Annotated in this window: 446 protein-coding genes, 12 tRNA genes, 1 other RNA gene, 5 pseudogenes and 1 riboswitch (1 of these 465 running past the window's edge); of the genes and pseudogenes, 208 read left to right on the forward strand and 256 right to left on the reverse strand. The window is 59.5% G+C overall.

Going from position 1 to position 443,099, the window contains the following annotated elements:
* The first annotated feature begins 173 nt into the window (after positions 1–173).
* The 4 genes from dnaN (at position 174) to purF (ending at position 5,954) form a co-directional block, all read left to right on the forward strand.
* Positions 174–1,331 (forward strand): DNA polymerase III subunit beta, encoded by a 1,158-nt coding sequence (gene dnaN, locus SynA1562_RS00005; protein ID WP_186494178.1) that lies wholly within the window; start codon positions 174–176, stop codon positions 1,329–1,331.
* Position 1,332: 1 nt separating this feature from the next.
* The gene (locus SynA1562_RS00010) at positions 1,333–2,088 is read left to right on the forward strand and encodes an RNA methyltransferase (RefSeq protein WP_186494179.1); all 756 of its coding nucleotides are present in this window, start codon (positions 1,333–1,335) and stop codon (positions 2,086–2,088) included.
* A gap of 40 nt (positions 2,089–2,128) precedes the next feature.
* Positions 2,129–4,435 (forward strand): phosphoribosylformylglycinamidine synthase subunit PurL, encoded by a 2,307-nt coding sequence (gene purL / locus SynA1562_RS00015; RefSeq protein WP_186494180.1) that lies wholly within the window; start codon positions 2,129–2,131, stop codon positions 4,433–4,435.
* Between the two features lie 61 nt (positions 4,436–4,496).
* Positions 4,497–5,954 (forward strand): amidophosphoribosyltransferase, encoded by a 1,458-nt coding sequence (gene purF / locus SynA1562_RS00020; RefSeq protein WP_186494181.1) that lies wholly within the window; start codon positions 4,497–4,499, stop codon positions 5,952–5,954.
* Positions 5,955–5,961: 7 nt separating this feature from the next.
* On the opposite strand, the gene SynA1562_RS00025 is transcribed toward purF, so the two are convergent.
* Genes SynA1562_RS00025 through queG form a run of 3 tightly spaced genes read right to left on the reverse strand, consistent with a single transcriptional unit; the run spans position 5,962 to position 10,342 of the window.
* Positions 5,962–8,430 carry a DNA topoisomerase (ATP-hydrolyzing) subunit A gene (locus SynA1562_RS00025; RefSeq protein WP_186494182.1) on the reverse strand — a complete coding sequence of 823 codons (2,469 nt, stop codon included), beginning with the start codon at positions 8,428–8,430 and terminating at the stop codon, positions 5,962–5,964.
* Positions 8,431–8,475: 45 nt separating this feature from the next.
* Positions 8,476–9,357, reverse strand: a complete 882-nt coding sequence (locus SynA1562_RS00030; protein ID WP_186494183.1) for a tetratricopeptide repeat protein — start codon at positions 9,355–9,357, stop codon at positions 8,476–8,478.
* 19 nt (positions 9,358–9,376) lie between these two features.
* Positions 9,377–10,342, reverse strand: a complete 966-nt coding sequence (queG, locus tag SynA1562_RS00035) for a tRNA epoxyqueuosine(34) reductase QueG (RefSeq protein WP_186494184.1) — start codon at positions 10,340–10,342, stop codon at positions 9,377–9,379.
* A 36-nt stretch (positions 10,343–10,378) separates the two neighbouring features.
* Between queG and SynA1562_RS00040 the strand changes: the two genes are divergently transcribed.
* The 7 genes from SynA1562_RS00040 to SynA1562_RS00070 all read left to right on the forward strand — a co-directional run bounded on the left by SynA1562_RS00040 (position 10,379) and on the right by SynA1562_RS00070 (position 17,513).
* Complete coding sequence (locus SynA1562_RS00040; protein WP_186494185.1) at positions 10,379–11,026, forward strand: HpsJ family protein; 648 nt, start codon at positions 10,379–10,381, stop codon at positions 11,024–11,026.
* Between the two features lie 50 nt (positions 11,027–11,076).
* Positions 11,077–11,811 carry a DUF502 domain-containing protein gene (locus SynA1562_RS00045; RefSeq protein ID WP_006849770.1) on the forward strand — a complete coding sequence of 245 codons (735 nt, stop codon included), beginning with the start codon at positions 11,077–11,079 and terminating at the stop codon, positions 11,809–11,811.
* Positions 11,812–11,814: 3 nt separating this feature from the next.
* Positions 11,815–12,450: a transcription antitermination factor NusB gene (gene nusB, locus SynA1562_RS00050; protein ID WP_186494186.1), complete on the forward strand. Its 636-nt coding sequence runs from the start codon at positions 11,815–11,817 to the stop codon at positions 12,448–12,450.
* Positions 12,450–13,952 (forward strand): signal recognition particle-docking protein FtsY, encoded by a 1,503-nt coding sequence (gene ftsY, locus SynA1562_RS00055; protein WP_186494187.1) that lies wholly within the window; start codon positions 12,450–12,452, stop codon positions 13,950–13,952. The genes nusB and ftsY overlap by 1 nt, the downstream gene beginning before the upstream one ends.
* Positions 13,953–13,987: 35 nt before the next feature.
* Positions 13,988–15,400 (forward strand): PP2C family protein-serine/threonine phosphatase, encoded by a 1,413-nt coding sequence (locus tag SynA1562_RS00060; RefSeq protein ID WP_186494188.1) that lies wholly within the window; start codon positions 13,988–13,990, stop codon positions 15,398–15,400.
* Positions 15,401–15,428: 28 nt separating this feature from the next.
* Entirely contained in the window at positions 15,429–16,847 is a 1,419-nt protein-coding gene (gene argH, locus SynA1562_RS00065) for an argininosuccinate lyase (RefSeq protein WP_186494189.1), read from the forward strand.
* A 126-nt stretch (positions 16,848–16,973) separates the two neighbouring features.
* A complete protein-coding gene (locus tag SynA1562_RS00070; RefSeq protein ID WP_186494190.1) occupies positions 16,974–17,513 on the forward strand; it encodes an RNA-binding protein in 540 nt (179 codons plus the stop codon).
* A 13-nt stretch (positions 17,514–17,526) separates the two neighbouring features.
* Here the strand turns inward: SynA1562_RS00070 and dusA are convergent, their stop codons facing one another.
* A complete protein-coding gene (dusA, locus tag SynA1562_RS00075; protein ID WP_186494191.1) occupies positions 17,527–18,522 on the reverse strand; it encodes a tRNA dihydrouridine(20/20a) synthase DusA in 996 nt (331 codons plus the stop codon).
* Between the two features lie 40 nt (positions 18,523–18,562).
* On the opposite strand from dusA, the gene msrB reads away from it, so the two are divergent.
* Positions 18,563–19,066, forward strand: coding sequence for a peptide-methionine (R)-S-oxide reductase MsrB (gene msrB, locus SynA1562_RS00080; protein WP_186494192.1), 504 nt, complete (start codon positions 18,563–18,565; stop codon positions 19,064–19,066).
* On the forward strand, positions 19,038–20,306 hold the full coding sequence (locus SynA1562_RS00085; protein WP_186494193.1) for an NAD(P)/FAD-dependent oxidoreductase: 1,269 nt from the start codon (positions 19,038–19,040) through the stop codon (positions 20,304–20,306). Before msrB ends, SynA1562_RS00085 begins: the two co-directional genes overlap by 29 nt.
* Here SynA1562_RS00085 and SynA1562_RS00090 read toward each other — a convergent pair.
* From SynA1562_RS00090 to SynA1562_RS00100, 3 genes and pseudogenes are all read right to left on the reverse strand, one after another.
* On the reverse strand, positions 20,281–21,462 hold the full coding sequence (locus SynA1562_RS00090; RefSeq protein WP_370593218.1) for a type II secretion system F family protein: 1,182 nt from the start codon (positions 21,460–21,462) through the stop codon (positions 20,281–20,283). The genes SynA1562_RS00085 and SynA1562_RS00090 overlap by 26 nt on opposite strands.
* Positions 21,374–22,441, reverse strand: a complete 1,068-nt coding sequence (locus tag SynA1562_RS00095) for a type IV pilus twitching motility protein PilT (RefSeq protein WP_370593219.1) — start codon at positions 22,439–22,441, stop codon at positions 21,374–21,376. Before SynA1562_RS00095 ends, SynA1562_RS00090 begins: the two co-directional genes overlap by 89 nt.
* Before the next feature lie 10 nt (positions 22,442–22,451).
* A pseudogene (locus SynA1562_RS00100) lies at positions 22,452–24,301 on the reverse strand (GspE/PulE family protein).
* A 90-nt stretch (positions 24,302–24,391) separates the two neighbouring features.
* On the opposite strand from SynA1562_RS00100, the gene grpE reads away from it, so the two are divergent.
* The 4 genes from grpE to rsgA are packed head-to-tail and all read left to right on the forward strand — an operon-like array spanning position 24,392 to position 27,336.
* Positions 24,392–25,069 carry a nucleotide exchange factor GrpE gene (grpE, locus tag SynA1562_RS00105; RefSeq protein ID WP_186494194.1) on the forward strand — a complete coding sequence of 226 codons (678 nt, stop codon included), beginning with the start codon at positions 24,392–24,394 and terminating at the stop codon, positions 25,067–25,069.
* The gene (gene dnaJ / locus SynA1562_RS00110) at positions 25,069–26,205 is read left to right on the forward strand and encodes a molecular chaperone DnaJ (RefSeq protein ID WP_186494195.1); all 1,137 of its coding nucleotides are present in this window, start codon (positions 25,069–25,071) and stop codon (positions 26,203–26,205) included. Before grpE ends, dnaJ begins: the two co-directional genes overlap by 1 nt.
* Positions 26,202–26,429 (forward strand): sulfurtransferase TusA family protein, encoded by a 228-nt coding sequence (locus tag SynA1562_RS00115; RefSeq protein WP_114988831.1) that lies wholly within the window; start codon positions 26,202–26,204, stop codon positions 26,427–26,429. Before dnaJ ends, SynA1562_RS00115 begins: the two co-directional genes overlap by 4 nt.
* A gap of 25 nt (positions 26,430–26,454) precedes the next feature.
* The gene (gene rsgA, locus SynA1562_RS00120) at positions 26,455–27,336 is read left to right on the forward strand and encodes a ribosome small subunit-dependent GTPase A (RefSeq protein WP_186495234.1); all 882 of its coding nucleotides are present in this window, start codon (positions 26,455–26,457) and stop codon (positions 27,334–27,336) included.
* Here the strand turns inward: rsgA and SynA1562_RS00125 are convergent.
* From SynA1562_RS00125 to murC, 3 genes are read right to left on the reverse strand one after another with little or no spacing between them, the layout of a single operon-like run.
* A complete protein-coding gene (locus SynA1562_RS00125) occupies positions 27,311–27,652 on the reverse strand; it encodes a YbaB/EbfC family nucleoid-associated protein (protein WP_011363068.1) in 342 nt (113 codons plus the stop codon). The two genes, rsgA and SynA1562_RS00125, sit on opposite strands and share 26 nt — an antisense overlap.
* A gap of 24 nt (positions 27,653–27,676) precedes the next feature.
* The gene (murB, locus tag SynA1562_RS00130) at positions 27,677–28,579 is read right to left on the reverse strand and encodes a UDP-N-acetylmuramate dehydrogenase (protein WP_186494196.1); all 903 of its coding nucleotides are present in this window, start codon (positions 28,577–28,579) and stop codon (positions 27,677–27,679) included.
* Complete coding sequence (murC, locus tag SynA1562_RS00135; protein WP_186494197.1) at positions 28,576–29,985, reverse strand: UDP-N-acetylmuramate--L-alanine ligase; 1,410 nt, start codon at positions 29,983–29,985, stop codon at positions 28,576–28,578. The genes murB and murC overlap by 4 nt, the downstream gene beginning before the upstream one ends.
* Here murC and SynA1562_RS00140 point away from each other — a divergent pair.
* Complete coding sequence (locus SynA1562_RS00140; RefSeq protein ID WP_186495456.1) at positions 29,887–30,147, forward strand: hypothetical protein; 261 nt, start codon at positions 29,887–29,889, stop codon at positions 30,145–30,147. The two genes, murC and SynA1562_RS00140, sit on opposite strands and share 99 nt — an antisense overlap.
* A complete protein-coding gene (gene gap, locus SynA1562_RS00145) occupies positions 30,144–31,169 on the forward strand; it encodes a type I glyceraldehyde-3-phosphate dehydrogenase (protein WP_038556735.1) in 1,026 nt (341 codons plus the stop codon). The genes SynA1562_RS00140 and gap overlap by 4 nt, the downstream gene beginning before the upstream one ends.
* A 78-nt stretch (positions 31,170–31,247) precedes the next feature.
* On the opposite strand, the gene thiL is transcribed toward gap, so the two are convergent.
* Together thiL and SynA1562_RS00155 are read right to left on the reverse strand one after the other, a co-directional pair.
* The gene (thiL, locus tag SynA1562_RS00150; protein ID WP_186494198.1) at positions 31,248–32,234 is read right to left on the reverse strand and encodes a thiamine-phosphate kinase; all 987 of its coding nucleotides are present in this window, start codon (positions 32,232–32,234) and stop codon (positions 31,248–31,250) included.
* Entirely contained in the window at positions 32,231–33,307 is a 1,077-nt protein-coding gene (locus tag SynA1562_RS00155; RefSeq protein WP_186494199.1) for a peptidylprolyl isomerase, read from the reverse strand. The genes thiL and SynA1562_RS00155 overlap by 4 nt, the downstream gene beginning before the upstream one ends.
* A gap of 65 nt (positions 33,308–33,372) precedes the next feature.
* Here SynA1562_RS00155 and efp point away from each other — a divergent pair, with 65 nt between their 5' ends.
* Positions 33,373–33,936 (forward strand): elongation factor P, encoded by a 564-nt coding sequence (gene efp / locus SynA1562_RS00160; protein WP_011363074.1) that lies wholly within the window; start codon positions 33,373–33,375, stop codon positions 33,934–33,936.
* A complete protein-coding gene (accB, locus tag SynA1562_RS00165) occupies positions 33,933–34,412 on the forward strand; it encodes an acetyl-CoA carboxylase biotin carboxyl carrier protein (RefSeq protein WP_186494200.1) in 480 nt (159 codons plus the stop codon). The genes efp and accB overlap by 4 nt, the downstream gene beginning before the upstream one ends.
* A 1-nt stretch (position 34,413) precedes the next feature.
* Here accB and pdxA read toward each other — a convergent pair whose 3' ends face one another.
* On the reverse strand, positions 34,414–35,430 hold the full coding sequence (pdxA, locus tag SynA1562_RS00170) for a 4-hydroxythreonine-4-phosphate dehydrogenase PdxA (RefSeq protein ID WP_186494201.1): 1,017 nt from the start codon (positions 35,428–35,430) through the stop codon (positions 34,414–34,416).
* 4 nt (positions 35,431–35,434) lie between these two features.
* Between pdxA and SynA1562_RS00175 the strand changes: the two genes are divergently transcribed.
* Positions 35,435–35,620 carry a hypothetical protein gene (locus SynA1562_RS00175; protein ID WP_041434302.1) on the forward strand — a complete coding sequence of 62 codons (186 nt, stop codon included), beginning with the start codon at positions 35,435–35,437 and terminating at the stop codon, positions 35,618–35,620.
* Here the strand turns inward: SynA1562_RS00175 and SynA1562_RS00180 are convergent.
* On the reverse strand, positions 35,574–36,527 hold the full coding sequence (locus tag SynA1562_RS00180) for an SDR family oxidoreductase (RefSeq protein WP_186494202.1): 954 nt from the start codon (positions 36,525–36,527) through the stop codon (positions 35,574–35,576). The two genes, SynA1562_RS00175 and SynA1562_RS00180, sit on opposite strands and share 47 nt — an antisense overlap.
* 32 nt (positions 36,528–36,559) lie before the next feature.
* Here SynA1562_RS00180 and SynA1562_RS00185 point away from each other — a divergent pair, with 32 nt between their 5' ends.
* On the forward strand, positions 36,560–36,727 hold the full coding sequence (locus SynA1562_RS00185) for a serine protease inhibitor (protein WP_255445678.1): 168 nt from the start codon (positions 36,560–36,562) through the stop codon (positions 36,725–36,727).
* 3 nt (positions 36,728–36,730) lie between these two features.
* On the opposite strand, the gene SynA1562_RS00190 is transcribed toward SynA1562_RS00185, so the two are convergent.
* A complete protein-coding gene (locus tag SynA1562_RS00190) occupies positions 36,731–37,126 on the reverse strand; it encodes an HNH endonuclease (RefSeq protein ID WP_186494203.1) in 396 nt (131 codons plus the stop codon).
* 215 nt (positions 37,127–37,341) lie between these two features.
* Between SynA1562_RS00190 and SynA1562_RS00195 the strand changes: the two genes are divergently transcribed.
* Positions 37,342–38,892 carry a DEAD/DEAH box helicase gene (locus tag SynA1562_RS00195; RefSeq protein ID WP_255445801.1) on the forward strand — a complete coding sequence of 517 codons (1,551 nt, stop codon included), beginning with the start codon at positions 37,342–37,344 and terminating at the stop codon, positions 38,890–38,892.
* Here the strand turns inward: SynA1562_RS00195 and SynA1562_RS00200 are convergent.
* Genes SynA1562_RS00200 through SynA1562_RS00210 form a run of 3 tightly spaced genes read right to left on the reverse strand, consistent with a single transcriptional unit; the run spans position 38,847 to position 40,185 of the window.
* A complete protein-coding gene (locus SynA1562_RS00200) occupies positions 38,847–39,185 on the reverse strand; it encodes a hypothetical protein (protein WP_186494205.1) in 339 nt (112 codons plus the stop codon). The genes SynA1562_RS00195 and SynA1562_RS00200 overlap by 46 nt on opposite strands.
* A 43-nt stretch (positions 39,186–39,228) precedes the next feature.
* Positions 39,229–39,639 carry a DUF6554 family protein gene (locus SynA1562_RS00205; RefSeq protein ID WP_186494206.1) on the reverse strand — a complete coding sequence of 137 codons (411 nt, stop codon included), beginning with the start codon at positions 39,637–39,639 and terminating at the stop codon, positions 39,229–39,231.
* A gap of 33 nt (positions 39,640–39,672) precedes the next feature.
* Positions 39,673–40,185 (reverse strand): AbrB family transcriptional regulator, encoded by a 513-nt coding sequence (locus SynA1562_RS00210; protein ID WP_186494207.1) that lies wholly within the window; start codon positions 40,183–40,185, stop codon positions 39,673–39,675.
* Between the two features lie 84 nt (positions 40,186–40,269).
* Here SynA1562_RS00210 and SynA1562_RS00215 point away from each other — a divergent pair, with 84 nt between their 5' ends.
* The 3 genes from SynA1562_RS00215 to SynA1562_RS12945 all read left to right on the forward strand — a co-directional run bounded on the left by SynA1562_RS00215 (position 40,270) and on the right by SynA1562_RS12945 (position 41,182).
* Positions 40,270–40,593 (forward strand): chemotaxis protein, encoded by a 324-nt coding sequence (locus tag SynA1562_RS00215; RefSeq protein WP_186494208.1) that lies wholly within the window; start codon positions 40,270–40,272, stop codon positions 40,591–40,593.
* Positions 40,594–40,631: 38 nt separating this feature from the next.
* A complete protein-coding gene (locus tag SynA1562_RS00220; protein ID WP_011363083.1) occupies positions 40,632–40,850 on the forward strand; it encodes a hypothetical protein in 219 nt (72 codons plus the stop codon).
* 116 nt (positions 40,851–40,966) lie between these two features.
* On the forward strand, positions 40,967–41,182 hold the full coding sequence (locus tag SynA1562_RS12945; protein WP_255445802.1) for a hypothetical protein: 216 nt from the start codon (positions 40,967–40,969) through the stop codon (positions 41,180–41,182).
* Between the two features lie 21 nt (positions 41,183–41,203).
* On the opposite strand, the gene SynA1562_RS00225 is transcribed toward SynA1562_RS12945, so the two are convergent.
* Both SynA1562_RS00225 and SynA1562_RS00230 read right to left on the reverse strand, forming a co-directional pair.
* A tRNA-Gly gene (locus tag SynA1562_RS00225) sits at positions 41,204–41,275 on the reverse strand.
* A gap of 32 nt (positions 41,276–41,307) precedes the next feature.
* Entirely contained in the window at positions 41,308–42,456 is a 1,149-nt protein-coding gene (locus tag SynA1562_RS00230) for an alanine--glyoxylate aminotransferase family protein (RefSeq protein WP_186494209.1), read from the reverse strand.
* Between the two features lie 38 nt (positions 42,457–42,494).
* Here SynA1562_RS00230 and cbiD point away from each other — a divergent pair, with 38 nt between their 5' ends.
* From cbiD to mrdA, 6 genes are all read left to right on the forward strand, one after another.
* Positions 42,495–43,601, forward strand: coding sequence for a cobalt-precorrin-5B (C(1))-methyltransferase CbiD (gene cbiD / locus SynA1562_RS00235; protein WP_186494210.1), 1,107 nt, complete (start codon positions 42,495–42,497; stop codon positions 43,599–43,601).
* A gap of 32 nt (positions 43,602–43,633) precedes the next feature.
* On the forward strand, positions 43,634–45,220 hold the full coding sequence (gene guaA / locus SynA1562_RS00240) for a glutamine-hydrolyzing GMP synthase (protein ID WP_186494211.1): 1,587 nt from the start codon (positions 43,634–43,636) through the stop codon (positions 45,218–45,220).
* Between the two features lie 72 nt (positions 45,221–45,292).
* Positions 45,293–46,165: a class I SAM-dependent methyltransferase gene (locus SynA1562_RS00245; RefSeq protein ID WP_186494212.1), complete on the forward strand. Its 873-nt coding sequence runs from the start codon at positions 45,293–45,295 to the stop codon at positions 46,163–46,165.
* A gap of 348 nt (positions 46,166–46,513) precedes the next feature.
* Complete coding sequence (locus SynA1562_RS00250) at positions 46,514–47,125, forward strand: hypothetical protein (protein WP_186494213.1); 612 nt, start codon at positions 46,514–46,516, stop codon at positions 47,123–47,125.
* Between the two features lie 9 nt (positions 47,126–47,134).
* Positions 47,135–47,518: a hypothetical protein gene (locus SynA1562_RS00255; RefSeq protein WP_186494214.1), complete on the forward strand. Its 384-nt coding sequence runs from the start codon at positions 47,135–47,137 to the stop codon at positions 47,516–47,518.
* Positions 47,515–49,302, forward strand: a complete 1,788-nt coding sequence (gene mrdA / locus SynA1562_RS00260) for a penicillin-binding protein 2 (RefSeq protein WP_186494215.1) — start codon at positions 47,515–47,517, stop codon at positions 49,300–49,302. Before SynA1562_RS00255 ends, mrdA begins: the two co-directional genes overlap by 4 nt.
* On the opposite strand, the gene SynA1562_RS00265 is transcribed toward mrdA, so the two are convergent.
* From SynA1562_RS00265 to SynA1562_RS00280, 4 genes are all read right to left on the reverse strand, one after another.
* On the reverse strand, positions 49,299–50,444 hold the full coding sequence (locus tag SynA1562_RS00265) for a glycosyltransferase family 1 protein (protein WP_186494216.1): 1,146 nt from the start codon (positions 50,442–50,444) through the stop codon (positions 49,299–49,301). The genes mrdA and SynA1562_RS00265 overlap by 4 nt on opposite strands.
* Positions 50,445–50,457: 13 nt before the next feature.
* A complete protein-coding gene (locus SynA1562_RS00270; protein ID WP_186494217.1) occupies positions 50,458–51,654 on the reverse strand; it encodes an NAD-dependent epimerase/dehydratase family protein in 1,197 nt (398 codons plus the stop codon).
* Positions 51,655–51,728: 74 nt separating this feature from the next.
* A complete protein-coding gene (gene psb34, locus SynA1562_RS00275; protein ID WP_186494218.1) occupies positions 51,729–51,902 on the reverse strand; it encodes a photosystem II assembly protein Psb34 in 174 nt (57 codons plus the stop codon).
* Between the two features lie 92 nt (positions 51,903–51,994).
* Entirely contained in the window at positions 51,995–52,813 is an 819-nt protein-coding gene (locus SynA1562_RS00280) for a thiazole synthase (protein WP_186494219.1), read from the reverse strand.
* A gap of 50 nt (positions 52,814–52,863) precedes the next feature.
* On the opposite strand from SynA1562_RS00280, the gene SynA1562_RS00285 reads away from it, so the two are divergent.
* Positions 52,864–53,409 carry a hypothetical protein gene (locus SynA1562_RS00285; protein WP_186494220.1) on the forward strand — a complete coding sequence of 182 codons (546 nt, stop codon included), beginning with the start codon at positions 52,864–52,866 and terminating at the stop codon, positions 53,407–53,409.
* A 38-nt stretch (positions 53,410–53,447) separates the two neighbouring features.
* On the opposite strand, the gene SynA1562_RS00290 is transcribed toward SynA1562_RS00285, so the two are convergent.
* The 3 genes from SynA1562_RS00290 to rpmI are packed head-to-tail and all read right to left on the reverse strand — an operon-like array spanning position 53,448 to position 54,579.
* Complete coding sequence (locus tag SynA1562_RS00290) at positions 53,448–53,966, reverse strand: hypothetical protein (RefSeq protein ID WP_186494221.1); 519 nt, start codon at positions 53,964–53,966, stop codon at positions 53,448–53,450.
* 11 nt (positions 53,967–53,977) lie between these two features.
* Positions 53,978–54,325, reverse strand: coding sequence for a 50S ribosomal protein L20 (gene rplT, locus SynA1562_RS00295; RefSeq protein ID WP_011363098.1), 348 nt, complete (start codon positions 54,323–54,325; stop codon positions 53,978–53,980).
* 56 nt (positions 54,326–54,381) lie between these two features.
* Positions 54,382–54,579, reverse strand: coding sequence for a 50S ribosomal protein L35 (rpmI, locus tag SynA1562_RS00300; protein ID WP_006852081.1), 198 nt, complete (start codon positions 54,577–54,579; stop codon positions 54,382–54,384).
* Between the two features lie 57 nt (positions 54,580–54,636).
* Between rpmI and SynA1562_RS00305 the strand changes: the two genes are divergently transcribed.
* Together SynA1562_RS00305 and SynA1562_RS00310 are read left to right on the forward strand one after the other, a co-directional pair.
* Positions 54,637–56,196, forward strand: coding sequence for a SpoIID/LytB domain-containing protein (locus SynA1562_RS00305; protein WP_186494222.1), 1,560 nt, complete (start codon positions 54,637–54,639; stop codon positions 56,194–56,196).
* Positions 56,197–56,220: 24 nt separating this feature from the next.
* Complete coding sequence (locus tag SynA1562_RS00310) at positions 56,221–57,540, forward strand: glycosyltransferase family 2 protein (RefSeq protein WP_186494223.1); 1,320 nt, start codon at positions 56,221–56,223, stop codon at positions 57,538–57,540.
* 56 nt (positions 57,541–57,596) lie between these two features.
* Here SynA1562_RS00310 and SynA1562_RS00315 read toward each other — a convergent pair whose 3' ends face one another.
* From SynA1562_RS00315 to tig, 5 genes are all read right to left on the reverse strand, one after another.
* A complete protein-coding gene (locus tag SynA1562_RS00315; protein ID WP_186494224.1) occupies positions 57,597–59,513 on the reverse strand; it encodes a DNA polymerase III subunit gamma/tau in 1,917 nt (638 codons plus the stop codon).
* Between the two features lie 23 nt (positions 59,514–59,536).
* Positions 59,537–60,175, reverse strand: a complete 639-nt coding sequence (locus SynA1562_RS00320) for a lecithin retinol acyltransferase family protein (RefSeq protein WP_186494225.1) — start codon at positions 60,173–60,175, stop codon at positions 59,537–59,539.
* 4 nt (positions 60,176–60,179) lie between these two features.
* A complete protein-coding gene (gene clpX, locus SynA1562_RS00325; RefSeq protein WP_114988861.1) occupies positions 60,180–61,529 on the reverse strand; it encodes an ATP-dependent protease ATP-binding subunit ClpX in 1,350 nt (449 codons plus the stop codon).
* Between the two features lie 90 nt (positions 61,530–61,619).
* Positions 61,620–62,294: an ATP-dependent Clp endopeptidase proteolytic subunit ClpP gene (clpP, locus tag SynA1562_RS00330; RefSeq protein ID WP_186494226.1), complete on the reverse strand. Its 675-nt coding sequence runs from the start codon at positions 62,292–62,294 to the stop codon at positions 61,620–61,622.
* 43 nt (positions 62,295–62,337) lie between these two features.
* Positions 62,338–63,747: a trigger factor gene (gene tig / locus SynA1562_RS00335; protein WP_186494227.1), complete on the reverse strand. Its 1,410-nt coding sequence runs from the start codon at positions 63,745–63,747 to the stop codon at positions 62,338–62,340.
* A gap of 157 nt (positions 63,748–63,904) precedes the next feature.
* On the opposite strand from tig, the gene SynA1562_RS00340 reads away from it, so the two are divergent.
* From SynA1562_RS00340 to SynA1562_RS00350, 3 genes and pseudogenes are all read left to right on the forward strand, one after another.
* Positions 63,905–64,927 carry an aspartate-semialdehyde dehydrogenase gene (locus SynA1562_RS00340; protein WP_186494228.1) on the forward strand — a complete coding sequence of 341 codons (1,023 nt, stop codon included), beginning with the start codon at positions 63,905–63,907 and terminating at the stop codon, positions 64,925–64,927.
* Positions 64,927–65,835 carry a 4-hydroxy-tetrahydrodipicolinate synthase gene (gene dapA / locus SynA1562_RS00345; RefSeq protein ID WP_186494229.1) on the forward strand — a complete coding sequence of 303 codons (909 nt, stop codon included), beginning with the start codon at positions 64,927–64,929 and terminating at the stop codon, positions 65,833–65,835. Before SynA1562_RS00340 ends, dapA begins: the two co-directional genes overlap by 1 nt.
* Before the next feature lie 52 nt (positions 65,836–65,887).
* Positions 65,888–67,927: pseudogene (locus tag SynA1562_RS00350) on the forward strand (ribonuclease J).
* Here the strand turns inward: SynA1562_RS00350 and SynA1562_RS00355 are convergent.
* From SynA1562_RS00355 to holA, 3 genes are read right to left on the reverse strand one after another with little or no spacing between them, the layout of a single operon-like run.
* Entirely contained in the window at positions 67,913–68,806 is an 894-nt protein-coding gene (locus SynA1562_RS00355; RefSeq protein ID WP_186494230.1) for a hypothetical protein, read from the reverse strand. The pseudogene SynA1562_RS00350 and the gene SynA1562_RS00355 sit on opposite strands and share 15 nt — an antisense overlap.
* 33 nt (positions 68,807–68,839) lie before the next feature.
* Positions 68,840–70,645, reverse strand: a complete 1,806-nt coding sequence (locus SynA1562_RS00360; RefSeq protein WP_186494231.1) for an aspartate kinase — start codon at positions 70,643–70,645, stop codon at positions 68,840–68,842.
* Between the two features lie 47 nt (positions 70,646–70,692).
* Complete coding sequence (holA, locus tag SynA1562_RS00365) at positions 70,693–71,658, reverse strand: DNA polymerase III subunit delta (RefSeq protein ID WP_186494232.1); 966 nt, start codon at positions 71,656–71,658, stop codon at positions 70,693–70,695.
* Positions 71,659–71,667: 9 nt separating this feature from the next.
* Here holA and SynA1562_RS00370 point away from each other — a divergent pair, with 9 nt between their 5' ends.
* Positions 71,668–72,315, forward strand: coding sequence for a precorrin-8X methylmutase (locus SynA1562_RS00370; protein ID WP_186494233.1), 648 nt, complete (start codon positions 71,668–71,670; stop codon positions 72,313–72,315).
* On the opposite strand, the gene tilS is transcribed toward SynA1562_RS00370, so the two are convergent.
* The gene (gene tilS, locus SynA1562_RS00375; RefSeq protein ID WP_186494234.1) at positions 72,263–73,243 is read right to left on the reverse strand and encodes a tRNA lysidine(34) synthetase TilS; all 981 of its coding nucleotides are present in this window, start codon (positions 73,241–73,243) and stop codon (positions 72,263–72,265) included. The genes SynA1562_RS00370 and tilS overlap by 53 nt on opposite strands.
* A 59-nt stretch (positions 73,244–73,302) precedes the next feature.
* On the opposite strand from tilS, the gene SynA1562_RS00380 reads away from it, so the two are divergent.
* From SynA1562_RS00380 to ribH, 3 genes are all read left to right on the forward strand, one after another.
* Entirely contained in the window at positions 73,303–74,061 is a 759-nt protein-coding gene (locus SynA1562_RS00380; RefSeq protein ID WP_186494235.1) for a DUF561 domain-containing protein, read from the forward strand.
* A 113-nt stretch (positions 74,062–74,174) separates the two neighbouring features.
* The gene (psbZ, locus tag SynA1562_RS00385; RefSeq protein WP_006850156.1) at positions 74,175–74,363 is read left to right on the forward strand and encodes a photosystem II reaction center protein PsbZ; all 189 of its coding nucleotides are present in this window, start codon (positions 74,175–74,177) and stop codon (positions 74,361–74,363) included.
* A 64-nt stretch (positions 74,364–74,427) separates the two neighbouring features.
* Positions 74,428–74,910: a 6,7-dimethyl-8-ribityllumazine synthase gene (ribH, locus tag SynA1562_RS00390; RefSeq protein WP_186494236.1), complete on the forward strand. Its 483-nt coding sequence runs from the start codon at positions 74,428–74,430 to the stop codon at positions 74,908–74,910.
* A gap of 4 nt (positions 74,911–74,914) precedes the next feature.
* Here ribH and mutS read toward each other — a convergent pair whose 3' ends face one another.
* Both mutS and SynA1562_RS00400 read right to left on the reverse strand, forming a co-directional pair.
* Positions 74,915–77,620, reverse strand: coding sequence for a DNA mismatch repair protein MutS (gene mutS, locus SynA1562_RS00395; protein WP_186494237.1), 2,706 nt, complete (start codon positions 77,618–77,620; stop codon positions 74,915–74,917).
* Between the two features lie 52 nt (positions 77,621–77,672).
* Complete coding sequence (locus SynA1562_RS00400; RefSeq protein WP_186494238.1) at positions 77,673–78,128, reverse strand: GNAT family N-acetyltransferase; 456 nt, start codon at positions 78,126–78,128, stop codon at positions 77,673–77,675.
* Between the two features lie 71 nt (positions 78,129–78,199).
* On the opposite strand from SynA1562_RS00400, the gene uvrB reads away from it, so the two are divergent.
* From uvrB to secA, 3 genes are all read left to right on the forward strand, one after another.
* On the forward strand, positions 78,200–80,239 hold the full coding sequence (gene uvrB / locus SynA1562_RS00405) for an excinuclease ABC subunit UvrB (protein ID WP_186494239.1): 2,040 nt from the start codon (positions 78,200–78,202) through the stop codon (positions 80,237–80,239).
* Positions 80,240–80,330: 91 nt separating this feature from the next.
* A tRNA-Gly gene (locus SynA1562_RS00410) sits at positions 80,331–80,402 on the forward strand.
* A gap of 78 nt (positions 80,403–80,480) precedes the next feature.
* Positions 80,481–83,285 (forward strand): preprotein translocase subunit SecA, encoded by a 2,805-nt coding sequence (secA, locus tag SynA1562_RS00415; RefSeq protein WP_186494240.1) that lies wholly within the window; start codon positions 80,481–80,483, stop codon positions 83,283–83,285.
* A gap of 346 nt (positions 83,286–83,631) precedes the next feature.
* On the opposite strand, the gene cysE is transcribed toward secA, so the two are convergent.
* On the reverse strand, positions 83,632–84,378 hold the full coding sequence (cysE, locus tag SynA1562_RS00420) for a serine O-acetyltransferase (RefSeq protein WP_186494241.1): 747 nt from the start codon (positions 84,376–84,378) through the stop codon (positions 83,632–83,634).
* A 10-nt stretch (positions 84,379–84,388) separates the two neighbouring features.
* Positions 84,389–85,390 (reverse strand): GntR family transcriptional regulator, encoded by a 1,002-nt coding sequence (locus SynA1562_RS00425; RefSeq protein WP_115081444.1) that lies wholly within the window; start codon positions 85,388–85,390, stop codon positions 84,389–84,391.
* 217 nt (positions 85,391–85,607) lie between these two features.
* On the opposite strand from SynA1562_RS00425, the gene SynA1562_RS00430 reads away from it, so the two are divergent.
* Entirely contained in the window at positions 85,608–86,237 is a 630-nt protein-coding gene (locus tag SynA1562_RS00430) for a dienelactone hydrolase family protein (protein ID WP_370593221.1), read from the forward strand.
* On the opposite strand, the gene infC is transcribed toward SynA1562_RS00430, so the two are convergent.
* Entirely contained in the window at positions 86,234–86,887 is a 654-nt protein-coding gene (gene infC, locus SynA1562_RS00435) for a translation initiation factor IF-3 (RefSeq protein WP_011363124.1), read from the reverse strand. The two genes, SynA1562_RS00430 and infC, sit on opposite strands and share 4 nt — an antisense overlap.
* Positions 86,888–86,944: 57 nt before the next feature.
* Positions 86,945–87,844, reverse strand: a complete 900-nt coding sequence (gene miaA / locus SynA1562_RS00440; protein WP_186494243.1) for a tRNA (adenosine(37)-N6)-dimethylallyltransferase MiaA — start codon at positions 87,842–87,844, stop codon at positions 86,945–86,947.
* A 152-nt stretch (positions 87,845–87,996) separates the two neighbouring features.
* Between miaA and gyrB the strand changes: the two genes are divergently transcribed.
* Genes gyrB through SynA1562_RS00460 form a run of 4 tightly spaced genes read left to right on the forward strand, consistent with a single transcriptional unit; the run spans position 87,997 to position 91,051 of the window.
* Complete coding sequence (gyrB, locus tag SynA1562_RS00445) at positions 87,997–89,964, forward strand: DNA topoisomerase (ATP-hydrolyzing) subunit B (RefSeq protein WP_186494244.1); 1,968 nt, start codon at positions 87,997–87,999, stop codon at positions 89,962–89,964.
* Positions 89,964–90,299, forward strand: a complete 336-nt coding sequence (locus SynA1562_RS00450) for an SH3 domain-containing protein (RefSeq protein ID WP_186494245.1) — start codon at positions 89,964–89,966, stop codon at positions 90,297–90,299. Before gyrB ends, SynA1562_RS00450 begins: the two co-directional genes overlap by 1 nt.
* Positions 90,280–90,660 (forward strand): CrcB family protein, encoded by a 381-nt coding sequence (locus tag SynA1562_RS00455; RefSeq protein WP_186494246.1) that lies wholly within the window; start codon positions 90,280–90,282, stop codon positions 90,658–90,660. The genes SynA1562_RS00450 and SynA1562_RS00455 overlap by 20 nt, the downstream gene beginning before the upstream one ends.
* Positions 90,653–91,051 carry a CrcB family protein gene (locus SynA1562_RS00460; RefSeq protein WP_186494247.1) on the forward strand — a complete coding sequence of 133 codons (399 nt, stop codon included), beginning with the start codon at positions 90,653–90,655 and terminating at the stop codon, positions 91,049–91,051. The genes SynA1562_RS00455 and SynA1562_RS00460 overlap by 8 nt, the downstream gene beginning before the upstream one ends.
* Here the strand turns inward: SynA1562_RS00460 and SynA1562_RS00465 are convergent.
* Entirely contained in the window at positions 91,017–91,490 is a 474-nt protein-coding gene (locus SynA1562_RS00465; protein WP_186494248.1) for a glutathione peroxidase, read from the reverse strand. The two genes, SynA1562_RS00460 and SynA1562_RS00465, sit on opposite strands and share 35 nt — an antisense overlap.
* 72 nt (positions 91,491–91,562) lie before the next feature.
* On the opposite strand from SynA1562_RS00465, the gene mgtE reads away from it, so the two are divergent.
* Together mgtE and SynA1562_RS00475 are read left to right on the forward strand one after the other, a co-directional pair.
* Positions 91,563–93,023: a magnesium transporter gene (mgtE, locus tag SynA1562_RS00470; protein WP_186494249.1), complete on the forward strand. Its 1,461-nt coding sequence runs from the start codon at positions 91,563–91,565 to the stop codon at positions 93,021–93,023.
* A gap of 54 nt (positions 93,024–93,077) precedes the next feature.
* Positions 93,078–94,085, forward strand: coding sequence for an RpoD/SigA family RNA polymerase sigma factor (locus tag SynA1562_RS00475; protein WP_255441825.1), 1,008 nt, complete (start codon positions 93,078–93,080; stop codon positions 94,083–94,085).
* Here the strand turns inward: SynA1562_RS00475 and SynA1562_RS00480 are convergent.
* Positions 94,070–94,933 (reverse strand): alpha/beta fold hydrolase, encoded by an 864-nt coding sequence (locus SynA1562_RS00480; protein ID WP_255445803.1) that lies wholly within the window; start codon positions 94,931–94,933, stop codon positions 94,070–94,072. The two genes, SynA1562_RS00475 and SynA1562_RS00480, sit on opposite strands and share 16 nt — an antisense overlap.
* A 159-nt stretch (positions 94,934–95,092) precedes the next feature.
* Between SynA1562_RS00480 and mutT the strand changes: the two genes are divergently transcribed.
* Complete coding sequence (gene mutT, locus SynA1562_RS00485) at positions 95,093–96,211, forward strand: 8-oxo-dGTP diphosphatase MutT (protein WP_186495237.1); 1,119 nt, start codon at positions 95,093–95,095, stop codon at positions 96,209–96,211.
* Between the two features lie 21 nt (positions 96,212–96,232).
* Positions 96,233–97,189 carry a carbohydrate kinase gene (locus SynA1562_RS00490; RefSeq protein ID WP_186494251.1) on the forward strand — a complete coding sequence of 319 codons (957 nt, stop codon included), beginning with the start codon at positions 96,233–96,235 and terminating at the stop codon, positions 97,187–97,189.
* Here SynA1562_RS00490 and tsaE read toward each other — a convergent pair.
* A complete protein-coding gene (gene tsaE / locus SynA1562_RS00495; RefSeq protein ID WP_255445680.1) occupies positions 97,156–97,671 on the reverse strand; it encodes a tRNA (adenosine(37)-N6)-threonylcarbamoyltransferase complex ATPase subunit type 1 TsaE in 516 nt (171 codons plus the stop codon). The genes SynA1562_RS00490 and tsaE overlap by 34 nt on opposite strands.
* A 7-nt stretch (positions 97,672–97,678) precedes the next feature.
* Between tsaE and ahcY the strand changes: the two genes are divergently transcribed.
* Both ahcY and SynA1562_RS00505 read left to right on the forward strand, forming a co-directional pair.
* Positions 97,679–99,109, forward strand: coding sequence for an adenosylhomocysteinase (ahcY, locus tag SynA1562_RS00500; protein ID WP_186494252.1), 1,431 nt, complete (start codon positions 97,679–97,681; stop codon positions 99,107–99,109).
* 71 nt (positions 99,110–99,180) lie between these two features.
* A complete protein-coding gene (locus tag SynA1562_RS00505) occupies positions 99,181–99,840 on the forward strand; it encodes a DedA family protein (RefSeq protein WP_186494253.1) in 660 nt (219 codons plus the stop codon).
* Between the two features lie 34 nt (positions 99,841–99,874).
* On the opposite strand, the gene SynA1562_RS00510 is transcribed toward SynA1562_RS00505, so the two are convergent.
* Positions 99,875–100,252: a single-stranded DNA-binding protein gene (locus SynA1562_RS00510; RefSeq protein WP_186494254.1), complete on the reverse strand. Its 378-nt coding sequence runs from the start codon at positions 100,250–100,252 to the stop codon at positions 99,875–99,877.
* Positions 100,253–100,394: 142 nt separating this feature from the next.
* Here SynA1562_RS00510 and SynA1562_RS00515 point away from each other — a divergent pair, with 142 nt between their 5' ends.
* From SynA1562_RS00515 to SynA1562_RS00545, 7 genes are all read left to right on the forward strand, one after another.
* Positions 100,395–101,447 (forward strand): rod shape-determining protein, encoded by a 1,053-nt coding sequence (locus tag SynA1562_RS00515; RefSeq protein ID WP_186495239.1) that lies wholly within the window; start codon positions 100,395–100,397, stop codon positions 101,445–101,447.
* A 4-nt stretch (positions 101,448–101,451) separates the two neighbouring features.
* Positions 101,452–102,198 (forward strand): rod shape-determining protein MreC, encoded by a 747-nt coding sequence (gene mreC, locus SynA1562_RS00520; protein ID WP_186494255.1) that lies wholly within the window; start codon positions 101,452–101,454, stop codon positions 102,196–102,198.
* 14 nt (positions 102,199–102,212) lie between these two features.
* Positions 102,213–102,722: a rod shape-determining protein MreD gene (locus SynA1562_RS00525; protein ID WP_186494256.1), complete on the forward strand. Its 510-nt coding sequence runs from the start codon at positions 102,213–102,215 to the stop codon at positions 102,720–102,722.
* Complete coding sequence (locus SynA1562_RS00530) at positions 102,719–104,026, forward strand: ABC transporter substrate-binding protein (RefSeq protein ID WP_186494257.1); 1,308 nt, start codon at positions 102,719–102,721, stop codon at positions 104,024–104,026. Before SynA1562_RS00525 ends, SynA1562_RS00530 begins: the two co-directional genes overlap by 4 nt.
* 92 nt (positions 104,027–104,118) lie before the next feature.
* On the forward strand, positions 104,119–104,880 hold the full coding sequence (gene rpaB / locus SynA1562_RS00535) for a response regulator transcription factor RpaB (RefSeq protein ID WP_115081463.1): 762 nt from the start codon (positions 104,119–104,121) through the stop codon (positions 104,878–104,880).
* A gap of 44 nt (positions 104,881–104,924) precedes the next feature.
* The gene (gene lysS, locus SynA1562_RS00540) at positions 104,925–106,433 is read left to right on the forward strand and encodes a lysine--tRNA ligase (RefSeq protein WP_186494258.1); all 1,509 of its coding nucleotides are present in this window, start codon (positions 104,925–104,927) and stop codon (positions 106,431–106,433) included.
* A gap of 27 nt (positions 106,434–106,460) precedes the next feature.
* A complete protein-coding gene (locus SynA1562_RS00545; RefSeq protein WP_006851112.1) occupies positions 106,461–106,724 on the forward strand; it encodes a hypothetical protein in 264 nt (87 codons plus the stop codon).
* A 1-nt stretch (position 106,725) separates the two neighbouring features.
* On the opposite strand, the gene SynA1562_RS00550 is transcribed toward SynA1562_RS00545, so the two are convergent.
* Genes SynA1562_RS00550 through egtB form a run of 4 tightly spaced genes read right to left on the reverse strand, consistent with a single transcriptional unit; the run spans position 106,726 to position 109,567 of the window.
* On the reverse strand, positions 106,726–107,205 hold the full coding sequence (locus SynA1562_RS00550) for a hercynine metabolism protein (protein WP_186494259.1): 480 nt from the start codon (positions 107,203–107,205) through the stop codon (positions 106,726–106,728).
* Complete coding sequence (locus tag SynA1562_RS00555; protein ID WP_186494260.1) at positions 107,202–107,435, reverse strand: hercynine metabolism small protein; 234 nt, start codon at positions 107,433–107,435, stop codon at positions 107,202–107,204. The genes SynA1562_RS00550 and SynA1562_RS00555 overlap by 4 nt, the downstream gene beginning before the upstream one ends.
* Before the next feature lie 33 nt (positions 107,436–107,468).
* Positions 107,469–108,422, reverse strand: coding sequence for an L-histidine N(alpha)-methyltransferase (gene egtD, locus SynA1562_RS00560; protein WP_186494261.1), 954 nt, complete (start codon positions 108,420–108,422; stop codon positions 107,469–107,471).
* Positions 108,419–109,567 (reverse strand): ergothioneine biosynthesis protein EgtB, encoded by a 1,149-nt coding sequence (gene egtB, locus SynA1562_RS00565; RefSeq protein WP_186494262.1) that lies wholly within the window; start codon positions 109,565–109,567, stop codon positions 108,419–108,421. Before egtB ends, egtD begins: the two co-directional genes overlap by 4 nt.
* 80 nt (positions 109,568–109,647) lie before the next feature.
* On the opposite strand from egtB, the gene SynA1562_RS00570 reads away from it, so the two are divergent.
* A complete protein-coding gene (locus SynA1562_RS00570) occupies positions 109,648–111,276 on the forward strand; it encodes a serine/threonine protein kinase (protein ID WP_186494263.1) in 1,629 nt (542 codons plus the stop codon).
* Here SynA1562_RS00570 and smpB read toward each other — a convergent pair.
* A complete protein-coding gene (gene smpB, locus SynA1562_RS00575) occupies positions 111,270–111,770 on the reverse strand; it encodes an SsrA-binding protein SmpB (protein WP_186494264.1) in 501 nt (166 codons plus the stop codon). The two genes, SynA1562_RS00570 and smpB, sit on opposite strands and share 7 nt — an antisense overlap.
* Positions 111,771–111,820: 50 nt before the next feature.
* Between smpB and ruvB the strand changes: the two genes are divergently transcribed.
* From ruvB to thiC, 6 genes are all read left to right on the forward strand, one after another.
* Complete coding sequence (ruvB, locus tag SynA1562_RS00580) at positions 111,821–112,867, forward strand: Holliday junction branch migration DNA helicase RuvB (RefSeq protein WP_186494265.1); 1,047 nt, start codon at positions 111,821–111,823, stop codon at positions 112,865–112,867.
* Positions 112,864–113,628: a tetratricopeptide repeat protein gene (locus tag SynA1562_RS00585; protein ID WP_186494266.1), complete on the forward strand. Its 765-nt coding sequence runs from the start codon at positions 112,864–112,866 to the stop codon at positions 113,626–113,628. The genes ruvB and SynA1562_RS00585 overlap by 4 nt, the downstream gene beginning before the upstream one ends.
* A gap of 1 nt (position 113,629) precedes the next feature.
* Positions 113,630–114,811, forward strand: a complete 1,182-nt coding sequence (locus SynA1562_RS00590; RefSeq protein ID WP_186494267.1) for an amidohydrolase — start codon at positions 113,630–113,632, stop codon at positions 114,809–114,811.
* Entirely contained in the window at positions 114,808–115,035 is a 228-nt protein-coding gene (locus SynA1562_RS00595; RefSeq protein WP_186494268.1) for a DUF3188 domain-containing protein, read from the forward strand. Before SynA1562_RS00590 ends, SynA1562_RS00595 begins: the two co-directional genes overlap by 4 nt.
* Positions 115,032–115,646 carry a HEAT repeat domain-containing protein gene (locus SynA1562_RS00600; protein WP_186494269.1) on the forward strand — a complete coding sequence of 205 codons (615 nt, stop codon included), beginning with the start codon at positions 115,032–115,034 and terminating at the stop codon, positions 115,644–115,646. Before SynA1562_RS00595 ends, SynA1562_RS00600 begins: the two co-directional genes overlap by 4 nt.
* Positions 115,647–115,677: 31 nt before the next feature.
* Positions 115,678–115,784, forward strand: a riboswitch (TPP riboswitch).
* A gap of 45 nt (positions 115,785–115,829) precedes the next feature.
* Positions 115,830–117,233, forward strand: a complete 1,404-nt coding sequence (gene thiC, locus SynA1562_RS00605; protein ID WP_186494270.1) for a phosphomethylpyrimidine synthase ThiC — start codon at positions 115,830–115,832, stop codon at positions 117,231–117,233.
* 135 nt (positions 117,234–117,368) lie between these two features.
* Here the strand turns inward: thiC and tkt are convergent, their stop codons facing one another.
* The 3 genes from tkt to acpP are packed head-to-tail and all read right to left on the reverse strand — an operon-like array spanning position 117,369 to position 120,931.
* The gene (tkt, locus tag SynA1562_RS00610) at positions 117,369–119,378 is read right to left on the reverse strand and encodes a transketolase (protein WP_186494271.1); all 2,010 of its coding nucleotides are present in this window, start codon (positions 119,376–119,378) and stop codon (positions 117,369–117,371) included.
* Between the two features lie 54 nt (positions 119,379–119,432).
* Positions 119,433–120,680 (reverse strand): beta-ketoacyl-ACP synthase II, encoded by a 1,248-nt coding sequence (fabF, locus tag SynA1562_RS00615; protein ID WP_186494272.1) that lies wholly within the window; start codon positions 120,678–120,680, stop codon positions 119,433–119,435.
* Between the two features lie 8 nt (positions 120,681–120,688).
* Positions 120,689–120,931 carry an acyl carrier protein gene (gene acpP / locus SynA1562_RS00620; protein WP_011363161.1) on the reverse strand — a complete coding sequence of 81 codons (243 nt, stop codon included), beginning with the start codon at positions 120,929–120,931 and terminating at the stop codon, positions 120,689–120,691.
* A 145-nt stretch (positions 120,932–121,076) separates the two neighbouring features.
* On the opposite strand from acpP, the gene psaC reads away from it, so the two are divergent.
* Together psaC and glmS are read left to right on the forward strand one after the other, a co-directional pair.
* Complete coding sequence (gene psaC, locus SynA1562_RS00625; RefSeq protein WP_006850103.1) at positions 121,077–121,322, forward strand: photosystem I iron-sulfur center protein PsaC; 246 nt, start codon at positions 121,077–121,079, stop codon at positions 121,320–121,322.
* Positions 121,323–121,376: 54 nt separating this feature from the next.
* Positions 121,377–123,266, forward strand: a complete 1,890-nt coding sequence (gene glmS / locus SynA1562_RS00630) for a glutamine--fructose-6-phosphate transaminase (isomerizing) (protein WP_186494273.1) — start codon at positions 121,377–121,379, stop codon at positions 123,264–123,266.
* A gap of 3 nt (positions 123,267–123,269) precedes the next feature.
* Here the strand turns inward: glmS and SynA1562_RS13140 are convergent.
* A pseudogene (locus SynA1562_RS13140) lies at positions 123,270–123,466 on the reverse strand (hypothetical protein); the annotation flags it as partial.
* A gap of 187 nt (positions 123,467–123,653) precedes the next feature.
* Here SynA1562_RS13140 and SynA1562_RS00640 point away from each other — a divergent pair.
* The gene (locus SynA1562_RS00640) at positions 123,654–127,265 is read left to right on the forward strand and encodes a hypothetical protein (RefSeq protein ID WP_186494274.1); all 3,612 of its coding nucleotides are present in this window, start codon (positions 123,654–123,656) and stop codon (positions 127,263–127,265) included.
* Between the two features lie 1,262 nt (positions 127,266–128,527).
* Here SynA1562_RS00640 and SynA1562_RS00645 read toward each other — a convergent pair.
* Positions 128,528–129,754 (reverse strand): hypothetical protein, encoded by a 1,227-nt coding sequence (locus SynA1562_RS00645; protein ID WP_186494275.1) that lies wholly within the window; start codon positions 129,752–129,754, stop codon positions 128,528–128,530.
* Between the two features lie 54 nt (positions 129,755–129,808).
* Here SynA1562_RS00645 and SynA1562_RS00650 point away from each other — a divergent pair, with 54 nt between their 5' ends.
* Positions 129,809–131,278, forward strand: a complete 1,470-nt coding sequence (locus tag SynA1562_RS00650; protein ID WP_186494276.1) for a hypothetical protein — start codon at positions 129,809–129,811, stop codon at positions 131,276–131,278.
* A 364-nt stretch (positions 131,279–131,642) separates the two neighbouring features.
* On the opposite strand, the gene SynA1562_RS00655 is transcribed toward SynA1562_RS00650, so the two are convergent.
* From SynA1562_RS00655 to SynA1562_RS00690, 8 genes are all read right to left on the reverse strand, one after another.
* On the reverse strand, positions 131,643–133,961 hold the full coding sequence (locus SynA1562_RS00655) for a glycosyltransferase (RefSeq protein WP_186494277.1): 2,319 nt from the start codon (positions 133,959–133,961) through the stop codon (positions 131,643–131,645).
* 385 nt (positions 133,962–134,346) lie between these two features.
* Positions 134,347–135,084: a sulfotransferase domain-containing protein gene (locus tag SynA1562_RS00660; protein ID WP_186494278.1), complete on the reverse strand. Its 738-nt coding sequence runs from the start codon at positions 135,082–135,084 to the stop codon at positions 134,347–134,349.
* 41 nt (positions 135,085–135,125) lie between these two features.
* A complete protein-coding gene (locus SynA1562_RS00665) occupies positions 135,126–136,289 on the reverse strand; it encodes a glycosyltransferase family 1 protein (RefSeq protein ID WP_186494279.1) in 1,164 nt (387 codons plus the stop codon).
* Positions 136,286–138,181 (reverse strand): glycosyltransferase, encoded by a 1,896-nt coding sequence (locus SynA1562_RS00670; RefSeq protein WP_186494280.1) that lies wholly within the window; start codon positions 138,179–138,181, stop codon positions 136,286–136,288. The genes SynA1562_RS00665 and SynA1562_RS00670 overlap by 4 nt, the downstream gene beginning before the upstream one ends.
* A gap of 39 nt (positions 138,182–138,220) precedes the next feature.
* Complete coding sequence (locus tag SynA1562_RS00675; protein ID WP_186494281.1) at positions 138,221–139,171, reverse strand: GDP-mannose 4,6-dehydratase; 951 nt, start codon at positions 139,169–139,171, stop codon at positions 138,221–138,223.
* A gap of 127 nt (positions 139,172–139,298) precedes the next feature.
* Positions 139,299–140,303 carry a GDP-L-fucose synthase gene (locus SynA1562_RS00680; RefSeq protein ID WP_186494282.1) on the reverse strand — a complete coding sequence of 335 codons (1,005 nt, stop codon included), beginning with the start codon at positions 140,301–140,303 and terminating at the stop codon, positions 139,299–139,301.
* Entirely contained in the window at positions 140,303–141,439 is a 1,137-nt protein-coding gene (gene gmd / locus SynA1562_RS00685; protein WP_186494283.1) for a GDP-mannose 4,6-dehydratase, read from the reverse strand. Before gmd (SynA1562_RS00685) ends, SynA1562_RS00680 begins: the two co-directional genes overlap by 1 nt.
* Position 141,440: 1 nt before the next feature.
* The gene (locus tag SynA1562_RS00690) at positions 141,441–142,907 is read right to left on the reverse strand and encodes a mannose-1-phosphate guanylyltransferase/mannose-6-phosphate isomerase (RefSeq protein ID WP_186494284.1); all 1,467 of its coding nucleotides are present in this window, start codon (positions 142,905–142,907) and stop codon (positions 141,441–141,443) included.
* Between the two features lie 2,730 nt (positions 142,908–145,637).
* Here SynA1562_RS00690 and SynA1562_RS00695 point away from each other — a divergent pair.
* The 4 genes from SynA1562_RS00695 (at position 145,638) to SynA1562_RS00710 (ending at position 149,369) form a co-directional block, all read left to right on the forward strand.
* The gene (locus SynA1562_RS00695; protein ID WP_186494285.1) at positions 145,638–146,336 is read left to right on the forward strand and encodes an FkbM family methyltransferase; all 699 of its coding nucleotides are present in this window, start codon (positions 145,638–145,640) and stop codon (positions 146,334–146,336) included.
* A 2-nt stretch (positions 146,337–146,338) separates the two neighbouring features.
* The gene (locus SynA1562_RS00700; protein WP_186494286.1) at positions 146,339–147,541 is read left to right on the forward strand and encodes a M48 family metallopeptidase; all 1,203 of its coding nucleotides are present in this window, start codon (positions 146,339–146,341) and stop codon (positions 147,539–147,541) included.
* A 74-nt stretch (positions 147,542–147,615) separates the two neighbouring features.
* Complete coding sequence (locus tag SynA1562_RS00705; protein ID WP_186494287.1) at positions 147,616–148,668, forward strand: GSCFA domain-containing protein; 1,053 nt, start codon at positions 147,616–147,618, stop codon at positions 148,666–148,668.
* On the forward strand, positions 148,665–149,369 hold the full coding sequence (locus tag SynA1562_RS00710) for a hypothetical protein (protein ID WP_186494288.1): 705 nt from the start codon (positions 148,665–148,667) through the stop codon (positions 149,367–149,369). Before SynA1562_RS00705 ends, SynA1562_RS00710 begins: the two co-directional genes overlap by 4 nt.
* A 76-nt stretch (positions 149,370–149,445) precedes the next feature.
* On the opposite strand, the gene SynA1562_RS00715 is transcribed toward SynA1562_RS00710, so the two are convergent.
* From SynA1562_RS00715 to rimM, 6 genes are all read right to left on the reverse strand, one after another.
* Complete coding sequence (locus SynA1562_RS00715) at positions 149,446–150,336, reverse strand: glycosyltransferase (RefSeq protein WP_186494289.1); 891 nt, start codon at positions 150,334–150,336, stop codon at positions 149,446–149,448.
* The gene (locus tag SynA1562_RS00720; RefSeq protein WP_186494290.1) at positions 150,329–153,022 is read right to left on the reverse strand and encodes a glycosyltransferase; all 2,694 of its coding nucleotides are present in this window, start codon (positions 153,020–153,022) and stop codon (positions 150,329–150,331) included. The genes SynA1562_RS00715 and SynA1562_RS00720 overlap by 8 nt, the downstream gene beginning before the upstream one ends.
* A gap of 26 nt (positions 153,023–153,048) precedes the next feature.
* Positions 153,049–154,242 (reverse strand): NAD-dependent epimerase/dehydratase family protein, encoded by a 1,194-nt coding sequence (locus tag SynA1562_RS00725; RefSeq protein WP_186494291.1) that lies wholly within the window; start codon positions 154,240–154,242, stop codon positions 153,049–153,051.
* Positions 154,243–154,325: 83 nt separating this feature from the next.
* Positions 154,326–155,462 carry a GDP-mannose 4,6-dehydratase gene (gene gmd, locus SynA1562_RS00730; protein WP_186494283.1) on the reverse strand — a complete coding sequence of 379 codons (1,137 nt, stop codon included), beginning with the start codon at positions 155,460–155,462 and terminating at the stop codon, positions 154,326–154,328.
* A 1-nt stretch (position 155,463) separates the two neighbouring features.
* The gene (locus SynA1562_RS00735; protein WP_186494299.1) at positions 155,464–156,930 is read right to left on the reverse strand and encodes a mannose-1-phosphate guanylyltransferase/mannose-6-phosphate isomerase; all 1,467 of its coding nucleotides are present in this window, start codon (positions 156,928–156,930) and stop codon (positions 155,464–155,466) included.
* Between the two features lie 76 nt (positions 156,931–157,006).
* Positions 157,007–157,540 carry a ribosome maturation factor RimM gene (gene rimM / locus SynA1562_RS00740; RefSeq protein WP_186495240.1) on the reverse strand — a complete coding sequence of 178 codons (534 nt, stop codon included), beginning with the start codon at positions 157,538–157,540 and terminating at the stop codon, positions 157,007–157,009.
* Positions 157,541–157,595: 55 nt separating this feature from the next.
* Between rimM and SynA1562_RS00745 the strand changes: the two genes are divergently transcribed.
* A complete protein-coding gene (locus SynA1562_RS00745; protein ID WP_186494308.1) occupies positions 157,596–157,781 on the forward strand; it encodes an NAD(P)H dehydrogenase subunit NdhS in 186 nt (61 codons plus the stop codon).
* Between the two features lie 4 nt (positions 157,782–157,785).
* Positions 157,786–158,613 (forward strand): ion transporter, encoded by an 828-nt coding sequence (locus tag SynA1562_RS00750; protein WP_186494310.1) that lies wholly within the window; start codon positions 157,786–157,788, stop codon positions 158,611–158,613.
* Here SynA1562_RS00750 and rnc read toward each other — a convergent pair.
* Together rnc and rnpB are read right to left on the reverse strand one after the other, a co-directional pair.
* Positions 158,571–159,296 carry a ribonuclease III gene (gene rnc, locus SynA1562_RS00755; RefSeq protein WP_186494312.1) on the reverse strand — a complete coding sequence of 242 codons (726 nt, stop codon included), beginning with the start codon at positions 159,294–159,296 and terminating at the stop codon, positions 158,571–158,573. The two genes, SynA1562_RS00750 and rnc, sit on opposite strands and share 43 nt — an antisense overlap.
* A 26-nt stretch (positions 159,297–159,322) precedes the next feature.
* Positions 159,323–159,713: RNase P RNA component class A (rnpB, locus tag SynA1562_RS00760), an RNA gene on the reverse strand.
* A 38-nt stretch (positions 159,714–159,751) separates the two neighbouring features.
* Here rnpB and SynA1562_RS00765 point away from each other — a divergent pair.
* The 3 genes from SynA1562_RS00765 to SynA1562_RS00775 all read left to right on the forward strand — a co-directional run bounded on the left by SynA1562_RS00765 (position 159,752) and on the right by SynA1562_RS00775 (position 160,750).
* Positions 159,752–159,825, forward strand: a tRNA-Arg gene (locus tag SynA1562_RS00765).
* Between the two features lie 93 nt (positions 159,826–159,918).
* Positions 159,919–160,245 carry a hypothetical protein gene (locus tag SynA1562_RS00770; protein WP_186494314.1) on the forward strand — a complete coding sequence of 109 codons (327 nt, stop codon included), beginning with the start codon at positions 159,919–159,921 and terminating at the stop codon, positions 160,243–160,245.
* Positions 160,246–160,282: 37 nt separating this feature from the next.
* Entirely contained in the window at positions 160,283–160,750 is a 468-nt protein-coding gene (locus SynA1562_RS00775) for a hypothetical protein (RefSeq protein WP_186494315.1), read from the forward strand.
* Positions 160,751–160,808: 58 nt separating this feature from the next.
* Here the strand turns inward: SynA1562_RS00775 and SynA1562_RS00780 are convergent, their stop codons facing one another.
* Positions 160,809–163,331 carry a glycogen/starch/alpha-glucan phosphorylase gene (locus SynA1562_RS00780; protein WP_186494317.1) on the reverse strand — a complete coding sequence of 841 codons (2,523 nt, stop codon included), beginning with the start codon at positions 163,329–163,331 and terminating at the stop codon, positions 160,809–160,811.
* Positions 163,332–163,543: 212 nt separating this feature from the next.
* On the opposite strand from SynA1562_RS00780, the gene SynA1562_RS00785 reads away from it, so the two are divergent.
* Positions 163,544–164,920: a cation:proton antiporter gene (locus SynA1562_RS00785; protein WP_186494319.1), complete on the forward strand. Its 1,377-nt coding sequence runs from the start codon at positions 163,544–163,546 to the stop codon at positions 164,918–164,920.
* 2 nt (positions 164,921–164,922) lie between these two features.
* Here SynA1562_RS00785 and SynA1562_RS00790 read toward each other — a convergent pair whose 3' ends face one another.
* Positions 164,923–165,273 (reverse strand): hypothetical protein, encoded by a 351-nt coding sequence (locus SynA1562_RS00790; protein ID WP_255445681.1) that lies wholly within the window; start codon positions 165,271–165,273, stop codon positions 164,923–164,925.
* 20 nt (positions 165,274–165,293) lie between these two features.
* Between SynA1562_RS00790 and SynA1562_RS00795 the strand changes: the two genes are divergently transcribed.
* Positions 165,294–166,214 (forward strand): alpha/beta fold hydrolase, encoded by a 921-nt coding sequence (locus SynA1562_RS00795; protein WP_186494321.1) that lies wholly within the window; start codon positions 165,294–165,296, stop codon positions 166,212–166,214.
* A gap of 17 nt (positions 166,215–166,231) precedes the next feature.
* Positions 166,232–167,086 carry a galactose mutarotase gene (locus tag SynA1562_RS00800; RefSeq protein ID WP_186494323.1) on the forward strand — a complete coding sequence of 285 codons (855 nt, stop codon included), beginning with the start codon at positions 166,232–166,234 and terminating at the stop codon, positions 167,084–167,086.
* Here SynA1562_RS00800 and SynA1562_RS00805 read toward each other — a convergent pair.
* A complete protein-coding gene (locus SynA1562_RS00805) occupies positions 167,071–168,222 on the reverse strand; it encodes an FAD-binding oxidoreductase (protein WP_186494325.1) in 1,152 nt (383 codons plus the stop codon). The genes SynA1562_RS00800 and SynA1562_RS00805 overlap by 16 nt on opposite strands.
* Before the next feature lie 14 nt (positions 168,223–168,236).
* Here SynA1562_RS00805 and SynA1562_RS00810 point away from each other — a divergent pair, with 14 nt between their 5' ends.
* A complete protein-coding gene (locus SynA1562_RS00810; protein ID WP_186494326.1) occupies positions 168,237–169,583 on the forward strand; it encodes a four-carbon acid sugar kinase family protein in 1,347 nt (448 codons plus the stop codon).
* On the opposite strand, the gene SynA1562_RS00815 is transcribed toward SynA1562_RS00810, so the two are convergent.
* Positions 169,482–170,840, reverse strand: coding sequence for a (Fe-S)-binding protein (locus tag SynA1562_RS00815; RefSeq protein WP_186494327.1), 1,359 nt, complete (start codon positions 170,838–170,840; stop codon positions 169,482–169,484). The two genes, SynA1562_RS00810 and SynA1562_RS00815, sit on opposite strands and share 102 nt — an antisense overlap.
* A gap of 34 nt (positions 170,841–170,874) precedes the next feature.
* The gene (locus SynA1562_RS00820) at positions 170,875–172,299 is read right to left on the reverse strand and encodes an NADP-dependent isocitrate dehydrogenase (RefSeq protein ID WP_186494328.1); all 1,425 of its coding nucleotides are present in this window, start codon (positions 172,297–172,299) and stop codon (positions 170,875–170,877) included.
* 81 nt (positions 172,300–172,380) lie between these two features.
* On the opposite strand from SynA1562_RS00820, the gene SynA1562_RS00825 reads away from it, so the two are divergent.
* Positions 172,381–173,331 (forward strand): glycosyltransferase family 2 protein, encoded by a 951-nt coding sequence (locus SynA1562_RS00825; RefSeq protein WP_186494330.1) that lies wholly within the window; start codon positions 172,381–172,383, stop codon positions 173,329–173,331.
* Here SynA1562_RS00825 and SynA1562_RS00830 read toward each other — a convergent pair.
* Together SynA1562_RS00830 and SynA1562_RS00835 are read right to left on the reverse strand one after the other, a co-directional pair.
* The gene (locus SynA1562_RS00830; RefSeq protein WP_370593224.1) at positions 173,314–174,519 is read right to left on the reverse strand and encodes a ChbG/HpnK family deacetylase; all 1,206 of its coding nucleotides are present in this window, start codon (positions 174,517–174,519) and stop codon (positions 173,314–173,316) included. The two genes, SynA1562_RS00825 and SynA1562_RS00830, sit on opposite strands and share 18 nt — an antisense overlap.
* A complete protein-coding gene (locus tag SynA1562_RS00835) occupies positions 174,519–175,274 on the reverse strand; it encodes a 5'-methylthioadenosine/adenosylhomocysteine nucleosidase (RefSeq protein WP_186494332.1) in 756 nt (251 codons plus the stop codon). The genes SynA1562_RS00830 and SynA1562_RS00835 overlap by 1 nt, the downstream gene beginning before the upstream one ends.
* Before the next feature lie 113 nt (positions 175,275–175,387).
* Here SynA1562_RS00835 and SynA1562_RS00840 point away from each other — a divergent pair, with 113 nt between their 5' ends.
* The 11 genes from SynA1562_RS00840 to SynA1562_RS00890 all read left to right on the forward strand — a co-directional run bounded on the left by SynA1562_RS00840 (position 175,388) and on the right by SynA1562_RS00890 (position 187,182).
* Positions 175,388–175,795, forward strand: coding sequence for a hypothetical protein (locus tag SynA1562_RS00840; RefSeq protein ID WP_186494334.1), 408 nt, complete (start codon positions 175,388–175,390; stop codon positions 175,793–175,795).
* Positions 175,796–175,867: 72 nt separating this feature from the next.
* Positions 175,868–176,581: a heme oxygenase (biliverdin-producing) gene (locus tag SynA1562_RS00845; RefSeq protein WP_186494336.1), complete on the forward strand. Its 714-nt coding sequence runs from the start codon at positions 175,868–175,870 to the stop codon at positions 176,579–176,581.
* A 16-nt stretch (positions 176,582–176,597) separates the two neighbouring features.
* The gene (locus tag SynA1562_RS00850) at positions 176,598–177,635 is read left to right on the forward strand and encodes a glycosyltransferase (RefSeq protein ID WP_186494337.1); all 1,038 of its coding nucleotides are present in this window, start codon (positions 176,598–176,600) and stop codon (positions 177,633–177,635) included.
* Positions 177,636–177,701: 66 nt separating this feature from the next.
* Positions 177,702–179,540 (forward strand): ABC transporter ATP-binding protein, encoded by a 1,839-nt coding sequence (locus tag SynA1562_RS00855; protein ID WP_186494339.1) that lies wholly within the window; start codon positions 177,702–177,704, stop codon positions 179,538–179,540.
* Positions 179,540–180,727 carry a glycosyltransferase gene (locus tag SynA1562_RS00860; RefSeq protein ID WP_186494341.1) on the forward strand — a complete coding sequence of 396 codons (1,188 nt, stop codon included), beginning with the start codon at positions 179,540–179,542 and terminating at the stop codon, positions 180,725–180,727. The genes SynA1562_RS00855 and SynA1562_RS00860 overlap by 1 nt, the downstream gene beginning before the upstream one ends.
* Positions 180,724–181,743: an ATP-grasp fold amidoligase family protein gene (locus tag SynA1562_RS00865; RefSeq protein WP_186494343.1), complete on the forward strand. Its 1,020-nt coding sequence runs from the start codon at positions 180,724–180,726 to the stop codon at positions 181,741–181,743. Before SynA1562_RS00860 ends, SynA1562_RS00865 begins: the two co-directional genes overlap by 4 nt.
* A 98-nt stretch (positions 181,744–181,841) precedes the next feature.
* The gene (locus SynA1562_RS00870) at positions 181,842–182,789 is read left to right on the forward strand and encodes a hypothetical protein (RefSeq protein ID WP_186494344.1); all 948 of its coding nucleotides are present in this window, start codon (positions 181,842–181,844) and stop codon (positions 182,787–182,789) included.
* A 13-nt stretch (positions 182,790–182,802) separates the two neighbouring features.
* Positions 182,803–183,942 (forward strand): glycosyltransferase, encoded by a 1,140-nt coding sequence (locus tag SynA1562_RS00875; RefSeq protein WP_186494346.1) that lies wholly within the window; start codon positions 182,803–182,805, stop codon positions 183,940–183,942.
* Complete coding sequence (locus SynA1562_RS00880; protein ID WP_186494348.1) at positions 183,942–185,204, forward strand: glycosyltransferase; 1,263 nt, start codon at positions 183,942–183,944, stop codon at positions 185,202–185,204. The genes SynA1562_RS00875 and SynA1562_RS00880 overlap by 1 nt, the downstream gene beginning before the upstream one ends.
* Positions 185,201–186,325: a glycosyltransferase gene (locus SynA1562_RS00885; RefSeq protein ID WP_186494349.1), complete on the forward strand. Its 1,125-nt coding sequence runs from the start codon at positions 185,201–185,203 to the stop codon at positions 186,323–186,325. Before SynA1562_RS00880 ends, SynA1562_RS00885 begins: the two co-directional genes overlap by 4 nt.
* A complete protein-coding gene (locus SynA1562_RS00890) occupies positions 186,322–187,182 on the forward strand; it encodes a sulfotransferase (RefSeq protein WP_186494351.1) in 861 nt (286 codons plus the stop codon). The genes SynA1562_RS00885 and SynA1562_RS00890 overlap by 4 nt, the downstream gene beginning before the upstream one ends.
* 5 nt (positions 187,183–187,187) lie before the next feature.
* Here SynA1562_RS00890 and SynA1562_RS00895 read toward each other — a convergent pair whose 3' ends face one another.
* The 5 genes from SynA1562_RS00895 to SynA1562_RS00915 all read right to left on the reverse strand — a co-directional run bounded on the left by SynA1562_RS00895 (position 187,188) and on the right by SynA1562_RS00915 (position 190,764).
* A complete protein-coding gene (locus SynA1562_RS00895; protein ID WP_255445682.1) occupies positions 187,188–188,036 on the reverse strand; it encodes a sulfotransferase family protein in 849 nt (282 codons plus the stop codon).
* Between the two features lie 6 nt (positions 188,037–188,042).
* Positions 188,043–188,909 carry a 3-deoxy-8-phosphooctulonate synthase gene (gene kdsA / locus SynA1562_RS00900; RefSeq protein ID WP_186494353.1) on the reverse strand — a complete coding sequence of 289 codons (867 nt, stop codon included), beginning with the start codon at positions 188,907–188,909 and terminating at the stop codon, positions 188,043–188,045.
* A 46-nt stretch (positions 188,910–188,955) separates the two neighbouring features.
* Positions 188,956–189,807, reverse strand: a complete 852-nt coding sequence (locus SynA1562_RS00905) for a hypothetical protein (protein ID WP_186494354.1) — start codon at positions 189,805–189,807, stop codon at positions 188,956–188,958.
* Positions 189,808–190,407: a hypothetical protein gene (locus tag SynA1562_RS00910; protein WP_186494356.1), complete on the reverse strand. Its 600-nt coding sequence runs from the start codon at positions 190,405–190,407 to the stop codon at positions 189,808–189,810. It abuts the gene before it with no gap.
* A gap of 87 nt (positions 190,408–190,494) precedes the next feature.
* Entirely contained in the window at positions 190,495–190,764 is a 270-nt protein-coding gene (locus SynA1562_RS00915; protein WP_186494359.1) for a hypothetical protein, read from the reverse strand.
* Between the two features lie 137 nt (positions 190,765–190,901).
* On the opposite strand from SynA1562_RS00915, the gene SynA1562_RS00920 reads away from it, so the two are divergent.
* The 3 genes from SynA1562_RS00920 to kdsB are packed head-to-tail and all read left to right on the forward strand — an operon-like array spanning position 190,902 to position 194,807.
* Positions 190,902–193,292, forward strand: coding sequence for a UvrD-helicase domain-containing protein (locus SynA1562_RS00920; protein WP_186494360.1), 2,391 nt, complete (start codon positions 190,902–190,904; stop codon positions 193,290–193,292).
* Positions 193,293–193,317: 25 nt separating this feature from the next.
* On the forward strand, positions 193,318–194,028 hold the full coding sequence (locus tag SynA1562_RS00925; protein ID WP_186494361.1) for a hypothetical protein: 711 nt from the start codon (positions 193,318–193,320) through the stop codon (positions 194,026–194,028).
* On the forward strand, positions 194,028–194,807 hold the full coding sequence (kdsB, locus tag SynA1562_RS00930) for a 3-deoxy-manno-octulosonate cytidylyltransferase (protein ID WP_186494363.1): 780 nt from the start codon (positions 194,028–194,030) through the stop codon (positions 194,805–194,807). Before SynA1562_RS00925 ends, kdsB begins: the two co-directional genes overlap by 1 nt.
* Before the next feature lie 2 nt (positions 194,808–194,809).
* Here kdsB and SynA1562_RS00935 read toward each other — a convergent pair whose 3' ends face one another.
* Together SynA1562_RS00935 and SynA1562_RS00940 are read right to left on the reverse strand one after the other, a co-directional pair.
* Positions 194,810–195,361 carry an HAD family hydrolase gene (locus SynA1562_RS00935; RefSeq protein ID WP_186494364.1) on the reverse strand — a complete coding sequence of 184 codons (552 nt, stop codon included), beginning with the start codon at positions 195,359–195,361 and terminating at the stop codon, positions 194,810–194,812.
* Positions 195,358–196,371, reverse strand: a complete 1,014-nt coding sequence (locus tag SynA1562_RS00940) for an SIS domain-containing protein (protein WP_186494366.1) — start codon at positions 196,369–196,371, stop codon at positions 195,358–195,360. Before SynA1562_RS00940 ends, SynA1562_RS00935 begins: the two co-directional genes overlap by 4 nt.
* 18 nt (positions 196,372–196,389) lie before the next feature.
* Here SynA1562_RS00940 and SynA1562_RS00945 point away from each other — a divergent pair, with 18 nt between their 5' ends.
* Both SynA1562_RS00945 and SynA1562_RS00950 read left to right on the forward strand, forming a co-directional pair.
* Complete coding sequence (locus SynA1562_RS00945) at positions 196,390–197,601, forward strand: CCA tRNA nucleotidyltransferase (RefSeq protein WP_186494368.1); 1,212 nt, start codon at positions 196,390–196,392, stop codon at positions 197,599–197,601.
* Positions 197,598–199,022 (forward strand): hypothetical protein, encoded by a 1,425-nt coding sequence (locus SynA1562_RS00950; RefSeq protein ID WP_186494370.1) that lies wholly within the window; start codon positions 197,598–197,600, stop codon positions 199,020–199,022. The genes SynA1562_RS00945 and SynA1562_RS00950 overlap by 4 nt, the downstream gene beginning before the upstream one ends.
* On the opposite strand, the gene selD is transcribed toward SynA1562_RS00950, so the two are convergent.
* The gene (selD, locus tag SynA1562_RS00955) at positions 198,967–200,994 is read right to left on the reverse strand and encodes a selenide, water dikinase SelD (RefSeq protein ID WP_186494372.1); all 2,028 of its coding nucleotides are present in this window, start codon (positions 200,992–200,994) and stop codon (positions 198,967–198,969) included. The two genes, SynA1562_RS00950 and selD, sit on opposite strands and share 56 nt — an antisense overlap.
* The gene (gene galE, locus SynA1562_RS00960; RefSeq protein WP_186494374.1) at positions 200,991–202,025 is read right to left on the reverse strand and encodes a UDP-glucose 4-epimerase GalE; all 1,035 of its coding nucleotides are present in this window, start codon (positions 202,023–202,025) and stop codon (positions 200,991–200,993) included. Before galE ends, selD begins: the two co-directional genes overlap by 4 nt.
* A gap of 101 nt (positions 202,026–202,126) precedes the next feature.
* Here galE and hisS point away from each other — a divergent pair, with 101 nt between their 5' ends.
* From hisS to SynA1562_RS00980, 4 genes and pseudogenes are all read left to right on the forward strand, one after another.
* Positions 202,127–203,419 (forward strand): histidine--tRNA ligase, encoded by a 1,293-nt coding sequence (hisS, locus tag SynA1562_RS00965; RefSeq protein ID WP_186494375.1) that lies wholly within the window; start codon positions 202,127–202,129, stop codon positions 203,417–203,419.
* A 2-nt stretch (positions 203,420–203,421) separates the two neighbouring features.
* Positions 203,422–204,379: pseudogene (locus SynA1562_RS00970) on the forward strand (UDP-glucuronic acid decarboxylase family protein).
* Complete coding sequence (locus SynA1562_RS00975; RefSeq protein ID WP_186494377.1) at positions 204,376–205,779, forward strand: nucleotide sugar dehydrogenase; 1,404 nt, start codon at positions 204,376–204,378, stop codon at positions 205,777–205,779. The pseudogene SynA1562_RS00970 and the gene SynA1562_RS00975 overlap by 4 nt, the downstream one beginning before the upstream one ends.
* The gene (locus SynA1562_RS00980; RefSeq protein ID WP_186494379.1) at positions 205,779–206,798 is read left to right on the forward strand and encodes an NAD-dependent epimerase; all 1,020 of its coding nucleotides are present in this window, start codon (positions 205,779–205,781) and stop codon (positions 206,796–206,798) included. The genes SynA1562_RS00975 and SynA1562_RS00980 overlap by 1 nt, the downstream gene beginning before the upstream one ends.
* 184 nt (positions 206,799–206,982) lie before the next feature.
* On the opposite strand, the gene SynA1562_RS00985 is transcribed toward SynA1562_RS00980, so the two are convergent.
* A complete protein-coding gene (locus SynA1562_RS00985; protein ID WP_186494380.1) occupies positions 206,983–207,240 on the reverse strand; it encodes a hypothetical protein in 258 nt (85 codons plus the stop codon).
* Positions 207,241–207,777: 537 nt separating this feature from the next.
* Here SynA1562_RS00985 and SynA1562_RS00990 point away from each other — a divergent pair.
* From SynA1562_RS00990 to SynA1562_RS01000, 3 genes are all read left to right on the forward strand, one after another.
* Entirely contained in the window at positions 207,778–209,550 is a 1,773-nt protein-coding gene (locus SynA1562_RS00990; protein ID WP_186494382.1) for a hypothetical protein, read from the forward strand.
* Positions 209,551–210,173: 623 nt separating this feature from the next.
* Positions 210,174–213,266: a rhamnan synthesis F family protein gene (locus SynA1562_RS00995; RefSeq protein ID WP_186494384.1), complete on the forward strand. Its 3,093-nt coding sequence runs from the start codon at positions 210,174–210,176 to the stop codon at positions 213,264–213,266.
* A gap of 573 nt (positions 213,267–213,839) precedes the next feature.
* The gene (locus SynA1562_RS01000; RefSeq protein WP_186494385.1) at positions 213,840–214,112 is read left to right on the forward strand and encodes a hypothetical protein; all 273 of its coding nucleotides are present in this window, start codon (positions 213,840–213,842) and stop codon (positions 214,110–214,112) included.
* 76 nt (positions 214,113–214,188) lie between these two features.
* Here the strand turns inward: SynA1562_RS01000 and SynA1562_RS01005 are convergent, their stop codons facing one another.
* The 6 genes from SynA1562_RS01005 to SynA1562_RS01030 form a co-directional block, all read right to left on the reverse strand.
* Positions 214,189–214,389: a photosystem II reaction center protein J gene (locus SynA1562_RS01005; RefSeq protein ID WP_011363231.1), complete on the reverse strand. Its 201-nt coding sequence runs from the start codon at positions 214,387–214,389 to the stop codon at positions 214,189–214,191.
* A gap of 10 nt (positions 214,390–214,399) precedes the next feature.
* Positions 214,400–214,519: a photosystem II reaction center protein L gene (locus SynA1562_RS01010; protein WP_006852026.1), complete on the reverse strand. Its 120-nt coding sequence runs from the start codon at positions 214,517–214,519 to the stop codon at positions 214,400–214,402.
* 8 nt (positions 214,520–214,527) lie between these two features.
* Entirely contained in the window at positions 214,528–214,668 is a 141-nt protein-coding gene (psbF, locus tag SynA1562_RS01015; protein WP_006851435.1) for a cytochrome b559 subunit beta, read from the reverse strand.
* A gap of 3 nt (positions 214,669–214,671) precedes the next feature.
* On the reverse strand, positions 214,672–214,920 hold the full coding sequence (gene psbE, locus SynA1562_RS01020; RefSeq protein WP_006850675.1) for a cytochrome b559 subunit alpha: 249 nt from the start codon (positions 214,918–214,920) through the stop codon (positions 214,672–214,674).
* Between the two features lie 71 nt (positions 214,921–214,991).
* Complete coding sequence (locus SynA1562_RS01025; protein WP_186494387.1) at positions 214,992–215,993, reverse strand: photosynthesis system II assembly factor Ycf48; 1,002 nt, start codon at positions 215,991–215,993, stop codon at positions 214,992–214,994.
* 9 nt (positions 215,994–216,002) lie between these two features.
* Positions 216,003–216,422, reverse strand: a complete 420-nt coding sequence (locus SynA1562_RS01030) for a rubredoxin (protein WP_186494389.1) — start codon at positions 216,420–216,422, stop codon at positions 216,003–216,005.
* An 83-nt stretch (positions 216,423–216,505) separates the two neighbouring features.
* Between SynA1562_RS01030 and SynA1562_RS01035 the strand changes: the two genes are divergently transcribed.
* The 3 genes from SynA1562_RS01035 to SynA1562_RS01045 are packed head-to-tail and all read left to right on the forward strand — an operon-like array spanning position 216,506 to position 218,174.
* Positions 216,506–216,868, forward strand: coding sequence for an NAD(P)H-quinone oxidoreductase subunit 3 (locus SynA1562_RS01035; protein ID WP_011363234.1), 363 nt, complete (start codon positions 216,506–216,508; stop codon positions 216,866–216,868).
* 2 nt (positions 216,869–216,870) lie between these two features.
* Positions 216,871–217,611 carry an NADH dehydrogenase subunit K gene (locus tag SynA1562_RS01040; protein WP_115131570.1) on the forward strand — a complete coding sequence of 247 codons (741 nt, stop codon included), beginning with the start codon at positions 216,871–216,873 and terminating at the stop codon, positions 217,609–217,611.
* Positions 217,608–218,174 (forward strand): NAD(P)H-quinone oxidoreductase subunit J, encoded by a 567-nt coding sequence (locus SynA1562_RS01045; RefSeq protein WP_186494390.1) that lies wholly within the window; start codon positions 217,608–217,610, stop codon positions 218,172–218,174. Before SynA1562_RS01040 ends, SynA1562_RS01045 begins: the two co-directional genes overlap by 4 nt.
* 7 nt (positions 218,175–218,181) lie before the next feature.
* Here the strand turns inward: SynA1562_RS01045 and yvcK are convergent, their stop codons facing one another.
* A complete protein-coding gene (gene yvcK, locus SynA1562_RS01050; RefSeq protein ID WP_186495244.1) occupies positions 218,182–219,537 on the reverse strand; it encodes a gluconeogenesis factor YvcK family protein in 1,356 nt (451 codons plus the stop codon).
* A 149-nt stretch (positions 219,538–219,686) separates the two neighbouring features.
* Here yvcK and SynA1562_RS01055 point away from each other — a divergent pair, with 149 nt between their 5' ends.
* Positions 219,687–220,445, forward strand: a complete 759-nt coding sequence (locus SynA1562_RS01055) for an ABC transporter ATP-binding protein (RefSeq protein WP_186495245.1) — start codon at positions 219,687–219,689, stop codon at positions 220,443–220,445.
* Between the two features lie 5 nt (positions 220,446–220,450).
* Positions 220,451–221,311 (forward strand): MlaD family protein, encoded by an 861-nt coding sequence (locus SynA1562_RS01060; RefSeq protein ID WP_186494392.1) that lies wholly within the window; start codon positions 220,451–220,453, stop codon positions 221,309–221,311.
* Positions 221,312–221,361: 50 nt separating this feature from the next.
* Here the strand turns inward: SynA1562_RS01060 and SynA1562_RS01065 are convergent, their stop codons facing one another.
* Together SynA1562_RS01065 and SynA1562_RS01070 are read right to left on the reverse strand one after the other, a co-directional pair.
* Entirely contained in the window at positions 221,362–223,470 is a 2,109-nt protein-coding gene (locus tag SynA1562_RS01065) for a putative cobaltochelatase (protein WP_186494393.1), read from the reverse strand.
* Positions 223,471–223,478: 8 nt separating this feature from the next.
* A complete protein-coding gene (locus SynA1562_RS01070; protein ID WP_186494395.1) occupies positions 223,479–224,972 on the reverse strand; it encodes a tol-pal system YbgF family protein in 1,494 nt (497 codons plus the stop codon).
* Here SynA1562_RS01070 and folK point away from each other — a divergent pair.
* The 3 genes from folK to SynA1562_RS01085 are packed head-to-tail and all read left to right on the forward strand — an operon-like array spanning position 224,971 to position 227,480.
* Complete coding sequence (gene folK / locus SynA1562_RS01075; protein ID WP_186494397.1) at positions 224,971–225,468, forward strand: 2-amino-4-hydroxy-6-hydroxymethyldihydropteridine diphosphokinase; 498 nt, start codon at positions 224,971–224,973, stop codon at positions 225,466–225,468. The genes SynA1562_RS01070 and folK overlap by 2 nt on opposite strands.
* Before the next feature lie 18 nt (positions 225,469–225,486).
* Positions 225,487–226,047, forward strand: a complete 561-nt coding sequence (locus SynA1562_RS01080; protein ID WP_186494399.1) for an NUDIX hydrolase — start codon at positions 225,487–225,489, stop codon at positions 226,045–226,047.
* On the forward strand, positions 226,047–227,480 hold the full coding sequence (locus SynA1562_RS01085) for an FAD-binding domain-containing protein (RefSeq protein WP_186494400.1): 1,434 nt from the start codon (positions 226,047–226,049) through the stop codon (positions 227,478–227,480). Before SynA1562_RS01080 ends, SynA1562_RS01085 begins: the two co-directional genes overlap by 1 nt.
* Before the next feature lie 23 nt (positions 227,481–227,503).
* Here the strand turns inward: SynA1562_RS01085 and SynA1562_RS01090 are convergent, their stop codons facing one another.
* Genes SynA1562_RS01090 through SynA1562_RS01100 form a run of 3 tightly spaced genes read right to left on the reverse strand, consistent with a single transcriptional unit; the run spans position 227,504 to position 229,597 of the window.
* Positions 227,504–227,710: a type II secretion system F family protein gene (locus SynA1562_RS01090; RefSeq protein ID WP_370593228.1), complete on the reverse strand. Its 207-nt coding sequence runs from the start codon at positions 227,708–227,710 to the stop codon at positions 227,504–227,506.
* Between the two features lie 47 nt (positions 227,711–227,757).
* Positions 227,758–228,993, reverse strand: a complete 1,236-nt coding sequence (locus SynA1562_RS01095) for a DegT/DnrJ/EryC1/StrS aminotransferase family protein (RefSeq protein ID WP_186494402.1) — start codon at positions 228,991–228,993, stop codon at positions 227,758–227,760.
* A gap of 10 nt (positions 228,994–229,003) precedes the next feature.
* A complete protein-coding gene (locus SynA1562_RS01100) occupies positions 229,004–229,597 on the reverse strand; it encodes a thioredoxin family protein (protein WP_186494404.1) in 594 nt (197 codons plus the stop codon).
* A 57-nt stretch (positions 229,598–229,654) separates the two neighbouring features.
* Here SynA1562_RS01100 and SynA1562_RS01105 point away from each other — a divergent pair, with 57 nt between their 5' ends.
* Complete coding sequence (locus SynA1562_RS01105; RefSeq protein WP_186494406.1) at positions 229,655–230,176, forward strand: hypothetical protein; 522 nt, start codon at positions 229,655–229,657, stop codon at positions 230,174–230,176.
* On the opposite strand, the gene SynA1562_RS01110 is transcribed toward SynA1562_RS01105, so the two are convergent.
* Complete coding sequence (locus SynA1562_RS01110; protein ID WP_186494407.1) at positions 230,158–230,598, reverse strand: hypothetical protein; 441 nt, start codon at positions 230,596–230,598, stop codon at positions 230,158–230,160. The two genes, SynA1562_RS01105 and SynA1562_RS01110, sit on opposite strands and share 19 nt — an antisense overlap.
* A gap of 15 nt (positions 230,599–230,613) precedes the next feature.
* A complete protein-coding gene (locus tag SynA1562_RS01115; RefSeq protein WP_186494409.1) occupies positions 230,614–231,525 on the reverse strand; it encodes an FAD-binding domain-containing protein in 912 nt (303 codons plus the stop codon).
* Between the two features lie 83 nt (positions 231,526–231,608).
* On the opposite strand from SynA1562_RS01115, the gene fabI reads away from it, so the two are divergent.
* The 4 genes from fabI to SynA1562_RS01135 all read left to right on the forward strand — a co-directional run bounded on the left by fabI (position 231,609) and on the right by SynA1562_RS01135 (position 235,345).
* Complete coding sequence (gene fabI / locus SynA1562_RS01120) at positions 231,609–232,391, forward strand: enoyl-ACP reductase FabI (RefSeq protein WP_186495246.1); 783 nt, start codon at positions 231,609–231,611, stop codon at positions 232,389–232,391.
* Between the two features lie 29 nt (positions 232,392–232,420).
* Positions 232,421–233,029 carry an imidazoleglycerol-phosphate dehydratase HisB gene (gene hisB / locus SynA1562_RS01125; protein ID WP_186494411.1) on the forward strand — a complete coding sequence of 203 codons (609 nt, stop codon included), beginning with the start codon at positions 232,421–232,423 and terminating at the stop codon, positions 233,027–233,029.
* A gap of 60 nt (positions 233,030–233,089) precedes the next feature.
* Positions 233,090–234,556, forward strand: a complete 1,467-nt coding sequence (locus SynA1562_RS01130; protein ID WP_186494413.1) for a carotenoid oxygenase family protein — start codon at positions 233,090–233,092, stop codon at positions 234,554–234,556.
* A gap of 87 nt (positions 234,557–234,643) precedes the next feature.
* Complete coding sequence (locus SynA1562_RS01135) at positions 234,644–235,345, forward strand: SIMPL domain-containing protein (RefSeq protein ID WP_186494414.1); 702 nt, start codon at positions 234,644–234,646, stop codon at positions 235,343–235,345.
* Here the strand turns inward: SynA1562_RS01135 and SynA1562_RS01140 are convergent.
* From SynA1562_RS01140 to SynA1562_RS01165, 6 genes are all read right to left on the reverse strand, one after another.
* A complete protein-coding gene (locus SynA1562_RS01140) occupies positions 235,330–236,886 on the reverse strand; it encodes a BCCT family transporter (protein WP_186494416.1) in 1,557 nt (518 codons plus the stop codon). The genes SynA1562_RS01135 and SynA1562_RS01140 overlap by 16 nt on opposite strands.
* An 18-nt stretch (positions 236,887–236,904) precedes the next feature.
* Positions 236,905–238,095 (reverse strand): FAD-dependent oxidoreductase, encoded by a 1,191-nt coding sequence (locus SynA1562_RS01145; protein ID WP_186494418.1) that lies wholly within the window; start codon positions 238,093–238,095, stop codon positions 236,905–236,907.
* Complete coding sequence (locus tag SynA1562_RS01150) at positions 238,092–239,147, reverse strand: Glu/Leu/Phe/Val dehydrogenase dimerization domain-containing protein (RefSeq protein WP_186494420.1); 1,056 nt, start codon at positions 239,145–239,147, stop codon at positions 238,092–238,094. The genes SynA1562_RS01145 and SynA1562_RS01150 overlap by 4 nt, the downstream gene beginning before the upstream one ends.
* Positions 239,147–240,184 (reverse strand): SAM-dependent methyltransferase, encoded by a 1,038-nt coding sequence (locus SynA1562_RS01155; RefSeq protein ID WP_186494422.1) that lies wholly within the window; start codon positions 240,182–240,184, stop codon positions 239,147–239,149. Before SynA1562_RS01155 ends, SynA1562_RS01150 begins: the two co-directional genes overlap by 1 nt.
* Positions 240,185–240,253: 69 nt before the next feature.
* Positions 240,254–240,835, reverse strand: a complete 582-nt coding sequence (gene rdgB, locus SynA1562_RS01160; RefSeq protein WP_186494424.1) for an RdgB/HAM1 family non-canonical purine NTP pyrophosphatase — start codon at positions 240,833–240,835, stop codon at positions 240,254–240,256.
* Positions 240,832–242,295, reverse strand: coding sequence for a phosphoglucomutase/phosphomannomutase family protein (locus SynA1562_RS01165; RefSeq protein ID WP_186494425.1), 1,464 nt, complete (start codon positions 242,293–242,295; stop codon positions 240,832–240,834). The genes rdgB and SynA1562_RS01165 overlap by 4 nt, the downstream gene beginning before the upstream one ends.
* Positions 242,296–242,348: 53 nt before the next feature.
* On the opposite strand from SynA1562_RS01165, the gene SynA1562_RS01170 reads away from it, so the two are divergent.
* Positions 242,349–243,824, forward strand: coding sequence for a TM0106 family RecB-like putative nuclease (locus tag SynA1562_RS01170; RefSeq protein ID WP_186494427.1), 1,476 nt, complete (start codon positions 242,349–242,351; stop codon positions 243,822–243,824).
* Here SynA1562_RS01170 and SynA1562_RS01175 read toward each other — a convergent pair.
* Both SynA1562_RS01175 and pyrE read right to left on the reverse strand, forming a co-directional pair.
* Complete coding sequence (locus SynA1562_RS01175) at positions 243,806–244,600, reverse strand: folate-binding protein YgfZ (protein WP_186494429.1); 795 nt, start codon at positions 244,598–244,600, stop codon at positions 243,806–243,808. The genes SynA1562_RS01170 and SynA1562_RS01175 overlap by 19 nt on opposite strands.
* Positions 244,597–245,169, reverse strand: coding sequence for an orotate phosphoribosyltransferase (gene pyrE / locus SynA1562_RS01180; RefSeq protein WP_186494430.1), 573 nt, complete (start codon positions 245,167–245,169; stop codon positions 244,597–244,599). Before pyrE ends, SynA1562_RS01175 begins: the two co-directional genes overlap by 4 nt.
* Positions 245,170–245,225: 56 nt before the next feature.
* Here pyrE and SynA1562_RS01185 point away from each other — a divergent pair, with 56 nt between their 5' ends.
* The 4 genes from SynA1562_RS01185 to SynA1562_RS01200 all read left to right on the forward strand — a co-directional run bounded on the left by SynA1562_RS01185 (position 245,226) and on the right by SynA1562_RS01200 (position 248,153).
* A complete protein-coding gene (locus tag SynA1562_RS01185; RefSeq protein ID WP_255445683.1) occupies positions 245,226–245,726 on the forward strand; it encodes a hypothetical protein in 501 nt (166 codons plus the stop codon).
* Positions 245,727–245,738: 12 nt separating this feature from the next.
* A tRNA-Ile gene (locus tag SynA1562_RS01190) sits at positions 245,739–245,811 on the forward strand.
* 13 nt (positions 245,812–245,824) lie between these two features.
* A complete protein-coding gene (locus tag SynA1562_RS01195) occupies positions 245,825–247,108 on the forward strand; it encodes a hemolysin family protein (RefSeq protein ID WP_186494433.1) in 1,284 nt (427 codons plus the stop codon).
* Positions 247,109–247,145: 37 nt separating this feature from the next.
* A complete protein-coding gene (locus SynA1562_RS01200) occupies positions 247,146–248,153 on the forward strand; it encodes a Gfo/Idh/MocA family protein (RefSeq protein ID WP_115081544.1) in 1,008 nt (335 codons plus the stop codon).
* A 15-nt stretch (positions 248,154–248,168) separates the two neighbouring features.
* On the opposite strand, the gene SynA1562_RS01205 is transcribed toward SynA1562_RS01200, so the two are convergent.
* On the reverse strand, positions 248,169–251,345 hold the full coding sequence (locus tag SynA1562_RS01205) for a glycoside hydrolase family 15 protein (protein ID WP_186494435.1): 3,177 nt from the start codon (positions 251,343–251,345) through the stop codon (positions 248,169–248,171).
* A gap of 48 nt (positions 251,346–251,393) precedes the next feature.
* On the opposite strand from SynA1562_RS01205, the gene SynA1562_RS01210 reads away from it, so the two are divergent.
* Entirely contained in the window at positions 251,394–252,128 is a 735-nt protein-coding gene (locus SynA1562_RS01210; protein ID WP_186494436.1) for a WecB/TagA/CpsF family glycosyltransferase, read from the forward strand.
* 4 nt (positions 252,129–252,132) lie between these two features.
* Here the strand turns inward: SynA1562_RS01210 and SynA1562_RS01215 are convergent, their stop codons facing one another.
* Together SynA1562_RS01215 and tgt are read right to left on the reverse strand one after the other, a co-directional pair.
* Positions 252,133–252,276, reverse strand: a complete 144-nt coding sequence (locus tag SynA1562_RS01215; protein WP_025362038.1) for a photosystem II reaction center protein K — start codon at positions 252,274–252,276, stop codon at positions 252,133–252,135.
* Positions 252,277–252,307: 31 nt separating this feature from the next.
* Positions 252,308–253,426, reverse strand: coding sequence for a tRNA guanosine(34) transglycosylase Tgt (gene tgt, locus SynA1562_RS01220; protein ID WP_186494438.1), 1,119 nt, complete (start codon positions 253,424–253,426; stop codon positions 252,308–252,310).
* 29 nt (positions 253,427–253,455) lie between these two features.
* Here tgt and cobS point away from each other — a divergent pair, with 29 nt between their 5' ends.
* Positions 253,456–254,226 (forward strand): adenosylcobinamide-GDP ribazoletransferase, encoded by a 771-nt coding sequence (gene cobS, locus SynA1562_RS01225; protein WP_186494440.1) that lies wholly within the window; start codon positions 253,456–253,458, stop codon positions 254,224–254,226.
* On the opposite strand, the gene SynA1562_RS01230 is transcribed toward cobS, so the two are convergent.
* On the reverse strand, positions 254,186–255,307 hold the full coding sequence (locus SynA1562_RS01230) for a sensor histidine kinase KdpD (protein WP_186494442.1): 1,122 nt from the start codon (positions 255,305–255,307) through the stop codon (positions 254,186–254,188). The two genes, cobS and SynA1562_RS01230, sit on opposite strands and share 41 nt — an antisense overlap.
* 341 nt (positions 255,308–255,648) lie before the next feature.
* Between SynA1562_RS01230 and SynA1562_RS01235 the strand changes: the two genes are divergently transcribed.
* Entirely contained in the window at positions 255,649–256,017 is a 369-nt protein-coding gene (locus SynA1562_RS01235) for a DUF3155 domain-containing protein (RefSeq protein ID WP_186494443.1), read from the forward strand.
* Here SynA1562_RS01235 and SynA1562_RS01240 read toward each other — a convergent pair whose 3' ends face one another.
* Positions 256,018–256,590, reverse strand: coding sequence for an alpha/beta hydrolase (locus SynA1562_RS01240; RefSeq protein ID WP_186494445.1), 573 nt, complete (start codon positions 256,588–256,590; stop codon positions 256,018–256,020). It lies immediately after the preceding gene.
* 56 nt (positions 256,591–256,646) lie between these two features.
* Here SynA1562_RS01240 and purH point away from each other — a divergent pair, with 56 nt between their 5' ends.
* Positions 256,647–258,209: a bifunctional phosphoribosylaminoimidazolecarboxamide formyltransferase/IMP cyclohydrolase gene (gene purH / locus SynA1562_RS01245; RefSeq protein WP_186494447.1), complete on the forward strand. Its 1,563-nt coding sequence runs from the start codon at positions 256,647–256,649 to the stop codon at positions 258,207–258,209.
* A gap of 54 nt (positions 258,210–258,263) precedes the next feature.
* Entirely contained in the window at positions 258,264–258,722 is a 459-nt protein-coding gene (locus SynA1562_RS01250) for a DUF4079 domain-containing protein (protein ID WP_186494448.1), read from the forward strand.
* Positions 258,723–258,729: 7 nt separating this feature from the next.
* On the opposite strand, the gene SynA1562_RS01255 is transcribed toward SynA1562_RS01250, so the two are convergent.
* From SynA1562_RS01255 to sfsA, 4 genes are all read right to left on the reverse strand, one after another.
* Complete coding sequence (locus SynA1562_RS01255) at positions 258,730–259,338, reverse strand: DUF1997 domain-containing protein (protein WP_186494450.1); 609 nt, start codon at positions 259,336–259,338, stop codon at positions 258,730–258,732.
* A 60-nt stretch (positions 259,339–259,398) separates the two neighbouring features.
* On the reverse strand, positions 259,399–260,598 hold the full coding sequence (locus SynA1562_RS01260) for a 4-hydroxy-3-methylbut-2-enyl diphosphate reductase (protein WP_186494452.1): 1,200 nt from the start codon (positions 260,596–260,598) through the stop codon (positions 259,399–259,401).
* Positions 260,599–260,708: 110 nt separating this feature from the next.
* The gene (locus SynA1562_RS01265) at positions 260,709–262,181 is read right to left on the reverse strand and encodes an ammonium transporter (protein WP_186494453.1); all 1,473 of its coding nucleotides are present in this window, start codon (positions 262,179–262,181) and stop codon (positions 260,709–260,711) included.
* A gap of 102 nt (positions 262,182–262,283) precedes the next feature.
* Entirely contained in the window at positions 262,284–263,048 is a 765-nt protein-coding gene (gene sfsA, locus SynA1562_RS01270; RefSeq protein WP_186494455.1) for a DNA/RNA nuclease SfsA, read from the reverse strand.
* Positions 263,049–263,116: 68 nt separating this feature from the next.
* On the opposite strand from sfsA, the gene murJ reads away from it, so the two are divergent.
* The gene (gene murJ, locus SynA1562_RS01275; protein ID WP_186494457.1) at positions 263,117–264,724 is read left to right on the forward strand and encodes a murein biosynthesis integral membrane protein MurJ; all 1,608 of its coding nucleotides are present in this window, start codon (positions 263,117–263,119) and stop codon (positions 264,722–264,724) included.
* Here murJ and SynA1562_RS01280 read toward each other — a convergent pair.
* From SynA1562_RS01280 to SynA1562_RS01290, 3 genes are read right to left on the reverse strand one after another with little or no spacing between them, the layout of a single operon-like run.
* Positions 264,711–264,974, reverse strand: a complete 264-nt coding sequence (locus SynA1562_RS01280; RefSeq protein WP_011363280.1) for a hypothetical protein — start codon at positions 264,972–264,974, stop codon at positions 264,711–264,713. The genes murJ and SynA1562_RS01280 overlap by 14 nt on opposite strands.
* Positions 264,975–265,001: 27 nt before the next feature.
* Positions 265,002–265,292 (reverse strand): DUF3181 family protein, encoded by a 291-nt coding sequence (locus SynA1562_RS01285; RefSeq protein ID WP_011363281.1) that lies wholly within the window; start codon positions 265,290–265,292, stop codon positions 265,002–265,004.
* Positions 265,293–265,334: 42 nt separating this feature from the next.
* Complete coding sequence (locus SynA1562_RS01290) at positions 265,335–265,580, reverse strand: hypothetical protein (RefSeq protein ID WP_011363282.1); 246 nt, start codon at positions 265,578–265,580, stop codon at positions 265,335–265,337.
* Between the two features lie 88 nt (positions 265,581–265,668).
* Here SynA1562_RS01290 and SynA1562_RS01295 point away from each other — a divergent pair.
* The 7 genes from SynA1562_RS01295 (at position 265,669) to SynA1562_RS01325 (ending at position 272,192) form a co-directional block, all read left to right on the forward strand.
* Positions 265,669–265,742: transfer RNA gene (locus SynA1562_RS01295), tRNA-Arg, on the forward strand.
* Between the two features lie 97 nt (positions 265,743–265,839).
* Positions 265,840–267,129, forward strand: coding sequence for a serine hydroxymethyltransferase (gene glyA / locus SynA1562_RS01300; RefSeq protein WP_255445684.1), 1,290 nt, complete (start codon positions 265,840–265,842; stop codon positions 267,127–267,129).
* 114 nt (positions 267,130–267,243) lie between these two features.
* Positions 267,244–268,386 (forward strand): glycosyltransferase family 4 protein, encoded by a 1,143-nt coding sequence (locus SynA1562_RS01305; protein ID WP_186494459.1) that lies wholly within the window; start codon positions 267,244–267,246, stop codon positions 268,384–268,386.
* Entirely contained in the window at positions 268,379–269,638 is a 1,260-nt protein-coding gene (locus SynA1562_RS01310) for a competence/damage-inducible protein A (RefSeq protein WP_186495248.1), read from the forward strand. Before SynA1562_RS01305 ends, SynA1562_RS01310 begins: the two co-directional genes overlap by 8 nt.
* Before the next feature lie 26 nt (positions 269,639–269,664).
* Entirely contained in the window at positions 269,665–271,083 is a 1,419-nt protein-coding gene (leuC, locus tag SynA1562_RS01315) for a 3-isopropylmalate dehydratase large subunit (protein WP_186494460.1), read from the forward strand.
* Positions 271,083–271,697, forward strand: a complete 615-nt coding sequence (locus tag SynA1562_RS01320) for a 3-isopropylmalate dehydratase small subunit 2 (RefSeq protein WP_186494462.1) — start codon at positions 271,083–271,085, stop codon at positions 271,695–271,697. Before leuC ends, SynA1562_RS01320 begins: the two co-directional genes overlap by 1 nt.
* 51 nt (positions 271,698–271,748) lie before the next feature.
* Positions 271,749–272,192, forward strand: a complete 444-nt coding sequence (locus tag SynA1562_RS01325) for a pentapeptide repeat-containing protein (protein ID WP_186494463.1) — start codon at positions 271,749–271,751, stop codon at positions 272,190–272,192.
* Here SynA1562_RS01325 and SynA1562_RS01330 read toward each other — a convergent pair whose 3' ends face one another.
* Together SynA1562_RS01330 and SynA1562_RS01335 are read right to left on the reverse strand one after the other, a co-directional pair.
* Positions 272,193–275,060: a DUF3769 domain-containing protein gene (locus SynA1562_RS01330; protein WP_255445685.1), complete on the reverse strand. Its 2,868-nt coding sequence runs from the start codon at positions 275,058–275,060 to the stop codon at positions 272,193–272,195.
* Positions 275,061–275,133: 73 nt separating this feature from the next.
* The gene (locus SynA1562_RS01335) at positions 275,134–275,253 is read right to left on the reverse strand and encodes a photosystem II reaction center protein I (RefSeq protein WP_006042333.1); all 120 of its coding nucleotides are present in this window, start codon (positions 275,251–275,253) and stop codon (positions 275,134–275,136) included.
* A 64-nt stretch (positions 275,254–275,317) separates the two neighbouring features.
* Between SynA1562_RS01335 and SynA1562_RS01340 the strand changes: the two genes are divergently transcribed.
* The gene (locus SynA1562_RS01340; RefSeq protein ID WP_255445686.1) at positions 275,318–278,257 is read left to right on the forward strand and encodes a glycoside hydrolase family 38 C-terminal domain-containing protein; all 2,940 of its coding nucleotides are present in this window, start codon (positions 275,318–275,320) and stop codon (positions 278,255–278,257) included.
* Here the strand turns inward: SynA1562_RS01340 and psbN are convergent.
* On the reverse strand, positions 278,245–278,385 hold the full coding sequence (gene psbN, locus SynA1562_RS01345; RefSeq protein ID WP_011363291.1) for a photosystem II reaction center protein PsbN: 141 nt from the start codon (positions 278,383–278,385) through the stop codon (positions 278,245–278,247). The genes SynA1562_RS01340 and psbN overlap by 13 nt on opposite strands.
* Before the next feature lie 84 nt (positions 278,386–278,469).
* On the opposite strand from psbN, the gene psbH reads away from it, so the two are divergent.
* From psbH to SynA1562_RS01365, 4 genes are read left to right on the forward strand one after another with little or no spacing between them, the layout of a single operon-like run.
* The gene (gene psbH, locus SynA1562_RS01350; protein WP_006849996.1) at positions 278,470–278,670 is read left to right on the forward strand and encodes a photosystem II reaction center phosphoprotein PsbH; all 201 of its coding nucleotides are present in this window, start codon (positions 278,470–278,472) and stop codon (positions 278,668–278,670) included.
* 9 nt (positions 278,671–278,679) lie between these two features.
* Entirely contained in the window at positions 278,680–278,910 is a 231-nt protein-coding gene (locus SynA1562_RS01355) for a TatA/E family twin arginine-targeting protein translocase (protein WP_186494467.1), read from the forward strand.
* Positions 278,911–278,924: 14 nt separating this feature from the next.
* Positions 278,925–279,542 (forward strand): aminoacyl-tRNA hydrolase, encoded by a 618-nt coding sequence (pth, locus tag SynA1562_RS01360; protein WP_186494469.1) that lies wholly within the window; start codon positions 278,925–278,927, stop codon positions 279,540–279,542.
* The gene (locus SynA1562_RS01365) at positions 279,542–279,799 is read left to right on the forward strand and encodes a DUF3146 family protein (protein ID WP_011363294.1); all 258 of its coding nucleotides are present in this window, start codon (positions 279,542–279,544) and stop codon (positions 279,797–279,799) included. Before pth ends, SynA1562_RS01365 begins: the two co-directional genes overlap by 1 nt.
* On the opposite strand, the gene SynA1562_RS01370 is transcribed toward SynA1562_RS01365, so the two are convergent.
* Genes SynA1562_RS01370 through rph form a run of 4 tightly spaced genes read right to left on the reverse strand, consistent with a single transcriptional unit; the run spans position 279,777 to position 282,917 of the window.
* Positions 279,777–280,223, reverse strand: coding sequence for a resolvase (locus SynA1562_RS01370; RefSeq protein ID WP_186494471.1), 447 nt, complete (start codon positions 280,221–280,223; stop codon positions 279,777–279,779). The genes SynA1562_RS01365 and SynA1562_RS01370 overlap by 23 nt on opposite strands.
* Positions 280,220–281,371 (reverse strand): DUF3084 domain-containing protein, encoded by a 1,152-nt coding sequence (locus SynA1562_RS01375; protein WP_186494472.1) that lies wholly within the window; start codon positions 281,369–281,371, stop codon positions 280,220–280,222. Before SynA1562_RS01375 ends, SynA1562_RS01370 begins: the two co-directional genes overlap by 4 nt.
* Before the next feature lie 27 nt (positions 281,372–281,398).
* Positions 281,399–282,115, reverse strand: a complete 717-nt coding sequence (gene ntcA, locus SynA1562_RS01380; RefSeq protein ID WP_186494474.1) for a global nitrogen regulator NtcA — start codon at positions 282,113–282,115, stop codon at positions 281,399–281,401.
* A gap of 58 nt (positions 282,116–282,173) precedes the next feature.
* Positions 282,174–282,917 carry a ribonuclease PH gene (rph, locus tag SynA1562_RS01385; RefSeq protein WP_186494476.1) on the reverse strand — a complete coding sequence of 248 codons (744 nt, stop codon included), beginning with the start codon at positions 282,915–282,917 and terminating at the stop codon, positions 282,174–282,176.
* Positions 282,918–283,062: 145 nt separating this feature from the next.
* On the opposite strand from rph, the gene SynA1562_RS01390 reads away from it, so the two are divergent.
* Both SynA1562_RS01390 and dcd read left to right on the forward strand, forming a co-directional pair.
* A complete protein-coding gene (locus tag SynA1562_RS01390) occupies positions 283,063–283,662 on the forward strand; it encodes a cob(I)yrinic acid a,c-diamide adenosyltransferase (RefSeq protein WP_186494478.1) in 600 nt (199 codons plus the stop codon).
* Entirely contained in the window at positions 283,662–284,255 is a 594-nt protein-coding gene (gene dcd, locus SynA1562_RS01395) for a dCTP deaminase (RefSeq protein ID WP_011363300.1), read from the forward strand. The genes SynA1562_RS01390 and dcd overlap by 1 nt, the downstream gene beginning before the upstream one ends.
* A 14-nt stretch (positions 284,256–284,269) precedes the next feature.
* On the opposite strand, the gene thyX is transcribed toward dcd, so the two are convergent.
* Together thyX and SynA1562_RS01405 are read right to left on the reverse strand one after the other, a co-directional pair.
* On the reverse strand, positions 284,270–284,992 hold the full coding sequence (thyX, locus tag SynA1562_RS01400) for an FAD-dependent thymidylate synthase (protein WP_186494480.1): 723 nt from the start codon (positions 284,990–284,992) through the stop codon (positions 284,270–284,272).
* A 44-nt stretch (positions 284,993–285,036) separates the two neighbouring features.
* Positions 285,037–285,612 carry a thioredoxin domain-containing protein gene (locus SynA1562_RS01405; RefSeq protein ID WP_186494482.1) on the reverse strand — a complete coding sequence of 192 codons (576 nt, stop codon included), beginning with the start codon at positions 285,610–285,612 and terminating at the stop codon, positions 285,037–285,039.
* 63 nt (positions 285,613–285,675) lie between these two features.
* On the opposite strand from SynA1562_RS01405, the gene SynA1562_RS01410 reads away from it, so the two are divergent.
* Positions 285,676–286,179: a hypothetical protein gene (locus SynA1562_RS01410; protein ID WP_186494483.1), complete on the forward strand. Its 504-nt coding sequence runs from the start codon at positions 285,676–285,678 to the stop codon at positions 286,177–286,179.
* Here SynA1562_RS01410 and SynA1562_RS01415 read toward each other — a convergent pair.
* Positions 286,084–288,141, reverse strand: a complete 2,058-nt coding sequence (locus SynA1562_RS01415; RefSeq protein ID WP_186495250.1) for a transglycosylase SLT domain-containing protein — start codon at positions 288,139–288,141, stop codon at positions 286,084–286,086. The genes SynA1562_RS01410 and SynA1562_RS01415 overlap by 96 nt on opposite strands.
* A 152-nt stretch (positions 288,142–288,293) precedes the next feature.
* Between SynA1562_RS01415 and glmM the strand changes: the two genes are divergently transcribed.
* The gene (gene glmM / locus SynA1562_RS01420) at positions 288,294–289,688 is read left to right on the forward strand and encodes a phosphoglucosamine mutase (RefSeq protein WP_186494485.1); all 1,395 of its coding nucleotides are present in this window, start codon (positions 288,294–288,296) and stop codon (positions 289,686–289,688) included.
* Here the strand turns inward: glmM and SynA1562_RS01425 are convergent.
* The 4 genes from SynA1562_RS01425 to SynA1562_RS01440 are packed head-to-tail and all read right to left on the reverse strand — an operon-like array spanning position 289,675 to position 293,975.
* On the reverse strand, positions 289,675–290,628 hold the full coding sequence (locus SynA1562_RS01425; protein ID WP_186494486.1) for a BadF/BadG/BcrA/BcrD ATPase family protein: 954 nt from the start codon (positions 290,626–290,628) through the stop codon (positions 289,675–289,677). The genes glmM and SynA1562_RS01425 overlap by 14 nt on opposite strands.
* On the reverse strand, positions 290,625–291,941 hold the full coding sequence (locus tag SynA1562_RS01430) for an IctB family putative bicarbonate transporter (RefSeq protein WP_186494487.1): 1,317 nt from the start codon (positions 291,939–291,941) through the stop codon (positions 290,625–290,627). Before SynA1562_RS01430 ends, SynA1562_RS01425 begins: the two co-directional genes overlap by 4 nt.
* Positions 291,942–291,950: 9 nt before the next feature.
* Positions 291,951–292,655 carry a tRNA (guanosine(46)-N7)-methyltransferase TrmB gene (trmB, locus tag SynA1562_RS01435; protein WP_186494488.1) on the reverse strand — a complete coding sequence of 235 codons (705 nt, stop codon included), beginning with the start codon at positions 292,653–292,655 and terminating at the stop codon, positions 291,951–291,953.
* Between the two features lie 24 nt (positions 292,656–292,679).
* The gene (locus SynA1562_RS01440; protein WP_186494489.1) at positions 292,680–293,975 is read right to left on the reverse strand and encodes an FIST N-terminal domain-containing protein; all 1,296 of its coding nucleotides are present in this window, start codon (positions 293,973–293,975) and stop codon (positions 292,680–292,682) included.
* A gap of 69 nt (positions 293,976–294,044) precedes the next feature.
* On the opposite strand from SynA1562_RS01440, the gene SynA1562_RS01445 reads away from it, so the two are divergent.
* Both SynA1562_RS01445 and SynA1562_RS01450 read left to right on the forward strand, forming a co-directional pair.
* The gene (locus tag SynA1562_RS01445; protein WP_186494490.1) at positions 294,045–294,656 is read left to right on the forward strand and encodes a DUF3177 family protein; all 612 of its coding nucleotides are present in this window, start codon (positions 294,045–294,047) and stop codon (positions 294,654–294,656) included.
* Positions 294,656–294,949 (forward strand): hypothetical protein, encoded by a 294-nt coding sequence (locus SynA1562_RS01450; RefSeq protein WP_186494491.1) that lies wholly within the window; start codon positions 294,656–294,658, stop codon positions 294,947–294,949. Before SynA1562_RS01445 ends, SynA1562_RS01450 begins: the two co-directional genes overlap by 1 nt.
* Here SynA1562_RS01450 and ileS read toward each other — a convergent pair.
* Both ileS and SynA1562_RS01460 read right to left on the reverse strand, forming a co-directional pair.
* A complete protein-coding gene (ileS, locus tag SynA1562_RS01455; protein WP_186494492.1) occupies positions 294,934–297,858 on the reverse strand; it encodes an isoleucine--tRNA ligase in 2,925 nt (974 codons plus the stop codon). The genes SynA1562_RS01450 and ileS overlap by 16 nt on opposite strands.
* Positions 297,859–297,885: 27 nt before the next feature.
* The gene (locus SynA1562_RS01460; RefSeq protein ID WP_186494493.1) at positions 297,886–298,392 is read right to left on the reverse strand and encodes a Ycf66 family protein; all 507 of its coding nucleotides are present in this window, start codon (positions 298,390–298,392) and stop codon (positions 297,886–297,888) included.
* A gap of 54 nt (positions 298,393–298,446) precedes the next feature.
* Here SynA1562_RS01460 and SynA1562_RS01465 point away from each other — a divergent pair.
* Positions 298,447–298,528 (forward strand) — tRNA-Leu (locus SynA1562_RS01465).
* 54 nt (positions 298,529–298,582) lie between these two features.
* A complete protein-coding gene (gene crtR, locus SynA1562_RS01470; protein WP_186494494.1) occupies positions 298,583–299,614 on the forward strand; it encodes a beta-carotene hydroxylase in 1,032 nt (343 codons plus the stop codon).
* Positions 299,615–299,621: 7 nt separating this feature from the next.
* Here crtR and gatC read toward each other — a convergent pair whose 3' ends face one another.
* The 4 genes from gatC to SynA1562_RS01490 are packed head-to-tail and all read right to left on the reverse strand — an operon-like array spanning position 299,622 to position 301,660.
* Positions 299,622–299,915: an Asp-tRNA(Asn)/Glu-tRNA(Gln) amidotransferase subunit GatC gene (gene gatC, locus SynA1562_RS01475; protein WP_114988151.1), complete on the reverse strand. Its 294-nt coding sequence runs from the start codon at positions 299,913–299,915 to the stop codon at positions 299,622–299,624.
* A complete protein-coding gene (locus SynA1562_RS01480) occupies positions 299,912–300,700 on the reverse strand; it encodes a creatininase family protein (RefSeq protein WP_186494495.1) in 789 nt (262 codons plus the stop codon). The genes gatC and SynA1562_RS01480 overlap by 4 nt, the downstream gene beginning before the upstream one ends.
* A gap of 43 nt (positions 300,701–300,743) precedes the next feature.
* Complete coding sequence (locus SynA1562_RS01485) at positions 300,744–300,887, reverse strand: hypothetical protein (protein WP_170950905.1); 144 nt, start codon at positions 300,885–300,887, stop codon at positions 300,744–300,746.
* A 41-nt stretch (positions 300,888–300,928) separates the two neighbouring features.
* Positions 300,929–301,660, reverse strand: a complete 732-nt coding sequence (locus SynA1562_RS01490) for a queuosine precursor transporter (protein WP_186495251.1) — start codon at positions 301,658–301,660, stop codon at positions 300,929–300,931.
* 28 nt (positions 301,661–301,688) lie between these two features.
* Here SynA1562_RS01490 and SynA1562_RS01495 point away from each other — a divergent pair.
* Positions 301,689–301,896 (forward strand): annotated as a pseudogene (locus SynA1562_RS01495) (DNA-3-methyladenine glycosylase); the annotation flags it as partial.
* A gap of 1,518 nt (positions 301,897–303,414) precedes the next feature.
* On the opposite strand, the gene SynA1562_RS01500 reads toward SynA1562_RS01495, so the two are convergent.
* Positions 303,415–303,675, reverse strand: a complete 261-nt coding sequence (locus SynA1562_RS01500) for a hypothetical protein (protein WP_186494496.1) — start codon at positions 303,673–303,675, stop codon at positions 303,415–303,417.
* A 615-nt stretch (positions 303,676–304,290) separates the two neighbouring features.
* A complete protein-coding gene (locus SynA1562_RS01505; RefSeq protein WP_186494497.1) occupies positions 304,291–305,013 on the reverse strand; it encodes a class I SAM-dependent methyltransferase in 723 nt (240 codons plus the stop codon).
* A gap of 83 nt (positions 305,014–305,096) precedes the next feature.
* Here SynA1562_RS01505 and SynA1562_RS01510 point away from each other — a divergent pair, with 83 nt between their 5' ends.
* Both SynA1562_RS01510 and SynA1562_RS01515 read left to right on the forward strand, forming a co-directional pair.
* The gene (locus tag SynA1562_RS01510) at positions 305,097–305,699 is read left to right on the forward strand and encodes a DNA-3-methyladenine glycosylase (protein ID WP_186495252.1); all 603 of its coding nucleotides are present in this window, start codon (positions 305,097–305,099) and stop codon (positions 305,697–305,699) included.
* The gene (locus SynA1562_RS01515; protein ID WP_186494498.1) at positions 305,696–306,745 is read left to right on the forward strand and encodes an aspartate carbamoyltransferase catalytic subunit; all 1,050 of its coding nucleotides are present in this window, start codon (positions 305,696–305,698) and stop codon (positions 306,743–306,745) included. Before SynA1562_RS01510 ends, SynA1562_RS01515 begins: the two co-directional genes overlap by 4 nt.
* Here the strand turns inward: SynA1562_RS01515 and SynA1562_RS01520 are convergent.
* From SynA1562_RS01520 to SynA1562_RS01540, 5 genes are all read right to left on the reverse strand, one after another.
* A complete protein-coding gene (locus SynA1562_RS01520) occupies positions 306,685–308,199 on the reverse strand; it encodes an NAD(P)/FAD-dependent oxidoreductase (RefSeq protein WP_186494499.1) in 1,515 nt (504 codons plus the stop codon). The two genes, SynA1562_RS01515 and SynA1562_RS01520, sit on opposite strands and share 61 nt — an antisense overlap.
* A 70-nt stretch (positions 308,200–308,269) precedes the next feature.
* Positions 308,270–308,650 (reverse strand): DUF565 domain-containing protein, encoded by a 381-nt coding sequence (locus SynA1562_RS01525; protein ID WP_049749403.1) that lies wholly within the window; start codon positions 308,648–308,650, stop codon positions 308,270–308,272.
* Between the two features lie 176 nt (positions 308,651–308,826).
* Positions 308,827–309,027, reverse strand: coding sequence for a hypothetical protein (locus SynA1562_RS01530; RefSeq protein WP_011363323.1), 201 nt, complete (start codon positions 309,025–309,027; stop codon positions 308,827–308,829).
* Positions 309,028–309,071: 44 nt separating this feature from the next.
* A complete protein-coding gene (locus tag SynA1562_RS01535; RefSeq protein ID WP_186494500.1) occupies positions 309,072–309,209 on the reverse strand; it encodes a hypothetical protein in 138 nt (45 codons plus the stop codon).
* 8 nt (positions 309,210–309,217) lie between these two features.
* Positions 309,218–309,290: transfer RNA gene (locus tag SynA1562_RS01540), tRNA-Ala, on the reverse strand.
* A 66-nt stretch (positions 309,291–309,356) separates the two neighbouring features.
* On the opposite strand from SynA1562_RS01540, the gene SynA1562_RS01545 reads away from it, so the two are divergent.
* Both SynA1562_RS01545 and coaBC read left to right on the forward strand, forming a co-directional pair.
* Entirely contained in the window at positions 309,357–309,557 is a 201-nt protein-coding gene (locus SynA1562_RS01545) for a DUF2555 domain-containing protein (RefSeq protein ID WP_011363324.1), read from the forward strand.
* Complete coding sequence (coaBC, locus tag SynA1562_RS01550; RefSeq protein WP_186494501.1) at positions 309,547–310,845, forward strand: bifunctional phosphopantothenoylcysteine decarboxylase/phosphopantothenate--cysteine ligase CoaBC; 1,299 nt, start codon at positions 309,547–309,549, stop codon at positions 310,843–310,845. Before SynA1562_RS01545 ends, coaBC begins: the two co-directional genes overlap by 11 nt.
* On the opposite strand, the gene SynA1562_RS01555 is transcribed toward coaBC, so the two are convergent.
* Entirely contained in the window at positions 310,818–311,087 is a 270-nt protein-coding gene (locus SynA1562_RS01555; protein WP_255445687.1) for a hypothetical protein, read from the reverse strand. The two genes, coaBC and SynA1562_RS01555, sit on opposite strands and share 28 nt — an antisense overlap.
* A gap of 156 nt (positions 311,088–311,243) precedes the next feature.
* Between SynA1562_RS01555 and SynA1562_RS01560 the strand changes: the two genes are divergently transcribed.
* The 5 genes from SynA1562_RS01560 to SynA1562_RS01580 all read left to right on the forward strand — a co-directional run bounded on the left by SynA1562_RS01560 (position 311,244) and on the right by SynA1562_RS01580 (position 316,449).
* Positions 311,244–312,074: a photosystem II manganese-stabilizing polypeptide gene (locus tag SynA1562_RS01560; protein WP_186494503.1), complete on the forward strand. Its 831-nt coding sequence runs from the start codon at positions 311,244–311,246 to the stop codon at positions 312,072–312,074.
* Between the two features lie 104 nt (positions 312,075–312,178).
* On the forward strand, positions 312,179–313,351 hold the full coding sequence (sat, locus tag SynA1562_RS01565) for a sulfate adenylyltransferase (protein ID WP_186494504.1): 1,173 nt from the start codon (positions 312,179–312,181) through the stop codon (positions 313,349–313,351).
* Between the two features lie 44 nt (positions 313,352–313,395).
* The gene (gene ftsH, locus SynA1562_RS01570) at positions 313,396–315,246 is read left to right on the forward strand and encodes an ATP-dependent zinc metalloprotease FtsH (RefSeq protein ID WP_186494505.1); all 1,851 of its coding nucleotides are present in this window, start codon (positions 313,396–313,398) and stop codon (positions 315,244–315,246) included.
* A gap of 28 nt (positions 315,247–315,274) precedes the next feature.
* Entirely contained in the window at positions 315,275–315,919 is a 645-nt protein-coding gene (locus tag SynA1562_RS01575; protein WP_255445688.1) for a bifunctional 4-hydroxy-2-oxoglutarate aldolase/2-dehydro-3-deoxy-phosphogluconate aldolase, read from the forward strand.
* 62 nt (positions 315,920–315,981) lie between these two features.
* Positions 315,982–316,449 carry a hypothetical protein gene (locus tag SynA1562_RS01580; protein ID WP_186494507.1) on the forward strand — a complete coding sequence of 156 codons (468 nt, stop codon included), beginning with the start codon at positions 315,982–315,984 and terminating at the stop codon, positions 316,447–316,449.
* 19 nt (positions 316,450–316,468) lie between these two features.
* On the opposite strand, the gene aroC is transcribed toward SynA1562_RS01580, so the two are convergent.
* The 4 genes from aroC to psbA form a co-directional block, all read right to left on the reverse strand.
* Positions 316,469–317,563 carry a chorismate synthase gene (gene aroC / locus SynA1562_RS01585; RefSeq protein WP_186494508.1) on the reverse strand — a complete coding sequence of 365 codons (1,095 nt, stop codon included), beginning with the start codon at positions 317,561–317,563 and terminating at the stop codon, positions 316,469–316,471.
* A gap of 39 nt (positions 317,564–317,602) precedes the next feature.
* The gene (locus tag SynA1562_RS01590; RefSeq protein WP_186494509.1) at positions 317,603–318,061 is read right to left on the reverse strand and encodes a cupin domain-containing protein; all 459 of its coding nucleotides are present in this window, start codon (positions 318,059–318,061) and stop codon (positions 317,603–317,605) included.
* Entirely contained in the window at positions 318,058–318,816 is a 759-nt protein-coding gene (locus SynA1562_RS01595) for an aspartyl/asparaginyl beta-hydroxylase domain-containing protein (protein WP_186494510.1), read from the reverse strand. Before SynA1562_RS01595 ends, SynA1562_RS01590 begins: the two co-directional genes overlap by 4 nt.
* A gap of 220 nt (positions 318,817–319,036) precedes the next feature.
* Positions 319,037–320,116: a photosystem II q(b) protein gene (psbA, locus tag SynA1562_RS01600; protein ID WP_006850357.1), complete on the reverse strand. Its 1,080-nt coding sequence runs from the start codon at positions 320,114–320,116 to the stop codon at positions 319,037–319,039.
* 172 nt (positions 320,117–320,288) lie between these two features.
* Here psbA and SynA1562_RS01605 point away from each other — a divergent pair, with 172 nt between their 5' ends.
* Positions 320,289–321,878, forward strand: a complete 1,590-nt coding sequence (locus SynA1562_RS01605; RefSeq protein WP_186494511.1) for a photosystem II high light acclimation radical SAM protein — start codon at positions 320,289–320,291, stop codon at positions 321,876–321,878.
* Here the strand turns inward: SynA1562_RS01605 and SynA1562_RS01610 are convergent.
* Genes SynA1562_RS01610 through SynA1562_RS01620 form a run of 3 tightly spaced genes read right to left on the reverse strand, consistent with a single transcriptional unit; the run spans position 321,818 to position 324,289 of the window.
* The gene (locus tag SynA1562_RS01610) at positions 321,818–322,690 is read right to left on the reverse strand and encodes a CPBP family intramembrane glutamic endopeptidase (RefSeq protein ID WP_186494512.1); all 873 of its coding nucleotides are present in this window, start codon (positions 322,688–322,690) and stop codon (positions 321,818–321,820) included. The genes SynA1562_RS01605 and SynA1562_RS01610 overlap by 61 nt on opposite strands.
* A gap of 4 nt (positions 322,691–322,694) precedes the next feature.
* Positions 322,695–323,015, reverse strand: coding sequence for an ATP-dependent Clp protease adapter ClpS (gene clpS, locus SynA1562_RS01615; protein ID WP_186494513.1), 321 nt, complete (start codon positions 323,013–323,015; stop codon positions 322,695–322,697).
* A 47-nt stretch (positions 323,016–323,062) separates the two neighbouring features.
* On the reverse strand, positions 323,063–324,289 hold the full coding sequence (locus SynA1562_RS01620; RefSeq protein WP_186494514.1) for an LL-diaminopimelate aminotransferase: 1,227 nt from the start codon (positions 324,287–324,289) through the stop codon (positions 323,063–323,065).
* Between the two features lie 53 nt (positions 324,290–324,342).
* Here SynA1562_RS01620 and SynA1562_RS01625 point away from each other — a divergent pair, with 53 nt between their 5' ends.
* The 3 genes from SynA1562_RS01625 (at position 324,343) to SynA1562_RS01635 (ending at position 329,809) form a co-directional block, all read left to right on the forward strand.
* Entirely contained in the window at positions 324,343–327,006 is a 2,664-nt protein-coding gene (locus tag SynA1562_RS01625) for a TIGR03960 family B12-binding radical SAM protein (protein ID WP_186494515.1), read from the forward strand.
* A gap of 257 nt (positions 327,007–327,263) precedes the next feature.
* Positions 327,264–329,204: an Rne/Rng family ribonuclease gene (locus SynA1562_RS01630; RefSeq protein ID WP_186494516.1), complete on the forward strand. Its 1,941-nt coding sequence runs from the start codon at positions 327,264–327,266 to the stop codon at positions 329,202–329,204.
* Positions 329,205–329,209: 5 nt separating this feature from the next.
* Positions 329,210–329,809: a ribonuclease HII gene (locus SynA1562_RS01635; protein WP_186494517.1), complete on the forward strand. Its 600-nt coding sequence runs from the start codon at positions 329,210–329,212 to the stop codon at positions 329,807–329,809.
* On the opposite strand, the gene SynA1562_RS01640 is transcribed toward SynA1562_RS01635, so the two are convergent.
* A complete protein-coding gene (locus SynA1562_RS01640) occupies positions 329,756–330,331 on the reverse strand; it encodes a DUF1997 domain-containing protein (RefSeq protein ID WP_255445689.1) in 576 nt (191 codons plus the stop codon). The two genes, SynA1562_RS01635 and SynA1562_RS01640, sit on opposite strands and share 54 nt — an antisense overlap.
* 52 nt (positions 330,332–330,383) lie before the next feature.
* On the opposite strand from SynA1562_RS01640, the gene pheA reads away from it, so the two are divergent.
* The gene (gene pheA, locus SynA1562_RS01645; protein ID WP_186494519.1) at positions 330,384–331,226 is read left to right on the forward strand and encodes a prephenate dehydratase; all 843 of its coding nucleotides are present in this window, start codon (positions 330,384–330,386) and stop codon (positions 331,224–331,226) included.
* Positions 331,227–331,229: 3 nt separating this feature from the next.
* On the opposite strand, the gene SynA1562_RS01650 is transcribed toward pheA, so the two are convergent.
* From SynA1562_RS01650 to SynA1562_RS01690, 9 genes are all read right to left on the reverse strand, one after another.
* On the reverse strand, positions 331,230–332,162 hold the full coding sequence (locus tag SynA1562_RS01650) for a methyltransferase domain-containing protein (protein WP_186494520.1): 933 nt from the start codon (positions 332,160–332,162) through the stop codon (positions 331,230–331,232).
* The gene (locus tag SynA1562_RS01655) at positions 332,162–332,797 is read right to left on the reverse strand and encodes an LON peptidase substrate-binding domain-containing protein (protein ID WP_114987187.1); all 636 of its coding nucleotides are present in this window, start codon (positions 332,795–332,797) and stop codon (positions 332,162–332,164) included. The genes SynA1562_RS01650 and SynA1562_RS01655 overlap by 1 nt, the downstream gene beginning before the upstream one ends.
* 56 nt (positions 332,798–332,853) lie before the next feature.
* Positions 332,854–333,174 (reverse strand): 30S ribosomal protein S10, encoded by a 321-nt coding sequence (rpsJ, locus tag SynA1562_RS01660; protein ID WP_011363346.1) that lies wholly within the window; start codon positions 333,172–333,174, stop codon positions 332,854–332,856.
* A gap of 121 nt (positions 333,175–333,295) precedes the next feature.
* Positions 333,296–334,495, reverse strand: a complete 1,200-nt coding sequence (tuf, locus tag SynA1562_RS01665) for an elongation factor Tu (protein WP_006851621.1) — start codon at positions 334,493–334,495, stop codon at positions 333,296–333,298.
* Positions 334,496–334,539: 44 nt separating this feature from the next.
* The gene (gene fusA, locus SynA1562_RS01670; RefSeq protein ID WP_186494521.1) at positions 334,540–336,615 is read right to left on the reverse strand and encodes an elongation factor G; all 2,076 of its coding nucleotides are present in this window, start codon (positions 336,613–336,615) and stop codon (positions 334,540–334,542) included.
* An 89-nt stretch (positions 336,616–336,704) separates the two neighbouring features.
* A complete protein-coding gene (rpsG, locus tag SynA1562_RS01675) occupies positions 336,705–337,175 on the reverse strand; it encodes a 30S ribosomal protein S7 (RefSeq protein ID WP_006849937.1) in 471 nt (156 codons plus the stop codon).
* A 41-nt stretch (positions 337,176–337,216) separates the two neighbouring features.
* On the reverse strand, positions 337,217–337,591 hold the full coding sequence (gene rpsL, locus SynA1562_RS01680) for a 30S ribosomal protein S12 (RefSeq protein ID WP_006850614.1): 375 nt from the start codon (positions 337,589–337,591) through the stop codon (positions 337,217–337,219).
* A 72-nt stretch (positions 337,592–337,663) separates the two neighbouring features.
* Positions 337,664–337,990 (reverse strand): iron-sulfur cluster assembly accessory protein, encoded by a 327-nt coding sequence (locus tag SynA1562_RS01685; protein WP_011363348.1) that lies wholly within the window; start codon positions 337,988–337,990, stop codon positions 337,664–337,666.
* Between the two features lie 34 nt (positions 337,991–338,024).
* Positions 338,025–339,710, reverse strand: coding sequence for a phosphodiester glycosidase family protein (locus SynA1562_RS01690; protein WP_186494522.1), 1,686 nt, complete (start codon positions 339,708–339,710; stop codon positions 338,025–338,027).
* Positions 339,711–339,812: 102 nt separating this feature from the next.
* Between SynA1562_RS01690 and gltB the strand changes: the two genes are divergently transcribed.
* Both gltB and SynA1562_RS01700 read left to right on the forward strand, forming a co-directional pair.
* On the forward strand, positions 339,813–344,414 hold the full coding sequence (gene gltB, locus SynA1562_RS01695; RefSeq protein WP_186494523.1) for a glutamate synthase large subunit: 4,602 nt from the start codon (positions 339,813–339,815) through the stop codon (positions 344,412–344,414).
* A gap of 15 nt (positions 344,415–344,429) precedes the next feature.
* Complete coding sequence (locus SynA1562_RS01700) at positions 344,430–344,738, forward strand: YciI family protein (RefSeq protein WP_186494524.1); 309 nt, start codon at positions 344,430–344,432, stop codon at positions 344,736–344,738.
* Here SynA1562_RS01700 and lipA read toward each other — a convergent pair.
* Entirely contained in the window at positions 344,716–345,585 is an 870-nt protein-coding gene (lipA, locus tag SynA1562_RS01705) for a lipoyl synthase (RefSeq protein WP_186494525.1), read from the reverse strand. The two genes, SynA1562_RS01700 and lipA, sit on opposite strands and share 23 nt — an antisense overlap.
* 86 nt (positions 345,586–345,671) lie before the next feature.
* On the opposite strand from lipA, the gene SynA1562_RS01710 reads away from it, so the two are divergent.
* Positions 345,672–345,745 (forward strand) — tRNA-Pro (locus tag SynA1562_RS01710).
* A 66-nt stretch (positions 345,746–345,811) separates the two neighbouring features.
* Here the strand turns inward: SynA1562_RS01710 and cobJ are convergent.
* Together cobJ and SynA1562_RS01720 are read right to left on the reverse strand one after the other, a co-directional pair.
* Positions 345,812–347,551, reverse strand: a complete 1,740-nt coding sequence (gene cobJ, locus SynA1562_RS01715) for a precorrin-3B C(17)-methyltransferase (RefSeq protein ID WP_186494526.1) — start codon at positions 347,549–347,551, stop codon at positions 345,812–345,814.
* Positions 347,552–347,620: 69 nt separating this feature from the next.
* Positions 347,621–348,949 (reverse strand): hypothetical protein, encoded by a 1,329-nt coding sequence (locus tag SynA1562_RS01720; protein WP_186494527.1) that lies wholly within the window; start codon positions 348,947–348,949, stop codon positions 347,621–347,623.
* A 404-nt stretch (positions 348,950–349,353) separates the two neighbouring features.
* Between SynA1562_RS01720 and psaA the strand changes: the two genes are divergently transcribed.
* The 3 genes from psaA to SynA1562_RS01735 all read left to right on the forward strand — a co-directional run bounded on the left by psaA (position 349,354) and on the right by SynA1562_RS01735 (position 354,790).
* Positions 349,354–351,657, forward strand: coding sequence for a photosystem I core protein PsaA (gene psaA / locus SynA1562_RS01725; protein ID WP_011363355.1), 2,304 nt, complete (start codon positions 349,354–349,356; stop codon positions 351,655–351,657).
* Positions 351,658–351,679: 22 nt separating this feature from the next.
* Positions 351,680–353,893: a photosystem I core protein PsaB gene (psaB, locus tag SynA1562_RS01730; RefSeq protein WP_114987216.1), complete on the forward strand. Its 2,214-nt coding sequence runs from the start codon at positions 351,680–351,682 to the stop codon at positions 353,891–353,893.
* A 159-nt stretch (positions 353,894–354,052) separates the two neighbouring features.
* Positions 354,053–354,790, forward strand: a complete 738-nt coding sequence (locus SynA1562_RS01735) for a DUF3598 family protein (RefSeq protein ID WP_186494528.1) — start codon at positions 354,053–354,055, stop codon at positions 354,788–354,790.
* An 11-nt stretch (positions 354,791–354,801) separates the two neighbouring features.
* Here the strand turns inward: SynA1562_RS01735 and SynA1562_RS01740 are convergent, their stop codons facing one another.
* The 5 genes from SynA1562_RS01740 to SynA1562_RS01760 form a co-directional block, all read right to left on the reverse strand.
* Complete coding sequence (locus SynA1562_RS01740; RefSeq protein ID WP_186494529.1) at positions 354,802–355,758, reverse strand: cupin; 957 nt, start codon at positions 355,756–355,758, stop codon at positions 354,802–354,804.
* The gene (locus SynA1562_RS01745; RefSeq protein ID WP_255445690.1) at positions 355,755–356,972 is read right to left on the reverse strand and encodes a hypothetical protein; all 1,218 of its coding nucleotides are present in this window, start codon (positions 356,970–356,972) and stop codon (positions 355,755–355,757) included. Before SynA1562_RS01745 ends, SynA1562_RS01740 begins: the two co-directional genes overlap by 4 nt.
* Complete coding sequence (locus SynA1562_RS01750) at positions 356,969–360,079, reverse strand: efflux RND transporter permease subunit (RefSeq protein WP_186494530.1); 3,111 nt, start codon at positions 360,077–360,079, stop codon at positions 356,969–356,971. The genes SynA1562_RS01745 and SynA1562_RS01750 overlap by 4 nt, the downstream gene beginning before the upstream one ends.
* Positions 360,080–360,187: 108 nt before the next feature.
* Positions 360,188–360,679, reverse strand: coding sequence for a photosystem I reaction center protein subunit XI (locus tag SynA1562_RS01755; protein ID WP_011363361.1), 492 nt, complete (start codon positions 360,677–360,679; stop codon positions 360,188–360,190).
* Positions 360,680–360,722: 43 nt separating this feature from the next.
* Positions 360,723–360,839: a photosystem I reaction center subunit VIII gene (locus SynA1562_RS01760; protein WP_006851672.1), complete on the reverse strand. Its 117-nt coding sequence runs from the start codon at positions 360,837–360,839 to the stop codon at positions 360,723–360,725.
* A 90-nt stretch (positions 360,840–360,929) separates the two neighbouring features.
* Here SynA1562_RS01760 and SynA1562_RS01765 point away from each other — a divergent pair, with 90 nt between their 5' ends.
* A complete protein-coding gene (locus tag SynA1562_RS01765) occupies positions 360,930–361,397 on the forward strand; it encodes a HEAT repeat domain-containing protein (RefSeq protein WP_186494531.1) in 468 nt (155 codons plus the stop codon).
* Here the strand turns inward: SynA1562_RS01765 and SynA1562_RS01770 are convergent.
* Positions 361,355–362,317 (reverse strand): glycosyltransferase family 2 protein, encoded by a 963-nt coding sequence (locus SynA1562_RS01770; RefSeq protein WP_186494532.1) that lies wholly within the window; start codon positions 362,315–362,317, stop codon positions 361,355–361,357. The two genes, SynA1562_RS01765 and SynA1562_RS01770, sit on opposite strands and share 43 nt — an antisense overlap.
* Positions 362,318–362,377: 60 nt before the next feature.
* Positions 362,378–363,106 carry a C40 family peptidase gene (locus tag SynA1562_RS01775; protein WP_186494533.1) on the reverse strand — a complete coding sequence of 243 codons (729 nt, stop codon included), beginning with the start codon at positions 363,104–363,106 and terminating at the stop codon, positions 362,378–362,380.
* Between the two features lie 17 nt (positions 363,107–363,123).
* Here SynA1562_RS01775 and SynA1562_RS01780 point away from each other — a divergent pair, with 17 nt between their 5' ends.
* Entirely contained in the window at positions 363,124–364,038 is a 915-nt protein-coding gene (locus SynA1562_RS01780; RefSeq protein WP_186494534.1) for a serine hydrolase, read from the forward strand.
* A 16-nt stretch (positions 364,039–364,054) separates the two neighbouring features.
* On the opposite strand, the gene SynA1562_RS01785 is transcribed toward SynA1562_RS01780, so the two are convergent.
* Positions 364,055–364,143 (reverse strand) — tRNA-Ser (locus tag SynA1562_RS01785).
* Between the two features lie 37 nt (positions 364,144–364,180).
* A complete protein-coding gene (alr, locus tag SynA1562_RS01790) occupies positions 364,181–365,311 on the reverse strand; it encodes an alanine racemase (protein WP_186494535.1) in 1,131 nt (376 codons plus the stop codon).
* Between the two features lie 69 nt (positions 365,312–365,380).
* Here alr and SynA1562_RS01795 point away from each other — a divergent pair, with 69 nt between their 5' ends.
* Positions 365,381–365,881, forward strand: coding sequence for an HNH endonuclease (locus SynA1562_RS01795; protein ID WP_186494536.1), 501 nt, complete (start codon positions 365,381–365,383; stop codon positions 365,879–365,881).
* A 3-nt stretch (positions 365,882–365,884) separates the two neighbouring features.
* Here SynA1562_RS01795 and prfA read toward each other — a convergent pair whose 3' ends face one another.
* The 30 genes from prfA to rplC form a co-directional block, all read right to left on the reverse strand.
* The gene (prfA, locus tag SynA1562_RS01800) at positions 365,885–366,982 is read right to left on the reverse strand and encodes a peptide chain release factor 1 (RefSeq protein ID WP_011363371.1); all 1,098 of its coding nucleotides are present in this window, start codon (positions 366,980–366,982) and stop codon (positions 365,885–365,887) included.
* 15 nt (positions 366,983–366,997) lie between these two features.
* Entirely contained in the window at positions 366,998–367,249 is a 252-nt protein-coding gene (gene rpmE, locus SynA1562_RS01805) for a 50S ribosomal protein L31 (protein ID WP_006851595.1), read from the reverse strand.
* 11 nt (positions 367,250–367,260) lie between these two features.
* Complete coding sequence (rpsI, locus tag SynA1562_RS01810; RefSeq protein WP_186494537.1) at positions 367,261–367,662, reverse strand: 30S ribosomal protein S9; 402 nt, start codon at positions 367,660–367,662, stop codon at positions 367,261–367,263.
* Entirely contained in the window at positions 367,659–368,111 is a 453-nt protein-coding gene (rplM, locus tag SynA1562_RS01815; protein ID WP_038551234.1) for a 50S ribosomal protein L13, read from the reverse strand. The genes rpsI and rplM overlap by 4 nt, the downstream gene beginning before the upstream one ends.
* Positions 368,112–368,266: 155 nt before the next feature.
* Positions 368,267–369,148 (reverse strand): tRNA pseudouridine(38-40) synthase TruA, encoded by an 882-nt coding sequence (truA, locus tag SynA1562_RS01820; RefSeq protein WP_186494538.1) that lies wholly within the window; start codon positions 369,146–369,148, stop codon positions 368,267–368,269.
* A 25-nt stretch (positions 369,149–369,173) separates the two neighbouring features.
* On the reverse strand, positions 369,174–369,524 hold the full coding sequence (gene rplQ / locus SynA1562_RS01825) for a 50S ribosomal protein L17 (protein ID WP_006851925.1): 351 nt from the start codon (positions 369,522–369,524) through the stop codon (positions 369,174–369,176).
* A 49-nt stretch (positions 369,525–369,573) separates the two neighbouring features.
* Positions 369,574–370,512 (reverse strand): DNA-directed RNA polymerase subunit alpha, encoded by a 939-nt coding sequence (locus SynA1562_RS01830; RefSeq protein ID WP_114987249.1) that lies wholly within the window; start codon positions 370,510–370,512, stop codon positions 369,574–369,576.
* A gap of 47 nt (positions 370,513–370,559) precedes the next feature.
* Complete coding sequence (gene rpsK / locus SynA1562_RS01835; RefSeq protein ID WP_006850182.1) at positions 370,560–370,952, reverse strand: 30S ribosomal protein S11; 393 nt, start codon at positions 370,950–370,952, stop codon at positions 370,560–370,562.
* 35 nt (positions 370,953–370,987) lie between these two features.
* Positions 370,988–371,353, reverse strand: a complete 366-nt coding sequence (gene rpsM, locus SynA1562_RS01840) for a 30S ribosomal protein S13 (protein ID WP_006850466.1) — start codon at positions 371,351–371,353, stop codon at positions 370,988–370,990.
* Between the two features lie 71 nt (positions 371,354–371,424).
* The gene (gene rpmJ, locus SynA1562_RS01845; RefSeq protein ID WP_006850859.1) at positions 371,425–371,538 is read right to left on the reverse strand and encodes a 50S ribosomal protein L36; all 114 of its coding nucleotides are present in this window, start codon (positions 371,536–371,538) and stop codon (positions 371,425–371,427) included.
* Between the two features lie 46 nt (positions 371,539–371,584).
* On the reverse strand, positions 371,585–372,136 hold the full coding sequence (locus SynA1562_RS01850) for an adenylate kinase (RefSeq protein ID WP_186494539.1): 552 nt from the start codon (positions 372,134–372,136) through the stop codon (positions 371,585–371,587).
* Positions 372,137–372,188: 52 nt separating this feature from the next.
* Positions 372,189–373,508: a preprotein translocase subunit SecY gene (gene secY, locus SynA1562_RS01855; RefSeq protein ID WP_186494540.1), complete on the reverse strand. Its 1,320-nt coding sequence runs from the start codon at positions 373,506–373,508 to the stop codon at positions 372,189–372,191.
* Positions 373,509–373,612: 104 nt separating this feature from the next.
* On the reverse strand, positions 373,613–374,068 hold the full coding sequence (gene rplO / locus SynA1562_RS01860; protein ID WP_186494541.1) for a 50S ribosomal protein L15: 456 nt from the start codon (positions 374,066–374,068) through the stop codon (positions 373,613–373,615).
* 6 nt (positions 374,069–374,074) lie between these two features.
* Positions 374,075–374,719 carry a 30S ribosomal protein S5 gene (rpsE, locus tag SynA1562_RS01865; protein ID WP_186494542.1) on the reverse strand — a complete coding sequence of 215 codons (645 nt, stop codon included), beginning with the start codon at positions 374,717–374,719 and terminating at the stop codon, positions 374,075–374,077.
* A gap of 14 nt (positions 374,720–374,733) precedes the next feature.
* Positions 374,734–375,102 carry a 50S ribosomal protein L18 gene (gene rplR, locus SynA1562_RS01870; RefSeq protein WP_006849625.1) on the reverse strand — a complete coding sequence of 123 codons (369 nt, stop codon included), beginning with the start codon at positions 375,100–375,102 and terminating at the stop codon, positions 374,734–374,736.
* Positions 375,103–375,135: 33 nt separating this feature from the next.
* Positions 375,136–375,675: a 50S ribosomal protein L6 gene (rplF, locus tag SynA1562_RS01875; protein WP_006851622.1), complete on the reverse strand. Its 540-nt coding sequence runs from the start codon at positions 375,673–375,675 to the stop codon at positions 375,136–375,138.
* A 14-nt stretch (positions 375,676–375,689) separates the two neighbouring features.
* Entirely contained in the window at positions 375,690–376,091 is a 402-nt protein-coding gene (rpsH, locus tag SynA1562_RS01880; protein WP_006850769.1) for a 30S ribosomal protein S8, read from the reverse strand.
* A 19-nt stretch (positions 376,092–376,110) separates the two neighbouring features.
* Complete coding sequence (rplE, locus tag SynA1562_RS01885; protein WP_006851706.1) at positions 376,111–376,650, reverse strand: 50S ribosomal protein L5; 540 nt, start codon at positions 376,648–376,650, stop codon at positions 376,111–376,113.
* A gap of 40 nt (positions 376,651–376,690) precedes the next feature.
* Entirely contained in the window at positions 376,691–377,047 is a 357-nt protein-coding gene (gene rplX / locus SynA1562_RS01890) for a 50S ribosomal protein L24 (protein ID WP_006852039.1), read from the reverse strand.
* A gap of 2 nt (positions 377,048–377,049) precedes the next feature.
* Positions 377,050–377,415 carry a 50S ribosomal protein L14 gene (gene rplN, locus SynA1562_RS01895; protein WP_006851211.1) on the reverse strand — a complete coding sequence of 122 codons (366 nt, stop codon included), beginning with the start codon at positions 377,413–377,415 and terminating at the stop codon, positions 377,050–377,052.
* On the reverse strand, positions 377,412–377,708 hold the full coding sequence (gene rpsQ / locus SynA1562_RS01900; protein ID WP_006850241.1) for a 30S ribosomal protein S17: 297 nt from the start codon (positions 377,706–377,708) through the stop codon (positions 377,412–377,414). The genes rplN and rpsQ overlap by 4 nt, the downstream gene beginning before the upstream one ends.
* 17 nt (positions 377,709–377,725) lie before the next feature.
* Positions 377,726–377,935 carry a 50S ribosomal protein L29 gene (rpmC, locus tag SynA1562_RS01905; RefSeq protein WP_115010469.1) on the reverse strand — a complete coding sequence of 70 codons (210 nt, stop codon included), beginning with the start codon at positions 377,933–377,935 and terminating at the stop codon, positions 377,726–377,728.
* A 2-nt stretch (positions 377,936–377,937) separates the two neighbouring features.
* Positions 377,938–378,414, reverse strand: coding sequence for a 50S ribosomal protein L16 (rplP, locus tag SynA1562_RS01910; RefSeq protein ID WP_006851743.1), 477 nt, complete (start codon positions 378,412–378,414; stop codon positions 377,938–377,940).
* Positions 378,415–378,430: 16 nt separating this feature from the next.
* Positions 378,431–379,159, reverse strand: a complete 729-nt coding sequence (gene rpsC, locus SynA1562_RS01915) for a 30S ribosomal protein S3 (RefSeq protein ID WP_011363386.1) — start codon at positions 379,157–379,159, stop codon at positions 378,431–378,433.
* Between the two features lie 20 nt (positions 379,160–379,179).
* A complete protein-coding gene (rplV, locus tag SynA1562_RS01920) occupies positions 379,180–379,545 on the reverse strand; it encodes a 50S ribosomal protein L22 (RefSeq protein WP_011363387.1) in 366 nt (121 codons plus the stop codon).
* Positions 379,546–379,548: 3 nt separating this feature from the next.
* Entirely contained in the window at positions 379,549–379,824 is a 276-nt protein-coding gene (gene rpsS, locus SynA1562_RS01925) for a 30S ribosomal protein S19 (RefSeq protein ID WP_006849645.1), read from the reverse strand.
* A 35-nt stretch (positions 379,825–379,859) separates the two neighbouring features.
* Entirely contained in the window at positions 379,860–380,723 is an 864-nt protein-coding gene (rplB, locus tag SynA1562_RS01930; protein ID WP_186494543.1) for a 50S ribosomal protein L2, read from the reverse strand.
* Between the two features lie 15 nt (positions 380,724–380,738).
* The gene (locus SynA1562_RS01935; RefSeq protein ID WP_006850625.1) at positions 380,739–381,041 is read right to left on the reverse strand and encodes a 50S ribosomal protein L23; all 303 of its coding nucleotides are present in this window, start codon (positions 381,039–381,041) and stop codon (positions 380,739–380,741) included.
* Positions 381,034–381,669: a 50S ribosomal protein L4 gene (gene rplD, locus SynA1562_RS01940; RefSeq protein WP_011363388.1), complete on the reverse strand. Its 636-nt coding sequence runs from the start codon at positions 381,667–381,669 to the stop codon at positions 381,034–381,036. The genes SynA1562_RS01935 and rplD overlap by 8 nt, the downstream gene beginning before the upstream one ends.
* Positions 381,669–382,325: a 50S ribosomal protein L3 gene (gene rplC, locus SynA1562_RS01945; RefSeq protein ID WP_186494544.1), complete on the reverse strand. Its 657-nt coding sequence runs from the start codon at positions 382,323–382,325 to the stop codon at positions 381,669–381,671. The genes rplD and rplC overlap by 1 nt, the downstream gene beginning before the upstream one ends.
* A gap of 381 nt (positions 382,326–382,706) precedes the next feature.
* Here rplC and SynA1562_RS01950 point away from each other — a divergent pair, with 381 nt between their 5' ends.
* The 6 genes from SynA1562_RS01950 to recA all read left to right on the forward strand — a co-directional run bounded on the left by SynA1562_RS01950 (position 382,707) and on the right by recA (position 387,973).
* On the forward strand, positions 382,707–383,168 hold the full coding sequence (locus tag SynA1562_RS01950; RefSeq protein ID WP_006850745.1) for an NAD(P)H-quinone oxidoreductase subunit N: 462 nt from the start codon (positions 382,707–382,709) through the stop codon (positions 383,166–383,168).
* On the forward strand, positions 383,135–384,166 hold the full coding sequence (locus SynA1562_RS01955) for an LdpA C-terminal domain-containing domain (RefSeq protein ID WP_186494545.1): 1,032 nt from the start codon (positions 383,135–383,137) through the stop codon (positions 384,164–384,166). The genes SynA1562_RS01950 and SynA1562_RS01955 overlap by 34 nt, the downstream gene beginning before the upstream one ends.
* Positions 384,167–384,188: 22 nt before the next feature.
* Complete coding sequence (locus tag SynA1562_RS01960; RefSeq protein WP_186494546.1) at positions 384,189–385,829, forward strand: AAA family ATPase; 1,641 nt, start codon at positions 384,189–384,191, stop codon at positions 385,827–385,829.
* A 102-nt stretch (positions 385,830–385,931) separates the two neighbouring features.
* Positions 385,932–386,003 (forward strand) — tRNA-Gln (locus SynA1562_RS01965).
* A 9-nt stretch (positions 386,004–386,012) separates the two neighbouring features.
* On the forward strand, positions 386,013–386,762 hold the full coding sequence (locus SynA1562_RS01970; RefSeq protein ID WP_186494547.1) for an HAD family hydrolase: 750 nt from the start codon (positions 386,013–386,015) through the stop codon (positions 386,760–386,762).
* Between the two features lie 86 nt (positions 386,763–386,848).
* A complete protein-coding gene (recA, locus tag SynA1562_RS01975; protein ID WP_186494548.1) occupies positions 386,849–387,973 on the forward strand; it encodes a recombinase RecA in 1,125 nt (374 codons plus the stop codon).
* 2 nt (positions 387,974–387,975) lie between these two features.
* Here recA and SynA1562_RS01980 read toward each other — a convergent pair whose 3' ends face one another.
* From SynA1562_RS01980 to SynA1562_RS01990, 3 genes are all read right to left on the reverse strand, one after another.
* Positions 387,976–388,320 (reverse strand): DUF1815 family protein, encoded by a 345-nt coding sequence (locus SynA1562_RS01980; RefSeq protein WP_186494549.1) that lies wholly within the window; start codon positions 388,318–388,320, stop codon positions 387,976–387,978.
* Between the two features lie 70 nt (positions 388,321–388,390).
* On the reverse strand, positions 388,391–388,639 hold the full coding sequence (locus SynA1562_RS01985; RefSeq protein ID WP_186494550.1) for a DUF2839 domain-containing protein: 249 nt from the start codon (positions 388,637–388,639) through the stop codon (positions 388,391–388,393).
* Positions 388,640–388,674: 35 nt separating this feature from the next.
* Positions 388,675–390,120, reverse strand: a complete 1,446-nt coding sequence (locus tag SynA1562_RS01990; RefSeq protein ID WP_186495253.1) for a helicase — start codon at positions 390,118–390,120, stop codon at positions 388,675–388,677.
* 83 nt (positions 390,121–390,203) lie between these two features.
* Between SynA1562_RS01990 and SynA1562_RS01995 the strand changes: the two genes are divergently transcribed.
* On the forward strand, positions 390,204–391,085 hold the full coding sequence (locus SynA1562_RS01995; protein WP_186494551.1) for a prephenate/arogenate dehydrogenase: 882 nt from the start codon (positions 390,204–390,206) through the stop codon (positions 391,083–391,085).
* Here the strand turns inward: SynA1562_RS01995 and crtD are convergent.
* Positions 391,069–392,571, reverse strand: a complete 1,503-nt coding sequence (crtD, locus tag SynA1562_RS02000) for a C-3',4' desaturase CrtD (protein ID WP_186494552.1) — start codon at positions 392,569–392,571, stop codon at positions 391,069–391,071. The two genes, SynA1562_RS01995 and crtD, sit on opposite strands and share 17 nt — an antisense overlap.
* Positions 392,572–392,621: 50 nt before the next feature.
* Between crtD and SynA1562_RS02005 the strand changes: the two genes are divergently transcribed.
* Positions 392,622–393,509 (forward strand): fructosamine kinase family protein, encoded by an 888-nt coding sequence (locus SynA1562_RS02005; protein WP_186494553.1) that lies wholly within the window; start codon positions 392,622–392,624, stop codon positions 393,507–393,509.
* A gap of 3 nt (positions 393,510–393,512) precedes the next feature.
* Here the strand turns inward: SynA1562_RS02005 and SynA1562_RS02010 are convergent, their stop codons facing one another.
* Positions 393,513–393,899, reverse strand: coding sequence for a CAAD domain-containing protein (locus tag SynA1562_RS02010; protein WP_006850129.1), 387 nt, complete (start codon positions 393,897–393,899; stop codon positions 393,513–393,515).
* A gap of 97 nt (positions 393,900–393,996) precedes the next feature.
* Here SynA1562_RS02010 and SynA1562_RS02015 point away from each other — a divergent pair, with 97 nt between their 5' ends.
* Both SynA1562_RS02015 and moeB read left to right on the forward strand, forming a co-directional pair.
* Positions 393,997–394,416: a M67 family metallopeptidase gene (locus tag SynA1562_RS02015; RefSeq protein WP_186494554.1), complete on the forward strand. Its 420-nt coding sequence runs from the start codon at positions 393,997–393,999 to the stop codon at positions 394,414–394,416.
* Positions 394,409–395,545, forward strand: coding sequence for a molybdopterin-synthase adenylyltransferase MoeB (gene moeB, locus SynA1562_RS02020; RefSeq protein ID WP_186494555.1), 1,137 nt, complete (start codon positions 394,409–394,411; stop codon positions 395,543–395,545). Before SynA1562_RS02015 ends, moeB begins: the two co-directional genes overlap by 8 nt.
* A gap of 9 nt (positions 395,546–395,554) precedes the next feature.
* Here the strand turns inward: moeB and SynA1562_RS02025 are convergent, their stop codons facing one another.
* Positions 395,555–396,703 carry a cob(I)yrinic acid a,c-diamide adenosyltransferase gene (locus tag SynA1562_RS02025; protein ID WP_186494556.1) on the reverse strand — a complete coding sequence of 383 codons (1,149 nt, stop codon included), beginning with the start codon at positions 396,701–396,703 and terminating at the stop codon, positions 395,555–395,557.
* 53 nt (positions 396,704–396,756) lie between these two features.
* Between SynA1562_RS02025 and larE the strand changes: the two genes are divergently transcribed.
* A complete protein-coding gene (gene larE, locus SynA1562_RS02030) occupies positions 396,757–397,584 on the forward strand; it encodes an ATP-dependent sacrificial sulfur transferase LarE (protein ID WP_186494557.1) in 828 nt (275 codons plus the stop codon).
* A 16-nt stretch (positions 397,585–397,600) separates the two neighbouring features.
* Here larE and speD read toward each other — a convergent pair whose 3' ends face one another.
* Both speD and recF read right to left on the reverse strand, forming a co-directional pair.
* Entirely contained in the window at positions 397,601–398,068 is a 468-nt protein-coding gene (gene speD / locus SynA1562_RS02035; protein WP_186494558.1) for an adenosylmethionine decarboxylase, read from the reverse strand.
* Positions 398,069–398,099: 31 nt separating this feature from the next.
* A complete protein-coding gene (gene recF / locus SynA1562_RS02040) occupies positions 398,100–399,215 on the reverse strand; it encodes a DNA replication/repair protein RecF (RefSeq protein ID WP_186495254.1) in 1,116 nt (371 codons plus the stop codon).
* 82 nt (positions 399,216–399,297) lie between these two features.
* On the opposite strand from recF, the gene SynA1562_RS02045 reads away from it, so the two are divergent.
* Positions 399,298–399,371: transfer RNA gene (locus tag SynA1562_RS02045), tRNA-Arg, on the forward strand.
* Positions 399,372–399,387: 16 nt separating this feature from the next.
* Here the strand turns inward: SynA1562_RS02045 and SynA1562_RS02050 are convergent.
* From SynA1562_RS02050 to SynA1562_RS02085, 8 genes are all read right to left on the reverse strand, one after another.
* Positions 399,388–399,843: a hypothetical protein gene (locus tag SynA1562_RS02050; RefSeq protein WP_011363408.1), complete on the reverse strand. Its 456-nt coding sequence runs from the start codon at positions 399,841–399,843 to the stop codon at positions 399,388–399,390.
* A gap of 6 nt (positions 399,844–399,849) precedes the next feature.
* On the reverse strand, positions 399,850–402,837 hold the full coding sequence (ppc, locus tag SynA1562_RS02055) for a phosphoenolpyruvate carboxylase (protein ID WP_186494559.1): 2,988 nt from the start codon (positions 402,835–402,837) through the stop codon (positions 399,850–399,852).
* Positions 402,838–402,869: 32 nt separating this feature from the next.
* Positions 402,870–404,030 carry a glutamate--cysteine ligase gene (gshA, locus tag SynA1562_RS02060; protein ID WP_370593240.1) on the reverse strand — a complete coding sequence of 387 codons (1,161 nt, stop codon included), beginning with the start codon at positions 404,028–404,030 and terminating at the stop codon, positions 402,870–402,872.
* On the reverse strand, positions 404,009–405,526 hold the full coding sequence (locus tag SynA1562_RS02065) for an anthranilate synthase component I family protein (RefSeq protein ID WP_186494560.1): 1,518 nt from the start codon (positions 405,524–405,526) through the stop codon (positions 404,009–404,011). Before SynA1562_RS02065 ends, gshA begins: the two co-directional genes overlap by 22 nt.
* A gap of 64 nt (positions 405,527–405,590) precedes the next feature.
* A complete protein-coding gene (locus SynA1562_RS02070) occupies positions 405,591–406,022 on the reverse strand; it encodes a photosystem I reaction center subunit II PsaD (RefSeq protein WP_011363412.1) in 432 nt (143 codons plus the stop codon).
* Between the two features lie 102 nt (positions 406,023–406,124).
* The gene (locus SynA1562_RS02075; RefSeq protein ID WP_186494561.1) at positions 406,125–407,474 is read right to left on the reverse strand and encodes a sensor histidine kinase KdpD; all 1,350 of its coding nucleotides are present in this window, start codon (positions 407,472–407,474) and stop codon (positions 406,125–406,127) included.
* On the reverse strand, positions 407,471–408,709 hold the full coding sequence (rodA, locus tag SynA1562_RS02080; protein WP_186494562.1) for a rod shape-determining protein RodA: 1,239 nt from the start codon (positions 408,707–408,709) through the stop codon (positions 407,471–407,473). The genes SynA1562_RS02075 and rodA overlap by 4 nt, the downstream gene beginning before the upstream one ends.
* Before the next feature lie 2 nt (positions 408,710–408,711).
* Complete coding sequence (locus SynA1562_RS02085) at positions 408,712–409,788, reverse strand: Mrp/NBP35 family ATP-binding protein (RefSeq protein WP_186494563.1); 1,077 nt, start codon at positions 409,786–409,788, stop codon at positions 408,712–408,714.
* A 115-nt stretch (positions 409,789–409,903) separates the two neighbouring features.
* Here SynA1562_RS02085 and hemF point away from each other — a divergent pair, with 115 nt between their 5' ends.
* The gene (hemF, locus tag SynA1562_RS02090; RefSeq protein ID WP_186494564.1) at positions 409,904–410,992 is read left to right on the forward strand and encodes an oxygen-dependent coproporphyrinogen oxidase; all 1,089 of its coding nucleotides are present in this window, start codon (positions 409,904–409,906) and stop codon (positions 410,990–410,992) included.
* Here hemF and SynA1562_RS02095 read toward each other — a convergent pair.
* From SynA1562_RS02095 to SynA1562_RS02105, 3 genes are read right to left on the reverse strand one after another with little or no spacing between them, the layout of a single operon-like run.
* A complete protein-coding gene (locus SynA1562_RS02095) occupies positions 410,989–411,834 on the reverse strand; it encodes an N-acetylmuramoyl-L-alanine amidase (RefSeq protein ID WP_186494565.1) in 846 nt (281 codons plus the stop codon). The two genes, hemF and SynA1562_RS02095, sit on opposite strands and share 4 nt — an antisense overlap.
* 3 nt (positions 411,835–411,837) lie before the next feature.
* Entirely contained in the window at positions 411,838–412,392 is a 555-nt protein-coding gene (locus SynA1562_RS02100; protein ID WP_186494566.1) for a cofactor assembly of complex C subunit B, read from the reverse strand.
* A gap of 50 nt (positions 412,393–412,442) precedes the next feature.
* Positions 412,443–412,826, reverse strand: a complete 384-nt coding sequence (locus SynA1562_RS02105; RefSeq protein WP_115010493.1) for a helix-turn-helix transcriptional regulator — start codon at positions 412,824–412,826, stop codon at positions 412,443–412,445.
* A gap of 115 nt (positions 412,827–412,941) precedes the next feature.
* Here SynA1562_RS02105 and SynA1562_RS02110 point away from each other — a divergent pair, with 115 nt between their 5' ends.
* On the forward strand, positions 412,942–413,586 hold the full coding sequence (locus SynA1562_RS02110; RefSeq protein ID WP_011363420.1) for a ribonuclease D: 645 nt from the start codon (positions 412,942–412,944) through the stop codon (positions 413,584–413,586).
* Positions 413,587–413,595: 9 nt separating this feature from the next.
* Here the strand turns inward: SynA1562_RS02110 and SynA1562_RS02115 are convergent, their stop codons facing one another.
* Together SynA1562_RS02115 and SynA1562_RS02120 are read right to left on the reverse strand one after the other, a co-directional pair.
* Entirely contained in the window at positions 413,596–413,853 is a 258-nt protein-coding gene (locus tag SynA1562_RS02115; protein ID WP_006850096.1) for a hypothetical protein, read from the reverse strand.
* 19 nt (positions 413,854–413,872) lie between these two features.
* Positions 413,873–415,093, reverse strand: a complete 1,221-nt coding sequence (locus tag SynA1562_RS02120) for a lipid-A-disaccharide synthase-related protein (RefSeq protein ID WP_186495256.1) — start codon at positions 415,091–415,093, stop codon at positions 413,873–413,875.
* A 54-nt stretch (positions 415,094–415,147) separates the two neighbouring features.
* Here SynA1562_RS02120 and SynA1562_RS02125 point away from each other — a divergent pair.
* A tRNA-Cys gene (locus tag SynA1562_RS02125) sits at positions 415,148–415,218 on the forward strand.
* Positions 415,219–415,229: 11 nt separating this feature from the next.
* On the opposite strand, the gene SynA1562_RS02130 is transcribed toward SynA1562_RS02125, so the two are convergent.
* Together SynA1562_RS02130 and SynA1562_RS02135 are read right to left on the reverse strand one after the other, a co-directional pair.
* A complete protein-coding gene (locus SynA1562_RS02130) occupies positions 415,230–415,703 on the reverse strand; it encodes a hypothetical protein (RefSeq protein WP_255445692.1) in 474 nt (157 codons plus the stop codon).
* Entirely contained in the window at positions 415,703–415,861 is a 159-nt protein-coding gene (locus SynA1562_RS02135; protein WP_186494567.1) for a hypothetical protein, read from the reverse strand. Before SynA1562_RS02135 ends, SynA1562_RS02130 begins: the two co-directional genes overlap by 1 nt.
* Here SynA1562_RS02135 and SynA1562_RS02140 point away from each other — a divergent pair.
* Complete coding sequence (locus SynA1562_RS02140) at positions 415,860–416,876, forward strand: aldo/keto reductase (RefSeq protein WP_186494568.1); 1,017 nt, start codon at positions 415,860–415,862, stop codon at positions 416,874–416,876. The genes SynA1562_RS02135 and SynA1562_RS02140 overlap by 2 nt on opposite strands.
* A 9-nt stretch (positions 416,877–416,885) precedes the next feature.
* On the opposite strand, the gene SynA1562_RS02145 is transcribed toward SynA1562_RS02140, so the two are convergent.
* On the reverse strand, positions 416,886–417,518 hold the full coding sequence (locus tag SynA1562_RS02145) for a histidine phosphotransferase (protein ID WP_186494569.1): 633 nt from the start codon (positions 417,516–417,518) through the stop codon (positions 416,886–416,888).
* Between the two features lie 118 nt (positions 417,519–417,636).
* Positions 417,637–418,674 (reverse strand): phosphoribosylformylglycinamidine cyclo-ligase, encoded by a 1,038-nt coding sequence (gene purM, locus SynA1562_RS02150; RefSeq protein WP_186495258.1) that lies wholly within the window; start codon positions 418,672–418,674, stop codon positions 417,637–417,639.
* Between the two features lie 320 nt (positions 418,675–418,994).
* Here purM and SynA1562_RS02155 point away from each other — a divergent pair, with 320 nt between their 5' ends.
* On the forward strand, positions 418,995–419,534 hold the full coding sequence (locus SynA1562_RS02155) for a septal ring lytic transglycosylase RlpA family protein (protein ID WP_186494570.1): 540 nt from the start codon (positions 418,995–418,997) through the stop codon (positions 419,532–419,534).
* Positions 419,531–421,048, forward strand: coding sequence for a bifunctional pantoate--beta-alanine ligase/(d)CMP kinase (locus SynA1562_RS02160; protein ID WP_186495259.1), 1,518 nt, complete (start codon positions 419,531–419,533; stop codon positions 421,046–421,048). Before SynA1562_RS02155 ends, SynA1562_RS02160 begins: the two co-directional genes overlap by 4 nt.
* On the opposite strand, the gene SynA1562_RS02165 is transcribed toward SynA1562_RS02160, so the two are convergent.
* The 10 genes from SynA1562_RS02165 to SynA1562_RS02210 form a co-directional block, all read right to left on the reverse strand.
* Positions 421,032–421,511, reverse strand: coding sequence for a low molecular weight protein-tyrosine-phosphatase (locus SynA1562_RS02165; RefSeq protein ID WP_186494571.1), 480 nt, complete (start codon positions 421,509–421,511; stop codon positions 421,032–421,034). The genes SynA1562_RS02160 and SynA1562_RS02165 overlap by 17 nt on opposite strands.
* Positions 421,508–422,140, reverse strand: coding sequence for a HEAT repeat domain-containing protein (locus SynA1562_RS02170; protein WP_186494572.1), 633 nt, complete (start codon positions 422,138–422,140; stop codon positions 421,508–421,510). The genes SynA1562_RS02165 and SynA1562_RS02170 overlap by 4 nt, the downstream gene beginning before the upstream one ends.
* Positions 422,140–422,913: a HEAT repeat domain-containing protein gene (locus SynA1562_RS02175; RefSeq protein WP_186494573.1), complete on the reverse strand. Its 774-nt coding sequence runs from the start codon at positions 422,911–422,913 to the stop codon at positions 422,140–422,142. Before SynA1562_RS02175 ends, SynA1562_RS02170 begins: the two co-directional genes overlap by 1 nt.
* Positions 422,913–423,506, reverse strand: a complete 594-nt coding sequence (locus tag SynA1562_RS02180; RefSeq protein WP_186494574.1) for a chromophore lyase CpcT/CpeT — start codon at positions 423,504–423,506, stop codon at positions 422,913–422,915. Before SynA1562_RS02180 ends, SynA1562_RS02175 begins: the two co-directional genes overlap by 1 nt.
* A gap of 74 nt (positions 423,507–423,580) precedes the next feature.
* Complete coding sequence (gene cpcA, locus SynA1562_RS02185) at positions 423,581–424,069, reverse strand: phycocyanin subunit alpha (RefSeq protein ID WP_115080337.1); 489 nt, start codon at positions 424,067–424,069, stop codon at positions 423,581–423,583.
* A 37-nt stretch (positions 424,070–424,106) separates the two neighbouring features.
* Positions 424,107–424,625 (reverse strand): phycocyanin subunit beta, encoded by a 519-nt coding sequence (locus SynA1562_RS02190; protein WP_186494575.1) that lies wholly within the window; start codon positions 424,623–424,625, stop codon positions 424,107–424,109.
* Between the two features lie 136 nt (positions 424,626–424,761).
* A complete protein-coding gene (locus SynA1562_RS02195) occupies positions 424,762–425,577 on the reverse strand; it encodes a phycoerythrobilin:ferredoxin oxidoreductase (RefSeq protein WP_186494576.1) in 816 nt (271 codons plus the stop codon).
* The gene (locus SynA1562_RS02200; protein WP_186494577.1) at positions 425,574–426,281 is read right to left on the reverse strand and encodes a 15,16-dihydrobiliverdin:ferredoxin oxidoreductase; all 708 of its coding nucleotides are present in this window, start codon (positions 426,279–426,281) and stop codon (positions 425,574–425,576) included. Before SynA1562_RS02200 ends, SynA1562_RS02195 begins: the two co-directional genes overlap by 4 nt.
* A 5-nt stretch (positions 426,282–426,286) precedes the next feature.
* Complete coding sequence (locus SynA1562_RS02205) at positions 426,287–426,898, reverse strand: phycobiliprotein lyase (protein ID WP_186494578.1); 612 nt, start codon at positions 426,896–426,898, stop codon at positions 426,287–426,289.
* 59 nt (positions 426,899–426,957) lie between these two features.
* On the reverse strand, positions 426,958–427,191 hold the full coding sequence (locus tag SynA1562_RS02210; protein ID WP_186494579.1) for a hypothetical protein: 234 nt from the start codon (positions 427,189–427,191) through the stop codon (positions 426,958–426,960).
* Between the two features lie 307 nt (positions 427,192–427,498).
* Between SynA1562_RS02210 and cpeB the strand changes: the two genes are divergently transcribed.
* From cpeB to SynA1562_RS02240, 6 genes are all read left to right on the forward strand, one after another.
* Positions 427,499–428,053 carry a class 1 C-phycoerythrin subunit beta gene (gene cpeB, locus SynA1562_RS02215; protein WP_006850931.1) on the forward strand — a complete coding sequence of 185 codons (555 nt, stop codon included), beginning with the start codon at positions 427,499–427,501 and terminating at the stop codon, positions 428,051–428,053.
* A gap of 61 nt (positions 428,054–428,114) precedes the next feature.
* Positions 428,115–428,609: a class 1 C-phycoerythrin subunit alpha gene (gene cpeA / locus SynA1562_RS02220; protein ID WP_006851808.1), complete on the forward strand. Its 495-nt coding sequence runs from the start codon at positions 428,115–428,117 to the stop codon at positions 428,607–428,609.
* Positions 428,610–428,743: 134 nt separating this feature from the next.
* Complete coding sequence (locus tag SynA1562_RS02225) at positions 428,744–429,178, forward strand: DUF2656 family protein (RefSeq protein ID WP_186494580.1); 435 nt, start codon at positions 428,744–428,746, stop codon at positions 429,176–429,178.
* A gap of 59 nt (positions 429,179–429,237) precedes the next feature.
* Positions 429,238–429,588 carry a hypothetical protein gene (locus SynA1562_RS02230; protein ID WP_186494581.1) on the forward strand — a complete coding sequence of 117 codons (351 nt, stop codon included), beginning with the start codon at positions 429,238–429,240 and terminating at the stop codon, positions 429,586–429,588.
* An 88-nt stretch (positions 429,589–429,676) separates the two neighbouring features.
* Positions 429,677–431,002, forward strand: coding sequence for a HEAT repeat domain-containing protein (locus SynA1562_RS02235; RefSeq protein WP_186494582.1), 1,326 nt, complete (start codon positions 429,677–429,679; stop codon positions 431,000–431,002).
* A gap of 54 nt (positions 431,003–431,056) precedes the next feature.
* Positions 431,057–431,710 (forward strand): HEAT repeat domain-containing protein, encoded by a 654-nt coding sequence (locus SynA1562_RS02240; RefSeq protein WP_255445693.1) that lies wholly within the window; start codon positions 431,057–431,059, stop codon positions 431,708–431,710.
* Between the two features lie 8 nt (positions 431,711–431,718).
* On the opposite strand, the gene SynA1562_RS02245 is transcribed toward SynA1562_RS02240, so the two are convergent.
* On the reverse strand, positions 431,719–432,063 hold the full coding sequence (locus SynA1562_RS02245) for a Nif11-like leader peptide family natural product precursor (protein WP_186494583.1): 345 nt from the start codon (positions 432,061–432,063) through the stop codon (positions 431,719–431,721).
* A 395-nt stretch (positions 432,064–432,458) separates the two neighbouring features.
* On the opposite strand from SynA1562_RS02245, the gene SynA1562_RS02250 reads away from it, so the two are divergent.
* Positions 432,459–433,610, forward strand: coding sequence for a HEAT repeat domain-containing protein (locus tag SynA1562_RS02250; RefSeq protein ID WP_186494584.1), 1,152 nt, complete (start codon positions 432,459–432,461; stop codon positions 433,608–433,610).
* Positions 433,611–433,635: 25 nt separating this feature from the next.
* Here SynA1562_RS02250 and SynA1562_RS02255 read toward each other — a convergent pair whose 3' ends face one another.
* From SynA1562_RS02255 to SynA1562_RS02285, 7 genes are all read right to left on the reverse strand, one after another.
* Entirely contained in the window at positions 433,636–434,601 is a 966-nt protein-coding gene (locus tag SynA1562_RS02255) for a helix-turn-helix transcriptional regulator (RefSeq protein ID WP_186494585.1), read from the reverse strand.
* A 3-nt stretch (positions 434,602–434,604) separates the two neighbouring features.
* A complete protein-coding gene (locus tag SynA1562_RS02260; RefSeq protein ID WP_255445694.1) occupies positions 434,605–435,465 on the reverse strand; it encodes a helix-turn-helix domain-containing protein in 861 nt (286 codons plus the stop codon).
* 369 nt (positions 435,466–435,834) lie between these two features.
* Positions 435,835–436,752: a HEAT repeat domain-containing protein gene (locus SynA1562_RS02265; RefSeq protein WP_186494586.1), complete on the reverse strand. Its 918-nt coding sequence runs from the start codon at positions 436,750–436,752 to the stop codon at positions 435,835–435,837.
* Positions 436,753–436,887: 135 nt separating this feature from the next.
* Entirely contained in the window at positions 436,888–437,754 is an 867-nt protein-coding gene (locus SynA1562_RS02270) for a phycobilisome rod-core linker polypeptide (protein ID WP_186494587.1), read from the reverse strand.
* A gap of 339 nt (positions 437,755–438,093) precedes the next feature.
* Positions 438,094–438,591, reverse strand: coding sequence for a class 2 C-phycoerythrin subunit alpha (gene mpeA, locus SynA1562_RS02275; RefSeq protein WP_006850994.1), 498 nt, complete (start codon positions 438,589–438,591; stop codon positions 438,094–438,096).
* 46 nt (positions 438,592–438,637) lie between these two features.
* The gene (locus tag SynA1562_RS02280) at positions 438,638–439,174 is read right to left on the reverse strand and encodes a bleomycin hydrolase (protein WP_006850273.1); all 537 of its coding nucleotides are present in this window, start codon (positions 439,172–439,174) and stop codon (positions 438,638–438,640) included.
* 181 nt (positions 439,175–439,355) lie between these two features.
* Positions 439,356–440,552 (reverse strand): HEAT repeat domain-containing protein, encoded by a 1,197-nt coding sequence (locus tag SynA1562_RS02285; RefSeq protein ID WP_186494588.1) that lies wholly within the window; start codon positions 440,550–440,552, stop codon positions 439,356–439,358.
* 249 nt (positions 440,553–440,801) lie between these two features.
* Between SynA1562_RS02285 and SynA1562_RS02290 the strand changes: the two genes are divergently transcribed.
* From SynA1562_RS02290 to SynA1562_RS02300, 3 genes are read left to right on the forward strand one after another with little or no spacing between them, the layout of a single operon-like run.
* On the forward strand, positions 440,802–441,122 hold the full coding sequence (locus SynA1562_RS02290) for a hypothetical protein (protein WP_186494589.1): 321 nt from the start codon (positions 440,802–440,804) through the stop codon (positions 441,120–441,122).
* A gap of 2 nt (positions 441,123–441,124) precedes the next feature.
* Positions 441,125–441,406, forward strand: a complete 282-nt coding sequence (locus SynA1562_RS02295; protein ID WP_186494590.1) for a Nif11-like leader peptide family natural product precursor — start codon at positions 441,125–441,127, stop codon at positions 441,404–441,406.
* Between the two features lie 59 nt (positions 441,407–441,465).
* Complete coding sequence (locus SynA1562_RS02300; protein WP_186494591.1) at positions 441,466–441,699, forward strand: Nif11-like leader peptide family natural product precursor; 234 nt, start codon at positions 441,466–441,468, stop codon at positions 441,697–441,699.
* An 8-nt stretch (positions 441,700–441,707) separates the two neighbouring features.
* Here the strand turns inward: SynA1562_RS02300 and SynA1562_RS12950 are convergent, their stop codons facing one another.
* The 3 genes in view from SynA1562_RS12950 to SynA1562_RS02310 are tightly spaced (at most 9 nt apart) and all read right to left on the reverse strand, a layout consistent with a single transcriptional unit that may run on beyond the window.
* On the reverse strand, positions 441,708–442,013 hold the full coding sequence (locus SynA1562_RS12950; RefSeq protein WP_071823038.1) for a CpeR family transcriptional regulator: 306 nt from the start codon (positions 442,011–442,013) through the stop codon (positions 441,708–441,710).
* A 1-nt stretch (position 442,014) separates the two neighbouring features.
* The gene (locus tag SynA1562_RS02305; RefSeq protein WP_186494592.1) at positions 442,015–442,635 is read right to left on the reverse strand and encodes a chromophore lyase CpcT/CpeT; all 621 of its coding nucleotides are present in this window, start codon (positions 442,633–442,635) and stop codon (positions 442,015–442,017) included.
* Between the two features lie 9 nt (positions 442,636–442,644).
* Positions 442,645–443,099 carry the 3' portion of a phycobiliprotein lyase gene (locus tag SynA1562_RS02310; RefSeq protein WP_186494593.1) on the reverse strand. 88 nt of this gene lie beyond the right edge of the window, so the window shows 455 of its 543 coding nt (coding positions 89–543); the start codon falls outside the window, past its right edge — the gene reads right to left on this strand; it ends in the stop codon at positions 442,645–442,647.

Genomic DNA, 443,099 nt, shown 5'->3' on the forward strand with positions numbered 1-443,099 from the left:
TTTGAGCTTTTTCCCCCTTTTCCCCAGGCCCTACGACGGCTGTTTTTGTTTTTTATTTTTTAAATCCATAAGAACTAAACAGCCGGACAAAGGCTCCCAAAGCATTGGCCATTGCACTTCCCCTCAGCCTGTGAAACCGTGGGACACCTCAGCGCGCTCAGGGCTTCAGGACGATGAAGGTGGTCTGTTCACAGTCCGAACTGAATGGCGCTCTGCAGTTGGTGAGCCGTGCGGTCGCAACACGCCCCACCCATCCGGTTCTGGCCAATGTGTTGCTGACCGCCGATGCCGGCAGCAATCGCCTCAGCCTTACCGGTTTTGACCTGAGCCTGGGAATTCAGACATCTCTCGCCGCCAGTGTGGAAACCAGCGGTGCCATCACACTTCCGGCCCGGCTGCTGGGAGAGATCGTGTCCCGTTTATCCAGCGATTCTCCAGTCACCCTTGCCGTTGATGATTCCGGTGAGCAGGTTCAGCTCACCAGCCTCAGCGGCAGTTATCAGATGCGCGGCATGAGCGCTGACGACTATCCCGATCTTCCGATGGTGGAGAGCGGCATGACGCTCAAGCTGCAACCGGAACGGTTGGTGCAGGCGCTCAAGGGCACCCTGTTTGCCAGCAGTGCTGATGAAGCGAAGCAACTGCTCACAGGCGTGCATCTCAAGTTCAACCAGCGGGCTCTGGAAGCGGCTGCCACCGACGGTCACCGCCTTGCTGTACTCAATGTTGATGATGCCCTGCAGGATGAGGCCGTCACCGATGCCGTGGATGACGAGGGTTTCGCGGTGACACTCCCATCGCGCTCGCTGCGGGAGGTGGAGCGGCTGATGGCGTCCTGGCGCTCCGATGAACCGGTCAGTTTGTTCTGTGATCGCGGCCAGGTGGTGTTTCTTGCGGCCGACCAGATGGTCACCAGCCGCACCTTGGAAGGCACCTATCCCAATTACGGCCAGCTGATCCCTGACGGCTTCACCCGCACCTTCGGAATGGACCGTCGTGCCTTGATCGCTGCTTTGGAGCGCATTGCTGTGCTGGCTGATCAACACAACAACGTTGTGAAGTTCAGCAGTCGGCCTGAGGACGGTGTTGTTCAGATCAGTGCCGATGCGCAGGATGTGGGCAGTGGTTCCGAATCGCTTCCCGCCACCTTGGAGGGTGACGCCATGCAGATTGCCTTCAACGTTCGCTATTTGCTGGATGGCCTCAAAGCCATGGGCACTGATCGGATTGTTCTGCACTGCAATGCCCCCACCACGCCAGCCGTGCTCCGTTCCGATGACGCGTCCGAAGCCTTCACCTATCTGGTGATGCCCGTTCAGATCCGTTCCTGATGTGTCGCTACCGGATCAGCTGCTTCTGAGTGATCTTCTGAGTCACACGGTCCGTTGTGATCTGGGCCTTGATCACGGGCCAGGGGTCATGGCTTGGATGCATCCGCCGGTGCATCGTCTGCTCGGTTGGGTCAGTCGCCCATCGGCCCTGCGCATGTCACGTGATGTGTGGCGTTTGAACCAGTGTTGTGGTTTGAGCGATCAACAGGTGTTCGTGCGTGGCGAACCGGCGGTCACCGATCAGGTGACCTTGGAGCGCTTGCCGACGCTGATGGATGCAGCCCTGCTCGACCGTGACGGAGAGCGGATTGGCAGCGTTGTGGACCTTGATTTTCGACCTGCTGATGGCGCGATTCTTCACTACTTGATCGCCCGCAGCGATCCGCGTTTACCGGGAAGTTCCCGATGGCGTTTGGCTCCCGATCGCATCCTTGATCAACAACCGGGTCAGATCCAAACCGGCCTGATGGGATTGGATGATCTGCCGATGGCCCGCGCCAGCGTTCGTCAGGATCTGCTCCAACGCACCCAACATTGGCGGGACCAGTTGCGGTCAATGGGTGACCGTGCAACCGATCGTCTGGAGGGTTGGTTGGACGACTCGCCCATCGATGAGCTGCGATCGGAAAGCGTGCGCTCTACAGCCGACTACGACGACGAACCAGAGGACGTGTCCGGACCAGAGGTCTGGGACGACGAAAGCTGGGACGACACCTCCTCCCGACGCCGTCGCGAGGAGGAAGACCCCTGGGTCTGACGGGCGGTCGGCAACACTGGGGGGAGGTGCTCCGCGATTCGTGGTTTCCTCCCCTGCGTACGACATAGCTGCCGCCCTGAAGCAGGAAGGGCTCAAGCCCAGTGACTGGGATGAGATCTGTCGGCGGCTCGGCCGCGAGCCGAATCGAGCCGAACTGGGCATGTTCGGCGTGATGTGGTCCGAACACTGCTGTTACCGCAATTCCCGGCCGTTGCTGAGTGGCTTCCCCACGGAGGGTCCACGCATCCTGGTGGGCCCCGGTGAAAACGCTGGCGTGGTCGATCTCGGAGGGGGCCATCGGTTGGCCTTCAAGATCGAAAGCCACAACCACCCCTCCGCCGTTGAACCCTTTCAGGGGGCGGCCACAGGGGTGGGCGGCATCCTGCGCGACATCTTCACGATGGGAGCCCGTCCGATCGCGCTGCTGAATGCCCTGCGCTTCGGTCCCCTTGAGGATCCCGCCAACGTTGGCCTGATGGAAGGTGTTGTGGCGGGCATTGCCCATTACGGCAACTGCGTTGGGGTGCCGACGGTGGGTGGCGAGGTGGCTTTTGATCCCTCCTATTCCGGCAATCCGCTGGTGAATGCCATGGCCCTCGGGTTGATGGAGACCGAGGAGATCGTCAAATCAGGCGCGATCGGCATCGGCAATCCTGTGGTGTATGTGGGCAGCACCACCGGTCGGGACGGCATGGGGGGAGCCAGCTTTGCCAGCGCTGAGCTCAGTGCTGATTCCCTGGATGACCGACCCGCCGTTCAAGTTGGTGATCCGTTTCTGGAGAAAGGGCTGATCGAAGCCTGTCTTGAGGCGTTCGCCAGTGGTGATGTGGTGGCCGCTCAGGACATGGGCGCCGCTGGTCTCACCTGCAGCTGCTCGGAAATGGCTGCGAAAGGGGGCCTTGGGGTGGAACTGGACCTGGACCGTGTTCCGGCCCGTGAAACCGGTATGACGGCCTACGAGTTCCTGTTGTCGGAATCCCAGGAACGGATGTTGTTCGTGGTGAAGGCCGGCCGGGAGGACGCATTGATGCAGCGGTTCCGTCGCTGGGGCTTGCAGGCGGCGGTTGTGGGCAAGGTGCTCCAGGAACCGATTGTGCGGGTGTTGCATCACGGTGCTGTCGCCGCTGAGGTGCCGGCCACGGCTCTTGCCGATGACACGCCGATTGAAAAACATGCCCTCTTGCAGGAGCCCCCGGCAGATCTTCAGGCGCTCTGGGGTTGGACCGAGCAGGAGCTTCCGGAGCTGAGCGATGCCGCGGCAGCCCTGCTGCAGCTTCTGGATGACCCCACCATTGCGAGCAAGCAGTGGGTGCACCGTCAGTACGACCAGCAGGTGCTGGCCAACACGGTCGTCTCGTCCGGTGCCGCTGATGCCGCTGTGGTGCGTCTGAGACCCCAGCAGGGTGATGGATCCATGGCAGCATCCAATCGTGGTGTTGCCGCCACGGTGGACTGCCCCAACCGTTGGGTTGCCCTGGATCCCGAACGCGGCGCTCAGGCGGCCGTCGCCGAAGCAGCACGCAACCTGAGTTGTGTGGGGGCGGAGCCCCTGGCGGTGACCGACAACCTCAATTTCCCCTCACCGGAAACACCCAAGGGGTTCTGGCAGTTGGCCATGGCCTGCCGCGGGATCTCCGATGCCTGCCGCACCCTCAACACCCCCGTCACCGGCGGCAATGTCTCGCTCTACAACGAGACCAAACAGGACGACGGCACGATGCAACCGATCCACCCCACGCCGGTGATCGGCATGGTTGGTGGGGTGGATGACATCAGCCGTGTGACTGGCTTGGCCTGGCAACAGCCCGGCGATGCAATCTTCCTCATCGGTGTTCCGCCGGAGGATGGTGCTGATCCCAGCCTTGGTTTGGCGGGCAGTGCCTATCAGCAGCAGACCCTTGGCTCCTTGGCCGGACGACCGCCCAAGCCCGATCTTGCCGTTGAAGCAGCAGTGGGGAGTCTGGTGCGCGAGGCCATTGGCCAAGGTCTGTTGGCCTCCGCCCACGACTGCAGTGATGGCGGCCTCGCGGTGGCGTTGGCTGAATCCTGCATCGCTTCTGATCTGGGCATCAGCGTGACGTTGTCCACAGGTTCGGCACGCCTGGAGCGGGTGCTGTTCGCCGAAGGCGGCAGCCGGGTGATTGTGTCGGTGAAGGCCGCATCTCTCTCTGAATGGGAGCAGTTGATCGGATTCAATCCAGCGCTCTGCGTCACCCAACTGGGCAGCGTGACCGAGGAGGCTCGATTGGTGATCCGATCGGAATCAGCTGTTCATCTCGATCTTGAGGTGGAACGCTGTGCTGCTGTTTTCCGTGGTGCGTTGCCCCGACGAATGCATTCGGAGTGATTGAGTCAGGCGTTGCCTGACGGTCGTTTCTCTTCCTTATCTCTCTGACTTCGGATTCATCATGTGCGGCATTATCGGAATGTTCTGTGTTGACTCAGTCAACCAACAGATCTACGACAATCTGCTTCTGCTTCAGCACCGTGGTCAGGACTCGGCAGGGATTGTCACGATGGACAATCACACCTTCCACGTGCACAAACAAAGGGGACGTGTGCGTGAAGCCTTTCGCACACGAGACATGCGAAAGCTGCTGGGCAATGCCGGGATCGGTCACGTTCGTTATGCCACCCGTGGTGCTGCTGCATCAGAAGAGGAAGTTCAGCCGTTCTATGTGAATGCCCCCTATGGCATCACTTTTGTTCACAACGGCAATCTCACCAACACCCATCAGCTTGAGCAGGATCTGTTCAAGATTGATCGTCGTCATACCAATTCGACCAGTGATACGGAGATGCTGGTCAATGTGTTGGCCACGGAGATTCAATCTCAGCTCACAGGTCGTGATCTGACACCGGATCAGTTGTTTAATGCGGTGGCATCACTGCATCACCGCGTTCAGGGTTCCTACGCAGCGATCGCTTTGATTGCGGGCCACGGAATGCTGGCGTTTCGGGATCCCTACGGAATTCGGCCTTTGATTCTCGGCAGGCGTCTTTCTGAACAGGGCCGAGAGGAGTGGATTGTCGCCAGTGAATCGCTGGTGATTGAAAACAGCGGCTACGAGATCGTTCGTGATGTTGACCCTGGAGAAGCGGTGTTTATTGACGTTGATTCGAACTTGCACCAGCGTCAGTGTGCGGACTCTCCACGATTGATTCCCTGCGCATTTGAATACGTGTATTTGGCGCGGCCGGATTCTGTCATGAACGGCATTTCGGTGTATGAGTCCCGGCTGCGCATGGGTGATCGCCTGGCTCAAACCATTGCCGAAACGTTGCCTGCTGGTGATATCGATGTTGTGATGCCGATTCCTGATTCAGCAAGGCCTTCGGCAATGCAGGTGGCCAAGCAATTGGGTCTCGATTATCGCGAAGGCTTTTACAAAAACCGCTATGTCGGTCGAACCTTCATCATGCCCGGTCAAGCTGAACGCAAGAAATCAGTTCGGCAAAAACTCAACGCTCTCGGTACTGAATTTGCCGGAAAGAATGTTTTGATTGTGGACGATTCGATTGTTCGTGGCACAACGTCCCGCGAGATTGTTCAGATGGCACGCTGCGCTGGTGCCAACAAGGTGACGTTCACGTCGGCCGCTCCACCGGTTCGCTATCCCAATGTGTATGGGATCAACATGCCAACCCGGGCAGAACTGCTGGCCCACGGCCGAACCAGTGATGAGATTTCAGATGTTCTCGGGGCCGATCATGTTGTCTACCAGACCGTTGAGAATCTACTGGAAAGCATTGTTGAGAACACCGAGATCAAGGACCTTGAGATGTCTTGTTTTGATGGCCACTATGTGACCGGGGGAATTGACGAAGATTATTTCCAATGGCTGGAGCAGAATTGCAGCTCCTGATCGCGGCTCAGGGATTCGGTTGAATGGCGTTGATCACTTCAATGATGGTTTCTCCGCTCTGAAGAGACGTTTTCTCCATCAGTTTGTCTCCAGGTTTTGAGATGGTGATGTTGTCCGGATTCAAGCGTCCGTGACGGTCCTTGCTGGTGCGCACTCCGACAAGACCTGGTCCAGCGCTGACTCCCACAAGGCGATCTGATTCCGCATCAACCTGCACCGCCATGCTGCCGAGATCGCCCCGCTGGTTGTAGCGCACGCCTGAACAATCGATGCGGCCGATCATTCCCCGCTGGCTGAACAGCATCAGTGGTGCCTGTTCCGTGCAGACGGCTCCGACCATCTGTTCTCCGGGGAGCAATCGCATGGTCATGGGTCCTTGCGCCAATCGACCCATCAGTGGCAGGGATTTTTCGTTGATGCGCAGCCGCAGCAGGCGACCGATGTCGCTGATCAGCACCAGTGTTCCCTGGTCGCGGCAGATCACCGCGTTGTTGAGCTCAACGCCTTCTTTCAACTTGAGAACGCTGGTGGCCCGACCGGAAAGGTCCACCACTTCACTGAGGGGGAGGCGCTTAAAGCGTCCATCGCTGCTGAGCAAGCCGAGACTCAAAGCATCGATGTTTTGGCTGGGCAGGGACAGCAGCGAAACGATGGGGTCGCCGTCCAGACCTGTGGGCAGGAAACGGTCAATTGGGCCGGGTTGCTGGCCGGCAAATTCCCAGCGCACCTGGGCGATGCGTCCCCCCGCGCTCACCGCCAGCAGTCGCGGTGGTGGTTCGATGGGCAGGATTACCCGTGCCGGAGATGGTGCATCACCAACGGGGCAAGGATCATTGAGGTGCAGCCGGCCCAGCACCTGGGGGGTGACGATCTTCACTTGTCCATCGGCCTGGATCAGTACCCGACCATCTCCGGGCAGTGCAGCCAGGGCCTGCTGACGCAGCAATTCCGTGTTCGGGCGTTGGCTGGCCGCTCGTTCGGCCATTAGGGCATCACCGCCTTCCACCAAGCGTGTTCGCCGCGGGGTGCTGAAGCGTTTTTTCAATGCCTTGAGCTCTGTCACCATCGCGTCCAGCAGCTGATCCCGGTTGTCCAGAAGCAACTTGAGGCGTTGACGTTCCGCCCGCAGCTCATCCAATTCCTGGCGCAGGCTTTCCTGTTCGAGTCCGGTCAGACGCCTCAGGGGCATGGCCAACACCGCATCCGCCTGCCGTTCGCTGAGATCGAGGCGCACCATCAGGCTGGCGCGGGCTGAGGCGGCGTCATTCGCCTCCTGGATCATGGCGATCACGGCTTGAAGGCTGTTCAGGGCTGTGATCAGCCCTTCCACTACCTCAAGCCGGTCTTCGGTCTTGCGCAGGGCATGACTGGTGCGCCGGATCAGGGTCAGTTCCCTGAAATCAAGGAAGGTCTGCAGCAGTTGGCGCAGCGACAGCTGCTGGGGTTGTCCATCCACCAGGGCCAGCAGAATGGCTCCAAAGTTGCTCTGCAGCGCTGTTCGACGCTGCAGATCCTTCAGCACCTTCTCCGGATCCGCATCGCGGCGCAGCTCCACCACCACGCGCATACCTTCGCGGTCGCTCTCGTCGCGGATGTCAGCGATTCCCCCGATTTTTCCGTCGTTGACGGATTCGGCCAGTTTTTCAATCCAGCCGGCCTTGCTGAGCTGATACGGCAGTTCCGTGACGATCACGGCGTTGCGTTTGTGACGTCCCTTGCCCGGTTGCACCTCTTCGGTATGGGCCACACCGCGCATCGGGATGCTGCCGCGTCCATGCAAGTAGGTGTCCCGCAGGCCTGAGCTGATCAGCACTTCGCCTCCCGTGGGGAAGTCGGGTCCCGGGATCAGCTCCAGCAGTTTCTCGTCACTCAGCTCCGGCTTGCGGATCAGGGCGATCAGGCCATCCACTACCTCCCCCAGATTGTGCGGGGGAATGCTGGTGGCCATGCCAACGGCGATGCCTGAGCAGCCGTTCAGCAGCAGGAAGGGAAGTTGGGCGGGAAGAACGGTGGGTTCCTGCTGGGACCCATCGAAGTTCGGTGCGAAATCAACCGTGTCTTCACCGATCTCCTCAAGCATCGCCTGGTGGGAGATCGGTGCCAGGCGGGTTTCGGTGTACCGCATAGCAGCCGGTGGGTCGTCATCCACCGAGCCGAAATTGCCATGCCCGTCGAGCAGTGGGTGACGGCTGGAGAAGCTCTGAACAAGCCGCACCAAGGCGTCGTAGACGGCCTGATCCCCGTGGGGGTGATATTTGCCGAGGACGTCACCAACAACCCTTGCGCATTTCCGATAAGGACGGTCTGGGGTGAGCCCCAGTTCCTGCATGGCGTAAAGAATCCGCCGTTGGACAGGTTTGAGGCCATCGCGGGCATCGGGCAACGCCCGACCCACGATCACGCTCATCGCGTATTCGAGGTAGGAGCGCTGCATCTCCTGATGCAGGGCGATCGGTTGAACGCGCTCCTCAGCCATTCGGTCTGTCGCTCTCCGACCGGAAGGCGCTCAGCCTACAGATGATCACTGGCTTTTCTTCCACGTTGCGTTGGCTTGGGCTCGTTCCACGCTGTTGGTGAGCTGCGGCTCGCTCAGCAATTGTGCCGTCGCCTCACGGATGCGCACCCCCCAAAGCTGTTCCGCTTGATGCAGGGGCAGGACGTAGTTGGGATTCTTGGCCAACGCTGTGGAGGCGAGCTGGATCGCCTCGCTCTGCTCACCCCGTTGATGCAGAGCTGCGGCCAGGGCAAGCATCGGTTCTGCGTTGTTCTCCAGCTTCAACACGCGGCGCCAACGCCGCACAGCTTGCTGACGCTGGCCCATCTCATAAAGCACCAGGGCTTGGTTGTTCAGGGCTTCCCAGAACTCCGGCTTCAGAGCGGTGGCTCTTTCGAATGATTTCAGGGCCAGAGGGAGTTTGCCCTGCATGATCCTGGCGTTGCCGAGGTCGAAATAGGCCGGAGCGTTGTCCGGATCCAATTGAAGTCCGCGGGTGATCAAGGGAACGGCATCGTCCGGTCGTTCGGCCCGCAGGGCGATGGCTGCTTCGGCGAACCACAGGCCGGCCTTTTCGGGATTCAGCTGCTTGGCGCGGGCCAGAGACCGGCTTGCATCCTCGAGGTTGTTGTTGCGGAGTTGAGCCTCCGCCAGGATCGACCAGAACCGTTCGTCATTGGGGTTGAGCCGCACCGCCAGCGCTGCGAGTCGTGCAGCGTCCTTGGCTTGCCCCAGCTGAAGCAGCTGTGCAGCGGTCCGTCCGATGCCGATCGACGAGCCCTTGAGCTCCTCTTCTGTGGGCAGGTAGACGTAGGGGATCAGGGCGTTGGCTGATGGGGCACTGAACCAACCCCCCAGAACGACCAGTGCAGTCGCCAGCGTTCGACGCAAGCCAATTCGACGCAGCACTGGAGCGAGGGTGGAGTCGCTAAAGCGTAGGTGTGGGATCCGGTTGTGCTGCAGCGGCGTTGCGTCGCCACATCCAGGGTTTGATCCGGCGCAATGCCGACCCCCGCAGGTTTTGGTCCCAGACGCTGTCATCCCAGGTCTGAATCTCCTCCTTGTGCAAATTCAGCAGCCATGGGCGCGGCTGCATGTCGGGATCGTTGCTCTGGGGCAAGCTTCGATGGTTCCAGGGGCAGACGTCCTGGCAGATGTCACACCCCGCCACCCACGGTCCAAGGGCGGCGCGAATGTTCTCCGGTAGCTCCTCCTCACGATTTTCGATCGTGTGAAAGGCCAGGCATCGCCTTGCATCCACCACAAAAGGCTCGTGAATTGCCTCCGTGGGGCAGGCATCGATGCAGGCGCTGCAGCGTCCACAGAGGCTGCGGGCTGGTGGGTCGGCGTCCAAGGGCTCTGTGGTCAGCAGATGGCCGATCACCATCCACGAGCCCCGTTCGGGATGAATCAGATTGCTGTGCTTGCCGATCCAGCCCAGGCCGGCTTCCTCAGCCCAGGCCTTGTCCAGTAACGGTGTGGCGTCAACACAGGCGCGCCAGCCACAGTCGGGCCGTTGTTCCGACAGCCAGCGACCGATCCGTCGCAGCCGTTGATCCACAACCCTGTGATAGTCCCGTCCCCAGCCGTAGCGGGCGACCTTGAGGGAGCCGGGGGAGGGTTGGGCGTCGACGTAATAGTTCAGGCCAACGGCGAGCACGCTGTTGGCTCCTTCCAAGAGAAGCCTGGGGTCTCGTCGTCGGGGGGCGGCCATCCAGGCCATGTCGGCTTGATGGCCATGGTCCAACCAGCGCTGCAACGCTTTGGTGCGCAGCTGCAGCCGTGGACTTCCCGGGATTCTGGCAATGCCAACGGGATTGAACCCTTCCTCAGCGGCGCGGCGCTTCAGAGCCTGGCTCAACAGCGTTTGTTGATCGGTGACATGCCCTTGCATCGACCTTATGGTTGGGCGCTTATCAGCATCTTCTCTGTGACCGGCACTGAGACAGGACGCCTCGCTCCATTGCTGCGATGGCTTGGCTTGACCCTCGTGGTGATCCTCATCCTGCAGATGCTGGCTGTTCTTGTCGGTGTCGACTGGAGTGCGGATGCTCCTCGCCCGCAGATCACCGGACCGCTGGTGGCCCTGGCTCCCTTGGGATTTGCCGGTTTGTTGATCTGTTTGATCGGATCACGGCTCCATCATCCCCATCAGCAGCGCACTCCTTTGCGTCTGCTGATCGCAGTTCTTTCAGCGCTTTTAGCCCTCGGCATGGTGATTGCCGTGCCCATGTCCCTGGATGGGGGTGCGGGCGACGTGGCCCGCCAGCGCAACCTGGAACAGGGCCGCGAGGCGCTGAAGGATGCCCGAGCCTTCCGCGCCGATGCAGCCCAGGTCACCTCCTTGGGTGAGCAGTTGGCCCAGGCCGGTCAACTCGCTGCCGATGCCACCGAGGACGACAAGCTGCGGGCTGCCGAAAAGATGGTGGACGATCAGATTGCCCAGATGGAGGCCCAACTCAAGACCGTTGAGGCCGGTCAGGCGCGGGAATCCCAGCAGCGGTTCATTGGTGGAACCATCACGGCGGTGGTTCTTGCGATTGCGTTTGTACTGCTCGCCTTCACGGCAGTGCTCTGACCGCTGGTTAGGTTGGTCTGACTTCACTCAAAGCTGGGCGCAGTAGCTCCTTGGTCCAGTCCAATCCCAGACCTGATCTGCCGCTTTCCGCAAGGCTTCGGCAGGATCTGAAAAACGACCTGATCGCAGGGTTGCTGGTGGTTATTCCATTGGCAACCACCATTTGGCTTTCAACGATCGTCAGTCGCTTTGTTCTGGCGTTCCTGACCTCGATTCCGAAGCAGTTCAATCCGTTCATCACCCTGAACCCACTGCTTCAGGATCTGATCAATCTGGCTCTCGGTCTCACGGTGCCTCTGATGGGCATCCTTCTGATCGGTCTGATGGCCCGCAACATTGTGGGTCGCTGGCTGTTGGAGTTCGGTGAAGGCACCTTGAGCCGGATTCCCCTGGCTGGCTCGGTCTACAAGACGCTGAAGCAGCTGCTGGAGACCTTTTTCCGCGACAACTCCTCGCGCTTCCGTCGTGTTGTTCTCGTTGAGTACCCCAGGGAGGGGTTGTTCAGCGTTGGTTTTGTCACCGGGGAGGTGGGTCCTTCTCTTCAATCCGATCTGAAGGAGCCCCTGTTGAGCGTCTTCATTCCCACTGCTCCGAATCCCACCACCGGTTGGTACACCCTTGTTCCAGCGGGATCCGTCCGAGAGCTTGAGATCAGCGTTGAAGAAGCCTTCCGAACGATCATTTCGGCCGGCATCGTCAACCCTGATGATCGTGAAGCTCCTGTGAACCGGAGTTTCTCCAGCCTCATGGCCCAATTACGGGCTTCTGCATCTCCCTCCAGCTGAGTCATGGCGACACGATCCCTTACACGCGAGCTGGCCTTGCTGGTTCTTGGTCAGGTGCCGGAACAGAAGTCAGCCTCAGTTGCTGACCTGGCCCTTGATTCGATCCTGGACCAGGCTCTCGATACCCTCACCCAGCACTGGCGTGAGTCGCTTGATGCCAGTGCTGCAGAGCTCGACCAGGCGCAGCAGTCTTTGTTGGACAGTGAGTTGCAGCAGGGCGAAATCGGAACCCATGACATCGTTCGCACCCACTTGCGCGCCTCCTTGGGTTCCGCTGAACAGGTGCTGAATGGATTGTCCGCCAGTCTTGAGTTGCCTCGGCTGTTGTTGCTTGGCGACCAGGAGCAGATCCGCCGCGGCGCTATGGAGCGGGTTCAAAAGGTGTTGACCCAGCGCGAGGGCATCGATAAACGGCTGGATCAGGTGATGGAGGGCTGGAGACTGACCCGACTGCCTCGGATCGATCGGGACATCCTCCGGTTGGCTGTCGTTGACCTGGAAAGCCTGCGCACTCCGGCTCCGGTGGCATTCAACGAGGCGGTTGAGCTGGCCAACCGCTATAGCGATGAGCAGGGTCGCCGGATGATCAATGGTGTGTTGCGTCGTTTCCACGACGCTCAATCGAAAGCATCGGCCTGATGGTGTTCAACTGGTTCGAACGACAGGCTGAGGAGTCTCCGCAGCCGGAGCCGACGCCCACCCCCGCGCCTACGCCGGAACCGACAGATGCTGGAAAGGAAGCTCCCGTTTCAGCAGCGCCGGAGCCGACTCCAGCTCCAGCAGCCACTGAGGAAGAAGACGAAGCCCTGGTTTGGGCCCGTGAGGCCTATGCCCGTCTGAAGGCTCAACAACAGGCCGCGGCTCCTGTCGTTGAAGCGGCCCCCGAGCCCACCCCTGCGCCAAGTCCAGAACCAGCGCCTACACCTCCACCAACCCCAACCCCAGGACCGGCACCGTTACCAACGCCGTCTCCAGCACCAGCCCCCGGACTGTCGCTGCTGGAGCAGGCCGCGGCTCAGCGTCAGCAGCGTCAGCAGGATCTGGATGAAAGGGCTTTCGAGGCTCCCCCTGCACCCACGCCGGCTCCGACTCCTGCGCCAGTTGTCGACTCAGAAGAGCCGCAGTTGGGGGACTTTGATCAGGATTTCACCTGGTCTGCTGAGGTGCTTGCAGCCCAGGGCCGTCGCGTCGATCAGGTTTCCCTAGAGGAAATCGATTGGTTGGGTCGGCTTCGCCGCGGCCTTGAAAAGACCCGTCAGGGCTTTGTCACCAGCCTTCTGGAGAATCTCGGTGATGACCCGCTGACGCCGGAGGTTCTCGATGATCTGGAAACTCTTCTACTGCGGGCGGATGCTGGAGTTCAGGCCACCGATCAGGTGCTGGATGCCTTGCGTCAGCGGATGAATGAGGAGGTGGTCGACCCCGCGGAAGGGATTCGCTTCCTGAAGGAACAGCTGCGTGGCTTGTTGGATGCGCCGATCCAGGCCAGTGGTGTTCCTCTGCTGGCGCCGGAACGGGATCGCCTCAACATTTGGTTGATGGTGGGGGTGAATGGGGTTGGCAAGACCACCACCCTGGGGAAACTCGCCAACCTTGCTGTTCGCAGCGGCTATTCGGCTCTGATCGCGGCCGCAGATACCTTCCGGGCTGCAGCCGTGCAGCAGGTTGAGGTCTGGGGAGAGCGCAGTGATGTTCCGGTGGTCTCCAACCCCAGCAGCAATGCCGACCCCGCTGCCGTTGTCTTCGATGCGATTGGCGCCGCCCGCTCGCGCAAGTCTGATCTGCTGTTGGTGGACACCGCTGGACGCTTGCAGACCAAGCACAACCTGATGGAGGAACTCCAAAAAGTCAGGAAGATCATCGACCGTTTGGCGCCGGAGGCGAAGGTCGAATCCTTGCTGGTTCTTGATGCAAGCCAGGGTCAGAACGGGCTTCGCCAGGCCATGGCTTTTGCCCAGGCGGCCGGCCTCACCGGCGTTGTGATCACCAAACTCGACGGCACAGCCCGTGGCGGTGTTGCTCTGGCGGTGTCGTCTGAGGCGGGATTGCCGATTCGTTTCATCGGCGCTGGCGAAGGAATCCGCGATCTGCGCCCCTTCAACAGTTTTGAATTCGTTGAGGCTCTGCTGGCTGGACGCTGAAGCGTTGCTACCTTGCGGACCCTGGGGGTGCGAGGTTGAGCAGCAAGCCGCCCGGACGTCACCCCAGCGCTGCGCAGCGGACCGGGAACCCCTCGCCCGAGGCGATGGCTTCGTTGCGTCAGCTGTTTGACAGCCTCAGCAGTGAACAGCGCCGCAATCAGGATCTGTTGGTCTCCCTGGGGTTTGCTCTCCGCAGCTTCACCAACCTCCAGCGTTTTCTTGAGCTTGTGCCCGTCGTGGCCTCGCGTCTGGTGGGTGTTGAGGGGGCTTTGCTTGTTCCGTTTCAGTCGGATGGTCGCCTCTGGCGTGATCAGTTGCAGGGGAGTCCAGCTGAGCTGTCCCAGGATCTTCTGCAGCGCTTAGCGGCCTTTGAACCGGGATCTGCCGTTGGTTTCGGCAGCGACGATCAGCAGTTGCTGGCCCTCGACCGTCTGGTGCAACGCTGCTTGCCCAAAGCTGCTTTGTTCGCCACGTCTGTGACGGCCCGTGGTCGGACGCGGGGCCGCCTTTACGTCTACGCCCGCAACGGCGGGTTGGTCTGGACCGAGGTGCACCGTCGGCACGTTCAGTTGGTGGCGGATCTTGCTGGTGTTGCGATCGAAAACGATCAGATGCTGCAGGATGCCCGTCGGCATGAGCGGGTGGATCGACAACTCAGCATCGGCGCGGAGATTCAGGCCCAGTTGTTGCCGGACCGTTGCCCCGTGATCGAGGGCGTTGACCTGGCCGCGCGCTGCCGGCCCGCTTTTCAGGTGGGCGGTGACTACTACGACTTCATTCCCACCCGTCCGGAACTCATCGGCCGACGCCGTGAGCGGGGTCGCTGGGCCCTGGTGATGGGCGATGTCATGGGCAAGGGCGTGCCCGCCGGTCTGCTGATGACGATGCTGCGCGGGATGCTGCGCGCAGAGGTTCTTAGCGGTCTGCCACCGGATCGGATTCTTCACGACCTCAACCAGCTGGCGCAGGAAGACCTGGCGCAGTCGCACCGGTTCGTGACGCTGTTTTATTCCGACCTGGATCCGCGCACGTTGCGGTTGCGTTATGCCAATGCGGCCCACAACCCGCCCCTGCTTTGGCGCGCCGAGCGACGGGTGATCATGCGGCTCGACGCCGCTGGGCTCCTGATCGGTCTGCAACCTGAGGCTGAGTTCGCTCTTGGTGAGGTTCGCCTCGAACCGGGAGACGTGTTGCTCTACTACACCGATGGTGTGACTGAAGCACCGGGGATCACGGGCGATCGTTTCGACGAGGCGCGGCTGATTCGTGCTCTTGAAACGGCCTGTCGCAGTGGTCAGGGGGCGCAGGGAATTCTGGAAAGCCTGTTTGAACGCTTGGACCGTTTTGTTGGTCCGGATCGTCAGTTGGAGGATGACGCGTCGCTTGTGGTGCTGAAAGTTCCGGAGGCCGTCACGTTGCCGAGTGTGCAGGGACGGTCAATCGCCTGACAAGCTGAGGAAATCGACGGATGACTTGATGGCTGGTGGGGTGACCGGTGGTGCTGCAGGCACCTGGAGCGATCGTTTTGAGCAGGGTCTGCATCCCTTCATCGAGGCGTTTAACGCCTCCATCGGTTTTGACCTGACCCTTCTTCAGGAGGATCTCGACGGGTCGATCGCCCATGCCCGGATGCTTGCCAGCGTGGGGGTGATCACGGAGGCAGAAGCTGAGCAGCTGGTGGAGGGCCTGGAGACCGTTCGTGCTGAGGCGGCATCCGGCAGTTTCCAGCCCGGTTTGGCCGATGAGGATGTTCATTTCGCTGTGGAACGCCGGCTGATTGCCTTGCTGGGACCTGTTGGCAAGAAGTTGCACACCGGACGCAGCCGCAACGATCAGGTTGGGACTGATCTACGCCTCTGGCTGCGGCGACGGCTGGATGGCCTGGATCAGGATCTGCAGCGGTTGCAGGGGGCACTGCTGACCCAAGCGGATCGCCATCGCCGCACCATGATTCCCGGGTACACCCACTTGCAGAGGGCCCAGCCGCTCTGTCTCGCCCATCACCTGCTCGCCTATGTCGAGATGCTGGAGCGCGACCGTGAGCGACTTCAGGATGTGCGGAAACGCGTGAACATCTGCCCGCTTGGCGCTGCTGCCCTGGCGGGCACGCCGGTCCCGATTGATCGCCAGCGCACCGCGAAGGAGCTCGGTTTTTCAGCGGTTTATGCCAACAGCCTCGATGCGGTCAGTGACCGTGACTTCTGCGTTGAGTTCTCCGCTGCCGCCTCCTTGGTGATGGTGCACCTCAGCCGTCTGGCGGAAGAGGTGATCGCCTGGGCGTCCGAGGAATTCGGCTTCGTGCGGCTCAGCGACCGCTGTGCCACGGGCAGCAGCCTGATGCCTCAGAAGAAGAATCCCGATGTGCCTGAGCTGGTTCGGGGCAAAACCGGACGTGTCTTCGGACATCTCCAGGGGTTGCTGACCATGATTAAGGGTCTTCCGCTGGCTTACAACAAGGATTTTCAGGAAGACAAGGAGGCGCTGTTTGATGCCTTCCGCACAACACGTGATTGTGTTGAGGCGATGGCGATTTTGTTTGAGGAAGGCCTTGATTTCAGAGTCGAACGCCTTAATGAAGCGGTGGAGCAGGATTTCTCCAACGCAACGGATGTGGCCGACTATCTGGTGTCTCGCGGTGTTCCATTTCGCGAGGCTTATCAATTGGTCGGTGCTGTGGTCCGGCGCTGTCTGGAGCAGGGATGTCTCTTGCGGGACCTTGATCTGACTGCCTGGAAGGAACTCCACCCAGCCTTTGAGGCGGATCTGCATGACGCCCTGGCGCCACGTGCTGTTGTAGCCGCTCGTCGCAGTGAAGGGGGGACAGGATTTGAGCGTGTTGATGAACAGCTTCAGCGCTGGTTACAGCGTTTCAACGGAACTCAGCCGGTGGGATGACTCTCACCCATAAACGGGTCTACGCTTAATCAGCCAGAGGTATGTCACTTCGTTCCGGAGTTATGGCCCGATGGCAATGTTCAAGGCCTCATCGGTCCACTGTTTCGTACCCGGTCCACGCAAAACGTGAGCATTTTTGTCGGCAACCTTCCCTTCCGCGCTGAGCAGGAAGATGTGATTGAACTGTTTGCCCAGTTCGGTGAAGTGACCAACTGCGCGCTGCCCCTTGAGCGGGACACAGGCCGCAAGCGTGGTTTTGCCTTCATTGAGATGGCCGATGAGTCAACTGAAGAGGCAGCGATTGAGGGGCTGCAGGGTGCAGAACTGATGGGCCGTCCTCTGCGGATCAACAAAGCGGAGCCCCGCGGCAGCGCCCCCCGTCGTGGCGGCGGCGGTTATGGCGGCGGCGGTGGTGGTGGCTACGGCGGTGGCGGTGGTGGTGGTGGTTATCGCGGTGGTGGCGGCGGCTATGGCGGCGGCGGCGGTGGTGGCTACGGCGGTGGCGATCGTCCCTCCGGTGCACGGGGCTGGGAAGACCGCAGCTATGGCGCCCGCGATAACGCTGGTGAGGGCAATGCCTACGACGAAGGTCGCAGCCGTCGTCGCCGTGGATCGTCCAGTGGCGGTGGCGATGATTATTCCGGTTACGGCGGAGCTAAGGGCTGACCTCAGCCGTTGATCAGAGTCCTGCGTCCTTCAGCTGTTGCCCGGCTTGGACCAAGACTTTCAGGTCGGCTCCTGGGCGCTGGGCTTTCTCCCCCAGCTCCCGGCGCCAGTGCCGTGCACCACGGACACCTTCCACGAGTTGCACCAGGTGACGGCAGAGGTCCCAGAGTCGGCCCCCTCGTTCCAGATGAGCGGCAGCATGGGGAAGCAGCCCGTCTACAACGTCTGACGCCAGGATCTGGCGTGATTCCTCCCCGAAGATCAAGGCATCGACGCTGGTCCAGCGCAGGGGATGGCTGTAGGCTGCTCGGCCCACCATGGCGCCATCGCAGCCTTCCAGTGCCTGAAGGCAGTCTTCAGGGCATTCCAGCCCCCCGTTGAGTTCAATCACCAGATCGGGGCGACGTTGTTTGAGAGCCACCACGCGCTCATGCTGCAGCGGAGGAATCGTTCGGTTCTGCTTGGGATCGAGGCCCTCCAGCCAAGCCTTACGGGCATGAACAGCGAAGCGGCTGGCCCCCGCCAGCGCCACCCGATCCACGAAGTTCGTCAGCAGCGCATCGCTGTCGAGATCGTCAATGCCGATCCGATGCTTCACGGTCACGGGGAGTCCCCCTGCGTCCACCATGGCTTCCACGCAGCGGGCGACCAGATCCGGTTCCGCCATCAGGCAGGCACCGAAATTTCCGGCCTGCACCTTCTGGCTGGGACAACCCACATTCAGGTTGATCTCGTCGTAGCCCCAGTCCTGAGCCAGTCGTGCCGCCTCAGCCAGCAGGACTGGGTCGTCCCCCCCCACCTGCAGGGCGATGGGATGCTCCACAGGATCAAAATCCAGCAGCTTGTTGCGGCGTTTGCTGTGGTGCAGCGCCTGGGCCACCACCATTTCGCTGTAGAGCAGGGCCCTGCGGCTGATCTGCCGCATCAGCACCCGGAAGTGGCGGTCGGTGCAATCCAGCATCGGCGCCACACTGAAGCGGTAGGCAGCGGTGGATCCGGAGGCAGTCATCAATCCATTAGAACCGCCCGAGATTCCCTCTTCAGCACCGATGAGCTTGAGTGCCGCCGTTCTGTCCCGTCGATCGCTGCTGTTGGCAGCAATGGCAGGGGTGTTTGGCAGTCTCTGGAGACCTCAGCCTGTGCTGGCGGCATCCAAAGCTGGCGACCCCTCGTGGGATCTCAATGCCGACCAGTGGCGTGAACGGTTGTCTCCCCAGGCCTATGACGTGTTGCGCAATGAGGGAACGGAGCGCCCTTTCACTAGTCCGCTCAATGGGGAGAAGCGTTCCGGCACCTATCACTGCGCTGGTTGTGATGCAGCGTTGTTTTCGTCGGAGGCCAAATTCGACAGCGGCACCGGCTGGCCCAGCTTCTGGCAGCCCCTGGATGGAGCCATCGCCACGAAAGTAGATTTCAAATTGATCCTGCCGCGCACGGAATACCACTGCAGCCGTTGTGGTGGGCACCAGGGCCATGTGTTCAATGACGGACCACGACCCACTGGCAAGCGCTACTGCAACAACGGTGTCGCCCTCCGCTTCCAGCCCGCTTGATCTGATCGTTGTTGGCGGTGGTCCTGCCGGGTACATGGCGGCGATCACCGCAGCCGAGCAGGGGGTTCAGCAGGTGCTGGTGTTGGAAGGGACCCCTGAGCCCCTTCAGAAGGTGCGCATCAGCGGTGGCGGTCGTTGCAATGTGACCCATGCCTGCTGGGACCCCCGTGAACTGGCGACCCATTACCCCCGTGGCAGTCGACCGCTGCGGGGGCCCTTCAGCCGCTTCGCCTGCGGTGATGCGATCGCCTGGTTTGACGAGCATGGGCTAACGCTGGTGGAGGAACCCGATGGACGGATGTTCCCGCAGCAGAACCGTTCTGAGGCCGTGATTCAGTGCCTGCAGAAGGCGGCAAGGGCGTCGGGTGTTCAGCTGCGCACGAAGGCCATGGTCCAGCAGGTGCGCGTTCACCCCGAGGGGGGTTTTGTGCTCGAGGGCCGAGGCCTCGAGCCTTTGCATGGGGGCTGCTTGATGCTGGCCACGGGTGGGCATCCCAGTGGCCGAAACCTGGCGGCAGCCCTCGGCCATCAGGTGGTGCCGCCGGTGCCATCGCTGTTCAGCCTTGCCCTGCAGGCACCGGCCCTCTCGGCCTGCAGTGGCATTGCCATCGACGATGTGGGTCTTGATCTCAAGCTGGGCGATCAGCGCTTCCGCCAGACCGGGCGGGTGCTGATCACCCACCGTGGTCTGAGTGGACCCGCCACGTTGCGCCTGTCAGCCTTTGCCGCCAGGGCCCTGCATCAGAACCGCTATATGGGTGAGCTCAAAGTGGATTGGAGTGCAGGTCTGGGCCGTCAAGGGGTGGAGCAGCGGCTGCAGCAGTGGCGACAGGAGCAGGCCCGGCGAACCCTTTCAGCAGCGAAGCCCTGCGAGCATCTGCCGCGGCGATTGTGGCAAGCCTTTTTGACCATGGCTGGGGTGGAGTCAGAGCGCCGTTGGGCGGATCTGCCGATCAAGCTGGAGCGTCGATTGGTGGAGCTGCTTTGTGCGCAGCGTGTGCCGATCCAGGGACGTGGACCCTTTGGGGAGGAGTTCGTCACCGCCGGCGGTGTTTCCTTGGGGGACGTCAACCTGGCCACGATGGAGAGCCGTCGCTGCCCTGGCCTTTATCTGGCGGGTGAACTGCTGGATGTGGATGGGGTGACCGGTGGTTTCAACTTCCAGGCCTGCTGGAGCGGCGGCTGGTTGGCGGGCCAGGCCATCGCGGCAGTGCTCACTGGATCTGATCAAACACGGTGAACATCGGCAGGTACATCGCCAGCAGGATGGATCCCACGATTCCACCCACCACCACAATCATTGCGGGCTCCAGCATTGAGGTGAGTGCCTTGACCATGGCGCCGACTTCGTCTTCATAGAAGTCCGCCACCTTGCTGAGCATTTTGTCCATCTCACCGGTTTCCTCCCCGATGGCCAGCATGTTCAGAGCCATGTCGGGCAGCACCTTGTGGCGGATCAGCGCATTGCTGAGGAGCACCCCCTCCTGCACCATGCCGCGCGAGGCAAGGATGGCGTCGGAAATGATTGAGTTGCCCGCCGTTTCGCTCGAGATCTCCATCGACATCAGGATCGGCACACCGGCCCGCGTGAGCGAACTGAAGATCCGGCAGAACTGAGCTGTCGCTGTCATCAGGATCAGTTCGCCGAACAGTGGCAGTTTCAATACCAGTCGGTCGATTGTTCGACGGCCGTTGTGGGTGGCATAGAACCGACCGAACAGCCAGATGGAAAGCAGGATGGCTCCAGCTGCGTAGAGCGCCACAGGCGATCGCAGCAGTTCGCTCAAGTCGACGAGTAGTTGGGTGAAGGCCGGCAGCTCGGCACCCAGATCTTCGAAGATCCCCGCGAAGGTCGGGATCAGAAAGATGGTCATGCCCAGGAACACCAGGATGGCGATCACCAGCACCGCCACGGGATAGCCCAGGGCTCCCTTGATCTGGTTCTGAAGTTTGGCGTTGTCTTCCAGCAACTTGGCCAGTCGCTTCAGGGCTTCATCCAGTACACCGCCGGCTTCCCCGGCTTCCACCATGGCGATGCTGAGCTGGTCAAACACCTTCGGCCACTGACGCAGTGCTGTTGCCAGGGCAATTCCCTCGTTGACGTCGAGGCTCACTTTGGTGAGCGCACGTTTGAAAATCGGCAGTTTCTGCTGCGTCGCAATCAGATCGAGGCTGCGCACGATCGGCACGCCGGCATCGACCAGGGCCGCCAGCTTGCTGGCGAACACGGCTTTCTCCTTGACGCCCGGCGCTTTCTCAAACAAGCGGTTGAGGTCGATTGATTTCAGACCTTTCTCGTCGATTCCATCAGCTTTGCCGTTCTGGGTGTTTGCAGGGCTGACGGGCCGCAGCTCTTCGGCGCGGGAAACATCCCCATTGAGTACAAGGTTGGCCAAGGCTTTCTCCAGGGTCTGCATACCTTGTTCTCCCCCTGTTTGGATTTGGGAATAGAGCTGGGCTGTTTTCCCCTCGCGGATCAGGTTGGCGGTGGCGGGTGTGTTGATCAGGATTTCTTGGGCCATCACTCGACCGAACTGTCCTGCTGCCGGGTTCTGACGCCGGCAAAGGGTCTGGGAAAACACAGCGACCAAACTGCCCGAGAGCTGCACACGGATCTGCGTCTGTTGTTCCGCCGCCCAGACCGTCGACCATTCGGTCCACGGTCTGGGCGGCGGAGCTTGTGTGCAGGGTTCCGAAGACGAGATGTCCGGTTTCGGCGGCACTCACCGCCAGTTGAATGGTCTCAAGGTCCCGCATCTCCCCCACCAGGATCACGTCCGGGTCCTCTCGCAGGGCGGCGCGCAAGGCGTTGGCGAAGCTGCGGGTGTCTTCGTTCAGCTGGCGTTGGTGCACCAGACTTTTGTCGCTCTGGTACACGAATTCGATCGGGTCTTCGATCGTGAGGATGTGTTCGCTGCGGGTGTGATTGATGTGATCCAACAGAGCCGCCAGGGTTGTGGTCTTCCCTGAGCCGGTTGGACCCGTCACCAGCACCAGACCTCGGGGCCGCGCGCTGGTCTCCAGCACCACAGGAGGCAGGTTCAGCAGTTCAACGCTGGGAATCGTGCTGCCAAGGGCTCGCAGGCAGGCGGCATAGCTGCCTTTCTGGCGGTAGACGTTCACGCGGAAGCGTGCAACTCCCTTGAGGCCGTAGGCGCAGTCCAGTTCCCAGGTCTGCTCCAGCGTCTTGCGCTGGCTGTTGTTCAACATCGAGAAGATCAGCTTGTTGCAGTCCTCCTCGGCCAGGGGTCGGTCCGTCATCGGACGCAGTTCACCGCTGAAGCGGCCGTAGGGCGGTTGACCGGTGGCTAGGTGCAGATCACTGCCACCGCCCTGCACCAGTTGTTCCATCAGGTCTTCGATCATCAGATCCATGACCGCCTCCTCAGTGGCGTGGTGTCAGGCAATAGGGACACTCGAGCCAGCCTTCCTGCAGGCCGGCAACGCATCCTTCACAGGTCTTTGTGCTGAGAGCGCGGGCTCTGCGCTCGGATTCCAGTCCCGAATCCGTCAGCACCATCCGCCCCACCTCTTCCAGCGTCGTCTCGCCCCGTCGCACCAGTTCGAGGCTGTAGCCGAGCAGGGTCACCATTCCTGATTCCAGGGCTGGCTGGCGGATCACATCGGTGCTGGCGCCCTTGGAGATGGCCGTGGCCATGTCCTCCTGGATCCGCAGCACCTCATAGATGCCGACGCGGCCCTTGTAGCCGCTCCCCTGGCAATGGGGGCAGACCGGTTCGTTGGGGCCGTGATGATGCGCCCGGTAAAAGGTGACATCCGCCTTCCGGCTGGCCATCAGGCCGAAGCGGCCCAGTTCCCGCTCCTCGGGCCGGTAGGGCTCGCGGCAGTGGGAGCAGACCCTGCGCAGCAGCCTCTGGGAAATGATCCCGATCAGAGATGCCGACACCATGAAGGGCTCTACGCCTATTTCATCCAGGCGGGCAATGGTGCTAGGGGCATCGTTGGCGTGCAGGGTGCTGAGCACCAGGTGACCGGTCAGTGCGGCTTCGATTGCTGTTTTTGCGGTTTCGAGATCACGGGTTTCACCCACCAGCAGAACGTCCGGGTCCTGGCGCATGAACGCCCTTAGCGCCGTGGCGAAGTCGAAGCCCTTGTCTCGGTTCACCTGGCACTGGGTGATGCCAGGCAGGGTGTATTCGATCGGGTCCTCCACCGTGGAGATGTTGATGCCCGGATCGTTGCGCTCGGCGAGAAGTGAATAGAGGGTGGTCGACTTGCCGGAGCCCGTTGGCCCGGTGACCAGGATCAATCCAAAGGGTTTGGACCCCAGCTCTCGCACCAAGGCAAGTGCATCGGGATCGTCGATCAGTTTGTCCAGCCCCAGTTGAGTCGCTCCACTGTCCAGCAGGCGCAGACAGACCTTTTCACCGAAGCGACTGGGCAGCGTGTTGACGCGAAATCGATCACCCGGTCGCGGTACTTGCGGCGAATGCGGCCGTCCTGGGCCTGGCGTCGTTCGGCAATGTCGAGATCCGCCAGGATCTTGAAGCGGGATGTCACCGCTGGAACCAGGCGACTGGGGAGCGGCTCCACGTGTTGCTGAAGCACCCCGTCCTGACGGAATCGCAGCCGTAACCCTTTTTGCTGCGGTTCCACGTGGATGTCACTGGCCCCCACGGCCATGGCCTGCAGCAGGATTCGGTCCACCAGCGTCACGACGGGCGAGGCTTCCGCATCCTTGAGGCTGGCCTCAAGGTCAATGGCATCCCGAGCCAGTTGGGCTTCGTCGTCCTCGTCGCTCTCCAACACCCCATCGGGGTTGAAGTCGTGCAGAAAGGACTCAGCATTCACAGCGAGCGTGCTTGCTGTCTCTGCAGGAGCAGGGTTGCTCAACTCTTCTGTGGCTGGCGGGTTTGGTTCTGTCGTTGGCTGATTCGTTTCTGTGGCCAAGGCTCGCTGCAGATCCGCTTCGATGGCGGGGTGCAGGCGGATTGTGCGGTGTTGGTCCGGCAGCTGATTGATCAGCTGCTGCCATTCCTGGTCTCGCCACTGGCTGGGGATCGCGATGTCCAGGTGGTCAGCTCCGATGGCGATCGGCATTGCCTGTAGTGCCCGCCATTGATCCGGGCTGACGTCCGGCAGGGCGTCGTTGAGCAGTTTGCGGCTTGCCAGCAGTTGCTCTGGGCCCGGAACCGGTTGCTGCAACAGCAATTCAAGGGCGAAACGCTGCCGTGCCGTGTCGCCGGCATCGGGGGTGGGCAGCGTCAGAGTCATGGATGGTGACCGAGGTGCGGGCTTCCGCAGCTTGTGGGAGGTAAGCGTTGCCCTTCAACATGTTTAAACAGAAATCCCTGAGCGGTAAGCATGAGCGGCGACGCCTCCACCCCAGAGCAGGACCAGACCTTTGCTTCCGGTGCTGTTCCAGCCACGCCGGAGTCCGCTCCGGATGCGCCCGAGGCGACGTCTGAACAGGCCCCTGCAGCGGTGGATCCGGCCGATCGGATGCAGCAGCTCGAGCAGGAATTGAGCGCGTTGAAGCAGGAGTACGACACGCTCAACAGCCAATACATGCGCATTGCGGCGGATTTCGACAACTTCCGCAAGCGCCAGAGCCGCGACCAGGACGACATGCGTCAGCAGCTGGTCTGCTCGACCCTCACGGAGATTCTCCCCGTCGTCGACAATTTCGAGCGGGCCCGTCAGCAGCTGAATCCTGAAGGGGAGGAAGCTCAGGCGCTGCATCGCAGTTACCAGGGTCTGTACAAGCAACTGGTGGAGGTGCTGAAGCAGCAGGGGGTGGCCCGGATGGATGTGGTTGGCCAGGAGTTCGACCCGAATCTGCATGAGGCCGTGCTGCGGGAGGAAAGCAGCGAGTTCGCCGAGGACGTGGTGTGCGAGGAGCTCCAGCGCGGCTACCACCGCGACGGGCGTGTGCTTCGCCACGCCATGGTGAAGGTGTCGATGGGTCCAGGACCATCCGATCCAGGCTCAGCGCCTGCTGAAGCGGCAGCGGCACCGGATCAGACGGCGGAGGAGGCCTGATGGCCGACTTCTACGACCTGCTCGGCGTCAGCCGGGATGTGGATCCCGACAGCCTCAAGCGGGCTTATCGGCGCATGGCGCGTCAATACCACCCCGACATCAACAAGGATCCGGGTGCTGAAGACCGTTTCAAGGAAATCGGTCGTGCCTACGAGGTGCTCAGTGATCCCCAGACCAGGGCCCGTTACGACCAGTTCGGTGAAGCCGGCCTCGGCGGTGCGGCCGGTGCTCCCGACATGGGGGACATGGGCGGATTCGCGGACCTGTTCGAGACGTTTTTCCAGGGCTTCGGTGGACCCGGGGGTGCTGGAGCTGGTCGGCCGCGGCGTCAGGGCCCTCAGCAGGGGGATGACCTTCGGTACGACCTGACGATTGATTTCGAGCAGGCGGTGTTCGGTCAGGAGCAGGAGATCAAGATCCCGCATCTGGAGACCTGCGACACCTGCGGCGGTAGCGGTGCCAAAGCGGGCAGTGGACCCACCACCTGCGGCACCTGCGGCGGAGCCGGGCAAGTGCGCCGTGCCACCCGGACTCCCTTCGGCAGCTTCACCCAGGTCGCCGAGTGCCCCAACTGCGGAGGCACGGGCCAGGTGATTTCCGATCCTTGCGGGTCCTGTGGTGGCCAGGGTGTCAAACAGGTGCGCAAGAAGCTGCGGATCAACATTCCTGCCGGGGTGGACACCGGAACACGGCTTCGTGTGACCGGTGAAGGCAACGCCGGACCTCGGGGAGGGCCGTCCGGTGACCTCTACGTCTTCCTCACCGTTCGCAATCATCCGCGCTTGCAGCGGGATGGCCTGAACATCTTCTCGGAGGTCAAGGTCAGCTACCTCCAGGCGATTCTTGGCGACACCATCGAGGTGGAGACGGTGGATGGCAGCAAGGAGCTGGACATCCCCTCCGGCACCCAGCCCGGCACAGTGCTTACCTTGCCGAACCTGGGCATTCCCAAGCTCGGGAATCCGGTGGCACGGGGTGATCAGCGCGTGACGGTCACCGTGGATCTGCCCAAGCGGATCAGTGATGTGGAGCGGGAGCTCCTCGAGCAGTTGGCAGGTCACCATTCCGCCCGCGGCAAGCAACACCACCACCACAACAGTGGTCTGTTCGCTCGCTTGTTCGGTCAGAAGGGATGAGCAGGCGTTCCCTGGATCTGCGGGGAACGCCCTGTCCGGTGAATTTCATTCGCTGCAAGCTCACCCTCGAGCAGATGAGCAGCGGTGATTGTCTCGAGGTCTGTCTCGATCGAGGTGAGCCTGAGGCCATGGTTCTTCCAGGTCTGCGGGATGCAGGCCATCGTGTGGAGTGCATTGATCAAACGCCGGATGCCATCACCATCGAGGTGATCTGCGGTGGCTGACACCGCTCGTTCGGTGGCATCCGGGATGGTGGTGGCGCTCCAGGCCAACTACCTGGAGGTTGAACTGGATGTTGCACCTGATGGATGCCCAGGGCGGCTGCTCTGCACCCGTCGCACCCGGCTCAGCCATCGGGGTGAAGCCGTTTATGTGGGCGATCGGGTTCGCGTTGAGGCCATTGATCCAGGCCAGGGGCGTGCCGTGGTGGCCGAGGTCGAGCCACGCCACAGCTTTCTCACACGCCCACCGGTGGCCAACGTCTCCTTGGTGGCTGTGGTGTTGGCAGTGGAACAGCCCAGCTTTGACCCTGATCAGGCCAGTCGCTTCCTGTTGACGGCGGAACGGACCGGGTTGGAGGTGATCCTTCTGCTCACCAAGACAGACCTTCTTTCAGCTGCAGCGCTCGAGCGGCTTGTCACCCGGTTGCAGGGGTGGGGCTATGACCCGCTGGCGCTGTCCAGTGCAGCCGGAACGGGCATTGATGCTTTACGGCAGCGTTTGGCTGGTGCGCAGCTTTCGGTGCTGTGTGGGCCTTCTGGCGTGGGCAAGAGCAGCCTGCTCAACCAGTTGCGCCCTGATCTTCACCTGCGTACCGCTGCGGTGTCCGGTCGACTGCAGCGCGGGCGCCACACCACCCGCCATGTGGAGCTGTTTCCCCTGGGCCCGAGTGCGAGGGTGGCTGACACACCTGGGTTCAACCGCCCCGATCTTCCGGAGGATCCCCAGGAACTGGGGGTCCTCTTTCCGGAGCTGCGGCAGCAACTTGATCCCTGGCCCTGTCGCTTCCGCGACTGCCTGCATCGTGGTGAGCCCGGCTGCGGTGTGTCGACGGACTGGGAACGCTATGCCCTCTACAAGGCCGCGCTGATCGAGCAGAGCAGCCTCAGCCGCCCATCCCGGGGAGGTTGAGATTCAGGCCACCGGTGAGTTCTTCCATCCGGCCCTTCATTGTGGCGGTGGATTGCTCATAGGCCGCCTGCAGGGCTTCCAGGGTGGCCGTTTCGCTCGCTTGTTGGCCCTCCTGCAGTAGGGCTGGGTCCAGCCGCACCCGCAGGGGTTGCTGGTTGCCCGACAGCCAAACGCTGGCACGGCCATCGCTGCTCTTGCCTTCGATCTCCATCCCGTCCAGTTCGTCCTGCAGGGCCTGAGCGTTCTGTTGAATCTCCTGGGCCTTCTTGAAGGCTTCGGTGAGCTGGCCGAAATTGGGGAGTCCGAACCCTGCCATGGCGATCCTGTGAGAGCCGGAAGGTTAAGCCGCCGAAGCGAATCCCAGCCGCTTCACTTCGGTGTGCAGACGGATTCCGTGTTCGGCTTCGATGCGGTCCTGCACCAGGTGGATCAACTGGGCGATGTCCTTCGCCTGGGCATTACCGGTGTTGACGATGAAATTGGCATGCACGGTTGAGATTTCGGCGCCGCCGATCCGGGTTCCCTTCAGCCCCTGCTCTTCGATCAGCCGTCCGGCCTTGAGCGGTTCGGGATTGCGGAAGACACTGCCGCAGCTGGGTTGTTGGTAGGGCTGCGTGGTGGTGCGGTGACTGAGGTTCGCCGTGGTGACCCGCTTCAGTTCATCCGGATCGTGACCGGGCTGCAAGCGGAACCGTGCCGACAACACCACGAGGTTGTCCTTTTGAAGACGGCTGTGCCGGTAGGCGAAGTCCAGTTGATCCCGCTGCAGCTCAAAGCAGTTGCCCCCCTCCAGGGGCATGACCCGGACCGACTCCAGCCATTCCGCTGTGCAGCCTCCCTGGGCTCCTGCATTCATCACAGCCGCACCGCCAGCGGTTCCCGGGATGCCAACCGACCACTCCAGACCATGCAATCCAGCGCGGGCAGCGCGTCTTGCCATTGATGGGATCGGTTCGCCGGCGAGCACCTCCACGGTCCCCGTGGTGGCATCAAGCTGCAGCCCCTGAAGTTTGCGCAGACAGAGCGAGAGCCCCGGCAGGCCGTCATCGTGAATCAGCAGGTTCGACCCAGCTCCGATGACGCGGCAGGGCATGCCCTGGTGAGCGGCCCATTCGATCCAGGCCTGGGTTTCCTCAAGGCTGGCGGGTTCGGCTAGCCATTCGGCTGCTCCTCCCACCCGCCAGGTGGTGTAGTCCGCCAGCTTGACTCGGGCCTGCGGCAGGCGGGCATCGCACTGGGTCATGACGTCAGCCTTGACCACAGTCCATTCACGTCGCCAGCACCCATGGCCAGAACAAGATCGTTCTCGAGGCTGTGCTGAATCACCAGCTCGGTGAGTTGATCGAGGTTGTCTGCGACGGCGATCTCCAGATCCGGTTTCAGCTTGCGCACCCGATCCGCCAGGGCGTTGCTGCTGATGCCCTGCAGCGGTTGCTCGCCTGCGGGATAGACGGGAGCCAGCAGCAGCAGATCACAGTTCTGCAAGGCTTTTGCGAAGCCATCGAGGAACTGCCTGGTGCGGCTGTAGCGGTGCGGCTGGAACACCGCCAGGAGCCGTTGTGGTGCTGTGGGGAGTGGACTGCGGCCACTGCGCACCATCAGGCGTGCCATCTCCAGGGTTGCCTTCACCTCACTGGGATGGTGGGCGTAGTCATCAACGATGTGACGACCCTTCCAGGTGCCCCGAAGATCAAATCGGCGGCCCGGTGCCTTCAGGCCAGCGAGGCCCTCCACCAATTGGTCGAAGGGGAGTCCTTCCATCCGGCAGGCGGCTAAGGCGCCTGTTGCATTGCTCAGGTTGTGTAGCCCGGCCATCGGCAGGGTGAAGTCGCCGACGGGGTGGCCGTCTTCATAGAAACGGGCGACGCAGCGATCGCCTTCAAGGCTCAAGGGAAGGGCAGCGAAGTCAACGGATTCGGCGCTCTGGTTGGACCACCATGCCGTTGTCTGGAAGTGTTCCTGCAGGATCGGGCAGTCGTGATTGGCCAGCACGCGATCGCAACCCCCTGCGAAGCGTTGCAGGGTGGAGATCAGCTCGTCGAGGCTGGAGTAGTGATCGGTGTGATCCAGCTCCAGGTTGGTGATCACCCCCAGGCTGGGGCAGAACTTCACCAGGGACCCGTCGGATTCATCCGCCTCGGCCACAAGCAGCTTCCCCTGGCCGGAATGGCCATTGCTGCCGAGGCTGGGGACGATGCCTCCAATCACAGCGGTTGGGTCCTGGTCGGCCTCCAGCAGCAAGGTGGTGATCAAGGTGCTGGTGGTGGTCTTGCCGTGGCTGCCGGCGACTGCAATGGAGGGTTGCTGCTCGATCAGAGCCGCCAGGAGATCGGAGCGATGCCAAATCTCCAGCCCTTGCTGTCGGGCCCGTTGCAGTTCCGGATTGCTCTCGGGGATGGCTGTACTGATCACCACCACCGGTGAGCCAGTGGCTGTTGCTCCCGTGAGGGCATCAATGCAGGTGGCGTCCTGCTGACGGAAGACCTTCACCCCGAGCGTCTTCAGTTGTTGTGTTGTCGCATTGTCACTCGGGTCTGAGCCGCTGACCGAGTGACCGCGGTCGACGAGAATCCGAGCCAAAGCCGACATACCAATTCCGCCGACACCGATGAAGTGGACTGGTGTCTGACGATCGAACAGGCGCGGCAACGGAGGGCTTCAGTCTGGAGAAAGATAAGTCAGTTGCCGCGGCTTGTCTGCCGTGCTGAGGGCCGGATCGAGCTGATTGAAGGGGTGGAACAAGGTATTTCTGCTGATTTCTGTATGATCGGCGGCCAAAACCCTTGCGCGGCTTTGCCGCTTCTGCCATGACCCTGCGCGTTGCGATCAATGGATTCGGCCGGATCGGTCGCAATGTCCTGCGGGGATGGATCAGCCGTGGCGCTGACACCGGCCTGGAAATCGTGGGGATGAACTCCACCTCCGACCCCGCCACCAGCGCTCACCTGCTGACCTACGACTCCATCCTTGGACGTCTTGATCCCTCCGTAGACATCAAGACCACGGACAGCTCAATGTTCGTCAACGGTAAGGAGATCAAGTTCTTCGCCGACCGCAATCCCCTCAACTGCCCCTGGAAGGAGTGGGGCGTTGATCTGGTGATCGAGTCCACCGGTGTGTTCAACACTGACGAGAAGGCCAGCATGCACATCCAGGCTGGCGCCAAGAAGGTGATCCTCACCGCCCCTGGCAAGGGTGATCGCGTCGGCACCTTCGTTGTGGGCGTCAACGACGACCAGTACCGCCACGAAGACTGGGACATCCTCAGCAACGCCAGCTGCACCACCAACTGCCTGGCCCCGATCGTCAAGGTTCTGGATCAGAACTTCGGCCTTGACTGGGGTCTGATGACCACCATCCACAGCTACACCGGCGACCAGCGGATCCTGGACAACAGCCACCGCGACCTGCGCCGCGCCCGTGCTGCAGCTCTGAACATGGTTCCCACCACCACCGGTGCAGCCAAGGCCGTGGCTCTGGTTTACCCCGAGGTGAAGGGCAAGCTCACCGGCTTCGCCATGCGCGTTCCCACCCCGAACGTCTCCGCTGTTGACCTCACCTTCGGCCCCTCCCGCGCCGCCAGCGTCGACGACATCAAGGCCGCCATCAAGTCGGCTTCCGAGAACGGCATGAAGGGGATCATCAAGTACAGCGATCTGCCTCTGGTGTCTACCGACTACGCCGGCACCAACGAGTCCACCATCTTTGATGCCGACCTCACCTACGCCATGGGTGACAAGGCTGTGAAGATCCTGGCCTGGTACGACAACGAGTGGGGCTACAGCCAGCGTGTTGTTGACCTCGCCGAAGTGGTGGCCAAGAACTGGAAGTGATCGCCAGTTGATCGCTTTTCTGATCCCTCCCGATCTGGGGGGGATTTTTTTTGGTCAGTTTTCGTCACTTAGGGCTGCTCAGGACTGGCCGAAGTGATCAAATCCGCTATTGTCCACTTGTTCGTGGTTGTGGGCCCAGCGGATGACGCCCGCTTCTGCATTGATTTGGCCGATGCGCTGGCTTTCGGGGACGCATCGCTGCCACACATCGGCCCAGGCCTCCGGAAGGCTCAGCACCAACTCAAAGTCCTCTCCTCCGGCGAGGCACCAATCCGTCCATTGAGCTCCCTCAGGCCAGCCTTCGGCCGTTGGAAGCTGGTCGTTGTGCAGCACCGCTCCGCAGCCGCTGCTGCTGCAGAGACCTGCAACGGCAGAGAGCAGTCCGTCGCTGCTGTCGGTTCCCCCAGCCCGCCAGGGCAGATGCTTCGGTTTGCAGGCCAGTAGCTGCTGGACGTTCTTCAGACGTGGTGTCGGGCGTTGGTGGCGTGCGATTGCCTGGTTCCGCAGGTTTGAGCACAATGCGATGTCACGCACGCTTGGATCGTCCTGCAGGAGGGCAAGGCCCAGTCTGCTGAGCCCATGGGGCCCACTGGTGACCAGCACATCGCCAGGGCGGGCTGCGTTGCGATGCAGACGCAGGGGTCCGAGTCGGCCGAGTGCCGTGATCGAGAGCAGCCTCTGCTCTCCTTTGGAGCAGTCACCTCCCAGCAGAACGCCGCCGTACTGCCCCAAGGCGGCACTGATGCCTTGATACACCCCGTCCACCCAGTCCCAACGGGTGTGGCCTGGGGCGACCAGGGCCACGGTGATTCCATCGATGTCGATGGCACCACTGGCGGCCAAGTCGGACAGGTTGGCGGCAACCGCGCGCCAGCCCACATCCATGGCGGTTGTGGTGGCATCGCTGAAATGGATGCCATCCACCAGAACGTCAGTGTTGATCAGCAGCGGCCGGGCGTCGGCGGCCAGGGCTGCGGTGTCGTCACTGAGCTGATCGGGCGGAGCGAAGCGCGCCAGCCGCCTGAGCAGCTCCGCTTCAGTCAGCTCCGCCAGGGTCGGTCTCATGCGTGGGCTTTGAGTTGCTCCGCTCCCTCGATCACCTTCACGGCGGTGATCCGGTCATCGACGCCCAATTCCTCCAGAACATCGAACCCATCCATCACGTAGCCGAAGGCTGCATTGCGGCCATCCACGAGGTTCAGACCAGCCGGGGTGAGCTCCGCCTCGTAGAGAAACATGAAGAACTGCGAGGATCCGTCGTCCAGGGCCTGGTCTGAATGGGCCCAGCCAAGGGTGCCCAGGGTCGCGAACGGAAGGGTCGGTGTGGCCATGAACAGGCCCACGTCTTCAAAGGTTTCGTTGTAGATCGTGTCGTCTTCGCCTGGTACGCGGATCTCCAGGGGCACATGGCGCTCCTGCTTGGTCTTTGGATCCACGTAGCCGATCTCCGGCCCTTTCGGATCACCGCTCTGGAGCACGTAGAAATCCTCGGCCCGGATGAATGGCAGGCCGTCATAGAAGCCCTTGAGGGCGAGATCGACGAAGGCACCTGCGGTGAGTGGGGCGTTGTAGCCATCCACCACGGTGGTCAGCTCCCCCTGGGTGGTGCTCACGCTGAGGGTGGCGCGTCCCTGCAGCCTCGGCAGGGCGTCGAATTCTGCGGGGATCTCCCGTTCAAAGCCGTCGGGAACCAGCAGAGCCTCCACATCACCGATGCAGCGCAGCGTCCGGCGTCGATCGGCGATAAAGCCTGGTTTGTCGGTGGCTTTGACCTTCTCTTTTAGGTCTTCAAGCCCCTGATCCACGCTCTCAAACAGTGCTTCAGCCGTACCGCGCTTGGCTTCAGGGACCGCGTTCAGGATGGTGTCGCGGCGGGTGTTGAGCAGCGATTCAGTGCGTGACACTGTCTTGCCGAGGGCTGTCCAGCGTTTGGCCCGCAGATCGTCACTGGTGAGTTCCAGCCGATGCTGCAGTTCGCGGATGTCGTCCTGATCGAAGGGAAGCGCGTCCCGAAGAATCGCGGCAGGGTCCTTCACAGCATTGCCCTGGGGCAATGCGGCCCAGGCAGGGGCGGCGATTGTGATCAGAGCAAAGCTGATCAGAACAGCAAGGACGGCGTTCAAACGCTGATGGACCAAGGGGGAACCCCAGTGCTGACGGGACTTTGGCACAGCCGTATAGTCCGATGAACCGTTCGGTGGGAATGATCTCCAGTAACGACTTCCGCACCGGCACCACGATTGAGATCGATGGGGCCGTTTGGCGCGTTGTCGAGTTCTTGCACGTCAAGCCCGGCAAGGGATCTGCCTTCGTGCGCACCAAGCTCAAGGCGGTGAAATCCGGGAACGTGGTGGAGAAAACCTTCCGCGCCGGGGAGATGCTTCCCCAGGCGATGTTGGAGAAATCCTCGCTTCAGCACACTTATATGGAAGGTGAGGACTATGTCTTCATGGACATGGCCACCTATGAGGAGACCCGCCTCAGCGCCGACCAGATTGGTGAGAGCCGCAAATATCTCAAGGAGGGCATGGAGGTGAACGTGGTGTCCTGGAACGACACCCCCCTCGAGGTTGAACTGCCCAACTCCGTGGTTCTGGAGATCAAAGAAACCGATCCTGGCGTCAAAGGCGATACCGCCACCGGTGGCACCAAGCCCGCCATTCTTGAAACCGGTGCACAAGTGATGGTGCCGCTCTTCCTTTCTGTGGGAGAAAAGATCAAAGTGGACACCCGCAACGACAGCTACCTCGGGCGCGAAAACGGATGACCATGCAGCTGGATCACGAACAACTGCACCGCCTGCTGGAGGCGCTCGGGGAGAGCGATATCCAGGAGTTCCGGCTGGAAGGGGATGACTTCCGTCTGGAAATCCGTCGCAACCTGCCGGCTCAGGCCGTCATGGCCCCGGTCATGCCCGCCCCGGTTGCTGCTGCTGCACCAGCGCCCGTTGCGTCCTCCGAGCCCGCAGCTGCGCCGCCTGCATCCACCGCAACCCGCAGTGACCTGCTCGAAGTCACGGCTCCCATGGTGGGCACCTTCTATCGCGCTCCCGCTCCGGGTGAACCCGCTTTTGTTGAGGTGGGTAGTCGGATCAACGTCGGCCAGACCGTCTGCATTCTTGAGGCGATGAAGCTGATGAATGAGCTGGAGTCTGAGGTTGGCGGTGAAGTGGTGGAGATCCTGGTGGACAACGGCACCCCCGTTGAATTCGGTCAGGTGCTGATGCGGGTTAAGCCGGCCTGAGTCAGCTCAGGTCCCAGGCGGCCTGAATGGCCGCCGTTGTGCTTTCAGGGCTGGCGATGCCTTGGGCTGCAATGTCGAAGGCGGTGCCATGGTCGGGAGAGGTGCGCAGGAACGGCAGTTCCAAGGTGGTGTTCACCGCAGCGTCGAAGGCCAGCAGCTTCACGGGAATGAGCCCCTGGTCGTGATACAGGGCCAGGATCCCGTCGGGCCCTGCCTGGTTTGGCATCTGCCAAGCGCGAGCAGCGCTGATCCAGCAGGTGTCGGGAGGTACGGGTCCCTCCAGCTGCACCTGAGGATGCTCCTTCCGCCATTGATCCAGCAGCGGCAGCAGCCATTCGGCTTCTTCTTGGCCCAGCTGACCGGCTTCACCGGCATGGGGATTCAGGCCGGCAATGCGCAGACGTGGTGTGCTCGTGAAGCGTCGACAGAACCCCTCCAGCACGTTCAGTTTGTGATGCACCAGGTCTGGGGTCAGCGCCTCAGGGACCTGGTTGAGGGGGATGTGGGTGGTGGCCAGCAAGGTGTTCAGGCGCCAGCCGCTGGTTGGAGAGACGGCGGTGAACAGCATTGAGGAGCGCTGGCGTCCAGCCAACTCAGCCAGCCGTTCGGTCTGCCCGGGATAGCGATGGCCGGCCGCATGCCAGAGGTGTTTGGCAATGGGGGCGGTGACCAGGGCGCGGGACCCTCGTTCCTGCAGCAGTTCCACGGCGCGGGTGAGCCAGCGAAACCCCGCATCGGCCCCGCCAGTGGTGGGTTGTCCTGGCTGAACGCTCGCCTTCAGTGGTTGGTCGTCGATTCTGAGGGCTGCAGGGTCGGCAAGGGGGTGGCTCGTTTGCCGCTGCAGTCGCGCGTGGGTGCTGATCAACGTGCGTCGGCAACCCACCAGCAGGGGTTGGAGCTCCGGGGGGAGCGTGGGTGAGGCGAGGGCCTTCAGCACCACTTCCATGCCGATGCCCGCGGGATCGCCGAGAGCGATCACCAGCTCATGCCTAGGGTTCGTTGAATCGTGGGGGCCCATCGCTGTGCTGCGCTTGCTGCTGCTGGGGTGTCTGTTGGTGGGATTGGCCGCTGGTTTGAGCAATGGCTGGATCGAACTGCACCTCTCCCGTTTTCTTGAGGATGTGGGGCTTTCCCTGCCTGAGGAAGGCGAGGGCTTCGATTTCAACCGTTGGCTGATCGAGGGGGAGAACCCAGGTCAGGCGAATTGAGTTTGTCCTGGTTCAGGCAATCCTGCAGCCCGACGCGGTAGTTCGGGTGCAGCAATGCATAACCGAGCTCGTGACAGAGCTTGTGGTTGCTGACGCGGCGGTTCTCGCTCCAGAACGACTGAGCCATCGGACTCATGCTCTCCACGATCTGGTCGAACGGTTCGAGCGGTGGCAAAGCACAACCCAACAGGTCTGCGGCATGTCGCATCAGTTCGGCGGTGGGAGCGGGCAGGTCATCCACCACATTCACGATGCTCCCATTTCCTGGGCTTGCTGGAACCCCTTGTTCAGCGCGATGCATGAGGTGCCAGCAGGCTCCTGCGATGTCTTCTACGTGGATGCGGCAGAACACCTGGCCGGGCTTGTCGATCAAGCGGGCACGCCCTTGCTCCAAGCCGTTTAGCACTGATCGGCCCGGGCCATAGATGCCTGGCAGACGCAGAATCTGGATCGGCAGACCTGAGTGCAACCAAGCTTTTTCGCAGTTCAGGCGGCGCATGCTGCGATCCAGCCCCGGCGCCGGGTCGTCATGCTCCGACACCCAACCGCCCTGACGATCGCCGTAAACCCCTGTGGTGGATAGATAGCCCGCCCAGCGCAGCGGCAGGTTTACGAGCGTTGGCAGCAGCTTCAACAAGACTGGATCGTTGCCGTCGCGATCCGGGGGGATGGTCGACAGCAGATGGGTGACGCCGTTCAGGGCAGCAGGGTTGAGCTGGTCTTGACCGTTGCTGTCGAAGAGCAGATCAGCCTCGGCAGAGTCGAGGGAGCGGCGGGTGCAGAGCACCGGTGTTCCCAGGGCTCGGGCCAGGCCGGCCAGACAACGTCCGCTGTATCCGCCGCCCAGCACCAACAGCTTGCTGTCAGCCGACAGCGGCAGTGACCGCTTGACAAGATCAGCAAGCATCAGTACACCTGTATTAGATCAAATGTACTGTCGTGACGTCGTCGTCTCTCCATCGCTCCCGCTCCGGATCCATCGTGCTCCGGGCCATCCTGACGGCTGCTCTGCTCGCCGGTGCTGTGGTGCTGGCGCCTGAAGACCCTGGTGTTCAGGCCTCCATCTGCCAGCGTCACCACTCCTCGGATGTCTGCCGGGTTTGGTGAGCCTCAGGCAGCCTGAGCCGCAATCGAGATATCGTCCGGCTCGTTGATGGGGTGTTCCGGTTGGGCCCATTGCAGCAGGCGAACGGCGAGTCGCAGGTCGCCATCCATCCAGGCCCGAATCGCCATGGCGCGACGTGGGTCATAAAAGCGCTGTCGCCGGTACCAGTCGAAAACGTCGGCGTCAGATTTGCGTCCGTTGCAGGACAAGCAGGCCGGCACACAATTTTCGGTAACACTTGAACCCCCTTTGGCCTGGGGGTGAATGTGATCAATTGATTCGGAAGGTTTGCCGCAGTAAATGCAACTTTGGCCGGTAAAAGTGTGAAGAGACTGTCGCCATCTCCGAACGCGCAATTTGGGACAGAGTTCGTCGAGAAAAACCGCGTCCCTGCTATGCATCCGAATGCATCAGTTGAAGTAATTCTGCCTTGAACGAAAAGCCCGTCAATGTGTCGAGCGCTGCATTTTCGACAATTTTTTGGCCTGTGATGTGAATCTTGATCTCAATGCTTGCGTGTTGATCTGAGTTCACTAAAGTGATTGTTTGTGGGGGCCTGTTGGTGCCGTCAAAACCCACATTGACCTGTTGCCTGGATCTCTCTCCAGCAGGACTGATCCGGGTGGTCAGCCCGTTTGACGCGGTGACCCAGTCCCAGTTGCGTCGGATCAAGCCCAGGGGGCGTTGGATCGGCCCCGGCCATGGCTGGGATTTCCCCTTGGCCGCCGCCGGTGCGCTTCAGCAGACCCTCGGGCGTCGTTTTCCTGTCACCGCTGCTTTGCAGCAGTGGCTTGATTGGTGCCACCACCCCCTGCCACCGCTACCACCGCATCGGACCCTTGTGGCCGCAGCAGATCTCGACGAAGCTCTGCAGGATGGTCGCCGGCCTCTGCGCCATCAACGTTCCGGGGTCCGTTGGCTTCTGGCCCGTCGCGGCGCCGTTCTGGCCGATGAGATGGGGCTGGGGAAGACCCTCACAGCCCTCTTGGCGGCCCGTGCCCTGATGCGCTGCGCTGAGGTGCGGTTGCTGGTGGTGGCTCCCGTCGGTCTGCACCCTCACTGGCGCCGGGAATCAGAGGCCCTTGGCGTTGAGCTGGAGTTGGTCAGCTGGGCTCGCCTGCCCGACACCCTGCCGCCTGCGGGAACGCTTCTGGTGGTGGATGAAGCGCATTACGCCCAGTCGCTTCAGGCGCAGCGCACGGCTGCCTTGCTGCGTCTGGCCCGTCATCCCCGCCTGCGGGCGATCTGGATGCTCACGGGAACCCCAATGAAGAACGGTCGCCCGTCTCAGCTGTATCCCCTGCTTGCGGCCATGGACCATCCGATTGCGCGGGATCAACGCCAGTTCGAGGAGCGCTACTGCCAGGGGCACTGGCGGGAGGGTCGAACCGGCAAACGCTGGCAGGCTTCCGGAGCGAGTCAGTTGGAGGAGCTCCGGCGCTTGAGTCGACCGTTGATCCTGCATCGCCGCAAGCAGCAGGTGGTGGATCTACCCCCCAAGCGGCGACGTCTACACCCCGTGACGCTGTCGGAGGCTGAGCTCACAGGTTTTGACCATCGTGTCGAGCTGGTGCTGGATGACTACCGGCGTCGGGCCCGTCTCGGAGAGGTGCGACGGGATGCTGAGCACCTGGCTCTGCTCACCTCCATGCGTCAGATCGCTGCGGAATTCAAATTGCCGGCGGCCCAGCAGCTGGTGGAGTCACTGCGCCGGCAAGGCGAGGCGGTGGTGCTGTTCAGTGGCTTTGTGGCCCCATTGCACTTGTTGCAGCACACCCTCGGCGGCGAGTTGTTAACCGGTCGCCAGCGCCCAGCTGAACGTCAGGAGAGTGTGGATCGGTTTCAGCAGGGTCAGAACGATTGTCTGCTGGCCACCTTCGGCACTGGTGCCCTTGGCTTCACCCTGCACCGGGCCCGTCATGTGGTCTTGCTGGAACGCCCCTGGACGCCAGGTGACCTCGACCAAGCTGAAGATCGCTGTCATCGTCTGGGCATGGGGGATGGTCTGACCTGCCATTGGCTGCAGCTCGGCGCAGCGGATCAGCTGGTGGATGGTTTGTTGGCGAGCAAGGCGGAACGGATCGAGGTGTTGCTGGGCCCCCGGCGCTTGTCGCTGCAACGTCAGTCACTCTCCGCCATGGTGCGGGATTGTTTGCAGGTGCTCTGACGAACCTGGAGTTCGTGCTGCAGCATCGGGTCGACGGGTTGTTTCGACTGCTTCAGCAACGAAAGTGCCACCTCGACGTCCTCACAGGCTTTGGCTTGATCGCCGCGCAGGGTTAGGACAAGGGCTCGGTCACGGTGCAGATCGGCCTGATTCGGCGTCTGCTCGATGGCCTCATCGCAGCGTTCAAACATCAGCTCCAGGTCACGCATCCGGAAGTCGCCGAGGCAACTGGAGACGAGTGGCGTTGACGTGTTGGCAGGTGTCGGGGGCTGCTTGCTTTGGCAGCCAGCCATCAACACGGCAGCCAGGAGAGTTCGCCCCAGAAGCTTTGGGATCTCAGTAGCTGTAACGCGTGGTGTCGTCAGTGCTTTCGATGGTGCTTTCGGTGATGGTTGTGGACTTTCCAAGGGTGGCAGCTGTGGCTGGTTGGGTGTTTCCGCCGAACAGATCACCAAGGAACTGGCCACAGTCGCGGAAATTGCCGGGGTCGTTGACGACGGCTTCCGTAATCATCACCGAGGCATGTTCCGGGGATGTTTTGAACATGCTCCTGCCCTGGCGTTTGATCACGGCGTAGGCGGCATTCCAGCTCACCTTGTGGTCGTTGCCGCTGGATCGCATATAGCAATAGATCTTGGCTCCCTTGTCTTCAGTGGGTTCGGCCGCTTGCAGGGCTGGCGTAACACTGCTGAAAGCGCCGATCAGGGCCGCGGCGGAGAGAACCAGCGATGACCTGATGGGACCCATGATGTCAGTTGTGGAGTGGCCCCAAGGTATCGATCAGCTTCCGGCTGTCGAGGGCACGATCAGTCGTACCACCAACGGCAGCACCAGCAGCACGGTGATTAGCCGCACGGCATGGAGGGCGGCCACCGCGGCACCAACACCGAATTCGGCACCGACGAGGCTCATGCCGCTGATTCCCCCTGGGGCAGCACCAAGCAAGGCCACGATGGGGTCGATGCCGAGCAGTCGGCTGGTCCAGAGGCCGACGACCAGTCCTGTCAGCACCAGTGCCAGGGTGATCAGAATCGCTGGCTTCCAGAGGAGTTGCAGCTGCTCCAATGATGCTCGCGTCAGGCCGGTTCCAATCACAGTGCCGATGCTGATCTCAAGCACCGTGCGCGTTCCCTGTGGCCAGGTTGCTGGTTCCAACTGGCCACTCATGCTGACGATGCCAGCACCCAGTAGAGCTCCAGCAAGAGGTGCGGCGGGAATGCCGCTGAACAGAGCCAGTAGTCCGATGGCGGTTCCCGCCAACAGGTAGAGCGCCAGCGTCGCCAAGGAAGGCATCTGTCTCGATCGCGTCATGTCTGCTTGATCTTGAGACAGCGGCGTTCCTGTGTTGTCATCAGCGCAACCACCAGCTTTTCGGTGATGACGTCCTCCGTGTCCTTTCGGATCACCCGCACTGCGGAAGATCTCGCGCAAACCATCACGGCTCTATCGCAGCGCTTGGTGAAACTGGAACAGCGTCAGGAAGCGCTTGAGCTCCAAATGCGCCAGCAGCAGAAGGATCTGAATGCTGTCCCCAACGAAGAGATTTCCACCCTGGAGGGCGTTGAAGCTCTGTTGCGGGAAACGCGTGAGCTTTTGGACAGCACAGCTCCGATCACAGAGCCTGAAATGGCTGAAGACTCCTCTCAGCACGATTCCTGGGGTCAGGAGGCCGAAACGGAAGCGAGCTGCGATGTCGCGTAGGGGTGGCGCCCGGTGCCAAAATAAAAAGAAAGGCAACTATGGCGATCACCATCCCTGCCTCCAATGCTTGTGCTTCTCGCACCTTGCATGGCATGACCATCTGGACCCGGTCAGGTTTTCTTGAAGGGGGGCATCAGCTCGAGAAGCTGGAGTTTGCGCTTGCTCTTGCTGAAGCCAAAGGCGATCAACGCCGCTGCTCTCAGTTGCGGGACCGGATTGCCGATCTGGGTGGCAACGCTGAAGAACCAGGCACCTGAGCTGACTTCAAGCAATCAAACGGTTGTTGTTCAGCAGCTCGGAGTTTCGCGTCTGAGATGGTTTAAATATCAATTAGAGCTATGGTTTTGTTGATAAAGGGATTCGAACGTTGGCCCTGACGCTTACGACGACAAAACAATCTGAGACGGCTGCTCAACAACGTCAGGATCACGAAACTGCAGCCCAAGCCTTGTTTGCAAGTGCTCGTCAATGTGCAGAGGATGGCCGGATCAATGAAGCGGGTTCGTTGATCTTGCAGGCCTTGTGGCACGAGCGACGTGCTGGTTCTGCCGGACCTCAGGTTCTTCAGCTCGTCAAGTCTCGTTCTTGATGAAATCCTGAAATTTGTTCAAGCGGGTGACCGGACTCGAACCGGCGACGTTCAGCTTGGGAAGCTGACATTCTACCACTGAATTACACCCGCAAAGTGGCGAGATCGCTCTCGCCACCTGTGTTTTAGCCCAGAGCAGCCGAGGCTGCAGCGACACCTGCTCCCATGCTGCCTTTGTGCAGGCCGAGGGACTGAAGGGTGGCCTCAATCGCAGCGACTGCGGTCAGAACATCCCGGTCGCAGACATAGCCCAGATGGCCGACACGGAACACCTGACCTTTCAGATGGTCTTGTCCTCCAGCCAAAAGAATGTCGAATTTCTCCTTCACGGCCTTGCGTAGCTGTTCGGCGTCGATGCCTTCGGGAGCCACCGCGGTGATGGCCGGGCTGCCGCAACCCTCGGCGGCAAACAGGGGCAAGCCCATGGCCTTCATGCCTGCCTGGGCGGCGGCGCGATGGCGGGCGTGGCGGGCAAAAATCTCCTCCAGGCCTTCCTTCTGCATCATGTCCAGAGCAGCTTCCAGGCCGAAGTAGAGGTTCACGGCCGGTGTGAAGGGGTTGCTGTCCTTCGCCGCTGTTTTCCGGTAGGGGCCCAGATCCAGATAAAACTTGGGCAGATCGGAGCGCTCGTAGGCCTCCCAGGCCCGTGCGCTCATGGCCACAAAACTGAGGCCCGGCGGAAGCATGTAGCCCTTTTGTGCGCCTGAAGCCACCACATCCAGTCCCCAGGCGTCCATGGGCACATTGGTGGCACCCAGGCTGGTGACGCAGTCCGCCAGGGTCAGCGCCGTGCCGTGGGCCTTCACGTGACGGGCAATGCTCTCCAGGTCATTGATCACCCCTGTCGAGGTTTCCGAGTGGGTGAGGATCACGGCCTTGATCGCTTTGGCGCTGTCGGCTTCCAATGCCGAGCGGAAGGCCTCCGGATCGAGGGGCTGGCCCCACTCCGCCTTGATCACCTCAACATCCAGTCCGTAAGCGCGGGCCACCTTGACCCAGCGTTCGCCGAATTTGCCGTTGTCACCGCAGAGCACCTTGTCGCCGCGGCTGAGGGTGTTGATGATTCCCGCCTCCATGGCGGCGGTGCCGCTGCCGGTGATCACCAGCACGTCGCTCGTCGTCTGGTGCAACCACTTGAGCTGTTCGGTGGTGCGCCGCACGATGGCCTGGAACTCCCCGCTGCGGTGGCCAATGGGGTGACGACCCATGGCCTTCAGCACCGTTTCCGGCACCGGGGTGGGGCCCGGAATCATCAGGGTGAGCTTGTCCTGCATGGCGCGGGGGATGCCAATCGGCGACTCTAGAAAACAGCTTGTCTGGTTCCATCGCTCCCTCTATCCCTGGATTGACCCTGCCGGTGTGGGTGGCGGCGGCGGCGAAGGCAGCCCTGCATGTGTTGCTTGATGAGCCGTTCAACGCTGAGCAGCAGTTGAATCAGGGATCGGATCGACCCTCTTTGCAGGTGCCTGTCTGCTCAGCGGCTCCTCTCGCCCCAGGGGAGGCCCTGGGCATCAGCCGCTGTGATCCAGGGCCTGGCCTTGATCTGACGAGGGATCTTGAGGTCTGGGTGCGGGTGGCCTGGATCGCGGCATCCCAGCCGTTGCTTGAGCTGCAGCCCGGAGAAGGTGTGGGCCGGTTCGGTCCCGAGGGAGACATCTGTCTCTCCGGTTTCGCCCGTGAGCTGCTGGAGCGCAATTTGCTTCCCCTGCTGCCACCCGGTCGGGGCCTGATGGTGCAGCCAATTCTTCCGCGGGGCCGCTCCCTGGCCCAACGCACCAGCAACGCCGCCTTCGGCGTCGTTGCTGGTCTGGCCTTGATTGGCACCCAGGCGGAGGTGCAGCGCAGCGCAGCGCCGGATCAGCTGCAGGAGGTGCTTGCCGAGCTGGAGGCACGCGCTGCGGATCCAGCGTTTCAGGGACGCCTCGTTCTGGTGATCGGTGAGAACGGCTTGGATCTGGCCCGTCAGAAAGGTTTGGGGCCTGTGCTCAAGGTGGGGAACTGGGTCGGACCGGTGCTGGTGGCCGCGGCGGAGGCTGGTGTCCGTGACCTGCTGCTGCTCGGTTACCACGGCAAATTGATCAAGTTGGCCGGCGGCATCTTTCACACCCATCACCACCTGGCCGATGGCCGTTTGGAGGTGCTGGTGGCGCTAGGGCTGGATGCCGGCCTGTCGACGGCTGAATTGCTGCAATGTCGCGGCGCTGCCTCGGTTGAGGAGGCCTTTCAGGCGCTGGATGCCGATCAAGCCAGGGCACTCGGGCAGCATCTGGCGGCGATGGTGGAGCGGCGCAGCCAGTCCTATGTGGATCGCTACGGCGCCTGGTCGATGCGGATTAGTGCTGCCCTGTTCGACCGGAGCCGCACCCTGCGCTGGTGGGGACCGGAGGCGGAGAAGCGCTTCTTTACATTGAGGGATTGACGCTCGTCTGCGAGCGGTACCTCCCAGGATCGATGTCCCAGCCCTCGTCCGACACTCAGCGTCAGCCGGCCATCGTCATTCTTGATTTCGGTTCCCAGTATTCGGAACTGATTGCCCGACGCGTGCGCGAGACCGAGGTGTTCTCGGTGGTGCTCGGTTACAGCACTTCGGCCGAGGAGCTGCGACGTATGGCCCCGAAGGGAATCATCCTCAGCGGTGGCCCCAGTTCCGTGTATGCCGAACATGCGCCGCTCTGCGATCCCGGCATCTGGGATCTGGGCATACCCGTGCTGGGGGTTTGCTACGGGATGCAGCTGATGGTGCAGCAGCTTGGGGGCGTTGTGGAAGCCGCCACGGGCAAGGCCGAATACGGCAAGGCTCCCCTGGAAGTGGATGACCCAACGGACCTGCTCACCAACGTCGACAACGGCTCGACGATGTGGATGAGCCATGGCGACTCGGTGAAGGCCCTCCCCGAGGGGTTTGTGCGCTTGGCCCACACCGCCAACACCCCGGAAGCGGCGGTGGCGCACCTGCAACGCAAGCTCTACGGCGTGCAGTTCCACCCCGAGGTGGTGCATTCCACCTGCGGCATGGCCCTGATCCGCAATTTCGTTTATCACGTTTGCGGTTGTGATCCGGATTGGACCACCGCGGCATTCATCGATGAAGCCGTTGCCCTGGTTCGGGAGCAGGTGGGCGACAAACGCGTCCTGCTGGCCCTCTCCGGCGGTGTGGATTCATCCACTCTCGCCTTTCTGCTGAAGAAGGCGATCGGTGATCAGCTCACCTGCATGTTCATCGATCAGGGCTTCATGCGGAAGGGTGAGCCCGAATTCCTCATGGACTTCTTCGATCGGAAGTTCAACATCCATGTGGAGTACATCAATGCGCGCCAGCGGTTCATCGGCAAGCTGAAGGGAATCACCGATCCGGAGGAGAAGCGCAAGATCATCGGCACCGAGTTCATCCGGGTGTTCGAAGAGGAGAGCAAGCGCCTCGGACCCTTTGATTACCTGGCCCAGGGAACGCTTTACCCCGATGTGATTGAAAGTGCCGGCACCAACGTTGATCCCAAGACGGGTGAACGGGTTGCCGTGAAGATCAAGAGCCACCACAACGTGGGCGGCCTGCCCAAGGATCTTCAGTTCAAGCTGGTGGAGCCCCTGCGCAAGCTGTTCAAGGATGAAGTGCGCAAGGTGGGCCGCAGCCTCGGTCTGCCCGAGGAAATTGTGCGCCGCCATCCCTTCCCGGGGCCTGGTCTAGCCATCCGGATCCTGGGTGAAGTCACCGACGAAAAGCTGGATTGTCTGCGTGATGCCGACTTGATTGTTCGCCAGGAAATCAAGGAGGCAGGGCTGTATCACGACATCTGGCAGGCCTTTGCGGTGCTGCTGCCGGTGCGTTCCGTTGGGGTGATGGGCGACAAGCGCACCTATGCCTGGCCGATCGTTCTGCGTTGCGTGTCCAGTGAGGACGGCATGACCGCCGATTGGTCCCGCCTCCCCTACGACCTGATGGAAACCATTTCCAATCGGATCGTGAATGAGGTGAAGGGGGTGAACCGGGTGGTGCTCGACATCACCAGCAAGCCCCCCGGCACGATCGAGTGGGAATAGTTAGCTTCAAACTATGGATAGAGATAAAATAGGTTATTATTCATAATAGATTACTTGTCTTGCTGAAAAGCTGTGGAAAGTTGTTTTCCTTCTGATCAGTTTTCCGCTTCTGCTTACAGAGCCAATAGCGCTGATCTCGAGAGTTTTTCGGACGAAGAATTAATCAAACATTATCATAGTTACGGGAAAAAAGAAAATAGGGTTTCAACTTCTATCTCCAGTAAGAGAGATTTTTTGAGTCTTCTGCAGGGCAAAAAAAATCTGCTTGAAATCGGCGTATTTGATAATCCAACTCTCGATTTTATTGCTGATTCTGAAGAATCAGTTGTAATACATTACGCTGATTTTTTGAGTCGTGATGAATTAATTGCTAGAGCAAGTGATGTTGGAAGAAATCCCCAGAATGTTCCCGAAATTAAATGGATTTTGTCTGATGGTTATGATCAAATAGATGTTCTGTACGATGCTGTAGTTTCGCACCACTGTGTCGAGCATCAGCCCGATTTGATTGCTCATTTACTTAAAATAACATCCATTTTGAGTCCTGGTGGTTGGTACTTCTTTTCGGTGCCGCACAAATATCGTTGTTTTGACTTCTTTATATCAGAGTCAACGATAGTTGACGTAATTACCGCACATTATTTGGAGTATGAAAAGCCGTCTTTTAAGTCTATTCTTGAGCACCGTGTCTTTACCTCGCATACTTATCAGGATGGGGTAAATCCTTTTGATTCCCTGCAGCCTTCTATGAGAAAGCGGATCGAATCAGCTTTTGGCGAATTTTCTAGTAATGAATATGTTGATGTTCACTGTTGGCAGTTCACTCCAGATAGCATTAGAAAGATTTTAAGTCAGCTGGCCGCTTTCGATTTCATTCCAAACATTAATGAATTAAAGGTATACCCTAATTTTGACGAGTTTTATGTCGCGATTTCTTTTGGATAAAACAGCATTTTGAGAATTTTCTAACAGAACTGTCGCTGATTCTGAAGGATTAAGCCTTAAATTACTGCTTTACTAAATGATTTAAAATTGCCTTTAATGAGTTCTAAATAGTGTCCTGGGTGTCACTTTCAGGGCTCCGAAAAATGCCTTATTTTGCATTTTTTGTGTATTCGGCGTTGACGCTTTGATGCATAAGCAAGAGGGGCCTATCGATTTTTTTGGAGTAAGGGGTGTCGGCTTTGTTGAAAGGTATTCCATGCCTGGGTGGGATTAGTCCTAAATCCAGGCTGATCCACGGCTGGCGACGGCACTGCATCACCGATACCTTGGGCCACCGGCCTTTGGGATATGACGGCGACACAACAGCAGGATGTTCAGCTGCAGCGCCGGTTGCAGCAGGACAGCATTCAGCTGGGTGGACGCACGATCTATCTGAACCCCTTTCTTTACTGGCGGCGGTTCGACAGCAACACCGATCGCTGGCTGCGGGAGCCCGGTCAGCTGACGGAGGATCAGATCACGGCTAATCGCAGCCGGTTTTACCCCGAACTCGACTGGGGCCAGCTGGATGATCACGCCACCGCTGTCCACGATGGCGCTGTGGAGATGTTCCTCAAGAGTCTGGAGCTGATCAGCACCTTCCATCCCGAGCTGGGCTCCGGGCAGATGCTCGAGGTGGAACGCAAGATGACGATCACCAAGAAGCGGGCCTTTGAGCGTTGGGTGGACAAGGCCATCCGTAGGCGTCAGCGGGATGAGTCCCGTGAGCATCGGCGCTTTGAGCGCAGCCGCTTCTGGCGTGCCTGGCGCGAGTGGATCCTGCTGGACACCACCCAGAAAGCCCTGGTGCCTGTGGTGATGCTGATGGTGCTCAGCGGGGTGATGGGCTGGTCCCTGGCGACAGACCGTTCCGCTTGTCCGACATTGGCGCTTCCTTCAGGACAGACTGGGGTCCGTTGATCTGGCCCCATGGCCGCTGATTCCAACTCGGATAATCCGCTCGACCAGTTGCGTCTGTCCCTGATGCAAGACGTGCTCCCAGTGGGGCTGGCCGTGCTGGAGCGGGCCCGGAAAGGGGGGCCCGGAAAGGTGGTGGAGGTGTTCACGGCGGGGTCTGAGGACCCCATTGCAGACCTCCGCCAGGAGGGTGAGCCGGTGGCCCGTGACGTACGGGAACAGCTGGATGCTGTGAGCCCCGGGCTGGGCAATCCGGTGATGCCTGTTTCGGTCTCCGTGGATGAACCGACACCGGTTGAACAGAACGGCCCCGACGATCTGCTGCCGACCCTGCGGCGGATTGAAGAACGCCTCGAGGAGTTGCGCCGCCGTTTGCCAGCGCAGCAGCAGGAATGACCCGTTCTGCCCAGCAGCGTCAGACCGGTCTGCGTCAGCAACCCCTTGTTCTGCTGTTGTTGGTGTTGTTGTTCTGCAGCGCCATGGTCAGTCGCCTGGTGTGGATGCAGCTGCTGGAGGGGTCGCGCTTTCGCGAACTGGCGGACGAAAACCGCATCCGTCTGGTGCCCCGCTCGCCGATCCGCGGTCGTTTGCTTGATCGCAAAGGCCGGGTGCTGGCCACCAGCAAACTCACTTACTCGCTGTACCTTGAGCCGCGCCTGGTCAGTGATGACGACTGGCCTGATCTGCGTGATCGCTTGGCACGGCTTCTGAATTTGAAGCCTGATCTGCTCGACCAGCGCCGGCAGAAGGGCCTGGATCGGGATGGGTACCGCACCACGTTGGCCCTCGATCTCAAGCCGGAACAGGTGCTGCGCTTCCGGGAACAGGCCCTGGGGTTGCGGGGCGCCCAGGTGGATGTCGACATCCTGCGCTCCTATCCCAACGGAACCCTGGCGGCCCATGCCCTCGGCTACACCCAGCCGATCACGGAAAGTGAATTCGAAGTGCTGGCGGAGAAGGGCTACAAGATCCGTGATCGCATTGGTCGTACCGGTGTTGAGGCGGCCTACGAGCGCCATCTGCGTGGGAAGTGGGGCGGCCAGATGCTCGAGGTGAATGCCATGGGCGAGGTGCAGCGCAACCTGGGCGACCGACCGTCTCAAGCAGGAAAGGATCTTGTGCTCACCCTCGACCTGGATCTGCAGCGGGTGGCGGAGCAGGCGCTGGCCGACAAGCCCGGTGGAGCAGTTGTGGCGCTGGAGGCCGCAACTGGTGCCGTGTTGGCTCTGGCCAGCCGTCCCAGTTTTGATCCGAACTTCTTCTCCAAGCTGATCACCACCCAGAAGGAGTACGACGCCCTCTTCTCCAATCCGAAGAAACCGTTGCTGTCCCGGGCCATGAATCCCTATGACCCCGGCAGCACCTGGAAGCCTGTGACGGCGATGGCGGGCATGGAATCCGGCAAATTTCCGCCCGACACCAAGCTGCAGACCAAGGCTTGCATCACCTACGGCGGCCACTGCTTCCCGGACCACAACGGCAAGGGTTTCGGCACCATCGGTTATGCCGATGCCCTGCGCCACTCGAGTAACACGTTTTTTTATCAGGTGGGCGTCGGGGTTGGATCCCTGGCGTTGAAGCAGGCTGCTGATCAGCTTGGGTTTCAGCAGAAAACCGGCATTGAGATCGGCTGGGAAGAAAGTGTCGGGTTGGTGGGAGATGAGCCCTGGGCCGATCGTGGCCGGGGTTGGGCGGAGCCCGGCACGGTGCCCTGGATCCCTGAGGACATGGCCAGTGCTTCCATCGGTCAGTCCGTGGTGCAGATCACCCCCCTGCAGTTGGCCCGCGCTTATGCGGTGTTCGCCAATGGCGGTTGGTTGGTGACGCCGCATCTCGCCGCTGGTGACATCGACTGGATGAGTCCGGAGCACCGCACCAAAGTGCCGATGGAGCCATCAACGTTGCAGATGATCCGGGAGGGCCTGCGCAAAGTGGTGGAGGCCGGCACCGGTGCTGGCCTCAATGGCCCTGGCATTCCTGTGGCGGCGGGCAAGACCGGAACGGCAGAAGACAGCACAGGAGGGCCTGATCACGCCTGGTTCGGCTGCTATGCCCCCTATCCCGACGGAAAAATCGTGGTGGTGGCCTTTGCCCAGAACACCCCTGGAGGTGGGTCGGTCCACGCTTTGCCGATGGCCAAGAAGGTGCTGGCGGAGTGGGAGCGGACCCGGCAGCGCTAGGCGGCCGTGAGTTGAGGCGCTGACAGCACCGTGCGGTAGTAGGTCCGTAGTTGTTCCGTGGCGCCTGCCCAGCCCCAGCGCTCGGCTTCGGCGCGAGCAGCATTGCGCAGGGCTTGGCGTTCCAGGTCGTTGCCCAGCAGGCAGCGGGTGGCTTCGATCAGGCTTGTAGCGCCACCATCGGCGCCGTCGGGTTCATAGAGGCAGCCGTTAACCCCGTCGGTGATGATGTCGGGGATGCCGCCACGGTTGGCGCCGACCACGGGACAGCCGGCTGCCATGGCTTCCAGCAGCACCAGCCCCAGCGTCTCCGTGCTGGAGGGGAAGAGGAAGGCATCGCCGCTGGCGTAGGCCCCTGCCAGGTCTTCCCCGGCGAGGTAGCCGACGAAGGTGGTGGCGGTTCCCTCGAAGTGCTTCTCCAGTTGTTGGCGGTGGGGACCATCGCCCACCAGGGCCAGCCGTGCATCGGGAAGGGCCTCCAGCACGGGGCGGATCCGTTCAATCTGCTTCTCCGCGGAGAGGCGGCCCACATAGAGCAGCAGCGCACCACGGTCGTCATGGCCTCCGAGAAGCCGCTGGCGCAACTCTGCGCTGCGCAGCTCGGGACGGAACAACTCCGTGTCTACACCCCGCTGCCACAGATCAGTGTGCTGAATGCCTTTGTCGCTGAGTTCCTTCACCATGGCGGTGGAGGTGCACAGATTCAGCAGGGCCTGGTTGTGGGCGGCCTTGAGCATCTCCCACAGGAGTGGCTCCAGCATTCCCAAGCCGTAGTGCTCGAGGTACTTGGGTAGATGGGTGTGATAACTGGCGACCAGGGGAATGCCCTTGTTCTTGGCGAGCCAGATGCCTCCTAAACCCAGCACCGCCGGGTTCACCACGTGGATTAGATCGGGTTGAAACGCATCGATGGCGTCGGACACCGCCGGCCGAGGCAAGGCCAGTTTGAGCTCGGGATAGAGCGGCAGCGGCATCGCCGGCACCCCGATCAGGCGTGCCCCCATGTACTCCTCCGGACAGCCTTCCGGGCAGAAGACCACCACCTCATCGCCGGCGTCCACCAGATGTTTCACCGTCTTGGTCAGACGGGTGACGATGCCATCGACCTTCGGCAGGAAGGTTTCGGTGAAGAAGGCGACTTTCAAGGATGAAGCTCGATCAGGACGCGGTGCCGATGGCCTGGGCCTGGGTTTTGGTCCAGGCGGAGGTGCAGAGAATGCGGTTGCGGTCGCAACGGTCGGCGTAGCGGGTGGCGATCTCTACCACTTCCTTCAGCAGGCCGTCATCGAGGGTGGTGGGGTTGAGGCCCAGCTCGATGAAGCAGCGGTTGTCCACGATCAGATCGTTTTCAACGGCCTCGTTGCGGGGGTTGGCCAGGTTGTTCACCTGAGCGCCGGTGAGAGCGGCCACCTTCTTGGCCAGTTCACCCACCTGATGGCTTTCGGTCATCTGGTTGAAGATCTTGACTCGCTCCCCTTGTTCCGGAGGGTTCTCCAGCGCCAGCTGGACGCAGCGCACGGAATCGCGGATGTGGATGAAGGCGCGGGTCTGGCCACCGGTCCCATGAACGGTGAGCGGGTAGCCGATGGCGGCCTGCATCAGGAAGCGGTTCAGCACCGTGCCGTAATCGCCGTCGTAATCGAAGCGGTTGGTGAGCCGCGGGTCGCGGTCAGTGGCATCGGTGTTGGTTCCCCAGACGATGCCCTGGTGCAGGTCGGTGATGCGGACCTTGTCGTTCTTGTTGTAGTAGAGGAAGAGAAGCTGATCGAGCGTCTTGGTCATGTGATAGACGCTGCCGGGGCTTGCCGGGTGGAGGATTTCCTCCTCGAAGCGGCTGCCGTCGGGCTGAGGCACTTCCACCTTCAGGTAGCCCTCTGGAATGGTGGCTCCGCGGTGGGAGCCGTAGCCGTAGACGCCCATGGTGCCCAGATGCACCACGTGGATGTCCTGACCGCTTTCAACGATGGCGGCCAGGAGGTTGTGGGTTCCGTTGACGTTGTTATCGACGGTGTAGCGCTTGGTGGCGCTGCTCTTCATCGAATAGGGGGCGGCACGTTGTTCCGCGAAGTGGACCACGGAATCCGGGCGCTCGTCCTGAAGCAGATCCAGCAACCGCTGGTACTCATGGGCAATGTCCATGTGGACAAACCGCATCGGTTTGCCACCGGTCTCCTCCCAGACCTTGAGGCGCTCGCCGATGCTCACGATCGGCGTCAACGACTCAACCTCAAGGTCGATATCGATCTTGCGACGGCTGAGGTTGTCCACGATCAGCACGTCGTGGCCCTGATCAGCCAGGTTCACCGCACAGGGCCAGCCGCAGAAGCCGTCACCGCCGAGAACGAGAACTTTCACCCCAAACTCCTGTTGGAACGAGCGTGATGCTCAGTCTTGGCAAGCTACTACAGGGATTTTCAGTGTGAACCGTCTCAGCTGATGGCGACGGTCACCGCCACCATGGCGGCCACAATCAATCCACCGCTCACCAGCATCATCATTGAGCTGCGGTTGCGGCTCTGGCTGGTGTCGATGTCCATCACCTCCATGCGTGGCTCTTTGGCGAAGGCGTTGAGACGACCGCCGTCTTCCGTGGTGACCGACATGGGTCCAATGCGACTGGTCGGACCTTATGAGTCCAAATGCTCATTGCCTGCCTTTGTGAAGCAGGCTTCACCTCACTTCACGTCTCTTCACTTCATTGGGGTGACTGCACCAGGCCCGTGGTCGGTGAGCTGGCAGAGGCCTGAGCCTTCCGTGGCAAGCGCCCGGAGAGGTGGGCGGTCCGGCCGGCCTTCACCGCCTGACCCATGGCCTCCGCCATGGCGGAGGGGTTGCCTGCGAGGGCGATGGCGCTGTTGACCAGCACGGCATCGGCGCCCATCTCCAGGGCCTGTGCTGCTTCGCTGGGTACACCAATGCCGGCATCCACCACCACCGGGACACCCGCGTTCTCGATGATCAGCGCGATGTTGGCGGCGTTGTTGAGGCCCTGGCCGGAACCAATCGGAGAGCCCAGAGGCATCACGGTGGCGCAGCCGACGTCTTCCAGCCGTTTCGCCAGCAGAGGATCTGCATTGATGTAGGGCAGCACCGTGAACCCTTCTTTCACCAGGCGTTCGGCGGCGTTAAGGGTGCCGATCGGATCGGGCAGAAGGTGCCGGGCGTCAGGAATCACCTCCAGCTTGACGAAGGTGTTGTTCTCCTGTCCCGCCAGCTTGGCTAGCTCCCGTCCAAGCCTGGCGACACGCACCGCTTCCTCGGCATTGGTGCAGCCGGCGGTGTTGGGCAGCATCCAGATCCGCTGCCAATCAATGGCTTCCATCAGGCCTTCATGGCCTGCCGCCACGGTCTGTACCCGACGCACAGCCACTGTGACCATGTCGCAGCCGGATCGCTCGATGCTCTGCTGCATCGATGTCATGGATTGGTACTTGCCGGTGCCCGTGAACAGGCGGCTGTTGAACTGACGCCCACCAATGGTCAGGGGGTCGGAGCTGAGGGAGGGCGAATCCATGACGCGTCTGAGCAAAAGGGCCTACCGTTCATTCATCATCCATCGTCCCCATGCCGTTCCTGCTTGCCATGGATCTCCCAGCTGGCAGCCAGGTACCGTTCCAGACCAATCCCCAGTTGCCCCTGGATCCGATTCAGTTGGCGGTTCCTCTGGAGCTCAATGAACTTGAGGTTGAGAGCTTCGATCCAGTCGCACGCGCTGCAGAGCTGGCGGTATCGCTGCCCCGCCAGTGGTGCGGCACGTTCGAGCCCTTTGACGGTAACTCCACCGTCGACGTCACGTTGGACATCACCCAGATGACGGCGATGGGCCAGATGGTGGATCTCCGGGGCACGATGACCCTTGGTTCCGTCACCACTCCGGTTCAAGGCAATCTCCATGCCAAGTCGGATCAGCTGGATCTAATCCCTTTGGCGGATCCCCTGATCGCGGGGGTTGAGCCCGGTGGCGTCTTCCTCGGCCTGCAAATGTTCAGTCCCACCAGCTGGCAGGCGCCTCGATTGATCAACGTTGCCGACCCCAGCACTGGAGTGGGTGGACGCTTGGCGATGACCGCAAGCTGCCAGGAGGAACCTCCGGTTCAGCCACTCTGGTAACTCCAATCTGTTGGGGCTCTGAGGGCATTTGAAAGAACTCAGCTGTTCCGACGCTTGAGTTTTTTCAGTCCTTTCTTTGCGGTGGCGTTGTCGGGTTCCAGTTGAAGCGTCTTCTCGTAGAGGGAAATAGCTTCAGCATCCTTCAGAAGCTTTTCCTGGGCGAAAGCCAGGTTGTTGATCGCCACGGGGTAGTCCGCTTTCGCCTTCAGGGCGAGCTTGTAGTGCTTGGTGGCGCCGGAGTAATCCTTTTGTGCGGCCAAGGCAAAGCCGAGCGCGTTTTCGATCACCGCACGGGCTTCATCCGGCTCACCACTCATGCGTTTCAGCGCCTGCTTCAAGGTGGCAGCCGCCTGTGGATACAGCCTCTTCCGTAGTTGGACAGATCCGAGCTCATAGAGGTCAGAGGCCTGTCGTGACGAGGCCGTGTCGGATTTCTCGAGCTCAATCAGGCGTGCTTCATCGCGACGCACACGCAAAAACTGTCGGCCCACCACAACCGCAACGATGGCAAGCAGGCCGACCAGGCCCAGCAGGTAGGTCTGGGGCAACAGGTTCACGGTTGGGAAATTCAGCTCTTGGCTGCAGCCACGACGTTGGTGAAGCTGCCGGGGTCAACGACCGCCAGCTGAGCAAGCATCTTGCGGTTCAGGCGCACATCGGCCTTCTTGAGACCGCCCATCAGACGGCTGTAGCTCACACCATTCAGGCGGGCAGCGGCGTTGATGCGGGCAATCCAGAGGCGACGGAAATCGCGCTTGCGACGACGACGATCGCGGTAGGCGTTGCAGAGGGCTTTCATCACCCGCTGGTTTGCTGTACGGAACAGGGTTCCGTTGCCACCACGGAAGCCACGGGCCAGCCGCAGGATCTTGTTGCGGCGTTTACGGGCGACGTTGCCTCTCTTGACGCGGGCCATGAGGTTGGAAGGGTTGGATCAGGTCTTGTTGAACGGTCTCGTCTGAGCAGCTGTGCTCAGGCGTAGGGCATCATCAGGGTCACGCGCTCCTCATCGGTGCGGTCCACCACGGCCTTGGTGGCCAGATGACGCTTCTGCTTGGGGGTTTTGTGGTCCAGCAGGTGGTTCCGGAAAGCGCGACGACGCAGAAATTTGCCAGTGCCGGTTGCTTTGAACCGCTTCGCGGCAGCTTTGCGGGTCTTCAGCTTGGGCATTGGTCTGCTCGTTCGGACACAAACGACAACAATACGTCCCGACGTGCCCCCCGCTGAATGATTCGGCTCCTGACGCTCACATTGCTGCTCTGTATGGGACTGGGCTGCCGCGCCCGCGAGGAGGTTGATGCCCTCCAACCCACTGAGACTGAGCCTGCTGTGGTCAAACAGGTTCAACGGGCGACGCATCCTTCCGTGGTCGACCCACCGCCCGTTGAGGGTGCTGAACCGGTGTTGTGGGTTGCCTTGGAGGACCACCTCGGAGCTGCCGCGAGTGCTGCTCCGTTAAATCTGCTTGCCTTTGCTGGATCGCTCACCCTTCGCGATGCCATGGGGGAGCAACGCATGGGCCCGGGCTTCGCGATTACCTGGCGAAGCGTGCCTTTGGACCGACCGCTGCCGTTGGCTCGTCGGGTTGCAGGCCCCTTCGCCAGCTTCGAGTCGGCGGATCGCGTCGCTTCCCGCTGGCGAGACCTGGGGGTTGCAGCTGAGGTGGCCCATCCCAGGGAATGGGAGGTGTGGGCGCCGGAAGGTTCGCCTGTGCCCGAGGGTCTGGCCTTCCGCGATTGGCAAGGCAGCCTCACCAGCACCGTCGAACCGGTATTGCAGACGCCGGAGGGGGGACGCACCCTCCAGGGTCCCGTTTCGATTGAAGCCTCGGACGGCTTGCTCTGGGCGGGTGGACGCTTTCAGGGGCCCTTCCGCCTGCAACGGGACGCCTACGGCAGCTGGACGCTGGTGGAGCAGGTGCCAGTGGAGCGCTACCTCGAGGGGGTGGTGCCCCATGAGATCGGTGCCGGTTCACCGATGGCGGCGTTGCAGGCGCAGACCGTTCTGGCGCGCACCTGGGCTCTGGCCAACAGCCATCGCTTCAGCATTGATGGCTATCACCTCTGCAGTGACACCCAGTGCCAGGTTTACAGCGATCCCCGCCATGCGGGAGCCCCTGTGCGCAAGGCGATTGCGGCCACCCAGGGAAAGCTGCTGAGCCTGAACAATCAGCCGATCAGCGCCGTTTATCACGCCACCAACGGCGGGATGATGGCTGCCGGGCCGGAAGCCTGGGCCATGCAGCCCAGCACCTACTTGCGGGCGAAGCCGGATGGGGATGAGGGCTGGCGCAACCGTCATCCCTTGCCCTTGCAGCAGCGCAAGGCTGTGGAAGCGTTGCTTGCCGATCGCAGCGGGGCCTATGGCCAGCAGCACCCCCGCTTCCGCTGGACCCGAACCCTTTCGGGTCCGGGTTTGCGTCAGGCCCTGGGCGCAGCCGCAGACCTGCTGGTCTCTCCTTTGCAGCTAAGGGTGCTGGAGCGGGGCGCCAGCGGCAGGGTGCTGGCCTTGCAGATCTCAGGCAGCAGTGACGCCGCTCCAGTGACCCTCAAATTGGATGCCATCCGTCGCACCCTTCGCACCCTGCCCAGCACCCTGTTCGTGTTTGAGCCTCAGGGCGATGAACGCTGGCTGGTGCGGGGTGGTGGCTTCGGTCATGGGGCTGGTTTGTCGCAGGCGGGAGCGATCGACCTGGCCTGGCGTGGCTGGCCCGTGGAGCGGATCCTGAGCCATTACTACCCAGGGACTGTCTACGGCCCGCTCTCAACACCAGCGCAGTCCCCTTAAAGTCCTTCCCACCTGGGCATCTGGATGAGCTCGAACGCCACATCGGGTGATCACCGTCGGGTGAAATCGGCAGCATTCCTGTTCGCCTGTGGATGTGCTGGTGCTGCTCCCCATTGGCTCGACTCCGCCCGTTCGCTCTGGCCCGCCATCAGTCTTGCCTTGATGCTTGGGGGCTATGGCCTCCGTTCCGTCATGCGCGGGCAGCTGACACGTGGGTCATCGGCGTCCGTGCCTGAGATTGATCGGGCCAAGCTTCCCAGCCTGGATGTGGTGGTGGCTGCCCGCGACGAAGAGGCAGTGGTGCCGCGTTTGGTGGAACGGCTCACATCCCTTCGCTATCCGTCCAGCCAACTCACCACTTGGGTGATCGACGACGGAAGTCTTGATCGGACCTCCGAGTTGCTGGACGATCTGGCCAGTCAGCACCCTGGACTCAATGTCATCCATCGCCAGCGCAATGCCGGCGGTGGCAAGTCGGGTGCGCTCAACACCGCCTTGAACCGTCTCAAGGGTGAGTGGCTGCTGGTGCTTGACGCGGATGCCCAATTGCAGGACGACCTGCTTGAGCGTCTTGTCCCCTACGCCCTGGATGGTGGTTGGTCGGCGGTGCAACTGCGCAAGGCCGTGATTGATGCCGATCGCAATTGGCTGACGCGATCCCAGGCGATGGAGATGGCTTTGGATGCCGTGATCCAGTCGGGCCGACTGGCCAATGGAGGGGTGGCGGAGCTGCGGGGTAACGGACAGCTGATCAAGCGCTCGGTGCTGGAGGCCAGCGGCGGCTTCAACGAAGACACCGTTACCGATGACCTTGATCTCAGCTTCCGCCTGCTGACCCATGGCGCCTTGGTGGGATTGTTGTGGGACCCTCCGGTTCAGGAAGAGGCGGTACCCGGTCTTCAGGCCCTGTGGAAGCAACGGCAGCGCTGGGCGGAAGGTGGCTTGCAGCGGTTCTTCGATTACTGGCCGGTGCTCACCTCAGCGCAGTTGAGTCTTCGTCAGCGCTTGGATCTGACGGCCTTTTTTCTGCTCCAGTACGCCTTGCCGGTGGTGTCCTTCGCTGATCTGAGCACGGCTCTGATCACCCGAAGCGTGCCGGTCTACTGGCCTTTGTCTGTGGTGGCGTTCAGCGTGTCGGGTCTGGCCTACTGGCGCGGATGTCGCGATGGCAGCGAGGGGCCGGAGATTCCCTCAGCGAGCCTGGCCAATCTCTTCGTCGCGATTGCTTACCTGGGCCACTGGTTTGTGGTGATTCCCTGGGTGACCTTGCGGATGTCACTGCTCCCCAAACGCTTGGTCTGGGCCAAAACCAGCCATGGTCAGGAGCATCCGGTTCAGGCCTGAGGTTGTTGCCTGTTGGACAGCATGACCGGGGGGAGAGTCGCCGACTCGACGCACACTCAGTTGACCTCGTCAACGTCGAGCACCTGACCGTTGAAGAAGTCCGCCAGGTTGCGGGCCTGACGATCCAGACCTGAGGGAGGACTGGCTTGAGGGCTGGATTCTGCTGGTGCAGCTGCCGGGTTGGCGTCCAATGGTTTGGCTTGGGTGTGCGGCAGTTCTGGCGCTGGCACCGAAGCTGACGCTGGTGTGGCTGAGGGTGCCGGCGTTGGCGCCGGTTTTGGTCCGGGGGGCTCGACCTCTGCTGGGGCTGTTTCGACCGGCGTTGTTGCGATGGCCGGTGCGATGGGGGGGGGTGTGGTTGGTGGAGTGATTGACGGTGTTGTGACCGGGGTTGTTGCCAGCGGAGGTGGCATGGCGCTGTTGCTGGCCTCCAGCACCAGCTGCCTCGAGCCGCCCAGCGCTTTGGCCACGGCTTGTTCCAGCAGGGATGCCCGGCTCTGCACCATCCCCATCCAGTTGCCTGCCACCTGAACAACGGCGCGGTTGGCATCCAGACGCACCAGTTGGGCCTGCTGCGACAGCAGCATTCGGGTGGAGGGCAGTTCGAGACTGCCCAGGATCTGTTGCCATAGCTCGGGCAGGTTGGTGCTGGCTGCCGGTGCAGGGGTGGAGACCGTCGGCAGTTCCGGTGATGGCGCAGGGGCAGGTTTTGGGCTGGGGGTGGGCGCCTCGATTGCAGGGGCGGCTGCAGGGGCTGCAGTGGAAGGCGTGGGAGCAGGAGGGGCGATTGGTGTTGTTGGTGGGTTTGCTGCTGCTGCCGATTGCGTTGTTGCTGGTTGTCTTTGGGCTGGGGCTGATGTTGTGGGTTGAGCCGCCACCGGTTCCGCCAGCAAGCCCAAAAGCAGCACTTCCAGCCACAGGCGCGGCTGCACGCTTTGGCGCAGTTGTTGCTCGGTGCCGCGCAGTTGCGCCTGCCATTGCAACAAGCAGGCCCTGCCGATGGTCTTGGCGAGGGTGGGCAGCTGCTCGCGGAACTGGGGCGACACGCTGGTGAGTTCCAGTCGCTCTGGAGCGGCGGCCATCAGCACCAGATCGCGCAGCATCCCGGCCAGACCCTGAAGCACGGCCCCGGGATCCCGGCCCCGGTCCAGCAGGTTGCGGGTGGCCTCCAGCAGTTGCACAGGTTCGGCGCTGCTCATGGCCCCCACCAGCTCCAGCAGTTCCTGTTCGGGCACGGCCCCAAGCAGATCCCACACCGCAGCGGCTTCGATCGGTGGCGGTAGCAGGCTCAACTGATCCAGCAGGCTTTCCGCATCCCGCAGGCCTCCCTGGGAACGCTGGGCCACCACATGAATGGCCTCAGGCTTGATCTCGATCGCTTCCTGTTCGGCGATCCAGCTCAGATGCTTGTTGAGGGCATCCAGAGGAATGCGCCGGAAATCAAAGCGTTGACAACGGCTGAGGATCGTCGGCAGCACCCGTTGCGGGTCGGTGGTGGCGAGCACGAACACCACCTGCGGCGGGGGCTCCTCCAGGGTTTTCAGCAGAGCGTTGAAGGCTGCGGTGGAGAGCATGTGGCACTCGTCCACCACGTACACCTTCCAGCGGGCCTGCACCGGCGCGAAGCGGGAGCGTTCGATCAGCTCGCGGATGTTATCGACGCCGGTGTTGGAGGCGGCGTCGATCTCTATCACATCGAGGGCGGTGCCGGCGGCGATCGTGGTGCAGAGCTCGCAGGTGCCACAGGGCTCTGGGGTGGGCCCCTCGCTGTTCAGGCAATTGAGCGAGCGGGCCAGGATGCGGGCGCTGGAGGTTTTGCCGGTGCCGCGGGGGCCGCTGAACAGATAGGCCGGGGCAATCCGATTGCTGGTGAGGGCGTGGCCCAGGGTGGCGGCGATCGCCTCCTGCCCCACCAGCTGATCAAAGCGCTGGGGCCGGTATTTGTGATGCAGCGGCTGGTAGGCCGAACTCATGCGCCGCGAGCGTTGAGAGGAGATTACTCAGAGGAATCGGAGCCTGGAAGGGCGGGGTGCTGTTGGAGCAGGGCATCAATCCGTTGTTTCAGGTCTTCGACGGCGGTCAGTTCATCGGCCAGGCTCTGGCCCGTGAGCAACAGCCGGCGATCGGTTCCCTCTCCTGCCCGTTCCAGTAGACCCTCCAACTTGTGCAGTAGCGAGAGGCGCAGGCGTTCCAGCTTCTCCACACCCCGCTTGGCCATGGCGCGGGCGTCGTCATCGAGCAGGCCCCGTTTCACCAGGAGCTCCAGGCCCCGCATCAGCGCCGAAGGCATCAGCCCACTCCAATGGCGGGCCCGCTCCAGCACGGAGTCCACCTGCCCACTGCGATGACGTCCGGTTTTGCACCAGGTGGCGAAGTGCTCGCAGTTGTTGAACAGCAGGTTGTAGTCCTGTTCCCCCAGGCGCCCCATGGCCCGGCGCAGGGTCACACCCTGCGGAGACGACTCGACGTAGTTGATCACCCGCACCGGTTGCCCCTGGCTGAACTCCTCCAAGGGGCTGCGCAGGATTTCACGCCCTTCCAGATAGTGGGCGACGGTTCCGTCGCCGAGGTCGATGCCGTGGTGGTTGAACAGGCCGTGCTGACGCGGCACCTCCAGATGGTCAGCAGCAGCCAAGACTTCAGGCGGTCTTCTGTTGTTCCGCTCCAGGCAGGGGGAGCACCTTGCCGCCCGTGTGTTCCTCCACCATCGCTCGGGTGACGGTGAACTCCTTCACCGATGTCTGGGAAGGAAGGTCGTACATCAGGTCCAGCATCAGCTCCTCAACGATGCCGCGGAGGGCGCGGGCGCCGGTCTTGCGCCGGTGGGCCTCCTGAGCGATCGCCTCGATGGCGTCATCGGCGAATTGCAGTTGCACGTTGTCCATGCTCAGCAGGGTGCGGAACTGCTTCACCAGGGCATCGCGGGGCTCGGTGAGGATCGACTGCAGGGCGCTTTCGTCCAGGGGCTCCAGCACGGCACTCACCGGCATCCGCCCGATGAATTCGGGGATCAGGCCATAGCGCACCAGATCATCCGGCTCCAGGTGCCGCAGCACCTGGGCGGCCTGAAGGTCGCGGTTGGCGCGGCTGCGTCCACGGCCGTCGCTGGGCATGAAGCCGATGGCATTGCGGCCCATGCGTTTCTGCACCACGTCGTCCAGGCCGACGAAGGCACCACCGCAGATGAACAGGATCTGGCTGGTGTCGATCTGGATGCAGTCCTGATAGGGGTGCTTGCGCCCGCCCTGGGGCGGCACGTTGGCAACCGTGCCCTCCAGCATTTTCAGCAGGGCCTGCTGCACACCTTCGCCCGACACGTCCCTTGTGATCGAGGGGTTCTCGCTCTTGCGGGCGATCTTGTCGATTTCATCGATGTAAATGATCCCCCGCTGGGCCTGGTCCACATCCATGTCGGCCTTTTGCAGCAGACGCAGCAGGATGTTTTCCACGTCCTCACCCACGTAGCCCGCTTCGGTGAGGGTGGTGGCATCGGCCACGGCGAAGGGCACGTCCAGCATTTCGGCCAGGGTCTGGGCCAGCAGCGTTTTGCCGCAGCCGGTGGGCCCGATCAGCAGGATGTTGCTCTTGTGCAGCCGGGTTGCCGTTTCCTCGGTTTCGCCCTGGCCATCCCCCTGCCAGGCCAGACGTTTGTAGTGGTTGTAGACCGCCACCGACATCACTTTCTTGGCCGCGTCCTGGCCGACCACCTGCTGATCCAGGAAGCTCTTGATGTCCTGAGGCCTTGGAATGGAGGCCAGGGTCGGGGCCGGTTTGCTGCTCTTGCGGGCGGCTGGCGTGGCCTTGCGGCTCGGTTCGTGGCTGTGGCGTGGATTGCCCTGACCATCCACCAGCTCTTCATCCAGGATCTCGTTGCAGAGATCGATGCATTCGTCGCAGATGTAAACGCCAGGTCCGGCGATCAGCTTGCGCACCTGGTCCTGGGATTTCCCACAGAACGAACATTTCAGATGGGCGTCGAACTTGGCCATCGAACGCTGGGCACCACACAGGAGAACAACTCAGGAATCAACCGATGGGGTCTCCCTGAACACACAGGATCGAGAACGGAAGGGCGTCTGTCAGCCCTCCGTAATGATTCCTCCGTCCCCGGAACTGTCCACCACGCGATCGATCAGGCCGTATTCAACCGCTTCTGCCGGAGAAAGGAAGTAGTCGCGGTCGGTGTCTTCCGAGATCTTGTCGAGCGGCTGGCCGGTGTGCTCCGCCATCAACCCGTTCAGGGTTTCCTTGAGGTAGAGGATTTCCTTGGCCTGGATCTCAATGTCCACCGCCTGCCCCTGGGCTCCACCAAGGGGTTGGTGAATCATGATCCGGGCATTCGGCAGGGCAAGACGCTTGCCCTTGGTGCCTCCGGAGAGCAGGAAGGCACCCATGCTGGCGGCGAGGCCATAGCAGATGGTCACCACATCTGGAGCCACCTGCTGCATCGTGTCGTAGATCGCCAGACCAGCGGTGACCGACCCTCCCGGAGAGTTGATGTAGATCTGAATGTCCTTTTCGGGATCCTCGGCTTCGAGGAACAGCATCTGCGCCACCAGGGCATCAGCAACGGCGTCATCCACGCCGGTGCCGAGGAAGATGATCCGCTCCCGCAGCAAGCGGGAATAGATGTCGAAGGCGCGGTCGCCGCGACCGGACTGTTCCACAACCGTGGGCAGAGGCCCCGGCGCCGAGACGGGCATGGCGGCCCGCCAGCGGTTCTGGATGGGGTGGTGACTGCGGGCGTCGATCACGCGATCGGTCTGCGGTGAAGTTGGGCCAATCTATGGGCGTTGCTCAGTCCTTGGCGTCCGCCTTGGACTTGCTCTTGGCCGCGGCCTTCTTGGCGGCGGGCTTTTTCTTGGCTTCAGCCTTGCTGTCGTCAGCTGCCGGCGCCTTCTCGGTGAGGGTGCTGTTCTCCTCGAGCCAGCCCATCAGACGGTCCTGCATCAGGTCATCCATTACGGCCTGACGCAGGCGCTCGGGATCGATCTTGGCGTCGGCGGAGAGCTCTTTTTTCACCTCCTTGATCTTGGCGTCCACATCCTTGTCGTCGAGCTTGATGTCCTCCGCTTCCGCCAGGGCGGTGAGGGCAAAACTGCGGCGCAAACGCTCTTCGGCCTCGGGGCGTGAGTTCTGCATCAGGTTGCGCACCAGGTCGGGAGTGAACAGCGACTTCACATCCATGCCCTGCTGGGCGAACTGAGCTGCGGTCTGCTCCAGCAGGTTGCGGCTTTCCTGTTGGATCAGGGCTTCGGGCAGCTCCACCTCCAGCTGCTCCACCAGGGCGGCGACGAGGGCATCGCGGCGGTTGCTGGTCTGACGGCGTTCGGCGTCGTCCTTCAGCCGCTGCTCCAGATCTTTGCGCAGGTCCGCCAGGGTCTCCTGTTCGCTGGCCTGCTTGGCGAATTCGTCATCCAGCTCGGGCAGTTCGCGGGTCTTGAGGTCCTTCAATTCGATCTCGAAGGCGGCCTTGCGTCCGCGGGCGTCCTCCTTCGGGTAGTCGTCAGGGAACTGGCACTCCACGGTTTTGGTCTCGCCGACCTTCATGCCGATGACCCCTTCGATAAAGCCTGGGATCATCCGGCCGTTTTCCAGGTCCACATCCATCGAATCGGCGCTGCCGCCCTCGATCTCGCTGCCGTCATCGCTGTAGGTGCCTTTGAAGCCGAGCACAGCGATGTCGCCGTTCTTGGCGGCACGACCCTCCACCGGAACGACCGTGGCCATCTGCTTGCGGGAGTCCTCAAGCATCGTGTCGACCCGTGAGGCGTCATAGGCGACGGTTTCGAATTCCGCCTTCAGGCCCTTGGTGGTTTTCAGCTTCGGCGTCGGGGCGACGTCGGCTTCCAGGGTGAAGGTGAGTTCCTTGCCGGGCTCAAAGCTCTCCAGCAGGCCTTCGAAACCACTGCTCAGATCAGGCTGACTGATCGGTTCCAGCGATTCCTGCTTGATGGCGTCACGCCAGGCGTTATCGATCAGCTTTTCCAGAGCTGTGGCTTTGATCCGCACGCCTCCCAGCTGTTGCACCAGCACCGTGCGCGGCACCTTGCCCTTGCGGAAGCCCGGCAGGTTGATGCTGCGGCTCAGGCTGGTGATGGCGTCTTCGTAGCTCGTCTTGCAGCGCTCCCCAGGAACGGTCACCGTCACCGCCAGGCGGCTGCTGGGGCGGGCTTCGGTGGTCACCTTCAGGGCTGCAGCGCTCATGGGGGAAGGGAAAGGGCAGCCAAGCACTTTATGCAACGGGTGAATTCAGGCTGGATCGGTAAGCTGAGCGCGTCGCTAGGTCGGCATCACGTTCTCTACGCAGTGATGTCGGATTCGAGAAACGACGGGTTTTCGTTCAGATCGTCCACTCCACCGCTTGTCTTCGACCCTTCCCAATCGCCCTCTCAACGTTGCAGTTCTCGGTGCCAGCGGTGCTGTTGGTCAGGAACTGTTGCTGCTTCTTGAAGAGCGCCGTTTCCCCGTTGGCGAGCTGAAGCTGCTGGCGTCGGCCCGTTCGGCTGGCCAGACCCAAACCTGGAACGGCCGCACCCTCACGGTGGAAGAGGTATCTGCTCAATCCTTTGACGGGGTCGATCTGGTGCTGGCGTCGGCCGGTGGTTCTGTCTCGAAGCAGTGGCGCGAGGCGATCACCGCCGCCGGTGCGGTGATGGTGGATAACTCCAGTGCCTTCCGGATGGAGGATGGTGTGCCGCTGGTGGTGCCTGAGGTCAATCCCGATGCGGCCTTCGCCCACAAGGGCGTGATCGCCAATCCGAATTGCACAACCATCCTGCTCACCCTGGCTTTGGCTCCTTTGGCGGCCAAGCGGGCGATGCGCCGGGTGGTGGTGAGCACCTACCAATCCGCCAGTGGTGCCGGTGCCCGGGCCATGGAGGAGCTGAAAAACCTTTCGCAGACGGTGCTGGATGGCGGCACTCCGAAAGGAGAGGTGCTTCCCTATTCCCTGGCGTTCAACCTCTTTCTGCACAACTCTCCCCTGCAGGCCAACAGCTATTGCGAGGAGGAGATGAAAATGGTTAACGAGACCCGCAAGATCATGGGTCTGCCGGATCTGCGCTTCACCGCCACCTGCGTGCGGGTGCCCGTGCTGCGGGCCCATTCCGAAGCGGTGAACATCGAGTTCGAGTCCCCCTTCCCGGTTGATGAGGCACGTGAGCTGCTCGCGGATGCACCTGGTGTGGAGTTGATTGACGATCCGGCGTCGAACCGTTTCCCGATGCCGACGGATGTGACCGGTCGCGACCAGGTGGCGATCGGGCGGATCCGGCAGGACATCAGTGATGCCAATGCTCTGGAACTCTGGCTGTGTGGGGACCAAATCCGCAAGGGAGCGGCGCTTAATGCTGTTCAGATCGCTGAACTGTTGATTCAGAAGTGATGACCCAGGCCGCCACCCTCTCGCCAACGCCTTTCGGTCGTGTTGTCACCGCGATGGTGACCCCCTTTGATGCCAGTGGTGCTGTAGATCTCAGCGTTGCCGCAAACCTGGCACGGCACCTCGTGGATCAGGGCTCCGATGGATTGCTGGTGTGCGGCACCACCGGTGAATCGCCGACCCTCAGCTGGGACGAGCAGTTGCAGCTGCTGCAGGCAGTGCGTGATGCCGTTGGCAGCGAGGCCAAGGTGTTGGCGGGCACCGGCAGCAATTCCACAGCTGAAGCGGTGGAGGCCACCAAGGAAGCGGCGGCGGCAGGCGCGGATGGAGCTCTCGTTGTTGTTCCTTACTACAACAAGCCTCCCCAGGAGGGTCTGGAGGCCCATTTCCGGGCCATTGCTGAGGCGGCTCCTGAGCTGCCGTTGATGCTCTACAACATCCCCGGCCGCACCGGCTGCAGCATCGCCCCGGCCACGGTGGCCCGGCTGATGGACTGCCCCAACGTTGTGAGTTTCAAGGCCGCCAGCGGCACCACTGAAGAGGTCACGGCGCTGCGGCTGGCCTGTGGTCCGCAGTTGGCGATCTACAGCGGTGACGACGGCCTCACCCTGCCGATGCTTGCGGTGGGTGCCGTGGGCGTGGTGAGTGTGGGCAGCCATGTGGCGGGCCCTGAGATCCGCGCCATGATCGAGGCCTATCTGAACGGCGATGGTGCCTCCGCACTCGCCCTGCACGACGCGTTGATTCCCCTGTTCAAGGCTCTGTTCGCCACCACCAATCCGATTCCCGTCAAGGCTGCCCTGGAACTCAATGGCTGGTCTGTCGGTGCACCCCGTCCGCCCCTGTGCTCACTTTCTGACGACATGAAACGCTCGCTTTCCAACGCCATGGCCGCCCTCCGTCAGACCTAGCTCGGTCCGGCTTATCGGCTTACGCAACCCGTTCTTTTACACATCGTTTTTCATGGCCAACAACGCGCGATCCAGCAAGGGTCAGGAGCCCTGCCTTCGGGTGATCCCCCTGGGTGGTCTGCACGAGATCGGCAAGAACACCTGTGTTTTCGAGTACGGCGATGACCTGATGCTGGTGGATGCCGGTCTGGCCTTCCCCAGCGACGGCATGCACGGGGTGAATGTGGTGCTCCCCGACACCAGCTTCCTGCGCGAGAACCAGAAGCGGATCCGCGGCATGATCGTCACCCATGGTCATGAAGACCACATCGGTGGCATCGCTCATCACCTCAAGCACTTCAACATTCCGGTGATCTACGGGCCGCGGCTGGCCCTCTCGATGCTCACCGGCAAGATGGATGAGGCCGGTGTCCGCGACCGCACCACCCTGCAGACCGTCGGTCCGCGCGATGTGGTGAAGGTGGGTCAGCACTTCTCCGTGGAGTTCATCCGCAACACCCACTCGATGGCCGACAGCTTCTCGCTGGCCATCTCCACACCGGTGGGAACCGTGATCTTCACGGGAGACTTCAAGTTCGACCACACCCCGGTCGACGGCGAAAACTTCGACATGGCCCGTCTCGCCCACCACGGTGATAAGGGCGTCCTGTGTCTGTTCAGTGATTCCACCAATTCCGAGGTTCCTGGCTTCTGCCCGCCGGAACGCTCGGTGTTCCCCAACCTGGATCGCCACATCGCCAATGCCGAAGGGCGGGTGATCGTCACCACCTTCGCCAGCTCGATTCATCGCGTGTCGATGATTCTGGAGCTGGCCCTGAAAAACGGCCGCAAGGTGGGGCTTCTGGGCCGCTCGATGCTCAATGTGATCGCCAAGGCGCGGGAACTGGGCTACATGCGCGCGCCGGATGAACTGTTTGTGCCGATCAAGCAGATCAACGATGTGCCCGATCGCGAAACCCTGCTGCTGATGACCGGCAGCCAGGGTGAGCCGCTGGCCGCCCTGAGCCGCATCTCCCGTGGTGAGCATCCCCAGGTGAAGGTGAAGACCACCGACACGATCATCTTCTCGGCTAGCCCGATCCCGGGAAACACGATTTCTGTGGTCAACACCATCGACAAGCTGATGATGCTGGGCGCCAAGGTCGTTTACGGCAAGGGCGAAGGCATCCACGTCTCCGGCCATGGCTTCCAGGAAGACCAGAAACTGATGCTGGCCCTCACCCGGCCCAAGTTCTTTGTGCCGGTGCACGGTGAGCACCGGATGCTGGTGCAGCACTCCCGCACCGGCCATTCGATGGGGGTCCCTGTCGACAACACCCTGATCATCGACAACGGCGATGTGGTGGAGCTCACCGCGGATTCGATTCGCAAGGGCAATGCGGTGAAGGCAGGCATCGAGCTGCTGGATCAATCCCGCAATGGCATCGTCGATGCCCGTGTGCTGAAGGAACGTCAGCAACTGGCCGAAGACGGCGTGGTGACGATCCTCGCCGCCATCAGCACCGATGGTGCCATGGTGGCTCCGCCGCGGGTGAACCTGCGGGGTGTGGTCACCACAGCTGATGCCCGCAAGATGTCGTTGTGGGTGGAGCGTGAAATCAAGTGGGTGCTTGAGAACCGCTGAAAGCAGCTCTGCCGCAACACCGGTGGCAAGGCACCCGAGGTGGACTGGATGGGTGTGCAGCGCGAAGTGGAGGTGGGCCTTGGCCGCCGGATGCGCCGTGAACTTCAGGTGGAGCCGCTAATTCTCTGTCTGGTGCAGCCGGCACCAGGTGGCACACCGGTTTACAAGGGCCGTGCTGATGCTGAGCCCGATGACCGTCCGGCTCCCCGCGGTCGCGGTGGTCGTGGCGGTGGCTCTCCCTATGGCCGTCGCAACGGTGGTGGCGGTGGAACCCCCGCTCCGGTGCGCAACAACCAGGGCAACGGCCGTTCTGGTTCGGCAACACCGGCTCCCGTCCGCGCTGCTGCTGCGACCGCCGTGGTGGAGAAAGTCGCCCCCCAACCGGTTGTCGAAAAGGCAGCCCCAGCTTCTCCGGAGCCGGACATGCCTGCAGGCCGCACCCGTCGTCGTCGTTCAGCGGCCAGCTGATCGGGCGAAGACCCCTTTGATCCTGTTGATCAGCCCCATCGGCTCCACGGAGTCGGTGGGGCTTTTGATGTCGGGCTGGAGTTGAACGCGGAGCCATGAGTTCTCCAAAAGCTTTGTGGCCGCAGGCTCCTGGTTTGCGGGCTCGACGGCGTCGAGGGATGGCTTTTCTTCGCTGAGTGCTTGTTCCTGGTTCGCGATCTCGAGCTCGACGTCTGAATTGACTTCCGGGGTAAGCGTTGGATCTGGGCTTGGGCTCGGGGTGATTGTCTCGGCGTTGTCTTCGCTTGATTCCTCTGTTGTGGGGTTGATCTCCAGGTCTGCGACCTTGATTTCGGAATTGGCTGCTGGAGTCACCATTGTCTCCGGGTTTCGCACAGGAGACGGAGTGAGAGAGGGATCCGCAGTCGGCATGGGCCGGGGCTCCTCATCACTGGACAACCACGGCATCGCGGTGACCACATCAGCCGGTGCTGGCCTGGCTTGACCGGGATCCGTGCTCAGGAAGGGATCTTTGAGCAGGTCTGGAATGGCGCCAGTGGTTATGGGCGTCGTACCTGCTCCGCTGGCGATGTCCTTTGCTCGGCAGCGCTCCAGCCCCTGTTCCGCCAGGGCGGCGATGGTGGCGTCCACATCACCCTCAAGCACCCGTTCGTAGGCGGCGGCGGCTTGCTCCGGTTGCTGGAGACCATGCAGTTGGATGTGACCCAAAAGCAGCGACACCACCGCCCGCCAGCCCAAGACCAGGCTGGGGTCGTGGTCGTTCGAGGCGCTTTGGAGTTGATCCCACAACGCTGAGGCGATGGCATGGGCCTCGGCGTACTCCCCGAGGCCATAGGCCCGTTCTGCGGCTTGGTAGTGCTGCTCGAAATCGGCGTCCACGCGTTGGGGGGCCAGTCCCCCCGTTGTAGACCGTTAGTCGGGGTCGTGCGGTGAAGCGGTGCCTTGGGCGGTGTGACGCTCTTCACCTCCTAGTCCGAATCCGGTGTGCACCACCTGGAGCGCCTTGACGCCAGCATCTTCGGCCACCACACAGCTGGTTCTGATTTCGCTGGTGGCGATCAGGCCGATGTTGATGCCCGCATCCGCCAGGGCACGGAACATGCGCCCCGCCGTCCCTGGCGTTGCCGGCATCCCCGCCCCCACAGCACTCACCCGGGCAATGGCCTCACCATCCTCCAGAGCGGCACCGGGCCACTGGGCCAGCAGGGGTGCCAGGGCTACATCGGCGCGAGCGCGGTCGTCCTTGCGCAAGATGAAGGTGATGTCCCGCGATCCGTCGCTGTGTTGCCGTTCCGATTGAACGATCGCGTCGAGGCTGATGCTGTTGTCCGCCAGGGCTGAACACAGCGCCGCTGCGGTGCCGGGTCGATCGGGCACGTGGCGAACACTCAGTTGCACCTGGTCGCGGTCAAGGGCGACGCCGCGCACTTCCGGCTCCCCGTTGCCGTTGTCGGTGGGATTGATGCGGATTTGCGAGTCCTCCAGGGCGAAGGCCTCTTGCACGGCTTGAACCGCTTTGCTGCCGGCGCCGGAGTCAATCACGCAGCTCACCTTCACTTCACTGGTGGCGATCAGGCGGAGGTTGATGCCCTGCTGACACAGGCAGTTGAACAGGCTGGCGGCAATGCCAGGACGCCCCATGATTCCGGCCCCGCTGATGCTGAGCTTCGTCAGCCCTGCTTCGGACGCCAGATCGCCGCCCAGTTGATCCAGCACCTTCTGGCTCTCAATGCGGGCTAGCTCGAGATCCGCTTCCGCCACCGTGAAGGTGATGTCGTTGCTGCTGCCCTCATGGGTGGCCTGAATGATCAGGTCAACATTGATTCCGGCCTCGGAGAGGGCTTCAAACAGTCGTGCGGCAATCCCAGGCTGATCAGGAATCTGGGAGAGGGCGAGCACGGCCTGTCCGTCCACTTCCTCCATCCCATCCACGGGACTGCCGAGTTCCAGGCCACTGCTGCTGATCGGGCGGGCTGAACGGCTGGTGATTCGGGTGCCGGGGGCATCGCTCCAACTGGAACGCACCACAAGGTTCACGCCGTAGTTGCGGGCGATCTCGACGGCCCTGGGATGCAGCACGGAGGCCCCAAGGCTGGCGAGTTCCAGCATTTCGTCGCAGCTGATCGTCTCCATCAGCTGGGTATCGGACACCTTGCGCGGATCGGTGCTGAGCACACCCGGAACGTCGGTGTAGATCTCGCATGCATCGGCACCCAGGGCCGCCGCCAGGGCGACAGCGGAGGTGTCGGAGCCCCCACGCCCCAGGGTGGTGATTTCGTTGAGGCCATCGCTGCTGGTGCTGGTGCCCTGGAATCCGGCGACCACCACCACCTGGCCAGCCGCAAGACGGTTGCGGATTCGGTCGGTGCGAATCCCAAGGATCCGGGCTCGGCCATGGGTGGATTCCGTGGCGATGCCCACCTGTGGACCAGTCATCGATGTCGCACTGACCCCCTGGGCGTTCAAGGCCATCGCCAGCAAGGCGATCGACACCTGTTCGCCACTGGCCAACAGCATGTCCATCTCCCGCTGGGTGGGGGCAGAAGTGATGGCGTTGGCCAGACCCGTTAATTCATCGGTGGTGTGGCCCATGGCGGAGACCACCACAACCACGTCGTGCCCCTCCTCACGGCAACGTCCGATCCGATCAGCCACCGCCTTGATGCGTTCCACGCTGCCGACGGAGGTGCCCCCGAATTTCTGCACCAGGAGGGCCATGGGCCGGGCTTCAGCAACGCTGGATTTTCTCACCTGGCCGGTAGTGATCAGCCCAGCAGGCCGTCGCGGAAGGCATCGCCAGGTTGGGCGCCGCGTTTCAGCCGTGCCTCCACCTCCAGTAGACGGCCGAGTAGCGAGAGGAAGCGTTTGGGCGGGCGGCCCTGCAGCTGCTTGCGCATCACGTAGATGCGTTTGGGGTTGCCGATTCCAGCGGCTTTGGCGATCACGGCCACATCCCGTTCCCCCTGCTGTTCCAGCAGGCTCACCCAGAGCCAGCCTCGGATCTGACCGGTGAGGGTGGCCACGATGCGCAGAGCTGGTTCCCCTGCTTCGATCAGGGCATCCCAACGGGCGATCGCTTCGCCGGGGTTGCCTTCCAGCAGGGCATCGCCCACGGCCAGGGCGTTGGTGGAGCGTCCCCCCACCAGCTCCTGCACCCGTGCAGCGGAAATGCTGGTGTCCTGAAGGGAGAGTTTGCGCAATTCCGATTCCAGCCGGGCGCTGTCGGTGCCGATGGCCTCTACCAGGGCATCGATGGCATCCGGCTCAACCTTCAGGGCCAGGGCCTCGGCCGTGCGTTGCACCAGCTGGCGCTGGCCGTTGCTATCCCAGGCCGCTGGCAGCGGGAAGCTCTGCTCCTGATCGATCCCGCTTTTGATCCGCTTCTGCAGGCTTTTTGTGGTGCGCAGGCGACCATCGGGTTTGGCCGGGTTCACCAGCACCAGGTGGCTGCTGTCCGGGATGAGCTCGAGGGCGGCCTCAAACCGGTCGGCCAGCTCGCCTGGGCAGCCATTGCAGAACGGACTGCGCTGCAACAGCACCAGCCGTTCGCCAGTGGCGAAGGGAGGGGTACGGGCCTCCTCGAGGGCCTGCAGGGCCTGACCAGCGTCCGCCCCATCCAGGCGGCTGAGGTTGAGGCTGCTCCAGCTGGGGTCGACAACCTGGCCGATCAGGGCATCGATGGCCCGATCCCGCGCAGCGGCGTCATCACCCCAGAGCAGATGGATCGGCATGGGTTGATGATGGCGTGGATGGCCCAGGACCACCCGATCTTCACCGAAAGCATCCGGCGGATCCGGGCGGCTCTGGGGGACACGGGCCTGCCGCCGCTGCAACAGCAGGTGCTGGAACGGCTGGTGCACAGCAGCGGCGATCTTTCGTTGGGAACACTGCTGCGGTTCAGTGAGGGGGCCTGTGAGCAGGGTTTGGCAGCGCTGAAGCAGGGAGCGCCGATCCTGACGGACACCTCGATGGCGGCGGCGGCGGTGGCCCCGATGGCCCAACGCACTCTGGGCACTGCCGTGCACACGGTGTTGGAGTGGGCACCTGACGCGGCACCGGCGGGTTCAACGCGTACGGCGGCGGGCATGCAGCGGGCCTGGCGCGCGCTCGCGGCGGCGTCACCGGCTCCGGTGGTGCTGATCGGCAGTGCGCCGACCGCCCTTGAGGTGCTGTTGCAGCAGGTGGCCGCCGGTGCTCCAGCCCCCAGCTTGGTGATCGGCATGCCGGTGGGGTTTGTGGGGGTATCGGAAAGCAAGAAGCATTTGGCGGCCAGCGGTTTGCCCCAGATCCGTTTGGAGAGCAGCAGGGGTGGAGCTGGTCTGGTGGCCGCGGCGGTTAATGCTCTGCTGCGCGCTGCTGCAGCACCAGCTCCCCTCCCTTCCAGCTGAGTTGCCAGCCCCCGGCAAGATCGGCTGCACCGCCGGGGGCACCGTTGTCCAGTCGCCGGCTGAGTTCGTCCAGTTGGCTGGCCGGCAGAGCTGGTACCCCCTGCTGCTGTAGCCACTGCGCCAGCAACAGGCGGCGGCTGGCTGGGCTCAACGCTCCCAGGCCGCGGCGGTCCAGGCCAGCCGGGGTTTGCAGAACCCCCAGAGCCATCCGGCTGAGTTCCGTCTGACTGTCCCGCACCTGGGACACCCGTTCGGCCAGATCGCTCATCCGCTGCGTGCTGCCTGGGTGCAACGCCTCCAGCACCGGCAGCACCTCCTTGCGAATTCGGTTGCGGGCGAACGCGGGGGATTGGTTGCTGGGGTCCTCCCAGATCGGCAGCGCCAGCTCCCGGCAGATCTGGAGGGTGTCCTCGCGCTGGAGGTGCAGCAGTGGCCGGCGCAGCTGGGGGCCTTCCGGGCTGAGGGGGCGAACGCTGGGCAGGGCTGCAAGGCCAGCCAGATCGCTGCCGCGGGCCAGCTGCAGCAGCATCGTTTCGGCCCGGTCGCTGGCGGTGTGGCCCGTCACCACATCGGCGCCTGCTTGGCGGCCCCGTCGTGCCAGCAGTTCGTAACGCCACTGCCGAGCCTTGGCTTCGCTGGGCACCTCTCCCGGCGCTGCCTGGTCGACCTGCAGGGGGAGTTGGCGCTGCTCGCACCAGCTGCTCAGTTCCGCGGCGATTCGGCTGGAGTCGTCGTGCCAGCCGTGATCGCCATGCCAAAGGCTCAGGCCCCAGCCATGCAAGGGCGCCAGTTCCTGCAGCAACGCCAGCAGGGCCATGGAGTCCTGTCCGCCCGACACCGCCAGCAGCAAGGAGCTGCCCTGGGGCAGCAGCTGCGGCTGCATCAGCAGGCGCCGGTGCAGGCGGTCATGCCATGACGTCCAGCCCAAGAAAGAAGGGTGTGTTTCCCCCACGGTGTGAGAATCAGGGCACCGCTGTCCAGTCCCCCATGACCCGTCTTCAGCAGCTGCCCGCTTCCCTGCAGCGCAGCCTTGAGCAGCGCTCTGCGCTCAAGGTGATCGCTGGCCTGATGAATTTCGATGCCGCCAGTGTGGAGCGGGTCGCCCGTGCAGCCGGGCGTGGCGGTGCTGATCTGATCGACGTGGCCTGTGATCCCGCCCTGGTGCGTCTGGCGATCGAGGCCTCCGGTGGCGTGCCCGTGTGCGTGTCGTCGGTGGAGCCTGAGCAGTTCCCTGCGGCGGTGGAAGCCGGTGCACTGATGGTGGAGATCGGCAACTACGACGCCTTCTACCTCCAGGGCCGGATCTTTGATGCGGCTGAGGTGCTTGAGCTCACCCGTCGCACCCGTCAACTGCTGCCCAACGTGGTGTTGAGCGTCACCGTGCCCCACGTGTTGCCGATGGATGAGCAGGAGCAGCTGGCTATCGATCTGGTGGCCGCCGGTGCCGATCTGATCCAGACCGAGGGCGGTACCAGTGCCAAGCCCTTCAGTGCTGGCCACCTGGGCCTGATTGAGAAGGCTGCCCCCACCCTGGCGGCGGCCCACAGCATCAGCCGCGCCGTCGATGTGCCGGTTCTGTGTGCTTCGGGTCTGTCGGCGGTGACGCTGCCGATGGCCATCGCTGCCGGTGCGGCCGGCGTGGGCGTCGGTTCAGCAGTGAACCGCCTGCAGGATGAGCTGGCGATGGTGGCCGTTGTTCGTGGTCTGCGTGATGCCCTCGGCAGCGCTGTCGCGACCCGCGTCTGAACCTGAATCTCCGCTGAGCGGAGGCCTCTTCCCCTTCATGGTGTGAAGAGTGCTCCGCTCGCTCGCGGGAGCAACAGCTCTCGTGTGAAAATCGACCCCTGACTTCCAGTTCCATGCAGTTCATCAACACGCTGACCGTTCTGGCCCTGGTGGTGGCATCGTTTGCCTTGATCGTTGCTGTGCCTGTGCTGTATGCCTCAAGCGAGGACAGCGGTCGCTCCAACCGTCTGATCCTGCTGGGCAGTGCTGTTTGGGTGGCTCTGGTGCTGCTGAACTGGGGTGTGAGCTTCTTCGTCGTCTGAGCTCAGGCCTCAGCAGCAACCTGGGGGGTGCCACGATGGCTGAGATTCAGTCGGCACCTTCCCAATGGCCACGTTCGAAGGACGTTTCTCTGACGCAGCCGGGCTGCGCGTCGGTATCGTCGTGGCCCGTTTCAATGATCTGGTCACCGCCAAGCTGCTGAGTGGCTGTCTCGACTGCCTCAAGCGCCACGGCGTGGATGTGTCGGAAACCAGCTCCCAGCTGGACGTGGCCTGGGTGCCGGGCTCGTTCGAACTGCCGATCGTGGCCCAGCAGATGGCCCGCTCCGGTCAGTACCAGGTGCTGATCACCCTGGGGGCGGTGATCCGCGGCGACACGCCCCATTTCGATGTGGTGGTGGCGGAGGCCAGCAAGGGCATTGCAGCTGTGGCGCGCGACACGTCCGTGCCCGTGATCTTCGGCGTGTTGACCACCGACACGATGCAGCAGGCGCTGGAGCGGGCGGGCATCAAGAGCAATCTTGGCTGGAGCTACGGGTTGGAAGCCCTGGAGATGGGCAGCCTGATGCGGGCCTTGCCGTCAGCTTGAGGCTTCAGGCCGCCAACTGATCCAGCACCTGCCGGGCCCGTTGCACCACGGGCTTGGGAACGCCGGCGAGGCGTGCCGCTTCGATGCCGTAGCTGCGGCTGGCACCGCCGGCCTGCACCTGATGGAGGAAAACCAGATCCTCCCCGGTTTCCTCCACCAGCACCTGGAAGTTGGCCACGTTGTCGCGTTCGGCGGCCAGGTTGTTCAGCTCGTGATAGTGGGTGGCGAATACTGTGCGGCTGCCCAGGTCGCCGGCCAGGTGCTCGCTCACGGCCCAGGCGATCGAGAGGCCATCGAAGGTGGCGGTGCCCCGCCCGATCTCATCGAGCAGCACAAGCGAACGATCGCTGGCGTGGTGAAGGATGTTGGCGGTTTCGGCCATCTCCACCATGAAGGTGGACTGGCCGGCGGCCAGATCATCCACAGCACCCACCCGGGTGAAGATCCGATCGGCGATCCCGACCGTGGCGGAGCGGGCCGGCACCCAGCTGCCGATCTGCGCCATCAATTGGATCAGACCGATCTGGCGCAGATAGCAGCTTTTGCCGCTGGCGTTGGGGCCTGTGAGCACCACCAGATCGGTGCCATCGCCCAGATGCACGTCATTGGGGGTGAAGGCGGTTTCCACCAGCCGTTGCTCCACCACGGGATGGCGGCTGGCCTCCAGCTGCAGCCCCCGGCCGTTGGTGATGGTGGGTGCGCAGTAGCCACCGCTGGCGGCCACATCGGCCAGACCGGTGAGGGCATCGAGGGCGGCAACAGCGCGGGCGGCTTGGCGGATCGGGGCGGCCATGGCCCCCACCTGCTCGCGCAGCTGGCAGAACAGCTCGTATTCCCGCTGGCAGGCCCGGGCCCGCAGCTGGAAGATGCGGCCCTCCCGCTCCTTGAGATCCGGGGTGATGAAGCGTTCTTCGTTGGCCAGGGTCTGGCGCCGGATCCAGTGGTCCGGCACGGCGGTGGCCTTGGCTTTGCTCACCGCCAGGAAGTAGCCGAAGGTGCGGTGGTGCTGCAGCTTCAAGGTGCTGATGCCACTGCGTTGGCGCTCCTGCTGCTCCTGGTGGCTTAGCCAGGCGTCCTGATCGTCCAGCTGGTTGCGCAGCCCATCCAGCAGCGGGTCGACGCCGTCATGGATCAGGTCGCCTTCTGAGAGGGAGAGCGGTGGGGCCTCCACCAGGCGGTGGCGAATTGTCCGGGCCAGCTCCGCCAGGGCTGGATCGGGGCTGAGCAGCTGCTGTAACCACTCCGGTCCCGCGCTGATCGCAGAGTCCAGCCGGGCGGTGAGTTGGGGCAACCGTTCCAGGCCATCGGCGATGGCCACCAGATCACGGGCACCGGCATGGCCCGCTCCGGCCCGGCCGGCCAGCCGTTCCAGGTCGCCCATCGGCCGCAGCAGCTGGCGGATCGCCAGCCGCAGGCTGCGTTCACCCACCAGGCTGCTCACTAGATCCTGGCGCTGCTGAATGGCCTGGTGGTCCATCAACGGTGCTTCCAGCCAGCGGCGCAGGCAACGGCCGCCCATGGCGGTGAGGGTGCGATCGATCGCCCAGAGCAACGATCCCTGCAACTGGTTGTCCCGCTGGGTGGCGGTGAGCTCGAGGTTGCGGCGGGTCTGAGCATCCAGCACCAGGGCATCGCCGCGGTGCACGATTGTTGGTACCTCCAGGGGAATGCGGCTGTCCTCCTCCAGGGGTTGGGTGTCTTGCAGGTAGCGCAGCAGGCCACCGAGGGCTTGCAGGGCCAGGGGGTGCTCCGGCAGGCCGAGGCCATCGAGGCTGCTGAGGCCGTAGTGCTGCTGCAGGGTGTGCTCCGCCTCCGCTGGGCTGAAGGGGGTGCTGGCCATCGGCGTGAGCCGCAGCCGTTCGGGACACCAGGCCGGCCGCTCAGCATCGAGGGCGGCCGCCCAGAGCAGTTCGGAGGCCTCCTGCTGGGCCAGCTGCTGGTGCAAGGCGCTGCTGTCTTCCCGTTGCATCACCTGCACCTCGCCGGTGCTCACATCGGCGCTGGCCAGGCCCCAGCGCAGCGGTTGTTTTCCCTGGGCCGGCTCCACCACCACAGCCGCCAGCCAGTTGTTGCGGCGGGCGCTGAGCATGCCCTCCTCCAACACGGTGCCGGGGGTCAGCACCCGGGTGATGTCCCGCTTGAGTAGGGCACCCTTGGTGGGGGTGGTTTCCAGTTGATCGCAAAGGGCCACGCTGTAGCCCTGCTTGATCAGTTCGGCGCAGTAGCGCTCGGCGGCGTGGTGAGGGATGCCCGCCATCGGTACCCGCCCGATCGCCTTGCCACCTTCCTTGCCGGTGAGGGTGAGCTCCAGCACCCGGGAGAGTTCGATGGCATCTTCGAAGAAGCACTCGAAGAAGTCGCCCAGGCGGTAGAGCAGCACCCGTTCTGGATGGGCCGCTTTGAGCTCCACGTAGTGGCGCAGCATCGGTGTGAGCTGCAGCGGGTCGAGCTGGCTGTGGTGGGCCCAGGCCGGTTCGTCGCTGCTGGGTTCTGAATGGTTTGCAGCCGGGGATTCGCTGCTGACCTCGCTTGACGTGGTCTGGCGCGTTCGGGGCCGGGCAGCGGCATCGGCTCCGAGTTCGTCGTCGCTGAGGTCGTGGCTGGCGGCCTCAGGTTCGCCGGTGGGTGCAGTCGGTGCGGCCGGCTCAGGTGCCCCGAACAGATTGCCCTGCAGGGCGTCGTCAGGGGACTGGGACGCGGACCGGGGCATCGGCTGATCTGACGGATCCGGATCGTACCGGGCCTGACCGGATTGAGATGCCTCAGCGGCGCAGCACCATCAGTTGCTGGGGATTTGCATCCTGGAAGCCCAGCTGCCGGTAGAAACCGGCACTCTTGGTGGTCATCAGATACACCCGTTCCACGCCCACCACCGGCGGGTTGTGCAGCAGTTCTTCGATCACCCGGCGGCCGAGGCCGTGGCCCTGCAGATCGCCGGCCACCACGATGTCCCAGAGCACGGCTCGGCTGAAGCCATCGGAGGTGGCCCGGCCGAAGCCCACCAGCCGCTTGCCGCGCCAGAGGCTCACCACGGCATCGCTACCGGCCAGCAACCTCCGCAGCTGAGCAAAGCTGCGGCCGCGGGCCCAGAAGGCGTGGCGATCGAACAGCCGTTGCAGCTTGAGCAGGGCCCGACTGGGGCGCAGATCCGGCCCGAGGCCCAGCCAACGCAGGCCGGGGGCACCGGGGGCATGGTGAACCAGCCGGATCGGGGTCACGGGTTGGGGAGCCGCAGCACTTCATCTTGCTCCCCGGCGATAATTGACGGCCGCCGTCTGGCCCCGCACCCATGCCCGCCTACGACCTCACGGCTCCGTATTCGCCGAAGGGTGATCAGCCGACGGCGATCAAGCAGCTGGTGGCGGGGGTGAACAGCGGCGAGCGCTATCAGACGCTGCTGGGGGCGACGGGCACGGGCAAGACGTTCACGATGGCCAACGTGATCGCCCAGACCGGCCGGCCTGCGCTGGTGCTGGCCCACAACAAAACCCTGGCGGCCCAGCTCTGCAACGAGCTGCGGGAATTCTTCCCGGAGAACGCCGTTGAGTACTTCATTTCTTATTACGACTATTACCAACCGGAGGCCTACGTACCGGTCAGCGACACCTACATCGCCAAGACAGCGTCGATTAACGAGGAGATCGACATGCTGCGTCACTCGGCGACCCGTTCCTTGTTTGAACGGCGCGACGTGATCGTGGTGGCCTCGATCAGCTGCATTTATGGCCTGGGGATTCCGAGTGAATACCTCAAGGCGGCGGTGAAGTTCGAGGTGGGGGAGACCCTCAACATCCGCGGCCAGCTGCGGGAGCTGGTGAACAACCAGTACAGCCGCAACGACACCGAAATCGCCCGCGGCCGCTTTCGGATGAAAGGAGACGTGCTGGAGATCGGTCCTGCCTATGAAGACCGGCTGGTGCGGATCGAGTTGTTCGGCGATGAGGTGGAGGCGATCCGCTACGTCGATCCCACCACCGGCGAGATCCTGCAGAGCATGGATGCGGTGAATATCTACCCGGCCAAGCACTTTGTGACGCCGAAAGACCGGCTGGATACGGCGATCAGTGCCATCCGCTCGGAGCTGCGGGAGCGGCTGGATGTGCTCAACGGCGAAGGCAAGTTGCTGGAGGCCCAGCGGCTGGAGCAGCGCACCAAGTACGACCTGGAGATGCTCGGTCAGGTGGGCTATTGCAACGGGGTGGAGAACTACGCCCGCCACCTGGCCGGCCGCGAGGAGGGCACCCCGCCGGAATGCCTGATTGATTACTTCCCCGATGACTGGCTGTTGATCGTGGACGAGAGCCACGTCACCTGCTCGCAGCTGCAGGCGATGTACAACGGCGACCAGGCCCGTAAGAAGGTGCTGGTCGAGCACGGTTTTCGCCTGCCAAGTGCGGCTGACAACCGGCCGCTCAAAGGGGAAGAGTTCTGGAACAAGGCCAAGCAGACGGTGTTCGTCTCAGCCACGCCGGGCAACTGGGAGATGGAGGTGAGCGGCGGTGAGGTGGCCGAACAGGTGATCCGCCCGACGGGGGTGCTCGATCCAGTGGTGGAGGTGCGGCCCACCACGGGTCAGGTGGATGACCTGCTGGGGGAGATCCGCGATCGGGCGGCTAAGAACCAGCGGGTGCTGGTCACCACCCTCACCAAACGGATGGCGGAAGACCTCACCGATTACCTGGCGGAGAACAAGGTGCGGGTGCGCTACCTGCACTCGGAGATCCACTCGATCGAGCGGATCGAGATCATTCAAGACCTACGCCTGGGGGAATACGACGTGCTGGTGGGGGTGAACCTGCTGCGGGAGGGCCTGGACCTGCCGGAGGTGAGCCTGGTGGCGATCCTCGATGCCGACAAAGAGGGTTTCCTTCGGGCCGAGCGCTCCCTGATCCAGACCATCGGCCGCGCCGCCCGCCATGTGGAGGGGGTGGCACTGCTCTATGCCGATAACATGACCGACTCGATGGCCAAGGCCATCTCCGAGACCGAACGACGCCGTGCGATTCAGAAGGTCTACAACGAGAAGCACGGTGTGGTGCCCACCGCTGCGGGCAAGAAAGCCAGCAACTCAATCCTCAGCTTCCTGGAGTTGAGCCGAAAGCTGAAGCAAGACGGGCCCGATGCCGATCTGGTGGAAGTGGTGGGCAAGGCGGCCCAGGCCCTGGAAAACGATCCCGATGCCGGCCTGGCTCTGGAGGCGCTGCCGGAGTTGATCGATCAGCTCGAAGCCAAGATGAAGGAGGCGGCCAAGAAGCTCGACTTCGAGGAAGCCGCCAACCTGCGGGATCGGGTGAAGCAGCTGCGTCAGAAAATGGCCGGCTCCCGTTGAAATTCACGGTGGGAACCCTTGGCAATTGACCATTGGTCCCTCCGTAAGGCAGAGTCTCCAAGTCGTCAGGGACACGCCCGCGTCGACACTTGCGGATGTAGCTCAGTGGTAGAGCATCTCCTTGCCAAGGAGAGGGTCGAGAGTTCGAATCTCTTCATCCGCTTGATTCAGAACCCAGTCCAGAAGGGCCTTCTGCGAGTGAGCCTCCATTAGGCTGCACCCGATTCGGTTGCCGTTTTCCATGCTCAAGCTCCTGCTGGGTGATCCCAATGCCCGCAAGCTGAAGCGTTACCAGCCGATCGTTTCGGATATCCAGCTGCTTGAAGAGGAGATCGCTCCGCTCTCCGACGATGAGTTGCGTGGCAAAACCGCTGCCTTCCAGGAGCGTTTGGCCAATGCCGGCAGTCTGGCGAACCAGCGGCCGATCCTCGACGAGATCCTGCCTGAGGCCTTCGCTGTTGTTCGTGAAGCCGGCAAGCGGGTGCTGGGCATGCGTCATTTCGATGTCCAGCTGATTGGCGGCATGGTGCTGCATGAAGGCCAGATCGCCGAGATGAAAACTGGCGAAGGCAAAACACTGGTTGCCACCCTTCCGAGTTATCTCAACGCCCTCACTGGTCGTGGCGTGCACGTCGTGACGGTGAACGATTACCTGGCCCGCCGTGATGCCGAGTGGATGGGCCAGGTGCATCGCTTTCTCGGTTTATCCGTGGGCCTGATCCAGCAGGACATGCGCCCCGAGGAACGCCGGCGCAACTACAACTGCGATATCACCTATGCCACCAACTCGGAGCTGGGCTTCGATTACCTGCGCGACAACATGGCCGCCGATATCTCGGAGGTGGTGCAGCGGGAGTTCCAGTACTGCGTGATCGATGAGGTGGATTCGATCCTGATCGATGAAGCCCGCACCCCTCTGATTATTTCCGGCCAGGTGGAACGGCCCCAGGAGAAGTACCAGCAGGCGGCCGAAGTGGCCAATGCCCTGGCTCGCGCCGCTGAGTTGGGCAAAGACGGTATCGATCCTGAAGGTGATTACGAGGTGGATGAAAAGCAGCGCAGCTGCACCCTCACCGATGAAGGCTTCGCCAAAGCCGAGCAGATGCTTGGGGTGGCGGATCTGTTCAACCCTCAGGACCCTTGGGCTCACTACATCACCAACGCCCTCAAGGCCAAGGAGCTGTTCGTCAAGGATGTGAACTACATCGTGCGCGACGGCGAAGCGGTGATCGTGGATGAGTTCACCGGTCGGGTGATGCCTGGCCGCCGTTGGAGTGACGGCCAGCACCAAGCCATCGAGGCCAAGGAGGCCCTGCCGATCCAACCGGAAACGCAGACTCTCGCTTCGATCACGTATCAGAACTTTTTCCTGCTCTATCCGCGCTTGGCCGGCATGACCGGCACGGCAAAAACGGAAGAGGTCGAATTCGAGAAGACCTACAAACTCGAAACCACAATCGTCCCCACCAACCGGGTCCGGGCGCGTCAGGACTGGGCCGATCAGGTCTACAAAACTGAGGCTGCCAAATGGCGCGCTGTGGCCAATGAAACAGCAGAGATTCACAAGAACGGACGGCCGGTGCTGGTGGGCACCACCTCGGTGGAGAAAAGCGAACTGCTGAGTTCGCTGCTGGCGGAGCAGGAGATCCCCCACAACCTGCTCAACGCCAAGCCGGAGAACGTGGAGCGCGAATCGGAGATCGTGGCCCAGGCGGGTCGGGCTGGCGCCGTGACCATCGCCACCAACATGGCGGGCCGTGGCACTGACATCATTCTTGGCGGCAACAGCGACTACATGGCCCGCTTGAAGTTGCGGGAGGTGCTGCTGGGCCGTCTTGTGAAGCCGGAGGAAGATCACAAGCCGCCCGTGCCTTTGCAGCGCAATGCTCCGGGCGGGTTCGCTGATGCTGCGGCGCCTTCGCTGCCCCGCAGCGGTGAGAGCCTCTATCCCTGCCCCCTCACTGATGACACCGATCAAGCCCTCGGCCAGCTGGCGCGTGATCTGGTCAAGGCCTGGGGCGACCGTGCCCTCACGGTGATTGAGCTGGAGGAGCGCATCGCCACTGCTGCGGAGAAAGCTCCCACTGAGGATCCCCAGATTCAGGCGTTGCGCGAGGCGATCGCCCGGGTGAAGGGTGAATACGACGCCGTGGTGAAGCAGGAGGAAAGCCGCGTTCGCGAGGCCGGTGGCCTGCATGTGATCGGCACTGAACGACATGAGTCCCGCCGTGTCGATAACCAACTGCGTGGCCGTGCCGGCCGCCAGGGCGACCCCGGTTCCACTCGCTTCTTCCTCTCTTTAGGAGACAACCTGCTGCGGATCTTTGGCGGTGACCGTGTTGCCGGTTTGATGAATGCCTTCCGCGTGGAGGAGGACATGCCGATTGAGTCCGGCATGCTCACCCGCTCGCTGGAGGGAGCCCAGAAGAAGGTGGAGACCTACTACTACGACATCCGCAAGCAGGTGTTCGAGTACGACGAGGTGATGAACAACCAGCGGCGAGCGGTGTATTCCGAACGCCGGCGGGTGCTGGATGGCCGCGCCCTCAAGAAGCAGGTGATCGGCTATGGCGAACGCACCATGGGCGAAATCGTGGAGGCCTATGTGAATCCTGATCTTCCGCCGGAGGAATGGGATCTGGGCCAGCTGGTGGGCAAGGTGAAGGAATTCATCTATCTGCTGGAAGATCTCACCCCTGAGCAGGTGCAGGGCCTTGGCATGGAGGAACTCAAGGCCTTTCTGCAGGAGCAACTGCGCAACGCCTACGACCTCAAGGAAGGCCAGATCGAACAGCAACGTCCGGGGCTGATGCGGGAGGCCGAGCGTTTCTTCATCCTTCAGCAGATCGATACCCTCTGGCGGGAGCACCTTCAGGCGATGGATGCCCTGCGTGAATCGGTGGGTCTGCGTGGCTACGGTCAGAAAGACCCTCTCATTGAATACAAAAACGAGGGGTACGACATGTTCCTTGAAATGATGACCAACATGCGTCGCAATGTCATTTATTCCATGTTCATGTTCCAGCCTCAAGCTCCTAAAAATTAGTCTTTATGATTCAGGGCAAACGCGCTGCTCTAGGGAATTTTTAATCAATATTTCCTTAGTTATTGTTGGCTATCGTGAATCTTTGCCGACTAAATTCACTGCATTTGTTTGATTTTATAGGGTCGTGCAATATGCTTTTGCTTATCAAGAGAACAAGCCTGATCTTGCTTGCTTCTAATGCTGCAAGTGAGATTGTTCTTGAGATTAGCCCTGAATGTTGACTTGTTTTTGCGCAGTGTGTTTCAGGACTTCCTGACGGCAAGGCTCGCCCTGGAGGATCAATATGAATTTTCTGGGTCAAAAGTATTGGCCGTAGAATTAATTAAATCGGCCAGCTGTGAGCACTTTATCTAGTGCTATCTCCCAGGAATTCCAAGATTTCTCGGTCTTTGAGATTCTGGGCTTCACCAGAGCATTCTTCAAGGAGCTGCCGACCGGCCGCCACCTCCTGTAGGCAGCGTTTGAGGTTCATCACCGTGTTCTCAAGCTGATCGATCCGTTCCATCAAGTTGCGGATCACGTTTGCCTCCGCATCCGGAAGGGCCGAATGGGCAAGGGGATTGATCCGTACACCGCTCTGGTGGATCACCCTTCCGGGGATGCCCACCACCGTGCAGTCGCTCTCCACATCGCGGACCACCACGGATCCAGCGCCAATGCGGGTGTTGGTCCCGATCGTGATTGCACCCAACACCTTGGCGCCTGCACCCACCACCACATTCTCCGCCAGGGTTGGGTGGCGCTTGCCGTGTTCCTTGCCTGTGCCTCCCAGGGTGACGCCTTGATACAGCAGGCAACGGTGGCCGATTTCGGCGGTCTCGCCGATCACCACCCCCATGCCATGGTCAATGAACACGCTGTGTCCGATCCGGGCGCCGGGGTGGATCTCGATGCCGGTGAGGGCGCGGCTGACTTGGCTGAGGCAGCGGGCAGCCAGCTTCAGGGGCAGACGGCAGGTCCAGAGGCGATGGCTAATTCGGTGCAGGCTGATCGCCTGGAAGCCGGGATAGCAGCACACAATCTCCAACCAGCCACGAGCAGCCGGATCACGCTCGCGAATGATCGCGAGGTCGGCACGGATGTGATCAAACATCGCAGGAGAATTAGCTGGCGGCGGCCGGAATTTGCAGACCAATCTCCTTACGGAGCAAATCGATCGTATCGGTGCTGAGGTAGCTCTCGGCGCAATGCACCTGGGGCATGCGCATCAGCTGGGAGCGATTCTGGCGCAGGCTCTGTTCCACCAGGGGAAGGCTGGGTCGATCGCAGAGCACGTGGCTTGAGGCCCGTAAAAGGGCCAGCAGGCGGCTGCCCACATCCGGTGTGGCGGTCATCAGCAGCAATTCATTGCCACGCATTGAGTGGAGAATCACTTCCGCGGCCCGCAAAATGCCGGGGCTGATGCTCACCAGGCCCACGCAGCTGCCGGGGCGCAGTTCCTTGAGCATGGCCAGTTCCTGGCGGAAGTCGTTGAGGTCAACCGCCACGGCCCGGACGCTGTGTTTCTTGGCCAGCTCCTCCACTGGTTGGAGGAAATAACGGCTGGTCACCACGGTGCCATTGCTGGAATTCTCCAGCACGCTTTCTAGTTCCTCCAGCGGCACCACTTCCACCGGTACATCCAGGCAGGGTTCCAATTCCTCTGCGATCAGCATCGAGGCGCCGATGTCTTCCCGGGGTGTGCTGACCAGCACGCGGGCGCCGCAACGCAGCCGCCAGTCGATCTCACGGGTCAGTAATTCGCGGGTTTGCTGCAGGGTGCATCCTGCATTGAGCAGGCCATCCACGCACTTGCGCACTTCCCGGTCGAGGTCGGTGACGCCCCGGTTGCGGATGTGCGGAGGCGTTTTGATTTCCCTGGGTTTCTGCTGGTCGCGCACGTAGATGCCAGAGCCGGCCATGGCCTCCACCACGCCATCGGTTTCCAGTTGGCGGTACACCTTGCTGATCGTGTTGCGGTGCAACCCCGTTTGCATGGCCAACTGGCGGGTGCTCGGCAAGCGATGTCCCGGCGGGTAATGCCGCGCTGCGATGGCAAAACAGATCTGGTTGTAGAGCTGCGTCGATGCCGGAATGTCACTTTCCTGTTGGATATGGAATCGCACGCCGGTGGGACAGGTCTGAATGCGGCCACCATACGGACCGATTCCTTTGGTGACAATTGCCTGTGTGTCCTATGCAGTTATGGAAACTTCTGAGTCCTCCCGGGGCGTCTGGGTTGCAGTTCGGAATGGCTCGGTTTGCTTGCGTTGCTGGTGGGCAGAACCGCAACGTAGTGCGAACGATATTGTCTCAAATTTGTCTCTAGAACGTGTATATATCGTGCTACCTGAGGTGTTCGGTGTGAATGGTTGGGTTCGCAGCGTGGCCGATCGCCTGGCCGCCCATGGCCATCCGGCCCTGGCGGTGCCTTTGTTTGCCCGCACGGGTCCCAATCTTGAGTTGGCCTATGAACCGTCTGATTTAGCTGAAGGGCGGCGGCACAAGGACGCCACCACCAGTGAGCAGATCCTTGCTGATGTTGCTGCGGCCGTGGCCTGGTTGCGGGCCCAATACCCCGAAGCTGCCATCCATGTGGTGGGCTTCTGCTTCGGTGGGCATGCTGCCTTTTTGGCGGCGACGTTGCCCGGGGTTGAGCATGCCTTTGATTTTTACGGCGCAGGCGTGAGCCGGATGCGGCCCGGTGGAGGTGAGCCGTCCTTAAGTCTGTTGCCCAACATCGAAGCGCGGCTCACCTGTGTGTTCGGAACGGCCGATCCCTTAATCCCTGCTGAGGATCGCGAAACGATTGGAGCCGCCCTGCGCAAAGTCGATCCCGCCGGCCAGCGTTTGCGTTCTCTGGCGTATGCCGACGCCGACCATGGCTTCATGTGTGAAGCCCGCAGCAGCTTCAATCCCCAGGCCTCAGCCCAGGGATGGAGCCTGCTGCTTGGTGACGACCCAAGGATTTAGCCCTGGGGGCTTGCCACCTTGGCCGCGGTGGGCCTGGGTGGCGCGGGGATGGTGCGCACGGCCTTATTGGCGGCCTGTTCCTTTTCCTCTTTCTTCACCAGCGGCGTTTTGCGCGGGGTGAGGAACATAATCATGTTGCGACCCTCCCGCTTGGGGGCCTGCTGGATTTCGGCCTTTTCCTCGAGATCCTTGGCCATGCGCCGTAGCAGGGTTTCCGCCAGCGCGGTGTGCTGAATCTCGCGGCCACGGAAGATCACGGTGCACTTCACCTTGTCGCCCGCCTTGAGGAAGCGCTGGGCCTGACCGATCCGCACGTCGTAGTCGTGCTGATCGATCTTGTAGCGCATCTTGACCTCCTTGACTTCGGTCTGGTGCGACTTCTTCTTGGCCTCTTTGGCTTTCTTTTCCTGTTCGAACTTGAACTTGCCGTAGTCCATGATCCGGCAGACCGGCGGGTCGGCCTTCTCGCTCACCAGCACCAGATCCAGTTCCCGGTCGCGGGCCACATCCAGGGCTTCTTCGCGGCTGATCACGCCTAACTGAGCGCCGTCTGAGTCGACCACCCGCAACTGGGGGTAGTTGATCCGGTCGTTGATGTTGGGCAGCTCCCGAACCGGGGCACGACGGTCAAAACGGGGACGTGGGGGCATTCAGGTGGTGACAGGGACAGGTGCAGACAACTTCGCTGAATACAACGTCTGCATCCTTCACCTTAGATGTTGCTCGATCAACGTCATCGCATCCGTCAGGGTTGCCTGGTCGGGCAGCCAGTGGGGGTTGTGCTGACGCCGGAACCAGGTGCGTTGGCGTTTGGCGAACTGACGGGTGCGTTGGCTGGTGATTCGCACCGCTTCTGTTGTGGTCAGGCTGCCGCCGATCACCTGCAGCGCTTCGCCGTAGCCGATGGTCTGCAGTAGCGGCAGGTCAGCGCCGTAGCGCTCGCTCAGGAGCCGGGTCTCGTCCACCAAACCATCGCGGTAAAGCTGCTCGGTGCGTTGCTGGATGCGCTGGCGCAGGTTGGCCGGGTTGAGGCCCAGTTCCAGCACGTTCCAGGGCGGAGGTGTGGCTGTGGCCTGGCGGCTCATCGGTTGACCGGAGGCGTAGAGCACCTCCAGGGCGCGTTGGGTGCGCACCGCATCGGCAGGGGCGATTTTGGCGGCGGCCTCGGGGTCGGCGGCCTGCAGCAGGGGGTGGCAGATCTGCTGCCCCAGGGCCGTGAGTTGCTCGCGAAGTTGTGGCTGGGGTGCCACGGCCGGAGGCTGAAGGCCACTGGTGAGGGCCTTGAGATAGAGGCCGCTGCCTCCTACCAGCAACGCCACGCCCCGCTGCTCTAGAGCAGCGTTGATGCAAGGGGTGGCGATCGCCTGAAATTCCTGCAGCGTGATCGGTTGATCGGGCGTGCGCAGGTCCAGCAGATGGTGCGGCACCCGCGCCTGCTGCTCCGCCGTTGGCTTGGCGGTGCCCAGATCCATCTCCTTGTAGAGCTGGCGGGAATCCACGTTGATCACCGGCAGATCCAGCCGTTCGGCGATGTCCAACGCCAGGGCGGTCTTGCCGCTGGCTGTGGGCCCGAGCAGGGTGATCACCAGGGGGTTGGAGCTGGTCAAAGGGGTGAGGGGGTGCAGCCCGGCTTGGAATGGGCGCTGAGAGGCCTCTGCAAGCCTCTATAGACAGCCGGTGGTAGATTGACATTGTCAGGTCGAGGTTTAGAGCCGTTGCGCCCGCCCATGACCCGGTTTCCTGGCTTGAGACTTTCTGAATGAGCGACGCTTCCAAGGTCCAGAACGCCTACGGCGCCGAGCAGATTCAGGTGCTGGAGGGCCTTGAGCCCGTCCGCAAGCGCCCTGGCATGTACATCGGCTCCACCGGGCCGCGGGGTTTGCACCACCTGGTGTACGAGGTTGTTGATAACTCGGTGGATGAAGCCCTGGCGGGCCATTGCGACCGCATTGTTGTGGTCCTGGGGGAAGACGGTTCCGCCTCAGTGAGCGACAACGGCCGCGGCATTCCCACAGATGTGCACCCGCGCACTGGCAAGAGCGCCTTGGAGACGGTGCTCACGGTCCTGCACGCCGGCGGCAAATTCGGCGCCGGTGGTTACAAGGTGTCCGGCGGTCTGCACGGCGTTGGCGTCTCGGTGGTGAATGCCCTGAGCGAATGGGTGCAGGTGACCGTGCGCCGGCAGGGCCAGGTGCATCGCCAGCGTTTTGAGCGCGGCGCTGCCATCGGGGCGCTGGCGTCGGAGTCGCAGCCCGCAGCGGAATCCGGTGAGACCGGCACCACGGTCTGTTTCAAGCCCGACCTTGAAATCTTCACCGGCGGCATCGTCTTCGATTACGCCACTCTTTCGGCTCGTCTCCGGGAACTGGCCTATCTCAACGGCGGCGTGCGGATTGTCTTCCGCGATGAGCGGGAGTCAGCCCGGGATGAGGAAGGGAATCCCCATGAGGAGACTTACTTCTACGAAGGCGGCATCAAGGAATACGTCGCCTACATGAACAAGGAGAAGGATGCCCTTCATCCGGACATCATTTATGTGAATTCCGAGAAGGACGGTGTTCAGGTGGAGGCAGCCCTGCAGTGGTGCTCCGATGCCTATTCCGACAGCATCCTTGGCTTCGCCAACAACATCCGCACCGTTGATGGCGGCACCCACATTGAAGGCCTGAAGACGGTGCTCACCCGCACCCTCAATGCCTTTGCCAAGAAACTGGGCAAACGCAAGGAATCCGATTCCAATCTTGCGGGGGAGAACATCCGCGAAGGCCTGACGGCAGTGCTCTCGGTGAAGGTGCCGGAACCGGAATTCGAAGGTCAGACCAAGACCAAGCTCGGCAACACCGAGGTGCGGGGCATCGTCGACAACCTTGTGGGAGAAGCCCTCAGCCAGTTCCTCGAGTTCAATCCCTCCGTGATCGGCCTGATCCTCGAGAAGGCGATCCAGGCGTTCAATGCCGCTGAGGCCGCCCGCCGGGCACGCGAACTGGTACGGCGCAAGAGCGTGCTGGAGAGTTCAACCCTGCCCGGAAAACTGGCCGACTGCAGCTCCCGCGATCCCGGTGAATCCGAGATCTACATCGTGGAGGGCGACTCTGCCGGTGGCTCGGCCAAGCAGGGCCGCGACCGTCGCTTCCAGGCGATCCTGCCGCTGCGGGGCAAGATCCTCAACATCGAGAAGACCGACGACGCCAAGATCTACAAGAACACTGAGATTCAGGCGCTGATCACCGCCTTGGGCCTGGGGATCAAGGGCGAGGACTTCGATGTGAAGAACCTCCGCTACCACCGGGTCGTGATCATGACCGACGCCGACGTGGATGGTGCCCACATCCGCACCCTGCTGCTCACCTTCTTCTACCGCTATCAGAAGGAGCTGGTGGAAGGCGGTTACATCTACATCGCCTGCCCACCGCTCTACAAAGTTGAGCGCGGCAAGAACCACACCTATTGCTACAACGAAGGCGATCTGCAAAAGACCCTGGAGGGCTTCGGCGAGAAGGCCAACTACACGATCCAGCGCTTCAAGGGTCTTGGCGAAATGATGCCCAAGCAGCTCTGGGAAACCACCATGGATCCCACTACGCGCACGATGAAGCGGGTGGAGATCGAGGATGCCCTCGAGGCCGATCGCATCTTCACGATCCTGATGGGCGACAAGGTGGCTCCTCGTCGGGAATTCATCGAGACCCACAGCGCCGAGCTGGACATGGCAGCCCTCGACATTTGATGACGGCTGTTCGTTCAGGGACTGTTTCGACGAGCAGTGTTCTGCGGTGGAGTTGGCTGCTGGGGGTGGCGTTAATTGCTCCGGCTGCCCTGCCTGCGGGAGGTGCTGATCGGCGTCAACCGCAGCCACGTCGCCGTGTGTCCTCCGGCCAACTGCACATCGCCACCGATCAGCCTCTCCGGCTCAGTCCGCTGGCGGTGGCTCCTCGGTTGAGCACCCTCAAGGCGGGCTCATCCCTGCGCCTGTTGCGCCGTTGGTCGACCGCCGATGGCCAGGATTGGTTGCACGTGCAGACGCTCTCGGGAGATCAACGTCGTGGCTGGCTCCGCGCCTGAGGCGGTTTTGGTGGGTCTTGGGGCGATCCCCGGGGCCTGGCTGCGCCTGAAGGTGGTGAACCATTTTCAACCCATGGTGCCGAAAAAGCACTGGGGCACTTTCGTTGTGAATGTGGTGGCCTGTTTTGCTCTGGGTCTGGTGCTGGCGCTGAATGAAACCTGCACCGCCAGTACAGGCATTGCTCTGCTGATGGGGGTGGGATTTTTCGGCAGCCTCAGCACCTTTTCCACCTTTGCGGTGGAGCTGCTGAACGAGCTGCGGGCTGGCCAGGCGATCACTGCTGTGGTGCTGGCGCTGGCCTCGATCGGGGCGGGTTTGCTGGCCTCTGCTTTGGGTTACGGATTGGGGACCCATGCCTGAGACCAAACCAATCCTGCAACTGGAACTGCAGGAGTTGCTGCTTGTTGGCGTGGGCGCTGTTCCCGGAGCGCTGCTGCGCTGGCAATTGGCCCTTCGTCTGGGGGACCAGAACCTGCTGGTGAATGTTCTTGGGGCTGCCTTCTTGGGCTTGCTGGCGGGGCTCCCAGTTGCCCCACGGCGACAGTTGCTGCTGGGCATTGGCTTCTGCGGTTCGCTCACCACCTTCAGCAGCTGGATGCTGGCGGCCATGAAGCATCTGAGTTCCGGTGACTGGGCCGCCGCATTGGGCTTGATTGCGCTGACCCTCGGGCTGGGGCTGGGTGCCGCAGCCCTGGGGTTCAGCCTGGGGCGACGGCTCAAGCCGCCAGCGCCGCCTCAATCGCCGACTTGAGGTCTTCGGGGGTGACGCCGCTCTTGAAGCGGGCGATCACGGTGCCGTCCTTGCCCACCAGGAATTTCTCGAAGTTCCACTCCACATCACCGGCGGGATCCATCTGGTTGAGGGTCGTGTAAGGCTCGGTGGTGCTCCCCTTGGCGTGCACTTTCTCGAACAGTTCGAAGTCAGTGCCGTAGGTGGTGGAGCAGAAACTCTTGATCTCGTCGAGGGTGCCGGGCTCCTGGGCGCCGAAGTCGTTGCAAGGGAAACCCAGCACTGCCAGGCCCGTGGCGGCGTAGGCCTCGTTCAGAGCCTGCAAACCCGCGTATTGCTTGGTGAAGCCACAGCGGCTGGCCACGTTCACGATCAGCAGCACCTTGCCGGCGTAGTCGCCCAGGGATTTGCTGCTGCCGTCAGGGGTGGTGACAGAGACGGCGCTGACGCTGATCGCCATGGAGAAACAGGGATGGAGCGCAGAGGTTAACCGGCTCCAACGGCCATACACTGGGCTCCCGGCCGGAGGGGCATGACGGAGGCATCGGGGCTGAGCAGTGCTGGCGTGAGCGTGGAACCCGACTTGCTAGCCGAAGCGGTTTCCCAGGAACTCGCCGCGATGCTTCAGGCGGGCAATTACGACGCCGTGAAACTGCTGCTGGAACCGGTGCAGCCGGTGGACATCGCCGAGGCGATCGGCAGTCTTCCGGCCAATCTGCAGGCGATTGCCTTTCGCCTGCTCAGCAAGGATGAAGCCATCAGTGTTTACGAATACCTCGACACCGCCACGCAGCAAAGCCTGCTGAGCCTGCTGCGCTCTGGCGAGATGCGGGAGGTGATGGAGGAGATGTCGCCGGATGATCGCGCCCGATTGTTCGAGGAGTTGCCGGCCAAGGTGGTGCGGCAGCTGTTGAGCGAGCTCAGCCCGGATGAACGCAAGGTGACCGCTGAGTTGCTGGGCTACCGCTCCGAAACGGCCGGTCGTTTGATGACGACCGAATACATCGCGTTCAAGGAAAACCAAACCGCCGCAGTGGCGCTGGAGATCGTGCGGCGCCGTGCTCGCGACACCGAGACGATTTATTCCCTCTACGTGACGGACGCCGAGCGACGCCTCACCGGCATCCTCTCGCTGCGGGATCTGGTCACAGCAGACCCCCAGGCCCGCATTGGCGATGTGATGACGGAGGAGGTGCTCAGTGTCAGCACTGACACGGATCAGGAGAAGGTGGCCCGCACGATTCAGCGCTACGACTTCCTCGCCGTTCCCGTGGTGGATCTGGAGCAGCGTCTCGTGGGCATCGTCACGGTGGATGACGTGATCGACGTGATTGAGCAGGAGGCCACCCGTGATCTCTACGCGGCCGGCGCGGTGCAGGCCGGCGATGACGATGACTACTTCAGCAGCAATCTGTTCACCGTCGCTCGCCGCCGTGTGGTGTGGCTGGCGGTGCTTGTGCTGGCCAGCTTTTTCACCTCAGAGGTGATCGCCGCCAATGAAGATGTGCTGCAGCGGGTGGTCTTGCTGGCGGCGTTCATCCCCTTGCTCGGTGGCACTGGCGGCAACGTGGGGGCCCAGAGTTCCACGGTGGTGATCCGTGGTTTGAGCACCCAGAGCATTTCCAGTCTTGGCCCCCTGCGGGCGATTGGCCGAGAAGCCATGGCGGGGGCGTTGCTGGGGTTGTTGATGATGCTTTTGGTGGTTCCCTTCGCCTGGTGGCGCGGCGAAAGCGCACTGGTGGGCCTCTCGGTGGGGATGAGCCTGCTCGCGATCACCACCCTGGCGGCTACGGCCGGTGCAGCGTTCCCACTGCTGTTTGACCGCATGGGTCTGGATCCTGCGTTGATGTCCACACCCTTCATCACCACCTGCACGGACGTGGCGGGAACGCTGATCTACCTGAAGACGGCGGGGTGGCTGCTGATCCACCTGCCGCAGCTGGTGCAAGCCGCAGGTATTTCTACCCATTTCTTTGTTTTCGGGGTTTTCTGAGAGTCTGTTTACGTTTCTTAGGAGTACTCTTCACATAACTCAAAGAAGCGCCCCATGGCTCCGGCTGCGACCGCTGCTTCCAAGCCCAAAACCGCTGCCAAAGCTGCGAAAACCGTCACGGCAGACGTCGATCTGGTTCGTTCTTATTTACGAGACATCGGCCGTGTTCCCCTGCTGACTCACGAGCAGGAAATCACCCTGGGTCGCCAGGTGCAGGAACTGATGGATCTGGAATCGCTCGAGTCTGAGCTGGAGAGCAAGGCTGGTGAAAAGCCCAGTCGTGACCAGCTGGCCAAAGCGTCAGGTCTGTCCTCGATGCAGCTCAAGCGCAAGCTGCAGCACGGCCGTCGCGCCAAGGAGCGGATGGTGGCGGCCAACCTCCGGCTTGTGGTGAGCGTGGCCAAGAAGTACACCAAGCGGAACATGGAACTCCTGGATCTCATCCAGGAAGGAACTATTGGTTTGGTGCGAGGGGTGGAGAAGTTTGATCCCACCCGCGGTTACAAATTTTCCACCTATGCCTACTGGTGGATTCGTCAGGGCATCACACGGGCCATTGCTGAGAAGAGCCGCACGATTCGGCTGCCCATTCACATCACGGAGATGCTGAACAAGCTCAAGAAGGGTCAACGGGAGTTGAGCCAGGAGCTGGGACGCACCCCCACGGTGACCGAGTTGGCCGAGTTCGTTGAGCTGCCGGAAGACGATGTCAAAGATCTGATGTGCCGTGCTCGTCAGCCCGTCAGCCTTGAGATGAAGGTGGGTGATGGTGATGACACCGAGCTGCTGGAGCTGCTCTCCGGCGATGGCGATCTGCCCAGCGATCAGGTGGAAGAGGATTGCTTGAAGGGTGATCTGCGCAGTCTCCTGGGACAGCTGCCTCATCTGCAGGAGCAGGTGCTGCGGATGCGCTACGGCATGGATGGTGAAGATCCGATGAGCCTTACGGGCATCGGCCGGATCCTGGGGATGAGCCGCGACCGTGTTCGCAACCTCGAGCGTGATGGTTTGGCCGGCCTGCGCCGGGTCAGTGATCAGGTGGAGGCTTACGTCGCCTGCTGAATTGATTTCTTGTTGATCAGCATTTGAAGCACCGGATTGACCTGATCCGGTGCTTCGTCGTGAGGACAGTGGCCTGCGTTTGGAATCACTGAGAGGGATTCAACGCAGTTCAATGTCCGGGCCCAGCGCTCGGCTTCAGTAATTGGCTCCCAGGGATCCTGCTCACCCCAGATCAGATCCACAGGGGTCGACATCTCTGCCATCAACCGTGGGGCGAGATGGTCGTCGAACAGGTTGATGAATCCGCGGAAAGCCTCGGCGGCACCTTCGCGTTGAGTTGGTTGAAACAGCAGATCCACCAAGTCCTCATCGATGTTGGCGCCACTGGGATAGGCCTGCTTCAACACGCTGCGGATCACCCCAGAACGTGCCGCATTGCGGAACAGTGCGGTGCTGAGCCAGCGCTGCCGCACCATTGTTTTCAGCAGTGGCCGGATCCAGGCCATCCAAGCCGGTTGTGTGGCCAGTTGCTTGTCGTCCATCAAGCGCTGGGCGCAGTCGATCAGCACCACGCCGCGGCAGTTCTCGCCCAATAGCTGAGCGGCACGGAGGGCGACAACTCCGCCGATCGAGTTGCCCACCAGTCGAACCGGCCGTTGCACCACCGCAGCGCAGAAGTCAGCCACCTGCTGGCCCCAGAGGTCGAAGCCGTAATGAACGGCATCCGCTGAAACGGGTTCATCCTTCAAGCGAGCCCGAGGCTGATCGCTGCGCCCGAAGCCGAGCAGATCGATGGCGTAGGTGGGCAGCAGTTCGGCCAGCACTGGCTGGTTGAAGCGCCAGTGGTTGGTGTTGGCCCCGAAGCCATGAATCAACAGCACGGCCTCTTCGGCATTGGGGTCGCCCATCAGGCTCCAACCGATTGATCGCTCGTTCCAGCTCCAGAGGTTGTTGCTCGGGCTCACGCCTTGGCTTGCTGCGCCAGTGCATCCTGGCGAGCGAAGCACTTGGATGGACGGTCGTTGCTCGGACCCTGCTCTGACACCAATCGTGAACCTTTGGACGTGTTGACCGAGGCCGATGCTGCTGTTCTGGCGACAGCCTTGCTGGCTTGGTGGGAGCGCCATGGCCGCGGCGGAATCCCCTGGAAGCTGTTACCTGGTGGCGCGCGTCCTGCGCCGGAGCAGGAGCTCGACCCTTACGGCATCTGGATTGCCGAGGTGATGCTGCAGCAGACCCAGTTAGCCGTTGCGCTCCCCTATTGGACGCGTTGGATGGCGGCGTTTCCCTCTGTCGAGGCCCTGGCCGCGGCGTCTCTGGACGAGGTGCGGTTCAAGTGGCAGGGACTCGGTTACTACTCGCGAGTTCGCCGGCTGCATGAGGCGGCGCAGCTGCTGGTTGGTGGGTCTTGGCCCCGCAGCTTGGAGGAGTGGATGGCGTTGCCGGGCATCGGTCGCACCACCGCCGGCAGCATCCTCTCCAGTGCCTTCAATCTTCGGCTGCCGATCCTGGATGGCAACGTCAAACGGGTGCTGGCGCGCTTGATGGTCCATCCACGCCCGCCAGCTCGCGACGATGCCCTGTTCTGGAGCTGGAGCGAGGCCCTGCTTGATCCGCTGCGGCCACGGGACACCAATCAGGCCTTGATGGATCTGGGGGCCACGCTTTGCACTCCCCGCCAGCCGGACTGCCCCCGCTGCCCCTGGCACTCCCACTGCGCTGCTTACGCTGCCGGCGACCCCCGCCGCTGGCCCGTGACCGACGCCCCCAAGCCCCTGCCCTTTCAGGTCATCGGTGTGGGGGTCGTGCTCAATGCGGCGGGGGAGGTGTTGATTGACCAGCGCCTGGAAGAAGGCCTGTTGGGGGGAATGTGGGAGTTTCCTGGCGGCAAGCAGGAGCAGGGCGAAACGATCGAAACCTGCATCGCCCGTGAGCTCAAGGAGGAACTCGGCATTGCGGTGACGGTTGGCGATGAATTGATCACCGTTGATCACTCTTACAGCCACAAGAAGCTGCGCTTTGTGGTGCATCTCTGCGACTGGGCCTCAGGCGAGCCGAAGCCCCTCGCCAGTCAGCAGGTGCGTTGGGTGCGCCCGGATGACCTGGGGAATTACGCCTTCCCAGCTGCCAATGCTCGGATCATTGAGGCGTTGCTTGGCAGCTTGCAAAGCTCAGCCCACCCTTAGGGAAGGTTCTGATCCGGTGGGATGGCGCTTGGTTCCGTTGTCGTCTGCTTCGGTGAAGCCCTGCTCGATCGGCTTGGGCCGCTTGGAGGTGATCCGGCGGTAGATCGGCCGGTGGACGACCGTCTGGGAGGAGCGCCAGCGAATGTGGCCTGTGGCTTGGCCCGCTTGGGGACCCCTGTGGCCTTTGCCGGTCGCTTGGGGCAGGACGCCATCGGCGAGGCCTTTGCCAGCTTGTTTGCAGAGCGTGGTGTCGACACCACGCTCCTGCAGCGGGATGCTGTGCGTCCCAGTCGCATCGTGCTCGTCTGTCGTTCGCTGGAGGGTGAACGGCAGTTTCAAGGTTTTGCTGGGGATGAAGGGGCTGGCTTCGCGGATCAGGCTCTGGAGCCGGTTGCGTTGCCTCAGGCCCGATGGTTGCTGATTGGCACCCTTCCGTTGGCAACCCCAACGTCGGCTGAGGCTTTGTTGTCGGCCGTGCGCCAGGCCTGGAGCCAAGGAATGGCAGTTGCCCTCGACGTGAACTGGCGCCCCACGTTCTGGGATCCGGTCGCGGATCCGGTCGCTGGACCCGATCCCAAGGCGCTCGCGGCCATCAAGTCGTTGCTTCAGCAGGCGGCTCTGATCAAGTTGGCTCGTGAGGAAGCTCTTTGGTTCTTCAACACCGACGATCCCGGTTCAATTCAGCAGGCCTTGCCCCAGCGCCCCGATGTGGTGGTCACCGATGGAGCGGCCCCGGTGCGCTGGCAATTGGGTGACGAATCAGGGCAGCAGGCTGCGTTTCAGCCCCCCAGCGTCGTTGACACCACCGGTGCCGGTGATGCCTTCACGGCCGGTCTGTTGCACCGGTGGGCCGCCGCTCCCCAGGAGCGCGTCCGTTTTGCGGCCGCCTGTGGTGCCCTGGTCTGTGGCGGTGCCGGTGGCATTGATCCCCAGCCCACGCAGGCTCAGGTGGAGGCCTTTCTGGGAAGGGTGAGCTGAGCCAGTCGCCCTTCGTCTTGATGGTGTAGCTCCAGGTGCCAGGCCTCGGCCAGATCGAGCCCCAGCCGTTCCGGCCACTCCACCGCCATCAACGCCCCCGCCGCGCGCGCCTCTTCTTCTTCCTGAAGAAACAGCTCATCTGCGGAGGTCGGCTGTTCCAGCCGATAGAGATCAAGGTGCACCAGCTGCGGTTCTCCTTGGGGGTAGTGCTGGGCCAGAGCAAAGGTGGGGCTGGTGATCGGTTCGCTGATTCCAAGTCCCTCGGCGAGGCCCTGCACCAGCGATGTTTTACCGGCCCCCAGAGGGCCACTCAGCAGCAGAATCGCGCTGTCTGGAAGTTCGCGAGCAAGGGATCGGCCTAGGGCTCTTGTCGTCTCAAGGGTCTCAAGAGCCCAGACATGCCTTGTAGAGTCCGGCTCAAGCGAGCCCGAAGCCTCGGCGTCTCTGCAGAGATTCAACTCCACGTTTGTTTCAGGGAGCATTAAAACCATGGTGGCAGCGCCCACGTCCCAGGCTGAGCTGAAGCTCGGCGTCGATTGCGTCATTGCCGACATCAACCAGGCCGATTTCGGTCGCAAGGAGCTCGATATTGCCGAGACCGAGATGCCCGGTCTGATGGCGCTGCGCGAGAAGTACGGCAGAGAGAAGCCCCTCAAGGGCGCCCGCATCGCTGGCTCCCTGCACATGACGATTCAGACCGCGGTTCTGATAGAGACCCTCGTGGAGCTGGGCGCCGAAGTGCGCTGGGCCTCCTGCAACATTTTTTCCACCCAGGATCACGCCGCTGCAGCCATTGCGGCCCGCAACATCCCTGTTTTCGCGGTCAAGGGTGAGACGCTTGAGGAGTATTGGGAGTACACCCACCGCATCCTCGAGTGGGGTGACGGCGGTTCTCCCAACATGATCCTGGATGACGGTGGTGATGCCACCGGTCTGGTGATGCTGGGCAGCAAGGCTGAGCAGGACATCACGGTTCTGGATAACCCCGGCAACGAGGAGGAGACCTTCCTGTTCGCCTCGATCAAGAAAAAGCTGGCCCAGGACCCCACCTTCTACTCCCGCACCAAAGCCCAGATCCAGGGTGTGACCGAGGAGACCACCACGGGCGTGGCACGTCTCTACAAGATGCAGAAGAGCGGTGAGCTGCCTTTCCCCGCCATCAACGTCAACGACTCAGTCACCAAGAGCAAGTTCGACAACCTTTACGGCTGTCGTGAGTCACTGGTGGACAGCATCAAGCGAGCCACCGATGTGATGGTGGCGGGCAAGCAGGCCCTGGTGATCGGCTACGGCGATGTGGGCAAGGGGTCAGCCCAGTCCCTGCGTGGACTGGGTGCCACCGTCTGCATTGCGGAAGTGGATCCGATCTGTGCGCTGCAGGCCGCCATGGAGGGCTACCGCGTCGTCCGTCTCGAAGACGTGGTTGAGGAGATGGATATCTTCGTCACCGCCACCGGCAACTACCAGGTGATCCGCAATGAGCACCTGGTGAAGATGAAGGATGAGGCGATCGTCTGCAACATCGGCCACTTCGACAACGAGATCGATGTCGCCTCCCTAAAGGATTACGAGTGGGAGAACATCAAGCCGCAGGTGGACCACATCACCCTTCCCAGCGGCAACCGGATCATTCTGCTGGCGGAAGGCCGTCTGGTGAACCTGGGCTGCGCCACCGGCCACCCCAGCTTTGTGATGAGTAACTCCTTCACCAACCAGGTGCTGGCTCAGATCGAGCTGTTCACCAAGGGCGACGAGTACGCCAAAGAGGTGTACGTGCTGCCCAAGCACCTCGATGAGATGGTGGCCCGCCTTCACCTCGGTCGTATCGGCGCCAAGCTCACCGAGCTCAGCAAGGATCAGGCCGACTACATCAACGTTCCCGTGGAAGGTCCCTACAAGCCCGACCACTACCGCTACTGATCACGATCCTGCGGATCGGAATCTGATTCTCACGGCCCCATGGAAGACTTGCGCGATCAAGCGCAGTCTCCATGGGGCTTTCTGATCTGATCACACAGCTGCCGGAGTTGATCGGCCAGGCGGTGGAGGCGAACCAGTGGCTGGGTTACACCGCGATCTTCGCGGCGATGTTTCTTGAGAATCTGTTCCCGCCGATTCCATCCGAGCTGATCATGCCCCTCGGGGGCTTTTACGTGCAGCAGGGTCAGCTAGATCTGGTGCCCGTGGTGCTGGCCGGTTTGCTGGGCACGGTACTCGGTGCCCTGCCCTGGTACGGGATCGGACGGTTGATCAACGAGGAGCGGATCGAAGCTTGGTTGCAACGCCATGGTCGCTGGATTGGCATCAGTGCCGATGAGTTGGCCCGCAGCCGCCGCTGGTTCAGCCGCTACGGCACCGCCCTGGTGTTCTGGGGGCGATTGGTGCCTGGCATTCGTACGCTGATCTCTGTCCCCGCGGGCATTGAAATAATGCCGATGGCGCCGTTCCTGGTCTGGACCACCGCCGGCAGCCTGATCTGGACTGCCCTGCTCACCGTGGCCGGCATGGTTCTCGGAGAGGGCTATAGCAATGTTGAGATCTGGATTGACCCTGTTTCCAAGGCGGTGAAGGTGTTGCTGGTGGTAGCGGTGCTGGCGGGCACGATTTGGTTGGGTCTGCGCATCTGGCGCCGGCGTCAGTCGTCTGATTGATCGCCGGCGCGGGAGATTCCCCGAGGCAGATGTTTCAGAAGGGAATGTCCTCATCGGAGGCCTGGCCGCTAAAGCTTCCGGCGGCCTCCTGGTTGTCGCGTTTGGATCCGAGCAGTTCGAGCCGATCCACACGGACCACGGGCTTGCTGCGCTCTTCGCCGCTGGCGCGGTCGGTCCAGCGGTCCAGCTTGAAGCTGCCGATGATGCCGAGCAGGGAACCCTTCTTCACGTAGTCCGCGGCGACCTGGGCCTGCTTGCCCCAGATCTCAAGGTTGAACCAGTCGGGTTCGTCATCACGGCTGCGACGGTTCACCGCCATGGTGAGGTTGGCCACCATGCTGCCGGACTCGAAGTAACGCACTTCGGGATCGCGGCCGGCACGGCCGACGAGGGTGACGGAATTAACGCCCATAGACAATTCATCTCCTGAATTTGGATTCATGATGCGGCACCGGTTGGGTGACTGCTTTTAAGGAGTTCCACCCAAGCCGCTGGGTGTAACAGGCAACGGCTGATAACGCCCCTATGATCCGGCGGTCTTGACTGCGGTGTCTGTGTTCTTCCGTCGTTTCCAGCTGTCGCGCGACATCGGCATCGACCTGGGCACCGCTAATACCCTGATCTACGTTTCAGGACGCGGCATTGTTCTGCAAGAGCCCTCCGTGGTGGCTCTAGACCTCGAGCGTGGTACCACCATGGCCGTAGGAGATGAAGCCAAGTTGATGCTTGGCCGCACCCCCGGAAACATCCGGGCCGTCCGCCCGTTACGCGACGGGGTGATTGCCGATTTCGATGCCGCTGAGCAGATGCTTAAAACCTTCATCACCAAGGGAAATGAAGGCCGCGGCATCATGGCTCCTCGCCTCGTGGTCGGCATTCCCAGTGGTGTAACCGGTGTGGAGCGCCGCGCCGTACGCGAAGCCGGCATGGCTGGGGCTCGCGAGGTTCACCTGATTGATGAGCCGGTGGCAGCCGCCATCGGTGCTGGTCTTCCGGTCACCGAGCCCGTTGGAACGATGATTGTCGATATCGGCGGCGGCACCACTGAGGTGGCGGTGTTGAGCCTGGGCGGAACGGTGCTGAGTGAATCCGTACGTGTTGCTGGCGATGAGATCAGTGACTCCATTGGCGTTTACTTGAAAAAGGTGCACAACATGGTCGTCGGCGAGCGCACGGCCGAGGAGATCAAGATCCGCATCGGCTCCGCCTTCCCCGACGACGAGTTTGATCAGCAGTCGATGGATGTGCGTGGCTTGCATCTGCTCTCCGGTTTGCCCCGCACGATCAACCTCAAGGCCGGTGACCTGCGCGAAGCGATTGCCGAGCCGCTCAATGTGATTGTCGAAGCGGTGAAGCGCACGCTGGAGCGCACGCCCCCTGAGCTGGCAGCCGACATCGTTGACCGTGGCATCATGCTGGCCGGTGGTGGTGCATTGGTGCGGGGCATCAGCGACCTGATCAGCCATGAGACCGGCATCTTTGTCCACATCGCAGAAGACCCTCTCCTCTGTGTGGTGAACGGTTGCGGTCAAGTGCTGGAGGACTGGAAACGTCTGCAGCGAGTGGTCGATACCCCGGAATTCGTCCGAACTGCGGCAGGCGTCTGAAGCGATGGCCCCGACGCTCCGTCCCGGCAAGAGCCGCTGGCGCGGACTGGGGCAACTCACCCCTTGGCTGCTGCTTGTGGCCGGGCTGCTGATGGTTCGTCTGAGCAAGGGGGCTGGTTTCACCGATGCCTATGCCCTGCTCAGCCGACCGTTCTGGCCTGGGCCTGCCCAGAGGGAATGGGTGACCGCCGCGGCCGATCTGGAGGAGCGCTCTCGCCTGAAGCTGTTGGAAGACGACAACCGTCGTCTGCGTGGACTGTTGGAGCTCCAGCAACATGGGGTTGCTGATGGGGAGGTGTCAGCTGCTGTGATCTCCCGCTCGTCGCGGGGCTGGTGGCAGCAACTGCAGCTGGGCAAGGGCTCGCTGCAGGGCATCGGTCAGGGCGATGCGGTTCTGGGTCCAGGTGGTCTGGTGGGGCGTATCGCCAGCGTGACCCCGGCGACGGCGCGGGTGAAATTGCTCACCGCCCCGGGCCATGAGATTGGTGTGTGGCTGCCCCGCAGCCGCCGCCACGGATTGCTGGTGGGCCGGGGCAGCAGTCGCCTCTCGCTCCGCTTCATCGACAAGGATCCCGACGTGCGTCCGGGGGATCTCGTCGCCACGTCTCCTGCTAGCACCCTGTTGCCCCCCAACGTGCCGGTGGGGGTGATCCAGGTGGTGGATGAGCAGGCAGTTCCCGCCCCCACGGCGGTGGTGCAGTTGATCGCTGCACCGGAGGCGATCGATTGGGTGCAGGTGCAGACCCGTTGAGATCAACCTCTGACATGCCTCGACTGCACCGACAACCGATTTGCGTGGCCTCGGCTTTGGTGGTGCCGTTTCTGGCCCTGGCGTCGCCGCCATGGTTGGCCATTGATGGGGTCGGTCCTGCCTGGGCTGTGCTCTGGCTGTTGCCCTGGGCGCTTGTGGATGGTCCGGTCTCGGGCGCCTTGGCGGGTGTGGCTTTAGGGCTGGTGCTGGATGGTCTCAACCTCGCTGGTTTGAGTCAGGTGCCGGCGCTGCTGCTGTTGGGCTGGTGGTGGGGACGGCTGGGGCGGCGCGCAGCACCGATTCAACGCAGCCTGAATCTGGGCTTGTTGGCCTGGCTTGGCTCCCTGGGGCTTGGTTTGTCGTTGATCCTGCAGCTCTGGTGGCGTCAAGGCGGAGCCTTGGATCCCCTCACCCAGAGCTGGGGTCTGCAGACCCTGTGGTGTGAGGCCCTGATCACGGGTTTGCTGGCGCCGCTATTGGTGTCGTTGCAGTTGCTGCTTTGGCGAAGGAGGGTCTCCTCATGAGCCTCAACCGTCGGGATCTGCTGCTGGGGGCAGCGGCCTTCGGGCTGGCGGCCTGCGCTCCCAGGAACCCACGGAGCAGGGCATTGGATTTGTGGACCCTGCAATTGGCCCCCAAGTTCAACCCTTATTTCGCGGATGTTCTGGGGGTATGGAGCCGTCTCCATCCGGGCGCACCTGTGCGCTGGACGGATCTGCCCTGGGGGTCCGTGGAACGCAAGTTGCTGGCTGCGGTGTTTGCCCGCACGGCCCCGGATGTGGTGAACCTCAATCCGCCCTTCGCGGCCAATCTGGCCAGCAAAGGTGGCCTGGCCGACTTGACCCCGCTGCTGCCGGCTGACGCCGCTGGTCGCTATCTGCCCTCGGTGTGGCAGGCCTGTCGTGACCCCGATGCCGGGCAGATCGCTGTGCCCTGGTATCTCACGGTGCGGCTGAGTCTGGTGAATCGGGCGCTGTTGGATCAAGCCGGAATTGCAGCACCGCCCAGCCGTTGGGATCAGGTCCCGGCCTTCGCCCATCGCATCCGAGAGCGCACGGGCCGTTACGGGCTGTTCCTCACCACCGTGCCGGATGACTCCGCCGAGCTCCTCGAAACCCTGGTGCAGATGGGGGTGACCCTGCTGGATTCCCAACGCCGGGCCGCCTTCGACAGCCCGGCGGGGCGCCGGGCCTTCCGTTTCTGGAGTGATCTCTACCGCGAGGGGTTTTTGCCTCGGGAGGTGGTGAGTCAGGGGCAACGCCGGGCGATCGAGTTGTTCCAGAGCGGTGATCTGGCCCTGGCGGCCACGGGGGCGGAGTTTCTGCGCAGCATCCAAACCAATGCGCCTGGGGTGGCAGCGGTGACGGAGCCCCATCCCCCGCTGACCGGTGCAGATGGCACGGCCAATGTGGCGTTGATGACGTTGGCGGTGCCGCGTCAGAGCCAGCGCGCCCAAGAAGCCGTGGATTTTGCGCTGTTCCTGACCAATGCTGATCAACAGGCCCGCTTCGCTGCGGAGGCCCGGGTCTTGCCGTCGTCGCTGGAGGCCTTGGCCCGGGTGCGGCGTGAATTGGAGCAGCAGGTTCCTGCCACCGATGCGGAGCGTCAGATTCGCCAGGCTCGATTGCTCTCGGCCAGCACGTTGGATCGGGCCCGGGTGTTGGTGCCGGCGATGCCGGGGATCAAGCGCCTGCAGAAGATCCTTTACACCCAGATGCAGCGGGCGATGTTGGCCCAGGTCAGCCCTGAACAAGCCCTTGCAGCCGCGGCGTTGGAATGGAACCGATATGCCCGTTCGCGATGGCCTGAGGTCGCCGGCAATTCTTAAAATAATCGGTAAACAGGCTGCGCGCCAGGGTGTTTGCGTCGATGTCCAGACCCTGACCAGTAAGGTTGCTGCTCGTTAAGGGTTTGATTCGGATGACGGGCGACCTGCCCTCACAACCGAAAGCGACCGTTCTTGTCGTTGATGACGAGGCTGCAGTCCGGCGCGTTTTGGTGATGCGCCTGCAGCTGTCGGGCTACCGCGTCATCTGTGCTGAGGATGGTGAACAAGCCCTGGAAATGTTCCACAACGAGTCTCCCGATCTGGTGGTACTCGATGTGATGCTGCCCAAGCTCGATGGCTTTGCCGTGTGCCGCCGCCTGCGGGCTGAATCCTGCGTGCCGATCATTTTCCTCTCCGCGGTTGAAGCCATCTCCGAGCGGGTGGCTGGCCTTGATCTGGGCGCCGACGACTACTTGCCCAAGCCCTTTAGCCCCAAGGAGCTCGAGGCACGCATCGCCACGATTCTGCGCAGGGTGGGCCGGGGTAATGCTGTTGTCGAAAGCCGCGAATTGCCCACTGGGCAAGGCGTTTTGCGGCTCGGAGATTTGGTGGTGGACACCAACCGACGCCAGGTGACGCGGGGTTCAGAGCGCATCAACCTCACCTACACGGAGTTCAGCCTGCTGGAGTTGCTGTTCCGCGATCCCGGCCATGTCGTGCCCCGAGCCGAAATTCTTGAGCAACTCTGGGGTTATCCCCCCCGCCGTGCAGCCGATCTGCGCGTGGTGGATGTCTATGTGGCGCGTCTGCGCGGAAAACTGGAGCCTGACCCCCGGAATCCCGAGCTGATTCTCACGGTGCGGGGCATTGGTTATGCCTCCCAGCGCATGGGCGAGGCCTCCGCTGCCGGTTGATCAACCCGCGGGCGGGCAGGATGGCGCCCGACTGACCTGCTGCTGTGTCTGAGCTGCGCGACACCCGTCTTGAAAAGGCCAAGACTTTGAAAGAGCTGGGGCAGGGTCCCTACGCCCTCACCTTCAGCCCCAGCCACCGCATGGCTGAGCTGCAGGAGACCCATGCCGATCTGCCCAAGGGGGAAGAGCGGGACGTCAGCATTTCCGTGGCGGGGCGGGTGATGACCCGCCGTGTGATGGGAAAGTTGGCCTTTTTCACTCTGGCCGATGAGACGGGCTCCATCCAGCTGTTCCTGGAGAAGGCGGGGCTGGAGGCCCAGCAAGAGGGCTGGTTCAAACAGATCACCTCATTGGTGGACAGTGGCGACTGGCTTGGGGTGAGCGGCACCCTGCGTCGCACCGACCGTGGTGAACTGTCGGTGAAAGTGAGCGACTGGCGCATGCTCACCAAGGCGCTGCAGCCCCTTCCCGACAAGTGGCATGGATTGGCCGACGTTGAGAAGCGCTACCGCCAGCGTTACCTGGATCTGGTTGTGTCTCCCGACAGCCGGGAGACGTTCCGGCGCCGGGCCCGCCTGGTGAGCGGCATTCGCCGCTGGCTCGATCAGCGTGATTTTCTCGAGATCGAGACCCCTGTGCTGCAAAGCGAACCCGGTGGCGCTGACGCGCGACCGTTCGAGACCCATCACAACGCCCTCGACCTGCCCCTCACCCTGCGGATTGCCACTGAGTTGCACCTCAAGCGCCTGGTGGTGGGCGGCTTTGAGCGGGTGTATGAGCTGGGCCGGATCTTCCGCAATGAAGGGGTCAGCACCCGCCACAACCCCGAGTTCACCTCGGTGGAGATCTATCAGGCCTACAGCGACTACATCGGGATGATGGAGCTCACCGAGCAGATGGTCAGCGCGGTGTGTGAAGAGGTCTGCGGCACGACCACCATCACCTACCAGGGCACCGAGATCGATCTGGCACCGCCTTGGCGGCGCGCCACGATGCACGAGCTCGTGCAGGACGCGACGGGGCTTGATTTCAATGGCTTCAGCACGCGGGAAGAGGCGGCCGCGGCGATGACCGCCAAGGGTCTGCATGCACCTGAACTGGCCGACTCGGTGGGCCGTCTGCTCAATGAAGCCTTTGAGCAAGCGGTGGAGACGACCCTGATTCAGCCCACCTTCGTCACCGATTACCCGGTGGAGATTTCGCCCCTGGCCCGGCCCCATCGCAGCAAGCCAGGCCTGGTGGAGCGCTTTGAGTTGTTCATCGTCGGCCGCGAGCACGCCAATGCCTTCAGTGAGCTCACCGATCCTGTGGATCAACGCCAGCGCCTCGAGGCCCAGCAGGCGCGCAAGGCGGCGGGCGACCTGGAAGCGCAGGGGTTGGACGAGGATTTCGTCATGGCCCTGGAGGTGGGCATGCCCCCCACGGCAGGTCTGGGGATCGGCATCGACCGGCTGGTGATGCTGCTTACCGACAGCCCTTCGATTCGGGATGTGATCGCCTTCCCGCTGTTGCGGCCGGAGTCCCGCAAGGGAGAACCACCCTCAGTGGAATAATGGGAGGAGTGGCATGGTCCTATCCCCATGAGTGGAGAACGCGTCGGGTTTCGCTTCAAGCACGCTGATGCCGTGGTCAAGCGGAATCCCCAGGGCCGTTCCCGCCGGGGATGGGTTATGGAGCCGGTGGAGCAGACCACCAGCCGTGGCACCAAAATGCCTGCTTACCGCATCCGCTGGCGCGACAGTGAGCGGCCGGAGATCGTGCTTCAGCACATGCTGATCGCTGATCCGGATCCCACACCTCCGCCCGAAGGTGTGAGCCTCGAGCCTCCGGCCCCCAAGGCCTGATCTACCTCAGCCCAGCGTCGCGGCGCAGCTGTTCCAGCTCCTGTTCCGCTTCAAACAACGCCCAGTCCTTCTCGAGTGTTGAGGGGCTGGGCGTTTTCTGTTGCTGCTGAAGTTCTTTCAGCAGTCGCTCCACCTCGTTGAAGCGGCGTCCAAGATCCTCCAGGTCGGCCCAGAGGGCACGTCCCTGGTTCATCAGGCTGGTGAGATGTTGTTCAGCTCGTCCGGCCAGATCGGCTGCGCCGGCCTCCTTGGCGCGGTCTACCCGGCTGCGCCAGGCCCGCACGTCCTCTGCCAGTCGCAGCAGCTGTTGGCGTTGCTGCTTCGCTTCGCCTTGCAGTTGTTGGCGTTGCCGTTGCAGGGCGCCAGCTCGGTCCTTCAGGTGTTGCTCGCTGAACAGCTGGTCCTGAACGGGGTTGTTGCGCAGAAAGGCGGAGAGCCTGGCGTCCAGCTCCCGTTCCAACTGCTCCAGCCAGCTGCTCATGCCTCGTCTGGGGTGGTGATCACCGGTTTTTCGATTTCTTTTTCCAGGGGCTCGATTGCGGCTGTTTTGGAGTTGAGGATCATCTGGGTGAGCTGCGCCGCTTTCACCTCGCCCACCTCACCTTCCAATTCCCCCAGGCGATCAAAGGCCGCCATGTACACCGCCTCAAGGTCTTGGATCAGCCGCTCACGCTGTTGTCTGATTGCCTGACGCCGTTCGTCTGATTTCATGCCGCCATGAGCCCCTGGGCTCCATCTGCGGGATCAGTCTGCCGGCAAAAGCAGATGCAGAGCCATTTGCTGGTGCGGATCCTCCCAGCGGCGCTCAATCCGCCATCCGGCATGGTTCGCGAGGTCTGCTGCAGCTTCTGGGGAGTATTTGACGCTGTGTTCGGTGATCCAGGCGTCGTTTTTCTTGAAGGCCCAGGGTTCGCCGGCCAGATGCACGGTTTGATCCTGCGTGCTTACCAGAGCCATTTCGATCCTCTGCTGCTGCTCTTGCCAGCGGGCCCGGTAGCGGAACTGCGCGGGATCGGCATCGCCCTGGAGGTCGCGGTTCAGCCGCTGCAGCAGGTTGAGGGCGAAGGCGGCTGAGAAGCCGGCAGTGTCGTCGTAGGCGGCTTCCATCAGGGCCTGTTCCCGAGGTTGATCAAGCCCCAGCAGCAGAGGGCCTCCAGCCAGCAGCTGGCGGGCATTGCGGAGGAAGGCCACGGCGTCCTCCGGGGTGAAGTTGCCCAGGGAGCTGCCGGGGAAAAAGCCGATGCGGCGCTGTCTGTCCAGGGCGGGATGCGCCGGCAGCTCGTTCAGTTGGGTGTGGTCACAGCAGATCCCCACCATGGCGGTGTTGGGGTGCCGGACTGCGAGGCCGGAGAGGGCCTCCTCCAGGGCACTGAGGCTGATGTCCAGCGCGGCGAAGACGCTGCTGCCGAGGGCTGTGAGCAGCGGATCCACCTTGCGGGCATTGCCGATGCCGAATTCCACCACCATTCCAGGGCCTGTGGCGGCGGCGATGGCGTCAGCGTGCAGCTCCAGCAGGGCGATCTCCCGGTTGGTGAGTGTGTATTCCGGTTGCTTGCAGATCTCGGCGAACAGCCGGGATCCCTCGGCGTCGTAAAGCAGCCAGGCCGGTAGCTGCCGAGGGCTGCGCTTCAAGCCGTCCTGCACCAGCTGCTGCAGATCTGCTGGCGATGGATGGAGGTTGATCAGGCTGATGCTCATCGGGCCAGACGTATTCCAGAGGCCATCCAGCGGCTCGCTGGCGGGAAGAAATTCCGGTAGCTGTCGCGCTCATGGCCAGGGGGAGTGAGCCAGCTGCTGCCCCGCAGCACCATCTGGGAACTCATGAATTTGCCGTTGTATTCGCCGATCGCCCCTTCCACTGGGCGAAACCCCGGATAGGGGCTGTAGGCACTGGCGGTCCATTGCCACAGCACCCGGTGGGCGTGCTTCATGGCGCTGCCATGCAGGCCCAAGGCGTACTCCCATTCCGCTTCGGTGGGGAGTCGGCCTCCACTCCAGCGGGCAAAGGCATCCGCCTCAAACCAGCTCAGGTGACGCACCGGAGCCTGGGGATCGCGGCGGCGACGGCCCGCCAGGCTGAACTCCGTGTGCTCCTCCCTCCAATAGCGCGGGGCTTCCCACTGGTGCTGTTGCACCAGGGCCCAGCCTTCACTCATCCACAGCTCGGGGCGCTGATAGCCCCCATCGGCGATGAAGGCGGCATAGGCAGCGTTGTTCACCAGGGTGCTGCTCAGCTCAAACGGCTCCAGCCACACACGGTGCCGTGGTGTTTCGTTGTCGAAGTGGAACCCGTCACCCTGGTGGCCGATCTCCGCCAAACCGCCGGGGCAGGGCAGCCATTGCTCTGGCGCTACCTGTAGTTTCAGCTCGGCCTCGGGGCTGTAGACGGGCTCCAACGGTTGGCGCTGGAAGCCATCCAGGAGGTCCATCAGCAGCAGTTCCTGGTGTTGCTGTTCGTGCTGCAGCCCCAGCTCCAGCAGGGCCGTAACCCCTTCCCGCGGATCCTGCAGCAGCGCCTCCAGCTCGGTATCCACCCGTTGGCGCCAGGTCAGCACGTCGGCGATGGCCGGGCGGCTGAGCAGGCCCCGCTGCGGCCGGGGGTGGCGGGCGCCGACGGCCTCGTAATAGGAGTTGAACTGAAAACTCCAGAGTGGATCGCACGCCTGGTGCCCTGGCGCATGGGGCTGCAGCACGAAGGTGTCGAAGAACCAGGTGGTGTGGCCTAAATGCCATTTTGGCGGGCTGGCATCCGCCATTCCCTGGAGCATCAGATCTTCGGGCTCCAGAGGCGCAATCAGAGCTTCGCTGCGGCGCCGCACCGCCAGCAGAGTGTCCAGCAGCACGAGTGCGACCAATCTCCTGCGGACCTTAGGGGGTGCTGTAAACCATCGGTACCATCAGCCCATCAATATGGCTGATTCCCTTGAGCGGTCCCGGCACAGTGCTGGTGGAGCGTTACCGCCTGGAGGAGCGTCTGAGCGGGCCAGACCCGTTGCGGGGATCTCTCTGGCGCGCGGTGGATGTGATGGCCGGTGATTTGCCTGTGGCCATGCGCCAGTTGCAGCTCCCTGCCGCCAAGGCCCGTTTCAAGGGAGTCTGGCCGCAGTTGCAGTCGTTGCTGCATCCTCAGCTGCCCCGTTGCCGTGAGCTGTTGGAGGTCGATGGGGACCTCTGGCTCCTTCGCGACTGGCAGGACGGCGTCTCCTACGACGACCTGCTGCGTCAAAAGCGCTTCAGGGCTGCGGATGTGTTGACGCTGCTGCGCCAGATCCTGCCGGTTCTGGAGTTGTTGCATGGCGGCGGGCTGGTGCACGGCGACGTGAATCCTCGCCACCTGATGAGCCGTCGCAGTGATGGCCTGCCAGTGCTCCTGGACGGTGGCCGGCTGCAGCGGCAGGGTGCCACTGAGAAGACTGAAGGCTGGGGGGACCTGCATGACTTGGGTCACACCGCCCTGATGTTGCTCAGCGGGTCGGCAAGCCATGAGGAGGGCTGGCCCGAGGGCCTGGAGTTGGACTCGGGATTCCGTCAGGTGCTTGAGCGCCTGCTCTCGGACCAGCCGGAGCACTCTTTTGGGCAGGCTTCTGAAGTGCTGCAGGCCTTGGAGTCGGTTGTGTTGCCCGCGTCCGAGCCGGACCCGGATCTCACTGTTGCACCGCGAGCCAGACGGGCGAGGGACCGCGAGCAAGGCGCTGAGGGTCGCCTCTGGCCTGTTGTGGGAGCGCTTGCCCTGTCGGCGTTGGTGGGTTCCGCCATCGGCTGGTTCGTGCTGAAGCGCACCTCACCAGCAGCCCCTGCCCTTGATCGTGTGGTTCAGCAGCCAGCTGTCAGCGTGCCGTCGGCTGAGTTGGATCAACGCCAGCAATTGTTCAGCCGGCTTCGGGCTCTTCAGGTAAATCGCGGCTGGTTTCTTCAGCTGGTGGATGCCAGCCAACGCAGCGCGCGGTCGCTGGAAGACGGGGCGATACGAGGGGTTTGGACTGATCTGGCAGAGGAATGGCTGCCCCGGATTGAGCAGTTGCCTCCGACGATCCGGGGCCGATTGGGCCGTTTAAGTAATGGGGACTGGGAGCAGCCGCGTGTTGCGCTTGTGCAACAGGGCATTCATCCGAACGTGGTGGAACAGCTGGTAAGTGCTGGCTCCAAGGCGCTGCTGCCGGAGTTCATGCAGGGCCGCAAACCTGCTGAACCCTTTCGGCAGCTCTGGATTGCGGCGGCGATGCAGAGCCTTGATGGTGTCGAGATCGTGCGGCTCAAGACGCGCCCCCAGGAACCCATCAACACGTCCCTGCGTATTCCTGCCGGTGGCGTGCGTTTGGTGCTGGTGGAGGTGCCGGAAGGTGATGTGCTGGCTTTGGGCATCGACGGCACACCGTTCATGCAAATGCTGGTGTTCGGTTCCAACGGGCAGGTGGTGGTGGAGCGCGGCCCGCTGCGGGTGGTTCGGATTGCTGCGGAGGCGGGCTCGCCGCTGCAGGTGTTGGTCACCAACGAGGGGGTCTCCTCCAGTGCATTCACAGTGTCCTGCCAGGCCGATCCAATCGATCAGTAGCGCTCCATCGCTGCTTTCACGTCCTTCTTGGATTGCTTTTCCTTTTCGGCGGCGCGCTTGTCGTGCAACTTGCGCCCTTTGCCCAGTCCGATGGTGAGCTTGATCCAGGACCCCTTGAGGTGAATGTTGAGGGGGATCAGTGTCAGGCCTTTCTGATCCACCAGGCCGCGCAGCTTGTCGATCTCACGGCGATGGGCCAGCAGTTTGCGGGTGCGCAGCGGGTCGTGGTTGAAGTAACTGCCGGCGTGGGTATGGGGTGAGATGTGCACGTTGTGCAACTGCAGCTCCCCATTGCGGATCAGGCAGAAGCCATCCCGCAGGTTGGCCTTGCCGTTGCGGATCGACTTCACCTCGGTGCCCACCAGCTCGATGCCGGTTTCGAGGGTTTCGAGGATTTCGTACTGGTGCCGTGCCTGCCGGTTGTCCGCCAGCATGCGAATGGCGGCGGCACGTGCCGCGGCTGCGGCTGCTTTTTTCGCTCCTCCCTTGGCCATGGCTGCGGCTGCGTCTTCCGACCCTATCCAGGTCTGGGTACCCTGCCCGCATGGCGATTGTCTCCTCCAGCTCCGGTCGCAAACCACCACGCCGCCCTGAAGCGCTGGTGGACCCCCAGCCGGCACCTGAAGAGGTGGTGAGTCGGCCGGAAGACAAGCTTCGGCCCCAGCACCTGGACGACTACATCGGCCAGAGCGAGCTCAAGCAGGTGCTGGGCATTGCGGTGAAAGCGGCCCTGGGTCGTGGGGATGCCCTGGATCATGTGCTGCTCTATGGCCCGCCGGGTTTGGGCAAAACCACCATGGCCATGGTGTTGGCCCAAGAAATGGGGGTGCAGTGCAAGGTCACCAGTGCACCGGCCTTGGAACGCCCGCGCGACATCGTCGGGTTGTTGGTCAACCTGCAGCCCCGTGATCTGCTGTTCATTGACGAGATTCATCGCCTGAGCCGGGTGGCGGAGGAGCTGCTCTATCCAGCAATGGAAGACCGTCGCCTCGATCTCACCGTGGGCAAGGGCAGCACCGCGCGCACCCGTTCCCTCGACCTGCCGCCCTTCACCCTCGTGGGGGCGACCACTCGCGCCGGATCGCTGAGCTCCCCGCTGCGGGACCGGTTTGGCCTGATCCAGCGGTTGGAGTTTTATGGCCATGACGACCTGGAAGCGATCGTCGAGCGCACCGCCCGGCTGATCGGGGTGACCCTCACACCGCAGGCCCGCAGCAGCATTGCAGCCTCCTGCCGCGGTACGCCCAGGATTGCCAACCGCCTGCTGCGCCGGGTTCGGGATGTGGCCAGCGTGCGTGGCGGTAGCGGTGGCGCCATTGATCAGGCCCTTGTTGGAGAGGCCCTGAGCCTGCACCGCGTTGATCATCGGGGCCTCGATGCCAGCGATCGGCGTTTGCTGCAGTTGCTGATCGATCACCATGGTGGTGGCCCGGTGGGTCTGGAGACTCTGGCGGCGGCCCTTGGCGACGACCCCGTCACCCTGGAGACCGTGGTGGAACCGTTTTTGCTGCAACAGGGGTTGCTGATGCGCACCCCCCGCGGTCGGATGGTCACGGACGCGGCCCGCAGCCATCTGGCGGAGGCGGCATGAACCGATTTCTCGTCCTGTTGATGAGTCTGGTGCTGGCCCTGCCGGTACAGGCCCTGGATCTTCAGGGGCTCTACGAGCAGGCGCTGACGGCAAGCCGTCAGGGGGATTTTGTGGAGGCGCTGCCCCTGTGGGACCGCTTTCTGGAGCAGGCTCCAGAGGATGCAGCAGCACTGAGCAACCGCGGCAATGTGCGTCTGGCCCTTGGGGATGCGTCTGGGGCAATCGACGACCAGAGCGCTTCGATGGCTCTGGCGCCAGAGGAAAGTGATCCGCACCTGAATCGCGGCACGGCGGAGGAAGCCCTTCAGGACTGGTCCGCTGCGGCTGAGGACTATCTCTGGATCCTGGAGCGCGATCCGCAGGATGCCTCGGCCCTCTACAACCTCGCCAATGTGCGCGGCTCGCAAGGCGACTGGCCTGAGGCGCGTGAGCTATACGGCCAGGCTGCCCTCGCCCGCCCCGGCTTCGCCATGGCCCGTTCCAGCGAGGCCCTCGCGGCCTGGCAGGCAGGAGATCTCGATTGGGCGGAGGCGGAATTGCGCAAACTGATTCGCCGCTATCCCTTGTTCGCTGACGCACGGGCAGCCCTCAGCGGCTTGCTCTGGCGTGAAGGATCCAGTGGTGAAGCCGAAAGTCACTGGGCCGCGGCGGCCGGACTGGATCAGCGTTACCGCCAGGCTGACTGGCTGCAGCAGGTGCGCCGTTGGCCACCGCAGCCGACGGCGGACCTGATGGCGTTCCTGGCCTTGGAGGCGTCCTGAGATGACTCAAGTCCAGGACCTCTCCGATCGACTCAGCCGTGAGCTGCCTGAGCTGCTGGAGCTGCGCCGGCATCTGCATGCCCACCCCGAACTCAGCGGCGAGGAACACCAAACGGCTGCCCTGGTCGCCGGTGAACTACGTCAGCTGGGTTGGCGCGTGCGCGAGGGGGTTGGCCGTACGGGGGTGGTGGCCGAATTGGGGCCTGATCACGGCCCCACCGTGGGCTTGCGGGTGGATATGGATGCCCTACCCGTAGAGGAGCGCACCGGGCTGAGTTATGCCTCCACCCGGCAGGGTCTGATGCACGCCTGTGGCCACGACTTGCACACCTGCACAGGCCTTGGGGTGGCGCGGTTGCTGGCCCAGGAGCCGTCTTTGACAGCCCGGGTGCGCTTGCTGTTTCAACCCGCAGAAGAGTTGGCCCAGGGCGCCGTGTGGATGCGGGACGCGGGGGCGGTGGAGGGCCTCGATGCCTTGTATGGGCTCCATGTCGTGCCGAATCTGCCTGTGGGCACGGTGGGTATCCGCAGGGGCTGTCTCACCGCGGCGGCCGGAGAGCTGGAGATCCTGGTGCAGGGAGAAGGTGGCCATGGTGCCCGTCCCCATCAGTCGGTGGATGCGGTTTGGCTGGCGGCTCGGGTGATCACAGAGCTTCAGCAGACCATCGCCCGTCGCTTGGACGCCTTACAGCCGGTGGTGATCAGTTTCGGCAAGGTGGAGGGCGGTCGCGCCTTCAACGTGATTGCCGATCAGGTGCGTTTGCTGGGCACGGTGCGCTGTCTGGATCTGCAGCAGCACGCTCAGTTGCCAGCCTGGATTGATGAGACGGTGCAGGGAATCTGTGCCAGTGGAGGGGGTACGGCTGTGGTGAATTACCGCTGCATTGCACCACCGGTGCACAACGACCCGCAGCTCACGACCTTGCTCGAACGCTGCGCGGTGGAGTGTCTGGGGCGAGACAAGGTGCTGCCGGTGGAGCAACCTTCCCTGGGGGCGGAAGACTTTGCCGAGCTGCTGCGGGATGTGCCGGGAATGATGGTGCGGCTGGGCGTGGCTGGGCCCGAGGGGTGTGCGCCGCTGCACAACGGAGCGTTCTCACTGGAGGAAGACGCTCTCGGTGTTGGCATTGCGATTCTCACGGCCACCGTGCTGGCGTGGATCACGGAGAACACCTCGGCATGAACCAACGTCGTGCGGTGATTTGGGTTTCCCTCGGGGCTCCGTTCCTGATCTTGCTCGCGTTGTTGGCCACAAACCAGCGCCAGGGCAAGGACCGGGTGCAGGTGCTGCCTGCCGTGCTTGTGGGTTCGGGTCTGATCATCAGCAGCGCTCTCGGTCGGCAGCGCCGCCGCGCCAGGCTGTTGGCCGATCTTCAACGGGCGCGCACCCCCGGCAGCAACCCATGAGTGAGACCGATCCGCAACGTCCTGATCTTGAGGTGGTCCGCCAGGCCATTGCCAGTGGTGATCCGGTGAAGGCGATGCCGGCGATCACGCAGCTTCGTCATTGCTCTGACGCTGAGGCGGTGCCGTTGCTGGTGCTGGGCACGGAGCAGAAGCCCTTTCTGGTGCGTTCCTTGAGCTGCAGTGGTCTGGGCTATAAGCGCACCGAACAGGGTTGGGCTGTGCTGAGTGCGTTGATCGCAGCCGATGAAGACCCCAATGTTCGAGCTGAGGCAGCCAATGCTTTGGCCAGCTACGGGGTGGAGCGGGCCTGGCCTTTGCTGCGTTCGGCCTTTGAAGCCGATGCCGCCTGGTTGGTGCGTTGCAGCATCCTGTCCGCCCTGGCAGAACAGCCGGAGATCGATCTCACCTGGCTGCTGGAGCTGGCCACCATGGCCATCGCTGATGCTGATGCCATCGTGCGGGTCAGTGGAGCCGAGATCCTCAGTCGGATCGTCCGGGAAGCCGCCAATGCCTCCATCGGGGCCAAGGCCCGAGGTCTGTTGCAATCCCTGCAGCAGGATTGCGATCACCGGGTGGTCGCTGCCGTGCTCAATGGGTTGCAAGCCAGCTGAATGGGTCTTTGAGCAACGCTTGCTAGCGTTCAAACATCACTAGGGGTGTCTGGGTTTCACCACGAACCCAGACTGAGATCACACCCTCCGAACCTGATTCCGGGTCATGCCGGCGCAGGGAAGTGCTTGAGCGTGATCCACGGCCAAACGTCGACCCCTGGGCTGTCCGTCGCACTTCAGATCATGCGCGCTTCCTGGGTTGAGTCCCGTAAGGGTCAGGCCAACGTCTCTCAGATGCATTACGCCCGACAGGGCGTGGTGACCGAAGAAATGGCCCATGTGGCGAAGCGGGAGAACCTGCCCGAGTCGCTGGTGATGGAAGAAGTGGCCCGGGGGCGGATGATCATCCCGGCCAACATCAACCACACCAATCTGGAGCCGATGGCGATCGGCATCGCCAGCAAGTGCAAGGTGAACGCCAACATCGGCGCATCGCCGAATGCGTCTGACGCCGCTGAGGAGGTGAAAAAGCTCAAGCTGGCGGTGAAGTACGGCGCCGACACCGTGATGGATCTTTCCACCGGCGGCGTCAACCTCGATGAGGTGCGCACCGCGATCATCGGTGCATCCCCCGTGCCGATCGGCACCGTGCCCGTTTATCAGGCTCTTGAGAGCGTCCACGGATCGATCGAGAAGCTCGATGAGGACGATTTCCTCCACATCATCGAGAAGCACTGTCAGCAGGGCGTCGACTACCAGACCATCCACGCTGGCCTGCTGATTGAGCACCTTCCCAAGGTGAAGGGCCGCATCACCGGCATCGTCAGCCGCGGCGGCGGGATCCTGGCTCAATGGATGCTGTATCACCACCGTCAGAACCCGCTTTACACGCGGTTTGACGACATCTGCGAGATCTTTAAGCGCTACGACTGCACTTTCTCCCTTGGCGACTCGCTGCGCCCCGGTTGCCAGCACGATGCGTCGGATGCTGCTCAACTGGCTGAATTACACACCCTCGGTGAACTGACCCGTCGCGCCTGGAAGCACGACGTGCAGGTGATGGTGGAGGGTCCCGGCCACGTTCCCCTCGATCAGATCGAGTTCAACGTGAAGAAGCAGATGGAGGAGTGCAGCGAAGCGCCCTTCTATGTGCTCGGTCCCCTGGTTACAGACATTGCCCCTGGTTATGACCACATCACCTCAGCGATCGGTGCGGCCATGGCTGGTTGGCATGGCACGGCGATGCTCTGTTACGTGACGCCGAAGGAGCACCTCGGTCTACCCAACGCTGAGGATGTGCGCGAAGGCCTGATCGCTTATAAGATCGCTGCCCATGCGGCAGACATCGCCCGTCATCGCCCCGGCGCCCGTGACCGTGACGACGAGCTCAGCCGCGCCCGCTACAACTTCGACTGGAACAAGCAGTTCGAGCTGTCCTTGGATCCTGAGCGGGCCAAGGAGTATCACGACGAAACCCTGCCGGCTGACATCTACAAGCAGGCTGAGTTCTGCTCTATGTGCGGACCGAAGCACTGCCCGATGCAGACCAAGATTACCGATGAGGACCTCGAAGGTCTGGAGAAGGTGCTGGAGACCAAGTCGGGTGCTGCAGAGCTGACTCCGGTCAAGCTCGACAAGGCTGATTGATTGCGATGTCTGAATTCATTTGTTGGCCCGGCGTCCGTTAGGACGTCGGGTTTTTTGTATGAGGCCATTGGTGTGTGGCATTAAAAAAGACCCCCTGCCGAAGCAGGAGGCCTTGGTGTTGCACTGATCTGGCGATCAGCCGAGCAGAGCCTTGGCTTTAGCAACCACGTTCTCCACCGTGAAGCCGAATTCCTTCAGGCAGGTGCCGCCGGGGGCGGAAGCACCGAAGCGGTTCATGGTGACGCTGTCGCCATCCAGGCCGATGAAGCGGTGCCAGCCGAAGGACTCGGCGGCTTCCACCACCATGCGCTTGCGCACAGCGTTGGGGAGCACTTCCTCCTTGTAGGCATCGGTCTGCTCGTCGAACAGCTCGACGCAAGGCATGGAAACCACACGCACCTTTTTGCCTTCAGCGGTGAGCTGTTTGGCGGCCTGAACGCAGAGGTCGAGCTCGGTGCCGGTACCGATCAAAATCAGATCGGGAGTGCCCGCGCAGTCTTCGAGCACGTAGCCACCAAGTGCCACCTTGTCGATCGAGGAGTTGGCCTGGTTGGCCATGCCCTGACGGCTGAGGCAGAGGGAACTGGGACGATTTCGGTTTTGGATCGCCACCTTGTAAGCACCACTGGTCTCGTTGCCGTCGCCAGGGCGGAACACCAACATCCCTGGCATCGCGCGGAGCGATGGGATGGTTTCGATTGGCTGGTGGGTGGGGCCGTCTTCGCCGACGCCGATGGAGTCGTGGGTGAGCACGTAGATCACACCCAGCATGCTCAGGGCAGATAGGCGCATGGAGCCGCGCATGTAGTCGGCGAACACCAGGAAGGTGCCGCCGTAGGGGATCAGACCACTGTTGTGATACGCGATGCCGTTGAGGATGGCGGCCATGGCGTGCTCGCGCACACCGAAGTGCAGGTAGCGCTTCTCAGGGCTGCTGGCCTGGTAAGAGCCGGTTTCACCCTTGATGTCCGTGTAATTGGAGTGGGTGAGGTCAGCGGAGCCGCCAATGAGCTCGGGCAGGTTGGGTCCCAGGGCACCCAGGCAGATTTGGGAGTGCTTCCGGGTGGCCAGGCCACCATCTTCCGGGGTGTAGGTGGGCAGGTCCTTGTCCCAACCCTCGGGTAGCTCTCCGCGCAGCATCCGCTCGAACTCGGCGGCTTCCGTGGGGTACTTGGTGCGGTAAGTGGCCAGGGTCTGGTTCCACTCGGCCTCGAGGCTGGCGCCACGGTCAATGGCTTGGCGGAACTGGTCGTAGGCGTCCTGGGGAATTTCGAAGGGTGCATAGTCCCAACCCAGTTGCTGACGGGTCAGAGCTGCTTCCTCTTCACCCAGGGCAGCACCGTGCACACCGGCGGTGTCCGCCTTGTTGGGGGAGCCGTAGCCGATGGTGGTGGTCACCTTGATGATCGACGGCTTGTCGGTCACAGCCTTGGCAGCCTCGATTGCCTTGGCGATGGCATCCACATCGGTGTTGCCTTCCGCCACGTGCTGCACGTGCCAGCCGTAGGCCTCGTAGCGCTTCAGCACGTCCTCGGTGAAGGACACGTCGGTGCGGCCGTCGATGGTGATGCTGTTGTCGTCGTACAGCGCGATCAGCTTGCCCAGCTTCAGGTGACCAGCCAGGGAAGCAGCCTCAGAAGAGACACCTTCTTGGTTGCAGCCGTCGCCCATGATCACGTAGGTGTAGTGATCCACGACGGTGGCGTCGGCCTTGTTGAATTTGGCGGCCAGGTGGGATTCAGCGATGGCCAGGCCCACAGCGTTGGAGATGCCGGCACCCAGGGGGCCGGTGGTCACTTCAACGCCGGGGGTTTCAAAGGTTTCGGGGTGACCGGGAGTCTTGGAGCCCCACTGGCGGAACTGCTTGATGTCCTCGATCGTCACCGAGTCGTAGCCGGTGAGGTGCAGCAGCGCGTAGAGCAGCATGCAGCCGTGACCGGCAGACAGCACGAAGCGGTCGCGGTTGAACCACTTGGGGTTCTTGGGGTTGTGGTTGAGGAACTTGTCCCAGAGGGCATATCCCATGGGTGCGCAGCCCATCGGCAGGCCGGGGTGGCCGCTGTTGGACTTGTTGATGGCGTCGACAGCCAGCATCCGAATGCTGTTGATGCAGAGCGTGTCGAGTGACGCGGGCGCAGCGACCATGGTGTTAAGAGGAAAAGTTGGAGCGATTTTGACGCACGGCCTGAGCGCGAAGGCTCAGCTGGCGCGTTTGAAGGCCAGGCAGACGTTGTGGCCGCCGAAGCCGAAGGAGTTGGACAGCACGGTTCCCAGTGTCTGATCCCGCGCCTGATTGGGCACGACATCCAGATCACAGTCGGGATCCCGGGTGGTGTGGTTGATCGTGGGGGGCACGACGCCGTGTTGCAGCGCCAGCACGCAGGCCACGGCCTCGATGCCGCCGGAGCCACCCAGCAGGTGGCCGGTCATCGATTTAGTGGAGCTCACCGGAATCTGCAGCGCCCGATCACCCAGGGCGCTTTTGATCGCCGAGGTTTCGTTCTTGTCGTTCGCCGGTGTGCTGGTGCCGTGGGCGTTGACGTAGTCGATCTCGGAGGGATCAATGCCGCCATCGGCCAGGGCCAGGCGCATCGCCTCCGCACCACCGACGCCGCCCGGCGTGGGTGAGGTGATGTGGTGGGCATCGCAGGTCATGCCGTAACCCACCACTTCGCCGAGGATTGTGGCGCCACGGGCCTGGGCGTGCTCGAGGGTTTCGAGCACCAGCACGCCGGCGCCCTCTCCGATCACAAAGCCATCCCGCTCTTTATCGAACGGACGGCTGGCCGTGGCCGGATCGTCGTTGCGGAATGAGAGGGCTTTGGCGCTGGCGAAGCCGGCCACCCCCAGAGGAGTGATCGCTGATTCGGCTCCACCGCACACCATCGCGTCGGCGTTGCCCAGCTGCAGCAACCGGAAGGCATCGCCAACGGCATTGGAACCGGCAGCACAGGCAGTGGCCACCGCGGAGCTGGGGCCTTTGGTGCCCAGGGCAATGGCGGCGAGGCCAGTGGCCATGTTTGGGATCATCATCGGCACCGTGAACGGGCTGACGCGTCCGGGGCCTTTGCCCTCCAACACGTGGGCCTGCGTCTCCATCGTTAGGAGACCGCCGACGCCGGAGCCGATGATCGTGCCGATCCGATCCGCATTTGCGTCGTTGATTTCAAGGCCGGCATGGGCCACAGCCTGTTTGGCTGCCACCACGCCGAACTTGCAGAACCGATCCCAGCGCTTGGCTTCCTTCGGTTCGATGAAGCCGGACGGATCGAAATCCTTCACCTCCGCCGCAAAGCGGCAGGCGTGTGCGGATGCATCGAACAGGGTGATGGCGTCCACTCCGTTGCTGCCGGAGGTGAGGCCGTTCCAGTAGTCCTGAACCGTGTTGCCGATCGGTGTGACCGCGCCGAGGCCGGTGATGACGACGCGATGGAGACCATCCACCATTGCGTTGCTCAGGCCTGCTTGTCTTCGATGTACTTGACGGCGTCGCCAACGGTGGTGATGCCTTCAGCTGCTTCGTCGGGGATCTCGATGTCGAAAGCCTCTTCCAGGGCCATCACGAGTTCCACGGTGTCCAGAGAATCAGCACCCAGATCGTTCTGGAAGTTGGATTCGGGCTTCACTTCGCCGGAGTCAACGCTCAGTTGCTCCGCAACGATCGAGCGCACCTTTTCGAGAATCGCTTCCTGAGACATAGCCGTGGCAACGGGACGCTGCATCCTACGGGCACGCCTTCAGCCTTTCTCAACACCGACTGCGCCGTTAACAACGGTGACGGCCTGGTCATGGACCCCCAAAGGACGGGTACGTTTGCCGCAAGCCTTCGAATGCATCGGGCACATGTCCCACGCCGTCAAGATCTACGACACCTGCATCGGCTGCACCCAGTGCGTGCGTGCCTGCCCTCTCGACGTGCTTGAGATGGTGCCCTGGGACGGCTGCAAGGCCGGCCAGATTGCTTCGTCCCCTCGCACTGAGGATTGCGTGGGTTGCAAGCGCTGTGAAACCGCCTGCCCCACCGACTTCCTCAGCATTCGCGTTTACCTGGGCGATGAGACCACCCGTTCCATGGGTCTGGCCTACTGATTTGCCCCGTTTCACCTCATAAGCTCAGCCCGGCTTCAGCCGGGCTTTTTTTGTATGTGCGGAATCGTCGCCCTGGTGGGCTCCCGAGAAGCGGCGCCTCAGCTCCTGGAGGGCTTGCGGCAGCTGGAGTACCGCGGTTACGACTCCGCTGGGATCGCCACGGTGGCTGCTCAGGGGCAGTTGACTTGCCTGCGGGCTGAGGGCAAGCTACGTAACCTCACCGCTCGTTTTGAAGCACAAGGCGCGCCGGGGCAATGCGGCATTGGCCACACCCGCTGGGCCACCCATGGGAAGCCGGAAGAGCGCAACGCCCACCCGCACCGCAGCAGCGATGGTGCAGTGGCAGTGGTGCAGAACGGGATTATTGAGAACCATCGGACTCTGCGGGAGCAGCTGGAGGCTGCAGGGGTGGAGTTCCAGTCGGACACCGACACCGAGGTGATTCCGCATCTATTTGCAGCGGAACTGCAGCAGTTGCAAGCCGCGGGCGGCACCGCAGGTGGTGCGTTGTTGCTCCAAGCCCTGCAGCGGGTGCTGCCCCAGCTGCAGGGGGCCTACGCCCTGGCCGTGATCTGGGATCAGGCGCCGGGGGCGCTGGTGGTGGCCCGCAAGGCTGCACCCCTGTTGATCGGCTTGGGGGAAGGGGAATTCCTCTGTGCCAGCGACACGCCGGCCCTGGCGGGCTTTACCCGCACGATCCTGCCGATGGAGGACGGCGAGGTGGCCTTGCTCTCACCCCTCGGCGTTGAGCTTTATGACGCAGTCGGTGCCCGTCAGCAACGCATGCCCACCCAGCTCAGCGGTGTGGATCACGTGGCCGACAAGCGGGAGTTCCGTCACTTCATGCTCAAGGAAATCCATGAGCAACCGGAGACCGCAGAGTTGTGGGTGGCGCGCCATCTGCCTCAGGGACTGCCGCCGGAGCAGCCGGTGGCTCTGCCGTTGGACGATGCGTTTTACGCCGGCATTGAGCGGATTCAGATCCTGGCCTGCGGCACAAGCCGCCATGCCGCGATGGTTGGGGCCTACCTGCTGGAGCAGTTCGCCGGCCTTCCCACATCGGTGCACTACGCCAGTGAGTTCCGCTATGCGCCGCCGCCGCTCGCCCCTCATACCATCACGATTGGTGTGACCCAGTCGGGTGAGACGGCCGACACCCTGGCCGCCCTGGCGATGGAGGCAGAGCGACGTCTGGCCTATGGGGATCCAGCCTTTGCTCCCCGGCAGCTGGGGGTGACCAACCGTCCGGAAAGTTCCCTCTCGCGTCAGGTGCCCCACATCCTCGACATCGGGGCCGGAATCGAAGTGGGCGTGGCGGCCACCAAGACCTTCCTCGGTCAGCTGCTGGCCTTCTATGGCCTGGCGATGGCCTTTGCAGCCCGCCGTGGTGCTCGCCCCACAGCGGAGATCAAGGCTCTGGCGGACGAACTGCGCGGTCTGCCTCAGCAGTTGCGCCAGTTGGTGGATCTGCACGACCAGCGCTCTGAAGCCCTGGCTCCTCGCTTTGCCGACACCCAGGATGTGATTTTCCTGGGGCGGGGAATCAACTACCCGATCGCCCTGGAGGGAGCGTTGAAGCTCAAGGAAATCAGCTACATCCACGCCGAGGGCTACCCGGCCGGTGAGATGAAGCATGGTCCGATCGCCCTGCTCGATTCCCGGGTGCCGGTGGTTTCGATCGCGGTGCCCGGTTTGGTGTTTGAGAAGGTGCTCAGCAATGCCCAGGAAGCCAAGGCTCGCGACGCTCAGCTGATCGGTGTGGCGCCCCAGGGGCCGGACACTGATCTGTTTGATGAACTGTTGCCGGTTCCTTCGGTGAGCGAGTGGATCAGCCCCCTGCTCACCGTGGTTCCCATGCAGTTGCTGAGCTATCACATCGCCGCCCATCGCGGCCTGGATGTGGATCAACCCCGCAACCTGGCCAAGAGCGTCACGGTGGAGTGAGCCTCATCTGGCATTCATGCTCAGATCACTATGGCTGAGGTCGCTACGGCCGTAGCGGTCCTGGAAGCGGACGATGTTGTCTTCACCGAGGTACTCGCCGTCCTGCACTTCAATTAGTTCCACGGCTATCTGGCCGGGGTGGGACAGGAGGTGGTTGCCGCCATCGGGATGTAGGTGCTCTGCTTGTCCCCAACAGTTTCGCCTTTCCTGATCGTTAGTAGATGGCTTATACAGCCAGGGCTTGAGAGGAGTTTCACGTAATCTTCTACGACGCTGATCTCGCCGTTGCTGATGTCTTCTACTGTGCGTATACAAATACTGAATAGCTGCCAGGCACTAGGTATCGAGTTGCGTTACCTACACCTTGCTGAGGAAGAAGAAGATGTGTTGACAGCCCTTCTGCAGGATGCAATTGATTTGCGAGCCCAGGGCCAGGCTGATCGTTCGCTTGCATTGCTGGATGCAGCTGTTGAGTTTGGAGTGAGGAGCGGGTTGGTAGATGACAACCGCGCATGGGCTTTAGTGGGTCTGGGTCGGCGTTCAGAAGCGATTGGACTTTGGAATGAGTTGCTGGTTCACCAAGAGGAAGGTCTGCGGACCCAGGCGCAAGACAATTTGAGGCTGCTAGCTGCGGAGCTCAGCAATCAGCTGAAGCAACTGGCTGAAGCGGCTGGGGAGAGCCTGGTCGAATTCGAGGGAAGAGAGTTCAGTGCGCTGTCTGAACTAGAGCAGCCTCTAGTGGAAGCATCGATTCGCTTACGCAGCGGAGGAAATAACGAATTGTCGCTGCAACTGCTGGATGCAGCTGTTGAGTTTGGAGTGAGGAGCGGGTTGGTAGATGACAACCGCGCATGGTCTTTAGTGGGTCTGGGTCGGCGTTCAGAAGCGATTGGACTTTGGAATGAGTTGCTGGTTCACCAAGAGGAAGGTCTGCGGACCCAGGCGCAAGACAATTTGAGGCTGCAAACTGCGGCTTTAGTGGGTCTGGGTCGGCGTTCAGAAGCGATTGGACTTTGGAATGAGTTGCTGGTTCACCAAGAGGAAGGTCTGCGGACCCAGGCGCAAGACAATTTGAGGCTGCTAGCTGCGGAGCTCAGCAATCAGCTGAAGCAACTGGCTGAAGCGGCTGGGGAGAGCCTGGTCGAATTCGAGGGAAGAGAGTTCAGTGCGCTGTCTGAACTAGAGCAGCCTCTAGTGGAAGCATCGATTCGCTTACGCAGCGGAGGAAATAACGAATTGTCGCTGCAACTGCTGGATGCAGCTGTTGAGTTTGGAGTGAGGAGCGGGTTGGTAGATGACAACCGCGCATGGTCTTTAGTGGGTCTGGGTCGGCGTTCAGAAGCGATTGGACTTTGGAATGAGTTGCTGGTTCACCAAGAGGAAGGTCTGCGGACCCAGGCGCAAGACAATTTGAGGCTGCAAACTGCGGCTTTAGTGGGTCTGGGTCGGCGTTCAGAAGCGATTGGACTTTGGAATGAGTTGCTGGTTCACCAAGAGGAAGGTCTGCGGACCCAGGCGCAAGACAATTTGAGGCTGCTAGCTGCGGAGCTCAGCAATCAGCTGAAGCAACTGGCTGAAGCGGCTGGGGAGAGCCTGGTCGAATTCGAGGGAAGAGAGTTCAGTGCGCTGTCTGAACTAGAGCAGCCTCTAGTGGAAGCATCGATTCGCTTACGCAGCGGAGGAAATAACGAATTGTCGCTGCAACTGCTGGATGCAGCTGTTGAGTTTGGAGTGAGGAGCGGGTTGGTAGATGACAACCGCGCATGGTCTTTAGTGGGTCTGGGTCGGCGTTCAGAAGCGATTGGACTTTGGAATGAGTTGCTGGTTCACCAAGAGGAAGGTCTGCGGACCCAGGCGCAAGACAATTTGAGGCTGCAAACTGCGGCTTTAGTGGGTCTGGGTCGGCGTTCAGAAGCGATTGGACTTTGGAATGAGTTGCTGGTTCACCAAGAGGAAGGTCTGCGGACCCAGGCGCAAGACAATTTGAGGCTGCTAGCTGCGGAGCTCAGCAATCAGCTGAAGCAACTGGCTGAAGCGGCTGGGGAGAGCCTGGTCGAATTCGAGGGAAGAGAGTTCAGTGCGCTGTCTGAACTAGAGCAGCCTCTAGTGGAAGCATCGATTCGCTTACGCAGCGGAGGAAATAACGAATTGTCGCTGCAACTGCTGGATGCAGCTGTTGAGTTTGGAGTGAGGAGCGGGTTGGTAGATGACAACCGCGCATGGTCTTTAGTGGGTCTGGGTCGGCGTTCAGAAGCGATTGGACTTTGGAATGAGTTGCTGGTTCACCAAGAGGAAGGTCTGCGGACCCAGGCGCAAGACAATTTGAGGCTGCAAACTGCGGCTTTAGTGGGTCTGGGTCGGCGTTCAGAAGCGATTGGACTTTGGAATGAGTTGCTGGTTCACCAAGAGGAAGGTCTGCGGACCCAGGCGCAAGACAATTTGAGGCTGCTAGCTGCGGAGCTCAGCAATCAGCTGAAGCAACTGGCTGAAGCGGCTGGGGAGAGCCTGGTCGAATTCGAGGGAAGAGAGTTCAGTGCGCTGTCTGAACTAGAGCAGCCTCTAGTGGAAGCATCGATTCGCTTACGCAGCGGAGGAAATAACGAATTGTCGCTGCAACTGCTGGATGCAGCTGTTGAGTTTGGAGTGAGGAGCGGGTTGGTAGATGACAACCGCGCATGGTCTTTAGTGGGTCTGGGTCGGCGTTCAGAAGCGATTGGACTTTGGAATGAGTTGCTGGTTCACCAAGAGGAAGGTCTGCGGACCCAGGCGCAAGACAATTTGAGGCTGCAAACTGCGGCTTTAGTGGGTCTGGGTCGGCGTTCAGAAGCGATTGGACTTTGGAATGAGTTGCTGGTTCACCAAGAGGAAGGTCTGCGGACCCAGGCGCAAGACAATTTGAGGCTGCTAGCTGCGGAGCTCAGCAATCAGCTGAAGCAACTGGCTGAAGCGGCTGGGGAGAGCCTGGTCGAATTCGAGGGAAGAGAGTTCAGTGCGCTGTCTGAACTAGAGCAGCCTCTAGTGGAAGCATCGATTCGCTTACGCAGCGGAGGAAATAACGAATTGTCGCTGCAACTGCTGGATGCAGCTGTTGAGTTTGGAGTGAGGAGCGGGTTGGTAGATGACAACCGCGCATGGTCTTTAGTGGGTCTGGGTCGGCGTTCAGAAGCGATTGGACTTTGGAATGAGTTGCTGGTTCACCAAGAGGAAGGTCTGCGGACCCAGGCGCAAGACAATTTGAGGCTGCAAACTGCGGCTTTAGTGGGTCTGGGTCGGCGTTCAGAAGCGATTGGACTTTGGAATGAGTTGCTGGTTCACCAAGAGGAAGGTCTGCGGACCCAGGCGCAAGACAATTTGAGGCTGCTAGCTGCGGAGCTCAGCAATCAGCTGAAGCAACTGGCTGAAGCGGCTGGGGAGAGCCTGGTCGAATTCGAGGGAAGAGAGTTCAGTGCGCTGTCTGAACTAGAGCAGCCTCTAGTGGAAGCATCGATTCGCTTACGCAGCGGAGGAAATAACGAATTGTCGCTGCAACTGCTGGATGCAGCTGTTGAGTTTGGAGTGAGGAGCGGGTTGGTAGATGACAACCGCGCATGGTCTTTAGTGGGTCTGGGTCGGCTTCCAGAGGCAGTGGGACTGTGGAGAGAATTGGAAGCCTCGTCAGATAACGATGCCTTAGTCGAAATGGTCCAAGAAAGGCTTCGGAATTACGCTACTGAGGCTGATCGCATTTCTCAGACGAACAAAGCGCAGCTACTTAATGATGAGGGCCTGTACCAACAGGCCAAGATCCTGTTGGTACGGGCCATGTTGGATGATCCCAGCTGGGATGGTTACACCACAAAGTTGATAGAAGTGCTGAAAACAGAGCGTGGCTACGAGGACGATGCAGATTTGCTGCAACGGGAGCTTGAGGAGGATCAGTTCAGTTTGGAGGTCTTTGATTTGTACTTGGATTATGTGGAGCGTCGACTGAAGGAGATTGATGTGAGTAGCTCTTCTTGAACACCTCACCCTTTCTGTCCTTTGATCGTCAGGTTTAAACGCTGTGAGTGTCACTTGTAATAGCAAGGCCTGATTGAATCGCAGGTTTTGAATTGGGTTTTAGAGGCTGGCTGGTCGCGATTCCGGGTGGGGGGTATCTACGCTGCTTTATTTGCCTGAAGTCTCGAGCCTCATTCAGCTCAGTCTGCTTGAGATTCAGATCAAGATAATGCTCTCCCTGGTAAGAATAATGGCTGATTGAGTAACTGCTTCCGAATTTGACGATTTCACCAGGCTTCGGTGGTTTGCTTTTGAATCGGATAACGACAGAATCGATCTATCTACATTTTGCAAAATGAGCCGATCGTCGATTATGGGGTATTAACCGCAGATCCCAGTCGTTACGGTACTGGGAACCAGAGGAGGATCAAATTTGCCTTAATGGATTATCAGTGCACATCGGGAAATGGGTGATTTCAGGCTTTTATTTGAAGTGCCTTGATATTTAAAGGTGCTTGCTATGTCATGGTTCTGATTGATGATTGGAAGGATCATTAATGCCCTGACAAATATAAATGCTTGGCAAAGAATAACTTGTTTCGTAGTTGTTCTATGTAGTGACTATTAACGCTTTTATCGTACAAAGAACGAGGTTATGCCCCATGACTCGAATAGATATAAACGTTGAATAGTCCATGGTTGATCTTTGTCTGAGTGCGTTTCATGAGGCGATTGGTCTTGTGAACTAGAGCCTTGGTCTGCAAGAGTTCCAGTCAGTAAAGATCTATGGTTATGAAGGCTGTTGGTGCGATCATGTCTCTCTTCATTTATCGACATCTTTGGCTAGTCTTCGCGACGCTTTGAGCAGATAATGCTTCAAAAGATATCTCTTGATCGATTCAACTCTGTTGATAATCCTTCCGCTTCAGCGATTCAAGAACAACTCCTGAAGTAGGCAGAACTAGATTGTAATTTTAAAGCAGAATATCTGGCGCCGATGAGTAAAGATTTAAGATAATTTTTTCTTGGAGTTGATAAATGAGAGCAGCTTGAGTATGGCTGCTTTCATAAAGAATCTTGGCGAGGCTACTCCAGAGGTTTAACATACTAACTTATCTAAGATTAAAGTATTAAGATCAGAGTAGAGTAAAAAATAAAGCCATGAATCATGCATTAGAAATTTATTAAGTATTTAATATTCCAAAGCATGCCTGCAAGTTAAATCGCCAAATATCTAGGAGAAGCTCTGAGCTTTAAGGCTGGAATCAAAAAGATAAATGCATTTAGAGCTTGATCCTTGCCAATATCTTTGACATTAATTCTTTTGTGTTTTTTTGTTGAGTATTGTGCTTCTGAAGCAACTCACTTTTTTTGCGTGATTCATGAAAGTAGTGATTCAATTCTTTCTGGACTTGCTGCAATTGAAGTAAGGTTAGCTTGGCTTCCTCAGATGTAGCCCTCGCTTCCAATTCTTTTTCAGCCAATGATGTCGAAGCTTGCTCTAGCTGTTGCTTGAGTTGCACCATCTGCTGATGTACTTCGTCTCTCTCCTTAGCTCTGGCATCTCGCTCTTCCATCACCAACTGCAGCTCTCCGCTCTTCTCCTCTAGCTCTTTATTTAATTTCTGGTTTGTCAAAAAGACCTGTTCTAACTCCTCTTGCGCCTGATGCATTTGAAGCAAGGAGAGCTCGGCATCCTCAGATGCAGCCTTTGTTTCTGATTCTTTTTCAGTCAGTAATGTCGAAGACTGCTCAAGCTGGTTCCTCAAATCTCCAATGGTCTTCTGCAGTTCTTCTTTCTCCTTTGCTCGGGCATCACGATCGCTTTTGGTACCAGCGAGCTGTTCTTCAAGAGCTTTCACGCGCTCTGCTCCAGCGTCCTTCTGTTGCTTGAGGTCTTCAACGGTCTTCTGCAGTTCTTCTTTCTCCTTTGCTCGGGCATCACGATCGCTTTTGGCACCTGCGAGCTGTTCTTCAAGAGCTTTCACGCGCTCTGCTCCAGCGTCCTTCTGTTGCTTGAGGTCTTCAACGGTCTTCTGCAGTTCTTCTTTCTCCTTTGCTCGGGCATCACGATCGCTTTTGGCACCTGCGAGCTGTTCTTCAAGAGCTTTCACGCGCTCTGCTCCAGCGTCCTTCTGTTGCTTGAGGTCTTCAACGGTCTTCTGCAGTTCTTCTTTCTCCTTTGCTCGGGCATCACGATCGCTTTTGGTACCAGCGAGCTGTTCTTCAAGAGCTTTCACGCGCTCTGCTCCAGCGTCCTTCTGTTGCTTGAGGTCTTCAACGGTCTTCTGCAGTTCTTCTTTCTCCTTTGCTCGGGCATCACGATCGCTTTTGGCACTAGCGAGCTGTTCTTCAAGAGCTTTCACGCGCTCTGCTACAGCCGCCTTCTCCTTTGCTCGCGCATTATATTCGGCATCAAGCGTTTGTAATCGAATTTCTGTCGTTTTCCGAAGTTCGTCGAGACACTCCTCGAACTCACTTGGCGAGGTTTGTATTGTGAAATGATCCAACCTTGACTCCAATCATTACTGCATACTACAATAACCTTAAGTTAGGCAAGGGTCATGGAGGCGGGGCAAGATGAACCAATTAATAATGTATCCAATGATTTAGGCGGTAATTGGATTAAGGGCATTAAAATTCATGCGGAAGAACTTAAGCTTATAAAAAATCGCTTGCGCTATAAAAGCATGAAAGAATTGCAAGACGAAGGAGTTTCAGCTTCTGCCAAGTATTTTATTGAAGATTCGGTATGGGGATTGAGAATTAACGAATACCTTAAAGTTGAATCCGAAAGCAAAAAGATAGCTTCTAGTCCCAAATTGGCAGCCAAGTTAGCTGCAATCGAGGTAAGTTCTGAAAAAAAATTATTAATCGCAATTGAGCTAGCAAGTAGCGGATATGAAATTAGTTCGCTTAATTCAATTTTGCAAATTATTGAAGATGAAGAGGTTGACGTAGAAGAGCGTGTTGATGCCTTTCTGCTAGTACTGAATAATATTCTTAACAATAGAAATTTAGCCCAAAGATTGTGCAAAAATGACTTGAACTCACAAGAACTGCTCTATAATATAAGTTTTGTTGAACGACTTGCTAAGTGCTTTAAAGCTGCAGTTAACTCTGCTGAAGATAGCCTAGATACTTTATCAGGAGCCATTTCTGAGACGTTAATGTCGGCATCATTGAGGGCATCTCCCAAGCTTCATAGAGATGAATCTGTCGGGTTTTGTATTGCAAAGGAAAGAAACCAAATTTCTCAAAGGCTGTCTGCTACACATAAAAAACCTGTAATTCGTTCTATCCACCACTTGGCATGCACTGGCGGAACCTTGATTTCAAAGTGCTTAGCGTCAATGTGCAATGTTGCGCTTGTTGGCGAGATCAATCCGTTCAATGAAACAGGCACAAAATATGAACTTACTAACCCTCTCCTGCTGTTGCGGAACAACTATCGAAAGCTTACTGAAGAAGAGATAATGGAAGCGTTTAAAGAACAAATAGCTAATGTGTACCGAATTTGCAAAAATGACGACGTCGATCTTATCCTACGCGATCATAGCCATACTGACTTCTTTATAGGAGATAAAATATCCAAGATTTGCCCTATCAAAGACGGGCTCGGTGATGATTATGAATTAATTTCAGTTGTAACTATACGCCACCCGCTCGATAGTTATTTGAGCATGCTTTTCAATGGTTGGGAAAAGCAATTTTATCCAAATGATATTAATGAATATAGCAAGAGGTATATGTGTTTTCTCGATAAATATAGCGATCTTCCGCTTATTCGCTATGAAGACTTCTGTGCTAATCCTGTTAGTACAATGCAGTCGATATGTGAAATTCTTGAGCTTCAGTTTAACGAAGATTTTTTGCAAGAATTTGGAGATCACAAGTTGTCTGGTGATAGTGGCCGATCGGGAACAAAAAGCATTGAGCAACGCTCAAGAAGAAAAATGCCACAAGGTCTTGAAGAGTCTTTGCAAAAATCTGAATATTATTTCAAACTTATTGAAAAACTTGGCTATTCATGATTGAGGTATTTGTGAGGCTTGATGCCTTGCAAATTTTGACTAATCACAAATTTTTAAATTTACAAGTTTACCATCAGTCTATTTTGATATATGGTATTAATTGTATGTTCGTGAGTGGTTAAAAATTGAATTTAATGAATATTGTCCCGAGGTTCAGAGTTAATCATTTTTCTTATAAGCAGACGCTTGATATGCTTTACATGCAACTTTTTTATCCGTGCATCCAGTATCTCATGGGTTATGCACGAAAATTTTATTGTATTTAACTAATAAATTAAGAAGTTTAATGAGTCTGGAGAAATTGAAAGCGAAAGAGCCTTGGCTGATATTATTGCATTGGCGCTGAACTTCCTTGCTTGCATATTTACCAATTATCCCAAAGTGATTTTAACCTTTCGCGATAGCGAGTTCCAGCTTCTATAAAACTAAATCGCTTTTGATAGTCAGCTAATACCATCGCATCACGGCTTGGATAATAAGCATTTGGATTACTGGCTATCTCGAGTCGTCGTTCCGCTATCTCTTGCATCAGCTGAGCTGCGTGATTTAGATCTGGTTCACCCCAGCAATGGCCATCGGCGTAGGGATAGGCAGCTCGAGGAATGGGTACTTCTAAGCAACGTACGGGGTGTGCGAGAGGTCCCACACAGAAATCTGCGTTGCCGCCGTAATCTGTGGCGATCACGTCAAGACCAAGTTGGAATGCTTCTGCCAAGCCTCTTCCAAAGCCTTCGGAACGATGTAGAGAAACAAATACGTCACTACAGCCATAAATTGCAAGCATCTCATCTCTCTCTAAATTGGCTTCCAGCAGATGAACGCGCGGATCCTCTTGCGCTCTGATTTGTAACCAGTTCCATTCCGGAATGAAGTTACGCGGAGGGAACGTTTTAATCAGCAACTCCACTCGTTCCGACAGGGGGTGAGTGTTGTCAGAGCGTCCTTGGATTGCTAGTAACTGAGGCAAGGGAAAGGCTTGTTGAAAAGTTTCCAACACCGCCACAGGGTTTTTACGGATGGCAGTGGAGTTGAGATCGAAGCTGTAAACAAACACAATTGCATCATTCGATAGACCGAGATGATTACGTGTAAATAGCCGGCTTGAATGAGAGTAAAATCGATTCGGTTCTGGGATTTCCGCAGCCATGTGCATCAACTGCAATGGAACATCTGCCTGAGCTGCGGGTTCCTGGAGGGCTCGGGCAGTAAATGTGCTCGATGGCCATACTTCATCCGTAACTTCCAACAGGGGCTTCCAAGCCTCTGGCCATTGACTTGTTTCCCAGGGCCAGGCGGTAATGGTGTAGCGCTGATTAAGACCACTTAACCCTTGTTTGAGCAACCATCGCGCATAGATGGGAGCCTGCATACATACCAAGTTGAAGGCGTAGGGGCCACCATCTTGATCGCTAGAGACCAGCTTATCTATGCTGCGATCAGTACATGCGGCGTCATTGCCTGCTGGGTGATGAATTACGCAACAGGGCACATCAGCAGCTTGCAGGGCGCGGGCTGCCATGCGGATGTCTTCTCCGATGCCAAATATTTCATAGGCGTGCCCTATCAGGTTTACCCCGAAGGGTCGCTTTGATCTAGAGTTTTGAGACTGTGCTAACAACTGTCTCGTGGTTATCGATGCTTTGTCTGTGTCTAGCAAACGGTAATTTTGCTTGTGGATGGCGATGAACTGCTCACAGCGCATTTTGCGTTCAACGGGTGAGCCTGGTGCATTCGGGTGCAACTGAGGATGAAGAGCTTCGAGTAACTGAATTGCTAATGATTGTCTCGCTTCTGTTTTGCTCTGAGATGGTGGGCTGGATTCTGTGGCACTGCTTAGCTGATCATCATTGAGATGCCAGTCATGGCGGAAGTCTTCCAGCGCTTTTGGATTAAGCCATGGTGCTGCTTGATCTGCGAGCTCACGTAACAGTTCAGTGTTGGTTTGGCCTGCTTTGGTTTCCGCAAGGCCGAGCTGTAGATCTAATCCAAGGTTGTGTAGGCGCGTAGTTGGCGCGGATCCAAAGTGTTTTGCGACTAGCTTTATGAATTCCAGATCAGCTTGTGTGCGCTGCTTGTTTGTAATGGTGTTTTCATGTAATCGTGTTCTACCCTGAAGGTGAGGTAGATAACCAATACGGTATGGGAAAGTCTCGAATGCTCGGAGCCAGTAATCGAAATCAAAAGCTGTTTTCAAGTGCGCATCAAATGGCCCGAGCATGAGCCCCATGGTGCGGCGAAACACCACAGAAGGTTGACAAATGAAGCAGTGTGATCGAAAGCCTTCAACGCCTGTAGTGGGCGGCAGGGTGGGATAGCGCTGACGTAAGCCTGTAGAATTGTTGAATTCTTCTCCTTCTCCGTAAAGCATCAGCCATTGGGGATTTGCTTCAAGTGCGTATGTCGCACGGGCTAGTGCACCTGGTGGATATAAGTCATCGGCATTGAGCCAGCCGATAAGGGTTCCGCGAGCGGCCTTGAAGGCTTTGTTGAGGGCATCGGCAGGACCGCTATCAGTGGTACTGACGATTCGAAGCCGAGGATCAACGACCGAGAGCCTTTCTAGAAATTGCAGACTGCCATCAGTAGAGCCGCCATCTGCTACGAGGAGTTCTAAACATTCAGCCTGATTCAGAACTGAACGGACTGCCGGTTCAAGAAAGCGACCTGCATTCAGACACGGCATCAAGACTGAAACTGAACTAATTAGCAAAAGGAGAACACTAGTGAATCCATTATTATCTTAACCTACACCGGCAGCAAATTTTTCACATATTAAAAGCATGGCTTTCAAAAATAGAGGACTATCAAGAATTAATGCCATGAGTTAGAATGACTATCCTTCAAAAAAATCTAACGTGTTCATAATGCTCAAATTTCTGTCCAGTTGAGTTGAATTAAGCATATATGCCTGCTGTACATCTGTTTTGCCAAAATTAAAAACATTATTTGCTATCGTATGCTTTACTAGATCTAGAAGGCTTGGAAGTACAAAATTGTGTATAAGTTTATTTTTAAGGTATTGATGGAACAGGTGTCAACAAATTGGTGGCATGTCGGGACAAAATAAGTTACAATAAGTAACCTAAAGGACGTACAATTTCTCTGAATTGATCTGAAAGTTGATTTATCAAATCTTGGTCCATATGATTTAAATAGTCGCCAGGATACATGTGACGAACATGTTGCCCTGTGAGGTTTGATCCCGGCTTGATGTACTTGTCGCTGCACTTGCAGGAACGAATCACTTCGTTGGAATTCACAGGTAAACCCATATGATTCATCATACAGGAAAAGAGGTGGGGCTTATTAAATAGGAATGATTCATAGTTATAAACCTGACAGGAGGCACCTTCGTATGAGAGTAAGTCATTGATTTCTATATATTGTGAAAGTACATTTACAGAATCTTCCAAAAAGATTTGTTCTTTTTCGACAAAATGAGCCTTTTCCCCTATATTAATCATCTCTTGATGAAAGTCTTGATTGCCAGGATTCGTGTGTCCCCCATCAGAAACTTTGTAGAATTGATAGTAGCGGCTAACCAAAATGTCTAATGGATGTCGAATTAAAAACACAACTTTAGTGTCAGAAAAGCACAATTCTTGCTTAGCGTAATCAGGGAGGCCTCGAAAACCTATAAATAGTTTCAGGCCTTCAGATAGCATTTTGAGATACAATCCGGGAGCAGATGAAGGCCCGATTTCAGATACAAAAGCTGCATCTTCAGGGTTACCATACTGTAAATCAACTGAAGAGAAGTATTCAGAAAGAATAGTATTAAGCATGCTGCTTCCAGCACGTTGCATCGAGATGAAGAAGCGGTAATTGTTAATTGAATCTTGCATTATTATAGTTGAACCTCTGATTGAGCCATTCGGAGGCGTAAACAATGACTTTGATCATCAGCTTCAATTGGATAATTGCCTACAATTTCAAGAAGATGAATGATTTTATCGGCCATCGCTTTCCAACTAAAATGTTTTATGTGCTCCAAACCAGCTTGTCTTTTCTTGTCTGAAAAAACAGGATCGTTGACTAATTGATCCATTACAGACAATAATTGATCGGTTGAAGATCCATCGATGTAGCAGGCTGCTTCACCACCAGCCTCGGCTAGTGAACCACATTGTGTGGTGATCACAGGGCAACCAGATGCCATAGCTTCGATGACGGGCATACCAAAGCCTTCATAAAGTGAGGGATAAATCAGACCTAAAGCACCTTGATAAGCCAAAGATAATGAGGTATCATCAAAATAAAATCGTCTAATCGGATATTTTAGATTTGCCTGAGCTTGTAGAACCCAATCTTCAAGTTTCTCATCACCACCTGCACATATTACACCATACGGCTTAATGGAAGAATCATCAGAAATAGCATTAAAAAATAAACGTGTATTCTTGTATGATTTGTATTGATCACGGGACCCTACAAATATCCAATACGGATAGTCTAAACCATGTATATTTTTAAAATCACGAAGTTCTTTTTCACTTCGAACACGAAATTTTTCTTCACTTACTCCGCAGTAACTCACATCGATAGAGTTGGAGGAGATCTCGGGATGAAATTCTTTTAGGTCATTAGCTGTACTTTTTGAGATGCAGGTATATGCACAGGCATGCTTGATTGCTGCAATCTTTTCAAGCCAGCCAGGATCATCCATAGGGAAGTCAAACTTCTCAGGAATCATGTCGTAGACCATCATTAAAGACTTTGTTTTAATTGGGAATGTATAATAACTTGATATGAAAACATCAATTTTTAGATCATCGCAGATGTGTTGAATAGCAATTGAATCAGTGCCAGAAAAACGAAAGTCTTTGCTTTTGCAAAATGGAATGTAGAAATAATTGGAAATATGCGGTACTTTATCTGACCTGTCTAAGATATAAATCTCATGTCTCCTGTTGATGTCAGATTTGTTCCACTCTTGAAGAATCGATGCCCAGACCCGAGCAATACCTGTATTAGCAATTTCGAAAAAAATAGGGTCAAAAAGTATTTTCACGTTACAGGAACGAATGATTTAGAAGAGTTTAGGCTGCGATATCGAGATTGTAACTCAATGTACGATAATAACAACTGAGAACGTCTTGGCAACGATCGAGAAGCGATGTGCAATTGATTGAATTTAGCATCTGGTATGATAAGAGTTGAGTCGTCCGTCATAATTAAATCCTTGAAGTGTTTATTTGTTATTGAAGCAACTTCTTCTATACCTTTTGTCTCTGATGATGTAGAAATACCTTCAGGATTCTGATAATAGCCAGACAAAGGAATGGGTATAAAGTAAAAGTTTTTATGAGCTTTAATGCATCTTAGCCAAAATTCCCAATCAGCAGCTGATGCATATTTTGCATCAAATAATCCGACTTCTTGATGCAAGCTTTTTCTCCATAATGGAGCGCAATGTGGGTAATTGCAGGAAATCAAAATGCCGGGAGATAAATGCGTTAAAGAGCTCTTTATTCCAATTGACTCTATTAGATTCCAAGATGGATTTGCTTCAAAATAATAGTAAAAATCGCCATAGCAAATGTCAAATGAAGGAAAACGCTCGAGGCATTCAACCTGCATACTTAAACCATAAGGAGCTCGTAAATCATCCAGGTTAGCATTTGTCAAATACTTGCCTTTCGACATTGAAACTCCTAAATTCCATGCATCGTATATAGAAATTCTATCTTCACACCTATGGTAGATAATATTTGGATGCTTGCACATGTATTCCTTGATAATTGTATTTTCGTCGCCTGGCGAGCATGCATCAATAATTATCAGCTCGAAATTGTCAAAATTTATCTGGTTAACCATATTTTCCATAAAGTTTCTTATGAATTTGTCTCCATTATATAGGCTTGTGATAATTGATAGAGAAGGGTTGTCAGGCGTTTTTGTATTATGTTCTTTATAGAAAATACTATTCTTTGCGATCCTAGCAAAGTCATTACTGCTTCGTTTGTTTAAATTCGATTTAATTTCGTCCCAATCCTTAACTGTAATATGTTGATTAGTGCCCATAATCAAAGCACCACTATGCTCAGGCTTGTGTTTATTAGTTCCAGGATTTAAAATTTTATTTCTTCCAAAAGTTTCTAATACTAAATTATTTTGCAGAAATAATGGGTCTATTGATGCTTGAATAGCTGCAAAAGCTTGCTTTCTTGTATAATCGTCAATTAAATGATGATAAGCCCATCCCCAGACCTCATATGTTGTTGGGAAACGCCCCAATATTCCGTTAAAGAGATATATGATGTACTCAGCATCGCTAAGATGAGGCAATATCGACCTTTCGTTATCTTTTCTTGATTTATATTCTTCAGAATCAAATAGTGCTTCTGCGTATATAGATACATCACCTTGTGAACATTCTAGTAAATCATCTAAACTTTTGATTTCTTCATTGGACACTGAACGAGCTAGAATTGTTTCAGCGATACGAACATGAACTGCTGTATTTACAATAATGTTTGAAGATGATTCCAAATCATCGTTGGGCAATGATCTGCTTTTGTTATTAGCCTCCTCTAAAAAGAATATTTTACATTCAGAGCTTTGTGATTGTTCCTCCAAGAATTGCTGAATTTGTATTGCCGTGTCCGGCGACTCTATGGATGAACATAAGCTGGAAATGAACCAATCTAAGGATAAAATGCTACTTGATATTAGGTTTAATTCACTCTTAAGTTGAAGAATAGTTTGCTTTAGCTCTTTTGATGCAAATTTGCATATAAATAATTGATTGAGCAAGATGCCGGCCGCATCCTTTCTTAGATATAAGCCTGATTGTTCATTTTCTTTTGCATTTTCACCTTGCATTGTTTTTTTGAGAAAAAGCAATGGAGTACCATAATAGCATTTGCGATGACGCGTGTAAATTTTTTGTTTCGCTGGCACTCTGAATGTCAAGTGCAAATCTATTAATAAATTTTTTGTTCAGAATAAATTTCCGAGATACATTTTTTTTACAATTTCTTCAATTGTTTTTGATGATGACCATCCAAGGTCTGTTTTTATTAGTTGAGGACTTAGAGCAGAGTAAGCAAGGTCTGATGGCCTTTTTAAGGAATCATCAACTTGCAAATATTTTGCTTCATTTAAGCCTGCAATATCAAATGCATGAGATACAAATTCGCGAAGAGAGCTGGTATGGCCTGAAGCAATTAAATAATCTTTTGCAATAGGAGCTTGAAGCATTAGATGCATTGCTTTGACGTAATCAGGCGCCCACCCCCAATCTCTGAAAATATTTAGATTTCCTAATTTTAGTGACTTCAAACGATTTTGCTTAATTGCAATGACACCGTCTATAATTTTTCTGGTAACGAATTTTTTTGGTCTTAGTGGTGATTCGTGATTAGCTAAAATTCCAGTGCAAGCATACATATCATATGCTGTCCGATAAGTAGCAACTTGCCAGAAAGAAGCTGATTTTGCTACCCCATATGGACTCCTTGGCTTAAACTTAGTTTCTTCCGTAGCTGCTAACATTCCACAATCTCCGAAACACTCTGAACTTCCTGCACTAAAGTATTTGATATTATTACCTAAATATCGTATTACTTCTAAAAAATTTAGCGTTGAAGATACAATTGACTCCATGCACTCTACTGGCTGATCAAATGAAAGTCCAACGCTAGTTTGACCAGATAGATTGTATATCTCATCAGGCATTACTGTTGAAACGACTTTCAAGACGCTTCTGAAATCGTTTGGCGCTAATGACGTTAGCTCAATATTATTGTCTATGTCGAGTAGAGACAGTCTTGAGACGTCGCAACTTTGGCAATCTCGACTAGTTCCTATCACTTTGTAGCCAATATCCAAGAGGTAGCGTGCTAAATATGCGCCATCTTGGCCGGTAACACCAACAATCAGAGCCTTCATGAATTGTCTTCTTTAAAATCCAGGAGCAAAGACCATAAGTAATAACTTGTATTTGTCAGTAAGTGCATAAATATAAAGTACATTCAAGCAGCCTCGAGGATTCTTTGATAAATGTATTCAGTTGTTATCATAATCGAATGCCTGAATTTGGATCCTTTAGCTGGCTCTTGAAACAATCTATTGATTCAGTTAATCCCTTGTCGAGTGATATTTTGGATTTCCAGCCAAGTTTTGTTAGTCTGCCAACATCTAATTGTTTTTTTGGGGTTCCGTCTGGTTTATCTTTGTCCCAATGGATAACGCCCATGAAACCTGTTTTTTCTGCTATTAATTCAGAAAGTTGTTTAATTGATAAATCGCTGCCGGTACCAACGTTTAAATATGGCAGCAATCTTCCTGTTTCGTCTGTTGGCGCATTGCTGCTGTTAAGGCTCCAATTCTCAAGTGAAAATACACATGCATCGCCAAGATCATCAACATGAAGAAATTCACGCATTGGCGTTCCTGTCCCCCAGCAAGTAACACTCTCTGCACCTAACTCTTTTGCTTCATGGAATCGGCGAATTAATGCAGGTAGGACGTGGCTGTTCTCGGGGTGATAATTATCTCCAGGCCCATAGAGATTCGTAGGCATTAAGCTAATCGCATCAAAGTCATATTGTTTTCTTAGTGATTCACATAATTTGATTCCAGCTATTTTTGCAATCGCATACCATTCATTGGTTGGCTCTAGAGATCCTGTTAATAGCGATTCCTCTTTAATCGGCTGCTCTGCGAATTTGGGATAAATGCAGCTGCTACCCAAAAATAGTAAGCGCCTGACTCCACTCTGCCACGCAGTTTCGATCACATTATTTTGAATTTTTAGGTTCTCCAGCAAAAAATCTGCTGGATATAGGTTATTGGCATGAATGCCGCCTACCTTGGCAGCGGCTAGCACCACAACAGTTGGTTTGTTTTTAGCAAACCATTTCTGCACAGCTTGGAGATTTAAGAGATTCAGTTCATTGCGGTTTGCAGTCAATAAATTCTTGTAACCAGAGCGTTGCAGAGCTCGACAGATTGCGCTGCCGGCCATGCCGCCATGGCCAGCAACGAAAAAGAGATCGTTTTTATTGATTAATGTCCCCATCAACCTTTGCTCCTGTTGGCCTGAATCGCTGCAGAGGTGGTCGGTGGGTTCTCCATCGATCCCACTACGTTGAATCCTTTGAGACGTAGTAACGCTTCTTTCCTGGCTTCTTCTTTGTCTGCCTCAACCATCTCGGCAACAAGTTCTTCCAGGGTGGTGGTAGGTGTCCAATCCAGTTTCTCATGAGCTTTGCTGGGATCGCCAAGCAGGGTCTCCACCTCTGCAGGTCGGAAGTAGCGAGGATCAATGCGCACAACCACTTCACCGGTGCTGCGGCGCCCCACCTCATCTACTCCTTCGCCCTCCCATATTAGCGATCCCCATCCCAGTGATTCTGCAGTGAGTTCGATGAATCGCCGGACGCTCTCCTGTCGGCCTGTTGCTATCACAAAATCTTCAGGTGGACCCTCCTGCTGAAGCATCCGCCACTGCATTTCCACGTAATCCCTTGCGTGACCCCAGTCTCTCAAAGAGTCGAGATTACCCATGTATAAGCAATCATCAAGTCCTTCATTAATGCGAGCCATGCCTCTTGTGATTTTCCGTGTCACAAAAGTTTCACCACGTCTAGGACTTTCGTGATTAAATAATATGCCGTTACAGGCATACATGCCATAGGCCTCGCGGTAGTTCACCGTGATCCAGTAGCCGTAAAGCTTCGCTACGCCATAGGGGCTTCTCGGGTAAAAAGGTGTGGTTTCTTTTTGAGGTACTTCCTGCACAAGTCCGTAAAGTTCACTTGTGCTGGCTTGGTAAATTCGACAAGTCTCAGTTAAGTTCAGAATTCGTACAGCTTCAAGGATTCTGAGTGTTCCCAGCGCATCACTATTGGCTGTATATTCGGGCGCTTCAAAGCTGACTGCTACGTGGCTTTGGGCACCCAAATTATAAATTTCATCGGGCTTAACTTGTTGGATAATTCTGATCAAATTGGTGCTATCGGTTAAGTCTCCATAATGCAGAATCAAGCGTGGGTCAGCTTCGTGCGGATCCTGATATAGGTGATCAATGCGACTTGTATTGAAGCTGCTGGCGCGACGTTTAATGCCATGCACTTCGTATCCCTTGTCAAGAAGTAATTCTGCTAAGTAACTTCCATCTTGGCCGGTGATGCCAGTAATAAGTGCTTTCTTCATTTCAAGCTTTTGCTTTAGTCATTATTGCATCACTGCGTCCATAACGGTCCTGAAACCGCACAATGTCGTCTTCACCGAGGTATTCGCCGCTCTGTACTTCAATGAGCTCTACAGGAATTTTTCCTGGATTTGACAGGCGGTGTTTGCAGCCAAGAGGGATATAGGTGCTCTGGTTCTCGCCCAGCAGTTGCTCTTCTCCGTCGCGCTCAACAATGGCTGTTCCCCGCACCACGATCCAGTGTTCGGCCCGGTGGTGGTGCATCTGCAACGATAGGCTTGCGCCGGGTTTCACCGAGATCCGCTTCACCTGCCAGCGGCTGCCCTCCACCACACCCGTGTAGGAGCCCCAGGGGCGATAGATCTTGCGGTGCGCCTTGCCTTCCGGGCTGCCGGCGGCCTCCAGTTGCTTCACCACGGTCTTGATCTCCTGGGCCTTGTAGCGATCCGCAATCAACACGGCGTCGTCGGTTTCCACCACCACCAGGTTTTCAACCCCCAGCCCCACCACCAGACGGTGTTCGCTGCGTAGATAGCAGTCGCGGCTTTCTTCGGCAATCACGTGGCCCTGCAGCACATTTCCTTGGGAATCCTTTTGTTCTGAGGTGTCCCAGAGGGCACTCCAGCTGCCCACATCACTCCAGCCCGCATCCAGCGGCAGCACACTGCCCAGTTCCGTTTTTTCCATCACGGCCACGTCAATGGCCACGTTGGGGCACTTGGCGAAGGCCTCCCGCTCCAGCCGATGGAATTCCAGGTCGGCTGTGTCCTGCTCCAGCGCTGCCCGGCAGCAACTCACCACCTCTGGTGCCAGCCGCTCCAGTTCCGCCAGCATCGCGCTGGCGCGGAACAGGAACATGCCGCTGTTCCAGGTGAAGCGGCCGGTGGCCAAAAACTGCTCTGCTGTGGCCTGGTCGGGCTTCTCGACGAAGCGCTTGATCGTCACATGGGCGGGTTCTCCGAGGGAGAACGTTTCGCTGGCCTCGATGTAGCCGTAGCCAGTTTCCGGGGCCGTCGGCACGATGCCGAAGGTCACCAGGCGGCCTTCTTCTGCCGGCTTGCGGCCGGCGTTGATGGCCTGGCGGAACTGTGCTCCATCACGGATCAGATGATCCGCCGCCAGCACCAGCAGCAGGGGGTCCTCGCCGTTGGCCGTGGCCTGCAGTGCGGCCACCGTCACCGCCGGGGCGGTGTTGCGGCCCATCGGCTCCAGCAGGATCGCGTTCGGTTCAACCCCGATCTGGCGCATCTGCTCGGCCACGATGAAGCGGTGGTCTTCATTGCAGATCAGCAAGGGAGCCGCTAAGGCCTCGAGCCCTGTCAGCCGTTGCTGGGTCTGCTGCAGCAGCGTCGCTTCGCCGTCACCGCTTAGGGGCCAGTACTGCTTGGGGTAACTCGCCCGCGACAGCGGCCACAGGCGTGTGCCGGTTCCTCCGCAAAGGATCACAGGAATCAGCGGTGTCGCGGCCATCGTGTCCTGAAAGCGGTGACCCAGATTCGCTCGCCCCAGGGGGTTCTGTCGATCCCCCCTGCAGTTAATGCTTGGTCTCATAGCTCAGGCTAATCTAGTTAAACTGGGATCTTTAGTCGGATCGTTAGTAAAGGCATGAAAGCCGCTTTACCTTGAATTGCTCCAGTATCGTTACCATTCTAATAAATGTAGAGATTTTGATTTGAAGCTCTTGGAGTGCGGACATGACCTGGCCGGAACTGAGCTTATGAAGCCTATCTCTGTTCCGACGAGTTTCTCTGAATATGTATTCAGATGGTTTTACGATCTCTAGCAAGATTTATTTGGTTGTTTTTGAGTAGTGTAATTCAAAGAATTTAGTATTCAGATCAAGCAGTTAGCTGAGGCGGTCAGGGAGAGCCTGCCCGAATGGAGACAACTGAATTCAGCGCCTTGTCTGCACTTAAAAATTAGCTCTATGTAGCGTTGATTCGCTTATGCAAGACAGGCGTCAATGAAATATTGCGATAAAAGTTGCCGACGCTTTAGCGTGGCTGTCATTAATTTTCGGGATTGGCTTTAAATTTTATACAACTAATCTCTAATTGACTTCCCTTGCAAAAGTTTCACTGTGAAATCGCTTTGGCTTGGAGGGGTTGATGATGGAATATGGTTATGAGCTTGGTGCTTGTCTTAGGCCGTACTGGTCAATTGAGCAGGCTGCCTGCTGGATCAATATTTATGCCACTGATGACTTTTAAGAGCCTGAGGGTCATAGACCCAAAAACTTGATGCCTAAGTTGCAGCTATATCTCTTAAATTCTGTGGCACAGCATTCAGGATTGGGCTCGGCTCAAGCCACGCGAAGCTGGTGAACTGTCTGAATAGTTTGGTTGGTTCTTCGAGTTTGATTTTACGGTTTGCCACTTTGCTTTAAGGCTCTCCACCTTCGTTTCCTCAGTATTGCAGGCTGTCGATGCTTATTGCGAGGTGTCCACCTTATCTGTCAATCTCTATACCTCCCACTAGCGCTCTTAAAGAGTTACTGAGACTGAGTGAACGAACAAGAGAGTAATTTTCGATGGAGGTGATCAGATCGTAACTTAATTGTCGGCTTGCTGCATACCAATCGGCTCATGCCTGCTATATCAGCAGACATCGACATCACCTGCAGCGAAATACCTGTCTGTGTGATGGTTAGTTCAGGTTTTGAGTTGTGACGCTTCTCGAGGTTGTCAATTTAATCATTTTACATTGTCTCTTACAAATTCTGGCCTCTTTTGTCCCTCCCAAGCCCCTGCTGTGAAGGCAGTGGATCAACGCCCATTGAATTTATTTGCGTCCTTTGATTTATTCAGTCATGCAAATAGGTAATATAATCAGAAGATCTTTTCTGTTGCTATCCATCAAGATTTTACGGCTGTAGTGTGTACATATAGCGTTATTTGCAGCTGGTCAATGGTTTACGTGATAAGCCACATTACCGTTTGAAAGGTTTGAGCAGTCTTGCAGTCGTACTTTCTAATTTCACTTTAAAGTGTGACCAAACAGGGTTACTTTGAAAGTTCGTTTTGAGCTATAGCACTTGGTTTTGTGCAGATATTGGTTGTTTAGAAGGAGAAGCTTTGACAGTGTTCAATAGTTGTTATTGCTACTGATCGTTTATGATGAGATGTAGCCAGCTGGTCACTCTTCCTACCGCTGTAGTTCGAATTTTACTTTTAACTGGGGAGGAATGGTCTTTAATAACTGCCCTGCTAAGGTTGTTCAGGCCGCGACCTGCTTGGAGTCGCTTAGCTTGGGTCTGCTTGTGGTTTCTTGGTCTACGTTGAGTTCCAGGTATGGGAAAAGAGTTTTATTTTCGGTGCTTTGTGATTAATTAGTTATGTTGGCTCTTTAACCTGGAGTCACTGTTTGTTTGGCCGGGTTTGGTTTTATCGAAGCTGTGCTCTAGCCCTATCCAAGGTTCTCTATTTGCGTGGCTTGAGTTGATCCCAAGTCTCTTGCTATCAGCTTTATCTTTTTTCGCCAACCTGACGACAATAGGTCTTCGCGATGTCGCATTTTCTTATCTCGTTATGCTTTGAAGGTGAGTGATATTCGATATGGTCTTAAGAAGATACTACTTATCATAGCCCAAGCAACACCAAAATTATTTTTATAATTAATCATTCAATTCACTAAAAGATTCTTTTGCAATCTTAGTACATTGCGTAATCATTCCAGCATTCATTAATAAGCCCGTAGGATATGATCGTGATACAAAATATTTATGTATTGCCCAAGCTTTATGTCCTTTCTTACTTAGCCCTCCTGCCTATAATTTTTCTCACAAAATTAATGTTACCAAGGGCTCGCAATGCGGATCTAACTTTATTCATTTCTTTGTTTGTACTTGCACTTTTATAAATTTTATTTGTAATGCCTGACTGGTGAACCGCTTCAGTTTTTTGTTCGCATATTAAATGTACTGCACAACTATTTATGCTCTGGATTTTAATCTCCTATCTCCATATCAGAGAATATAGGTAATGCATCCATTTTATACGACTTGGCTGGTATAGGCTTAATTGACAAATATCCCAAGAGTTTATAAAACTTTTATGTTTTCATGAAGTATTACTGTTGCTATCAGTGTTCAGTTGTCACTCTGTAAGGATGAAAAAAATTTGTGAACTAATTTGGTTGCTAGAAGCTTCAGTCTTACTCTTTAGCGCTTATAATGAAGTTACTTTCGGCTGTAGCCCAACCATGAAGGGTACTAAGGTTTCTAGCAAAAATTCCTTTTTAAAGCGATATTTAGACTCCGGAAATAAGATTAACACTGTTTTTGACGTAGGCGTTAACGAAAGAACCCAGGAGTTGATTAATCTCTTCCCCGATGCTCTCCACTATTTATTTGAGCCAAGTACCATTTACAATGAGAAAATATATACTTATTACGCCTCTATAAACCATTCTTTGCACAATATAGCTTTAGCAGATAAAAATGAAATAACGTATATTATTGAAACAAGTTTAAAAAAGGACGGAGTGATTACTCACGCCCGAATGTCGCCACACTATATTGAACCTAATGGCCTCTCAATTGTCAGATGTTCTGAGGTGGAAATCAAAAGGCTTGATTCAATGTTCGACGCAATACCCGCCAATTCTCTCCTCAAAATTGATACTGATGGGTCCGATCTACTTGTTCTCAAAGGATGTGGAGATCTTCTGCAATCATTCTCTATTATCTTGGTGGAAGCCGCATTACATAAGTTTTCCGAAACTGTTAGTTTTCTCGAGGAGAAGGGTTTTGCATTCAGGGACATGGTTGATAGGTGTTATTATCACGAGCGTTTGTGGCAAGCAGATCTTGTGTTTTTTCCAGTAGATGCCATACCTGATGGATGGGACCATAATCCATCAGTAAACTTCAAACGCGAAGCTTATATTGAGTGTGATTAAATATGAATATACAAGATACAGAACATCGTGCTTTGAATCATGAAAGCAACGGTGACCTTGAATCAGCCCTGATGTTATGGGAAAAACTTTCTTCTGAAAAACCTCATAAATGGCAATATTTTGTTTCGAGATTTCGTTGTTTGATTTCTATCAATAATATACCATCTCTTCTTGGTGCCATTGATGAGGCAAAATCTTATTTTCCCAATAATACCAATGTTATAAAATATCTTGCTGATTTGCTTTGTAGATCTGGTCACTTCAAGAAAGCTGAATCACAATATATTGATTTGCTATCTCTAGAATCATCTGACTGGACATACGAAAAACTTTGCAAAAATGATAATTATAGAAAAACTATTTTTAATTTAAGGGGAATATATGATGCTAGTAAAATTCTGCCCATTACCAACCTTTCACAAGACAACGAATCAACTATTATTGATAAACACTTTATATTTGTTTCAGGTTTGCCTCGCGCTGGCACAACTGCATTGGGTAGTTTGTTGAGAGTTCTCCTTCGAGAAAAATTATACATATTCACTGAGTTGACAAATCCTTATCAAGCATCTTGTCCTGATTCCTTTAACCCAATAAATATCCAAAAGAAGTTAACACAAATGAACTTAATTAATGCACGAATAAAGGCCCAAGGCATGAAGACTAATTCACCGGGCATACCTCTCGACGATAAGGCGATTGCAGGTTATCCATTTATTGGCGACAAACGTCCTATGTTGCATTATGCAATACCTCACATGCAAAAAAACTTTAGTAATTCTAAAGTTGATATTTTTCATATATTAAGAGATCCAATAGATGCACTTCATTCTTGTACTAAACGAGCTGAAAACATGAAGGATTCATGGGATCCCCTTAGAAGTTATGAGCAGTGTTCTCACGAATATAATGTCATGAATAATTTTTTAGACGAGTATTTCAATACAAGTCAGAATTCAGCCAACTTTACTGTTCACCTAATAGATTATAATCAGGTGTTTCGCTCTAGGTCTTATATCCAAGAAAAAATCCTTCGTAAGTTAGGATTAGCTAATGATCTTGTAGATCACGCAGATTCCTTTCTTAAGAAATCAGCCAGTTTCCTCGAAGGTCGTAACCTCATACCAAGGCAAGATATTTTAAGTGCCTATGAAAGAATAATCGATAGAAGTAAGGAAAATGCAGTAGCACAGTTTTTAGAATAAGGACAATTATAAGATCAGTAACTTTTCTTTGTTCTAATTGTGTTAACAGTTAAAATTCTATTTTAGTATAATTAATGAATCCCTACGAAGATCTGCCAGAAATTGCTTTTTGGAAAACTGGGGTTTTCAAGGAGTCTCCTTTTTTCATAAAAGATATTTACAAAAAAAAATTTAATATCTCCTCTAATTCAAAAATAGCTTCGGCTGGATCTTGTTTTGCACAACATATAGCTGATAAATTAAAAATTTCTGGTTTTAATTTTCTTGATACTGAGATTGCTCCAGCGGGATTCCCTCCAGAACTATGTCGTAAATACGGCTATGGGATGTACAGTTCAAGGTACGGTAACATTTATAATGTATTACAATTAAGGCAACTTGCAGATGAAGCATTAGGCAGTTACAAGCCAGACGATTATATTTGGCGTAACAATGGCCGATATTACGATGCTATCAGGCCAAGTATTCAGCCTCAAGGTTTTGATTCTCCTGAGGAAGTAGAGTTTCAGAGACAGTGCCATATTGATAATGTCAGAAAAATGTTTAAGCAGTTAGATGTTTTTATATTTACATTAGGTCTTACAGAAGTATGGGTAAATAAAAAATCAAACACAGCTTACCCTATAGCTCCTGGTGTTATTGCTGGAGGATACAATCCAGATAATTATCATCTGATTAATACAGGATTTAATGATATCATTTCAGATTTTAATTCTTTTCAACAAAGCGTGAAACAAATAAGGTCCGGTCGCCCTTTCAAGATCATTTTAACAGTCTCACCAGTTCCACTCACAGCTACTGCTACTGGAAGGCATGTTTTGGCAGCCACTTGTTATTCTAAATCCATTCTTCGAGCTGTAGCTGGTCATCTTTATGAGAAGCAGGCTCACGTAGATTATTTTCCGTCATATGAACTTATTACAAACCCTAGATCTCATTCGACATTCTTTTCTGACAATCTTCGAACTATTCGATCTGAAGCTGTTGAAAGTGTGATGAAACATTTTTTCGCTGAGCACAAACCTCATGTAAGTAATATATCCAAGCAAAGGAAAATAAATAACCAGTCTACTTCGAGTGATAAGATACAATGCGAAGAAGCATTGCTAGAAGCGTTCAGACAGTGAAAAGAATTCTTGTTATCGGCAATTCCCATCTGGCGGCAATCAAGCTTGGCTGGGATCAGTTAGTTAATTCTAATAATAACTACAGAGATACTTTTATTTTGGATTTTTATGGTTCTAATAATATCCATTTCGTAAATTGGACATGTCTTCCCAATGGAGACATTTATGATCACCAAGCTTCACTTGTAACACAATGTTCAAATTATGACCATATACTTATAGTTAGCATGACTTCAAAATTAGATGTTAATCAATATGCCGGTGGGAAAACTCTAAACTTTTTAAGTTTGGAAGTCATTAAAACCATTGTACATTCATACCATTTTTACCACGCACCAATTCAAAACCGTGCAAAAATAGTCTCACAAGTTTTAATAGCCGCTCCAGCAAAAGCCTACTTTTTGGGTGCACCATGCCGGCCACAAAGCAAAATAACTATCAATATCGAACAACATCAAAATCAGATCAAACATCTGATTCATCATATAAGAAATTATTCAGACGAAAGCCTGAAATCAAATTCCTCTATCTCCTTTCTTGTGCCACCTACTCACTTACTCTGTAGCTATGGCATTTCAACACCTTTACGTTACTTACGTGATCATAATCCTCAAGAGATCCATGGAAACTCTGACTATGGTAGGGAAATTCTTATTTATTTTTTGGATACATTAATGTTAAACAACCAATTTCCTAGTTAACTTGTCCTATACATGCATGGACGCTAGTGATTTTGCTTAAGTAGACCAAACTCTCAAAAATTAAATACCTTTGTAACTATACATTCAATTCATTTGCCCAATTTGTCAAAGTTTTCCACTTAGGCAGGTTTCCTTCAATTTGATAATATCCTCTTGTTCCAAGGTAGTCTCTACATGCCAAAATTAAATTATCAGAGTTAGTCAGGTCTGCAAAATTGATTTGCGATAATTGCTCATATAGTTGTTGTGGTGAGGCATCCCTTGCTAAAGTATCAAGAAATGGATTTGGTAATTCACCAAATATTTTTTTATAATGTTGAATTCGTTCATTGATTAAAGTTGTATTTAACATGTATCCCATTCCACCAGCTCTGAACCCCATTAAGTATATCTCTTCTTGGATAACCTTAATAGAATCATCTAATTTAATGCGTGAACATATATCTAAGTCACCTGCAAGCTTATACGATGTGTCGTATCCACCGAGCTCACTATATATATCGCCGGGAATTAACATCAATTCGTGCCTCAAGGGCATTCGCAGATGTGCAGAATAGTTCCACGAACGTATCGGAATATTTCGAATAAACTGCCTACCTCGTTCACTAAACTCACACGCCAAGGCCGAAACTATCGTTCTATCATCATGCATTGATGCGATACCAATTAAGTGTTCTATTGTTTTTGGGAAATACAAGTCGTCACTATTTAATATTATAATATATTCTCCTGTTGAAGCCTTTATACCTTTATTTATTGCGTCGTACATGCCATTATCTTTTTCGCTTATACATAAAGACACTATATGGTTATATGCATCGGCAATTTCAAGAGTTGCATCATTACTAGCACCATCAATTAGTAATAGTTCTATGTCATCAAATGTCTGAGAAGCAATTGAATCTAAGCTTTTTGGTAAAGTTAATGAACTATTATAAGTAGGCATTACAATAGATACCTTAGGCATTAGAAATACCCCTCAAATATTCATTATAATGCTTTCTAGCATTACTATAAGGATCTGCATACAATTTAGCTGTATCTATGCATTTCTTCTTGATTAACCTTTGGTCACATGTGTTTAATCTGTTTATAAAATCTGCTGCAGAATCTGCAAGTGATGACACGGAAGAAGGAGGTATTGTTCTACATATTTCATCTACCTTAAAGTAAGAGACAATATCTGCTAGTATTCCTATATTAAATCCAAGTACTGGTGTACCGCATAACAAAGACTCACAAACGGTCATTGGACCAACATCTTCAATACTCAATGAAATAAATAAATTAGACGAGTAAAAGTGTTGACATAGTCGATCAAATCTTAGACCTTTTGTGAATTTAACAACTTTATCATTGTATTGATTTGAATCTGGTAGCGCCTCATTACCTAGTCCCAAAATACGAATATCTGGAATCTTTTTTGTTGTTGATAAATGTGTTAGACGTGATATAAGTTGTTTTGCTATTAAGCCACCTTTTCTAGGTTTAGTTTCTTCAGTTGACATAACCAGTACATTAAAAGTAGAACTCTCGAAATGCGATACGCTGTTATCTTCAATAAAGCAAGAACTACTGTGATCATGAGTGTTAGCATATTGTCGAAAATTATTTACTGGGTATGCATTTGGTATAACCACATGTGTTGTTGCCATGTGTTGTTGAGACCCAGAGATTAGATTTTTTATATTATGTGATGGGTATACAAAAGTTATGCCCGAATTTTTCAGTGCAAGCGTCTTTTTTTTGTGAACGTGCTTGATGTAATTTTGTTTACTTGGAAATACTTGGTGGCATGAGTCGCATTCACTTAGAAACTTATCGCACCCTTCGCTATAGTGACAGCCACCTGTTACGGGGAACATATCTCCTGTAGTCCAAAATATCGGTAAATTCTTTTTTCTGCACATACTTAAAAAGTTTGGAAGATCAATAAACCCTGAGATCCAATGTAAATGTATTGCATCCGCCCAATTTAATATGCTAGTTAAATTTTCACCGTTGCATAATGCTATATCGGCTGAAAAGAATTCGCCTCTCGTTGAATCGTTGTCTACCAGTTCTATTCTATCGGCTTCAATAAGTTGCCAAGTCGTTTTATCTGTATAGTTTTCAATTGGAGGGGAAACTTCATAAACATAGTGTAAATTAGAATACGATCCTGCATTCAACGTAAATATCCTTACGTCTAAACCAAGTTGTCTTAATGCTTGAACTCTTCTGAGACTGCCTTGGCCTGCACCTCCTTGAAGGAGAGTGCAAAATGTAGCAATTTTTAGTGGTTTTATTGATTTTTTTGAGTTGATAGATTTTCCCTGGTAATCACTTGAGCGTCTAAGAACATCGTTTCCTCTCGGTGAATTAATAAGGTTGACGGCAAAATTTACGGATTTCACATCGCTTTCAAAAACCTCAAATTTTGGATCTGCAGTATTTTCTGGTACGTATTTTATAATATCAAAGCTTAGTTTCTTGTTTTCTACATTATTAATATCTTTTCGCTGATCCTTTTCAATGGCCTCGTTCATTTCAGCAAAGTATGCCGCAATATTGTTTGTTTTTTGATTGCTATGCTTTCTGAAGCTTCCTAGTGCTTGGTCCACACATAATGGCTGAGATGACTTTGCAAATCTTCGCCATAAGTCCCAGTCTCCAGCATATTTATATTTTTCATCAATACCATTTACTTTATCCCACAATGAGAATAACCAAAAAGATCCTTCTTGCTGTATGAATGGCCAGTTTTTCCCTTCGCAAAAACCAGCTTCAATAATCTGTCGTGGATATCCCTTGAAATCTGTTGAGAGAATTGTGTCATTTGAGGATATACATTTTTGTTTTCCAATAATCCAGTCAATTGAAATATTATTCGAGAATAATGAGTAAACCAATGCGCATGATCCAATCTCCAATACGTCATCACTGTTAATCCAAGTGCAGATGTCACTTGGGAATATCCTAAATCCATCAAAGCCTTTTTTTATCGCTTCATACATGCCACTGTCTTTTTCGCTGTCCCAGCTAAAGTATAGTCTGAAATCAGGTGATAGTTCTTTTAATTGTTCGATTATGCGTCCCCACTCTTTAATGATTGATATTGTTTTGTCTGAAGAGCCGCCATCTTGAATATGGTAATAGATGTCGTATTTATCTGAAACTTGACTGATTATTGAATTTATGGTTTTTGATAGATATTGTTCTGAGTTATAACAGGGTGTCACAATAAAAATATTTGCATTGCCACCGCCTGATTTAGGCAGTGAAAGCTCATTGGTAGAAAGAGATGTTCTTTCCCCTTTGTGGAACCCCCAGGCACGCGACTTCCTATTCTTTATATATCTTTCATTTGAAGAACGTGGACCACTCTTGCTTTCTGAGTATTCCGTATGTTTTGGATTTGCAAATCTTGAATAAAATTCTCTAATTTGTGTGAGGTCTGCTGTCTCACTCGTTCCATCTTTTAGTTCAGGTCTATTGAGACCTTTGTATCTCTTTTGAAGAAGGGATTGTATTTTAAAAAGAGTATTCAGCGAACCAGGCTTATTGGTCTTGGCATGTTCTATTAATTCGTGCAAAAGGCGTGGTGAGTTTTCATAGTTTCTAACTGCTTCAGACAGTTGAGAGGTGAAAGACTCGGAGTAATTTTTTTCCACCGGTTATGCCTTATATTCAATAGTGATTAATGAGATTGAATTGCCTGGGCCTGGGTTTTGGTCCAGGCGGAGGTGCAGAGGATGCGGTTGCGGTCGCAACGGTCGGCGTAGCGGGTGGCGATCTCCACAACTTCCTTCAGCAGGCCGTCATCGAGGGTGGTGGGGTTGAGGCCCAGCTCGATGAAGCAGTGGTTGTCCACGATCAGATCGTTTTCAACGGCCTCGTTGCGGGGGTTGGCCAGGTTGTTCACCTGAGCGCCGGTGAGAGCGGCCACCTTCTTGGCCAGTTCGCCCACCTGATGGCTTTCGGTCATCTGGTTGAAGATCTTGACTCGCTCCCCTTGTTCCGGAGGGTTCTCCAGCGCCAGCTGAACGCAGCGCACGGAATCGCGGATGTGGATGAAGGCGCGGGTCTGGCCACCGGTCCCATGAACGGTGAGCGGGTAGCCGATCGCGGCCTGCATCAGGAAGCGGTTCAGCACCGTGCCGTAATCGCCGTCGTAATCGAAGCGGTTGGTGAGCCGCGGGTCGCGGTCAGTGGCATCGGTGTTGGTTCCCCAGACGATGCCCTGGTGCAGGTCGGTGATGCGGACCTTGTCGTTCTTGTTGTAGTAGAGGAAGAGAAGCTGATCGAGCGTCTTGGTCATGTGATAGACGCTGCCGGGGCTTGCCGGGTGGAGGATTTCCTCCTCGAAGCGGCTGCCGTCGGGCTGAGGCACTTCCACCTTCAGGTAGCCCTCTGGAATGGTGGCTCCGCGGTGGGAGCCGTAGCCGTAGACGCCCATGGTGCCCAGATGCACCACGTGGATGTCCTGACCGCTTTCAACGATGGCGGCCAGGAGGTTGTGGGTTCCGTTGACGTTGTTATCGACGGTGTAGCGCTTGGTGGCGCTGCTCTTCATCGAATAGGGGGCGGCACGTTGTTCCGCGAAGTGGACCACGGAATCCGGGCGCTCGTCCTGAAGCAGATCCAGCAACCGCTGGTACTCATGGGCAATGTCCATGTGGACAAACCGCATCGGTTTGCCACCGGTCTCCTCCCAGACCTTGAGGCGCTCGCCGATGCTCACGATCGGCGTCAACGACTCAACCTCAAGGTCGATATCGATCTTGCGACGGCTGAGGTTGTCCACGATCAGCACGTCGTGGCCCTGATCAGCCAGGTTCACCGCACAGGGCCAGCCGCAGAAGCCGTCACCGCCGAGAACGAGAACTTTCACCCCAAACTCCTGTTGGAACGAGCGTGATGCTCAGTCTTGGCAAGTTACTACAAAGAGATCGTTTTTATTGATTAATGTCCCCATCAACCTTTGCTCCTGTTGGCCTGAATCGCTGCAGAGGTGGTCGGTGGGTTCTCCATCGATCCCACTACGTTGAATCCTTTGAGACGTAGTAACGCTTCTTTCCTGGCTTCTTCTTTGTCTGCCTCAACCATCTCGGCAACAAGTTCTTCCAGGGTGGTGGTAGGTGTCCAATCCAGTTTCTCATGAGCTTTGCTGGGATCGCCAAGCAGGGTCTCCACCTCTGCAGGTCGGAAGTAGCGAGGATCAATGCGCACAACCACTTCACCGGTGCTGCGGCGCCCCACCTCATCTACTCCTTCGCCCTCCCATATTAGCGATCCCCATCCCAGTGATTCTGCAGTGAGTTCGATGAATCGCCGGACGCTCTCCTGTCGGCCTGTTGCTATCACAAAATCTTCAGGTGGACCCTCCTGCTGAAGCATCCGCCACTGCATTTCCACGTAATCCCTTGCGTGACCCCAGTCTCTCAAAGAGTCGAGATTACCCATGTATAAGCAATCATCAAGTCCTTCATTAATGCGAGCCATGCCTCTTGTGATTTTCCGTGTCACAAAAGTTTCACCACGTCTAGGACTTTCGTGATTAAATAATATGCCGTTACAGGCATACATGCCATAGGCCTCGCGGTAGTTCACCGTGATCCAGTAGCCGTAAAGCTTCGCTACGCCATAGGGGCTTCTCGGGTAAAAAGGTGTGGTTTCTTTTTGAGGTACTTCCTGCACAAGTCCGTAAAGTTCACTTGTGCTGGCTTGGTAAATTCGACAAGTCTCAGTTAAGTTCAGAATTCGTACAGCTTCAAGGATTCTGAGTGTTCCCAGCGCATCACTATTGGCTGTATATTCGGGCGCTTCAAAGCTGACTGCTACGTGGCTTTGGGCACCCAAATTATAAATTTCATCGGGCTTAACTTGTTGGATAATTCTGATCAAATTGGTGCTATCGGTTAAGTCTCCATAATGCAGAATCAAGCGTGGGTCAGCTTCGTGCGGATCCTGATATAGGTGATCAATGCGACTTGTATTGAAGCTGCTGGCGCGACGTTTAATGCCATGCACTTCGTATCCCTTGTCAAGAAGTAATTCTGCTAAGTAACTTCCATCTTGGCCGGTGATGCCAGTAATAAGTGCTTTCTTCATTTCAAGCTTTTGCTTTAGTCATTATTGCATCACTGCGTCCATAACGGTCCTGAAACCGCACAATGTCGTCTTCACCGAGGTATTCGCCGCTCTGTACTTCAATGAGCTCTACAGGAATTTTTCCTGGATTTGACAGGCGGTGTTTGCAGCCAAGAGGGATATAGGTGCTCTGGTTTTCGCCCAGCAGTTGCTCTTCTCCGTCGCGCTCAACAATGGCTGTTCCCCGCACCACGATCCAGTGTTCGGCCCGGTGGTGGTGCATCTGCAGCGACAGGCTGGCGCCGGGTTTCACCGAGATCCGTTTCACCTGCCAGCGGGTTCCTTCGGTGACGCCGGTGTAGTGGCCCCAGGGGCGATAGATCTTGCGGTGCGCCTTGCCCTCGGGGCTGCCGGCGGCCTCCAGCTGCTTCACCACCGTCTTGATCTCCTGGGCCTTGGAGCGATCCGCAATCAACACGGCGTCGTCGGTTTCCACCACCACGAGGTTTTCAACGCCCAGACCCACCACCAAGCGGTGTTCGCTGCGCAGGTAGCAGTTGCGGCTGCCTTCGGCGATCACGTGGCCCTGCAGCACATTCCCTTGGGAATTGCGGTGCTCTGAGGTCTCCCAGAGGGCACTCCAGCTGCCCACATCACTCCAGCCCGCATCCAGCGGCAGCACACTGCCCAGTTCCGTTTTTTCCATCACGGCCACATCAATGGCCACGTTGGGGCACTTGGCGAAGGCCTCCCGTTCCAGCCGATGGAATTCCAGGTCGGCTGTGTCCTGCTCCAGAGCGGCCCGGCAGCAGCTCACCACCTCCGGGGCCAGGCGTTCCAGTTCCGCCAGCATGGCGCTGGCGCGGAATAGGAACATGCCGCTGTTCCAGGTGAAGCGACCTGTGGCTAGGAACTGCTCTGCTGTGGCCTGGTCGGGCTTCTCCACGAAGCGCTTGATCGTCACATGGGCGGGTTCTCCGAGGGAGAACGTTTCGCTGGCCTCGATGTAGCCGTAGCCGGTTTCCGGGGCCGTCGGCACGATGCCGAAGGTCACCAGGCGCCCCTCCTCGGCGGGTTTGCGACCGGAGGCGATGGCCTGGCGGAATTGGGCGGCATCGCGGATCAGGTGGTCTGCCGCCAGCACCAGCAGCAGGGGATCATCGCCATTGGCCGTGGCCTGCAGGGCAGCCACTGTCACCGCCGGGGCAGTGTTGCGGCCCATCGGCTCCAGCAGGATCGCGTTCGGTTCAACCCCGATCTGGCGCATCTGCTCGGCCACGATGAAGCGGTGGTCTTCATTGCAGATCAGCAACGGAGCCGCCAACGCTTCCAGGCCATTGAGGCGCTGCTGGGTTTGCTGCAGCAGCGTCGCTTCGCCATCGCCACTCAACGGCCAGTACTGCTTGGGGTAACTCGCCCGCGACAGCGGCCACAGCCGTGTGCCGGTTCCTCCGCAGAGGATCACAGGAATCAGCGGTGTGGCGGCCATCAGGTCCTGCAGGCGGTGACCCAGGTTCGCTTGCCCCAGGGGCTTCTGTCGATGCCCTGGGAACGACCGATTTGCGTCAGAGCTCCAGCAAGCCCGGTGGCGGCGTGAGCAGCAGCCAGCCCTCCTCGAGCTGCACCTCCGGCACGATCGCTTCCACGAAGGGGATCAGCAGCTTGCGGCCATCAGTGGTGGTGATTTCCAGCAGATCGTTGCCGCCACTGATCAGGTCGCTCACCGTGCCGATGGCTGGGCCATCGGCTTCGAGCCGTGACTCCAGTCCGATCAGATCGAGCAGGTGAAATTCTCCCTCCGCCAGCTCGGGGCGATCGTCCGCCGACACCAGCAGCTCATTGCCCACCAGGGCTTCAGCGGCACCGCGGTTGTCGATCCCTTCAAAACGCACCACAAACAACGACTTGCCCGGCAGCTGCCGGCCTTTTTTGAGCTGGATCTCGGTGGGCTCTCCACCCTTGCGGCTGCGCAGCCAGCGCGGCCCTGGTGCCGTGAAGCGCTCAGGGAAATCACTGGCGGGGTTCACCCGCAGCTCCCCCTGCAGCCCCTGGACTCCAACGATCTTGCCGACGCTGAGCCAGTCGTCGCTCTCCGCCATGCCATCCGCCACACACTCTGCCGATAATGGCGCCAGATCCGTCCGAGACCGAGCCATGGCGTCTGCACCCGCTCCGATCCTTCCCGGCTCCACCGTCACCGTGGCCGATGCCACCTCGATCTACAACGGCTACACCGGCTTTGTTCAACGGATCAGCGGAGATTGTGCGGCCGTTTTGTTTGAAGGTGGCAACTGGGACAAGTTGGTGACCCTGCGCTTGAAAGACCTCCAGCCGGCCTAAGGCAATGGACACTGGCCGCAACCTGCGACAACGCCTGCAGGCCACGGTGCTGGAAGCCAGCACCCCGGCGGGCAAGGCCTACAACGCCGTCATCTTCGGGGCAATTCTCCTGAGTGTTCTGGCCCTGCTGCTGGAGCCAGATCCCTTGGGTAACTCGGCCCTGCGCCAGACCAATGTGCTCTGGATTGATCTGGTGCAGAACGTCTGCTTGGCGGTGTTCGCGGCGGATTTCGTTCTGCACCTGGCCTTGGTGGAGAAGCCTCGCCGCTACCTGTTCAGCTTCACCGGATTGATCGACGCTTCAGCGGTGCTGTTCTTCTTCGTGCCGCAGGTGCGTAGTGAGTTGCTGCTGTGGGTGTTCAAGTTCGGCCGCATCCTGCGGGTGTTCAAGCTGCTCAAGTTCATCGATGAGGCCCGCGTGTTGGGGCAGGCGCTGCGGGGCAGTGCCCGCACCATCGGCGTCTTTTTGTTCTTCGTCTTTCTGCTGCAGGTGGTGCTCGGTTACAGCATCTTCGTGATCGAAAGCGTCCGGCCCGACACCCAGTTCCAGTCGGTGGGGAGCGGCGTCTACTGGGCGATCGTGACCATGACCACCGTGGGTTACGGCGATGTGGTGCCCCAGACAGAACTGGGGCGGCTATTGGCTTCGGTGGTGATGCTCTTGGGTTTCGGCATCATTGCCATCCCCACCGGCATCCTGACCGTGTCTGGGGTGCGCCATCATCAGCATCGCGTGGTGGAGTTGAGCTGCAACAGCTGTGGGCGTCAGGGGCACCGTAGGGACGCCCTTCACTGCGATGCCTGTGGCGCATCGCTGCCCTCGAGGGCCTGAAGAGCACCGGCAGCGGCGTTCTGTTCGGCCTCCTTGCGGGAGCGGCCCTTGGCCTCCGCCAGCTCTTTGTTGTGGATGCTCACCCGGCAGAGGAAGCGTTCGGGGTCGCCGTGCTGGTGGCTGCATTCCTCGGTGGAGTAGTCGGGTAGTCCCAGCCCTTGGCCTTGGCTCCACTCCTGCAGGCTGGTTTTGCCGTTGAACTGATGGGGAGTCGCCAGCACCGCTTGGGCGGTGGCACGCCAGTGGGGGGTGAGCCAGCGGTGAATCGTCTCAAGGTCGCCAAGGGCGCTGTACAACGCTCCGATGAGTGCCTCGGTGGCATCGGCCCGCAGCCTGGATTGGGCGGAACGATCCCCTTGGGCGTGCCGCCCCAACAGCAGGTGCTGTTCGATGCCAAGCGTTTCACCCACCTCCGCCAGCCAGCGGTCGCTGACCAGTTGGGCCCGCAGGTTGGAGCAGGCACCCACCGCGAGATCGGTATGGTGGCGATCAATGAATTCGGTGGCGGCGAGCCGCAGGACCGCATCACCAAGGAACTCCAACCGTTCCAGGTTGCGGGTCCGGCCGCTCGACACGTGGGTGAGGGCCTGATCCACCAGGTCCAGCAGCTTCGGGTCGATCGGGATCTCAGCGTCGAGGCGCTGGATCAGGTCGCTGAGCTCTGCGGCGCGGAATGGATCCACAAGGACTCCTGAGCAACGCTGATAGGGGGTGAAAGCAGGACATAAGCCGGGTTCTGTTCACACCTCGCAGAGGTTGGTCTGCAGAGGATGGGTGGCTATCTATCTGGGACCGCCGTTACCGACGGCCTCGAGCGGCGCTTTCAAGCGGAACGGGGCCAATGGCCAGCCGTCGTTCCTTGGCCTTGCTCCTAGCCGGGGTTTACCGAGCCAGCACCTCTCGATGCTGCTGGTGCGCTCTTACCGCACCTTTGCACCCTTGCCTGTGCCGGCGAACCGGCCATCGGCGGTGTGTTTCTGTGGCACTCTCCTCACGGTCACCCGCACTGGGCGTTACCCAGCAAGCCTGGCCATCAGGGAGCCCGGACTTTCCTCAGCCGACACTCAAAGAGATCGGCTGCAACCACCTCGCCTGCTTTCAGATCTCATCATGCCTCGTGGGCATAATTCAGAGGTCTGGGGCTGTAGCTCAGCTGGATAGAGCGACGGTTTCCTAAACCGTAGGTCGTGGGTTCGAGTCCCGCCAGCCCCGTGAGAACTGCTTAAGAAGTAGTGAGCGCTACATCTGGTGGGGTGGGCAGATCGTTCACCACCGCTAGGGTTGAGTCAACCTGTTGTGGGTGCCATGACCCAGCTTCACGATCTTCGTCTGCGGCTGTTGGTGCAGCAGGAAAGTGAGCGGATTGCTGAGTCCCAGCCCACGGATCTGGACCTATCGGTGGTTCAGGCCCGCTGTCTCTGCTGGCTGGCTCTTCTGGCGGAAGCCCATGAAGACCAGGCCAGTGATGCCGAACGCCGCGGCGATACCGAACAAGCCATGGGCTGGTTTGCGGATTCGATGCGGCTGCGGGACGTCATCGGTGTGGTGTCGTCCATTGAAATCCCTCTGCCCGACACGGCTGCGGAGGATGGCCCCCAGGCCGAGGAGGATTTGGGACCTCAGGCGGCTTGATCAGTGGCATAGTGGGGAATGACCGCGAGGGACTGCATTGCCGGAAGAGCCCTGCCAGTGCCCGGATTGCCAACGGTTTTACCGGGAGCATGATCGGCTAATCCGGGAATCCCCCACGCTTCGTCAACAACAGGAGCTCAACTGGGCCGCTCTGCAGTCGTTCCGCACATTGTCCGGACGCGTTCTCGAGGATCTGCAAAAGCAGCACGGGTCCCGTCAGACAGCAGATGCAGCCGCCTCAAAGCCTGCAGCAACTGGAGCGCCCCTCCCTGAGGAATCAGGCGATGCTCTCCAGCAGGCCATTGCTGATCTGGAGAACATCAACGCCCATCTCTTCTCGATTGAGGCCTTGATGGAACGGGTCTTTGATGTGCGAGTTCCCGAAGAAATTGAGCAGAAGTTCCGCGAGCTGGCCGGCGAGTTGGCTCCTGATCCGTTGAATGTGGACCGTCTTCGGCTCAATCGCCTGTTGCACCAGACTCCGGATTTACCCGATCGGAACTGACACTCGATGTCCGATAAGAGCCTTGGAGAAGTCTCCAGGGCTTCTTTTTTGGCTGTTTTCAGCGCACGTCGCAGGTGATCTCCACGTTGAGTGGATCCACGGCCCAGATGTTGTTGCAGTACTCGCTGATCGAACGGTCGGAGGAGAAGAACCCGGTTCGGGCCGTGTTCAGTAGCGACATCCGATTCCAGTGCATCCGGTCGCTCCAGGCGCGGCTGACTGCCTCCTGGGCGCGCAGGTAGTCGGCATAGTCCGCCATCACATAGAAGGGGTCGTTCCCGGTGAGGTTGTCGAGCAGAGGGCGGAACAGTTCGCCGTCGCCGTTGCTGAAGTGCCCCATCTCGATCAGCCGTAGGGCCTCCTGCAGTTCCGGCAGCGCTGATATCACGTCGCTCGGGCGGTAACCGCTTTGCTTGAGGGCCGTGATCTCTTCGACGGTCTTGCCGAACAGGAAGAAGTTTTCGCTCCTCACCAGCTCGCGGATCTCCACATTGGCCCCATCGAGGGTGCCGATGGTGAGGGCACCATTCATGGCAAATTTCATGTTGCCGGTGCCGGAGGCTTCCTTGCCGGCGGTGGAGATCTGTTCGGAGAGGTCGGAGGCGGGATACACCTGCTCTCCCAATTTCACGTTGTAGTCCGGCAGGAAAACCACCCGCAGCAGACCATCCATGTCCGGATCGGCATTGATCGTGTCGGCAATGCCGTTGATGAAGCGGATTATCAACTTCGCCATGTAGTAGCCCGGAGCGGCCTTGCCGCCGAAGATCACGGTGCGGGGCGCCATGCCATCGGTCTGGCCGTTCTTGATCCGCAGGTATTGGGTGATCACCTGCAGGGCGTTGAGGTGTTGGCGCTTGTATTCGTGGATGCGCTTCACCTGCACGTCGAACAAGCTGGAAGGGTCCACCAGCACGCCGGTGTTGCGGTGGATGTAGGTGGCCAGCTTGCGCTTCACCGACAGTTTTGTGTTGCCCCAGAGCTCCAGGAAGCCCTGATCGTTTTGCCGCTCTTCCAGCTTGCGCAGGCTCTCCATGTTGGAGATCCAGTCGGGCCCGACGTGCTCATCGAGTAAGGCGGACATCTCGGGGTTGGCCAGAGCAACCCAGCGGCGTGGGGTGACGCCATTGGTGACGTTGGTGAACTTCTCCGGCCAGAGCGCTGCGAATTCCGGCAGCAGGTCGGTTTTCACCAGATCGGAGTGAAGCGCCGCCACACCGTTCACATGGTGGGCGCCGATGGTGGCCAGGTGGGCCATTCGCACGGCCTTGCTGCCCTCTTCATCGATGATCGAGAGCTTGCGCTGAATGGCATCGTTGCCGGGATAACGCAGCCGCACCTGCTGCAGGAAACGCCGGTTGATCTCGTAAATCAGCTCGAGATGGCGGGGAAGCAGGCTTCCGAACAGGTCGAGGTCCCACTTCTCCAGCGCCTCGGGCAGGAGGGTGTGGTTGGTGTAGGCCACGGAGCGGGAAGTGATGTCCCAGGCCCGATCCCACTCCAGATGCCGATCATCGATCAGCAGGCGCATCAACTCAGCCACGGCGATGGCTGGGTGGGTGTCGTTGAGCTGAACGGTCCAGTAGTTGTGGAAGTCCTCAACCGCCAGCCCCCGGTTGTCGAGGCTGCGGAGCATGTCCTGAAGGGAGCAGCTGACGAAGAAATGCTGTTGCTTCAGTCGCAGACGCCGGCCCTCGTCGGTGCCGTCGTTGGGATACAGCACCTTGGAGAGGGTTTCGCTGCCCACCTTTTCTTCCACGGCGCCGTAGTAGTCGCCGATGTTGAAGGCATAGAAATCGAAGCTTTCGGTGGCATCGGCACGCCACAGCCGCAGCCGGTCGCAGATGTTGACCCGATAGCCCAGCACGGGCACGTCATGGGGGATGCCGATGGCGTGTTCCGCCGGGATCCAGCGGGAGCGGTAGTTGCCCTTGTCGTCGATGTAGCTCTCGGTGCGGCCACCGAAGCCAACGAAGCAGGCCTCGTCGGGCTGGGGCAGCTCCCAGGGCCAGCCTCCCTTGAGCCACTTGTCGGTGATCTCCACCTGCCAGCCATCGCGGATTAGCTGGTCGAAGATGCCGAACTCATAACGGATGCCGTAGCCGGTGGCTGGAATTTTCAGGCTCGCCAGCGACTCCATGTAGCAAGCCGCCAGCCGACCTAGACCGCCGTTGCCCAGCCCAGGTTCCTCCTCCACATCCAAGATCTGCTGCAGTGAATCAATGCCGAAATTCTTCAGTGCCTCCTCGGCCTCCTTCTGGATCCCCAGGTTCAGCAGATTGCTGTTGAGCTGCGGACCGATCAGGAATTCCGCTGAGAGGTAGGCCACCGATTTCTGCGGGTGGGCCCGCATCGCTTCGGTGGTGGCCAGGTAGCGCATCATCAGGCGATCACGCACCGCATAGCTCAGGGCCATGTAGAGGTCGTGGCGACTGGCGGTCGGTGCCAGTTTCCCGAGCGTGAAGAACAGGTGCTCGGTCATGCCGTCGAACACGCTCTTGGCATCGAGACCGGCGCGCTCAGGGTCGTTGTAACAACCGGGCGTGGGCAGACGCAGATCGAAGGGCTGGGAAGTGGTCATGGGGGTTCAGCGAGCCATGGAGCGTGGAATCACCGTCAGGCCAAGGGTGCTCGGAGCCCAACTCAATGAATTGTCTGGACCGTAGCCATCACAACTGGGGCTGCCTGCAAAAAATCGAGCTTCTACAGCATCTCCAGTTAATTCGGCTCATCCAGCGAACAGTTCACCGGCGGAATGACCATTAAGGTTCGGCGTGAAACGTGCCCGGCTTGATGCTGCTGCCCACCCTGCTGAGCGAAATCAGCAGCCATGACTTCGAGGTCGCCGAAACGTTGATCGGTGTTCTGAGGTTCGTGCTGATCTTCATCGCAGCCCGGACTCTGGCTGAAATCCTTGTTCGGTTCGAACTGCCGACAATTCTTGGTGAGCTGCTGGCCGGCGTCATCATTGGCGCTTCCGGGTTGCATCTGCTGGTGCCACCGGAAACCCAGGTGCAACTGAGTGGGGCCTTCTCCAATGCCCTGGGGGGGCTGGCTCACGTTCCCCCTGAGGAAATTGGGTTGATTTACAACGAGAGCTTCGGGTCGCTTCGATCGGTTTCCAACCTCGGCCTCTATTCCCTGCTCTTTCTTACCGGTTTGGAGAGTGAGCTTGATGAATTGATGGCTGTCGGCGCCCAGGCCTTCTCGGTTGCTGTGGTGGGGGTTGTACTTCCGTTCGCCCTCGGAACCTTCGGCCTGATGGCTCTGTTCCATGTGGATCCAATTCAGGCGATCTTTGCTGGCGCTTCGATGACGGCCACCAGCATCGGTATTACCGCCAGCGTGTTTGGTGAGCTGGGTTATCTACGCACCCGTGAGGGCCAGATCGTGATCGGCGCCGCTGTACTCGACGACATCCTTGGCATCGTGATCCTGGCGGTGGTCGTCTCCCTCGCGGCAGGCGGCAGCCTTGAAATCGCTCCAATTGTTCAGCTCGTGGTGGCTGCCGTGCTGTTTGTGGTGGTGGCTCTTGTGCTGAGCCGCAAAGCAGCTCCCGCCTTCGACTGGATGATCGACCAGCTCAAAGCGCCGGGAGCAAAGCTGGTCGGCTCCTACCTGTTGCTGGGAGCCAGCTGCTTCATCGCCACGGCGATTGGTCTCGAGGCTGCCTTGGGTGCGTTCGCTGCTGGTCTGATCGCCAGCACCTCAAAGCATCGCCATGAGATTCAGGCGGCTGTCATGCCGATCGTGGGCTTGTTCGCAACGGTGTTCTTCGTGCTTGTGGGCGCCGGCATGGATCTTTCGGTGATCAACCCGTCCGATCCCGAAGCTCGTTCAGCGCTGGTGATCGCTGGCTTCATGTTCATTGTGGCCATCATCGGCAAGGTGGTCGCTGGCTGGGCCGTGTTCGGCAAGCAGAAAACCAACCATCTAGTGGTGGGGCTCGGGATGCTGCCCCGTGGCGAGGTGGGCCTGATCTTTTTGGGTCTTGGCACTGCTGCCAAGTTGCTCAGCCCAGGCCTGGAAGCGGCGATTCTGCTGATGGTGATCGGCACCACGTTCCTGGCACCGGTTTTGCTGCGCTTGGTGTTGAAGGGCAAGCCGCCTGAGGATGGCGATCAAGTGCCTGAGGAATTGGCAGCCGATCCTCTAGCGGGTGCCTCCTGAAATCAATCGGTTTTGCCTGCATTGGCAAGGATGAGCAACACACTCCAGCCCACGGCCACAACGCCAAGGCTGGAGGCCCAGCCTGGTCCCAAGGCCCAGCTGAATCCAAGCTGGGTCACCACGCCGGTGGCCAAGGCAAGCAGCAAGCTGCTGATCACCAGGGCCGGTTGACGCACCGATTCCGGGAGCTCACTCTCCTCAAGGCTGGATTCCAACGTGCTGAGCGGGCCGCTCAGCGGCACGTAAAGAGCGATGGCCCAGAGCAAAGCTCCGCGCCAGACGGAGGGGTCTGCCAGCGGTCCGCCCATTACCTCGTAGTTCAGCATCCAGGCCGCTCCAGTGCTGCTTAGCATCGCGTCCCTCGCAGCCGGCTGTGGATCGCGTCACCTGGAGCTATCTCGGCCACGCCGTGGACACGGTGCATCAGCATCCTGAGCAGGACAGTGCTGATCGCCCTGCCCTTCTGTTGGTCCACGGTTTTGGGGCATCCACCGATCACTGGCGCCACAACATTCCCGTGTTGGCCGAGACCCATGCCGTGCATGCGATCGATCTGCTCGGCTTCGGCAGGAGTGCCAAGCCGGCGGGCCTGAATTACGGCGGCGCTCTGTGGCGAGATCAGCTGGTGGCCTACGTGCGCGAGCGGATCGGGCGTCCGACGGTGATCGCAGGCAATTCCCTGGGAGGTTTTGCGGCCCTTGCAGCCGGAGCTGCCTTGGGATCGGACTGTGCGGGGGTTGTGCTGCTCAATGCCGCCGGTCCCTTCAGTGATGAGCAGAAACCGCCGCAGAGCTGGGGCGCCATCGCCCGCCAGAGCATTGGCACGGCCCTGCTGAAAAGTCCTGTGCTGCAGCGGCTGCTGTTCGAGAACCTGCGCCGGCCCGCCACGATTCGCCGCACCCTGAACCAGGTGTATTTGGACAAAACCAATGTCGATGACTGGCTGGTGGAGTCGATCCGGCGCCCCTCCCTTGACCCTGGTGCCTTTGGGGTGTTTCGCACCGTCTTCGATATTCCCCGCGGTCAGCCCCTCGACGAGCTCTTCGCGGAACTGACGGCGCCGCTGTTGCTGCTCTGGGGCATTCGTGATCCCTGGATCAACGCCCCCGGTCGCCGCTCCACCTTCCAGCGCCATGCTCCAGAGGCCACCACTGAGGTGGTGCTTGAGGCAGGGCACTGCCCCCACGATGAAGTGCCGGATCAGGTGAATGCGGCGCTGCTGCAATGGCTTGAGGGCCTCAAGTCGGCTGCGGCACCGACAAATTCTGATCTGCTGGCTAAGGGAGTGAATTAGACACCCCGCATCGGCGGATGCCCATGACCCTCACCCAGCAGTCGGCCCCCTACGCCCACTGGGACTTCCTGCATCCCAGCAGCGGTGATCGGTTGCGGATCATCCCCGAGCGGGGTGGTTTGGTGAGCAGCTGGGTTTGCGGAGGACGGGAGATCCTGTATTTCGATCAGGACCGCTACGCCGATCCCAGCAAAAGCATTCGCGGCGGCATCCCGGTGTTGTTTCCGATCTGCGGCAATCTCCCCGGTGACGTGCTCCCCGTGGATGGGGTTGATTACCCCCTCAAGCAGCACGGCTTCGCGCGGGATCTGCCTTGGCAGCTTCAGTTGCTGGACGATCAGAGCGGCGTGCGCCTCAGCCTCTCCAGCACCGACGCGACGCTGAAGGCCTATCCCTTCCCCTTCCGTTTGGAGATGGAGCTGCGCCCGGTGAGCTCTGCGTTGGAGATCTCCACCACGGTGCACAACTGTGGTGCTGTCGCCATGCCCTTCAGTTTTGGCTTCCACCCTTACTTCAACGTGAGTGATCTGGCCCAGACCCGGCTCATGGGTCTGGCGGAGCGCTGCCTCAACCATTTGGAGATGGCGGAGGCCGCCACCGCCGATCAGCTCAGGCGGTTGCCCGAGGGGGTGGATTTCCTCTGCCGCCCTGCTGGTCCGGTCACGCTGATCGACGACTCCACCGGGGTGAAGCTTGAGCTGCAGCATCAGGCGCCGCTGGATCTCAGCGTGGTCTGGACCGAACCCCCGCGGCCGATGGTTTGTCTGGAGCCCTGGACAGGGCCCCGGCAGGCGCTGGTTAGCGGTGATCGCAAGCTAGTGCTCGAGCCCGGCGCGAAGCAGACCCTCGCCTGTCGCTACAGCGTCTGCTGATTCACCCCCGGTAGCCGACCGCGGCTGAGTTGCAGTTTGGGGTCGAACTGGCGTTTCACCGCTTCGATCAGTGGACGGGAGGGACGGTCGAGCCAGGCCGGCACAGTTGATCCGGCTGCTCGTTTCAACAGCGTCATTTCACCGCCGAGGCGGATCACGCTGCGGCGCAACGCTTCCAGCTGGTGATCCGGAGTTGCCATATCGCACCAGCCATCGCCACAGCCGGTTCCGGCGGCCAGCTCCCAGCACCACGGCTTCAGAGCCGTCAAGGCCTCATCCCGCAGCAACTGTTGCAACTGGGCCGGCGGCAGCACCAGTCGCACCAGTTGTGCGGAGGGGCTGGCCTCAACGGATGTGGTCAGCGCATCGGCGCAGGGCTGGCGCTGGGCACTGAGCTGTTGTTGCAGCGCCAAACTCTCCAGCCGTTTCAGCTGGTCTTCCACCGCCTGCTCCGAGACGCTGCTCACCACCAGCCGTAGCTGCCAGGTGCCGTTGCCATTGTTGATCCAGTCACAGCGTTCTGGTGTGAGGCTGGAGCGCAGCAGTTCGCTGCGGAAGGCCTCCTGGTCCGCCAGCTCGCCGTCCACGATCAGGCTGCTTCGGGCGGGGCGCAGCGGTTGCAGCCGCAGAGTGAGTTCGGTGATCAGCGCCAGGCTTCCCCAGCTGCCGCAGAGCAGCCGCATCAGGTCGTAGCCCGCCACGTTCTTCACCACCCGTCCACCGGCGTGGGCTTCGGTGCCATCCGCACGCAAAAGGCCGATGCCGATGATCTGATCCCGCACCCCCAGATGGCGGTGACGCAGCCCGCCGGCCAGACCCCGGGCTACCAGGCCGCCGATGCTGCCGGGAGCGCCGGCTCGGGGCCAGTCAATCGGCAGCCATTGGCCCTGCTCTTTCAGCAGATCCTGCAGGTCCTGAAGCGGCAGACCGGCTTCCACCGTGATCGTCAGATCGTCTACGGCATGGTCGATCACCCGGTTGAGCTGACGGCAGGAGAGCACCTCATGGCGTGGATCCAGCGGCGGGCCCCAGTCCAGGCGTGTGCCCAGGCCACTGGGACTCCAGGGGATGCCGCTCTGATGCCACTGGTGCACCAGGTCGATCAGAGCGCTGCGGCTGGCGGGGGAATGGCTCACGGCACGATGGTGCCATGAAGGTTGTGGTCATTGACGACGATCCCACCGGCTCGCAGACGGTGCACAGCTGTCCGCTGTTGCTGCGCTGGGATGTCGACACCCTGCGCCGGGGACTGCGCCATGCGTCGCCGCTGTTGTTTCTGCTGGCCGACACCCGGGCGCTGACGCCCACGGTTGCAGCGGAACGCAACCGCGGCATTGCGGCGGCTTTGGATCTGGCGCTGCAACGGGAGGGATTGGGCCGTGATCAGGTGCTGCTGGTGAGTCGTGGCGATTCGACTTTGCGCGGCCACGGGGTGCTGGAGCCGGAGGTCTTGCAGGGGGCTTTTGGTCCCTTTGATGCCACCTTTCATGTGCCGGCGTTCTTGGAGGGGGGGCGCACCACCGTGAATGGGGTGCATCTCCTCCACGGGGAACCGGTGCACACCACGCCGTTCGCCCAGGACCGGCTGTTCGGCTTCAGCAGCAGTGATCTGGCCCGTTGGCTGGAGGAGAAAAGTGACGGGGCCATTGCCGCGGCTTCGGTGCTGCGCATCAGCGGTCGGGAGCTCGATGCCGGCTGTGGGGCGGGTTTGCCGCTGTTGATTGATCGCCTGCGTTCTCTCCAGGGCAATGCAGCGGTGGTGGTGGATGCCGAGCGGCAGGAGCAGCTCACCGCTCTGGCTGCAGCGGTGCGCGCCCTCCAAGGGCAGAAACGCTTCCTGTTCCGTTCCGCCGCCAGCATGGTGAAGGCCTTGGCGGATCCAGGTCCGCAGCCGCTTGATCCCAAGGGCTTGGCGGGGTTGCGCCGACTGGCTGCTGATGGAACGCCCCTGCCGGGATTGGTGATGGTGGGCTCCCACGTGCCCTTGGCGGATCAGCAGCTGGAGTTGTTGCTGCAGCGATCGGGTTGCCAAGGGATTGAGCTGCCGGTGCCGCGCATTGCCCGGGTGCTGGAACGGCCCACACCCGATCTGCTCCTGGCGGATCTGGAGAGGGTCTGGTTGCAGCAGCTGCAAGAGCTGCTGGGAGCAGGCCTCACGCCGGTGCTGTTCACCAGCCGCGGTGAGCTGCGCTGTGCTTCAGAGCAGGAGGGGCGGCGTTTGTCCTCCGCGCTGGCGGAGTTGATGGGTCGACTGGCGGCAGCCCTTGCTCCTGATCTGGGCTACCTGATCAGCAAAGGCGGTATCACCACCCAGACGCTGCTGGCCCGGGGCCTGGGCCTCGAGTCGATTCAGTCGGAGGGCCAACTGCTGCCTGGCCTGTCGCTGGTGCGTCCGTCAGCGGGCCCCTGTAGCGGACTGCCGATTCTCACCTTCCCCGGCAATCTCGGCGTTGCCGGCACGTTGAGGGACGCCTGGCAGCTGATGGAGGCCGGCTGAGGCTGCCAGCAGTTCCATCGGATGCTGCACCCGGGCCCGATCGCCCAGATGGCGCCGCAGCTGCAGGGTGCAACCGATGTTGGCGCTGGCCACCAGTTCGGCGCCGGTGCTGCTGAGGTCATCGGCCTTGATCCGGCCCAGTTTGGCGGCTTCCTCCGGTTGCACCAGGTTGTAGATGCCGGCACTGCCGCAGCAGACCCCCGCCTCGGTCGCTTCCCGCAGCTGGATGCCGGGGATGGCGCGCAGCAGCTGGCGCGGCTGGGCCTGGATTCCCTGGCCGTGAATCATGTGGCAGGCGTCATGCATGGCCACCACGCCGGGTAGAGGTTGCAGTTGGGCGCGGAATGTCTCCAGCAGGCCGCGGTCCGCCAGGAATTCCTGCACATCCAGCACCGGAGCGCGGAAGGCAGTGTCGCCGTTCAGCAGCCCGCCGTAGGCCTTCATCGTGTGGCCACAGCCTGAAGCGGCCACCAGTACCGCATCCAGGTCTCCCTGGATTGCGTTCATGCTGCGGATGAGATCCGTCGCCAATTGGCGGGTGAGTTCCAGCTCTCCTTGGTGATGGCTCACCGCCCCGCAGCATCCCTGTTCCGGTGGAATCACCACCTCAAATCCGTTGGCCTGCAGCACTTTCACCGTTGCGCTGCTGACGCTGGGATCGAAGCAGCGCTGCACGCAGCCCAGCAACAGCGCCACGCGGCCGCGGCGATCACCGCTGGCGGGATTGATCTGGGGCAGTTGGTCGCTGAAGTTCTCCGGTACTAGGGGCGGCAGCAGCTGTTCCATCGCTTCGATCTCCGGCCCGAACAGACGGGTGAGCCCGGAGCGGCGGACCAGCTGTTGCAGCGGTGTGCCGGCATAGGCCCGCAGCGGCTGGAGCAGGGCCCGTAGGCGCTTGGGGTAGGGCAGCACCTGCAGCAGCAGCCTGCGAAAACTGGTTTGCCAGCTGCTGCGCTGGTTGGCCTGATTCAGCTTGGGCCGGGTGGCCTCGATTAGCTGGTCGTAGCGAACCCCGGATGGGCAGGCGGAAACACAGGCGTAGCAGCCCAGGCAGGTGTCGAAATGGCTGGCGACCGTGGCATCCAATTCCAGCTCCCCGGCTTCGATCGCCCGCAGGGCATGGATGCGACCGCGGGGGGAGTCCATTTCACTGGCCAGCACGCGATAGCTGGCACAGGTGGGCAGACAGAAGCCGCAGTGCACGCAGGGGTCAGCGGCGCCGGCGGGAAGTCCGGGGAGCTGGGTGGAAGAGGCCATCGCCTCAGTTTGGCGTGAATGCCAGCTCTGGCGATCAGAAGCGCTTGATGACCGCTTCGGCGAAGCCGCTGCAGCTCACTGGATCCACCTGGGGTTCCATCAATCGGGCCAGGTCGTAAGTGACCTGTTTGTCCGCGATGGCGGCACTGAGGCCCTTGGTCACCAGATCGGCAGCTTCCTGCCAGCCGAGGAACTCCAGCATCATTACGCCGCTGAGGATCACTGAGCCCGGGTTGATCCGATCGAGCCCGGCGTGTTTCGGGGCGGTGCCGTGGGTGGCTTCGAAGATGGCGGCGTTCTCGCCGATGTTGGCCCCGGGGGCCATGCCCAGGCCACCGACCATTGCAGCGGCGGCATCGGAGATGTAGTCACCGTTGAGGTTGAGCGTGGCGAGGATCGAATACTCCTGGGGGCGGGTCTGGATCTGCTGGAAAATGCTGTCGGCGATGCGGTCATCCACCAGCACCATCTCCCTCCACTTGCCGCCACCGTGGCTGCTACCGATGGCGTCGATCACCGCCTGCACCTCGGCATCAATTTCAGCTTTTTTCTCCGGGGTCAGGCTGTCGTAACCGGGCTCGATCATCCGGGCGTTGGCCTGAACGCTCAGGTTGGGTTCCTTTTCGAGGTTGCCGAGAATCCAGCTTTCCCGCTCGGTGATGCACACGTGGCGGAATTCTGTGGTGGCCAGCTCGTAGCCCCAGTCGCGGAAGGCTCCTTCCGTGAACTTCATGATGTTGCCCTTGTGCACCAAAGTCACATGGCGCTTGTCGCCCTGAAGACGCAGGGCGTGCTGGATCGCCTTGCGGATGTGGCGCTGGCTGCCGGCTTTGCTCACCGGCTTGATGCCGATGCCGGATCCCTCGGGGATCTGACGCTTGCCCAGCTTGCCGTTGGCGGGGATGACCACCTCGTTGAGGTGCTTCCGCAGCTCTTGACCGACGGCGTCATCGGCTTCCCATTCAACCCCCATGTAGATGTCTTCGGTGTTCTCCCGGTAGACGATCACGTCCAGATCCTGGGGACGCTTGTGGGGGCTTGGAGTGCCCTCGTAATAACGGCAGGGGCGCACGCAGGAATACAGATCAAAGATCTGGCGCAGGGCCACGTTCAGCGACCGGATACCGCCACCCACCGGAGTGGTGAGGGGGCCTTTGATGGCCACGCCGTAGGCGCGGATCGCCTCGAGGGTGTCCTCCGGCAGGTACTGGTAAGTGCCGTAGAGGTCGCAGGCCTCATCGCCGGCGTAAACCTTGAACCATTCGATGCTCTTGCTGCCGCCGTAGGCCTTGGCCACAGCCGCATCCAACACCTTCTGCGTGGCTGGCCAGATGTCCACGCCGGTGCCATCACCCCGGATGAAGGGGATGATCGGGTTGTCGGCCACAACGGGTTGGCCGTTCTCGAAGCGGATTGGTGTGCCCTGGCTGGGGGCGGTGAGCTTCTCGAACTGGGCCATGGCGGTTGGTCGGGCGTCAGCAGGCCGAGCCTATGACTGAGCCGGGAGCCTTACGGTTCAAACAGTGCAGACCGCGCATTGATGGCCAGCGAGCAGGTATGGGTGGTGGCGGCCTGCTTCAACGAAGCCGAGGTGATCAGCGCCTTCATTGAGCGTGTGTTGGCCTTGCCGGAGGTGGACCATCTGCTGCTGATTGATGACGGTTCCTCCGATGCCACGGTTGCTGTGATCCGTGCCTGGCAGCAGAGCCATGCCAATCCTGCCGTCACGCTGTTGGAGCTCACCCGCAACTTCGGCAAGGAGGCCGCGATGCTGGCGGGGTTGGACTACGCCAATGGCCGCTGTGCCGCTGCGGTGCTGATCGATTCCGACCTGCAGCACCCGCCGGAGCGGATTCCCGCCATGGTCCAGGCCTGGCGAAACGGGGCTGAGGTGGTGACCGCGGTGAGGGACGACCGCGATGCTGAAGGGCTCGTCAAGGTGGCCACGGCGTCTTGGTTTTATCGGGTGTTCAACCGCTTGGTGGATTCGATCCAGCTTCAGGAAGGGGCGGGCGACTTCCGGCTCTTGAGTGCTCCAGTGGTGGAGGCGGTGACCCAGTTGCGTGAGGCCACGCGCTTCTCCAAAGGATTGATGCCTTGGACTGGTTACCGCAGCGAGGAGATCGCCTACAGCCGGGTGGCCCGCGTCGGTGGCACCACGTCTTGGAGTTCCCTCAAGCTCTGGCGCTATGCGCTGGACGGCATCTTTTCCTTCACGGTCAAGCCCCTGAAGGTCTGGGGCGTGATCGGTGTGCTGATTTCATTCCTGAGTTTTGTCTATGCCGCCCTGATCGTGTTGCGCACCCTGGTTTTCGGTATCGACCTGCCGGGCTACGCCTCACTGATCGTGGCTGTTCTGTTCCTTGGGGGAATTCAGCTGATTGGCATCGGGGTGCTGGGCGAGTACATCGGTCGGATCTACATCGATGTGAAACGGCGTCCGCACTATTTCGTTAGAGCTGTGCATCAGGGCTCAAAGCTGTTGCGCTGAGCTCCACTCTTTCTGGCGGTTGGTGGAACTGAAAAAAGCCACAGACTGCTGAAACGCCGCCTGATCCATTCCCGACGCAGCATTAGGGAGGGCTGGGTGGATCAGAACAACCGGCTGTGCAGCACGTTCCTCAGTGATTGAGCTGTAGGCCGTTTCCCAGCAGCGGCGAAAGGCTGTTCCGAACATTGATCCACTGAACAGCACTCCGGCGAAGCGCCGGTTGGTTTGAAGCCCGGCCCGGCGTAGGCGCGGGATGGCCAGCCTGCTCAGCAGTCGCAGAACCAGCCACTTCAGCAGACCTCCTGTCTGCAGGCTGCGCCACCAGAGTTTCAATGGCAGGCCTTCCGGCAGGGGTTCCCGCGTCGTACGCACCCAGGTGATTGATTCGTCGCTGGCCAGATCCAGCACCGCATCCAGCACAAGCGGAACCAAATGGATGTGTTGGTGGCCATCGAGGCGGATGTGTCGCAGCCCCGTGAGCTGGCGGTAGCGGCTGATCTGCTGCAGCAAAACCGTGCGCAACTGGGGGGCGATGCGCCGCCGTTGCCACGGCATGAAGGAGGCCAGCAGCAAGGTCCCGAATCCGGTTGGGATCTCTGGGCAGTCGGGTAGGCCATGCCCCTCGGTGAGACAGACATGCAGGCTGAGCGGTGGTGGGTCGGCAAGATCACGCCACGCCTGCATGGCGGCGGTCGCAGTGGGACCATTCACCAGAAGACTGGCCCCCTGAAGCCGCCCGCTTTGGGCCAGATCGAGGATGGCCGCATCGACGCCCTCCGCCAGGCCGAGGTCGTCTGCATGGAGAAGCGGTGGATGCCCCTGCTGGTGCTGGCGGGCCTGAGCACTGAAGCGAGCCGCTCGGCTCCAGATCAGGGCGTTGAGCAGGGTGGGTGTGAACACCAGCACCAGGGTCGGGGCCTTGAGCAGTGGCAGCAGGGCACAGACACTGATGTTGACCACGTATTGCAGCAGCAGCCAGCGACGGGCGAACTGGCGTCCGCCGGTCTCTTCTCGGAACGTCAGCAGTGCATGGCCGAGATATCCCGCGACGGAGGCGGCCAGAAAGGCAATGGGATTGGCCAGGCTCAGGCTCATCCACTGGCCCAGCAGCAGCAGTACGCCGATGTGGACGGCTGCGGCAGTGCCACCCACCAGGCCGTAGCGCAGCATGCGGTTCAGCACAGGCATCATGCGCAACGTCGAGGTGCGTCCTTGCAGCGTTTCAGCAGGGCCTCAATCAGCCGCCAGGCCTGCTGTTCGTAGCGCTTGACGAAATCTTCGAAGCTTTGGGCGGCCGTTTCGTCGGCACCATCGGAAATCACCCGCAGCACCAGCCAAGGCACACCCTCCTGCTCGGCCACCTGCGCGACAGCAGCACCTTCCATCTCAACGGCCTGCAGGTCGGGCAGGGCATCCCGCAGCGCCTGCAGCACCGCTGGATCTCCGATGAAGCGATCCCCCGTGGCGATCAGACCGCTGCTGGGCCGTGCGAATCCCTTCAGGTCGCCTGCATTGTGGGCCTCCAGCAGAGCGGTCTTGGCCCAGTCGAACCAGGGCGGCTGCGGTTGGAGCCGGTCCTGGTTCAGTGCTGGCAGCGTGAAGCGTGGGAACAAGGGCCGGGCATCCATGTCGTGCTGCACCACGGCATCAGCCAACACAACATCCCATTGACTCAGGGCCGGATCCGCAGCGCCCGCAACGCCAGTGAACACCAGCAGATCGATGCTGGGATCGCTGGCCAGCAGGCGAGTGGCGGCCCGCGCAGCGCTCACCTTCCCCCAGCCGCTCCAGGCCAGGCTCAGGCGAACCTCGTCGCCCCACGATCCCCTGTGGATTCTCAGATCGCCGTGGTCGCTGCAGCTCAGATCCTTCAGGTGGCTGAGATCAGAGCCGATCTCTTCCGGCATGGCGCCCAGTAGGCCCAGGTGCAGCGGTTGCGTCATGGTTTCGTGAACCTCGCGCAACCGTAACGGCGACCTCTTGCATCTCCCTCCACACTGTGCGGAATGACGAGGTTGCAGTGAACGCGGGCGAATCGGTACACAGCGTGGCCCGGATGCGAGCGCTTGCATCCACGATCACGCTTGTGCGTCGTCAATTTCCCGCTGCACAGGCCAACCTCAGCCCCTGGCGGGACGACCCGCAGACCCGACAGTGGACTGAGACGGAATCGCTGGACCTCTCGTTTCACTTCCCTGGCTGGAGTCCAAGGCTGGAATGCCGCAGTTTGCTGATGCAATTGCGCATCAGCACGGATCGTGGTGACGACCAGCTGCGCCTGTTGGGGGTGTTGATGCGGGGCATGACCTACGACGGCGAACGCTGGCGCCTTGCCACGGTTGGTGAATGGTTGCCGGAAGGCCCCCACCTGCCTCAGCAGCAGCAGGTGAAGCAGCTTCAGCAGATCTGTCGCGAGCTGTTCGAGCTCTTTGATGGAACTGCTGCGTGCGAACCAGCGGCGTAACCCTTCGCAACGCACAAAGCCGTCCTGCCTGGAACTCCTTTTAAGTTCGAAGTCAGGCCGTTTCTCGTCATCATGTCTGTCGCCCTTGCTGCCCAGCTCCGGGAAGGCACGAAAAAGTCCCACACTATGGCCGAGAACACCGGCTTCGTGAGCTGCTTTCTGAAGGGAGTCGTTGATAAGGCCAGCTACCGCAAGCTGGTGGCTGATCTCTATTTCGTTTACTCCGCCATGGAGGACGAGATCAGCAAGCTGACGGATCATCCCGTGGTTGGTCCTGTCGCCATGGCCCAGCTGAACCGTCGTGAGGCTCTTGAGCAAGACCTCACTTATTACTTCGGTGACAGCTGGAAGGACAACATCCAGCCCTCCCCCTCTGCAGCGGCCTATGTGGAGCGCATTCACGCTGTGGCCAAGGACTCTCCCGAGTTGTTGGTGGGTCATCACTACACCCGCTATCTCGGTGATCTCTCTGGTGGGCAGATCCTCAAGAACATTGCCCAGAAGGCGATGAATATGGATGGGGATGATGGCCTGCGCTTTTACGTCTTTGACGACATCGCCGATGAGAAGGCGTTCAAGACGACCTATCGCTCTGCGATGGACACGCTGCCGATCGACCAGGCCATGGCCGATCGCATCGTTGAGGAGGCCAATCACGCCTTCCACCTGAACATGAACATGTTCAAAGAGCTGGAGGGCAACCTGGTGGCCGCCATCGGCAAGGTGCTGTTTGGTTTCCTCACCCGCCGTCAGCGGGCCGGCAGCACGGAGGCGGTTGCGGCCTGATTCGCTGCCTAAATCTGTGGCCCCTGCGCTTGTCCGCTTTCTGGTTCCCGGCACCAGTGTCAAGTTCCGGTGTGGCGGACTGAGCGTCGAACGGCAGACCGCCCGCCTGGTGGCGAATTTGTGCCCGACAGAACTGGTCACTTATCGCGAGCGCTCACCCGATCATCCGTATCTGGATGACTGTCTTCGCGATGAGCCCACTGATGCTCAGGTTCTCTGGGTGGTGAGCTGGGGCTTTGATGTTCCTGGCTTGATCAGGCGCTTGAGCGGTCGAAGGGTTGTGTATCACGCCCACAGCAGCCAGTACGGCTTTGGCTTGCCGCCGGGGGTTCCTGTGTTGGCCGTGAGCCGCAACACCTTGGGCTACTGGGGGAACAAGGCTCCCCGCAATCCCTTGTTTCTGGTTCCGAATGCCTTGGACCAGGTTTGGCTGGATCGTGGCAACCGTTCGGCAAGCCAGCGTCGCCCGATCGATGTGCTGGTGCAGGCCCGCAAGAGCAGCCCCTACGTGCTGAAGCAACTGGTGCCGGCGTTGCGACAGGCTGGCCTGGTGGTGGAGGTGCAGACGGGCTGGGTGGATGACTTGGTCGATCTGTTCAACCGCTCCACGCTCTACCTCTACGACTCGGCGGAGTACTGGCGTGGCCGCGGCGTGACTGAGGGTTTTGGGCTGCCACCGCTGGAGGCGCTGGCCTGTGGCTGCGTTGTGTTCAGCAGCCTGAATCATGCTTTGGCCGACTACGGCGACCCCGGGCACACCCTGCATCAGATCGGTTGTGGGCGGCTGCTTTTCGACGTTGAGCGGATCCAGGCTGCTGCTGCATCTCCTCAGGTCTGGCGGCCCTCCCGCGATCGTTTGGAGGCCCTCCTGCGGGAGTGTTCGGAAGCTGCGCTGTTGGAGCGCTGGCGCGACGCCCTCGCTCACCTGGAATCTCTGAAGGCTGTTTCAGGTCCACCCCTCAGCACTCCTCCCACGTGGCGGTTACGACTGCAGCAGCTGCTCGCTCGGCTGCAGCGAGTGGTCAATCGGTTGCCCGGCTGGCCTTGCAGATAGTTCAGCCTGATCTTCGCCGCGTACGGTCAGTTCACAGGTTGATGTGTCGGTTCTGGCTTGGGGAAGATGAGCCGCCAGTTTCCAAGATTTTCGCTGCAGAGTCAGACCTGGAAAGATGTCTCTGCGCTGCTGGGCAAGTTGCCGGCGCGGCGGAAGTGGTTGGTTGGGTTCGTTCTTCTTGCTTCGTTTTTTCAAGGCATTCTTGACCTTCTTCTGATTGCCTTTTTGGCTCGATTTGTGGGCCTTTTTTCAGGGGCAAAGCTTGCAGATCGTTTGCCTGGGATTTGGGTCTTTGGGGGTGGAATTTTAGATCAAACAGGTTGGTTGTTAGCACTATTGATTGCCTCTTTCTGGCTCACGTCTTTCGTGCGTTTTTCTGTGTCTTTGATGCAAAGTTTGTTGAGCGCGGAGATTTGGAACGATCTTGTTAATCAAGTTTATCAAAATGTTCTGCAGCAGAGGTATGAATTTTTTATAGAAAATCGTACCGCCAATCTCTCCGAAAAATTCAATCGAATACTCAATAGTGTTTCGACGAAAGTTGTCATTCCTTTAATTGCGATCGCTGGCAATGCTTTGTCGGTGACTTCGTTGCTGATTGGGGTTGTTTTTGTTCTTGGTTATCAGGCTTTGGCCATCTTCATGTTGATGTTGCTGGCCTATGCCATTGCCTCAATGCTCATTACTCCCTATTTGAGATTGGCGACCAAGCAGCGAGTCCGTTATGGCCGCCGTATCAACCTGTTGTTGATGGAGTCGTTGAGATCCATTCGTGATGTGCATCTTTACTCCGCTGACCAACATTTTGCAACTCGTTTCTCTTCTGATGGTGTCATCGCAAAACGATATGACCGATTAACGCGACTGCTTCCTGATGTGCCGCGCTTCGTGATTGAACCTGCCGGAATCTCCATTTTATTTTTAATCGGCTTGGCTCCTGCTGTTTTGAGCGGAGATTCGAGCGATGTGCGTAATGCGATACCTGATTTGTTCGCTATCATGTTCACACTGTTGAAAATTTCTGGGCCGCTTCAGAACACATTCCGCAGCCTGAATCGTTTGCGAGGTGGTCTCCCGGAGATCAAAGATGCACTTGATTTGTTGGATCTAAAGCCCGAACGGCTTCTTCTGGCTTCTCCAGGTGTACCAACCCCGGAAGGGCTGATGCCCCGTCGTCTTATTCAGCTGAAGGATGCCAGTTTTTCGTACCGCCGCAGTGACAAATTAATTCTCGATTCAATTAATATTTCCATTCCGGTCGGATCTCGTTTTGCCCTTGTGGGGCGCACCGGAAGCGGGAAAACAACAATTGCCCATCTGCTGTTGGGTTTGTTGCAGCCGTCCTCCGGCCAGCTCATGTTGGACGGTATTCCTGTGAGTCCGCAAGATTTGCCAGCATGGCAGGCCAATTGTGCTTTGGTTCCTCAAGACATTCGTCTTTTTGATGGAAGCATTCGCGATAACGTTGCTTTTGGATTGGATAGCGATTCGATCGATGATGAAGATATTTGGTCGGCGTTGAAAACGGCTCAGTTCGATGATGTTGTTGCTCAAATGCCTTATGGCCTTTACACCATGATTGGTGAGAATGGCGTGAAATTGTCTGGCGGGCAGCGTCAGCGTCTTGCTCTTGCGCGAGCTTTTCATCGTGGAGCCAAGGTTCTGGTCCTCGATGAAGCGACCAGTGCTCTCGATAATAGAACTGAGCATGATGTGCTCCAGGCTTTGGATCTGGTTGGGCGTCGTTGCACAACGATTGTGATTGCCCATCGCTTATCAACGGTGAAAAAGTGTGATCGGATTGTCGAGATTGAAAACGGCAGGATCCATGCTCAGGGTGATTTTGTTTCTCTGTGCGATAAGTCAGAGACGTTCAGAGATATGTATCGCATTGAAAATACTTGATGGCAGATATTGTTCTGCTCTCAACGGCCGATTGGGATCATCCACTCTGGACCAACAAACAGCATGTTGCATGCTCGCTCGCCGCTGAAGGTGAACGAATTTTGTATGTTGAATCCCTTGGTCTTCGCTCTGTTCAAGCCAAAACTCAGGATTTAAGAAGGATTCTCCGGCGGATGTTGCTTGGATTTCGTCTTGTTCGACAGGTAAGGCCGGGGATTTGGGTACTTTCGCCGTTGGTTTTGCCCGGTGGCTCCCATGGGATGGCGCTACGCCTTAATCGGTTGATGCTCCGTTGCAGCATTGCATTGGCGTGTCAGTTGTTGCGTTTCCGTTCCCCTTGGTTGTGGACATACAACCCGTTGACGTTGCTTTATTTGCCGTTGCGGGGTTTCGATCTGTCGATTTATCACGCGGTTGACGCAGTTCAAGAGCAACCCTGCATGCCCAAGGCTTTGATTGAATCCGAGGAAGCCCGCTTGTGTCGCTCCGTCGATCAGGTCTTTACGACATCGCCTTATCTGGCTGAACGACTGTCCAGGTATACAGATCGCGTCTGTTATGAACCCAATGTGGCTGACCGGGACCATTTCTCAGGTGCACTTGCATTGCGCCAGGACCCGGCGTTCCTTGCTCCTGAGGGATTGGCTCGTATTCCGGAGCCCAGAATTGGTTTTGTTGGTGCGATCAGCAGCTACAAACTCGACTTCGGGTTGATCCGCGCGGTGGCGAATCGCCATCCTGAGTGGCAATTCGTCTTTGTCGGGCCCCAGTCAGAGGGAGAGCCCAGCACAGATCTTTCCCAGTTGTGTGGTCTCGAAAATGTGCACTGGCTTGGCCCCAAGCCCTACAGCCAGCTTCCTCGGTTTTTGGCTGCCTTTCAGTGCTCCTGGTTGCCATTGCAGTGCAATGCCTACACAAAGGCGATGTTTCCGATGAAATTTTTTGAGTATCTCTTTGCTGGTCTGCCGGTAGTGTCCACACGGATTCATTCTCTCCTTTCCTTCGATTCCATTTGCCGCCTCTGCCCACCGGATCCGCTGGAGTTCAGTGAGCAGCTCCAACAGGTTTTGGCAGGAGAGGGCCCGACTCTTGATGAGCGATTAAGCGGGATCGAGGGTTACACCTACGTCAGTCGAACGCGCCGCATGCTGAAGCTGCTTCGCACTCAATCGGGACGCATTCGATGAAGCAGCAGTTCCTGCTCATGTTGGCTTCTGGAAAGAGTTGGCTGAAACATGCAGCACCGGTGATGTTTGCGTTGCTGAAATCGTTAAACCAGAGTCGAAAGCGGCTTTGGGCGATTCCGTTTGTGTATGGCTTGCGTGGCCGTTGTTTCGTCTTGAAGGAACGTTGCATGGGCTATCCGGCTTTGCGGCGGCAATTCATCGAAAAAACTGGATATGAGATGGATCTGAAATCTCCTCGCAGTTTTAACCAGAAGATTTCATGGCTCAAGCTTCAGCGTGTGACTCCGCTCCACGTTCAGGCGGTGGATAAAGCCACTGCTAAGCAGCTCGCTTTGGCCTGGGCGAACGAACATGGCGTGGCGCTTCATGCTTCTCGAACCCTTGCTGTGGTGTCTCGTCCAGCTGAGATCCCATGGGCTTCCCTGCCACCCAGGGTGGTGTTGAAGGCAACGCATGCGTCTGGGGCTGTGCAGTTTGTCGATCGCACGCGGGGAGATTTTTCTGAATCTTTAGAGCCACTTTTGAGATCGTGGCTTCGACATCCCTACGGGGTTTATAAGCATGAGTGGGTCTACTGGCCCGTGCGTCGTCGCTTGCTCGTGGAGGAGTGGTTGGATGCAGATCGTGAGTCTGGATTGGTTGATTACAAATTTCATATGAGTCGTGGTCGTTGTTTTGCGATTCAGGTGAATGAAGGATTTCAGACTGACGAACGAACCCGTGCGATCTTGACGCCGGATTGGCAGCCATACGATGTGCGCTGGATTTACGCGCGTCCTCTTTCGTTGCCACAGTGTCCTTCAAATTTGGCTGATATGTTGAATATTGCTCGGCTTTTTTCTCGGGAATTTCCCTACATCAGGATTGATTTGTATAATCTCCCGAGAAAAGATGGCGGATTTAATATTTATTTTGGTGAATTCACTTTTTTCCCTGCCAGTGGTTGTGTAGATATGAATCCACGTTCGTTTGACTACTGGCTGGGTGAACAGATCATGTTGAGGACATCGTTGTGATTCGACTGATTGATGTCGGCCGCCTTAGACATGCGTTGCGCGTTCTTGTTTTTCGGTTCACTGGTGGAAGGCTGACGTCAGCCTTAAAGAGCTATCGCTTGTTTGAAGGGAGCCTTCGCCTTCACCAATACCAACAGGCCTCTTCGATTGCCGATACGGCGTGGCGCCGCTGGCCGGAAGCGATTGATGTTGTTTCGATGCAGTGCACGCTGGCGTTCAAGGCCGGTGCGCTACCTGAAGCCTTTGCGTTGTTGGATCGCTGTTTGTCTGCTTCGGACTATCGGGCTGTAGATCGGGTGCTTTTTCGCACCGGATCACGCCCCCGTGACCTTTACCAAAGCGACGAGGTCTTTCGTTCCCTCTCGCAGCGTGCTGATCTCGATTTCACCCGGCGCTCCTACGCCCTCGTCGCAGAGGCCTATCTGATTCTTCGCCTGAAGAATGCGGCCCGTGCAGAGGAGTTGGTTGCTGCTTTGGAGGACAGGGCCGAGAAGCTGCGCAGCAATCCAGCAACAACCCGTTGTTCGCAGTCCAATCGGCAGAATCTCGGGAAGCTTTATGTGTCGATCGGAAGCGCTCTCTATCACCTGGCTCTCCTTCAGGGGGACATGGCGTTGATGGCGCGGTGTTGGCAGCGCTTGGCTGATTTCAGCCAAGCGATCGACAGGGAGCACATGAATGCTGACGCTTTGTTTCGCATGTCCAGCAACCTCGGCCGAGGCCTTGCCCTTGGCTTTCTGCTGGATCCCCGTCACCACGGAGGGGTCCGCGTCGATGCGTTGGCTTTGTTGAGTGCTTGGGTTAGCGCCAACGCCGCTGGGCTCGTCACAAGGCGACACGTCAAGGGAAGGACGCCTCAGGAAAACCATCTCCTCTTCCTTGAGGCTCTTCGGGACAGTTGTGAGGAGCTCCACCAGGCCGGTGGCTCCGTCACCCCGCAGGCTTGCCGTCATTGGGCTCGACTGCTGAATCACTCGTCTGAGCGAAGCTTGACGGACACGATCGCGACGTTGGTGCAGCGGCAACTAACGGACCCCGAGCCGTGACGGCTGCAGCGCCATGACCCATGCAGTACCGCCGCGCAGGTCGGCATTGCTTTTCATTGATTCGCTCAAGCTCGGTGGTGCTGAGCGTGTCACCCTTCAGTGGGCCGAATGGTTGTCGGAAGCCGGTTGGAATGTCACCTTGTTGACCTCGAAGCCCACCAGCCACGACTTCTATCCGGCTCCTACGGGTCTCCGCCGCTTGCGGGAACCGGCGATGCCGGGGTTGTTGGATCGTGCCTTGTTTTGGCCGTTGAAGCTTTGGCGCTTACGCAAGTTGCTTCGACGGGAGCAGCCAGATCTCTTGATCGGGATGACGACGCTGCCGTCGATCAAGTTGGCGTTGGCATCGATCGGTCTTGCGTCGCGCCTGGTGCTCTCGGAGCGCAACTACCCACCGGCCCGTCCATTGGCGTGGCGTTGGCGTCTGCTGCGTCGTTTCGCGTATCCCAGAGCTCATTTGCATCTGGTGCAAACGCGGGGCATTGCTCAGTGGCTTCATCAACGCGGCTTGGCCCGACGTACCGCGGTTTTGCCCAATGCGATTGTTTGGCCGATACCGCCACTTGCTCCCCAGCTCGCCCCCGAGGCTTTTGTTCCGCCGGGTCAGAAGATGATCCTTGCGGTTGGTACCAAGCTCCATCAGAAAGGCTTTGACCGCTTGGTGGCCGCTTTTGCCGGCCTGCAGGCTGATTTCGCCGATTGGTCGCTGGTGATTCTTGGCATCGAGGATGAGTCGTATCGCGGCGTCGATCAGGCGGCCCGGCTGCGTCAGCTGATGGGTTCGGAGTCTTCGCGTCTGATCCTTCCGGGCAACGTCGGCAATGTGGGGGATTGGTACAAGGCCAGTGATCTGTTTGTCCTTGCATCTCGCTTTGAGGGATATCCCAATGTGTTGCTCGAGGCGATGGCCTCTGGCCTTGCCTGTCTTGCGGTGGACTGTCCCACAGGCCCTTCAGATCTGATTGATCCAGGCGTGAACGGTTGGCTCGTATCCGAGCACGTTGCCTCCACCGACATGGCACCACCCTTGCGCCAGGCCTTGGAGGATGTTTCTGCGCGCGCTGCCTTTGCCTCACGAGCACAAGCGGTTCGCCAGCGCAATGCGCCGGAGAGCTTGCGGCCTTTGTTTCTCGATTTAATGGGGTCGCTTTGATGATCGTGCCGGAGCTGGTGGATTCAGGCCGTGATGATCTTTGGCTTGTGTTGCCGCATCTCGGAGCGGGGGGCGCTCAGAGAGTGGCCTTGATTGCAGCCCGTCATTTCGCCGGTCGGGGGTTGAAGGTGAAGTTGGTCACGCTCATCCCAGGCCATCCCGTGGCCCATGCCCTTCCCGACGGGATTCCACTGCTGGAACTGGGGGCACCGACCCATCGCTCCTGGTGGGCCCTCGGAGGGCACTTCACCCTGGCGCAGTGTGACAAGTTGATCCGCTTGTTGTTTCAGCTGCAGCTGCGTTGGTTCGCCGGTTGGTTCCAAGCCCGTGTGGATCCAGGGGCGCGGGGCCTGGCCATGCAGTTGTTTCGTGTCGGCACCGAGGCGACAGCTGGTTTTCGGTTTCGGCAGCTGCGCCGGCAGTTCCGTTCTCAGCGGCCCCATCGAGTCTTGGCCCTGCTCACCCGCACCAACATCACCTGCTGTTGTGCCGCCTGGGATTTGCCGATCCACCTCGTGGTGTCCGAGCGAAACGACCCCTCGCTTCAGCTGCTGCCGGAGGTGTGGCAGCGGGTGCGACCTCTTGCCTATCTCCGGGCCGATGTGGTGACCGCTAACACAGCAGGCGTTCTCACGGCTTTGGAATCCATGGGGCCCTGGGAGCGGTTGGCCCTGCTGCCCAATCCGTTGCCCGGTGTGCCTGCCCCTGCTGTGAACAGCGGGACGGCCAACGCCATCGGCTTCATCAGCGTGGCCCGGTTGGTGCCGCAGAAGGGGCTGGATGTGTTGATTGCAGCCTTGCCCATGTTGAGCGGAGCTGCAGCGGATTGGCCCGTCACCTTGGTGGGTGATGGACCGGAGCGCGACAGATTGAAGGCGCAGGCGCAGGACCTTGGCGTGTCGGATCAACTGCGATGCCTGGGGTTTCGCTCTGACCCAGAACGCTTCCTGGCGGCCGCTGCTGTGTTCGTGTTGCCCTCCCGTTTTGAGGGCATGCCCAATGCTCTGCTGGAGGCCATGGCGGCGGGGCTGGCCGTGATCGTCACGGATGCGTCCCCTGGACCCCTTGAAGTGGTGGAGCCAGGGGTGAGCGGTTTGGTCGTACCCAGTGATGATCCTGATGCGCTGGCTGCAGCGATGGCATTGCTGGCTTCCGATCCAGAGCGGTGCCGGCGGATGGGCGCTGCGGCCCGAGCACGCATCGCTGCCTTGGATTGGCCCCAGTTGGAGCCGCTCTGGCGGTCGATCCTGGCGTTGTCATGACAGCACGTGTTCTGGTGTTGGCGCCGACCCGGAGAGCGCGGACGGAAACCTTCGTGCGGGCGAATCTGGCCCGCCTGCCGTTTGCGGTGGAGGCCTGTTTCGGGGATGAGATTCCCTGGCGCGAGCCCCTCAAAGCCCTGTATGGCTTGGCGGTGCTGACCAGCAAGGTTTTTACCCGGTTGGGCTGGCTTCGGCTGGCCACCTTGCCCGCCTCCAGCGTCGCTGTGCTGCTGGTGCGCCGCCACCGGCCGGATGTGGTGATGGTGGAGTTTGGCTTTCATGCCGTACGGGTGATGGAGCTGGCCCGCACCGGAGTCCCCCTGGCGGTTCATTTCCGTGGCGCCGATGCTTCGGCGGAGCGTTACGTGAGGCGCCTGGAACAGCGTTATCGCCGTTTGTTTCGGCTCACCTCGGCTGTGATCGTCAAGAATCAAACGATGCGGAGCCGTCTGATCGCCCTTGGCGCCGAGCCGGCACAGCTTTTGATCAGTCCATCCGGTGCCGATGAGCGGCGGTTTCAGGGGGGCAATCCAGCCTCCATGCCTCCCCGGTTTCTGGCGGTGGGTCGCTTCGTATCCAAAAAAGGGCCGTTGGACACCCTGGAAGCCTTTGCTCTCTTGCGGGGCCTGACGGAACAAGCCAATGCCTGCAGCCTGGTGATGGTGGGTGATGGACCTCTCTTCCCCCTCGTGCAGGACAGGGCTCGTCAGCTCGGCCTCGAGCAGTTTGTTCAGTTCCCTGGCGTGCTGTCACCCGATGCGGTGGCCCAGGAGATGCGCCGTGCGCGGGTGTTTGTGCAGCATTCCCGCACGGCGGAGGATGGGGATGAGGAGGGATGCCCGGTCTCCGTGATGGAAGCTCAACTTTGCGGTCTGCCCGTTGTGGCTACCCGTCATGGCGGGATCCCTGATGTGGTTGTGGATCAGCAGACCGGTCGGCTGGTGGAGGAAGGCGACCGTCGGGCCATGGCGGAGGCGATGGCTTTGCTGGTGGATCAGCCGGATCTCGCGGCTGCTTGGGGTGCGGCTGGGCAGCTTCGGGCTCAGGCTCGGTTCACCGTGGCGCATCACGTGGATCAGATCACAATGCTTCTCAACGATTTGGTGGGCCGAAGCCGATGAGCAGCAAGCGATTGAAGTTGCTGCTGATCCGTGGTCTTGGCCACAGCGGCACAACAATGCTGGATTTGGCCCTGGGGGCGCATCCGCAGATCATTGGCCTGGGTGAGGCGGCGCGAATTCTGGCGATGCCACAGCCGGGGGATGAGCATCGCGGGCCCAGCCAACTGCGCGGTGCTCACCGGTTTGAGCGGCGTTGCACCTGTGGGGTTGTTGCCGCAGAGTGCCCAATCTGGGGGCCTCAGCTTGAGTGGTTGCGCCTGCATGACCAAGCGCCGATGCAGGAGAAAGTGCAGCGGCTGCTGATGCATTCACCCCACGCCGGTGAGGCGGTGTGGCACGTGGACTCGTATCAGGACGATCTAGAGATGACGCGGTTGCCCGAGGCCGTGTTTGACATCCGGATCATCCATCTCGTGCGCGACGTGCGCTCTTGGGTGCATTCCCGGGCCCAGGCCGGCCGTAAGGCAGGCCAGCGCTGGCCTGCAGCGCGTCAGCTGGCGCGCTGGTGGCGTGTCAACGCCAAGTTTGAACGGGCTTTCCGGCAGTCTCCATACCCGGTTTTTCGTCTGGGATATGAGGAGTTTGCGCTTCAGCCCGAGCGCAGTTTGCAGTTGCTCTGCGGCTGGCTAGCCATCGATTTCCAGGAGATGATGCTGGCTCCCGGTCTGAACAGCAGCAGTCACATTCTCGCGGGAAACCGGGTGCGTTTCGATGCGGAGCGCAGTCGAACGATTTCTTACGACGGTGCCTGGTTGGCGGCGCCGGCACCCACGGCTGCTCATCTTGGCTTGCTCCTGCCAGGCGTTGCCCTGATGAACCGCCGGCTGGTGTATTCCAACGACCTGCTCAGACGCTGATGGTCTTAGGCCTCCCGCCAGGTCGTGGCGGTGGCCCAGTGCTGCTCAACGTTCAGAGCCGGGCAGCGGTCCTGCACAGCCGTCACCAAAGGGGCGAAATGCCGGCCCAGGCGCTGCAGCACCCCCGCCGGAACCTCTGTGGTGGCCTGACTGGCATTCACCCGGTGGCTCAAATCGGGGATCTGCTCGGGGATGCCGAGATGCCGGCACAACCCCCGATGTGTTGCTGCAGTGAACAGGGTCTCGTAGAGGCCGATGAAGACCTGTGATTCAGCGAGTCCGCTCCGCAGGGCATCGAGGGTGGCGGGGTAGTCGTTCCGTGGGGATTCACGCTTGAGCAGCTTCAGGCTGGCTTTGTCCAGGTGCTCGATTTCATGGGCTGGTGTGAGCAAACCACGCTTGCGCAGTTGCATGCGTTGCTGCGACAAGAACCGTTCCACCGGGTCGCGCATGATGAACACCGCTCGCGTTTGCACGCCGCGTTGTGCAAAGGCCTGCTCAATGCGCCGATAGCTCTCAGTGCTCAACCCGGCATAGGAGGGGGTGATGTCTCCTGTCAGGCGGATCCTGGCTGGTTTGAGGCGTGAAGCGAAGTAGTCGAAGTAGCGCTCGGGATTGGCGATGAATCGTGCCCGTCGCCAGGTGCGCCACTTCAACGGCGAGGGGCGTTTGGGCCGGAAGCTGGCAAAACGCTCCAATTCGAGAGCATCGAAAACGTGGTACTCCTTCAGAAAACCGAAGTCGACATCGTTGCGGCGTTGCAGTTGATCGTGAAGCCAGGAGGTTCCTGCTTTCTGTGCACCAACGCCGAGCAGAAAGGTTGCTTCAGAGGCCAACACGTTCTGTCCTTTCAACGCGCATCAGTTGATGCGCAGCTTTGGCATGCCTTTCACCAGGTCATCGATAGCTTTGACCTGGGTGAGAAACGGTTCCAGCTGATCAAGAGGTAGGGCGCTGGGGCCATCGCAACGGGCTTTCGCCGGGTCAGGGTGTGCTTCCAGGAACAAGCCAGCCAGGCCAACCGCCATGCCTGATCGGGCGAGGTCCACCACCTGGGTGCGGCGTCCGCCTGATGCAGCACCACCTGGATCCCTGCATTGCAGGGCGTGGGTGACATCGAAGATCAACGGAAGGTCATCGCAGGTTCGCTTCATCACGCCGAACCCCAGCATGTCCACCACGAGGTTGTCGTAACCGAAGTTGGTGCCTCGCTCGCACAGCAACAGCTTCTCATTTCCGCATTCGCGGAATTTGTCCACGATGTTGCGCATCTGTTCCGGACTGAGGAACTGAGGCTTCTTGATGTTGATCACCGTGCCTGTTTCCGCCATGGCGCGAACCAGATCGGTCTGCCTGGCCAGGAAGGCCGGGAGCTGGATGATGTCGGCAACCTTGGCGGCGGCCACGGCTTCCTCCGGACTGTGCACATCCGTGATCACCGGTATGCCGTGGGTGTCCTTCACCGCCTGGAGGATTTTCAGCCCTTCGTCGAGGCCGGGGCCACGGAAGGAATGAATGGAGGAGCGGTTGGCCTTGTCGTAGGACGCCTTGAACACCAAAGGGATGTTCAGCTTTGCGCAGACGTCTTTGTAGTGGCTGGCGCAACGCAGGGCAAAGTCCAGATCCTCGAGAACGTTCACGCCACCCAGAAGGGCAAAGGGGCGATCGTTCGCGAACGTGATGTCGCCCAACTGGATCTGATGCGCCACGGTTTCAAGCAGGTCCATTGACCGGCGAGCCTACCCGTCTCCATTCCATTTTCTTTCTGGTGGATCAGCGGTGGCGGAAGATCCGTGCGTAATCTCGGCCTGGATCCTCTTGATAGAGCACGTCGTAGTTGGAGAGATCGATTCCGTATTTGGTTAGTTTTTTGCCCGTATCGATGTCGACTAAAAAATCTCCCTCCTGTGGTGTGTAGAATTCACCTTTTCCGATTCCGGCTTTGATGATGTAGCGCCTGGTGTCGATGTCGTAATACACAAGGCGGTCGTAGGTGAGAGCCTTCATCTGATCGGAGTGTTTGAACCATCCTTTTGAGTAGATGAGGTTCACGGTTTCTCCATTCTCTTTGGCACGTGTTGTGATGGATCTGGCTTCGTTCAAGGTTGTGCGCCATGAACGTTGTTTCCAGCTGATTAGTTGTGCGCGTTGTCGAAACGTGGCGGCTTGTCGATCTTCAATGTTCAACAGCAACAACGTGGTGCCGAGGGCCACGGCCTGAGCCTGGCGGCTGTTCATTCGGTGCTTCAGCTTCGGTGCTATGAGGCTTTCCCAGATCATCAGGATGTCGAGAACAGCGGCAAACTGAATTGGCAGGCTCATGTAATTGCTCCCTTCCAGCCCAACCAAGGCGTAAAGGGCGAATCCATAGGCCAGTGCTGCAAGGTTGAAACCATCGAGGGCGTTGACGTTGGCTTGTTTGCGCCCGATCAGCCAGCAGCGTGTTGCGATGAATCCCAGGAAGATGATCAGGCGAATGTCCAGTGCCAGCACTGAGAAGCCCAGATGTGCGTCGTAGCGCGGCACATCAGCGGCAAGGCTGGGAAGTGCACTGAGAAGCGCGAACGAAGCCAGAAAGAAAGGGGCCAGGCTGAAAATGGCGAAGTCCAGGGTATAGGCCTCCATCTACTTGGAGGGGTGGATGGATCCCCACGCCGGCCGGCTGGGCATGGCGCCAAGGCTTCCCGCGACGATCGTCGTAGCGGCGGGGATAACGGCCAGCAGCACGGCCGTGTCTTTGAAGAATGGGATGAACAGCGCGAAGAGCAGGGCGAGTCGGCCATTGTGCAGCTGGCCTGAGTCCAGGTAGATGGAGTAGTGATAGGCATACAGCGCGATCAGAAATGTGAGAAATCGCTCGCTGTAAATGAATTGAAAATAGTTGTAAGCGGATGCACTTGTGACGAGGAATAGCAGTGTTCCCATCAGGATGAGTGAAGCGCTTGTACCGTTTTTCTTGATCCGTTCAATCAGCTTGCAGCCCAGGATGATGGTGGCGATGAGCTCAAGGGCGCTCACCAGCGACCAGACCTTGATGTAGGGCGTCAACCAGCTGAGGACATGCAGATCTTGATGGGAAAGGGGAAAGAAGCGGAAGTCATTTCTCCCCATCGTTTCGTTGATTAACCTTTCTCTGAGGCTGAAATTGTTCAGGATCTGATTGTCGAGAATCTCGTCGTACCAAGTGAGAATCTCCTTGTAAAACCAGCTGCTTTCCTGAATCATCACCACTGCATAAATCGTCAGGACAATCGTGACAACTGGATGTCGTTTGATGAAGTCTCGGATGGCGATTGGCCAGGGCTTTTGTGCTCATGGTCTCTCGTCCTGTGTGCTTGCTTTGACGATGGAACGAATCAGAAGTCCAGATAAAACAGCCAGAACAGCAATCAATCCCCCATGGGCGATGTCGCTGTAGTTGTTCAGCAGAGACTCCCTTGTCGTTTCTGGAAGAGTGCTGAATCCGCTGGCGCCGGATTGGAGCCAGAGGGCAAGGCTCGCGCTGAAGATCAATGCGGTGCCAGACAGCGTTGACAGCCAGAAGCTCCAGCGTTGTTCAAAGACCCTTGTCGTCTCTCGCATTGCTTAGCGAAGTCTTGGTCGGGTATGGACTTGACTAGGTCGACAACCTTGGCCCGCAGAGCCTGGGTCAAGTCGAAGATCAGGGGAAGGCCATCGCAACGGCGTTGGAGGCATCTAAGCACCACTAATCTCCATCCATGAGCTTCTTGGCCGGCCTTAACGACGCCCAACGACGGGCGGTGGACCATCACGAGGGGCCGCTGCTGGTGGTGGCGGGAGCTGGCAGTGGTAAGACGCGCGCCCTCACCCATCGGATCGCTCACCTGATCGGGGAGCATGGTGCCGATCCCGCTCAGATCCTGGCGGTGACCTTCACCAACAAAGCCGCCCGCGAGATGAAGGAGCGGCTTGAGGTTCTTCTGGCACAACGTCTGGCCCAGAGCCAGTACGGCCAGCCCTGGAGCACCCTGCCCCCGGTGGAGCAGCGCCAGTTGCGCTCGCGTATTTACCGAGAGGTGACCAAGGAGCTGTGGATCGGCACCTTTCATGCCCTGTTTGCGCGGATGCTCCGCTACGACATCGACAAGTTCAAGGACGCGGAAGGACTCACCTGGACCAAGCAGTTTTCGATCTACGACGAGGCCGACGCCCAGAGCCTCGTGAAGGAGATCGTGACCCAGGAACTGCAGCTCGATCCCAAGCGGTTCGAGCCCAAAAAGACCCGTTGGGCCATCAGCAATGCCAAGAACCAGGGTTGGCTGCCGGACCAGCTCGAGGCCAATGCAGAGGGCCAGCGAGGCAAGCTCACGGCCGATGTCTATCGGCGCTACCGCAAAGCCCTTGCGGCCAACAACGCCCTCGATTTCGACGACCTGCTGTTGCTGCCGGTTCAGTTGCTGCAGCAGAACGATCAGGTGCGCAGCTACTGGCATCGTCGCTTTCGTCACGTGCTGGTGGATGAATACCAGGACACCAACCGCACCCAGTACGACCTGATCAAGCTGTTGGTCACCGATGGCAAGGATCCTCAGGATGTTGAGGACTGGTCAGGCCGTTCTGTCTTTGTGGTCGGTGACGCCGATCAGAGCATCTACAGCTTCCGTGCGGCCGACTTCACCATCCTGATGGGCTTTCAGGACGATTTCGGCGATCAGGCACCGGATGACTCCACTCAGACGATGGTGAAGTTGGAGGAGAACTACCGCTCCACTGCCACCATTCTCGAGGCGGCCAATGCCCTGATCGCCAACAACAGCGAACGGATCGACAAGGTGCTCCGTCCCACGCGAGGAGAGGGGGAGCTGATCACCCTCACCCGCTGTGACGACGAGATCGCCGAGGCGGAAGCCGTGGTGCATCGCATGCGCACGATGGAAGCCGCCAACCCCGAGCTCAGCTGGGGCGATATGGCGGTGCTTTATCGCACCAATGCTCAGTCCCGGGCCATTGAGGAATCCCTGGTGCGCTGGGGGATCCCCTACATCGTGGTGGGGGGGCTGCGCTTCTACGACCGGCGCGAGATCAAGGATCTGCTGGCCTATCTGCGGCTGTTGGTGAATCCGGCTGACACCGTCAGCCTGCTGCGGGTGATCAATGTTCCGAAACGGGGCATCGGCAAGACCACGATTCAGCGCCTTACCGATGCGGCCAATCAACTGGGGATTCCGCTGTGGGACGTGGTGAGTGACCCCGAAGCGGTGCGCTCCCTCGGCGGCCGCTCGGCCAAGGGGCTGCTCCAGTTTTGCGACTTGGTCAACGATCTGAAAGCCCGCAGCCGTGACGTGGCCCCATCGGAATTGATCCAGCAGGTGATGGAGAAGAGCGGCTACGTCAGTGAGTTGATTGCGGATGGCACCGATGAAGCGGAGGAGCGCCGCCGCAACCTCCAGGAACTGGTGAATGCCGCTCTCCAGTATCAGGAGGAAAACGACGAGGGTGACCTGGAGGGATTCCTGGCCTCGGCGGCCTTGTCCAGCGATGCGGACAGTAAAGACACGGCAGCCGATCGCGTCACCTTGATGACGCTCCACAGCAGCAAGGGGCTGGAGTTCCCAGTGGTGTGCCTGGTGGGTCTGGAGCAGGGCCTGTTCCCCAGCTACCGCTCCCTGGATGATCCGGCTTCACTCGAGGAAGAGCGTCGGCTTTGTTATGTGGGCATCACTCGCGCGAAGGAACGGCTGTTCATATCCCACGCCTGTGAACGTCGTCTCTGGGGAGGCATGCGTGAAGCGGCTGTGCCCTCTGTTTTCCTTTCGGAGCTGCCGGAAGCCCTGATCCAGGGCGACATTCCGCAGACCGGAGGGGCGGCGCTTCGGCGTGAACGGCGCCTTGACCGGCTCACCCGCGTGGATCGCGACAAGCCCTCATCGGCCCCTGCCAATGCCGTGCGTCGCCGTCAAGCCGGCCCCGCTCCTGGCCGCAGCTGGCAGGTCGGTGATCAGGTCATCCATGCCAGCTTCGGGGTTGGTGAAATCACCCACACCTTCGGCAGCGGCGAGAAGGTGTCGATCGCGGTCAAGTTTGCGGGGATGGGCCCCAAGATCCTTGATCCGCGCCTGGCGCCGATCGAACCCGTGACCACCGCTTAATCTCCTCTCCAGCCATCGACGGCCTGTGTCGACCTCCAGCCAGCCGATCCCCATTTTCATCGGCTATGACCCGAGAGAGCGGGCAGCCACCAACGTTCTGATCGACAGCCTGTACCAAAACAGCAGTGTCCCGCTGGCGATCACGCCGCTGGTGACACCTCAGCTGGAGGCTCAAGGGTTGTTCCGGCGCGAGCGGGATCCCAAGCAGAGCACCGCGTTTTCTTTCACCCGTTTTCTGGTGCCCTACTTGATGGGGTACGAGGGCTGGGCCCTGTTTATGGATTGCGACATGCTTTGCCGGGCTGACATCAAGGCGCTCTGGGATCAGCGCGATGACGCCTATGGAGCCATGTGTGTGCAGCACGAGCATGTGCCCGGGGAGACCGTGAAATTTCTCGGCGAGGTGCAGAGCCCCTACCCCAAAAAGAATTGGAGTTCACTGATGCTGCTCAATTGCAGCCGCTGCACCAAACTCACGCCCGATTACGTGAACACAGCAACGGGGTTGGAGCTTCACCGCTTCCACTGGCTGGAGGGTGATCATGAGATCGGCGCCATCCAGGGGGGCTGGAATCATCTGGTGGATGTGCAGGCTCCACCGGAGTCCGAGCAGGCTGCTCCGATGCTGCACTGGACCCTGGGTGGCCCCTGGTTCCGCGAACAGCGCACCATGGGTGGCCCCCTGGCTGCTGAATGGTTCAGCGCCCGCGACGATGCAATGAAACTCTGGGACTGATGGCGATTCGCAAGTGTGTGGTGGCCGTTCCGGCCCGGCTTCAGTCATCTCGACTCCCCAACAAGGTGCTGGCCGACATCGGCGGCAAGCCGATGATTCAGCGCGTGCTGGAACGCTGCAGTGAGGCTCAGGGTGTTGAAGCGGTGGTGCTTTGCACCGACAGCACCGAACTGCAAACCCTGGCAGAGGGTTGGGGGTTCCCAGTGTTGATGACGGCGGAATCCTGCAACTCCGGTAGCGAGCGCATCGCATCGGTGGCTCACCCTCTGATGGCCCTGGGCTGGGGCGATGCGGATCCTTTGGCTGAAGAGACAGCCGTGATCAATGTTCAGGGCGATCAACCGTTCATCGATCCTGCTGTGATCGATGCCATGGCCGAGGAGTTCAGGCGTCAGGATCCTGTGCCAGCGGTCGTGACCCCCGTCTACGGGCTGAAGCCCGAATCGGTCCACAACCCCAATGTGGTGAAAACCCTGCTGGCCCATGACGGCCGTGCGCTCTACTTCTCACGGTCCGCCATCCCCCACGTGCGGGATGTGGCTGAGTCGGATTGGCATCAGCACACCACCTACTGGGGGCATGTGGGCATGTACGGCTTCCGCGGAGATGTATTGGCTGCCTGGGATCAGCTGCCGGCCTCACCGCTGGAGGATCTGGAACGGCTCGAACAGCTGCGGTTGATCGAGGCCGGCCTCACCATTGCCACCTTCCGGGTCGAGGGAACCTCGTTGTCGGTGGACACTGCCGAGCAGCTGGAACAGGCTCGGGCGATGGTCTGACCTCAGTCGTTGCGGTCTTTCCAACCGTCGCGGCTCAGTAGTCCCCAGCGTCCACGCTCCTGAAGGATGCGTTCCGCCAGCTCCCGGACGGCTCCATGGCCGCCTTGGCGGCGGAGCACCGCATCGGCTCCGCAACGAACGGGCCGACAGGCATCGGCGGGTGCGAACAACAGCCCGACCACCGGCCGAACGGCCAGATCGTTGAGGTCATCACCAACAAAGGCCGTTTGCTGGGCGCTCACCCCCAGTTGGTTCTGAAGGGCCGTGAGGGCGGCAGGCTTGTCCTTGATTCCCACAAGGCAATGGCTGATGCCCAGTTGCCGTGCCCGCACCTCCGTTGCTCCTCCCTGGCCACCACTGAGAAAGGCGATGTGAAGCCCCGCCTGTTGCAGCAGTCGGATGCCAAGGCCATCGCGGACATCGAAGCGCTTGCTCTGTTGCCCTGCGGGGTCAAACCAGAGGCCCCCATCGGTGAGCACACCATCAACATCCAGCACAAGCAGCTGAATCGATCTGAGGCGGCGCCGCAGCAACCACCAGCGCAGTTTGTTCACGCGAGTCCGGCCTGAACCAGATCGTGCAGACGCAGCAGGCCCATCAGTTGTTGGTCTTGATTCACGACGGGAAGCACGGAGATGGGTTTCCGCCGGTTGCGTTCCATCTGCTCCAAGGCCTTCACCACCAGCACATCGGCCTGCACCGTGATCGGATCGGCAGTCATCAGATCCTTCGCCGTCAGATGGGTCCATGTCTCAGCACCGTGATCCTGCAGGGCACGGCGCAGATCTCCATCCGTGAGGATCCCAAGAAGGCTTCCAGGGCTGTCTGGGTTTTCAACCCAACCACTGCCGATTCCGTCGCGTGTCAGGCCGCCGATCACTTCGGGTAGCGGGGTGTGGGGTTGCAGGGGGTGCAGTTGGCTGGCGGGCACCATCAGGTCGGAGGCCGTGAGGGTGAGCTGTTTGCCAAGGGATCCGGCGGGGTGATTCAAGGCGAAATCCGCCGGCGAGATGCCCCGTCGTTCCATCCAGACCGCAGCCAGGGCGTCGCCGATCGCCATGGCCACCGCTGTGCTGGCGGTGGGAGCCAGGTTCAGGGGACACACCTCACGGTCAACGCTGGCTTCCAGCACCACGTCACTGCCGCGAGCCAAGGAGGAGTCTGCACGTCCGACGATGGCGATTCGCCCGGTTCCGCGTCGGGTCAGATGGGGCAGCACCTCCAGAAGTTCGGTGGTCTCTCCGCTGTTCGAGAGCAGGAGACAGACGTCTTCGGCGGCCACCACACCAAGATCGCCATGCAGTGCGTCGGTGGGATTGAGGAACAGGGCCATCAGCCCGATCGAAGAGAACGTGGCTGCGATCTTCCGGGCCACGATGCCGCTTTTGCCCACACCGGTGATCACCAGCTTGGCCTTGCGGTCTGCACAGCGCTCCAGCAGATCAAGAGCGGCTTCCACCTGGTCGCTGCTCAAGCGTGCGGCAGCAGTGGCGATCGCTGAGGCTTCCTCCTCAAGGCAGCGGGTGAGTGCGGACAAGGACCAGATCCGTGATGATCGGCCCATTCTCCTGCACGCCCCGCGATGGATCTTCCAGGTGTGCCGTCTTCCGTTCTGGAGGCGTTGCAGCGTGCTGGGCGATCACTCGACGTTCGCTGTCTGGCCCTGGTCGGCGGCGTTGTCCGTGATCAGCTGCTGCATCAGCGTTGCGGTCGCTCTTGGTCAGGTGTCCCTGATTTGGACTGGGTGGTCGAGGGTGATGCCGCTGCCCTGGTGGCGGAACTGGTCACTCAGGTGGGCTCTGAACGCATCACTGCTATTCAGGAGCATGGTGCTTTCGGAACGGTGGCATTTCAGCTGGATGGGATTCCGTTTGATCTGGCCACAGCACGACAGGAGCACTACCCCGCGCCAGCCGAGAATCCCGTCGTGCGAGTTGGCACCCTCGAGGCTGACCTCGCTCGCCGGGATTTCACGATCAATGCCATGGCCCTCGATCTGGTGGCCGGTGAGCTGATCGATCTCCACCATGGCCAGGAGGACCTGGCCTCGGGCCAGATCCGCTTTCTGCACGCGGGAAGCGTTCAGGACGACCCCACCCGCGTGATCCGAGCTGCCCGTTACGCCGCTCGGCTGGGTTTCCAGCTTGCGAAGGAGAGCCGTGAGCAGATCCGCAGCACCATGCAGCAGTGGCCCTGGGCCTGGGGCCAGGGTGATGCGGCGTTGACGGCACCGCCGGCCCTGGCCAGTCGACTGCGGATGGAGTTGGAGCGGCTGCTGGAGCGCGAACCTTGGCCGCAGGCGCTGGATTTGTTGGAGCAGTGGCAAGCACTGCCGCTGTTGGACGCGCAACTTCAGCGGGATCCTCGGCGCACCCAGCGGCTGCATTGGGCCCGACGTCTGGGTCTCCCGTTAATGCCGGCGTTTCTTGCGGGAGCAGCCGATCCGGTCGCACTCGCGCAACGGTTGCAGATTCCCGGGAAGCAACAGCAATGGTTGAAACAGTGCGGTGCCCTCTGCGACTGGCTGATGGACAACCCCCCGGTCCTGCAGGCCAGCCCATCAATCTGGTCGACGGCCCTGGAGCAGAAGGGTTGGCAGCCGGAGGCAGTGGCCCTGGCGGTCACCCTTCGGCCGAAGCAATGGAGACCGCTGCTGCGCTGGTGGGGCCGTTGGCGCGGGATTCAGGCGCCGCAGACCGCGCGTGAACTGATCGCTGCGGGTTGGCAGCCGGGGCCGGCGATCGGGGAGGAGTTGCGCAGGCAGCGCAGTGCAGCGCAGGACCGCAGCCGATGAAACGCAGCTGGATCGCGGTGTTGGTGACCGTCTGTCTGGCCTTTGGTTTGCGGGCTTTGCTGTTAATCGATGCCACAGCGCTTTGGAGCGATGAGCTCTATAGCGTCGGCAAGAGTTTTCAGCCCAGCTTCAGCCACCTTCTGGCCATGCTGCGGGAGGACACCCATCCCCCGGCCTATTACGGCCTGCTCTGGCTCTGGGGGCATCTGGTCGGTCAGAGCCCGGTCAGCCTGCGCTTCCTGTCCTGGTTGGCTTATCTGGCGGGTGGCCTGGTCATGGTCTGTCAGGCGATGGCCCTTGGTCATGCGGGCACTCGGGCCAGGGTGGGAGCGGTCGCGGCGCTCTTGGCCTTTTGCAGTCCCTATCCGATTCGGTTCGCGATCGAGGGCAAAAGCTATGCCGTGCTGGTGCTGCTGGTGGCTCTGGCCTGGTGGTGGCGCCGTTCCGCCCATCCCGTCGCCTACGGGGCGGTGGCCGGGCTGGCCGGCCTGACCCACTTCTATGGGTTGTTCCTGGTGCTGGCGGCCGCCGCCTGGGATGGATCGCGACGCCGCTGGAGCTTTTCTGCCGCTGCCTTAATTGGAGCCCTCCCGGCCTTGGCCTGGATGGCGTACGCCGCGGACTATCTCTTCAGCTCCCGGGCCGGCAGTTGGATCGGTGTGCCGGATTACGCCTTGTTGGAGGAAACCCTGGCCCGCGGCCTTGGCCTCTGGCCGTTGCCCAAATTGGCGCTGATCCTGCTGTTGCTGATGGTGTTGCGGCGTTGGGGAGGGCTGCGTCGGCTGCCGTGGCCGTCTTGGAATCTTCTCGATCGAAGCGGTCTGATCCCGTCCCTGTTGATGGTTTTTGGGGTGGTTGTCGTGTCGTTTGTGAAGCCGATGGCCTTCAGCCGCTACTTCGTCGTGTTGCTGCCGGCGGTGGCGCCCGTTCTGGCCGTGCAGATCGGTGCTTTTGAGCTGAACCGCTTCGGCCGCGGCTGCGGTCTGATCATCCTGGGGCTGCTGATGGTCAGCTGGTGGGGGCCAGGCTTCAGCGAGCTCGATGCCGGCGTCGGTGGTGTTCGGGAACAGGACCAGTTCCGTCTGATCAGCCAGCGGACCATGAGACTTCAGGATCGCTACACCCCCAGGCCGCGACTGTTCAACCTCAGCGATCGGATGGAGGCGGCCATGGGCCGGATTCCCTTGCCTTCATCCCCATGGGGGGGGAATGGTGATCTGAAGCAACGGCTGCAGGGTCCGGATCTGCCCAGGCAGCTCTGGCTCGCCAGCAGTGGGCCGCCGCCCGCCATGGAGCGCAAGCTCAAACCTCTGCAATCACGGGTTGAGCAGGAGGGGTATCACTGTGAACCACAGGCCACCGACCTCACCCATGCCCGGTTGTTGCTTTGCCGATCCGAAGCCATGGGCCGTTCTGAGTGAGTTGTGCAGCGGCTTTGCTGCTGCATGCCAGCAGCAGCGGGCCGCAGGTCTGCGGGTCCACCAGCAGCTCGAGCAAGCTTGCGGACGGGGGCTGTTGCAACTGAACCGTGCCTTCCAGCCATCGCCACGCTGCCCGGTTGGAGGGGGCCAGGGTGCTGGAGATGCCGCGTTCGAACAGGTCAAGTGCACCGGAGTAGGCCGGGATAGCAGCTCCATCCAGCAGGATCTGGAGCCCTGTTCTGTTCTGGAGCATCTCGCCCAGATGCCCAAGCAGGCCGAAACCGGTGATGTCGGTGCAGGCGTGAATGTCCCCCCGAACGGGCTCAAGCTGCTCAAGCAGCTTGTGTTGGCTGCAGGCCATGCTTTTCAGAGCAGCATCCAGATCAGCCGCCTTGGTGGCGCCGGTCATGGCCCCTGCAAACAGCACTCCGGTGCCGAGGGGGCGGCTGATCAGCAGGGCATCACCGGGCTGCAGCCCAGATTTCAGCCAGGGTGACTGGCTGCTTCTCCCGTTCACCGCGAGGGTGATCTGCACCCCGAGGCTTGCTGGGAGGGGTGATGCGCTGCGGGACTCCATCGTGTGTCCACCGATCAGCTCAGCACCCTGTTCATCCAGAACCGAGCGGATCCCGGCCAGGGTCTGAACCAGCAGCTCCTGCTGCTCATTGGCCGGCACCATCGGCAGCGTGATCGTTGCCATGGCGCTGGAGACACGGGCACCGCAAGCCCAGAGATCCGAGCAGGCATGCAGGGCCGTCAATCGACCGTTCAGCCAGGGGTCACTCACCAGGGCTGGAAAGCCATCCACGCTTTGCAGCAGCTCTTCGCTGCCAGGGAGATGGGCGGCGTCTTCCGGTTGTCCCCCCAGCCCCACCCGCTCGAGCGCTGCGGCCAGGGGTTGGGCCGGCAATTTGGCCGCGCAACCCCGGCAGGCCATCGGAGCTGCATCAGCCATCGCTGCTGGCTGCTGAAAGCTGGCCATGAAGGTGTGATCGATGCGTTGCTTCAGGCGCCAAAGCAGGGGGGATGGCCCCAGTCGCCATCTGCCCCATCGCGCCCAGGCGGCATCTTCGTGGCTCCCAATCAGTTGCAGAGCCTCCCGCTGGGGATGCCAGGAGCGCAGTGGTCGGCCCTGGCAGGCTGCCTCCAGGTTGGCGGCCAAGGGGCGCCCGGCTCGCACGGCCCACACCCCAGATGCGGGTCGGGGTTCTGCGCTGATCACGGCACAGTCTCCGCTGGCGAAAAGGGATGGATGGCCTTCCACCCTCAGACAGCGATCGGTGCGGATTCGGCCATCGTGATCTAGCGGCAGACCGGTTGATGCCAGCCAGGCAGGCCCCTGGCTTCCTGTGCAGAGCAGGCTGGGTCCCTTGTGATCGCGTTCGTCGTCGATCAAGGCGATCTTCGCCCGTTGCAGCACCTTTTGCATCGTTGGATCCAGCTGTCCGCTGCGCTGTTGCAGCTGCAGCGCTCGCTGCGGCCAGCGGCGTCGTAGCGCCAAAACCACCTCCTGGCCGGCAGCTCCAGCGCCGATCACACGTAGGGGCTTTGGATCGCTTGATTGTTCGCTCTCGAGAAAGGCGAGGGAAGCCTCCAATGGCTTGATTGGAATTCCAGTGGCACTGGGTCTGCTGACGGCCCCCACATCCAGGCTGAGGCAATCGAAGTGGAGTGCCGGCCGCTCGCGCAGCCTCAGGCATCTGCCTTGAAGGTCCAATCCAGTGATTTCCGCCTCCACGAAAGCCACCCCGGCCTTATCACACAGCTGGCGCAGGTCGATGGCGAGCTCATCGCGCTGATAGAAGCCTGCAATTAACCCCGGCACCATGCCGGAATACAGGGCTGTGCTGTTGCGGTTCACCAGCACGATGCTCTGCTCTGGCCGCTGCTCTGGCTTCATCGCCCAGCGTTTCAGCACCAGCGCATGGCTGTGCCCTCCGCCGGCCATGACCAGCAGACCACCTCTGCTCATGTTGGGCCTCGGTATCCGGATGGATTGGCTTGCTGCCAGGCCCAGCCATCACGGCACATCTCTTCCAGGCTTCGGCGGGCGCGCCAGCCCAGCACGGTCTGTGCGGTCCGGGGGCAGGCCTCTAGGCGGGGCACGTCGCCTGGTCGACGCTCCACGATCTCGAAGGGGATGGCCAATCCTGTGGCCTGTTCGAAGCCGTGCACCACGTCCAGCACGCTGAGTCCACGGCCGGTGCCGATGTTCAGCGTCAAGGGATCCGATGTTTGTCGCTTGAACAAGTGGTCGAGGGCCGAGCCATGGGCTTCAGCCAGATCCATCACATGCAGGTAATCGCGGATGCCGGTGCCATCAGGTGTGGGGTAGTCGTTACCGAAGACGCGCAAGAGCTCCCGACGCCCTGCGGCCACCTGGGTGATGAAGGGGAAGAGGTTGTTCGGAATTCCCAGCGGGTCTTCACCGATTCGTCCGCTGGGGTGTGCACCCACTGGATTGAAGTAGCGCAGGCAGGCCACCTGCCACGAGCCCGAGCGGCAGAGGGCCGCCAGCATCTGTTCAACAGCCACCTTGGTTTGGGCATAGGGGTGCACCGGTGCCGTTGGCATGTCTTCCCTCAGCGGGAACGTTTCGGGCTCTCCGTAGGCGGTGGAGGTGCTGCTGAACACCAGGGTGCGGCAACCATGGCGCTCCATGGCCGCCGCCAGAACGCGGCTGCCATTCACATTCACATCCCAGTAGAGGAGTGGGTTGGCGACCGATTCCCCTACGGCTTTCAGCCCGGCGAAATGAATCACCCCATCCACGGCTCCACCGGAGCTGAAGGCCTGATCCACAGCGCTGGTGTCGCGCACGTCCCCCTCCACCAGGGTCAATTGGGTTGAACCCGCCAGCTCTTGCACCCGTCGCAAAGCCTCAGGACTGCTGTTGTCGAAGTTGTCCAGCACCACAAGCTCGTCGCCCTGCTCTAGCAGCACAAGACAGGTGTGACTCCCGATGAAGCCGGCACCGCCGGTGATGAGGATGCGTCGGCCCATGTCTTTACCCCCTTTCATCCCTTAATTCTCAGGCAGATCGCCGGCTTTGTTGTACCGCGCTTCCACCCGGCAGACTGAGTCGCTGTACCTGAATCCTGCACGTGAGTCAGCTTCAGAGCCTCAGGGGCATGGTCGATCTGTTGCCGGAGGTGCTTCAGCGTTGGCAGGCGGTTGAGGCCAAAGCGCGGGAGCACTTCCAGCGTTCTGGGTTCGGTGAAATTCGGACGCCGCTGTTGGAGACAACGGATCTGTTCTGCCGTGGCATCGGTGAGGGCACCGATGTGGTGGGTAAGGAGATGTACAGCTTTCAGGATCGGGGCGATCGCTCCTGCACCCTTCGGCCCGAAGGCACCGCATCGGTGGTGCGTGCCGCCCTGCAGCACGGTTTGTTCAGCCAGGGCGCCCAGAAGCTCTGGTATGCCGGGCCGATGTTTCGCTATGAGCGCCCCCAGGCTGGCCGGCAGCGGCAGTTCCATCAGATCGGGGTGGAGTGGCTTGGAGCTGAGCGGGCCCGCAGTGATGTTGAGGTGATTGCCCTGGCCTGGGATCTGCTGGCTTCCCTCGGTGTGGGCGGTTTGCAGTTGGAGCTGAACAGCCTCGGCACCGCTGAAGACCGTCAGGCCTATCGCAATGCTCTGGTGGCCTGGCTTGAGCAGCGATCGGAGGCCCTTGATCCTGATTCCCAGGCGCGGCTGAGCACCAATCCCCTGCGCATCCTGGATTCCAAAAACAAGGACACCCAGGCGCTTTTGGCAGACGCACCCACCCTGGCGGATGCCCTCTGTGATGCCAGCCGTGAGCGTTTTGAACAGGTGCAGCGTGGGCTGACTTCTCTCGGGATTCCTTACGAGTTGAATCCCCGGTTGGTGCGTGGCTTGGACTACTACAGCCACACGGCTTTCGAGATCACCAGTGATCAACTGGGAGCCCAGGCCACCGTCTGTGGTGGAGGACGTTACGACGGCCTGATTGGTCAGTTGGGAGGCCCTCAGACCCCTGCCATTGGATGGGCCCTTGGCATGGAACGGTTGTTGTTGGTGTTGGAAGCCGCAGCGAAGGCGGATCCTCAGGGTGACGCTGCTCGGCTGACGGCAGCTGCAGCCCCGGATGTCTTTCTCGTGAACCGTGGTGACGAGGCCGAGTGCGTTGCTCTGGCTTTGGCACGGGACCTGCGTGCCGCTGGGCTTTGGGTGGAGTTGGATTCGTCGGGATCCGCCTTCGGCAAGCAGTTCAAACGGGCGGATCGCAGTGGTGCGCGCTGGGCCATGGTGCTTGGAGACGAGGAGGCCGAGCGAGGTGAAGTGCGCTTGAAGCCGTTACAGCAGCAGACTGAGGAATCCACCGTTGCGCTTGCGCCAGTTGCCGCGATCGTGGAGAAACTGCTCACCCCCTGAGGATGCAGATCCACCTCGTCGCTGGCGGTGCCGGCTTCCTTGGCTCCCACCTGATCGACCGTCTGATGGAGGCCGGTGATGAGGTGATCTGCCTCGACAACTACTTCACGGGGCGTAAAGCCAACATCGCTCGCTGGATTGGCCATCCACGGTTCGAACTGATTCGTCACGATGTCACCGAACCGATCAAGCTCGAGGTGGATCGGATCTGGCATCTGGCATCTGGCTTGCCCTGCCTCGCCGATTCACTATCAGTTCAATCCGGTCAAGACAGCCAAAACCAGCTTTCTCGGCACTTACAACATGCTGGGCCTGGCGCGTCGAGTGGGGGCACGGCTGCTGCTCGCCAGTACAAGTGAGGTCTACGGAGATCCTGAGGTTCACCCTCAACGGGAGAGTTACTGGGGCTCCGTCAATCCCATCGGTGTCCGCAGTTGCTACGACGAGGGCAAGCGCATCGCAGAAACCCTCTGTTTCGACTACCAGCGCATGAATGACGTGGAGGTGCGGGTGGCCCGCATCTTCAACACCTATGGCCCGCGCATGCTCCCCGATGACGGCCGGGTGGTGAGCAACTTCATCGTGCAGGCCCTGCGGGGCGAACCGTTGACGCTGTACGGCGATGGCAGTCAGACCCGCTCCTTTTGTTATGTGAGCGATCTAATTGAGGGCTTGATCCCTCTGATGAACGGCGATCACACCGGCCCCATCAACTTGGGCAATCCCGCTGAATTCACGATCCGCGAGCTGGCGGAGCTAATCCGCCAGCAGATAAGGCCGAATCTGCCGTTGATGGAAAAGCCCTTGCCGCAAGACGACCCTCGCCAGCGGCAGCCGGCGATAAATCTTGCCCGTCAGCAGCTCAACTGGGAGCCGACTGTGTCACTGGAGCAGGGTCTGGCTCCCACCATCGACTCCTTCCGTAATCTCCTCGAAATTGCCAAAGGCTGCGGGACGTGACCATTCAACGGATCTGCTGCATCGGTGCGGGCTATGTGGGTGGTCCGACCATGGCGGTGATCGCTGATCGTTGCCCGCAGGTGCAAGTGCAGGTGGTGGACATCAACCAGGCGCGCATCGATGCTTGGAATGATGCCGATCTGAGCAAGTTGCCGGTGTATGAACCCGGGCTCGACCGCGTGGTGGAGAGGGCTCGAGGGCGCAACTTGTCGTTCTCAACCGATGTGGCGGCCTCGATCGCTGCTGCAGACATGGTGTTCATCTCAGTGAACACGCCCACCAAGACGAAGGGGCTTGGCGCTGGACAGGCCAGTGATTTGCGCTGGGTGGAAGCCTGTGCTCGAGAGGTGGCTCAGGCGGCCACCGGCCACACGATCGTGGTGGAGAAGAGCACCCTGCCGGTGCGTACGGCTGCCGCCATCAAAACGATCCTGGAGGCGGCCAGTGATGGAGACGACCAGCGCACGTTTTCGGTGCTCTCCAATCCTGAATTTTTGGCGGAAGGAACGGCCATTCATGATCTGGAGGCTCCGGATCGCGTCTTGATCGGTGGTGATGACCCGACGTCGATGGATGCCCTTGCTGCGATCTATGCGCACTGGGTTCCCGAGGAGCAGATTCTGCGCACCAACCTCTGGAGCAGCGAGCTGTCCAAGCTCACGGCCAATGCGTTTCTGGCGCAGCGGATCAGCTCGATCAACTCGATTGCGGCCTTCTGCGAGGCCAGTGGAGCTGATGTGCGTGAGGTGGCCCGGGCGATTGGCACCGACAGTCGCATCGGTCCAAAATTCCTCAATGCTGGGCCGGGATTCGGTGGCAGCTGTTTCCAGAAAGACATCCTCAACCTGGTGTATCTCTGCCGCCATTTCGGCCTGCCGGAGGTGGCGGATTATTGGGAGAGTGTGGTGGCCCTGAATACGTGGCAGCAGCACCGCATTGCCCGGTTGGTGGTGGAAAAACTGTTTGGCACGGTGACCGGAAAGCGGCTGGCGATTCTTGGTTTTGCGTTCAAGGCTGACACCAACGACACCCGAGAGGCTCCGGCGATTCGCATCTGCCGCGACCTTCTTGAGGAAGGCGCTCAGCTAGCCATTCACGATCCCAAAGTGGCTGTTCAACAGATGGCCCGTGACCTTCAACAGAAGGCAGAACCCCAGGAAGACGCACTCAGTGGAACTGGCAGTTGGGCCGAAGCCTGCACTGTTGAAGAGGCGGTAACGGGAGCCGATGCGGTGCTGGTGCTCACCGAGTGGCAGGACTACCGCAACCTGAACTGGATGTCTCTTGCTGGTCGGATGCGCAAGCCGGCATGGGTCTTTGACGCCCGGGCAATCACTGATCACGGGCAGGTCAGAGCCTCAGGTCTCAACCTTTGGTGCGTGGGGGATGGAGAGGGCTGATGTCGAGAACGGTTCTGGTCACCGGGGCAGCCGGCTTCATCGGTGCAGCGTTGTCGAAGCGGTTGTTGCAACGCGGTGATCGCGTGGTCGGCCTAGACAATCTGAATGACTATTACGACCCCGGCCTCAAGCAGTCGAGGTTGCGTCAGGTTGAAGCTATTGCCCCAGGAGGAGCCTGGCGGTTTGAGCGCCTAGCCCTCGAAGATGATCAGGGATTGATGGCGCTGTTCGCCGAAGAGCGACCCCAGGTGGTGGTGAATCTTGCGGCACAGGCCGGCGTCCGTTACTCCTTGGAAAACCCTGCGGCCTACATACAAAGCAACCTGGTGGGGTTTGGCAATCTGCTGGAGGGATGCCGGTATCACGGCACGCAAAACCTGGTGTATGCCTCAAGCAGTTCCGTGTACGGCGGCAATCGCAATCTGCCCTTCCACGAACGTCAGCCGGTGAACCACCCGGTGAGCCTTTATGCCGCGAGCAAGAAAGCCAACGAGCTGATGGCGCACACCTACAGCCATCTCTATGGACTGCCCGCCACCGGGTTGCGATTTTTTACGGTCTATGGACCTTGGGGTCGTCCTGACATGGCTCCGATGCTGTTTGCACGGGCGATCCTGGCTGGTGAGCCAATCAAGGTTTTCAACCACGGCAAGATGCAGCGTGACTTCACTTATATCGATGACATCGTTGAAGGGGTGCTGCGCTGCTGCGATAAACCAGCGACGTCCAATCCTGAATTTGATCCGCTCCAACCTGATCCTGCTACGGCGGCAGCGCCGCACCGGGTGCTCAATATTGGCAACAGCCAGCCCACAGAACTTTTGCGTTTCATCGAAGTGATGGAGCAGGCATTCGGTCGTAAAGCTGTTAAAGATTTTCAACCGATTCAGCCTGGTGATGTGATTGCAACTGCGGCTGATACTTCCGCGTTGGAAAAATGGATTAATTTCACTCCATCAACATCTATTGAAGATGGGATTCAGAGTTTTGCGGAGTGGTACTTTAAATATTTCGATTAATGAGGTTCTATTCCGTTAGATTGACAGAAAAATATGGTTTTAAAGTTAATGTGAAAATTATTTTGTGACTTCTGATCGTATTTTGAGGATTGAAAGACTTCTTATGTCGTTTTAAAAACATAACGATTGTCGCTTGAAAGCTTGGGAATATTAACTCAAATTATTACACTTGGTATTGAAATATCTAGCCTTTGAAAAAGTTCTTTAGGAGGTCAAGTGCTGATTTTTCCCGAATAGGTTCTGCTCTCTTAGCAGCTTGTTTCGCGTTTATTGCTTTCATTTTCTCTAAATCTTTGGCATTTATTTTAAATCCAAGCTCTCGAGCTGCTTTAATAATTTCATTGGGCTTTGCATTTCGGAGCCTAAACCGCAACAAATGATCATAGCGACGTCGGAATCTGAATTCTTTGAAATCTTGGCTTAGTTTGCTTGAATCAGGCACTGTACTTCTCTTGATTTGTTATAAGAAAGCTTGATAGTGCAATGCACCAAGGGAGCATCGACTCAAATGTAAGTATGATTAGATCTAATCATATCACTGCCTTCTTGTGATCTCAACCTATTGCTCATATAAGCCTGCTTAGCAGCGTAAGTCAGCCATCGATCTTGGCGCATTGAGATGTGCAAGCAATAAAAGTCTTTCCTGTTCGTTTTTCAGTGAATTGACATCAAAAGTGTAATTTTTGAAGTATCCATTACAGGGGGTGGTTTTAATTGCCCCTCAAATAACATATTAGATCTCCTCGTTTCTAGTAATAGAGACAGAGCATACCTATCATTTTTCCGAAAATAAGGATTAAATGTCTTTAGTCATTGTTCTGAAGTTTAATTTTGGCTCTTAAAGCCATATTTGTTGCTTCGGCACTGCTTATTTGATCATTTTATCTACTCGCTGTGAGAGCTCTTATGCTGAAGGCGATAGCAATTAAGCTTATTTGACCGCGCATGGCTTAGAATATAAGAAATTGCTGTCTAGCGGATGTTGGCCAAAATTACTGATACTAATCCTGTCGATCATCTTGGCTTCGATATAATATTGAAGCATTTAAGTATTGCACTTGATAACTTTTCTTTTGTTGGTGTAATTTTACCAAAACATCAGCTGTCACCACCAGCTCTTTCTCTTTTGCTGGTTAGTGGCTCACGTAGTTGGTCTTTTCCGTGTCATTTTCAAGAAGGCTGTCATATCATTCAGGGCGAGATTCCAACCAAAGAGTTAGGCATTGATTTGTCATTTAAGCTTCTTTTTAACAATATCCAATGTCCCTGGATGCAAATGAGGCTCGATATGACGAATCTAGATGATGCAACCAAATGGACTAATTATTTCTCGGGTTATAAGAGTTTAATGCCTGCTCTAAATCTTGGGGGATTGGCAAAGAGAATATTAAGCACGGTTGAAGTTATCCATGCTGGAAATCCTACTTCTCAATTTTCTACCTTTTGTGACCATGTGACAAGACCAGACTTTGTTGTTCATATGGCCCGGCTGTCTCGGTTTGGTCGTTTCCCAGCTGTTTTCTCACAAGAAGATGGTGTTTTGCTTGGAAGCCGGCTTTTGGTGGACTGGAATGTTTTGATGATCCAAGAGGCAGACCAGCGTCTGTTTGTTTTCCAGGGGGTGACAAGTTGTGATGCTGTTTTTATTCCAGGATTGAATAAATTAATCATTGTTTGCCATATCACTCCCCAAAATATCTTGTCGTGTTTGCGTGAATTATCTCTCACGCCTGATTTCTATCAACTTAATAGATCACGTGCTTTTCATGGCTATCTTGTTGGACATGCTCGCCCCTATCACTGTAACTACGATTCACTTTTAGCGTTACAGCTCATTCGGGATCAAGGGGAACTTCTTTCTGAAGATGCCCTTTTTTCCAAGGATGATGAAGCTTTTATTGATTTAGGTGCTGGATTGGGGCTTGTTCAACAGCATCAGATACGCACCAAGGCTAGTTTAAATAAATCGACTGAATCTCAAGAAGGATACTTGTTAAAATTGGGTTTGTGGTTTTATTCTAATTATAAACCTGATCCCCACTCATTTACACTTGCCACCACAACCGATACTTCATTGCGTGAATTTGCACGTACCAGTTCTCATTTAGCATCCTCAGGTGCTTTGGAGTTCTTGGAAGAATCTCACCCACTTCTATGGGTAGGAATTACGGGACAAAAGCGTTGTTGGTTAGAACAAGTTGAAGGTACTGCGGCAATCTTAAATAAGCTTTATGAGCATTACCCCAACCTAGCAGTGGTTTTCGATGGATGGACTCCGCCATTGGTCAGTGGAGAGCGTTCGGATTATCATCGAAAAGAATCACGTAAAGACAATGATGTTATTCAAGAGATTATAAAGAAATTGCCCTCTAGAAAGCATAGACGTTTTGGCATTATTGCTGGCTTGCCTATGTTAGAAAAAATTCGTATTGGCATGTCGGTAGATTTATTTATGGCTAATTACACTACAGGCTCTATAAATATAGCAAGAATATGTCAAAAGCCTGGTGTAGGCCATATGAGTAATAAGATGGCGGATCATAAGTCTCAACATATACATCATTGTACTAAAGTTATTGATAGGGAATTGGTAGAAGACCAATCTGATCCTGAAAATCGTGTTGGATATATGGATTACAGTTTACCGTGGCAAGCTATTTACAATCAATTATTGGAGATTTTAGTTGAACTTAAGATTGAACCAGTGACTCCCCTGGTACCACTAACGCTTCCAGCCCATAGCAAAAAGTAAATCAATATTTATTCTTAGCTATATAGCTTTTATTGCTTTATTTGTTTGAATCATCTCCACACTGACAAAAACACATTAACAATTTTGTTCTAACATGCTTTTTTATAATTACGCGGGCTTTTTCTTGTAAAAATCTAATCTTAAAATCTATCTATTTTTAACTGATTGATTTTGCAAATATCTTTGATTCTTAATGCTTACAGGTATCGTCCTTTGTTCCCCATGGAGATTTGCTTCTAAGAAACAAATCTTAGCGATAAGCATGTTGTTTGATATTCCATAATCCTGATAACTAGTGATGCAAGTTTTGCTTGGTCTCTGTCGTGGTTCGTCAGAGAAGAGGATTGACTCTGCAGTTGAGTTGAGTGGAATTTATTTTGCTACAATAGATCATCGAATAATCCCCAATGAACCCTTCTTTCATTAGAAGTCTCATTCGATCTTGCATACAGCTACTCTTTTGGTGGAGTGGTAGTATTAATAAATCCCTGCCAATAATAAACTGTTTTTCTTTGAGATACCCTATTTCATCCAAGATTTATTTACGAGACTTTTTTGTAAAGGCCTTGTTATCTATTGAATAAATTCCAGTGCCGCATAAACCCTCTTCAGATTCATTTTTCATGGACAATTCCCTTGCTAAGCAGTTCTCACATTTCCTTTCCTCTGGGGATTACCGTTCAGCCAACGAAATCGTAAAACAAGCCCGCACATTACATTATCCTGTTGGACTAATCAGTTCATGGGAAAATCTTCTTGCAAAGACAAATCCCGGCTTTGTTCACCCGTTAGATGCCGTTTCAAGCCCAGAATCAATTGTTGATAGTCCATCTCAACAGCTGTCTGCTGATTTAAGAGATGTTTTTGCGAATAGAATTGCTGAGTATTGCAGAAAAAATAATTTAGATTCGAATTTGATTGATAAAATAGTGGAATTAGTTTTTGACAACTTTGAAGTCGATACAGGAAGAATAATTCTTCCTGATTTGACGTCCAATGATCCAACAGTCAATCTTTTTCATTATTCTGTCAACGAATACTCAATTGACAATCCAGATGTCCCTGAAGCCGTTGAGCGTGGAGTTTGTGTTTCAGTCATTGATCATTTTCTAAGATATGGTTATATAGAAATTCTTGAGGGTAGGCGCCATTCATCACTTTCTTTCTCTCATGCCAAGAAAAAATATGACGGAAATCTTCTTTACATCGTAGATAATTATGATGATTTGGATGAATCTGAAATATCTGATTTAAAGTCTCTTCAATTATCAAAGCTGCTTGGAGATGTCTACAGCATAAAGGATGACCGTGTGTATACACATAATGGTTCGTCCATGAATATAGAGCAGTATCTTTTTTATAACATCTCAGATGATCATAATCTTTGCATACTTTTAAAGGGTAAGACTTTGACCCGGTCTGCAGTCAAATGGATTGTTGATATTAAGCTAGAAGATAGGACTGCTATTTTTGGCTATTCAGCCAATAATGGAAGATTCTGCGCAGTTACCGAATACTCACGCTCAAATATGTTGGTTTCTGATATTACAAATGGCTGTATAATTGCTAATTCAATAGAGGTGTTGGCCGTTGTAAGTAAGCTTAAGGACTATCAAACTGCCTATGGCTATTTTCATGGTCTAGTGCTTGAGTTAGAAGATTTTGGGGTGAATTTTTGCCTAAAGAGAGAAATCTTGAGCGAATCCTATAGCCGACCTGCTGCAAAACATGATTCATCTGATTCTACTTATTGGTCGCCTTTTTATTGTTTGAATGATTACAAATCAAGTTTGTTCCCAGTTAGGAGAGACTTGTTTAAAGCCTGGCAGAAACAGCTTGCTTCTATTGATCAATCTGATAGTACTGAAGGTAGTAAAAACTCCCTTCTTGTAGATCGCGAAAATTCAGTAGTTAAATTCAAGCCAAGTCTGAACAATTCTGTTGGTGTTGTTATACCTTTTAAAGATAAGATTCATCTATTGGAGGACTGTGTAAAATCTCTCATTTTTAACGAAGAAGAGGTTGCATTAAAAATCTATGCTGTTAACAACGGCTCAATTGAACACAGGACATTCGAGGTTTTAGATCAACTTAAAAATAAATATCAAGATCTTTTTGTTTGTATTGATTTCCCTGGTGAGTTTAATTACGCCAAAATTAATAATTACGCTGTAGGCTTTGTTGAGGAAGAATATCTTTTGTTTTTGAATAATGATATCTTGATTGAATCAGGCTTTGCGGTTACAACACTGCTTAAAACCCATCTTTTTTACAATGCCATTATCACTGGCTCAAAACTATTATATCCAAGCGGCAAAATTCAGCATAATGGCTTGTCTTCGACCATGGAAAAACATATCGCTATAAATAGTCCATTCTCTCGGCATTTTACAGACTTAAATCATGAATTCTCTTTAGATCAATATGTGCATCCATGGGAGCGGACCCACGAATGCTCTGCTGTGACAGCTGCATGCATGATTATGAGGAAGGAAGAATTTCTTAGAATTGATGGTTTTGATGAAGATTTTAAAGTTGCTTATAATGATGTTGATTTATGCTTTAGAGCTAAAAAAGAGTATCATCAACGTCCTATAATCTGCTCCACTGAGACTAAGATATATCATTTAGAATCTGAATCTAGAGGTGAAGATAATGATGATGAAGCCGGAACTCGCCTTTATCATGAAAGGGTAAATTTGGTTTCTCGTCATGAAGACATATTCTCCAGCCCAGATAAATTTACTGGAGTTAGTACAGTCTTCAATAATCTTCAGAAAATTGTTAAAACAAGTTTTGATCGTAGATTCATTGATCATACTTCAAAGCCTAGCTCAGATATTGAGCTTGATGAGCTTGTAATTCATCAAGTGCACAATTCGATGAAACAAAGATACGCTTGTGTATTTGTACATTATGATATTGATCCCTTGATTGCAGATGATTGTGTTTACCATCTTGAGAAACTTAGTGAATATTGTGACATCTACTTCGTGTCAAGTTCTGAATGTCTGGCTAATGCTCCTGAAGAAGTTGAAAAAGTCAAGCCTTTTTGTGCTCAAATTTTAATTCGTAAAAATAGTGGGTATGACTTCGGGTGTTGGTCCCATGTAATCAGAAAAAATTATGCTCGTTTGTGTAATTACGAAGGCGTCTTGCTTGCCAATGACAGCAATTGGGGCCCTTTGAATGATTTTTCGGATACTTTTGCCAGGATCAGTCGTTATTCTTCTGAAGCTGATTTTATGGGGTTGACTTCATCTATTACTCCATCATGGCATTTGCAGAGCTTTTTTATATTTTACTCTAGAAAGGTATTCACTTCCTCCTTTTTCAAGTTGCATTGGTTCAATATAGGTATATTGGATTCAAAATATGAAATCATAATGAATTACGAAGTTGGTTGGTCTGCTCGCCTGGTCCGCCTTGGTTTCAAAGGAATTGCTCTATATGGAACCTCTGAGGCTACAAATCCAACTCACGTTAATTGGGAGTCTTTGCTTCGTATCAAATATCCATACCTCAAGAAAGAGTTGCTCAGAGATAATCCTTTAAAGGTTAACCTAGATAATTTGCCGAATATCCTTGATTCGCAAGATTTGAACTGGCATGCTTCAATTTTGGATTACCTTAGGCGCTATAACCGTGAGAATTCAGAGACAGCAAAATTATTGTTTTCTTCTAAATCTTCAGTGATCAAATCTGATAAAGGCTGACTTTGTTGTTTCCTCGGCAACGAATTATTAAATTCCCAACAATTGCTTACCGCCTACCCATGCAACTTGGCACGTGTTGAAGTCATTTCATTATTGTCAATGTTTGTATTTGGATTTCGTGGATGTGTTGTGTAGGAGATGTGTTCAGCATTCTTATTTGATTGAATCAAAGTTCTGTAGGTCAATATCTTGATGTTGATCCTCGAGGTTGTCTTAGTTGCTGCCTGTCGCTATTTCAATAATAGAATTTCTTGTGGGTAGGTTTAAGCGATACTTGCTGTAACTCTTTATTATTTGTGCATTTTGTTCGAGAGAATATTTTTGCTTCTGTCTTCTTCCCAGTCCGTAGAGCGTTGCTTGATCGGTTCTCGTCAAATCTTTTTTATTGCTCCCTCGATTTCTACCCTGGCGTTCAGTCAGGAGTTGTCTCTAGCTTGTTGGCTCAGAATAGTATTTGTCTCAACTAAAAGGGGCTTTCAGTCTTATGCCACTGCTATTCACACTGGGGTATGTTCTGGTATAATTGTTTTAATGATCTAATCTTCGATGATGGATCCAATAAAATCTTTCCTTGTGAATCAAGCCCCTGAGGTCCATAACTCTAATTCTGAAATCAAAAGCCTGGAGACGCGAATTCGTGAGTTAAAGCTGCAGGTGGAATTCCAGGATGCGAAATACAAGCAATCTTTGGCCGATAGAAAGTTGGCAATGCATCTTGTAGAGAAACTCCAAGAAGAGGTTGAGTACTATTATTTACTTAGCGAACAAAAACAAAAAATTATTGAATCACTTGAAGAGCTTCAAGCCAAATCAACGGAAGTTATTTATAACTACGTCAAAAAATAACAATCAGAATTTCTCAGCAAAAACCCCAGAATACATACTCTCCAAAGTATATATTCTGGGGTTTTTCTCGAATCTATTAGGCCGAGCCAACGCCTGTGTAGGAGCCGTAGAAGAATAGGCCCACAACAAACAGAACGGCCATGCCACCGGCAGTGGCAACCAGCCAGAGAGGAAGAACGCCTTCCGTCCAGCGGCTTCTCCAGGGCACAGCAGGTGTGCCATCAGGGTTGCGATCGGGAATTCGACCGTCGGGATACGGGGATTTTTTTCCGCTCATCGAATAGTCCTCAGTTGAAGAAATAGCTGGACATGAGAACGCCGGTCACGAAGACAAACAGCAGACCCAGATACAGGCTTGTGCGGTTCAGCTCAACCGGCAGGTTGTTGGGATTGGGATTGCGTTCCATGGGTTAGATCAGCGGCGGATGAACTGCATCGCGGCGAGGGCGCCAAGGAAAAACACCGTCGGGATGCCGAGGGTGTGCAAAGCAAGCCAACGCACCGTGAAGATCGGATAGTTGCGTGGCGTTGTGGCGACGGGAGGTGCTTGTGTCATGGCTTATTTCAGACGAATGTCGAGTTCAGACTTGCCTTCGTAGCGCTGGCTCACCACAGGAGCTTTGCTTTCTGAGGCCTGGAAATAGGCATCGGGACGAGGTGTTCCGAAGGCGTCGTAAGCAAGGCCGGTGGACACGAACAGGAAGCCTGCCAGGAAGATGGAAGGCAGTGTCACGGCGTGGATCACCCAGTAACGGATGCTCGTGATGATTTCGAAGAACGGACGTTCTCCTGTTGAGCCGGCGGCCATGGCGTTGGGCGTGTCAGGACGATGATCTTAGGAGGTGGCTCAGGTGAGCTGGGGGTGAGGCGTCGCTGCAGTTACACAGCGTTGCCCACCCAGCGCAGCAGGTTTCCGCGCTCACCCAGCACGAAGGCGTGCTCCCCGTCGAATACCATGCGGGTGAAGTTGCTGGGTTGACGGTCCCCGACGGGGTCGTTCTCCCAGCTGTCGCCGCCGTCCCGGCTCACCAGCAGGGTGCCGTTGCCTCCGCCAGCCCAGATGGCGCCGTCGTCATCCCAGGCCAGGTCCATGTAGCCGTAACCGTTGGTGATCGGGATGATGGCCTTGCTCCAGCTGTCAAAGTCGCCTGGCTCATCGTTAAGGCGAATCTGCGCCCCGCGGGCGACCATCCAGAGATTGCCGTCGGGCTGGAAGCCGATGCTCTGCAGTCGCTGGCTGCTCACCCGCTGATGGACCTGCCAGACGGAATCACCCGGTTCCCATGTGGCGTAGAAGTTGCCGAGGCCACTCACGCTCACGTAGCTGCCGTCTTCGCTGCGTCGCAGGTCGCGGACAGCACCCGCCGCATCGGTCACCTTGGCTTCCCAGCTGCTGCCGTCGTTGTGGGTCTCGTAGACCGCACCCACGTTGGTGGCCAGTTCTGCTGAATGGCTGCCCAGAGCTGTGATCAGGTATGGCTCACCGGGCAATTTGGTGTCGAGGAACAGGCGGGTCCAGTTCTGGCCACCGTCGTCGCTGTGCATCAGCAGTCCAGGCTGTCCGGCGATCCAGCCTTCATCGCCATCGAAGTCGATGCTGATCAACCGGAAGTTTTCTTCGTCGGGCAGGTCCAGGCTGCGTTCATTCCAATGGGCACCACCATCGTTCGTCTCACGGATCATCCGGTTGCTGCCCACCAGGTAGCCGTGGCGGCTGTCGGTGAAGGCCACATCCAGTGGGTTGGCCTGGGTGTCGAGATCCATGGCTTCCCACGGGCTTGTGGTGGCCGTGGGGACGTGGGTGGTAACGCAGCCGCTGAGGCTGATCCCCAGCACAAGCACCAGCAAGAGCTGGGACGCAGAGTTCAACAGACGTTTCATGGGTTGGCCTCAGCGCAGGGAATAAAGGGATAAGAAGAAGGCGAAGCCAAGCGCAAGGCCGCCAAAGATCAGGACATTCTTCTGCCCTGGGGTCATTCGGTTGACACCGAGGCCGAAATTCAGATTTTCGTCGAAGCCGCTGGCTTTGGCGCGCGGGCCGATGTCGCGGAAAGCGGCCACCCTGCTCCTGCAGACCGGACAACGAAACGACATAGCGTCGAGATCTTCGAAAGCCGTGCCGGCTTCGATGCCAACCTTTTTGACTCCTTCCTCAGGGTCGTAGACGTAGCCGCAGCTGCGACATTCGAAACGGTGAGTCCGTGGGTCGCTCTCTGAAGCGGTTTCGATCGCTGGCTCCACCGCTTCGATCGCTGGCTCCACCGCTTCGGTCGCTTCGACCGGCTGGACGGACTGTTGTTCGTCGCTCACCGTTGTGCTGCTTGGCGGCTCGACTCTATCTGCGACAACTCCCGGCAGTGAATGCCAGACTGGCCCGGTCTACGGGGACTTCCATGTTTGCCCTGCCCGGCTACGACGCCTTCCTGGGGTTTCTGCTGATTGCAGCAGCAGTACCCGTGTTGGCTCTGGTTACCAACAAGCTGGTAGCACCGAAAAGCCGTGCCGGTGAGCGCCAGCTCACCTATGAATCCGGCATGGAGCCCATTGGCGGGGCCTGGATCCAATTCAATATCCGCTACTACATGTTCGCGCTGGTCTTCGTCATCTTCGATGTCGAGACCGTGTTCCTTTATCCCTGGGCTGTGGCGTTCAACCGTCTCGGCCTGTTGGCCTTCATTGAGGCCCTGATTTTCATCGCCATCCTGCTGGTGGCCTTGGCCTACGCCTGGCGCAAAGGCGCCCTTGAGTGGAGCTAGTCATGTCTGAGAACACATCCCCCTCCATTGCTGCTGTTCGCGATCTGCGCGAAGCGAGCTGCGGTCCGATTGGTGCTCCAACGGTCACCAACGATCTCAGCGAGAACGTCATCCTCACCAGTCTGGATGACCTGCACAACTGGGCTCGCTTGAGCAGCCTCTGGCCTCTCCTTTATGGAACAGCCTGCTGCTTCATTGAATTCGCGGCGTTGCTGGGTTCCCGTTTCGATTTCGACCGCTTCGGTCTGGTTCCCCGCAGTTCCCCTCGCCAGGCCGACCTTCTGATCGTGGCCGGCACCGTGACCATGAAGATGGCGCCCGCCCTGGTGCGGCTTTATGAGCAGATGCCGGAGCCGAAGTATGTGATCGCCATGGGTGCTTGCACCATCACCGGCGGCATGTTCAGCGCTGACTCCACCACTGCAGTGCGCGGCGTCGACAAGTTGATTCCGGTGGATCTTTATCTTCCCGGCTGTCCGCCCCGCCCCGAAGCGATCTTTGATGCCGTGATCAAGCTGCGCAAGAAAGTTGGCGATGAGTCGCTGGCAGAGCGGCGCAAGCATCAGCAGACCCATCGCTACATGACGGTCTCCCACCAGATGAAGCGTGTTGAGCCTGTGGTGACCGGTTCTTACCTTCGGGCTGAATCTCAGAAAGCTGCCCTGGCTGCAGCGCCCGCTGGTCAGACGCTGGCCACCGATGCCGCTGTGCTTACCCCTGCTGCCGAACCTGTCGAGTCATGAGCGAAACCCCTTCCAAAAAGACTGCCGCCTCGGATGAAGCGGGTGCTGTTGTTGCTCCCGAGCCTGGTCCGGTGAGCCAATGGCTGAGCAAGCAAGGCTTTGATCACAAAAGCCTCGAGCCTGATCATCTCGGCGTTGAGCAGATCGGTGTTGACGCTGCCGTTCTTCCGATGATCGCTGCTGCACTCAAGAGCAACGGTTTCGACTATCTGCAGTGCCAAGGGGGCTACGACGAAGGCCCCGGTGAGCAATTGGTTTGCTTCTATCACCTGTTGGCGATGGTTGAACAGGTGGAGGCGATGGCGGCCGATCCCTCAGCCAAGCTGCGGGAAGTGAGGATCAAAGTCTTCCTCAATCGAGAAGGCACCCCCTCATTGCCGTCGATCTATGGGTTGTTCCGCGGCGCCGATTGGCAGGAGCGTGAAACCTTCGACATGTATGGCATCCAATTCGAGGGACACCCCCATCCCAAACGGTTGCTGATGCCTGAGGACTGGAAGGGATGGCCGCTGCGAAAGGACTACGTCCAGCCCGATTTTTATGAAATGCAGGACGCCTATTGACGGGCGTTTATGCGGCGTTCTGGGAGCGGTGGCTGCGGTAAAACCGCATCACCGCAAGAGCAAGGCTGCGCGAGTCGTGGCGCAGTGTTGCTGTTGGCCGCACCCCCTGCAGGGGTACTTGGGTGACGTCATAGCCGTCGGAGCGCAGTCCTTCTGCATCGCAGTGCACTGGATGGGCACCGCGGGTTTGGTAGTGCCGCACCAGATCTGAATCGGGGAGGTCGTCCTGGGCCAGGACGGCATTGAACAGCCTGGGTTCGATACCTAGGCTGGCAAGCTGTGCTTCGATCGCTCGGATGTGACCTCGCACATCAAGGCCATCGGTCTCGCCGGGCTGGGTCATCAGGTTGCAGATGTAGAGCCGTGGAGCGCGGCTGCGTTTGATGGCGCTCACCAGTTCCGGCACCAGCAGATTCGGGAGCAGGGATGTGTAAAGGCTGCCCGGACCGAGCACGATCAGGTCGGCATTAGCAATCGCTTCGAGTGCCCGCGGCAGAGCCGGCGGTCGTTCAGGGCTGCAGCCCAGACGAACAATGGGGCTGGGGGCGTGGCCGATGTTGCTTTCCCCTTCGATCCGTTGGCCGTTCTCAAGTTCGGCCCAGAGCTGCACATCCACGTTGGTGGCCGGCACCACCTGACCCTGCACGGCCAGCACGCGACTTGATGCCGTGATGGCGGTTTCCAGATTGCCCGTGATCGCTGAGAGGGCCGAGAGAAACAGATTGCCGAAGCTGTGCCCCTCCAGGCCGCTTCCGGCCGCAAAGCGGTATTGGAACAGGCGGGTGAGCAGTGGCTCTTCGGTGGAAAGGGCGGCCAGACAATTGCGGATGTCACCTGGTGGAAGGACCCCCAGTTCCCGCCGGAGCACCCCACTGCTGCCGCCATCGTCAGCGACGGTGACGATGGCGGTGATGTGGCTGCTGTAACGCTTCAGACCGCTCAGCAGGGTCGATAAGCCTGTTCCGCCGCCGATGGCCACGATGTTCGGGCCCCGGTTTAAGCGGCTTTTGGCCCGCAGGGCATCCACCAGAACGGTGTCCTTGTCGGGAGCGAGAGCCTGTTGAATCGAGCCGAAGCTGCGGCTTTGACCCCAAAGCAAGAGGCCACTGCCGATCAGCACCACCAGGGGGCCGGTGATCTCGCGGGGCAACACGGTGGTGAGCGTGCCCAGCAGCCAGCTGAGGGTTTCCAGAATCCAGTAGATCGGTTTCAGGTCGGCCCAGACGGCGGCCCCAAGCAATGCCATCAATAGGCCCAAGCCGGAGGTCAGCAGCCAGCGTTTGACCACCAAGCCGGGCTGCAACCAGCGAACGGCCCGTTGGGATCGGGTCATCAGATCCCGTCGCCGCTGATCACGCATCATCCGGGCTTGGCGTCTGCTTGTCGGGGGCTTCGGCGCCAAGGAACGGCTTGGTTTGCAAGTTCAACGAACTGTACGGAGCGTGAGGAAAGGCGGCAGGATGTCTGTGTTTTTCGGCCCAGACCGTGCCGCAGCTTCAATCCGTCGTGGAGATGCGGGACCTCACGATGCAGTGGGGGCCTCGGCCTGTTCTCGATCGGGTCAATCTGACCCTGCGTGCGGGGGAGCGCTTGGCTGTGGTGGGTCCATCGGGGGCTGGCAAATCAACGGTTTTGCGCTTGCTGGCTGGTTTGCAGTTGCCCACCAGTGGTGAGCTGCGCTTGTTCAACCAGCCGCAGAACTATCTGCGGCTGGACCAAACCGATCCGCCGGACGTGCGGCTGGTGTTCCAGAACCCCGCTTTGCTGGCATCACTCACCGTTGAGGAAAACGTTGGCTTCCTGCTGCGGGAACGGGCTCAGCTGTCTCGGCAGGAAATCCGTGATCGTGTGCATGCCTGCCTGGAGGCAGTGGGGCTTTATGACGTGGCCCACCTCTATGCCGGGGAATTGAGTGGTGGCATGCAGAAGCGGGTCAGCTTCGCCCGAGCTCTGATTGATGATCCCCAGCGTGGGGATCAGTCGATGCCCCTGTTGCTGTACGACGAGCCCACGGCAGGACTCGACCCTGTGGCTTGCACGCGGATCGAGGATCTGATTGTGAAAACCACCACCGTGGCGCATGGTTGTTCCGTGGTGGTGAGTCACGTGCGCAGCACGATCGAACGCTCTGCGGAACGGGTGGTGATGCTCTACGACGGCATGTTCCAGTGGGAAGGCTCGGTTGATGCGTTTCGCACCACCGACAACCCCTATGTCGTGCAGTTCAGGACGGGTAGCCTGCGCGGACCGATGCAACCGGCGGAGCACTGACCACCATGCGACGCAGCGTTCGTGATGCCATCGTCGGATTCACGGTGATCGGCGGCATCATCGGATTTGCTTCCACGGCACTGTGGCTGAGAGGCGTTCGATTGGGGGCCAGCCACTGGACTCTGACCGCTCGGTTCGACGATGCGGCGGGTCTGGCGGAGCGTTCCCCCGTCACCTATCGGGGCATCCTCATTGGTGCGGTGCGCTCGATTGAGGTCACTCCTGAGGCTGTGGTGGCTGAGCTTGAGATCAACAAAGGGGATCTGCGCCTGCCTCGTCCCGTGACGGTCACGGTGGGGGCGGGCTCGCTGCTGGGGGGTGACGCCCAGGTGGCCCTGGTCAGCCGTGGTGAGCCACTACCCCAGGACGCACCCTTCCCCCGTGGGGTTGATTGTCAACCAACGCGCCAGCTCTGCAACGGGGGAACTGTGGTGGGACGAGAAGCCCCAAGTCTCTCCACCGTGACCGCAACCATGCAAGAGCTGCTGGCACAGGTTCAGGACGAACGGGTGTTTCCCAATGTGGCGGCCTCGCTTGAGCAGATTGAGGCCACCACAAACGAATTCGAGGCGCTGACGGTGCAACTGCAAGATGAACTGGCCAAGGCCGCTCCTGTGATTCGCAATCTCGAGGCGGCAACGGCTCATGTGAACAACATCGCTGCCTCGCTCGACAATCCCCAGACGGTGAGTGAGCTCAAGCAGACGGCCGCCAATGCAGCTCAGCTCACCGCCAAGATTGATGCTGTGGGTGGCGATGTGGCTCAACTCACCGGCGATCCTGAGTTCATGAAGGGCGTGCGCAATCTCACCATTGGCTTGGGTGAATTGTTCGGCGAAATCTATCCGACGCAAACCGCTCAATAGGCACGATATCGAGCCGATATTGATGCGATTTCTACTCAATATCGTGCTGTTCAGATGTTGCTAATGGCGTCCATAGCAACCGCTGCAATCGCCTGATCGCTGGCTTTGGGCAGCTGAACGTATTTGCCGCCTGCGGCTTCGGCAAGGTCTTTGCCCATGCCGCTGCCGATGAACTTGCGCTCGGTGTCGATCACCAGCAACTTGATGCCGAGCATCCGGTAGCGGGCAGCGACGTCCAGCACCTCCTGCTTGAGGTCGGGTTTCTCTTCACCCTCCAGCTCAGGTTGGCCCAGAGAGGTGCTCAGGGGAACGTTGCCGCGTCCATCGGTGATGGCCACCACCACCACCTGACCAAGGTCGCCTGTGGCCAGAGCATTGGCGCCAACGCGGGCCGCCTGGGTGAGGCCGTGGGCGAGAGGGGAACCGCCGCCACAGGGCATCGATTCCAGGCGGCGCCGGGCCGCTGTGATAGAGCGGGTCGGCGGCAGCAGCACTTCGGCCTGATCGCCACGGAAGGGGATCAGAGCAACTTCATCGCGGTTTTCGTAGGCCTCGGTGAGCAGTCGGATCACGGCGCCTTTGGCGCTCTGCATGCGGTTCAGGGCCATTGAGCCGCTGGCATCCACGAGGAACACCACCAGGGCGCCGGCCTTGCGCTGCAGCAACTTGGCCCGCAGATCCCCCTCCTCCACGATCACGGAGCGGCCTGGTTCTCGTTCGCGGCGGATCTTCTGGTACGGCGCCGCTGCCCGCAGGGTGGCGTCCACAGCGATCCGGCGGACCGGCCCACGGGGGAGCATCGGTTTCACATAGCGACCGCGGCTATCGCTCAGCACCACGGAGCGGCTGCCGCTGTTGCCACTTTTCGCTTTCGCGGCATTAAACAGAAGCAGATCAGGGTCCACCTCGATCGCTTCGGGATCGAGCATGAACTCCTCGGGCACCGCCGGTGGAGCCTGGTCCTCTTCGCCGTCACCTTCGTCATCGTCGGTGCTGTCGTCTTCGCTGTTGTCTTCCGGAGGGTCGTTCTCCTCCTCGCCGGATCCCTCCGGTGGTGGGGGTGGGTTGTCCTGTTGCTGGTCGCCCTGGTCCTGGGGCGGCGGCGGCGGTTCCTGGTCCTGCGGTGGCGGTGGTTCCATTTGCTGGTCCGGTGGCGGCATCTGGGAGGCCCGCGGCGCGATCACCAAGGCGACGGCCACTTGCAAGTCGTCGGCTTCCACCTGATCCCGGCCGCTGAGGGCTGCATGGGCCTTGGCCACCCTCACCGCGTAGAGCTCGGAACGATGGCCCTCCACGCCACCGCGGATGGCTTCGGTGACGAGGTATTCAATCTGTTCGCCGCTGATCTGCACATCCGGCAGCCACTGGCGAGCCAGCAGCAGCTGGGTGGCCAGGGCATCGGTTTCCTCGCTCCACTTCTCAGCAAAGCTGCGGCTGCATTGGCCATGGCTGATCACCGCATTGGTGATTTCCACCCGCTGCTCGGTGCTCACCAGCTGATTGGCCGACAGCGCGATGGCAAAGCGATCCAGCAGGTGATCGCGGACGTTGCCCTCCTCCGGGTTGTAGGTGGCGATCAGCAGGGGCCGGCAGGGGTGGCTGAGGCTGAGACCTTCTCGCTCAACGCGGTTTTCGCCGCTGCCCACGGCCGCCAGCATCAAGTTGACGATGCCGTCATCCAGAAGATTGAGTTCGTCGACGTAGAGAATCCCACGGTGGGCATCTGCCAGCAGGCCGGGTTGAAATACGGCACTGCCACTAGACAGCGAGGCGGCGACATCGACGGCGCCCACCAGGCGGTCTTCGGTGATGCCAAGTGGGATCTGAACGAAGGGGGCAGGGATGACCGTTGACGGGGCTTCGCCACTGATGCTTTCCCGGGTGGCGTCATCCCATTCCTCGGGGTTTTGTGGGTCGAGATTTCGCCCCACACCCCCTTCAGAGTCGAGAACGTCGATCGGGGGGAGCAGGGCATGAAGGCCCCGCGCTAAGACTGATTTGCCGGTGCCGCGCCCACCCGCGATCACGACGCCACCAAGGCCTGGGTCGACCGCCGCTAACAAAAGAGCGAGCTTGAGGGTTCCGTGGCCCGTAATGGCAGCCAATGGAAAGGCGCGGGTCGCCTGGTCGTCTTTGATCGCTACACCGCTTGCCACCATGGAGGCGTTCAACCCGCTTTCGAGGCAGTCTTGCTGATCGCGGCAGGATTTTGAGCGGGTGAGCGATTCTTTGAGTTGGATTGATTGATTAATTGAGCCTCAAGACGTTGGATGACAATGGTGTTGAATTGCAGTTGAAGCTGATGCTGCTCAAGCTCGGGGTCGAACAAAGTTTCATTGTCTGGCTCGGTTTGATTGAGAATCGGTGTGATCAGTTCATTAAATGTTGGGACGAGATTAATCTTCAAATGCTCGTCTATGAAAATCGAAAGCGCTTCCTGAGGGGATTTTTCAGCGCTGATCAGAAGGGCTTTTTGAGCTAAAAGTTGTGAAATGGATTGACGCGCTTTGTCTGCTGTTTCTTCATGTTCAGAATTGGCTAGTTTTGCCCAGATATTGATTGCTTCTTTGTCCCTTTTTAGTTCGGCTAGAGCTTCACCCTTAAGCTGCATTGAGGCGCCGTCGTCGGGAAAATAGTCCAGGATTGAATTTACTATTCTTAGGCAAGCTTTTGGATTTGTCTTAATGCAATTAATTGCTACGCCAAAAATTAATGATTTAACCTCGAGCTCTGAGTTTGCATTAAACTCGTCAGGGATGCAATTAGCTTCTATCTCACTGCTGATGGCGAGTACTTTTGATTGCTTGATTAGATAGATAGACCTTTTTGTTTGGTGATGGCTGGCTGATTTTTCCAGATTCGTGATGCTTTCTTTAATCGTGTTTTTAATTGATGGATTTTTAATTTCTTGCTCCAGTGATGTGAGGATTTCCAGCGCTTTTTTGTGCTGCCCCAACATGCTCATGGTAAGAGCTTTGTCGTTGATGAGTAGTGGCGATTCAAGCCCAGCTTGCAGAGTCTGTTCGATGATGTCTGAGGAGAGCTTTGGAAGCTCATAAGCACGTGCTATTTCAGCTTCTCGCCTAATTGCTGGGATGATGTTTTCACCGGAATATTCGTCTTTTGATGTAGGAAGGTGATTTAGTTTCTGCTGGTATTTGTGGGCTATCGCATGCAAAGTATCTATGAGAAGTTTGACTGAATTGATGTGATTGGTTTGTAAATGTTTCGATGTTTCTAGTGATTTTTTCGCAAGGGCTGCAATTTTCGGCTTGTTCGTTAAATTGCTGAGTTTTTCCCAGATCTCATGGGCTTCGCTGTATTGCCCTATTTGAGAAAGAAGGAATGCCTTTTTGAGCAGTATTTTGTTGGTTTTCGCGCCACTTGCGATTGAAGTGGCGATTAATTTGAGCGCTTTCTTGTATTTCTTTTCTGAGGCTAATGAGTCAACTTCTTTCAAGGTAAGGCGTTCGATTTCGTCTTTGCTGGGGTTTAACAAAGGTATAGATCTTTTCCGCTCGTATTTGCTAAAATTAAGAAAGGAAAGTTTTTTGATGAATTTTTTGATAATCATTTTGCCTTCGTCACTACAAAATCGCGCCATATTATTGCATGACGTCTTCTTAGTGTCGACAGCCTCATTGGTCTGATTGTGTGTCATGGCACCGTTTCCACTTCAAAAGGCTCTCGCGATTGGGCTTGGTGCCAACGTCCGTAGCTGTCACGGTCCTCCTGAAGCCACGCTGCGCTGGATTGCTCCTCGCCTGAGTGAGTGGCTTCTGACGTGGGGCGATGTTGATTCTTGTGATGTTCGTTGTTCCTCGTTTGTGACGACCGAGCCGATCGGGGGGCCGTCATGCCAAAACGCCTACTGCAACGCAGTGATTCTGCTGACCCGCGTGCAGCGTCCGGCATCTCTGTTTGGGGCGTTGGAGTTGCTGGAGCACCTGCAGGGGCTGGAACAAAGCTGCGGTCGCGACCGGTCGCGAGAGCAACGTTGGGGCCCACGCCCATTGGATCTCGACCTGTTGTTTTGGGGAGAGTTGCGTCTTGAGCACCCTGATTTGATCCTTCCTCACCCGCGGATGCACCTACGCAGCTTTGTGCTAGAGCCGTTGCTCCAGGCGATGCAGAGCACTCACCCGCCATGCTGGTGACCCTTCTCGCCCGATCCCATGGCGCCGCTGCCGGCCCCGGAACCCTTCGCTCTGCTGGACACAGTGGAAGCGGTCGATGCGCGCAAGATTCGCTTCGAGCGCAACCGCATCAAGTTGCCGATGGGGGTGGAGGCCACCTTCGGGATGATCCGCCACCCTGGTGCCTCTCTGGCGGTGCCAATTACCGATGACGGTCAGGTGGTGCTGCTGCGGCAGTACCGCTTCGCGGTGCAGGCACGTCTGCTGGAATTCCCTGCCGGCACCTTGGAAGAAGGCGAAGACCCCCTGGAGTCGATGCAGCGGGAGTTGGGGGAAGAGGCTGGTTACAGCGCTGCCAAGTGGGATGTGCTCGGCCCGATGCTGCCTTGTCCCGGGTATTCCGATGAAGTGATCCACTGCTTCCTGGCTCGGGAGCTCACGCCCTTGGAGAACCCACCGGCTGGTGATGACGATGAAGACCTTGAGGTGGTGCTGATGAGTCCAGTTCAGCTGGATGCAGCGTTGGCATCGGGCGATGAGTGGCTCGATGGCAAAAGCGTTACCGCTTGGTTCCGTGCCAAGCAGCTTCTCGGCCTCTGATGACCAGCTCTCGCATTTTGTTCTGGCACCGCCGCGACCTGCGCTTGGCAGACAACCTTGGTTTGGTCGCCGCTGCAGAGATCAGTCCGGCGGTGACTGGTGTGTATGTGCTTGATCCCCAGCTGATCAAACCGCCGGAGCATTTGCCTCCGATGGCGCCAGCTCGGTTGTGGTTTCTGATCGAAAGCCTGGTGGAACTGCAGCAGCGCTGGCGGGACGCGGGGAGCCGATTGCTGGTCGTTGAAGGCGACCCTGTGGTGGTTTTGCCGCCGTTGGCGCTTGAGATCGGTGCATCGGCTGTGGTGTGGAACCGCGATGTGGAGCCCTATGCCCGTGAGCGGGACCGCCAGGTGGCCAAAAAGCTGCAGGCCGATGGCTGCAAGGTGTTGGTGGACTGGGATCAGCTGCTGATTGCTCCGGAGCTGCTCAAAACAGGCGGTGGTGATCCGTACCGGGTTTATGGCCCCTTCCTGCGCAACTGGCGGGGTCAGGTGCTGGCTCAGAAGCCAGCCACCGTTTCAGCTCCGACAGGCTTGGTGGATCTGCTCCCTGAGCTCGTACCGGCTGGTGATCCCCTGCCAGCCCTGCGCGAGAGCCATGGGTTCCAAGGCACCAAGATCTGCCCCTGTCGCCCTGGAGAGGCGGCGGCCCTGGAGCAACTCACCACCTTCTGTGATGGAGCGCTGCTCGGATATGAACCCGACCGCAATTTCCCCGGTACTGCAGGCACCTCTTACCTCAGTGCTGCCCTAAGCGTCGGCACCCTTAGCCCACGTCAGGCCTGGTGTGCCGCTCAGGACTCCCGTGAGCAAGCCCGCAGCGAGGAGCAGTTGCAGGCCATTGCTGTGTGGGAGCAGGAGCTGGGCTGGCGTGAGTTTTACCAGCAGGCTCTGTTTCATTTTCCCGAACTGGCGGATGGTCCTTACCGCGAGCAGTGGCGCCGTTTCCCCTGGGAGAACAACGAGGACTGGTTTGACTTCTGGAAGCAGGGGCAGACCGGCATGCCGATCATCGATGCCGCCATGCGCCAGCTCAACCAGAGCGGCTGGATGCACAACCGCTGCCGCATGATCGTGGCTTCTTATCTCGTCAAAGACCTGATCTGCGATTGGCGCTTGGGTGAGCGCGCCTTCATGGAATTGGAAGTGGACGGAGACCTGGCGGCCAACAACGGCGGCTGGCAATGGAGCGCCAGCAGCGGTATGGATCCCAAGCCTCTGAGAATCTTCAATCCCGCGACTCAGGCCGCCAAATTTGATTCAGCCGGCGACTACATCCGCCAGTGGGTGCCGGAGCTCCGCCATGTGAACACCAAGGATCTGCTCAGTGGTGAGATCGGCGCGCTGGAACGGCGCGACTATCCCGAACCGTTGGTGGACCACAAGAAGCAGCAGGCTAAGTTCAAGGCCTTGTACGCGACGATTCGATCTTGAGGACTTAGTTGATATCGGGAACTTTATTGGATCGTTTCAAACATAAAGAACATCGGGAGATACATCGCGATGAGCATGACGGCAACAACTCCTGCAACAAAGACGATCATCAGCGGCTCCATAATTGATGTGAGAGCTTTAACACTTTCGGAAACCTCGTCTTCGTAAAAATCAGCCAATTTGTTCACCATTTCGCTGAGCTCCCCTGTTTCCTCGCCAATTCGGAACATCGAAGTAAACATCACAGGAATAATTTTATCTCTTGGATGCTGTCTGCTTACGCGGCAAGAGGTGTGTCGCCCTCTCTTCCAAAGCGTCGAACTGCTGGACTGGTCTGAAGCAGTTGGCGCACCGTGTCGATCACAGCTTGTTGCTGAGTTTCACTTAACTCAGGGAAGATCGGCAGGCTCAGCACCTGGCTGCAGAGCTGTTCAGTTACCGGTAGGGAGCCCTGCTTTAAGCCCAGATGGGCGTAGGCAGGCTGGCGGTGGATCGGAATCGGGTAATAAATGATGGTGCTCACCCCACGCTCCTGCAGGGTCTGCTTGACCCAGTCGCGGCAACAGCTCTCCGGAATTCCGTGGCGTGCACTGGTGCTGGAGGGATTGCAAGTGGCGTTGCAGAGCGGCTGGCCGCTGGGGCAACTGCCGATGCGCACCACGAACTGATTCCAGCTGTGGCCGTCGTTAGCTGCCGGCAGGGTGAGTCCGTTGAGATCACCGAGGGCATCCCGGTAGCGCTCAGCGATGGCGGTTCGTTTCCTGATCCACGCCTCCAGCTTTGCCAGCTTCACATTCAGCACCGCTGCCTGGATCGCATCCAGGCGGCTGTTGTAGCCAAGGCTGGTGTGGAGATAGCGCTCGGGCATGCCGTGCACGGCCAGCTCACGCATGGCCTGGGCCAGTGCTGCATCGCTGGTTGTGACGGCACCGCCGTCTCCGGCAGCACCGAGGTTCTTGGTGGGGAAGAAGCTGAAGCAGCCCGCATCGCCGAAGCTGCCCACCGCCTGGCCCTGCCAGCGGGCTCCCGTCGCCTGGGCGCAGTCTTCGATCACCTTCAGCTGATGGCGTTCGGCAATGGCCATCAGCCGCGTCATGTTCACCGCACGCCCAAACAGGTGCACCGGCATCAGGGCCCTGGTGGCGGGGGTGATCGAGGCTTCGATCTGATCAAAATCGATCAGGTAAGTGCTGGGGTCGACATCCACGAACACAGGCGTGGCGCCGACGGCGCTGATGGCCTCAGCTGTGGCGAAAAAACTGAACGAGCAGGTGATCACCTCATCGCCTGCACCGATCCCCAGGCCGCGCAGGGCAAGGATCAATGCATCGGTGCCGCTGTTGCAGCCCACGGCGTGCTCGCAGCCAACGCTGGCGGCAAAGGCCTCCTCGAAGCGTTTGATTTGCGGTCCACCGATGTACTGGCCGCTGCGCAACACCTCGAGCACCGCCTCTTCGAGGTCCACACCGAGATCGTCGATCTGCTGGCTGAGGCTGAAGGGAGGAACCTGCATGAAGCAAATCTTAAGTGGCTCTGCCGAACCACTCCGGTTCGTGTCCGGGGTTCCACTTCACATTGCAGCCCACCGAAGCGGTCTGGTCTGGGTTGACGGGCGATCCCGTCAGTACGGCATCGAGGGCGGCGCGCAGGTCTTGGCCGTCGAGGGGGTGATCGTTGCCGGGTCGGCTGCCGTCCAATTGGCCGCGGTAGCGCAGGCTCTGCAGGCCTTCGCCATCGGGTGAGAACAGGTAAAACTCCGGTGTGCAGGCGGCCCGCAGGTCCTTGGCCAGAGTTTGCTGTTGATCCAGAAGGTAGGGAAAGCTCCAGCCCTGGCGCTTGGCTTGATCCGCCAGTTGTTCCGGTCCGTCCTCGGGGTGGGTGATCAGGCTGTTGCTGCTGACGCCCGCCAGCTGCACAGCATCACTGAAGTCGTGATCCAGCCGGCTGAGCTCGGGCTCCACATGTTTCACAAAGGGGCAATGGGCGCAAAGCACCATCAGCAGCACCGGACGTTGGTCCAGAGAACTGCTTTTCAGCCGCCCGCCCGTGGCCTGGGGAAGATCAAAATCGGGCAGGCGTGTGCCCAGCGCCAGCATCGTTGATGGTGTCAGGGCCATAAGGCGCGGGCAGATGCGGTGAATCTGCTTCAGGATGGCCACCTCCGGTGGTGATGGATGCCGCGCCTGCGTCTGTTTTGTTGGGGAGTTGCCCTGCTGCTGGGAGCCTGCGCTGCTCCGAAGGAACCGCCCAGCTGGCGGTTGTTCCCCCTGCAGCGCCATGTCCCCCATGACGGGGTCGCTGTGGTGAACCAGCTCGATGGTTACGGGCTCCATATTTATTTGGAGACAGACACCAGCTTCCCGGGGGTGTGTCGTCCCCGATGGCTGCCTGATCCAGCCCGCCTGTTCAACGGCAATGGATCCACACCGTTCAGTTCCGGGCTGGCGACCCGTCAGGAGTTTTTCGATGCCGTGGCACGCAGCGATGTGCGTGCGCTGTTGAAGGGCGAGCTGAAGGCTTTATGCCTTGCCCGCGCTCCGGAGGACCGCTGGCAGTGGACCGAGCCGCCCCGTGAGGAGGATCAGGTGGTCCCTGTGAAGCTGCCCTCCCTCGAAGAGGAAGACCTGCTCACCAATCCCGTGGAGGAATTGAAGCGGGCCCGGCAGCTGCTGAGGGATCAACGGGCTGGTGAGTAGCTCTCCCAAACCACCGATTCGGCTTCGCGCCAGTAGCGGCTGAACCGCCCCAGCCGGGGCGGCCGCGGCAGTTCCACGAACGGTGCGGGATCCAGCAGTTCAAGCGGCAGTTCTGCATCGATGGCCTCACCGATGCGCTCCAGGCGTGGATCCACCGCACTGCTGCTCACCACACCATCGGCCTGATGGCGTCGGGCAAAGGCCAGCACCTCATCGGCGACATTCCCCTTGCGAAGGGTGACGGGAAGGTTGAGAGCGTTTTCGTAGAGGAAGCCGAGTCGTTTGCGGCTGATTCGTGCGTCCTGGATCCATTGGGTGTCGAACACGAACACTGCAGGTGCCTCGGGCCAGGCCTGCAGCGCTGGGTTGTTGGCACCAAGGGCCTCCTCGTGAATCCAGAGGATCGGGCGTTGAAATGTCATCAATGAATCTCCTGCTTAGCGCTTGGGACGGGCCAGGGCGGCACTGGCGCCTCCGCTGTTCCGGCGTTGGCGGTTGCGCTGCTGGTTGCGGCTGTTGCCGGTCTCCCGAATGGCTGGCATCGGAGCGAACAGCTGATTCTCGAGTTGGTCGTAGCTGCCTTCAAAGGGGCAGCTGTTCGCGCTGGGGCAGCTGTTGCAGTAGCGCCCGTCGCTGTAGCGCTCCAGATTGCCGCGGTTGAAGAAGTAGGGCTTGTGGCTGAAGGTGCTGGCCACCCACTGCCAGCTCAGATGGTTGCTGGCCGGGTCGCCATCCAGCAGGTGCTCCAGGAACCAGTCGGCTCCAGCCTTCCAGTGGACCCGTCGCCAGTGAACGAGCCAGGCGGCCATCCACATGCGGGCGTGATTATGAAGCCAGCCGGTGCTCACCAGTTGATCGCGGAAGCCATCCATGCAGGCCAGACCTGTGGTCCCGTCGCGCACATCGGCCGGCAGCTCCCGGGCATAGGCACCAGCGTCATGGCCCGTCTTGAACGGTTCCTGATCGTCATGGATGCCATCCCCCAGATCGAGCCACATCCGTTGCCAGAAGTCCCGCCAGCCGAGTTCGTTGATCAGCTTTCCGCCCTCATCGCGGTTGCGGATCCGTTCAAACACTGAATCGCGCACCTCCGCGAGGGTCAGCACGCCGTGGCGGATGTAGGGCGAAAGCCCGGTGACCGCGCCCTTGAGGTGATTTCGGCTTTTGGCGTAGCGCCTTGCGTCGATGCGCCGCAGTTTCTCTTCCGCTGGCTCACGCCCACCGCGGATCGGGCTGAGCTCCCCCTCCGCTTCTGGGAACTCTTGCGCCAACAGGGTGTTGAGGGCATCGCGGGACGCGAATTGCCGCGGCAGGTCGCCGTTGATCGGGGGTGACGCAGCGCTGGGCACCGGCCTTTGTCAGCAAAGGAGCGGTGATCTTGGCGGGGGATGGGGGAGAATCGCGCGAATTCAACCCGTCCCGGTCTGTCCCGATGCTGCTTGATCTCACCGGCAAGAAGATTCTCGTCACCGGCATCGCCAACAACCGTTCGATCGCCTGGGGCATCGCTCAGCAGCTGAAGGCGGCCGGTGCTGAACTCGGCATCACCTATCTGCCTGACGACAAGGGCCGCTTTGAGGCCAAGGTGCGCGAACTCACCGCTCCCCTGGAACCCAGCCTGTTCCTGCCTCTCAATGTGCAGGATGCCGACCAGATGGCTGAGGTCTTCGGCGAGATCAAGGAGAAGTGGGGTGTTCTCGACGGTCTGGTGCACTGCCTGGCCTTTGCCGGTAAGGAAGAGCTGATTGGCGACTACAGCGCCACCACCGCTGAAGGTTTTGCCCGCTCCCTCGACATCAGCGCCTATTCCCTGGCCCCCCTCTGCGCCCATGCAAAGCCGCTGTTCAGCGAGAAGGCCGGTGTGATCACGCTGTCGTATCTCGGCGCTAAGCGGGCCATCCCCAACTACAACGTGATGGGCGTAGCCAAGGCGGCTTTGGAAGCGTCTGTTCGCTATCTCGCGGCAGAGCTGGGTCCCGAAAAGCAGGTGCGCGTCAACGCCATCAGCGCCGGCCCGATCCGCACCCTGGCCAGCTCCGCTATCGGCGGCATTCTCGACATGATCCACAACGTGGAGGAGAAGGCTCCTCTGCGCCGCACCGTGACCCAGATGGAAGTGGGCGGCACCGCTGCCTTCCTGCTCAGCGATCTGGCCAGCGGCATCTCCGGTCAGACCATCTATGTGGATGCGGGCTACTGCGTCACCGGAATGTGAGGCACGATGAGGGCAATGAAGCTCGGGTGATGGCACGTCAGGGAACGATCCATCGGGTCACTGGTGAAACCGACGTGAAGGTGCGTCTGGATCTAGACGGCTCCGGCCAGTGCCAGGCCAGCACCGGTGTGCCGTTTCTCGACCACATGCTTCATCAGATCAGCAGCCACGGCCTGATCGACCTGGAGATCAATGCGGTAGGAGACACCCACATCGACGACCACCACACCAACGAGGACGTGGGCATTGCCGTGGGGCAGGCCTTGGCCCAGGCCTTGGGAGACCGGCGCGGTATTCATCGCTTCGGTCACTTCGTGGCACCGCTGGATGAGGCCCTGGTGCAGGTGGCCCTGGATTGTTCCGGTCGCCCCCATCTCAGCTACAGCCTCGCGATTCCCAGCCAGAAGATCGGCACCTACGACACCGAGCTGGTGAAGGAGTTCTTCGTGGCGGTGGTCAACAACAGCGGGCTGACCCTCCATATCCGGCAGCTGGATGGGGTCAACTCCCACCACATCGTGGAAGCCTGCTTCAAGGCTTTTGCCCGGGCCCTGCGCATGGCCACGGAGGTGGATCCACGCCGGGCTGGCGCCATCCCCAGCAGCAAAGGGGTGCTGGAGCAGGCTGGCGCCAGCTGAAGTCGCCTCCGCGCTTCACAGTCCGTTACGAGAAGATGGGCGAACGTTGATCGTTCGCCCGTGACCGTTGCCCCCGCCCGCAGCTACGACCGCAGCGACTGGGCCAGTTCCTTTGTCAATGTGGAGCAGGAACTCACCGACGCAACGCTGACGCCGGTGCGTGGAACGGTGCCGGCGGAGCTTCAGGGCACCTTTTATCGCAATGGCCCCGGACGCCTTGAGCGGAATGGCCATCGAGTTCATCACCCCTTTGATGGTGACGGCATGATCGCGGCGATGCGGTTTGAGAACGGCAGCGTTTCCCTCAGCAACCGTTATGTGCGCACCGAGGGTTGGCTGGCGGAGGAGAAGGCCGGCAAAGTGCTCTACCGAGGTGTGTTCGGCAGCCAGAAGCCGGGTGGTCGGCTGGCCAACGCCTTTGATCTGCGCCTGAAGAACATCGCCAACACCAATGTGGTGCGTCTGGGCGATCAGCTGCTTGCCCTCTGGGAGGCGGCGGAACCCCATGCGCTCGATCCCCGCAGCCTGGAGACCCGCGGTCTTTCACGCCTCGATGGTGTGTTGAAAAAGGGCGAGGCTTTTAGTGCCCACCCCCGCTTCGATCCTGGTCATAACGGCCGGCCCTGCATGGTCACCTTCGGGGTTAAGACCGGGCCCCGCAGCACCATCCGTCTGATGGAGTTCGCCACCGATGGCCCGGAGGCCGGCGCCTTGCTGCACGACCGTTCCGACAGCTTCCCCGGCTTCGCCTTTCTCCACGACTTCGCCATCACCCCCAACTGGGCGGTGTTCCTCCAGAACGCCATTGCCTTCAATCCTTTGCCGTTTGTGACCGGCGAAAAGGGTGCGGCCCAGTGCCTGGCATCTCAACCCGGCGGCAAGGGGCGTTTCTGGCTGATCCCCCGTGATTCCGGTCGCTTCGCTGGTCAGAAGCCCCGCATCCTCGAAGCCCCCGACGGCTTCGTTTTCCACCATCTCAATGCCTTTGAGGATGGCGATCACGTTGTGGTGGAGAGCATCGTCTACGACGATTTCCCGTCCATCGGACCTGACGAGGATTTCGCTGAGGTGGATTTCGACACGGTGCCGGAGGGCACCCTGCACCGTTGCCGTCTTGATCTCAGCCGTGAATCGGTTCAGACCGAGCGGATCAGCGAGCGCACCTGTGAGTTCGCGATGGTCAACCCCGAGCGTCAGGGCCTCAGTGCTCGCTACGCCTGGATGGCGGTAGCGGAGCGGGAGAGCGGCAACGATCCGTTGCAGGCCATTCAGAAACTTGATCTGGATTCCGGGGCGACCCACACCTGGAGTGCAGCGCCTCGCGGTTTTGTCAGTGAGCCGCTGATGGTGCGGCGCCCTGGCGCGGAATCGGAGGACGACGGCTGGGTGCTGGACCTGGTGTGGAACGGGGCCCGGGTTGCATCCGATCTGGTGATCCTCAACGCCCGTGATCTGTCGGAGGTGGCGGTGCTGGAGCTGCCATTGGCCGTTCCCCATGGTTTGCATGGGAGCTGGGCGGCGGGGTGACTCATGGCTTGAAACAAACCGGTCATGGTTGAGCAGGGTTTGCTGTTCCAAGCTCGCCAGCATGGAGATCCCAACTGAAGGCTCGGCATGACTTCTCGACGCTGGGGCGCTGCCAAGGTCGCCGTGCCCGTTTTTTTCAGCTTTAGTTTCCTGGCGCCAATCCCCCTGCGGGCTGCGGAGCGCGTTTGCAATGGCACCCTGCTTCAGATCCAGGTGAATGAGCGTGGAACGAGCCATAGCGATCGCTTTCGCTTCTCGCTCGGGCTCGACGCTGAAAATGCCAACAAGGATGCTGCGATGACCGCTTTAAACGGCCGTTTGGCTGAGGCGCGTCAGGCCATTCAGCCGCTTGCTCTGCGCCGGCTCACGATCCCTGCACCCCGTAGCTATCCCGTTGGTGGAGGCACATCGGGCCCACGACTGGAGCGGGCGAGCACCACCATCACGGGCGAGGTGAGCCGTGACAACTATGACGCGCTGATCCAGGCCGCCGGTCGCTTGCCGGGTGTTCGGCTGCGAGGAATGACGTCTTTGGCGTCGAGCGACAGCCGTGCCTCATTGGCTGATCAGTTGCTGAAGCAAGCTCTCGAGACAGGGCAACGTCGTGCGCAGGCCACAGCCCGGGCCCTCGGTCTGCGCAAGGTGGAGCTGTTGCTGATTGACCAGCGTGGTTCGACCCAACGACCCATGCAGATGGCTGCGCGCAAGGAGAGCACAGGCTTCAGGCCTGGGGAGGCTCCCAAGCCAAGTCAGAGCCTCACGCTCAAACTAGATTACTGCCTGCGTTGATCGGCAGTGCGGTGCCATTCCTTCCAGGCCAGCCGTGGCGCGCTCCACAGGGTGGCCAGCACCAAGGGGGTGACCGGTACCGCGGTGATCACGATGAAGGCCTGCAGGGCATCGATGGATGTGCTGTCCCCCAGCCCTGAGCCGATGCGTAGCAGCACCAAGGTGAGGCTGCCGATCATCAAGGCCCAGAACAGGCGCAGCAGAGCAGGGGGTTCGTTGCGGCCGCTCACCACCATGGCCGCGGCGTAACTCATCGAGTCGGCGCTGGTGCACATGAACAGCACCACCAGCACCAGGCCTATCGGAATCAGCAGGCCTGCCAGGGGCAGCTGGCTGAGGATGGTGAGCAGGGCCGCGGCGGCTCCGTTCTGGGCCAGGGCGTCGCTGATGCCGCCCCCGGCCAACTCCAGATGCAGTCCGGTGCCCCCCAGCAGGGTGAACCAAAGGTTGGTCACGATCGGGCAGAGGATGGCCACCGCCAGCACCAGTTCACGGATGCTGCGGCCGCGGCTGACGCCGGCGGTGAACAGCCCCATCAATGGGGCATAGCCAAGGAACCAGCCCCAGTAGAAGACCGTCCAGCCGTTCACCCAGTTCGCCGGCACGGCATTGGGGGTGAGGGCCATCTGCGGCAGGTGGATCAGGTAGGTGATGAAACCGCTGAAGAAGTGCTGCATCAGCCAGAGGCCCGGGCCCAACAGCAGCAGGCCCGCCGCCAGGGCCAGGGTGAGCCACACATTGAGTTCTGACAGCCACTTGATGCCCTTCTGAATGCCGCTGACGGTGGATGTCGCGAAGACGGCGGTCAGCAGCACCACCACCAGGGATTGCAGGCCGGCACTGTCGCTGAGCCAGGGAAGTTGCCCTGCGGCATTGCTGAGCTGCAGCGAGAGGAAGCCCAGGGGGCCAACGGTGCCGGCGATCGCGGCCACCACAGACAACCCATCCGCCAGGTGACCGAGCGGACCATCCACCCAGCTGCGCGGCACGATGTTCACCAGCAGGGTGCGGGGACGCAGAGGTTCACCGCGTCGCTCCAGGATCGAGAAGGTGATCGTGGTGGTCGTGGCCACCAAGGCCCAGGCAAGGAAGCCCCAGTGCAGAAAACTCACCGCCAGGGCGGGATCCACTGCTGCGGCTGTGCTGCCTTCGACCACTTCGAACACCGGTGATGGGGTCTGGAAGTGATACAGCGGTTCGGCTGCCGACCAGAACACACCACCCCCCGCCAGCAGGGTGCAGATCAGCACCGCGCACCAATCAAAGAATTTCAGACTGGGCTTGGCTTCCGCGCCCCCAAGCCGAAGCTTGCCGACTGGGCTGATGGCCAGGATCAGCGCGATCAGAAACAGCAGCACCACCATCCACTGCCAGACCCCACCGAGGGCATCACTGATCACGGCTTTGCCGTTGTCGGTGAATTGCTTGGCCAGGGCCAGGTCGATGGCCGACACCAGCAGAAAGATCAGCAGGGGAATAGCGCCCACCCAGAGGGGGGGCTGGCGCCACCAGGAGCGCTGGTTCGCGGGGGTGTCAGACATCGGATGAGGGGTGAGGGGTCAGGCGCGAACGGCGGCGCGTTGGTGGCTCCAGCAGGAGAGATCCACCGCTGGTTGTTCGCCGCTGGCGAGGCGGGCCAGGGAATCACCGATCAGCGGAGCGAACTTGAAGGCCTGGCCGGAGCCTCCTGCGAACAGGCTTAGCTTCGGGGTGAGCCGGTCCAGCACGAAGTTCACGTCGCTGGCCATGGAGTACGGGCTGATCACGGTCTCCACCCGCTCCTGCACGCCCTCCAGTTCGTTGAAGAGGAAGGTGTCGAGCAGCTCCACCAGGCGAGCGGGTGGCTCGGTAACCATGGCGTTGGGTTCGGCGACGCGCAGCTCCCGCGGAGCCCAGTCGATGCCCGCCTTGATCCTGGGGCGACCATCCGCCGTTTGGCTCAGAACAGGAAAGCCGTAGTAAAGGCCCCCGTCATCGCCACGTTCCTGCTGGAAGCAGAACCACTGGGGGTAGCGATCGGCCAGCGCCGGGGCGACGGTGTAGTGGGCCCAGAGCATCGGCCACACCTCCAGTTTGGGTGCGAGGCCCAGGGGGGCCAGCAACAGCTGGCTCCAGATCCCGCAGGCCACCACCAGCTGTCCGGCAGCGATGTGTTCGCCGCTCTCCAGGGTGACGCCACCGCCATCGGCATCGAGGCCCGCCACGGGGCAGTGCTCGATCAGCTGATGGCCGGCGTTGCGGGCGGTGTTGATCCAGTGGGCCACGACCCTGTCGCTGCGCACGGCACCGGCGGTGGGCTCGAACAGTCCGGTGAAGCCCGGCTTCGGCTTCAGCGGGAAGCGGGCTGTGATCTGGCCGGCATCGAGGGCTTCATAGGGGATGCCCTGATCGTCCATGACCCGTCGGGCCCCGGGGATCGATCCCTCGATCGTCTCTTCATCCCAGCTTTCGCCGTAGAAGAGCAGGCCGTGGGTCTCCCGCAGCTGTTGGCCTGCGTGGCTTTCTTCCTCACGCCAGAGGCGGTTGGCCTCCTGGGCGAGACGGCAGAGCACCGGGTCGGAATACATCTCTCGGAACATCCGGGTTTCGCCGTAGCTGCTGGCCTTGGCGTGGGCCAGGGTCTGGCCTTCCAGCAGCACCACATCGCCCACGCCGCGGCGGGCCAGGGATGCAGCGCAGCTGAGGCCGGCCATGCCGCCGCCAACGATCACGACGGCTGCTCGGCTGGGTATGGAGGCGGGTGTGTTCATTCGCCCTCTCCAAAGCTGAGGCCGATGGGCTCGGTGGAGGGTGTGGCTGCCACCTCATCAAGGGCGGCACCCACCGACAAGCCCTGTTCGCGCCGGTTCAGATAGTTGCTGGCCCGGCGGCGCACCTCATCGCGAACGAAGGCATAGACGTCCTTGGCACCAGCGTCTCTCCAGGCGTCGGGGGAGAACCGCTCGATTGAATCGGCGATCACAGCTCCTGCATTCACCAGCGGGTCCGGTAGCACCCGCACACCGCGGCGACGCAGGTCATTCGCCAGTTGGGGTTTCTGGAAGGGGGCATTGGCGGCAGGCACCACGGCGGGGGTTTTCAGCGCCGTCGCCATTTCGGCGTTGATCAACCCCGAGATCGAGCAGGGCAGCAGCAGGTCGAGGTTCAGTTCCCACCAAGCGCAGCTCTCCGGCAGCGGCGTTGCGCCGGGAAAACTGGCTTTCTCGCGGTCCAGATCCACGGTGAACACTGTCCAACCGTGCTCGACGAGATGGCGGGCAACGGTGCCACCAACGGCACCGCAGCCGTGCACGAGGGCCCGGCCTGGGCGGGCGTCGTTGAGGTCCTTGTCCAGAACGGCCTCCACAGCACCGAGGGTGCCGTGGGCGGTGGCGGCACTGGCGTCCACGGGGCTGCCGACCGCCGCCAGCACATGGGGGGTGAGCGCCGTCAGACGCTCCATGTCTTCCAGGCTGGTGTTGAGATCGCAGCCGGTGATCATCGCGCCGTCAAGCGACTCCAGCAGCTCGGCGGTGACGCTGATCAGCTCATCCTTGACGGCATCGGGTTCAGCGGCCCTGGCAACGATCTTGCCGCCGGCGAAACCGGTGCCGTAAAGATCGTGCTTGTGGGTCATCAACCCTGCCAGCCGCTGGCCGTCTGCGATGCAGGCCTCATCGCTCGGGTAATTGAGCACCCGCAGGCCTCCGTTGGCGGGGCGCTTGGCATCGGTGTCTTCCGCCACAACGAACACCGAGAGGTGATCGGAGACGTGTTCCGCCAGCACCGACACGGTCGGCGCTGTTTTCTTGCCGCTGCTCATCAGGCCACCTTCTCCATCATCTGGTGGTGTTCGACGTAGTCGAGGCTCCATTCGCTGGGGGCTTCGGCGATGCGCTTCTGCAGCCGCTCGAACACCGTGTCTGCTGCGATATCACCGGCAGCACTGGCGAAACTGTGGCGGCTCCAGCTGCGGATCGTCGCCATCAATCCTGCGGCGAAAGTCGCCGTGTCGCCGTTCTCGTTCCAGCGGCGTCGGTAGGGGCACTTCACGTAAACGGTGCGCTCGTCCACCAGCCGCAGGCCGTTGCGGTAAGCGGCGCTGTTCTCGTCCTTCAGCGGAGCCATGAACTCCTCGGGGGACTTGTAGAAGTTCAGAACCGTGCCTTGTTGGTACTGCTCCTGGCTGATCAGGCCTTCCTCGGCCATGCCCCGCCAGATCTGGTGCAGCTGGTCGTGCACGTTGCGGGTTTCGCCGCCGTTGTGGCCGAGATAGAGGCCTGCTTCATCACGGGAGAGGTTCACCGTCAGCAGGCGGCCGCCCAGCTTCAGTTCGCGGCTGCGCAGCTCGAGGATGTGGTTCCAGTCCTTCATCGCCTGGGCCGTGAAGCGCTGAAGTGCGTCGGCATCACCGGAGGCGAGCACATGGGTGTGGCTGTTCAGGGGGCCGGGGGAAGCGCTCAGCCAGTGCATGGCCGTTGCGGAGAAGCCGAAGCTCACGGAGTTCGGCGCCACGGAGGGCTCATAGAAGCTGCGGGCACTCACCAGCACCGTTGGCTTCGGATCCCGGGGGATCTGCAGGGCCAGGTTGTTGGCCAGAGCAATGTTGTCGTTGCTCGGCAGGTCGTTGCCGATCAGCGTGAGGTGCGCCGAGGGCTGGTTGGCATGCAGGCGATCCAGCACCTTGTTCCAGAGCCCAACGGCGGTGCCGCCATCGGCAGCTCCGTAATCGATCAGGACATGGCTGTCAGCGACAGCCAGTTGATTCACACAAGTCAGGGCCCAGTCCGAGGCGGCTTCGATGCACAGAAGAGCGCCCTCGGTCTGCGCGCTGTAACCCGTGGTCATGGCGATGGCCATGGACCTCGTCAGCGGCAGGCCTCACCGTACAGACCATGGCCTGGAGGTCAGGGAATCGGTGGTTCCTCTTCAGCTTGCTTGGAGCAACTGGCGCAGCCTGGGTTCCAGGAGGCTGAAGGCCTTGCCGCGGTGGCCGTGCTGCTTTTTCTCCGCCAACGGCATCTCCGCGAAGGTGCGGCCGGTTCCAGCAACTTCGAAGATCGGGTCGTAGCCGAAACCCTGATCTCCCCGGGGTGCGGCCGTGATCAAGCCGTCGCAGCGGCCTTCCACCTCCAGCAGGATGGTGCCGTCTGGGGCGGCGACACAGAGCGCGGCGCAGAAATAGGCCTGGCGTTGGTCTGAGCCGTTCAGGGCCTTCAGCAGCCGGGCAATGCGTTCCGGGTCGGTGGGGGCGTAGCGGGCGGAATAAACACCCGGAGCGCCATCAAGCGCATCAACGCTGAGGCCTGAATCGTCGGCCAGGGCCCATTCCCCTGTGGCGGCGGCAACCGCTTGGGCCTTGAGTCGGGCATTGGCGGCAAAGGTGGTGCCCGTCTCCTCCACCTCCACGCCTTCTGGCTGGGGTTGCACGCTGACGGGCAGGGCCTGCAGCAGACCCTGGAATTCACGAATCTTGCCGGCGTTGCCGCTGGCGATCACAAGGGTCTTCATGCGGCCTCCGCAAACTGTCGGGCCCAGGCGAGCACCTCGTTCACCCGCTCGGCATCCGGCCCTTCGCAGTAGAGCCGCAGCAGCGGTTCCGTGCCGGAGAAGCGCAGCATCAGCCAGTGGTTCGGCCCCATCCTCAGTTTGATCCCGTCGGTGCTGATCACCTCCAGCACGTCTGCGCCGGCGACGGTCGAGGGCGTGCTCTGGTCCAGCAGCGTCTCGAGCCGTCGGCGTGCCTCCATGTCGGCCAGGCGCAGGTCGAGTCGGTCGTAGTGACTGCTGCCTCCGTGTTGTTGCTGGAGCGCATCCAGACGCGCACCCAGGGGTTGCTTTCCTTCCACCAGGGCTTCCAGCACCAGCATCGCCGCGAACAGGGCGTCCCGCTCGGGCAGGTGCATGCCGAAGCCCACACCACCGGATTCCTCTCCGCCGATCAGCACATCCCCGGCCAGCATCTCTGCGGCGATGTACTTGAAGCCCACCGCGAGCTCCAGAACCTTGCGTCCCTGGGCCTCCGCCACCAGCCGCATCAGATCCGAGCCGCTCACAGTCTTGACCACGGCGCCCGGCAGCTGGCGGGCTCGGGCCAGGTGATCGATCAACAGGGGCATCAGCAGCTGGGTGCTGCAGAACCGGCCGGTTTCATCCACGGCAGCGATGCGGTCACCATCGCCGTCGAACACCAATCCCACCGCAGGAGTCCCGGCGGCCGTTGAGGCTTTCACGTCCGCGATCAACGCCCCGAGGTAGGGCGCCAGGGGTTCCGGCGGATGACCGCCGAACAAGGGATCTCGTTCGCTGCGGATCTCTTCCACAACGCCAGCGGCTTCAGGGCCGAGCAGCTCCGTCACACACCCGGCGGCTGATCCGTGCATCGGATCGACGATCACCTTGAGGTTGATGGCCTTTAGGCCGTCAACCAGGGCATTCAGGTCCAACTTGCGGCGCAGCCCTTCGAGATGCTCGCCGCGTCCATCAAACCGGGGGACCTCCGCCTTGATCGGTGCCGTGATGCCGCCGGCAGCCAGACGTCGTTCCACGGCGGCCGTGAAGTCTCCCTCGACCGATCCACCAAAGGGGCCTTTGATCTTCAGCCCCAGCCATTCCGGTGGGTTGTGACTGGCGGTGATCACCAGTGCTCCCAGGGCTTTGCGCTCCACCACGGCCCAGCTGCATGCCGGCGTGGGGACAGCGGTGTCGGTGAGCAGGGGTTCGAGTTCACAACCCCGCACAGCGGCCGCAATGGCTTCCGCCAGTTCTGGAGCCAGAAAGCGGCGGTCGTAACCGATCACCACCGTTCGGCTGCTGAGACCCTCGGGGGCGCGATGGGCGAGCTCTTGAGCCGCGGCAGCGGCAACGGGCAACAACCGCTCAACCGTGATGTCGACGCCGGTGATCCCGCGCCAGCCATCGGTACCGAACTTGATCGGAGCTGGACTCAGAGGGAGGGGAGCCGATGCCATGGCACAGCCTGCACTTCAGTGGATCTAGCAGCTGGCAGCCGTAGGGTCGGCGGATGGGTGACACCCCGCCTGCCGACAACGCTCTCACCGACCGGTTGCTGCGCAGTTGGCTGCGCTGCCGTCGTAAGGCCTGGCTCGACCGCCACGGCAATCCAGCCGAGCGGCGCTGGACGGCCCATCGCAATCTGCTGCTGGACGACCAGCAGCGCTGTTTTGTGGCCTTGCTGCCCCGCAAGCCTGGCCATGGCATCGCCGCCTGTGCTGCCGGTGCCGAGGCTGTGGTGGGTCTGCGCCTCAAGGGCCTTGGCCCATCCGGTGAGCCGTTGGAGGCACACCCTCCACTGCTGCGGCGGGTCAAGGGCCAGTGCCGCTGGGGTGACTTCGCCTATCAACCGGTGCTCGCCCGTCAGGGTCGCCGCACCACCCGGGAACATCAGCTGCCGCTGGCGCTGATGGCTCTGTTGCTTGAGCAGATTCAGCAGGGCGACGTTCCGTCCATGCTGGTGCTCGGCGGTGGTGGCCGGCGCCTGGAACAGGAGCGGCTGCATCTCTCCAGTGGTCTGCGCCGACAGCTGTCGGAGGGGCTGCGCAAATTGCACGCTGACCTCGAACGCTCTGTTCCTCCTCCGCTGGCCGCCGACCGGCGCAAGTGCTCCCTTTGCAGCTGGCGTGTCGCCTGCAATGCGGTGGCGGTGGAGGAAGGACATCTGAGCGAAGTCAGCGGTATTGGGGCCAAGCGGCGCGAGATGTTGCTGGAGCTTGGGATTCGCGGCTTGTCCGATCTGGCCGCGGCTGATCCGTTGCAGCTCGCCGAGCGGCTGCAACGTTTTGGGGATCAGCACGGTGAGGTAGCCGCATCCCTGGTGGCCCAGGCCCGGGCGCAGCGCGATGGACGGGTGGAGCGTTTGAGTGCCTCAGCGGCGCTGCCGGAACTGCAGGACTGCCCGGGTGTGCTGCTCTACGACATCGAATCCGACCCCGACGCTCGTCACGACTTCCTTCACGGTTTTCTGGTGCTGCCCAGAACCCAAAGCGGAGACTGGGATCTGGCATCAGTGGCGTATCACCCGATCCTGGCCCTGGCGGAGCATGGTGAAGCCCGTTGCTGGCTGCGGCTGCAGCGGCTGCTGAATCGCTACCGGGGTTGGCCGATCCTTCACTACGGGGAGACAGAAAGCCTGGCCTTAAGGCGTATGGCTGAGCGGCAGGGTGCTGCAGAGGCTGAGGTGCTGCAGCTTCGTCAGCGGTTGGTGGATGTGCATGCCCGAGTGCGGCATCACTGGCGCCTGCCCCTGGCCAGTTATGGCCTCAAGGCCGTGGCCGGTTGGCAGGGGTTCCAATGGAGTCAGGCCGGTGTGGACGGGGCCCGGGCCCTGCTCTGGTGGCGGCAGTGGCAGGGGGAGGGACCTGATCGACGCGGCAACAGGCACGGACTGCGCTGGATCTTCGATTACAACCGCGACGACTGCTTGGCCACCTGGGCCGTTGCTGCTTGGTTGCTTGAACAGGATCAGGCGTCGGGATCCTGAAACGCCACGGGTTGACGGATCTGGAGCTGTTCTCCGTTGGCCCCTTCCAGCGTTGGACTGGCCAGGCACTGGCGGCGCACCAGGGCCAGCCCAAGCCAAGTGCCGTCGCATTCGAGAGCACTGGTGATCACCCCGGCTCGCTCTCCCTCGAGCGTGAGCTTGGTGCCGGGTGACAGCGGACTGGAGCTGCTCCAACAGCGCAGCTGTTGTTTCACTCCTGCCTGACCGATGACTTTGGCCATGGTCTCCTGGCCGAGGTAGCAGCCTTTTTCCGTGCTGATCTGAGCGACGAGACCCAGTTCCAGGGGATTGGTCTCGCCATTGAGTTCACCGGGGCCCGGGGGGAATCCGCTCTGGAGCCGCCATTGCTCCAGAGCCGTCGCGGTGGCGGCTTCTCCTGATGCCCAGGGCTCCGGCAGTTCCGCGTCCGGACCGCACCAGATTGCGGCAGCGTTGGGCTCCAGCCACTGCAGTCGGCGCAACTGAGCCAGTGGTTGGAGGCGAACCCGATCGGCTGGAAAGATCACCTGATCAAATCCAGCGTGAACGGCAGAGGCCTCTCCCGCCAGAACGATCACATCGGCCCCCTCTGCATCGAAACGAAGTTCCAGCACCGCCCGCAAGCGTCCCGTAGCGGTCAGCCAGCAGGTCTGAAGAAGATCGCCGGTCTGGAGTGCGTTGAGGTCAGCACTGGTCTGCCCCTGAAGAAACTGGCGAGCTCCGCTGCCGTTCAAGCGCAGCCAGGGCACCTGGGCGTCCCAAAACAACTTGTTCATGCCGGCACGAAGGCGGCGATTTCAGACAGCTTGTAAAGGCTGATCAGTTCAAGACTGTCTGCCGCCATTGCGGCGTCACCGCCTTCCTCACGGTCGACGATGGTGACAACCCGGTTCACTTCGTAACCGGCGTCGCGGAGCTGCCGCACTGCCTTGAGGGAGGAACCTCCTGTGGTCACAACGTCTTCCAGAACGGTGATTAGGGCCCCGTGGGCGGGTAGCGGACCCTCCAGCCAGGCCCCGGTGCCGTGGCCTTTGGCTTCCTTGCGCACGATCAGCGCATCAAGCTCACGATCTTGATCAGCGGCGGCCATGGCAACACCGCTCACCAGTGGGTCTGCTCCGAGGGTGAGACCAGCCACGGCCCGCGCATCGGCCTCCACGTGGGTGAGCATCGCTCGGCTGATCAGCGCCAGGCCGGAACCGCTCAGGCTCACGGGTTTGCAGTTCACGTAGTGCTCGCTCTTGCGGCCTGAAGCCAGGGTGAAGTCTCCGCGTCGGTAGGCCAGGGTGGCCAGACGGTTCAGCAGTTGCTCCCGCTCAGTCGGGACACTCGACGATTCAGGCATGGGACTGGCCGCACTTCGCAGATGTCCTTAGTTTGCGCGTAGAGCTGTTTCATCCAGTGCTGCTGAGGTCGTTCCTTGGCTCGAGCCTGCTCCTGCTCGCCGGCCCATCGGTGCTGGCGGGTCCGTTGGTCTGCACCACCAGCGTTGAGGCCCCTCCGCCCGGCAGTGGTTCCGCCCCCGTCGAAGTCACGGTGTGCCACCCCACGGAGACCACCAGTGAGCTGATCAACCGTCGCTTCTACACCTGGACTTCACCCATGGCCCGGGGCGTGGATCCCTTGCATCAATTAACCGATGTTCTGGGGATCGCTGTCGGCGGCATCGAGGGAAATCGGTTCATGGGATTCGGCTTCCCCGACCAGACGCTGATCTGGGATGGGTCGGCACTTCAGAACACGACGGGAGCTCTGCTGGAAGAGCAGAGCCAGCCGCTGCCGATGCGAACTTTGGACATCTCGAGCGGGTTCAACGGCAGCCTGGCGGCCACCGAGGTCAACGAATCGATGCCGGACGCGCCCATGGCGGACCACTTCCCCGACGCGACTCCCCTGTGGTAACAATCTTCCCGAGGGGGTCTAGCAATCTGGTGAATGCAGCGAACTCATAATTCGCCTAAGGCGAGTTCGATCCTCGCGACCCCCATTCCCCCCTGTTAATGCGGCTTCTTCTGCTGGCTGTTCTGCTCGTTCTGCCGGCCTTCTTCGCGGCTGCAGAGGTGGCCCTGCTGCGGCTTCGCCCCAGCCGCGTTGAAGTGCTGGTGGAGGATCAGCAGGCCGGGGCCCGTTCCATCCAGCGTCTCCAGCGACGCTTGCGGCGCGCTTTGCTGGTGTCCCAATTGGGTGCAACCCTCGCTCTGGTGGCTCTTGGTTGGGCCGGCCGTGGTCTGGGGGGGCGGCTCTGGTCGGACGGGTCTGTGGGTGTCGCTTGGCGCGATACAGCCTTGTTCCTCAGCATCGTTCTGCTGGCCACGCTGGTGGCTGGTTTGCTGCCCAAGGCCTGGGTGTTGAACCGTCCGGAATCCTCGGCGCTACGCCTGGCGCCGCTGCTGGAGGTGGTGATGCGCTGCTTGGCTCCCCTGCTCAACCTGCTTGAGGCGCTGGCGGGCCTGCTGATGCGCCTGCTCGGCCTGGCTCCCCAATGGGATGTGCTGGTGCCAGCCCTGTCAGCTGGTGAGCTGGAAACCCTTGTGGAATCCGGGCGGGTGACGGGTCTGTTCCCCGATGAGAAGAACATCCTGGAAGGGGTTTTCGCCCTGAGGGACACCCAGGTGCGGGAGGTGATGGTGCCGCGCTCGGGGATGGTCACCCTGCCGGCCACGGTCCGTTTCGCGGAAATGATGGAGGCGGTGCATCACACCCGTCACGCCCGCTTCCCAGTGATCGGCCAGTCGCTGGATGACGTGCGTGGCGTGCTGGATCTGCGTCAGATGGCCGAACCGATCGCACGGGGTGAGCTCCAGGCCGATTCGCTGCTCGAGCCCTATCTCCAGCCTGCGGTGCCTGTCCTGGAGACCTGCACGTTGGCGGAGCTGCTGCCAATGATCCGCAGTGGTCAGCCGCTGCTGCTGGTGGTGGATGAGCACGGCGGCACCGAGGGTCTGGTGACTGCAGCTGATCTCACCGGAGAAATCGTTGGTGATGATGATCCCGGCGAGACCGATGAGCCGGATCTGCTCGAAGACAAGGACTACCCCGGTGCCTGGCTGGTAGCCGGAGATCTGGAGATCTTCGAGCTCAACCGACAGCTCAATCTTGATCTGCCTGAGGCCGATGACCATCACACCCTGGCGGGCTTCCTGCTGGAACGGCTCCAGCACATTCCATCCGCGGGGGAAGGGCTGCATTTCAATGGCCTTCAGTTCGAGATCACAGCCATGGCAGGCCCGCGGATCGAGCGGGTCCGGCTTGTTCTCCCCAGCTCAGAGGAAGAATCCGACTGAAGGCCGATAGTCTTCCCCCAATCGACCGCCTGTGCTGATGTCTCCCGACCCCATGGTCCCAGTCAAGGTCGGGGTGATCGGCATCGGCAACATGGGTTGGCATCACGCTCGGGTGCTCAGTCTTCTGCGAGATGCCGATCTGGTTGGAGTCGCGGATCCGGATGCTGAGCGCGGCAAGCTCGCTACCGAGCAATTCGGCTGCCGCTGGTTCGCCGACTACAACGCCATGCTTTCGGAGGTGGAGGCCGTCTGCATCGCGGTTCCGACGCTGCTGCACCATCCCGTCGGTCTGGCCTGCCTGCGTGCGGGCGTGCACGTTCTGATCGAAAAGCCGATTGCGGCCAGTCAGGACGAGGCAACTGCACTGATCGAGGCCGCTTCAGCGGCTGGGTGTCTGCTGCAGGTGGGCCACATCGAGCGGTTCAACCCTGCCTTCCGTGAGCTCACCAAGGTGGTGGCCAACGAGGAGGTGGTGGTTCTTGAGGCGCGTCGCCACAGCCCCCACTCCGATCGGGCTAATGATGTTTCTGTGGTGCTGGATCTGATGATCCATGACATCGACCTCGTGCTGGAGCTGGCAAAGGCACCGGTGGTGCGGCTTGCCGCTGCCGGTGGTCGCAGTGCCGAAGGCCCGATCGATTACGTCAACGCCACGTTGGGTTTCGAGAACGGTGTTGTGGCCAGCCTCACGGCCAGCAAGATGAGCCACCGAAAAATCCGCAGCCTCAGTGCGCACTGCCGTTCGAGCCTGGTGGAGACGGACTTCCTCAACCACACACTGCACATCCACCGCCGGGCCCACGAGTGGTATTCCGCTGATCACGGCGAGCTGCTGTATCGGAATGATGGCTTCATCGAGGAGGTGAGCACCACCTCGATCGAACCGCTCTATGCCGAGCTCGAGCACTTTCTGCAGTGCGTTCGCGGCCGGGAGACCCCTGCGGTGGATGGTCTTCAGGCCTCGCGGGCTCTCAAGCTGGCAGACCTGATCGAACAGGCCGTTGAACACCCGGATACGGGAGCGCCCCTGTGCGCACCGATCTGAAGGCTTTCACTGGGATTACACCAGCCCCTGCTGTTCGGCCAGTTCCCGCAACGCCGTGACCTGCCAGCGGCGGCAGTCACCGGGTGAGGACCGATAAAACTGCCCCCAGGCCTGGGCCTTGTATTGCGGGTAGTTCTCTGGACGAAGAGAGGGATGGCTCTGCTGCCAGCCGACCCTCACGGCATGACCGATCACCACGTCGAGGGCCAGGTCATCCTCGAAGCGCACCTCTGGATTGGCTTCGACGAAGGCCATCAGCGAAAGCAGGCATTCGCTGCAGAGTTGTCGGTATTCCGGTGCCTTGATCCGACTGAGCAAATGGTCGACCTGGGCGGCAAAGTTGCGCTCCCCTGGCGTCTTCTCGAGGACGAGGCTGCTGTTAAGGCGATTGCGCCGCTCCAGCTTGTCGCCAATCACCAGGCCGCGGCAGTGCTGCAGCAGCGACCAGATCCCGGCATAGAAATCGCGGGGAACTTTCTGGAAGGAACCCAGGCGGATGCGGTGTTGAAGCCAATCCCCACCCCCCGGTGTTTCCTCCAACGGGTCAGGTACCGACCACTGCACCCGGCCGCTCACGTGCAGCTGTTCGCCGCGTTGCAGTGCTGCTCTGGCATGGTCCACATCGGCGAGCACGGCGCGCAAGCGCTTGCGAATCGCATGGGGTGCTTCGCTGCAGAGGGCTTCAAAGGCTTCGTCCTGACTGAGCGTTTTCTCTACGGCCAGCTCTGATGTCAGCAGCAGCATCAGCTGCCCCAGCTGCAGGGTGAGGCTCCCTTTCAGCAGCGCTGGCTCCCGCCGCGCCACGCTGTCGAGGGCGAGCAGGAGTTCCTGTTCGAGCATGCGTTCACGGCTGTCGATTCCGCTGGTGGTTTCAATCCGCTCGGCGATGGCGGCACTGTCCATCGGCTGACGCAGCCGGGAGTCGCCGGTGTAGTTGCGCCCCACCACCACCTGTTTCTGACGCACGAGAAGATCGGTGAGGGCATCTTCAAGTTGGGGATGCACCATTCCCATGGCGCCAGCACAGCGCCGCACCACATTCCAGTCTTCACAACGCAAGCCTCGTTGATAGACCTCCTCAAGCAGGGTGCGCAGGGCCACCGGATGGCCCTCGGGGCTGCGTTGAATCCCCTGGGGGCCAAGACGCCGTTGCAGCAACTCGAGCACTTCCGCCTGTTCATGCAGCAGCGCACTGTTCCAGAGGCGCTGGCTCAATTGTTCGATCGGTGTGTCATCCAGCTCCTGCTCCTCTGCGGCGGTCAGATCCCGTAGATCGGTGGCATCGCGCAGAAGCGGCTTGGCTGGTTCGGAGCATGGAACCGGTTTCTGTTGGAGCGGCGGCAGCTGCACCTCCTGCGCCTGATCCACCAGTTCACTGAGGCAGCCCAAGCGGACGGGGATGCTTTCAATGACGCCGCTGCCGAGTTGCTGGGCCAGTTTGAGGATGACGTCGCGGTGCTGCAGGAGGGCTGCGTCGCGAATGGGGATCACCAGAAGGGGATATCCCATGCCGCGCCAGTGCCGTTGCAGCAGATGCAGCTCGTCCACAACGGTTTCCACCAGCTCCTCCGGGTCATCGGCCAGATAGCTGCTGACGTCTTCCAGCACCGATGGGGTGAACACACTGATGGTGCCGTCCTGGCGGTAGACCCGAGCCGTGTCCTCGGTTTCCACCCGGTGCCCGGGGCGCCCGGTGAGTTCAAGCCGCGGATTGGTGCCGGCGGCTTTCAACCGTTGCTTCAGCTCGTCGGACGACTGCACCGAAATCACTGAGGTTGGATCGATCGGCACCTCTGCAGCCAGCAGCGCCTGGCGCACGTCATCCGTCTCCGCAGCCATCGCCACAAGAACAGAGTCGGCACCGAGCGACTGCGGCTCCCTGCGTCCACAGGGGTCAATGTCCTCCGGGCGGATCAGATCGTCCAGCAGCATTTCCCCGAGCCACACCAGGCTTTGGGTCCAGATCAGCGGCAGGTTGGTGTTGGCCACCCGCTCTTGGCTGCCTGGATTGAGCCGTTCCTGATCGACGGCACTGGCCGGCACTTGATAAAGCTCGGGGTAGAGACGTTCCCCGTCCTGTTCAACGGCCAGGGTCTTGAGCTGGCTGTGCAGCCGCCGGGCCTCCTCCCAGCGTCTTTCGCAGCATGCGGTCACCAGTTCGAAGGCCAGAAATAACGGCCACTCCGACTCGATTCCTTCAAAGGCGGCGAGCTCCTCTGGTTCGTAGTGCAGGCGGTTGACGTCTTCCACCGCCGTCTGGTGACCATCCCGGAGGAAGCGTTTGTAGCCATAGGCCCCGCCGAGTTCCCGTCGAATCCGCCGGCCGGTGCGCTCCACCAGGGCGGCATCTTCCACGGCCCAGGCGGGGTAACCAATCACTGAGAGGCAGGCACTGTCTGCTTCTTTGCTGGCGGATTCCCGCGGCAGGAGCCCTTGCAGGGCGCGACGGAGGCGCACGATGGCCCCTTGGGGAATCAGCAAGATGCAGCTGCCGTCGCCATGGGGGCCGTAGAGGTCAAGCCCGTCCAGGGCCTCCAGGGCGGCTTTGGCCATGCCGATGGAGCTGGCATTGCGCTCCGGTAAACCATGGTTGCCTTTGTCGCCCCGTTCCCAGATCCCGTAGTCGGGAGTCCGGTAGGCCCTGGCGATGTAGTGCACCAGGTTTTGGAGGAAATCCACTTCATCACGGCTTTGCACCACCGCGCAGTCGCCCTTGGTCAACTGCGCCAGCTGCAGCAGAAATAGGGAGGTGGCATCGAGTTGGAGATGCCCCCAGGCGTCGTCAGCAACCACCGGCTCGCCGGTGCAACTGTCGTATTTGGCGTGAAGGGCGTCGAGGGGGTTGAGGCTCTGCTTGAAGCGCTCCACCTTCTCGGCCTGTCGCATCATCGAGCGCATCAGGCCGCGCATGAGGGCCACTACCCGCTGCTCCAGCTCCCAGGCGCGCAGGCTGTTCTGCCCCTGCTGACGGCGGTGGGCCAGGGCCAGTCCCCAAACGCACTGCACCGAATAGACGCAGTCCCGCACCCAGGCATCGCCGTAGTTGCCATGGATGGTGTGAGCGGTGCTGGCGGGGAGTAGGCCGCTGATCGGGTCCTGCCGATCGAGAACCACCCGTTGGATGGATTGATCCAGACGCTGAAGGGTGGTGGCGTGGTGCTGCGGAAGGGTTTCCGTCGTCGTCACAACCATGCCCTCATCCATTACCGCCCCTAAATTCTCCAACGCAGCCCCATGGCCATGGACTCTGTCAGCACCGCCCCCGATGACCGTCGCCGCTGCCAGGTGCTCGGCGTGCCAGTGGATGCCTGCTGTGATGTCTGTGCTGCTGCACTCGGTCTGCATGCCCGGGGCGGCGGACGCATCGTCACTCTCAACGCTGAGATGACGATGTCGGCCCGGGCCGATGCAGCCTTGGGGCAGGCGATCGCAACGGCTGATCTGGTGATCCCTGATGGTGCGGGAGTGGTCTGGGCCTTGGGGCGTCAGCAGATCCGGGTTGTCAAAACAGCGGGCATCGAACTGGCCTGGACCTTGCTCGAGTACGCCGCCGCCCACCAATGGCGTGTGGCGTTGGTGGGTGCATCACCTGAGGTAATGGCAACGCTGCGTGCGGAGTTGCCGCAACGCATCCGTGGTCTGGACCTTGCTCTCGCGGTGGATGGTTATCAAGCTCCCGAGGCCTGGCCGGGCGTTGAAGCTCAGCTCAGGGCGTTGAACCCTGATCTCGTTCTGGTGGCCCTGGGGGTGCCGCGCCAAGAAACATGGTCCGAACGCATGGCGGCCGGTCAGCATGGATTGTGGATGGGTGTCGGCGGCAGTTTTGACGTTTGGGCCGGCACCAAAAAACGTGCCCCCGGTTGGATGTGCCGGATGCAGCTTGAGTGGCTGTATCGGCTCATTCAGGAGCCTTCACGCTGGCGACGCATGCTGTCGCTGCCAGCGTTTGCTTGGAAGGTGATCCGGTTGGGCTGAGGCTTCAGCGGAAGCCCACAGAGGCCTGCCAAACGAAGGCCAGGAGCAGGAAGAAGACTGGGATCAACGGGAGAATGTCGATCAGCGGAGAGAAGGCCTGATAGGCCTCGGGCAGCTGTGCCAGCAGGTCGAGGGTGAAGGCGGCCATCCCTTGCATCAAAAAGGCGTTGGGCTGGACGCTACCACGTGTGATGGGCTGGCGAGTCCGGCTCCCAGGGAGCGAAATCCTCTGAAAAACAGCCGTCGCGAATCGCTTGTGCCATGGCCGAGGTGAAACGCACCAGATGGGTGATGTTGTGAATGCTCAACAAGGTGAGGCCCAGAAGCTCCTCGCTGCGAATCAGGTGATGCAGGTAGGCCCGGGTGTGACCGGTGCAGGCCACGCAGGAGCAGCTCGGATCCAGGGGAGTGTGGTCGTGGCGGAAGCGTGCATTGCGCAGGTTCCAACGTTCACCGCCCACCAGGGCGGTGCCATGACGGCCGAGTCGGGTGGGCAAGACGCAGTCGAACAGGTCGATCCCGTTGGCCACGGCGATGGCCATCTCGCGCAGGGTGCCGATACCCATCAGGTAGCGCGGTTTGTGTGAAGGAAGCAGGGGCGTGACGTCCCGCACGATGCGATGCATCTCCTCAGCGGGCTCACCAACGCTGACGCCACCGACGGCAATGCCCGGAAGATCAAAGGAGGCGACGGCCATGGCACTCTCCCGCCGCAGATGGGGGAAACAGCCGCCCTGAACGATGCCGAACAGCGCCTGATCCTCGCGGGTGTGGGCTGTGACGCAGCGCTCGAGCCAGGCATGCGTGCGGCGACAGGCATCGATGACGTCGTTCTCCGTCGCCGGATAGGGCGGGCACTGGTCGAAGGCCATGGCCACATCCGCCCCGAGGGCGATCTGGATTTGGGTGGCATGTTCCGGGGTCATGTCGATGGTGCGTCCATCGCGGGGGTTTCGGAACACCACCCCACGGTCATCGATCTTGTTCAGGTCTCCCAGGCTGAACACCTGAAAGCCGCCGGAGTCGGTGAGCATCGGGCCGTTCCAGCCCATAAACCGGTGCAGGCCACCGGCCGCCGCCACGATCTCCTCCCCCGGTTGCAAGTGCAGGTGGTAGGTGTTCGAGAGGACCATCTGGGCTCCAGTGCGCCCCAGCTGCTCCGTGCTGATGCCCTTGACGGTGGCCAGGGTTCCCACCGGCATGAAGCGTGGTGTGTGCACCGGCCCATGCGGGGTCTCAAAGGTGCCGCACCGTGCTGATGTGTTGGCGCAATGCGCGTTGATCTCGAAGCCGAACACGACTGATCCGCCCCTGCATTGACCCTACGGTGAGGGCCGACTGCATCCCTCGCGCCATTCCCAGGATCGTTCCGCCCTGGCTTTCCGATCTGGCGGGAGCCTGGATCTTCTACACGGTGCTGCCGGCATGGCCCTGGCCGCAGCCCTCGTTTCAGCGTATTGCCCGCTTCGCCCCCTGGATGGGGCTGCTGATCGGTGCGTTGCAGGGGCTGCTCTGGATTGGTCTGTCCAGGCTCTCCTGGCCTCCGGCGGCCTGTGCCCTTTGCGTGGTGGCTCTCGGCATCCAGCTCAGTGGTGGCTTGCACCACGACGGCCTGATCGACACGGCGGATGGCCTCGGGGCGCCAGCGGAGCGGCGGCTCGAGGCGATGGAGGACAGCCGGGTGGGCGCCAGTGGTGTGCTGGCTCTCGTGATGGTGCTGCTGCTACAGGTTGCGGCATTGATCCAGCTGGGGGGGCAGGCGCCGCTCGGGCTCTGCCTGGCGGCGTTCTGGGCCCGGGTGGCGCCGCTCTGGGCCATGGCACGTTTCGACTACCTCCGCGCTGATGGAACCGCAGCGTTTCATCGCGAGCACGGCAGGCCGCTCTGGGATGCCCTGCCCTCACTTCTGGTGGTGGTTCTATTGGCCGGTTGGGTGGGGGCCATGCCCCTTCTCCTGGGGGGCGTGGTGGCCATCCTGGTCGCCCAGAGCCTTGGGCGACGATTGGGGGGGCACACCGGTGACAGCTATGGAGCAGCTCTTGTGCTCACCGAGATGATCACGTTGTTGGGTCTGGCCTTGCTCCTGCCGGCCAGCTGAGGACGAATGCATTGCCCTGAGCGGGCAGATCTGGAGCGATTGTGGAAGGCTCCACGCAGAGCGTGAGCTTGCGGCCCTGCTGCTCCGCCAGGGAGCGTGCAAGGGCGAGCCCAAGGCCGGTGCCCGCCCGGTCCTGTCCGGTGGACCCCCGTGCTCCCCGCTCGAAAATCAGGTCGCGCTCCTCCAGGGGGATCGGCGGCCCGTTGTCCCAGACGCAGAGCCCATTGGGCAACAGGCACAGCCCCACGCTGCAGCCCGCTGGGCTGTAACGGAAGGCGTTCTCAAGGAGGTTGGCGACGATCTCCGCAATCGTTCCGTCCTGGGACGGTTGATCAATCCACTGGGGCCACAGGTCTGGTCCCCGCCAGGGTCGGCCCTGCAGGCTTGCCGTCGCTTCCGCCCGCTCCAGCAGAGGCATTAGCAGGGTTTGCATGGTGGCCTCACCTTCGGCAGGCCCTGGGGGCAACAGGGTGGGGCCAAGGGGGTCCTGTTCGGGGAGACGTTGTTGCCCGAGGCCATCGAGCACGTCGATGTATTGGCCGAGTTGGCGTTGTTCCGAGAGCATTCCCTCCACGAGTGGACGGTGGGAGCTGTCGGCTTCGAGCCGCCGCAGCAGCAGTTGGGCGTAGGTGCGCAGGGCAGCCAGTGGATTGCGCAGCTGATGCACGAGGGTGCGCAGCTGCTCGTTTTGTTGGCTGAGTTCCTGGCGAAGTTGCAGGCATTCCAGGTCACGCCCCAGGGCGTGGCTGATGGCGGCGGCACTGCGCCGCATCCGTTGGTCCAGGGTCAGCGTCCAGCTCCGCTGCGGATCCAGGTCCGCGCGCAGGGCCCCCAGGATCAAGCCGGCATCCTGCAGGGGATACCAGCGCCGGCTCTCGTGCGGCAGGCGCTGGTTCGGGTCTGCGTCGGCCGGGGGAAGCGACCGTTCATTGGCCGACCATTGCCGGATCAGCAGCAAGGGCGGGCCTTGCTGATTGGGTGGTGCACTGACGTACAGCCCCAGATGCTGAATGCCTTCCTTGGCAGTGAGATCAGCCAGCTGTTGATCGGTGAAGTCGAAGAATCGATCAGTGAGCTGCATCAGATCCGGACGATCAATTCAGGTGTTTGCGCAAGCCTGCGGCAGGGGGACTTGAAAAATCTGGGAAAAGTCTTAAGATCCTTTTATCGACCGAGGCGCTGTTCACTGTGAACAGACGTCCGCCAGCTCTCACAAAGGTTGCAATCGCTTTGCGACCAAAGCTACAGCAGAGGTTGCAGTGTCCTCCGCTGGTTTCCGCTTGGGTGTTGGTGTCCTGCCGGTGATTGTGGTGTGTCTGCAATTGCCTCGACGCTTCCCTTGCGTCTGGCGTTTTCGCGCCGACGGCACCTGTTTGTTCTGACGATCCACCCCCGTTCTTCCTTTCGTACCGGAGCCCTTCCATGTCCAAGAAGCGCAAGCGTATTAGCCGTCGTCGCCTGGCAGGTCAGCGGGTCTTGGCCCATGTGCCAACCCATCACCTCGAAACCGGTGAGTACAAGCCCGTGACTGCCGCTCGTCGCTACATCGCTGAGGCGGCAATGGTGCCTCCGGCTCTGCTGAACGTGCGCCGCAACGAGCACACCACCGACCGTTTCTTCTGGGGTGAGAAGGGTCTGTTCAGCGCCCAATACGCCGAAGAGAATCACTTCCTCTTCCCCTCATTGCGCACGATTGTTGATTCCATCGGTGAAGACAAGCTGTTTGAGGGGCTCGAGCTTGGCGCTGATGATTGGGAGGAAATGGAGGAGTACGAATACGCCTTCGTTTGATCAGGCGTTCTCCAGAACACGCTCGATAAACATCAGGATCGGCTGCACCGTCTCATCAGGGATGGTGTGGCCGTTTTTGAATGGGAGCGTCTGACATTGATCGGGCTGCAACTGAGCAGCGATCGATTGCATGGCCTGGAACGGCACCACGGGATCGTCTGAACCATGCATCAGCAACACAGGGGGGTGTTGCTGGGGCGGAGCCCAGTTGGGGTGTGGATAGCCGCTGCAGCTGATCACTCCTGCGATGGGGAGGGCGCAGCCGCCCTCCAGAGCCATGGCTCCCCCCTGGGAAAAGCCGAACACCACGGTTCGTTCAAGCCCAGGGCCTGATCTGCTCAGGCTCTGAAGTTGGGCCTTGAGGCGCTCAACGGCCGCGGGCACGGCATCCCACTGGGCTGGGAACAGGCCATACCACTGGCGTCCTCCCGGTTGGTCGGGATGGAGCTCAGGAGCCTCTAGACACACCACATCAAGGGTTTTGGAGCACCCGCGCGCCAGGCCATCACCCAGGGGCTTGAGATCCTCTTTGTTGGCTCCCCAGCCGTGGAGCAGCACCAGCTGGCCATCCATGGGGCATAAACATCACTGCTGCGTAGGTTGGCTCACGACCCAGTCACGACCCTTCGATGGCTCCTGTCGCTCTCCTGAGTGTTTCCGATAAGTCCGGGCTGGTGCCCCTGGCGGAGGCTCTGCATCGGACCCATGGCTATCAGCTGCTCTCCAGTGGGGGCACGGCCAAGGTGCTCGAGCAGGCCGGCCTTCCGGTGACCCGTGTGTCGGAGCACACCGGGGCTCCAGAAATTCTTGGCGGTCGTGTGAAAACGCTCCATCCAAGGGTGCATGGCGGGATTCTGGCCAAGCGGGGTGACGCGTCTCACCAGGCTGATCTTGAGCAGCAGAACATCGCCCCCATCGATGTGGTGGTGGTCAACCTCTATCCCTTCCGCGAAACGATTGCGCGGGCTGACGTCACCTGGGATCAGGCGATCGAGAACATCGACATCGGTGGCCCTGCCATGGTTCGGGCGGCCGCCAAGAATCACGCCTATGTGGCTGTCCTTACCAGCCCTGACCAATACGACCGTCTGTTGACCGCCATGGCGGAGTCGGGCGGGAGCGTGCCTTCGGAGCTGCGGCGGCAACTGGCCCTTGAAGCGTTCCAGCACACCGCCTCGTACGACACCGCCATCAGCCGCTGGATGGCCGAGCAAACCGCCGCAGAAGGCAGCCCTTGGTTGGAGGCGGTGCCGCTGCGGCAGACCCTCCGGTACGGCGAAAATCCCCACCAGAAAGCGCGCTGGTTCAGCCATCCCAAACAGGGTTGGGGTGGGGCCATTCAGCTGCAGGGCAAGGAGCTGAGCACCAACAACCTTCTGGATCTCGAGGCTGCCCTCGCCACGGTGCGGGAGTTCGGCTACGGGACCGACGGCTCCGCTCCGGCGTCGCAGCCTGCCGCCGTGGTCGTCAAGCACACCAATCCCTGTGGTGTGGCCGTCGGCGCTTCGATGCCTGCAGCACTGACGCGGGCCCTGGATGCTGATCGGGTGAGTGCCTTCGGCGGCATCATTGCCATGAACGGTGTGGTGGAAGCCACGGCGGCCCGTGAGCTCACCAGCCTGTTCCTGGAATGCGTTGTGGCACCGGGCTTCACGTCAGAGGCGCGGGAGGTGCTGGCGGCCAAAGCCAATCTGCGCTTGTTGGAGCTGGCTCCGCAGGCCATTGATGCGGCTGGCCCCGATCACGTGCGGAGCATTCTTGGTGGTCTTCTGGTTCAGGATCTTGATGACCAGGCGATCACGCCTGTCGACTGGACTGTGGCCAGCCAGCGGCCGCCCACACCCCAGGAAAAGCTGGACTTGGAATTTGCCTGGCGTTTGGTGCGTCACGTGCGCTCCAACGCCATCGTTGTGGCCAAGGATGGGCAGAGCCTTGGTGTGGGTGCCGGGCAGATGAATCGCGTGGGTTCCGCGCGGATTGCCCTGGAAGCTGCGGGTGAGAAAGCGCAGGGAGCCGTCCTGGCCAGTGATGGCTTCTTCCCGTTTGATGACACGGTGCGTCTGGCTGCCAGCCACGGCATCACCGCCGTGATTCATCCCGGCGGGAGCATGCGCGATGGAGATTCGATCAAAGCTTGCGATGAGCTCGGCCTGGCGATGCAGCTCACGGGGCGCCGTCATTTTCTGCACTGACGCTGTTGGGGGCCGCCGGCCCCCTAGCCTCGCGTCACTGAAGAGTCCCCTTCAATGCTCGCCACCCTCCCCTTCAGCCTCAATTTCGCTCACCCCCTAGCGGAGTGGGGCCTGCTCGCCGTTGGTGGTTGGGCGCTTTACCTGGGGATCAAGGCCAAGAAAACCCGCACCGGCACCCCCGAACAGCGCAAAGAACTGGTGCCGAAAAAGTTCGCCCAGCGCCATTACCTCTGGGGCAGCATCCTGCTGGCCGTGATGACCCTCGGCACGCTGGGTGGCATGGCGGTCACCTATCTGAACAACGGCAAGTTGTTTGTCGGTCCGCACCTGCTGGTGGGTCTGGCCATGACTGGGATGATCGCCGTCGCCGCGTCGCTCTCACCCCTGATGCAGCGGGGCAATCTGATTGCGCGCAAGGCTCATGTGGGCTTGAACATGGGCATGCTCACGCTGTTCCTCTGGCAGGCCGTCAGCGGCATGGAGATCGTCAACAAGATCTGGGCTAACCGCTGAAGATCCTTCAGAAGGCTGCTCGCTGACGGGGCGGGCAGCTCAGGCCATGGGCCGCATGAAAGTCTTCCTGCACCTTCCATGTCAGCCGGCGTGAAATCTGGCGCACAATCTGCTTGAGCAGGTGATCACCACTGCTCTGGACCAACTGATCCGGAAGCATGGTGATCACCTTGGGCAGACGGATCCAGACCTTGAGATCCAGGTCCCATTGCACCGAGGTGTGCTCCTGTTCGGGGACCAGGTGCATCCCCGCACGGAAATCGACGTCGTAGTGATGGCGCAGGGCAAGGGATTGCGGCACGGTTCGAACCGTTTCGATCCGGTAGATCCCTTCCTGCTGTGGCAGCAGTCGCAGAGCAATTGTGGGCTCCACTTCGAAACCGAAGTTGCCGAACTTCCCCAGGGTGAGGCTGTAGGACTGCTGATCGATCGCCTCGACCTGCATGGGGCTGGCGCAACTTTCAAACCAGCTCTGATGGTCATCCAGGTATCGAGCTACCACCGCTTGGGGCGCCAGCATCTGCATCGAATCCTCGAAGTGGCTGCTGTAGCAGCGCACCTGCGGGTCGCCACCGTGCAGCTGATTGTCGGTTTCAGTGGGCGACAAGACCGTCACGGATGGGGAGCTGCCTGCGGAGGGCGATTAAAGATGAACCAATGTAAAGCTCTCTGCGCTTCAGTTTTCGCTCAATTGCATCAGTTTTTCGATCACCTCTTCCACCGCCCGATCCGGGGTTGAGGCACCGGAGGTGATGCCCACCCGAACGGGGCCCTCAGGCAGGAAATCGCCCTCACGACTGAGGTCGGCTGCCAGTGGTTTGTGCTCGATCGAATTGCTCCCGACGTCGATGCGCTCGGGCGTGTCGATGTGGAACGAGCGAATGCCGCGGCTGACAGCAATCTCCTGCAGGTGGGTGGTGTTGGAGGAGTTGAAACCACCGATCACCACCATTAGGTCCAGGGGTTCATCCACAAGGGAGAACATGGCGTCCTGACGTTCCTGGGTGGCGTCGCAGATGGTGTTGAAGGCCAGGAAATGGTCGTTCAGCTGGGTCGGGCCGTATTTGTTCAGCATGGTGCGTTCGAACAAGCGTCCGATCTCCTCGGTCTCGCTCTTCAGCATCGTGGTCTGGTTGGCCACCCCCAGCCGTTCGAGGTCCCGATCGGGATCGAACCCTGGAGAGCAGGCTTTGGCAAAGAGTTTGATGAAGTCTTCACGGTCACCGTTGCCGAGGATGTAATCGGCGACGTACTGGGCTTCCTCCAGGTCGAGCACCACCAGATAGGTGCCAGCAAATGAGCTTGTGGCCAGTGTTTCCTCGTGCTTCACCTTGCCGTGAATGATCGAGGTGAAGGTGTGCTTTTTGTGTTTCTCAACGGTGTTCCACACCTTGGAGACCCAGGGACAGGTCGTGTCAACGATGTGGCAGCCCCGTTCATTCAGCAGCTGCATTTCCTGAACGGTGGCACCAAAGGCAGGCAGGATCACCACATCACCGGAGGTGACGCCTGAGAAGTCCTTCACTCCCTGTTCGACAGGAATGAACTGCACATCCATCTCCCTGAGGTGATCGTTCACGGAGGGGTTGTGGATGATCTCGTTCGTGATCCAGAGACGCTCGCTGGGGTAGTGCTTGCGGGTCTCGTAGGCCATCGCTACGGCCCGTTCAACACCCCAGCAGAAGCCGAAGGCTTCCGCCAATCGGACGTTGAGCCGGCCGTGTTCCAGTCGGTAGCCGTTGTCCCGGATCGTGCCGATCAGGCCGCTCTGGTAAGCCTGCTCAAGGCTTTCGGCCACTTCCTCAGCGCGCCCGAAGCCTCGCCGGTTGTAACGCTCGGAATGGTGGAGGGAGCGCTTGAAGGCGTGGGTGTCCATGGAGGGCGCTGGAGTGGAGCAACTCTATGTGGCCTGAAGCGCTGCTTCAGGCAGTAAAAAAGCCCGGCCAGTCGGCCGGGCTTGAGAACAACAACTGATCCGAAGCGGAATCAGTTGTTGGTGGTGGAGAAACCGGCGTAGGCCTCCATGCCGTGTTCGCCGATGTCCAGACCTTCGGACTCTTCCTGTTCGGTGACGCGGATGCCGCCGAAGAGGGAGCCGATGATCTGCCAGGCGATGAAGCAGGTGACCACGGTCCAGATGGCATAGGCAGCAGCACCCAGAGCCTGGATGCCGAGCTGCTCAACGCCGCCGCCGACCAGCAGGCCGAGGCCAGAGCCGTCGCCCTGGACGTCGTAGCCCCAGAGACCGATCACGATCGTGCCCCATACGCCGCACACACCGTGCACGGAGAAGGCGCCGACGGGGTCATCAATGCCTGCGGCATCGAGAGCGGCGACGGAGAAGACGACGATGATGCCGCCCACTACACCAGCCACCCAGGAACCCGTCAGGGTGAGGTTGCCGCAACCGGCAGTCACGCTCACCAGGCCGGCCAGGATGCCGTTGATGATCATGGTGAGGTCAGGCTTCTTGGAGGTGATCGTGGAGATCACCGTGGCGCCGATGGCACCACCGGCTGCACCGAGGGTGGTGGTGACGGCCACGTAGGGAACCCACTGGTCCATGGCCAGCTGGGAACCGGGGTTGAAGCCGTACCAGCCGATCCAGAGGATCAGAGCGCCAAGGGTGGCGATAGACATGTTGTGGCCAGGGATCGCCTGAACCTTGCCATCGACGTATTTGCCGATGCGAGGTCCAAGCAGCATGGCGCCGACCAGGCCGGCCCAAGCTCCGACGGAGTGCACGATCGAGGAACCAGCAAAGTCGATGAATTCGACGCTGCCAACACTGTTGAGCCAGCCACCATTCCATTCCCAGCTGCCAGCAACTGGATAGATGAAGGCGGTGAGGACCAGGGCGAAGATCACGAATTCGCCGAACTTGATCCGCTCAGCCACAAGACCGGAAACGATCGTGGCAGCGGTTCCGGCGAAGGCCGCCTGGAACAGGAAATCAACGGTGGGAACCAGGCCTGCATCGCTGATGGTCTCAGCGGTGACGGTCGGGTCGAAGAAGAGGCCCCCGAAATACAGCCAGCCGTCGATGACGGAGTCGCCGTACATCAAGGAGTAGCCCATGAACCAGTAGGCGGTCACCGCGAGGGCAAACACAAACAGGTTCTTGGCGAGGATATTGACGGCATTCTTTTGCCGGCACATGCCTGCTTCGACCATGGCGAAGCCGGCATTCATGAAGATCACCAGGATGGTGGCGACCAGAAGCCAGAGGTTGTTGGCCAGGAAAGCAGCGGAGAGCTCAGGCAGCTCTTCGGCCTTGGCCGACAGCGTGAAGATGCCAAGGCCCATGAGCGCCAGGGGCGCGCAGGCGAGCCAGGTCATGGCGCGGTTGGAGCTGAAGCCACGGATGCCCTTCAGGAGCAGCATCGGGCCTTCCAGGAGGCTTGCCTCCTGCAGTGTTTTGCGCCGCCTTTGCGGTGGCGCGTGGAATGCAGTTGTCATGAACGAGGGTGCAGAGCTGCGTGACACGCCTAGTTGTAACTAGGCGAACCACCCCACGCTGCACGTCAACCTTGTCTTTCTATGTGCGATCTGCTACCAAAATCAACCTAGGTCGACTAGGCGAGTCCCCTGCCAGTGCACCGCATCGGCGCTGAAGCTGAAACAACAAGGCAGAACCTCCACGCCACTGATGGTGGCCTGGCGAAACAGTTCCCCGTAGCGCGGATCGGCGCTGTCGCCGGGAGCAAAGGCAGTCACGTCCGGCCGGCTGAGGCAGGGCACCAGCACTGCCCGCGCATCCGGAAGCACCCCCATCAGCTCAATCAGATGCTTTTGCCCCCGTTCAGTCACCGTGTCGGGGAACAGGGCCGTGCTGCCGTCGGTCCAGGTGGTGTTCTTCACCTCCAGGTAGATCGGTCGTTGATCGGGGTTCTGCTCGGCCGGCGTCAGCAGGAGGTCGATCCGGCTGCGCTTGTTGGTCCCATAGGCCACCTCAGCGCGGATCCCTGCAATGGCGCCCAGTTGAGCCTCCAGGCACCCAGCTTCGACTGTGGCGCGAACCAGGCGGTTGGGCAGGGCCGTGTTGATGCCCACCCAGCAAGGTTGGCCATCGGCACCTGGCACTTCGGCTTGCTCCCAGGTCCAGGCCAGCTTGCGTTTGGGGGAGGGTGCAAAGCGCAGACGCACCCGTTGGCCAGGGATCAAGACTCCCGTCATCGGGCCGGTGTTAGCGCAGTGGGCGGTGACGGTCTCGCCGCTGCTCAGCTCCACATCGGCCAGGAAGCGTTTGTAGCGCTTCAGCAGCACGCCCTCGGTTAGAGGTTCAAAGCGCAGCAGGGCATCGCCCGGAGAGGGAAGGCCAGTCATGGCAGCAGCCGAGATTGGCCCATGGTCTCGTGTGGTGCCTCCACAATGCGCCCAATGCTGGGGGCCGAATGGCGCGTTCACTGAAGGGGATCGCACTGGTGGTGACCCTCGGCACCCTGTTGAGCAAGGTGGGTGGCCTGATTCGGCAGCTGGTGATCGCAGCGGCCTTCGGGGTGGGCGCGGCCTATGACGCTTACAACTACGCCTATGTGCTGCCTGGATTTCTGCTGATCCTGCTGGGAGGGATCAATGGCCCCTTCCACAGCGCCATGGTGAGCGTGCTGAGCCGGCGCCCACGGGCCGAAGGAGCCCATATCCTTGCGGCTCTCAACACCAGCGTCAGTGCTCTGTTGCTGATGGTCACCATCGTTCTGGTGCTGGCGGCGGATCCTCTGATCACCCTTGTGGGCCCTGGTCTTGCCCCCGAGCTTCACGCCATCGCACGGGTGCAGCTGCAGGTGATGGCGCCGATGGCGCTGCTGGCCGGACTGATCGGGTTGGGTTTTGGATCCCTCAACGCCGCCGATGAATTCTGGATTCCGGCGATTTCTCCGCTGATGTCCAGCGGCGCCCTGATCATCGGGGTTGGATTGCTCTGGTGGCAGCTCGGGGCTGACATCGCCTTGCCGTCCGCCGCCATGGCCGGGGGTGTGGTGCTGGCCTTGGCCACGTTGGTGGGGGCTTTGCTGCAGTGGCTGATCCAGCTGCCGGCGTTGATCCGGCAGGGGTTGGCTCGTTTCCAACTGGTCTGGGACTGGCGGCACCCGGGGGTGCGCGAGGTGTGGCGTGTGATGGGGCCGGCGACGCTGTCGTCCGGGATGCTGCAGATCAATGTGTTCACGGATCTGTTCTTCGCCTCCGGAATTCTCGGCGCGGCGGCGGGTCTGGGCTACGCCAATTTGTTGGTGCAAACGCCCCTGGGTTTGATCTCGAATGCACTGCTGGTGCCCCTGCTGCCCACCTTCGCCAGGCTCACGGCGCCGGAAGATCGTGCGCAGCTGATCGATCGGATCCGCCAGGGGTTGATGCTGTCTGCGGCATCGATGATTCCCCTGGGGGGTCTTTTCATCGCCTTGGGTGGCCCCATCGTCGCCCTGGTGTACGAGCGCGGTGCCTTCGATGCGTCAGCCGCCCAGTTGGTGACGGGTTTGCTGATGGCCTACGGCCTGGGCATGCCGGCCTACCTCGGCCGGGATGTGCTGGTGCGTGTCTTTTATGCCCTTGGGGATGGAACGACACCTTTTCGGCTCTCGCTGGCGGGGATTGGTCTCAACGTGGTTTTTGATTGGCTTCTGGTGGGTGGTCCTACCCCTTGGGGGAATCAGTCGCCGTTCAATTTCGGTGCACCCGGGCTGGTGCTTGCCACGGTTGCCATCAACCTGCTCACCTGCCTCGCCCTGATGCTGGGTCTGCAGCAACGCATTTCAGGACTGCCGCTGCGGCGTTGGGGGATGGACCTGCTGAGGCTGGCCATCGCCGGCGTGCTGGCAGCGGTGGGCGCCGGGATCATCGTGACCGTTGTGCCCTGGCCCGGAGGTTTGCTGGGCCTGCTGTTTCAGGTGGGTGCGCCTGGCCTGCTGGGTTTGGCGTTGTTTGCCTTAATCGGTGCACAACTTCAGGTGCCGGAGGTGCGTGAGATCACGCAGTTGGTGACGGGCCGATTCAGGGCTCGCTGAGACGAACATCGAGTTCTTCACGCACCTGGATGGGCAACTCCAGCTGTTCGCGACCCACGAGTTGAGGACCCTGAACAGACACAATCCGGGCCTCGATGCCGAACTCTTTAAACGCGGTTTCCAGTTCCTGAATCAGGGCTTTCTCAACTTGAGCCTCCGCATCCACCACCCGGCCGATCAGCCGTTCACCCAGTCGGCCAATGCGTTGGCGCACCAATTCTCTTGAGTTGGTGACTTCAATGATCAGCACACCAACCGCGGCGGATGGAGTGCAACCTTATCCGCAGTACGGCTCGAGGATCTCCTCAAGATCCCTCAGCTGGGCTGGGGGGATCAGCTTGGAGAGGGGAAGTTGACTCGCCCCACCCGCCAGAGGCACCTTGACGGCGTCGAGGGCCTGCCGGGCTGCCACCTCAGCACCTTGATTGACGCGGGCACTGCATTCGATCGCCAGGGCTGAGGCCAGGTCGGCATCGCCGAGGTACAGATGCCAACCGCTGATCTGAACGTAGAGGCGGTCAGCCAAAGCACTCTGAAGGTCTTGCAGGTCGCTGGCGGAGAGGGACATCAGCCCAAAAGGATCGCGGTGTGGATTGCCTCCATGCTGGCTTTATTCCTCAGGCTTGGGTCGCTGAAGAATTACCCAAATCAACTGGCCCAGCCACAGGGTTGCCCAGAGGCTGGTGATCCAGGTCAGGCTTCCGCCAGGGAAGGGGTGGCGCATCTCCTGCAGAAACCAGCCGCCGCTGTTCACCGCGGCGAACACGCCGCCGTGCAGGCACAGGTTCACGATGCGCTCGAAATGCCGGTAGGTCGGATCCTCAGGGTCAGCGGGGCCATACCAGCGGATCGGCATTGCTCGGGCTCAGAAACACCTGAATCCTGACGCGCCCCGCACCCGGTTGACGAGCGGACCCTCGATGGGGTCTGATGGTTTGGTGCAAGCGCTTGTAGCTCAGCGGATTAGAGCATCTGACTACGGATCAGAGGGTCGGGAGTTCGAATCTCTCCAGGCGCGTTTCAACTGCCCCCGATGGGCAGTTTTTTTTTTTGGTTGATTGGTCGGGCTGATCGCTGCGGTTTCTTACGATTGGTCAAAGCTTTACTGACATTTCATGGGCCAGGCCTCTGGACGCGCCATCGACGCTGATCTGGCTCAGTCGGATCCCGATATCGCTGCGTTCGTCAACCAGGAACGGCAGCGTCAGGAAACCCACCTCGAGCTGATCGCATCCGAGAATTTTGCGTCCCGTGCGGTGATGCAGGCCCAGGGTTCCGTTCTCACCAACAAGTACGCCGAGGGTCTGCCCAGCAAGCGGTACTACGGCGGTTGTGAACACGTTGATGCCATTGAAGAGCTGGCCATCGAGCGGGCCAAGCAGTTGTTTGGTGCCGCCTGGGCCAATGTTCAGCCCCACAGTGGGGCCCAGGCCAACTTCGCCGTCTTCCTGGCCCTGCTGCAGCCCGGCGACACGATCATGGGGTTGGATCTGTCCCATGGCGGCCACCTCACCCATGGTTCCCCGGTCAACGTCAGCGGCAAGTGGTTCAACGTCGTCCAGTACGGCGTCGACAAGGAGACCCAACGCCTTGATATGGAGGCGATCCGCCAGCTGGCTTTGGAGCACAAGCCGAAGCTGATTGTTTGTGGCTACTCCGCGTATCCACGCACCATCGACTTCGCCGCTTTCCGCGCCATCGCTGATGAAGTGGGTGCCTATCTGCTGGCCGACATGGCCCACATCGCCGGCCTCGTGGCCGCTGGAGTGCATCCCAGCCCTGTCCCCCACTGCGATGTGGTGACCACCACCACCCACAAGACCCTGCGCGGCCCCCGCGGCGGCCTGATCCTCTGCCGCGATGCCGAGTTCGCCAAAAAGTTCGATAAGGCCGTGTTCCCTGGCAGCCAGGGCGGCCCTCTGGAGCACGTGATCGCTGCCAAGGCTGTGGCCTTCGGGGAAGCACTGCAGCCTTCGTTCAAGGCCTACAGCCAGCAGGTGGTTGCCAACGCGGCAGCCCTCGCTGAACAGCTGATCGCCCGCGGCATCGATGTCGTCAGCGGCGGCACCGACAACCATGTGGTGCTGCTGGATTTGCGTGGCATCGGGATGACTGGAAAAGTGGCTGATCTGTTGGTGAGTGATGTGCACATCACGGCCAACAAGAACACCGTTCCCTTCGACCCTGAATCGCCCTTCGTCACCAGTGGCCTGCGATTGGGAACAGCTGCGCTCACCACCCGTGGTTTCGATGCGCAGGCTTTCCGGGAGGTCGCCGATGTGATTGCCGACCGTCTTCTCAATCCTGAGGATGATGCGATTCGTCAGCGTTGCCTCGACCGGGTGGGTGCCCTCTGTGAGCGCTTCCCCCTCTACGCCGACAGCAAGCAGCCTGTTCTTGTGTGAGGCCTGGCCCAGGCTCTACAAGGGTCTGGCCGATGTCTGGTGGATGGGTTGCAGGCTCTTTAGGATTGAAGTGACTCCTTCTGACCGGGGGATCGTCTCTTTCCTGGAGCCTGCGTGAATCTCTTGGCCAGCCCTATCGCGGTCGCCTCGGTCAGCTTTCTTCTGGCTGCGGTGACCACCACGGTGCTGGTTCCCCAAGTTCGCAGGCTGGGGCTTCGCTTTGGGTGGACCGATCTGCCCGATGAGCGCAAGCAGCATGTCACCCCCATGGTGAGGCTGGGGGGTATTGCCATGGTGCTGGGCTTTGGTACGGCTTTGGCGGCGGTGTGGTCGATGGGGGGCTTCGGCCTGCTGGCGCCGGCCAAGGATCAGCTGATTTGGAGCACTCTGGCCGGTTCGCTCTGCTTTTTTCTGATTGGCCTGGCGGACGACCTCTTCGCTCTCTCCCCTTGGCCGCGGCTCGCTGGACAGGTTGCAGTGGCTTGTGCGGTTTGGAGCCAGGGCGTTCGGATTGGAGCAATCGATCTTCCCTGGTTCACCGCTTCAGCCGGTCCGATTGCTCTGCCGGACACCCTCAGCCTGCTTGCCACTGTTGTTTGGCTTGTGGGAATCACCAACGCCATCAACTGGCTGGATGGCCTTGATGGCCTTGCTGCGGGCGTGGCTGGCATTGCCGCTGTCGGGCTGGTTTCCGTCAGCTTTTCGCTGCATCAGGCGGCCGCCGGATTCCTTGCCGCAGCCCTGGCGGGCTGTTGCCTCGGCTTCCTGCGCCACAACTTCAACCCCGCCCGCATCTTCATGGGTGATGGGGGCTCTTACTTCCTCGGCTTCACCCTCGCTGCCGTGAGCATCGTGGGACCCGCCAAGGGACTCACGACGGTGAGTCTGCTGCTTCCGTTGTTGATTCTTTCGCTGCCTCTGGCCGACATGTCGGCTGTGATCATGGGCCGTCTGCGCGAAGGACGTTCCCCCTTCTATCCCGACCGCCGTCACCTTCATCACCGCCTGCTCCGCGCTGGCTTCAGTCACCGGCGCACGGTGCTGTTGATCTACGTCTTCACCCAGTGGCTTGCTGCTTTGGCCTTGGTGGTGGCCAATGCTGAGATGCGCTTCCTCTGGCTGGCTTTGGCCACGGCCATCCTTGTGGCAACGGTGGTGATCAGCCGTCGCCAGCTGCAACATGAGCGAGCTCTGATGAACACCAACCCCCGTTCAAGCTCCGTTGACCCCGCTGCACTTGGCGAACCGCGTGGCTGAACCAGGGGTTGAAATCCTGTGCGTGGGCACAGAGCTGTTGTTGGGTGACATCCTCAACGGCAATGCCCGATGGATTGCCGAACAGTTGGCGGGCCTGGGGCTGCCGCATTACCGCCAAACCGTTGTCGGTGACAACAAAGATCGCTTGATCTCCGCTGTGCGTGAGGCGTCGCAGCGCTGCAGGTTCCTGGTGACGACTGGAGGTTTGGGACCGACCCCCGATGACCTCACCACAGAGGCCCTGGCCGCTGCTTTCGACACTCCTCTCGAGGAGCGGCCCGAACTCTGGCTGGAGATCCAGCGGAAGTTAGCGGCGGGTGGCCGGCCGGTTGCTCCCAGCAACCGCAGCCAGGCTTTTCTGCCCTGTGGAGCTGAGGTGCTTCCCAATCCAAAGGGGTCGGCACCGGGAATGATCTGGTCGCCCCGGCCTGATTTCACGATCCTCACCTTCCCTGGGGTGCCTTCTGAAATGCGGGCGATGTGGACGGAAACGGCCGCCCCCTGGCTTCAAGCCAATGCTGGGACGTCCGGTGTGCTTGTGAGCCGCCAGCTCCGCTTCAGTGGCATTGGCGAATCCGATCTGGCTGAGCGTGTTGCCGATTTGTTGGAGTCCACCAACCCAACGGTGGCTCCCTATGCCTCCCTTGGAGATGTGAAATTGCGGCTCACGGCCTGTGCACCCACTGCCGATGCCGCCGCTGAGCTGTTGGTGCCGGTGGAAGCTGAGCTGCGCCGTCGCACGGGAAACCACTGCTATGGCGTCGATGCGGACAGCCTGGCGTCAGTGGTGATCGACCTGCTCAAGCAACGGCATCAGACGATGGCGGTGGCGGAGTCCTGCACCGGTGGTGGGTTGGCGGCCGCCCTGACGGCTGTTCCAGGCTCCTCGTCGGTTTTCCAGGGTGGCGTCGTCGCTTACAGCAATGCGGTGAAACAGGCTTTGCTGGGGGTTTCGCCGGATCTGCTCACTGCCCATGGTGCTGTTTCCCAGCCTGTGGTCGAGGCGATGGCTCGGGCAGCACGGGAGCGCCTGAATTGCGACTGGGCGATCGCTGTAAGCGGTATCGCCGGCCCTGGCGGTGGCAGTGCTGAGAAGCCCGTGGGCTTGGTGCATCTGGCCTTGGCTGGTCCCGATGGCTGTGAGGCCTGGGTGCAGCATTTCGGTGAGCGGCGGGGTCGGGAAGCCATTCAGAGGATGAGCGTGATCCGTGGCTTGGACCGTCTGCGTCTTCGCTTGCTCGCTCAGGTTTAGGGTCGACGGTTCTTGCGGCTGAGCTGTTGAGTTCCGGCACCCTCTACGACAAGGTGTGGGATCTGCATCGGGTGGCGGAGCTCCCCGGCGGTTCCACCCAACTGTTTGTTGGTCTGCATCTGATCCATGAGGTCACCAGTCCTCAGGCCTTCTCGGCTTTGAAGGACAAGGGCCTGACGGTGCGTTGTCCTGAGCGCACAGTGGCCACGGTGGACCACATCGTGCCGACGACCTCTCAGCAGCGGCCGTTCGCTGACCCGTTGGCGGAGGAGATGCTCAGCACCTTGGAGCGGAACTGCCAGGAGCACGGCATCCCTCTGAACAACATCGGCAGTGGCCGGCAGGGCATCGTTCATGTGATTGCCCCGGAGCTGGGCCTGACCCAGCCGGGCATGACGGTGGCTTGCGGTGATTCCCACACCTCTACCCATGGCGCCTTCGGGGCGATCGCCTTTGGGATCGGCACGAGTCAGGTGCGCGATGTGTTGGCCAGTCAGAGCCTGGCCATGAACAAGCTCAAGGTGCGCCGGATTCAGGTGAATGGCCTTCTGCCAGAAGGCGTGTCGGCGAAGGATCTGATCCTGCATGTGATTCGCCACCTTGGTGTGAAGGGCGGCGTTGGCTATGCCTACGAGTTCGCCGGCTCTGCCATCGAGGCGTTGTCGATGGAAGAGCGGATGACCCTCTGCAACATGGCAATCGAGGGGGGAGCCCGATGCGGTTATGTCAATCCCGATCAGGTCACCTTTGAGTATCTGAAAGGTCGCCCCCATGCTCCCGAAGGTGACGCCTGGTCCCGCGCTGTCGCCTGGTGGAGTTCCCTGGCCACTGATGCCAACGCAACGGTCGACGACGAGGTGGTGTTTGACGCCGCTGCGATTCCACCCACGGTGACCTGGGGCATTACGCCTGGCCAGGGACTGGGCATCGATGAAACCGTTCCCAGCCTTGATCAACTGGATCCAGGTGAGCGTCCGATTGCGGAGGAGGCCTATCGCTACATGGATCTCCAGCCGGGAACGGCCATTGCCGGGGTGCCTGTGGATGTCTGTTTCATCGGCAGCTGCACCAATGGTCGTCTCAGCGATCTGCGTGCGGCTGCCGATGTGGCCCGTGGGCGTCAGGTGGCTGAAGGCATCAAGGCGTTTGTGGTTCCGGGCTCGGAGCAGGTGGCGAAGGCTGCTGAAGCGGAAGGACTGGATGCTGTGTTCCGTGCCGCAGGCTTTGAGTGGCGTGAGCCCGGCTGCTCGATGTGTCTGGCGATGAATCCGGATCGGCTGGAGGGGCGTCAGATCAGCGCCAGCTCCAGCAACCGCAATTTCAAGGGTCGGCAGGGATCGGCCAGTGGCCGGACCTTGTTGATGAGTCCAGCCATGGTGGCCGCCGCTGCCGTTAACGGTCGTGTGACCGATGTTCGTACTTTGATTTCTCCGTCCGCATCGTGATGGCTCACTTCCCGACTGGTCCGATTCAACAGGTGAGTGGAACGGCCATTGCTGTTTCCGGTGAAGACATCGACACGGATCGGATCATTCCGGCACGGTTCCTCAAATGCGTCAGCTTCGAGGCATTGGGTGACCAGGTCTTCGCCGATGACCGTCTTGAACTCTCCGGTGAGCACCCCTTTGATCAAGCCCGTTATCAGGGGGCCTCGATCCTGGTGGTGAATGGCAATTTCGGCTGTGGTTCCAGTCGTGAGCATGCACCGCAGGCGTTGATGCGCTGGGGAATTCGCGCGGTGGTTGGGGTCAGTTTTGCCGAGATCTTCTACGGCAACTGTCTTGCCCTTGGCATTCCCTGTGCAACGGCGGCCCCCGAGCAGATCAAGGCGATTCAGGCGCAGGTGGATGGCGATCCGGGCCGATCCTGGAGCCTCGATCTTGCCGGTTTGAAGCTGACCGCAGCCGACTCCAGTTGGCCTGTGTCGATCGATCCCGGTCCTCTGGACATGCTGCGCAGCGGTCGTTGGGATGCAACGTCCCAGCTCCTGGACCATGGCCCCCAGGTTTCGGAATTGATGCAAAAACTGCCCTACATCAACCAGTTCGGCGGCGAGTAACAGCCAAGCGCGACTCCTGTGTCTATGAAATAGATAGGAGGTTGGAACTCAATGGCCTGTTCGCTTTCGCGGTTGGTGCTGCCGTTTGTGCCGTTGTTGGTTGTTGCCGGTGTGGGTCCTGCTGGGGCCCTGCCGCTTCAGGTGCAGCCCCATGATCCATTGGATCGCAGCTGTCCCGGCTGTGATCTTCGCCAGGCGGATTTCCGTCAGGCCCATCTCATCGGTGCTGATTTTCGGGGCAGTGATCTGCGCGGTGCCGATCTGCGGGAGGCGAATCTGGAAGGTGCTGACCTGACGGGAGCGTTGCTGGAAGGTGCTGACCTGAGGGGAGCCAATCTCACCAATGCTGAGCTGTCTGGCGTGGATCTGCGCAATGCCGATCTACGTGAGGCCCAGGTGATCAATGCCTATGCACCGAACGTGCGGACCTCCGGAATGCGCTACGCCGGAGCTTCGCTGTTCGGCAGCAATCTGATCATCGGTGGCGGTGATTGATCAGAAGGGCCGATCCGCGTTGGTCGTTTCCATCCAATTCGTTGGGGTGTAGGGCACAAACGGCACGCCTGTGCCCTTGAAGTCAAAGTCGTTGAGCCGGAAGCGAACGCCACCAATGCCCTTGTAGGGATTGAAGTAGACCCCCACGTCGTAGCTGCGCCGTTGCCAGCGCAATTCGATGTTGGAGTTGACGGTGCTGCCGTAGTACTTCGAACCGGGATCGACGTTGTAGCTGACGCCGGTGCTCAGCACGACCGGCCCAACAATTTGTTGGGTGAGGCCAACCCCAAGGGTGGCGAGATCGACGTTCCGATCAAAGGCGAACGGGCTGTCGCCATTTTTCAGGGAGCCGCTGCCGACGATGGAGATCTGTGTGAAATCGAGGAAGGGCTTGCTGAAGGTGCCCAGGGTGATGGTGGGGCCTCCGCTGAGACTCAGGGTCTCCTGGTGACGGCCATCGCCGTACACAGCAATCGAGGTATTGACGTTGGTGTTCAGGCTCAGCCCCGGAACGATGGGAACGGGGGAATAGCGATAGGCCGCTGTTGGAATCAGCTCTGCTGTCTTCCCTTTGAGCAAGGGGATCTTGCTGGTGACGGAGGCAAACAAGCTGCCTCGCCCAGTGCGCAAACGGCGGTTGCTGTTGAAGCGGTCGGCGTAGTAGTCGCCGATGGCACCGCGAATGAGGTAGTCATGATCCACTTCGCCTGTCGACCAGCTGCCCTTGGTCTGGGCATAAACGCCGTAGGCCGCATTGATGTCGGTTTCACCGAGGGAGCCGTTCCAGGTGCGGTAGCGGTAGGCCCCGAACAGATTGGTGCTCAGCACGCCCAAGCCGCCCATGTCGATGTCCCGGCCAAAACTTCCCCAGTAGCGGCTGCTGCTCAGGATGTCTGCGGGGTCAAAGCTGCTGATGTCGGCGTCGCCGTTCAGTTTGTAGTTCCCGTATCGGCCGCGCAGTTTGGCGTCCAAGCCAAATAAATCAGCGGCGCTGTTGAAGTCGCCGTCAATGGCGCGCTGCACCATGAACTGCGGTTGAACGGACAGTTCCGTGCTCGTACCGATGGTGAGTGGCTTGAGGTTGCGTCCCACAAAAAGGCCATCACGGTCCCGGTTGTCGATGCCAACAACGAAGCGGTTCTCCACTTCCTCTTCCTTCTGGATGAGCTGTCGACGGGTGACCGGGATGGGCAGCCGCTCTTCAACGATCAGCCGGTTGCGTCGCGCCGAGATCAGCACATCGCCATTGGCTTGCTCGCGGGCGATCACATCCTCTGCATCGATTCTGGTTTGCGCCGGCGTGAAGGGATCGTTGCTGAAGCCCATGCGGTCAGCTTCCCAGCCATCCGCCGTGATCAGGATCTTCGAGGCCTGCACCCTCCAGCGGCTGATCGTGCCGTTGAGGAAATTCGTGCTTCCCAGGCTCTTCAGTTGGGGAACTTTGACCACGCCAAAGCGGTTTTCATCCCTGACCGAGGAATTCAGGCGTTGAACGGGGATGCCGCTGCGCCGTTCGATGCTGAAGCTGCCCTGGAGGTCGACGTCTGAGATGCGTTGGTCGATCCTGGCGATCGCTTCAGTCCGCATGGCCTGCTGCTGGGCTGGCGGAATCGTGGGTTGCTCTGTTGTGTTGTCGCTGGAGACATGGCGTTGAGGGCTTCCTCCATCGCCGAGGGCAATCGAGTCGAGGCGCTCGGAGAGGGAGGAGGGCTTGACGCGCTGGCCGCGATCCGGGTCGTCACACTCCGGCATGGGCGGCATCACGACGCTCTCCTGCTTGGGTGTGTCCCGTCCCCAGCGGTAGCGCAAGCCGAGCAAATAAGTATTGCTGCCTTCGGAGACACCGCCATAGCTGCCGAAAGCACCGGAGCGGTGGTGAATCCGGCCCACGAGCGACAGGTCGGAGGACACCGCTGCCTCCACCTCGAAGCCGAGATAGTTCAACAGCTGGGTGTAGTTCTCGCGGAATGTTTTCTCGTAAAGGCTGACGTTGGAGTTGTAGCTGATGCCTTCAACGACGCTGAAGCTCAGCCAAGGCTGAACCCAGACGCGCGCTCCAATCCCCAGCACCCCCTCGCCGAAGCTCTGTGCCGGCAGATCGGCATAGGGCTTGCTCTGGTTGAATTCGCCACCCTGTTGCTGCTTGGCGATGTGGCTGAACAGGTCAGCCTCAAGTTCAATGGCGAATGGACCAGCGCGCATGATCCGTTTCTGCACGCCGACGCCCAAAACGGCTTCCGGACGCATTCGACCGTTGAAGAGGAAGGTGTCCCCGAAGGGGGCATCAATCATCTGACCGCCCCAGGCCGTCACTGCCCAAGGTTGCGGATGCCAGTCCGGAACCGGGGGAAGCAGCGGTGGACAAGCCACAGAAGGCATGTCTTCACGGCTGGCTGAAGTGGCTGGCTCAGCTGGAGCTGATGTAGTTCGAGAGCTTGTTAATGGATTGGTAAGGGGTTCTTCAAGGTCGATGACCCCGTAAACATCGTTGAGCTGACCTTCGTTTTGGACGAGGTTGTAGCGGAAGCTCGAGGCTTGAAAAAACTGTTTGCCACGCCGGAAGCGCACTGCGCCGCGGGCGTAGAGCGTGCGATACGCCGCATCAAATTCAATGCGATCAGCGTGCAGTTCAGCTTGCCCGAGCTGAACCGAAACGTTGCCTTCAGCAATCGTGGCTTTGGATTTGGTGTCGGTGTATTGGCGGTCAGCTCGAACGTTCAGGCGCGCCGGCGCTGGAGAAACCGTGTCTGACGTTGATTCAGCCGAGCCGGCAGTCACGGGCAACACTGAAACCCACCCTGTGATCAGGGTTCCGGTCAATGCAAAGAGAAGGCGGTGCGCCGCCAAGGCAATGCTGCTGCGGCCCATGAGCTTGCCAGCTCATTTGAGAAATCATGGTCCGATCAGACCAGTGCGTTGCGCGGTCTGATCAGGAGGTGAATCAATCTTCCAGGTCTTTACGGCTCGGGGTGCGGCTTGGATCGCTCGCAAGGAACCCGAACACGAAGATGCCGAGGAAGAAGAAGACGACCGAGTAAACGGAGATCTTGAGGGCGAGCATGGAGACCGACCGGCGTCTGTGAGAAGGGCATCATCCTATGGGGCATGACAGCGTCAGCAGGGGAATGAACCCTGATCAGGTCGATCGATCGGAGTGGATTGAAACGTTTCGCAGTCGCTCGCGACGTGATCTGCGTGCCGGCTGGCGCCGCTCAGGCGCTGCCCAGGCTGGTTTTTTTCTCGATGAAAGTTGGGGATCAACGCACCGTCCGGACTGGGCCAAACGCGGCCTGCTGATCTGGCCTAGGGGACGTCAATGGCTGCGGCTTGAGCAGCGGTTGAGCTGGCCTGATGGCTGGAGTGCCAGTGATTCCTGCTGTGCCCGGTTGGTGCTGAGCTGGTGGGCCGAGCAGATGCGCCTGTGGGTGGATGGCGTGCTGGTTCATGAGGGGGATCTGTTCGATACCGCCTGTCGCTGGCCGCTGCCTGGGCGCTGTCGTCAGGGGGCATCGCTCGATCTTGTTCTGGAGCTCTGCAGCCCTTTGCATGACGACGGAGCTCTGATTAGCAGTCATCTCGACCTGGAGCCGCGGTCCGCAGGCCCCGATCCTGAGGGCACGTTGTTGCCAGCGGCCCTGGAATTGCATCTGGCGGCGGATGGAGACCTGCCATCGCATTGGGCAGATCTGGATCCCAGCGGTGTTGAGGCGCAGGCTGCTGTTGCAACGCACCTGCATCAGGTGAACCCTCCACGAGGGTCGTTGCATTGGCTTGGTCATGCCCATCTCGATCTGGCTTGGCTCTGGCCGGTGGCCGACACCTGGCAGGCCGCTGAACGCACCTTCCGATCAGCGCTGGATCTGATGCGTCGCTGGCCCGAACTGCGCTTTGCCCATTCCACGCCGGCCCTCTACGCCTGGATGGAGCAGCATCGGCCGGCTCTGTTTGCGGAGATCCAGGCGGCCAGCCGTGCTGGTCGCTGGGAACCGATCAACGGCCCCTGGGTGGAGACCGACTGTGTGTTGGTCTCCACGGCGTCGCTTTGGAATCAGTTCGCTCTCGGTCAGAAGGACAGCCTGCGCCGCTTTCCGGAATGGACCCATGAGCTGGCCTGGTTGCCAGACAGCTTTGGCTTTGCTGCGGGTCTGCCTGCGGTGGCGTCGGCCACCGGGGTGCGCTGGTTCTGCACCCACAAGCTGGCCTGGAATGCTGAGAACCCTTTCCCCCACCGTTTGTTCCGCTGGCGCGGACGGGGGCGGTCTGAACTACGCAGCCTGATGCTGCCGCCGATCGGGCGTCGAGCTGATCCTCTGGAGATGCTGGGCGAGCAGCGGGCCTGGCATCAGGCCACGGGACTTGAGGCAGCGCTCTGGATCCCGGGCGTCGGTGATCACGGTGGTGGTCCCACCGAGGAGTTGCTGGAGCAGATCGAGCTCTGGGAGAAGCAAGCGGCCGCTTTGCCCACCCGTGCCGGCACGGTGCGGGAGTTCTTGGCCAATCTGGAGCAGGACGATCAGGCCTGGGCGGTGTGGCGCGATGAGCTCTTTCTGGAGCTGCACCGCGGTTGTGCCACCAGCCGTCCCGATCAGAAACGCCACAACCGAACGCTCGAGCGGCTTTTGCGGGAAGCCGACGCTGCTTCAGCCCTGTTGGCCATGGCCGGTCGGGATGGCGGTGGGAGCGATTGGCGCCCGCTGTTGTTTCAGCAGTTTCACGACATCCTTCCGGGAACGTCGATCCCGGAGGTGTTTGAGCAGGCGGAACCGGTTTGGCGCTCGGCCCGGCGCCAGGCCCGCAGAGAGCGCGACCGGCGGCTAGCAAGGCTGCCGCGCCAGAAGGACGCAGCGGCGGCATGGAGCTGGTGGGGTCTGCAGCCCTTGGCGTCCTGGTCGCCTCTGGTTCGCCTTCCGGCGGGATCATGGTCAGCCGACGGCGTTTCACTGCCGCAGCAAGCCGCTGCCGGTGGTGGTAGCTGGGTGCAGCTACCGCGTCAGCACGGCAGTTGTTCTCTGCCGCTCCGGCGTGAACCAGGCATGGCGTCCTGCGCTGCTCAACCCCGTCAGCCTGTGGTCATCACGTCGCTGGGGGCAGAGACTTGGCGGCTGGGCAATGGGCTGATCGATCTCAATGTCTCCGCGGCCGGACTGATGGCTCTGCGGGATCGCGATGGACGGGATCAGTTGTCGTCACCCCTGCAGTTGGAGCGTTATCGGGATCGTGGCGAATTCTGGGATGCCTGGGATCTGGCGGCGGACTATCGATCTCAGCCCCTGGGCGTGCTCGGCACGGATTCCCTGGAATGGCTTGACCAGGGTCCCCTGGTGGCGCATCTGGTGCTGCGGCGCCAGCTCGGCGCCAGTTGCATGCGGCTGGACCTGCGGCTGAAGGCCGACACCGCGTGGCTGGAGCTGATCTGCAGCATCAACTGGTGTCAGACCCATGAGTTGCTGCGCCTGGACCTGCCGCTGGCGACCCCCGCCGTCCGCATCGCTGCCGATACCAGCGGCGGCGTGATCGAACGGCCGGCTGAACCGATGACGGTCCGGGAACGGGCGCGCTGGGAAGTCCCCGTGATCTCCTGGTTCGCTTCCCAGTCGCCAGCTCCCGGAGGCGGGATGGCTGTGTTGCTGGACGGTCCCCAGGGTGTGGATTGGTCCTCAGACCGACTCGGCATTTCGCTGCTGCGGGGTCCGACCTGGCCTGATCCCAGCGCTGATCAGGGCTGGCATCGCCAGCGTATGGCCCTCATGCCCTTCTCCGGCTCATGGAGTGAGGCCGGTGTGCCGCAGGCGGCCATTGCCTTTCGCGAGCCCGGGTGGTGCTCGGCGTTGCCGGCGGAGCTGCGTCAGTGGTTCCCCTCGCTGCCGCTTCAACTCACGCCGGTGGCATTGGAGCGCCGTGCCGACGTTTGCCTGCTGAAGCTGCTGAATGCGGGATCAGCGCGTTGTCGCTGGACCCCTGGAGCGGACTGGAGTGTCCGCAGGGATGTCGATTCAAATGCCGCTGATGCCGTGGTGATCGCCCCGGGAGAACTCGTCTCCCTGGTGGTGGATCAGTCCTCGTGATCGTCGAACGGGTCGTCGAGTGCTTTGGATGGGGGCCCAAAGGCCTGGTACACGCCAAATCCGGTGAGTCCGAACAAGACTGCGAGCACGCCAATGGCGACGGACAGGGCTGGGGACGACGTTTCCATCACATCTCTCGACAGGATCAACCCCGAACCGGAGTCGGCCCCTACAGTATCGAGACTTCAAACCACCCGAGACCCGGCGTCGCCATGGCACAACGCACCCGTCTGGGAGACCTTCTCCGCCCACTGAACTCCGAGTACGGCAAGGTGGTTCCCGGTTGGGGCACCACTCCCGTGATGGGCATCTTCATGGTGCTGTTCCTGGTGTTTCTGCTGGTGATTCTTCAGCTGTACAACAAGTCCCTCATCCTCGAGGGCATCAACGTGAACTGGAACGGCCTCGGCTGATCTGCACCCATGAACATCTTCGGCGTCGGTCTCCCCGAAATGGCGGTTATCGGCGCCGTTGCCCTGTTGGTCTTCGGTCCGAAACGTCTGCCGGAACTTGGCCGGACTCTTGGAAAAACCCTGAAGGGCTTCCAGTCCGCATCCAAGGAATTTGAACGCGAAATCAACAAAGCCATGGCTGAACCGGAGATGTCCGGCGATGCTGCGAAGTCTGTCGAAGAACTTCCCCCCAGCGACTGAGTCGTCCCAGCGGTATGACCACTGATTTGAAGCTGGTGGTGGGACTGGGTAATCCGGGTGCGAAATATGCCGGCACTCGCCATAACGTCGGCTTTATGGCCCTCGAGCTTTTGGGCGAGCGCTCTGGATTTAGCTTTCGTCAGCAAGCCAAGTTGCACGGTCTTGCAGCAGACACAGGGGTGGGTGAGCAGCGGCTGCGCTTGCTGATGCCCCAGACCTACATGAATGACAGCGGTCGCGCGATTCGTGCGGCCCTCGATTGGTTTGGCCTGGAGCCCCACCAACTGCTGGTGCTGGTGGACGACATGGACCTTCCGCTTGGTCGTTTGCGGTTGCGGGCCCAGGGCAGCGCCGGTGGGCACAACGGCTTGCGCAGCACCATTCAGCATCTCGGGACTCAGGCGTTCCCAAGGCTGCGGATCGGCATTGGTGCGCCGGCTGAGAATCCTGCTGAACGTCGTGCGCGAACGGTGTCCCATGTTCTTGGTCCGTTCAGCAAGGTGGAGCAACCCTGCGTCAGTGCAGTTCTTGATGCTGTTCTGGACGGGATTCAACGTCTTCAGCGCCAGAGCTTTGAGCGCGCTGGAACCTGGATCAACGGTTTTCGCTACGACTTGGAGCCGGTCGACTGATGCCGGCTCTCCCGGCGACAACGGCCCATTTGCGGGTGCTTCGCCAGTGTTTTCAAGCCAAATGCGTGGAGGGTGAAGTCTCTGCCGGAGGTTTTGAGTGGCAGTTTTCCTGGGCCTTTGATCGCGGCGAACTGGTGGTGGAGCCGTCCCTGGGACGTGCCTTGATCGAGGATGCTCTGCGGCGGTTTCTGGTGCGTTCCGATTACAGGCTGGAACCGGGGGGTGACTACACCTTCATGGTTCGGGCCAGGTTCTGAGCGAGAACGTGGGGGCCGGCTCCGGCCATCTCAGGCGGCACTGCAGGTGCTCCTCAAGCATCACCAAAGCTGCAACAGCATCCAGATCCACCGGTGGAATGCGCAGCCCTGCCGGCAGCATCCTTCGCCAACCCCGCGCTGGCCACAGCGTCCAGTAACGCTGTCTTGCCCTCAGGGTTGTTCCCTGCTCCGGAACCACGGTGAGATTGCCCAGCCGTTCCAGTCGCTTGATCCAGGCTCGGCTTCCCGTGCCATCGCCGATCAGGATGCGGTCGAGAGCTCCGTCTTGATTCCACTGCTCCAGCCAGGGTTCCACGGCCTCCGGGGCCAGCACATGCCCTTCGCGCACAAGGCCGAGCTGAAGATCGGCCAGCACTAGACCACATTTGCAGCGGCCTGGATCGAGAACGGCCACCCGTTTCATGGGGAGGCCTGAATGGTGACGACGACAGGATCGGCGCTGTCGCTGACCCCTGCGGAAATCACCTCCAGGACAACGCTTTGGCTGGGGCCTTCCATCAGGGTCTGGGTCAGTTGGGAGAGGGCTGATCCATCGAACTGAAGCCCCTCGGTCAGGGATCCACGCCGCTGCACCTCGGCATAGGCCGAGGCCAGGAGAAGGTTCATTCGTGTACGAATGCCCTCTGGCGTGCGGTCATTCGGTTGAAGCGTGGTTGTGGCCAGCACATCTCCACGTTGGGCCACCGGCCGGTTGGGACGCACCTCGGGGAAGGCGTACACCGCCGTTTCACCCCGTAGCACATTGGTGGCGGAGCGCAGCGAGATCACCCAGGTTTCCGGTTTGCGGATGATGTTTTGCAGGCGTTCTACGTCGCTGCGAGGAACGCGGATCAACTGGCGTTCGGGCGCTTCGCCAGGCCTCACTTTCCCGTAGGCGTTGAGATTGGCCTCCTGCAACAGCCTGTCGACGGCTTGTTTGGCCTGGTCCGGAGCCTCGAGTCGAACCGTTGCTCTCGCCAAGGTCTGGCCGCTGCTGATCACCACCGATCCACGCCTCAGGGCGACCAGATTGCGTTCCAGTTGTTTGAGTTCCTGCTCCCCGGCACGGATACGGCTGCGAACGCTGTTGAGTTCGGCTTCCGTGCGTTGAATGTCCGCATCGCGGGAGGCGATGTCCTGGCTGAGGCGCTCACGTTCAGCTACAAGTTGGGCCCGCTCGTTCTGAAGAGGAGCCAGTTCAAGGCGCAGGGTGTTGGCCCGCTGCTGCGCTTGCTTTAGCTCAATGGCGATCCGCCTGGTTTCCGTTTGGGTCTTGTCCCGTTCGCGCTCGGCTGCCTTGAGCTGTCGCCGGCTGTCCTGGAGCTTCTCCTGCAGGGCATCCAGCTCAAACAGGCCCACCCGCAGCTGTCGGCTCACTAGCAGCATCAGGCCAAGTGAAAGCGCACTGATCAGGCTGCCGGTCAGAACCGTGATCAGAACGGCGGTGCGCCTTGGGCGCATCTTGAACAAACTCAGTCGCGCCTTGCCAACGCGGCTACCCAGACGATCACCCAGGGTCGACAGCACGCCCCCGAGCACCAGCAGAACCAGAATCAGTGCCCAGCCGCTCATGGCTGCACGTGTGGGGCGATGGCCGGACTAGCTGAAGCGTTTGGCCAGAGCGATCGGATCCAGAACGGTGATTTTCTTGCGGTCAATCTGAACCAGACCGGATTGACGCAAGTCTCCCAGCAGACGCGTGATTGTGACGCGTGTTGAGCCAATTGCTTCAGCGATGGCTTGATGGGACAGGCGCAGGTCGATGGTGATGCCCAGCTCATCCGCCACGCCGAAATCCCTGCACAGCACCAGCAGGAAGCTCACCAGCCGGGACGACATGTCCCGATGGGTGAGGGTTTCAATCATCGTTTCGGTCTGCAGAATCCGACTGGAGAGACCCTGCAGCAGGCGCAGTCCAACGCTGGTGTCGGCTTCGATGGCGGCCTTCACGGAGGTCGCCGGTGCCGTCACCATCTCGACCCTGGTGAAGGCCACAGCGTGGTAAAAGCGATCAGACCGTTGGCCGGTCAGCAGTGACAGCACACCGAAGAGGCTGTTTTCGCGGAGCAGGGCCACGGTGATTTCCTCCCCCGACTCGTAGACGCGGGACAGACGAACGGCCCCCCGGCGGATCAGATACACCCGTTCTGCGGGATCCCCAGGGAAGAAAATGGTCTTGTTGCGATCCACCAGTTCAGTGCTGGCGCCATCGAGATCTCGGATGATCTCCAGGAGAGAACGGTTGGCCGGTTCTGCGCTGGGAGATGGAGCCACCATCTGCGGGGCGTATCGGCTGAAACCTCGGCTACTGGTCATGACAACCCCCTGGTGAAGCGAAATTACGGACCCGGCGGTGGCCGCCATGTAGCGGTTATTACGTAACTCTGCTGTGCTCGGTGAAGGCTTGGCGTTGTTCCTGCATCAGGGATGACAATCCCGGCTCCGCCAAATCCAGCAGCTCATTGAGCTGGCTGCGGCTGAAGGGTGCTCCCTCCGCAGTTCCCTGGATTTCCAAAAGACGGCCATCGCCGGCCTGCACAACGTTCAAGTCCACCTCGGCTCGGCTGTCTTCGCTGTAGTCCAGATCCAGCAAGGCCTGGCCATCCACCAAGCCCACGGAGACGGCCGCCACCTGATCGACAAGCGGCGATTGCTCCAGCACTCCCTTTTCCACCAGCGATCGGCAGGCCTGGTCCAGGGCGAGCCAAGCCCCGGTGATCGAGGCCGTCCGGGTGCCGGCGTCCGCCTGGATCACGTCGCAGTCGATCAGCAAGGTGCGCTCCCCCAGGCGTTCCATGTCGATCACGGCGCGCAGGCTGCGCCCGATCAACCGCTGAATCTCCTGGGTGCGACCCGAGAGTTTCATCAGCTCCCGTGATTGCCGCTGTGGGGTGGACCCGGGCAGCAACCGGTATTCGGCGCTGAGCCATCCCAGCCCTTCTCCCTTCCGCCAGCGGGGAACCTTGTCCTCCAAGCAGACGCTGCAGAGCACAGCGGTTCGGCCCGTGTGAACCACCAGGGAGCTCAGGGCAAACCCCATGGGATTCCAAGTCACCGAGAACGGTCGCAACTGCTCTGGGCGACGGCCATCAGTGCGGTGTTCAGGGGATTGGCTCATCGGTGGTGTGCAGTTCGTCAAGCCTCGCAGGCGGTTGGTTCTTGCCCTGTCCAAACACCATGGGTGGTGTCAATCCCCTTGTGGAATGTGATCTCGCCGCTACATTCAAGGTCTCGCCGGGGGTACCCGGGCAGATGCTTCCGTGATGACCACAAGCCTCGCCAATCCCCAAGCGCTCCAGAACTCCCTGGATCAGGATCAGCAGGCTTTGCAGCGGGCGGGCCTCAGGCCCGTAGCACCTGTATCTGATCCGCCACCCCTGCATCTGGTGGCCCCCGAAGGACAGCTTCAAGTGCATACGGCGCCCTACCGAGGCAGTTTCGCCAGTGTTCTGAGTCAGGCCATGCGTGCTGCCGGCTTGGGCAGTCGTGTTCTGATCAGTCAGTTCCTCAAAGGGGGCGTTCAGCAGGGACCGGCCGGACGGGTGCAGCTCTGCGGAGGTCTTGTCTGGCTCCGTCCGGAAGTGCCCCTCTGCCTCTCCTCACCGGGGCATCCCGGTGGCGCCGAGGCGGTGGCTGCGGTTTGGTCCATCTGTCGCCAGCACCTGATTCAGGGAGATCTCGATCAGCTGGTTCTGGATGAAATCGGCCTCGCCGTGGCCTTCGGATACCTGGATGAGGCGGATGTGATTGCAGCCCTTGAGCAGCGGCCCGCTTCGATGGATGTGATCATCACTGGACCTGCAATCCCCGCCGGTGTGGTGGAGATGGCAGATCAAGTCACGGAGTTGCGCCGAGGTTTCTGATGCTCAAGTGCGATCGCTGGATCACTGAACAGGCCGGTCAGGGAATGATTGAGCCATTCCAGAGCGGTCTAGTCCGTCACCTGGATCCGGAGCAGAAGCTGAGACCGGTGTTGAGTTTCGGTTGCTCCTCCTATGGCTACGACCTGCGCTTGTCGCCCCAGGAATTCCTGATCTTCCGGCATGTTCCGGGCACGGTGATGAACCCCAAGCGGTTCAACCCAGCCAATCTCGAGCCCACCCCTCTTCATGAAGACGAAGACGGGCGCTATTTCATTCTCCCTGCGCATTCCTACGGCCTTGGTGTGGCGTTGGAGAAGCTGCGGGTTCCCCCCAACATCACCGTGATCTGTTTGGGCAAGAGCACCTATGCCCGCCTTGGAATCATCGTCAACACCACTCCGGCAGAAGCCAGCTGGGAGGGTCATCTCACCCTTGAATTCAGCAACAGCTCTGGCGCTGACTGTCGGATCTATGCCGATGAAGGCATCTGTCAGCTGCTGTTTTTTGAAGGTGATCCCTGCTCGACCACCTACAGCGATCGACAAGGCAAATACCAGCACCAACCGGAACGGGTGACGCTGGCCAAGGTTTAGCCCCCCCCTCTTTCTTACGGGGCCAGTCGCGCCCGGTGAAGCCTGCTTTTTTCATACCAGGCTGCGAATTCTGGGGCCCAATTCACCATGTGGGGCCACATCAGATCGCAGAGCTGGCGGATCTCCAACTGGGCATCGAGCTTGGCCCTCAGATCCATGAAATGCAGGAATGCCCGCAGGCTGAAGCTCACCACAAAATGCTGGCGGTAGTCGAAGGGAAGGATGCCGCGGGCGTGTTCCTCGGCGAAACCGGCCTTGAGCAGATCCCTGTAGCGCTCGGCGGCACTTCGGCACAGATCGAGATCCTGTTGGCGTAGTGCTTCGTTGTAGGCGTATTTCTTTCCCTGCCGATCGCTGTACTCGCCGACGGGCCGTAGGTAAAACACTTCCTCCAGGTCCAAGGCGCCATCCGCTGCACGGCAGATGCGTTCACCGGTGTAGCGCATGGATTGCACATCGAAGCTCACCCCAACCCGGTGGGTGCGGGCCTGCTGCATCACCGAGTGCGGGAACCATCCCACGTTCAGCACGATCTGCGCATGCTCCATCGGGCCGTAGTGGCCGCGTTCTCCAGACAGCAGACGTTTCACACAGATCTCCCCTGCCCGTTGCTCATCGGGCCAGTTGGCACGATCTGCGGCCACGAATCCTTCGCTGTAGTCCTGATGCATGGCGGCATACACGCATTGCTGCGGGTTCGGCGTGGCTGCGATCAGATCGACCCGAAAGCGGTCCATGGGAGCGTCAGAGTGACGAGTTGTGGTGATCATGGCGAGGCGTGTCAACCATGGCTGCGGGGCCCGGCGTTGGCTGGGCTTGAGGCACCTGCCAACGCATTGTTCGCGGAGAAGGGCGTCTCCAGCCGGCTGATGTTGCCGACGCCAGGCAAAGCAGGCAACGGTTGATCTTCAATCAGTGCTGTGGTGAGCAGCTGGAGTTCATCAACGCTGCGTAAACCGATGGATCGCCCCTTGGCTTCCCCTTCAGCATCGAACAGATTCAACTGGGGAATGCCGTTGACGTCGTAGCGATCAACAAGATCTTGCCAACGGGGGTTGTCGACGTTGACCAGAACAACATCGAGTCGATCCCGCGATCGCTTCTCCAAATCCAGCATCGAAGGCGCCATCTCCCTGCAGACCTGGCACCAATCGGCGTAGAACTCGATCAGGGTTGGGCGTCCATTGGTCAACGCCATTTGCGGGTCGAGGGATCGTCTCGCCAGCTGCTCCATCGGGCTTTCGCTCTGAATGCCGCCCCGCAGGATGACCAGGCCAATGGCCAGAACCACCGCGATCAGCACCAGCACCCATCGCTGTGCTGTGCCCAGGGGCGAAGACTTCGGAGTGCCTGTCATCGCACTGCAACCTCAGCGATCACTCTGGCAGCTCCTTCGAAAGGCCGCCGTTAGCTTGCATCCATGCCAATTCTGAGACTGCTGAGCCTTCCGGTTCGGGCGCCGTTGCTGACGGTGCTGTTTCTGGTTGCGGTTGTGCTCGGCAACCATTGGCAGATGGCTCAGCCCTCCTTCACGTCTCTCCATGGCGTGAGTGCGGCCTGGTTTTGGTGTTTCGTGTTGCTGCAGGTTCAGGTGGTTGTCGTCTTTTGCACGATGCCGGATCTGCTGTTGCGACAGGTGTCGATGCTGATGGCGTCGAGCCGGGTGATGACGTTGGTGGTCACGCTGCTGGTGGTGATCACCGGTGGGATCTATCTGTTGAAGCTGAATGTGCTTACCGACGTGCTGATCCTGGCTTCCGCCGTGATGTTGGCTCGGCTCGATCTCATCCGCATCGGTGTTCTGCCCGCCGCTGGGATCTGTCTGTGCTTAATGAGTGTGGTTGTGATCGGTGGAATCGTTTCCGGCACGCTGCTTCCGCATCCCACCGTCAGCTTCTTTGCAGAAGGATTGATTACCGCCTAGGTAACCCCTCAGATTGTCGAGCACTTTCTTAGCGTAAAAACGTGTTTCGGGGTATGGAATGCGTTCCACCCAGAGCGCGGCTGCGGCAGCAGCCCTGGGATCCGCCCAAGAGGCCACGGCACCGGGCCCGGCGTTGTAGCTGGCAATGCTGCGAAAGGGGTCGTTCTCCCATTGCTCCAGCAATTGGTTGAGATAACGCGCACCCAATTCGAAGTTGTTGGCGGGATCTTTCAGCATCGGTGTGTTGGTGGGCTCGCCAGCCATCTCTGCGGCAGTGGAGGGCAGCAATTGCATCACGCCAACGGCCCCGGCAGGGGAGACCACCCCAGGTGCGAAGCGTGACTCCTGTTTGGCGATCGCTCGCAGCAGATTGGCCTGAAGACCTTCTTGCTTGGCGGCTTTCTTTATTTCAGCTTCGAAGAGGCGAGGGAATTGGCTGCGATGCAGAAGGCTCCTTTGCTGGCAGCTGGGATCACGCCAGCGGAGGCTGAGCCACCAGAGCTGATCCAATCCCCTCCAGGTGTCCCCGACAGCCAGGCGCAGCCTGCCCTCGGCCAGACGTTCCTCGGGTGGCGGTGGGATCGCAGGATCTGCCTGGGCCTGCCAGGCTTCCCAGGCGGCGTGCACCTGGCCTAGGCGCCAGAGCTCGTTCACCAGGTTGTTGTGGCTGTTGAGCGGTTGCCAGGTGGGGGACTCTCGCGGTGGGGCTGGGGCTCGCAAATCCAGAGGTTCGGCCATGCCCAGTTGCTCCATGGCGCGCCATCGGTAGTAGCCCCCTGGGAAGGCCTCGATCAGGCGGCGCCAGGTGCGTTCCGCCTTTGCCGTTTCGCCGAGTTGCTTTTGGCTCAGCCCCAACCAGAACAGCCGCCGCGTCTCCAACGGTGAAGGCAAGGGCCCATCCTCGTAGTGGCGTTTCAGCAAGTCGCGGGCACGCTCCCAATCCCCAGCAAGAAAAGCCTCGCGGGTCAGGTCCCATTGGAGTTGCCAGATGTCGGGGTCGTTGGGCCAGCGGATCAGGGCGGCATCTGCCCCGTTGCCGCCGGCGAGTCGCACGCGGGCTGCGGTAACGGCAGCTGAGTGCTCCTGAAGGGCAGCCGGAAGGGCATCCAGAACCCCAGGCTCGGGATTGAGCGGTTCGCTCAAGATCCTTGCTGCTTCAAGGCTGGCGGGATGGTTTGGGTGGTTCTGCGCCAGGGTCAGCAGTTGGGCTGTCCCCAAGTCAGGGTCGCCATGCATCAGGAGGGAACGACCGATGGCCAGCTGGGTCTGCGGGGCGGCATCAAGCTCCTGAAGGCAGGTCAGGGCGGCGTCGGCATGGCCACGTTTTGCCAGTGCTTGCGCCAACGTTTGGCGCTGGTCGGATTGAGGTGCCTGCGCCCCCGTGGCTTGGCAGGCGTCAACCATCAGCTTCAGTGCGCCGGCTCGGCGTGGATTCCAACTGGCCAGGTGCAGGGCGCCCTGATGGTTTGGCAGTGCTTCGGAGCCATCACGAGCCGCCAAGGTCAGTGCTGCTGGGTGCGCGGGTTGCTGCTGGAGCAGCTGCTGATGAAGCGCCGGGTTGTTGTTGCCAAGCGCCAATCGTGCCCAGGCGGAGCCAGGTGCTTTGGGAAAGCGATCCAGCAGGAACTGCCAGGTCTGCGTTGCTTCCGACGTCTTCCCATGGGCGTCGGCGGTCAGGGCTGCCCGTTCGAGCACCACGGCCGCCATCGGATCACGCCCCCAGCCCTGGCCATGGAGCAGGTCCGGTGCTCCATCCCTGGCCACCATCAACAAGGCGGCTTCGCGACGGGTCTGTGGATCGATGGCCCAGCGGTAGTGCTGCCACAGGCTTGCCTGCGAGACCTCAGGAGTGAGCCGCTGATGCTGCCTCTTCAGCAGGTGCTGCCCGCCCCATGCAGCCAATCCACTGAAACCAGCAACAGACAGCAGCAGCAGCGTTCCGATTCGCGGCCCTGCCTGCACATCCAACCTGGAGCTGGTTGCATTCTGATGCTCCTCAGTTTGTTGGTGAGCCTTTGATCAGCTGAGGGCTGTGAGGGCAGAGCTGCACCTGTCACGTTCCTGGGAATCAGCGTCAGAGGTGCTTCCTATGGTGCTGTCCACGATTGAGACCCATGGTTCAAAAGGCGTGTTCCCCGATCGGCCCCGCTCTCGGTGATGCTGCGCCAGGGTTTGGAACCGATGGAATCCGTGGGCTCGCCGGCACCGTTCTGACCCCCGCCCTGTGTCTTCAGGTGGGCTTTTGGGTTGGCCGGGTTCTCCAGGCGGAAGGCCCTGTTCTGATCGGGATGGACTCCCGGACCAGCGGCAGCATGGTGGTTGCTGCCCTGACGGCCGGTTTGACAGCGGCCGGTCGCGATGTTTGGACCCTTGGTCTTTGTCCGACGCCGGCGGTTCCGTTGTTGATCCGCCAGCTGGGAGCCGCCGGCGGCCTGATGGTCTCCGCCAGCCATAACCCCCCTGCAGACAACGGCATCAAAGTGTTTGGTGCTGATGGCGCCAAACTCAGCGCCTCCCGTCAGGCCCAGGTGGAAGCCGGTCTGAAGGGGCAGACGTCCATGGCTGAGCAGGGGACTTTCCGCTGCGGTGTGGCGCGCTCCAGCGCCGATCTCCTCGATCGCTACAGGGAGGTGTTGCAGGAATCGGTGGCTGAACGTCGACTGGACGGCGTTCCCATCGTTCTGGACCTCTGCTGGGGATCCGCGACGGCATGTGGTGCGGATGCTTTTCGTGCCTTGGGGGCTGATCTGACCGTGCTGCATGGAGAACCCGATGGCTCCCGCATCAATGTGGCTTGCGGGTCAACCCATCTGGAACCGCTGCAGCGGGCTGTGATCGAGCGCGGCGCAGCGATGGGTTTTGCCTTTGACGGTGATGCTGATCGGATGCTGGCGGTGGATGGCCGCGGCCGCATCATCGACGGAGACCACGTGCTCTTCCTCTGGGGATCCGTGCTGCAGGAGCAGCAGGCGCTCCCTGAGCAGCGCTTGGTGGCCACCGTGATGTCGAACCTCGGCTTCGAGCGGGCCTGGCAGCAGCGGGGCGGCACGCTCGACCGCACGCCGGTGGGAGATCAGCATGTCCATGCCGCGATGGTGGCCAGTGGCGCGGCCCTCGGTGGAGAACAATCCGGCCACATTCTTTCGGCCTCCCATGGACTCTGTGGCGATGGTGTTCTGACCGCCGTGCAGTTGGCCACCCTCTGCCATGCCCAGGACATCAGCCTCAGCGATTGGTTGGACCGAAGTTTTCAGGCCTACCCGCAGAAATTGGTCAATGTGCGGGTGATGGACCGTGCGCGTCGCAAGAACTGGAGTGCCTGTACCGCTCTCACCGACGCCATTGCTTCAGCTGAGCAGTCGATGGGCGAGAACGGTCGCATTTTGGTGCGAGCCAGCGGTACCGAGCCCGTGCTCCGGGTGATGGTGGAAGCTGAGCAGTCGGATGCTGTTGAGCATTGGACGGGGCATCTGGCCGCCGTTGCAGAGGAACAGCTCAACGTGGCCTGAGAGTCAAGGCCTCGGCCATCTGGAGGGCGCCATCACAGGCATCGCCTTGGGCCTTGCCCCATTGGGCCTCAGGAATCGACTGGCGGATGGCCTGTTGCACGGCCGTTTGGAACCCCAGGAGATGGGTCACGGCTCCCCCATGGCAGACCACCACGGGGGAGCGCAGGGAAAGCTGCTGAGCAACGGTGCTGATGCAGCTGGAGAGGGTCGTTGCTGATCGCTGCACAATCTCCTCCGCGCCTGAGCAGCCGTCGGTTGCCGCCTCCACCACCAGCGGAGCCAAGGCCGCGAAGTTCGCCGTGCCGAAGTCGTTCTGCACCACCCGGGCTTTGACCGCTGCGTGGCTGTCGCACCCCATCTGATTCCAGATCTGCAGGCGCAGAGGATGGTCGGGCAGGCGCCCATCGGCCATGCGCAGGGTCAGTTGCAATCCCTGGTGGCCGAGGTCAAAGGCCGAGCCGGCTCCATCGAGCAGCCATCCCCAGCCGCCACAGCGGTGTTCATGGCCGTTCTTATCTCGGCCCAGCACGATCATTCCCGTACCGCTGATCGCCAGGATTCCTGCACCTTCAGGGATCGCACCTCGCAAGGCCGTGCGTTCGTCTCCGGTGACCAGCACCTTGATCAACCCTGTGGCATCACCGATGGCCAGGGCTTGACCCACCAAACGTTCAGCACGCTGTTGCAACGCTGTTCCGTGTTCGATGCCGCTGGCTCCCACAACGGCCGCCTGGATCACGCCATCGGGATGCTTCTTGAGGGCCTGCTGTGCACTGGTGCGGATCGCCTCGAGGAAAAGTCGTTCACCCTGGGGGGCATCCAGGTGACTGACTCCGGGCCCTTCGCCTTCGCCAACAGGCTGGTGCAAGCCGTTTTGAACCACACTGAGGCGGCAGCGCGTGTGCGTCTGTCCGGCATCGAATCCAGCGAGCAGCCTCATGATTTCCTTGGTTGACTCACCAGGCTGGCCAGGGCAAACCATCCGATCAGCTGAACTTCGGGGCGGAAGAAGATCGTGTCGGTGCTGCCCTGCATCAGTAGGCCAGCGATGGCAGCGAGGCTGGCGATGGACGCCAAGGCGCTTGAACCGTTCGCGTTGAGTTGCTGAAGGCCCTGTCTCAGGCTGTTGGCTAGTAATCCCAGGCAGGCCAGCAGCCCGGGAATGCCGGTTTCCACAAGGATTTCCAAGGGAACGGAGTAGGCACTGAGGGCGTTGAACTTCGGTTGCTGATACAGGGGATAGATGCTGTTGAACGCCGCATTGCCAGGGCCGATGCCCAGCCAGGGTCGGTCTTGAACCATCTGGATGGCTGCCATCCAGACGTTGATGCGGAAATTGTTGGAACTATCCCCCCGTCCCGCCAGCAGGCTGGTGATGCGTGTGCGGATCGGATCGATCTGGGTGGCCGCCACCACCAGACAAGCGGCTCCAACCAGCAGCACGGCGAGGGGCACCAGACGTCTCCAGAGAGGAGGCCAGTGGCGCGTCCAGCGGAGCAGCAGCAACAGCAGCAGCACGGCACCAGCAGCAACCATCCCCAGCCAGCCGCCGCGGCTGTAGGTGAACAGCGTGGCTGTTGCTGCCAACACCAAGGTGGTGCCAGCAAACAGCTGGGCTCCCAGGCCACGCCAGCGCGCCAGTGCGATCGCTGCGAAGGGAATCAGCGGCAGCAGGTAACCCGCCAGGAGGTTGGGGTTGCCCAGGGGGCCGTAGATCCGAATGGTGCCGGCGCTGATGGAATTCGGATCGGCCCAGCCCGCCAGTTCCTCGCTGGAGGCATACAGCTGTCTTAAAGCCAGAACGCTGCTGAGCAGCCCGCCACTTAGCAGTCCAGCGACCAGACGGTCCCACCATCGGCTGTTGCTCAGCAGCAGCTTGCAGAGCAAGGCATAGACGCCCAGGTAGCTGAGCAGTTTGATCAGGCCTTTGCTGGCGGCAATTGGAACCGGAGAACACCCCGTGGCCACAATCCCGATGGCCAGAAAAAGCATCAGCCAGCGCGAGATGGTTCCGATGCGCTCGGGTGGTGGACTGCAGAGGCACCAGAGCAGCCACAGAACGCCGCAGGCTGCAATCACCAGGGCCAGGCCTGTGCGTGTGAACAGGGGAAGACCCGTGAGCAAGACCAGCAGGAGCAGTCCCGCCAGGCTTTCAAGGCGTTTCAGCACCGCCTGATCCGGAGCCATCAGCCCCTGCCAGCGCACCAACAGTGCCCCACCGTTCGCCGTCTGGGTTGCATCCGCAGAGGCCATCGTGGGGCTTCAGGTCGTGAGTGCTTCAGCCGGATTATCGATCTCTTGCCAGCGCTGTTCCAGATCTGACACGGAAGGAAGTGGATTCTGGTTGCGGCGGTAAAGCACCCGGTAGACGGGGAGGTTTTGCTCAAGCACGTAGCGCTCCCGTTCCGTGGGAACCGAAAGCGGGTTGCTGGCACGCCAGGGACGTTGATCCTCCACGGGGCGGTCAAAACAGGCGCTGAGTTCGGTGAGAGCCACCATCGGCTCAATCACGTCGAGAACATCGCTCTGCAGAAACAGCTCACGGCCGGGCTGGAGGGCGGTTGCAATGGCCAAAAGCAGCGCGGGTTGCAGGACCCGGCGCTTGCGGTGGCGCCGTTTGAACCAGGGATCGGGGAACTGGATGGAGACCCGCTGGAGTTGGTCCTGCTTCAGGGCCTTCATCCAGCCTTCCAGGCTGATGTTGGCGTTGCAGAACAGGATCCGAACATTGCCGTGCTCCGAGGCGAGCGCATCTCGATCGGCGGACGTCACCAGCGGTCGGCGGATTTCAACGCCGAGATGGTTCCAGTGGGGATCACGTTCGGCCAGACCAAGCAGGCAACGCCCGCGGGCACAGCCGATATCAAGATGGATCGGCTGATCAGGAACGCGGAACAGCTGCTCAGGTGGTGGAAGTTCCAGCGGAAGCTGAAAGAAGCTGCTGAGGGGATTGACGTGCTGACGCAAGGTTTCGAGGCGATGCGATCCGGTTCAACCGAGATTGTCAGAGCTGCTGCCAGAGGTGCTGTCGGGGTCCTGGCGCAGCAGGCCCCAGCAGGCGGTGTAGCCATGCAAATGCGTCGTGCCGCCGACGGGTCCGATCTCACCGTTGCAGAACGCTCCTGCCACGGGCAGTTCAGGCATCAGTTGGCGCGCCAGGCTGATGTCGCCATCGGCACGACCGAACAGCCCCTGGCCCCGTCCCAGGCAGGCCATGAGCAGTCCGAAATGGACCGTGTCGCCTGAATCAGCTGTCGCTGCCTTGAGCAGGGAAACGGCTTCGTCCTGGGAGGCGGCAGCTTCGCGCAGGTGAAATTGCACGTTTTGACCGGCACGCACCCGCTCAGCAACGGCTACGGCGCCGTTGTTGGGATCGACTCCGATCAGGTTGCGGATCAGGAAGGCACTCGCTTGCGAGGCCCCTCCGTTGGCGTTCAGCCGCAGGCTGCTGCGTTCCACGCCGAGGAACAGCGAGTGACGCACCAGATCGCGTTCCCGTTCGCTGAGGTCGGCCAGAACCCGTTGCAGGCAATTGATGGGGCTGGCCTTGGTGCTGCCATCACTCAGTTCCAGCAACACGTTGCGCTGCACTTGCTCGATTGAGAAAACCGGGCCGATGGGTCGACAGCCCTGTGCCACCACTGTTTCGAGTCGCCAGCTCCCCCCGATGGAGCAGACCACCGCCCCGGTCACGACCTGGTCATCCAGCAGCAGCGATCCGTGTGGGCTGTTGTGGGGTGCTGCGACGCCACCGATCTTCTCTGCTCCCGGATAGGCGTAATCCAGCCCGCTGATCAGGTCATTGATTCCACTGCTGGTGGGGTCGATCAGCAGGATCTGGCTGCGGGCAGCCTCGGGGGTGATGCCAACCCAGTCATGCCATTGCTGGGCCGCTCCATCCAGATCAGGCAACTCCTCTGTGCTCAGGTGTTGGGTGGCGATTGAGGCCCCCGGCAGGGAGAGCACCGTCACGCTCAAAGCCGGCATCTGCTCCAGTTCCGAGGCGCTGCCGTCACCGCGGGTGCCCACCACGCCTCCTCCGGTGCATCCAATCCAATGCTTCGCGCTGATCTGGGCGCGCAGCATCGGTAGCAGTCGCGGCAGGTCGGTGGCGTAACCCGTGGAAGTGAAGACGAGGGCGAGATCGGCTTCGCCCCTGGAGCGGCCCAGTTGCTCGGCCACATCCCGAACGGCCTCGTCCAGGGACGCTTTCGCAGAAAGTCCTGTCCGGCAACTGGCTTCAGCGCCCCCAGAACGGAACCAGCTGAACGGTGCGAACGGTGCCATGAAGCGGACCATATCAACCCTGGAGGTCAGCTCGGGACGTTGATAATGGCGGCACTGTGACAGTCCCCAGTGAACGAGCTCACGTACCGCGCTCTGGTGTGGCTGACCTATCGCCTGGCCGCCACCTTTGCCGTGGGTGTGCCCTTGGTTCTGTTGATCTGGTCGGCCTGGCGTCGCGAGCCGTTGGTGCTGCGGCTGCTCGGCATCTACTGGAAGGTGGCGAGTCTGATGGCGATCAGCCTGCTGCTGCTGACCGACCAGCGCCCCCTCGGCTACGCCATGGCGGTTGCAGCACCGGTGTTGATGGTGATCAGCCTGTGGTTCTGGGTCGACATCAATGAAGAGCTGGCCGACCAGCCGTCCTGGCGTCCGCTGCCCCTTGCCGTGAAGGTGTGGCGTTGGGCGTTCAGTGGGTTCGGTCTTCTCAGCTTGGGCATGAGCGTGACGGGTTTGGCCTGCATGCAAAAGCTGCAGTCCCCGGCCTGTCTCACCTGGCTGGAAGCTCCTCAGGGCATCCATGGCCTCGCGGCCACGGTGTTCAATTTTCTGTTCGGTGGTCTTTGGAGTGAGGCCGTTGCTGCCTTTGTGGGGTACGTCGCCCTAGTGGCCTACCTGGCTGGTCTGCTGCAGTGGCTTTTGGTGCGACTACCCCGTTACGGGCGCGTGGCGGGGGATTTCTGATGACTGACCAGGCGCTGGTTCAGGCCCTGGAGGAACGAACGCGTGTTCTGCCCCAGCGGGTTGTCCGCTTGCGGGGTCAGGTTGGTGATGAGCCGTTTGAGTTGCTGATCTTCCGTGGGTTCAGCAGCAGCACCACCCACCCAACCGCCTTTGATCCCGATGCCTCTGTTCTCCCTGAGGGAACAAGCCTGAATCAGGCTGAGCTGCTGCAGGGGCCCATGTCGCCCAGTCAGGAGGTAGTCCTGGCTGGGCCGATGCCGCCGAACGACCTCCTGGCTCAGGCCAACTGGTGAGCACGGCGTTCCAGAACGCCAACACAACGTCCGCAGATGTGGGGATGCTCCGGGTGCTGACCCACATCCCCCTCGTAGTGCCAACAGCGCTCGCATTTGGTTCCCCGCGCTCGGCTCACCTCGATCGATGTGAGCTCGTCGTCTTGGCCGGCCAGCACTTCGGCCCAGGACTCGCCGCCAATCTGCAGTTGTGAGACCAGCAGCCAGTCCCGCAGGCCATCCACCTCGGCATCTCCCGTCTCACTCAGCCAGGAGAGAGCGGCCTGAAGTTCTGGACGGCGGGCCTCAATCCGCACGGCTGCCTCAAGTGATGCGCCGAGTTCCTGACGGCCGCGGCAATCTTCCAGCACCTTGTTGACGGCGGCGCGGAGCTCCCGCAGCTCTTGAACCGGAGCGCTGAGAGTGGCATCACGCCACTCGGCTGGAACCTGCGGCCAGCCGCGGTGGAAGACCGAGGTCTCCTCCACGGGGTAAGGCAGGTTCTGCCAGATGTCTTCGGCCATGTGGCACAGCACCGGAGCGATCAGTCCGGCCAGCCGTTCGATGATTAGGGCCATCACGGTCTGGCAGCTGCGTCGGCGCTGGTCCTGGGGAGCGCTCACGTAGAGCCTGTCCTTGGCGATGTCGAGGTAGAAGTTCGACAGATCGGTGACGCAGAAGTTCTGCAGCAGCTGGAAGAAGCGGAAGAACTCGAAGCTTTCGAAGGCTTCTGTGATCTCGTCCATCACCTCGGCCGTGCGCTGCAGCATCCAGCGGTCAAGCAACGGCAGCTCCGCAATGGGAATCGCGTCGGTTGCCGGATTGAAGTCGTGCAGGTTGCCCAGCAGATAGCGGCTGGTGTTGCGCACCTTGCGATACACATCGGCCAGTTGGCGCAGAATCCCGGCTCCGATCGGCACATCGGCGGAGTAATCCACCGAGCTCACCCAGAGCCGCAGCACGTCGGCGCCGTAGGGCGGTTCTTGTTTCTGGTTCTTGCCCCCCTCGATGATCACCATCGGGTCGACCACATTGCCGAGGGATTTGCTCATCTTGCGGCCTTTCTCATCCAAGGCGAAGCCATGGGTGAGCACCCGCTTGTAGGGGGCGTGGCCATTGACGGCAACTGAGGTGAGCAGTGAGCTCTGGAACCAGCCGCGGTGCTGGTCGGATCCTTCCAGGTAGAGGTCAGCGGGATAGCTGAGGTTGTCGCGCTGACTGGCGACAGCGGCCCAGCTTGAGCCGGAGTCGAACCACACATCCATGGTGTCAGTGCCCTTGCGCCACTGGTCGGCCTGGTCGGCGTAGGCGGGCGGCAGCAGATCCGCTTCGTCTTTCTCCCACCAAACGTCGGCACCGTGCTCGGCGATCAACGCCTGGATGTGATCCAGGGTGTCGGCGTTCAGCAGCACCTCGCCGTTGCTGCGGTGATAGAAGACGGGGATGGGCACCCCCCAGGTGCGCTGACGGGAGATGCACCAGTCGCCCCGCTCCTTGACCATCGATTCGATCCGGTTGCGTCCGGAGGCAGGGGTCCACTCCACTGCGGCGATCGCATCGAGGGCCTGCTGACGGAACCCCTCCACGGAGGCGAACCACTGTTCCGTGGCCCGGAAGATGGTGGGTTTCTTGGTGCGCCAGTCGTAGGGGTAGCGGTGGCCATAGGCCTCTTGCTTAAGCAGGGCCCTTGCGCTCTCCAGTGCTTCGATGATCTTGGCGTTGGCATCCTTGAGCACATTCAGGCCTGCGAACGGCCCGGCCTCGTCGGTGAGGTTGCCGGCTTCGTCCACAGGGCAGAGCACCGGCAGGCCGTTCTTTTGGCCGGTGTGGAAGTCGTCGACGCCGTGACCAGGCGCCGTGTGCACGAGGCCTGTGCCCGATTCGGTGGTGATGTAATCGCCCCCGATCACCACTGGACTGGTGCGGTCCAGGAGTGGGTGGCGGTAGGTCAGCCCGGCGAGCAGAGCTCCCTTCACCGTGGCGCGCCGGCTGAGTGGGCGTTCCAGGGTGCCGCTCAGCGGCTCGATCAGATTGGCAGCCACCAGCAGCAGTCGGCCTTCGCCGTCGTCGGCCAGGGCGTAATCGAGCCGTTCATTCACCGACACCGCCAGGTTGGCCGGCAGCGTCCAGGGGGTGGTGGTCCAGATCGCCACCTGCATGGCCTGCCCCAGGGCATCCGTCTCGGTGGGCAGGTCCAGCCCCTCGGCCTTGAGGGCATCCCGCAGTGCTTCCGGCAGCTTCACGGCTGGGAAGGCGGCGTAGACGCTGGGACTGGTGTGGCCGTCTGGGTATTCCAGTTCGGCTTCGGCCAAGGCTGTGCGTGAGCTCGGACTCCAGTGCACCGGCTTCAGACCCCGGTAGATGTGGCCCTTGAGCACCATCTCGCCAAACACCCGAATCTGAGCTGACTCGTATTCCTTTTGCAGGGTCAGATAGGGCTGCTCCCAGTCCGCCCAGATGCCCCAGCGCTGGAAGCCTTTCATCTGGCCATCCACCTGTTTGCGGGCGTAGGCGGCGGCTTTTTTACGCAGCTTGATCGGTGTCAGCGCCTTGCGCTGCTCCTGATCCATCGACTGCAGCACCTTCAGTTCGATCGGCAGGCCGTGGCAGTCCCAGCCCGGCACATAGCGCACCTGCCGCCCGTTCAACACCTGAAATTTGTTGATGACGTCCTTCAACACCTTGTTGAGGGCATGCCCCATGTGCAGAGCACCGTTGGCGTAGGGCGGGCCGTCATGGAGGGTGAAGGTCGGGCCACTGTTGTTCAGGCCGAGCTTGCCGTCGATGCCCTGGTCCTTCCAAAAGGCCTGCAGTTCAGGTTCGCGTTGGACGGCATTGGCGCGCATGCCGAATCCCGTCTGCAGCAGGTTGAGCGTGTGTTTGTAGGAGGGACGTTCCTCAGCGGCGGCGTCGCGCGTCTCCTTGCTCACGGGGTCCCTGCTCTGGCCTCGGGATTATCAGTCTTCGCCCTCTGGTGATGTGACCTCGGCTGCTTCGGTGGCTGCTTCGGTTGACGCGGTCTCGCTTGCGTCAGTGGTTTCAGGGGACTCGGGACGCACCCATTTTTTGCCCGTCACCCCTGATTTACCGGCCGGTTTGAGTTGTTTGGCGATGCCGCTGATGCCTTCGCCCACCCGGCCTGTGGTGATCAAAAGTTGTTGAAAGCTGGTGCGCCAATGATCCAGCGAGGTGAACCGCTGCTGCTCGGTTTCGCTGAGGCTGTTCCAGCGGGCCTGTCCGACCTCGGAGCCCAAGCGTGCGATCAACAGGCCTGCGCAGAGAACGGCAAGCATCGGCGCTCCCCGCAGCCGGTCTGTGCTGGTGACCAGAACGAGACCCAGCAGCAACACCACCGCGCCCCAAACACCATCGCGGGGGCGGCTGAGTTCAACGGCCAGAAGGGGAAGCAACAGGAGTGCCAGGCCGAGCAGGAGGCAGAGATCGCCGCTGAGGGTCGCAAGCATCCGTGGTGTGACGGTGTGCTCCCATTCTGGTGCGATCTCTAAAGTCAGGGCGATGCCCACCTGGCGGAATTGGTAGACGCGCTGGTTTTAGGTACCAGTGGCTTTGGTCGTGGGGGTTCAAGTCCCCCGGTGGGCATTCCTTTCTCTACCGTGGTTCGGGATCGTTACAGACTTGTTGCCTGACCTCCGGATGCATCAGAGCACTGCTCAACAAAAGCAGCCTCGTCCGGTTGGAGTGGGCTACCGCTCGGTTCCGCGTGAATTCGTCGACCCGCCGGCCTTCTGGAACCCCACCGTCGGGCTCTTCCTTGGTGGTTATGCCCTGGCGGTTCTGACCATCTGGGGCTGGTTTGTGGCGGCTCTGCCCCTGCCGGTGCTGCTCTGTACGGGCTTCTTAGCACTGCACCTGGAAGGGACGGTGATCCATGACGCCTGCCACAACGCGGCCCATCCCAATCGATGGATCAATCAGGCCATGGGCCATGGCTCGGCGTTGTTGCTCGGCTTCAGCTTTCCCGTCTTCACGCGGGTGCATCTGGAGCATCACGCCCATGTGAATGACCCGAAGAACGACCCTGATCACATCGTGAGCACCTTCGGGCCGCTCTGGCTGATCGCTCCGAGATTTTTCTACCACGAGTGGTTTTTCTTCCAGCGTCGCCTCTGGCGCCGCTGGGAGTTGATGCAGTGGGGGCTGGAGCGCAGCATTTTTGTGGTGATCGTTCTGGCAGCGGCGCGCTTTGACTTCCTGCCGTTCATCTTCAACTGCTGGTTTGCTCCTGCCCTAATGGTCGGCGTGACGCTGGGTTTGTTCTTCGACTACCTCCCGCATCGGCCGTTCACCTCCCGCAACCGCTGGACGAATGCCCGGATCTACCCCGGCAAGCTGATGAACTGGCTGATCATGGGGCAGAACTATCACCTGGTTCATCACCTCTGGCCATCTATTCCCTGGTTCGAATACAAACCGGCCTATGAGGCCACCAAGCCTCTGCTCGATTCCAAGGGATCTCCCCAACGTTTGGGAATTTTTGAGACCCGCCGGGATGGGTACAACTTCCTCTACGACATCCTTGTGGGAGTTCGCAGCCACAAGCGCCGCAGCGGAAAGATGAGGCGCGCAGCCCGGTTCATGCCGGGACGGGGGCTGCGCCGCCACTGGCTCGGTTTTGTTGACCGCATTGCAATCAAAACCGAGCCGAAGCGTTGGGTGTCCCGCTAAGTCGTGTTCAGTCGGCCAGGATTTTCGGAACCCGGAAGAAGTCTCCCTCCCTTTGGGGTGCCTGGTTAAGGATGTCATCCCGAACGGGGGTCGGTTGAACTCCATCAGCCCGGGTGACGTTGGTCACCTCCACGGCTCGGGTGGTTTCCGGAACGCCTTCAGTGTCCACCTGCTGAAGCTGACCCACGTATTCGAGGATGGACTCGAGCTGACCGGTGTAGGTCGCAATTTTGTCCTCGGGCAGATCAAGACGGGCGAGCTGGGCCACCTTGCGGACGTCGTCGCTGGAAATCTGGCTCATGACTCGCCGAGGAACGTGCGCAGATCCTCGCTCAACGCGGTGGCGGCTGTCTCCAGCAATGCGTCTCCATGCTGCGCGGTGGCAAGGGAAGGGTGGGACCCCATGCGTCCATCGGGATGACGGCGACGGAAGTCATCTGGTCCATGAATGGGGCCTGCCGGTGCGGGGTCGGGCAGCGGTCGCTGCTTGCTCTGCAGGCTGGGCTCCACAGCGAGGGTGACAGCGATTTCGCTGGGCGTGGCGTGATGGCCTTCTTTGTCGCCATACAGATCGCGTGCCTGGCGCATCACGGGGCCCGCCATGAACCAGTTGGCCAGGCGACAACGCAGCTGTGGGGCAACGGGAAGATTGCGGGTGGTGGCGGTGCCGTGGGCCTGGGCAAAGGCGGCTTTGGCCGTCGCGATGTTGCCACCGTGGCCATTGATCACGAACACCCGTTCGAAGCCATGCCGCCCCAGGGACAACACCAGATCGTGCAGCACCGCCAGAAGCGTTGCTGGCTGCAAGCTCATCGTTCCCGCGAAACCAAGGTGGTGCTCCGCCATGCCAAAGGCCTGGGCTGGGGTGACCAAAACCCCGGTGCGCCGTCCCACCTCAAGGGCCACCGCTTCTGCGGTGAGGGCGTCGGTACCGATGGCGCCCGTGGGTCCGTGCTGCTCGGTGGATCCCAGCGGAATGATCACCCCCTTGCAGCTTTGCAGGTAGCTCTCCACCTCAGGCCAACTGCGCAGGGCGAGGCGGATGGCATCCGTGCTGTCGACAGGACCGGGAGTTGCAGCGGTCATTCAGGCTGAGCCAATGCCCTGATGATCGCTCAATCCCAGCCGATCAGTGGGCGGTGCCGTTGCCGTCGTACTGATCGGTGTTGTAGTAACCGCCGCGGGTTCCGAAGAACAGGCAGGCCAAGGGGAACAGCACGATGCTGGCGAGAAGCACAGTTCCGAGGTTGAAGCTGGAGGTGGCTGCGTCCATCACCTGGCCTGAACTGGCCTCAGTTTGGTGTGGATGCGCCGTTAATGCATCGATGACGTGGCTTCTGTTGTGACTTCGCCTCCTTCCTCAGGCATGTCCAGCCACTCCCTCAGCCATCCCGTGAGCCAGATGAAGGGAAGCGTGTCGGTTAACGCCGCCAGCAGCTTGAACAGATAACCGCTGCCGATGAAGCTGATCAGCTGAGGCAGCACGGACCGTTCCGGCTGCACAGGAAGGACATGGGCGCCGTAATGGCTGATCAGCACCACTGCACTGGTGTCCACCAACTGGCTCACCAGGGTGGAGCCGTTGTTGCGCAGCCAGAGCGCTTTGCCTTTGGTGAGCTGTTTCCAGAAATGGAACAGCCGCACGTCCACGAACTGCGCCGTGAGATAGGCCACCATCGAGGCTCCGACCGAACCGAAACTGAGCTGCTGAATCGTGCGAAAGGTGCTGTCATCACTGCCGCTCATGCTCGGCAGCACGCCCCCCAGCCAGAGGATCAGCAGCACCCAGCCGTTGAGCAGCAGCCCGACCCACACCACCTGATTCGCTTTCTGTTCTCCCCAGATCTCGCTGATCAGATCTGTGCAGAGGAAAGTGATCGGGTAGGGCAGTGCGCCAACGGCCACCACGATTGGCCAGCCGCCAATGCTGCCCAGGTGAAGGAAGCGCGTCAGGCCCAGGATGTTGAGCATGCCCAGGGTCCCGAGAAACAGGCCCGCCAGCACCAGAAACACCCCATCACGCCGTGCCTGGAGGTTGCTGTCCACAGCCTGCAACGTTCAAGCTGGAACAAGCGTGGCCGCCAGCCGGCAGCCTGTCATCGATTTCGTTTCGCTTCCGCTCAACTTTTTTGCCCGTCCGGCTCAGATCGTGGGTCCTGATTTGGTGGGATGCAGGTTGGTGAAGCGCCAAGACGACCGACCCCGTATGTCATGGTGATCGCCGCCGTTCACCGCAAAACGAAACCCTGTTCGGTGAGCCAGGGCATTCTTATGTGTATGTCCGCTGTAGCTGACACCACTAAGTGAAGTGAGCTCTAACTTCAAGAATCTCAGGCTGGGCTTGATGTTTGAGTGGTTGCCATGGGTCGCCCAGTCAACGCCCGATCTACTCAAATAAAAATTCCCGATTTTTTTTAGATCACTCCCCGAGCTACGAAGGGCTAAAAGCAGTGCTTACTTTCTTGGCTGGATCAGTGGGGCTGCCGTAGCCCTGGTGTCAGTAGTGGCAGCCTTTCTTGAAATAACCACCCTCCCCAACGCAACAACAACGGCAGCCTTGAGGTGAGTGTGCGGATTGATGGAAAGGATGCCCTTTATCAAACGGCATCGCCGCCCAAATCTGGAGCGACTACCAGCAAGGCAGCCTTTACCGCTCTCTGATGGCATATCAGCCGCTGGTGGATAGCAAGCAGGTGGGATTGCTGGAGGCGTCTAGGGAGAGGGCAGAGAGCAAACGCCAGGCAGCCGCCATTCACTCCACAAGCTGCTGGAGCGATATGGAAAGCCCATCCGCAACAGAAGCGATGCAGAGGCTTCCCTCTCCTGGTTGAGAGAAGAGCGTGGCTTGAGCGGCTGCGCCATCGCTGGCTTGATGACCCATTACCGCCATTTTTGTTCTCACACGCTCAAGTGAAAGGGGCGGTCGGTGCAGGGCGATGTTCTGAGAGTGGATGCAATCCAAGTGGTGCTTGCTGACCTGCAGAACAATGAGAGTTGGTGTTACTCGCTGTTTCTGCTTTGGCTGAGCAAAGGGCTGAGAAATGCCGAAATCAGGGGTCTGAACTGGGTCTGCATTTGCTGGGGAGAAGGGGAGCTGCTGGTCTGTAAGAGCTTGGGTGTGATGGCTATGCCTCAGCCCATCACAGCTGGGTGACGACCAATACACAGAGAGCGGGTCGCACCACTGAACTCTCAGGTGCTGGAGGTGTTGAGGATGCACAAGGCTGAGATGGAGTAGCTGGGTAACTACGACCCGTATGGGCTGGCGTTTGTTACCGTCACCAGCTGGAGCACATCTACGACCATTTGGTGGGTCGTGTGTGGATTCCGTTGCTTTAGCGTTGTGGATTAAAGCCCCAAAGTCTTTGCGCCCAACGCCATAGCTTCCTGTCTCACGCTTTGGCGATCGGAGACTTAGCAGCGGCAACAGGGCACTCAACCAAGATGCTCTGGATACCTATGCCAAGCCCACATGCAGATTGAAGACGTCAGCCCCAGCTTGTCAAAAAGCCTGATAGGGGAAATAAAAAAAGATGTTATTCACTAAGTTTTAAAAGTAGGTGACTAAGGGCTTGATGCATGGTGGTGGACAAGCCAATGAAAACAAGCTCGCATGAAGAATCGATGTTGTTGGATTTGTCTGCAAGTCCTGGCGTATCAGCAAATCCATATAAAGTGAACCTATAAAACCTGCAACTCACATAAATAACTGACGCTTGCAGCGCTTATTCGGAGGATTGAGAGGCAACGACTGCGAGCGATGCAACAGAAGAGATGAGCTGGATGCTGAGGTATTGGCGTCAATGTCTATGCGTGGGAAGAAGGGTTAAAAACTCAAATGAAATCCATACAACAAGAATGCCGTCAACAAGCAAGCCTAGAGGTGGCAACGGAATGTCAAATGTCATATCCACGACCGGCCCCACAGCATCAGCTCCTGGTGGATCATCAGCTTTCACTGCCGAGACCGCTACGCCAAGGAAGATGAGTTGGTGCGGAATGTTGCCGATCTCAAGCGGAAACGCCATCGCATTATCTCCAAGATCTGTGACAAAAGGCATCAAGGGTGCTTGTAAATACTCTATCTACGAATGGTTTCTCCACGAACTTGCCCGCCAGGGCACGGGTCAGTTTCACACGCGCCTAGTCAAGGAAAAGTTGCCAGATAGCGTGTATGCCCAAGATGGGGTGGAAGCCTTGTTTTATAAGCGATTGCTCCATATGTAGAATTTGTCTAAATAGAAATCTATTAAGACTCAACTCATCAACTAACAGGATGATGACTGCAGAAGCATCAGCATCTACTTAGAAAAATAGATCAGACTGGAGCTCATTGCTTTTGATTCGTTCGATAGCGACTCATCGCCCAATATCAAATGAAAAGAAACCAAATTGCCATCACACACTCAAAATGTGGCGTTCAACGGATCCAACAGGTATTGCTCCACTTGAAGAGAAGCTGTTGCTTGGGTGTCTCAGGATTCTGCGGCGAAGCGATTGCTGAGAAGCTTGAGCGATTGAAGGCATTCAAATGAAGACTATTTCCATTCGGCTGCATGATGTGCAGCGGAAGGGTGTCAAACTGAGACAGCCTGTTGAATATATATTGTTGAGCTAATTGCGTTAATTGCAAATAGTTTTGACGAAGATTGATTATGCTCGTTGGCTTGCGTCTTTTATTTGATGGCTCTTAATATCCCGCTTACCCATATGTTGTCTATCCATCTCTGCTCTACTAGCTCAAACCTTCCGTGGAATCCGTAGCCAATTGTTTTTGCCCAGTTGTTTGGCTCGCAAAAGTAAAGCGGAATTGTGTCTTCGGTCATTATATTGATATGAGTGGGGTCTTGAAATGCCTGCTTGGATGGAAAGGTTGGAGTTGCGTGAAGGAAAAGACCGCTTGGTTTTAGAACTCTGTGAATTTCGTTCATGAGCTCTACAAAAGCTAGCCTGCTTTTTCCGCTTGCCCACGAAATTCTTGGTATGTGTTCTAGGAAGTCAAATGCGGTGCAGAAGTCAAAAAAATTGCTGTCATATGGGATCTCCTCTGCTGAAAGGTCGGCTCGCTTGATGTTGTGAGATAGGTCATTTCTTATGTCAACTCCAAATATTTCATTGGCTCCAAAGGGATTGCGGACGCTTGTGCCGCAGCCGAGGTCAAGTGTTTTGGTCGTGCTGGTCAGCTCTGGTGTGTGCTTGTTTGCCAGTGCTTCGGCTGATTGGATAGGTGGGTAGTGTTTTCTTAGATTTTGAGATTGATCAATTAGTGATTTCGCTGTGCTTGGCAAAAGAAGTATTTCACGTGCGGCGAATAATGTTCTCTTGGCTGGCTTTCTCGCGCTTGCAGGAATGAATGATTTCAAGAAGTGTTTGACTTTTTCTTTTATATTCATTTTCATTGATATCTTTCTTCATTATACGGCTTGTTCCAGTTTCTACGCATCCACCAGTCCAATCCCATAGCCACCATGATCTCCCAGCACTGTCCCAAGTCTTCTTCTGCCGTCCAGCGGAAGTGGTTGCCCCTGATCTGGTGGGATGCAGGTTGGTGAAGCGCCAAGGCGACGGCAGCCTGCTCTGGGGCGTGATCGTGGAAACAGAGGCCTATTCCCAGGACGATCCCGCCTGTCATGGCTACCGCCGCCGTTCACCGCAAAACGAAACCCTGTTCGGTGAGCCAGGGCGGTTCTATGTCTATGTCAGCTATGGCATCCACCACTGCGTGAACGTCGTCACCGATCGGGGCGACTGGGCCAATGGTGTGTTGCTGCGTGCCGTGGCTCTTCCCGATGAACCGGAGCGGATTGCGGCAGGCCCCGGGCTGCTGGCCCGTCGTTTCGGGCTTGATCGCCGTGATGACAGCCGTCCGGTGACGGGCGAACATGACGTGTGGATGGCCCCAAGGTCAGACACGTTTGCCAGCCAGGATCTTGTGACAACCACGCGGATCGGCATCTCCCAGGGCGCTGCAACTCCATGGCGCTGGTACCTGCGGAGCAGTCGCAGTGTCAGCAGGCGAGCTCGGGGTGATCGCACGCCGCCCAAGCCACAGTGCTGGTCGCCATCGCTGGAGCTGTCGTCATGAGTGGCTGGCCGCATCGCCACGTTCTTGATCTCGCCTCGTTTTCGCGGGAAGACTTCGCGGCAGTGCTTGAGCTGGCCCAGCGGTTTCGTTCGCTGCCCATCACCGGTGCCCGGAAACTTCCCGCCTTGCAGGGGCGTCTGGTGGCAACGCTGTTTTTCGAGCCCAGCACCCGAACCCGCAGCAGTTTTGAGTTGGCGGCCAAGCGTCTCTCGGCCGACGTGATGAGCTTTTCACCCTCCAGCAGTTCACTTAGCAAAGGGGAAAGCGTTCTCGACACGGCGCGCACCTATGTGGCCATGGGGGCCGATGTGTTGGTGGTGCGCCACCGTTCCACGGGTGTCCCGCAGCAGCTGGCGCATGACCTGCAGCAGATGGGCGAGCGCACCGTGGTGCTCAATGGGGGCGATGGACTTCACAGCCATCCCAGTCAGGGTCTGTTGGATCTGCTCACGCTTGCCCGCTTTTTCTCTCCTCGGCACCCCATGCCGGAGGCGCTGCAAGGACGTCGGATTGTGATTGTTGGAGACATCCTTCACTCGCGGGTGGCCCGTTCGAATCTCTGGGCGTTGACGGCCTGTGGAGCGGATGTGGTGCTGTGCGGTCCTCCCAGCCTCGTTCCGGATGATTTCGCAGCCTTCGTCGATGCTCCGCCCCCAGGTCTGCTGGAAGACCCTGTCCCGCAACGGGGCAAGGTCAGCGTGGTGCGGCGCCTGGAGCATGCACTGCCGGGCGCCGATGCCGTCATGACCCTGCGGCTTCAGAAGGAACGGATGGGCCAGCAGTTGCTGACCAGCCTGGAGCGCTACCACCGCGATTTCGGGCTGAGCCATGAGCGGATGCAGCTTTGCGGTCAGAACGTTCCCGTTCTGCATCCCGGCCCGGTCAATCGCGGCGTTGAACTGAGTGGCTCGCTCTTGGATGACCCGCGCTGCAGCCTGGTGGAAGAGCAGGTCAGGAATGGCGTCCCCACTCGGATGGCCTTGCTCTATTTGATGGCAGCTTCCGAATCCGCTACTGAGGCCTCCTTGGTGTCGAGCAGCTCCTGAGTTTGGGGAAGGCCACTGAGTTGATGGGCGTAGTAATCCATGGCTGCCTTGAGGGCGGCATCCGGTTCGGCGATGGAGGGACCTTTGCCGCTGGCCATCGGGAAGTGGGCATCCTCCGCATCAAGGGCCAGATGCTGGCTCGGCATGTCTGTGAGCAGAATTGATGCCCGCTCACGGGTAGCCAGCACGTACAACCACTTGATGCTCAACGTGATCCGGTTCTCCCGGTTCGGCATCAAAGCCAGGTGGACAATGGCCCAAAGCAGCAGACCCATTCGGCCGGAAACTTTGAAGCTATGCAGGTCGGCGACGGCACTCGCCTGCACCACGGCCATGCTGCCGAAATCGAAATAGCGGAACGTGGGGCGGGAACGTCCAGCCACCATGGCCGCGATGTCTTTGCCGATGAATGTGCCGGCTTGTTTGGCGGGAGCGGCCATCCCAGGCAGTGGCTTGCCATTCACGGTGTGGCTGTAGCTGCATAGATCACCGGCGATGCGGATCTCGGGATGGTTCGGAATCGAGAAATCGGGATTGACGATCACCCTCCCACCGCGATCGAGTTCGCAGCCCGTGGCCTCTGTCAGCTTCTGTCCCAGATGGGATGGTTTGACTCCAGCAGTCCAGATCACCGTTGCCGCCTGGATACGAACATCCCCATCTGGGCTGCTGATCACAACCTCTCCGCTTCGCATGGTTTGGACGCGGCCTTGGGGTATGAATTCCACGCCATTCAGCTCAAGGGCTTTCTGGGCTTCTTTGGAGAGCTCTTCTGGCATCGCTCTCAGAACCCTGTCGCCGGGGTCCACCAACACGATTCTCGTTTTCTGGGAATCAAGCTGTTTGAAGGCACTGTTCAGAGCCCATCGCATGAGCTCTGAAACGGCGCCAGCCATCTCACAACCGGTGGGGCCTCCGCCCACAATCACAACGGTCTGCAGAAATTGGCGAGCCTCGGGATTCGGCGTCTGCTCTGCCTGCTCCATCGCCATCAGCAGACGGCGTCGAATCTCTTCGGAGTGCTCGAGGATTTTCATCGGGGGCGCAAAGGTGCGCCAGTCCTCATGGCCGAAGTAGGTGCTGCCCGAACCCGTCGCCAGGATCAGATGGTCATAGCTGTAGGCCTTGCCGTTGAACACGATCTGCTTGCCCTCGGGGTTCACCGCGGTGACCTCGCCCAGGAGCACCTGCACGTTGTCTTGCGTTCCCACCAGTTCTCTCAGAGGGGTGGCGACATCGCTCCTTGAGACCAATCCGGTAGCAACCTGATACAGCAACGGCTGAAATAGGTTGAAGTTGCGCTTGTCAATCAGGGTGATGCGCACATCCGCCTTGGCCAGAGCCTTGCAGGCATGCACCCCTGCAAAGCCGCCGCCAACGATGACCACATGCGGGGCATCACGCAGCCGCTCAGCTGGCGGTTCAAGTTCCAGAAAGTAATGGTTGCTCGCCACCTGCAGCCCATCGGAGTCCTCCCGAAGGGTATGGATGCAGTCTGGGTTGGCTGTTTTGAACGGTTCTGCTTCAGATCAGCTTGAACCCTTCGAGAAAGAGGCCGTAGAGAAAGCCGATACGACCAAGATCGAGGAGCTGTTGGGGCAGCTTCAGTGATGGTTCGGAGCTGCGTTGCCGCCGAATTGTGAGTTCAGTGCCCAGCACCACCAACAGCGCTGCAACAGGGTCCATCTGACCGAGAACACCTGCCACCGGTGTGATCGCGGTACCGATCAAAAAGCCAATCAACCCGGCAATCGCCAGCAAAGACAATCGCCGCCATGGGTTGCGTGCCCAGTTTTCCAGCCTTTGGAGCGCTGCTCCAGCGTTGGTCTGCAGTCGGGTGGATTGAAGCCGTCGCACGGCATGGGTTTCAGGGGAAGAGGCAGGGTTGAAACCAGTGATCCCCATCACCCGGCCATGCCCCTGCCTCACCCTCTATACACCACATCTGGGCAATCTGCAGGCATCAGACACTACGGATAGGAGATTTCAATAAAAAACCCGGGGCTTAGCCCGGGCCAGGTGATGGGGATTGGCGCAGCAAAGCCAGAGCAGAGGGCTTTGACAATGGCTTGCGCAGAAAGTTATTTGGACTCAGCCTTCGCTTTTCTGGACGCTTTGCCTTCGAGGAGCTCCAGCAGCGCTTCCATTTGGGCCATCACACCCCGAACTTCGCCCGCTTCGGGGAGAAGGCCGTCTTCCATCACTCCCTGGTGCATTTCACGCAGCTCCTGACGGATGTAGCGCAGGTGGCTCACGACCTGCTCGCGCTTCGATTGCGACATCGGCTACGGGGGAGTTCAACATCCCTCTTTTACCTCATGGTGGGTCAGGTGCGGCGTGATGGGGCGCGACTTATCGCACCGGCTGCGGCAAGGAGCGTGAAGGTGAGTAGGGCTGACGGTCGTGCCACGGTGCTGAGAACCACAAGGGCAAACAGGCCGATCAGTGGCAGGCGACGCTGCAAAAGCGCAGTGGAGAATAGGGGATTCGAACCCCTGACCTCTGCGGTGCGATCGCAGCGCTCTACCAACTGAGCTAATTCCCCGGTGAGCCAACGCTAGCCGGCACGGCCTGCGTCAAACTGCCGTTGATGTCGTCTAGAGACTGCTTGATGCTCACGCAGGAACGGCTCGACGCTTTTGATGAGGCATCGACGGCCGAGCTCGCCCGCCGGCTTGAGGAGGACGACTACCCCTCACCTTTCGACAGCCTTTCGGATTGGCACCTGCTTCGGGCACTGGCTATCCACAGGCCCGAACTGATCCTTCCGTACCACCACCTGGTGGACCAAGAACCTTTTGATGAAGACTGAGCAGGCGTCGCCACTGTCGTCGCCACTGTGCGGGCGGCGTGTGCTGGTGGCCGTCAGCGGCAGCATTGCTGCTGTGAAGACGCCTTTGCTCGTCAGCGCGCTGATCAAGGCCGGTGCTGAGGTGCGCTGTCTTGTGACCGCCAGTGGCGCGGCCCTGGTGAGCCCCGTCGCCCTCGCCAGCCTCAGTCGCCATCGCTGCTACCTCGAGGCTGACCAGTGGGACCCCGCTGCATCGAGACCGCTGCACATCGAGTTGGCGGAGTGGGCGGAGTTAATCATCGTCGCGCCCTTGAGTGCCAGCAGCCTGGCGCGCTGGAGTCAGGGTTCAGCCGATGGGTTGCTCGCCAGCGTTCTTCTGGCAACGGAAGTTCCGGTCATCGCAGCTCCGGCGATGAACACGGCCATGTGGCGCCACCCCGCGGTGCAAGGCAACTGGCTGCGCATTCAATCCTTTCCTGCAGTGGTCCCGCTCGTGCCAGCGTCAGGCCTGTTGGCCTGTGATCGCGTTGGCGATGGGCGCATGGCCGATCCGCTGTTGATTGAGCTGGCAGCTGCGTCTGTGTTCAGCCGCGGCTCGGTGACTCCTGACGCAACCCTTGATTGGTCGGGGCTGTCCGTTCTTGTTTCGGCCGGACCGACCCAGGAGTCGATTGATCCAGCCCGTTTCCTGAGCAACCGCAGCAGCGGTCGCATGGGAGTGCTTCTGTCGCAGGCGGCACGCTTCCGTGGTGCCTGCGTGCATTTGGTGCATGGCCCATTGGACCTCCCCGATGCCTGGCTTGAGGGCCTGCAATGCACTGCGGTGGAGAGTGCCGCCGAACTCGGTTCAGCTCTGCACTTGGCTCAGCCCGGATCCGATGTGCTCGTGATGGCTGCTGCCGTTGCTGACCTTCGGCGGGATGGGCCTCCTCCAAGCAAGCTGACCAAGTTGGAGCTTCAGCAGGCTCTGACCTCCGGTTGGACTGAGGTGCCTGATCTGCTGTCAAACCTGACCCGCCAACGCCGTTCTGAACAGCTGGTGCTCGGCTTCACAGCGCTCACAGGCAGTGATGCCCATCTGCTGGAGCGGGCTGAAAGCAAGCGGCTGGCGAAGGGCTGCGATTTGATGATGGTGAATCCCGTGGACCGTGATGGTCAGGGTTTCGGAGACCAGCCGAATGGAGGCTGGTTGCTCGGAGATGGCTGGAGCCGAGAGCTGCCTGTGACGGCAAAGCTCTCTCTGGCTCATCACTTGCTTGACGCTCTGATCGAGGCTCGGGATCAGGCCGCGGCGTCGATGGAGTCCTGACCGAGCAGGTCGATGAGGGTGTGCAACTGAAGCCGGGGGATGTAGGGCCAGCCGCCGTTTTTCTCCATCTTCTGCAGAAGTGTGAACAATTTCTGGCGGTTTTCAGGGAGGCTTTGACGAAACGGACCGTCCTGAACGTCCCGATGCAGGGCCTCAAGCTCACGCAACAGGGTGAGCAGTGCTTCTGGATTCCCTCTCAACTCCTCTGCCAGCTCGCCCAGGGCGGCCAGTGCCGGAGCCATCCGTGCCTGGGTCGAATCGGGATCGTTGGATGTCACGTGCTTTCGACAAGTTGTTGAGAGCTGCAAAAGGCTAGCCCTGACGTCATTTTTCGCCCTGTAAGATCCAGATCTGACGGCATTCCGTCCCCATTAGCGTTCAGCCGATCGGCTCCTTCCATGCGCATTCGTCCTCTGCTGGCCGTCGTGCTGGCGCTCTGCCTCGCGTTCTTCACTACGGCCTGCAGCGGCGACAGTGATGCAGTCCAGCGTGGTGGTTCCAACGTCACTTACGACGACATCCACAACACCGGCAAAGCCAACGATTGCCCCACGATCGGGGACTCAGCACGGGGCTCGATTCCTTTGACTGCCGGTGGCAGTTACGAGCTGCGTGAGATCTGCATGCACCCCGTGCAGGTCTACGCCAAGGAGGAGCCCAAGAACATTCGCCAGCAGGCGGAGTTTGTTGAGGGCAAGATCCTCACCCGTTACACCTCCAGCCTCGATTCTGTCTTCGGTGATCTGAAGGTGACGGAATCCGGCCTCCAATTCCAGGAGAAAGGCGGCATCGACTTCCAGCCGATCACCGTTCTGGTGCCCGGTGGCGAGGAGTTCCCCTTCACCTTCTCCAGCAAGTCACTGAATGCCAATGCTGAGGGTTCGGCGTTGACCACCAGCACCGACTTTGAAGGCACCTACCGCACCCCCAGCTACCGCACCAGCAACTTCATCGATCCCAAGGGTCGTGCCCTGACCACTGGTGTTCAATACGCCCAAGGCCTCGTGGCACTTGGTGGTGACGACGAGCAGCTCGAGAAGGACAACAACAAGCGCTACATCGATGGCGTTGGAACCATGAGCCTGTCCATCACCAAGGTGGATCCTGAAACCGGCGAATTCGCTGGCGTGTTCAGCGCCATCCAACCCTCCGACTCCGACATGGGTGGTCGTGAAGTGGTCGACATCAAGATCACTGGTGATCTCTACGGCCGCCTTGAAGAGGCCTGATCGGGGCCATCACAACTGGTTGCAAGGGGGCTGAGGCCCCCTTTTTTTTGGCCATTGCAATCTTCCGGCGATCTGGGAGAATCGCCCGATCTTTCCCTGAAGTCATGACCGCCAATGCTTCCGCTCCCTCCCAGCGATCCGGTGTGATTGCTCCCTACGGCGGAACGCTGGTAGATCTGTTGGTGGCCGAGGCTGATCGCGCCGCTGTGAAAGCCACCGCGACCAAAACGATCGAGTGTTCCGATCGCAACGCCTGTGATGTGGAGCTGCTCTGCGTTGGTGGCTTCTCTCCCCTGCGTGGCTTCATGCACCAGGAGGACTACGACGCTGTGGTCAGTGGTCATCGTCTGGCAGCGGGCCAGCTGTTCGGTTTGCCGATCGTGATGGACACCGACCGCGACGACGTGGTGGTGGGCGACAAGCTGCTGCTCACCTACAAGGGTCAGGATCTGGCCGTCCTCGAGGTGGAGGACAAGTGGGAACCCAACAAAGTGGCCGAAGCCAAGGGCTGCTACGGCACCACCTCCATCGAGCACCCTGCGGTGCGGATGATCACGATGGAGCGCAAGCGCTTCTACTTGGGTGGAAGCCTCCAGGGCCTTGCACTTCCCGAGCGGGTCTTCCCCTGCAAGACCCCGGCTGAGGTGCGTGCAGGCCTGCCCGAAGGCGAGGACGTGGTGGCGTTTCAGTGCCGTAACCCCATTCACCGCGCGCACTACGAGCTGTTCACCCGTGCCCTGCATGCACAGAACGTGAGTGACAACGCCGTGGTGCTCGTTCATCCCACCTGTGGCCCCACCCAACAGGACGACATCCCTGGTGCCGTTCGCTTCCAGACCTATGAGCGTCTGGCGGCCGAAGTGAACAACGACAGCATTCGCTGGGCTTACCTGCCCTACGCCATGCACATGGCAGGTCCGCGTGAAGCGCTGCAGCACATGATCATCCGCCGCAACTACGGATGCACCCACTTCATCATTGGCCGCGATATGGCCGGCTGCAAATCGTCTCTCACGGGTGACGACTTCTACGGCCCCTACGACGCGCAGAACTTTGCCAAGGAGTGCGCCCCCGAGCTCACGATGGAAACGGTTCCTTCTATGAACCTCGTCTACACCCAGGAAGAGGGCTATGTGACGGCGGAGCATGCCGAAGCCCGTGGTCTGCACGTGAAGAAGCTCAGCGGCACCCAGTTCCGCAAGATGCTGCGCGGTGGTGAGGAGATTCCCGAGTGGTTCGCCTTCAAGAGCGTGGTTGAGGTGCTCCGCGCCGCCTGAAGACTGAGAACCGGTTTAACATTCCTTCATCTACGAGGCGACCTGTGAACAAGCGTTGGCGAAATATCGGTCTCGGAGCCCTTCTGGTTCTGGCGATCGTTGTGATTGCACCAGCGTTCTTTGGTGGCGGCGGTGGTAGCCAGCCCCAGGTGAACACCATCCGTTACAGCGAGTTCGTTGAGGCGGTGAAGGACGACCAAATCAGCCGTGTGCTGATCTCTCCCGATCAAGGCACCGCTCAGGTGGTTGAAAACGACGGCCGTCGTGCCCAGGTCAACCTGGCCCCTGATCGTGAGCTGCTCGGTTTGCTGACCGAGCACAGCGTGGACATCGCTGTGCAGCCCTCCCGTCAGACCCCTGGCTGGCAGCAAGCTGCCGGAAGTCTGATCTTTCCTCTGCTTCTGCTTGGTGGTCTGTTCTTCCTCTTCCGGCGCGCCCAGGGCGGCGGTGGTGGCAATCCAGCCATGCAGTTCGGCAAGAGCAAGGCGCGGGTTCAGATGGAGCCCTCCACCCAAGTGACCTTCACCGATGTTGCCGGCATTGAAGGCGCGAAGCTTGAGCTGACCGAGGTTGTCGACTTCCTCAAGAACCCCGACCGCTTCACGGCGGTCGGCGCCAAGATCCCAAAGGGTGTTCTGCTTGTGGGACCTCCCGGCACCGGTAAGACCCTCCTCGCCAAGGCCGTGGCGGGCGAAGCAGGTGTTCCCTTCTTCTCAATCTCCGGCTCTGAGTTCGTCGAGATGTTCGTCGGCGTTGGTGCCAGCCGCGTTCGTGATCTTTTCGAGCAAGCCAAGAAAAACGCTCCCTGCATCGTCTTCATCGACGAAATTGACGCCGTTGGTCGACAGCGGGGCGCAGGTCTCGGCGGTGGTAACGACGAGCGAGAGCAAACGCTGAACCAGCTCCTGACGGAGATGGATGGTTTCGAGGGCAACACCGGCATCATCATCGTGGCGGCCACCAACCGCCCGGACGTGCTCGATGCTGCTTTGATGCGCCCCGGTCGTTTCGATCGTCAGGTCACCGTGGATCGCCCTGACTATTCCGGACGCCTACAAATCCTTGGCGTCCATGCCCGCGGCAAGACCCTTGCCAAGGATGTCGATCTCGACAAGGTTGCCCGCCGGACACCCGGCTACACCGGCGCTGATCTGGCCAACCTTCTCAACGAAGCCGCCATCCTTGCCGCCCGTCGCGAACTCACCGAAGTGAGCAACGACGAAATCAGCGATGCCATTGAACGGGTGATGGCTGGTCCTGAGAAGAAGGACCGCGTGATGAGTGAGCGTCGTGCTCGCCTTGTTGCTTATCACGAGGCTGGTCACGCCCTTGTGGGTGCCCTGATGCCTGACTACGACCCGGTTCAGAAGATCTCCATCATTCCCCGCGGTAACGCCGGTGGTCTGACCTTCTTCACCCCCAGTGAGGAGCGGATGGAATCCGGCCTGTATTCACGGGCTTATCTCCAGAACCAGATGGCCGTGGCCCTTGGCGGCCGGGTGGCTGAAGAGATTGTCTACGGCGAAGATGAGGTCACCACGGGTGCCTCTAACGACCTCCAGCAGGTCGCTTCAACCGCGCGTCAGATGATCACCCGCTTCGGCATGAGCGACGAGCTGGGGCCCGTTGCCCTTGGGCGTGCGCAAGGTGGCATGTTCCTTGGACGCGACATCGCTGCAGAGCGTGACTTCTCTGAGGAAACCGCCGCGATGATCGACAAAGAGGTCTCTGAGCTGGTGGATGTGGCCTACAAGCGGGCCACCAAGGTTCTCGTTGACAACCGAGCCGTTCTCGATGAATTGGCTGAGATGCTCGTTGAGCAGGAGACTGTTGATGCTGAAGAGCTTCAGGAGCTGCTGATCAAACGTGACGTCCGGGTCGCCAAATACGTCTGATTTCGATTCGTCTTCCAATCCTTGGCTGGTGCGGCAAGAGCTCTTGGTGGCTTCCCTGCAGCACCAGCCTCTTTTGTTGGTGATTCGGCCTGAGCCAGGCGACCTCGTGGCTGCAGGTTCAGGCTCGGGTTTGTTGGAGCAGGTGCAGCAGCTTCATGCTGCAGGACTTCGGCATCTCGAGGTTGCCTGGCTGGACCAGCCAGGCTGGATGGGGTTCATGCAACGGGTGCAGGACCATTGCCCGGGACTGAATCTGGGGGCGGCCTCGGTGACGGTCTCCAAGGCGCTTAACGATCTTTCGCGGCTGGATCTCAGCTATGCGATGGCACCGTGCTGGTGTCCGGAGCTTGTGGAGCAGGCCAGAGAGCTTGGTGTTTTGTTGGTGCCTGGAGTTTTCAGCCCCACGGAGGTGCATCAAGCCATTCAGTTCGGCTGTCATGTCGTCAAGTTGTTTCCCGCCGTCAACCTTGGGCCTGGGTATTGGGGCCGCTTGCGGGCACCCCTGGGCCCCTTGCCCTTTGTGATTGCCGCTGGTGGTCTTGAGGTGAGCGATTTGCCCGCATGGCTGGAGGCTGGGCATGGAGCCGTTGCCCTGGGCCGCAGGGTGGTGGGATCGCCGCCTGCCTTTCAGTCACTTCTGGACTGGTTGCGCCAATCGACAACCCAGCGCTGATGCCAACGACTGGTCGACGTGCGTCCAAGATGCTACAGATGAGATAGCTATCCAACTGCGTCATGTCGCAGCTCACGATCAAGCTCAGCGACAAGGCCGATGCCCTGATCGCTCAGCTTCAGAAGGAGATCTTCAATCGCCGGCGCAAGAAGGTTTCGGCTGCAGGTGTTGTGGAGACCCTGGTGGAAAGCGGCGCGAAATCGCAGTCCGACAAGCGTTTTGCCACGTCCTGGACGAATCTGATCAAGGACATCGAGAAGGCGGCCAAGCTGTCCTATGCCCATGGCAGCAAGCCATCCACCCTCAGTGATGAGGAGTGGGCCCTGGTGTTGAGTCACCGCAGCCGTGGCACCACCGGCCGTGCACGCCGGACCGTGAAGAAAACGATGGCCGCCAAGAAACCTGCCTCAGCCAAGGCTCAGGCCAGCAAAAAGCCCGCCCGCCGCACCCGAACCCGTAGCGCTGCAAAAACGAAAACGGCCGCGGCGGCGGCGAGCTCCAACGTCAGCTCAGCGGTGGGTTCCGTTTGATCTGAACGAATGGTGGTGCTCACCAAAGGCTGCATTGCCCCTGTTGCCTCAGCAGGTGATCAGCCAGAACGAGTGCCACCATCGCCTCCACCATCGGTACGGCCCGCGGCAGAACGCAGGGGTCATGCCGTCCTTTCCCTGCGAGTTTGGTGGCCTTGCCATCGGAATTGATGGTCTGCTGCTCTTTGCGGATCGTGGCCGTTGGCTTGAAGGCCACCCGGATCACAATCGGCTCACCATTGCTGATGCCCCCCTGGATGCCACCGGAGTTGTTGGTGGCGGTTTTCAGCCGACCGTCGTCGCTCGGCAGAAAAGCATCGTTGTGCTCGCTGCCTTTCAACAGCGTTCCATCGAAACCGGACCCAATTTCAAAACCCTTGGTGGCCGGTAACGACATCACAGCTTTGGCGAGGTCGGCCTCGAGTTTGTCGAACACCGGCATGCCTAAACCAACGGCGGGATGGCGCACCACGCATTCGATCACCCCGCCGCAGGAATCACCTTCGCGGCCGATGGCTTCGATGCGCTTAACCATCCGCTCGGCTACCGCCGGTTCGGGACATCGCACGATGTTGGCTTCTACATCGCTGAGCTGAACCCGTTGCGGGTCGATGCCGGAGGCTTCGATGTTGTGGATCCGCTTCACCCAGGCCAGGATTTCAGTTCCTGCCGCTTGTTTCAGCATCTGCTTGGCGATTGCACCTGCAGCGACTCGGCCGATGGTTTCCCGTGCCGATGCACGTCCCCCACCGCTGCGGGCCTGAATTCCATATTTGGCCTGGTAAGTGGCATCGGCATGGGATGGGCGGAAGGCGACCGCCATGTCCTTGTAATCCCCCGGCCGTTGGTCCTTGTTCCGCACGACCATGGCGATTGGGGTGCCAAGCGTGGTCTCGCCATCCAGCAGGCCACTGAGAACTTCCACCTGGTCCGCTTCCTTTCGCGGTGTGGTGATGTGACTCTGGCCTGGCTTGCGTCGATCCAGTTCGGCCTGAATCGATTCGACGCTGAGGTTGAGCCGTGGTGGACAGCCCTCAACAATCACACCCACCCCTCCCCCGTGGGATTCACCGAAGGTGCTGATCCGGAAGAGGTCGCCGAAGCTGCTGCCCATGGCCATTGATCGATGCGGAGAGGCTACGAAGCCATCGGTTCAGATCAACTCCGGATGGGGCAATTTTGGGCGTTCTGTCGTGGGTTGCTGCCGGGCCATCTCGAAATCGAAGAAGTCAAACCCTGGTCCTACACAACAGCTCACCAGGGAGTAGTCACCCAGACTTCTCGCCGCCTGCCAGGCGTTGGCGGGAACCACCTGGACGGGGTTCGATGGCTGCAACGCATCACGTTGCAGCCCTGTGCCATCGGCCTGGCACTGCAAGAGCTCCAGGGTTGCCCCATCAACGTGCGTCCAGACTTCGTCTGCACCGATCACCCGATGCCAGCAACTCACAGCACCGGCGGGCAGCAAAAACAGAATGGCCGTCAAGGCAGATCGCTCGGCACCGTCCTGTCGCTGCACTTGGTCTGAACTGCGATGCAACTCGCGGTACCAGCCCCCCTCCGGATGAGGCATCAGGCCGAGCTGCTGGATCAGGGCTTCCGTCTGATTCATTGCAGTCCTGCACGCCCGCGCATGTTCTGCACGTGCTGCCAGATCTGAGCCACCCAGAGGAAGATCCAGCTCATCCCAACCAGCCAAAACGGTTGGTCTTTGCGAAAGACGTCGAACAGCAACACCACCCTTGGCTGGTTGGAGCGATTGATGGCGGAGTGCATGAAGGTGTCGTCCCAGAGAAATCCTTCACCCTCCTGCAGGTAATAGTTCTGGCCATCAATTGTCAGTTCGCAGGAACTGCGGCCGTCGCCAAAATCCTCCACGTACAACGGCAGGTGATATCTCCATACCCCTTTGAAGGGACCTTTGTGGGGTCGTAGAACCTTCCCGGGGGGGAACAGACTCACGGCAGCCGAAACAACGTAAGGATGATGCTGGAGAAAGCTCCGCAGGGAGGGGATCAGCGCCTGATTGGCGGGGTAGTTGTAGCCATATCCCCGTAAGGGCAGCATCCCCCAGATCTTGCGGTCGAATTCATACAGCGTGCGCTGTTGCTGCATGATGTCGTGGTTGGCGGGCAAGCGCCCCGAGAGGGCCACTTCCAGCGTCTCCTGACGGATCTGCTGATAACACTCCAGCAGCTGCCGATGGGCTGGGAAGCCGACGTCCGCCGGAACGACTGCAGGGTTGTGCAGCGATTGCTCGTAGCACCAGCGTGCGATTTCGCGCCAGAAGCGGTAGTGCCATGGTCCCCAGCGGATCACACGTTGGATGGGGGTGCGTTGTTTTCGCTTTGCCTTTGAGCTGCTCACGCTGTGCCGACTCTCTCGATCGAGGAGCTTTGCATGCTGATCTCGATACGGAGGGGTTGGGCGGATCTGTGTGGCGGTGATTGGATTAGTCGTTCCAGGCAGTGTTGGCGTTACCTGATCGCGGTTGATCCGACTCCAAGAACTGCCTGCACAACAAAAAGCCCCCTCCGAGGAGGGGGCTTTCCGATTCAGTTGATCTGAATCGTTTGTTGATTCCAGATCAACCGATGGCAGGAGCTTGCAGAGCCACAGGAGTGGACTCAGCAGCAGCCAGGTCGAGGGGGAAGTTGTGAGCGTTGCGCTCGTGCATCACTTCCATGCCGAGGCCGGCACGGTTCAGCACATCAGCCCAGGTGTTCAGGACGCGGCCCTGACCATCAAGGATGGACTGGTTGAAGTTGAAGCCGTTCAGGTTGAAGGCCATGGTTGACACGCCGAGGGCGGTGAACCAGATGCCGACAACAGGCCAGGCAGCCAGGAAGAAGTGAAGGCTACGGCTGTTGTTGAAGGAGGCGTATTGGAAGATCAGGCGACCGAAGTAACCGTGGGCAGCCACGATGTTGTAGGTCTCTTCCTCTTGGCCGAACTTGTAGCCGTAGTTCTGGGACTCGCTCTCGGTGGTTTCACGCACCAGGGAGGAGGTCACCAGGGAGCCGTGCATGGCGGAGAACAGGCTGCCGCCGAAAACACCTGCGACGCCCAGCATGTGGAAGGGGTGCATCAGGATGTTGTGCTCGGCCTGGAACACCAACATGTAGTTGAAGGTGCCAGAGATGCCCAGGGGCATTGCGTCAGAGAAGGAACCCTGACCGAAGGGGTAAACCAGGAAGACAGCGGAGGCTGCAGCGACAGGTGCGCTGTAGGCAACGCAGATCCAGGGGCGCATGCCCAGGCGGTAGGAGAGTTCCCACTCACGACCCATGTAGGCGTAGATGCCGATGAGGAAGTGGAAAACAACCAGCTGGAAGGGGCCGCCGTTGTACAGCCACTCATCGAGGGAAGCAGCTTCCCAGATGGGGTAGAAGTGCAGGCCGATGGCGTTGCTGGAAGGAACAACAGCACCAGAGATGATGTTGTTGCCGTAGATCAAGGAGCCAGCGACGGGCTCACGGATGCCATCGATGTCGACCGGAGGAGCGGCGACGAAAGCGATGACGAAACAGATGGTGGCAGCCAGCAGTGTGGGGATCATCAGCACACCGAACCAACCGACATACAGACGGTTGTTGGTGGAGGTGACCCACTCACAGAAGGCCTGCCAGCTGGAAGCGCCGGAGCGCTGCTGGAGGGTGGTGGTCATGAGAACGGAAAGAAATGTTCCCGAAGGAACGGTTTAAGGAAGGGCAGGACAGCCCTGCCTGTTCGGGAGTGTAAAGGAAGATTGCGCTGTGTGTCGCTGGCTTGATGAAGTTGTTGTGAAGAAGCCTTCATCCCTTTCGGCGGCAGCGCTTGTTAGCGTCCCGAAACCCCCCATGGCAGCTGACGTGGCACCACAACAAGAACGGGTGTTGCTGGTGCGGCTGCCCTGCAATCCGATCTTTCCGATCGGACCGATTTATCTCGCCGACCATCTCCACAAGTGTTTTCCGGAGATGCCCCAGCGCATCCTTGACCTGGCGGCTCTGCCGGTTCTGGATGTCCACCGCGTGCTGGAGGCCACCGTTGATCAGTTCCAGCCGACGCTGTTGGTTTTTTCCTGGAGAGACATTCAGATCTATGCGCCGGTCGATGGCCGTGGCGGCAACCCCCTACAGAACTCATTTGAGGTGTTCTATGCCCGAAATCCACTGAAACGTCTGCATGGCGCCTTGGGTGGGCTTCAGTTGATGAGCAGCCATTACGGCGAGCTGCACAGAAACCAGCGTCTGGTGCGTCAGGGCTTGAAACGTGCGCGACGCCACCAGCCTGCTGCTAGAGCAGTGCTCGGCGGTGGAGCCGTCAGTGTGTTCTATGAGCAACTCGGCAAGTCGCTCCCCAAGGGAACAGTTGTGTCTATCGGTGAGGGGGAGCCGCTGCTGGAGAAGTTGATCCAGGGTCACACCCTCGAGGGCGAACGTTGCTTCGTGGTTGGGGAGAAGCCACGTTCAGGCCTGATCCATGAGCAGCCGGAAAGTCGGCCCAAAACCGCCTGCAATTACGACTACATCGCCTCGATCTGGCCCCAGCTGGATTGGTACCTGGAAGGTGGTGATTTCTACGTCGGAGTTCAGACCAAGCGCGGTTGCCCTCACAACTGCTGTTACTGCGTCTACACGGTGGTGGAAGGCAAGCAGGTGCGTCTCAACCCCGTTGATGAGGTGGTGAAAGAGATGCGCCAGCTTTATGACCGCGGGGTGCGTGGTTTCTGGTTCACCGATGCTCAGTTCATTCCTGCGCGGCGCTACATCGAAGACGCCAAGGAACTGCTGCGGGCGATCAAAGCTGAAGGGCTGACCGGCATTCGTTGGGCCGCCTACATCCGCGCCGACAATCTGGACTCCGAATTGGCTCAGCTCATGGTGGAGACGGGCATGAGTTATTTCGAGATCGGCATTACGTCCGGTTCTCAGGAGCTCGTCCGCAAGATGCGTATGGGGTACAACCTGCGCACCGTTCTGGAGAGTTGTCGGATGCTGGCGGATGCGGGCTTCCGAGACCATGTGTCGGTGAATTACTCCTTCAATGTGATCGACGAGCGGCCGGAAACGATCCGTCAGACCGTGGCTTATCACCGTGAGCTGGAGGCCATTTTCGGCGCTGATTTGGTTGAGCCAGCAATCTTTTTCATCGGTTTGCAGCCCCATACCCACTTGGAGCAATACGGCTTTGATCAGGGTCTGATCAAGCCGGGTTACAACCCGATGAGCATGATGCCGTGGACGGCGCGCAAGCTGCTCTGGAACCCTGAACCGATGGGGAGCACCTTTGGCCGTGTGTGTCTTGAGGCTTTTGATCGCAATCCTGCGGATTTCGGTCGCACAGTTATGTCACTCCTCGAAAGGGATTACGGCGTGGCTTCGCTTCAGGAAGCGTTGCGAGCCCCTGTGGCCGGCCGGGCTGCCTTGGCAACGGCTGTGCGCTGAATCAGCAGCAGGATCAGCAAACTGATCAGTCCTACAGCTCCCCCAAGTGGGTTTGGGGCGCTTCCTCCTGGGCCCACCAACCACGACGGCGCATTGGTTGACAGCTGAAGCAAGCCGCTCTGCAGCAAAAACCATCCAGCGACAAGTCCGCCATGTAGGCCGATGCAGCCCCAAAGTGATCCCCGGTTCGATTGACGCTGTCTGGCCAGCACCAATCCCAGAAGAAACAGGCCGATCAGCAGGCCGCTCATGGCACCCAGTCCCAGGTTGAAGCGCGTGTGAACGAGGCTGAAGATGCTGGCCTGAGCCAAGGCTGCACGACGCGAGCCCATCAATTGATTGAGTTCCGTCCAGAGCCAGCCGCGGAAAATCAATTCCTCTGCAAAGCCAACGCCGAGGCAGAGCAACACAGCATTCATCAGCTGAGTTGCATCCACTTCGCCTCGCCAATTTCCCGAGCCTTCGAGCAGAACGACGCTTGTGATCACCGTCAGCAGCCCTGCGGCAATGAGCAGACCTTTGAGAAGAGCTGCTGCAGGCGCCGGTTGTTCTTGCCGGTTTGATCGGCAGATGCCCAGGGCCGCCCAAGGTTGTTCAGCCGACCAACGCATGGCGACCCATCGAGGCATCAGCGCGATGAACAGCACAAAACTCAGCACCGTTCCGGTGAGGGAGACCTGATCTGTTTGCAGCCCAATGAGGGTTAACGGAAGCGCTGCTATCCACCCCAACGCGTAAAGCAGAGGAATGAAGAGAACCGTGGGCAGCCAGAACGGCTGAAGCAGGAGGAACCTGTTCAGCGGTTGCAGCATCGCTCTAGTTTTCAGGCTCGATTGAGCTTGTCAGGCCTTTGGATTTCAGCGTCTCGCAATAGAACTCAGCCGGCTCGATGTCACACACGATCACCAAGCCCACGCCTGTGTTGTGGGCCTCCAGCATCACCGCCATGCAGTCCTGCTCGCTGAGTTGCGGCACAACTTGCTGCAGGGTGGCCACCACGTATTCCATGGAATTCACCGGATCGTTGTGCAGCAGCACCTTGTAGCGGGGTGACCGCTTGCGAACCCTCTCTGGTGCTTTGTCCAGAACAGCTGCACCACCTGGTTTTTGGCTGGGAGACTCCACCGCCATGACCATTGATCCGAATACTTTTAAATCTAAAGGGAATAGGGAGAGGGAGCGGCTCACAGGGCTTTGATGCGAGCCATGGCCTCATCCACATTGGCGCGGCTGTTGAAGGCGGACAAGCGGAAATACCCCTCGCCCGCGGCGCCAAAGCCGCTGCCGGGTGTGCCCACCACGTTGGCCTTGTTGAGCAGATGGTCGAAGAAGCCCCAAGAGTCCATGCCCTCAGGGGTCTTGATCCAGACGTAGGGGGCGTGTTCGCCGCCATAAACGGTGAGGCCTGCAGCAGTGAGTTCGCGGCGAATGATCGCGGCGTTCTCCATGTAGAAGCTCACCAGTGCCTTCACTTCGGCCTGACCTGCTTCGGAGTAAACCGCCTCAGCTCCGCGCTGAATGATGTAGCTCACACCGTTGAACTTGGTGCTCTGACGTCGGTTCCACAGCCCCCAGAGTTCCACGGCTTCGCCGTTGGCTGCTTTGCCTTTCAGTCCCTTGGGCACCACGGTGAAGGCACAGCGGGTGCCGGTGAAGCCGGCGTTTTTCGAGAAGGAACGGAATTCGATGGCACAGTCCCGGGCCCCCTCGATCTCGAAGATGGAGTGGGGGAGTTCCGGATCCTGGATGAAGGCCTCATAGGCAGCATCGAAGAGGATCAGTGCGCCATTGGCGCGGGCGTAGTTCACCCAGGCTTGAAGTTGTTCCCGGGTGGCGACGGCACCGGTGGGGTTGTTGGGGAAGCAGAGGTAGATCAGATCGACCGGTTCACGGGGAATCTGCGCTGCAAAGCCGTTGTCCGCGCTGATCGGCAGGTAGGTCAGTCCCGCATAGCGACCGATCTCCCCGGCTTCGCCGGTGCGACCCGCCATCACGTTGCTGTCCACGTACACCGGATAGACAGGGTCCGTGACGGCCACTTTGTTGCCCTCGCCGAGAATGTCGAGGATGTTGCTGCTGTCGCACTTGGAGCCGTCGGAAACAAAAATTTCCTCGGCACTGATGTCGCAGCCTCGGGCCTGGAAGTCGTTTTTGGCGATGGCCTCCCGTAGCCAGCCATAGCCCTGTTCGGGGCCGTAGCCATGGAAGCCTTCGGAGGTGCCCATCGCATCGATGGCGGTTTTCATGGCTTCACGGCAGGCCAGCGGCAGGGGCTCCGTGACATCACCGATGCCCAGACGGATCAGCGCTGCGTCGGGATTGGCGCTGCTGAACGCTTTGACGCGCCGACCGATCTCAGGGAACAGGTAGCCCGCCTTGAGTTTGAGGTAATTGCCGTTGACCTGAACCACGGAATCGGGAGCTATTTCTGCGGGGCATCCTGCCGTGTCGGCAGCTCCATACGATGACCACAGGAGTCAGGACATCCGACGTGGTCGTCTCATCCCTGGATCACCCGGTTGATTTTCATGCCCTGGTGGACAGCGGCATCAACAAACCAGCGCGCTACATGGGGCATGAGTTGGGGGTTGAACCACGGGACTGGCAGACAGCGACCGTCTGCTGGGCGCTCACCTACCCCGAGATTTATGAGGTCGGCTCCAGCAACCTCGGCCACATCATTCTTTATTCGATCCTCAATGCCGTTCCCGGGCAGTTGTGTGATCGCGCCTATCTGCCAGCGGCCGATCTGGCGGGCCGCTTGCGGGAGCGCTCTAAGGCGTTGTTTGCCGTGGAAAGCCGTCGGCCCTTGCCGGCCTTCGACATCCTGGGCTTCAGCCTCAGCTACGAACTGGGCGCCACCAACATCCTTGAGATGTTGGACCTCGCGCAGGTGCCCATCCGCGCCGCTGATCGTGGCGATCTGCCGCTGAATGATCCTGCAGCACCTCCTCTGATTTTTGCTGGCGGTCCTACGGCCACCAGCAATCCAGAGCCCTATGCCCCGTTCTTCGACTTCATCGCCCTGGGTGACGGTGAGGAGCTGTTGCCCGAAATCGGTCTGGTGGTGGCGCAGGCCAAAGCGGATGGATTGACCCGATCGCAACTGCTCCGCGATCTGGCGCAGGTCCCTGGCGTTTATGTGCCTTCTCTTTATTCAACGGGCGCCGATGGGGTCACGCTTGAGCCGCTTCATTCTGATGTCCCGGCGCGGGTTCTTCGGCGTGTGGCAACGCCGATGCCCCACTACGCCATGGGCCTTGTGCCCCATGTGGAAACAGTCCATGACCGTCTCACGGTGGAGATTCGCCGCGGCTGCACTCGTGGTTGTCGCTTCTGCCAGCCCGGGATGTTGACGCGTCCGGCTCGGGATGTGGAACCCGAAGCGGTGATCGAAGCGGTGGAGACCGGCATGAAACAAACCGGTTACAGCGATTTCTCGCTGCTCTCCCTGAGCTGCAGCGACTACCTGGCACTCCCGGCGGTGGGGGTTGAGTTGCGCAACCGCCTTGCCGATCAGAACGTCACCCTTCAACTGCCCAGTCAGCGGGTGGATCGCTTCGATGAAGACATTGCTCACATCCTTGGCGGTACGCGGAAAGCGGGTCTCACCTTCGCGCCCGAGGCCGGAACACAGCGACTCCGCGACATCGTCAACAAAGGCCTTACCGATGACGACCTGCTGCATGGCATCCGCACGGCCATGCAGAACGGCTACCGCAAGGTGAAGCTGTACTTCATGATCGGCCTCCCTGGTGAGACGGATGCCGATGTTCTCGGCATTGCCGAGACCTGCGTGATGCTGCAGCAGCGCTGCCGTGACCTTGGTCGGCTGAACCTGAACATCACGATCAGCAATTTCACGCCCAAGCCCCACACCCCTTTTCAGTGGCACAGCGTCTCCACGGCCGAGTTTGAGCGCCGCCAGGCCCTGCTCAAGGAGGCCTTCCGGCGTTTGCGCGGCGTAAAGGTGAATTTCACCGATGTGCGGCTGTCGGCCATGGAGGATTTTGTGGGCCGCAGCGATCGGCGCCTTGCCCCGGTGATCGAGGCTGCCTGGCGGGCCGGTGCCGGCATGGATGCCTGGTTCGAGTCGCTGGATCGCACCTACGCCGCCTGGACCGGAGCCATTGCGGATGCTGGCCTTGAGGGTCGTTACCGGGAGATGGAGGTGGGTGGCTGGAGTGCTGTGGCTGCGCTGGATCGGGAAGATCTGGAAGCGTTCTGTGCTCAGCCGCTTCCCTGGGATCACATCGACACCGGCATCGAAAAGGCCTGGCTGGCGGACGATCTGCAACGGGCTCTGGCAGCGGCGGTTGTGCCCGACTGCTCCTTTGATGGTTGCAGCAGTTGTGGGGTCTGTGGCCCGGACCTCGGCCACAACGTGGTGGTTCCCGCTCCTGAGGTGCCAACCCAGTTGCCGACCCAGGCGCCGCCCAGTGAACGGGTCTGCCGGATCCGGGTGCAATTCGCCAAAACGGGATCGATGGCGCTGCTCAGCCATCTTGATCTGATGCGCATGCTCGAGCGGGCCCTGCGTCGCAGTGCTCTTCCGATCAGCTTCACTGGCGGCTTTCATCCCCTGCCGCGGATTCAGATCGCCTTGGCCCTGCCCCTCGGCGCTGAGGCCCAGAGCGAGTGGATGGACCTTGAATTCACTGAGGCCCTGGATCCCAATCACTTCTGCAAGACGCTCCAGCCGTTGTTGCCGGAGGGCATTCAGCTGCTGTTAGCAGCTGAGGTTCCCGTCAGCGGCAAAAGCCTCTCGCAAGAACTGAAGGGCGCTGTTTGGTGTTTTGATCTCGTGCCGGAGGCGCAGGCCTCGATGCCATTGGATTGGCATGCGGCGGTGGATCAGCTCCTGCAGGCCACAAGCTTGGTGTGGCATGACAACGATAAGAAGGGCCGCCCCCGGGAGCGGGATTGCCGCCCCGCGTTGAAGGCGCTGCATGTGACGGATCAGAACCCCGATGGATCCATTCGGCTTCGCTTGGAAGCAGCGGTTGATGAGATGGGCCGGAGCTTGCGCCCTGCTCAGATTCAGCACTGGCTTGCCGAGACCGTTGGCCAGCCCTTGCAGGTGCAACGCTTGGCCCGAGAAGCCCTGCTCCTCGATGCGCAGTGCTAATTTGGCTACAGAACAGGTGTTTCGTCCGTCGAGGCCAACCTTGTTCCGGTCTTGTCTGATCCAACACGGATATCGAGGTCCACATAACGGCTTGAACGGCGGTCTTTTTTGGAACCCCCAAGCCTGATTCATAGGAGTTTCTGCTCCGCAACCTTTTGGTCTTGCTGACCAGCTCAGATCTTTCCATCAACCCGTGAGGGAGAACCGGCAGGTTCCTCAACGGATTTGGCCCTCAATCGGGCTCAACAAGTTCTCTTATGCCCCAGCAAATTGTCATCGCGGAGCAGCTGCGCATCGCAGCAGTGCTGACCGATGAACGCGTTGATGAACTGATCGTCGCGCAGGGTCGTTATCAGATCGGAGATGTCTATTTAGGAACGGTAGAAAATGTTCTGCCAGGTATTGATGCTGCCTTCGTCAATATCGGTGAGAGTGAGAAAAACGGGTTCATTCATGTCACCGATCTTGGGCCGCTGCGTCTGAAGAAAGGTTCGGCTGGGATCACTGAACTTCTGGAGCCTCGCCAGAAGGTTCTGGTTCAGGTGATGAAAGAACCGACCGGCACCAAAGGCCCACGGTTGACGGGAAATCTGGCTCTTCCAGGTCGCTACCTGGTGCTTCAGCCCCATGGCCAGGGAGTCAATATCTCCCGGCGCATCAGTTCCGATGCAGAACGGAACCGACTGCGTGCCCTGGGTGTTCTGATCAAGCCGCCTGGTGCTGGCCTGCTGATCCGTACGGAAGCCGACGGCATCAGCGAAGAACTATTGATTGAGGATCTGGAATCCTTGCTGCGCCAGTGGGAGGCGATTCAGCAAGCCGCTGAAACGGCTGCACCGCCGGTGCTGCTCAACCGCGACGAAGACTTCATCCATCGGATTCTGCGGGACCACATGGGCCCGGATCTGGCTCGGGTTGTGGTGGACGATGCCGCCGCTGTGAGCCGTGTGAGCAGTTTCCTCGGTGCTGATGCCAGCAATGTGCTGGTGGAAGCCCACAGTGAACCCAGCGAGTTGCTGGAGCATTACAAGGTCAATGCCGCCATCCGCGATGCGCTGAAGCCACGGGTTGATCTGCCGTCCGGTGGCTACGTGATCATCGAGCCCACCGAAGCGCTCACGGTGATCGATGTGAACTCGGGCTCGTTCACACGGTCGGCCAATGCGCGCGAAACCGTGCTGTGGACCAACTGTGAGGCGGCGATCGAAATCGCTCGCCAGCTCAAGCTGCGCAACATCGGTGGGGTAATCATCATCGACTTCATCGATATGGATTCCCGTCGTGATCAGCTCCAGCTGCTGGAGTATTTCACGACAGCTGTCCGTGACGACTCAGCCCGCCCGCAGATCGCACAGCTCAGCGAACTGGGCCTGGTGGAACTCACCCGCAAGCGACAAGGGCAGAACATCTATGAACTGTTCGGTCGGGCTTGCCCCAGCTGTGGTGGTTTGGGCCATGTGGCCGTTCTCCCTGGCAAAGACCTGCTTCAACCTCTGGCGACGGCCACGGGATTGGTGCGTTCGGCGGCCTCTGCCCGCGCCGAAGTTGTTGCGCCAGGAGAGAACGGTGGCAATGGCCGGCGGCGGCGCGGTGGTCGAGGGCGCGGCAGTCAGGATGCCGTCCTTCCTGTCGAGACGTCCGATACCACTGCCCCTGAGGTGTCGACCCAAGAGGCTCAGGAGCCCGCGACCGCCCGTCGTCAGGACCCTGAATTGGTTGCCGTCCCGATGACGGACGAGCAACAGCAGTTGTTTGGTTGGCTGGGATTGAACCCTGCCCTGTTGCTGGAGGAGCCCCCTGCATCCGACAACGTCGTGGTCCGGGTTGTGCGTCCTGGCGAGGACGAGCAGGAGGTGCTGGAGGCGGCGCGTCAGCAATTGGCGGCCAGTTCCGGACGACGCCGTCGTCGCGGCGGACGGGGCGGTCGTTCAGGCGCACGCAATGGTGCGAGTCAGCCCACTGCGACCCCTGCCGCTGAGACGTCCGTTGTGGTTACCTCATCCGCCCCGGATGAGGCGGCTCCCCTGATGGTGGAGATCACTCCCTTGGAGGCGGTGACCAACCTGACGATTACCGAACCAGAACCGGCCCCCATCAGCGAACCCGCTGAGCCGGAGCCTGTGGCTGTTGTGGAAACAGCTGAGCCTGAGGAGCCTCGCCGTCGCCGTCGCCGCTCTTCTGCTGTCGCCACGGTCTGAGCCGGATGACCGCGCAGGAGTCCCTCCCTCTTGGGAGGGACGTGGCCGGTGTGGATGAAGTCGGTCGCGGTTGCTTGTTCGGTCCTGTTTTTGCGGCCGCTGTGGTGCTCGAAGTCTCAGCGGCCGAATGCCTGTTGAAGGCAGGCCTGACCGACAGCAAAAAACTCTCGGCCAAGCGTCGGGCTGCCCTGGTTCCCTTGATTCAGTCGCTGTGTGTGGCGTCCGCTTTGGGCCAGGCGTCAGCGAGAGAAATTGATGCCTGCGGCATCCGCGTTGCCACGGAACGCGCCATGTTGCGGGCTCTGCAGCGACTGCCCCAGAGCCCTGGGCTTGTGCTGGTGGATGGCAATCTTCCCCTTCGGCTGTGGCACGGCCCGCAGCGCACAGTGATCGCAGGGGATAGCCGTTCAGCAGCCATTGCTGCGGCCAGTGTTCTGGCCAAGGAAGCCAGGGATGCACTCATCCGCCGCTTGTCGGCTCGCTTTCCTGGTTATGGACTTGAACGCCATGCGGGCTACGGCACGGCACAGCATCGTCAGAGCCTGATGGCCTCAGGCCCCACGCCCCTGCATCGGCACACGTTCCTGAAGCGTCTGCTCGGTTGAGCGTTGTCCCTCTGTTTCCCGGCACCAGCAGCGGTAGTCGTCGATCAGTTGTTGGCCAACCCGGGCTTTGATGCCAATGAGGATGCCACTCAGAATTGATTCGCCCGTCGATTCCAACACCCGTTTGGGGATCAGCTTGAGCAGCGATGGCTGGCTGACGCACACTGATAGATGGGCATGCCCCTGAAGCCCGCCGGGTGTGGAGGTGAGCCGTGCCTCCAGGTTCAGGGCGAAGTCGTCAACGATTCCCAGACCTTCCAGTTCGCAGTCGAGGGCCTGCATCACCAACGTGTCGCCTTCCATATGGATCTGGAGGGACACCACGGGTTTCACGTGGAGTTGAAAGACCTGCAGGCTGGTCACCACGTAGCGGTAACGCCCTGGCTGCAGGCGGGTGAGCTGTTTGGCGTCCAGCAGTGCCCCGAGGACGCGCTCCTCCTCCAGCAGGTAGGTGGGCAGCCGTTCTGCTCCGGTTCTGACAGGCAGATCAAGCTTTTGACTGGCTTCGAAGGCCAGGGGCATGGACTTCACCTGACGCGGCATGATCTTATCGAGTCCATGCAGTGCGGCTTCGATGCCTACACGTCTCGCATTTCTTGGCCCAGCCGGGACCTATGGCGAGCAGGCCGCCCGGGTGCTGATCGAACAGGACGCTCTCGAGGATGTTCAGCTGATGCCCTGCGTTGGGCTTCGATCGGTTGTGGAACAGCTGGCGGGGGGGGAGTGTGATGCAGCCGTTGTCCCGATTGAGAACTCGGTTGAGGGGGGGGTGACAGCGACCCTCGATGCGCTGTGGTCCCACCCCGAGCTTTGTATTCGCAGAGCTTTGGTACTGCCGATTCAGCACGCTTTGCTGGGCAGTGGGCCGCTCAGCAGAGTCACCGAAGTGCTGTCCCACCCGCAGGCTCTGGCCCAGTGCAGTGGCTGGTTGGCCCAGCATCTGCCCGATGCCTTGCAACTGCCCACCTCATCCACGGCTGAAGCAGCTCGCATGGTGGCGGGCAGTCCCTTCCGTGCTGCGATCGCCTCCCAGACCGCTGCCCATGAACACGGGTTGGATCAGCTGGCCTTCCCCGTTAATGATGTTGCGGGCAACCGCACCCGTTTTCTGCTGTTGCGTCGTGGGCAGCGCACTGAGCATGGCGATGTGGCCAGTCTGGCGTTCTCGCTGCATCGCAATGCGCCGGGGGCCCTGCTTGAGGCACTGGCCTGTTTGGCTGAGCGGGGCCTGAACATGAGTCGGATTGAATCACGACCGTCCAAACGGGAGCTGGGGGAATACGTCTTTTTTGTGGATGTGGATCTTCCGCCGGTGCCCTCAACGGCTCTGGCGGAGCTGATCGCCCAGTTGCAGCCTCTGTGTGAGCATCTCGCCCATTTCGGTGCTTACCCCAGCAGCGATTTGAGTGGCTCTTGAAGATCAGTCTTTTCTGATTCGGAAGACGCCGAACTGCATCAGCCCGGTGGCGAAGGCCCAGTGCATCAGCAGCAACGTCGGCGTTTCTCTCAGGCCTTGCAGGACAGCTTTCGGCCCCAGGCTGAGCACGGCCCAGGGACGGCGGACGCCCTCGATGATCGAGTCAATCCATGAGGGGAGCGTGGCCTGGGTCCAGTCACCGGTGACGATCTCGCCACGGTTGTGCACGCTGTTGTCGAGGTTCTGGCGGAACCCCTTGATGCTGGCGAATTCAGGGTGGGCCCATTGGTTGAGCAGCTGACGCATCACCCAGCGTTCGGTTCGCGTCATGCCGCCGTCAGATGGATCCCGGCGGTTCCAGTCGGCCACTGCAAGCAGCCCTCCAGGGCGCATCACCCGCAGCAGCTCATCGGCATAACGCTGTTTGTCCGGCATGTGGGGACCGGCCTCCACACTCCAGACCGCATCAAAGCTCTGATCGGGCAGTTGAAGATCCAAGGCGTCCATTACCTGGAAGCGGCAGTTCAGGCCTGATGGGGTGAGTTGTGTGGCTCGTTCTACCTGAGCAGGGCTGATGCTGATGCCGAGAACGTTCAATCCGTAATCCCGCGCCAGGATTCGGGCACTGCCACCGATGCCGCATCCCACATCCAGCACCCGGCTGCCGGCGGGGAGTTGGTCCAGACCGCTCCATCGCACCAGCTCGTGGACGAAGGCTTCCTTGGCTTCGCGGAAGTCGCAGGAGCCGGGCGGGGTCCCGTAATGGCCGAGATGGACATGCTCTCCCCAGAGCTGCTCCAGCAAGCGGTCTTCCGTCCAGGCGTCGTAGGCGGAGGCGACACTCTCCGATGATTCGTAGCGCCGGTCGCGGCGAAGCCACAGCGCAACTCCGGTTGCTCCAACGGCGCCGGCTACCACTAACAGAGATCCCAACATCACTTCAGATCCATCAACACAGTGCGGGCCGCCAGTTGGCGTCGGGTGTGGTCCAACATTTCAAATTGCTGACTCAACCGTTCGTGGGTGTCGGTTAGTTCCAGAAGACTCTGTTGCTCCGAAGCAGCCTGATCCAGATGGGCGCTGATCCAGAAGGAGAGTTCCCGCGGTAGATCAGGCAGATCGTCAGGCAGTTCCACCTCTCGGTTCTGCAGTTTGCTGGTCAGCTGAACGACGTCGCTCAAGGCTTCGCTCACCTTGTCCCGCAGGCTGTTGAGCTGGTCGGTGTCGGCCACGGGCTCATCCTCCAGCCAGCTCACCATCCCTGTTCGGTAGGGCGTTTCCCGCGTGATGTTGAGCAGCCGGAACCGCTGTTGGCCCAGCGAAACGATGTAGCTGCGACCGTCTTCGGTTGTTTGGTGCTGAAGCACCTCAGCGCAGCAACCGATTTCGGCCATTTCGCCGTTCTCGGGGTTGATGCGAACGATGCCGAATCGTTTGTCGGTCTCCAGAACCGTCTGGAGAAGCATCCGATAACGCGATTCAAAAATGTGCAGCGGCAGGAGCTGCTGCGGGAACAACACGACGTCCGGCAGGGGGAACAGGGGAAGCTCCCTCACAGAAAAATCGGACACGAACGCCGTGTTGTAGGCAACTGAATCCTAGGAAAATGAAGTTCTGATCGAACGGATCAGAGCTTCACTTCGATGTCCACACCACTGGGGAGATCAAGCTTCATCAGCGCATCGATGGTTTTGGCCGAGGGGCTGTAGATGTCGATGATCCGACGGTGGGTGCGGGTCTCGAAGTGCTCGCGGGAGTCCTTGTCCACGTGGGGAGAGCGCAGAACGCAGTAGATCTTGCGTTTCGTGGGCAGGGGGATTGGACCGATCGCGGTTGCAGCGGTGTTATCGGCCGTTTCAATGATTTTCTCGCAAGAGAGATCGAGCATGCGGCGGTCGAACGCCTTCAGGCGGATGCGGATCTTCTGCTGAGCGATGGCAGTGGACATAGGAAGGGAGCGAAAAAGCTTCGAGGTCGAAGCAGGACTTCAGTTGTCGAGGTTCTGAGAAATGTAGGAGATGGGGGGCTGAGCCCCTCCATCTCCTGACGTGTGGTTCAGCTTGCGCTGATCACTCGATGATCTTGGAGACCACGCCAGCACCGATGGTGCGGCCGCCTTCGCGGATGGCGAAGCGCATGCCTTGCTCGATGGCGACGGGGCAGATCAGCTCACCGGTCATCTGGATGTTGTCACCAGGCATCACCATTTCCACGTTGGAACCGTCTTCCGCGGTGAAGGCAGTGATTTGGCCGGTCACGTCCGTTGTACGGATGTAGAACTGCGGGCGATAGCCAGCGAAGAAGGGAGTATGGCGGCCGCCTTCTTCCTTCTTGAGCACATACACCTGACCCTCGAATTTGGTGTGAGGGGTGATGGAACCGGGCTTCACGAGCACCATGCCGCGCTCGATGTCTTCCTTTTGGATGCCGCGCAGCAGCAGACCAACGTTGTCGCCAGCCATGCCCTCATCGAGGAGCTTGCGGAACATTTCCACACCGGTGACGGTGGTCTTGCGGGTGTCCTTGATGCCGACGATTTCGATTTCTTCGCCGACCTTGACGATGCCACGCTCGATACGGCCTGTGGCCACGGTGCCGCGACCGGTGATGGAGAAGACGTCTTCCACAGCCATCAGGAAGGGCTTGTCCACTTCCCGCTCAGGCTCAGGAATGCTGGAGTCAACAGCCGCCATCAGTTCCTCGATCTTGGCTTCCCACTCAGCCTCGCCCTCGATGGCCTTCAGGCCGGAGACCTGAACCACGGGGATGTCGTCACCGGGGAAGTCGTAGCTGGAGAGCAGTTCGCGGATCTCCATCTCCACCAGTTCGATGATCTCTTCGTCATCGACCATGTCGCACTTGTTCAGTGCAACCACCAGAGCGGGAACGCCCACCTGCTTGGCCAGCAGGATGTGCTCCTTGGTCTGGGCCATCGGGCCGTCGGTGGCGGCACACACCAGGATGGCGCCGTCCATCTGAGCGGCACCGGTGATCATGTTCTTCACATAGTCCGCGTGGCCAGGGCAGTCCACGTGGGCGTAGTGACGGGTCTCGGTCTCGTACTCAACGTGAGCGGTGTTGATGGTGATGCCGCGCTCACGCTCTTCAGGGGCGCCGTCGATGTCGGCGTAGTTCTGAACTTCAGCCTGACCCTTCTTGGCGAGCACGTTGGTGATCGCAGCGGTAAGGGTGGTCTTGCCGTGGTCAACGTGGCCGATGGTGCCGATGTTGACGTGGGGCTTGTTCCTTTCGAACTTCTCGCGTGCCATGGGTGTTTAAAGAATCGAGGGTTGGATTTGGAGGAGTTTAGAGATCAGGAATTGCCCTGATTCTTGGAAATGATGGCCTCGGCCACATTGCGAGGAACTTCGGCGTAGTTGTCGAATTCCATCGAGAAAATGCCCCGGCCCTGGGTCATGGAGCGGAGCTCGGTGGCGTAACCGAACATCTCGGCAAGGGGCACCTTGGCCGAGATTTTGGACGTGCCGTCTTCGACGGACTGGCCCTCAACCTGGCCTCGACGGGAGGACAGGTCGCCGATGATCGAACCGAGGAAGTCCTCGGGAGCTTCGACCTCGACCTTCATCATCGGCTCAAGCAGCACAGGGTTGCACTTCTTGACGCCGTCCTTGAAGGCCATGGATCCGGCGATCTTGAACGCCATCTCCGAGGAGTCGACGTCGTGATATGAGCCATGCACCAAGGTGCATCTCACATCGATGAGGGGGTATCCTGCGATCACACCGGATTCGCAGGTCTCCTTCATGCCCTGCTCGGCGGGCTTGATGTATTCCTTCGGAACGACACCGCCCACGATCTTGTTGACGAATTCGAAGCCGGAGCCGGGCTCACCCGGTTCCATCTCGATGACAACGTGGCCGTACTGGCCTTTACCGCCGGTCTGACGGGAGAACTTGCCCTCGCCACCTGCAGAACCACGGATGGTTTCGCGGTAGGACACCTGAGGTGCGCCGATGTTGGCTTCCACCTTGAACTCACGCAGCATGCGGTCCACCAGGATTTCCAGGTGGAGTTCGCCCATGCCGGCGATCACGGTCTGGCCGGTCTCAGAATCGGTGTTGACGCGGAAGGTGGGGTCCTCTTCAGCCAGAGCAACCAGGGCCTTGGAGAGCTTCTCCATGTCGCCCTTGGTCTTCGGCTCAACAGCCACGGAGATCACCGGTTCGGGGATGAACAGGGTCTCGAGAACGATCGGATCGTCCTGGGTGCAGAGGGTGTCACCCGTGGTGGTGTTCTTCAGTCCGAGCACCGCACCGAGGTCGCCGGCACGCAGCGCGTCAACTTCCTCTCGGTCATCAGCTTTAAGCACCACCAGGCGGGAGATGCGTTCCTTCTCACCTTTGGTGGAGTTGAGCACGTAGCTGCCCTTCTCGAGGATGCCGGAGTACATCCGCACGAAGGTGAGCTTGCCGTAGGGATCGGCCATCACCTTGAAGGCGAGGGCACTGAAGGGGGCGCTGTCGTCGGACGGACGCACCGCTTCACTGCCGTCGGGAAGCACACCCTGGATGGGGGGAACGTCGACGGGAGCAGGCAGGTAGTCGATCACAGCGTCGAGCACCAGCTGCACACCTTTGTTCTTGAAGGCGGAGCCGCAGAGCATGGGCACCAGACCGTGCTTGAGCACGCCCTCACGGATGCCTTTCTTGAGCTCTTCAACGCTGAGTTCGCCGTTTTCGAGGAATTTCTCGATCAGCGCCTCATCGGTTTCGGCGACGGTTTCCATCAAGGTGTTCCGCCACTCGGCGACCTCGTCGGCCATGTCGGCCGGCACGTCGGCTTCTTCGATGTCGGTGCCGAGGTCGTTCTTATAGATGTACGCCTTGTTGGCGACGAGATCGATGATGCCGCTGAGCTCACCTTCGGCACCGATTGGAAGCTGGATCGGAACAGCGTTGGCTTTGAGGCGATCCTTGATCTGGCCGTGAACCTTGAGGAAGTCCGCACCGGTGCGGTCCATCTTGTTCACGAACACCATCCGGGGAACGGAATAGCGATCGGCCTGACGCCAGACGGTCTCGGATTGGGGCTGAACGCCACCAACAGCACAGAAGACGGCAATCACGCCATCCAGCACGCGCATGGAGCGCTCCACCTCAATGGTGAAGTCCACGTGGCCAGGCGTGTCGATGATGTTGATCCGATGGTCCTGCCAGGACGTCGAAATGGCAGCGGCGGTGATCGTGATGCCACGCTCCCGTTCCTGGGCCATCCAGTCGGTCACGGCGGCGCCGTCATGCACCTCGCCGATTTTGTGCACCACACCGGAATAGAACAGGATCCGTTCTGTCGTGGTGGTTTTGCCGGCATCGATGTGAGCAGCGATACCAATATTTCTGACGCGTTCCAGGGGGAAGTCGCGGGCCACAGGAAATTCTCCGGGGGTGGGGCGTGAAAAGGCGGAGAGACTCTACAGGCCAGCCATGAACATCTGTGTTGATGACTGGCCCGCGAGGCTCAGTAGCGGTAGTGGGCGAAAGCCTTGTTGGCTTCGGCCATCTTGTGGGTTTCTTCGCGCTTGCGAACGGCGTTGCCAGCTTCGTTGGCGGCATCCATCAGTTCGCCAGCCAGCTTCTGGGCCATGCTCCGGCCGTTGCGGGCGCGGGAGAAGCTCACCAGCCAGCGCAGGGCCATGGCGGTGCCGCGCTCCTGGCGGACTTCCATGGGCACCTGGTAAGTAGCACCACCGACACGGCGGGCGCGCACTTCCACCAGAGGGGTGGCGTTCTTGACGGCTGTCTCGAACAGTTCGAGCGGATCTCCGCCGGTGCGCTCGTTGATCAGGCCGAACGCGTCGGACAGGATCCGTTGCGCTGTCGACTTCTTGCCGTGCTGCATCAGGCGTACCACCATCATCGTGGCGAGACGGCTGTTGAACTGCGGGTCGGGAAGAATCGGGCGCTTCTCAGCGGCGTTGCGGCGTGACATTAGGGATCAGAACTTGATGGGGATGGGTAAGAAACCGGTGATCACTCCTTCGGAGCCTTGGCGCCGTACTTGGAGCGGGACTGACGCCGGTCTTTCACGCCAGCGGTATCCAGGGTTCCGCGGATGATGTGGTAGCGGACACCTGGGAGGTCTTTGACGCGACCGCCGCGGATCAACACCACCGAGTGCTCCTGCAGGTTGTGACCGACACCGCCGATGTAAGCCGTGACCTCAAAGCCGGAGGTCAGGCGCACACGAGCCACCTTGCGCAGAGCCGAGTTGGGCTTTTTGGGCGTCGAGGTGTAAACGCGGGTGCAAACACCGCGACGCTCAGGGCACGACTTCAGGGCTGGGGATTTGGTCTTGGCCTTGAGGCGTGAGCGCTCAGTGCGGATCAGCTGTTGGATGGTTGGCATCGATGGTCGGTGAGCGGTCGGACTCCCGACCTGATTCGACAATCGACCACGATACCGGGTGACGGTCCCCCCTCAAATGCGGCTGAATGCACTGCCGCAGGCACAGGGTTCAACACCATCGCTGTTGCGGATCAGAAAACCACCGCCACTCAGGTCGCCCCGGTAGTCCAGGCAAAGACCTTCAAGCAATTTGAGCTGTTCCGCCGGGGCGTGCAGGGTCACGCCATCGGCTCTTGCGATCGCGACGCCTGCCAGATGTCCTGCCCGGATGCGCAGCACGTGTTGTGCGCACTCCCCGGGAGTGAGATCGAGATGCATCTGCCCCGGTGTTCCCGCCACGGCCGCCTGTCGCCCCAGCTCAGCAGCAGCGGCGGCGGTCAGCCGCAGATTGGCAGCCATGCTCAGTTCCTCAGGGCCCCCACTGTTGCAGGTCTCAGAGGGGGATGAGACCCAGGCCGTTGTGGACTCTCGGGGAGCTGCTTCGGCCGTTCATCACGGTTCGTCCGGCCACCACAAGGGTGGTGGAACTGCCGCCATCCATGTTCAAGGCATCGCGCAGGCCCAGTTGCTGGGCAGCCAGAGCTGTTTCCACAAGGGTGGGATCACTGCCGGCGGCCCCGCGCAAGGTCATCAGCCACTGACCGCTCGCTCCCTGAGCCACAACTGTTCTTGGTGCCGCCAAGCTCATGAAGCCAGGGCTGAATCCCTCCTGACGTCCATTCAGCACCACGCGGCCGTTCTGCATCAGGAGGGGACCGCCCCCCAGAACATTGGGCTGTTGGGCCAGGGGAGAGCTGGATCGCTCTGTCACCTGGATTTGATCACCAGGTCGAGCCGGCAGTGGCGTGCGCCCGCGGGCGACGACCAGCGCTGCGTTTTCGGGAATGGCGATTCCGCTTTGCAGGCTGCGCTGGTCGAAGGTTGTCTCGACGCGCCCACCTCGAATTAACAGAGCTTCCTCTTCTCCGCTCAGGGCCCGGTAGCGGGGCCCCCATGCAGGTGTGTAGAGGCTCAGTCCCTTCTGGACGTAGCCGCTGTTGAGTGCCATCAGGCCCCAACGGCGACCGTTGTTCACCCGCAGCGTCTGGTTCAGCCGCAGCCGGCCGAACTGCAGATCCCCTGAGGCTCCCCAAGCGATCACGCCGCGATTCAGGATCGGACCGGACAGCCAGATCCCCTGATGCCGAACGGCCCCCAGGGGGAGTTGATTGATCCGATTGAAAAAGCCTCCGTTGACTGCGACCAGTGCCCCTGCGGGTTGGGAGAGCTGAGGCAGAAAACGCAGGCCCTGTTGCTGCTCGGCTTTGACCAGGGGCTGAAGGGTGATGCCGAGACGGCTCAGCTGGCCGCCGGCACGGAACACCTGAATGGGTTTCACCCCCACCTTGATGGTGCGTTGCTCCAAAACGAAGCCCCGCCTCAGCCATTCGGCCACAGCTGGGTCGCGCAGGGGCAGATGTGCGCTCTGGGCTGGGCGGCGACCGCCGATCTGCACGCCATCCAGCACCACCCTCCAGGGGGACGCCAGGCTCAGGCTCCTCAGCTTGGTGGCTTGTCCCTTCAGCACAAGGCCGCCGTGGCGATGCTGCTGTGGGGTGAGTCCCCACGCCTTGAGTTGACGTTGCTGGGTCCGCGACAGCTTGAGCTCCAGCAACAGGTCGCCGTTTAACCGCTGCACCAGGGCGGGGCCGTTCAGGTCAAGCACCAGGCGATCAGCTGTCGAACCCTTGCCGCGGCGCAGGTTGTTCACCGTTGGAGGGGGCAGCCGAAGCTCCAAGGTGTTTCCCCGCACTTTGAAGCGCACGCCAGTTGCGGCAAGCCAGTCGCTCACTTCGAGGCCGACTTCATCACCGAGCGAACGGGTGGCCAATGCGGTGAGGGAGACCGTTCGACCGAACCATTCCAGTGCCTCTCCATCGAGACGGGACACCCGCCGGAAACCCAGACGGGATTCCAGAACCTCCAAGGGCAGCCAAAGTTCTTCCGGTTCTGCGTCGCTGCCCTTCCAGAGCCAAACCGATTTGCTCCGTTCTTGCCCGATCAGCACCTCCTCACCGCTCTGGTTCGGCACAGGGCGAAGCTCAGGTGGTGGCGGGGGAAGTGGGGCAAAGGCAAGCATGAAATGCCTGGGCGGAGAGGCGCCTGCCTAGGATCGTCCCTCGAGATGGTTTCTGCAGAGCTCGAAGCTGCAGGCCCATGCGATCGTCCGGTTGAGTTCCCTATGTCTGACGCCATCCGTTCTGCTGTCTGGCCTTATTGCGACAGCCCTGCACCTGAGGTTGTTGCGGGTGAGAAGGATGCGTGTGGCGTTGGTTTCCTGGCTCAGCTCCAGGGGCAGGCCAGTCACTGGGTGCTGGAGCAGGCCCTGCGTGGTTTGGGATGCATGGAGCACCGTGGTGGTTGCGGTGGTGATGGCGACTCCGGCGATGGCGCAGGTGTGTTGTGTGAGATCCCCTGGTCCTATTTGAAAGCTGTTTGGCCCGAGGCGGCTGCAGCTCGTGGTCTCGGCATGATGTTCATGCCGACGGATGCCAGCCGTCGTGCTGAGGTGCGTGGCCTTTGTGATGAAGAGGCCAGAGCCCTTGGCATGCAGCCTCTGGGGTGGCGAACGGTGCCTGTCGCCCCTGAGGTTCTCGGCCCTTTGGCCCGTGCCACAGCTCCTGTGATCGAGCAGTGGGTGCTGAATGGTGATGCGGACGACGCAATCTTCGACGGGCAGCTGCTGCGGTTGAGGCGACGCATCGGTGCCCGTGTGCGGGCCGCTCTGGGTGCTGAGGTGGCCCAGGACGTTTATGTCGCCTCCCTGAGCAGCCGAACGGTTGTTTACAAGGGGATGGTGCGATCCGAGGTGCTGGCGCAGTTCTACGCCGATCTGCAGGACCCTCGATTTGAGGTGAGTTTTGCGGTGTATCACCGCCGTTTCAGCACCAACACCCTGCCGCGCTGGCCTCTGGCGCAGCCGATGCGGCTTCTCGGCCACAACGGCGAAATCAACACGCTTCTGGGCAACCTCAACTGGGCCAAGGCTTCAGAAGCCAGCCTCGAGAACGTCTGGGGTGAGGCGGCTGATGACCTGATTCCGGTGGTGAACTCTGCCTTCAGCGATTCCGCCAACCTGGATGCCACTCTGGAATTGATGGTGCGCAGTGGTCGGTCGATCACCGACAGCCTGATCACGCTGGTGCCCGAAGCGTTTCGCAATCAGCCCGATCTCGACAGCCGTCCCGATGTGACGGCGATGTACGAATTCAACGCGGGCATTCAGGAACCTTGGGACGGCCCGGCCCTGTTGGTGTTCGCCGACGGCAAGCGGGTGGGCGCCACGTTGGATCGCAACGGGCTGCGTCCGGCGCGTTGGTGCACCACCGCTGACGGCTTCGTGATCATGGGATCGGAGACCGGCGTGGTGGATCTCAGCGGCAAGACGATTGTTCAGAAAGGTCGTCTTGGCCCGGGTCAGATGGTGGCCGTTGATCTCGAACGTGGCGAGTTGCTCGACAACTGGTCGGTGAAGGAAGACGCGGCGCAGCGCTTCCCCTATGGCGAGTGGCTGCAGCAGCATCGCCGCGGTGTGGCCCCCCAGCCTTGGACCCAGGACCGGCAGGTGGGTGAACTCGATCTGCTGCGGTTGCAGACCGCGATGGGGTTCACCGCTGAAGATTTCGATCTGATCATCGAAGACATGGCGGCTCTCGGTAAGGAGCCGACCTACTGCATGGGTGATGACATCCCCCTGGCGGTGCTCTCCGACAAGCCGCACCTGCTTTACGACTACTTCAAGCAGCGCTTCGCCCAGGTCACCAACCCTCCGATCGACCCCCTGCGGGAAAAGCTGGTGATGAGCCTGGAGATGCATCTGGGTGAGCGCCGGCCCGCCCTGAAGCCCCAGCCGGAAGCGGCCTCCGTCATCCATCTGGAGACGCCCGTTTTGAACGAGGCTGAGCTGGCGGCCATCAGTGAGCAGGGCTTGCCCGTCAAGACGGTGTCCACCCAGGTTGCTGTGGAGTCGTGTGCGGGAGGCCTGCAACAGGCCATCGCGGCGCTGTGCAGCGTTGCGGAGCAGGCGGTGCGTGACGGAGCCCAAGTTCTGGTGCTGTCCGACCGGGTCGATGGCACGGGGGCTGCTGCCCCGCTGACCCCCACAACAGTGGCGATGCCGGCCTTGCTGGCTGTGGGTGCTGTTCATCACCATCTGCTGCGCCAGAAGCTGCGGCTGCAGTGCTCTCTGGTGGTGGATACGGCCCAGTGCTGGAGCACCCATCACATGGCCTGCCTGATCGGTTACGGCGCCAGTGCCGTCTGCCCTTGGCTCACCTGGGAAACCACTCGCCACTGGCTGGATCACCCCAAGACCAAGAAGCGGATCGAACAGGGCAAGTTGCCCGCCCTGGATGCCAATCAGGCCCAGGCCAACGTTCGTGAGTCGCTGGAGAACGGCCTGCGCAAGATCCTCTCCAAGATCGGAATTTCATTGCTGGCCAGCTATCACGGCGCTCAGATCTTTGAAGCGATCGGCCTGGGAGCGGATGTGGTGGAGACCGCCTTCACCGGAACGACCAGCCGTGTTGCCGGCATGACGCTGGCCGAGCTGGCGAACGAAACGCTCTCGATGCATGCCAAGGCCTTCCCGGAGCTCAATCGCAGCAAGCTCGAATTCATGGGCTTTGTTCAGTACCGCAGTGGGGCGGAGTACCACCGCAACAACCCTGAGCTGTCGAAGGCGCTCCATAAGGCGGTGGCCCATGGCCCTGGTTACGACCATTTCTCCACCTACCAGGCCTTGTTGGAGAACCGACCGGTGATGGCCCTGCGAGACCTGTTGGAGTTCAAGTTGGCTCCCACCCCAGTCCCCCTGGATCAGGTGGAGAGCATCGAGAGCATTTGCACCCGCTTCTGCACAGGCGGGATGAGCCTGGGCGCTTTGTCCCGCGAAGCCCACGAAGTGTTGGCCGTGGCGATGAATCGCATCGGCGGCAAGAGCAACAGCGGTGAAGGCGGTGAGGACCCAGCGCGCTTCCAGATCCTCAAGGATGTGGATGGGGAGGGCCGTTCCACCTCATTCCCCAGCATTGGTGGTTTGCGCAATGGGGACACCGCCTGCTCGGCGATCAAGCAGGTGGCTTCAGGCCGTTTCGGTGTGACGGCGGAATACCTGCGCAGCGGCAAGCAGTTGGAGATCAAGGTGGCCCAGGGTGCCAAGCCTGGTGAAGGCGGTCAGCTGCCAGGGCCCAAGGTCGATAAGTACATCGCCTGGTTGCGCAACAGCAAGCCAGGTGTGGCCTTGATTTCACCACCACCACACCACGACATTTATTCGATTGAAGACCTGGCGCAGCTGATCCATGACCTGCATCAGGTGCATCCCGCTGCTCCCGTGAGCGTGAAGCTGGTGGCTGAGATCGGCATCGGCACCATCGCTGCGGGTGTGGCCAAGGCCAACGCCGATGTGATCCAGATCTCCGGTCACGACGGTGGCACGGGCGCATCTCCTTTGAGTTCGATCAAGCATGCCGGCAGCCCCTGGGAGCTGGGCCTCACCGAGGTGCACCGCTCCCTGGTGGAGAACGGTCTGCGTGATCGTGTTCTGCTGCGCGCCGATGGAGGCCTGAAGACCGGCTGGGACGTGGTGATTGCTGCTCTGCTGGGGGCGGAGGAATACGGCTTCGGCTCGATCGCGATGATCGCCGAGGGCTGCGTTATGGCTCGCGTCTGTCACACCAACAACTGCCCTGTGGGTGTGGCCACGCAGAAGGAGAACCTGCGCAAGCGTTTCACCGGTATTCCTGAGCATGTCGTCAATTTCTTCTGGTACGTCGCAGAGGAAGTGCGTCAGCTGATGAGCCTGCTCGGCGTCACCCGCCTCGAGGAGCTGATCGGCCGCACCGATCTGCTCCAGGCCCGCTCGGTTGATCTGGCCAAGACCAAGGGTGTGGATCTCTCCAGCCTGCTGGCTCCGATCAGCGGTGCCGAAGATCGTTCCTGGCTTCGCCACAGCGACCAGGCTCACGGCAATGGACCGATCCTCGAGGATCAGCTCCTGGTTGACGCTGAGCTGATGGCTGCCCTGGAGAACCACGGTGCCATCAGCCGCAGCATCGAGATCATCAACACCGATCGCAGTGTCTGTGCCCGTCTGGCCGGTGAAATCGCCCAGCGCCATGGAAACCGCGGCTTCAAGGGACAGCTCGATCTCACCTTCCGGGGTGCCGCAGGCCAGAGCTTCGGGGCCTTCCTGGTGCAGGGCATGCAGGTTCGTCTGGAAGGCGAGGCCAACGACTACGTGGGCAAGGGCATGAACAGTGGTTGCATCACCCTGGTGCCATCAGACGGTTGTGCCTCTCCAGGGGATCAGGTGATCCTCGGCAACACCTGCCTCTACGGGGCCACCGGCGGAGAGTTGTTTGCCCATGGCCGGGCAGGCGAGCGCTTCGGTGTTCGCAACAGCGGTGCCCGCACGGTTGTGGAGGGAGCTGGTGACCACTGCTGTGAGTACATGACAGGTGGTGTCGTCGTCGTTCTCGGCAGCACCGGTCGCAATGTCGGCGCTGGCATGACCGGTGGTGTGACCTTCTTGCTGGATGAAGAGGGGCGTGTTGCTCCTCGGGTAAACCCGGAGATTGTTGAGGTCTGCACCATCACCACCCATGAGCAGGAGTCTCTGCTGGAGGGTCTGCTGGAAAGGCATGTGGCGCTCACGGGAAGCGAGAAGGCTGCTGCTCTCCTGGCCGATTGGTCTGCGGCGAAGGGTCGCTTCAAGGTGTTGGTCCCCCCCAGTGAACGGGAGGCGATGGGATTGGCCGACAAGCAGGCTGTGGCGGCCTAGCGCCGTCCCCAGTCCGTGGCCTGGTTCGTCAAGACTGAAACATTCACGGCTGTCGCCGCCGCCCTCCCTGTTGAGCAGCGGCGACCCACCTTGGAGGCTCACCGCCGTTGGGTTGCAGATGAAGCTGCAGCCGGCCGCCGTCTACGCAGCGGTTACCTGGTGGATGGCGACCGGCGTCCGGGCGGCGGTGGGCTACTGATGTTTGAGGCGTCGTCCTACACCGATGCCCTGGCGTGGGTCCAGAACGACCCGATGATCATCGCCGGCCTGGTGGACTGGCAGGTGCAGGAATGGATCCCCGTCAGCGGGGATGGCTGGCCATGAGCCGTTGCACCTCGCCGGCGTGGTAGCTGCTGCGGGTGAGTGGTGTGCTGACCACCTGGAGGAAGCCCAGCTCCTCTTCGCCCACTGTTCTGTAGGTCTCGAATTGAGCCGGAGTGACAAAACGGTCGACGGCCAGGTGCTTTGGGCCAGGTGAGAGGTACTGACCAATGGTGACGATGTCGACCTTGTGTTTGCGCAGATCCCGGAGAGTCTCGATCACCTCCTCATCGGTTTCCCCGAGCCCCACCATCAGTCCCGACTTGCTGTAGGCCTTGGGCCATTGCTCCCTCACCCGTTGCAGCAGCTCCAGGGAGCGTTCATAGATGCCCTGGGGCCGCGCCAGGCGGTACATCCGCGGCACCGTTTCAATGTTGTGGTTCAGCACGTGGGGGGCGGCGGTCATCACCGTTGCCAGGGCATCCCAGTTGCCGCAGAAGTCGGGAATCAGCAGCTCGATCGTGGTGAGCGGTGAGCGTTGCTTCACCTGTTCGATGCAGGCAACGAACTGGGACGCACCTCCATCGGCGAGATCGTCGCGGTTCACCGAAGTGATCACCACGTGCTTCAGGCCCAGACGGGCCACAGCTTCCCCAAGCCGTTGCGGCTCGGTGGGATCGAGCTCACGGACGCTCTTGTCGAAGTCGATGTCGCAGTAGGGGCAGGCGCGGGTGCAGCCGGGCCCCATGATCAAAAACGTGGCGGTGCCGCCTGCAAAGCATTCGCCGATGTTGGGGCAGCTCGCCTCCTGGCAGACCGTGTTCAGATTTAAGTCCAGCAGCAGGTCGGCCACGGCGCCGATTCGCTCGCGCTGCGGAGCTTTAACGCGCAACCACTCCGGCTTGAGCACGGCGAAGCATCTTCAATCCACGACCCTAGTCGCTGCTGAGATCTGCCTGGATTTCGCTCCACTGTGATCTTTTAAGATTGCAGTGCCGGGATGTGGCGCAGTTTGGTAGCGCACTTCGTTCGGGACGAAGGGGCCGCAGGTTCGAATCCTGTCATCCCGATTCTTGGTTTGCATGGCACTGCCAGGTCTTGATGGAGACCTGAGCTAAGCCGGAAAAACTCAGTCCTCATTGAAGACTTGCCCCGGGGTACCCCCGCGGCGTCACCATCCAGTCACCATCGGCACGGCTGCTGCTGTTCCCGATCAGAACAAGCGTGAGCATGTCCACGGATTCCGGCTCCAATCGCTCAAGACTCGTGAGCTCACGGGATTCCTCTGCGCGGCCCAGCTGCCGCGCCAGCGTCACCGGGGTTGTGGGGGGGCGGTGTTTCAACAGGATCCCCTTGGCGTGTCCCAGCTGCCAGTCCCGGCCCTTGGACCGCGGGTTATAGAGGGCGAGCACAAAATCTCCAGCAGCGGCGGCCTCCAGTCGCTTTTCGATCACGGCCCACGGCGTGAGGCGATCGCTGAGGCTCACGCAGCAGAAGTCATGCATCAGTGGCGCCCCGGCCCGGGCGGCGGCCAGCTGGAAGGCTGAAATGCCTGGATGTACCGAGAAGCTGGGCCGCTCCTGCTCGGGTTGCTGAAGCAGCAGCTCCAGGGCCAATCCCGCCATGCCGTAGATCCCGCTGTCGCCGGAGGAGATCAGAGCAACTTTGGCCCCTTGTTGGGCCAAGCGCAGTGCTTCGGTACAGCGGTCCCATTCCCGGGTGAGCTGGCCATCGAATCGGACCTGATCCGGGCGGCGCAGGGGCTCCAGAAGATCGAGGTAGAGGCTGTAACCAACCCAGGCGCAGCAACGGGAGAGGGCTGCTTTGGCGTCTCCGCTGAGCAGGGACAGATCCCCTGGACCACTGCCCACCAGGTGCAGCTCTCCCCTCTCTGGCGCATAGGGGAGGGCCGCCTCGGCAATGGCCACCGTCACGGCACCCTGCTCCCCTGTTGCCGGACGGCTGATTCTCTTGGGCTGGATCAGATGACCTTGTTCGCCCGCAGCCAGCAAGGCCGCTGCTTCAGCCACAGACGCAGTCCCCATTTCCTGGCGCACCACTTCGGAGGGATTTGGCACGTCGATGGATGCAAGGGCGTGCTCCACAAAGGTTCGGAACGGCCATGCCCTGGTGCGGCTTAGCTCTTGCAGGGCCGGTTCATCAGCTTTCCGCGCTGCGCTGGCCATTCCGGCGACAGCCTCCTCCGCCAGTCCTGCTGTTGCCAAGGCCTCGGCAATGGCCTTCTCCACCAGCGAAACACTGGTGTTGCGCTCACAGCCGATGCCGATCCAGAGCGTTGCTGGATGCCACTGGCAATCACCCTGACGGCGCGCTCCGATCACAAGATCAGCGGCGTCTGCCCCCCCCCTGGGATCGATGTTGTGCAGCAAGGGATGGCCTTCAGGGCCTCGCCAGGCGGTGGATCCACTGCTCTGGTGAACGCTGATGCTGGATCCCTGGGATTGCCGCACCATCAGATCGCGCCAATGGGCCACCGATCCCCTGCGTTTCCAGCCCCAGCCCTCCCCAAAGGCATCCAGGGGGAGACGTCCTTCATGGGCGCAGGCGCCCGTGATCACCGCCTGCCCGCCGAGATCCATCGCGATCTCTCGGGCGCGCTGTTCGGCGCCTGCGGAATGGCCTCCCAGAAGCGGAATAATGAATTCTCCTTTCGGGTCAAGCACCAGAACGGCTGGATCCTTCTCTTTGCCTTGGATCCGAGCTGCAATCAGGCGCGTCACTGCTCCCACGGCGCCCACGAACAACACGACGTTCTCTGCCGTCCAGTGCACATCAAGGGCGGTGCTGATGTCTTGATCGGCTGGCTTGATCCGCTCGATGTGGCCGCGCAGCAGCAAACGCTCCAACAGCGGCATGGCGCTGGGGCTCAGTCCTAGGCCCAGAGCGGGAGCGGCAGATGTGGGGTTCAGGGCAGGAAATCCGGATCAGGGCTTGCGCAAGCGCCCATCGCTGTTGAGCAACTCACGGGCTGATCCTCCCAGGCTGCTGCTTGGCTTCAGCTTGGGTTCCTCGTTGGCTGGCTGCTGAGACTCCGCTGGCTTTTCCTGGGCGGGAGTGGGAGGAGTGGGCCGAGCCGTTTCTGATTTGGATGGCTGTTCGGCAAGGGGCTGTTCAGCTATGAGCGGCTCAGGCTCCTGCTCTTCGTTTTCCTCTGGTGCCGTGGGCTGAGGGACGGCCGTGGTCTGGGTATCGACCTCGTCCTCGACGACGGCCTCGGCTTTGAGCTCAGCCTGAGGGAGGTCTCGGGGCTGTTCTGTCTGCTCTTGTTGTTTCTCCTCAGTCCTTTGAGGAGGCTCTGGCGTGGATTCAACCACCTCCAGAACTTCAGGCTCAGGGGAGCCGCTCAGGCGCGCGAGCTGGCTTTCGCTGAGGCGTGGGCGCATCCAGCCCGGCTTGGCACCGGATGCAGCTTTCAGATGGATCAGCTGATTGTTAAAGACCGGTGTGATCGGCTCACCCAGCCCATTCAGCAGTTCCATCTGAATGTCGTGGCTGCCTGCGCCGTTCGATCCTTTGAGCCAAAGGGCTTCCTGGTGATCAACCAAAAAGCTGTCTCCATCAATGCTGATGCGGAGCCGCCAGCGTCCATCGCCCTCCCGCAGGTTTTGCAGCGGAGCATTCCAGATCAGCCAATCCACCAAAAGGGGTTGCAGGCCCTGCTCTCCGGATGGCGAGACAGGGACCAGCCAGGGAGCATCGCGTTCGGGTTGTGTGCCCTGCAGTTTTTGCCAGAGGTGCAGGCGTCCCTGGATTGAGGCTCCCGGTGTTTGAACGGCTTCTCCCCAGGGGTAAGCGGCCCAGGCGCTGAACCGGTGACTGCCCGCTTCCAGGTCATCGATGCGGACTTTCAAGCGGTTTCCATTGCTTTCGCTCAACCGCAGGGGAGCGCGGTTGTCGATTTGGAGCACCACATGGGGCCCTAGACCCAATTCGGGGTCGCTGCTGAGGGGCCAGTCGTCGATTTCGAAACGCAGCTCAAGGGCGTCAGAGGTAACGATGCTGTCGTTGCTTGGAGCGATCAGCCGCAGGGAGGGGCGGTGCTGTTGCAGGTTCTGTCGCAGCTGTTGCACTGCCCCTGGAGGAGCCACTTCCTGGAGCTTCCCGCTGGGGGCTGAACTCGGCAGCGGTTTGGCAGCGGACCCTGAATCACGATTGAAGAATCCAGGACGCGCATGAACAGGTAAGCCGGCACCAAGAAGCAGCACTGCTGCCAGCAGAACAGCCCATATCGACTTCAGGCCAGGGCGACGCATCGGGCATGAACAGATCCGATCATTCTGAACAATCCGCCCTTCACTGTCAGAGTTTTAGTTATTTAGGAAGGAAATATGCGTGAAATTGTATTGCTTACTGCTTGAGATCTTTGTTGTTTCGCTGATTCTCAGCCTTCTGCAGACGCCTGTCGCTGACTGGTCCGCCACAGGATTGAACCTTTGTAACTCAGGGCCCTTTAACCCCCTTCTCCGCCCCTATGCTTCCGCCAGCGGTCCCCTCTTTGGGGCCCCAGCATCAGTGCAGACAAGGGGTTTCGACTCCTTTGCCGTACTGACGCCCGGATGCTGATTCCTTGTGGATCCGTGTTCGGGGCCCCGATTGGCTTCGGCCCTTCGGAGGGGTGGCCCACCACCTCGAAACCCGTCCCTCGAGGAACGACTCGATGACCATCAGCCCACCTGAGCGTGGGAGTGACGCGAAAAGCCAGGTCGAGAAGGTTGACAATCCAGCAACCTTCGAGCTGTTCGGTAAGCCCGGACACTTCGACCGCGCTCTCGCGAAAGGTCCCAAAACCACCACCTGGGTTTGGAACCTTCACGCCAACGCTCACGACTTCGACGCTCACACGAGCGACCTTCAAGAGGTCTCTCGGCGGATCTTCTCCGCCCATTTCGGCCACCTGGCCGTCATCTTCATCTGGCTCAGCGGTGCCTTCTTCCATGGCGCCCGCTTCTCCAACTATTCCGGTTGGCTTGCTGATCCCACCCATGTGAAGCCAAGCGCCCAGCAGGTCTGGGCCGTCTTCGGCCAAGAAGTCCTCAACGGCGACATGGGTGCCGGTTTCCAAGGCATCCAAATCACCTCAGGCCTCTTCCAGATGTGGCGGGCCTGGGGCATCACCAGTGAAACCCAGCTCATGGCTCTGGCCATCGGTGCCCTGGTGATGGCCGGCCTCATGCTCAACGCCGGTGTTTTCCACTACCACAAGGCTGCGCCGAAGCTGGAGTGGTTCCAGAACGTTGAGTCGATGCTGAACCACCACCTGGCAGGTCTGCTGGGTCTCGGTTCACTGTCCTGGGCTGGTCACGTCATCCACGTGTCTGCTCCTGTCACCAAGTTGATGGATGCCATTGATGCCGGCCAACCGCTGGTGCTGAATGGCAAGACCATCGCTTCGGCTGCAGACATTCCGCTGCCCCACGAGTTCTTCAATCAGGACCTGCTGGCGCAGCTGTATCCCGGCTTCAGCGCTGGTGTCGGTGCCTTCTTCTCCGGCAACTGGGCTGCCTACAGCGATTTCCTCACCTTCAAGGGTGGTTTGAATCCTGTGACGGGAAGCCTCTGGATGACCGACATCGCCCACCACCATGTGGCGATTGCCGTGATGTTCATCGTTGCCGGTCACATGTACCGGACCAACTGGGGCATCGGTCACTCCATCAAGGAGATCCATGAAGGCCAGAAGGGTGATCCCCTGCTGTTCCCTGCCACCAACGGTCACGACGGTCTTTACGACTTCATGACCAATTCCTGGCATGCCCAGCTGGCGGTCAACCTCGCCATCGGCGGTTCGGTGAGCATCATCGTTGCTCAGCACATGTACGCGATGCCTCCGTATCCGTACCAAGCGATCGATTACCCCACCCAGATCGGGCTCTTCACCCATCACATCTGGATCGGCGGCTTCCTGATCGTTGGTGCCGGCGCTCACGCCGCCATCGCCATGGTTCGCGATTACGACCCCGCCAAGCACATCGACAACGTGCTGGATCGGGTGCTCAAGGCTCGCGACGCCATCATCAGCCACCTCAACTGGGTCTGCATCTGGCTCGGAGCCCACAGCTTCGGCCTGTATATCCACAACGACACCATGCGTGCCCTGGGTCGTCCCCAGGACATGTTCAGCGATTCGGCCATCTCCATTCAGCCGATCTTTGCTCAGTGGATTCAGAACGTGCATGCCGCAGCTGCCGGCAGCACGGCTCCCAACGCCCTCGCGGGTGTGAGTGAAGTGTTCAACGGTTCCGTTGTCGCCGTCGGCGGCAAGGTTGCCGCTGCTCCCATGCCGCTCGGCACCGCCGACTTCATGGTTCACCACATTCATGCCTTCACGATTCACGTGACGGTGCTGATCCTGCTGAAGGGTGTCCTGTACGCCCGTAGCTCCCGCCTCATCCCTGATAAGGCCAATCTGGGCTTCCGCTTCTCCTGCGACGGTCCTGGTCGTGGTGGCACCTGCCAGGTCTCCGCTTGGGACCACGTGTTCCTGGGCCTGTTCTGGATGTACAACTCCCTGTCAATCGTGATCTTCCACTTCTCTTGGAAGATGCAGAGCGACATCTGGGGAACGGTGAATGCCGACGGTTCCGTCGCGCACATCACCAACGGCAACTTTGCCCAAAGCGCCATCACCATCAATGGCTGGCTGCGTGACTATCTGTGGGCTCAGGCCGTTCAGGTGATCAACAGCTATGGCTCGAACACAGCCGCCTACGGAATCATGTTCCTCGGCGCCCACTTCGTGTTCGCCTTCAGCCTGATGTTCCTTTTCAGTGGCCGCGGCTACTGGCAGGAACTGATCGAGTCCATCGTCTGGGCTCACAACAAGCTGAAGGTGGCTCCCGCCATCCAGCCCCGTGCTCTTTCCATCATCCAAGGCCGTGCCGTGGGTGTTGCCCACTACCTCTTGGGCGGAATTGCGACCACGTGGGCCTTCTTCCACGCCCACATTCTTGTGGTCGGCTGACCTCACCTGACCTCTCCCTCTAATGGCAACGAAATTCCCTTCGTTCAGCCAGGGTCTGGCCCAGGACCCGACAACCCGCCGTATTTGGTACGGGATCGCCACGGCTCACGACTTCGAGAGCCATGACGGAATGACGGAGGAGCGCCTCTATCAGAAGCTCTTCTCCACCCATTTCGGTCATCTCGCGATCATCGGCCTGTGGGTTTCGGGAAACCTGTTCCACATCGCCTGGCAGGGCAACTTCGAGCAGTGGGTCGCCGACCCCCTGCACGTGCGCCCCATCGCTCACGCAATCTGGGATCCCCACTTCGGTCAAGGCGCCATTGACGCCTTCACCCAAGCGGGCGCTTCCTCCCCGGTGAACATCGCCTACTCAGGCCTTTATCACTGGTTCTACACAATCGGCATGAAGACAAATGCCGAGCTGTATCAGGGTTCCATCTTCATGATGATCCTGTCGGCTTGGGCCCTCTTCGCCGGCTGGTTGCACCTGCAGCCCAAGTTCCGTCCTTCCCTGGCCTGGTTCAAAAACGCTGAATCGCGTCTGAACCACCACCTTGCTGTCCTCTTCGGCTTCAGCTCCATCGCCTGGACCGGTCACCTGGTTCACGTTGCGATCCCCGAAGCCCGCGGTCAGCACGTTGGTTGGGACAACTTCCTCAACGTTCTGCCTCACCCCGCTGGTCTTGGACCCTTCTTCACCGGCAACTGGGGTGTGTACGCCGAAAACCCCGATTCTCTGAATCAGGTCTTCGGTAGCTCCGAAGGTGCCGGCACCGCCATCCTCACCTTCCTTGGTGGCTTCCACCCTCAGACAGAAGCTCTCTGGCTGACGGACATCGCCCACCACCACCTGGCCATCGGTTGCCTCTTCGTGATCGCCGGCCACATGTACCGGACCAACTTCGGTATCGGTCACTCCATCAAGGAGATCCTCGAAACCCACAACCCCCCGAAGGGCACCCCCGGTGACCTCGGTGCTGGCCACAAGGGTCTCTACGACACCATCAACAACAGCCTGCACTTCCAGCTGGGTCTGGCTCTCGCCTCTCTTGGCGTGGTCACCAGCCTCGTTGCGCAGCACATGTACTCGATGCCGTCGTATGCCTTCATCGCGAAGGACTACACGACTCAGGCAGCCCTGTACACCCACCACCAGTACATCGCCATCGCGCTGATGTGTGGTGCCTTCGCCCACGGTGCGATCTTCTTCATCCGTGACTACGACCCCGAAGCCAACAAGGACAACGTCCTGGCCCGGATGCTCGAGCACAAGGAAGCGATCATCAGCCACCTGAGCTGGGTCTCGCTGTTCCTCGGTTTCCACACCCTCGGCCTCTACGTCCACAACGATGTGGTCGTTGCCTTCGGTACACCTGAGAAGCAGATCCTGGTTGAGCCCGTGTTCGCCCAGTTCGTTCAGGCCGCCTCTGGTAAGGCCATGTACGGAATGGACGTGCTGCTCTCCAACGCCTCCAGCTCCGCCAGCCTTGCTGCCCAGAACATTCCTGGTGAGCACTACTGGCTGGACGCGATCAATGGCAACACCGATGTGTTCCTGCCCATCGGCCCTGGTGACTTCCTGGTTCACCACGCCATTGCCTTGGGTCTGCACACCACCACCCTGATCCTTGTGAAGGGTGCCCTGGATGCCCGCGGCTCCAAGCTGATGCCCGACAAGAAGGACTTCGGCTACTCCTTCCCCTGCGACGGCCCCGGCCGTGGCGGCACCTGCGACATCTCTGCCTGGGACGCCTTCTACCTGGCTGTCTTCTGGGCTCTGAACACCGTGGGTTGGCTGACCTTCTACTGGCACTGGAAGCACCTGGCCATCTGGTCCGGCAACGTGGCCCAGTTCAACGAATCCAGCACTTACCTGATGGGCTGGTTCCGCGACTATCTGTGGCTCAACTCCTCCCAGTTGATCAACGGCTACAACCCGTTCGGAAGCAACAACCTCGCCGTCTGGGCTTGGATGTTCCTCTTCGGACACCTGGTTTGGGCCACCGGCTTCATGTTCCTGATCTCCTGGCGGGGTTACTGGCAGGAACTGATCGAGACCATCGTCTGGGCTCACCAGCGCAGCCCCATCGCCAACATGATGGGTTACCGCGACAAGCCCGTGGCACTGTCCATCGTTCAGGCCCGTGTTGTCGGCTTGGCTCACTTCACGGTTGGCTATGTCTTGACGTACGCCGCCTTCCTGATTGCCTCGACTTCAGGGAAATTCGGTTAATTCCTTCCTGAATTAACCCGCGACGAGTCGTTCCTCGTTTCAAACGTCCCCACCCGGTTCTCCGGGTGGGGATTTTTGTTGTCTGTGCTTCGCAGTGGTTCTGTTAGACCGTGTTGTTGTTCTCGTATTGCTCTGGGCCTTGCCTAGCCTCAGGCCTCGATGGTGAGCGGGCTGAACGTGGGCGAATGGGAGCACCTGCAGCGGAACGTTGGTGAGTGGCGCGGCTGGTTCGACAGCCTGGACAGGACGCTTCAACGCACCAAGCGTCAGCCCTCCCTGCTCAGGCTCGAACCGGCACCCGCCGGCGTGCCACTGAATCTGACCCTGCTGCTCTGGCCTGAGGAAGCGGGATCGAGTTCTCCCCATCAACCGCCTGCAGGTGAGCCAGAAAAGCGGATCGTTCAAAGCTTCACGCGGTTGGATCCCGACATGGGGGTCTTCGGCACCGGCAGTTTTTCAAGGGGGACGCTGCACCGGTGCACCTGGGCCAAGCTCTACGCCGAGTTTGGGTTCCTGCATCACCAACGCCGTCACCGCCTGGTGCTGCTGTGGGATGGTGCGGGGCAATTGGATCGGATCGTTCTGATCCGTGAGTTTCTCGCCGGAAGTCCAGCGCTGGAATGTCCACCCCTGGAGGCAGATCAGCTGATCGGTGACTGGCGTTGCGACCTCCCTTCGCCAGGGGACAACATCTGTTTTGCCGCAAGCGATCTTGATCGCTGGATCTTTTTGCCGGATGGAGGAGCCTTTCTGGCGCCTGCCCAGATTGATCCCCACCAGCCCTTCAGCATCGAAGCGCTTTGGCTCTCGAGTGCAGCGCGCCTCGAGCGAATTTCACGTCGCTATTCAGAACACGGTGCCCTGACGTCGGTGAACCACCAACTGCTCACCCGTTGAGCCTGGGTTGGCTATGGGGTGTTGCTTAAGTCAGCCCGGCCTCTGTTGCTGAAGGCAATGTCGAGGGTGCGCAGATAAGTGTGCAGGCCTGCATCCTGAATCGGCAGTACGTAGGCGTCGGCTCCGGATTCGTTGTGGTGGGAGTGCCAGTAACCGGGCGGTGTCACGAAGGCTGCGCCGGCTGCCCAGTCTTCCCGGTGCCCATTGCGGATCATCCCGTTCTCGTCCAGCTCGGTGCCGATCATCGTGTAGCAACCCGGTTGGCAGGCCACCGCAAAATCAAGGGCGATCGACTGATGTCGGTGGGGGCGCTGCACCTGGCCTGCGGGGAGGATTCCCAACATGGCCCAGAGGGTATGGGTGACGGTGCGCGTCTGCGGGAAGGCGTTGTTTCCCAACAGCACACTTACGCGATTGGCGTTGGCTCCGCGGGGATTGCTGGCGATGGCATCCAACTGCGCGCGAGCATCCTGATGGCTGTAGAAGCAGGGTTCGAACACCGGTTTAACGGTGCTCACGCCCAGATAACGAAGCAGTGGGGCATCGTGCACCCAATACAGGCCGGCGTGGCTGTCGCTGCTGTGAATGGCTTCGCCGCCTGCCGGAAGCACGAACGTGTCTCCCTCGCTCCAGTGAAAAACCTGACCACAGGCTTCAGTTTGCCCATGGCCTCGGGCCACGAAGAACAGCTGACTGGTCGCATCTGCATGGGTTCGCAAGGACGCCTGGTCCAGTCGAATGAAGTTGCCGCAGAGCGATGGACCCGTGGCCGGACCTTCGCAATCGAGCTCCGGGCTGAGGTCTAGCGGCATCAGCTCATTGCCGCTCCCGTCAAAGAAACTGGCGGGAAAGCTCCGATAAGGGATTCTGCTGATCAAACCCTTCTGCAAGGGGTTGGCTGCAGAGCTGTAGTCAAAGAATTGGGCCTGGGCGCTGGTGGGGGTACTCGCCTGTGGGGTGACCGTCATCCTGCTCTAAATACGACGCGTCTTCGACGCAGTGAACGGCACCTTACGCCGCTGACTTTCACGGCTGTTGTGGCAACTGTTGCGCTCCGCAAAACAACGCGGCTCATCAGTCGTTCGATTGGCTCCCGCAGCCGATGCAGTCGGCGGTGCGTCTGGCGCCGATGAATGCGCAACAGAAGATGATCGGCAATACGGTGCATCTGAACGGTTTCCTCGGGCCCTGAGGGTACAAAACTATTCTCGGGCCGATTTAAGAGTGCTTTGTCATGGATAAATACCTCCTTCCATGGACGGCCCCAGGCCGCTTGTGCAAATAAATTGTTGTTGGCTTTGAAATGGTCCTGAACGCGATGGGCTAACGCCGCATTAAATCCCCAGAATTTGCCGTCATCCCAACCGCGAAATGCGGTTTCCTTGGGAATGATGGTTGTTGATCCTGAAATTGCTTTCGGGGAGATTCCGTGATGTCGCAGCCTTTGTGAAAGCTCCCGCGCCAGCCAGGTTCCCCTCGGCCCTGTTCCTGAATTCAGGCTGCTCTCTCTGTGTTCGGCCCAGGGCAGAGATGGGTCAAGATCGAGTGAATGCAGAAACTGGATGAATGGATCTGGATGGGTTTGACGGAACGGAATGAAACGCACATCAAGTTCGCAGTTGCGCACATTTAGAAGAGAAGAAAAGTAGTTCCAGAAATCAAAGATATCGGATCGTCTGTTGTCTTTTTCGACTGCTTTGCCTTTGATCATTCGTTCGCCGTCCAGGACGTCTTGGACGTATTCGGCAAAGGTTTTGCTGTGATAAAAACGTTTTAAGCTGTATCCATATCGTGAATTGATGTAATCGAGCTGGGAGCGGATAAAGATGATAATTGTTAGCTTAAATCCATGTTCTCTGGCGATTGTCTGCAGGGCGCTAACGGCCCCAGCACATGTGAGCTGCGGGCCAAATTGTTCGGCGCTGATCAATACGTCTGCATCGGTCTTGCTCCAACGCTTGAGATAGGAATGCCATGGATCCCAGTGCTCCTTGCTCATGGCTTTCACGAGCTGTTTGAAATCCCACTGATCCTCGTCAGGGAATTGGTAAATGATCTTCTGGTCCGCCAGCAGCGATGCACTGCGGCGCACCCGGCACTGAATGTCTGACGATGCTGTCTTATGGGTGCCTGCATGCAGGATCAGTCGTCGAGTTCTCGCCATGGCAGGGGGTTCGCTCATGCCGATCTCCAGCGCTTCAGCAACAGGTAAACAGTTGGTACCACATAGAGAGACAGCAATGAGGCCACCAGCAGTCCGCTGAACACCACGGTGCCAATGCTGATCCTGCTGGCGGCTCCCGTGCCCTGGGCGAACAGAAGCGGCAGGAAACCTGCCAGGGATGTGACCGCTGTCAGCAGGATCGGGCGCATCCGGTTCACGGCCGCATCCACAATTGCGTCATGTAGGGCCAGGCCTGCTGCAATCCGCTGGTTGGCGAACTCCACGATCAGAATTCCGTTTTTGGCCGCCAGGCTCACCAGCACCAGGAGTCCCATCTGGCCGTAAACATCCAGTGGAAGGCCCCGCAATTTCAAGCCGATCAGGGCTCCGAGCAGGGCCAATGGCACCGTGAGCAGGATGATCAACGGGTCGATGAAACTCTCGTAGAGAGCGGCAAGAAGCAGATAGACCACCGTCACGCCGAGGGCGAACAGCACCCAAGTCACCTGCCCAGCCCGTTGCTCTTCCAACGCCAGGCCCGTGAAGGCCAGGCCGATGTTGCTGCCTCCAATGCGATCACCGGCCTGGGTCAGGGCATTGATGGCTTCACCGCTGCTGACCGTTGGTGCGGGGATGGCCGTGATCCGGATGGCCCGGTTGAGCCCGAAGTGGCGAATGTTGTTAACGCCCTCCTCGCGGGTGAGGCTGGCCAAGCTTGCCACCGACACCAGTTCACCGCTGCGGTTGCGCACCATCAGACCCGTCAGATCCTCCGGACGACGTCGCTCGCGGCCATCCAGCTGAAGAACAATGGAGCGGATGCGACCGTCGTCGTAGGTGTCATCGATGTAGCGGCCGCCGAAGGCGGTGCCGATCTCCCGCAGCGTTGCGCTGTAGTCGAGGTCGAGAGCAGCCAGTTGGTTGCGGTCGAGCTCCAGCCGCCAGCGGGGGAAGCTGGCATCAAAGCGGGTGCTCACCCGTTCAAACCGCTCTGTCGCCTTGGCCGTCTGGATGAAGTCCTGGGCGACTTGGCCGAATTGCTCCAGGCTGAGTTGCCCTCCGCTGCGGTCCAGCAGTTCCAGGGAGAGTCCTGATTCACTGCTGAAGCCCCGCACGGTTGGTGGTGTGATCAGCACGACCCTGGCATCACCAATTCGTTGCTGCATCTTTCTGTTGAGACGACGTTTGATGGCGTTGCTGCTCTGCTCTTTGCCGGGTCGATCCTTAAGTGGCTGAAGGCGCAGGTAAAACGATCCACGGTCTTCTCCGCTTTGCCCGAAGGAGCTGCCGGCATAAAAGTTGCCAGTGCGCACCAGGGGCTCTTCACTCACGACGCGTCGGATGTCGTCCATCACGGCCACGCTGCGCTCCAGGCTGGCGCCGTCGGGAAGTGTGAAGTAGCCGCGGATCTGACCTTGGTCGTCATCGGGGATGAACGCCGTCGGCATGACGGCCAATCCTGAGGCCGTGATGACCAAGCCGCTCAGCAGCACGAGGGCGATGCGTCGCCTGCGCTGCAACCAGTGCTCGAGTTGTTTCGCGTATTTGGATTGCAGGGTTTGCATGCCCTGCCGAAGCCAGCGGCTCAGCTTGCCGATGGCCCCAGGAAGACGGCCGCCCCCTGGGCCCAACACCCGGGCGCAGGCCATCGGGGTGAAGCTGAGCGCATTCAAGGTGGAGAACAGAATCGCTCCGCTGATGGCCAGGGCGATCGGTTGATAGAGGCGTCCGATCGATCCGGGAATGAGCAGAACGGGCAGGAACACGGCTGCCAGCACCAATGAGGTGGCCACAACGGCCGTCGCTAGCTCAGCCATGGCGTCCTCGGCCGCCTGTTCGGGGGGTGTGCCCCGTTCGATGCGTCCGGCGATGTCTTCGCTGACGACGATGGCGTCATCCACAACGATCCCGGTGGCCAGCACCAGCCCAAACAGGATCAGGCTGTTGAGATTGGAACCGCTCAGTTTCACCAGGCTGAGGCTTCCCACCAGCGCCACCGGCACAGCAAGGCCAGGGATCAGGGCGAGACGCCAGCGGCCCAGAAACAGCACCAGTACCACCAGCACCAGCAACACGGCATCGCGCAGGGTGATGAAGGTGCGATCGAGGTTGGCCTGAACCGTGTCGGCCACATCCACGATCATCGACAGTTCGATGCCCGGGGGAAAGCTCGCTTCCAACTGCTGCAGCTTGCGCTTGATCGCCCTGCTCACGTCCAGAGCATTGGCCCCATCGCGCTGGTAGATCCCCACGGCCACCGAGCGCTCGCCAGCCAGATTCATGGCCTCGCGTCCGTAGTTGCGCTGTCCGAGGGCAACCCGTCCCACATCCTTCAGGCGCAGCAGCCCGCCGTTGTCCAACCGGCGCAAGACGAGGTTCTCGAAATCCGATTGGCTGCGAAGTCGCCCTTCCGCTTCCACCGGAAGGCTCAGCACTTGGCCCGCTGGAACTGGGGCAGCCCCGATGCTGCCAATGGCAGCCAAAACGTTCTGTTCAGCCAGGGCTCGGCTGACGTCGCCAAGGGTGAGGTTGGTCTGTTCGAGGAGTTGCGGATCCAACCACAGGCGAAAGGAGAGTTCACTGCTGCCAAAGATCTGTACATCACCGATGCCAGGTGTGGTGAGCAGTTCATCCCGCAGGGTCTGGTTCAGCCAGCCCGTGAGAAAGGTGGGGACGTATTGATCCGGTGGGTGGCTGAACCCCAGGATCATCAATAGGTCTTCCGAGGAGCGCCGCACCTGGAGCCCCTGGCGCGTTACGGCCTGGGGCAGCCGTCGGCTGGCCAGGTTCACCTCGTTTTGAACCTTGATCGCATTCAGCTCGGGATCACCCGCGTTGAAGCGCAACGAGATGCTGGCGCCGCCCTGCCTGCTGGTTGAGCTGATGCTTTCGACCCCTTCCAGGCCATTCAGCTGTTGTTCCAACACCCGGGTCACGCTCTGCTCCACCACCTCCGGTGAAGCCGCCGGGAAGTTGGCACTCACACTCACCCGGGTGGGAGCGAGGGGCGGAAGATCCTCAAGCCCTAGGCCGAACAACGCCGTGCAGCCCGCTAAAAGGATCAGCAGGCTGCAGACGACCGTCAGAACCGGCCGCCGAAGAAACGGCTGGGAGATCGACCGCACCGGGACGTCTCAAATGTGAATGAATCCTGCCAGGAAAAATCCCCCGGCTGCCTTGAATCAGGCAACCGGGGGATGAATGGTGTTGGTCAGTGGGTTCAGTGAACGGCTTCAGCCGACGCTCCAGACACCAGCAGCGATCTTGAACAGCTCCTGAACGTGAACGGTGTTGCAGAGGAACCAGGCGAAAACGGCACCGCCGCAACCGCCAAGCCAGAAACCACTGGTGAAGTCGGCCCAGCCGGTGCGGGTGAACAGGTCGGCGGGGGGATTCTCAACCGTCACATCCGCAGGGGGGATGTTGGGTTGCTTGCCGGGCTGGTTGTAGAGCAGGAACAGCAGGCTGAGGATGTGCACAGCGCCGATGGCAGCCAGCAGGCCAGCAGTTTGCTGATACTCCGTGGCACGCAGGGGACCACAGATGGTGAAAGGGCCGTAGAGCAGGTAACCGAAGGCTGCGCCGGTTTCAAGACCACGGAAATTCGGAGAAATTCCGGGGCGGTACAGGGGCAGGTTGTTAATCAGACCCTTGATGAAATAGCCGCTGTTGACGGGTGTCGCAAGGTTGCCGACGCAAGGATCAGCAGCAGGAGTGACGGTCATGAGGTACGAGTGCTGAGGGGTTGAAACGGTCCGCAGGTCGCGGTCACTCGGCAGCGGTGATCACTCGACCAACAAGGACGATGAACACTGCGGGGAACACGATTCCGGTGATGGGCACGAAAATCGCAGGCAGCCAGGCAGCAGCGAAATCTCCAGTCATGTCGAGGCCAAAAGCTTCGCAGCTACTGTAAGTAGGTCCGTTCTGACGGCCTGCTTTAGGCCCCAACGGCGACATAAAAGTTCAATCCGCATGCAGAACGTTCTCCTCCCTGGTGCCGTCGTGCTGCTCACGGTCGTGCTCTGGTTGCGCAGGAAACCGGTGAAGCCGATGCTCTCCAGCACGGATGCCAGCCGTGTCGCACAGATCAACCGTGCTCAGCTGGAACTGGTGATTGAGCCTGCCGCTGAAGGGGAATTCGCCGATGCTTCCCTCGAGTCATGGACGGCGCCGACAACTCCCCTGGAGCGTCTTGCCCTGGAGCATCGCCTCAAGGCTGATATGGAGGCTGGCCCTGAGGAGCGCTTGCGCGCCGTTCGTTTGGCCGCCCGATGGGGACATCGTTCGGCTCTGCCCCTGCTGCGCCAGGCGCTGCGGGACAGCGATGCGCGTGTGGTGGAAGAAGCCGCCGCTGCGATTGCACCGTTCCGAGGGGCGCCGGCCGCTGCCCCGATCCGTCAGCCGGCGCGGCCGCCGCGCAACGTTTCACGGATGCGATAGATCGGTCGGTCCTGGCTTTCGTGGTAGGTGCGGATCAGCAGTTCGCCGAGAAGGCCGAAGCAGAACAGTTGAATGCCGGCTAAACCAAGCACCACCGCCAGGGTGAGCAGTGGGCGATTGGCGATGTCGCCTCCCATCACCTTGATCACGAAGAGATAGGTGCTGGTGGCGATGCTGGCGGCGATGGCCAGCAGTCCTCCGAAGCCGAACACGTACATCGGCCGGGTCAGAAAACGCTTCATGAACCAGACGGTGAGCAGATCCATCAGCACACGGAACGTGCGATCGATCCCGTACTTGCTGCTGCCGAACTGACGCGCCCGGTGGTTCACCTTCACTTCGGTGATCCGAGCACCCTCGATGAAGGCCAGGGCGGGAAGAAAGCGATGCAGCTCTCCATAGAGACGCATGTCTGAGAGAACTTCCCGTCGATAGGCCTTGAGGGAGCAGCCGTAGTCATGCAGCCGCACACCGGTCACCCGGCCGATCAATCGGTTGGCGATCCGGGAGGGAAGTTTGCGCTGGAGGGCGGCGTCCTGGCGCTGATGGCGCCAGCCACTCACGAGGTCGTACCCCTCACGCAATTTGGCCAGCAGCATGGGGATGTCGGCTGGATCGTTCTGAAGATCTCCATCCAGACTGACGATCACCTCCCCGCCAGCCACATCAAAACCAGCCGCCATGGCTGCGGTCTGGCCATAGTTCTTGCGCAGCAGCACAGCCACCACTTCGGGCACTTCTGCGCTGACCTCAGCCAGCACTTTCGCGGTGCGGTCGCTGGATCCGTCGTCGACCAGGACCAGCTCAAAAGTCTCGTCGGTTGGACGCAGCGCTGAAAGGAGCTGCTCAACCAGGTGGGGCAGGCTTTCCTCTTCGTTGTACAGCGGCACCACCACCGAGAGATTCAGGGGTGCACTCATGCCGGTCGCGCTGTCAGTCGCTCAACTTAAGCCGGGGCCCTGTCGATCCGGCTGACAGCGTCAGGAGAGATGCGATCCGTCATGGCAACGCACCACACGGCCTGCGCCGCGGAATTCAGCCCTGTAATGGCAAGCCACCGGGTGTTGATCGCTGCTGTGCAAGCTGTCGATGCCGATCCCATTACGCCCATGGTCCTGGCCTGAGCTGTGGCGGTAGCGGCCATCGCCGAGGTGGAGCCCCACATGGGTGCAACGCTGGCGTGTGCCAAAAAACAAAAGATCTCCCGGGCGCAGCAAGCTGTGATCGTCGGGGAGAGCGGCAACTGGTTGGCAGAACCGCTCCTGCTGGTAGGCATCCCGCGGAATCCAAATGCCCTGGCTGGCGAAGGCCATCTGCATCAGCCCGGAACAATCCATGTCCGGCTCGGTGGTGCCACCCCAGAGGTAGACGTTGGGACGTTGCTGGGCGATTTCGCTCCAGGCCAGCACGCCGGGCAGGCGTCGTTCAATCTCCGTCGCGCTCAGCGGCGACGGTCGCCAGGCTGCGCATCGCTCAGCTCGCCCCAGAACCGCCTCGAGTTCGAGCCAGCAGCGGTAGCCATCCTCCAGCAGCTGAACAGCGATCCTCTTGCGCTGCTTCTCCAGGATGCGAAAGCGGCGTCCATGACAGGCCTGGGTTGTCAGGCTCTCGCCATCAGATCGCGAATAACCATTGACGTCAGCGCACAGCTGCCAACAGGAGCCTGTCTGAATCAGGTCTGGGGCCAGCAGGGTGCCTAACGTCGCCATGGCCCAATTGAATCGCTATGGCGTTCTACCGTCCCGATCCCGCAATGGCGGCTCGGCTTGAGGCGGCCCTCGATGGGCTCGATGCCGACGGTCGCCCAGGGCTGCGCAACAGCCTGGCGATCACCTGGGTGCGGTACGACGACACTGCCCCGGAGGCGGGTCAGGGCAGCGGTGCTTCCTGGAACCAAGACCGGATTCTCTATCCGGCCAGCGTGGTGAAGCTGTTCTATGCCGTCGCCGTTGAGCAGTGGCTGCAACGGGACCTGATCCCTGAAAGCGACGAACTGGCGCGCGCGGTGCGCGACATGATCGCCTACTCCAGCAACGATGCCACGGGGCTGGTGGTTGATCTGCTCACAGGCACCACCAGCGGCCCTGCTCTCCATGGCGAACGCTGGGAGCTTTGGACGCAGCAGCGTCGCTTGATCAATGGCTGGTTGCAGAGCTTGGCCTGGCCGGAACTTGAGGCGGTGAATTGCTGCCAGAAGACCTGGGGTGATGGTCCCTATGGCCGGGAAAAGATGTTCTATGGGGCCGACAACAGCAACCGCAACGGCTTGTCCACCGCTGCAACAGCCCGGATGCTGGAGGCGGTGATGACCCGTGCGGTGGTGTCGCCGCCGGCCTGTCATCGGCTGCAGGGTCTGTTGCGGCGCTCACTCGATCAGCATCAGCGTCGCGCTGATCCCGAAAACCAAGTGGATGGGTTTCTCGGTGAGGGCCTACCCGATAACGCGCTCCTTTGGAGCAAGGCCGGCTGGATGAGTCAGGCCCGTCATGACGCAGCTTGGTTTCAGGCCTCCGAACAGCAGCCCCCTATCTTGCTTGTGGTCTTCAGTACGGGGCCTGATCGCGCCAGGGACGCATCGCTTTTGCCGGAGCTGGCACGGCAACTCAACCAGTTCAGCAGCTCCGAGGAACCGGCGGATTGAGTCAATGAACTTGGAACGGAGAGGGAGGGATTCGAACCCTCGACAGAAGTTGCCTCCTGTAACTCCTTAGCAGGGAGCCGCTTTCAACCACTCAGCCACCTCTCCAGCGGCGCACCCAGAGTACCAAGTGCTCGGCAGTTGGTCAGACTTCAACGCGGGGCAGGCGTCGTTTGAAACCACAGAGGATCTCCCAGGGAATCGAGCCGCATTGGTTGCTCCAGCTTTGAGGGCTTAACTCCAGGTCACCGTCCTGGCCAAGCAGAGTGACGATGTCGCCTGGCTCCAGCCCAGCTGCATCGGTGGCATCCAGCAGGAGCTGGTCCATGGTGATGGCTCCCACCTGCGGCAGCTGGCGATTGCGATGCAGGGCGTGAATGTGCCCGCTGAGGGACCGCAGAACACCATCGGCGTAGCCGATGCCCACCACGGCAAGCCGAGTGGGGCGCTGGGTGATGAAGCGATGGCCGTAGCTGACCCCTGTGCCGGCGGGCACGTCACGGATCAGGCTGACCCGGGCGCGAACCGCCAGGGCGGGTTGCAGGGGAATGACGTTGTTCAGATGACTTGCAGGCGCATGGCCGTATAGGGCCAACCCAACGCGAACGAGGTCGTGATGCAGCTCCCGGTTGAGCAAGGTTCCTGCCGAGTTGGCCAGATGGCGGGTGATGCCGGCACTCGCTCGGGGCAGGGCCGAGAGCATGCTCACGAAGCGCTCCTGCTGGAGGCTGGTCAAGGCATCGTCCGGCTCATCGGCACAGGCCAGATGGCTGTAGATGCCTTCCAGATTGAGGTGTTCCAGGCTCAGCAGCGCCGCCGCGGTCTGATGTCCCTCGCTGAGGGAGCAGCCCAGCCGTGCCATGCCCGTGTCGATCTTCAGCTGCACGTCAAAACATCGACCGCTGTCGGCAGCTAGAGCGTTGCAGAGCTGGGCATCCCTGAGGCTGCTCAGGGTGGGCATCAACCGCCAGTGCAGGCAGGTGCGCAGGTCGTCCGGTTCATTGAGGTTGCTGAGCAACAGCACCGGTGCCTCCAGACCGGCCCGCCGCAGTTCAAGACCTTCCTGGAGCGTGGCCACACCAAGGCTCGTTGCTCCACCCTGAAGCGCCGCCCGTGCCACCGTCTCGGCACCGTGGCCGTAGCCATCGGCCTTCACCACCGCCATCAGTTGGGTGCGAGGTCCGAGGTGCTGGCAGAGCGCCCTGGCATTGGCCCGAATCGCTGCAGGTGAAACCTCCACCCAGGCGCGCTGACGTGGATTCAGCTCCGGAATCACAGGCAGTGCTCGGCGCTACCGAGACAGCTTCACATCGCCGATAGCATGACTATTATTGAGTGGGCTGGCATGGGCCAGGTTCTCGTTCTCAATGCGTCCTACGAGCCGCTCAATATCACCACCTGGAGACGGGCAGTGGTGATGATGCTGAAGGGCAAGGCCGAGAGTCTGGAACACGATCCCTGTCGGCAATTGCGTCAGGGCACCCACCTGCCGACGGTGATTCGCCTGCGGCAGTACGTCCGCGTCCCGTTTCGTCAGCTGCCCCTGACGCGTCGCAACCTCTTCCAGAGGGACAACCACACCTGCCAGTACTGCGGCAGTCGTGACAATCAGTTGTCCATCGACCATGTGATCCCCCGCAGTCGGGGAGGCGGTGACACCTGGGAGAACGTGACCACGGCTTGCCTCAGCTGCAATGTTCGAAAGGCCAACCGAACTCCGAAGGAAGCCTCCATGCCTCTGCGTCATGTCCCGCGGAGGCCGGCCAGCAGCCTCAGTTTTGAGGCCCGGCGCCAGATTCATTCCGGTCATCACCAGGAATGGGCGAAATACGTGATCGGTGCTTGACCGTCAGGCCTCGGCCTGATCGCTCAGGGCCTCTAGTTTCTGACGTTGCTCTTCGGCGATGCAGGCACCGATCAGGTCTTCCAGCTGGCCCTCCAGCACAGGTTCAAGGGTGAAGTTTCGGCCCAGCCGGTGATCGGTGGTTCGGTTGTCTTTGTAGTTGTAGGTGCGGATTTTTTCGGAGCGGTCACCACTGCCCACCTGGGCACGTCGGTCGCTGCTTTCGCGTTCTGCGGCAGCCGCCTGCTCCCGCTCCAATAACTTGGCGCGCAGGATCTCCAGGGCCCGTTCCCGGTTCTGCAGCTGGGAGCGTTCCTGGGTGCAGAACACGCGGATGCCTGTGGGTTTGTGGAGAAGGTCCACGGCTGTTTCCACCTTGTTGACGTTCTGACCTCCAGCACCGCCTGAACGCGCGGTGCTGATGTCGAGATCCTTCGGGTCGAGCTGAACTTCCACGGCATCGGCTTCGGGCATCACGGCCACCGTGGCTGTTGAGGTGTGGACCCGACCCTGGGATTCCGTGGCCGGGACCCGTTGCACCCGATGCACTCCCGCTTCAAATTTCAGTTGGCTGTAGACGCTGTCGCCACGCACCGACAGGATCAGTTCGCGAAACCCGCCCAGGTCGGCCTCGGTGCAGCTGATGGATTGCACGGCCCAGCCCACTTTCTGGCTGTAGCGCTCATACATCCGTGCCAGATCACCGGCCCAGAGACAGGCCTCATCGCCGCCTGCACCGGCACGAATTTCCAGCATCACACTGCGCTCATCGCGGGGATCCCGCGGCAGCAGAGCCAGGGTGAGCCGCTCGGTCAGCGTTGCGTGCTGTTCCTGGAGGCTGGCCAACTCATCCTGCGCCAGTTCCTCCATCGCAGCGTCACCGCGACTGTCTTTCAGCAGTTGACGTGCTGAATCCCGCTCGGATTCGAGCCTCTGGAGTTCCTCGAAGTCGAGCACGAGCGGCTCAAGTCTTGATCGCTCCCTTGCGATCGATTCAAGCCGCTTCGGATCAGCGGCCACATCAGGATCGGCCAGCTGCCGCTCGAGGTTGCGGAAGCTGGCTGTGGCTGTCTCCAGCCGTGTGAACAAGGTCGAGGCGTCCATGCCCCGTTCTCACCCTCAGGCCTTGGACTCGGCCTTGGCGGAGTCGGCACCTTTCTTCTTGGTGCCCATGCCGTACTTCTTCATGAAGCGATCCACACGGCCCTCGGTGTCGAGAATCTTCTGGGTGCCGGTGAAGAAGGGGTGGTTGCCGCTCCAAACGTCGACGTGGATCTCCGGCTGGGTGGCGCCCGTGGTCATGACCACTTCGCCGTTGCAGATCACCTTGGCGTCGGGATACCAGGTGGGATGGATGTCGGGTTTTGGCATAGGTAAAAAAATCAGCGCTTGGAGAACTGAGGAGCCTTACGGGCTTTCTTGAGGCCGTACTTGCGGCGTTCCTTGGCACGGGGGTCGCGGCTCAGGTGACCTTCCGTTTTCAGCGGCTTGCGGTTGTCGGCGGACAGTTCACACAGGGCGCGGGCTGCACCTTGCTTGATGGCGCCGGACTGACCGGTGAGTCCACCACCATGAACGTTGACGAGGATGTCGTACTCGCTGCTGAGGCCGAGGGTCTCCAGGGGAGCCTTCACCGCTGCGATGTACGAAGGGTTGTAGTTCAGATAGTTGTCACCGGGACGACCATTGATGGTGATCGTTCCATTGCCGGGGACGAGGCGAACACGGGCTACAGAGGTCTTGCGACGACCGGTGCCCCAGTAGACGACGGAATTGCTGCTCATTTGGCGGATGCGGAGGGGTTGAGCTGAAGAGGCTGGGGCTTCTGAGCGGCGTGGGGATGCTCGGTGCCCTTGTAGACCTTGAGCTTGCGGAACATCTGGCGACCCAGGGCGTTGTGGGGAAGCATGCCTTTGATGGCCTTCTCCACGATCCGCTCGGGGATCCGTTCCTGCAAAGCCTCGAAGGTTTCCACCTTCATGCCTCCGGGACGTCCGGAGTGACGGCGGTACAGCTTCTGCTGGGGCTTACGGCCGGAGACCTTGATCTTCTCGGCGTTCACAACGACGACAAAATCACCGGTGTCCAGATGGGGGGTGAAGCTGGGGTTGTTCTTGCCACGCAGCACGGCGGCCACTTCAGTGGCCAGACGGCCGAGGGTTTGATTCTCAGCGTCCACCACGTACCACTGGCGGTCGATCGAATCAATCGGGGGGAGAGAGGTCTTGTTCATCGCGCCGGCATGCCGGTTCTGGTATGTCCCGCCTAAGACAGCGGAACTGGGCAAAGGGGTCGGTCCAGAGCTGGACCTGACGGGGCTAAAGATCGAGCTTACTCTTCAGCCCTCCAGCTCCTGTGAGTTGGGCAGCATTCCAAGTAGAGGCCCGTTTATCCCGGCGTTGAGGGTGGATCCGGAGGTGGATCGCTCTCGGCCAGAAAAAACCACGGCTGACAATCGTACCAGCCGGCTTTGGTGAAGATGGTCTCGGCATAGCCAGCCCGAAGCAGGCAAAGGCCGCTGGCTGGCGCCGCCTCCTTCACCTCGTGGCGTCGTCGTTCCCGCCAGCGCTGTTCAAAGGCGGCAACACTGAGACGATGCTCGCCAACGGCCACCAACTGGGCCATCAGCAGGCGAACCATGCCGTAGAGAAAACCACTGGCCTGAATCTCGACTCGCAGAAGATCGCCCTGGCGCTCCACCAGCACCTCCTGCACGGTGGTTCGGGCATGGGCGCGACGGCTGCCTGCCTTCATGAAGGCGCTGAAGTCGTGCAGGCCAACCATGGTGTTCAGAGCGTCCCGCATGCGGGACTCGTTCAGCCTGTGTTGGTAGCGGTGCCAGCTCCAGGAGCTGAGAAACAAATTTGGGCGCCGGCCGTTGTGAATCGTGTACCGGTATCGCCGGTAGGTGGCGGAGTAACAGGCATGCCAATCCAGGGGACGGACGACAGATTCGCGCACACGAATGGTGCTTGGCAGACGTCCGTTCAAGGCCGGTGCCCATTTGTGAGCCGGAATCGGTCCACAGCAGTCGAAGTGCACTACCTGACCGGCGGCATGAACGCCGGCATCGGTACGACCGGCAGCAAAGGTCTGCACCGGTCGGTGCGGATCGAGCTGGGCAATGGCGTCTTCCAGTACGGCCTGAACACTGCGACCGTTGCGTTGGCGCTGCCACCCACAAAATGGGGAACCCTCGTACTGAAGGCTGAGCGCGATCCGCTGAAGGGACGCTGGCTCAGGACCTGCAGACGAGGGATGGGTGTTCAAACGTCAGGACTGACGTGAGGTCTGATCAGACCAGTTCAATGATGGCCATCTCGGCGTTGTCGCCACGACGGGGGACGGTGCGGGTGATGCGGGTGTAGCCACCCTTGCGATCGCTGTAGCGGTTGGGAGCCTTGTCGAACAAGGCATGCACCAGCTGCTTGTCGTAGATGTAACCCATGGCCCGGCGACGGGAGGCGAGGCTGCCGTCCTTGGCCAGGGTGATCATCCGCTCGGCTTCGTCGCGAAGCGCCTTGGCCCGTGCCTTGGTGGTGGTGACACGACCTTCGCGAATCAGCTGGGTGGTCAGGGCGCGCAGCATTGCCTTGCGCTGGTCAGCTGGACGTCCCAGCTGAGGAACTCGGCATTGATGACGCATGGTTCTGTCGGTGACGAAGACGAAAAAGGACGTTCAAGCCGTTCTGCAGTTATGCAGAAGTGCGGCTCTGGGGGATGGAGATACCGATGCGCTCGAGGGCTTCGATCACTTCATCAGCGGATTTGGAACCGAAGTTCTTGATCTCCAGAAGATCCTCGTAGCTGAAGCCCATCAGGTCAGACACGGAGTTGACCTGGGCCCGCTTGAGGCAGTTGTAGGCGCGAACCGAAAGGTTCAGTTCCTCAAGAGGAATCTGTGCTTCCGCCGAAGGCTCGGGTTCAGCAGGAACTTCCTCCACGAGAGTGACCGTGGCCAGCGGCTGGAACAGCTCAATCAATTGATTGGCTGATTGAGCCAGGGCGTCGTCGGGAGTAATGGAGCCGTCGGTGACGATCTCCATCCGCAGGCGCTCGCGGGCCGAACCGCCTTCGGCAACGGCGGTTTCGTCGATGGTGAAGTTGACCCGGGTCACGGGCATGAACACGGCATCGATCTGGAGCAGGTCGATGGCACTGGTTTCTTCGTTGTGACGATCCACCGGGCGATAGCCGACGCCGCGCTCAACGTGAACTTCCAGCTCGAGGCTGTGGCCATCGGCCACGGTCGCGATCGGACGATCAGCGTCCACCACCTGCACCTGGGAGGAGAACTGCAGATCTCCAGCCTTCACTTCGGCGGGGCCAGCCACCACAAGACGGCCGATCTCGAGTTCGGCCGAACGGCTGTTGACGGTGAGCTCCTTGCAGTTCAGCAGGATGTCGAGAACGTCTTCACGGACCCCAGGAACCGTGGCGTACTCGTGATTGACACCGGCAATCCGGATGGCGGTGACAGCACTGCCTTCCAGTCCACCCATCAGCACGCGACGCAGCGCGTTGCCCAGGGTCGTGGCCTGGCCACGCTCGAGGGGGCCGATCAGGAAGACGCCGGACTGGGCGCGATCCTCGGCCACCTGATGCTCAATGCGATCAATCTGGTACTGCAACACGGTCTGAATCGGGGTAAGGGGAGAAACCGGACGGAAATCAGCTCGGTTCAGACGCGACGGCGCTTGGGCCGGCGGCAACCGTTATGGGGCAGGGGGGTGACGTCGCGAATCAGAGTGATTTCGAGGCCAGCGACCTGGAGGGCACGGATGGCCGTCTCACGGCCTGAACCGGGACCTCTCACCAGCACTTCGATCTGACGCATGCCTTGGTCGAGGGCGCGACGTGCTGCTGCTTCAGCGGCGGTTTGAGCAGCGAAGGGGGTGCCTTTGCGAGCACCTTTGAAGCCACTGGCACCTGCAGACGACCAAGAGATCACCTCACCGGCCGTGTCGGTGATGGACACGATGGTGTTGTTGAAGGTGCTCTGGATGTGGGCGACGCCGTTCGGGACGTTGCGCTTGGCCTTCTTGGGGCCGGATTTTTTGACGGTTTTAGCCATGGCCGTATGCAGTCAGGGATAAGGATGTAGAGGACTTACTTCTTCTTGCCGGCCACAGTTTTCCGCGCGCCACGGCGGGTGCGGGCGTTGGTGCGGGTGCGTTGGCCGCGAACGGGAAGGCTCATGCGGTGGCGACGGCCACGGACGCAGCCGATGTCCTGCAGACGCTTAAGGGCCATGCCCTCCTGACGGCGCAGATCGCCTTCGAGGGTGTATTCCTCCATGGCGTTACGGAGCTTCTGAAGATCTCCGTCCTCCAGATCTTTCACCCGGATGTCGGGATTCACGCCGGTTTTGGCCAGGATGGCCTGTGAGCGGGTGAGACCAACTCCGTAGATGTAGGTGAGGGACACTTCAATCCGCTTGTCGCGGGGAATGTCAACGCCGGCGATCCGTGCCACGTTCGTTCAGTTGAAAAGGACAGATGCCTCCGAGGTCCTGGAGGCGAGGAATGTTTCAGAACAGCGGGGGATCAGCCCTGGCGCTGTTTGTGCTTGGGGTTGGCGCAAATGACCATGACCTTGCCGTGGCGACGGATCACCCGGCACTTGTCACACATTTTTTTCACTGAGCTGCGCACCTTCATGAGGCGTGGCTCTCCAAATTTCCAAACGGCAACGTTACCATGTCGGTCAACCGAGAACAGACTCGATCCGCTGGGTGATCTCCTCCACTGAGCCCTGGGCGGGGACGGAAACAAGGAGACCCTTATCGCTGTAGAAGCGAATCAGAGGTGCCGTTTTCTCCCGGTAGACCTCAAGGCGATTGCGGATCACCGCTTCGTTGTCGTCGGCGCGACCGCGGGCCAGCAGCCGTTCAATCAAGACAGCGTCATCCAGCTCCAGCAGAACCACGGCCTGGATGGGTTGTTGCAATTCGGCCAGCAGCGGTTCGAGCGCTTCAGCCTGGGGCACCGTGCGGGGAAACCCATCCAGCAACCAGCCATCTGTAGTGAGTGCCTTCATCTGGCTTTCCACAATCGCCAGCACGAGGGCGTCGCTCACCAGTTCGCCGCGGTTCATCACCGCTTCAGCTTCTTTGCCCAGTTCGCTGCCGGCTGCGACTTCAGAGCGCAGCAGATCGCCTGTAGACAGATGCTTCATGCCGTTGGCATCGCAGATCCGGGCGGCCTGGGTGCCTTTGCCGGCTCCGGGTGGGCCGAGAAAGAGCAAGCGATTTTTCATGGTTGCGTAAGCGTGAGGTGAAGTGAACGGAAGGTGCGCTGCCCAGCAGCGCTTACTGGCGAACGAGGCCTTCGTAGCGTTGTGAGATCACGTAGGTCTGCACCTGCTTGGCCGTGTCGATGGCCACACCGACCAGGATCAGCAGTGACGTGGCGCCAAGACCTTGGAAGGTCTGCACATTGGTGGCGCGTTCGACGGCCGCGGGAATGATGGCGACGGCGCCGAGGAACAGACCACCCAGCAGGGTGAGGCGGTTCTGGACACCCGAGAGATATGTGGCTGTGGCACTGCCGGGGCGGACCCCTGGAATCGCCACACCACCCCGCTTCAGGTTCGTGGCGATGTCAGCGGGATTCACAGTGAGTGAGGCGTAGAAATAGGAGAAGCCCAGGATCAACGTAAAAAAGGTGAGCGCGTACGGCCAGGGGTTTGCTGCCCCAGGATTCAAGGCGCTTGCAGCACGGATCAACCACTCGCTCTTGGTGAGGTTGGCGATGGTGACCGGCAGAAAAATTAGTGCTGAGGCGAAGATGATCGGCATCACACCACCGGCATTCAGCTTGAGCGGCAGGTAGCTCTGACGCGTGGGGAGAACCCCAGCACCACCTACCTGGCGCTTGGCACTCACGATGGGGATACGGCGTGCCCCCTCCTGCACGAAGATGATTCCGACGATCGTGGCCAGGAACACCAGCACCAGAACAATGATGCCCAGAACGGTGTCGCGGTCACCGGTTTGAGCGGCTTCGATCGTGGCGCCGAGGGTGCGGGGCAGGGTGGCGACGATGTTCAGAAAAATCACCAGGGATGCGCCCTGGCCGATGCCCCGCTCCGTGATCACTTCACTCAGCCACATCACCACCATTGAGCCGGTGACCAGGGCCAGTGCGGTCTGCACCACAAAAGTCACCTCGCTGAGGCCTTCCACGGCGTATTGGCGCAGGATCATGGCGAAGACCACGCTCTGGACGAGACCCCATCCCAGCGCCACATAGCGGGTGATCTGGGCGATCTTGCGTCGGCCGGCCTCGCCCTCATTCTTCTGGAGGTCTTCCAGCTGCGGCAACGCTGCGGTCAGCAGCTGGAGGATGATCGAGGCATTGATGAAGGGCAGGATCCCCAGGGCAAAGATGCCCAGGGTGGAGATCCCGCCGCCGGTGAAGATGTCGAGAAAACCGATCAGCTGTCCGCCCTGATCGATGAACTGCTTGAACGCTTCACGATCGATTCCGGGCATCGGGATGTAGATCCCAAGGCGTACCAACAACAGCAGGCCGAGCGTGGTGAGCACACGACTGCGGAGCCCAGGGTTGGTGATCAGCTGGCCGATCACTTCGGAGGCGTTGGGGTTGCGACCCCGACTGACGAGCATGTCCGGAAGAAAGTGAAGTTGGGCGAAAAGCCAAGAAGCCGCCCGTGGATCGAAATCCAGCGGACGGCTCAGACCCTAGGGCTGACTTGGGGGCGAGCCCTTTATTAGTCGAGGATGTCGCAGGTGCCGCCTGCGGCTTCGATCTTGGTGCGGGCGGAGGCTGTGAACGCCGCGGCTTGAACGGTCAGCTTTTTGGCTGTCAGTTCACCGTTGCCGAGCATCTTCAGCGGATGCTTCGGGCTGGTCACGATGCCGTCCTTGACCAGGGAATCCAAATTGACGGTGCTGCCGTCCTTCAGGTCGTTCAACGCCGAGACGTTGAGCACGGTGAAGTGCTTTGGATTCACCAGAGGGAAGTGCTTCAGCTTCGGCACCCGGCGGTACAGAGGCATTTGGCCACCCTCGAAGCCAGGGCGCGTGGGGCGACCCGAGCGGGATTTCTGGCCGCGCATACCGAAGCCGCAGCTGGCGCCCTGACCGGCGGCGATGCCGCGGCCCTTGCGCAGTTTGCGGCGACGAGCGCCCTTGTTGGATTTGAGGGAATCGAGTCGGAGAGTCATCGCGAATCAGGAGTAGATCTGTTCGAGGGAGATTCCCCGTTCCTTGGCCGTCTCCTTGTGGGTGCGGAGAAGCGACAGAGCCACCATGGCAGCCCGTGCATTGTTCAGGGGGGTCTTGCTGCCCAGGCGCTTGGCCAGGACATTCTTGATGCCAGCGAGTTCGAGCACTGTGCGGATGGAACCGCCAGCGATCACGCCGGTACCAGGGGCTGCAGGGCGGATGAGCACGCTGGCAGCACCATCACGACCGTTGGAGAGGGTCGGGATGGAGTTGTGGCGGGTCAACGGAACCTTGACCAGGTGCTTCTTGCCATCGGCAACACCCTTGCGGACGGCACCGATCACATCACCGGCTTTGCCGACACCAACGCCGACCTGACCTTTCTCGTTGCCGACGACAACGATGGCCCGGAAGCTCATCTTCTTACCGCCTTTGACGGTCTTGGAGACGCGGCGGATCTGAACCACGCGCTCCTGCCATTCGGAGTCGCGCTCCTGGCCGCGACGGCCACCACGCCGGTCGCCACGACGACCGTCACGGTCGCCACGGCCGCGGCGCTGTTCTTGTTGCTGCTGCCCTTCGGCTGCCGCTGGTACGTCGGCCGCGCCCGGCACGGCGTTGGTATTGGATTGGGGGGAGGAATCTGTCATGGGTTGAGCAGGAATCAGAACTGAAGGCCCGCTTCCCGGGCGGCATCGGCGAGGGCTTTAATCCGGCCGTGGTACAGATTTCCGCCGCGGTCGAACACCACCTGCTGGATGCCTTTGGCGATGGCGCGCTTGGCGACCAGTTCGCCAACGGCGACAGAGGCGTCGCAGCTGCCAGCCGGAGCCTTGAGGCCGGTACGCAGCTCCTTATCAACAGTGGAGGCTGAGCAGAGTGTGCTCTGAGCCGCGTCGTCGATGACCTGGGCGTAGATGTGGTTGTTGGAGCGGAACACGGCCAGCCGCGGACGGTCTGAGGTTCCGGTGATGTGACGACGCAGTCGCCGGTGGCGTTTCTGCGTCTGCTGTTTGCGGGAAATTTGGGACATGGTGGGTGAAGGGAAGGAACGTCAGGACAAGGCTTATTTCTTGCCGGACTTGCCTGCCTTGCGCAGGATGCGCTCGCCCTCGTACTTGATGCCCTTGCCCTTGTAGGGCTCGGGGGGACGGATGGCGCGGACCTTGGCGGCTTCGTTGCCCACCAGCTCCTTGTCGATGCCGGAGACGATCACCCTGGTGTTGTTCTCCACCTTGAAGGTGATGCCCTCGGGGGCTTCCATCTCGACGGGGTGGCTGTAGCCAGCACTCACCACGAGAGTTTTGCCTTTGACCTGGGCACGGGAGCCCACACCGACGATTTCCAGGGCCTTGCTGTAACCGTTGCTGACGCCCTCGATCATGTTGGCGACGAGGGTGCGGCTCAAGCCGTGGCGCTCACGGGAGATGCGCTTGGTGCTCGTGGGGGAGACCACGATGGTGTTGTTGTCCTGGCTGACGCTGACGCCTTCAGGAAGGGTGCGCTCCAGTTCGCCTTTGGGTCCTTTCACCTTGACGGTGAGGCCGTCGAGGGAAACCGTGACCTTCTCAGGGACGGGAACAGGGTTTTTGCCGATTCGTGACATGGTTCAGCTCCGGATCAGTAGACGTAACAGAGCACTTCGCCACCGACGCCCTCACGACGGGCGTCGCGGTCGCTCATCACACCCTTGGAGGTGGAAATGATCGCCACACCCAGTCCGCCGAGGACTTTGGGCAGGCCGCGAGTGTTCTTGTAGATGCGGAGACCGGGCTTGCTGACCCGCTGCATGGAGCGGATGGTGGGCAGCCTGTGCTTGCCGCTGTACTTGAGGGCGAGCACCAGTTCGGTGCGAACGCCTTCACCCTGCTCGCTGATCTCGGAGATGAAGCCCTCCTGCTGCAGCACCTTGGCGATGCTGCGGGTCATCCGCGAAGCGGGGATCTTGGTGGTTTCGTGACGTTTCTCACTCGCATTGCGAATGCGGGTGAGCATGTCGGAAATGGGGTCGTGGTTGGCCATAGGTGTCGACGGGGAGGGCTCAGTTGCTCTGGAACGGCATTCCCATCTCGCGGAGGAGGGCCCGGCCCTCTTCGTCCGAACGGGCAGTGGTCACGATGGTGATGTCCATGCCCCGGATCGCATCGATCTTGTCGAAGGAGATCTCAGGGAAAATGATCTGTTCGCGCACCCCAAGGGTGTAGTTGCCGCGGCCATCGAAACTCTTGGGGCTGACCCCGCGGAAGTCGCGGATGCGGGGCAGCGCCAGGTTGATCAGGCGCTCGAGGAAGGCATACATCCGATCACCACGGAGGGTGACGGCACAGCCGATCGGCATGCCCTGCCGAATCTTGAAGCCGGCGATGGCTTTTTTGGCACGGGTCACAACGACCTTCTGGCCGGTGATCTGCGCCAGCTCATTCACCGAAGCCTCGAGGGACTTGGCATTGGCGGCGGCTTCGCCGAGACCCCGGTTGACGGTGACTTTCACCACCTTGGGGACTTCATGGATGTTGGTGAGGGAGAGATCCTTCTGCAGCTTGGGCTGGATGGTCTCCCGATAGCGCTTCTTGAGTGACATAACGGGTTGGGGTGCTTCTGGGCGTGGTCAGAAGTCGGGATCAGTCGAGGACTTCACCGGTTTTCTTCAGCCGGCGCTTCTTGGTGCCGTCCTTCTCGACGACGATTTCAACGCGGCTGGCCACCTTTTTGTCGGTGGAATACAGCATCACGTTGGAGGCATGCAGGGACGCTTCCTCAGTCACGATGCGGCCGGTCTCGCCCTCCTGGGTGGGCTTTTCGTGGCGGGTGCGCATGTTCACGCCCTCCACGACGACACGGTTCTCGTTGGGCAGGGTGCGCAGAACGGCGCCGGTCTTGCCCTTGTCCTTGCCGGCGATCACCTGAACGGTGTCGCCCTTGCGGATGCGCATCTTGATGCGCTCGGTGGCCTTGGCCTTGGTGGTTGCAGTCGCCATGGTCAGATCACCTCCGGAGCGAGGGACACGATTTTGGTGAAGCTGCGCTCACGCAGCTCACGGGCCACCGGTCCGAAGACGCGGGTGCCTTTCGGGTTTTTGTCGTCGTTGATGATGACGGCGGCGTTGTCGTCAAAACGGATCGAGTTTCCGGTTTCACGACGCATGGTGGCTTTGGTGCGCACCACAACGGCCTTCACCACGTCGGACTTTTTGACGCCCATGTTGGGGGCGGCATCTTTCACGGCGGCAACGATCACGTCGCCCACGTGGGCATAGCGACGGTTGGTGCCGAGGACGCGGATGCACTGGATGCGCTTGGCGCCGCTGTTGTCGGCAACGGTGAGATAGGACTCCTGCTGGATCACTGCTTCACCTCCTGAGCTTCAGCCTTGTTGGCTTCCTCAGCTGCAGCTTTCGGGCTGTGGCTGAGAACCTCGGCGATGGCCCACCGCTTTTGGCGGCTCATCGGACGGGTTTCAGTGATGCGAACGCGGTCACCGACGCGACAGGTGTTGTCTTCGTCGTGGGCCTTGTAACGGGTGGTACGGCTGACCGTCTTTTGATAGATGGGGTGTGGGAAGCGGCTTTCCACCGCGACCACCACCGTTTTTTCCATCTTGTCGCTGACGACGGTGCCGATCCTTTCCTTGACTGCCATGGTTACGGAGTGGGGGATCAGGAGGCGGTGGAGCGCTGGCGCTCCGACTGCACCGTCAGCAGCTGGGCCAGCTTGATGCGGACCTCTTTGAAACGGTGCGTGTTAGCGAGCTGGCGCGTGGCCTGCTGGAAACGGAGTTGGAACAGCTCGCGGCGCAGGCCGTCGATCTGTTCGTTGATGTCCGAATCGGACAGGCTGCGCACATCGGCGGCGTTGGGACGGGCCATGGTCAGGACTCCACGGTGACGGCTTCAGAAGCTGCCGGAGCCTTGGCACCAGCTGACTTTTCCTGCTCATCCAGTTGGATGAACTTGGTCTTCACGGGAAGCTTGTACTGCGCGAGGCGCATGGCTTCCTTGGCGATTTCGGGGGTGATTTCATCACCGCCCATCTCGAACAGGATCCTGCCGGGCTTGATCACCGCCACCCAGAATTCTGGGTTGCCCTTACCGGAACCCATCCGGGTTTCGGCAGCACGCATGGTGACCGGCTTGTCGGGGAAGATCCGGATCCAGATTTTTCCGCCACGCTTGACGTAGCGGGTCATGGCACGACGGCTGGCCTCGATCTGGCGCGAGGTGATCCAGCCACATTCCTGTGCCTGCAGCGCGAATTGTCCGAAGGCAATGGTGTTGCCCCGGGTGGCGACGCCGCGCATGCGGCCTCGCTGCTGCTTACGGAATTTGACGCGTTTTGGACTCAGCATGGTTCAGGCCTCCTGTTCAACCCTCGTTTGAGCGGTCTTCGAACTGTTGGGGCCGACGGCTGGCCCGGCGCCGGGGGGCGGCACCCACCGGCATGGGCTGAGCTTGTTCGCTCAGCACTTCGCCCTTGAACACCCAAACCTTGATGCCGAGCACGCCGTAGGTCGTGCTGGCCACCTTGGTGGCGTAGTCGATGTCGGCACGCAGGGTGTGCAGGGGCACCCGACCCTCGCGGGTCCATTCCGTCCGGGCGATCTCAGCACCGTTCAGGCGACCGGACACCTGGATCTTCAGACCCAGAACGCCGGCACGCTGAGCGCGCTGCACAGCCATGCGAATGGTGCGGCGGAAGGCCACACGCTTCTCCAGCTGCTGGGCGATGTACTCGGCAAGGAGGAAGGCATCACCGTCGACGCGTTCGACCTCGACAACATTGATCCGCACCTGACGACTGGAGTCGCCGATGGTCTTCTGAATGCCGGAGCGAAGCTCTTCGATGCCGCTGCCTTGACGGCCGACCAGCACGCCGGGGCGTGCGGTCTTGAGTTCAACTTCCAGTTGATCGGCCTTACGGGCGATCAGCACATCGCTGATGCCGGCGGAGCCGTACTTCTTGTGGATGAACTTGCGAATCCGGTCGTCCTCCTGGAGGAGGGCCGGATAGTTCTTGCTGGAGGCGTACCAGCGTGACCGGTGTTCCTGGGTGATCCCCAGGCGCAGACCGGTTGGGTTGATTTTGTGTCCCATTGGGTCAGAGTCCTCGGGGGTCAGGAATCGGTCTGAGCCGCCACAGCAATGCTGATGTGGCAGGTCTGTTTCTTGATCTGGTACGCCCGGCCCTGGGCGCGGGGGCGATAGCGCTTCATGGAGGGGCCCATGTCAGCGGTCGCACTCGAGATCACCAGAGATGAGGGGTCGAGACCGAGGTTGTGCTCAGCGTTGGCCACCGCAGACCGGAGCACCTTGGTGATCGGGCCGGTGGAGCGGTAGGGCATGAACTCGAGCATGATCAGCGCGTCGCGATAGGTGCGGCCACGGATCTGGTCGAGCACACGGCGCACCTTCGACACGGAGCCTCGGATGAAGCGACCGTGAGCCTGGGCGGTGGGTGCCGTTGGTGTTGACGATGTCATGGATTAGCGGCCTCCTTTCTTGTCTCTGATGTGGCCCTTGAAGGTGCGGGTAGGAGCGAACTCTCCCAGCTTGTGGCCCACCATCTGCTCGGTGATGAACACCGGCACATGGGTGCGGCCGTTGTGAACCGCGATCGTGTGGCCGATCATCATCGGCAGGATCGTGGAGGCCCGTGACCAGGTCTTGATCACAGACTTGTCGTCGTTGTCGTTCTGCTTTTCAACCTTGCGAAGCAGGCTGTCGGCAATAAACGGACCTTTTTTGAGTGAACGTCCCATAACGGTTTAAGCAAGCGGATAAGTGATGGTTTGCATCAGGAATCGCGTCCGCCACGGCTCCGCTTGGAGGTCTTGCGACGCTTCCGGAGCACGTATTGGTTGCTGGGTTTGTTCCGCTTGCGGGTCTTGAGACCGAGGGCGGGTTTGCCCCAGGGGGTCACCGGGCCGGAACGGCCGATCGGTGCACGACCCTCACCACCACCGTGGGGGTGATCGCAGGGGTTCATCACACTGCCTCGGACTTGAGGACGACGTCCGAGCCAGCGGCGACGACCGGCCTTACCCAGGCTGGTGTTGCGCATCTCGGAGTTGCCGACCTCGCCGAGGGTGGCGTAGCACTCGCGGCGAACCAGGCGAACCTCGGTGGAGGGCAGCTTCAGAGCGACGTAGTCGCCTTCCTTCGCCATCACCTGGGCGCTTGCACCGGCGGTACGGACCATCTGGCCACCACGACCGGCGTAGAGCTCAACGCAGTGAACCGCCGAACCGAGGGGCACCGAGGACAACGGCATGGCGTTGCCGTTCTCGATCGGGGCATCAGGGCCGGAGACCACGGTCTGACCCACCTGAACTCCTGCGGGAGCGAGGATGTAGCGCTTCTCGCCATCGGCGTAGAAGAGCAGTGCCAGACGCGCGTTGCGGTGCGGGTCGTAGTGGATTGCGGCCACCTTGGCGGGGACACCGTGCTTGTTGCGACGGAAATCCACCACGCGATAGAGGCGCTTGTGGCCACCACCGCGGTGGCGGCAGGTGATCACACCGCGGTTGTTGCGGCCCTTGCGGCGGTGTTTGGCCACCACCAGGCTCCGCTCCGGTTTGCGGCTGGTGATCTCACTGAAATCAGTGACCACCCGGGTGCGGGTACCGGGGGTGTAGGGGCGGAAATTACGGATTGCCATGACGATTCAGACCCCTCAGGACTCAGGGAAGAGTTGGATCGAGTTGCCCTCCGCCAGGCGCACCACGGCTTTCTTCACCTGGGCACGTTTGCCGGCGAAGCGACCCATGCGACGGGAGCGTCGCGGGGGATTCATGGTGCTGATGCCGGTGACCTTCACATCGAAGAGCTGCTCAATGGCGGCCTTGATGTCGGGCTTTGCGGCGCGGTGGTCCACCTCGAAGGTGTATTGGTTGATTTCGAGGGCGCGGGTGGCCTTCTCGGTGATCAGGGGACGACGGATCACATCCGCCAGGCGTCCTTGGAAACGTTCAGTCATCGCCGTAGACCTCCTGGATGGTTGCGAGAGCTTCCTCGCCCAGCACCAGAGCATTGGCGTGGAGCAGGTCGAAGACGTTCAGCTGATCTGCGGAGATCAACTTGACTTTCTCCAGGTTGCGCACGGAACGGCGAACAACATCGGAGGGGTTCGTCAGAACGATGAGCACCTTGGAGCCGGCAGCAACACCCAGGCGTCCCAGAGCATCAGTGATCTCACGGGTCTTGGGGGCCTCCAGCGAAGCACCGAAGTCCTGCACGACGGTGACGTCGTCGATGCGGGCCATCAACGCAGTGCGCAGGGCCAGACGACGCTCCTTGCGGTTCATCGCAAGGTTGTACGTGCGGGGCTTGGGTCCGAAAATGATGCCGCCGCCGGGCTTCAGGGGAGTCCGGATGGATCCCTGACGGGCCCGACCCGTTCCTTTTTGCTTGTAGGGCTTGCGACCACCACCGCGCACTTCCGAGCGGGTGAGGGTGCTGGCGGTTCCTTGGCGTGCATGGGCCTGCTGACGCAGAACAGCCCGATGCATGAGGTCAACGGCGGTGGTCTCTTTGGCCACCTTCAGGTCCAGGGTTGCCTTGCCGGCTTCCTTGCCCTGCCAATCACGAACGACACAACTGGCCATCACTTACCTCCTTTGGCGGGCTTGGCGCCCACGCGCAAGGCCGGGCGGATGTTGAGCAGCGCACCAGGCTTGCCGGGCACGGATCCCTTCACCACCAGCAGGTTGTGCTCGCTGTCCACCTTGAGGATGGTCAGGCCGCGTGTGGTGATTTTCTTGCCGCCGTAGCGACCGGCCATCCGCTTTCCGGGATAGATGCGGCCCGGGGTCGTACCGGCACCGGTCGAACCGGGCTCGCGGTGGTTCTTCGAACCGTGGGTCATTGGACCCCGGCTGAAGCCGTGGCGCTTCTGGTAGCCGGCGAAGCCGCGGCCGACGGTGTCACCGCTGACGTCCACCTTCTGGCCGGCTTCGAAATCGCCGACGGTGATGGCGCCACCGAGTTCAAGACCTTCAACGCTGTCGACGCGGTATTCGCGCAGATGACGCAGAAGGCCCTCACCGGATTTGTTCAGGTGACCCTGGGCGGGCTTGTTGATCAGCTTCTCGCGTGATTCGCCAAAGCCGATCTGCACTGCGGAATAACCGTCAGTGTCGTCGTTTTTGAGTTGGGTGATGCGGCAGGGGCCGGCTTCGATCAAGGTGACCGGAACAGCTCTGCCCTGCTCGTCGAAGAACTGGGACATACCCAGCTTCTTCCCGAGGATGCCGATGGACATGGATGGGGAGGAAGCGCCAGCGTGGACAACCACCAGGCGGAAAACCGCATGGGGTCAAGTGCTGATCGATTGGACGCAGACGTGGTTCGAAGCGGAACTCCCGAAGGAGTGGAATCGAATGGGCTAGCGAACGATGCAGCGAGGCTGGGACTTGCATCTGCACGATGTGCTGTTGCAGTTTCCCGACGGAGATTTCCGAAGAAAGCTTCCGTACTGGCCTGGGGATTCGACGCAATCGTCGAATCTGTTCTGCCGACTGGAGGCCCGGCTAGCGGACGGGCACAGAAACACAGAACAAACAACGAACCTACAACACCGACCTCCTCACTCCCCTGATCCCTCTGCCTGCTGCCAGAATCCCCTCCAATCCCTGTAGCTGCCATGCCTCTGCTTCTCACCGGTCAGGCATTTCGCCGTGATCTCGAAGCCAATGGCTGCCTGGCGGTTCAGGCTCCTCTCGAAGGCGGTGCAGAAACCCGTCTATTAAGACGTCTGCGCGGTGCCGGTTACAGCACCCGCATGACGTCAGCCCGTGGCCTTGGTGATCCGGAGGTGTTCCTCACCCAGAAGCACGGCATTCGTCCGCCCCATCTCGGCCACCAAAGCGTTGGACGTGGTGCTGCTGTTGGAGAAGTGCAGGAGGTGGCTCCCCAGCTCGGCGACCTGTTTGAAGGTGATGCTCCCGTGGCCCTTTGGCTGCTGGAAGGCCAGGTGCTCTCGCGCTCCGAACTTCTTTCGCTCTGCGATTTATGCAAGCGCGAACCGCGTTTACGCATCATCGTGGAGATGGGTGGTGCTCGCAGCCTGAAGTGGGAACCGATGACCACATATCTGAAGGCCTGACGCCTGACGACGCCCTTGGTCAGGGCCGCTGGGTCAAGCTCATTTGTGGCGCAAGCAACCAGGATTTGCCTGCTATCGCCGATCTGGCTGCTGTTTTTGCGGCGGCAGGTGTGCATTGCGTTGATGTGGCTGCCGATCCAGCGGTCGCTCTTGCAGCCCGTCGCGGCCTGGACTGGGCTGAGGCGCAAACGGGGCGTCGCCCCTGGCTGATGGTGAGCCTCAGCGATGGCACCGATGCTCACTTCCGCAAGGCCTGGTTCGATCCTGGCCGCTGCCCTGCGGACTGCCCGCGGCCCTGCGAAAGGATCTGTCCGGCAGCTGCGATTCCGCCCGGTGATGGCATCGACCAGCAGCGTTGCTATGGCTGCGGACGCTGCCTGCCGGCGTGCCCCCATGGCTTGATCGAGGAGCGCGACCACCGCTTGGCACCCGAGCAAGTGATCTCCCTGCTGCAATCGATTCAGCCCGATGCTCTGGAGATTCACACCGCATCTGGGCATGACGGGGGCTTCTCGACGCTGATCCAAAGCCTTCAACAGCACAAGGTTCCCCTGCGGCGTTTGGCCGTGAGCTCCGGCTTGGAGGGCCACGGCGTGAAGGCTGATCAGTTGGCTGGTTTGCTCTGGCGTCGTTACTCCCGCCTTCGGCAAGCCGGTTACAGACCCCTCTGGCAGTTGGATGGACGTCCGATGAGCGGCGATGTGGGTGCTGGCACCGCGCGGGCTGCAGTACAGCTCTGGCGTGCCATGCGGGGTCTGGCCCCGCCGGGCCCGTTGCAGCTGGCCGGGGGCACCAATGCCGCAACGCTGGAGTTCTTGCGTCCGACGGAGCGGCCGGCTGGCATCGCCTTTGGTGGTGTCGCCCGTCGCTTGCTGATGCCTGTGCTGGATGAGGCGCAAACCCGTGGGCTCGCCCTGTGGCAATGGCCCGAGGGTTGGGAGCGTGCCCTCTCCCTCGCGCATCCATTGGTGGCGCCATGGCTGCAGCGCTCTTGCTAGAAGGCTGAAACGCGCAGATCCCATGGGCACGCAACGGGTCACCGACGATCTGGATCGCCTCCTCGAGCTCCTGCCGAAGGCTGTGCGGGAGCAGTTGCAGCCGGTGGAGGCTCGGCAGCAGTTGCTTGAGGTGGTGCTCGATCTCGGTCGGGTTCCGGAAGCGCGTTATCCAGGCCGTGCCCTGGCGCTGGGTTCCACGCCCTTGTCCCGCGAGGATCTCGCGGCCGTGGTGGCCAGGCTTGGGCAGTTCGGTGGCGATAACCGTGCGGGAATTGAACGAACGCTTCACCGGATCAGCGCGATACGCAATCGTCAGGGCGACGTGGTCGGTCTGACCTGCCGGGTAGGCCGAGCCGTGTTCGGCACCGTTGCCATGGTGCGGGACCTTCTGGATGGAGGGCAGTCCCTGCTGTTGATGGGGCGCCCGGGTGTGGGCAAGACAACAGCGTTGCGCGAGATCGCTCGAGTGCTTGCCGATGAGCTGGAGCGGCGCGTTGTTGTGATCGACACGAGCAATGAGATCGCCGGTGATGGCGACATTCCGCACCCCGCGATCGGTCGGGCCCGTCGCATGCAGGTGGCCAGGCCTGAGCTGCAGCACCAAACCATGATCGAGGCGGTGGAAAACCACATGCCCGAAGTCATCGTGATCGATGAGATCGGCACGGAGCTGGAGGCGCAGGCTGCACGCACCATCGCTGAACGTGGCGTGGTGCTGGTCGCCACAGCTCACGGCAATGCTTTGGCCAACCTGATCAAGAACCCAACCCTCAGCGATCTGGTGGGGGGAATACAGGCGGTCACCCTCGGGGATGAGGAGGCCCGGAGGCGTCGTAGTCAGAAAACGGTGTTGGAGCGCGCCGCCGAACCGACGTTTCCGGTGGCGGTTGAAATGCACAGCCGGCAGCGCTGGGCCGTCCACACCGATGTTGCCGCCACCGTGGATCAATTGCTCCGGGGCCTGAAGCCCAGGGTTCAGGAGCGCGAGCTGACGCCTGAAGGGGGCGTTCAGTTGGTGGACCCGCCGCAATCTTTGGGTCTGCTGCGCCCTCCGTCCCAACGGTCGTTCGCGGATCAGCCGGTCTCCGCTCCCGTGCCCATGCCTGCGGCCAGTGACCGAGAGGTCAGTGCAGCAGAGAAACCAGCTTCGCCGGAGACCAGCGCCGAGCCTCTGCAGGTTCTCTGTTGCGGGGTTCCTCCCCGTGTGGTGGAGGAGGCCATCCGGTCCCACGGCTGGAAGGCTCGGGTTGTGGAGGACTTGAGTGAGGCCGATGTGGTATTGAGCGTTCGGCTGGGCCTCAGTCGTCAACCATCACTGCGCCGTCAGGTCAGGGATCTGGGGATCCCGATCCTGGTGATCAAGTCCGACACTCTGCCCCAGGTGACCCGTGCCATGGCCCGTCTTCTGCGCCGTCAGGCCACCGAAACAGCCGCAGAGGTCACTCCGCCGGATCGGGTGTCCCAGGACGATGAATTGGCTGCTCTCGAAGAATGCCGTCTTGCGGTGGAACAGGTGGTGATGCCGCAAGGCCGGCCTGTGGAGTTGCTGCCTCGCAGCGAGCGTGTTCTCCGGATGCAGGCCGATCTCGTGCGCCGTTACCGACTGCGCAGCGATGTTTTCGGTGAGGCTGAAATGTCACGGCTGAGGGTTTTCCCCCGCTGATCGGCCGTCGCTTGATTCGCCCGGTGGATTGACGAAGGGTTGGCTGCTGTGGGTAACTATGTGTACTCCGGTGATCCGCAGGTTGCGGTTCAAACGGATCAATGGGCCGTCGCCAAGTGGTAAGGCAGCGGGTTTTGGTCCCGCCATTCCTAGGTTCGAATCCTAGCGGCCCAGTTTTTGTCCATGAATGATCGACCCCTGCTGGTCTTCGATTTCGACGGGGTCATCGTCGATGGCATGGCGGAGTACTGGTGGAGTGCTTGGCATGCCTCCCTTCGTCTTGAGGCTGCCCCCGAGGGCTTGACGCCCGATCGGGTGCCAGACGCCTTCCGTCAGCTGCGGCCGTTGGTGCATCACGGTTGGGAGATGGTGCTGCTGGCCGCTGAGCTGCCAGTGCTGAACCTTCAGGTTTGGCTGCAGTCTTATGGGGAGGCGCAGGCCTCGGCACTGCAACGGCGTGGATGGCAGCCGGAGCAGCTGCAGACAGCACTCGATGCCTCCAGAGATCAAGCCGTTCGGCAGAACCGTTCCGCCTGGTTGGCCCTTCACCGACCTTTCCCCGGCCTGGTGGAGCGGCTGCAGCAGTTGGAGGCTGAGGGGGTGGACTGGTCTGTTCTGACCACCAAAACCCAGGCCTTCACCGCTGAGCTGCTGAACAGCCTTGGCCTGCATCCTTGGCGTCTCGATGGTCGTGAGGCTGGCGCCAAGCCTCAGGTTCTGCTCCAGCTTCAGCAGCAGCGAGGCCTGTGTGGCTTCGTGGAAGACCGCCGGGCGACGCTGGAGGCGGTGCGCTCAACACCAGGTTTGGAACAACTGCCCTGTTTTCTGGTGAGTTGGGGCTATCTTCGCCCGCAGGATCAGAGCGGTCTTCCGCCCGGAATTGCGTTGCTCCATCCGGATCGCTTTCGGGCCCCCCTGGCGCAATGGCCCTGATTCGTTACGGTACGCTTGTACTACCTGAGACGATTCGGCGCTTCTGTGGCATTGGATCTCTCGTTCCTTAGTTTCAGGTCCTTCTCATGCCTGCAGATATGAAATCCGGCGCTTCCGATCCCCGTCCCTCCGGCGAGAGGGACAAGGCGCTGAATCTGGTTTTGGGTCAGATCGAACGCAACTTTGGCAAGGGATCGATCATGCGGCTGGGCGATGCCTCCCGCATGCGGGTGGAGACAATTTCCACCGGTGCGCTGACCCTTGACCTCGCGTTGGGTGGTGGTTATCCGAAGGGTCGCGTGGTGGAGATCTACGGCCCAGAAAGTTCCGGTAAAACCACGCTCACCCTGCACGCGATTGCTGAAGTGCAGAAGCGCGGTGGTGTGGCGGCCTTTGTGGATGCGGAGCATGCCCTGGATCCCGTGTATGCCGCTTCTCTGGGCGTTGATGTCGAGAACCTGCTGGTCTCCCAGCCCGACACCGGTGAGATGGCGCTGGAGATTGTTGATCAACTGGTGCGATCCGCGGCGGTTGACCTCGTCGTTGTCGACTCGGTGGCGGCTCTCACCCCTCGTGCTGAGATCGAAGGTGAGATGGGAGACCTGGCGGTTGGTGCTCAAGCGCGTCTGATGAGTCAGGCGATGCGGAAGATCACCGGCAACATCGGCAAGTCGGGTTGCACCGTCATCTTCCTCAACCAGCTGCGTCTCAAGATTGGTGTGACCTACGGCAATCCAGAGACCACCACTGGCGGCAACGCGCTCAAGTTCTATGCCTCAGTTCGCCTCGACATCCGTCGGATTCAGACCCTCAAGAAGGGAACCGAGGAATTTGGTATTCGGGCCAAGGTGAAAGTGGCGAAGAACAAGGTGGCGCCGCCCTTCCGCATCGCTGAATTCGACATTCTCTTCGGCCGCGGTATCAGCACCCTGGGCTGTCTGCTTGATCTGGCTGAAGAAACGGGCGTTGTTGTCCGCAAGGGCGCCTGGTACAGCTACGAGGGAGACAACATCGGTCAGGGTCGTGATAACACCATCTCCTGGATGGAGGAGAACCCGGAGGCAACGGCCACCATCGAAACGTTGGTGCGTCAGAAGTTGACGGAGGGTTCTGAGGTGAAGGCGAATTCGATGCGCCCCCTTGCCGCTGCTGTGAAGACGGCTGCTGCTGATAAGTCGGCCCCGGCCAAGACCTCAGAGGCGGCGGCCTGATTTCAGGCGGCCTGGGCCAGGGGCTGCATGGCGCGAACCTGGCCCTCCTGGGCTAAATCGGCCATCCGTTGCAATTCCTGGATGGCTTCGGCTCCCTCCAGCTTCACCAGTTCTCGGCCGTTGCGGGATTCCACCCAGCTGATGCCGAAGTCGGAGACAAGAAATCGCACCATGTGGCCATCGCCGATGTCAGCCACAAACGAAGCTCCATGGCCATCACGGCCGTCGCCACAGGAGTAACAGGTGGCTGTGAAGCCTGCGCTTTGAAGACTGCTGGCGAGGGCCTGCAGGCTCATCACCAGGTCTTCGACGACGGATCGGTAGTGCTCGGCGAGGCGCGGAAACATAACTGAGTCTCCATTGAGACCTAGTCTAAAGGTTTTCTTTTGTTTTCGTTTGTTCGGTTGAGCCGGTTGCTCAGGGGGTATCTGCAAGCGTCCACCAGCCGGCCGCTGGGCCGATGAAGCGCACCGTGATCCAGAGCACCACCATTCCTCCGATCCCGATCCAGGCACCGCGGGTGGTCACCGCCATGAACTGCTGCGTCTGGTTGCGGGTCAGCGGAAGCCAGGACACGACACGTGGGGAGGTGTCCACAGTTTTGGTGCTGGCCTTGGGCTGGCGAGGGGGTAAGCCCTGGGCAGCCCGGCGGCGTGCTTCTCCCATGCACTTCTGAGCGTTGAAGGGAGGTTAGGCGTTGTTCAATCCGGAAGCAGTCGCTGCAATGGAATCCAAGGTTCCAGTCGGTGCAGCACCTGATCACCCCAGCTGCGCCCTCGGAGGCGGCCATCGAGGATGGCCAGGCGACCACCACTGCGGCGCAGCGGCGCAATGGCGGTAGGAATCAGGCTCAGGGCTTCCGGCAGCAGCAGGGTGCGGAACCAGTCCTCTCCCTGCTGTTTCAACCGCTCCACCCGAGCTGAAGTGAGCGGGTTGTCCAGGCTGGCGATGGGGAGCATGGCGACAATTAGCTGTGCCGGGGCCGGCAGTTGCTCCTGATGCTCCAGCCACCAGTCCCAGTTGCAGGTCACCACGCCGTTGCTTTCGGGTGCTGTCGACTCATGCACCACACGGCGTCCGAATTCCGCAGCCAGGGAGCTGGTCAGTTGCCGACGCAGCTGGTCGTCATTGATCAGAACAAGGGTGAGCCCCGCTTGGCCAAGGATGAGCCTTCTGCTCTCCTCCAGGAGATGTTGGGCGTAAATCCGGGTGTTCGGCAGCGGTTGGCGACGCGGGGCATAGAGGGGGAGGGGTTCATTCAGCTCCCGTTCCCGCAGTGTTGCTCGCACGTCGGGGACAACGCCGGCCTGTTCAAATTCCAGATCAAGCCTGGCGTTGTCTCCATTGCTGCTGAACATCAGGCAGGGGTGATCCAGCAGCACCCCCCGCAGCAGTTGGAGTGGTTCGAGGGGGGCTAGCTTCCAGCGCCACTGCAGCAGTCGGTGATCCAGTTCAGCCCATTGACTCCACTCCGCTGGGTTGATGCTGCTGAGGGTGTTCCACGGCTCCGGGCTGGCTGGCATCAGCTGGAGCAGGTCACGCAGGGCTTGCCCGGCTGAGCCTTCGAGTCGCACCGCGCCACCGGGCCTTGTGGCATCAGCGAACAGCTGGCGGCTCATGCGGTCATGCAGCTCCAGCAATCCAATCCCCGCCTGGGGGCTGGCCTGGCGGAGCTCATCCCAGTGCTGATGCTCGATCTCAAAGGTGAGAGCGTTGCGCATTCGCCGACTCAACTGATCCATCTCCGGGATCAGCAGTTGGCGTATGCCCAAGTGCCCGTCGCGATGGGCCTGAATCAGCTCGCCGACATCCATCAGCCAGAGCTGTGGCCCCTCGGGAGGGGTCGATCCCTGCCAGCAGGGAAGCCGAAGCCCCTGGTTGCGTAGACGGGGCAACTCCAACTGGAGTAGGCGCCTGCGCTGGGGGGCCGTCAGCACCAGCGCCCCCGCTTCGGGAGCCAGGCACAGCGGCACCAGCAGACCGAGCCACCAGCGTTCGCTGCTGCTGGGGGGGAGCTGGACGAGTGTTGTGTCGCGACGCCTCAGGCTTCGTGCCACCAGCCGGCTCAGGGTCAGGTGGTGGGGCCAGTCAGATTCCTCCTGACGGAGCAGGGTTTTGATCTGGTGGTGGGCCTGGGCTTCCAACATCTTCAAACCCTAAGCAGGGTTCCCCTGCCGATTGGTTCATGGCAATCCATCCATCAACATGGCTTCACGACCCTGCGGGAGGGATGGCGGTGCAACCGGGACGTGTGGGGATCGTCGGCCTTGGCTTGATTGGGGGATCCCTTGGTCTGGATCTTCAGGCGCGGGGCTGGACGGTGCAGGGCCTCGTGCATCGCCAGGCCACGGCGGATCGCGCCATGGCAAGAGGGCTGGTGGGTGCGGTGTCGACCGATCCCAGCTGCCTCTCGGATTGCGACGTGGTGATCCTGGCGTTGCCCATTCCCTTGCTGCTGTATCCACCGGATGAGCTCATTGCTGCCCTGCCTGAGGCAGCGGTGGTTACCGATGTCGGTTCGGTCAAACAGCCTGTGTTGGAGGCTTGGCGCCAGCGGCATCCACGCTTTGTGGCCAGTCACCCCATGGCAGGCACAGCTCAGGCGGGCGTTGAGGCCGGGGTGGTGGATCTGTTCCGTGGTCGCCCTTGGATCGCGACTCCCGATGCGGCGACAGACCCCGCTGCCCTGGCCCAGGTTCGAGATCTGGCCCTCAGTGTGGGTGGCCACTGGCTGACGTCCACCGCGTCTCAGCACGACCAGGCTGTGGCGCTGATTTCCCACATGCCGGTGCTGGTGAGTGCTGCACTGCTGCGGGCCGTGGGTGATGAACGGGATCCGGAGATCCGGCAGCTGGCCATGGTGCTGGCGTCCAGCGGCTTTGCCGACACCAGTCGTGTGGGCGGAGGGAATCCCGAGCTAGGGGTGGCGATGGCCTCCACCAACAGGGATGCGGTGTTGCGCGGCTTGGCGGCCTACCGCTGGAGCCTGGAGCAGCTCGAAGATGCTGTGCTTCAGCAAAACTGGCCCCAGCTGGAGTTGGAACTGCGCCGAACCCAGACCCTTCGCCCGGATTTTTTGAGGGCACCGGGGGAGGTCAGCTCCGAAAGCTGAGCGGTTGTCCCCGCTCGGCCCTGAGCTGACGGCAGGCGTTGAGGGCCGACAGGCTCACCCCCGCTGTGCCCTCGCCCGGATGGAGGCTGTCGCCGCAGAGCCAAAGACCCGGCATGGGCGTTCGTCCTGCCAGGCCGAAGGGGCCGAACCGGCTTGGATGCTGTCCAAGGCCTCCGACCATGCCGTTGGGACGGCCCGTCCAGCCGGCGAAGCCCCTTGGTGTTGCCAGTTCAGCGTGCAACCAGGCGTCGTCTTCGAGCGACAGCCAGCGGTTCAGCTCGGCTTGGATCAGCTTCAGCATCTCTGTTTTGCGCTGTTGGTACTCAGGCTCCGGCAAGCGGCACCAGTCGCCCGTTGGGGTAAACACGCTGGCAATCAAGGTGGCCTGCCTCTGGGGCGCACGCCCATCGCCCTCACGACTGATGGAGACGAACAGAGGCCCCGGAGATGCGCAGCCCCGCTGGAGATGGCCTGGGCAGGGATGTGGGAGTGCATCACGCCGCACCGCTCCGTAGAGCACCAGCGCACCACTCGGTTCATGCAGGTTGTCCAGTCGCTTGCGGTACCCCTTGGGCAGCTGATCCGGCTCGATCAGCTCCAGCAGGCACTGAGGGGGGAGGCTGCAGACCACATCCCGGCTGCTGCGTTGGTGTTCCGCGCCCTTGCCGGTGCTGATCGTCACCTGCCAACCGGATGAGCTGGCCTGCAGTTTGGTGACCCGATGCTTCATCAGCACCGTCCCGCCGTCGCGCTCAATGGCGGCCACCAGCTGATTGCTCAACACCTGCATCGATCCCTCCAGATGCCAGAGCCCAAGCGGTGCTTGGGCCATGTGCAGGACGGTTGCGCCGTACAGCGCCGCCGTGCGATCGGCCGGTTCCTGGGAGTACAGCTTCAGCTGGAGGTCGAGAAAGCGCCGCAGCCGTTGATCGTCACCGCACCCACACAGCTGCAGCAGATCGGCAATGGTCAGACCTGTGAACAGTCCCGATGCCAGCGTTGCGGGCCGCAGGGCCCGCAGCAATGTGCCGAGATCCCAAAGGGAACGCGGTGTCACAACGGGATCTTCGCTGGCGAACTGCCAGTTGCTGGAATGCAACTGGTGGCAAAGGCTCCAGAAGCGGTGGCTGCCTGGAAATTGACGCTCACGTTCAGCGGCCCAGGCTTCCGGGTCATGCCAGAGCGAAATGGGAGGGGAGCCATCGCCGAGGTCGACCACACAACCTGGGTCCAGAAGCTCTGCGCTGGGCAGAGGCATGTTCAGATGCTTCAGCAGTCGCGCATGACTTCCTCCGGGCTCCAACCCAGCCACCTGGGTCGCCCCAACATCGAACACCCATGGACCCCGCCGGAACGTTCCGGCACATCCCCCCGGTTGTTGATGCGCTTCCAGCAGCGTGACGTCGACGCCGTCGTGGGCCAGCAGTGCCGCTGCTGTTAAGCCAGCGATCCCGCCGCCCACCACGATCACGCTGGAATCGCTCACGACGCCCTGAAGAATCGGGCCATGCTGGCAAGACAGGGAGCTTGCTGAGGATGAACAGCGAACTGCGCCGGGATCTCACCGCGGAGGACGGGCCGTTGGCGGGGGCTGTGATCACGGATATCTCCCCCGTGGGTGGTGGCTGCATTCATCAGGCCTGGAAGCTTTGCCTCGGTGATGGCCAGCTGTTGTTTGCCAAAAGCGGTGGCGCCAGCGCGCTGCCCCTGTTTGAGGTGGAGGCGGAGGGCCTTGAGGCCCTGCATGCCCAAGCCGATGCCTCGTTCCTGGTTGTGCCGCAGCCCATCGCCCTGGCGGCACTGCCCCATGGTGCGGTGCTGTTGTTGCCCTGGTTGGATTGCGGTGGCAACGACCAAACAGCCCTCGGCCGGGGTTTGGCACTGCTGCATCAGTCGTCGATGGCCTCCAGCCCAGCTCGTTTCGGCTGGCACCGTGACGGCTTCATTGGCGCTGGACCTCAATTGGGGGGGTGGCGCGATGACTGGGGATCGGCCTTCGTGGAGCTCAGGCTGCGCCCGCAACTGGAAGCCCTTGATGGTTTGCAGCAGGATTCAACGGACCTCAATCCGTTGTTGCTTCGCCTCGCCGAGCATCTGAACGAGCATCAACCACACCCTGCCTTGGTGCACGGTGATCTCTGGGGAGGGAATGCCGCCAGCCTGAGCGATGGACGAGGGAGCATTTTTGATCCCGCCAGCTGGTGGGCTGATCGGGAAGTTGATCTGGCCATGACCAGGCTCTTTGGCGGCTTTAGCGAAGCCTTCAGGTCTGGCTATCGGGACGTGCTGCCCGATGCTCCTGGCGCTGACGGTCGGGTGGAGATCTACAACCTCTACCACCTGCTCAACCACGCCAATTTGTTTGGGGGGAGTTATTTGAGCCAATGCCGAGCCAGTCTCAGAGAACTGGCTCGGCGGTTTTGAGCATCAGCCCAGGTATTCCTTGCGGAGGGTTTGAACACGCTGCACCAGGGCATTGCGCTTGTCGCTGGTGGTGAGGTTCTTCCAGCTCCACTGACCCACCACAACCACGCCGAGCAGCTCAAGCAGCCCCGGGACGATCGGCAGCAGATTGATCGTGTCGAGGATTCCCTTGATCAGGATCTGAGCAATGATCACGGCCGCAAAGATGCCAACGATCTTGCCGATCCGTCCCATCTGACTCCAATCGACCTGGTCGAGGGTGTCGTTCACCTTGCCGAGAACGTCGCTGTAGCGCTCAGCAAAGGAGGTGGTGTCCTCCTGAGCGGGAGCGTCGACGGGTGTCGTCACGGTTGTGGCGGCATCCTTTACTTCAGTGGTGGCGTCACTCATGAGAACGACTAAATCCTTCACAATTTCAGCTGAGCGTATCGGTGCGACGCGGTCTACGCCATCCGTGCTGCAAATTGATCACCGATGCCACACGGATATGCGCCGCATTTTGTTGGCGCCCCATCCCGAAGAAGGCTGTGCCTTGCTGCTGGGACAGCGAACGAATTCAGGGTGTTTGAGGGTGACCACGACCTGGCCCTGTTGCAACGTCTGGGGACGGGGGCCATCAGGCCAGCGGCCCGTTCACGACCGTTGCAGACGGTTTCTGGTGGATCCGAGGGAGCAGTTGGCCGCCCAGCGATGGGCCCGGGATCGCCATCAACATTGTCTCGGCGTGGCTCACTCCCATCCGGCATCCGAGCCCGTGCCCTCGCCCCATGATCGGCAGTGGGGGGAGGCGGAGAGTGTGATGCTGATCCTGTCTGCCTCGCTTGGCCTGCGGGCCTGGTGGCTGCATGGTGACCGCAGCGTGGATGAAATCCCGATTCAGCTCTGGGACACTCACAACGATGCATGACCAACCGATGCTGAGTGCTGATGAGCGGGGGCGTTACGCCCGCCATCTGATTCTTCCTGAGGTTGGTCCGGCCGGTCAACTCCGGTTGAAGGATGCTTCTGTGCTGTGTGTTGGCAGTGGAGGGCTGGGATCTCCCCTGCTGCTGTACCTGGCCGCGGCAGGCGTGGGCCGCATTGGAATCGTGGATGGAGATGTGGTGGAGCTCTCCAATCTCCAGCGCCAGGTGATCCACAGCTCCAGCGGGGTTGGCGGCTCCAAGGCCCGCTCAGCCGCAGCACGGATCCACGACCTCAACCCCCACTGCCAGGTGGAGGTGCATGAACACATGCTGGATGTGGGCAATGCCCTGGACCTCATCGCTGACTACGACCTGGTCTGTGACGGCACCGATAACTTCCCCAGCCGGTATCTGATCAACGACGCCTGTGTGTTGCTTGGCAAGCCCCTCGTCTATGGCTCCGTGCAGCGCTTCGACGGCCAGGTGAGCGTGTTCAACCGCACGCCGACGAGCCCGAATTACCGTGATCTGCTGCCGGAACCACCTCCACCGGACGCTGTTCCGTCCTGCTCGGAGGCTGGGGTAATGGGTGTGATGCCGGGACTGATCGGTCTGCTTCAGGCCACCGAAGCGATCAAGCTGATCACCGGCATTGGCGAATGTCTGGATGGTCGGCTGCTGGTGGTTGATGCCCTGGCGATGCGATTTCGCGAACTCACCCTCCGCGTTGATCCCGATCGAGCGAAGGTCGAGAGCCTGATTGACTACCGCCAGTTCTGCCGTCCGGCGTCATCGGAGATGGAAGCCATCACTGTCACCGAGCTGAAGGCTCTGCTCGACTCCGCTCCAGACGAGATTGCGCTGGTTGATGTGCGCAATCCTGCTGAAGCAGAGGTGGCTTCGATTGAAGGAAGCCAATTGGTTCCGTTGGCCTCGCTGGAGAGTGGAGAGGCGATCGATCGCGTTCGTGCATTGGCAGAGGGACGACGCCTCTTGGTGCACTGCAAGCTTGGGGGGCGCTCTGCGCGTGCTGTTGAGCTGTTGGCTCAGCAGGGCATCGCGGCAACGAATGTGACAGGTGGAATTGATGCCTGGTCACAGCAGGTGGATCCTGCAATCCCTCGCTACTGAATCCAGGGGTTAATAATCCACCCCTCGCTTCAGGTCGACGCCCTGTTCGGCGTAGTGCTTATGGCACACCATCTCTGAATGGATGCTGGCCAGATCGAAATAGGCCGGAGGGTTTTTGCAGCGCCCCGTGATGATCACCTCGGTTTCCGCCGGTTTGCGCAGCAGGGTCTGCAGGATCGGTTCGACGGGTAGTAGCTCCAGGTCGACTGTGGGGTTCAACTCATCGAGGATCACGGTCTTGTAGAGGCCGCTTGAGATGGCTGCCCGTGCGATCTCCCAGGCCCGCTCGGCTTCCACGTAATCAATCGGCTCCTGCTGGCCACGCCAGACGATGGCATCGCGGCCTGAGCGGAGGTGGTCCACCAAATGCGGATAGCTCTCGCGCAGGGCGGCGATGGCTGCATCTTCGGTGTAGCCGCTGCCGCCTTTGAGCCACTGCAGGATCAAGACCCGATGGCTCTTGTCCTGGCTGATGCCCCGCCCGATGGCCTGCAGCGCTTTCCCGAGTGCACTGGTTGATTTCCCTTTGCCTTCACCGGTGTAGATCTCAATGCCGCTGCTCACATTGAGAGGCACCACCCGGTTGTCGTTCATGCCCGGACGGCGATGGGCCCGCATCTCGGAGTGGAGGTCGGCCTCACGCACCAAGGGGGCCGGTGCGGCCCGACCGGTGACGATGATCTCCATCCCCTCCGGCCGGTTGCTCAGGGTGCGGACCACGTCCTCAAGGTCCAGCAGGCCAAGATCGAGCACAGGATTCAGCTCGTCCAGAACCACCACCGAATAAAGGGCGCTGGCGATGGCACCCTTCGCAATCACCCAGCCCCGCTGGGCTTCGTCCCGGTCGAATCGCGTGGCTTCCTCGGCGGTGAAGTGATCGGCCCTCCCTGTGCGCAGGTGGTCGATCAGATGGGGGAAACCCTGTTGCAAGGCCTCGATGGCTGCATCCTCGTCGTAGGCCCTGCCTGGTCCTTTGAGGAAGCGCAACAGCAGCACCCGGGTCTGCCGCTGCTCGCAGATGCCGAGTCCAATGGTGCGCAGCACAACCCCAAGGGCTGCCTGGCTTTTGCCCTTGCCCTCGCCGTCATAGATGTGCAGCTGTCCATGGCTGCGCTCGCGGCTGTCCGCTGCGGTGACAATGCCGATGCTTCGAGGCATGAGGACGGCTCTTACCGTTGGAGCCTACCTAGCTCAACTGGTTTTCCCCGCTGATGTTTCGGTTGCAGGAGCCTTTGGCGGATCGAGAGCGGCAGCTGCTGGCAGACCTGCGGCACTGGATGGCGGCGCAGTCAGCCTTGTGTGTGGCGTACTCCGGTGGGGTCGACAGCACCCTGGTGGCGGCGATGGCCTACGAAGCCAAGGGCGATGCAGCCCTTGCGGTCACGGGGGTTTCTCCGGCCCTGGCGCCGCATCTGTTGCGGGAAGCCCGTAATCAGGCCTCCTGGATCGGCATTGTGCATCGGGAGTGTGCAACGGCTGAGTTGAACGACCCCGACTACAGCAGCAACCCGGTGGATCGCTGCTTTGCCTGCAAGCGTGAACTGCACCACCACCTTCAGCCTATTGCCGCGGCTGCGGGTGGTGCCTTGGTGATTGATGGGGTCAATCTCGATGACCTCGGTGATCACCGGCCCGGCATTGACGCGGCACTAGAGGCAGGGGTTCGCTCTCCCCTGGCTGAATTGTCGATCGACAAAGTAGCGATCCGTGCCTTGTCCCGGGCTCTCGGCTTTCCCTGGTGGGACAAGCCGGCACAGCCCTGCCTGGCCTCTCGCTTCCCCTACGGCGAAAGCATCAGCGCCGAGCGGTTGAAGCGGGTGGGCCAGGCGGAAGCTTGGTTGATCGCCAGGGGATTCAGCACCGTCCGTGTGAGATCCCATGGTCTCGCCGCACGGATTGAGGTGCCCAGCGAGCAGATTCGCGCTGTGATCGCTCTCTCTGAGAGCGAACCTCTGGTCGAGGCCTTTCGCTCCCTTGGCTTCACTTCCGTCAATCTGGATCTTGAAGGCCTGATCAGCGGCAAGTTGAACCGCCGCTGATCGCGCCTGGGCCGGTTTAGCTTGGGAACTGGCTCGGCGTTTCCACGGGTTCTCTCACCCCTGTGGCGATGGCTGCCGGCGTTTCTCGCAGAAAGCTCTTCAGCGCATGGCGTTTCGCTTGAAGCTCACTGCAGAGAATGGCGCAGGCCTGTTCCGGCATGGTGTGGTCACCACAGGTGAACACATCAACAGCGGCGTAGCCGGATTCCGGCCAGGTGTGGATGGAAATGTGGGATTCCGCCAGCAGGGCCAGGCCCGTGACGCCCTGGGGTTGAAATTGATGGGTGATCAGGTTCAGCAGCGTCGCACCAGCGCCTTTGGCTGCTGAGGTGATTGTTGTGCGGATGAATGCTTCATCGTCGAGCCGGCTCGGGTCGCAGTCGTAGAGCTCGAGAATGCAGTGTTTGCCGACCATGTCGGTGGCATGAATCTCAGGTGCCCCCCATCCCGGGTTGGGATGCAGTTCAGAGAGGGTCTGCTCCATCAGGCGATGAGAGAAAAATAAGTCCGCCACCCTATCCGATCTTCAGGTCGGGTCTCAGCTCTCTTGCTCCGAGAATTTGGGCCTGCTGCTGCCACCCGCCGCCAAAGCCTTCAAGGTGCGTGGCGCTCACCAGGCATTGATGCGATTCACCCACAGCTTCGAGCAGGAGCTGCTGGCGGGTGGGATCCAGTTCGGCAAGCACGTCATCGAGAAGCAGCAGTGGAGGCTCCCCACACAGCTGGGTCACCAGCTCCAGTTCGGCGAGCTTCAGGCCCAGCACCAGCGACCGCTGCTGGCCGGCTGAACCAAACCGTCGTGCCGGGCTGCCTCCCAGCAGCAGGGCGATCTCATCCCTGTGCGGGCCCACACGGCAGCTGCCAAGACGTTCCTCCTCCTCCCGCTGCTGGCGCAGTTGCTCTTCGATGGCCAGTCGCCAGGGTTCTTCTGCATCCTCCCCATCGAGCCGGCTGCCGGGTTTGTAGTGCAGTTCCAAGGCTTCTGTTCCCCCGCTGAGGTGGGTCTGCCAGCGCTGGGCGATCGGTTCCAGCCGATGCAGGGCCCGTTGCCGACGCCGGTGAATCCGGGTGCTCACCAGCGCCATCTGAACGTCAAACGCGTCGAGCAGTGCGTGGCGTTCGCCACTGGAGATCTGCCTCTGGCGCCAGAGCTGGCTGCGCTGTCGCAACAACCGGTTCAGCCGTGCCATCAGATCGGCATACACCGGCTCAAGCTGCAGCACCACCCGGTCCAGCCACTGGCGGCGTAGGGCGGGTTCACCTCGCACCAGATCAAGATCGAGGGCGCTGAAGCCGATGCAGCGCAGCGGCCCAATCAGGTCGAGCTGCCGATCCAGCAGCTTTCCGTTTCGTCTGGCCTGACGGCCTCCCTGGCGCCGCAGTTCCAGTTCCAGGCGATCCCCATCCCCCACGTCGGCTCGGATCAGAGCCTGGGGTGTGTCCCACTGAATCAGATCCCGATCATTGCTGCAGCGATGGGAGCGCAGGCTGCCCAGCAGTTCAACCGCCTCGAGCAGGTTGGACTTGCCAATGCCATTGGGCCCGATCACCAGCAGGCGTGGGTGCGTCAGTTCCAGCTGCAGAACGGTGTGGTTCCGGAAGCCCTGCAATTGGAGCCTGTGGAGCCGGATGGATGCTGGGGCGACCAGTGAGTAAGGTACTTGTATCGGGACGGTTGCCGCTCGATATCACTGCGGCTTAATGCCGATCAGTGGGCATGTAGCTCAGTTGGATAGAGCATCAGATTCCGGTTCTGAGGGTCGGGGGTTCGAGTCCCTCCATGCTCGTGTTGATGCTTACGTCTCAGTTCAGGCTGAGGCCCATGGCCCTGATGCCATTGGGATCAATCAGGAAACCTTGCTGTTTGAGTGCCTCCAAGGCAGCTGCAGGGGCCGAGATCGAGAGGCTGCAGCCGGGCAGATCCCGGCGCAGAATCTGCAGGGCACGGTGCACCAGAACGGCAAAAAGAGCCCCCTGGTTTGGTCCGGGTTTGGCGGCCAGGTTCCAAAGATTGGCATTGAGGGCCAGATCACTGGTGGCCCGCACAAATCCGATCAGTTCCCCTGTTGATTCCTCCAGGATGCTGATCTGCCACAGGCTGCGCTGAAGGGCGAGCTCCCAGCGTTCCTCCGGGTGGGTTGATTCCCCGCAGGACATCAGCAGGGTGTTGAGCTGCTGGGAAGTGGGAGGGGTCGATGTTTCGAGTCGCGTTCCCTCAGGCAAGGGTGGAATCGAGGGTTGTTGAAGGAACGACAGCACTGTGGATCAACCGGTGTTGCGCATGCCGGCGGCAATGCCGTTGAGGGTGAGCAAGGCCCCCCGCAGCAGTTCGCTGCGGCTGTAGGTGCGGGTGTCCTCGGGGGCGCCGGGTGTCTCACTCATGGGGGGTTGCCGGTTCTGATCCCGCAGTCGCTTCAGCAGTGCAACCTGAAGGAAGCCCAGGGGAACGATGGTGCGGTTGCGCAGATCAACAGACAGCTGCAGCCCTTGATCAGCGCCTAGCAGTCGGTTTTGGCCTGTGATTTCCAGAACCAGTTTGCGGGTGAGTTCGTATTCCTTGGCGATCACCTGGAAGATCGCTTCAAAGGCTTCCCGCTGTTCGGGGTGCCCCAGGCTGTTCATGTAGTGATGGGCCAGGTCGAGATCCACCTTGGAGAGGGTCATTTCCACCTTGGAAATGAGCATCCGGAAGAACGGCCAACGTTGATGGAGGCGCCGCAGCAGGTCGAGCTGTTCGGAGTCGCCGCCCACTTCTTCCGAGAGCGCCGTGCCGAAGCCAAACCAGCTCGGCAAAAGGAATCGACTCTGGGTCCAGCCGAAGACCCAGGGAATCGCCCGCAGGCTGGAGAGGTCCTTGGCACCGGTTTTGCGGCGGGCCGGTCGGCTGGAGATCTGCAGTTTGCTGATTTCCTCGATCGGTGTCACCTGCTGGAAAAACGCCACCAGATCGGGGTTGTCGTGAACCAGAGCCCGGTAATGCTCGCGTGAGCGGGTGGCAAGACGACTCATCAGCTGATTCCAGCTGGGTGTCGCATCAAGCTGGTTGGTCACCAGGCTGTTCTGCACCACGGCCGTTGTGACGGTCTCCAGGTTGTAGAGCGCCAACTCAGGCAGGCTGTATTTGGAGGCCAGCACTTCACCCTGTTCGGTGATTTTGATCCGGCCCTGCAGCGTGCCGCTGGGTTGGGCCAGGATCGCCTGATAGGCCGGCCCGCCGCCACGACTGACGGATCCACCACGGCCGTGGAAGAGGCGAAGTGCCACATCCTGGCGGCTGGCGAGTTCCTGAAGGGCGATCTGAGCCTGATGAATCTCCCAGTTGCTGGAGAGGAAGCCGGAATCCTTGTTGCTGTCCGAGTAGCCCAGCATGAGCTCCTGCAGCGGCTGTTTCTGCTGCCCAACAACGGGGAGGAGTTCGCGGTACAGCGGCGTCTTGAAAAGTCCCTCCATCACCTCAGGGGCCCGTTGGAGATCCTCCACGGTTTCGAACAGCGGCACCACCAACAGGGAGGCTCGTTTGTTGGGGGGATCCACCAGGCCTGCCTCCTTGGCCAGCAGCAGAACCTCCAGGAGATCCGATGCCGTGTGGCTCATGGAGATCACGTAGGAGTTGCAGATCCGCGGACCGAACTCCTCCTGGAGACGTTGAAGCATGCGGAACACCGCCAGCGTCTCGGCTGTCGCCGCCGACCAGCTGGCGGCAGGCGGAATCAGGGGGCGACGGGTCTGCAGTTCCTGCAGAAGCCATGCCATCCGCTCCGTTTCATCCATGTCCCCATAGGCCTGGGGAAGGTCCAGGTTGCGGGTGAGTTCATCGATGGCATCGCTGTGGCGGGTGCTCTCTTGACGGATGTCGAGGCTGGCCAGCGAGAACCCGAAGATGTGCACCTGGTGCAGCAGCGTGTCGAGCTGTTCGCAGCTCAGTTCGGTGCTGACAAGGCTGTTGCGCACCAATTCCAAATCACTACGGAACTGGTCCACCGAGGTGTAGTGGAGAACCTCAGCGCCGCTCAGCCCGGCCTGGGGATCAGCCAGAGCTTCACAGGGCATCTGCCAGCCCGCCTCCGACAGCTGGTTGTTGCGGGCGAGGGTGCGCTCCAGTTTTTCAAGCACATAGCAGAGCTTCAGCCGGTATGGCTCCAGCCGGTATCGCGCTGCTCTGCGCTCGTAAATCTCCGGGAACCGGAGCCGATCCATCTCCAGCGACTCCAGCAGGGACGGAGCTACCTGACTCCACTGCATGGAGATGCTCAGCTGCTGGCGGAGCGACTGCACAGAGCTGATATACAGCTCGAGCATCAGCTGACGCTGATAGCAGGCCGTGCGCCAGGTGATCTCGGGTGTGACCGAGGGATTGCCGTCCCGATCGGAACCCACCCAGGAGCCGAAGGTGCAGAACGACGCCTGGGGGACCTGGACATCGGGGTAGTGGCGATGCAGGGCAGTAATCAGCCTTCTGCGCAGTGTCGGCATCGCGTCAAACAACACCTGCTGGAAGTAGTGCAGGGTTGAATCCACCTCATCGATCACGGTGGGCTTGAACTGGTGGAGTTCATCGGTTCGCCACCACAGGCGGATTTCCTCTTCCAGTTGGCCGCGGCATTCCTCACGCATCTGATGCGCCAGAGGAGCATCGGATTGAAGTTGCTGGAGCAAATTGGCCACGCGGCGGATTTTGTGCCGCACCGTGTGCCGCACGATTTCGGTGGGGTGTGCGGTGAAGACCAGTCGGATGTCCAGTTCCCGCAGCAGGTGTTCCACCTGCGCAGGGGGAACGTTCATCCGTCGCAGCCGCTCGAACACCTCTCCAAAGGTGGCTGGATCGGTTTGATTGGCGAGGGGCGGAGCGAAGGGATCAAAGGCATCCCGTTGCGCGGCGTCAGCACTGGGCTTGAGGCTGTCGAGATAGCTGTCTTCCTCGATCCGCTGCTCAAGAATGTTGATGAGCTGGAAGTACAGCGAAAAGGCACGGGCCGCTGAGATGGCCTCTGAAAGATCCATGGCCTTGATCAGCTCGACGATCGCCTCGCTCGTGCTGTTGCCGTCCCGTCCTTCTAGAGAGACTGGGTCACTGAGTTGTTTGAGCCTCAGCAGGCGTTCGCTCTGCTCCGGGGGACACTCACTGCGCAGCACCGACTTCCAGAGGTCTTCAATTAGATCAAGACGGTGCTGAAGAAGCTGCCCTGCGCCGGATCCACCACCGCTCATGCGTGCAGTCTCTTGCTCGGAGACAGGGGTGGTGGACTCGGGCATGAAGTCTCCACGCTGCGACGAACTCAACACGATCATCCCAAACAGGCTTCCCCAGTGGAGATCCGTTCCTCCTCCTCCATCCGCTGAATACCTTTCAGAAGCAGGTCTTCGATGGCTTGGCCCTGGCCATGGGCCGTTTCCCAGCGCATGGCCTGATTGCCATGAACAAGCAGAGAATCCAAGGGCTTCAAGCAGTCGTTGAGTTGGAGCGATTCGGCCAGGGGGGCCAGCTGATCAAGCAGCTCCATCAGCCAGTCCCTGCAAGTGATTGCACGGCCGTCCTGCCAATGCCTGAGTTCAGCATTCAGGCTGGATCGGGCCACAGCGGCGTCGTTGCTATCGGCCAGTTGGACCAGTTCATCGGCGGAAAGGGAGCTGCCACGAAGCGGATCGAGGCTTTCGATGTTGCTTTTGAGGGCCAGCAGCCTCAGCTCCAGCAGACAGGTGATCGCCAGCAGTTCATCGGGATTGGTGACCAGATCACAGATTCGTAACTCCAACCGGTTGAGGTCGTAGGGACGCCGCGGACCATTGGGCCGAACGGACGTCCACAGGTGACGCTCGTTGCGCATGGCACCCGTGGCCAGTTGCTCCTCCACCCATTGGATGTAGTGCTCATGATCCCGGAACAGGGGAACCGCGGGGGGCGTGAGCGGGAATTGATGCCATCGCTGGGAGTGGTGGCTGGTGCTCCGCCCATCCAGGAAGGGAGAACTGGCACTCAGGGCGAGCAGCAAAGCCGCTTCGCAGCGCACGAGCCGAACTGCTGCAAACAACCAGTTGAGATCGGTGATCCCGAGGTTGATGTGGATGCTGGCTGTCACGACCCTGGTGCCATACAGCTGTTCAATCAGCGCGTGATAGGCGTTGTCTGGGTCGGAGCGTTCGAATCGGCTGCTGTCGCCCAGGCTCATGGTGCTGCCGGGAAGAAGCGTCAGATCACGCTTCTGCAGCCACTGCCGCAGCGTCCGCCGGGGAGCGAGCAGCGCCTCGGGCAGTGCGGCGTAATCCCGGATCGGGTCGGTGACGTATTCGAGGTTGCGACAGTCCGGCTCTGTCACAAAGCCAGGCAGGTCCCTGGCCACGTCGGAGGCGACGCCCACGTTTGCTCCGTTGGTGCGACCGGTGAACAGTTCAACTTCGAAGCCTTTCAGCAGAAGGGGTTGCGCTGTCATTCCGGCGGATTCAGGCATGCCAGTGCGGTCAGCATTCCCCGGGCTTTGTTGAGGGTCTCCTCAAACTCTGCCGTCGGCTGTGAATCGGCCACAACACCGGCCCCGGCCTGCACTTTGACCCGGCAACCTCCGCCGTCACGGGGTTGCACCACCATGGTGCGGATGGTGATCGCCGTGTTGAGGGCCCCGGCCAGATCAACGGATCCGTACACCCCGGAATAGGGGCCACGCGCATCGGGTTCAAGCTCGTGGATGAGTTGCATCGCCCGGATTTTTGGTGCACCGCTGACGGTGCCGGCGGGGAACGCCGCCATCAGCAGATCCCACACATCGTGTGCCGGGCCTAGACGTCCTTCGACTTGGCTGACGATGTGCATCACGTGGGAGTAGCGCTCGATCACCATCAGGTCCTGCACCGCCACGCTTCCGGGCTGACAGACCCTGCCGAGGTCATTGCGGCCCAGATCCACCAGCATCACGTGCTCAGCCCGTTCCTTGGGATCGGCCAGCAGGTCAGCTTCCAGCTCGCGGTCCTCCAGGGGAGTGGCGCCGCGAGGGCGTGTTCCGGCGATGGGCCGCAGGCTGGCGTGGATGCCATCAGCAGCCGGTTCGGCTTGAACCATCACTTCGGGACTGGAGCCAATCAGTTGCCAGTCCCCGAAATCGAAGAACGCCATGTATGGCGATGGATTCACCATCCGCAGACTGCGGTACAGCTCTAGGGGTGATTGAGGGACCTCCGTCTCCAGGCGCTGACTGATCACCAGTTGGAACACATCGCCGGCTGCGATGTGTTCCTTGGCGGTGTCGACGGCGGCTTCGAATTCATCGCGGCTGCGGTTGGAGCGCACAGCGGGAAGCTCTTTGCTTCTCGCGTCCCAGGTCAGTGGTTTGACGGCGGGCAGAGGTGCGTTCATCCGTTGGCGCAGGGCCTCGATTCGTCCGATGGCGGTCTGCCAGGCCTGCTCCTCATCCGCCCCGTTGGAGAGGTCGCCGAAGGCGACGGCGGTGATCTGTCGTTTCACCTGATCAAAGATCAGGATCGCGTCCATCAACATCCAGATCCCATCCGGGGGATCGGCCGCAGCACGGGGGTGGACTGCGACGGTGGGTTCGATCCACTGGATCAGTTCGTAGCCCCAAACTCCGTACAGCTGTCCCAGGGGAGGGAGGCCCGGCAGGTTGACGCAGGAGTACGGCGCGAGGCAGTCGCGCAGGGATTCGAACGGGTTACCGCTGAACTGCTCTTCACGACCGTCACGCCAGGTGCGCGTCAGACGATCGTTCCGCGCCGACGCCGTCCAGAGAGGATCGCAGGCAATCACACTCCAACGCCCGAGGGTTTCACCACCTTCGACAGATTCCAGCAGCACGCCTGGAGGCCTTCCGTCGCCCACCTTGATCCAGGTGGTGAGGGGTGTTTCAAGATCTGCGGGCCAACTCTGAGCCAGAGGAATCAGGTTGGCACCACTGCAAACAGCCTGATGAAAGGCGTCGCGATCGGGACTGAACATGACCTGATCATCGCAGCCGAGACCCGGAGATCATGACCTCCGGGCGACCGACCGCTTTGAGAGATCAGGCGTCGAAGGTGTTGCGGCCGCTGAACTTGATGTTGGCCGGGTTGACGTTCTGGCCAATGCGACGGGGGTTGTGGCCCACCATGGGACGACCTTCGTTCACCTTCTCGGAGAACACGCCATCCTTGGGATGCAGGAATTCGGTGTCACCACCGGGGTAGATCCGGTAGATCTTGTAGTCCTCGATCCGGGGCTTGAATTTAGTGCGCAGCTGAGTGCCGAGGGCGAGGCACTGTTCTTTGCGAGCGAAGTACATCAGGTTTTCACCTGAATTCATCAGAGCGGCACCACCGGTGGGCAGCTCAAAGGCCTGCTCTGTCTTGCTGGTCCAGGTGATTGCGTATTTCTCTTCAGTCTCCGCTGAATTCAGAAGGCCGCCAGTGCTGGCGATGTGCTGGGGAAGTTGACCGTTTAACGCCGTTGCTGCCATGGCTGAAAGAATCCACAAGAGCCGTTATGGCTGGAAAGTAGCACCATCATTGGGGCCTGTTTTGACCTCCGAAAGCAAGCTTCACACCCGTCAACAAACCCATCACTCTCCAGGGGTATGCACCGGAAAAAAAACAGTGATGTCGCGGTCACGCCTGGGCTGATAGCGGCCCCCCAGGCTCGCCATCATCTGGCGGGTCGCATCCTGGCTTAACTGCAGGCTCCCAGTGCTGGGATCCCAGCTGAGGACGGTTCCCACGTTCTCGCGCTGGGGCGCCGAGCCGGCCTCTGTGGCCTGGCTCCTGTCGGGATGCTCCACGTGCAGCTGAAGCTTCACCCGCGGACCCGCTGCCTGGAGGTGAAGCGTGAGCTGACTGCCGGAGGGGAGCCCCCTGGTGCTGCGGTCGATCAGACCCCCCAGCATCGGTTCCAGTCGCCGGGAATCACTGAGGATCGCCGGCAGATCAGCGCTGAGATCCAGCTCAAGGGCGATCCCGCGACGGTCCAGCTGCTCCGTCCAGCTGGGCGCAAGGGCGCTCAGCATGGCTTGCAAATCCGTGCGGGCCAGATTGGCCTCGTTGGGCTCCCGTTGCAGTTCAGCGGCATGGAAGATCAGGCCAAAGCGATCAATCTGCTCGCTGCATTCCACATCGATCTGCCGCAAGCGATTCACAACGACATCAGCCAGATCCTTCCGCCGCAGCAGAGAGCGGATCAGTGTTCGGATCGTGGCCAGAGGGGTTCGCACCTCATGGGTGATCGCTTCCAGCAAATTCAGATCTCCATGGCTGGGAGCTTCCGGTGGGCGCTCAGCCTGGATGGGTTGCAGCATCAGCCCAGGGGCTGTGCCGGTGAGCCGCTCGGTGAGACGGGGCCAGAACTGTTCTGACCAGGCTGCATTGCTCTGCAGGGAGCCGATCGATTCGAGCGCTTTGCGCAGCTGCTCAGCCTGTGCTGGTGACTGGTGCTCCAGCCGACCCCCCAGCTGCACCAGAACATCACTGAGCGTTGCCGGGTCGCAACGCATCAGCAGCTGACGCTTCTGGGCCGGCCCATGCAGCGCAAGGGCCACCTGGACCTCGGGCGTGATCACCAGCAGCAGTGGGTCATCCCCGTCGTCGGGGCGCAGGGACAAGCGTTGGAATCCCCGCAGGGAACCGGGCTCATCGCTGCTGGACTGTCCCGGCAGTGCCGTTGGATGTGGACTCAGTTGATCCAGTTGATCTGGAGCCCACACCCATCCCTGCAGATGTTGGAGCAACTCCGGTTCGTAGAGAGCCGGCAGGGGTGCAGCCAGCCAGATGCCGCGTTCCAGGCCGCGCTCAAGCAGGTCCTGTTGCAGGGTTTCCAGGGCAGCCCACCAAAGCCGCCGGACACCAATCTCATCGCAGCGGCCCTGGGGCACGTCCTGCGCCAGCCGTTGCCGCAGGTCGGTGAAGGAGGGACCGGTCAACGGAGTTGTGCCAAGGAGCGACGGCTTTGCCGGACCACCGACAGGCAGAGGCCGAGCGCGATGAAGTTCACCACCATGGCTGAGCGCCCATAACTGAGGAAGGGCAGGGGGATCCCCGTGACGGGGCCGAGGCCGATGGTCATGAAGATGTTGACCACCACCTGGAACATCAGCATCGTGCCGATCCCGATCACCACCAGTGATTCGAAGTCGGTGCGGGCATTGCGCGCGATCTGGAGCAACCGCGCCATCAACGCTGCAAAGCCAAGAACCACCAGAAGACAGCCAACAAAACCGGTTTCCTCGCCCAGGGCGCTGAAGATGAAATCGGTGTGCTGTTCAGGAATGAAACGCAGCTTGGTCAGTTGGCCTTGAAGAAGACCTGTGCCTAAGACGCCGCCTGAACCGATGCCCACGGTGCTCTGGAGCAGGTGATAGCCCCCGCCCAATGGATCCTGACTGGGGTCGAGAAACAGCACCAAACGGTCCCGTTGATAGTCCTTCAATCCATACATCCAGAGCCATGGCGTCACAGCAGCCATGGCGCCATGGACGGCCAGGGTTGCTGTCGCCGCCAGCCGTTTCCAGGGCAGGGAGCGGTACGCGAGAACTCCCATCAGCGGGATCCAGATCCCCATGGCCCAGGGGAGAAGGCCTGAGAGCAGGGCCGTTACCAGCGGTGACAGCAACAGAATCACCCACTCGATCGGCATCCCCGACCAATAGAGCATCGTGAGCATTAGGGCTCCGAACACTAGGGATGTGCCGAGATCAGGCTGGATGAACACCAGCAGCCAAGGCACCGCAATCACCCCCAGCGGGCGCATCAGATCAATCGGTCGCTCCACCGGGTGTCGCGACAACACCGCTGCCACGAGCAGGATCGCCGCGATCTTGGCGAATTCCGATGGCTGAACATGAACCCCGCCAATGCTGATCCAGCGTTGGGCACCCAGCGCTGTGGTTCCAATCACGCGCACCGCTATGAGGCTGATCACCGTGAGGGCGTAGACGGGAACCAACAGAGGCCGGAGACGCTGCAGCGGCAGCCGTTCCAACCCCAGCGCCAGCAGCACTCCGAAGGCCGCGGTGATCCAGTGGTGATACCAGTCGGCATAGTCCGCCTGGCGTTGGGTGCTGGCGATCAGCACCCCGGCGATGGCGATCATTCCGAGCGGAACACCCCAGAGCACCCACTCCCGGTGCGATCTGCGGCGGTCACGTCGGCTGAACATCGTCAGACGGGCTGGGTGACGGCCTTGAGCACGGCTTCAGCAAGGCCCTTGAACTCCACGGCGCTGGCGGAGTCGCTGCGGTTGATCACGATCGGTCGTCCCGTGTCACCGCCTTCCTGCACTGGCATCTCCATGGGGATCTGAGCCAGCAGGGGAACGTCATAGTCCGCGCCGAGTTGGGCACCGCCGCCACTGCCGAAGAGGGCATAGCGGCAGTCGGGACGGTCTGGGGGAATGAAGGCACTCATGTTCTCCACCACGCCGAGGACGGGAATGCCCATCTGTCGGAACATTGCAAGACCCCGTCGCGCATCCTGCAGCGATACCTGCTGGGGGGTGGTCACGATCACAACGCCGGCCATCGGCACCGCCTGGGCCAGAGAGAGCTGTGCATCACCGGTGCCCGGCGGCAGGTCAACGATGAGGACGTCCCGCTCACCCCATTCGGCCTGGTAGAGGAACTGCCGAATGATGCCGTTGAGCATCGGGCCGCGCCAGATCACAGGCTGGTGATCGTCGATCAGCAGACCCATCGACACCATGGCGATGCCGCAGGTTTCGATCGGGACGATCCGCTGTTGATCGCCGCTGCCCTGCACCTCCGGTGTTTGGTCGGCGACCCCCAGCATGGTTGGTGCGTTCGGCCCGTAAATATCGGCGTCCAGAAGTCCGACCCGCAGCCCGGTCTGGGCGAGGGCGCAGGCCAGATTGACGGCGACGGTGCTCTTGCCGACGCCGCCTTTGCCGCTGCTCACCGCAATCACCTGGCGAACGCCGGGGATCGACTGGCGTTCTGCCGGCTGACCATGGCCGGCTTGGCCGATACCACCCTGGCTTGGCGGTTGGCCGATCTCGATCTGAACGTCTTCAATGCCGTCGAGCGCCATCAGAGCGCCCCGTGCTTCGGACACGATGCGGTCACGCTGGCTCTGGGCGAAGCCTGGAAGGCTGAGGCGAAACACAGCCCGCGGTGGGGTGATGCGGACCTGTTCGATCCAGCCGAGCTCCAGGGCCGTTTTGCCACTGCCGGCATCTTTGACTTGCTGGAGGGCTTGGTTGGCCTGCTCGACCGGGGTCATCCGTTTCATCAAGGCAAGCCGGATCCTAGGGGCGCCGCCCGTGACAGTCCCTGACGGATTCTTGTCCAGGCCTGGGGTGACCTGGTTAGGTTTCGATGTCTTCAGTCTCTGACACATGGTCCGCTCCCTGATTCGCCGCGTCCTCGGACGCCAGGACGTGGGTGTCAGCAACGCTCCCCTTGAGCTGCCCCCCAGCGATTCCAGAGAGCGGGCGCGGGCGATGGTGATGGGGCTGCAGGATGAAATCTGTGCCGGCCTGGAAGCCCTCGATGGTGAAGGTCGCTTCGTTGAGGAGAGTTGGGTGCGGCCTGAAGGGGGTGGGGGGCGCTCCCGGGTGATGCGTGAGGGTCGCGTCTTTGAACAGGGCGGCGTGAATTTCTCCGAGGTTCAAGGCGAAGAACTGCCCCCGTCGATCCTCAAGCAGCGTCCAGAGGCGAAGGGGCATCCCTGGTTCGCCACCGGAACCTCGATGGTTTTGCATCCGCGCAACCCCTATATCCCGACGGTTCATCTCAACTACCGCTACTTCGAGGCTGGCCCGGTGTGGTGGTTCGGCGGCGGTGCCGACCTGACGCCTTACTACCCGTTTCTCGACGACGCTCGTCATTTCCATCGCACCCATCAGGCGTCCTGTGATTCGGTTCATCCGGATCTGCACAAGGTGTTCAAGCCCTGGTGCGATGAATATTTCTATTTGAAGCACCGCGGTGAAACCCGCGGCGTCGGCGGCATCTTTTACGACTACCAAGACGCCAACGGCACTCTTTACAAGGGTCAGGATCCCTCCGGTCCTGCGGCTCAGGTGTCAGCCCGCTTGGGAGCTCGGCCGCTGAGTTGGGAGCAGCTGTTCTCCTTGGGGCAGGCCAATGGCAGAGCCTTCCTTCCCGCCTACGCCCCCATCGTGGAGAAGCGTCATCCGATGGCCTATGGCGATCGCGAGAGGGATTTTCAGCTCTATCGCCGGGGCCGTTATGTGGAGTTCAACCTGGTCTGGGACCGCGGCACGATCTTCGGTCTGCAGACCAATGGACGCACGGAATCGATCCTGATGTCTCTGCCCCCGCTGGTGCGTTGGGAGTACGGCTACACCGCAGAGGTCGGATCACGGGAGGCCCTGCTGACCGACCTCTTCACCAAGCCTCAGGACTGGCTGGGTGATGCCTCGCTGGATGAGCGCTGCCGACCCCATGGAGCGATCAATTAACTGACGCCTTGAACGAGCGCGTTCACCACGCGCTCGGCCAGGCAGTTCACCGTGTGCTCCCTTGAGCTCGGATCCCTCAGTTTCGTTTCGAGAGGGGGTTCAAGCATGGCGATTTCGAGAATTCCGATGCCGCGACGCGGACCGCCAAGGCCTCCGCGGAACAGGCGCGGGTATCGCCCAAATGCCTGGGCCAGGCTTTCATCGACAACATTCAGTTCACGCACATTGGCGAGTACTGGAATCAGGCCGGAGCCGAAGCCATGGGGCCGGTAGGCATCGAAATGGATCTCCAACACATATTCACCACGCTCCGAAAAGACTTTGGCCTTCGACCAGTTGGTGGCAGGGTCGTCGTCGTTCGCGATGCTGATTGACGGCGGGGTGTAGGCGCGGATGTTCAAGGCACGGGCTTGGCCTTGGCTCACCACTGCGGCCTGAACCTGGCGGTTCCAGAACAGCTCATCGCGAATGCCCGGTTGCATCGGCGCTCGCTTCTGCTGATCCACGGCATATCCAGGGGTTCCTGGACTGGCGGTGCCCTGGGAGTCGGCATGTCCTGCCATGACGACGATTGGCAGGTTGCTCTGCACAGGGCTTTGCCCGACCCAGCTCCCGGGTTTCTTTGTGCGTGGGCCTAGCAGGGGATCTGGTGTGGCGGGCTCAGGACAGGGCTCCGGCGGTTCCGGTGCAGGTTGCTCTTCTGGTTCGTTGCTGGGCTCAGCTGTGCCAAGCCAGTTGTTCTGTTCCGCAGCTTTGGTCATCGCCAGGGTTGCCAGTGACAGGCCTGTGATGGCAAGCCCTGAGGCAACGCGACGCCGTCGCATCCAGGCCGGCAGACGCATGGTTCAAATGGGGGAGGAGAGCAGGGATCCATCACTGGCGAGTTGCAGGGTCTCAGCCAGTTCCAGTTCGATGGCGATCAATTCGTCCCGATGAGCCCGCAGACGAATGGCGCTGCCCTCTCCCTCGGGAGCAGGAAGGAGTTGCAGTTCAAGGGCTTCTGTGCGAGCGGCCCGCCGGGTGTAAACAGCTCCCGCCAGAGGACCGAGGCCGATCAGCAGCAGAGGCCACCAGTGCAGTTGGGGTGCCAGCTGACGCAGGACCAGACCGAAGCAGGCGGAGCCAAAGGCCGCTAGCACTGACAGCAACACGGCAAGGGGTTGGCTGGAGGCCACTTTCCCCTTGAAGCGGAGCACCTGGCGCTCAGCATCTCCGCCATCTCGGCTCCAGCCGCGGTCTTCCAGCCAAGTGCTGAGCCCGTCAAGAACGGTGATGGGGGGTTGGGGGGACATCACGTCCACCACTGTGGTTCGGTCCTTGCTGGCTGCACGCAGAAAGAAGACCAGACCAATCGCCAGCAGAACAGTCAGCAGGAGGGTGGATTGGAATCCTGCAGGCATGGCATCCCGGTGGTGTTCAACCTTTTTAAGCCTTGCGGCGGCTGAATCGCTTAGTTCAAGGCGAACCGGTGGGAGTCCAGCCAGCTGCGCCAGGGCTGCATCAGTCGCTCGGCTTCGCCGCGTGCATCGGATTCAAGGTGCAGCATGCGCCGTGGCCGTCCGCGACTCGGACAGCGTTGGGTGTAACTGCTGATCGAGCCCTGTTGCTCAAGGAACTCCAGGGCCTGTTGCAGCACAGTTTCAGAAAGCCGCAGTTGTGGCTCCTCCCGGATCAGTTTCTGCAGGAGTCCGGAGGGGTAGTTGTCGTCTTTAAGCAAGCACTCGAGGATCCAGCAGACAGCCAGCTCGAGATCGAGGAATTGCGGCGGCGGCTGATGGAAGTACTGCTCGATGTCTGCCAGACAGGTGCGCGAAGGCTTTCTGCGAGAGAACACAGGCGCGGGACAACTGCTTCAATCAAAAGCGATCTCATTTCGAGATTCAAGGGGAGAGTCTTGAGACTTGCTGTGGAGGTGATTGGCCACACTGGCCCTATCCCTTCCTGAAGCCATGGCTGAGAAGTCGTCATCCCCAGCGGAATTCGCGGTTTTTGATCGCGATCTTGATGCAGCTTGGACGGAGCGCTACCTGCAGTCCCCGCGGCTTGCCGTTGATACCGAAGCGATGGGACTGATTCATGGGCGTGATCGGCTTTGCCTGGTTCAGATCGCCGACGCTGAGGACCGTGTGGCCTGTGTCCGCATTGGCCTGGGCCAGACCGAGGCACCGAATCTCAAGCGCCTGTTTGAGGCGCCCACGGTGGAGAAGGTGTTTCACTTTGCCCGTTTCGATGTGGCTGCGCTTGCTGCCGGTTTGAGCATCGAAGTGAACCCCGTGTTCTGCACCAAGGTCGGCAGTCGGCTCGGCCGCACGTACACCCCCCGCCATGGCCTCAAAGATTTGGTGATGGAATTGGTTGGCGTTGAGCTGGACAAGGGCGCCCAGAGCAGTGACTGGGGCCGGGTGGACGAACTCACGGATGCCCAGTTGGCCTACGCCGCCAACGATGTGCGCTATCTGCTGCCAGCCCGCGAGCGCCTGGAGCAAATGTTGCGGCGGGAAGGGCGTTGGGATTTGGCGCAACGCTGCTTTCAATGCGTTCCGGTGGTTGCCGAGCTGGATCGGCTGCGTTTTCACCAGATCTTTGAGCACTGAGGCTGGAGCTCAGTCTTCCAGCATGAAGTTGCCGTCGCCTTCGCTGTTCTCGAGCAACGCGTCCAGCTGACGGGCGTGGTCACCGTTGTCCTTGTCGAGGGCGGCCAGCATGGATTCAGCCATTGCTCGCCGTCCTTCCACATCGCGATGGCCTTCTCGGGCCGCTGCCTGTTCCACCTGGCGCCGGGCACTGGCAAGGCTGATGCTCAGTCGACTCGCCAACTGGGCACAAAGTTTGACGAGGGTGGGGTCTTGAATCGCGGCCATCGCAACCAACCGGGGATCTTCAGTATCCGTTGAAGCGATCCAGGATTAGGCGTGCCAGCTGATCGCTCCCCCCTGCTGGCCCCATCCGCTGCGACCCGATCCGTCCCAGATGGGAGCGGAGTGCCGGGTCAGCCAGGAGGACTTCGAGCCGTCTAGTGAGCTCGGATTCATCAGAGCAGGGACGAACCGCTCCCCCCAAGAGGCGGCTTTGACGGCGGGCGAAGCCCGGCTTGAACTGCGGTCCCGGTCCCGGGAGGGACAGGGCCGGAATGCCCAGCCCCACCAGTTGTTCCGTCGCTGTTCCGGCGGTGGCGATGCCGGCTTCTGCCCAGCCGGCCCATCGGTCAAAGCAACCTCGCCCGATCAGCACCAGGCAGGCTCCTTTCACCCAGCAGGCTTCGGCACCCAGTTGGTCCGAAGGCGGAAGGCTGCGTCGAAACCCCAGTTGTTCAAGACTGTCGCTCAGGGCCTCTGCATCGGGTTGGGCGCCCACGGCCACGAGCAGTGCCATCGGCACACGGCCGGGCAGCGCCATGGCACTGCGAACCAACCGCTGCAGGTTGCGCTGGGCCTCCGGCATGCGACTCCCGCAGAGCAAGAGCACTCGGCGGCAGCGTTCCAGGGCTGATGGCAGCGGTTGGATTTGAAGGCCATCCATCATCGGATTGCCCGGCGCAAGGGCGCCCACGCCTTTGCGTTGCAAGCCACGGGCTGTGAGCCGATCACGCATGGCCACCAGTTGACAGCGGCGGGAGCGCATCAGGCGCCATTCCCAGGGATCCCACTCACTGCCCTTGAGCCGGTGGTAGCAGTCGCTTTTGGCCCCTCCAGGACCACTGAGCCAGGTGTAGTCGCTTTTGGGAGTGCCGATGAAGCCGAAGGGAGCGCCACTGCTCCAGGCCATCAGCAGTGGCAGCAAATCGCCAATGGCAACGATGGGTTGGCGCTCATGGCCCAGGCGGCGCACCAACCGCCATTGACTCCAACTCAAACTGGGGAGACCAGCCCTGACGTCTGCCAGCAGACCTCTCAGGCTTTGGTTGCTGAAGCCACCGCTGGGCAGGGCCGCTTTCGGCCCTAGGCGTGTCAACCATCCCTGCTGAACCGCAGCATCAAAGACCCGGCCGGCGCCCACCAGAGGGAGCACGGTCAGGGGCCGTCGCGGTGCGCGCCGATGCACGGCCTGGATGATCCGCAGGGTGATCAGGTCTTCCCCGTGACCGTTGCAGAGAAACAGCAGAGAGCCAGGTGCATGGCTGATAAGATCCTCTGATGGGGACAGCTGTTCCCGGGCGGCGGCATGGCCAAGTGGTAAGGCAGAGGATTGCAAATCCTTTATCCCCAGTTCGAATCTGGGTGCCGCCTTTGAATCCTCATCACAGTTGAGCCTCCGCGCTCATTTCGGCAACGTTGCGTGTGTGACTCTCGCAGCTGACGGTGTCTGCATCAATCCAGCAACGCCCCTGGGCCATGCGGGTTGCAGGAAGGCCCGTGGGGAGACCTCTGGCATCAAACCGGACCCAGGAGGTGCTGAGCAGGCTTCCATTCCAGCGGCGTGAATCCACACGGCAGCCGGAGTTGTCGCAGCTGAGCGGATTGCCTTGGTCTCCATCAAGGCTGACGAAGCTCAACTGGTAGCTGCCGCCTGTTGTTTGATCGTCTCCGATGAAACGAAGCCGCAGGCCGCGGCTTCCGTTCGTGCTGATCTGCAGACGTTCGCAGGTCAGAGAACGCCCCCCAACGACGATGCGGCAATGCGCAGGGCTGTGCTCCAGACGGCCAAAGCTCAGCTTTGGTTCTGCCGCTGCTGGCACGGCGAGCAGCAGTGGCGCCATCCACAGTTGGATCATCAGTAATCGCTGTCGGCGACGCACATGCCCAGGCAGTGAATGCCGTTGCTGGCGGTTCTGCGGCAGTGGTTGCAGAGAATGCGTTCTTCCTTGAGGTTCGATCCCTCTACGGCCTGATCGGTCGATCTCGCAGGTTCCTGTGCGGGGGATGCGGTCATGACGCAGCGAGACGGGTTGATGGCGATCATGGCTGGCAGCAGCATCGCCCCGTTGAACGGCATCGGTTTTGGCACCTGGGCCTGGGGCAACAAGGCGGTTTGGGGGTACGACGCCCAGCGGGACGACAATCGACTTCGCGCCACGTTCCGTCAGGCCCTCAGCTCTGGGCTCAACTTGATCGATACCGCGGATTCCTATGGAACGGGGAGCCTGAGTGGACGCAGTGAAGCGTTGCTTGGCGACTTCATCGCCGAGTTGCCAGCCCTGCGGCGATCCCAGTTGACGGTGGCCACGAAGCTGGCCCCATTTCCCTGGCGCTGGGGGCGTCGGGGCTTTGATGCCGCCTTTGAATCCAGTCGAACACGGCTCAAAGGGCAGCTGCGACGGGTGCAGTTGCACTGGAGCACGGCCCGCTACGCGCCCTGGCAGGAGACAGGCCTTCTTGATGGCTTGGCTGAGCTCGTTCTGGCTGGCCGGGTGGACGAGTTGGGGGTGTCCAACCTGGGCCCCCAACGCCTGGTGTTGCTCCATCGCCGTCTGTTGGAGCGCGGCGTTTCCTTGCGCAGCATTCAGGTGCAGTGTTCGCTGTTGGCACCTGCGGATGATCAGCTGCGCGAGTTGATCGCCATCAGCAGAGACCTTGGCGTGGAGGTGTTGGCCTACAGCCCTCTGGCTTTCGGCGTGCTGGGTTGTGCTCCTGGGGCTGAGGAGAAACGTTCTGCCACTTGGTTGAGACGACGCCTGTTCCAGCGCCTGCTTCCGGCCAGCCTTGAGTTGCGCAGTGCGATGCAGGCGATAGCGAACGAGCGCGGGGCATCGATGGTTCAAGTTGCTTTGAACTGGTGCAGAGCTCTTGGCACAACGCCGATTCCGGGGCTGCGAACTCCAGAACAGGCCAGGGATGTCGCTGCCGCACTGGAGTGGTCAATGTCGCAGCACGAGCGTCAGACCTTGAATGCGGCCCGACTCCGATGCAGTGAGCGGATGCCTGCCAATCCCTTCCAGAGCCGCTGAGCGTTGTGCTCAGGCTTCCGAGGCGGATTCAGGAGCCGGGCTCACCACCACCGGGAGGCTGTCGCCGTCATTGCGAATCGGAATGACTTTGTCCTGGGAGGGTTCCAGGCGAGTGGGTGCAGGGGGAGTGTCTTGTTGCTGGGCGCAGGCGGCGAGGGCTTCCTGCAGCAAGGAATCAAAGGTGGCCCCAGGCAGACGATGCCGGGCGACCTCGAGAAAGGTGCGCGGAAGCGATTCGCCTGCAGCGCTCCTCAGAGCAGGATTGTTCTGGCGATGCTCCTGTTCGTCCTGAATGGCGCGAATGAACCGACGTGTGACGTCGCGTTTGGTGGACGCCTTGATCAGGGTGTCGCGCTCTTGAGGACCATGGCTGAGCTCCTGCTCCATGTCTTGAATCCGCCGTTCGAGGCTCTCCAAAACCTCCTGGGCTTCCTTGCCGATGTGCGCGAGCTGCCCATCCGAAAGGTGGGGCATGTCGGCCACGAACACCTTGCCGTGATCACGGAGCGTGAGAAAGGTTGGTCGTGCGCCCTGTCTGTAGCCCTGTTGCCTGTCCTGGCCTGAAGGCAAAGGACGTCTTGGCGGAACCGGACCGGCAGACGACCGACGGCGCGTGATGCGCTGGGGCTTATCAAAAGGCATTGAAAAAAGATGTATTGACGCCGCTATCGGAAAAATTCCGATTGTGCATATTCATAGTTTATTCGATCCCTTCTGGGCCGGTGGTCTGCGTTATCAAACCCGTCTGAAACTGACGCAATCAGGCGGGCACACCTTCCAGAACAGCAGCGCTGCCAGGGGTGTTGGAGGTCACGTTGCCAATCACCCAAGCCTGATGGTTCTTGCCGCGGCAATGCTCGATCACAGCGGCCTCGCTCCCCGCTGGCACCACCAGGCAGAAGCCGATGCCGAGGTTGAACGTGTGCCAAAGGTCCCGTTCGGGAATGTTTCCGGCCTCCTGCAGCCATCGGAACAGGGGTGGCCTTGTCCAGCTGGAGGCATCGATGCGCGCAGAGCAGCCTCCCGGCAGGCAGCGCGGCAGGTTTTCGGGGAGTCCTCCTCCGGTGATGTGGGCCATGCCGTGGAGCTCGCATCCCCTCTGCATCAGGTGCTGCACCATGTCGGCATACAGGGTTGTTGGCGCCAGTAGGTCGCCGATCAGAGGGCGCTGGTCGTCGCCATACACGGTGTTCGCATCTGCATTGGCTTTCTCCAGCACCTTGCGCACCAGGCTGAAGCCGTTGCTGTGCACGCCGCTGCTGGCCACGCCGATCACGCTGTCGCCAGGCTGGATGCGCTGGCCATCGATGAGCTCCTCTTCTTCGACAACAGCCACACAAAAGCCGGCGAGGTCATAGCGCCCCTGGGGGTAGAACCCCGGCATCTCGGCCGTTTCGCCGCCGAGCAGGGCGCAGCCGCTCTGTCTGCAGCCATCGGCGATGCCTTCAACAACCTCGGCCATTGCCGATGGCGCTAAGGCCCCGGTAGCCATGTAATCCAGGAAAAACAGTGGCGCGGCTCCTGAGGTGATCACGTCGTTGACGCACATCGCCACCAGGTCGATGCCCACGCCGTGATGGCTGCCATGCTCCTGGGCCAGTTCCAGTTTGGTTCCGACGCCATCGGTGCCTGACACCAGCAGGGGCTTGCGCATTCCGGCTGGAAGACGCATCAGACCGCCAAAACCACCAAGGCCGCCGATGACCTCCGGTCGGTGGGTGGCTTCCACAGACGCCTTGATGCGCTGCACGAACGCACGCCCGGCTTCGACGTCAACTCCAGCGCTCTTGTAATCCATGGAACGAATCCGATGCATTGATCCTGCAATGCCGCGGAGCTTGTGCTGATTGTTCTGTCGGCACAGCATTTGATTGCCCGCACTTATCAGTAGTTAGCTCTCGGCTTATGGACAGGGGCTTGCGCTCTGTCGTTGATCTGTCAGTCAGCACGCGGATTGGCAGTGGAGGCAGGGCTGATTGGTTGTGCCGATCGTTGTGATGGCGCCCAGTTTCTTTCCAGGAGCACTTTTTTTAGGTTCGTAGCAATCTTTTTCGGTGAGGCACGCCAACGGCAGAGAACTGTGCGTTCAGTTCCAAGGCCTTGGCTAAGCCGCTCTGCATGCGAGTCCTTCTGACGCTGGCCACGCTCTCCGGAGCGATTTCAGGCAGTGCAGCCCTCCTGCCAGTCGTGGCCAGTGATTTCCTCTCGCTCAACGGTGCAGAGCCGCTTGACCCTCTGGATCTGGTGGTCGAGCCCCAAGCCCCTGAGCTGCAAGCAACCCTTTCTTCTGCGGAGGTCAAACCGGTTCTTGCACCTCCTTCCTCTGAGCTCCCCAAGCCGAAGCTGAAGGTTGTACCGGAGGTGGTGAAGGTCATCACTGGTGAAGCCAGTTGGTATGGCCCCGGTTTTTATGGCAACCGCACCGCCAATGGTGAGGTTTACAGACGCGGCACGATGACGGCAGCCCACCGCACGCTTCCTTTTGGAACAAAAGTGCGCGTCACCAACCTCTGGAACGGGCGCACGGCCGTGATCCGCATCAATGATCGCGGACCTTTCATCGATCACCGGGTGATCGACCTTGGCCACGGTGCCGCCTCTGATCTGGGGTTGACCGCCTCTGGAATCGCTCAAGTCAAGCTTGAGGTGTTGCGCTGAGCTGCGCCGTTCTCTCCACCCAGGCCGAGCTGGAACGCTTCCGGGCCAACCTCAGTGGGCCGCTGCAATTCGTGCCCACCATGGGGGGGCTGCACCAAGGCCACGGTGAATTGATTCGCCGGGCCTCGGAACAGGGGCCTGTGCTGGTGAGTGTGTTCGTCAACCCACTCCAATTCGGGCCAGCTGAAGACTTTGATCGCTACCCGCGAACGCTTGAAGCGGATCGGGGTTTAGCCGAATGTTGTGGTGCTCACGCCCTTTGGGCTCCGAGTGTTGATGCCATCTATCCAAGTGGGCTCCCGTCAGCGGTGTCGCGTTCAGCACCGGCAGACCTGCAGACCCATCTTTGTGGAGCTTCCCGTCCTGGTCACTTTGATGGTGTGGTCACGGTCGTGGCCCGGCTGCTGCAGCTGGTGGAGCCGTCTTGCCTTTGGCTGGGTGAGAAGGATTGGCAGCAGCTGGTGATCCTGCGCCGGCTCGTGGTCGATCTTGATCTGGGCGTGGTGGTGAAGGGCGTTCCCACCGTTCGTGAATCAGATGGTCTGGCCTTGAGTTCCCGCAACCAATACCTTTTCTCCGCTGATCGGGCTCGAGCCGCTGCTCTGCCGGCGGCACTACGTCATGCCGATCCCAGTGATCCGGAGAGTTCAGTGCGTCAGAGCCTCGCTAAAGCAGGGCTCGAAGTGGAGTATGTAGAGAGGGTCGATCCCCGCACCCTTCAGCCCTGTGGCTCTGAAACGGCCATCTCACTGTTGGCCGCGTCGGTGCGTTGCGGGACGACCCGTTTGATTGATCACGTCTTCCTGATGACCCGCCAGCCACTTGTTGCCATCGATGGCCCTGCCGGTGCGGGCAAAAGCACCGTGACTCGGGCCTTTGCTGAGCGGATGGGGCTGGTTTACCTCGACACCGGTGCGATGTATCGGTCGGTGACCTGGTTGGTGCAACAGAACGGTGTGGAACCCAAGGATGCGGCGTCGATTGCACCGCTGTTGAACGACCTCGACCTTCAGCTGCGGTCGCTGCCCGGTGGCGGCCAGCAGGTCTTGGTGTATGGGCAGGACGTAAGTGACGCGATTCGCTCGCCGGAGGTCACCGCGTCGGTTTCGGCAGTGGCCGCTCACCGTTGCGTCAGGCAAGCACTGACCGCTCAACAGAAAGCGATGGGTGCCAAGGGTGGCTTGGTGGCAGAAGGCCGCGACATCGGCACCGCTGTTTTCCCGGATGCGGATCTGAAGGTGTTCCTCACGGCCACGGTGGGCGAACGGGCCCGGCGCCGGGCTCTGGATCTGGAGCAGCGGGGCTTCCCGGTGCCTGAGCGATCTGAGCTTGAGGCACAGATCGCCGAACGGGATCACCTCGACAGCACCCGTGAGGAGGCTCCTCTGGTGCAGGCGGACGATGCCGTTGAGCTCGTGACCGATGGCATGAGCATCGAGGCTGTGATCGATGCCCTGGTGGGGCAGTTCCGGTCTCGGGTGGCTGAAGAAGCCTGGCCTACGCCGGCAGGCTGAGCTCGTCGAGCAGGTTGGCGCAGGCATCCTCGAGCAGGTCGAGCACATGCTCGAAGCCCGCCTCGCCCCCGTAATAGGGATCCGGTACTTCCGTTTCAGAGAACCGGCCGGCGTAGCTGAGCATGGGCTTGATGCTGGCCGTTGCTCTGGGCCCGGCTTCGCGAGCCAGTCCCTGGACTGCCGCGAGATTGTCGTCGTCCATGGCCAGCACCAGATCGAAACTCGAGAAATCGTCGAGGCTGATCTGTCTTGCGCGGCTGGGGAGGTTGATGCCGCGACGGTTGGCTGCAGCCTGCATGCGTCGGTCTGCCGGGTTGCCCACATGCCATCCGCCCGTCCCGGCGGAATCCACCACGAACTGATCACTGAGGCCACGCTCTTCAAGCAGATGCAGGAAGACGCCTTCGGCTGCTGGTGAGCGGCAGATGTTGCCGAGGCAGACGAACAACAGTTTCTGGGTCATCCGGCGTTGAGGCGTTGGAGGGCTTTCAGGGCCCGCAGCTGCACCACCCTGACACCCTCCGCATCGGATGCGAGCTGGTTCAGTGCGCCCCGGCCCTGTTCGGCCAGGTGCGCTGAAACAGCTGTGCTGTTCAAGCGTTGCTCGAGTCCGTAGGCCGCTGCGTAACGCACCACCCACTCGTCGTCTCGCACGGCTTTGAGCAGTCCCTTGAAACAGCGCTCAAGCTGATCGTGCGCTGCGCCTTCACTGAGTTCCAAGTCCGCCAGGCCACGGGTTGCGGAGCGCCGCACGCTTGGTGCAATGTCGGCCTGAAGGGCATGCTCCAGGAGGTCAAGACCCCGTGGATCCCGCAGGGCGGCAATCACCTTCACCACCCAGGCCCGTGCGCCGTAATTGCGGGCATCCAGGCTCACCAGAAGGATGGGAACGATGTCCCGTCCCAGTTGAATCAGCCCCTGTGTTGCCACGGCTGCCACCGCTGGATTGTTGAACCCCAGCACCTTCACGAGCGGTTTGGTGGCCTCAAGGTCGTTCAGTGCACAAAGGGCTTGCGTTGCTTTAACCAGCTCAGGAGTGCTGGTGGCTAGCTCGAGCGTCTGAAGCGCCTGGTCCAATGCTGTGCTGGTCATCAGAGCAGTCCGTCCATTGCGTCGAGGACGTCATTGGGGTCGACGTTGCGTTCCGCTACCTCTCGGAGTGCAACCAGCTTGAGGCTGGGTTCCACCGCAGCCGAGCGGATCGAGGGCACGGCGGCGAGCCAGCCGGTGGCGCCGAGGTCGAGCAGCGCGCCACGGCGCACCAGGGGTTCTGGATGGTTCAGCAGCTTTTTCAGTTCCATCCCCCACTGATCAAGACCGGTCAGCTGCAGCAAGGCTCGGCAGGCCGCTGAACGGATCAATGGCCGCGGGTGCTCCGTGAACGGATGAATCACAGCGAGATTGCTGCTGCTGCTATCACCAATGTCACCGAGGGCTTCCAGCAACGCTTCACAGGGTTCGTTGAGCAAGGGGGATGAGGGTTGCTCAGCTCCTGCTTCCTCCAATCCACTGGCCAGCAAGGCGCGGATGCCCACAACAGCCCCACAGCTGCCCATGGCACCAAGCGTGCGGACCACCTCCTCCCGCACGGTGTAATCGTTGGAGTGCAGCAGCGCCAGAAGAGGTTGTTCTGCTCTCATGTCCCTGAGCAGACCGAGGGCACGGATCGCGTTGAGAGCGACACCGCGCTGCTCTGGATCAATCGGCGTGGCATCCAGTGCTTCAAGAGCTCTGAGCAGAAGAGGGATGGCATCAGGATGCTGGCTGCGCATTTTTCCGAGCCACCAGGCGGCGTAGTACCGCGCCGAAGGGTCCTCCGTCTGGCGGAGGTTTTGGATCACCTGCGTTTCATTCAGCGGTTCCATCACACCCAGGCCGATGCCATGTCGGCTGTCCAGCTTTCAGTTCGTTTGAACCGGAACGGCCCTGCCACCGAGCCCCAGCAACGCTCATTTGTGTCCGGGTCATGACCGCGATCGAGGGTCGCAAGGGAGTCGCCCTGCAAATGAAAGCTGCTCACCAGCACGGTGTCTTTGCCATTCCGTTGCACGATGCATTTGCAGCCTGGTTCCATGGCGCCGTGGTAGCCGTCTGGTTGTTCGAGCACTTGGTAGTGGCACTGATCCAGGCTGATCAGGTCGCTGTCCTGAATGGCAAGGCGCAGTTGAGGATCAAACGTGGCTCCGGCGAAGCGTTTCGGATCGCGGAAGATGTGATTCCAGAGCTTGATGGCGCCGGAGGTCTGCTCTTCAGCGCGGATCATGCGCAACCGATAGGGATGCTTGGGATCAACGGCATAGGTCTGTTCGAGCAGGATCGACCCTGGATGGAGCTGTATAAGTGGGCGATACCTCAGAAAGATGTGGGCATAGAGGGGTGGGTTGTCGAAGGCTTGCTGCTGGTTGCTGTATTCGCCGCAGAGCAGGTTGAGAAAACGCCGAATGTTGGGGGTGATCACAGCGCTCTGATGGGGCCGAAAAAGAACAATAAAAAAAGCCCCCCGAGGGGGGCTTGGAACGCAACGTCAGCTGATCAGATCAGGGCGTTGATGGCGTAATCGATGTAGCTGTTGGCTTCGGTGGCAGCGTCGCCGCTGAGACCGTGGTTGGCCTTGATGTGCTTCAGAGCTTCCACGTACCAGGAGGGGGAGAGCTCGAAAGTGCGGTTGATCTCGTCCAGACCGGCGATCAGGTAGTCGTCCATGGGGCCGGTACCACCAGCGACCAGGCAATAGGTGATCATGCGCAGGTAGTAGCCCACGTCACGGGAGCACTTGGCTTTGCCTTCGGGGGTGGCTGAATAGTTCGGCCCAGCCATCTGGGTGGTGTAGGGGAACTTGGTGTACACGGCCTGGGCAGCGCCGTTCACCAGGGAATCAGCCTTGCTGGTAAGAGCCTTAGCAGCTTCGAGGCTGGCCTTGGCGCGATTGAAACGACCGGAGGCAGCTTGAACTTCGGTGTTGCTCAGGAAACGTCCCTGAGAATCAGCTGCTGCAACAGCTTCGGTGAGAGGGGTTTTCATTGGTTAGGAGAAGTAAGACGTCGAATCAACGCGTCGATCAGGCGACGGAAGCTGCGGCTTTGTCGAAGTAGGTGCCGATTTCGCTGCTCAGGGAGGCGCAGTCACCAGCTGAGATGCCAGCTTTGTCGTTGACGAGTGCCAGAGCGGCTTCCTTCATCATGTTGACTCCAGCTGCAACCGAAGCACCGGGAGTGCCGAGGGCCAGGTAGGTCTCGCGAAGGCCGTTCAGGCAGCGGTCTTCCATCACGGAAGAATCACCGGTGAAAGCGGAGTAGGTGACGTAACGCAGGATGATCTCCATGTCGCGAAGGCAAGCAGCCATACGACGGGAGGTGTAGGCGTTACCACCGGGGGAAATCAAAGAAGGCTGTTGGGCAAACAGCTGACGAGCGGCCGAAGCAACGATGCTGGAGGCGTTGCTGGAGATGCGGTTAACGGCATCCAGACGCTTGTTGCTGTCGGAAACCATGGCAGCGAGGGCGTCGATCTCGCTGGTGCTGATGAATTGTCCCCGGGCATCGGCCTGGGCGACAACCTTGGTGAAGGCGTCGAACATGGTTGTTGTTCCTGTGAACTACGTCTGGAGCGGGAATCTCAGACTTGAAAGGGATGTTTGAAGGCTATTGCCTCCATCCCGTCGCCCGCGATTCTGGCCAACAGCTCGGGAGCGTCCCGAAAGCTGTTCATAATGCTTAACTCCCTTGCGGCGACAAGGAAGTGGCGGTGGCTTCTTCGAGGTCAAACAGCACGCCGTGGATGTACGACTCCGTCCATTCACTGCCATAAAAGCGCGTCAACATGCCGCGGGCTGGATCTTTCTCGGCGCGGTAGGCCGTGTAGCGCTTCTGGCCCGAGAGCAGGCGTGCAGCACGCTCATGGTCAACGGGCTGCGCCTCCTTAACCAGCTCCAGGTAGAGCTGAAGGTAGTCCGCAAAAGCCGGACGGATCACGCGGTCAATCAGCGCATCTCCTTCCTTCCCAAGAGGGATCCTGGTCCAGAGAAAGGCAGGTGAGAAATAGGGCTGTGCTTCGTCAGGAATGGGTCCCCCATCGGGCAGTTCGGCGCGCCAGCGCTCGAAAAGCGGCATCAGCCGCTGCCAAACCGGGTCCGTGTGCTCGGGATCTGTCTTGTCGACAGGCTGTAAATCCAGAGCGAGCAGGTGCCCGTTGGGCAGCGTCACCAGATCGGCTCCGAAGAAAGGAAGATCAAAACGACTGCTGGGGTTGATCACGAAGTTGAGCACCGATGCAGCCGCACCAGCCTCAACGCAGGCACAGCGCACTTGGCGCAGCTTTTCTGTTGAACAGGCCCAGGTTGCAGTGCTGACCGGCACTGGTTTCGCCTTGGATCCTGTGCTGCCCTCTTTTTGTAGAAAACGTTCCGCAATTGGATAAGGATTCGGCTGCAGAGAGCTCAGTGCCGCAACGGCGGTGTCGAGAAAAGGCTGCCAGCGCCATCCGGGGATCTGGACAGGATCAAGACTCGTCGTGCGGAGAGGGAGGGTCATTTGGGCTGGCTGGCGGGGAAGAGAAATTCGTGCAGGAAACGATCAGACCATTCACTTCCGAAATGGCTGGTAAATAGGCCGTGTGCAGGATCTCTCTCTGCACTGTAAATATCATAATTTTTCTGAAGTTGTTCCACTTCGATTGGATTAATGGAAGAAGGGGTTTTAACTGCCTCGTCATGTAAATTCCAGTAGGTTTTTAGAAAAGCGCTGAAAGCTGGGGGTAGCGATGATGTCGCCTGTTCTGCTCCGCCCCGGCAGAACAGCAGCCATGAGGAAAAGTATTGATTTGGATCAAAGGAACGCATGGTCTCTTCACCATTGAGATCCGGAAATTGAGCGTTGAGTGACTTCAGTCCATCGAAGTAGCGCTCCAAATAGTCCTTGTCTTGAACAAGTGGTTGGAAATCAAGAACAGCAACCAACTTCTGCTTGGCACCGAACCAGAGCAGATCAACTCCCATTAATGGATGGTCGTAGGTGTAGTCGGGATAGGCAACGGAATTAAGGACCTGCAAGCTTTCACCAGCATCCAACCGGGTAACGCGCCACCTCCGAAATCCAGGCACGTCCCAAAGCCAGCTCTTGATGGTGCTAGAGCGTTTGGATGATTGATTGTGCTCAAGTCCAATAGGAACCTCAACGGGTACTGCACCCCGGGCTTTGATTCCTGAAAGCAATTCCTCAAGAAATGGATCAAACATGGTGATCAGTTGTTAACTGTTGAAGACGCCATTGCCAGTTGTTGTGCCTGCTGGGTGATATCTGAAATTTCGGCATCAGTAGGGCACCGAAACTCGGTGCAGTATGTGGTCATTGCAACACCATCTAAGCACTGAACAGAACTCACTCTCATTCTGATCTGATCGGTCACAAACCAACAGCGTTCAATGCCAATATTGGTGTCGTATCGCGTCGTGATCGTCACGACGCCGTCGTCTGCGAAGCTGTAAGTGCTTAAAACAGATTGCTTTTCAACATATCCAACATCACGAAGTAGAAATCCCTTTCGGGGATCTTCATGGTCAGGAACGTCGATGACCACTGCAGCGTAATCATCATTGCGGACGCCTTTCTTGATATTACTTTCCCACCAAAATCGTGCTCCACCTGAGCTGTCTTCGGTTTTAATGTTCAAAGAATTGCAGATTTTGGTGACGACTGGGTCATCTGCATTGAATGGTTCAATGACCAGATTGGAATCCGCAGCTTCGTCATCCTGATAGTCGTGGTGATGAACAGCGCGCCTGTTTAACCAAGTCCCACGGCTGGCTTCAAAGAAATCCGCCATTGTCATTGGCGGGGAAAGTGTCTGCACCATTGGTTTGTGCTTTCAAGAAAATTAATTAATACAGGCGAACCGGTAAAATTTTTTGCAATTCAAGACTTGCTCTGTTGCGTATTCCTCTGCGCAACCAGCTGTGACATCACCTCGTCGAGTCTTTGGAGCTCTGGGTGTGCTGCAACAGTGGCGTCAATCTTTTTCTGTGATAGTCGCAGTTTTTTACCCAAGCCAACTACATCTTGAAAAAGTCTTTCCCTGTAGGCAGCTAATTCATCGATGGACTCTTGCAACTCTTCAAGGGTAGGTAAATCGGACGCTGCGTTGTCCATGAAGTTCTGATTGAGCCTGAAGATCCTAAGCCTGTCCGATGCCTGACCAAGGCTTTTGTGAACCTTTGCTCGGGGTTGCGTCAATAAAGGAAAGATTGCTCTCGGATCGGCCTAATTCCCAGGACGTCAATCGGGGCGATTGGCCCAAGGTGACAAACTTTTGCGTAAGGGGGTTGTTTGACGAACCCTGCTCAGAACTGAGTTTAGCCTGAGTCAGCGCTTCCACCACCCTTGGGTTTCCGGGCTTTAAGGCCTGTTCACCCGGCGGTTTCCGAAGCACTGCATCCCCAAAACTGTCTGGCCCCCAATGCTCGACGCATTCTCCCGCACAGTCGTCAGCGCTGACGCCAAAACTGCACCTGTTGGTGGTAGCGATCTCGCTAGCCTCCGCTCCTATGTGCAAGATGGCAACAAGCGTTTGGACGCTGTGAATGCCATTACTTCCAACGCCTACTGCATCGTCTCTGATGCAGTCACCGGCATGATCTGCGAAAACACAGGTCTGATCCAGGCTGGCGGCAACTGCTATCCCACCCGTCGGATGGCTGCTTGCCTTCGCGATGGTGAGATTGTGCTTCGCTACATCAGCTATGCACTGCTGGCTGGTGACGCTTCCGTGCTGGATGACCGTTGCCTGAATGGCCTCAAGGAAACCTATATCGCTCTAGGTGTTCCTACTCAGTCTGCCGCCCGTGCGGTCGCGATCATGAAATCCGCTGCTACGGCTCTGATTGGTCAGACCAACTCTCCTGCCAGCGGTGGTGCTAAGTACCGCAAGATGGAAACCACTCAGGGCGACTGCTCTGCACTGGTGGCTGAAGCAGGTTCTTACTTCGATCGTGTGATTGGCGCAATCAGCTGATCTCCTGACGATCAAGTCTTCTCTCCTTACCTTCTCAGCACCTTTTACCTAAGGATCTCAAATGAAATCCGTCGTCACCACTGTTGTGACCGCAGCTGATGCAGCCGGTCGCTTCCCTTCCCAGAACGATCTTGAGGCTGTTCAGGGCAACATCCAGCGTGCAGCTGCACGTCTGGAAGCTGCCGAAAAGCTGGCCGCCGGTCTGGACAATGTCACCCGCGAAGCAGGTGATGCTTGCTTCAATAAGTACGCCTATCTGCGGCAACCCGGTGAAGCCGGTGATAGCCAAGTGAAGGTCGACAAGTGCTACCGCGACCTCGGTCACTACCTGCGCTTGATCAACTACTGCCTCATCGTGGGTGGTACTGGTCCTCTCGATGAGTGGGGTATTGCAGGAGCACGTGAGGTGTATCGCACCTTGGGTCTGCCCACCAACGCCTACATCGAAGCTCTGACTTACACTCGCGATCGTGCTTGCGCCCCTCGCGATATGAGCCCTCAGGCTCTTAACGAGTTCAAGAGCTATCTCGATTACGCGATCAACGCTCTGTCTTGATCAACTCGAGATTTTAGGGAAAGGGGGGAGCAGTTGCTCCCCCCTTTTTTTGTGTCAGCCAGATGGAAGACCACTGATCATCCATCACAGACAAGCTGAAATTCCATTAGATTTATCACAGGTGTATTTTTTTGATGACGACGTTTGTTCTATCTCATAACTTACAGGTTCAATCAGATCTCGTACCTGCATTGAATTTTGAACTACTTGCTCAAAAACTTAAATCTCTTTCGAAAAATATTTCTTCAACGGTAGTTTTAAATCACCCTCATTGGAAACTCTCTATATCATCTGATTTGTCTCCCCAAGATATGGCTGTTGATTTGGTGCAAACTTGGTCTGAACACCGTCGTCAACTCGGACACGACATGAACCACGTTGTCCTGGCACTTGGTGGAAGGAAAGATTCCCAAGCTTCTCCTGGAGCTCCACTCCAGGAGGGATATTGGGGTGTTGATATGGTTGAAACGCCTGATGAAAGCACTTTTCTTCAAGCGATCAACTGGGAAGCTCTTAAGGCTGGACGACCCGAAGATGCGATTTTTGAAGTTTCTTCGAGAGCCTCATAGATCTTGATCAGGCTTGTTTCCGACGATTCCTACGACGGCTAGAGGTACTTTTACGTTTGTTGGCCTCTGGCTTGTCTGAGTCTGCTTTTTCTTTCTTATTAGAACTGGTTTCTTTTTGGGGTGTTAATTTCTCTACTAGTTTCCGAACCTTGGATGTAGACGTTTGCTTTTTAGGTGCTGGTATTAAAGGCTGGTCCGCTGCGCTCCAGCCAACGGATGTTATCGGTGTATTGCAACTTCTAAAGGATTTCATCCATTGCGCCATGAACCGGGTGTCCACGCAAACTGTGTGGGAAGTTGAGGGCCTGCAGCCGTCCATCACACCAGTGGAAACATGGATCAATCGTCCGGGGAAAGGTCCCATATTTTTTGTAGTGGCTCAGAAGAATTTTGCCTCCGGTATCGTCTGATGGCAAGCTTGCTATTACTTTCTTATTCCAACAGGCCCCATTGAATTACGCACCTCAAGTAGAATCATCCGAATGTTGACCGTTACTGATGACTGGTCTTTTCGATAATATTCATGCTGGCTTGGATCAACAGGGAGCAATTGATATCTTGTCTAAAGAAGTTGGTATTCTGGAGAGTGAGAGTGATTATTATATGGCTATTTCTCATTTGATTAATTTTCCTGGCCCAAAAACAAGCCAAGCTTTATTGGCATTTCTGGATAAGTGTTCTGCGGATGTGCCTGTAGGTCTTGCACAACGAAAGGCTGTAGAAGTTCTTGCGCGATTAGGGATTGTAGAGGCTACGTCCAAAATTGCAAGTTTTTTAAGTAGCTCTGATGTGTATATGGTTGAGAATGCTGCTTGGGCTTTGTCTCATTTGAACTGTCAAGATCCTGAAGTGCACCAACATATGATCGATTTGTTAGATGATGCTAGCCAGAATCAAAGAGTCCTAATTCAAAGTCTCTCAAAGCTTTCTGTTAAAGCAGCAATTTCGACTATTTCAGTACACACAGCCCATGAAAAGACTTCGGTCCGTGGTGCTGCCATCGCTGCCATGATTCATCTATCTGGTGATCAATCCCATCTGGCTGATCTTTCAGATCATTTGTATGGCGCCAATCAAATGGATCGTCAGTCGGCTGTGCAGGATGTGATCGATGCGAATGCTGTTGAGCTTTTGTCTGATTTGATGCAAGCACCAATCTCGCCTGCGTTCCGGATGCGAGCTGTGAGATCTCTCTTGAATAACCCGTCCAATAAACTCTCAGACAATGATTCACTATCAGCGGTAGATCAAGTTTTGCTTGACGATCCTCGTTTGATCACTGTCCTTCATCATTACGGCGATCCTTTGCCTACAAAGCTACTGATTGACGGATTGTTCCACCCCGATTTTAGTCGTTGCTATCTTGCGATGCAGGCACTAATAAAACGTGATGCCCAAGAGATTTGGAGAGCTATTGAGAATTGCTGGCAAGATAAAGCCCACAATGACTATGGTGCACACTATTTTTTGATGCGATTGTTTGGCCTTGTTGAAGGTTGGACAGAAGAAGCATTGCTTGATATTCGCAAAATTCTCTCAGATGCTATTACAGATAAGCGTCCTCAATTTAGAAAATCACCTCCAGCTGCTTTGCTTTCTTACGCTCGGCTGTTTCCTGAGCAATGCATGTGCTTCCTGGATCATTGTTTGTCTGGTGATAATAAGCTTAGTTGGGATATGCGTTATGCAGGCCTCCTCTTGATCCAATCTGATCAGAGCGACCATCTCAAAAATCAATATCAATGTCAATTGCAAACGCTTGTCAATGCTGATGTTGATAATTTGGTGCAGCTCAAAGCGAAAAGCATTCTGGATTGTAGATAAGAACTAAGTTTGAACCCAAATGGCCTTAGTCAACAATGCTAGTATTAAGTACAGGTGATTATTTCTGAAGTGAACGGCGATTCGACGATCCCTTCTGTTGATGCATTGTTTGAAGACCTGATGCATCCCAACCCAAGGATTCAAGAAGAAGCTTGTTTGATTCTTTCTGAGAACTATCGGGAAGAAGCATTGCCAAGATTGTTAGATCTGTTTTGTCATCATGACCCTAAAGTTTATAGAGCAGCTGTTAAAGGCATTGGTTTCTTTGGAAGTGATGCATTCGATCCTTTGATCGACCTTTATGCAACAACAGCCAATCAAACTGCAAGGCGTTGTTGCCCCAAAGCATTCGTGCAAGTATTCAAGAATTTTCCCGATCAGCCGTTTCCTGATTCAGTCATGCAAATGTTGGAGCAAGGAATCGACGATTCAGATATGGTTGTCGTACAAGGTGCGTTGATGTGTCTTGGTCAGATCGGCAAGCAACAATTCAAGTCTGAAGAGGCAATCCAAATTTTGGCAAAGTCTCTCAGCAGCCAAAATGTTGCTTTAATCTTCAGTGCATCTCAGGCTCTTGCCGATATTCCCAATCCTTTGGCAGAAAACGCTTTACGTTCACTGCGGAAAAATAATGATGATCCCTTGATTCAGGAGGCTGCACAGTCTGCATTGGCACGACTTCAGAATCTACTCAACTCAAAGAGTTAGATGTTCCTTCATCGAGGTATAGTTTCTACTCCATCGTAATAACCTCCAGCGCGGAAGTCAAAACGTTCTACTTTGTCCTCTTTAGCACAAGTCGTCTGCGAATAATGTAGCAGCGTGCTGAATCCTTCCGGCACCATCTTGGGGCATAGTCTTCCAACATCATTGGCAAATGGGCAGAAGTACACCCCTGCCCATCGATTAAGAAAACGCCCTTTTATTTCATCAGAAAAGATAAATCCATGTTGATCAGCGAGCTTGAGGATCTCCTCGGGCTCAGCTTCTTTGAACAGGGATCTGAACGACAGGTCTTCTTCTAGAACCTGAAGAAAGCGTATGAATTCAGCACGTGACATGATGAACCAGCGGCATATCCGTATTTTATCAGCAACTATCCGCTTCTTATCAGCGTCTTTTTACTTTTTTATGTCTCAGTAGGCCACCAATAATTTTATATGGCAGCGTACTTTTCCTGTGCTGATCTTATATGGATAAAGAATTGAGCCGGTCACAATTTGATGATTGGACAAATCGTCATTAGCTCGAATTTAATCAACGACTACTTGTTAATTCTTTATTAATTGTAGTGGTTTATTGTTCTTAAAATAGATGTCCACTAATTATCAATCTCTTTGCCGTGCGGGTCACTTCTTATCAAATCAGATTTGCCGATCAATTTTTCTGTAAAAATTGAATATACGCATATTGCATGGTGCCAAGTTCACAGCGATTTGATAATTTGTTTTCATGGATGGGTGAACAGCAAGCAATTGAGTTGCTTTCGCAAAATGTTAGTACTCTTGATAATCCTGGCATCAAATATATAGCTGCAACACGGTTGGGAGCTTGTTCTTCAAGAGACTCTCTAGATGCATTAGTTGTAGCGGCCACTGGGGATAGAGACAATATCTTCGATTCCATTACGCGTCGTAAGTCTATTGAAGCGCTAGGGCGTCGTCGCGACCTTAGTACTCTGCCAACCATTTATGAAGCTATGCATAGTAGTGATGAGCAGACGATTGTGAATTCAGTAGATACGCTAATTCATTTTGGCATACCTCTTGATGCTCAGTTTAAATCATCTCTTTTGAAGATTATTCAAAATGGCTCCGATGTCCTCAAGCGTGTTGCCATTCAATGTTTCACGCGTTTGGAGATGCATGAGTTTAATGGCATCATTCGTGAGCAAGAGAGCAATCCAAATATATTGGTTAATGGCGCATCAATCGCTTATTCAATAAGGGTTGAAGATGACAAGCGTAAATTGCATATTCTTGAAAATCACCTCAACGATTTGAATGTCATACATAGACGTTCATCCGTCATTGATATTGGTGACGCTGGAGACCCTTCTCTTTTGTCAAGTATTTCGAAAGCAGCGGTGTCAATGCCTTTGAGAGCTAAAAGTGCGTTCAAGATGACTTCTAAAATTAAAACTAAATCACAAAGAACATTAATCAATCAAATGTTGAAGGATGATTCTCGTCATTTATATTTTACACAGAAATTTGATGCACCAAATGATTTAGAAAAAGTTTGTGATTTCCTTAAGCATAGAGATGAGGAGCGCCAGTACTTTGGTGCTAAGGCCTTATTCAGTTGGCCAGCTTCAACTGTAACTGACGCAATTAAGACTATTTGGGACAATCATGGCTCTGATTATGGTGTTCACTATCAAGTAAATTGTTTGGTGTCTCAACTCGGCTTAAAAGAATTGTCTTATATAATCAAGGAATCATTATTGGAGCCGGCTCCGCAGTATGCAAAATCAAAAATAGCTGCGACTTGGGGATGTTTAACTTTAGGTTTAATGGAATGTCGTAGTGATATTGAAAATCTACTTTTAAAATCCACTTGGGAGCCCCTACGATGGACATGCGCGGAAGTCTTACGTGAACTATAGAAAATTATTTCTAGATGCAATGCACCTATATTGGCAATCTATATCTTCTCGACTTTTCGATGGTCTGACTTGGAAGTTCTCCGAATGCAGTGTAATAGCGCCGTGCATATCTCCCCTGATGTTTAAACCCATATTTAATTGCAATATCTCGAATTGAATATAGATTTAGTTTCCGACGAGCGTCTTGGTTAAGCATAATTCTTCTGGATTCTTCAAGTCTGATTTGTGTCATCAATTCAATAATTCCCATTCCAAAGTACTCCTGACATATGCGATATAATGATGCTTGACTTGTATTTATATACTTGCATACTTCAAGCAATGACAGAGGGGATTCCATGCTCTTCTCACTATGTGCAAGATTAATGATTTCTCTTAATTGATCGATATGTTTTGGATCTTGACTATTTTGAGCAGTCATTGGCTCTTCTAGACATGCGATTACAAGATCGAAATATTTTTCTGGGTTCTTAATTCCAGAAGATACTTCTTTGGCGGCTAAACTCTTAAGTTGGTTTAGAGCTTTATTGTTGCAATAAATCCCATGATCACCCGTGAGTCGTTCAAGTCCATCATAGGCATTGCAATTTTCGAGTAGTTCCAATAGGAGCTGCTTTTCAAGCATGCAACCAGTACTAGAGCATTCGTTGTTATATTTTCCCCATGCATTTCCTGGTACTGCATTAATCGTGCCAAATCCAGCTAGGCTATTTTTTGTCATCTTAAATCCATCACAATAGCCAAAGGCTCCTTGAGTATTCGCTTTTGGTGTAATCCAATTAAAATCAATAGTTATACCATTGCCCCACCCCTCGTACAATAATGTTTTGTTGGCAGATATTTCTGCAAGTGTGACTTTATTAGTATTTGCTGTTTGCATAGTATAAAAACCATTGCCACCTTCCAGTTGCGTTATTTTTGTAAGCTGACCGAGTTTTGCAAGCTCTTCAGAGAGCTCCAGTGGATCACGATATTCAATAGATGTTTTCATGTATTACTCTCCCTTCCATGCACTAAATGAATATAATTTCTTATTAGATCGATCTATTGTTTGGCTGGGTGATTCTCCAAAATATGTGGAGTAGGAGGCTTCAAATTTTTTCCAGTTCTTAAAACCGTAGTAAAGTGCTGTTCTCTTTTTTGTAAACTCTTTGAGACCTGTTGAGGAATGTGGAGTTAAAAAAGCCTTGCGGGTCTGTTCAAGTCGTACTCTTCTTACTAGCTCAATTACATCCATATTAAAGATTTTTTGACAAATAGTATTGAGAGACTCTGTTTTTGAATTCAAGTATTCAGTAATTTCGTCAAGTGTTATTGGCGGCATGCCAGCCCTATCTTCGTGAATTAGTTTAACCAAGTCTTCTATAAGATCCGTTGACTCGCATCGATGTGCATCATAGGTTGATTCATTATTTTCATTGTCTAGGAATATGATTGCTAGATCGTAAAATGAATTTGGTTTCGTTGATGGTTGGCTATTAAAATGTCGGCTAAATAATTTTTTGAGCTGAGCACTTGCATGATCATGCGAGTCAATTCCAATGCATTCCTCAAGCCTCGCATAGGCATTAAATGCATTCAATTTGTTGATTCTTTCTTTTAATTTATTCCATTTCAGGCTCATGCAGCAAAGCTCTTCGTTTGCTCCCACAATGTCCCAGATATTTCCTCCTGTTTTGTTTATCCGATTGAAGCCAGCAATGCTATTTCTTGTCATTTGGTGGCCGCTTATGATTGTCTGTGCCTCCGCATCTTTTGCCGCTAATGTGTCTAGCCAGCAGAATGACACTGATTTTGTGTTGGCTTCTTCCTCGTAGAGCAGAGTTTGGTTCGATTTAAAAATTTCAAGATGCACGTCTTCAATTGGTGAGCAAGTGGTCTTCGTTTCGAGAAGGCCGGTGCTTAACTGAGTTACATTGCATCTGAAGCTGGATGTTGAGTGATATTCTTCAAAATGTGCCTTGCAAAACTCTTCCATCTCGAGCGTGTCGGAAAAAATATAATTGCGCGATCGTTTTTTTCGCAAACTTCTTCTGCGTATTTGCATATTCTATTGTTATTCCTTGATTGCGCGTAAGAAGCTTAACGTTTTTCTGAATGATTGCTTTTTGTCTTTTTGGTATCCACTTTCTATCAGATCGCCTGCCCTTTCTTGTCTTTGTGTTAATGCGGAGGCATGATCTCCTCGCCTGAGCATTCCTCTAAAGCTGTTTTTCTAAATGCTCTATTCGCTTTCCTGTTTCTCCTGCAAATCTCTACTTAGTATGTTAATAGCAACATTAAATACTGCTTGAACAGTCTCGTCCCTCTCTGTGGACTTTGCTGCTTCTATGCTTTCTATGGCATTAAATGCTTCGAGTTTCATTAGTGCCATTGCTGTATTTTTGCGTACCTGAGTGTCTTGATCGACCAGCTTTCTGCTTAGCATATTTTCAACATCTTCGGCATCGCATGATTTCCCGATGAGAGTCACCGCCTCTGCTCTTACGTCTGCTGAGATGTCCTCGAGTGCTTGGAACACCCTATTTCTTGCTCTTAAATCATCACCCTTTTGTATTTGGTCCCCCAAAGCTGAAATTGCTGCAACTCGAACTTCAGCCACGTCTGAATCTGCAGCCTTCAGCAATGCTTCAGGTGCTTTGGCCCCGATGAAACTTAGTGCAAGGTTGATCAAGCCAACCTGAAATGGTGTGCAGTCTGGATTTTTTAGGATTCCAAGCAACGAATCCATTGCGTCGGGGCCAATGGTGGCCATCGCTCCAGCAGATGATCCAAGTACAACTGGGTCATCATCTTTTAAAAAGGCCTCAAGCAGATAAGGCAACGCGTCCTTGTTGCCAATCAAATTAAGTGTTTTGGCTGATGCCCGTCTTACGATCACATTTTGATGTTGGCGAAGTGCTTTACAAAGAATGGGTAGAGCTTCGTCACCTACCGCCCCAAGACTTTTAGCAAAGGTGAGTCGTAAAGCGCCTCTCGCATCCCCAAGTCCGGCAACCATGCGCTTAAGTGACTCGGCATCAGATCTTGGTATTTCACCTTCGCTCAATTTTCCACTGAGCTCATCAGCGAGTTGGAGCGCTTCTTCTTCTGTGAGTTGGCTTTCGCTGATTGATGAAATATTGGTGAAATCCTGGAGCACCTTGCACGTTCCTGTTTGCTGTGTAGCAATCTAAGCGACGCCGATCAGGCCCTTACCACTCAGTGTTGTCCTGCATTAAAAAGCCCTCTTCCTGGGAAGAGGGCAAGAGTTATGGCATGAATTGCCTGATTAACCTCAGGCAAACGGTTTAACCCCGAACGGTCGGAACGGAACAGGGCCTGTCCTTTTTGGAGGCTGTTGTGCACCATACTTTTGTTGGGGCAGTGTTGGGGCAGCTTTCAGGATTGGCTTCATCATGCTGATCGCGGCAACAGCCAGTTGCGTTGTAGTGCGACTACGGCTCCCTTGTGCATTGTCGCTGACGGCAACCTTCGTGCCGGCTAGTTCACGCATTAAGTTGAAGGAGCTGGTCATCATCCCTGCGTAGGAATCGCCCGCTCGCATGTAAGGAACGATGTCTGATCCAAAAACCTCTGCATATTCTGCGGAATCTGTGAGGCTGTCAATCAGAGCATCAAAACCCTGTTCTGCTTGAAGTTTGATACTGTTTTGAACTTCCTCTTGATTGAGAGGTGCTCTCCCTAATAGGTGTTTGAAATTAAGCTCGATCCCACGTTGTGGGGCAACACTATGAAAATAATTGTCTTTGTAAAACGGAGATTTAGCTAATCCGTTGACAAAGTCGCGGACCGTAATTTCTCCGTTCATCAAGCGTGCTTCAAGTGAGCTGCACCGCTCGTTTTCAGTCGGAGGTAGGTTTCCGTAAACTTGTCTGTAAGCGTCATTAATTGTTCTCTCTAAAGCCCAGGAATCACTGGGGTGATATTCATCAAAAACTGAACCGAAGGGGCATTCGCTATGCAGCCTTGGGCCAATTCCGAGCCCCATCTGAGAACAAGTGTTGCGCTTAAATTCAGCGATTGATCCAGCTACTGTCCGATGAACAGTGTTTTTGCCAGCCTTGCTTGGTATGGCGTACGAGGCTGGCTTGGTGCGGCTAGCCGAAGCCATTCCAGCGAGGCTGGTTTGTGTACTTAACATAAGGTTGGTGAGGGGAGGTGATTTGTGGTGACTCTTCCCAACATGCTTTAAAACAACTCTTTAAGCTGTTGTTAGTAAGCTTTGCCGAGAAAAATTCAGCGAAATTGAGTATTGATACGTTTCGATGCTCATAATTCGCTAATTGCCACAGCGAGTAAACATTGCGTCTTTGACTGTGGCAAAATTGTTTGTTAACTAGCCACAGATTTTCTGGATTGCTCCAGAATTGTTTACTCTTAATTGTCAAGAATTTGTGTTTTTTGATTTTGAAAACAAAAAGGGGTGGGCTTTTGGCCCACCCCTTGGTTAGATCAAAAAATCACTCAGCTTGACTGATGATCAGCCGAGGGAGTTGATCACGTAGTCGAGCAGCTGGTTGTAAGCGGTCAGAGCCTGAGCGCTCATGTCGCGAGGCGCGCAACCGCGGGAACGCAGGTGGGAGAAACCAGCCACGTAGGTGCCAGCGTCGATGCTGAGGGCCTTGTAGACCTCTTTCTGACCGTTGATGGCCAGTTCATCCAGAGGGCCGGTGCCGCCGGTGACCAGGCAGTAGTTGATCAGACGCAGGTAGTGAACGAAGTCACGCTTGCACTTCTCTTTGCCTTCGGTGGCGCACTTACGGGGCTGACGGCCGGTGGCACCGTTGGGGTACTGGGCGTAGACAGCATCAACAGCTTCCTGGGCAACTTGGTCGTAGTTGCTGGCCAGCTTCTCAGCAGCTTCCAAACGAGCAGAGGCGCGTTGGATGGAGCCCTGGACGGACTCCATGTCGGAGGCGGTGGGGAAGCGGGATGCGCTGTCGGCTGCGCCGACGACGGTGGTGATAACGGACTTCATGATTCAGAAGAAGGGTGTTCAGGTGTGCAGAAAATCGATACCTGGCTCAGCTGATGGCGCTGATCACCATGTCGAAGTAGCTAGCAGCTTCACCAGACAGGCTGGCGCAATCGCCAGAGGTCAGAGCCATCTTCTTGGGCTGGCTGTTGGTGTTGGTGATCAGGGCGCTAGCAGCGGCCTTCATGATGGCAACAGCACGTGCGGCGGAACCGGTGGGAACGCCCAGAGCGGCATAGGTCTCGCGGAGACCGTTCAGGCAGCGGTCCTGCAGCACGGAAGCGTCACCGGCGAGCAGCGCGTAAGAGACGTAACGCAGAACGATCTCGCCATCACGCAGGCAAGCAGCCATCTTGCGGTTGGTGTACACACCACCATTGGGGGCGGTCAGGCCGGTGTTCTCGCAGCAGATGCCGGCGACGGCGTCAGACACGATGCAGCTGGCGTTGGAGGTGATGGCGTTCACAGCGTCCAGGCGCTTGTTGCCATCAGCAATGAAGGACTTCAGGGAAGCAAGTTCGCCGCCACCAATAAAGGAGCCGCTGGAATCGGCCGAGACAGCAGCCCGGGAGAATGCGTCGAGCATGGGGGTTGTGGAATACGTTGTTTGGGGAGATGCATTCCGCATCACGAATGACATTACCCCTGCTTCCCAGACCGACTTCCTGAAGGAGGACGTCAGGACACACAAGTTGACAAAGGCGAAATCAGTAAGGGTGTTTCGTCAACCAACGTCCGACAGTTCACCTTATTTACTGCTCGTCTTTTTATGACAACTGTTTAAGGACGCGTTGGCAGGTCCATTTCAGTGGTAGCCAGAAGGCACTGACTGAAAGCTCCTCCAGGAGCGGCTTTTGGTCCACAAGGCCCAAGCGGAGGCACCCCCATGCAGCAGCAATGCGGGATTTGGTGTATTGAGGAATTGTTTCGGCTAAGGCAAGCCTGATTAGATCGCTTCGTTCTTCCAAACCCTGAAGACCGACGACGGCAGTCAGGTAATAGTGCGTAACGTAATCACTCCATAATTTTTCTTTAATTTCGTTAATTAAAATCATTCTCTCTGCTTTAGGCATGGCCATCAAGCTTGAGGCACCACCGTATTGGCGTGCTTCGTCGCGATGTTGAAGGTTGTTTTCGATCTCTGTAGGCTCAATATCACAAATCCACTCTTTCCTAAGTTTGAGTTGTTGAGGGTTGTCTTGTAAGAGTTGTGTTATCAGCTCTGCATATTTTTCCGGTACCTGGCATGTCTTATCAGGATCTACCAACTGAAATGCACTTCTGGCCCGCAAAGACATCGACACGGGAGCTGTGACAAGAGCTTCTAGCCTTGTAACGTCACCTGCATCGCCTAAATCAATTACGGCAGAGCGCCTCCGTCCGGCGATTGGATCAACAAGTTGCGGAATGAGGACTTCAAGCCCATCTGGTTGTAGGGCAACTTTTGACATGTATGCCCTCGCTGCACCCGCAACCAAGGGATTGGAATCATCCTGGAGGGGGCTGATGCTGTTGATGACTCCGGGGACCCCTAAGCGACAAAATGCCTGTATGACAGCGCGCTTTTGAATATCCTCGCCCTTAAGGGCTTCAAGTAATTTTTCATGATCTGCTTCTGTCAAAGGTGCGTCGATTTTTGTAATCGCTTCTACAGAATTAATTACTGCAGCTTCATCGCTGCATTTTAAGGCCTTAAATAAAGAGGGTAGGGCCTTCGGACTTTTTCGTCTGCCAAGGGCGTCGATCGCCTTGCGTCGCGTGATTCGATTAAAAAGATGCTCTGGATCCAGCTCTGCAGCCTGTATCAGCACATCGAGTGATTCTTCGCTATTACTTGCCCCAAGCCTTGTGGCTGCCATGTATTTATCAACGGGCCTCTCGAGTGAGTCTGGATCAGCCAAAATCACCGCCATGGCCCGCTCTTCCGTCAAGCCTTCAACTAAGTTGTCGAATCGCTCGGCCATGTTTAAAGAGTCATCAATGAAAAACCTGGATTTTCTGTCAGCTGGTGTTGAGCTGCAGTTTTAGAGCAGCTGACCTGATTCTGTTGAATCGTAGTGACGTTGAAATTCCATCATCTCTTTAACCATAGCATTGACGTCTTAATCTCAGTGATGATTTATCACTGGTCGATTGTCTTCTCTAATCTGCTCTGCCCCTTCATGAATTACGTCCTCGTCATCTGTTATCGTAATTAGAGGGATTTTTGTATCATGCCAGTCTCCCCCGAGCTCGAGCAGGCTCTTCCTAGATTTGTTGAAGCTGTCCAGAAATCAACAGATGTCCAAGAGCAATTGAACTTGGTTGATGATTTGAACCAATTAAAAGCAATTGTTAATCGTGTTGAGCCTTCATTGACTGGATCGGCACTAATTCCTTATGAACAGGCTACGAGCCCTCCTAAAATTACTATTGATTCAGGTATTTTAGAGAAAAAAATTCCCTGGCGGTTATTGCGGTGTCCTGGTGGACCTTTGGTTCTGCAGATGATTTGTGAGAAGGTGAATTTTGCGCTTTGGATTGAAAGCTGCTGACGATGTCCGTTTCTGTTATTGATGATTTTGTGCAGATGGTTATTTATGATCATTCTGTTGCAACTGGCTTGAAGTCTTGCAAGACAGACCAAGATATCGTTGATTTTGCTGCTTCCTGTGATTATATTTTTTCAATCACAGCTTGGCTTCAGTATGTTGCAACTGATTCTGCTGGTTTATCTGAATCTGAACTCTTAGCAATTAATGCCATCGAAAGCGACCACTGGTCATGGGCATTCCGTAAGGTCGCCCCGTGGAGAGCCATGTTGATGGATGGTGCCTAGCTTTACGGTCTACTCATGGGAATTTCGTTTAGAATTTTTAGAGCTTTCGATGCCTCTTGATGACAGATTCTCCTCTTAGTGCAAATCAAGATCAAGTCTTAGAGGCTTTTATCAATCAAGTTCGTCAAAATCCAGATCTCAAAGCTCAGATTAAGGCTGCCCTTAATCAGGACCAAGTTATTGAAATAGCTGCTGCCAATGGTTTTGATATTGACTCCTCCGCTATTTTGAGAAAATGGAGCAAACATACTGATTTCAGCCAAGACACCTGGATGGGCTGGTTCGAAGAATGAATACTCACTCAAGAATTGATTTCTGAATATCTTGTTGTTTTACTGCCTTTCTTTGCCCAATAAGTGACTAGATCTTCTCCCCCTGGTCTAGGTACGCTTGCAGTTGCTTGCAGTATTTTGAACGATCGTCTTGGTCCCATCGGCCAATTTCCTATTGCCTTGACTGTTCTTATTCTCCCACCAATTGCTTGAACAGAAGCCTCAAACTTGTCAAGTTGAGTTTGATCAACTGTTTCGAATATAAAGTCTGTGCCAACACATATTAGATGTTGTGAGCGTATCCAAGACTTCATTTGTTTTTTGACATCTTCCATTCTAGGTTTTCGAATTTAGCCACTCATCATTGATTTCCTCGGAGAAGCTTTGGGTTCTTTTAAATCTCAGAAGTCCGTGTTCAGAGCCCCAAATTTGTTCATCAGTGTTTGGATCAAAGCCTCGATCGCGACTAATCCAGTTTTCTTGGTCTACCTCAACTTCACTCACAAGATAAGTGAGTTTTCCGTCTCGTGGAACCAAGCAGTTTTTTCCTGGTTCAACTTTTCCAATGTAATGTCCCTTTTCTTTGCGATGAAAGTGCATGGCACATCCACACCGTTCTTTTAGGGTTGCGGAATCGATTGCATTCATGATTTGGGGATCTCGACCAGCTCCCGCTAATCTTCTGGGATTTGTAAACCCATAGTTTTCAACCACAAAAGTATCTTCATGCGCTGTCAATCGGTGAATGCCCTGTCGGTAGGGATCCCACGGTGCATAGTCGTAACATTGCTCCGAATAAAAGCCTGGCCCTTCGAAAATATGCCAGGGCAATGGTCGAAAAAATATATTGATACGTGCAAAATCTTTCGGGTCTTTTTGGGACTGTTCGATGTTGTCGTACACGCCCGCAAGAGTTTTGGCGAACTCGGCAAGGGATAAATTCAAATTCTTGTTCATCTTTGGTAATTATGCATTAATTCGTCTGACTTCTGATGCAAAAGATGTTTGGAGTACGCCTGATCCGGCTGAAGTTCTCAAAACTGATGATCTGCAGCGCACATTCTCTGAGACAAACCAAATTCTTTCTTCGGCAATGGACTGTTCGTAGTTTGTTGTGAGCGTGAATGTGCCGTCGTTTGCAAAGTTGTATTCAGAGATGGCCGCATCAGCTTCTGCATAGCCAACACTTCGGATCAGCGTCCCCGAAGACATATCTTTGACAAAAGGAATAATAATGCAAGAGCCTGAGGATACTTCTGATGGGTCATCTGGTTCCCAGTCACTTTCTGCGCACCATTCCATTTTGAATGGAGATGAAACTGTATCTAAATCATATTTATTGGCTAGAGATGATTCAAGTAATTGTTTGACTGTAGAATCTTCTTTGCTGATCTCTTTGATCGTAACTTCGCTCAGAACCT

Source organism: Synechococcus sp. A15-62, assembly GCF_014280075.1.
GTDB lineage: Bacteria > Cyanobacteriota > Cyanobacteriia > PCC-6307 > Cyanobiaceae > Parasynechococcus.

What these genes read in the sequence shown, in the direction of transcription:
- dnaN (WP_186494178.1), top strand. Translation starts at nt 174, where the DNA reads ATGAAGGTGGTCTGTTCACAGTCCGAACTGAATGGCGCTCTGCAGTTG.
- purF (WP_186494181.1), top strand. Translation starts at nt 4,497, where the DNA reads ATGTGCGGCATTATCGGAATGTTCTGTGTTGACTCAGTCAACCAACAG.
- SynA1562_RS00025 (WP_186494182.1), bottom strand. Translation starts at nt 8,430, where the DNA reads ATGGCTGAGGAGCGCGTTCAACCGATCGCCCTGCATCAGGAGATGCAG.
- queG (WP_186494184.1), bottom strand. Translation starts at nt 10,342, where the DNA reads ATGCAAGGGCATGTCACCGATCAACAAACGCTGTTGAGCCAGGCTCTG.
- nusB (WP_186494186.1), top strand. Translation starts at nt 11,815, where the DNA reads ATGGCGACACGATCCCTTACACGCGAGCTGGCCTTGCTGGTTCTTGGT.
- ftsY (WP_186494187.1), top strand. Translation starts at nt 12,450, where the DNA reads ATGGTGTTCAACTGGTTCGAACGACAGGCTGAGGAGTCTCCGCAGCCG.
- argH (WP_186494189.1), top strand. Translation starts at nt 15,429, where the DNA reads ATGGCTGGTGGGGTGACCGGTGGTGCTGCAGGCACCTGGAGCGATCGT.
- dusA (WP_186494191.1), bottom strand. Translation starts at nt 18,522, where the DNA reads ATGACTGCCTCCGGATCCACCGCTGCCTACCGCTTCAGTGTGGCGCCG.
- msrB (WP_186494192.1), top strand. Translation starts at nt 18,563, where the DNA reads ATGAGCTTGAGTGCCGCCGTTCTGTCCCGTCGATCGCTGCTGTTGGCA.
- SynA1562_RS00095 (WP_370593219.1), bottom strand. Translation starts at nt 22,441, where the DNA reads ATGGATCTGATGATCGAAGACCTGATGGAACAACTGGTGCAGGGCGGT.
- grpE (WP_186494194.1), top strand. Translation starts at nt 24,392, where the DNA reads ATGAGCGGCGACGCCTCCACCCCAGAGCAGGACCAGACCTTTGCTTCC.
- dnaJ (WP_186494195.1), top strand. Translation starts at nt 25,069, where the DNA reads ATGGCCGACTTCTACGACCTGCTCGGCGTCAGCCGGGATGTGGATCCC.
- SynA1562_RS00115 (WP_114988831.1), top strand. Translation starts at nt 26,202, where the DNA reads ATGAGCAGGCGTTCCCTGGATCTGCGGGGAACGCCCTGTCCGGTGAAT.
- rsgA (WP_186495234.1), top strand. Translation starts at nt 26,455, where the DNA reads ATGGTGGTGGCGCTCCAGGCCAACTACCTGGAGGTTGAACTGGATGTT.
- SynA1562_RS00125 (WP_011363068.1), bottom strand. Translation starts at nt 27,652, where the DNA reads ATGGCAGGGTTCGGACTCCCCAATTTCGGCCAGCTCACCGAAGCCTTC.
- murB (WP_186494196.1), bottom strand. Translation starts at nt 28,579, where the DNA reads ATGACCCAGTGCGATGCCCGCCTGCCGCAGGCCCGAGTCAAGCTGGCG.
- gap (WP_038556735.1), top strand. Translation starts at nt 30,144, where the DNA reads ATGACCCTGCGCGTTGCGATCAATGGATTCGGCCGGATCGGTCGCAAT.
- thiL (WP_186494198.1), bottom strand. Translation starts at nt 32,234, where the DNA reads ATGAGACCGACCCTGGCGGAGCTGACTGAAGCGGAGCTGCTCAGGCGG.
- efp (WP_011363074.1), top strand. Translation starts at nt 33,373, where the DNA reads ATGATCTCCAGTAACGACTTCCGCACCGGCACCACGATTGAGATCGAT.
- accB (WP_186494200.1), top strand. Translation starts at nt 33,933, where the DNA reads ATGACCATGCAGCTGGATCACGAACAACTGCACCGCCTGCTGGAGGCG.
- pdxA (WP_186494201.1), bottom strand. Translation starts at nt 35,430, where the DNA reads ATGGGCCCCCACGATTCAACGAACCCTAGGCATGAGCTGGTGATCGCT.
- SynA1562_RS00180 (WP_186494202.1), bottom strand. Translation starts at nt 36,527, where the DNA reads ATGCTTGCTGATCTTGTCAAGCGGTCACTGCCGCTGTCGGCTGACAGC.
- SynA1562_RS00190 (WP_186494203.1), bottom strand. Translation starts at nt 37,126, where the DNA reads ATGCATAGCAGGGACGCGGTTTTTCTCGACGAACTCTGTCCCAAATTG.
- SynA1562_RS00200 (WP_186494205.1), bottom strand. Translation starts at nt 39,185, where the DNA reads ATGGCTGGCTGCCAAAGCAAGCAGCCCCCGACACCTGCCAACACGTCA.
- SynA1562_RS00205 (WP_186494206.1), bottom strand. Translation starts at nt 39,639, where the DNA reads ATGGGTCCCATCAGGTCATCGCTGGTTCTCTCCGCCGCGGCCCTGATC.
- SynA1562_RS00210 (WP_186494207.1), bottom strand. Translation starts at nt 40,185, where the DNA reads ATGCCTTCCTTGGCGACGCTGGCGCTCTACCTGTTGGCGGGAACCGCC.
- SynA1562_RS00215 (WP_186494208.1), top strand. Translation starts at nt 40,270, where the DNA reads ATGACGTCCTCCGTGTCCTTTCGGATCACCCGCACTGCGGAAGATCTC.
- SynA1562_RS00220 (WP_011363083.1), top strand. Translation starts at nt 40,632, where the DNA reads ATGGCGATCACCATCCCTGCCTCCAATGCTTGTGCTTCTCGCACCTTG.
- SynA1562_RS00230 (WP_186494209.1), bottom strand. Translation starts at nt 42,456, where the DNA reads ATGCAGGACAAGCTCACCCTGATGATTCCGGGCCCCACCCCGGTGCCG.
- guaA (WP_186494211.1), top strand. Translation starts at nt 43,634, where the DNA reads ATGTCCCAGCCCTCGTCCGACACTCAGCGTCAGCCGGCCATCGTCATT.
- SynA1562_RS00250 (WP_186494213.1), top strand. Translation starts at nt 46,514, where the DNA reads ATGACGGCGACACAACAGCAGGATGTTCAGCTGCAGCGCCGGTTGCAG.
- SynA1562_RS00255 (WP_186494214.1), top strand. Translation starts at nt 47,135, where the DNA reads ATGGCCGCTGATTCCAACTCGGATAATCCGCTCGACCAGTTGCGTCTG.
- mrdA (WP_186494215.1), top strand. Translation starts at nt 47,515, where the DNA reads ATGACCCGTTCTGCCCAGCAGCGTCAGACCGGTCTGCGTCAGCAACCC.
- psb34 (WP_186494218.1), bottom strand. Translation starts at nt 51,902, where the DNA reads ATGTCGGTCACCACGGAAGACGGCGGTCGTCTCAACGCCTTCGCCAAA.
- SynA1562_RS00280 (WP_186494219.1), bottom strand. Translation starts at nt 52,813, where the DNA reads ATGGATTCGCCCTCCCTCAGCTCCGACCCCCTGACCATTGGTGGGCGT.
- SynA1562_RS00285 (WP_186494220.1), top strand. Translation starts at nt 52,864, where the DNA reads ATGCCGTTCCTGCTTGCCATGGATCTCCCAGCTGGCAGCCAGGTACCG.
- rplT (WP_011363098.1), bottom strand. Translation starts at nt 54,325, where the DNA reads ATGGCCCGCGTCAAGAGAGGCAACGTCGCCCGTAAACGCCGCAACAAG.
- rpmI (WP_006852081.1), bottom strand. Translation starts at nt 54,579, where the DNA reads ATGCCCAAGCTGAAGACCCGCAAAGCTGCCGCGAAGCGGTTCAAAGCA.
- SynA1562_RS00305 (WP_186494222.1), top strand. Translation starts at nt 54,637, where the DNA reads ATGATTCGGCTCCTGACGCTCACATTGCTGCTCTGTATGGGACTGGGC.
- SynA1562_RS00310 (WP_186494223.1), top strand. Translation starts at nt 56,221, where the DNA reads ATGAGCTCGAACGCCACATCGGGTGATCACCGTCGGGTGAAATCGGCA.
- SynA1562_RS00315 (WP_186494224.1), bottom strand. Translation starts at nt 59,513, where the DNA reads ATGAGTTCGGCCTACCAGCCGCTGCATCACAAATACCGGCCCCAGCGC.
- clpX (WP_114988861.1), bottom strand. Translation starts at nt 61,529, where the DNA reads ATGGCCAAGTTCGACGCCCATCTGAAATGTTCGTTCTGTGGGAAATCC.
- tig (WP_186494227.1), bottom strand. Translation starts at nt 63,747, where the DNA reads ATGAGCGCTGCAGCCCTGAAGGTGACCACCGAAGCCCGCCCCAGCAGC.
- dapA (WP_186494229.1), top strand. Translation starts at nt 64,927, where the DNA reads ATGACCCAGGCCGCCACCCTCTCGCCAACGCCTTTCGGTCGTGTTGTC.
- SynA1562_RS00360 (WP_186494231.1), bottom strand. Translation starts at nt 70,645, where the DNA reads ATGGCCCTCCTGGTGCAGAAATTCGGGGGCACCTCCGTCGGCAGCGTG.
- holA (WP_186494232.1), bottom strand. Translation starts at nt 71,658, where the DNA reads ATGCCGATCCATCTGCTCTGGGGTGATGACGCCGCTGCGCGGGATCGG.
- SynA1562_RS00370 (WP_186494233.1), top strand. Translation starts at nt 71,668, where the DNA reads ATGGCGTGGATGGCCCAGGACCACCCGATCTTCACCGAAAGCATCCGG.
- SynA1562_RS00380 (WP_186494235.1), top strand. Translation starts at nt 73,303, where the DNA reads ATGACCCGTCTTCAGCAGCTGCCCGCTTCCCTGCAGCGCAGCCTTGAG.
- psbZ (WP_006850156.1), top strand. Translation starts at nt 74,175, where the DNA reads ATGCAGTTCATCAACACGCTGACCGTTCTGGCCCTGGTGGTGGCATCG.
- ribH (WP_186494236.1), top strand. Translation starts at nt 74,428, where the DNA reads ATGGCCACGTTCGAAGGACGTTTCTCTGACGCAGCCGGGCTGCGCGTC.
- mutS (WP_186494237.1), bottom strand. Translation starts at nt 77,620, where the DNA reads ATGCCCCGGTCCGCGTCCCAGTCCCCTGACGACGCCCTGCAGGGCAAT.
- uvrB (WP_186494239.1), top strand. Translation starts at nt 78,200, where the DNA reads ATGCCCGCCTACGACCTCACGGCTCCGTATTCGCCGAAGGGTGATCAG.
- secA (WP_186494240.1), top strand. Translation starts at nt 80,481, where the DNA reads ATGCTCAAGCTCCTGCTGGGTGATCCCAATGCCCGCAAGCTGAAGCGT.
- cysE (WP_186494241.1), bottom strand. Translation starts at nt 84,378, where the DNA reads ATGTTTGATCACATCCGTGCCGACCTCGCGATCATTCGCGAGCGTGAT.
- infC (WP_011363124.1), bottom strand. Translation starts at nt 86,887, where the DNA reads ATGCCCCCACGTCCCCGTTTTGACCGTCGTGCCCCGGTTCGGGAGCTG.
- gyrB (WP_186494244.1), top strand. Translation starts at nt 87,997, where the DNA reads ATGAGCGACGCTTCCAAGGTCCAGAACGCCTACGGCGCCGAGCAGATT.
- SynA1562_RS00450 (WP_186494245.1), top strand. Translation starts at nt 89,964, where the DNA reads ATGACGGCTGTTCGTTCAGGGACTGTTTCGACGAGCAGTGTTCTGCGG.
- SynA1562_RS00460 (WP_186494247.1), top strand. Translation starts at nt 90,653, where the DNA reads ATGCCTGAGACCAAACCAATCCTGCAACTGGAACTGCAGGAGTTGCTG.
- SynA1562_RS00465 (WP_186494248.1), bottom strand. Translation starts at nt 91,490, where the DNA reads ATGGCGATCAGCGTCAGCGCCGTCTCTGTCACCACCCCTGACGGCAGC.
- mgtE (WP_186494249.1), top strand. Translation starts at nt 91,563, where the DNA reads ATGACGGAGGCATCGGGGCTGAGCAGTGCTGGCGTGAGCGTGGAACCC.
- SynA1562_RS00475 (WP_255441825.1), top strand. Translation starts at nt 93,078, where the DNA reads ATGGCTCCGGCTGCGACCGCTGCTTCCAAGCCCAAAACCGCTGCCAAA.
- SynA1562_RS00480 (WP_255445803.1), bottom strand. Translation starts at nt 94,933, where the DNA reads ATGGGCGACCCCAATGCCGAAGAGGCCGTGCTGTTGATTCATGGCTTC.
- SynA1562_RS00490 (WP_186494251.1), top strand. Translation starts at nt 96,233, where the DNA reads ATGGCGCTTGGTTCCGTTGTCGTCTGCTTCGGTGAAGCCCTGCTCGAT.
- tsaE (WP_255445680.1), bottom strand. Translation starts at nt 97,671, where the DNA reads ATGCTCCCTGAAACAAACGTGGAGTTGAATCTCTGCAGAGACGCCGAG.
- ahcY (WP_186494252.1), top strand. Translation starts at nt 97,679, where the DNA reads ATGGTGGCAGCGCCCACGTCCCAGGCTGAGCTGAAGCTCGGCGTCGAT.
- SynA1562_RS00505 (WP_186494253.1), top strand. Translation starts at nt 99,181, where the DNA reads ATGGGGCTTTCTGATCTGATCACACAGCTGCCGGAGTTGATCGGCCAG.
- SynA1562_RS00510 (WP_186494254.1), bottom strand. Translation starts at nt 100,252, where the DNA reads ATGGGCGTTAATTCCGTCACCCTCGTCGGCCGTGCCGGCCGCGATCCC.
- mreC (WP_186494255.1), top strand. Translation starts at nt 101,452, where the DNA reads ATGGCCCCGACGCTCCGTCCCGGCAAGAGCCGCTGGCGCGGACTGGGG.
- SynA1562_RS00525 (WP_186494256.1), top strand. Translation starts at nt 102,213, where the DNA reads ATGCCTCGACTGCACCGACAACCGATTTGCGTGGCCTCGGCTTTGGTG.
- SynA1562_RS00530 (WP_186494257.1), top strand. Translation starts at nt 102,719, where the DNA reads ATGAGCCTCAACCGTCGGGATCTGCTGCTGGGGGCAGCGGCCTTCGGG.
- rpaB (WP_115081463.1), top strand. Translation starts at nt 104,119, where the DNA reads ATGACGGGCGACCTGCCCTCACAACCGAAAGCGACCGTTCTTGTCGTT.
- SynA1562_RS00545 (WP_006851112.1), top strand. Translation starts at nt 106,461, where the DNA reads ATGAGTGGAGAACGCGTCGGGTTTCGCTTCAAGCACGCTGATGCCGTG.
- SynA1562_RS00550 (WP_186494259.1), bottom strand. Translation starts at nt 107,205, where the DNA reads ATGAGCAGCTGGCTGGAGCAGTTGGAACGGGAGCTGGACGCCAGGCTC.
- SynA1562_RS00555 (WP_186494260.1), bottom strand. Translation starts at nt 107,435, where the DNA reads ATGAAATCAGACGAACGGCGTCAGGCAATCAGACAACAGCGTGAGCGG.
- egtD (WP_186494261.1), bottom strand. Translation starts at nt 108,422, where the DNA reads ATGAGCATCAGCCTGATCAACCTCCATCCATCGCCAGCAGATCTGCAG.
- smpB (WP_186494264.1), bottom strand. Translation starts at nt 111,770, where the DNA reads ATGGCCAAGGGAGGAGCGAAAAAAGCAGCCGCAGCCGCGGCACGTGCC.
- ruvB (WP_186494265.1), top strand. Translation starts at nt 111,821, where the DNA reads ATGGCGATTGTCTCCTCCAGCTCCGGTCGCAAACCACCACGCCGCCCT.
- SynA1562_RS00585 (WP_186494266.1), top strand. Translation starts at nt 112,864, where the DNA reads ATGAACCGATTTCTCGTCCTGTTGATGAGTCTGGTGCTGGCCCTGCCG.
- SynA1562_RS00590 (WP_186494267.1), top strand. Translation starts at nt 113,630, where the DNA reads ATGACTCAAGTCCAGGACCTCTCCGATCGACTCAGCCGTGAGCTGCCT.
- SynA1562_RS00595 (WP_186494268.1), top strand. Translation starts at nt 114,808, where the DNA reads ATGAACCAACGTCGTGCGGTGATTTGGGTTTCCCTCGGGGCTCCGTTC.
- SynA1562_RS00600 (WP_186494269.1), top strand. Translation starts at nt 115,032, where the DNA reads ATGAGTGAGACCGATCCGCAACGTCCTGATCTTGAGGTGGTCCGCCAG.
- thiC (WP_186494270.1), top strand. Translation starts at nt 115,830, where the DNA reads ATGCGCGCTTCCTGGGTTGAGTCCCGTAAGGGTCAGGCCAACGTCTCT.
- tkt (WP_186494271.1), bottom strand. Translation starts at nt 119,378, where the DNA reads ATGGTCGCTGCGCCCGCGTCACTCGACACGCTCTGCATCAACAGCATT.
- fabF (WP_186494272.1), bottom strand. Translation starts at nt 120,680, where the DNA reads ATGGTGGATGGTCTCCATCGCGTCGTCATCACCGGCCTCGGCGCGGTC.
- acpP (WP_011363161.1), bottom strand. Translation starts at nt 120,931, where the DNA reads ATGTCTCAGGAAGCGATTCTCGAAAAGGTGCGCTCGATCGTTGCGGAG.
- psaC (WP_006850103.1), top strand. Translation starts at nt 121,077, where the DNA reads ATGTCCCACGCCGTCAAGATCTACGACACCTGCATCGGCTGCACCCAG.
- glmS (WP_186494273.1), top strand. Translation starts at nt 121,377, where the DNA reads ATGTGCGGAATCGTCGCCCTGGTGGGCTCCCGAGAAGCGGCGCCTCAG.
- SynA1562_RS00650 (WP_186494276.1), top strand. Translation starts at nt 129,809, where the DNA reads ATGGAGGCGGGGCAAGATGAACCAATTAATAATGTATCCAATGATTTA.
- SynA1562_RS00655 (WP_186494277.1), bottom strand. Translation starts at nt 133,961, where the DNA reads ATGCCGTGTCTGAATGCAGGTCGCTTTCTTGAACCGGCAGTCCGTTCA.
- SynA1562_RS00660 (WP_186494278.1), bottom strand. Translation starts at nt 135,084, where the DNA reads ATGCAACGTGCTGGAAGCAGCATGCTTAATACTATTCTTTCTGAATAC.
- SynA1562_RS00675 (WP_186494281.1), bottom strand. Translation starts at nt 139,171, where the DNA reads ATGAAGGCTCTGATTGTTGGTGTTACCGGCCAAGATGGCGCATATTTA.
- SynA1562_RS00680 (WP_186494282.1), bottom strand. Translation starts at nt 140,303, where the DNA reads ATGGGGACATTAATCAATAAAAACGATCTCTTTTTCGTTGCTGGCCAT.
- gmd (WP_186494283.1), bottom strand. Translation starts at nt 141,439, where the DNA reads ATGAAGAAAGCACTTATTACTGGCATCACCGGCCAAGATGGAAGTTAC.
- SynA1562_RS00690 (WP_186494284.1), bottom strand. Translation starts at nt 142,907, where the DNA reads ATGGCCGCGACACCGCTGATTCCTGTGATCCTTTGCGGAGGAACCGGC.
- SynA1562_RS00695 (WP_186494285.1), top strand. Translation starts at nt 145,638, where the DNA reads ATGAAGGGTACTAAGGTTTCTAGCAAAAATTCCTTTTTAAAGCGATAT.
- SynA1562_RS00700 (WP_186494286.1), top strand. Translation starts at nt 146,339, where the DNA reads ATGAATATACAAGATACAGAACATCGTGCTTTGAATCATGAAAGCAAC.
- SynA1562_RS00705 (WP_186494287.1), top strand. Translation starts at nt 147,616, where the DNA reads ATGAATCCCTACGAAGATCTGCCAGAAATTGCTTTTTGGAAAACTGGG.
- SynA1562_RS00715 (WP_186494289.1), bottom strand. Translation starts at nt 150,336, where the DNA reads ATGCCTAAGGTATCTATTGTAATGCCTACTTATAATAGTTCATTAACT.
- gmd (WP_186494283.1), bottom strand. Translation starts at nt 155,462, where the DNA reads ATGAAGAAAGCACTTATTACTGGCATCACCGGCCAAGATGGAAGTTAC.
- SynA1562_RS00735 (WP_186494299.1), bottom strand. Translation starts at nt 156,930, where the DNA reads ATGGCCGCCACACCGCTGATTCCTGTGATCCTCTGCGGAGGAACCGGC.
- rimM (WP_186495240.1), bottom strand. Translation starts at nt 157,540, where the DNA reads ATGGCGGAGAGCGACGACTGGCTCAGCGTCGGCAAGATCGTTGGAGTC.
- SynA1562_RS00745 (WP_186494308.1), top strand. Translation starts at nt 157,596, where the DNA reads ATGGCGTCTGCACCCGCTCCGATCCTTCCCGGCTCCACCGTCACCGTG.
- SynA1562_RS00750 (WP_186494310.1), top strand. Translation starts at nt 157,786, where the DNA reads ATGGACACTGGCCGCAACCTGCGACAACGCCTGCAGGCCACGGTGCTG.
- SynA1562_RS00770 (WP_186494314.1), top strand. Translation starts at nt 159,919, where the DNA reads ATGACCCAGCTTCACGATCTTCGTCTGCGGCTGTTGGTGCAGCAGGAA.
- SynA1562_RS00780 (WP_186494317.1), bottom strand. Translation starts at nt 163,331, where the DNA reads ATGACCACTTCCCAGCCCTTCGATCTGCGTCTGCCCACGCCCGGTTGT.
- SynA1562_RS00785 (WP_186494319.1), top strand. Translation starts at nt 163,544, where the DNA reads ATGCTGCTGCCCACCCTGCTGAGCGAAATCAGCAGCCATGACTTCGAG.
- SynA1562_RS00790 (WP_255445681.1), bottom strand. Translation starts at nt 165,273, where the DNA reads ATGCTAAGCAGCACTGGAGCGGCCTGGATGCTGAACTACGAGGTAATG.
- SynA1562_RS00800 (WP_186494323.1), top strand. Translation starts at nt 166,232, where the DNA reads ATGCCCATGACCCTCACCCAGCAGTCGGCCCCCTACGCCCACTGGGAC.
- SynA1562_RS00810 (WP_186494326.1), top strand. Translation starts at nt 168,237, where the DNA reads ATGAAGGTTGTGGTCATTGACGACGATCCCACCGGCTCGCAGACGGTG.
- SynA1562_RS00815 (WP_186494327.1), bottom strand. Translation starts at nt 170,840, where the DNA reads ATGGCCTCTTCCACCCAGCTCCCCGGACTTCCCGCCGGCGCCGCTGAC.
- SynA1562_RS00820 (WP_186494328.1), bottom strand. Translation starts at nt 172,299, where the DNA reads ATGGCCCAGTTCGAGAAGCTCACCGCCCCCAGCCAGGGCACACCAATC.
- SynA1562_RS00825 (WP_186494330.1), top strand. Translation starts at nt 172,381, where the DNA reads ATGGCCAGCGAGCAGGTATGGGTGGTGGCGGCCTGCTTCAACGAAGCC.
- SynA1562_RS00830 (WP_370593224.1), bottom strand. Translation starts at nt 174,519, where the DNA reads ATGCCTGTGCTGAACCGCATGCTGCGCTACGGCCTGGTGGGTGGCACT.
- SynA1562_RS00835 (WP_186494332.1), bottom strand. Translation starts at nt 175,274, where the DNA reads ATGACGCAACCGCTGCACCTGGGCCTACTGGGCGCCATGCCGGAAGAG.
- SynA1562_RS00840 (WP_186494334.1), top strand. Translation starts at nt 175,388, where the DNA reads ATGCGAGCGCTTGCATCCACGATCACGCTTGTGCGTCGTCAATTTCCC.
- SynA1562_RS00845 (WP_186494336.1), top strand. Translation starts at nt 175,868, where the DNA reads ATGTCTGTCGCCCTTGCTGCCCAGCTCCGGGAAGGCACGAAAAAGTCC.
- SynA1562_RS00855 (WP_186494339.1), top strand. Translation starts at nt 177,702, where the DNA reads ATGAGCCGCCAGTTTCCAAGATTTTCGCTGCAGAGTCAGACCTGGAAA.
- SynA1562_RS00860 (WP_186494341.1), top strand. Translation starts at nt 179,540, where the DNA reads ATGGCAGATATTGTTCTGCTCTCAACGGCCGATTGGGATCATCCACTC.
- SynA1562_RS00865 (WP_186494343.1), top strand. Translation starts at nt 180,724, where the DNA reads ATGAAGCAGCAGTTCCTGCTCATGTTGGCTTCTGGAAAGAGTTGGCTG.
- SynA1562_RS00875 (WP_186494346.1), top strand. Translation starts at nt 182,803, where the DNA reads ATGACCCATGCAGTACCGCCGCGCAGGTCGGCATTGCTTTTCATTGAT.
- SynA1562_RS00880 (WP_186494348.1), top strand. Translation starts at nt 183,942, where the DNA reads ATGATCGTGCCGGAGCTGGTGGATTCAGGCCGTGATGATCTTTGGCTT.
- SynA1562_RS00885 (WP_186494349.1), top strand. Translation starts at nt 185,201, where the DNA reads ATGACAGCACGTGTTCTGGTGTTGGCGCCGACCCGGAGAGCGCGGACG.
- SynA1562_RS00890 (WP_186494351.1), top strand. Translation starts at nt 186,322, where the DNA reads ATGAGCAGCAAGCGATTGAAGTTGCTGCTGATCCGTGGTCTTGGCCAC.
- kdsA (WP_186494353.1), bottom strand. Translation starts at nt 188,909, where the DNA reads ATGGACCTGCTTGAAACCGTGGCGCATCAGATCCAGTTGGGCGACATC.
- SynA1562_RS00905 (WP_186494354.1), bottom strand. Translation starts at nt 189,807, where the DNA reads ATGGAGGCCTATACCCTGGACTTCGCCATTTTCAGCCTGGCCCCTTTC.
- SynA1562_RS00910 (WP_186494356.1), bottom strand. Translation starts at nt 190,407, where the DNA reads ATGATTCAGGAAAGCAGCTGGTTTTACAAGGAGATTCTCACTTGGTAC.
- SynA1562_RS00915 (WP_186494359.1), bottom strand. Translation starts at nt 190,764, where the DNA reads ATGCGAGAGACGACAAGGGTCTTTGAACAACGCTGGAGCTTCTGGCTG.
- SynA1562_RS00920 (WP_186494360.1), top strand. Translation starts at nt 190,902, where the DNA reads ATGAGCTTCTTGGCCGGCCTTAACGACGCCCAACGACGGGCGGTGGAC.
- kdsB (WP_186494363.1), top strand. Translation starts at nt 194,028, where the DNA reads ATGGCGATTCGCAAGTGTGTGGTGGCCGTTCCGGCCCGGCTTCAGTCA.
- SynA1562_RS00940 (WP_186494366.1), bottom strand. Translation starts at nt 196,371, where the DNA reads ATGGGCCGATCATCACGGATCTGGTCCTTGTCCGCACTCACCCGCTGC.
- SynA1562_RS00945 (WP_186494368.1), top strand. Translation starts at nt 196,390, where the DNA reads ATGGATCTTCCAGGTGTGCCGTCTTCCGTTCTGGAGGCGTTGCAGCGT.
- SynA1562_RS00950 (WP_186494370.1), top strand. Translation starts at nt 197,598, where the DNA reads ATGAAACGCAGCTGGATCGCGGTGTTGGTGACCGTCTGTCTGGCCTTT.
- selD (WP_186494372.1), bottom strand. Translation starts at nt 200,994, where the DNA reads ATGAGCAGAGGTGGTCTGCTGGTCATGGCCGGCGGAGGGCACAGCCAT.
- galE (WP_186494374.1), bottom strand. Translation starts at nt 202,025, where the DNA reads ATGGGCCGACGCATCCTCATCACCGGCGGTGCCGGCTTCATCGGGAGT.
- SynA1562_RS00980 (WP_186494379.1), top strand. Translation starts at nt 205,779, where the DNA reads ATGTCGAGAACGGTTCTGGTCACCGGGGCAGCCGGCTTCATCGGTGCA.
- SynA1562_RS00990 (WP_186494382.1), top strand. Translation starts at nt 207,778, where the DNA reads ATGTTGGCCAAAATTACTGATACTAATCCTGTCGATCATCTTGGCTTC.
- SynA1562_RS00995 (WP_186494384.1), top strand. Translation starts at nt 210,174, where the DNA reads ATGGACAATTCCCTTGCTAAGCAGTTCTCACATTTCCTTTCCTCTGGG.
- SynA1562_RS01005 (WP_011363231.1), bottom strand. Translation starts at nt 214,389, where the DNA reads ATGAGCGGAAAAAAATCCCCGTATCCCGACGGTCGAATTCCCGATCGC.
- SynA1562_RS01010 (WP_006852026.1), bottom strand. Translation starts at nt 214,519, where the DNA reads ATGGAACGCAATCCCAATCCCAACAACCTGCCGGTTGAGCTGAACCGC.
- psbF (WP_006851435.1), bottom strand. Translation starts at nt 214,668, where the DNA reads ATGACACAAGCACCTCCCGTCGCCACAACGCCACGCAACTATCCGATC.
- psbE (WP_006850675.1), bottom strand. Translation starts at nt 214,920, where the DNA reads ATGGCCGCCGGCTCAACAGGAGAACGTCCGTTCTTCGAAATCATCACG.
- SynA1562_RS01025 (WP_186494387.1), bottom strand. Translation starts at nt 215,993, where the DNA reads ATGAAACGTCTGTTGAACTCTGCGTCCCAGCTCTTGCTGGTGCTTGTG.
- SynA1562_RS01035 (WP_011363234.1), top strand. Translation starts at nt 216,506, where the DNA reads ATGTTTGCCCTGCCCGGCTACGACGCCTTCCTGGGGTTTCTGCTGATT.
- SynA1562_RS01040 (WP_115131570.1), top strand. Translation starts at nt 216,871, where the DNA reads ATGTCTGAGAACACATCCCCCTCCATTGCTGCTGTTCGCGATCTGCGC.
- SynA1562_RS01045 (WP_186494390.1), top strand. Translation starts at nt 217,608, where the DNA reads ATGAGCGAAACCCCTTCCAAAAAGACTGCCGCCTCGGATGAAGCGGGT.
- yvcK (WP_186495244.1), bottom strand. Translation starts at nt 219,537, where the DNA reads ATGATGCGTGATCAGCGGCGACGGGATCTGATGACCCGATCCCAACGG.
- SynA1562_RS01055 (WP_186495245.1), top strand. Translation starts at nt 219,687, where the DNA reads ATGCGGGACCTCACGATGCAGTGGGGGCCTCGGCCTGTTCTCGATCGG.
- SynA1562_RS01060 (WP_186494392.1), top strand. Translation starts at nt 220,451, where the DNA reads ATGCGACGCAGCGTTCGTGATGCCATCGTCGGATTCACGGTGATCGGC.
- SynA1562_RS01065 (WP_186494393.1), bottom strand. Translation starts at nt 223,470, where the DNA reads ATGGTGGCAAGCGGTGTAGCGATCAAAGACGACCAGGCGACCCGCGCC.
- folK (WP_186494397.1), top strand. Translation starts at nt 224,971, where the DNA reads ATGGCACCGTTTCCACTTCAAAAGGCTCTCGCGATTGGGCTTGGTGCC.
- SynA1562_RS01070 (WP_186494395.1), bottom strand. Translation starts at nt 224,972, where the DNA reads ATGACACACAATCAGACCAATGAGGCTGTCGACACTAAGAAGACGTCA.
- SynA1562_RS01080 (WP_186494399.1), top strand. Translation starts at nt 225,487, where the DNA reads ATGGCGCCGCTGCCGGCCCCGGAACCCTTCGCTCTGCTGGACACAGTG.
- SynA1562_RS01085 (WP_186494400.1), top strand. Translation starts at nt 226,047, where the DNA reads ATGACCAGCTCTCGCATTTTGTTCTGGCACCGCCGCGACCTGCGCTTG.
- SynA1562_RS01090 (WP_370593228.1), bottom strand. Translation starts at nt 227,710, where the DNA reads ATGTTCCGAATTGGCGAGGAAACAGGGGAGCTCAGCGAAATGGTGAAC.
- SynA1562_RS01095 (WP_186494402.1), bottom strand. Translation starts at nt 228,993, where the DNA reads ATGCAGGTTCCTCCCTTCAGCCTCAGCCAGCAGATCGACGATCTCGGT.
- SynA1562_RS01100 (WP_186494404.1), bottom strand. Translation starts at nt 229,597, where the DNA reads ATGGCCCTGACACCATCAACGATGCTGGCGCTGGGCACACGCCTGCCC.
- SynA1562_RS01105 (WP_186494406.1), top strand. Translation starts at nt 229,655, where the DNA reads ATGCCGCGCCTGCGTCTGTTTTGTTGGGGAGTTGCCCTGCTGCTGGGA.
- SynA1562_RS01110 (WP_186494407.1), bottom strand. Translation starts at nt 230,598, where the DNA reads ATGACATTTCAACGCCCGATCCTCTGGATTCACGAGGAGGCCCTTGGT.
- fabI (WP_186495246.1), top strand. Translation starts at nt 231,609, where the DNA reads ATGCTGCTTGATCTCACCGGCAAGAAGATTCTCGTCACCGGCATCGCC.
- hisB (WP_186494411.1), top strand. Translation starts at nt 232,421, where the DNA reads ATGGCACGTCAGGGAACGATCCATCGGGTCACTGGTGAAACCGACGTG.
- SynA1562_RS01135 (WP_186494414.1), top strand. Translation starts at nt 234,644, where the DNA reads ATGACTTCTCGACGCTGGGGCGCTGCCAAGGTCGCCGTGCCCGTTTTT.
- SynA1562_RS01140 (WP_186494416.1), bottom strand. Translation starts at nt 236,886, where the DNA reads ATGTCTGACACCCCCGCGAACCAGCGCTCCTGGTGGCGCCAGCCCCCC.
- SynA1562_RS01145 (WP_186494418.1), bottom strand. Translation starts at nt 238,095, where the DNA reads ATGAACACACCCGCCTCCATACCCAGCCGAGCAGCCGTCGTGATCGTT.
- SynA1562_RS01150 (WP_186494420.1), bottom strand. Translation starts at nt 239,147, where the DNA reads ATGAGCAGCGGCAAGAAAACAGCGCCGACCGTGTCGGTGCTGGCGGAA.
- SynA1562_RS01155 (WP_186494422.1), bottom strand. Translation starts at nt 240,184, where the DNA reads ATGGCCATCGCCATGACCACGGGTTACAGCGCGCAGACCGAGGGCGCT.
- rdgB (WP_186494424.1), bottom strand. Translation starts at nt 240,835, where the DNA reads ATGAAGACCCTTGTGATCGCCAGCGGCAACGCCGGCAAGATTCGTGAA.
- SynA1562_RS01165 (WP_186494425.1), bottom strand. Translation starts at nt 242,295, where the DNA reads ATGGCATCGGCTCCCCTCCCTCTGAGTCCAGCTCCGATCAAGTTCGGT.
- SynA1562_RS01170 (WP_186494427.1), top strand. Translation starts at nt 242,349, where the DNA reads ATGGGTGACACCCCGCCTGCCGACAACGCTCTCACCGACCGGTTGCTG.
- SynA1562_RS01175 (WP_186494429.1), bottom strand. Translation starts at nt 244,600, where the DNA reads ATGAACAAGTTGTTTTGGGACGCCCAGGTGCCCTGGCTGCGCTTGAAC.
- pyrE (WP_186494430.1), bottom strand. Translation starts at nt 245,169, where the DNA reads ATGCCTGAATCGTCGAGTGTCCCGACTGAGCGGGAGCAACTGCTGAAC.
- SynA1562_RS01195 (WP_186494433.1), top strand. Translation starts at nt 245,825, where the DNA reads ATGCGGCTTCTTCTGCTGGCTGTTCTGCTCGTTCTGCCGGCCTTCTTC.
- SynA1562_RS01200 (WP_115081544.1), top strand. Translation starts at nt 247,146, where the DNA reads ATGTCTCCCGACCCCATGGTCCCAGTCAAGGTCGGGGTGATCGGCATC.
- SynA1562_RS01205 (WP_186494435.1), bottom strand. Translation starts at nt 251,345, where the DNA reads ATGGTTGTGACGACGACGGAAACCCTTCCGCAGCACCACGCCACCACC.
- SynA1562_RS01210 (WP_186494436.1), top strand. Translation starts at nt 251,394, where the DNA reads ATGGACTCTGTCAGCACCGCCCCCGATGACCGTCGCCGCTGCCAGGTG.
- SynA1562_RS01215 (WP_025362038.1), bottom strand. Translation starts at nt 252,276, where the DNA reads ATGGCCGCCTTCACCCTCGACCTGCTGGCACAGCTGCCCGAGGCCTAT.
- SynA1562_RS01230 (WP_186494442.1), bottom strand. Translation starts at nt 255,307, where the DNA reads ATGCAGCTCACTGATCGATTCTTCGACTTCACCGATCAACAGCTGGCT.
- SynA1562_RS01235 (WP_186494443.1), top strand. Translation starts at nt 255,649, where the DNA reads ATGTCCAAGAAGCGCAAGCGTATTAGCCGTCGTCGCCTGGCAGGTCAG.
- SynA1562_RS01240 (WP_186494445.1), bottom strand. Translation starts at nt 256,590, where the DNA reads ATGGATGGCCAGCTGGTGCTGCTCCACGGCTGGGGAGCCAACAAAGAG.
- purH (WP_186494447.1), top strand. Translation starts at nt 256,647, where the DNA reads ATGGCTCCTGTCGCTCTCCTGAGTGTTTCCGATAAGTCCGGGCTGGTG.
- SynA1562_RS01250 (WP_186494448.1), top strand. Translation starts at nt 258,264, where the DNA reads ATGCTCGCCACCCTCCCCTTCAGCCTCAATTTCGCTCACCCCCTAGCG.
- SynA1562_RS01260 (WP_186494452.1), bottom strand. Translation starts at nt 260,598, where the DNA reads ATGGACACCCACGCCTTCAAGCGCTCCCTCCACCATTCCGAGCGTTAC.
- SynA1562_RS01265 (WP_186494453.1), bottom strand. Translation starts at nt 262,181, where the DNA reads ATGACAACTGCATTCCACGCGCCACCGCAAAGGCGGCGCAAAACACTG.
- sfsA (WP_186494455.1), bottom strand. Translation starts at nt 263,048, where the DNA reads ATGACTGGCCTTCCCTCTCCGGGCGATGCCCTGCTGCGCTTTGAACCT.
- murJ (WP_186494457.1), top strand. Translation starts at nt 263,117, where the DNA reads ATGGCGCGTTCACTGAAGGGGATCGCACTGGTGGTGACCCTCGGCACC.
- SynA1562_RS01285 (WP_011363281.1), bottom strand. Translation starts at nt 265,292, where the DNA reads ATGTCCCTCTCCGCCAGCGACCTGCAAGACCTTCAGAGTGCTTTGGCT.
- SynA1562_RS01290 (WP_011363282.1), bottom strand. Translation starts at nt 265,580, where the DNA reads ATGCCGATCCGCTGGTATGGCCCCGCTGACCCTGAGGATCCGACCTAC.
- glyA (WP_255445684.1), top strand. Translation starts at nt 265,840, where the DNA reads ATGGGCCAGGCCTCTGGACGCGCCATCGACGCTGATCTGGCTCAGTCG.
- SynA1562_RS01320 (WP_186494462.1), top strand. Translation starts at nt 271,083, where the DNA reads ATGGCTCACTTCCCGACTGGTCCGATTCAACAGGTGAGTGGAACGGCC.
- SynA1562_RS01325 (WP_186494463.1), top strand. Translation starts at nt 271,749, where the DNA reads ATGGCCTGTTCGCTTTCGCGGTTGGTGCTGCCGTTTGTGCCGTTGTTG.
- SynA1562_RS01330 (WP_255445685.1), bottom strand. Translation starts at nt 275,060, where the DNA reads ATGGGCCGCAGCAGCATTGCCTTGGCGGCGCACCGCCTTCTCTTTGCA.
- SynA1562_RS01335 (WP_006042333.1), bottom strand. Translation starts at nt 275,253, where the DNA reads ATGCTCGCCCTCAAGATCTCCGTTTACTCGGTCGTCTTCTTCTTCCTC.
- SynA1562_RS01340 (WP_255445686.1), top strand. Translation starts at nt 275,318, where the DNA reads ATGAACCCTGATCAGGTCGATCGATCGGAGTGGATTGAAACGTTTCGC.
- psbN (WP_011363291.1), bottom strand. Translation starts at nt 278,385, where the DNA reads ATGGAAACGTCGTCCCCAGCCCTGTCCGTCGCCATTGGCGTGCTCGCA.
- psbH (WP_006849996.1), top strand. Translation starts at nt 278,470, where the DNA reads ATGGCACAACGCACCCGTCTGGGAGACCTTCTCCGCCCACTGAACTCC.
- SynA1562_RS01355 (WP_186494467.1), top strand. Translation starts at nt 278,680, where the DNA reads ATGAACATCTTCGGCGTCGGTCTCCCCGAAATGGCGGTTATCGGCGCC.
- pth (WP_186494469.1), top strand. Translation starts at nt 278,925, where the DNA reads ATGACCACTGATTTGAAGCTGGTGGTGGGACTGGGTAATCCGGGTGCG.
- SynA1562_RS01365 (WP_011363294.1), top strand. Translation starts at nt 279,542, where the DNA reads ATGCCGGCTCTCCCGGCGACAACGGCCCATTTGCGGGTGCTTCGCCAG.
- SynA1562_RS01370 (WP_186494471.1), bottom strand. Translation starts at nt 280,223, where the DNA reads ATGAAACGGGTGGCCGTTCTCGATCCAGGCCGCTGCAAATGTGGTCTA.
- SynA1562_RS01375 (WP_186494472.1), bottom strand. Translation starts at nt 281,371, where the DNA reads ATGAGCGGCTGGGCACTGATTCTGGTTCTGCTGGTGCTCGGGGGCGTG.
- ntcA (WP_186494474.1), bottom strand. Translation starts at nt 282,115, where the DNA reads ATGACCAGTAGCCGAGGTTTCAGCCGATACGCCCCGCAGATGGTGGCT.
- rph (WP_186494476.1), bottom strand. Translation starts at nt 282,917, where the DNA reads ATGAGCCAATCCCCTGAACACCGCACTGATGGCCGTCGCCCAGAGCAG.
- SynA1562_RS01390 (WP_186494478.1), top strand. Translation starts at nt 283,063, where the DNA reads ATGACCACAAGCCTCGCCAATCCCCAAGCGCTCCAGAACTCCCTGGAT.
- dcd (WP_011363300.1), top strand. Translation starts at nt 283,662, where the DNA reads ATGCTCAAGTGCGATCGCTGGATCACTGAACAGGCCGGTCAGGGAATG.
- thyX (WP_186494480.1), bottom strand. Translation starts at nt 284,992, where the DNA reads ATGGACCGCTTTCGGGTCGATCTGATCGCAGCCACGCCGAACCCGCAG.
- SynA1562_RS01405 (WP_186494482.1), bottom strand. Translation starts at nt 285,612, where the DNA reads ATGACAGGCACTCCGAAGTCTTCGCCCCTGGGCACAGCACAGCGATGG.
- SynA1562_RS01410 (WP_186494483.1), top strand. Translation starts at nt 285,676, where the DNA reads ATGCCAATTCTGAGACTGCTGAGCCTTCCGGTTCGGGCGCCGTTGCTG.
- glmM (WP_186494485.1), top strand. Translation starts at nt 288,294, where the DNA reads ATGGTTCAAAAGGCGTGTTCCCCGATCGGCCCCGCTCTCGGTGATGCT.
- SynA1562_RS01425 (WP_186494486.1), bottom strand. Translation starts at nt 290,628, where the DNA reads ATGAGGCTGCTCGCTGGATTCGATGCCGGACAGACGCACACGCGCTGC.
- SynA1562_RS01430 (WP_186494487.1), bottom strand. Translation starts at nt 291,941, where the DNA reads ATGGCCTCTGCGGATGCAACCCAGACGGCGAACGGTGGGGCACTGTTG.
- SynA1562_RS01440 (WP_186494489.1), bottom strand. Translation starts at nt 293,975, where the DNA reads ATGGCACCGTTCGCACCGTTCAGCTGGTTCCGTTCTGGGGGCGCTGAA.
- SynA1562_RS01450 (WP_186494491.1), top strand. Translation starts at nt 294,656, where the DNA reads ATGACTGACCAGGCGCTGGTTCAGGCCCTGGAGGAACGAACGCGTGTT.
- SynA1562_RS01460 (WP_186494493.1), bottom strand. Translation starts at nt 298,392, where the DNA reads ATGCTTGCGACCCTCAGCGGCGATCTCTGCCTCCTGCTCGGCCTGGCA.
- crtR (WP_186494494.1), top strand. Translation starts at nt 298,583, where the DNA reads ATGCATCAGAGCACTGCTCAACAAAAGCAGCCTCGTCCGGTTGGAGTG.
- gatC (WP_114988151.1), bottom strand. Translation starts at nt 299,915, where the DNA reads ATGAGCCAGATTTCCAGCGACGACGTCCGCAAGGTGGCCCAGCTCGCC.
- SynA1562_RS01480 (WP_186494495.1), bottom strand. Translation starts at nt 300,700, where the DNA reads ATGACCGCTGCAACTCCCGGTCCTGTCGACAGCACGGATGCCATCCGC.
- SynA1562_RS01485 (WP_170950905.1), bottom strand. Translation starts at nt 300,887, where the DNA reads ATGGACGCAGCCACCTCCAGCTTCAACCTCGGAACTGTGCTTCTCGCC.
- SynA1562_RS01500 (WP_186494496.1), bottom strand. Translation starts at nt 303,675, where the DNA reads ATGCCTTTTGTCACAGATCTTGGAGATAATGCGATGGCGTTTCCGCTT.
- SynA1562_RS01505 (WP_186494497.1), bottom strand. Translation starts at nt 305,013, where the DNA reads ATGAAAATGAATATAAAAGAAAAAGTCAAACACTTCTTGAAATCATTC.
- SynA1562_RS01515 (WP_186494498.1), top strand. Translation starts at nt 305,696, where the DNA reads ATGAGTGGCTGGCCGCATCGCCACGTTCTTGATCTCGCCTCGTTTTCG.
- SynA1562_RS01525 (WP_049749403.1), bottom strand. Translation starts at nt 308,650, where the DNA reads ATGGGGATCACTGGTTTCAACCCTGCCTCTTCCCCTGAAACCCATGCC.
- SynA1562_RS01530 (WP_011363323.1), bottom strand. Translation starts at nt 309,027, where the DNA reads ATGTCGCAATCGAAGCGCGAGCAGGTCGTGAGCCACCTGCGCTACATC.
- SynA1562_RS01545 (WP_011363324.1), top strand. Translation starts at nt 309,357, where the DNA reads ATGCTCACGCAGGAACGGCTCGACGCTTTTGATGAGGCATCGACGGCC.
- coaBC (WP_186494501.1), top strand. Translation starts at nt 309,547, where the DNA reads ATGAAGACTGAGCAGGCGTCGCCACTGTCGTCGCCACTGTGCGGGCGG.
- SynA1562_RS01555 (WP_255445687.1), bottom strand. Translation starts at nt 311,087, where the DNA reads ATGGCTCCGGCACTGGCCGCCCTGGGCGAGCTGGCAGAGGAGTTGAGA.
- SynA1562_RS01560 (WP_186494503.1), top strand. Translation starts at nt 311,244, where the DNA reads ATGCGCATTCGTCCTCTGCTGGCCGTCGTGCTGGCGCTCTGCCTCGCG.
- sat (WP_186494504.1), top strand. Translation starts at nt 312,179, where the DNA reads ATGACCGCCAATGCTTCCGCTCCCTCCCAGCGATCCGGTGTGATTGCT.
- SynA1562_RS01580 (WP_186494507.1), top strand. Translation starts at nt 315,982, where the DNA reads ATGTCGCAGCTCACGATCAAGCTCAGCGACAAGGCCGATGCCCTGATC.
- aroC (WP_186494508.1), bottom strand. Translation starts at nt 317,563, where the DNA reads ATGGGCAGCAGCTTCGGCGACCTCTTCCGGATCAGCACCTTCGGTGAA.
- SynA1562_RS01590 (WP_186494509.1), bottom strand. Translation starts at nt 318,061, where the DNA reads ATGAATCAGACGGAAGCCCTGATCCAGCAGCTCGGCCTGATGCCTCAT.
- psbA (WP_006850357.1), bottom strand. Translation starts at nt 320,116, where the DNA reads ATGACCACCACCCTCCAGCAGCGCTCCGGCGCTTCCAGCTGGCAGGCC.
- SynA1562_RS01605 (WP_186494511.1), top strand. Translation starts at nt 320,289, where the DNA reads ATGGCAGCTGACGTGGCACCACAACAAGAACGGGTGTTGCTGGTGCGG.
- SynA1562_RS01610 (WP_186494512.1), bottom strand. Translation starts at nt 322,690, where the DNA reads ATGCTGCAACCGCTGAACAGGTTCCTCCTGCTTCAGCCGTTCTGGCTG.
- clpS (WP_186494513.1), bottom strand. Translation starts at nt 323,015, where the DNA reads ATGGTCATGGCGGTGGAGTCTCCCAGCCAAAAACCAGGTGGTGCAGCT.
- SynA1562_RS01625 (WP_186494515.1), top strand. Translation starts at nt 324,343, where the DNA reads ATGACCACAGGAGTCAGGACATCCGACGTGGTCGTCTCATCCCTGGAT.
- SynA1562_RS01630 (WP_186494516.1), top strand. Translation starts at nt 327,264, where the DNA reads ATGCCCCAGCAAATTGTCATCGCGGAGCAGCTGCGCATCGCAGCAGTG.
- SynA1562_RS01635 (WP_186494517.1), top strand. Translation starts at nt 329,210, where the DNA reads ATGACCGCGCAGGAGTCCCTCCCTCTTGGGAGGGACGTGGCCGGTGTG.
- SynA1562_RS01640 (WP_255445689.1), bottom strand. Translation starts at nt 330,331, where the DNA reads ATGCCCCTGGCCTTCGAAGCCAGTCAAAAGCTTGATCTGCCTGTCAGA.
- pheA (WP_186494519.1), top strand. Translation starts at nt 330,384, where the DNA reads ATGCCTACACGTCTCGCATTTCTTGGCCCAGCCGGGACCTATGGCGAG.
- SynA1562_RS01650 (WP_186494520.1), bottom strand. Translation starts at nt 332,162, where the DNA reads ATGTTGGGATCTCTGTTAGTGGTAGCCGGCGCCGTTGGAGCAACCGGA.
- rpsJ (WP_011363346.1), bottom strand. Translation starts at nt 333,174, where the DNA reads ATGTCCACTGCCATCGCTCAGCAGAAGATCCGCATCCGCCTGAAGGCG.
- tuf (WP_006851621.1), bottom strand. Translation starts at nt 334,495, where the DNA reads ATGGCACGCGAGAAGTTCGAAAGGAACAAGCCCCACGTCAACATCGGC.
- rpsG (WP_006849937.1), bottom strand. Translation starts at nt 337,175, where the DNA reads ATGTCACGCCGCAACGCCGCTGAGAAGCGCCCGATTCTTCCCGACCCG.
- rpsL (WP_006850614.1), bottom strand. Translation starts at nt 337,591, where the DNA reads ATGCCAACCATCCAACAGCTGATCCGCACTGAGCGCTCACGCCTCAAG.
- SynA1562_RS01685 (WP_011363348.1), bottom strand. Translation starts at nt 337,990, where the DNA reads ATGGCTGCCAATCTGCGGCTGACCGCCGCCGCTGCTGCTGAGCTGGGG.
- SynA1562_RS01690 (WP_186494522.1), bottom strand. Translation starts at nt 339,710, where the DNA reads ATGCTTGCCTTTGCCCCACTTCCCCCGCCACCACCTGAGCTTCGCCCT.
- gltB (WP_186494523.1), top strand. Translation starts at nt 339,813, where the DNA reads ATGTCTGACGCCATCCGTTCTGCTGTCTGGCCTTATTGCGACAGCCCT.
- cobJ (WP_186494526.1), bottom strand. Translation starts at nt 347,551, where the DNA reads ATGCCGCTGTTGGAGCGTTTGCTGCTGCGCGGCCACATCGAGCGGATC.
- SynA1562_RS01720 (WP_186494527.1), bottom strand. Translation starts at nt 348,949, where the DNA reads ATGCGTCGCCCTGGCCTGAAGTCGATATGGGCTGTTCTGCTGGCAGCA.
- psaA (WP_011363355.1), top strand. Translation starts at nt 349,354, where the DNA reads ATGACCATCAGCCCACCTGAGCGTGGGAGTGACGCGAAAAGCCAGGTC.
- psaB (WP_114987216.1), top strand. Translation starts at nt 351,680, where the DNA reads ATGGCAACGAAATTCCCTTCGTTCAGCCAGGGTCTGGCCCAGGACCCG.
- SynA1562_RS01735 (WP_186494528.1), top strand. Translation starts at nt 354,053, where the DNA reads ATGGTGAGCGGGCTGAACGTGGGCGAATGGGAGCACCTGCAGCGGAAC.
- SynA1562_RS01740 (WP_186494529.1), bottom strand. Translation starts at nt 355,758, where the DNA reads ATGACGGTCACCCCACAGGCGAGTACCCCCACCAGCGCCCAGGCCCAA.
- SynA1562_RS01745 (WP_255445690.1), bottom strand. Translation starts at nt 356,972, where the DNA reads ATGAGCGAACCCCCTGCCATGGCGAGAACTCGACGACTGATCCTGCAT.
- SynA1562_RS01755 (WP_011363361.1), bottom strand. Translation starts at nt 360,679, where the DNA reads ATGACCGTCACTCCTGCTGCTGATCCTTGCGTCGGCAACCTTGCGACA.
- SynA1562_RS01760 (WP_006851672.1), bottom strand. Translation starts at nt 360,839, where the DNA reads ATGACTGGAGATTTCGCTGCTGCCTGGCTGCCTGCGATTTTCGTGCCC.
- SynA1562_RS01765 (WP_186494531.1), top strand. Translation starts at nt 360,930, where the DNA reads ATGCAGAACGTTCTCCTCCCTGGTGCCGTCGTGCTGCTCACGGTCGTG.
- SynA1562_RS01770 (WP_186494532.1), bottom strand. Translation starts at nt 362,317, where the DNA reads ATGAGTGCACCCCTGAATCTCTCGGTGGTGGTGCCGCTGTACAACGAA.
- SynA1562_RS01775 (WP_186494533.1), bottom strand. Translation starts at nt 363,106, where the DNA reads ATGGCGACGTTAGGCACCCTGCTGGCCCCAGACCTGATTCAGACAGGC.
- SynA1562_RS01780 (WP_186494534.1), top strand. Translation starts at nt 363,124, where the DNA reads ATGGCGTTCTACCGTCCCGATCCCGCAATGGCGGCTCGGCTTGAGGCG.
- SynA1562_RS01795 (WP_186494536.1), top strand. Translation starts at nt 365,381, where the DNA reads ATGGGCCAGGTTCTCGTTCTCAATGCGTCCTACGAGCCGCTCAATATC.
- prfA (WP_011363371.1), bottom strand. Translation starts at nt 366,982, where the DNA reads ATGGACGCCTCGACCTTGTTCACACGGCTGGAGACAGCCACAGCCAGC.
- rpmE (WP_006851595.1), bottom strand. Translation starts at nt 367,249, where the DNA reads ATGCCAAAACCCGACATCCATCCCACCTGGTATCCCGACGCCAAGGTG.
- rpsI (WP_186494537.1), bottom strand. Translation starts at nt 367,662, where the DNA reads ATGAGCAGCAATTCCGTCGTCTACTGGGGCACCGGTCGTCGCAAGACC.
- rplM (WP_038551234.1), bottom strand. Translation starts at nt 368,111, where the DNA reads ATGAACAAGACCTCTCTCCCCCCGATTGATTCGATCGACCGCCAGTGG.
- rplQ (WP_006851925.1), bottom strand. Translation starts at nt 369,524, where the DNA reads ATGCGTCATCAATGCCGAGTTCCTCAGCTGGGACGTCCAGCTGACCAG.
- rpsK (WP_006850182.1), bottom strand. Translation starts at nt 370,952, where the DNA reads ATGGCTAAAACCGTCAAAAAATCCGGCCCCAAGAAGGCCAAGCGCAAC.
- rpmJ (WP_006850859.1), bottom strand. Translation starts at nt 371,538, where the DNA reads ATGAAGGTGCGCAGCTCAGTGAAAAAAATGTGTGACAAGTGCCGGGTG.
- SynA1562_RS01850 (WP_186494539.1), bottom strand. Translation starts at nt 372,136, where the DNA reads ATGAAAAATCGCTTGCTCTTTCTCGGCCCACCCGGAGCCGGCAAAGGC.
- secY (WP_186494540.1), bottom strand. Translation starts at nt 373,508, where the DNA reads ATGCTCGTCAGTCGGGGTCGCAACCCCAACGCCTCCGAAGTGATCGGC.
- rplO (WP_186494541.1), bottom strand. Translation starts at nt 374,068, where the DNA reads ATGACTCTCCGACTCGATTCCCTCAAATCCAACAAGGGCGCTCGTCGC.
- rpsE (WP_186494542.1), bottom strand. Translation starts at nt 374,719, where the DNA reads ATGACAGATTCCTCCCCCCAATCCAATACCAACGCCGTGCCGGGCGCG.
- rplR (WP_006849625.1), bottom strand. Translation starts at nt 375,102, where the DNA reads ATGTCCCAAATTTCCCGCAAACAGCAGACGCAGAAACGCCACCGGCGA.
- rplF (WP_006851622.1), bottom strand. Translation starts at nt 375,675, where the DNA reads ATGTCACGAATCGGCAAAAACCCTGTTCCCGTCCCTGAGAAGGTCACG.
- rpsH (WP_006850769.1), bottom strand. Translation starts at nt 376,091, where the DNA reads ATGGCCAACCACGACCCCATTTCCGACATGCTCACCCGCATTCGCAAT.
- rplE (WP_006851706.1), bottom strand. Translation starts at nt 376,650, where the DNA reads ATGTCACTCAAGAAGCGCTATCGGGAGACCATCCAGCCCAAGCTGCAG.
- rplX (WP_006852039.1), bottom strand. Translation starts at nt 377,047, where the DNA reads ATGGCGACTGCAACCACCAAGGCCAAGGCCACCGAGCGCATCAAGATG.
- rpsQ (WP_006850241.1), bottom strand. Translation starts at nt 377,708, where the DNA reads ATGGCAGTCAAGGAAAGGATCGGCACCGTCGTCAGCGACAAGATGGAA.
- rpmC (WP_115010469.1), bottom strand. Translation starts at nt 377,935, where the DNA reads ATGGCCCGTCCCAACGCCGCCGATGTGCGCAGCCTGTCCGATTCGGAC.
- rplP (WP_006851743.1), bottom strand. Translation starts at nt 378,414, where the DNA reads ATGCTGAGTCCAAAACGCGTCAAATTCCGTAAGCAGCAGCGAGGCCGC.
- rpsC (WP_011363386.1), bottom strand. Translation starts at nt 379,159, where the DNA reads ATGGGACACAAAATCAACCCAACCGGTCTGCGCCTGGGGATCACCCAG.
- rplV (WP_011363387.1), bottom strand. Translation starts at nt 379,545, where the DNA reads ATGACATCGTCAACACCAACGGCACCCACCGCCCAGGCTCACGGTCGC.
- rpsS (WP_006849645.1), bottom strand. Translation starts at nt 379,824, where the DNA reads ATGGGACGTTCACTCAAAAAAGGTCCGTTTATTGCCGACAGCCTGCTT.
- rplB (WP_186494543.1), bottom strand. Translation starts at nt 380,723, where the DNA reads ATGGCAATCCGTAATTTCCGCCCCTACACCCCCGGTACCCGCACCCGG.
- SynA1562_RS01935 (WP_006850625.1), bottom strand. Translation starts at nt 381,041, where the DNA reads ATGACTGAACGTTTCCAAGGACGCCTGGCGGATGTGATCCGTCGTCCC.
- rplD (WP_011363388.1), bottom strand. Translation starts at nt 381,669, where the DNA reads ATGGCCAGTTGTGTCGTTCGTGATTGGCAGGGCAAGGAAGCCGGCAAG.
- rplC (WP_186494544.1), bottom strand. Translation starts at nt 382,325, where the DNA reads ATGTCCATCGGCATCCTCGGGAAGAAGCTGGGTATGTCCCAGTTCTTC.
- SynA1562_RS01950 (WP_006850745.1), top strand. Translation starts at nt 382,707, where the DNA reads ATGCCTCTGCTTCTCACCGGTCAGGCATTTCGCCGTGATCTCGAAGCC.
- SynA1562_RS01960 (WP_186494546.1), top strand. Translation starts at nt 384,189, where the DNA reads ATGGGCACGCAACGGGTCACCGACGATCTGGATCGCCTCCTCGAGCTC.
- SynA1562_RS01970 (WP_186494547.1), top strand. Translation starts at nt 386,013, where the DNA reads ATGAATGATCGACCCCTGCTGGTCTTCGATTTCGACGGGGTCATCGTC.
- recA (WP_186494548.1), top strand. Translation starts at nt 386,849, where the DNA reads ATGCCTGCAGATATGAAATCCGGCGCTTCCGATCCCCGTCCCTCCGGC.
- SynA1562_RS01980 (WP_186494549.1), bottom strand. Translation starts at nt 388,320, where the DNA reads ATGTTTCCGCGCCTCGCCGAGCACTACCGATCCGTCGTCGAAGACCTG.
- SynA1562_RS01985 (WP_186494550.1), bottom strand. Translation starts at nt 388,639, where the DNA reads ATGGGAGAAGCACGCCGCCGGGCTGCCCAGGGCTTACCCCCTCGCCAG.
- SynA1562_RS01990 (WP_186495253.1), bottom strand. Translation starts at nt 390,120, where the DNA reads ATGTTGGAAGCCCAGGCCCACCACCAGATCAAAACCCTGCTCCGTCAG.
- SynA1562_RS01995 (WP_186494551.1), top strand. Translation starts at nt 390,204, where the DNA reads ATGGCGGTGCAACCGGGACGTGTGGGGATCGTCGGCCTTGGCTTGATT.
- SynA1562_RS02005 (WP_186494553.1), top strand. Translation starts at nt 392,622, where the DNA reads ATGAACAGCGAACTGCGCCGGGATCTCACCGCGGAGGACGGGCCGTTG.
- SynA1562_RS02010 (WP_006850129.1), bottom strand. Translation starts at nt 393,899, where the DNA reads ATGAGTGACGCCACCACTGAAGTAAAGGATGCCGCCACAACCGTGACG.
- SynA1562_RS02015 (WP_186494554.1), top strand. Translation starts at nt 393,997, where the DNA reads ATGCGCCGCATTTTGTTGGCGCCCCATCCCGAAGAAGGCTGTGCCTTG.
- moeB (WP_186494555.1), top strand. Translation starts at nt 394,409, where the DNA reads ATGCATGACCAACCGATGCTGAGTGCTGATGAGCGGGGGCGTTACGCC.
- SynA1562_RS02025 (WP_186494556.1), bottom strand. Translation starts at nt 396,703, where the DNA reads ATGCCTCGAAGCATCGGCATTGTCACCGCAGCGGACAGCCGCGAGCGC.
- larE (WP_186494557.1), top strand. Translation starts at nt 396,757, where the DNA reads ATGTTTCGGTTGCAGGAGCCTTTGGCGGATCGAGAGCGGCAGCTGCTG.
- speD (WP_186494558.1), bottom strand. Translation starts at nt 398,068, where the DNA reads ATGGAGCAGACCCTCTCTGAACTGCATCCCAACCCGGGATGGGGGGCA.
- ppc (WP_186494559.1), bottom strand. Translation starts at nt 402,837, where the DNA reads ATGCCCGAGTCCACCACCCCTGTCTCCGAGCAAGAGACTGCACGCATG.
- gshA (WP_370593240.1), bottom strand. Translation starts at nt 404,030, where the DNA reads ATGCCTGAATCCGCCGGAATGACAGCGCAACCCCTTCTGCTGAAAGGC.
- SynA1562_RS02065 (WP_186494560.1), bottom strand. Translation starts at nt 405,526, where the DNA reads ATGTTCAGTCCCGATCGCGACGCCTTTCATCAGGCTGTTTGCAGTGGT.
- SynA1562_RS02070 (WP_011363412.1), bottom strand. Translation starts at nt 406,022, where the DNA reads ATGGCAGCAACGGCGTTAAACGGTCAACTTCCCCAGCACATCGCCAGC.
- rodA (WP_186494562.1), bottom strand. Translation starts at nt 408,709, where the DNA reads ATGTTCAGCCGACGTGACCGCCGCAGATCGCACCGGGAGTGGGTGCTC.
- SynA1562_RS02085 (WP_186494563.1), bottom strand. Translation starts at nt 409,788, where the DNA reads ATGACCCCGGTCGAGCAGGCCAACCAAGCCCTCCAGCAAGTCAAAGAT.
- hemF (WP_186494564.1), top strand. Translation starts at nt 409,904, where the DNA reads ATGGTCCGCTCCCTGATTCGCCGCGTCCTCGGACGCCAGGACGTGGGT.
- SynA1562_RS02095 (WP_186494565.1), bottom strand. Translation starts at nt 411,834, where the DNA reads ATGCGTCTGCCGGCCTGGATGCGACGGCGTCGCGTTGCCTCAGGGCTT.
- SynA1562_RS02100 (WP_186494566.1), bottom strand. Translation starts at nt 412,392, where the DNA reads ATGCCTGCAGGATTCCAATCCACCCTCCTGCTGACTGTTCTGCTGGCG.
- SynA1562_RS02110 (WP_011363420.1), top strand. Translation starts at nt 412,942, where the DNA reads ATGGCTGAGAAGTCGTCATCCCCAGCGGAATTCGCGGTTTTTGATCGC.
- SynA1562_RS02115 (WP_006850096.1), bottom strand. Translation starts at nt 413,853, where the DNA reads ATGGCCGCGATTCAAGACCCCACCCTCGTCAAACTTTGTGCCCAGTTG.
- SynA1562_RS02130 (WP_255445692.1), bottom strand. Translation starts at nt 415,703, where the DNA reads ATGATCCAACTGTGGATGGCGCCACTGCTGCTCGCCGTGCCAGCAGCG.
- SynA1562_RS02140 (WP_186494568.1), top strand. Translation starts at nt 415,860, where the DNA reads ATGACGCAGCGAGACGGGTTGATGGCGATCATGGCTGGCAGCAGCATC.
- SynA1562_RS02135 (WP_186494567.1), bottom strand. Translation starts at nt 415,861, where the DNA reads ATGACCGCATCCCCCGCACAGGAACCTGCGAGATCGACCGATCAGGCC.
- SynA1562_RS02145 (WP_186494569.1), bottom strand. Translation starts at nt 417,518, where the DNA reads ATGCCTTTTGATAAGCCCCAGCGCATCACGCGCCGTCGGTCGTCTGCC.
- purM (WP_186495258.1), bottom strand. Translation starts at nt 418,674, where the DNA reads ATGGATTACAAGAGCGCTGGAGTTGACGTCGAAGCCGGGCGTGCGTTC.
- SynA1562_RS02155 (WP_186494570.1), top strand. Translation starts at nt 418,995, where the DNA reads ATGCGAGTCCTTCTGACGCTGGCCACGCTCTCCGGAGCGATTTCAGGC.
- SynA1562_RS02165 (WP_186494571.1), bottom strand. Translation starts at nt 421,511, where the DNA reads ATGACCCAGAAACTGTTGTTCGTCTGCCTCGGCAACATCTGCCGCTCA.
- SynA1562_RS02170 (WP_186494572.1), bottom strand. Translation starts at nt 422,140, where the DNA reads ATGACCAGCACAGCATTGGACCAGGCGCTTCAGACGCTCGAGCTAGCC.
- SynA1562_RS02175 (WP_186494573.1), bottom strand. Translation starts at nt 422,913, where the DNA reads ATGGAACCGCTGAATGAAACGCAGGTGATCCAAAACCTCCGCCAGACG.
- cpcA (WP_115080337.1), bottom strand. Translation starts at nt 424,069, where the DNA reads ATGAAAACCCCTCTCACCGAAGCTGTTGCAGCAGCTGATTCTCAGGGA.
- SynA1562_RS02190 (WP_186494575.1), bottom strand. Translation starts at nt 424,625, where the DNA reads ATGTTCGACGCCTTCACCAAGGTTGTCGCCCAGGCCGATGCCCGGGGA.
- SynA1562_RS02195 (WP_186494576.1), bottom strand. Translation starts at nt 425,577, where the DNA reads ATGACCCTCCCTCTCCGCACGACGAGTCTTGATCCTGTCCAGATCCCC.
- SynA1562_RS02200 (WP_186494577.1), bottom strand. Translation starts at nt 426,281, where the DNA reads ATGTTTGATCCATTTCTTGAGGAATTGCTTTCAGGAATCAAAGCCCGG.
- SynA1562_RS02205 (WP_186494578.1), bottom strand. Translation starts at nt 426,898, where the DNA reads ATGGTGCAGACACTTTCCCCGCCAATGACAATGGCGGATTTCTTTGAA.
- SynA1562_RS02210 (WP_186494579.1), bottom strand. Translation starts at nt 427,191, where the DNA reads ATGGACAACGCAGCGTCCGATTTACCTACCCTTGAAGAGTTGCAAGAG.
- cpeB (WP_006850931.1), top strand. Translation starts at nt 427,499, where the DNA reads ATGCTCGACGCATTCTCCCGCACAGTCGTCAGCGCTGACGCCAAAACT.
- cpeA (WP_006851808.1), top strand. Translation starts at nt 428,115, where the DNA reads ATGAAATCCGTCGTCACCACTGTTGTGACCGCAGCTGATGCAGCCGGT.
- SynA1562_RS02225 (WP_186494580.1), top strand. Translation starts at nt 428,744, where the DNA reads ATGACGACGTTTGTTCTATCTCATAACTTACAGGTTCAATCAGATCTC.
- SynA1562_RS02235 (WP_186494582.1), top strand. Translation starts at nt 429,677, where the DNA reads ATGACTGGTCTTTTCGATAATATTCATGCTGGCTTGGATCAACAGGGA.
- SynA1562_RS02245 (WP_186494583.1), bottom strand. Translation starts at nt 432,063, where the DNA reads ATGTCACGTGCTGAATTCATACGCTTTCTTCAGGTTCTAGAAGAAGAC.
- SynA1562_RS02250 (WP_186494584.1), top strand. Translation starts at nt 432,459, where the DNA reads ATGGGTGAACAGCAAGCAATTGAGTTGCTTTCGCAAAATGTTAGTACT.
- SynA1562_RS02255 (WP_186494585.1), bottom strand. Translation starts at nt 434,601, where the DNA reads ATGAAAACATCTATTGAATATCGTGATCCACTGGAGCTCTCTGAAGAG.
- SynA1562_RS02270 (WP_186494587.1), bottom strand. Translation starts at nt 437,754, where the DNA reads ATGTTAAGTACACAAACCAGCCTCGCTGGAATGGCTTCGGCTAGCCGC.
- mpeA (WP_006850994.1), bottom strand. Translation starts at nt 438,591, where the DNA reads ATGAAGTCCGTTATCACCACCGTCGTCGGCGCAGCCGACAGCGCATCC.
- SynA1562_RS02280 (WP_006850273.1), bottom strand. Translation starts at nt 439,174, where the DNA reads ATGCTCGACGCATTCTCCCGGGCTGCTGTCTCGGCCGATTCCAGCGGC.
- SynA1562_RS02285 (WP_186494588.1), bottom strand. Translation starts at nt 440,552, where the DNA reads ATGGCCGAGCGATTCGACAACTTAGTTGAAGGCTTGACGGAAGAGCGG.
- SynA1562_RS02290 (WP_186494589.1), top strand. Translation starts at nt 440,802, where the DNA reads ATGCCAGTCTCCCCCGAGCTCGAGCAGGCTCTTCCTAGATTTGTTGAA.
- SynA1562_RS02295 (WP_186494590.1), top strand. Translation starts at nt 441,125, where the DNA reads ATGTCCGTTTCTGTTATTGATGATTTTGTGCAGATGGTTATTTATGAT.
- SynA1562_RS02300 (WP_186494591.1), top strand. Translation starts at nt 441,466, where the DNA reads ATGACAGATTCTCCTCTTAGTGCAAATCAAGATCAAGTCTTAGAGGCT.
- SynA1562_RS12950 (WP_071823038.1), bottom strand. Translation starts at nt 442,013, where the DNA reads ATGGAAGATGTCAAAAAACAAATGAAGTCTTGGATACGCTCACAACAT.
- SynA1562_RS02305 (WP_186494592.1), bottom strand. Translation starts at nt 442,635, where the DNA reads ATGAACAAGAATTTGAATTTATCCCTTGCCGAGTTCGCCAAAACTCTT.